This is a genomic window from Cobetia sp. SIMBA_158 (genome assembly GCF_046566945.1).
Lineage (GTDB): Bacteria > Pseudomonadota > Gammaproteobacteria > Pseudomonadales > Halomonadaceae > Cobetia > Cobetia amphilecti.
On the sequence record NZ_JAWJYL010000001.1, the window covers coordinates 1 to 461,373 of the forward strand.

389 protein-coding genes, 3 tRNA genes, 1 other RNA gene, 1 pseudogene and 1 riboswitch (1 of these 395 only partly in view) are annotated in these 461,373 nt (G+C 63.9%); of the genes and pseudogenes, 256 read left to right on the plus strand and 138 right to left on the minus strand.

Going from position 1 to position 461,373, the window contains the following annotated elements; translation table 11 throughout:
* Nucleotides 1-600 precede the first annotated feature (600 nt).
* Entirely contained in the window at nt 601-2,709 is a 2,109-nt protein-coding gene (locus tag R2R70_RS00005) for a carboxy terminal-processing peptidase (RefSeq protein ID WP_216059678.1), read from the minus strand.
* A 293-nt stretch (nt 2,710-3,002) separates the two neighbouring features.
* Between R2R70_RS00005 and R2R70_RS00010 the strand changes: the two genes are divergently transcribed.
* Entirely contained in the window at nt 3,003-4,331 is a 1,329-nt protein-coding gene (locus tag R2R70_RS00010; protein WP_410976913.1) for a M18 family aminopeptidase, read from the plus strand.
* Between the two features lie 193 nt (nt 4,332-4,524).
* Here R2R70_RS00010 and R2R70_RS00015 read toward each other — a convergent pair.
* Together R2R70_RS00015 and R2R70_RS00020 are read right to left on the minus strand one after the other, a co-directional pair.
* Nucleotides 4,525-4,601 (minus strand) — tRNA-Met (locus R2R70_RS00015).
* An 81-nt stretch (nt 4,602-4,682) separates the two neighbouring features.
* Nucleotides 4,683-6,035 carry an FAD-dependent oxidoreductase gene (locus tag R2R70_RS00020; protein ID WP_410976914.1) on the minus strand — a complete coding sequence of 451 codons (1,353 nt, stop codon included), beginning with the start codon at nt 6,033-6,035 and terminating at the stop codon, nt 4,683-4,685.
* Nucleotides 6,036-6,241: 206 nt separating this feature from the next.
* Here R2R70_RS00020 and R2R70_RS00025 point away from each other — a divergent pair, with 206 nt between their 5' ends.
* Complete coding sequence (locus tag R2R70_RS00025; RefSeq protein WP_410976915.1) at nt 6,242-7,192, plus strand: LysR family transcriptional regulator; 951 nt, start codon at nt 6,242-6,244, stop codon at nt 7,190-7,192.
* Nucleotides 7,193-7,392: 200 nt separating this feature from the next.
* On the opposite strand, the gene ychF is transcribed toward R2R70_RS00025, so the two are convergent.
* The 8 genes from ychF to R2R70_RS00065 all read right to left on the minus strand — a co-directional run bounded on the left by ychF (nt 7,393) and on the right by R2R70_RS00065 (nt 14,794).
* Nucleotides 7,393-8,484 carry a redox-regulated ATPase YchF gene (gene ychF, locus R2R70_RS00030; protein ID WP_107335448.1) on the minus strand — a complete coding sequence of 364 codons (1,092 nt, stop codon included), beginning with the start codon at nt 8,482-8,484 and terminating at the stop codon, nt 7,393-7,395.
* A gap of 288 nt (nt 8,485-8,772) precedes the next feature.
* Nucleotides 8,773-9,357, minus strand: a complete 585-nt coding sequence (gene pth / locus R2R70_RS00035; RefSeq protein ID WP_043335900.1) for an aminoacyl-tRNA hydrolase — start codon at nt 9,355-9,357, stop codon at nt 8,773-8,775.
* 29 nt (nt 9,358-9,386) lie between these two features.
* On the minus strand, nt 9,387-10,022 hold the full coding sequence (locus R2R70_RS00040; RefSeq protein ID WP_043335898.1) for a 50S ribosomal protein L25/general stress protein Ctc: 636 nt from the start codon (nt 10,020-10,022) through the stop codon (nt 9,387-9,389).
* A gap of 179 nt (nt 10,023-10,201) precedes the next feature.
* Nucleotides 10,202-11,143: a ribose-phosphate pyrophosphokinase gene (locus R2R70_RS00045; protein WP_172978614.1), complete on the minus strand. Its 942-nt coding sequence runs from the start codon at nt 11,141-11,143 to the stop codon at nt 10,202-10,204.
* A 72-nt stretch (nt 11,144-11,215) separates the two neighbouring features.
* Nucleotides 11,216-11,290: transfer RNA gene (locus tag R2R70_RS00050), tRNA-Gln, on the minus strand.
* A gap of 29 nt (nt 11,291-11,319) precedes the next feature.
* Nucleotides 11,320-12,192: a 4-(cytidine 5'-diphospho)-2-C-methyl-D-erythritol kinase gene (gene ispE, locus R2R70_RS00055; protein ID WP_131431347.1), complete on the minus strand. Its 873-nt coding sequence runs from the start codon at nt 12,190-12,192 to the stop codon at nt 11,320-11,322.
* 68 nt (nt 12,193-12,260) lie between these two features.
* Complete coding sequence (gene lolB / locus R2R70_RS00060) at nt 12,261-12,905, minus strand: lipoprotein insertase outer membrane protein LolB (protein WP_410976916.1); 645 nt, start codon at nt 12,903-12,905, stop codon at nt 12,261-12,263.
* Between the two features lie 122 nt (nt 12,906-13,027).
* On the minus strand, nt 13,028-14,794 hold the full coding sequence (locus R2R70_RS00065; protein ID WP_410976917.1) for a tetratricopeptide repeat protein: 1,767 nt from the start codon (nt 14,792-14,794) through the stop codon (nt 13,028-13,030).
* A 598-nt stretch (nt 14,795-15,392) separates the two neighbouring features.
* Between R2R70_RS00065 and hemA the strand changes: the two genes are divergently transcribed.
* The 13 genes from hemA to R2R70_RS00130 all read left to right on the plus strand — a co-directional run bounded on the left by hemA (nt 15,393) and on the right by R2R70_RS00130 (nt 30,241).
* Nucleotides 15,393-16,664 carry a glutamyl-tRNA reductase gene (gene hemA, locus R2R70_RS00070; protein ID WP_192838326.1) on the plus strand — a complete coding sequence of 424 codons (1,272 nt, stop codon included), beginning with the start codon at nt 15,393-15,395 and terminating at the stop codon, nt 16,662-16,664.
* On the plus strand, nt 16,661-17,746 hold the full coding sequence (prfA, locus tag R2R70_RS00075) for a peptide chain release factor 1 (protein ID WP_043335881.1): 1,086 nt from the start codon (nt 16,661-16,663) through the stop codon (nt 17,744-17,746). Before hemA ends, prfA begins: the two co-directional genes overlap by 4 nt.
* Nucleotide 17,747: 1 nt before the next feature.
* Nucleotides 17,748-18,596: a peptide chain release factor N(5)-glutamine methyltransferase gene (gene prmC / locus R2R70_RS00080; RefSeq protein ID WP_248379545.1), complete on the plus strand. Its 849-nt coding sequence runs from the start codon at nt 17,748-17,750 to the stop codon at nt 18,594-18,596.
* A 287-nt stretch (nt 18,597-18,883) separates the two neighbouring features.
* On the plus strand, nt 18,884-19,384 hold the full coding sequence (locus tag R2R70_RS00085) for an Lrp/AsnC ligand binding domain-containing protein (RefSeq protein WP_043335877.1): 501 nt from the start codon (nt 18,884-18,886) through the stop codon (nt 19,382-19,384).
* A 72-nt stretch (nt 19,385-19,456) separates the two neighbouring features.
* Nucleotides 19,457-20,209, plus strand: coding sequence for a HesA/MoeB/ThiF family protein (locus R2R70_RS00090; protein WP_043335874.1), 753 nt, complete (start codon nt 19,457-19,459; stop codon nt 20,207-20,209).
* A 298-nt stretch (nt 20,210-20,507) separates the two neighbouring features.
* Nucleotides 20,508-21,845: an NAD(P)/FAD-dependent oxidoreductase gene (locus tag R2R70_RS00095; RefSeq protein WP_410976918.1), complete on the plus strand. Its 1,338-nt coding sequence runs from the start codon at nt 20,508-20,510 to the stop codon at nt 21,843-21,845.
* Between the two features lie 75 nt (nt 21,846-21,920).
* Complete coding sequence (locus tag R2R70_RS00100) at nt 21,921-23,249, plus strand: ABC transporter ATP-binding protein (RefSeq protein WP_410976919.1); 1,329 nt, start codon at nt 21,921-21,923, stop codon at nt 23,247-23,249.
* Between the two features lie 2 nt (nt 23,250-23,251).
* Nucleotides 23,252-24,175, plus strand: coding sequence for an ABC transporter permease (locus tag R2R70_RS00105; RefSeq protein WP_107335442.1), 924 nt, complete (start codon nt 23,252-23,254; stop codon nt 24,173-24,175).
* A complete protein-coding gene (locus tag R2R70_RS00110) occupies nt 24,172-24,972 on the plus strand; it encodes an ABC transporter permease (protein WP_410976920.1) in 801 nt (266 codons plus the stop codon). Before R2R70_RS00105 ends, R2R70_RS00110 begins: the two co-directional genes overlap by 4 nt.
* A 112-nt stretch (nt 24,973-25,084) precedes the next feature.
* Nucleotides 25,085-26,149, plus strand: a complete 1,065-nt coding sequence (locus R2R70_RS00115; RefSeq protein WP_410976921.1) for an ABC transporter substrate-binding protein — start codon at nt 25,085-25,087, stop codon at nt 26,147-26,149.
* A gap of 69 nt (nt 26,150-26,218) precedes the next feature.
* A complete protein-coding gene (locus R2R70_RS00120; RefSeq protein ID WP_410976922.1) occupies nt 26,219-27,283 on the plus strand; it encodes an ABC transporter substrate-binding protein in 1,065 nt (354 codons plus the stop codon).
* A 73-nt stretch (nt 27,284-27,356) separates the two neighbouring features.
* Nucleotides 27,357-28,739, plus strand: coding sequence for a glutamine synthetase family protein (locus tag R2R70_RS00125; protein WP_052384404.1), 1,383 nt, complete (start codon nt 27,357-27,359; stop codon nt 28,737-28,739).
* Between the two features lie 209 nt (nt 28,740-28,948).
* The gene (locus R2R70_RS00130; RefSeq protein ID WP_410976923.1) at nt 28,949-30,241 is read left to right on the plus strand and encodes an NAD(P)/FAD-dependent oxidoreductase; all 1,293 of its coding nucleotides are present in this window, start codon (nt 28,949-28,951) and stop codon (nt 30,239-30,241) included.
* Between the two features lie 160 nt (nt 30,242-30,401).
* Here R2R70_RS00130 and R2R70_RS00135 read toward each other — a convergent pair whose 3' ends face one another.
* Together R2R70_RS00135 and R2R70_RS00140 are read right to left on the minus strand one after the other, a co-directional pair.
* Nucleotides 30,402-31,901 (minus strand): Na+/H+ antiporter NhaC family protein, encoded by a 1,500-nt coding sequence (locus R2R70_RS00135; protein WP_410976924.1) that lies wholly within the window; start codon nt 31,899-31,901, stop codon nt 30,402-30,404.
* 229 nt (nt 31,902-32,130) lie between these two features.
* The gene (locus R2R70_RS00140) at nt 32,131-33,507 is read right to left on the minus strand and encodes a glutamine synthetase family protein (RefSeq protein WP_153635161.1); all 1,377 of its coding nucleotides are present in this window, start codon (nt 33,505-33,507) and stop codon (nt 32,131-32,133) included.
* Nucleotides 33,508-33,767: 260 nt separating this feature from the next.
* Between R2R70_RS00140 and R2R70_RS00145 the strand changes: the two genes are divergently transcribed.
* From R2R70_RS00145 to R2R70_RS00155, 3 genes are read left to right on the plus strand one after another with little or no spacing between them, the layout of a single operon-like run.
* A complete protein-coding gene (locus R2R70_RS00145) occupies nt 33,768-34,556 on the plus strand; it encodes a gamma-glutamyl-gamma-aminobutyrate hydrolase family protein (protein WP_410976925.1) in 789 nt (262 codons plus the stop codon).
* A 2-nt stretch (nt 34,557-34,558) separates the two neighbouring features.
* Nucleotides 34,559-36,073 (plus strand): aspartate aminotransferase family protein, encoded by a 1,515-nt coding sequence (locus R2R70_RS00150; protein WP_410976926.1) that lies wholly within the window; start codon nt 34,559-34,561, stop codon nt 36,071-36,073.
* A gap of 2 nt (nt 36,074-36,075) precedes the next feature.
* Nucleotides 36,076-37,572 carry an aldehyde dehydrogenase gene (locus tag R2R70_RS00155; protein WP_410976927.1) on the plus strand — a complete coding sequence of 499 codons (1,497 nt, stop codon included), beginning with the start codon at nt 36,076-36,078 and terminating at the stop codon, nt 37,570-37,572.
* 121 nt (nt 37,573-37,693) lie between these two features.
* Here R2R70_RS00155 and R2R70_RS00160 read toward each other — a convergent pair whose 3' ends face one another.
* From R2R70_RS00160 to gatC, 4 genes are all read right to left on the minus strand, one after another.
* The gene (locus tag R2R70_RS00160) at nt 37,694-38,245 is read right to left on the minus strand and encodes a cupin domain-containing protein (protein WP_043332584.1); all 552 of its coding nucleotides are present in this window, start codon (nt 38,243-38,245) and stop codon (nt 37,694-37,696) included.
* A 165-nt stretch (nt 38,246-38,410) separates the two neighbouring features.
* Nucleotides 38,411-39,865 carry an Asp-tRNA(Asn)/Glu-tRNA(Gln) amidotransferase subunit GatB gene (gene gatB, locus R2R70_RS00165; RefSeq protein WP_043332582.1) on the minus strand — a complete coding sequence of 485 codons (1,455 nt, stop codon included), beginning with the start codon at nt 39,863-39,865 and terminating at the stop codon, nt 38,411-38,413.
* Entirely contained in the window at nt 39,865-41,343 is a 1,479-nt protein-coding gene (gatA, locus tag R2R70_RS00170) for an Asp-tRNA(Asn)/Glu-tRNA(Gln) amidotransferase subunit GatA (RefSeq protein WP_410976928.1), read from the minus strand. Before gatA ends, gatB begins: the two co-directional genes overlap by 1 nt.
* A 130-nt stretch (nt 41,344-41,473) precedes the next feature.
* Complete coding sequence (gatC, locus tag R2R70_RS00175) at nt 41,474-41,761, minus strand: Asp-tRNA(Asn)/Glu-tRNA(Gln) amidotransferase subunit GatC (RefSeq protein WP_054555110.1); 288 nt, start codon at nt 41,759-41,761, stop codon at nt 41,474-41,476.
* 329 nt (nt 41,762-42,090) lie between these two features.
* Between gatC and R2R70_RS00180 the strand changes: the two genes are divergently transcribed.
* From R2R70_RS00180 to tldD, 7 genes are all read left to right on the plus strand, one after another.
* Entirely contained in the window at nt 42,091-43,128 is a 1,038-nt protein-coding gene (locus R2R70_RS00180) for a rod shape-determining protein (protein ID WP_043332576.1), read from the plus strand.
* Between the two features lie 64 nt (nt 43,129-43,192).
* Nucleotides 43,193-44,170 (plus strand): rod shape-determining protein MreC, encoded by a 978-nt coding sequence (gene mreC, locus R2R70_RS00185; RefSeq protein WP_268750727.1) that lies wholly within the window; start codon nt 43,193-43,195, stop codon nt 44,168-44,170.
* Nucleotides 44,170-44,652 (plus strand): rod shape-determining protein MreD, encoded by a 483-nt coding sequence (gene mreD, locus R2R70_RS00190; protein ID WP_043332574.1) that lies wholly within the window; start codon nt 44,170-44,172, stop codon nt 44,650-44,652. The genes mreC and mreD overlap by 1 nt, the downstream gene beginning before the upstream one ends.
* Nucleotides 44,653-44,862: 210 nt before the next feature.
* Entirely contained in the window at nt 44,863-45,528 is a 666-nt protein-coding gene (locus tag R2R70_RS00195; RefSeq protein WP_410976929.1) for a Maf family protein, read from the plus strand.
* 185 nt (nt 45,529-45,713) lie between these two features.
* Nucleotides 45,714-47,177, plus strand: a complete 1,464-nt coding sequence (gene rng / locus R2R70_RS00200) for a ribonuclease G (RefSeq protein WP_043332570.1) — start codon at nt 45,714-45,716, stop codon at nt 47,175-47,177.
* Nucleotides 47,178-47,257: 80 nt separating this feature from the next.
* Complete coding sequence (locus tag R2R70_RS00205; RefSeq protein ID WP_410976930.1) at nt 47,258-51,571, plus strand: YhdP family protein; 4,314 nt, start codon at nt 47,258-47,260, stop codon at nt 51,569-51,571.
* On the plus strand, nt 51,568-53,028 hold the full coding sequence (tldD, locus tag R2R70_RS00210) for a metalloprotease TldD (protein WP_317292706.1): 1,461 nt from the start codon (nt 51,568-51,570) through the stop codon (nt 53,026-53,028). Before R2R70_RS00205 ends, tldD begins: the two co-directional genes overlap by 4 nt.
* Before the next feature lie 137 nt (nt 53,029-53,165).
* Here the strand turns inward: tldD and yjgA are convergent, their stop codons facing one another.
* A complete protein-coding gene (gene yjgA / locus R2R70_RS00215) occupies nt 53,166-53,669 on the minus strand; it encodes a ribosome biogenesis factor YjgA (RefSeq protein WP_043332563.1) in 504 nt (167 codons plus the stop codon).
* A 76-nt stretch (nt 53,670-53,745) separates the two neighbouring features.
* Here yjgA and pmbA point away from each other — a divergent pair, with 76 nt between their 5' ends.
* A complete protein-coding gene (gene pmbA / locus R2R70_RS00220) occupies nt 53,746-55,116 on the plus strand; it encodes a metalloprotease PmbA (protein WP_410976931.1) in 1,371 nt (456 codons plus the stop codon).
* 106 nt (nt 55,117-55,222) lie between these two features.
* On the opposite strand, the gene mgtE is transcribed toward pmbA, so the two are convergent.
* From mgtE to R2R70_RS00280, 12 genes are all read right to left on the minus strand, one after another.
* Nucleotides 55,223-56,578 (minus strand): magnesium transporter, encoded by a 1,356-nt coding sequence (mgtE, locus tag R2R70_RS00225; protein WP_043332561.1) that lies wholly within the window; start codon nt 56,576-56,578, stop codon nt 55,223-55,225.
* A 383-nt stretch (nt 56,579-56,961) separates the two neighbouring features.
* Nucleotides 56,962-57,231, minus strand: coding sequence for an HPr family phosphocarrier protein (locus R2R70_RS00230; protein WP_043332560.1), 270 nt, complete (start codon nt 57,229-57,231; stop codon nt 56,962-56,964).
* On the minus strand, nt 57,218-58,153 hold the full coding sequence (gene rapZ, locus R2R70_RS00235) for an RNase adapter RapZ (RefSeq protein ID WP_107335427.1): 936 nt from the start codon (nt 58,151-58,153) through the stop codon (nt 57,218-57,220). The genes R2R70_RS00230 and rapZ overlap by 14 nt, the downstream gene beginning before the upstream one ends.
* A 137-nt stretch (nt 58,154-58,290) precedes the next feature.
* On the minus strand, nt 58,291-58,761 hold the full coding sequence (locus tag R2R70_RS00240) for a PTS sugar transporter subunit IIA (protein ID WP_043332557.1): 471 nt from the start codon (nt 58,759-58,761) through the stop codon (nt 58,291-58,293).
* Nucleotides 58,762-58,770: 9 nt separating this feature from the next.
* On the minus strand, nt 58,771-59,079 hold the full coding sequence (hpf, locus tag R2R70_RS00245) for a ribosome hibernation-promoting factor, HPF/YfiA family (protein ID WP_043332555.1): 309 nt from the start codon (nt 59,077-59,079) through the stop codon (nt 58,771-58,773).
* Nucleotides 59,080-59,739: 660 nt separating this feature from the next.
* Nucleotides 59,740-61,188: an RNA polymerase factor sigma-54 gene (locus R2R70_RS00250; protein WP_054555105.1), complete on the minus strand. Its 1,449-nt coding sequence runs from the start codon at nt 61,186-61,188 to the stop codon at nt 59,740-59,742.
* Between the two features lie 233 nt (nt 61,189-61,421).
* Entirely contained in the window at nt 61,422-62,162 is a 741-nt protein-coding gene (lptB, locus tag R2R70_RS00255; RefSeq protein WP_107335425.1) for an LPS export ABC transporter ATP-binding protein, read from the minus strand.
* Between the two features lie 3 nt (nt 62,163-62,165).
* Nucleotides 62,166-62,744: a lipopolysaccharide transport periplasmic protein LptA gene (lptA, locus tag R2R70_RS00260; RefSeq protein ID WP_225347607.1), complete on the minus strand. Its 579-nt coding sequence runs from the start codon at nt 62,742-62,744 to the stop codon at nt 62,166-62,168.
* A 108-nt stretch (nt 62,745-62,852) separates the two neighbouring features.
* The gene (lptC, locus tag R2R70_RS00265) at nt 62,853-63,536 is read right to left on the minus strand and encodes an LPS export ABC transporter periplasmic protein LptC (RefSeq protein WP_410976932.1); all 684 of its coding nucleotides are present in this window, start codon (nt 63,534-63,536) and stop codon (nt 62,853-62,855) included.
* The gene (locus tag R2R70_RS00270) at nt 63,536-64,105 is read right to left on the minus strand and encodes a KdsC family phosphatase (protein ID WP_052384400.1); all 570 of its coding nucleotides are present in this window, start codon (nt 64,103-64,105) and stop codon (nt 63,536-63,538) included. Before R2R70_RS00270 ends, lptC begins: the two co-directional genes overlap by 1 nt.
* Before the next feature lie 126 nt (nt 64,106-64,231).
* The gene (locus tag R2R70_RS00275; RefSeq protein WP_107335422.1) at nt 64,232-65,299 is read right to left on the minus strand and encodes a KpsF/GutQ family sugar-phosphate isomerase; all 1,068 of its coding nucleotides are present in this window, start codon (nt 65,297-65,299) and stop codon (nt 64,232-64,234) included.
* A 99-nt stretch (nt 65,300-65,398) separates the two neighbouring features.
* Nucleotides 65,399-66,343: a calcium/sodium antiporter gene (locus R2R70_RS00280; RefSeq protein WP_043332549.1), complete on the minus strand. Its 945-nt coding sequence runs from the start codon at nt 66,341-66,343 to the stop codon at nt 65,399-65,401.
* A gap of 315 nt (nt 66,344-66,658) precedes the next feature.
* Between R2R70_RS00280 and R2R70_RS00285 the strand changes: the two genes are divergently transcribed.
* From R2R70_RS00285 to hisD, 9 genes are all read left to right on the plus strand, one after another.
* On the plus strand, nt 66,659-67,579 hold the full coding sequence (locus tag R2R70_RS00285; RefSeq protein ID WP_082388135.1) for an ABC transporter ATP-binding protein: 921 nt from the start codon (nt 66,659-66,661) through the stop codon (nt 67,577-67,579).
* On the plus strand, nt 67,576-68,376 hold the full coding sequence (gene mlaE / locus R2R70_RS00290) for a lipid asymmetry maintenance ABC transporter permease subunit MlaE (RefSeq protein ID WP_043332547.1): 801 nt from the start codon (nt 67,576-67,578) through the stop codon (nt 68,374-68,376). Before R2R70_RS00285 ends, mlaE begins: the two co-directional genes overlap by 4 nt.
* Nucleotides 68,376-68,840, plus strand: a complete 465-nt coding sequence (gene mlaD, locus R2R70_RS00295) for an outer membrane lipid asymmetry maintenance protein MlaD (protein WP_043332545.1) — start codon at nt 68,376-68,378, stop codon at nt 68,838-68,840. Before mlaE ends, mlaD begins: the two co-directional genes overlap by 1 nt.
* A 154-nt stretch (nt 68,841-68,994) precedes the next feature.
* Nucleotides 68,995-69,657 carry a phospholipid-binding protein MlaC gene (locus tag R2R70_RS00300; protein WP_043332543.1) on the plus strand — a complete coding sequence of 221 codons (663 nt, stop codon included), beginning with the start codon at nt 68,995-68,997 and terminating at the stop codon, nt 69,655-69,657.
* A 14-nt stretch (nt 69,658-69,671) separates the two neighbouring features.
* Complete coding sequence (locus tag R2R70_RS00305; protein WP_054555102.1) at nt 69,672-70,043, plus strand: lipid asymmetry maintenance protein MlaB; 372 nt, start codon at nt 69,672-69,674, stop codon at nt 70,041-70,043.
* Nucleotides 70,044-70,266: 223 nt separating this feature from the next.
* Nucleotides 70,267-70,521 carry a BolA family protein gene (locus tag R2R70_RS00310; protein WP_043332541.1) on the plus strand — a complete coding sequence of 85 codons (255 nt, stop codon included), beginning with the start codon at nt 70,267-70,269 and terminating at the stop codon, nt 70,519-70,521.
* Between the two features lie 12 nt (nt 70,522-70,533).
* Entirely contained in the window at nt 70,534-71,799 is a 1,266-nt protein-coding gene (murA, locus tag R2R70_RS00315) for a UDP-N-acetylglucosamine 1-carboxyvinyltransferase (protein ID WP_043332539.1), read from the plus strand.
* Nucleotides 71,800-71,882: 83 nt separating this feature from the next.
* A complete protein-coding gene (hisG, locus tag R2R70_RS00320; RefSeq protein ID WP_043332537.1) occupies nt 71,883-72,527 on the plus strand; it encodes an ATP phosphoribosyltransferase in 645 nt (214 codons plus the stop codon).
* Nucleotides 72,528-72,718: 191 nt separating this feature from the next.
* A complete protein-coding gene (gene hisD / locus R2R70_RS00325; RefSeq protein WP_107335420.1) occupies nt 72,719-74,023 on the plus strand; it encodes a histidinol dehydrogenase in 1,305 nt (434 codons plus the stop codon).
* Between the two features lie 129 nt (nt 74,024-74,152).
* Here the strand turns inward: hisD and R2R70_RS00330 are convergent, their stop codons facing one another.
* The gene (locus R2R70_RS00330; RefSeq protein WP_213113422.1) at nt 74,153-75,469 is read right to left on the minus strand and encodes a S1C family serine protease; all 1,317 of its coding nucleotides are present in this window, start codon (nt 75,467-75,469) and stop codon (nt 74,153-74,155) included.
* Nucleotides 75,470-75,655: 186 nt separating this feature from the next.
* Between R2R70_RS00330 and R2R70_RS00335 the strand changes: the two genes are divergently transcribed.
* Nucleotides 75,656-76,423, plus strand: a complete 768-nt coding sequence (locus tag R2R70_RS00335; RefSeq protein WP_216059705.1) for a Nif3-like dinuclear metal center hexameric protein — start codon at nt 75,656-75,658, stop codon at nt 76,421-76,423.
* A 100-nt stretch (nt 76,424-76,523) separates the two neighbouring features.
* Here R2R70_RS00335 and R2R70_RS00340 read toward each other — a convergent pair whose 3' ends face one another.
* Nucleotides 76,524-76,976 carry a YhcB family protein gene (locus R2R70_RS00340; RefSeq protein WP_043332529.1) on the minus strand — a complete coding sequence of 151 codons (453 nt, stop codon included), beginning with the start codon at nt 76,974-76,976 and terminating at the stop codon, nt 76,524-76,526.
* Nucleotides 76,977-77,515: 539 nt separating this feature from the next.
* Here R2R70_RS00340 and zapE point away from each other — a divergent pair.
* The 8 genes from zapE (at nt 77,516) to R2R70_RS00380 (ending at nt 84,247) form a co-directional block, all read left to right on the plus strand.
* Nucleotides 77,516-78,673: a cell division protein ZapE gene (gene zapE / locus R2R70_RS00345; RefSeq protein ID WP_410976933.1), complete on the plus strand. Its 1,158-nt coding sequence runs from the start codon at nt 77,516-77,518 to the stop codon at nt 78,671-78,673.
* A 251-nt stretch (nt 78,674-78,924) separates the two neighbouring features.
* The gene (gene rplM, locus R2R70_RS00350; RefSeq protein ID WP_043332524.1) at nt 78,925-79,353 is read left to right on the plus strand and encodes a 50S ribosomal protein L13; all 429 of its coding nucleotides are present in this window, start codon (nt 78,925-78,927) and stop codon (nt 79,351-79,353) included.
* Nucleotides 79,354-79,366: 13 nt separating this feature from the next.
* A complete protein-coding gene (gene rpsI, locus R2R70_RS00355; RefSeq protein WP_043332522.1) occupies nt 79,367-79,756 on the plus strand; it encodes a 30S ribosomal protein S9 in 390 nt (129 codons plus the stop codon).
* Between the two features lie 217 nt (nt 79,757-79,973).
* Nucleotides 79,974-80,570, plus strand: a complete 597-nt coding sequence (gene petA / locus R2R70_RS00360; RefSeq protein WP_216059707.1) for a ubiquinol-cytochrome c reductase iron-sulfur subunit — start codon at nt 79,974-79,976, stop codon at nt 80,568-80,570.
* The gene (locus tag R2R70_RS00365; RefSeq protein WP_107335416.1) at nt 80,570-81,832 is read left to right on the plus strand and encodes a cytochrome b; all 1,263 of its coding nucleotides are present in this window, start codon (nt 80,570-80,572) and stop codon (nt 81,830-81,832) included. Before petA ends, R2R70_RS00365 begins: the two co-directional genes overlap by 1 nt.
* An 8-nt stretch (nt 81,833-81,840) precedes the next feature.
* Nucleotides 81,841-82,641, plus strand: a complete 801-nt coding sequence (locus R2R70_RS00370; RefSeq protein WP_410976934.1) for a cytochrome c1 — start codon at nt 81,841-81,843, stop codon at nt 82,639-82,641.
* 215 nt (nt 82,642-82,856) lie between these two features.
* Nucleotides 82,857-83,483, plus strand: a complete 627-nt coding sequence (gene sspA, locus R2R70_RS00375; RefSeq protein WP_043332516.1) for a stringent starvation protein SspA — start codon at nt 82,857-82,859, stop codon at nt 83,481-83,483.
* Nucleotides 83,484-83,650: 167 nt separating this feature from the next.
* On the plus strand, nt 83,651-84,247 hold the full coding sequence (locus R2R70_RS00380; protein WP_410976935.1) for a ClpXP protease specificity-enhancing factor: 597 nt from the start codon (nt 83,651-83,653) through the stop codon (nt 84,245-84,247).
* A gap of 183 nt (nt 84,248-84,430) precedes the next feature.
* Here the strand turns inward: R2R70_RS00380 and R2R70_RS00385 are convergent, their stop codons facing one another.
* From R2R70_RS00385 to R2R70_RS00400, 4 genes are read right to left on the minus strand one after another with little or no spacing between them, the layout of a single operon-like run.
* Complete coding sequence (locus tag R2R70_RS00385) at nt 84,431-85,009, minus strand: BON domain-containing protein (protein ID WP_054555092.1); 579 nt, start codon at nt 85,007-85,009, stop codon at nt 84,431-84,433.
* A gap of 37 nt (nt 85,010-85,046) precedes the next feature.
* The gene (locus R2R70_RS00390; protein ID WP_043332512.1) at nt 85,047-85,640 is read right to left on the minus strand and encodes a phosphoheptose isomerase; all 594 of its coding nucleotides are present in this window, start codon (nt 85,638-85,640) and stop codon (nt 85,047-85,049) included.
* 21 nt (nt 85,641-85,661) lie between these two features.
* Complete coding sequence (locus tag R2R70_RS00395) at nt 85,662-86,063, minus strand: YraN family protein (RefSeq protein ID WP_052384397.1); 402 nt, start codon at nt 86,061-86,063, stop codon at nt 85,662-85,664.
* A gap of 1 nt (nt 86,064) precedes the next feature.
* A complete protein-coding gene (locus R2R70_RS00400) occupies nt 86,065-87,966 on the minus strand; it encodes a penicillin-binding protein activator (RefSeq protein ID WP_410976936.1) in 1,902 nt (633 codons plus the stop codon).
* A gap of 196 nt (nt 87,967-88,162) precedes the next feature.
* On the opposite strand from R2R70_RS00400, the gene rsmI reads away from it, so the two are divergent.
* The 17 genes from rsmI to lpxC all read left to right on the plus strand — a co-directional run bounded on the left by rsmI (nt 88,163) and on the right by lpxC (nt 108,564).
* Nucleotides 88,163-89,026 (plus strand): 16S rRNA (cytidine(1402)-2'-O)-methyltransferase, encoded by an 864-nt coding sequence (rsmI, locus tag R2R70_RS00405; RefSeq protein WP_043332510.1) that lies wholly within the window; start codon nt 88,163-88,165, stop codon nt 89,024-89,026.
* Nucleotides 89,027-89,128: 102 nt separating this feature from the next.
* Nucleotides 89,129-89,481, plus strand: an RNA gene (rnpB, locus tag R2R70_RS00410) — RNase P RNA component class A.
* A 285-nt stretch (nt 89,482-89,766) separates the two neighbouring features.
* Nucleotides 89,767-90,753 carry a 16S rRNA (cytosine(1402)-N(4))-methyltransferase RsmH gene (rsmH, locus tag R2R70_RS00415; RefSeq protein WP_410976937.1) on the plus strand — a complete coding sequence of 329 codons (987 nt, stop codon included), beginning with the start codon at nt 89,767-89,769 and terminating at the stop codon, nt 90,751-90,753.
* A gap of 250 nt (nt 90,754-91,003) precedes the next feature.
* Nucleotides 91,004-91,324 carry a cell division protein FtsL gene (gene ftsL, locus R2R70_RS00420; protein WP_043332508.1) on the plus strand — a complete coding sequence of 107 codons (321 nt, stop codon included), beginning with the start codon at nt 91,004-91,006 and terminating at the stop codon, nt 91,322-91,324.
* 116 nt (nt 91,325-91,440) lie between these two features.
* Complete coding sequence (locus R2R70_RS00425) at nt 91,441-93,102, plus strand: peptidoglycan D,D-transpeptidase FtsI family protein (RefSeq protein WP_054555193.1); 1,662 nt, start codon at nt 91,441-91,443, stop codon at nt 93,100-93,102.
* 105 nt (nt 93,103-93,207) lie between these two features.
* Nucleotides 93,208-94,806, plus strand: coding sequence for a UDP-N-acetylmuramoyl-L-alanyl-D-glutamate--2,6-diaminopimelate ligase (locus tag R2R70_RS00430; RefSeq protein ID WP_410976938.1), 1,599 nt, complete (start codon nt 93,208-93,210; stop codon nt 94,804-94,806).
* On the plus strand, nt 94,803-96,266 hold the full coding sequence (locus R2R70_RS00435) for a UDP-N-acetylmuramoyl-tripeptide--D-alanyl-D-alanine ligase (RefSeq protein ID WP_410976939.1): 1,464 nt from the start codon (nt 94,803-94,805) through the stop codon (nt 96,264-96,266). Before R2R70_RS00430 ends, R2R70_RS00435 begins: the two co-directional genes overlap by 4 nt.
* 9 nt (nt 96,267-96,275) lie before the next feature.
* Nucleotides 96,276-97,358, plus strand: coding sequence for a phospho-N-acetylmuramoyl-pentapeptide-transferase (gene mraY / locus R2R70_RS00440; protein WP_043332504.1), 1,083 nt, complete (start codon nt 96,276-96,278; stop codon nt 97,356-97,358).
* Nucleotides 97,359-97,371: 13 nt separating this feature from the next.
* The gene (gene murD / locus R2R70_RS00445) at nt 97,372-98,883 is read left to right on the plus strand and encodes a UDP-N-acetylmuramoyl-L-alanine--D-glutamate ligase (protein WP_410976940.1); all 1,512 of its coding nucleotides are present in this window, start codon (nt 97,372-97,374) and stop codon (nt 98,881-98,883) included.
* Entirely contained in the window at nt 98,876-100,105 is a 1,230-nt protein-coding gene (gene ftsW / locus R2R70_RS00450) for a putative lipid II flippase FtsW (RefSeq protein ID WP_054555086.1), read from the plus strand. The genes murD and ftsW overlap by 8 nt, the downstream gene beginning before the upstream one ends.
* A 77-nt stretch (nt 100,106-100,182) precedes the next feature.
* On the plus strand, nt 100,183-101,259 hold the full coding sequence (murG, locus tag R2R70_RS00455; protein ID WP_410977317.1) for an undecaprenyldiphospho-muramoylpentapeptide beta-N-acetylglucosaminyltransferase: 1,077 nt from the start codon (nt 100,183-100,185) through the stop codon (nt 101,257-101,259).
* Between the two features lie 22 nt (nt 101,260-101,281).
* Nucleotides 101,282-102,694, plus strand: a complete 1,413-nt coding sequence (gene murC, locus R2R70_RS00460) for a UDP-N-acetylmuramate--L-alanine ligase (protein ID WP_410977318.1) — start codon at nt 101,282-101,284, stop codon at nt 102,692-102,694.
* A complete protein-coding gene (locus R2R70_RS00465; protein WP_410976941.1) occupies nt 102,691-103,692 on the plus strand; it encodes a D-alanine--D-alanine ligase in 1,002 nt (333 codons plus the stop codon). Before murC ends, R2R70_RS00465 begins: the two co-directional genes overlap by 4 nt.
* Before the next feature lie 3 nt (nt 103,693-103,695).
* Nucleotides 103,696-104,424: a cell division protein FtsQ/DivIB gene (locus R2R70_RS00470; protein ID WP_410976942.1), complete on the plus strand. Its 729-nt coding sequence runs from the start codon at nt 103,696-103,698 to the stop codon at nt 104,422-104,424.
* Nucleotides 104,425-104,713: 289 nt separating this feature from the next.
* A complete protein-coding gene (gene ftsA / locus R2R70_RS00475; protein ID WP_043332496.1) occupies nt 104,714-105,994 on the plus strand; it encodes a cell division protein FtsA in 1,281 nt (426 codons plus the stop codon).
* 40 nt (nt 105,995-106,034) lie between these two features.
* Nucleotides 106,035-107,201 carry a cell division protein FtsZ gene (gene ftsZ, locus R2R70_RS00480; RefSeq protein WP_176676310.1) on the plus strand — a complete coding sequence of 389 codons (1,167 nt, stop codon included), beginning with the start codon at nt 106,035-106,037 and terminating at the stop codon, nt 107,199-107,201.
* Nucleotides 107,202-107,652: 451 nt separating this feature from the next.
* A complete protein-coding gene (lpxC, locus tag R2R70_RS00485) occupies nt 107,653-108,564 on the plus strand; it encodes a UDP-3-O-acyl-N-acetylglucosamine deacetylase (RefSeq protein WP_054555085.1) in 912 nt (303 codons plus the stop codon).
* Nucleotides 108,565-108,780: 216 nt separating this feature from the next.
* On the opposite strand, the gene R2R70_RS00490 is transcribed toward lpxC, so the two are convergent.
* The gene (locus tag R2R70_RS00490; protein WP_054555084.1) at nt 108,781-109,260 is read right to left on the minus strand and encodes a DUF721 domain-containing protein; all 480 of its coding nucleotides are present in this window, start codon (nt 109,258-109,260) and stop codon (nt 108,781-108,783) included.
* Between the two features lie 62 nt (nt 109,261-109,322).
* Between R2R70_RS00490 and R2R70_RS00495 the strand changes: the two genes are divergently transcribed.
* From R2R70_RS00495 to R2R70_RS00510, 4 genes are all read left to right on the plus strand, one after another.
* Nucleotides 109,323-109,703, plus strand: a complete 381-nt coding sequence (locus R2R70_RS00495) for a hypothetical protein (RefSeq protein ID WP_043332488.1) — start codon at nt 109,323-109,325, stop codon at nt 109,701-109,703.
* A gap of 175 nt (nt 109,704-109,878) precedes the next feature.
* Entirely contained in the window at nt 109,879-112,641 is a 2,763-nt protein-coding gene (gene secA / locus R2R70_RS00500) for a preprotein translocase subunit SecA (RefSeq protein WP_410976943.1), read from the plus strand.
* Between the two features lie 89 nt (nt 112,642-112,730).
* The gene (argJ, locus tag R2R70_RS00505; RefSeq protein ID WP_107335408.1) at nt 112,731-113,954 is read left to right on the plus strand and encodes a bifunctional glutamate N-acetyltransferase/amino-acid acetyltransferase ArgJ; all 1,224 of its coding nucleotides are present in this window, start codon (nt 112,731-112,733) and stop codon (nt 113,952-113,954) included.
* Nucleotides 113,955-114,061: 107 nt separating this feature from the next.
* Nucleotides 114,062-115,015, plus strand: a complete 954-nt coding sequence (locus R2R70_RS00510) for a Nudix family hydrolase (RefSeq protein ID WP_043332483.1) — start codon at nt 114,062-114,064, stop codon at nt 115,013-115,015.
* A gap of 132 nt (nt 115,016-115,147) precedes the next feature.
* Here R2R70_RS00510 and yacG read toward each other — a convergent pair whose 3' ends face one another.
* The 5 genes from yacG to pilB all read right to left on the minus strand — a co-directional run bounded on the left by yacG (nt 115,148) and on the right by pilB (nt 120,136).
* Nucleotides 115,148-115,393 carry a DNA gyrase inhibitor YacG gene (yacG, locus tag R2R70_RS00515; RefSeq protein WP_043332481.1) on the minus strand — a complete coding sequence of 82 codons (246 nt, stop codon included), beginning with the start codon at nt 115,391-115,393 and terminating at the stop codon, nt 115,148-115,150.
* On the minus strand, nt 115,386-116,036 hold the full coding sequence (gene coaE, locus R2R70_RS00520) for a dephospho-CoA kinase (protein WP_410976944.1): 651 nt from the start codon (nt 116,034-116,036) through the stop codon (nt 115,386-115,388). Before coaE ends, yacG begins: the two co-directional genes overlap by 8 nt.
* Entirely contained in the window at nt 116,033-116,893 is an 861-nt protein-coding gene (locus R2R70_RS00525; protein WP_286987184.1) for a prepilin peptidase, read from the minus strand. Before R2R70_RS00525 ends, coaE begins: the two co-directional genes overlap by 4 nt.
* A gap of 92 nt (nt 116,894-116,985) precedes the next feature.
* A complete protein-coding gene (locus tag R2R70_RS00530; protein WP_317292725.1) occupies nt 116,986-118,224 on the minus strand; it encodes a type II secretion system F family protein in 1,239 nt (412 codons plus the stop codon).
* Nucleotides 118,225-118,399: 175 nt separating this feature from the next.
* Nucleotides 118,400-120,136 (minus strand): type IV-A pilus assembly ATPase PilB, encoded by a 1,737-nt coding sequence (pilB, locus tag R2R70_RS00535; protein WP_410976945.1) that lies wholly within the window; start codon nt 120,134-120,136, stop codon nt 118,400-118,402.
* A gap of 562 nt (nt 120,137-120,698) precedes the next feature.
* Between pilB and R2R70_RS00540 the strand changes: the two genes are divergently transcribed.
* Nucleotides 120,699-121,184, plus strand: a complete 486-nt coding sequence (locus tag R2R70_RS00540; RefSeq protein ID WP_410976946.1) for a pilin — start codon at nt 120,699-120,701, stop codon at nt 121,182-121,184.
* A 43-nt stretch (nt 121,185-121,227) separates the two neighbouring features.
* On the opposite strand, the gene R2R70_RS00545 is transcribed toward R2R70_RS00540, so the two are convergent.
* From R2R70_RS00545 to R2R70_RS00570, 6 genes are all read right to left on the minus strand, one after another.
* Nucleotides 121,228-121,530, minus strand: a complete 303-nt coding sequence (locus R2R70_RS00545) for a hypothetical protein (protein ID WP_043332474.1) — start codon at nt 121,528-121,530, stop codon at nt 121,228-121,230.
* Between the two features lie 172 nt (nt 121,531-121,702).
* On the minus strand, nt 121,703-122,989 hold the full coding sequence (locus R2R70_RS00550) for a cation diffusion facilitator family transporter (RefSeq protein ID WP_410976947.1): 1,287 nt from the start codon (nt 122,987-122,989) through the stop codon (nt 121,703-121,705).
* Nucleotides 122,990-123,058: 69 nt separating this feature from the next.
* A complete protein-coding gene (locus tag R2R70_RS00555; protein WP_410976948.1) occupies nt 123,059-124,618 on the minus strand; it encodes an ABC transporter permease in 1,560 nt (519 codons plus the stop codon).
* Entirely contained in the window at nt 124,608-125,336 is a 729-nt protein-coding gene (locus R2R70_RS00560; RefSeq protein ID WP_192838361.1) for an ATP-binding cassette domain-containing protein, read from the minus strand. The genes R2R70_RS00555 and R2R70_RS00560 overlap by 11 nt, the downstream gene beginning before the upstream one ends.
* Nucleotides 125,337-125,340: 4 nt before the next feature.
* Nucleotides 125,341-126,222 (minus strand): putative selenate ABC transporter substrate-binding protein, encoded by an 882-nt coding sequence (locus tag R2R70_RS00565; RefSeq protein WP_410976949.1) that lies wholly within the window; start codon nt 126,220-126,222, stop codon nt 125,341-125,343.
* A 218-nt stretch (nt 126,223-126,440) separates the two neighbouring features.
* On the minus strand, nt 126,441-127,298 hold the full coding sequence (locus R2R70_RS00570) for a MurR/RpiR family transcriptional regulator (RefSeq protein ID WP_043332471.1): 858 nt from the start codon (nt 127,296-127,298) through the stop codon (nt 126,441-126,443).
* 390 nt (nt 127,299-127,688) lie between these two features.
* Here R2R70_RS00570 and zwf point away from each other — a divergent pair, with 390 nt between their 5' ends.
* From zwf to R2R70_RS00585, 3 genes are read left to right on the plus strand one after another with little or no spacing between them, the layout of a single operon-like run.
* Nucleotides 127,689-129,179: a glucose-6-phosphate dehydrogenase gene (zwf, locus tag R2R70_RS00575; RefSeq protein WP_284892171.1), complete on the plus strand. Its 1,491-nt coding sequence runs from the start codon at nt 127,689-127,691 to the stop codon at nt 129,177-129,179.
* Nucleotide 129,180: 1 nt separating this feature from the next.
* A complete protein-coding gene (gene pgl / locus R2R70_RS00580; RefSeq protein WP_410976950.1) occupies nt 129,181-129,873 on the plus strand; it encodes a 6-phosphogluconolactonase in 693 nt (230 codons plus the stop codon).
* 56 nt (nt 129,874-129,929) lie between these two features.
* Nucleotides 129,930-130,592: a bifunctional 4-hydroxy-2-oxoglutarate aldolase/2-dehydro-3-deoxy-phosphogluconate aldolase gene (locus R2R70_RS00585; protein ID WP_043332465.1), complete on the plus strand. Its 663-nt coding sequence runs from the start codon at nt 129,930-129,932 to the stop codon at nt 130,590-130,592.
* 243 nt (nt 130,593-130,835) lie between these two features.
* On the opposite strand, the gene R2R70_RS00590 is transcribed toward R2R70_RS00585, so the two are convergent.
* The 3 genes from R2R70_RS00590 to R2R70_RS00600 form a co-directional block, all read right to left on the minus strand.
* Nucleotides 130,836-131,882, minus strand: a complete 1,047-nt coding sequence (locus R2R70_RS00590; RefSeq protein ID WP_410976951.1) for a ketopantoate reductase family protein — start codon at nt 131,880-131,882, stop codon at nt 130,836-130,838.
* Nucleotides 131,883-131,953: 71 nt separating this feature from the next.
* Complete coding sequence (locus R2R70_RS00595) at nt 131,954-134,110, minus strand: DNA topoisomerase III (RefSeq protein ID WP_410976952.1); 2,157 nt, start codon at nt 134,108-134,110, stop codon at nt 131,954-131,956.
* Between the two features lie 69 nt (nt 134,111-134,179).
* Nucleotides 134,180-136,087: a hypothetical protein gene (locus R2R70_RS00600; protein ID WP_043332458.1), complete on the minus strand. Its 1,908-nt coding sequence runs from the start codon at nt 136,085-136,087 to the stop codon at nt 134,180-134,182.
* Between the two features lie 267 nt (nt 136,088-136,354).
* Between R2R70_RS00600 and R2R70_RS00605 the strand changes: the two genes are divergently transcribed.
* Together R2R70_RS00605 and R2R70_RS00610 are read left to right on the plus strand one after the other, a co-directional pair.
* Nucleotides 136,355-137,293, plus strand: coding sequence for a homocysteine S-methyltransferase family protein (locus R2R70_RS00605; RefSeq protein WP_279831637.1), 939 nt, complete (start codon nt 136,355-136,357; stop codon nt 137,291-137,293).
* A 155-nt stretch (nt 137,294-137,448) separates the two neighbouring features.
* Nucleotides 137,449-139,275, plus strand: a complete 1,827-nt coding sequence (locus tag R2R70_RS00610) for an SEC-C metal-binding domain-containing protein (protein WP_410976953.1) — start codon at nt 137,449-137,451, stop codon at nt 139,273-139,275.
* Nucleotides 139,276-139,436: 161 nt separating this feature from the next.
* Here R2R70_RS00610 and R2R70_RS00615 read toward each other — a convergent pair whose 3' ends face one another.
* The 9 genes from R2R70_RS00615 to R2R70_RS00655 form a co-directional block, all read right to left on the minus strand.
* On the minus strand, nt 139,437-140,681 hold the full coding sequence (locus tag R2R70_RS00615; RefSeq protein WP_107335397.1) for a hypothetical protein: 1,245 nt from the start codon (nt 140,679-140,681) through the stop codon (nt 139,437-139,439).
* Nucleotides 140,682-140,751: 70 nt separating this feature from the next.
* On the minus strand, nt 140,752-142,206 hold the full coding sequence (locus R2R70_RS00620; RefSeq protein ID WP_410976954.1) for a WecB/TagA/CpsF family glycosyltransferase: 1,455 nt from the start codon (nt 142,204-142,206) through the stop codon (nt 140,752-140,754).
* Nucleotides 142,206-143,288, minus strand: coding sequence for a glycosyltransferase family 2 protein (locus R2R70_RS00625; protein WP_410976955.1), 1,083 nt, complete (start codon nt 143,286-143,288; stop codon nt 142,206-142,208). Before R2R70_RS00625 ends, R2R70_RS00620 begins: the two co-directional genes overlap by 1 nt.
* On the minus strand, nt 143,285-144,670 hold the full coding sequence (locus R2R70_RS00630; RefSeq protein WP_410976956.1) for an oligosaccharide flippase family protein: 1,386 nt from the start codon (nt 144,668-144,670) through the stop codon (nt 143,285-143,287). The genes R2R70_RS00625 and R2R70_RS00630 overlap by 4 nt, the downstream gene beginning before the upstream one ends.
* 146 nt (nt 144,671-144,816) lie before the next feature.
* Nucleotides 144,817-146,196 carry an O-antigen ligase family protein gene (locus R2R70_RS00635; RefSeq protein ID WP_216059729.1) on the minus strand — a complete coding sequence of 460 codons (1,380 nt, stop codon included), beginning with the start codon at nt 146,194-146,196 and terminating at the stop codon, nt 144,817-144,819.
* Between the two features lie 7 nt (nt 146,197-146,203).
* Nucleotides 146,204-147,658 carry a GumC family protein gene (locus R2R70_RS00640; protein WP_131431398.1) on the minus strand — a complete coding sequence of 485 codons (1,455 nt, stop codon included), beginning with the start codon at nt 147,656-147,658 and terminating at the stop codon, nt 146,204-146,206.
* Nucleotides 147,659-147,716: 58 nt separating this feature from the next.
* Nucleotides 147,717-148,889, minus strand: a complete 1,173-nt coding sequence (locus R2R70_RS00645) for a polysaccharide biosynthesis/export family protein (RefSeq protein WP_052384387.1) — start codon at nt 148,887-148,889, stop codon at nt 147,717-147,719.
* Nucleotides 148,889-149,248 carry an STAS domain-containing protein gene (locus R2R70_RS00650; RefSeq protein ID WP_043332452.1) on the minus strand — a complete coding sequence of 120 codons (360 nt, stop codon included), beginning with the start codon at nt 149,246-149,248 and terminating at the stop codon, nt 148,889-148,891. Before R2R70_RS00650 ends, R2R70_RS00645 begins: the two co-directional genes overlap by 1 nt.
* Before the next feature lie 206 nt (nt 149,249-149,454).
* Nucleotides 149,455-150,660: an AmpG family muropeptide MFS transporter gene (locus tag R2R70_RS00655; protein WP_082388128.1), complete on the minus strand. Its 1,206-nt coding sequence runs from the start codon at nt 150,658-150,660 to the stop codon at nt 149,455-149,457.
* Nucleotides 150,661-150,913: 253 nt separating this feature from the next.
* Here R2R70_RS00655 and rfaH point away from each other — a divergent pair, with 253 nt between their 5' ends.
* Both rfaH and R2R70_RS00665 read left to right on the plus strand, forming a co-directional pair.
* Nucleotides 150,914-151,441: a transcription/translation regulatory transformer protein RfaH gene (gene rfaH / locus R2R70_RS00660; protein ID WP_410976957.1), complete on the plus strand. Its 528-nt coding sequence runs from the start codon at nt 150,914-150,916 to the stop codon at nt 151,439-151,441.
* Nucleotides 151,442-151,509: 68 nt separating this feature from the next.
* Nucleotides 151,510-152,016 (plus strand): FKBP-type peptidyl-prolyl cis-trans isomerase, encoded by a 507-nt coding sequence (locus R2R70_RS00665; protein WP_410976958.1) that lies wholly within the window; start codon nt 151,510-151,512, stop codon nt 152,014-152,016.
* A gap of 646 nt (nt 152,017-152,662) precedes the next feature.
* On the opposite strand, the gene R2R70_RS00670 is transcribed toward R2R70_RS00665, so the two are convergent.
* Nucleotides 152,663-153,118, minus strand: a complete 456-nt coding sequence (locus tag R2R70_RS00670; protein ID WP_410976959.1) for a ComEA family DNA-binding protein — start codon at nt 153,116-153,118, stop codon at nt 152,663-152,665.
* Between the two features lie 294 nt (nt 153,119-153,412).
* Here R2R70_RS00670 and pyrF point away from each other — a divergent pair, with 294 nt between their 5' ends.
* The gene (pyrF, locus tag R2R70_RS00675) at nt 153,413-154,114 is read left to right on the plus strand and encodes an orotidine-5'-phosphate decarboxylase (RefSeq protein WP_107335391.1); all 702 of its coding nucleotides are present in this window, start codon (nt 153,413-153,415) and stop codon (nt 154,112-154,114) included.
* 133 nt (nt 154,115-154,247) lie between these two features.
* Here the strand turns inward: pyrF and R2R70_RS00680 are convergent, their stop codons facing one another.
* Nucleotides 154,248-155,072: an SIMPL domain-containing protein gene (locus R2R70_RS00680; protein ID WP_131431400.1), complete on the minus strand. Its 825-nt coding sequence runs from the start codon at nt 155,070-155,072 to the stop codon at nt 154,248-154,250.
* A 166-nt stretch (nt 155,073-155,238) separates the two neighbouring features.
* Between R2R70_RS00680 and R2R70_RS00685 the strand changes: the two genes are divergently transcribed.
* Entirely contained in the window at nt 155,239-156,087 is an 849-nt protein-coding gene (locus tag R2R70_RS00685; RefSeq protein WP_410976960.1) for a helical backbone metal receptor, read from the plus strand.
* Between the two features lie 35 nt (nt 156,088-156,122).
* Here the strand turns inward: R2R70_RS00685 and cobO are convergent, their stop codons facing one another.
* The 5 genes from cobO to R2R70_RS00710 all read right to left on the minus strand — a co-directional run bounded on the left by cobO (nt 156,123) and on the right by R2R70_RS00710 (nt 166,325).
* Nucleotides 156,123-156,722, minus strand: a complete 600-nt coding sequence (gene cobO, locus R2R70_RS00690) for a cob(I)yrinic acid a,c-diamide adenosyltransferase (RefSeq protein ID WP_284892186.1) — start codon at nt 156,720-156,722, stop codon at nt 156,123-156,125.
* Nucleotides 156,723-156,846: 124 nt separating this feature from the next.
* Complete coding sequence (locus R2R70_RS00695) at nt 156,847-158,733, minus strand: TonB-dependent receptor domain-containing protein (protein WP_410976961.1); 1,887 nt, start codon at nt 158,731-158,733, stop codon at nt 156,847-156,849.
* A 131-nt stretch (nt 158,734-158,864) separates the two neighbouring features.
* Nucleotides 158,865-159,136: riboswitch (cobalamin riboswitch) on the minus strand.
* Nucleotides 159,137-159,369: 233 nt separating this feature from the next.
* Nucleotides 159,370-160,611: a NupC/NupG family nucleoside CNT transporter gene (locus R2R70_RS00700; RefSeq protein ID WP_043332439.1), complete on the minus strand. Its 1,242-nt coding sequence runs from the start codon at nt 160,609-160,611 to the stop codon at nt 159,370-159,372.
* A 250-nt stretch (nt 160,612-160,861) separates the two neighbouring features.
* The gene (locus tag R2R70_RS00705) at nt 160,862-162,799 is read right to left on the minus strand and encodes a cation:proton antiporter (protein ID WP_107335386.1); all 1,938 of its coding nucleotides are present in this window, start codon (nt 162,797-162,799) and stop codon (nt 160,862-160,864) included.
* Between the two features lie 280 nt (nt 162,800-163,079).
* Nucleotides 163,080-166,325 carry an FAD-binding and (Fe-S)-binding domain-containing protein gene (locus R2R70_RS00710; RefSeq protein WP_410976962.1) on the minus strand — a complete coding sequence of 1,082 codons (3,246 nt, stop codon included), beginning with the start codon at nt 166,323-166,325 and terminating at the stop codon, nt 163,080-163,082.
* 427 nt (nt 166,326-166,752) lie between these two features.
* On the opposite strand from R2R70_RS00710, the gene R2R70_RS00715 reads away from it, so the two are divergent.
* The 5 genes from R2R70_RS00715 (at nt 166,753) to R2R70_RS00735 (ending at nt 173,256) form a co-directional block, all read left to right on the plus strand.
* The gene (locus R2R70_RS00715; RefSeq protein ID WP_410976963.1) at nt 166,753-167,637 is read left to right on the plus strand and encodes a hypothetical protein; all 885 of its coding nucleotides are present in this window, start codon (nt 166,753-166,755) and stop codon (nt 167,635-167,637) included.
* 266 nt (nt 167,638-167,903) lie between these two features.
* On the plus strand, nt 167,904-168,269 hold the full coding sequence (gene crcB, locus R2R70_RS00720) for a fluoride efflux transporter CrcB (protein WP_197738705.1): 366 nt from the start codon (nt 167,904-167,906) through the stop codon (nt 168,267-168,269).
* A gap of 131 nt (nt 168,270-168,400) precedes the next feature.
* Entirely contained in the window at nt 168,401-169,678 is a 1,278-nt protein-coding gene (serS, locus tag R2R70_RS00725) for a serine--tRNA ligase (RefSeq protein WP_410976964.1), read from the plus strand.
* Nucleotides 169,679-169,927: 249 nt separating this feature from the next.
* Complete coding sequence (gene cobA / locus R2R70_RS00730; RefSeq protein WP_410976965.1) at nt 169,928-171,133, plus strand: uroporphyrinogen-III C-methyltransferase; 1,206 nt, start codon at nt 169,928-169,930, stop codon at nt 171,131-171,133.
* Between the two features lie 293 nt (nt 171,134-171,426).
* Nucleotides 171,427-173,256: an acyl-CoA dehydrogenase C-terminal domain-containing protein gene (locus tag R2R70_RS00735; RefSeq protein ID WP_410976966.1), complete on the plus strand. Its 1,830-nt coding sequence runs from the start codon at nt 171,427-171,429 to the stop codon at nt 173,254-173,256.
* 131 nt (nt 173,257-173,387) lie between these two features.
* Here R2R70_RS00735 and R2R70_RS00740 read toward each other — a convergent pair whose 3' ends face one another.
* Complete coding sequence (locus R2R70_RS00740) at nt 173,388-173,933, minus strand: DUF962 domain-containing protein (protein WP_410976967.1); 546 nt, start codon at nt 173,931-173,933, stop codon at nt 173,388-173,390.
* Between the two features lie 221 nt (nt 173,934-174,154).
* Nucleotides 174,155-174,607 (minus strand): nucleoside diphosphate kinase regulator, encoded by a 453-nt coding sequence (locus tag R2R70_RS00745; RefSeq protein ID WP_153635215.1) that lies wholly within the window; start codon nt 174,605-174,607, stop codon nt 174,155-174,157.
* Nucleotides 174,608-174,778: 171 nt separating this feature from the next.
* Here R2R70_RS00745 and R2R70_RS00750 point away from each other — a divergent pair, with 171 nt between their 5' ends.
* Nucleotides 174,779-175,165 (plus strand): YnfA family protein, encoded by a 387-nt coding sequence (locus R2R70_RS00750; RefSeq protein WP_410976968.1) that lies wholly within the window; start codon nt 174,779-174,781, stop codon nt 175,163-175,165.
* Nucleotides 175,166-175,299: 134 nt separating this feature from the next.
* Nucleotides 175,300-175,671 carry a hypothetical protein gene (locus tag R2R70_RS00755; protein WP_410976969.1) on the plus strand — a complete coding sequence of 124 codons (372 nt, stop codon included), beginning with the start codon at nt 175,300-175,302 and terminating at the stop codon, nt 175,669-175,671.
* Between the two features lie 271 nt (nt 175,672-175,942).
* On the opposite strand, the gene R2R70_RS00760 is transcribed toward R2R70_RS00755, so the two are convergent.
* The 6 genes from R2R70_RS00760 to bioB all read right to left on the minus strand — a co-directional run bounded on the left by R2R70_RS00760 (nt 175,943) and on the right by bioB (nt 181,203).
* Nucleotides 175,943-176,027, minus strand: a tRNA-Leu gene (locus R2R70_RS00760).
* Between the two features lie 99 nt (nt 176,028-176,126).
* Nucleotides 176,127-176,915 (minus strand): dethiobiotin synthase, encoded by a 789-nt coding sequence (bioD, locus tag R2R70_RS00765; RefSeq protein WP_279831586.1) that lies wholly within the window; start codon nt 176,913-176,915, stop codon nt 176,127-176,129.
* A 58-nt stretch (nt 176,916-176,973) separates the two neighbouring features.
* Complete coding sequence (locus R2R70_RS00770) at nt 176,974-177,828, minus strand: methyltransferase domain-containing protein (RefSeq protein ID WP_410976970.1); 855 nt, start codon at nt 177,826-177,828, stop codon at nt 176,974-176,976.
* A gap of 1 nt (nt 177,829) precedes the next feature.
* Nucleotides 177,830-178,663, minus strand: a complete 834-nt coding sequence (locus R2R70_RS00775) for an alpha/beta fold hydrolase (RefSeq protein ID WP_410976971.1) — start codon at nt 178,661-178,663, stop codon at nt 177,830-177,832.
* The gene (locus R2R70_RS00780) at nt 178,660-180,018 is read right to left on the minus strand and encodes an aminotransferase class I/II-fold pyridoxal phosphate-dependent enzyme (protein WP_410976972.1); all 1,359 of its coding nucleotides are present in this window, start codon (nt 180,016-180,018) and stop codon (nt 178,660-178,662) included. Before R2R70_RS00780 ends, R2R70_RS00775 begins: the two co-directional genes overlap by 4 nt.
* 6 nt (nt 180,019-180,024) lie before the next feature.
* Nucleotides 180,025-181,203 carry a biotin synthase BioB gene (gene bioB, locus R2R70_RS00785; protein ID WP_410976973.1) on the minus strand — a complete coding sequence of 393 codons (1,179 nt, stop codon included), beginning with the start codon at nt 181,201-181,203 and terminating at the stop codon, nt 180,025-180,027.
* Nucleotides 181,204-181,365: 162 nt separating this feature from the next.
* On the opposite strand from bioB, the gene R2R70_RS00790 reads away from it, so the two are divergent.
* The 6 genes from R2R70_RS00790 (at nt 181,366) to R2R70_RS00815 (ending at nt 186,937) form a co-directional block, all read left to right on the plus strand.
* Entirely contained in the window at nt 181,366-182,235 is an 870-nt protein-coding gene (locus R2R70_RS00790; RefSeq protein ID WP_410976974.1) for a ComF family protein, read from the plus strand.
* Between the two features lie 182 nt (nt 182,236-182,417).
* Nucleotides 182,418-183,515, plus strand: a complete 1,098-nt coding sequence (locus tag R2R70_RS00795) for a serine/threonine protein kinase (RefSeq protein ID WP_084589292.1) — start codon at nt 182,418-182,420, stop codon at nt 183,513-183,515.
* A gap of 353 nt (nt 183,516-183,868) precedes the next feature.
* Nucleotides 183,869-184,420: a GTP cyclohydrolase I FolE gene (gene folE / locus R2R70_RS00800; RefSeq protein WP_043332418.1), complete on the plus strand. Its 552-nt coding sequence runs from the start codon at nt 183,869-183,871 to the stop codon at nt 184,418-184,420.
* Nucleotides 184,421-184,506: 86 nt separating this feature from the next.
* Nucleotides 184,507-184,911 (plus strand): dihydroneopterin triphosphate 2'-epimerase, encoded by a 405-nt coding sequence (gene folX / locus R2R70_RS00805; RefSeq protein WP_043332416.1) that lies wholly within the window; start codon nt 184,507-184,509, stop codon nt 184,909-184,911.
* Nucleotides 184,912-185,036: 125 nt separating this feature from the next.
* Nucleotides 185,037-185,381, plus strand: a complete 345-nt coding sequence (locus R2R70_RS00810; protein WP_410976975.1) for a hypothetical protein — start codon at nt 185,037-185,039, stop codon at nt 185,379-185,381.
* 98 nt (nt 185,382-185,479) lie between these two features.
* A complete protein-coding gene (locus R2R70_RS00815) occupies nt 185,480-186,937 on the plus strand; it encodes an NAD-dependent succinate-semialdehyde dehydrogenase (RefSeq protein ID WP_410976976.1) in 1,458 nt (485 codons plus the stop codon).
* A 622-nt stretch (nt 186,938-187,559) separates the two neighbouring features.
* On the opposite strand, the gene glsB is transcribed toward R2R70_RS00815, so the two are convergent.
* On the minus strand, nt 187,560-188,501 hold the full coding sequence (glsB, locus tag R2R70_RS00820; protein ID WP_054555045.1) for a glutaminase B: 942 nt from the start codon (nt 188,499-188,501) through the stop codon (nt 187,560-187,562).
* A 350-nt stretch (nt 188,502-188,851) separates the two neighbouring features.
* On the opposite strand from glsB, the gene R2R70_RS00825 reads away from it, so the two are divergent.
* Complete coding sequence (locus R2R70_RS00825; protein WP_410976977.1) at nt 188,852-189,091, plus strand: DUF2061 domain-containing protein; 240 nt, start codon at nt 188,852-188,854, stop codon at nt 189,089-189,091.
* Between the two features lie 61 nt (nt 189,092-189,152).
* Nucleotides 189,153-190,280 carry an amidohydrolase family protein gene (locus R2R70_RS00830; RefSeq protein ID WP_410976978.1) on the plus strand — a complete coding sequence of 376 codons (1,128 nt, stop codon included), beginning with the start codon at nt 189,153-189,155 and terminating at the stop codon, nt 190,278-190,280.
* A 132-nt stretch (nt 190,281-190,412) separates the two neighbouring features.
* On the opposite strand, the gene purH is transcribed toward R2R70_RS00830, so the two are convergent.
* The 8 genes from purH to dsbD form a co-directional block, all read right to left on the minus strand.
* A complete protein-coding gene (gene purH, locus R2R70_RS00835; protein WP_410976979.1) occupies nt 190,413-191,990 on the minus strand; it encodes a bifunctional phosphoribosylaminoimidazolecarboxamide formyltransferase/IMP cyclohydrolase in 1,578 nt (525 codons plus the stop codon).
* Between the two features lie 62 nt (nt 191,991-192,052).
* Entirely contained in the window at nt 192,053-192,349 is a 297-nt protein-coding gene (fis, locus tag R2R70_RS00840; RefSeq protein ID WP_043331993.1) for a DNA-binding transcriptional regulator Fis, read from the minus strand.
* On the minus strand, nt 192,346-193,380 hold the full coding sequence (dusB, locus tag R2R70_RS00845) for a tRNA dihydrouridine synthase DusB (protein ID WP_410976980.1): 1,035 nt from the start codon (nt 193,378-193,380) through the stop codon (nt 192,346-192,348). The genes fis and dusB overlap by 4 nt, the downstream gene beginning before the upstream one ends.
* Nucleotides 193,381-193,558: 178 nt before the next feature.
* Nucleotides 193,559-194,473 carry a 50S ribosomal protein L11 methyltransferase gene (gene prmA / locus R2R70_RS00850; RefSeq protein ID WP_043331989.1) on the minus strand — a complete coding sequence of 305 codons (915 nt, stop codon included), beginning with the start codon at nt 194,471-194,473 and terminating at the stop codon, nt 193,559-193,561.
* Between the two features lie 123 nt (nt 194,474-194,596).
* Nucleotides 194,597-195,937, minus strand: a complete 1,341-nt coding sequence (gene accC, locus R2R70_RS00855; protein ID WP_043331987.1) for an acetyl-CoA carboxylase biotin carboxylase subunit — start codon at nt 195,935-195,937, stop codon at nt 194,597-194,599.
* A 19-nt stretch (nt 195,938-195,956) separates the two neighbouring features.
* Nucleotides 195,957-196,430 carry an acetyl-CoA carboxylase biotin carboxyl carrier protein gene (gene accB, locus R2R70_RS00860; RefSeq protein WP_043331985.1) on the minus strand — a complete coding sequence of 158 codons (474 nt, stop codon included), beginning with the start codon at nt 196,428-196,430 and terminating at the stop codon, nt 195,957-195,959.
* A 173-nt stretch (nt 196,431-196,603) separates the two neighbouring features.
* Nucleotides 196,604-197,044, minus strand: a complete 441-nt coding sequence (gene aroQ, locus R2R70_RS00865; protein WP_043331983.1) for a type II 3-dehydroquinate dehydratase — start codon at nt 197,042-197,044, stop codon at nt 196,604-196,606.
* Between the two features lie 256 nt (nt 197,045-197,300).
* Nucleotides 197,301-199,349: a protein-disulfide reductase DsbD gene (dsbD, locus tag R2R70_RS00870; RefSeq protein WP_410976981.1), complete on the minus strand. Its 2,049-nt coding sequence runs from the start codon at nt 199,347-199,349 to the stop codon at nt 197,301-197,303.
* Between the two features lie 489 nt (nt 199,350-199,838).
* Between dsbD and R2R70_RS00875 the strand changes: the two genes are divergently transcribed.
* Nucleotides 199,839-200,942, plus strand: a complete 1,104-nt coding sequence (locus R2R70_RS00875) for a DUF2333 family protein (RefSeq protein ID WP_043331981.1) — start codon at nt 199,839-199,841, stop codon at nt 200,940-200,942.
* A 134-nt stretch (nt 200,943-201,076) separates the two neighbouring features.
* Here the strand turns inward: R2R70_RS00875 and ppa are convergent, their stop codons facing one another.
* On the minus strand, nt 201,077-201,607 hold the full coding sequence (gene ppa, locus R2R70_RS00880; RefSeq protein WP_043331979.1) for an inorganic diphosphatase: 531 nt from the start codon (nt 201,605-201,607) through the stop codon (nt 201,077-201,079).
* Between the two features lie 264 nt (nt 201,608-201,871).
* On the opposite strand from ppa, the gene R2R70_RS00885 reads away from it, so the two are divergent.
* Both R2R70_RS00885 and R2R70_RS00890 read left to right on the plus strand, forming a co-directional pair.
* Nucleotides 201,872-203,599, plus strand: a complete 1,728-nt coding sequence (locus tag R2R70_RS00885; protein ID WP_043331977.1) for a bifunctional protein-serine/threonine kinase/phosphatase — start codon at nt 201,872-201,874, stop codon at nt 203,597-203,599.
* Between the two features lie 47 nt (nt 203,600-203,646).
* Nucleotides 203,647-204,303, plus strand: coding sequence for an NAD-dependent epimerase/dehydratase family protein (locus R2R70_RS00890; RefSeq protein WP_107335367.1), 657 nt, complete (start codon nt 203,647-203,649; stop codon nt 204,301-204,303).
* A gap of 121 nt (nt 204,304-204,424) precedes the next feature.
* Here the strand turns inward: R2R70_RS00890 and R2R70_RS00895 are convergent, their stop codons facing one another.
* Nucleotides 204,425-205,687 (minus strand): 6-phosphofructokinase, encoded by a 1,263-nt coding sequence (locus R2R70_RS00895; RefSeq protein ID WP_107335366.1) that lies wholly within the window; start codon nt 205,685-205,687, stop codon nt 204,425-204,427.
* 194 nt (nt 205,688-205,881) lie between these two features.
* On the opposite strand from R2R70_RS00895, the gene mpl reads away from it, so the two are divergent.
* From mpl to R2R70_RS00910, 3 genes are all read left to right on the plus strand, one after another.
* Complete coding sequence (gene mpl / locus R2R70_RS00900) at nt 205,882-207,324, plus strand: UDP-N-acetylmuramate:L-alanyl-gamma-D-glutamyl-meso-diaminopimelate ligase (protein WP_410976982.1); 1,443 nt, start codon at nt 205,882-205,884, stop codon at nt 207,322-207,324.
* The gene (locus R2R70_RS00905; RefSeq protein WP_215823969.1) at nt 207,321-207,974 is read left to right on the plus strand and encodes a flavin prenyltransferase UbiX; all 654 of its coding nucleotides are present in this window, start codon (nt 207,321-207,323) and stop codon (nt 207,972-207,974) included. The genes mpl and R2R70_RS00905 overlap by 4 nt, the downstream gene beginning before the upstream one ends.
* An 85-nt stretch (nt 207,975-208,059) precedes the next feature.
* Nucleotides 208,060-208,689 (plus strand): LysE family translocator, encoded by a 630-nt coding sequence (locus tag R2R70_RS00910; RefSeq protein ID WP_410976983.1) that lies wholly within the window; start codon nt 208,060-208,062, stop codon nt 208,687-208,689.
* A 109-nt stretch (nt 208,690-208,798) separates the two neighbouring features.
* Here R2R70_RS00910 and R2R70_RS00915 read toward each other — a convergent pair whose 3' ends face one another.
* The 4 genes from R2R70_RS00915 to R2R70_RS00930 all read right to left on the minus strand — a co-directional run bounded on the left by R2R70_RS00915 (nt 208,799) and on the right by R2R70_RS00930 (nt 213,289).
* Complete coding sequence (locus R2R70_RS00915) at nt 208,799-209,677, minus strand: DMT family transporter (protein ID WP_159055782.1); 879 nt, start codon at nt 209,675-209,677, stop codon at nt 208,799-208,801.
* A 122-nt stretch (nt 209,678-209,799) separates the two neighbouring features.
* Nucleotides 209,800-211,272: a bifunctional DedA family/phosphatase PAP2 family protein gene (locus R2R70_RS00920; RefSeq protein ID WP_410976984.1), complete on the minus strand. Its 1,473-nt coding sequence runs from the start codon at nt 211,270-211,272 to the stop codon at nt 209,800-209,802.
* Nucleotides 211,269-212,228 carry a diguanylate cyclase domain-containing protein gene (locus R2R70_RS00925; protein ID WP_166019248.1) on the minus strand — a complete coding sequence of 320 codons (960 nt, stop codon included), beginning with the start codon at nt 212,226-212,228 and terminating at the stop codon, nt 211,269-211,271. Before R2R70_RS00925 ends, R2R70_RS00920 begins: the two co-directional genes overlap by 4 nt.
* The gene (locus R2R70_RS00930; protein WP_410976985.1) at nt 212,228-213,289 is read right to left on the minus strand and encodes a hypothetical protein; all 1,062 of its coding nucleotides are present in this window, start codon (nt 213,287-213,289) and stop codon (nt 212,228-212,230) included. The genes R2R70_RS00925 and R2R70_RS00930 overlap by 1 nt, the downstream gene beginning before the upstream one ends.
* Nucleotides 213,290-213,625: 336 nt before the next feature.
* Between R2R70_RS00930 and R2R70_RS00935 the strand changes: the two genes are divergently transcribed.
* From R2R70_RS00935 to lipA, 12 genes are all read left to right on the plus strand, one after another.
* Complete coding sequence (locus R2R70_RS00935) at nt 213,626-214,909, plus strand: glutamate-5-semialdehyde dehydrogenase (protein ID WP_410976986.1); 1,284 nt, start codon at nt 213,626-213,628, stop codon at nt 214,907-214,909.
* A gap of 239 nt (nt 214,910-215,148) precedes the next feature.
* Nucleotides 215,149-215,784 (plus strand): nicotinate-nucleotide adenylyltransferase, encoded by a 636-nt coding sequence (gene nadD / locus R2R70_RS00940; RefSeq protein WP_410977319.1) that lies wholly within the window; start codon nt 215,149-215,151, stop codon nt 215,782-215,784.
* 196 nt (nt 215,785-215,980) lie between these two features.
* Complete coding sequence (gene rsfS / locus R2R70_RS00945) at nt 215,981-216,340, plus strand: ribosome silencing factor (protein ID WP_043331961.1); 360 nt, start codon at nt 215,981-215,983, stop codon at nt 216,338-216,340.
* Nucleotides 216,341-216,485: 145 nt separating this feature from the next.
* Nucleotides 216,486-216,953 (plus strand): 23S rRNA (pseudouridine(1915)-N(3))-methyltransferase RlmH, encoded by a 468-nt coding sequence (gene rlmH, locus R2R70_RS00950; protein ID WP_043331959.1) that lies wholly within the window; start codon nt 216,486-216,488, stop codon nt 216,951-216,953.
* A gap of 42 nt (nt 216,954-216,995) precedes the next feature.
* Complete coding sequence (gene mrdA, locus R2R70_RS00955) at nt 216,996-218,942, plus strand: penicillin-binding protein 2 (RefSeq protein ID WP_082388120.1); 1,947 nt, start codon at nt 216,996-216,998, stop codon at nt 218,940-218,942.
* The gene (rodA, locus tag R2R70_RS00960; protein WP_043331958.1) at nt 218,932-220,080 is read left to right on the plus strand and encodes a rod shape-determining protein RodA; all 1,149 of its coding nucleotides are present in this window, start codon (nt 218,932-218,934) and stop codon (nt 220,078-220,080) included. The genes mrdA and rodA overlap by 11 nt, the downstream gene beginning before the upstream one ends.
* A gap of 71 nt (nt 220,081-220,151) precedes the next feature.
* Nucleotides 220,152-221,195, plus strand: coding sequence for a lytic murein transglycosylase B (mltB, locus tag R2R70_RS00965; RefSeq protein WP_410976987.1), 1,044 nt, complete (start codon nt 220,152-220,154; stop codon nt 221,193-221,195).
* Nucleotides 221,192-222,223, plus strand: a complete 1,032-nt coding sequence (locus R2R70_RS00970; protein ID WP_192838405.1) for a septal ring lytic transglycosylase RlpA family protein — start codon at nt 221,192-221,194, stop codon at nt 222,221-222,223. Before mltB ends, R2R70_RS00970 begins: the two co-directional genes overlap by 4 nt.
* A 102-nt stretch (nt 222,224-222,325) precedes the next feature.
* Nucleotides 222,326-223,528 carry a D-alanyl-D-alanine carboxypeptidase family protein gene (locus R2R70_RS00975; RefSeq protein ID WP_054555032.1) on the plus strand — a complete coding sequence of 401 codons (1,203 nt, stop codon included), beginning with the start codon at nt 222,326-222,328 and terminating at the stop codon, nt 223,526-223,528.
* Between the two features lie 196 nt (nt 223,529-223,724).
* Nucleotides 223,725-224,012 (plus strand): YbeD family protein, encoded by a 288-nt coding sequence (locus tag R2R70_RS00980; protein WP_043331948.1) that lies wholly within the window; start codon nt 223,725-223,727, stop codon nt 224,010-224,012.
* A 57-nt stretch (nt 224,013-224,069) separates the two neighbouring features.
* The gene (gene lipB, locus R2R70_RS00985) at nt 224,070-224,795 is read left to right on the plus strand and encodes a lipoyl(octanoyl) transferase LipB (protein ID WP_082388119.1); all 726 of its coding nucleotides are present in this window, start codon (nt 224,070-224,072) and stop codon (nt 224,793-224,795) included.
* A complete protein-coding gene (gene lipA, locus R2R70_RS00990) occupies nt 224,795-225,787 on the plus strand; it encodes a lipoyl synthase (protein ID WP_410976988.1) in 993 nt (330 codons plus the stop codon). Before lipB ends, lipA begins: the two co-directional genes overlap by 1 nt.
* 105 nt (nt 225,788-225,892) lie before the next feature.
* Here the strand turns inward: lipA and R2R70_RS00995 are convergent, their stop codons facing one another.
* Nucleotides 225,893-226,882, minus strand: coding sequence for a LysR family transcriptional regulator (locus R2R70_RS00995; RefSeq protein WP_043331946.1), 990 nt, complete (start codon nt 226,880-226,882; stop codon nt 225,893-225,895).
* Between the two features lie 193 nt (nt 226,883-227,075).
* Here R2R70_RS00995 and R2R70_RS01000 point away from each other — a divergent pair, with 193 nt between their 5' ends.
* The 6 genes from R2R70_RS01000 (at nt 227,076) to R2R70_RS01025 (ending at nt 233,787) form a co-directional block, all read left to right on the plus strand.
* The gene (locus R2R70_RS01000) at nt 227,076-228,491 is read left to right on the plus strand and encodes an acetyl-CoA carboxylase biotin carboxylase subunit (protein WP_043331944.1); all 1,416 of its coding nucleotides are present in this window, start codon (nt 227,076-227,078) and stop codon (nt 228,489-228,491) included.
* Nucleotides 228,492-228,574: 83 nt separating this feature from the next.
* Nucleotides 228,575-230,407, plus strand: coding sequence for a sodium-extruding oxaloacetate decarboxylase subunit alpha (gene oadA, locus R2R70_RS01005; RefSeq protein WP_410976989.1), 1,833 nt, complete (start codon nt 228,575-228,577; stop codon nt 230,405-230,407).
* Nucleotides 230,408-230,525: 118 nt separating this feature from the next.
* Nucleotides 230,526-231,077, plus strand: a complete 552-nt coding sequence (gloA, locus tag R2R70_RS01010; protein WP_410976990.1) for a lactoylglutathione lyase — start codon at nt 230,526-230,528, stop codon at nt 231,075-231,077.
* Between the two features lie 227 nt (nt 231,078-231,304).
* A complete protein-coding gene (locus R2R70_RS01015) occupies nt 231,305-232,057 on the plus strand; it encodes an SDR family oxidoreductase (protein WP_410976991.1) in 753 nt (250 codons plus the stop codon).
* Between the two features lie 95 nt (nt 232,058-232,152).
* A complete protein-coding gene (locus tag R2R70_RS01020; RefSeq protein ID WP_054555027.1) occupies nt 232,153-232,860 on the plus strand; it encodes a prephenate dehydratase domain-containing protein in 708 nt (235 codons plus the stop codon).
* Nucleotides 232,861-232,923: 63 nt separating this feature from the next.
* Entirely contained in the window at nt 232,924-233,787 is an 864-nt protein-coding gene (locus R2R70_RS01025) for an isochorismatase family protein (RefSeq protein ID WP_107335352.1), read from the plus strand.
* A gap of 305 nt (nt 233,788-234,092) precedes the next feature.
* Here the strand turns inward: R2R70_RS01025 and R2R70_RS01030 are convergent, their stop codons facing one another.
* Together R2R70_RS01030 and pyk are read right to left on the minus strand one after the other, a co-directional pair.
* Nucleotides 234,093-234,566, minus strand: coding sequence for a methylglyoxal synthase (locus R2R70_RS01030; RefSeq protein ID WP_043331935.1), 474 nt, complete (start codon nt 234,564-234,566; stop codon nt 234,093-234,095).
* A 79-nt stretch (nt 234,567-234,645) separates the two neighbouring features.
* Entirely contained in the window at nt 234,646-236,115 is a 1,470-nt protein-coding gene (gene pyk / locus R2R70_RS01035) for a pyruvate kinase (RefSeq protein WP_043331933.1), read from the minus strand.
* A gap of 773 nt (nt 236,116-236,888) precedes the next feature.
* On the opposite strand from pyk, the gene topA reads away from it, so the two are divergent.
* From topA to R2R70_RS01050, 3 genes are all read left to right on the plus strand, one after another.
* Entirely contained in the window at nt 236,889-239,531 is a 2,643-nt protein-coding gene (topA, locus tag R2R70_RS01040; RefSeq protein WP_107335351.1) for a type I DNA topoisomerase, read from the plus strand.
* Nucleotides 239,531-240,010, plus strand: coding sequence for a DUF6586 family protein (locus R2R70_RS01045; RefSeq protein WP_410976992.1), 480 nt, complete (start codon nt 239,531-239,533; stop codon nt 240,008-240,010). The genes topA and R2R70_RS01045 overlap by 1 nt, the downstream gene beginning before the upstream one ends.
* A gap of 252 nt (nt 240,011-240,262) precedes the next feature.
* Nucleotides 240,263-240,502, plus strand: coding sequence for a hypothetical protein (locus tag R2R70_RS01050; protein ID WP_052384340.1), 240 nt, complete (start codon nt 240,263-240,265; stop codon nt 240,500-240,502).
* Nucleotides 240,503-240,648: 146 nt separating this feature from the next.
* Here the strand turns inward: R2R70_RS01050 and lexA are convergent, their stop codons facing one another.
* Nucleotides 240,649-241,278 (minus strand): transcriptional repressor LexA, encoded by a 630-nt coding sequence (lexA, locus tag R2R70_RS01055; RefSeq protein WP_166019261.1) that lies wholly within the window; start codon nt 241,276-241,278, stop codon nt 240,649-240,651.
* 552 nt (nt 241,279-241,830) lie between these two features.
* On the opposite strand from lexA, the gene R2R70_RS01060 reads away from it, so the two are divergent.
* From R2R70_RS01060 to R2R70_RS01085, 6 genes are all read left to right on the plus strand, one after another.
* Nucleotides 241,831-242,508 (plus strand): TetR/AcrR family transcriptional regulator, encoded by a 678-nt coding sequence (locus tag R2R70_RS01060; protein ID WP_043331928.1) that lies wholly within the window; start codon nt 241,831-241,833, stop codon nt 242,506-242,508.
* Nucleotides 242,508-243,050, plus strand: coding sequence for a L,D-transpeptidase (locus R2R70_RS01065; protein ID WP_107335349.1), 543 nt, complete (start codon nt 242,508-242,510; stop codon nt 243,048-243,050). Before R2R70_RS01060 ends, R2R70_RS01065 begins: the two co-directional genes overlap by 1 nt.
* A gap of 259 nt (nt 243,051-243,309) precedes the next feature.
* On the plus strand, nt 243,310-244,455 hold the full coding sequence (nagZ, locus tag R2R70_RS01070) for a beta-N-acetylhexosaminidase (RefSeq protein WP_410976993.1): 1,146 nt from the start codon (nt 243,310-243,312) through the stop codon (nt 244,453-244,455).
* A 48-nt stretch (nt 244,456-244,503) separates the two neighbouring features.
* Entirely contained in the window at nt 244,504-245,850 is a 1,347-nt protein-coding gene (locus R2R70_RS01075; RefSeq protein WP_410976994.1) for a mechanosensitive ion channel family protein, read from the plus strand.
* The gene (locus R2R70_RS01080; RefSeq protein WP_043331927.1) at nt 245,831-246,412 is read left to right on the plus strand and encodes a hypoxanthine-guanine phosphoribosyltransferase; all 582 of its coding nucleotides are present in this window, start codon (nt 245,831-245,833) and stop codon (nt 246,410-246,412) included. Before R2R70_RS01075 ends, R2R70_RS01080 begins: the two co-directional genes overlap by 20 nt.
* Nucleotides 246,413-246,701: 289 nt before the next feature.
* Entirely contained in the window at nt 246,702-247,439 is a 738-nt protein-coding gene (locus R2R70_RS01085) for an S-methyl-5'-thioinosine phosphorylase (RefSeq protein WP_410976995.1), read from the plus strand.
* A 193-nt stretch (nt 247,440-247,632) separates the two neighbouring features.
* On the opposite strand, the gene mfd is transcribed toward R2R70_RS01085, so the two are convergent.
* Nucleotides 247,633-251,160, minus strand: a complete 3,528-nt coding sequence (gene mfd, locus R2R70_RS01090; protein ID WP_410976996.1) for a transcription-repair coupling factor — start codon at nt 251,158-251,160, stop codon at nt 247,633-247,635.
* Nucleotides 251,161-251,737: 577 nt separating this feature from the next.
* On the opposite strand from mfd, the gene R2R70_RS01095 reads away from it, so the two are divergent.
* The 11 genes from R2R70_RS01095 to R2R70_RS01145 all read left to right on the plus strand — a co-directional run bounded on the left by R2R70_RS01095 (nt 251,738) and on the right by R2R70_RS01145 (nt 262,992).
* Entirely contained in the window at nt 251,738-253,186 is a 1,449-nt protein-coding gene (locus tag R2R70_RS01095; RefSeq protein WP_043331922.1) for a glyceraldehyde-3-phosphate dehydrogenase, read from the plus strand.
* 341 nt (nt 253,187-253,527) lie between these two features.
* Complete coding sequence (locus R2R70_RS01100) at nt 253,528-254,877, plus strand: Na(+)-translocating NADH-quinone reductase subunit A (protein ID WP_054555019.1); 1,350 nt, start codon at nt 253,528-253,530, stop codon at nt 254,875-254,877.
* Nucleotides 254,877-256,109: an NADH:ubiquinone reductase (Na(+)-transporting) subunit B gene (locus R2R70_RS01105; RefSeq protein WP_043331920.1), complete on the plus strand. Its 1,233-nt coding sequence runs from the start codon at nt 254,877-254,879 to the stop codon at nt 256,107-256,109. Before R2R70_RS01100 ends, R2R70_RS01105 begins: the two co-directional genes overlap by 1 nt.
* A gap of 1 nt (nt 256,110) precedes the next feature.
* A complete protein-coding gene (locus R2R70_RS01110; protein ID WP_043331918.1) occupies nt 256,111-256,893 on the plus strand; it encodes a Na(+)-translocating NADH-quinone reductase subunit C in 783 nt (260 codons plus the stop codon).
* Nucleotides 256,894-256,895: 2 nt separating this feature from the next.
* On the plus strand, nt 256,896-257,564 hold the full coding sequence (locus tag R2R70_RS01115) for an NADH:ubiquinone reductase (Na(+)-transporting) subunit D (protein WP_043331917.1): 669 nt from the start codon (nt 256,896-256,898) through the stop codon (nt 257,562-257,564).
* A gap of 1 nt (nt 257,565) precedes the next feature.
* A complete protein-coding gene (gene nqrE / locus R2R70_RS01120) occupies nt 257,566-258,186 on the plus strand; it encodes an NADH:ubiquinone reductase (Na(+)-transporting) subunit E (protein ID WP_043331916.1) in 621 nt (206 codons plus the stop codon).
* A gap of 25 nt (nt 258,187-258,211) precedes the next feature.
* Nucleotides 258,212-259,444 (plus strand): NADH:ubiquinone reductase (Na(+)-transporting) subunit F, encoded by a 1,233-nt coding sequence (gene nqrF, locus R2R70_RS01125; RefSeq protein ID WP_043331915.1) that lies wholly within the window; start codon nt 258,212-258,214, stop codon nt 259,442-259,444.
* A gap of 3 nt (nt 259,445-259,447) precedes the next feature.
* Complete coding sequence (locus tag R2R70_RS01130; RefSeq protein ID WP_410976997.1) at nt 259,448-260,521, plus strand: FAD:protein FMN transferase; 1,074 nt, start codon at nt 259,448-259,450, stop codon at nt 260,519-260,521.
* Nucleotides 260,522-260,754: 233 nt separating this feature from the next.
* Nucleotides 260,755-261,006, plus strand: coding sequence for a (Na+)-NQR maturation NqrM (gene nqrM / locus R2R70_RS01135; RefSeq protein ID WP_043331913.1), 252 nt, complete (start codon nt 260,755-260,757; stop codon nt 261,004-261,006).
* Between the two features lie 132 nt (nt 261,007-261,138).
* A complete protein-coding gene (gene sthA / locus R2R70_RS01140; protein WP_043331912.1) occupies nt 261,139-262,530 on the plus strand; it encodes a Si-specific NAD(P)(+) transhydrogenase in 1,392 nt (463 codons plus the stop codon).
* Between the two features lie 129 nt (nt 262,531-262,659).
* Nucleotides 262,660-262,992: a YrhK family protein gene (locus R2R70_RS01145; protein WP_054555017.1), complete on the plus strand. Its 333-nt coding sequence runs from the start codon at nt 262,660-262,662 to the stop codon at nt 262,990-262,992.
* 57 nt (nt 262,993-263,049) lie between these two features.
* Here R2R70_RS01145 and R2R70_RS01150 read toward each other — a convergent pair whose 3' ends face one another.
* The 3 genes from R2R70_RS01150 to R2R70_RS01160 form a co-directional block, all read right to left on the minus strand.
* The gene (locus R2R70_RS01150; protein ID WP_043331911.1) at nt 263,050-263,919 is read right to left on the minus strand and encodes a DNA replication terminus site-binding protein; all 870 of its coding nucleotides are present in this window, start codon (nt 263,917-263,919) and stop codon (nt 263,050-263,052) included.
* A gap of 290 nt (nt 263,920-264,209) precedes the next feature.
* Nucleotides 264,210-265,130 (minus strand): carbon-nitrogen hydrolase, encoded by a 921-nt coding sequence (locus tag R2R70_RS01155; protein WP_410976998.1) that lies wholly within the window; start codon nt 265,128-265,130, stop codon nt 264,210-264,212.
* On the minus strand, nt 265,130-266,191 hold the full coding sequence (locus R2R70_RS01160) for an agmatine/peptidylarginine deiminase (protein WP_410976999.1): 1,062 nt from the start codon (nt 266,189-266,191) through the stop codon (nt 265,130-265,132). Before R2R70_RS01160 ends, R2R70_RS01155 begins: the two co-directional genes overlap by 1 nt.
* A 253-nt stretch (nt 266,192-266,444) precedes the next feature.
* Here R2R70_RS01160 and R2R70_RS01165 point away from each other — a divergent pair, with 253 nt between their 5' ends.
* A complete protein-coding gene (locus R2R70_RS01165) occupies nt 266,445-267,689 on the plus strand; it encodes a lipoprotein-releasing ABC transporter permease subunit (RefSeq protein WP_043332064.1) in 1,245 nt (414 codons plus the stop codon).
* A 52-nt stretch (nt 267,690-267,741) separates the two neighbouring features.
* Nucleotides 267,742-268,464, plus strand: coding sequence for an ABC transporter ATP-binding protein (locus R2R70_RS01170; protein ID WP_054555014.1), 723 nt, complete (start codon nt 267,742-267,744; stop codon nt 268,462-268,464).
* Nucleotides 268,465-268,559: 95 nt separating this feature from the next.
* On the opposite strand, the gene R2R70_RS01175 is transcribed toward R2R70_RS01170, so the two are convergent.
* Nucleotides 268,560-269,141 carry a DUF2062 domain-containing protein gene (locus R2R70_RS01175; RefSeq protein ID WP_043331907.1) on the minus strand — a complete coding sequence of 194 codons (582 nt, stop codon included), beginning with the start codon at nt 269,139-269,141 and terminating at the stop codon, nt 268,560-268,562.
* Between the two features lie 201 nt (nt 269,142-269,342).
* Between R2R70_RS01175 and R2R70_RS01180 the strand changes: the two genes are divergently transcribed.
* The 9 genes from R2R70_RS01180 (at nt 269,343) to murB (ending at nt 279,054) form a co-directional block, all read left to right on the plus strand.
* A complete protein-coding gene (locus tag R2R70_RS01180) occupies nt 269,343-272,261 on the plus strand; it encodes a ComEC/Rec2 family competence protein (protein WP_410977000.1) in 2,919 nt (972 codons plus the stop codon).
* Nucleotides 272,262-272,368: 107 nt separating this feature from the next.
* Nucleotides 272,369-273,148 (plus strand): MotA/TolQ/ExbB proton channel family protein, encoded by a 780-nt coding sequence (locus R2R70_RS01185; RefSeq protein WP_082388116.1) that lies wholly within the window; start codon nt 272,369-272,371, stop codon nt 273,146-273,148.
* Nucleotides 273,145-273,570, plus strand: a complete 426-nt coding sequence (locus R2R70_RS01190; RefSeq protein ID WP_043331906.1) for an ExbD/TolR family protein — start codon at nt 273,145-273,147, stop codon at nt 273,568-273,570. The genes R2R70_RS01185 and R2R70_RS01190 overlap by 4 nt, the downstream gene beginning before the upstream one ends.
* Before the next feature lie 28 nt (nt 273,571-273,598).
* Nucleotides 273,599-275,347, plus strand: coding sequence for a lipid A export permease/ATP-binding protein MsbA (msbA, locus tag R2R70_RS01195; RefSeq protein WP_225347686.1), 1,749 nt, complete (start codon nt 273,599-273,601; stop codon nt 275,345-275,347).
* Nucleotides 275,344-276,333 (plus strand): tetraacyldisaccharide 4'-kinase, encoded by a 990-nt coding sequence (gene lpxK / locus R2R70_RS01200; protein WP_054555010.1) that lies wholly within the window; start codon nt 275,344-275,346, stop codon nt 276,331-276,333. Before msbA ends, lpxK begins: the two co-directional genes overlap by 4 nt.
* A gap of 54 nt (nt 276,334-276,387) precedes the next feature.
* Nucleotides 276,388-276,582, plus strand: coding sequence for a Trm112 family protein (locus R2R70_RS01205; RefSeq protein ID WP_043331901.1), 195 nt, complete (start codon nt 276,388-276,390; stop codon nt 276,580-276,582).
* The gene (gene kdsB, locus R2R70_RS01210) at nt 276,582-277,421 is read left to right on the plus strand and encodes a 3-deoxy-manno-octulosonate cytidylyltransferase (RefSeq protein WP_410977001.1); all 840 of its coding nucleotides are present in this window, start codon (nt 276,582-276,584) and stop codon (nt 277,419-277,421) included. Before R2R70_RS01205 ends, kdsB begins: the two co-directional genes overlap by 1 nt.
* Nucleotides 277,421-277,978 (plus strand): low molecular weight protein-tyrosine-phosphatase, encoded by a 558-nt coding sequence (locus tag R2R70_RS01215; RefSeq protein ID WP_107335338.1) that lies wholly within the window; start codon nt 277,421-277,423, stop codon nt 277,976-277,978. Before kdsB ends, R2R70_RS01215 begins: the two co-directional genes overlap by 1 nt.
* The gene (gene murB, locus R2R70_RS01220) at nt 277,975-279,054 is read left to right on the plus strand and encodes a UDP-N-acetylmuramate dehydrogenase (protein WP_410977002.1); all 1,080 of its coding nucleotides are present in this window, start codon (nt 277,975-277,977) and stop codon (nt 279,052-279,054) included. The genes R2R70_RS01215 and murB overlap by 4 nt, the downstream gene beginning before the upstream one ends.
* A gap of 296 nt (nt 279,055-279,350) precedes the next feature.
* Here murB and rne read toward each other — a convergent pair whose 3' ends face one another.
* A complete protein-coding gene (rne, locus tag R2R70_RS01225) occupies nt 279,351-283,496 on the minus strand; it encodes a ribonuclease E (RefSeq protein ID WP_410977003.1) in 4,146 nt (1,381 codons plus the stop codon).
* 1,036 nt (nt 283,497-284,532) lie between these two features.
* On the opposite strand from rne, the gene R2R70_RS01230 reads away from it, so the two are divergent.
* The 3 genes from R2R70_RS01230 to R2R70_RS01240 are packed head-to-tail and all read left to right on the plus strand — an operon-like array spanning nt 284,533 to nt 287,324.
* Nucleotides 284,533-285,492: an RluA family pseudouridine synthase gene (locus tag R2R70_RS01230; protein ID WP_054555007.1), complete on the plus strand. Its 960-nt coding sequence runs from the start codon at nt 284,533-284,535 to the stop codon at nt 285,490-285,492.
* Entirely contained in the window at nt 285,485-286,171 is a 687-nt protein-coding gene (locus R2R70_RS01235; protein WP_054555006.1) for an HAD-IA family hydrolase, read from the plus strand. Before R2R70_RS01230 ends, R2R70_RS01235 begins: the two co-directional genes overlap by 8 nt.
* A 34-nt stretch (nt 286,172-286,205) precedes the next feature.
* Complete coding sequence (locus R2R70_RS01240) at nt 286,206-287,324, plus strand: S49 family peptidase (protein ID WP_410977004.1); 1,119 nt, start codon at nt 286,206-286,208, stop codon at nt 287,322-287,324.
* Between the two features lie 63 nt (nt 287,325-287,387).
* On the opposite strand, the gene R2R70_RS01245 is transcribed toward R2R70_RS01240, so the two are convergent.
* The gene (locus R2R70_RS01245) at nt 287,388-287,984 is read right to left on the minus strand and encodes a Maf family protein (protein ID WP_410977005.1); all 597 of its coding nucleotides are present in this window, start codon (nt 287,982-287,984) and stop codon (nt 287,388-287,390) included.
* A gap of 258 nt (nt 287,985-288,242) precedes the next feature.
* On the opposite strand from R2R70_RS01245, the gene R2R70_RS01250 reads away from it, so the two are divergent.
* From R2R70_RS01250 to R2R70_RS01325, 16 genes are all read left to right on the plus strand, one after another.
* Nucleotides 288,243-288,773: a YceD family protein gene (locus R2R70_RS01250; protein ID WP_107335333.1), complete on the plus strand. Its 531-nt coding sequence runs from the start codon at nt 288,243-288,245 to the stop codon at nt 288,771-288,773.
* Between the two features lie 33 nt (nt 288,774-288,806).
* Nucleotides 288,807-288,977 carry a 50S ribosomal protein L32 gene (gene rpmF, locus R2R70_RS01255; RefSeq protein WP_065392644.1) on the plus strand — a complete coding sequence of 57 codons (171 nt, stop codon included), beginning with the start codon at nt 288,807-288,809 and terminating at the stop codon, nt 288,975-288,977.
* Nucleotides 288,978-289,006: 29 nt separating this feature from the next.
* The gene (gene plsX / locus R2R70_RS01260) at nt 289,007-290,029 is read left to right on the plus strand and encodes a phosphate acyltransferase PlsX (RefSeq protein WP_410977006.1); all 1,023 of its coding nucleotides are present in this window, start codon (nt 289,007-289,009) and stop codon (nt 290,027-290,029) included.
* Nucleotides 290,030-290,316: 287 nt separating this feature from the next.
* Nucleotides 290,317-291,279 carry an ACP S-malonyltransferase gene (gene fabD, locus R2R70_RS01265; protein WP_043331894.1) on the plus strand — a complete coding sequence of 321 codons (963 nt, stop codon included), beginning with the start codon at nt 290,317-290,319 and terminating at the stop codon, nt 291,277-291,279.
* 60 nt (nt 291,280-291,339) lie between these two features.
* Entirely contained in the window at nt 291,340-292,083 is a 744-nt protein-coding gene (gene fabG, locus R2R70_RS01270) for a 3-oxoacyl-ACP reductase FabG (protein WP_043331893.1), read from the plus strand.
* Between the two features lie 100 nt (nt 292,084-292,183).
* Nucleotides 292,184-292,417 (plus strand): acyl carrier protein, encoded by a 234-nt coding sequence (gene acpP / locus R2R70_RS01275; RefSeq protein WP_024950601.1) that lies wholly within the window; start codon nt 292,184-292,186, stop codon nt 292,415-292,417.
* Nucleotides 292,418-292,756: 339 nt separating this feature from the next.
* On the plus strand, nt 292,757-294,001 hold the full coding sequence (fabF, locus tag R2R70_RS01280) for a beta-ketoacyl-ACP synthase II (RefSeq protein ID WP_043331892.1): 1,245 nt from the start codon (nt 292,757-292,759) through the stop codon (nt 293,999-294,001).
* Between the two features lie 118 nt (nt 294,002-294,119).
* Complete coding sequence (gene pabC / locus R2R70_RS01285) at nt 294,120-294,980, plus strand: aminodeoxychorismate lyase (RefSeq protein ID WP_410977007.1); 861 nt, start codon at nt 294,120-294,122, stop codon at nt 294,978-294,980.
* Nucleotides 294,981-295,052: 72 nt separating this feature from the next.
* Nucleotides 295,053-296,054: an endolytic transglycosylase MltG gene (gene mltG, locus R2R70_RS01290; RefSeq protein WP_410977008.1), complete on the plus strand. Its 1,002-nt coding sequence runs from the start codon at nt 295,053-295,055 to the stop codon at nt 296,052-296,054.
* 99 nt (nt 296,055-296,153) lie between these two features.
* On the plus strand, nt 296,154-296,903 hold the full coding sequence (gene tmk / locus R2R70_RS01295; protein ID WP_410977009.1) for a dTMP kinase: 750 nt from the start codon (nt 296,154-296,156) through the stop codon (nt 296,901-296,903).
* A complete protein-coding gene (locus R2R70_RS01300; RefSeq protein ID WP_410977010.1) occupies nt 296,900-297,925 on the plus strand; it encodes a DNA polymerase III subunit delta' in 1,026 nt (341 codons plus the stop codon). The genes tmk and R2R70_RS01300 overlap by 4 nt, the downstream gene beginning before the upstream one ends.
* 299 nt (nt 297,926-298,224) lie before the next feature.
* On the plus strand, nt 298,225-298,575 hold the full coding sequence (locus R2R70_RS01305) for a PilZ domain-containing protein (protein WP_054555002.1): 351 nt from the start codon (nt 298,225-298,227) through the stop codon (nt 298,573-298,575).
* 110 nt (nt 298,576-298,685) lie between these two features.
* Complete coding sequence (locus R2R70_RS01310) at nt 298,686-299,519, plus strand: TatD family hydrolase (RefSeq protein WP_107335330.1); 834 nt, start codon at nt 298,686-298,688, stop codon at nt 299,517-299,519.
* Between the two features lie 42 nt (nt 299,520-299,561).
* Nucleotides 299,562-300,206 (plus strand): DUF1285 domain-containing protein, encoded by a 645-nt coding sequence (locus R2R70_RS01315; RefSeq protein ID WP_410977011.1) that lies wholly within the window; start codon nt 299,562-299,564, stop codon nt 300,204-300,206.
* Nucleotides 300,207-300,312: 106 nt separating this feature from the next.
* Nucleotides 300,313-302,880, plus strand: a complete 2,568-nt coding sequence (locus tag R2R70_RS01320; RefSeq protein ID WP_410977012.1) for an ATP-dependent helicase — start codon at nt 300,313-300,315, stop codon at nt 302,878-302,880.
* Nucleotides 302,881-303,020: 140 nt separating this feature from the next.
* A complete protein-coding gene (locus R2R70_RS01325) occupies nt 303,021-303,962 on the plus strand; it encodes a sulfurtransferase (RefSeq protein WP_410977013.1) in 942 nt (313 codons plus the stop codon).
* Between the two features lie 112 nt (nt 303,963-304,074).
* Here R2R70_RS01325 and R2R70_RS01330 read toward each other — a convergent pair whose 3' ends face one another.
* Both R2R70_RS01330 and R2R70_RS01335 read right to left on the minus strand, forming a co-directional pair.
* On the minus strand, nt 304,075-305,310 hold the full coding sequence (locus tag R2R70_RS01330; protein WP_192838433.1) for a dicarboxylate/amino acid:cation symporter: 1,236 nt from the start codon (nt 305,308-305,310) through the stop codon (nt 304,075-304,077).
* Nucleotides 305,311-305,537: 227 nt separating this feature from the next.
* Nucleotides 305,538-307,181: an electron transfer flavoprotein-ubiquinone oxidoreductase gene (locus R2R70_RS01335; RefSeq protein ID WP_153635265.1), complete on the minus strand. Its 1,644-nt coding sequence runs from the start codon at nt 307,179-307,181 to the stop codon at nt 305,538-305,540.
* A gap of 593 nt (nt 307,182-307,774) precedes the next feature.
* Between R2R70_RS01335 and R2R70_RS01340 the strand changes: the two genes are divergently transcribed.
* The 8 genes from R2R70_RS01340 (at nt 307,775) to R2R70_RS01375 (ending at nt 315,366) form a co-directional block, all read left to right on the plus strand.
* On the plus strand, nt 307,775-308,527 hold the full coding sequence (locus R2R70_RS01340; RefSeq protein ID WP_043331886.1) for an electron transfer flavoprotein subunit beta/FixA family protein: 753 nt from the start codon (nt 307,775-307,777) through the stop codon (nt 308,525-308,527).
* The gene (locus R2R70_RS01345) at nt 308,524-309,450 is read left to right on the plus strand and encodes an electron transfer flavoprotein subunit alpha/FixB family protein (RefSeq protein WP_410977014.1); all 927 of its coding nucleotides are present in this window, start codon (nt 308,524-308,526) and stop codon (nt 309,448-309,450) included. Before R2R70_RS01340 ends, R2R70_RS01345 begins: the two co-directional genes overlap by 4 nt.
* Nucleotides 309,451-309,771: 321 nt before the next feature.
* Nucleotides 309,772-310,683: a DUF3450 domain-containing protein gene (locus R2R70_RS01350; protein ID WP_410977015.1), complete on the plus strand. Its 912-nt coding sequence runs from the start codon at nt 309,772-309,774 to the stop codon at nt 310,681-310,683.
* A complete protein-coding gene (locus tag R2R70_RS01355; protein WP_284726317.1) occupies nt 310,683-312,134 on the plus strand; it encodes a MotA/TolQ/ExbB proton channel family protein in 1,452 nt (483 codons plus the stop codon). The genes R2R70_RS01350 and R2R70_RS01355 overlap by 1 nt, the downstream gene beginning before the upstream one ends.
* Nucleotides 312,127-312,750: a MotA/TolQ/ExbB proton channel family protein gene (locus R2R70_RS01360; RefSeq protein WP_410977016.1), complete on the plus strand. Its 624-nt coding sequence runs from the start codon at nt 312,127-312,129 to the stop codon at nt 312,748-312,750. The genes R2R70_RS01355 and R2R70_RS01360 overlap by 8 nt, the downstream gene beginning before the upstream one ends.
* Nucleotides 312,743-313,141, plus strand: coding sequence for an ExbD/TolR family protein (locus R2R70_RS01365; protein WP_043331884.1), 399 nt, complete (start codon nt 312,743-312,745; stop codon nt 313,139-313,141). The genes R2R70_RS01360 and R2R70_RS01365 overlap by 8 nt, the downstream gene beginning before the upstream one ends.
* A 1-nt stretch (nt 313,142) precedes the next feature.
* Nucleotides 313,143-313,937 carry an energy transducer TonB gene (locus R2R70_RS01370; RefSeq protein WP_153635269.1) on the plus strand — a complete coding sequence of 265 codons (795 nt, stop codon included), beginning with the start codon at nt 313,143-313,145 and terminating at the stop codon, nt 313,935-313,937.
* Nucleotides 313,938-314,070: 133 nt separating this feature from the next.
* Nucleotides 314,071-315,366, plus strand: coding sequence for a hypothetical protein (locus tag R2R70_RS01375; RefSeq protein WP_131431457.1), 1,296 nt, complete (start codon nt 314,071-314,073; stop codon nt 315,364-315,366).
* A 137-nt stretch (nt 315,367-315,503) separates the two neighbouring features.
* On the opposite strand, the gene xthA is transcribed toward R2R70_RS01375, so the two are convergent.
* Together xthA and R2R70_RS01385 are read right to left on the minus strand one after the other, a co-directional pair.
* A complete protein-coding gene (xthA, locus tag R2R70_RS01380) occupies nt 315,504-316,316 on the minus strand; it encodes an exodeoxyribonuclease III (protein ID WP_410977017.1) in 813 nt (270 codons plus the stop codon).
* Nucleotides 316,316-316,582 carry a hypothetical protein gene (locus tag R2R70_RS01385; RefSeq protein WP_107335320.1) on the minus strand — a complete coding sequence of 89 codons (267 nt, stop codon included), beginning with the start codon at nt 316,580-316,582 and terminating at the stop codon, nt 316,316-316,318. Before R2R70_RS01385 ends, xthA begins: the two co-directional genes overlap by 1 nt.
* Nucleotides 316,583-317,587: 1,005 nt before the next feature.
* On the opposite strand from R2R70_RS01385, the gene R2R70_RS01390 reads away from it, so the two are divergent.
* On the plus strand, nt 317,588-318,892 hold the full coding sequence (locus R2R70_RS01390; RefSeq protein ID WP_131431459.1) for a DEAD/DEAH box helicase: 1,305 nt from the start codon (nt 317,588-317,590) through the stop codon (nt 318,890-318,892).
* A 217-nt stretch (nt 318,893-319,109) separates the two neighbouring features.
* Nucleotides 319,110-321,248, plus strand: a complete 2,139-nt coding sequence (dinG, locus tag R2R70_RS01395) for an ATP-dependent DNA helicase DinG (protein ID WP_410977018.1) — start codon at nt 319,110-319,112, stop codon at nt 321,246-321,248.
* Nucleotides 321,249-321,424: 176 nt separating this feature from the next.
* Here the strand turns inward: dinG and R2R70_RS01400 are convergent, their stop codons facing one another.
* A complete protein-coding gene (locus R2R70_RS01400; RefSeq protein ID WP_043331875.1) occupies nt 321,425-322,513 on the minus strand; it encodes a 3-deoxy-7-phosphoheptulonate synthase in 1,089 nt (362 codons plus the stop codon).
* A 533-nt stretch (nt 322,514-323,046) separates the two neighbouring features.
* Between R2R70_RS01400 and rpoE the strand changes: the two genes are divergently transcribed.
* The gene (gene rpoE, locus R2R70_RS01405; RefSeq protein WP_410977019.1) at nt 323,047-323,649 is read left to right on the plus strand and encodes an RNA polymerase sigma factor RpoE; all 603 of its coding nucleotides are present in this window, start codon (nt 323,047-323,049) and stop codon (nt 323,647-323,649) included.
* A gap of 366 nt (nt 323,650-324,015) precedes the next feature.
* Nucleotides 324,016-324,753: a sigma-E factor negative regulatory protein gene (locus R2R70_RS01410; protein WP_107335316.1), complete on the plus strand. Its 738-nt coding sequence runs from the start codon at nt 324,016-324,018 to the stop codon at nt 324,751-324,753.
* Between the two features lie 186 nt (nt 324,754-324,939).
* Here R2R70_RS01410 and R2R70_RS01415 read toward each other — a convergent pair whose 3' ends face one another.
* Nucleotides 324,940-325,185, minus strand: coding sequence for a VF530 family DNA-binding protein (locus R2R70_RS01415; protein ID WP_153635275.1), 246 nt, complete (start codon nt 325,183-325,185; stop codon nt 324,940-324,942).
* A gap of 127 nt (nt 325,186-325,312) precedes the next feature.
* On the opposite strand from R2R70_RS01415, the gene R2R70_RS01420 reads away from it, so the two are divergent.
* The 9 genes from R2R70_RS01420 (at nt 325,313) to acpS (ending at nt 334,817) form a co-directional block, all read left to right on the plus strand.
* The gene (locus R2R70_RS01420) at nt 325,313-325,783 is read left to right on the plus strand and encodes a SoxR reducing system RseC family protein (protein ID WP_054554989.1); all 471 of its coding nucleotides are present in this window, start codon (nt 325,313-325,315) and stop codon (nt 325,781-325,783) included.
* Between the two features lie 300 nt (nt 325,784-326,083).
* A complete protein-coding gene (locus R2R70_RS01425; protein ID WP_043331870.1) occupies nt 326,084-327,499 on the plus strand; it encodes a DegQ family serine endoprotease in 1,416 nt (471 codons plus the stop codon).
* 322 nt (nt 327,500-327,821) lie between these two features.
* On the plus strand, nt 327,822-329,642 hold the full coding sequence (gene lepA / locus R2R70_RS01430) for a translation elongation factor 4 (protein WP_043331869.1): 1,821 nt from the start codon (nt 327,822-327,824) through the stop codon (nt 329,640-329,642).
* A 55-nt stretch (nt 329,643-329,697) separates the two neighbouring features.
* Nucleotides 329,698-330,501 carry a signal peptidase I gene (gene lepB, locus R2R70_RS01435; protein WP_054554987.1) on the plus strand — a complete coding sequence of 268 codons (804 nt, stop codon included), beginning with the start codon at nt 329,698-329,700 and terminating at the stop codon, nt 330,499-330,501.
* 340 nt (nt 330,502-330,841) lie between these two features.
* Nucleotides 330,842-331,534, plus strand: coding sequence for a ribonuclease III (gene rnc, locus R2R70_RS01440; RefSeq protein WP_043331866.1), 693 nt, complete (start codon nt 330,842-330,844; stop codon nt 331,532-331,534).
* A 92-nt stretch (nt 331,535-331,626) separates the two neighbouring features.
* Nucleotides 331,627-332,571, plus strand: coding sequence for a GTPase Era (gene era / locus R2R70_RS01445; RefSeq protein WP_052384345.1), 945 nt, complete (start codon nt 331,627-331,629; stop codon nt 332,569-332,571).
* A gap of 203 nt (nt 332,572-332,774) precedes the next feature.
* Nucleotides 332,775-333,491 (plus strand): DNA repair protein RecO, encoded by a 717-nt coding sequence (gene recO, locus R2R70_RS01450; protein ID WP_200019205.1) that lies wholly within the window; start codon nt 332,775-332,777, stop codon nt 333,489-333,491.
* 121 nt (nt 333,492-333,612) lie between these two features.
* The gene (gene pdxJ, locus R2R70_RS01455) at nt 333,613-334,443 is read left to right on the plus strand and encodes a pyridoxine 5'-phosphate synthase (RefSeq protein ID WP_054554985.1); all 831 of its coding nucleotides are present in this window, start codon (nt 333,613-333,615) and stop codon (nt 334,441-334,443) included.
* Complete coding sequence (gene acpS, locus R2R70_RS01460) at nt 334,440-334,817, plus strand: holo-ACP synthase (RefSeq protein ID WP_043331863.1); 378 nt, start codon at nt 334,440-334,442, stop codon at nt 334,815-334,817. Before pdxJ ends, acpS begins: the two co-directional genes overlap by 4 nt.
* 125 nt (nt 334,818-334,942) lie before the next feature.
* Here the strand turns inward: acpS and R2R70_RS01465 are convergent, their stop codons facing one another.
* Nucleotides 334,943-338,176 carry a response regulator gene (locus R2R70_RS01465; protein WP_410977020.1) on the minus strand — a complete coding sequence of 1,078 codons (3,234 nt, stop codon included), beginning with the start codon at nt 338,174-338,176 and terminating at the stop codon, nt 334,943-334,945.
* Nucleotides 338,177-338,397: 221 nt separating this feature from the next.
* Here R2R70_RS01465 and cysM point away from each other — a divergent pair, with 221 nt between their 5' ends.
* From cysM to ppc, 5 genes are all read left to right on the plus strand, one after another.
* Nucleotides 338,398-339,384 (plus strand): cysteine synthase CysM, encoded by a 987-nt coding sequence (gene cysM / locus R2R70_RS01470; protein ID WP_410977021.1) that lies wholly within the window; start codon nt 338,398-338,400, stop codon nt 339,382-339,384.
* Nucleotides 339,384-340,787 carry an RsmD family RNA methyltransferase gene (locus tag R2R70_RS01475; RefSeq protein ID WP_410977022.1) on the plus strand — a complete coding sequence of 468 codons (1,404 nt, stop codon included), beginning with the start codon at nt 339,384-339,386 and terminating at the stop codon, nt 340,785-340,787. Before cysM ends, R2R70_RS01475 begins: the two co-directional genes overlap by 1 nt.
* Nucleotides 340,788-340,843: 56 nt before the next feature.
* Nucleotides 340,844-343,108: a GTP diphosphokinase gene (gene relA / locus R2R70_RS01480; RefSeq protein ID WP_043331860.1), complete on the plus strand. Its 2,265-nt coding sequence runs from the start codon at nt 340,844-340,846 to the stop codon at nt 343,106-343,108.
* Nucleotides 343,105-344,079 carry a nucleoside triphosphate pyrophosphohydrolase gene (gene mazG / locus R2R70_RS01485; protein ID WP_410977023.1) on the plus strand — a complete coding sequence of 325 codons (975 nt, stop codon included), beginning with the start codon at nt 343,105-343,107 and terminating at the stop codon, nt 344,077-344,079. The genes relA and mazG overlap by 4 nt, the downstream gene beginning before the upstream one ends.
* 332 nt (nt 344,080-344,411) lie before the next feature.
* Nucleotides 344,412-347,060 (plus strand): phosphoenolpyruvate carboxylase, encoded by a 2,649-nt coding sequence (ppc, locus tag R2R70_RS01490; RefSeq protein ID WP_043331859.1) that lies wholly within the window; start codon nt 344,412-344,414, stop codon nt 347,058-347,060.
* A gap of 204 nt (nt 347,061-347,264) precedes the next feature.
* Here ppc and R2R70_RS01495 read toward each other — a convergent pair whose 3' ends face one another.
* The 8 genes from R2R70_RS01495 to R2R70_RS01530 all read right to left on the minus strand — a co-directional run bounded on the left by R2R70_RS01495 (nt 347,265) and on the right by R2R70_RS01530 (nt 354,907).
* Nucleotides 347,265-348,311, minus strand: coding sequence for an asparaginase (locus R2R70_RS01495; RefSeq protein ID WP_410977024.1), 1,047 nt, complete (start codon nt 348,309-348,311; stop codon nt 347,265-347,267).
* A gap of 102 nt (nt 348,312-348,413) precedes the next feature.
* Nucleotides 348,414-349,073: a pyroglutamyl-peptidase I gene (gene pcp / locus R2R70_RS01500; protein WP_410977025.1), complete on the minus strand. Its 660-nt coding sequence runs from the start codon at nt 349,071-349,073 to the stop codon at nt 348,414-348,416.
* A 76-nt stretch (nt 349,074-349,149) separates the two neighbouring features.
* Complete coding sequence (locus R2R70_RS01505; protein WP_043331855.1) at nt 349,150-350,061, minus strand: DUF979 domain-containing protein; 912 nt, start codon at nt 350,059-350,061, stop codon at nt 349,150-349,152.
* The gene (locus R2R70_RS01510; protein ID WP_279836767.1) at nt 350,058-350,831 is read right to left on the minus strand and encodes a DUF969 domain-containing protein; all 774 of its coding nucleotides are present in this window, start codon (nt 350,829-350,831) and stop codon (nt 350,058-350,060) included. The genes R2R70_RS01505 and R2R70_RS01510 overlap by 4 nt, the downstream gene beginning before the upstream one ends.
* Before the next feature lie 367 nt (nt 350,832-351,198).
* The gene (locus tag R2R70_RS01515; RefSeq protein ID WP_410977026.1) at nt 351,199-352,389 is read right to left on the minus strand and encodes an MFS transporter; all 1,191 of its coding nucleotides are present in this window, start codon (nt 352,387-352,389) and stop codon (nt 351,199-351,201) included.
* 193 nt (nt 352,390-352,582) lie between these two features.
* On the minus strand, nt 352,583-353,197 hold the full coding sequence (locus R2R70_RS01520; RefSeq protein ID WP_410977027.1) for a hypothetical protein: 615 nt from the start codon (nt 353,195-353,197) through the stop codon (nt 352,583-352,585).
* Nucleotides 353,198-353,447: 250 nt separating this feature from the next.
* Nucleotides 353,448-354,062, minus strand: a complete 615-nt coding sequence (locus R2R70_RS01525; RefSeq protein ID WP_043331851.1) for a CBS domain-containing protein — start codon at nt 354,060-354,062, stop codon at nt 353,448-353,450.
* A 344-nt stretch (nt 354,063-354,406) separates the two neighbouring features.
* On the minus strand, nt 354,407-354,907 hold the full coding sequence (locus R2R70_RS01530) for a hypothetical protein (RefSeq protein WP_131431471.1): 501 nt from the start codon (nt 354,905-354,907) through the stop codon (nt 354,407-354,409).
* Between the two features lie 710 nt (nt 354,908-355,617).
* Here R2R70_RS01530 and R2R70_RS01535 point away from each other — a divergent pair.
* The 3 genes from R2R70_RS01535 (at nt 355,618) to R2R70_RS01545 (ending at nt 358,452) form a co-directional block, all read left to right on the plus strand.
* Nucleotides 355,618-356,820 (plus strand): GGDEF domain-containing protein, encoded by a 1,203-nt coding sequence (locus tag R2R70_RS01535; RefSeq protein WP_410977028.1) that lies wholly within the window; start codon nt 355,618-355,620, stop codon nt 356,818-356,820.
* Between the two features lie 87 nt (nt 356,821-356,907).
* Nucleotides 356,908-357,543 carry a hypothetical protein gene (locus tag R2R70_RS01540; protein ID WP_410977029.1) on the plus strand — a complete coding sequence of 212 codons (636 nt, stop codon included), beginning with the start codon at nt 356,908-356,910 and terminating at the stop codon, nt 357,541-357,543.
* 369 nt (nt 357,544-357,912) lie between these two features.
* Nucleotides 357,913-358,452 (plus strand): glycine zipper 2TM domain-containing protein, encoded by a 540-nt coding sequence (locus tag R2R70_RS01545; protein ID WP_043331847.1) that lies wholly within the window; start codon nt 357,913-357,915, stop codon nt 358,450-358,452.
* A gap of 134 nt (nt 358,453-358,586) precedes the next feature.
* Here the strand turns inward: R2R70_RS01545 and R2R70_RS01550 are convergent, their stop codons facing one another.
* The 8 genes from R2R70_RS01550 to R2R70_RS01585 form a co-directional block, all read right to left on the minus strand.
* Nucleotides 358,587-359,285 carry a membrane integrity-associated transporter subunit PqiC gene (locus R2R70_RS01550; protein ID WP_410977030.1) on the minus strand — a complete coding sequence of 233 codons (699 nt, stop codon included), beginning with the start codon at nt 359,283-359,285 and terminating at the stop codon, nt 358,587-358,589.
* A gap of 11 nt (nt 359,286-359,296) precedes the next feature.
* Entirely contained in the window at nt 359,297-360,931 is a 1,635-nt protein-coding gene (pqiB, locus tag R2R70_RS01555; RefSeq protein ID WP_410977031.1) for an intermembrane transport protein PqiB, read from the minus strand.
* A complete protein-coding gene (locus R2R70_RS01560) occupies nt 360,928-362,430 on the minus strand; it encodes a PqiA/YebS family transporter subunit (protein WP_410977032.1) in 1,503 nt (500 codons plus the stop codon). The genes pqiB and R2R70_RS01560 overlap by 4 nt, the downstream gene beginning before the upstream one ends.
* A 375-nt stretch (nt 362,431-362,805) precedes the next feature.
* Nucleotides 362,806-365,937, minus strand: coding sequence for an efflux RND transporter permease subunit (locus R2R70_RS01565; protein WP_054554968.1), 3,132 nt, complete (start codon nt 365,935-365,937; stop codon nt 362,806-362,808).
* A 101-nt stretch (nt 365,938-366,038) separates the two neighbouring features.
* Nucleotides 366,039-367,337 carry an efflux RND transporter periplasmic adaptor subunit gene (locus R2R70_RS01570; protein WP_410977033.1) on the minus strand — a complete coding sequence of 433 codons (1,299 nt, stop codon included), beginning with the start codon at nt 367,335-367,337 and terminating at the stop codon, nt 366,039-366,041.
* 557 nt (nt 367,338-367,894) lie between these two features.
* On the minus strand, nt 367,895-369,127 hold the full coding sequence (locus tag R2R70_RS01575; RefSeq protein WP_410977034.1) for an ArsA family ATPase: 1,233 nt from the start codon (nt 369,125-369,127) through the stop codon (nt 367,895-367,897).
* On the minus strand, nt 369,118-369,438 hold the full coding sequence (locus R2R70_RS01580) for a cory-CC-star protein (RefSeq protein ID WP_410977035.1): 321 nt from the start codon (nt 369,436-369,438) through the stop codon (nt 369,118-369,120). The genes R2R70_RS01575 and R2R70_RS01580 overlap by 10 nt, the downstream gene beginning before the upstream one ends.
* Nucleotides 369,428-371,176 carry a carbon starvation protein A gene (locus R2R70_RS01585; RefSeq protein WP_410977036.1) on the minus strand — a complete coding sequence of 583 codons (1,749 nt, stop codon included), beginning with the start codon at nt 371,174-371,176 and terminating at the stop codon, nt 369,428-369,430. Before R2R70_RS01585 ends, R2R70_RS01580 begins: the two co-directional genes overlap by 11 nt.
* A gap of 490 nt (nt 371,177-371,666) precedes the next feature.
* On the opposite strand from R2R70_RS01585, the gene coxB reads away from it, so the two are divergent.
* From coxB to R2R70_RS01605, 4 genes are read left to right on the plus strand one after another with little or no spacing between them, the layout of a single operon-like run.
* Nucleotides 371,667-372,842, plus strand: a complete 1,176-nt coding sequence (gene coxB / locus R2R70_RS01590) for a cytochrome c oxidase subunit II (RefSeq protein WP_410977037.1) — start codon at nt 371,667-371,669, stop codon at nt 372,840-372,842.
* A gap of 30 nt (nt 372,843-372,872) precedes the next feature.
* Nucleotides 372,873-374,525 (plus strand): cytochrome c oxidase subunit I, encoded by a 1,653-nt coding sequence (ctaD, locus tag R2R70_RS01595; protein ID WP_107335293.1) that lies wholly within the window; start codon nt 372,873-372,875, stop codon nt 374,523-374,525.
* Nucleotides 374,526-374,552: 27 nt separating this feature from the next.
* Nucleotides 374,553-375,146 (plus strand): cytochrome c oxidase assembly protein, encoded by a 594-nt coding sequence (locus R2R70_RS01600; protein ID WP_107335292.1) that lies wholly within the window; start codon nt 374,553-374,555, stop codon nt 375,144-375,146.
* Nucleotides 375,143-376,003 carry a cytochrome c oxidase subunit 3 gene (locus R2R70_RS01605; RefSeq protein ID WP_131431479.1) on the plus strand — a complete coding sequence of 287 codons (861 nt, stop codon included), beginning with the start codon at nt 375,143-375,145 and terminating at the stop codon, nt 376,001-376,003. Before R2R70_RS01600 ends, R2R70_RS01605 begins: the two co-directional genes overlap by 4 nt.
* Nucleotides 376,004-376,020: 17 nt before the next feature.
* On the opposite strand, the gene R2R70_RS01610 is transcribed toward R2R70_RS01605, so the two are convergent.
* On the minus strand, nt 376,021-376,212 hold the full coding sequence (locus tag R2R70_RS01610; protein ID WP_043337068.1) for a DUF2909 domain-containing protein: 192 nt from the start codon (nt 376,210-376,212) through the stop codon (nt 376,021-376,023).
* Between R2R70_RS01610 and R2R70_RS01615 the strand changes: the two genes are divergently transcribed.
* From R2R70_RS01615 to R2R70_RS01625, 3 genes are all read left to right on the plus strand, one after another.
* Entirely contained in the window at nt 376,211-377,056 is an 846-nt protein-coding gene (locus R2R70_RS01615; protein WP_410977038.1) for an SURF1 family protein, read from the plus strand. The two genes, R2R70_RS01610 and R2R70_RS01615, sit on opposite strands and share 2 nt — an antisense overlap.
* 75 nt (nt 377,057-377,131) lie before the next feature.
* Complete coding sequence (locus tag R2R70_RS01620; RefSeq protein ID WP_410977039.1) at nt 377,132-377,773, plus strand: hypothetical protein; 642 nt, start codon at nt 377,132-377,134, stop codon at nt 377,771-377,773.
* A gap of 332 nt (nt 377,774-378,105) precedes the next feature.
* Nucleotides 378,106-379,212: a COX15/CtaA family protein gene (locus tag R2R70_RS01625; RefSeq protein ID WP_410977320.1), complete on the plus strand. Its 1,107-nt coding sequence runs from the start codon at nt 378,106-378,108 to the stop codon at nt 379,210-379,212.
* A 134-nt stretch (nt 379,213-379,346) separates the two neighbouring features.
* On the opposite strand, the gene R2R70_RS01630 is transcribed toward R2R70_RS01625, so the two are convergent.
* The gene (locus R2R70_RS01630; protein ID WP_043337063.1) at nt 379,347-379,742 is read right to left on the minus strand and encodes a glutaredoxin family protein; all 396 of its coding nucleotides are present in this window, start codon (nt 379,740-379,742) and stop codon (nt 379,347-379,349) included.
* A gap of 75 nt (nt 379,743-379,817) precedes the next feature.
* Nucleotides 379,818-380,885 (minus strand): LysR family transcriptional regulator, encoded by a 1,068-nt coding sequence (locus R2R70_RS01635; RefSeq protein WP_410977040.1) that lies wholly within the window; start codon nt 380,883-380,885, stop codon nt 379,818-379,820.
* 131 nt (nt 380,886-381,016) lie between these two features.
* Here R2R70_RS01635 and R2R70_RS01640 point away from each other — a divergent pair, with 131 nt between their 5' ends.
* The 6 genes from R2R70_RS01640 to R2R70_RS01665 all read left to right on the plus strand — a co-directional run bounded on the left by R2R70_RS01640 (nt 381,017) and on the right by R2R70_RS01665 (nt 386,386).
* Nucleotides 381,017-382,222: a multidrug effflux MFS transporter gene (locus R2R70_RS01640; protein WP_410977041.1), complete on the plus strand. Its 1,206-nt coding sequence runs from the start codon at nt 381,017-381,019 to the stop codon at nt 382,220-382,222.
* Between the two features lie 172 nt (nt 382,223-382,394).
* Nucleotides 382,395-383,303, plus strand: coding sequence for a lipid kinase YegS (gene yegS, locus R2R70_RS01645; RefSeq protein WP_410977042.1), 909 nt, complete (start codon nt 382,395-382,397; stop codon nt 383,301-383,303).
* 163 nt (nt 383,304-383,466) lie between these two features.
* Nucleotides 383,467-383,919 (plus strand): NfeD family protein, encoded by a 453-nt coding sequence (locus R2R70_RS01650; protein WP_410977043.1) that lies wholly within the window; start codon nt 383,467-383,469, stop codon nt 383,917-383,919.
* 140 nt (nt 383,920-384,059) lie between these two features.
* Nucleotides 384,060-385,085, plus strand: coding sequence for an SPFH domain-containing protein (locus R2R70_RS01655; RefSeq protein WP_410977044.1), 1,026 nt, complete (start codon nt 384,060-384,062; stop codon nt 385,083-385,085).
* A 73-nt stretch (nt 385,086-385,158) separates the two neighbouring features.
* Complete coding sequence (locus tag R2R70_RS01660; RefSeq protein WP_373456560.1) at nt 385,159-385,617, plus strand: nucleoside deaminase; 459 nt, start codon at nt 385,159-385,161, stop codon at nt 385,615-385,617.
* A 220-nt stretch (nt 385,618-385,837) separates the two neighbouring features.
* Nucleotides 385,838-386,386 (plus strand): hypothetical protein, encoded by a 549-nt coding sequence (locus R2R70_RS01665; protein WP_410977045.1) that lies wholly within the window; start codon nt 385,838-385,840, stop codon nt 386,384-386,386.
* A gap of 259 nt (nt 386,387-386,645) precedes the next feature.
* Here R2R70_RS01665 and R2R70_RS01670 read toward each other — a convergent pair whose 3' ends face one another.
* Nucleotides 386,646-386,849, minus strand: a complete 204-nt coding sequence (locus tag R2R70_RS01670) for a cold-shock protein (protein ID WP_043335501.1) — start codon at nt 386,847-386,849, stop codon at nt 386,646-386,648.
* Between the two features lie 247 nt (nt 386,850-387,096).
* On the opposite strand from R2R70_RS01670, the gene R2R70_RS01675 reads away from it, so the two are divergent.
* The 8 genes from R2R70_RS01675 (at nt 387,097) to R2R70_RS01710 (ending at nt 393,263) form a co-directional block, all read left to right on the plus strand.
* A complete protein-coding gene (locus R2R70_RS01675; protein ID WP_043335503.1) occupies nt 387,097-387,936 on the plus strand; it encodes an isopenicillin N synthase family dioxygenase in 840 nt (279 codons plus the stop codon).
* 218 nt (nt 387,937-388,154) lie between these two features.
* Nucleotides 388,155-388,580 carry an NINE protein gene (locus R2R70_RS01680; protein WP_043335505.1) on the plus strand — a complete coding sequence of 142 codons (426 nt, stop codon included), beginning with the start codon at nt 388,155-388,157 and terminating at the stop codon, nt 388,578-388,580.
* A gap of 127 nt (nt 388,581-388,707) precedes the next feature.
* Nucleotides 388,708-389,133 carry a hypothetical protein gene (locus R2R70_RS01685; RefSeq protein ID WP_043335507.1) on the plus strand — a complete coding sequence of 142 codons (426 nt, stop codon included), beginning with the start codon at nt 388,708-388,710 and terminating at the stop codon, nt 389,131-389,133.
* Nucleotides 389,133-389,846, plus strand: a complete 714-nt coding sequence (locus tag R2R70_RS01690) for a ZIP family metal transporter (protein WP_410977046.1) — start codon at nt 389,133-389,135, stop codon at nt 389,844-389,846. Before R2R70_RS01685 ends, R2R70_RS01690 begins: the two co-directional genes overlap by 1 nt.
* A gap of 87 nt (nt 389,847-389,933) precedes the next feature.
* Entirely contained in the window at nt 389,934-390,518 is a 585-nt protein-coding gene (locus R2R70_RS01695; RefSeq protein ID WP_043335511.1) for an exopolysaccharide biosynthesis protein, read from the plus strand.
* A 300-nt stretch (nt 390,519-390,818) separates the two neighbouring features.
* Nucleotides 390,819-391,463, plus strand: a complete 645-nt coding sequence (locus tag R2R70_RS01700) for a LysE family translocator (protein ID WP_043335514.1) — start codon at nt 390,819-390,821, stop codon at nt 391,461-391,463.
* Between the two features lie 67 nt (nt 391,464-391,530).
* On the plus strand, nt 391,531-392,067 hold the full coding sequence (locus R2R70_RS01705; RefSeq protein WP_410977047.1) for a hypothetical protein: 537 nt from the start codon (nt 391,531-391,533) through the stop codon (nt 392,065-392,067).
* Between the two features lie 113 nt (nt 392,068-392,180).
* On the plus strand, nt 392,181-393,263 hold the full coding sequence (locus R2R70_RS01710) for a hypothetical protein (protein ID WP_410977048.1): 1,083 nt from the start codon (nt 392,181-392,183) through the stop codon (nt 393,261-393,263).
* A 141-nt stretch (nt 393,264-393,404) separates the two neighbouring features.
* On the opposite strand, the gene R2R70_RS01715 is transcribed toward R2R70_RS01710, so the two are convergent.
* Entirely contained in the window at nt 393,405-395,387 is a 1,983-nt protein-coding gene (locus R2R70_RS01715) for a transglycosylase SLT domain-containing protein (protein ID WP_410977049.1), read from the minus strand.
* Nucleotides 395,388-395,661: 274 nt separating this feature from the next.
* On the opposite strand from R2R70_RS01715, the gene R2R70_RS01720 reads away from it, so the two are divergent.
* The 12 genes from R2R70_RS01720 (at nt 395,662) to sixA (ending at nt 410,862) form a co-directional block, all read left to right on the plus strand.
* On the plus strand, nt 395,662-396,000 hold the full coding sequence (locus tag R2R70_RS01720; RefSeq protein ID WP_107335278.1) for a YkvA family protein: 339 nt from the start codon (nt 395,662-395,664) through the stop codon (nt 395,998-396,000).
* A gap of 240 nt (nt 396,001-396,240) precedes the next feature.
* Nucleotides 396,241-396,627: an MAPEG family protein gene (locus R2R70_RS01725; protein ID WP_410977050.1), complete on the plus strand. Its 387-nt coding sequence runs from the start codon at nt 396,241-396,243 to the stop codon at nt 396,625-396,627.
* Nucleotides 396,627-397,802 carry a hotdog domain-containing protein gene (locus tag R2R70_RS01730; protein WP_410977321.1) on the plus strand — a complete coding sequence of 392 codons (1,176 nt, stop codon included), beginning with the start codon at nt 396,627-396,629 and terminating at the stop codon, nt 397,800-397,802. The genes R2R70_RS01725 and R2R70_RS01730 overlap by 1 nt, the downstream gene beginning before the upstream one ends.
* 332 nt (nt 397,803-398,134) lie before the next feature.
* Nucleotides 398,135-400,018, plus strand: coding sequence for a molecular chaperone HtpG (gene htpG, locus R2R70_RS01735; protein WP_107335276.1), 1,884 nt, complete (start codon nt 398,135-398,137; stop codon nt 400,016-400,018).
* 407 nt (nt 400,019-400,425) lie between these two features.
* Nucleotides 400,426-401,319, plus strand: a complete 894-nt coding sequence (locus tag R2R70_RS01740) for a glucosaminidase domain-containing protein (protein WP_410977051.1) — start codon at nt 400,426-400,428, stop codon at nt 401,317-401,319.
* Nucleotides 401,320-401,376: 57 nt separating this feature from the next.
* Nucleotides 401,377-403,446 carry an ATP-dependent helicase gene (locus R2R70_RS01745; RefSeq protein WP_410977052.1) on the plus strand — a complete coding sequence of 690 codons (2,070 nt, stop codon included), beginning with the start codon at nt 401,377-401,379 and terminating at the stop codon, nt 403,444-403,446.
* Entirely contained in the window at nt 403,439-405,196 is a 1,758-nt protein-coding gene (locus tag R2R70_RS01750; RefSeq protein WP_410977053.1) for a protein adenylyltransferase SelO, read from the plus strand. The genes R2R70_RS01745 and R2R70_RS01750 overlap by 8 nt, the downstream gene beginning before the upstream one ends.
* A gap of 622 nt (nt 405,197-405,818) precedes the next feature.
* Nucleotides 405,819-407,036: an NAD(P) transhydrogenase subunit alpha gene (locus R2R70_RS01755; RefSeq protein WP_410977054.1), complete on the plus strand. Its 1,218-nt coding sequence runs from the start codon at nt 405,819-405,821 to the stop codon at nt 407,034-407,036.
* Nucleotides 407,033-407,365 (plus strand): NAD(P) transhydrogenase subunit alpha, encoded by a 333-nt coding sequence (locus R2R70_RS01760; protein WP_043335532.1) that lies wholly within the window; start codon nt 407,033-407,035, stop codon nt 407,363-407,365. Before R2R70_RS01755 ends, R2R70_RS01760 begins: the two co-directional genes overlap by 4 nt.
* Entirely contained in the window at nt 407,365-408,753 is a 1,389-nt protein-coding gene (locus tag R2R70_RS01765) for an NAD(P)(+) transhydrogenase (Re/Si-specific) subunit beta (RefSeq protein WP_043335534.1), read from the plus strand. The genes R2R70_RS01760 and R2R70_RS01765 overlap by 1 nt, the downstream gene beginning before the upstream one ends.
* A 314-nt stretch (nt 408,754-409,067) precedes the next feature.
* Complete coding sequence (locus R2R70_RS01770; RefSeq protein WP_084589572.1) at nt 409,068-410,195, plus strand: NAD(P)H-dependent glycerol-3-phosphate dehydrogenase; 1,128 nt, start codon at nt 409,068-409,070, stop codon at nt 410,193-410,195.
* A 157-nt stretch (nt 410,196-410,352) separates the two neighbouring features.
* Nucleotides 410,353-410,862 carry a phosphohistidine phosphatase SixA gene (gene sixA / locus R2R70_RS01775; protein ID WP_054554945.1) on the plus strand — a complete coding sequence of 170 codons (510 nt, stop codon included), beginning with the start codon at nt 410,353-410,355 and terminating at the stop codon, nt 410,860-410,862.
* A gap of 141 nt (nt 410,863-411,003) precedes the next feature.
* Here sixA and R2R70_RS01780 read toward each other — a convergent pair whose 3' ends face one another.
* Nucleotides 411,004-411,954, minus strand: coding sequence for an AEC family transporter (locus R2R70_RS01780; protein WP_043335541.1), 951 nt, complete (start codon nt 411,952-411,954; stop codon nt 411,004-411,006).
* A 140-nt stretch (nt 411,955-412,094) separates the two neighbouring features.
* The gene (locus tag R2R70_RS01785) at nt 412,095-412,226 is read right to left on the minus strand and encodes a hypothetical protein (protein WP_263643036.1); all 132 of its coding nucleotides are present in this window, start codon (nt 412,224-412,226) and stop codon (nt 412,095-412,097) included.
* A gap of 610 nt (nt 412,227-412,836) precedes the next feature.
* On the opposite strand from R2R70_RS01785, the gene R2R70_RS01790 reads away from it, so the two are divergent.
* The 6 genes from R2R70_RS01790 (at nt 412,837) to R2R70_RS01815 (ending at nt 421,369) form a co-directional block, all read left to right on the plus strand.
* Entirely contained in the window at nt 412,837-414,012 is a 1,176-nt protein-coding gene (locus R2R70_RS01790; protein WP_303569121.1) for an ABC transporter ATP-binding protein, read from the plus strand.
* Entirely contained in the window at nt 414,009-416,762 is a 2,754-nt protein-coding gene (locus tag R2R70_RS01795; protein ID WP_410977055.1) for a Gldg family protein, read from the plus strand. Before R2R70_RS01790 ends, R2R70_RS01795 begins: the two co-directional genes overlap by 4 nt.
* Entirely contained in the window at nt 416,762-418,108 is a 1,347-nt protein-coding gene (locus R2R70_RS01800; protein WP_131431495.1) for a hypothetical protein, read from the plus strand. Before R2R70_RS01795 ends, R2R70_RS01800 begins: the two co-directional genes overlap by 1 nt.
* A 126-nt stretch (nt 418,109-418,234) precedes the next feature.
* Complete coding sequence (locus tag R2R70_RS01805; RefSeq protein WP_131431496.1) at nt 418,235-419,179, plus strand: alpha/beta fold hydrolase; 945 nt, start codon at nt 418,235-418,237, stop codon at nt 419,177-419,179.
* Nucleotides 419,176-420,144, plus strand: coding sequence for an alpha/beta fold hydrolase (locus R2R70_RS01810; RefSeq protein WP_131431497.1), 969 nt, complete (start codon nt 419,176-419,178; stop codon nt 420,142-420,144). Before R2R70_RS01805 ends, R2R70_RS01810 begins: the two co-directional genes overlap by 4 nt.
* A 58-nt stretch (nt 420,145-420,202) precedes the next feature.
* Complete coding sequence (locus R2R70_RS01815) at nt 420,203-421,369, plus strand: patatin-like phospholipase family protein (RefSeq protein ID WP_131431498.1); 1,167 nt, start codon at nt 420,203-420,205, stop codon at nt 421,367-421,369.
* A gap of 141 nt (nt 421,370-421,510) precedes the next feature.
* On the opposite strand, the gene R2R70_RS01820 is transcribed toward R2R70_RS01815, so the two are convergent.
* Together R2R70_RS01820 and R2R70_RS01825 are read right to left on the minus strand one after the other, a co-directional pair.
* Complete coding sequence (locus R2R70_RS01820; protein ID WP_205741690.1) at nt 421,511-422,353, minus strand: transporter substrate-binding domain-containing protein; 843 nt, start codon at nt 422,351-422,353, stop codon at nt 421,511-421,513.
* 171 nt (nt 422,354-422,524) lie between these two features.
* Nucleotides 422,525-423,130, minus strand: coding sequence for a Smr/MutS family protein (locus R2R70_RS01825; protein WP_131431499.1), 606 nt, complete (start codon nt 423,128-423,130; stop codon nt 422,525-422,527).
* A gap of 254 nt (nt 423,131-423,384) precedes the next feature.
* On the opposite strand from R2R70_RS01825, the gene prmB reads away from it, so the two are divergent.
* The 5 genes and pseudogenes from prmB to phaC all read left to right on the plus strand — a co-directional run.
* On the plus strand, nt 423,385-424,347 hold the full coding sequence (gene prmB, locus R2R70_RS01830; RefSeq protein WP_043335549.1) for a 50S ribosomal protein L3 N(5)-glutamine methyltransferase: 963 nt from the start codon (nt 423,385-423,387) through the stop codon (nt 424,345-424,347).
* Nucleotides 424,348-424,513: 166 nt separating this feature from the next.
* Entirely contained in the window at nt 424,514-425,605 is a 1,092-nt protein-coding gene (gene aroC, locus R2R70_RS01835; protein WP_410977056.1) for a chorismate synthase, read from the plus strand.
* 237 nt (nt 425,606-425,842) lie between these two features.
* Entirely contained in the window at nt 425,843-426,385 is a 543-nt protein-coding gene (locus R2R70_RS01840) for a DUF6489 family protein (RefSeq protein WP_410977057.1), read from the plus strand.
* A gap of 220 nt (nt 426,386-426,605) precedes the next feature.
* On the plus strand, nt 426,606-427,058 hold the full coding sequence (locus R2R70_RS01845) for a phasin family protein (protein WP_043335557.1): 453 nt from the start codon (nt 426,606-426,608) through the stop codon (nt 427,056-427,058).
* A 619-nt stretch (nt 427,059-427,677) separates the two neighbouring features.
* Nucleotides 427,678-429,441 (plus strand): annotated as a pseudogene (gene phaC / locus R2R70_RS01850) (class I poly(R)-hydroxyalkanoic acid synthase); the annotation flags it as partial.
* A gap of 1,148 nt (nt 429,442-430,589) precedes the next feature.
* Here phaC and R2R70_RS01855 read toward each other — a convergent pair.
* Nucleotides 430,590-431,480 (minus strand): LysR family transcriptional regulator, encoded by an 891-nt coding sequence (locus R2R70_RS01855; RefSeq protein ID WP_054554935.1) that lies wholly within the window; start codon nt 431,478-431,480, stop codon nt 430,590-430,592.
* A gap of 359 nt (nt 431,481-431,839) precedes the next feature.
* Here R2R70_RS01855 and leuC point away from each other — a divergent pair, with 359 nt between their 5' ends.
* The 15 genes from leuC to R2R70_RS01930 all read left to right on the plus strand — a co-directional run bounded on the left by leuC (nt 431,840) and on the right by R2R70_RS01930 (nt 450,521).
* On the plus strand, nt 431,840-433,291 hold the full coding sequence (leuC, locus tag R2R70_RS01860; RefSeq protein ID WP_043335560.1) for a 3-isopropylmalate dehydratase large subunit: 1,452 nt from the start codon (nt 431,840-431,842) through the stop codon (nt 433,289-433,291).
* Nucleotides 433,292-433,302: 11 nt separating this feature from the next.
* A complete protein-coding gene (gene leuD, locus R2R70_RS01865; protein ID WP_107335256.1) occupies nt 433,303-433,956 on the plus strand; it encodes a 3-isopropylmalate dehydratase small subunit in 654 nt (217 codons plus the stop codon).
* A gap of 145 nt (nt 433,957-434,101) precedes the next feature.
* Nucleotides 434,102-435,184, plus strand: a complete 1,083-nt coding sequence (gene leuB, locus R2R70_RS01870) for a 3-isopropylmalate dehydrogenase (RefSeq protein WP_043335563.1) — start codon at nt 434,102-434,104, stop codon at nt 435,182-435,184.
* A gap of 218 nt (nt 435,185-435,402) precedes the next feature.
* Nucleotides 435,403-436,524, plus strand: coding sequence for an aspartate-semialdehyde dehydrogenase (gene asd / locus R2R70_RS01875; RefSeq protein ID WP_192838485.1), 1,122 nt, complete (start codon nt 435,403-435,405; stop codon nt 436,522-436,524).
* 457 nt (nt 436,525-436,981) lie between these two features.
* Entirely contained in the window at nt 436,982-439,855 is a 2,874-nt protein-coding gene (locus tag R2R70_RS01880) for a FimV/HubP family polar landmark protein (protein ID WP_410977058.1), read from the plus strand.
* The gene (truA, locus tag R2R70_RS01885) at nt 439,855-440,946 is read left to right on the plus strand and encodes a tRNA pseudouridine(38-40) synthase TruA (protein WP_410977059.1); all 1,092 of its coding nucleotides are present in this window, start codon (nt 439,855-439,857) and stop codon (nt 440,944-440,946) included. The genes R2R70_RS01880 and truA overlap by 1 nt, the downstream gene beginning before the upstream one ends.
* A 22-nt stretch (nt 440,947-440,968) precedes the next feature.
* Nucleotides 440,969-441,601 carry a phosphoribosylanthranilate isomerase gene (locus R2R70_RS01890; protein WP_410977322.1) on the plus strand — a complete coding sequence of 211 codons (633 nt, stop codon included), beginning with the start codon at nt 440,969-440,971 and terminating at the stop codon, nt 441,599-441,601.
* A 304-nt stretch (nt 441,602-441,905) separates the two neighbouring features.
* A complete protein-coding gene (gene accD, locus R2R70_RS01895) occupies nt 441,906-442,925 on the plus strand; it encodes an acetyl-CoA carboxylase, carboxyltransferase subunit beta (protein WP_284726259.1) in 1,020 nt (339 codons plus the stop codon).
* Entirely contained in the window at nt 442,918-444,444 is a 1,527-nt protein-coding gene (locus R2R70_RS01900) for a bifunctional folylpolyglutamate synthase/dihydrofolate synthase (RefSeq protein WP_410977060.1), read from the plus strand. Before accD ends, R2R70_RS01900 begins: the two co-directional genes overlap by 8 nt.
* Before the next feature lie 49 nt (nt 444,445-444,493).
* Nucleotides 444,494-445,204, plus strand: coding sequence for an SPOR domain-containing protein (locus R2R70_RS01905; RefSeq protein WP_410977061.1), 711 nt, complete (start codon nt 444,494-444,496; stop codon nt 445,202-445,204).
* On the plus strand, nt 445,201-445,929 hold the full coding sequence (locus tag R2R70_RS01910) for a CvpA family protein (RefSeq protein WP_410977062.1): 729 nt from the start codon (nt 445,201-445,203) through the stop codon (nt 445,927-445,929). Before R2R70_RS01905 ends, R2R70_RS01910 begins: the two co-directional genes overlap by 4 nt.
* A 242-nt stretch (nt 445,930-446,171) precedes the next feature.
* A complete protein-coding gene (purF, locus tag R2R70_RS01915; protein WP_043336916.1) occupies nt 446,172-447,686 on the plus strand; it encodes an amidophosphoribosyltransferase in 1,515 nt (504 codons plus the stop codon).
* Between the two features lie 235 nt (nt 447,687-447,921).
* Complete coding sequence (locus R2R70_RS01920; protein ID WP_410977063.1) at nt 447,922-449,136, plus strand: O-succinylhomoserine sulfhydrylase; 1,215 nt, start codon at nt 447,922-447,924, stop codon at nt 449,134-449,136.
* Between the two features lie 177 nt (nt 449,137-449,313).
* A complete protein-coding gene (locus R2R70_RS01925; RefSeq protein WP_216059821.1) occupies nt 449,314-449,856 on the plus strand; it encodes a cytochrome b in 543 nt (180 codons plus the stop codon).
* 65 nt (nt 449,857-449,921) lie between these two features.
* Nucleotides 449,922-450,521, plus strand: a complete 600-nt coding sequence (locus R2R70_RS01930) for a YceI family protein (RefSeq protein ID WP_043336921.1) — start codon at nt 449,922-449,924, stop codon at nt 450,519-450,521.
* Nucleotides 450,522-450,702: 181 nt separating this feature from the next.
* Here the strand turns inward: R2R70_RS01930 and R2R70_RS01935 are convergent, their stop codons facing one another.
* Complete coding sequence (locus tag R2R70_RS01935) at nt 450,703-451,320, minus strand: LysE family translocator (RefSeq protein ID WP_054554925.1); 618 nt, start codon at nt 451,318-451,320, stop codon at nt 450,703-450,705.
* Nucleotides 451,321-451,955: 635 nt separating this feature from the next.
* Nucleotides 451,956-452,822 carry a 2OG-Fe dioxygenase family protein gene (locus R2R70_RS01940; protein ID WP_084589647.1) on the minus strand — a complete coding sequence of 289 codons (867 nt, stop codon included), beginning with the start codon at nt 452,820-452,822 and terminating at the stop codon, nt 451,956-451,958.
* 695 nt (nt 452,823-453,517) lie between these two features.
* On the opposite strand from R2R70_RS01940, the gene R2R70_RS01945 reads away from it, so the two are divergent.
* Entirely contained in the window at nt 453,518-455,308 is a 1,791-nt protein-coding gene (locus tag R2R70_RS01945; RefSeq protein WP_225347763.1) for a putative bifunctional diguanylate cyclase/phosphodiesterase, read from the plus strand.
* A 398-nt stretch (nt 455,309-455,706) separates the two neighbouring features.
* Here R2R70_RS01945 and R2R70_RS01950 read toward each other — a convergent pair whose 3' ends face one another.
* Complete coding sequence (locus R2R70_RS01950; protein ID WP_054554924.1) at nt 455,707-456,630, minus strand: LysR family transcriptional regulator; 924 nt, start codon at nt 456,628-456,630, stop codon at nt 455,707-455,709.
* Between the two features lie 234 nt (nt 456,631-456,864).
* On the opposite strand from R2R70_RS01950, the gene trpB reads away from it, so the two are divergent.
* Nucleotides 456,865-458,106, plus strand: a complete 1,242-nt coding sequence (trpB, locus tag R2R70_RS01955) for a tryptophan synthase subunit beta (RefSeq protein ID WP_054554923.1) — start codon at nt 456,865-456,867, stop codon at nt 458,104-458,106.
* Between the two features lie 126 nt (nt 458,107-458,232).
* Nucleotides 458,233-459,072, plus strand: a complete 840-nt coding sequence (trpA, locus tag R2R70_RS01960; RefSeq protein ID WP_410977064.1) for a tryptophan synthase subunit alpha — start codon at nt 458,233-458,235, stop codon at nt 459,070-459,072.
* Between the two features lie 163 nt (nt 459,073-459,235).
* Here trpA and R2R70_RS01965 read toward each other — a convergent pair whose 3' ends face one another.
* On the minus strand, nt 459,236-460,189 hold the full coding sequence (locus R2R70_RS01965; protein ID WP_410977065.1) for an alpha/beta fold hydrolase: 954 nt from the start codon (nt 460,187-460,189) through the stop codon (nt 459,236-459,238).
* Nucleotides 460,190-460,581: 392 nt separating this feature from the next.
* Here R2R70_RS01965 and R2R70_RS01970 point away from each other — a divergent pair, with 392 nt between their 5' ends.
* Nucleotides 460,582-461,373, plus strand: the beginning of a protein-coding gene (locus R2R70_RS01970; RefSeq protein ID WP_410977066.1) for an EAL domain-containing protein. It continues 1,560 nt past the right edge of the window; 792 of the gene's 2,352 nt are visible here — the first part of the coding sequence; it begins with the start codon at nt 460,582-460,584; the stop codon falls past the right edge of the window.

Here is a 461,373-nt window from a genome sequence, read left to right on the forward strand (position 1 = left end):
CTCGATAGCTCAGTTGGTAGAGCAAATGACTGTTAATCATTGGGTCACAGGTTCGAGTCCTGTTCGAGGAGCCAATATCACTTCCCTGCTTCCCCTCGTGTTCTCTGCTGATCGCACCATCGCTGCCTGAGCTTTGCTTGTTGGCTCTGCGCCTGAGCCCTATTCGCAAGCCCTGTTCATCAGTTCTGCGCCTGAGCGCTGCTCGCAATCCTTGCTTGTCAGTTTTGCTCGCCAGTCCGCTCCTGTTCCACACCCTGCTTCCTCAGTTCTGCTCGTCAGCTTGTTCCTGCTCCACATCCTGCTTCGGAATTTCGTGCTTTCTGCCTCGAGAGCGTGTTCCCGCGTCGCCAGCATGCTGCTGTCATCCTCAGCGCGGCAGCTGCTTGGCATTGCGATGCATGCCATATCGTTTCTGCTGCTACGTTCTCTGTCTTGTCGTTGCTTCGTATGTGTTGCTGCCTCGCGCGGCCGTGATGCTGCGTGCCACAGTCTTTCTTAGTGGCATGAAAAAAGCCCCTGCGCTCGGTGTTGCATGAGAGCAGGGGCCTTGGCGGTCGACCAGCTTCGTCAGACGCGAGTCATGGTGCGAGTCACGAGAGTCTAGCGATCACCGGTGAGGTGGGCGTAGTCGAGCAGGATCTCGGCACTTTCCTGAAGCTGAGCCTGATCGATCGGGTCCTTGGCTTCCTTGTCGCTGCTGCCTTCTTCGATATCGGCTTCCTGCTGCGGATCACTCTCGGGGGAAGAGATGTGGTCGCTGGCGGCATCGAGTTCGGCAAAGCTTGTCAGTGGCTCGAGGTTGAGGGCACGACGGCGCTTATTTTCCAGTGCCAGCTGCTCGGCTTCCTGGGCATCCATCTCGCGTTTGCGCTGCTCACGATTGAGGCTGATGCTGGTCTGCTGCGCGCGCAATGCCTTTGACAGCGCGACTTCGCTCTTCAGGTAGCTGAAGTTGGGGTCCTGTTCGACGCGGCTCTGGTGGCGGGCGCGCAATGCGGCCAGGTAGCGTGCCGGATCACCGTAGCGGCGATACTTCACCGGGCGTACCTGGTCCCAGGGCAGCGCGTAGTCGAGGCTGGATTCGCCGATCTCCTGCGGGTCGATGACGCTGGGGAAGGCGATGTCCGGCTTCACACCCTTGTTCTGGGTCGAGTCGCCGGAGATGCGATAGAACTTGGCGCGGGTCAGCTTGATCTCGCCTTCGCTCAGCGAGGAGATGGTCTGTACCGTGCCCTTGCCGAAGGTCTGGCTGCCGAGTATCGGGCCGCGGCCGTAGTCCTGGATCGCACCGGCGAAGATTTCGGATGCCGAGGCCGAGAGGCGGTTGACCAGTACGGTCAGCGGGCCGTCATAGTGGGTGCCGGCGTCGGTGTCGCCATAGAGGCTGATGCGGCCGCGTGCGTCACGCACCTGCACGGTGGGGCCGCGATCGATGAACAGGCCGATCATCGAATTGGCTTCCTGCAGGGCACCACCGCCGTTGTTGCGCAGATCGAGAATGATGCCTTCCACCTGCTTGGCCTTCAGTTCATCGATCAGGCGCGCCACGTCGCGGGTGGTGCTGCGATAGTCGTCTTCACCGGCCTGCCAGGCATCGAAATCGACATAGAAGGCGGGCACATGAATGACGCCGATCCTGTGGACGCCGTCATCGCGCTTGACGTCGATGACCTTGGCATTGGCAGCCTGGTCCTCGAGCTTGACGGTGTCGCGGGTGATATCCAGTTCACGCGTCTTGGTGACATCCAGCGACTGGGCCGGAATCACTTCCAGGCGCACGACGGAGCCCTTCGGGCCGCGGATCAGGTCCACGACGTCATCCAGGCGCATGCCGACCACGTTGGTCCACTCGCTGTCGCCCTGACCCTGGCCGACGGCCACGATGCGGTCGGCCGGCTTGAGCTCGCCATCCTTCTCGGCGGGGCCGCCGGGCACGAGGCTCGAGACCTTGACGTATTCGCCTTCGGATTGCAGCAGGGCGCCGATGCCATCCAGCGACAGCTTCATCTGGATATCGAAGGATTCGCCCTGGCGCGGCGAGAAGTATTCACTGTGCGGGTCGATGCTGCCGGTCACGGCATGCATCACCAGCGTCAGGATATCTTCATCGTTGGTCTGCTTGATGCGCTTGAGCTGGTTGGAATAACGCTCGCTGAGCGTCTTGGCGATCTCGTCATCGCTCTTGTCGGACAGCGACATCGATAGCCAGGCATTCTTGAGGCGCTTGCGCCACAGCTCGTCGAGCTCCTGCTCGCTATCGGCCCATGGGCTGTCCTTGCGGTCCAGCGCCAGGCGATCGTCCTTGTCGAAATCGAAGCTCGGCTTGGCGTCCAGCGTCTTCACCAGCCAGGTGAGGCGTGCGGTGAGGCGTTGCTGATAGCGCTCGTAGAGGCCATAGATACGCTCGAGATCACCATCGACCATGGCGTCGTCGAAATCGTGACGCAGGTCGCTGAACTCGCTGATGTCCGCATCCAGCAGATAGGCTTTCTGGGGGTCGAGAGTCTTGAGGTATTGCGTAAAGGCGCGGTTGGCCCAGTGGTCATCCAGGGTCACATCTTCGTAATGCCCATAGCGCAAAGACTCGGCAACTTCGCGAGCAGCCTGTGCATCGGCGTCAGTAGGGGTGACCGCGGCACTGGCAGGGCCGGCCATGGCAAGACACAGGGCAACGAATGCCGTGCGCCGGACGTTTGCGAACAGGCTCATCAATGAAGCACTCCCGATTCATGTACACTCTGCTCCCTGAACGACCTCCCCGCAGGGGGTCGAGCGGGCATTGTAGCAGTCTCACGCACCATACACAGTTGTCTGGCGTTGATGCGTTGGGGTTGTGAAAACTCTGTCAGCGCAGGGCTTTGGCTGGCATGCCGCGCTTCTCGACGCCCCGCTGAATGGTGACTGGATGGCAGTCATGTCATCGAAGGGTCGTCACAGGTTTTCCCCATCATGTTTCTTCTTATACAGTGCCTTGCATATATCTTCGAGGACCAGACGCCATCATGACTCATGCGATTGCGGATTCCCGCGTTCCCGCACTGCTCGACTTCCTGTCTTCTTCTCCCACGCCGTGGCACGCGACGGCTTCCATGGCGCAGCGTCTTGAACGGGCGGGCTATCGTCGCCTCAGCGAGACGTCTTCCTGGCAGCTGGCGCCCGGTGAGCGCGCCTATGTCACGCGCAATGATTCCTCGTTGATCGCCTTTCGGCTCCCGAAGGGTGATACGTCGCTGAGCTCACTTCGGATGATCGGTGCGCACACCGATTCGCCCTGCCTGCGCCTGAAGCCCAATCCGGCACAGGCCAGTCAGGGCTGGTTGACGCTGGGCGTCGAGACCTATGGCGGCGTGTTGCTGAGCACCTGGTTCGATCGCGATCTGGGCCTTGCGGGCCGCGTCCAGGTGCGGCATGCGGACGGTCGTCGCGAGACGCTGCTGCTGACGGTCATGCGTCCGTTTGCCTGCGTGCCGAGCCTGGCGATCCATCTGGATCGTGACGTCAACAGCGGGCGTGCCATCAATGCCCAGACCCAGATGTCAGCCGTGGTCATGCAGCTTGGGGAAGAGGCCGGGACGCCCGCGGAGGCCTTCAATGCGCTGTTGATCGAGCTGATCGAGGAGCAGCACGGCGTGCGGGTCGCGGATGTCGTCGACTTCGAGCTGGGCTTGCATGATCTGCAGCCGGCGGCGCAGTCGGGGCTGAAAGGTGAGTTGATCACCAGTGCGCGCCTCGACAATCTACTGTCCTGTTTCGTCGGTCTCGAGGCACTGCTGGAGGCCGATGGCAGTCAGGGGGCGCTGTTCGTCACTACCGATCATGAAGAAGTCGGCAGTGCCAGCGCCTGTGGTGCCCAGGGGCCCTTCCTGGCCGATGTGCTCAAGCGCATCAATCACTACGTCGGCTTGGACAGCGAAGAAGGCTATCAGTGCCTCGTGCAGCGCTCCTTGATGATTTCTTGCGATAATGCCCACGCCGTGCATCCCAATTTCGCGGACAAGCATGATGCGGGGCATGGGCCGAAGTTGAATGCCGGGCCGGTCATCAAGGTCAATGCCAATCAGCGTTACGCCACCAACAGCACCACGGCCGGGCTGTTCCGTGAGATGTGTCGCGAGCAGGATGTGTCGGTGCAGACCTTCGTCAGTCGTGCCGACATGGGCTGTGGCAGCACCATCGGGCCGATCACCGCCAGTGAGGTGGGGGTGCCGACTCTGGATGTGGGGCTGCCGCAGTGGGGCATGCACTCGATTCGTGAGACAGCCGGCAGTGCCGATGTCGCCATGCTGATCAAGGTGCTGGTAGCCTTCTGCAATCGCGAGCAGCTGGGCTGAGTCGAGCCGGATTGTGCTGAGAGAGCGAGCGCGTATCGTAATATCGTAAAAAGACGAGCCTGGAAAAAGGGCGGCGGAGCGGGTCGCTAGGTGCGCGAGCGAAGCGCGGTCAAGGTCCGATCAAGGTCTCGACGCAGAACGCGCACTACGAAAAAGGCCTGACTGCAAGCAGTCAGGCCTTTCGAATCTTGGTTGGTGGCTACACCCTGATTTGAACAGGGGACCCCATCATTATGAGTGATGTGCTCTAACCAGCTGAGCTATGTAGCCGTCCAACGGAGGCGAATATTACGGATTGTCCGCGATGTTGTCAACGCATCAGCGCGAAAAAGAGGCAGGGAATTCATCAGGCTAGCGTCCCGGCCGCGCAGCGAGGGCATCAGGTAGGGTGTTGGTGAGAGTGCCGGGGCCGGAGAGAGAGCTGGGTATAGCCTCTCGCGAGATGGCGCGTGCGATGAGGTCGCCACTGGCGCAGGCCAGCGTGAAACCCAGGCTGCCATGGCCGACGTTCAGCCACAGATTGTCCGGGCTGTTCGCTTGCCGGGGACGGCCGAGGATCGGCGGCCCCTTGGGCGTGCTGGGGCGCAGTCCGGCCCAGGGAGTGGCCTGCGCGAAATCGCCGGCTGCGGGGAAGGTACCGCTGGCCAGCTTGCGCAGGGCGGCAATGCGCTGCTCATCCAGTTCGGGGTGGAAGCTGTCGCGTTCCCGCTGGCCGATATCCACCATCGCCGCGACGCGCAGCTGGCGTGATGCCGACGACTCCAGGTCGGCATAGACCACCTTGCGTGCCGAGTCGGTAACACTGATGCGCGGCGCGGACGTCTCCGGGGTGTCAGCTGCCAGTGGCAGGGTGAGGCTATAACCCTTGAGCGGCTGCAGGGGCAGGCGGATGCCCAGTGGGCGCACCAGCTCGGAGGCATGATTGCCGGCCGCGATGACGACCTCTTCGACGGCGAGGCATTCTCGGCGGCCATCAAGGTGTCTGAGCTCGAGCTGCGCGATGCGGCCGTTGCGTGCGCTCAGCGGGGCGACGCGCGTGTTGGCGATGCGCGTGTAGCGCCCGGAGGCCTGCAGCTTGCGCTCCAGCGCCTGACAGAAGGCATGGCAATCCGCGGTCTCGTCCGAGGCGCTGAAGATGCCGCCTGACAGATGGGCTTGCTGATGGGCCAGTGAGGGCTCCAGCGCGATGCATTGGCGCGCATCGAGCACCTGTTGGTCCTGCGGGGCGACGCGCGCGGCGGCCGCCTTGTCGAGCGCCGCCGGATCACGATGGATCACCAGCTTGCCGCGCTGCTGCCAGGCGAAGTCGCCGAGCGCGTCTCGAGTGCGCCACTCGCTCATGATAGCCTGGCTGTGCAGCGCCAGCGAGAGCATCTGCGCAGCGCTGGCCTGGTGGGTATGGTGATTGCAGGCGGCCACAAAGCGGGCCATCCAGCGCCATTGTGCGGGGTCCAGATTCGGGTGCAGTTTCAGCGGTGCCTCATTGCCTGCCAGCAACCACTTGATGGCCTGGCGGGGGACGCCGCTATCGGCCAGTGGCGCCACATAGCGATAGCTCAGCTGGCCGCCATTGGCGTGGCTGGTCTCGCTGGCGACCTCGGCATGGGCATCGATCAGGGTCACGCAGTGGCCGGCGCGCACCAGGGCGTGGGCACTGGCGAGGCCGATCACGCCGCCTCCGATGACGGTCACGTGGCGTTGCATGCTGGGCTCCCGGGTCGTGAAGGTCGTGTTTCGTTGTGTTCGAGCTTGCCGGTCGCTTGCGTGAGTGGCGAATGAAAAGGATGTGCCGCCCCATAACCTGAGGTTATGGGGTAACCTGATGCGCAGGCGCTCAAGTGCGCCCTCAAGTACGCCCTCAAGTACGCCCTCAAGTTAGCCCTCTAGACAACCGGACAGGGAGATAGCGCATGCGGCTCAGGGACCTGGAGATCTTTCACGCCGTCCTGCAGGCCGGCAGCGTGACCGGCGCGGCGCGGTTGCTGCATATCTCCCAGCCAGCGGCGAGCAAGGCGCTGCAGCAGGTCGAGCGCCAGTGGGGCATCACGCTGTTCACGCGCAGTGCAGGGCAGCTTCATCCCACCGAGGAGGCGCGCAAGCTGGAAGCGGCCAGTCAGGGAATGCTCGGTCAGCTGGACGATGTGAGACGGCTGGTCGATGGCTTGCGTGAGGGCGAGGCACGCACGCTCAAGGTGGTGGCGACGCCTGCCATCGCCCAGCAATTGCTGCCGCAGGCGCTGGGTCAGTGGCGCAGGCGTCAGCCGCGGGTCAGCTGTGAGCTGGCGACCCAGCATACCCGCGAGATCGTCGATGCCCTGTTGCTGCATGAGGTGGATATCGCCTTCACGCTGAGTGCGCCGACGCATCCTGCACTGATGACGCGTCCGCTGGTGCGCATGCCGCTGCTGGTGCTCGCGCCCGCAGGGTATTGGGCGCAGGACTGTCAGCAGGCACCGATGACGGTGGCGGAGCTTGCCGGTCAGCGCCTGATCGCGCTGGGAGCGCACGACCCGCTGGCGCGGCGACTCGATGGCCTGCTGGCGAGCGTGGCGCAGGAAGCTTCAAGCGCTTTGCCATCCTCACCGCGCATCGTGACGCGAGTGCAGACCTATCCACTGGCGGCGGCGCTGGTTCAGGCGGGGGGGGGGCTGGCGGTGGTCGATGCGCTCACGGCGCATGCCGCCACTACGGAGCGCGGCTTGAGCGCACGTCAGCTGCCCCAGGCGGGTGAGCTGGTGTTGAGCGCCGTGTGGCGACGCGAGGCGGGGCGTTCGAGGCTGGCGCAGTCGCTGGCAGACCAGCTCGCCAGACAGGCTGCGCAGTGGCTGCAGGTGCCGCTGGCAGAGCCCTCAGCGGTCTGAGCCTTCCGCTGTTTAGCCCTCAGCGGTCTGAGTCCTCCACTGATTGAGCCCTCCACGCCTTGATCGGTGTTCCTGCTTGAGCAGTTTTCCGTGCCACAACGTAGAAAGCCCCTGACCTCGTGAGAGATCAGGGGCTTTCTGTCAGGACAGGCTGTCAGGGCGTCAGCTGGGCCCGGGCGTCGCCGGGCACCGGTGAGCCATCAGACATTGAAGCGGTAGTGCACCACGTCGCCATCCTTGAGGATGTAGTCCTTGCCTTCCAGGCGCCATTTGCCGGCATCCTTGGCGCCTTGCTCGCCCTTGTAGGCGATGAAGTCGTCATAGGAGATGACTTCGGCACGGATGAAGCCTTTCTGGAAGTCGGTGTGGATGACACCAGCGCCTTCCGGTGCGGTAGCGCCGATCTTGACGGTCCAGGCACGCACTTCCTTCACGCCAGCGGTGAAGTAGGTCTGCAGGCCCAGCAGCTCGTAACCGGCGCGGATGACGCGGTCCAGGCCCGGCTCTTCCATGCCCAGCTCGTCGAGGAACATCTCGCGCTCTTCCTCGTCCAGCTCAGCGATCTCGGCTTCGATCTTGTTGCACACCGGCACGACGCTGGCGCCTTCGTTGGCGGCAATGCCGCGCACGATATCGAGGTAGGGATTGTTCTCGAAGCCTTCCTCGCTGACGTTGGCGATGTACATGGTCGGCTTGAGGGTCAGGAAGCCGAAGCCGCGCACGATCTTCAGGTCGTCATCGCTGAGGCCGAAGCTGCGCAGCGGCTGGCCTTCGGCCAGGTGCGGCTGGATGCGTTCCAGCACGGCCTTGGTGGCGATGGCTTCCTTGTCGCCGCCCTTGGCGACACGGGCCAGACGCTGGATGCTGCGCTCGACGCTGTCGAGATCGGCCAGGGCCAGCTCGATGTTGATGGTCTCGATGTCGGCGGCCGGGTCGACGTGGTTGGCGACGTGGATGACGTTGTCATCCTCGAAGCAACGCACCACGTGCGCGATGGCGTCGGTCTCACGGATGTTGGCCAGGAACTTGTTGCCCAGACCTTCGCCCTTGGAAGCGCCAGCGACCAGACCCGCGATGTCGACGAATTCCATGGTGGTCGGGATCACCTTCTCCGGCTTGACGATCTCGGCCAGCGCGTTCAGGCGAGGGTCAGGCATCGGCACGATACCGGTGTTCGGCTCGATGGTGCAGAAGGGGAAGTTCTCGGCGTCAATGCCAGACTTGGTCAGTGCATTGAAGAGAGTGGACTTGCCGACGTTCGGCAGGCCGACGATGCCGCAATTGAAACCCATGGCGCTAGATCCTGGTGTGACGTATCGAATGGGGCGTGGCACTGGCAGTCGTCTCGACCAGCAGGCTCTGGGTGCACAGGCACTGGGCATGCGGGGAAACGAGTGGGCAGGCACGGAATGAAGACAGGCGGGAAGTGTAAGGCCTCATGCCGCCGAGGTCATCCATTGGGCGCATGTCGCGCGACAAATGATGCCTTTTGCTGCTGATCGCGTGGCGAGACGCGCGCACGCAAGCGAGGTGATGCGCTGAGCGAATCACCGAAATTCGGAGAGGGGTGATGCAGAGGTTCAGCTCTTGAAGGAATGCAGGCGATTCATGGCCCGTGCCCATTCGCCACTGATGGCGTCGGGGAGGGTCATCACCACTTCGTCGATGGCGTCGTCGATGGCCTGGCGTTCAGCCTTGCCGGGACGTCCGAGCACGAAGTTGGTCACCAGCTTGGCATTGCCGGGGTGGCCGATGCCGATGCGGGCACGATGGAACGACTTGTCGTTGCCCAGTGCACTGATGATGTCGCGCAACCCGTTGTGACCGCCATGGCCGCCACCCTGCTTGTAGCGGGCGGTGCCGGGGTCGATGTCCAGCTCATCGTGGGCGACGAGCAGTTCATCCGGGGCGAGCTTGTAGAAGTTGCACAATGCGGCCACGGCCTGACCGCTGCGATTCATGAACGTCGATGGGAACAGCAAATGCAGATCCTGACCGGCGAAGTGGACCTTCGCGTATTGGCCATGGAACTTGCGTTCCGGACGCAACGTGGTGTGACCGTGGCGCGCAAGAGCGTCAAGGAGCCAGACGCCGGCATTGTGACGGGTGTCTTCGTATTCGTTCCCCGGGTTACCGAGGCCGATGATCGCTTTCACTCGTGACATGCGCTGTCTGGCTCCTTGATCAGGCTGCGTTATTCTGCAGCAGGTGCTTCTTCGCCTTCAGCAGCATCTTCTGCGTCAGCAGAGATGTTCGGACGAGTGACGTTGACCACAGCGGTGTCGTGATCGGCACCGTGGGACAGGGCAACGGACTCGGCGCCTTCCGGCAGAGCGATGTCGGACAGGTGCAGGGTGTGGCCAACTTCCAGCTTGGACACGTCCAGCTCCAGGTATTCCGGCAGGGCTTCCGGCAGGCAGCTGATTTCGACGTCAGTCGCCAGGACATGCAGGACGCCGTCCTGGTCCTTGACACCGACACAGGCTTCCTGACCAGTGATGTGCAGCGGCACGTTCATGGTCAGTTTGTGGGTCGGATCGATGCGCAGGAAGTCGACGTGAGTCAGCAGCGGCTTGAACGGGTGACGCTGCAGGTCACGGATGACGACTTTCTCGGTCTTGCCCGCAACATTCAGGGTGATGATGGAGGAGTAGAACGCCTCATCGTCAACCGCCTTGTACAGGCTCGGCTTGTCGATCATGACCGGAGTCGGAGCCTGGTCGGCACCGTAGATGATGGCCGGCACGAAGTCGTTCGTACGACGCAGGCGGCGGCTCGCACCTTTCCCCAGGTCTTCACGAACTTCAGCATTCAGTTTGAACAGTTTCATTTTGCAGATACCTCAAGGGTCTAATGAGAATCCGGTAGCCCCCGCGACCAGAGCGCTACCGGATCCATGAGGCCGGCCCGGAGATTTCCGGGCCGGCCGCTTGTCGGCAGATGACGGATCATCTGCCGTTGTCAGTGCCTCTTCCTCGAGCAGCGGCGAGCAGGGCCCGCCGACAGGACTCAGTGGAACATGGCGCTGACGGATTCTTCATTGCTGACGCGACGGATCGCCTCGGCGATCAGGCCAGCGACTGTCAGCTGGCGGATCTTGCCGGAACGACGCGCGGCGTCGGACAGCGGGATGGTGTCGGCAACCACCACTTCGTCGAGGACGGAGTTGGTGATGTTGTCGACCGCCGGGCCGGACAGGATCGCGTGGGACGCATAGGCCACGACGCGGTTGGCGCCATGATCCTTGAGTGCCTCGCCCGCCTTGCAGAGGGTGCCGGCGGTATCGATCATGTCATCGACCAGCACGCAGGTGCGGTCCTTGATATCACCGATGATGTTCATCACCTGGGCCTGGTTGGCCTGGGGACGACGCTTGTCGATGATGGCCAGCTCGCAGTTGAGCTGCTTGGCGATGGCACGTGCACGTACCACGCCGCCCACATCCGGGGAGACGACGATCAGGTTGTCATAGTTCTGACGTTCGATGTCGTCGAGCAGGATCGGTGAGCCGTAGACGTTGTCCACCGGCACATCGAAGAAGCCCTGGATCTGATCGGCATGCAGGTCCATGGTCATGACGCGATTGACGCCAGCCTTGACCATCATGTCCGCGACCACCTTCGCCGAGATCGGCACGCGAGCAGAGCGCACGCGGCGGTCCTGACGGGCGTAACCGAAGTAGGGAACGACCGCAGTGATACGCGCCGCAGACGCACGACGCAACGCGTCCACCATCAGGATCAGCTCCATCAGGTTGTCGTTGGTCGGTGCGCAGGTGGACTGCATGATGAAGACGTCCTTGCCGCGAACGTTTTCGTTGATTTCTACCGCAATCTCGCCATCGCTGAACTGACCGACGGTTGCATGGCCCAGGCGGGTATCGAGGGCTTCAGCTACCTTGCGGGCGAGAGCGGGATTGGCATTCCCCGCGAATACCATCAGTTTTGACACGCGCAGCCACCTTTGGAGTCTTGTGGGATCTCGGGAGTGGAGAATTCCGGGTTGACCGGGAACGGCCAGGATTGGCTGGGGTACCAGGATTCGAACCTGGGAATGTCGGTACCAGAAACCGGTGCCTTACCACTTGGCGATACCCCAGCAACGTTCACTTCAACCAGTTGCTGTGCTCAGGCCGAAGCCAGAGCGGCATGTAGAGGGGAGATATTGCAACCGCGTGCCGAGAAGGCGTGCCACATCGGGCGCTCGAGTTCGAGTCGACCCAGCACCTCGCTGGCCTGTCGTGCGTCGTCAAACGCACAGAACACACAGGCGCCGGTGCCCGTCAGTCTGGCGGTGCCGAACTGGTCCAGCCAGTCCAGGGCGTCGGCGACTGCCGGGTACAAAGTGCGCACCACGACTTCACAGTCGTTGCGGCCCCCCTGCAGTGCGCGCGCCATACTAATCGCGAGGCTGGAACGTGTCAATTGCGGGTGGCCGAACACGGCGGGTGTCGCGACCTCGACACCGGGGTGGATCACCACGAACCATGGGGTGTCCAGCGGGGCTGGCACCAGGCGTTCACCGATGCCTTCGGCCCAGGCGGCGAAGCCACGCACGAACACCGGCACATCCGCGCCGAGCGACAGGCCGAGCTCGGCGAGGGCGTCTTCGCCAAGCTCGAGCCCCCAGAGTCTGTCCAGCGCCAGCAGGGTCGTGGCGGCGTCGCTGCTGCCGCCCCCCAGGCCGCCACCCATCGGCAGCACTTTCTCCAGCGTGATATCGACACCGGGCAATGCGGTGGGTGACGCGACCTTGCCCTGCGCGTGTGCGGCTTCTCGCAGCAGGCGCGCGGCGCGCACGATCAGGTTGGCCTCTTCGGGCACACCTTCAATAGGCGGCGAGAGGCGGATGGCCTCATCGTCGCGCAGCGTGAAGCTGAGGCTGTCGCCGTGCTCGAGAAACTGGAACAGCGTCTGCAGCTCGTGATAGCCATCGGCACGCTGGCCCGTGATATGCAGCATGCGGTTGAGCTTGGCCGGTGCCGGCAGCGTAAGAGTCATGGTCGATGCGGATGCGGATGCGGATGCGGCTGTCGGGGTCGTCATGGAAGAAGGAGAAGGTGTCACGATCACAGCGCCTGCCACTGGTTGACGATGAGCGTGGCGGTGAGGTCGCCGTAGTAGAGTTTCATCTTGCGCGGCAGCCACAGGCCTTCGGCGCGAGTCCAATCCTGATAGTCCACTTCCCAGCCATCCTGATAGAGGGTGGTCGGGAAGCCAAGTTGATCTGTCTCGAGGTCATGCTCGCCAGCGGCCGGTACGCCGCGCACCCAGTTGTCGAGGGCGCCCAGCGGCAATGACCAGCCCAGTTGCGCCAGCATCAGGCTCTCGGCATCCGGGGCCTCGAAGTCACCCTCGGAGGAGGAGAGGCGCACACCATCGGCGTCGCGCACCAGGGTCGTGCGCCCCGCGCCCAGCGGCCCGGTGATCAGCATGTGGTAGTCATCGCCGTCCTGCTGCCAGTCGAGGTTGGCGCTGTGGCCTTCCTCGGGAGTGCGAATGCCGACCTTGCCTGCCAGCTGCCAGTGGGTCAGGGCGGCAAGTTGCGCGTCCTGTTGCTGCCAGTCGCCGTCGCTGCGCGTCAGATCACCGGCATTGTCGCTGGCCATCTGGCTGGCGCAGCCGCTGAGTACCAGTGTCATGGCCAGCAGGGCTGGCCCGAGCAGGCGGCGTGCCTGGCCCAGCAGGGGGAGTGACAGGGGAGAAGTGATCATGACGCGAAGGCCTTCCGGATGGCGAGAAGATGAGTGACGGTGAGTGAGGCTCCACTCACTGACGGGTCAGGATAATGGACTCGCCAGTGGGCAGAAAGTGCCGGGTAGCGTGGCAGTGCCCTTCAGGGCGCGTCGACGACCGGGCGCAGCTCGGGGATGTGCTGGAACAGGGCTTCGAGCTCGCTGGCTTCTTCAAAGCGCTCGCTCAGCTCTACCGCCAGACCACGGGCTTCATCCTCGCGGCCCAGCGCCCACAGCACCTCGATGAGATGAGCGCCGATCTCGGCATCCTGCTGCTGGGCCCAGGCGGCTTCCAGCGGTGCCAGCGCATTGTCGAGGTCGTCGGTCAGATAGCGGCCCCAGCCGAGGCTATCCAGAATGGCCGCGTCGTCGGGCGACAGTGCATGGGCGCGCTCGATCAGGGCCAGTGCTTCCTCGAGGCGGTCCGTCTCCACCAGCAGGGTGTAGCCGAGCGCGTTGTAGGCGCTGGCGTTGTCGGGCTCCAGCGCGATGACTTCCCGCAGGTCTTCTTCCATGCCGCCCAGCTGATCATCTTCCAGACGGCGGATGCCACGCAGGAACAACAGGCTGCCCAGCTCGCTTTCCAGCGTGTTGCGCGTGTCGGTCTCCTGGGCGGCGATGGCTTGCGCAAGTGCCTTGCGGCGCGTGGTGATGCTGCTGCTCAGCAGGGCATCGGCCTCGGCATGCGCCTCCTGGGAGTCGAGCAGGTCGATCTCGAAGCTGAGCAGCGTCATGGCATGACGCGGATGACGCAGGCGTTCCACGGCCAGGAACTGACGGGCCTCGTCCGTGCGCTCATGTTCGACCAGCAACTGGGCGGCGCGGGCGCGGCTGGAAATGTAGCGCTCGCCGTCCGGCACCTGACGGTAGTAAAGGATGGCGTTGTCGACGTCGCCGCTGGACTCGGCGGCCAGCCCCAGCAGGGCGTAGGCGGCGTCCGGCACCGGGTCTTCGTCGAGCAGCGGCAGCAGCAGGCGATGGGCGTCCTCGGGGGAATCGGCATCAAGATAGAGGCTGGCCAGCGCCAGGCGCAGACGTGGCGCGTTGGGATGGCGGGTGATGAGGCTGTCGATGCGCTCGCGTGCCGCGTCCAGATCGCCGCTGGCCAGTTCGGTCTGCGCGGCGCTCAGGATCAGGCGACTGTCATCGGGGGCGATCTCAAGGCCTCGGGCCACCGCGCGCCGCGCCGCCTCGAGACGCCCCGCGCTGCGTTCGATCTCGCTGCGCGCCAGCCAGAGCTCCGCCAACGTGGCGTGAGCGCTTTCCAGGCGCACCAGGCGTGCACGCGCCTGTGTCTCATCTCCCAGCGCTGCCTCGAACAGTGCCGCGGCAATCTCGGGCATCGGCTGCTCGGGATGCTGGGCGATATGCGTCTCCAGCATCGCCAGCAGGGGTTCGAGTTCGGCGCCGGCATCGATCGCCTGCTCGGCCAGGGTCGCCAGATTGCCATTGCCGCCACTGGCGGTGAGCATCAGGCGCTGCTCGAGCGCGGCCTGCCAGTCGCCTCGCTCGACCGCCAGGCGGGCGCGGATGATGCCGGGCTCGCTGGCGGATTCATCGAGTTGCTGCCAGCGTTCGGCGGCGCGTTCCAGCAGGGCCGGGTTGTCGGCGAAACGGGCCGCGAGCACGGCGCGGCGCGCCAGTTCCGGGTCATCGAAGTGACGGCTGGCGGCCAGATAGCCATTGGCGGCGCGGGGATAGTCACCGCGCTGTCCGGCGAGTTCGGCGCTCAGCAGCTGATTGAGGCTGTCGGCATCCAGGCCCTGCTGGATGGGCGGCGCCGTGGCCAGCGGGTCGGGCTGCGCCATCAGGGGCGCGGAGTCGCTCATCGACTGACAGCCGGTCATGCCCAGCAGCAATCCGCCCACGACGCAGGACTTCCACCCGCCGCGCGGGCGACGGAGGACATCAAGGCAGGCGTGCGCGTGCGGGGGGCTATGTTCAGCGGCAGTCGAAGCGTGCATGCAACCTCGCGTTTGTCAGTGGGAGCAGGATGAGGGATCGGGGCGGTCGAGCCGCAGGCCGGGTCATGCGCGCAGCTTGGCGCTGACGAAGGCGTCGTGTCTCGCAGCATAACGGCTGGCGGCGAGCGGGGATAGCGTTGCCGACGCGAGGAAGTGGCATGACCCACCGGAGGCCTCGTATGCCGACAGAGACGCCGCGCGGGCTGATAGCGATAGCCTGCCAGCATCATGGAAAATCCTCATCGGCTGCGACGTGCTGCGGGGTCGCGTGGTCCAGACGCTGTGGTAGAATGAGCGCGCTAATATTACGATCTCAGCCGCTTCGGCAGCCCTGTGTGCCTTTATGTCAGCCGCCTTTGTCCCCATTGAGTCGACAGGTGTAAAGGCACCGAGCCTGCGCGGATTACCTGCTGTCCTGGCCTTGGCCTCGCGGCAGGCCAGCACCGAGAGCCGCCTGACATTGACGCCGATTCCTGCCGGCCAGACCCTGACGACTGACTCCATGACCCTTCTTGCCCTTGGCATCAATCACCGCACCGCCGCCGTTGACGTGCGCGAGCGCGTTGCTTTCACGCCCGCGCAGCTCGATGCCGCGCTGGGCGAATTGAAGCGCCTGCCGGCGGTCTCCGAAGCGGCGGTGCTGTCGACCTGCAACCGTACCGAGCTCTACTGCGTGACCAGCGATGGCGCCAAGTCGGTGCTCGAGTGGCTGGGGCGTTTTCATCGCCTGCCGGTGGAGGAGCTGTCGCGTTGCAGCTATCAGCACCTGGGAGAAGAGGCGGTACGCCACCTGATCCGTGTCGCGGTGGGGCTGGACTCGATGGTGCTGGGCGAGCCGCAGATTCTGGGCCAGCTCAAGGACGCCTATCAGTTCGCGCGCAACTCGGTGGGGCTGGGCGGTGAGCTCGAGCAGCTCTTCCAGCATATCTTCCAGGTCGCCAAGCAGGTACGCACCGAGACCGGTATCGGCGAGAACCCCGTCTCGGTGGCCTACGCCGCCGTCAGCATGGCCAGCCACATCTTCGATGACTTCTCGCGGGCCAATGCCCTGTTGATCGGTGCCGGCGAGACCATCGAACTCGTCGCGCGTCATCTCAAGGAAGCGGGCATCGCCAACCTGTGCATCGCCAACCGCACCGTGTCGCGCGCCGAGCGTCTGGCCGATGAGCTGGGCGGGAGCGCCATCGGCCTGGAAGGCATTCCGCATGCCCTCGAGAATGCCGATATCGTGATAGCCTCCACCGCTTCCCAGCTGCCGATTCTCGGCAAGGGCATGGTGGAACGCGCGCTCAAGAAGCGCCGCTACAAGCCGGTGTTCATGGTCGACATCGCCGTGCCGCGCGATATCGAGCCGCAGGTCGGCGACCTCGACGACGTCTTCCTCTATACGGTCGATGACCTGCAGGAAGTGATCGACGAGAATCGGCGTCACCGTGAGCTGGCCGCTGCCCAGGCAGAAGAGCTGATTCGCCAGGGCGTCAACGCCTGGTTGCACCTCAAGCGGGTGCGCAGTGGCGGCGAAGTCATCAAGCGCTACCGCAGCCATGGCGAGCAACTGCGCGCCGAATGCGAGGCGCAGGCGCTGGCGGAGCTCGATCAGGGACGCGACCCCCAGGAAGTGGTCGCGCAGCTGGCACGCCAGCTGGCCAATCGCTTCATGCATCACCCGACGCTGGCACTGCGCCAGGCCTCGGGAGACGATCGCCAGGATATTCTTCAGACGGCCCAGACGCTTCTGCTCGCGCCGGCTGATTCATCACAGGACCCTTCATGAAAGACAGCCTCATCACCAAGCTCGACACCTTCCATGACCGCTTCGAGGAGATCTCCGCACTGTTGTCGGAGCCCGAAGTGATCGGGAACCAGGCCAGGTTCCGCGACCTGTCGCGGGAGTATGCCGAGCTTGAGCCATTGATCGAGGCATGGCGCCGCCATCGCGGCCTGAACGAAGACCGTGACGCCGCGCTGGCGATGGCGGAGGACAGTGATCCCGAGATGCGCGACATGGCGCGTGAGGAAGTCCGCGATACCGATGCGGCGCTCGAGACCCTGGAAGCCGAGATCACCCAGCTGCTGATTCCGCGTGACCCGGATGACGGTGCCAACGTCTTCCTCGAGGTGCGTGCCGGCACGGGCGGTGACGAGGCGGCGCTGTTCGCCGGTGACCTGTTCAAGATGTATTCGCGCTACGCCGAGCTCAAGGGCTGGAAGGTCGAGACCGTCAGCGCCAGCCACGGCGAGCACGGCGGCTTCAAGGAAGTCATCGCCCGCGTGAAGGGCGAGGGCGTCTACTCGCGCCTCAAGTTCGAGTCCGGCGCGCACCGCGTACAGCGCGTGCCCGCCACCGAATCCCAGGGGCGTATCCATACCTCGGCCTGCACCGTGGCGGTGATGCCCGAGGCCGATGAAGTCGGCGACGTCGACATCAATCCGGCCGACCTGCGCGTGGATACCTATCGCAGCTCCGGTGCCGGTGGTCAGCACGTCAACACTACCGATTCCGCGATTCGCATCACCCACCTGCCCACCGGCGTGGTGGTGGAGTGTCAGGATGAGCGCAGCCAGCACAAGAACCGTGCGCGCGCCATGTCACTGCTGGCGGCGCGCCTCAAGCAGGCCGCGGTGGACACCCAGGCACAGGCCACCTCCGATGCCCGTCGCAAGCTGGTCGGCTCCGGGGATCGCTCCGAGCGCATCCGTACCTACAACTTCCCGCAGGGGCGTCTGACCGATCACCGTATCAACCTGACGCTCTACAAGCTCAATGAAGTGATCGCCGGCCAGCTGGACGAAGTGATCGAGCCGCTGGTGGTGGAATACCAGGCCGATCAGCTGACCGCACTGCAGGAGCAATAAGGTGAGAATCGATGTCACCCTGGCAGCCGCGACTGCCCGTCTGAGCGAGGCGGGCAGCGATTCTCCGCGTCTGGATGCCGAGTTGCTGCTGGGCGAGGTAATGGGACGAGAGCGCACCTGGTTCTATACCTGGGGCGATCGTGATCTCGAGAGCGAGGCCGGCGCCGAGGGCGTGGCACGTTTCGAGGCGCTGCTGGCACGTCGGGCCGAGGGCCATCCCGTGGCGCATCTGCTCGGGCGGCGTGAATTCTATGGCCTGACGCTGGCCTGTTCACCGGCCACGCTGATTCCGCGCCCGGACACCGAGGTGATGGTGGAGTGCGCGCTGGAACTGGCCGAGGCCACCAGCGGCAAGCTGCTGGATCTCGGCACCGGCACCGGTGCCATCGCGCTGGCCTTTGCGCGTCATCGCCCGCAGTGGCAGGTGCTGGGGGTCGATCTCATCGAGGAAGCCGTGCAGCTTGCACGCGGCAATGCCGAGCGTCTGGCGATCGCCAATGCCGAATTCCGCCAAAGTGACTGGTTCAGTGCCGTCACCGAGAGCGGCTTTGCGCTGATTACCGCCAACCCCCCTTATCTGGCCGATGATGACCCGCATCTCGCGCTCGGCGATGTGCGCTTCGAGCCGCGCTCGGCGCTGGTCGCGGCCAAGTCAGGGCTGGCGGACTTCCTGCATCTGATCGCCACTGCGCCGCAGCACCTGGCCGCAGGCGGCCACCTGATGCTGGAACATGGCCTTACCCAGGGCAATGAAGTGCGCGAGGCACTGCGTGCCGGCGGCTTCGTCGACGTCGAGACCCTGGAAGACCTGGGCGGGCGCGAACGCATCACGCTGGGCAAGCTGGCCTGATGCTCGCCGGGCGCCGTCTAGCGGTGCCCGTGCGTGGTCCCCGCTGACACCCTCGCGCTTGGCACCCCTGTAGTGCATTCCACCGTTTTCAGTGGAGTCTGCGTGGAATCCTCGTCACAGTACCGCCAGTGAAGGCGTATCCCCTGTTGGCCGGGTATGATAGTAATGAACCTGCATGATTGGCATGGTCATCTGATAACCCCCTTGTTATCCGACGGCCTGACTGCACGGAAGCCAGGAGCACGGATGATCCTGCTGCAAGTCACCCTGCTGGGAAAACTATTACAATGAAAGCAAAATCACGCTCTCTGGACCGCATCGACCTCAAGATTCTGCGTTGCCTGCAAGAGAATGCCCGTATCTCCTATGTCGACCTCGCCTCGGAAGTCGGCCTTTCCACCACGCCGTGCCTGGAGCGCGTCAAGCGCCTCGAGCGTGCCGGCGTCATCCGCGGTTACAAGGCGGTACTCGACCCCAAGGCGCTCAAGGCCAATCTGTTGGTCTTCGTCGAGATCAGTCTCGAGACGCAGTCGCCGTCGGTGTTCGATGAGTTCCGCCGCGCCGTCTCCAAGCTGCCGCAGATCCAGGAGTGTCATCTGGTCTCCGGTCAGTTCGACTACATCCTCAAGTGCCGGATTCCGGAAATGTCCGCCTATCGTCAGCTGCTCGGCGATGTGGTGCTGACGCTGCCCGGCGTCAAGGAATCCAAGAGCTATGTAGTGATGGAAGAGGTCAAGGAGCAGTTCTCGCTGCATGTGCCCGATATCGAGGAGCTGGATGCCAAGTAATGGCAAGCCCTGTGGTTGCCTTGCAGGGCGCGTGGCTCCTCACTTCATTTACCGATAGGCGGCTTTTCTCCCATGCAAGATTCGCAATTGCTGCGCTACTCGCGCCAGATCCTGCTCCCTCAGGTCGACATCGCCGGGCAGCAGCGCCTGTTGGCGGCGCGGGTTCTGGTGATCGGGGCGGGTGGTCTGGGCTGCCCGGCAGCGCTTTATCTGGCAGCCGCGGGCATCGGCACCCTGGTGGTGGCCGATGATGACCACGTCGAGCTGTCCAATCTGCAGCGCCAGATCGCCCATGGTGACGCCGACATCGATCAGCCCAAGGCGCAATCACTCGCCGCCTCGCTGTTGGCGATCAATCCCGATACCGAGGTGATCGCGTTGTCAGAGCGCCTGCAGGGTGAGGCGCTGGCCGAGCAGGTGGCCGCCGCAGACGTGGTGCTCGATTGCACCGATCGCTTCAGCTCGCGCTTCCCGATCAACGCCGCCTGCGTGGCAGCGGGCACCCCGCTGGTGTCCGGCGCCGCGATACGCTTCTCCGGCCAGCTGGCGGTGTTTGATCGCCGTGAGCCACAGGCGCCGTGTTATGGCTGCCTGTATCCTCCGGATGAGCTGGGCGATGAAGAGCTGACCTGTGCCGAGAGCGGGGTCATCGCGCCGCTGGTCGGCATCATCGGCGCCTTCCAGGCATTGGAGGCGCTCAAGCTGATCAGCGGTGCCGGCAGCGTGCATCGCGGCCTTGCCACCTTCGATGGCCTCAGTGGTGAATGGCGGCGCATGGGCCTCAAGCGCGACCCCGGCTGCCAGGTGTGTGGTCAAGCGTCATGATGTAGTCGGTCAAATCGACGGTATATCTCCAAGTCGCATGTCTTCAGGACAGCATATCTCTAAAAAGCCCCGCAGCCTTTCTGGCTGGCGGGGCTTTTTTGTCGCATGTTGTGGTGGAGCGGCCGGCGCTGCGCATGCCGCGTGTGCGCACCACCAGGGTGCGCCAATGCCGTGGGGTGTTGAAGATTTCTCCCATGCAGCGCAATCAACATGCAGCATTACAGTGAAACGTGTGGTAAATATCGAAAATATTCCAGTCGATGGTGAATAAACTCAACAAGAGCGGATGAGGAGGTGCATGGGCGGCTTCAGATCAGGCACGCAGAGCGAGTGTGCTGGCTCGTATTCCTACTACCAGGCCAGCCAGCGTGTGACGCTTGACCCATGCCCGCCTCTTGTCGGTGAGCAGCGTGCCGATGTCTGCGTGATCGGCGGCGGTGTCACGGGCTGCTCCGCTGCGCTGCATCTCGCCGAGCGTGGCTATTCGGTCATTCTGCTGGAAGCGCAGACCATCGGTTTCGGGGCCTCCGGGCGCAGTGGCGGCCAGATCCTGCCGGGGCTCGGCACCGATATCGCGACGGTCGAGAAGGCGCTGGGGCGCGAGCAGGCACGCGCCATCTGGGAGATGAGCCGCGAGTCCGTGCGCCTGACCGCCGAGCTGGTCGCCCGGCATCAGATTCCCTGCGACTTCACCCAGGGCTACCTGCATGCCGCGGTCAAGCCGCGCCATGTGCGCGAGCTGCAGGAGTTCCAGGCGCGCATGGCACGCGATTACGACTATCACGCGCTGCAGTGGCTGCAGGGCGATGCGCTGCGCGAGCGGGTCGTCACCGACGCCTATCCGGGCGCGTTGCATGATGGTGAGGGCGGTCATCTGCATCCGCTCAACTATACCCTCGGACTTGCGCGAGCTGCCCAGCAGGCCGGCGTCACGCTCTGCGAACAGAGCCGGGTGCGTCAGATCGACCACGGCCAGAGCGGCGATACACCCGATGGCACCTCACGGCGTGCTCGTATCCATACCGAGCATGGCTGCGTGAGCGCCGAATTCGTGGTCGTGGCCACCAATGCCTACCTCAATGGCCTCGTCGCCTCGCTGGAAGAGCGCATCATGCGCGTCGCCAATTACATCGTTGCCACCGAACCGCTCAGCGAGGCTCAGGTCGCGCAGGTCCTGCCGCAGGATGACGCGCTTTCCGATGCCAACTTCGTGCTCGACTACTACAGTCTTTCTGCCGACAGGCGCCTGCTGTATGGCGGTGAGGTGAGCTATACCGGTCAGGAGCCGCGTGGCCTCAAGGCGCGCATGGACAGCAAGATTCGCCGCCTGTTTCCGGTGCTCGATGGCGTGGCGATCGATTACCGCTGGGGCGGTGACGTGGCCATCACCATGAACCGCGCGCCGGACTTCGGGCGTCTTGCGCCGAATGTCTATTACGCCCAGGGCTACTCGGGACATGGCATGTCGCTTGCAGGATTGGCGGGCAAGCTGGTCGCCGAGACCATCGCCGGTCAGGCAGAACGTTTCGATATCTTTGCCGCCATGCCGCACCGCCCCTTCGTGGGTGGGCGCTGGCTGCGAACTCCTCTGCTGGTCCTGGCGACCAGCTTCTACACGTTGCGTGATCGGCTCTAGGCCGAGGCCATGATGAAGGTGCTGCACATTTGACACTGTTGAACACCCCGACAGCCCAAGAGCTGGAAACGACTGGTGAGTAATCGCAAGGGAGGCGCGATGAGCGCGGTGGATGGCAAGGACGCTGGTACGCCCGAGCAGCACACGACGAGAAAGCCTGCCGGCGCGCGGGCGCCTGGCGGCACGCACGCCAGCGAGAGCGTCAGTGAGCATGTCGGTGATAGCTTCGACGATAACGCCGGTGAGAACCTTGGCGATACCGTCAATGAGAGCGTCGGCGAGAGCCACGGCACCAATGCGGATCAGCCCGCGCTGCCGCGACGCGCGGCATCCTCCATCCAGCTCAAGGGGCTGCACAAGCGCTTCGGCAATGAGGTGGCGGCGCTGGATGGCGTGGACCTGAGCATCCAGCCCGGCGAGTTCTTCACGCTGCTGGGGCCTTCGGGCTGTGGCAAGACGACACTGTTGCGGATTCTGGCCGGTCTCGAGGCGCTGGATGAAGGTCAGGTGGTGATCGGTGGACGGGATGTCACCGAGGTGCCGCCGCATCAGCGCAGCGTCAACACGGTCTTCCAGTCCTATGCGCTGTTTCCGCATCTGTCGGTGCGCGACAACCTGGCATTCGGCCTGAAGATGCGCGGTGTCGCCTCCCGGGAGTGCGAGGCCAGGGTTGCCGAGATGGCGGAGTTCATCAAGCTGGGCAGCCTGATCGATCGCCGGGTCGACCAGCTCTCCGGTGGTCAGCGTCAGCGCATCGCGCTGGCGCGGGCGCTTGTCTGCGAGCCGGATGTGCTGCTGCTGGATGAGCCCCTGTCGGCGCTGGATGCCGGCCTGCGCAGCCAGATCCAGATCGAGCTGCTGCGCCTGCAGAAGCGCCTGGGCATGACCTTCGTCTTCGTCACCCATGATCAGCAGGAAGCGATGGTGATGTCGGACCGCATTGCGGTGCTCGACAGCGGCAGCCTCCAGCAGGTGGGCTCGCCGCGTGAGATCTACGAGCGTCCGGCCAATGCCTTCGTGGCGCGCTTCATGGGCCATGCCAATCTGTTCGACGTCACGGCTCGCGATGACAGCCGCAGTGACGCCATCCGACTGACCACGCCGCTGGGCGTACTGACCGCACAGGCGCCGGGCACTGGCAGTCTGCTGCTGTTGCGTCCCGAGACGCTGGACCTGCGCCGGCGACCCGCCAGCGAGTTCGAGCGTCACGACGTGCTGGAGAACCACTTGCCGGGCCGAGTGCAGGAGCGACTCTACCGCGGCAGCCACGCCGAATATCGTGTCGAGGTAGCGGGTGTCAGCGTGCAGGTGGTGGTCAACAACCGGGGTGGCCAGTTGCCGGAAGTCGGCGACCAGGTCGATGTGGTGGTCGCCGCGCAAGACCTGATCACGCTGGGGGAATGACGATGGCCTATCACGCAACCCTGGCCACTGCGCGCAGCCGCGCGGTGGTCGCCGAGTCACGCCACCTGTTGCTGACGGTCGCGCCCGGTGCACTGTGGATCATCGTCTTTCTGGTGCTGCCCAGTCTCTATCTGATGAGCGTGGCCTTCATGACCAACGGCCCCTATGGGCTGCCGGAAATGCCGTTGTCATTGACCTCGTTTCAGCAGCTGGCCGGACAGGGCTTTCTCGGCTGGAGCCCGGGCAACCTGATGACGCTGGGGCGCTCGCTGTGGCAGACCGTGCTTTCCACTGTGCTGGTGGTGCTGGTGGCCTATCCGATCGCCTATTACATCTCGCAGTCAGACCAGCGCTGGCGGCCGATCATGCTGCTGGCGGTAGTCGTACCGTCCTGGACCAATCAGGTCATTCGCACCTTCGGCTGGATGAATCTGCTGGCGCCGGGCACGCCGCTGGCGGAGCTGGCGGAAGCCATGGGCATGATCGCGCCCAACATGGGGCTCTATCCGTCCAATTTCGCGGTCACTCTGGGGCTGGTCTACAACTTCCTGCCGTTCATGGTGCTGCCGCTGTACGCCGCCTTCGAGAAGTTGAATCTTTCACTGGTGGAGGCGGCGCAGGACCTCTACGCCTCGCCGCTCAAGGCCTTCTGGCACGCGGTCTTCCCCCAGACGCTGCCGGGGCTGTTGGCGGGTGTCGTGCTGGTGGCGATTCCGGCCTTCGGCATGTACGTGATTCCGGAGCTGCTGGGCGGCGGCAAGGGCATGATGCTGGGCAATCTGGTCGCCAATCAGTTCGCTGGCAGCGCCAACTGGCCGCTGGGTGCGGCGGGCGCGATCCTGATGCTGATCGCCACTTTCATTGGACTGTATGCGATGCGCCGTATCGGCAAGCGGCTGGGCGGCGGTGAAGAGGTGGTGATATGAAGCGCGGGAGCTTTCACAAGGGATTGCGGGGCTTCTGGTGGCTGACGCTCGGTTTTCTGTATCTGCCGCTGATCGTGGTGATGCTGTTTTCCTTCAATGCCTCCAACAGTGCCGCCAGCTTCACTGGCGTGTCGCTGCGCTGGTATCGGCGCCTGCTGGGCAATGACGCGATTCTGTCGGCGCTGGGCAATTCGCTGCTGCTGGCGGTGGTGTCGTCATTGCTGGCGCTGATGATCGGCACGCTGATCGGGTATGGCATGTATCGCCATCGTCACCGCAAGCTGGGCTGGCTGATCGTGCTGATCTATCTGCCCATCGTGCTGCCGGACATCGTGTTCGGGATCTCGGAAATGACCTTCTTCGTCAAGATCAATGAGCTGACCGGTCTGCTGTCGCCGGGACTGGCCACCATGACCATTGCACACGTCACCTTCCAGGTGCCGTTCGTGGCGTTGATCGTCTACTCGCGCTTCGTCGGGCTGGACCCGACGCTGTTCGAGGCGGCCAAGGACCTCTACGCGACACCGCGGCAGCGCGTGCAGTTCTTCATGTTGCCGACACTCAAGCCGGCATTGATCTCGGGCTTCCTGCTTTCCTTCACGCTGTCGCTGGATGATTTCGTGATCAGTTTCTTCACCGCCGGACCGGAGAGCGCCACCTTGCCCATCTACATCTGGAGCGCGATACGCAAGGGCGTGACTCCTGAAATCAATGCCATCGCCACGTTGATGATGGCGGCGGTCGCCCTGGCGGCGCTCATGAGTCTGGTGCTGTCACGACGGCGTACGGCGTCGTGAGCATACGCAATATCCACAGGCGGTCTGACACTGCTGTCCTTGCCGACGTCGGGCCTGATCATTCATCACGCACATCCCATCATTTCTCAAGCACGTTGAGCGGAGCATCACAATGACAAACAACACGCTGCGTTTCGCTGTCGCCATCGGCAGTCTGCTGCTGGCAGGTGCCGTCCAGGCCGAAGACAAGAAGCTGTATCTCTTCAACTGGACCCAGTACATGGATCCGGAAATCATCACCGCCTTCGAGGAGAAGTTCGGCGTCGAGGTAGTCGAGAACTACTACAACTCGCTACCGGAAATGCTGGCCAAGCTCAACGCGGGCGGCGTCTCCCAGTACGACATCATCGTGCCGTCCAACTATTACGTGCCGCGTCTGATCGAAACCGGCCTGGTGCAGAAGATCGACAAGGCCAAGGTCCCGAACCTGGCCAATGTCGCCGAGCAGTTCAGTGACCCGAATTTCGATCCGGGCGCCGAATATACCGCTCCCTATCAGTGGGGCGTGACGGGACTGGTCTACAACGCCAGCACCTTCAAAGAGGCGCCCAAGAGCTGGTCCTTGCTGTTTGATCCCGCCGTCAATGTCGATTACCCCTTCAGCCTGATGGGCGATGGTCAGGTCAGCATGGGGTCTGCCTGTGCCTATCTGGGGCACGGCTACGACTGCACCGACCTGGATGACTGGCGCGAAGCCGCCAGGCTACTGATCGAGACCAAGCACCGCGACAACTTCAGCGGCTTCTCCGATGGCACGCCGGCGCTTCAGCAGCTGGCGCGCAAGGTCACCCATGGCGCGTTGTCCTACAACGGCGACTACCTGTTCTATCTGGAGGAAAACCCGGAGTCCTTCGCTGACATCAAGTTCGTCATTCCTGACGAAGGTGCCGAGAAGTGGGTGGATTCGATGATGATTCCGGCCAAGGCACCGCACCCGGAGCTGGCGAACGCCTTCATCAACTTCATTCTGGATGCCAAGGTCGGCGCGCAGCTCTCCAACTACAACTACTACGCCAGCCCCAACGCCGCCGCGGCACCGTATCTGGATGAGGTACTGACTCAGCCACCGATTCAGCCCTCTGAGGATGACATGGCGCGCCTGCGTTTCTCACCGAGTCTCTCCGGCCAGCAACTGCAGGTATTTCAGCAACTGTGGTCTGAGGTGCAGTCGCGCTGAACCGAGGGAGCTCTGAACCGAAGGAGCTCTGATTGATGTCTGAGTCGAAGCCACGCATGGAGCATCACGATGACAACTGACACGCTGCGTTTCGCTGCGGCCATCGCCAGCCTGTTGCTGGCCGGTGGCGTCCAGGCCGAAGACAGGAAGCTGTATCTCTTCAACTGGACCCAGTACATGGACCCGGAAATCATCACCACCTTCGAGGAGAAGTTCGGCGTCGAGGTGGTCGAGAACTACTACAACTCGCAGCCGGAAATGGTCGCCAAGTTGAATGCCGGGGGTGTCTCCCAGTACGACATCATCGTGCCCTCCAGCTACTACGTACCGCGCCTGATCGAGATGGGCCTGGTGCAGAAGCTCGACAAGGACAAGGTGCCGAATCTGGCCAATCTCGCCGAGCAGTTCCGTGATCCGGTGCTGGGGGAGGGGCTCGACTATGCCGCGCCCTATCAGTGGGGTGTCACCGGGCTTGTCTACAACGCCAGCACTTTCAAGGAAGCGCCCAAGAGCTGGTCGATGGTGTTTGATCCGACCGTCAATGATGCCTGGCCGTTCGGCTTGATGACCGGTGGTCAGGTCAGCATGGGCATCGCCTGCGCCTATCTCGGCCATGGCTATGACTGCACGGATCTCGACGACTGGCGCGAGGCCGCCAGGTTGCTGATCGAGACCAAGCATCGCGGCAATTTCAGTGGCTTCTCCGACGGCACGCCCGCACTTCAGCAGTTGGCGCGCAAGGTCACGCATGCCGGGCTGTCCTTCAATGGCGACTACCTGTTCTATCGTGAGGAAAATCCGGAGTCCTTCGCTGACATCAAGTTCATCATCCCCGATGAGGGCACCGAGAAGTGGGTGGATTCGATGATGATTCCCGCCAGGGCGCCACACCCGGAGCTGGCGAATGCCTTCATCAACTTCATTCTCGATGCCCGGGTCGGCGCGCAGCTCTCCAACTACAACTACTACGCCAGCCCCAATGCCGCGGCAGAGCCGTATCTGGATGAGGTGCTGACTCAGCCACCGATTCAGCCCTCCGAAGAGGACATGGCGCGACTGCGTTTTTCACCGAGTCTCTCCGGCGAGCAGCTGCAGATCTTCCAGCAGCTGTGGTCCGAGGTGAAGGCGCGCTGAGCGCTGGCAATCGGGTCTATCGAAGCAGGCTGCCGAGCGCGTGGCCTGTCCTGTAGCGTTCAAGGAAGGTGTCATGAAGTACGAACCCACTGGTCGCGAAGACGACGAAGCCGTGCTGCAGGAATGGTTCACGGCACATGGCATCACCGAGGTGGAATGTCTGGTCACCGACCTGACCGGCATTCTCAAGGGCAAGATCATGCCGGCACGCAAGTACCTCAATGGTGGGCGACCGCGCCTGCCGGACTCCATCTTCATCCAGACCGTCACCGGCGGGTATCCGGATGATGAAGACAGCCGCTTCTGGAATCCGGCCGAGCAGGACATGCAGCTGATCCCGGATACCAGTGCCGTCTATCTGGTGCCGTGGGCGGAAGACCCCACCGCGCAGATCATCCATGACTGCTATTACCTCAATGGTGATCCGGTGGAGCTGTCGCCGCGCTATGTGCTCAAGCGAGTGCTGGCACTGTATGCCGCACGCGGCTGGAAGCCGGTAGTGGCCCCCGAAGCCGAGTTCTATCTCGTCAAGACCAACAAGGACTCCGACTATCCGCTGGAGCCGCCCATCGGGCGCAGCGGTCGTCAGGAGAGCAGCCGTCAGTCCTATTCCATCGATGCGGTCAATGAGTTCGATCCGCTCTTCGAGGAGATGTATGACTACTGCGAGGCCATGGGGCTGGATCTCGATACCCTGATCCATGAAGAGGGTGCCGGGCAGATGGAAGTCAATTTCGAGCATGGTGACCCGCTGGCGCTGGCCGATCAGGTCGTGATGTTCAAGCGCACGCTACGCGAGACGGCATTGCGCCACGGTATGTACGGTACCTTCATGGCCAAGCCGATGGCCTATCAGCCGGGCAGCTCGATGCATATCCATCAGAGCCTGGTGGATGTCGCGACCGGCAGGAACCTGTTCGCGGATGATGAAGGGCGGGCCAGCACCCTGTTTCGCAACTTCATCGGCGGCTTGCAGACCTACATGCCGTCCGCGATGCCGTTCTTCGCGCCCAACGTCAATTCCTATCGCCGCCTGATGCGCAGCGAGACCAGTGGCTCCGCGCCGATCAACGTCGAATGGGGTTTTGACAACCGCACCGTCGGTTTGCGGGTGCCGGTGTCAGATGCCGAGGGGACGCGGGTCGAGAACCGTCTGGCCGGCGCCGACGCCAATCCCTATCTGGTGATGGCTGCCTCGCTGGCCTGTGGTTATCTGGGCATGATGGCGCAGATCGAGCCGCGTCCGCCGGCCGTGGGCTCTGCCTGGGAGGGCGGTAATTCCTTGCCGGACGATATCGGGCCTGCACTGAATGCGCTGCACTCCTGCAAGCCGTTGGCGGATATTCTCGGCGAGCGCTTCGTGAAGAGCTATCTGGCCGTCAAGCGCGCCGAGCATCGTGAGTACTTCCAGGTCATCAGCTCGTGGGAGCGGGAGCACCTGCTGCTGCGTGTCTAGCACTGTATGTCTCACCCTGCGGGGCAAGCCCATGAGGGAGCCGAGAGGTCGTGACAGTCGTCACGGCCTCTCGGCGTTTCAGGTGGGGCACTCTGTGTTGGCAGGATGCTGCTTGTGGTGATTATTGCATGTCAAAGTCGACGTGATTGGCTCAATGATCCGTGATATCGTACTTTGATGTTGATTAAAATAACCACAAGGAAATTGTCATGAGTGCCTCTCTGCCCCTGGAACATGCTGCCTCCTGGTATGCCGCCTCAGCCAATGCCGCGCCCGAACGGCCCCCGCTAGCGGGAGATGTCAGCTGTGATGTCTGCGTCGTCGGGGCTGGCTTTACCGGCATCTCGGCGGCGCTGCACCTGGCCGAGCAGGGCCTCAAGGTGATGGTGCTGGAGGCCGCCCGCGTGGGTTACGGCGCATCCGGTCGCAATGGCGGGCAGATCGTCAACAGCTACAGCCGCGACATGGATGTGATCGAGGAGCGTTTCGGTGCCCAGACGGCGCGTTCGCTGGGCGACATGGCCTTTGAAGGCAACCGCATCATTCGTGAGCGTATCGCCGGTTATGGCATCGATTGTGACCTGCGCGAAGGCAATCTGTTTGCCGCCTGCAATGCGCGTCAGCTCAAGGGGCTCAAGGAGCACAAGGCGCTGTGGGAGCGCTATGGCAACACCAGCCTCGAATTGCTGGAAGGCGATGCCTACAAGCGTGAAGTGAGTGCCGAAGGCTATACGGGCGCGCTGGTCGATCACTCCGGTGGCCACATCCATCCGCTCAATCTGGTATTGGGCGAAGCCGCAGCCTTCGAGTCGCTGGGCGGCGTGATCTTCGAGCACAGCCCGCTGCTGAGTCTCGAGCATGGCAGCCCCGTCGTGCTCAAGACGGCTGGCGGCACCCTGCGGGCCGACCGCGTCGTGATGGCGGGCAACGCCTACCTCAATGGCGTGCTGCCGGAGCTTGAAGGCAAGTCGATGCCCTGTGGTACCCAGATCATCACCACCGAACCGCTGGCGGAGGATGTGGCGCGTAGTCTGCTGCCCAACAACATGGCGGTGGAAGACTGCAACTACCTGCTGGACTACTACCGCCTGACCCGTGACAACCGGCTCATCTTCGGTGGCGGCGTCAACTATGGCGTCGAAGACTCCAGCAATATCGAAGCCTTGATTCGCCCCAAGATGCTCAAGGCCTTCCCGCAACTGGCCAACGTCAAGATCGACTACGCCTGGAGCGGTACCTTCCTGATGACGCTCAATCGTCTGCCTCAGTTCGGCGTGCTCAATGACAACGTCTACTACGCCCAGGGCTATTCCGGGCATGGCGTGACCTGCAGCCATCTGGCAGGGCGCTTGATCAGTGAGGTGATGACCGGCCGTGATGGCCGCTTCGATGCCTTCGCCGGCCTGCCGCACCTGCCGTTCCCCGGTGGCCGCATGCTGCGGGTGCCGCTGTCTGCCGTGGGCGCCTGGTACTACCAGACCCGCGACAAGCTCGGTATCTGATCAGCCTGTTCTCCAGAATGCCCCAAGCCGCCTTCCTTATCGGGAGGCGGCTTTTTCATGGGCTGGAAAGTACGCCTGACCTGGCCCGAAACGCACTGCGCCCCGCCTGTGAAGGCGGGGCGCAGTGCATGTCTTGCCGATTCATGGCGTGAGCGCTGGGTCAGCCGGCGATCCAGAACCCCATCAGCAGGAAGCCCAGCGTCGTGACCAGCGCGCCGATCAAGGTGTAGGGCAGTTGCGTCAGCGCATGCTGCATCGGCTGGACCCCGCAACCCTGTGAGGACAATACCGAGGAGTCCGAGAAGAAGCAGGCGTGGCTACCGAAGCTGGAGGCTGACAGCAGGGCACCGACGATCAGCGGCAACGAGGCCTCCATGTGCAGCGCGATGGGAATCACGATCGGGATCGAGATCACGAACACGCCCCAGGAGGAGCCGGTCGCGAAGACCACGACGGCCATGCTGACGAACACGATGGCCGGCAGGATCGCCGGAGTCAGGTAGGGTGTCAGGCTCTCGATCATGAAGGTGGTCATGCCGAGCTGGTCATTGACCTCGCGCAGCACGAACCCGACCGCCACGATGGCCAGGGGCAGCATCATGGTGCGAAAGCCGTCCATCACCGCGTCCATCAGCGAGGAAAACGACACCAGACGCTGGGCGAGATACAGCAGGATGGTGAACAGCGTAGCGACGATCACGCCCTTGAGCAGGTCGATCTCGAACCAGGCGCTTGCGCCGATCAGCACGGCCATTGGCAGCACGAAGTTCATCAGACCGATCCAAGGGCTGGACTGCGGCGCTTCTGCTTCCGGCAGGGGCTCCGGGGCGCCGTCAGGAATCGGCTGGCCGGCCTTGGCGCGTCGCTCGGCGGCCTTCATCGGGCCGATGTCCGGCATCAGGCCAATGGCGACCAGCATGGCCAGCGCCATCGCGATCCAGCCATACAGCATGTAGGGAATCGCCTGGATATAGAGCGACATGCCGCTTTCGGTGGCACCGCCTTCCTCGAGCAGTTGGGAGAAGTACACCGCCCAGGTCGAGAGGGGCACCAGAATGCAGATGGGGGCGGCAGTCGAGTCGACGATATAGGCCAGCTTCTCACGCGAGACCCCGAAGCGGTCCGTCAGGCGTTTCATCGCCGCCGGCGTCGCCAGGGCATTCAGATAGTCATCGATGAAGATGAGGATGCCGAGAATCACGGTGCCGATCAGCGACTGACGGCGTGTCTTGAGCAGGCGACCGATCATGTTGCTGAAACTCAGCGTGCAGCCGGACTTCTCCATCATGGCGATGAAGCCGCCCATCAGCCCACAGACCAGAATCAGCCAGGCGATGGTCTCGTTCATCATCACGCCCAGCGAGATATCGGCCAGCTCTCCGATGTAGTCGTCAGGCTGCAGTATCAGCAGACCCGCGAGCGCGCCGATGGCCAGGGCTTCCAGGGTGCGATGGGTCGCGATGGCGACCACCAGCACGATCAGCGATGGCACGAGGCTGATCCAGCCGAACGGCGTGCCGGCCTCATGGGTAAAGGTGATGCCCAGCACCAGTGCCAGGATGACGCCGAACATGGCAATGCTGCGCCCCTTGCCACGGGCGCTGACGGAGGGAGCGAAGGGGTGTGGGGACGCTGGGGGGACGGGAGAGACCTGATTCATGCCCGGGCCTCCCATGCAGCGAGGAAGTGCTCGGTGCTGACTTGCTCGGTACTGACTTGGTCGGTACTGAGTTGGTCGGCACTGAGTTGGTCAGCGCAGCAGCGCTCTGCGGGGAGCCGGTCTGCAAAGCCGTGGCCATGCAGTGAGTGACCAACGAAGTCGCGGGCAGCGACGGTTTTTATGATTGTCATGTCCTGAGCCCTGGAGTTGGTGGAGGGGTCGGTGTGGATCAGATGTTGCGCAGGTACCAGTCGTATTCCAGACGGCTGATGATCTGCATGGCCGCTTCACGCTCCGCGCGACGGCCAGCAATGAAGACGTTCAGGAAGCGCTCGCTGAAGGCGTGGGCCAGTGCTTCACTCTCCTCCAGCAGCGTCAGTGCCTCGGGCCAGCTGTTGGTCAGGCTCGGCTCGAACTGGTCATAGGCATTGCCGGTGACCGGCTCGCCCGGCGAGACCTGATGCGTGATGCCGTGGATCACCGAGGCCAGCAAGGTGGCCAGCAGCAGGTAGGGATTGACGTCGGCCCCGGCGACACGGTGCTCGAGACGACGTGCCTCGTTGGGGCCGGAGGGGATACGGATGGCGACCGAGCGATTGTCGAAGCCCCAGGTCGGTGCCATCGGCACGTACAGGCCCTGCTGGAAGCGGCGATAGGAATTCAGGTTGGGCGCAAACAGCGCCATCGAGGCGGGCATCAGTTCCAACAGGCCGCCGATGGCGTGACGCAGGGTCTCGGTGCCCAGCGGATTCTCGTCCTGCGCGGCGAAGACATTGTTGCCGTGCTGGTCCACCAGGCTCATGTGTGCATGCATGCCGTTGCCGGCCTCGTCGCCATACGGCTTGGCCATGAAGGTGGCATCGAAGCCGTGGCGCAGGGCGACGCCCTTGATCAGACGCTTGAGCAGGACAGCGCTGTCACAGGCCTTCATGACATCGTCGAGATGGATCAGGTTGATCTCGAACTGGCCCGGCGCACATTCCTTGAGCGCGGTATCCAGCGGCAGCTGTTGGATGCGCGCGGCAGTCTGGATCTCGTCAAGGAAGTCGGCGTACTCATCCAGCTCGCCGATGGAATAGAGCTGGCTTTCGCTGGCGCGCTCGCCCGTCAGCGGGGAGCACGGCGGCTGCACCATGCCCAGGTCATCGCGCTCGCGATCGACCAGATAGAACTCCAGTTCCAGCGCGACGACCGCCGTCAGGCCCATGTCGGCAAGAATATCGACCTGTTTCTGCAGCTGATTGCGCGGGTCGGCAAAGAAGGGGCCATCCTTGTCATCACGCATGTTCATCAGCAGCTGCCCCTGCTTGCCGTTGCGCAGCCAGGGGGCTGCCATCAAGGTGCCGGGGATGGGGCGGCAGACCTGATCACTGTCGCCGCTGCTGAGCCCCAGCCCGGTTTCCTCGATGGTGTTGCCGGCGATATCCAGTGCGAAGACGGAGCCTGGCAGGTTGATGCCATTCTCATAGGCCTTTTCCAGATTCTCGCGCGGGATTCGCTTGCCGCGCTGGATGCCGCTGATGTCACTGATCAGCAGATCGATGTTCTCGATTTCCGGATGACGGTCCAGAAATTCTCTGGCCTCATCGACGGGGAGGCTGTACATGGATATCACCTGTGGGCATGGGATGTTGTGGTTTATATATCGCCATCATGGCCATTGTTGTCAAATATTTTACAAAACTTGACGGTTTTCGTGGCTGGATGGCTTTGGTGTTATGGGGATAAATTCTTTTTAAACAGTGTGTTGTATGGATTTTTGTGAAATCGTCGTTTCGTCGGGTTGGCAAGGAAAGGCGTTCAGTCTATGTTGATTAAAACATACCAATCATCCAAGGCTTGCTTGTTCGCCTCAAAGGAGATCCCATGCCACCTCGTCCCCTGGTGGGCGTCATTGCCTGCCGTCGCACCGTAGAAGGTCATCCGGCGCATATGGTGACCGACAAGTACGTCAGCGCCCTGCGTGAATTCGGACTGGATCCGGTGGTCATTCCGGTCTGGGAGGATGTCGAGCCCGACGCCGCCAGCGCCCTGCTGGCACGCCTGGATGGTCTGCTGCTGACTGGCAGCTATTCCAACATGCACCCCTCACGCTACGGCGAGACCAGCGCGCCGGAGAACACCTATGAAGACCCGGCCCGCGACGCTGCGGTGCTCTGCTGGGTGCCGCTGGCGCTTGAGTTGCGACTGCCGCTGCTGGGGATCTGCCGCGGGTTTCAGGAGCTGAACGTTGCCTTCGGCGGCAGCTTGCACCAGGCGGTGCAGAAGGTGGCAGGCCTGATGGATCATCGTGAGCCCAAGGGCGATCTCGAGGCGCAGTTCGCGCCATCGCATGCCATCAGCATCCCGCCCGGCGGAGTGCTGGCAGGGCTTTACGCCGCGCCCGAGGCGCAGGTCAATTCCTTGCATCAGCAGGGGGTCGCCCGTCTTGGTGAGGGCCTGGATATCGAAGCGGTTGCCCCGGATGGGCTAATCGAGGCGGTCTCGGTCAGTGGTGCGGCGTCCTTCACGCTGGCGGTGCAGTGGCACCCGGAATGGAAGCCGCGTGAGCACGCCTTGTATCAGGCGATTCTGGAAGGCTTTGCCGCGGCCTGTCGTGACAAGACCGAGGGTGGCACCTTGCCGACCTGTCACCCGACTCGCGAGGAGGCGTGAAGATGGCAATGAATGACGCTGGCGAACGCCTGAAGGCGCTGGATGCGCGCCACCACCTGCACCCCTTCACCGACTTCAAGCAGCTGGGCGAGCAGGGCAGTCGTATCATCACCGGTGCCAGCGGCGTCTATATCCATGACGCCGATGGCCAGCGGATTCTCGATGGCATGGCGGGGCTGTGGTGCGTGAACCTCGGCTATGACCAGCCGGAACTGGTCGCGGCGGCCAGCCAGCAGATGACGCAGCTGCCGTACTACAACACCTTCTTCAAGACCGCCCACCCGCCGGCGATCGAGCTGGCGGCCGAGCTGTGTCGTCTCGCGCCGGTGCATATCAATCATGTCTTCTTCACCGGCTCCGGCTCTGAAGCCAACGACAGCATGCTGCGCATGGTTCGGCGGTTCTGGGCGCTCAAGGGCAAGCCGGAAAAGCAGTGGATCATCGCGCGCGAGAATGGCTATCACGGCTCGACCGTCGCGGGCATGAGCCTGGGCGGCATGGCACCGATGCATGCCCAGGGCGGCCCCTGTGTGCCCGGCATCACGCATATCCGCCAGCCTTACTGGTTCGCGGAAGGTCGTGGAAAGGGGAGTGAAAGCCCGGAATCTGAAACACATAGCCGAGACGATTTCGGGCGACTGTGTGCCGAGGCGCTGGATGCGCGCATTCAGGAACTGGGCCCGGACAATGTGGCCGCCTTCCTGGCGGAGCCCGTGCAGGGTGCCGGCGGTGCGATCATGCCGCCTGACAGCTACTGGCCTGCCATCAAGGCCGTGCTGGCGAAATATGACATCCTGCTGGTGGTGGATGAGGTCATCTGCGGCTTCGGTCGCCTCGGTGAATGGTTCGGCAGTCAGCATTACGACCTGAAGCCCGATCTGATGCCCATCGCCAAGGGGTTGTCCTCCGGTTACCTGCCGATCGGCGGTGTGCTGGTCGGCGACAGGGTCGCCGATACGCTGATCGAAGAGGGCGGCGAGTTCTTCCATGGCTTCACCTATTCCGGACACCCGGTGTGTGCCGCCGTGGCGCTCAAGACCCTCGAGATCATGCAGCGCGAGGATATCGTCACCCGGGTGCGTGACGACCTGGGGCCGTATCTCGCCAGTCGCTGGGCCACGCTTGCAGACCACCCGCTGGTCGGCGAGGCGCGTTCGCTTGGCCTGATGGGGGCGCTGGAGCTGGTGGCCGACAAGGCCAGTGGCGCGCGTTTCGATTCTTCCCAGGCCGTCGGCAACCTGTGTCGTGATATCTGTTTCGAGACGGGGCTGGTGATGCGCTCGGTGGGTGACACCATGATCATCTCGCCGCCGCTGGTGATCACGCATGAGCAGATCGATGCGCTGGTCAGTCTGGCGCGCGCGGCACTGGATGAAACGGCGCGCCAGCTGGCGAGTCACGCCGCCACTTGCTCTTCCGCAGCGCTGAAGGCCACTTCGCCCTCGTCCTCGCTGTCTTCTTCACTCTCCTCTACTCCATCCTCTGAACCTTCCTCTTCCCTGACCTCGGAATCCTGATCATGAGCCGTCCTCAGACATTGGCCGAATGGCAGGCGCTGGCCGCTCGCCTGACCCCGCAGTTGCAAGGCAATGCCTTCATCAATGACGAATTCGTGCCGGCGGTCAGCGGCGAGACCTTCGAGAGCCTCAACCCGGCCACCGGTGAGCGGCTGGCGATGGTCGCCAGCTGTGACAGCGCCGATGCCGAGATCGCCATTCGTCATGCGCGTGCCGCCTTCAAGAGCGGTGTCTGGTCGCGCATGGCCCCGACCCGGCGCAAACAGGTGTTGCTCAGACTCGCCGAGCTGATGGAAGCCCATCAGGATGAGCTGGCGTTGCTGGATAGCCTCGACATGGGCAAGCCGGTCACCAGCGCGCTGAACGACATGGCCGGGGCGATCGGCTCGATCCGCCACCAGGCCGAGTCCATCGACAAGCTTTACGGTGAGGTCGCCCCGACCGGTCAGCAGGCGCTGGGCATGGTGCTGCGCGAACCGCTGGGCGTGGTGGCCTCCATCGTGCCGTGGAACTTCCCGCTGATGATGACGGCGTGGAAGATCGCCCCGGCGCTGGCGGCGGGCAACAGCGTCATCCTCAAACCGTCGGAGAAGTCACCGCTGTCGGCGCTGCGTCTGGCGCAGCTGGCGCGTGAGGCCGGTATCCCGAGCGGCGTCTTCCAGGTGCTGCCGGGCTTCGGGCATACCGTCGGGCGTGCACTGGCGCTGTCGATGGACGTCGAATGCCTGGCCTTCACCGGCTCCACCGCCGTCGGCAAGCAATTGATGCAGTATGCCGGGCAGTCGAATCTGAAGCGGGTGTTCCTGGAGTGTGGCGGCAAGAGCCCCAACATCGTCTTCGCCGATTGCGCCAATCTGGATCGCGTCGCCGAAAGTGCCGCTGCCGCCATCTTCTACAACCAGGGTGAGGTCTGCATCGCGGGTTCACGTCTGCTGGTGGAGAACTCGATCCGTGATGCCTTCGTCGCCAAGGTGGTCGCGGCTGCCGAGCGCATGCAGCCGGGCGACCCGCTGGACCCGGCAAGCTTCATGGGCGCGATGGTCGACAGTACCCAATATGAGCGCGTGATGGGCTATATCCGCCAGGGTGTCGAGGAGGGCGCGGCACTGCGCGCCGGCGGTGAGGAGGTCGAAGGGCCCGGACTCTTCATTCGTCCGGTGGTCTTCGATGGCGTCACACCAAAGATGGCGATCGGCTGCGAGGAAATCTTCGGCCCGGTGCTGTCCGTGTTCGGCTTCGAGACCGAAGACGAGGCGCTGGCGTTGGCCAATGACAGTGATTTCGGGCTGGCGGCAGGGGTGTGGAGTCAGGACATCGATCGCATCATGCGCGTGACGCATCGTCTCGAATCCGGTCAGGTCTTCGTCAACAACTGGGCGGGGGGCGATCAGACCATGCCCTTCGGTGGGGTGAAGCAGTCCGGCAACGGCCGTGACAAGTCACATCACTCGCTGGCGGAATACACCCAGCTCAAGAGTGTCTGGATCGAGCTGAGCTGAATTGGAATGCGCTGAACTGAAATGAATGAGCTGTGTAGGTCTCCGTGAACTCAGGGGCTTGCGGAGAACGAAGAGGCCACGCGATTGCGTGGCCTCTTCTTGCTTGCCTTCGCCGCAGAGGCTAGAACATCCGCGCCGGCGTGGCGCAGCTGACCAGGCGACACTCGACATCACCGATGTTGCGGAAGCGATGCGGCACGTTGGTATCGAAGTAGTAGGCGTCGCCCGCCTTCAATACCCGCGTGTCGCCACCGATGGTGATCTCTATCTCGCCCTCGATGACCACGCCCGCTTCCTCACCCTGATGGGTGATCATCTCGCGGCCAGTGTCAGTGACGGGCGGGTAGGTCTCGATCATGAACGACAGGGCGCGGTCACGCCGCTTGGCGCCCACCAGCTTGAAGATGACATCGCCGCTGCCGACGTTGATCAGCTCCTCCTCGCTGTAAAACACCTTGGCGGTGTTCTCGAGCTCCATGGTGAAGAAGTCGCCGACACTCATGGGAATGGCGGCGAGAATCTTCGACAGTGAACTCACCGACGGGCTGACCTTGCCCTGTTCGATCAGTGACAGGCTCGAGTGTGTCACACCGCAGCGCTTGGCCAGCTCGCGTTGCGAGATGCCACGCAAGGTACGCAATGCCCGCAGGCGGGCACCGACATCATCTGCCATCAGAACATCCTTCATGTCGCGACGAGTTGAGGAGAGGGGCAAGCCCTTCCAGACCGACGACGGCCAGCCACGGAGCTCCGCGACTGGCAGTCGTTCACGTGCTGGTGGTCAAGATCAGGGGCATCGGCATCAGAGCCGGCGCTGTCCTGATCATCGACCACGCGATCAGCTGAGGCTATCCAGCTTGTCTTTCAGCACCTTGTTGACCTGTTGCGGATTGGCGGTGCCGCGCGAGGCCTTCATCACCTGACCGACGAAGAAGCCGATCATCTTGCCACGCTTGTCCGGTTCGGCTTCCTGATACTGGGTCACCTGGGCCGGGTTGTCGGCGATCACCTGATCGACCACGGCTTCGATGGCACCGGTGTCGGTGACCTGCTTGAGGCCGCGCGACTCGATGATCTCGTCGGCGCTCTTGCCTTCGCCATCCCACAGTGCAGCGAACACCTGCTTGGCGGCCTTGCCGTTGATGGTCTCATCGACGATGCGCTTGATCAGGCCGCCCAACTGCGCCGCGGAGACCGGGCTGACGGTGATGTCGAGGTTTTCCTTGTTGAGACGACCGGCCAGCTCGCCCTGCACCCAGTTGGCGGCCTGCTTGGCGTCGCCGCAGACATCCTTCACTTCCTCGAAGAAGTCGGCCATCTCGCGGCTGGCGGACAGCACGCTGGCGTCATAGGCGGACAGGCCCAGTTCGCTTTCGAAACGGGCGCGTTTCTCGGCCGGCAGTTCCGGCAGGGTCTGGCGCAGGTGTTCGATATAGGCCTCGTCCACTTCCACTGGCAGCAGGTCCGGGCACGGGAAGTAGCGGTAATCGTTGGCTTCTTCCTTGGTGCGCATGCTGCGCGTCTCGTCGGCGTCCGGATCATACAGGCGGGTTTCCTGCACGACCTTGCCACCGTCCTCGATCAGCTCGATCTGACGCTCCACCTCGAAGTGGATGGCACGCTCGATGAAGCGGAAGGAGTTGACGTTCTTGATCTCCGCGCGGGTGCCGAAGGCTTCCTGACCCTTGGGGCGCACCGAGACGTTGACGTCGCAACGCAGGGAGCCTTCGGCCATGTTGCCGTCGGAGATGCCCAGGTAGGTGACGATGGCGTGGATCGCCTTCACGTAGGCCACCGCTTCCTTGGCGGAACGCATGTCCGGCTCGGAGACGATTTCCAGCAGCGGTGTGCCGGCACGGTTGAGGTCGATACCGGTCATGCCCTGGAAGTCTTCATGCAGCGACTTGCCGGCATCTTCCTCGAGGTGGGCGTGGTGGATACGGATCGACTTGCGCGTGCCATCTTCCAGCAGGATCTCGAGCACGCCAGGGCCGACGATGGGCTGATCCATCTGGCTGGTCTGGTAGCCCTTGGGCAGATCCGGGTAGAAGTAGTTCTTGCGCTCGAACACCGAACGGCCGGCAACGGCGGCATCGACGGCGAGGCCGAAGCGCACGGCCATGGCCACGGCCTGCTCGTTGAGCACCGGCAGGGTGCCCGGCAGGCCGAGGTCCACGGCGCTGGCCTGGGTGTTGGGCTCGGCACCGTAGGTGGTGGAAGAGCCGGAGAAGATCTTTGACTGGGTGGCGAGCTGAGCGTGAACCTCAAGCCCGATTACGACTTCCCATTGCATCAGGCTTGCTCCTGTCCGAATTCCGGGCGCTGGCGGTGCCAGTCGGTGATTTGCTGGAACTGGTGCGCGACGCCCAGCAGGGTCTGCTCACCGAAGTGCGGGCCGAGGATCTGCAGACCCACCGGACGCTTGCCTGCCAGGCCGGCCGGCACGCTGATGCCCGGAATGCCCGCCAGGTTGATGGCGATGGTGTAGAGATCCTGCAGGTACATGGACAGCGGGTCCTTGTGCGCGCCGAGATCGAACGCCGGGGTCGGTGCCGCCGGGCCCATCAGTACATCGACCTGGTCGAAGGCATCGAGGAAGTCCTGACGGATCAGGCGACGCACCTTCTGGGCCTTGATGTAGTAGGCATCGAAGAAGCCTTCGGACAGGGTGTGCGTGCCGATGATGATGCGACGCTTCACCTCGTCGCCGAAGCCTTCCTCGCGCGTGCGCTTGTAAAGGTCTTCCAGGTCCTGCGGGTCCTTGCAGCGATGGCCGAAACGCACGCCGTCGTAACGCGACAGGTTGGAGGAGGCCTCGGCCGGCGCGATCACGTAGTAGGTCGGGATGGCGAGGTGGGTATGCGGCAGCGAGATTTCCTGCACGCTGGCACCGGCATCCTCGAAGACCTTGATCGCGGCACGCACGGAGGCTTCGACTTCCTCGGACAGGCCTTCGCCGAAGTATTCCTTCGGCAGGCCGATCTTCAGGCCCTTGAGGTTATAGTCCAGCCCTTCGACGTAATCCGGCACGCCACGCACCACGCTGGTGGAGTCGCGCGGGTCGGCGCCGGCGATCACGTTCATCAGGCGCGCACAGTCTTCGGCGGAGCGGGCCATCGGGCCGCCCTGATCGAGGCTGGAGGCGTAGGCGATCATGCCGTAGCGCGAGACGCGACCGTAGGTCGGCTTGAGGCCGGTGATGCCACAGAAGGCGGCCGGCTGGCGGATGGAACCGCCGGTGTCGGTGCCCAGGGCGGCCGGCGCAAGGCCTGCGGCGACGGCGGCGGCACTGCCGCCGGAGCTGCCACCCGGGACGGCGGACAGATCCCACGGGTTCTTGACGGCGCCGTAGTGGCTGTTCTCGTTCGAGGAGCCCATCGCGAACTCATCGAGGTTGGTCTTGCCGAGAATCACCACGCCTTCGGCCTTGAGCTTCTCGATCACGGTGGCGTCGTAGGGCGCGACGAAGTTGTCGAGCATCTTCGAACCGCAGCTGGTGCGTATACCTTCGGTGCAGAAGATGTCCTTGATGGCCATCGGCACGCCGGTCAGCGCGGCGGCATTGCCAGCGGCACGGCGTGCATCGGCGGCATCCGCATCACGCAGCGCGTCTTCGCGGCACAGGGTGATGTAGCTGTTGAGCTCGCCGTCGAGGCGTTCGATACGGGCCAGGAAGGCTTCCGTCAGCTCGCGGCTGGTGTATTCGCCGGCCTCCAGGCCTTGCGCCAGCTCACTGAGCGTCTTGTCATGTAGTGCAATGGACGATGACATGTTCGATTCCATCAGTGCAGACGATGCGCCGGGCATCGTCCGCAGAAATTCCGGGGCGGACGGGGCGTGCCGCGTGACGTGGTATCCGATGGCAGCCGGTCACGATGCGTGAGCGACCTGCCAGGCGAGATCACTCGACGACGCGCGGAACCAGATACAGACCCTGCTCTGTGGCCGGGGCCACCTGCTGAAAACGCTCGCGCTGATTCGATTCGGTGACTTCGTCCGCGCGCAGGCGTTGCGTGGCTTCAAGCGGGTGTGCCAGCGGTGCGACGCCGTCGGTATCGACCTGTTGCAGCTGGTCGACCATGGCGAGAATCCGGTCGAGATCCTCGACGTAGGCTTCGGCATCCTGCGAGGCAAGACCCAGGCGTGCGAGGTGAGCGGCACGCAGCACATCTGAATGTTCAAGGGCCATTGAAGTTTCCCTGTCTTGGCTTCGAGAGGCTTGAGGTGACGGCAGGAGTCGGAGACGACCACGCGGAATCGGACTGGCGCGACGAGCGCGAAAAGCCGAATTCGAAAATTGTGGTGTCCCGGCAAACCCGATGCCCGTTACCCTGTAAAACAGCGCGCTTTGCAGCGATGGAGCAATCTGTCGCCGAATGCGCCGTTACAGTGTGATTCGGCGTGAAATGTACCACATCTGCGTCGCTCTGGCAGGCGTGTCAGCTTGCCGCCATGGGGTGGCAATGGTACCGTTCGCGTCTGCACAGGGTTCCGGTCTGGACTAGGTGATCAACTTCCATGTTTAAACGTTTACGTGGGCTGTTCTCGAGCGATCTGTCGATCGATCTGGGTACTGCCAACACGCTTATTTATGTGCGCGGTCGCGGTATCGTGCTCGACGAGCCCTCAGTCGTGGCCATTCGCCAGTCCGGGAATGCCCGCAGTGTGGCGGCCGTCGGTGCCGATGCCAAGCGCATGCTGGGGCGTACCCCCGGCAATATCACGGCCATCCGTCCGATGAAGGACGGCGTCATCGCCGACTTCACCGTTACCGAACAGATGCTCCAGCATTTCATCCGCAAGGTGCATCAGAGCACCTTCCTGACACCCAGCCCTCGTGTGCTGGTGTGTGTGCCGTGCATGTCGACCCAGGTCGAGCGTCGCGCCATCAAGGAATCGGCCGAAGGGGCCGGCGCGCGTGAGGTCTACCTGATCGAGGAGCCGATGGCTGCCGCGATCGGTGCGGGCCTGCCGGTGGAAGAGGCGATGGGCTCCATGGTGGTCGATATCGGTGGTGGTACCACTGAAATCGCCATCATCTCGCTCAACGGCGTGGTCTATTCCGAATCCGTGCGTATCGGCGGTGACCGCTTCGACGAAGCCATCACCTCCTATGTGCGTCGCCATTACGGCAGCCTGATCGGTGAGGCGACGGCCGAGCGCATCAAGGAAGAGATCGGTTGTGCCTACCCGGGTGGCGAGCTGCGCGAGATCGACGTGCGCGGCCGCAACCTGGCCGAGGGCATTCCGCGTTCCTTCACGCTCAACTCCCACGAGATTCTCGATGCGCTGCAGGAACCGCTGGCGGCCATCGTCTCGGTGGTCAAGAGCGCGCTCGAGCAGTCTCCGCCGGAGCTGGCCTCCGACATCGCCGAGCGCGGCCTGGTGCTGACCGGTGGTGGTGCGCTGCTGCGTGACATCGACAAGCTGATCGCGGAAGAGACGGGCCTGCCGGTGATCATCGCCGAAGACCCGCTGACCTGCGTGGCGCGTGGCGGTGGCAAGGCGCTGGAAATGATCGATCAGCACACCTTCGAGCTGCTGTCGAGCGATTGACCTCGTTCGGGGCCGGGCATGCTGTGTGCTGTACGGCTGGTCCCGGCCTGTCGGAGGAAGTGCTATCAAACCCCTGTTCACGCGTGGCCCCGTGCCCGGCTACCGCATGCTGTTGTGCGCGGTGCTGTCACTCGCGCTGATGTTTGCCGAAGATCGCTTCAGCTGGATGGTCGATGTGCGCGCCAGCATGGCGACGCTGGTATCGCCCGTGCAGTGGGTCGTCAGCTTGCCGACGGAAGGCATCAGCTGGGGGGCACTGGTGTTTGCCGACCAGCAGGAGCTGGCCGACGAGAATCGCGCGCTGCGCGAACAGCTGCTCAATCTGTCCAGCCGTGTGCAACGCATGGCGAGCCTGACCTCCGAGAATACGCGCCTGCGCGAATTGCTCAATGCCGGGCAGCGTAGCGACATCCCCTATATCACCTCCCAGTTGCTGACCCTCGATGCTGACCCGTTCTCCCACCGCATGGTGGTGGACCGCGGCGAGCAGGATGGCGTGCGCATCGGCTTGCCGGTACTCGATGCCTATGGCCTCGTCGGGCAGGTCATCTCCACCTCGGCCTACAACAGTCGCGTGCTGATGATCAGTGATGCCAGCCACGCCGTGCCGGTGGAGATCAATCGCAATGGCCTGCGCTTCATCGCCCAGGGCAGCGGCAAGATCGACCAGGTCGATGTGCTGCATGTGCCGGATACCGCCGACATTCGTGTCGGTGATCTGCTGGTGACTTCCGGACTGGCGCTGCGCTTTCCGCGCGGCTTGCCGGTGGCACGTGTCACCGAGGTCTACCATGATCCCGGCAAGCCGTTCGCCCGCGTGAGTGCCGAGCCCATCGCGCAGCTGGAGCGTTCGCGCAACTTCCTGATCCAGATGCCGCCGCCGGTGGACACCGACAACCTGTATGTCGATGACAGCCTCGATGAGTTGCCGCGCGACAACCTGGCGGCGCCCAGACCCGAGGGTGACGACGCCGCACAAGGCTCCGCCGAGGATGCGGCAGACGCACAGGCACCCACCGATGCTGCCGGGGAGAACAACTGATGGCCTTTCGTCCCCAGACCACCTTGCTGTGCTGGTTCTCGCTGCTGCTGGCGCTGTGTCTGCAGGTCATGCCATTGCCGGATGTATGGCTGATCTGGCGGCCCCAGTGGCTGGGCCTGATGCTGGTCTACTGGTGCATCGTCTCGCCGCAGAGTGTCGGAGTCTTCCACGGCTTCCTGTTCGGACTGGCGCTGGATGTGCTGCAGGGCGCACCGCTGGGGCACAACGCCCTGGTACTGTCGCTGACGGCCTTCATGGGTGTGCTGCTCTATCAGCGCATTCGCGCCTACTCGCTGTTGCAGCAGGCGTTGCTGGTGATCGTGGTGCTGGGCATCGCGCAGTTGCTGGATCAATGGCTGCGCAGTCTGTTCGGTGCCGGCCCCGTCAGCCTGTCGTTCCTGCTCTCGGCGGTCATCGGCGGTGCATTGTGGCCGTGGCTCTATACCCTGCTGCAGATGCTGCGTCGGCGGGTCGCGGCCTGAGTGCCACTGGCGCATCGATAGCGCTTCTTGTGAGCTTCCAAAAGCCGCCTACGGGCGGCTTTCTGGTACTTGTCAGCCATGTTTCTCTTCACGAGGTCTTCCATGTCATCCAGTTCAAGGTCATGCACTTCCAGGCCATCCACACCTGACACCGCAAGCCCCACTTCCTCACTCTTTGCGAACTCTGACGCCGCGACGCAGCGCAAAGTGATGTCTCAGGGCATTGCTCAACAGGGTGCTGATCAACAGGGCGCTGCTCAAGCGGAATTGATTCTGGCCTCGGGGTCGCCGCGTCGTCGTGACCTGCTGGCCAGTATCGGCATCCAATGTGAGGTGGCGCCGGTGGATATCGATGAGACGCCGCAGGCCAATGAGTCGCCGGAGCATTACGTGCTGCGTCTGGCGCGGGAGAAGGCGCAGGCCGGTTTCGCGGCCCTGGCGCAGCGGACGGCAGGCCAGACGGCGGGGCGGCGAGTGCTCGGCGCGGATACCGCGCTGGCACTGGATGGACGCATTCTCGGCAAGCCGCGCGATGAGGCCGATGCGCGCGAGATGCTGCTCAGCCTGTCGGGGCGCAGCCATCAGGTGCTCAGTGGCGTTGCGCTGTGTCATGGCGACGCCGGGCGCGACATGCGCTGCGCGAGCGAGCTGGTCGAGAGCCGCGTGACTTTCCGCACGATCACTCCAGAGGAGGCCGCGCGCTACTGGGCGACCGGTGAGCCGGCTGACAAGGCGGGGGGGTATGCCATCCAAGGGCTCGGCGCCGTCTTCGTCAGTCATCTCGAGGGCAGTTACAGCGCCGTGGTCGGGCTGCCGCTGCATGAGACCGCTCAGTTGTTGAGCAAGGCGGGCGTTCAGCCGTGGCAACCGCTCTGACGGGGGATGTTCCGCACTGCGTCAGTCGGGTGTCGAGACAGCACTCCAGCGCCATCGTGAAGGACGATGGCTTGCGTGCGTGGCACAAAATACCCGTTGCAGGAAATCCTTAGTCGATAGATCACAGCCGGGGGCTCCCTTGCTATGTCATAATCGCAAGCAACGACTTTACAAGGACTTGCGCTATGAGCGGCGAGGTATTGATCAACCTGACACCGATGGAGACCCGCGTGGCGGTAGTCGAGAACGGTGTCCTGCAGGAAGCCTTCATCGAACGCAGCGGGCGACGCGGCATCGTCGGCAACATCTACCGTGGCAAGGTGGTGAGAGTGTTGCCCGGCATGCAGGCGGCCTTCATCGACATCGGTCTCGAACGGGCCGCCTTCATCCATGCCCAGGAAGTCATGCCGGCGCACACGCCGCATGATGAGCAGCTCTCGATCCGCGAGCTGCTCAGCGAAGGCCAGCCACTGGTGGTGCAGGTCACCAAGGACCCCATCGGCACCAAGGGCGCCCGGCTGACCACGCATCTGTCGGTGCCGTCACGCTATCTGGTCTACATGCCGGACTCGCCGCATACCGGCGTGTCGCAGCGCATCGAGAGCGATGCCGAGCGTGACCGTCTCAAGGAGCTCACCGAGCAGTGCCTGACGGCGCTGGACCCGGAAGCGCCCGGCGGCTTCATTCTGCGCACGGCGGCCGAAGGCATCAGCGAGGCCGAGCTCAAGCAGGACATGCACTTCCTGCTGCGCCTGTGGCGCAAGGTCAGCGAGCGTCGCCTGACCGCCGCCGTGCCCAGCGTGATCTATGATGATCTGCCGCTGTTCATGCGCACGCTGCGCGACGTGATGCGTGACGAGATCGAGCGCGTGCGCATCGACTCGCGCGAGAACTTCATCCGGCTCAAGGAATTCGCCAGCGAGTTCATGCCGGACATGGAAGGGCGCATCGAGTATTACCCCGGCGAGCGGCCGATCTTCGACCTGTTCAGTGTCGAGGATGAACTGCACAAGGCGATGGGCCGCAAGGTGCAGCTCAAGAGTGGCGGCTATCTGGTGATCGACCAGACCGAGGCGATGACCACCATCGACGTCAACACCGGGGGTTTCGTCGGTCATCGCAACCTCGAAGAGACCATCTTCAAGACCAATCTCGAGGCGGCGACCGCCATCGCGCGCCAGCTGCGCCTGCGCAATCTCGGCGGCATCATCATCATCGACTTCATCGACATGGAAGAGACCGAGCACCAGCGCCAGGTGCTGCGCGTGCTCGAGAAGTCGCTGGAGCGTGATCATGCCAAGAACAAGATGACCGGCGTGACCGAGCTGGGCCTGGTGCAGCTGACGCGCAAGCGCACGCGCGAGAGTCTGGAACAGGTGCTGTGCGAGGCCTGCCCGACCTGTCAGGGGCGCGGCACCCTCAAGACACCGGAGACGGTCTGCTACGAGATCTTCCGCGAGATCATGCGCGAAGAGCGCGCCTACAGCCCGGATACCTACATGGTGCTGGCCTCACAGAACGTGGTCGATCGCCTGCTGGACGAGGAATCCGCGGCCGTGGCGGACCTCGAGAGCTTCATCGGCAAGACCATCCGCTTCCAGGTCGAGGCGCATTACACCCAGGAGCAGTACGATATTGTGCTCATGTGATCTGTCAGCCGCCGCGCCTGCGATGATGCCGGGAGTCGCGTTATCCACATCGTGAGTCTGTCCTGTTCGGAGAACCACCAGTGACCCGTTCTACCTCACCAGAGGCGGCACGTTCTACCTCGCAAGAGGCGGCGCAGGAGGGCGTCGAAGACGCCCCGTCTTCGTCAGCTGCGACGCCAGCGCCACCCTCGCGTGGGCGGCGCTGGGCGCGCGGGCTGCTGATGGCGCTCGCGGTGCTGCTGGCGTTGCTGGCCATCCTGATCGGGGGCCTGCGCTGGTGGTTGACCACGCTGGATTCGCGCAGTGAGTCCATCAGTGACTTCATTGCCACCCAGACCCACTCCAATGTGGGGATGTCATCGCTTGAGGGCCGCATGGATCACCTTGATCCGGCCATCAAGCTGTCGGGTCTCAACCTCTTTCGACCCAACGAGATGCAGGCGGCGCCGCTGTTGAGCGTGTCGCATCTGGAAACCCGTCTCGATGTACTTTCCTCCCTGCGCCATCTGGCGCCTGTCTTTGATCGCGCCACCGCCACCGGCGTCATCGTGCACCTGTACCAGCGCGAAGATGGCAGCTGGGGCTGGCCGGGACCGCCGCGTCCTCCCGAAGCGCTCGAACCCGAAGGACAGATGAGCCTTGCGCAGACGGAGCAGGGGCTGGCGCTTTTGGCGCGTCAGCGTGTGCGGCTCGAGGACGTGCGTCTGGTGCTGCATGGTCGCAACGATACCCTCAACCTGAATGCCGCCGAGCTGTTGCTGTCGGGAGAAGGCGATCGCGCGCACCTGGAAGGCCAGTTGCGGGTCGGGGAATCGCCTCAGGCCGGTGTCAGCGCCGTGCTGGAGGTGCTGCCGGGAGATGACGGCCTCGCCGACTACTCGGCCCAGCTGCAGGTGGAGCTGGACGCCGGTGCGCTGGCGAGTGTCGGGCGCCTGATGGGCGAGCGCGACAGCCTGATGCTGCGCGACGCCGATGGCAACGCGACGCTGTGGGCGCGCTGGCGTGACGCGCGACTGGAAGATGCTCGTCTGCGTCTCGATCTCAATCGCCTGACGCTGGATCACCATGGCGCCCAGCTGGCGCTCAAGGACATTCATGCGCGTGGCCAGTGGCTGCGCGACCTGGCGGGCAGTGATCGCTGGCAGGCCTGGCTCAATCAGATCTCGGTCGGCGCCTCGCAACTCGATGACGCCCCGGTGGCCGGCACCCCGGCGGCCGGCGCTCCGGTGGCCGACGCTTCGGCGCCCGGCGATCCGGTGGCAGGCAGTGATGGCCAGACGCCGCAAGCGGCGTCATCGGCAGAAGTCTCCGCGGCGCTTGCCAGTCTGCCTGAGCGTATTTCGCTGTCGGGGGATCTCGCCGAGGGCAGCGTGTCACTGGTCACCAGCAGTTTCGATCTGGAAAAGGTGGCGCGCTGGCGCAATGTGCTGGCGCCCGGCGAGCTGGGCAATGTGCTCGAGTCTCTCGATCCGCGTGGCACGGCCACCGGCCTCTCCCTGTCGCTGGCCGGGATCGGCCTCGATACCCCACTGACCATGAAGCTGGCGCTGGGCCTCACCGGCGCCGAGGTGGAACCCTGGCAGGGCGCTCCGGGACTCGGTCCCCTGGCGGCCTGGGTCACCGCGCAGAGCCTTGATGAAGGCGGCATCGCGAGCCGGATCGCGTTTCGTGGCGACCAGGGCATGCGCTTCCACTTCCCCGAGGTCTTCGGCGACGGCTGGCAGCTCGAGGCTGCCGACGGAGTGGTCGAGGTCAAGGTCGATGACAGTGGCAGCAGCGTCTCGGGGCATGATCTGCATATCCAGCGCGCTGGCGCCGATGTGACGGGTGGCTTCGGCCTGCAGATTCCCGCTCAGGACCATGATCGCTTCCAGCTGGATCTCGAGATGCGTGATGTGGATGCCCGCAGCATTCCGCTGGCCTCCTGGTTGCCGATGAAGGTGCTGGACCCGGCGCTGAGCGAGTGGTTGACGCGCGATGTCGCGGGGCAGGTCCCCGAGGGCAGCCTGCATCTCACCCAGGTGTGGGATGACGACAATGGCGAAAATGGCTATGGCCCCGGCGATTCGATGGACCTTGAGCTGGCCATCGAGGATGGGCGACTCGGTTATGCCGAGGGCTGGCCTGCGCTGGAGGGCGTGAAGGGCAACCTCGCGCTGCATGACAATACGCTGAGTGCCACGGTCGCGGCGGCGCGCTCTCAGCCGGTCACGGCGCTGGGCAGTGCAGCGCCCCTGTCGGTGCGTCAGGCCGACGTCGACATGCAGGACAACACCTTGAAGATTCAGGGTGATGTGACCGGCAGCGTCGAAGCGCTGTTCGATCTGCTCTCGCATGCGCCGCTGGAAGATACCGCTGCGCTGATCGCCGAATGGCAGGGCAAGGGCTCGGTGGATGCGACGATGGACATCCGCGTGCCGCTGGAGGACGCCGAGCAGACGCGCATCACCGCGGCGGGCAAGGTCGGCGAGCGCCAGGCGGCGACGCTGGCCTTCCCGGGGCCGGGCATCGAGGTTGACGGCATTCGCGGGCCGCTCGAGTTCGTGCATGACCCATCGCGCCCCGAGGGGCGCCGTGAACAGTTGACCGGCAATCTCTCCGGCAAGCTGTTCGGCGGTGCGGTCAAGGCGGCGCTCAACATCGGGCAGGCAGATTCAAGCAGCAAGGGCGCGATCATCTTCGACGGCAAGGCACCATTGGCGCCGGTGCTGGGCTGGCTGGGCGCGCCCGAGCACCTGATCGGCGATGCCGCCGAGAACACCCGGGCTGCCTTGCAGGACGGCGAGACCCCGCGCGCGCTGGGCGGCGAGTTCCACTACCAGGCGCGCCTGATGCTGCCGGATGACGGCGCCAGTCTGGCCCTCTCGAGTGACCTCAAGGGAGTCGCCATCGATCTGCCGGCACCCTTTGGCAAGGCGCGAGAGGAGGCGGCACCGCTGGCGGTGGATATCGGGCTCGCGGAGGGTGGCGGCGATGTTCGCCTCGACAATCGCGCCCGAGCACGCTGGAAAGGTGGCAATACGCGTGACGATGGCAGCACGGCGCCGATGACGGGGCAGTTGTGGCTGGAGCGTTGGCCGAGTGACCCGCAGTGGCCCACCCAGACCGGCTGGGACATCGCCTGGCGCACACCGACCCTCGCCCCCGAGCTCTGGAAGCCGTGGGCGGGAGCGCTCTCCGGTGAAGGTGGCGTGAGTGGAGAGGGCAGCGCGAGTGGTGAGGGCAGCGACGCGGGGCAGAGTGACCCCCTGCGTGCCTTGTCACGCCTACGCGTTGCCACCGATTGCCTGATGATCCAGTCCCGGTGTACGGGGCCGATGACGCTCGAGGCCGCGCCGCGCCAGAGCTCGCAGCAGCAAGGGCTGGGGCTGGCCGCGACGCTGGATGGTCAGCTCGCCAGTGGCGAGCTGGTGTGGCAGTCAGGCGCCGCGCGACCGCTGATTCTGGACCTGGATATCCTGAATCTCGATGCCCTGTGGCCCGCGGATGCCGAGCAGGAGACGCAGACCGCCAGTGCGCCCAGCAACTTTACCGAGGCTATCGATGTCGGCATCGAGCCGACGCCGTATCCCGCTGAGCTTGCCGACCTGCCCGCGGGCAGTCTGCGTCTGGCACACCTCATCTGGCGCGATCAGCAGCTGGGGCCGATCAGTGCCGACTGGACCGCCGACAGCCAGCAGCTGGTGGTGTTGCCGCTCTCCATCACGCTGGGCAAGATCACCGCGGTGGGCAACATCACCTGGGAGGATGCCGGCACCAACAGTCTGACGCGCGCTCGCCTGTCCGCCGATGGCAGTGACCTGGGCGGGTTGCTCGAGCGTCTCTCCCAGCCGCGCGGCATCGAGGCGGACCGCGCCCGGGCCGAGGTCAAGCTGGCCTGGCCCGGTGCGCCGCAGGACTTTGCCCTGTCGCGCTCCAATGGGCGTGTCGAGATCAAGCTGGATGACGGACGCTTCCTGAATCTGGGCTCGACCTCTGCCCGCCTGCTGGGGCTGGTCAATGTGGATAACCTGCTGCGCCGGCTGTCGCTGGACTTCTCTGACGTCACCGATAAGGGGACGGCCTTCGACAAGGTGCGCGGCGCAGCGACGCTCTTCGATGGGCGGCTGGAAAGCGATGGCCCCTTGCGTATCGAGGCGCCGTCCACCACCGTGACACTCAACGGGCAGGTCGATCTGCTTCGCGGTACCCTTGATCAACGCATGGCCATCACGGTGCCGGTCAGCCAGAACCTTCCGCTGGCCGCCGTGCTGGCAGGCGCACCCGCCGTGGGCGGGGCGCTGTTCGTGGCCGACAAGATCTTCGGCCGCTTCATCGACAAGGTGACGCAAATTCACTATCGGGTATCAGGCCCCTGGGGCGACCCGAACATTACTCTGGAAAGTGCCGAATGACGCAAAATGCGAGTTCCGGTCGCGTGCTCGACGATGCCGCGGCCCTGTTGCTGACCCCGGGCGGGCTCAGCCTGGATGATCTGGATGCTGGCCTGGCACATGCCATGGGCCCGGGCACCGACTATGCCGACCTCTACTTCCAGCGTATCTGGCAGGAGAGCTGGGTGCTGGAAGACGGCGTCGTCAAGGACGCCAGCTACAACATCGATGGCGGCGTGGGCGTACGCTCACTGGCGGGGGAAAAGACCGGCTTCGCATACTCCAATCAGATCGATGCCGCCGCCCTTGCCGACACTGGCCGTACTGCGGCGGGTATCTCGCGCAGCGGCAGCAGCGGCACGGTCGCAAGCTCGATCATCACCGAGGCGCCGTCCTTCTATGCGGGCATCGACCCGCTGAATGGCCTGAGCGCTGAGGACAAGGTCGCGATGCTCAAGGAAGCGGACCGCATCGCGCGCAGCCTTGACCCGTCCATCAGTCAGGTGTCGGCCTCGCTGTCGGCGCTTTACGAGGTGGTGATGGTGCGTGCCAGCGATGGCACCCTCGCCGCGGACCTGCGTCCGCTGGTGCGTTTCAACATCAGCGTGATCGCGGTGCGCAATGGCCGTCGCGAGCGTGGCAGTGCCGGTGGCGGTGGTCGTTTCCCGCTGACCCGTCTGCGCGATGAGAATGTCGCCGAGCGTTACGCGCGTGAAGCCGTGCGTCAGGCGCTGGTCAATCTCGAGGCCATCGATGCACCGGCCGGCCAGATGCCGGTGGTGCTGGGCAACGGCTGGCCGGGCGTGCTGCTGCACGAGGCGGTCGGTCATGGTCTGGAAGGTGACTTCAACCGCAAGGGCAGCTCTGCCTTCTCGGGCCGCATGGGTGAGCAGGTCGCGGCACGCGGCGTCACCGTGGTCGATGATGCGACCCTGGCCGATCGCCGTGGCTCGCTGTCCGTCGATGACGAAGGCATCCCGGGGCAGTACACGCCGCTGATCGAGGACGGCATCCTCACCGGCTACATGCAGGACAAGCTCAATGCCCGCCTGATGGGCATGGCGCCGACGGGCAATGCGCGGCGTGAGTCCTTCGCGCACCTGCCGATGCCGCGCATGACCAATACCTACATGCTGGGTGGCGATCGCGATCCGCAGGAGATCATCAAGAGCGTCAAGCGTGGCATTTACGCGGTCAGCTTCGGCGGTGGTCAGGTCGACATCACCTCCGGGCGTTTCGTGTTCTCCGCCAGCGAAGCCTATCTGATCGAAGACGGCAAGGTGACCACGCCGGTCAAGGGCGCGACCCTGATCGGCAACGGGCCGGAAGCCATGGGCCGCGTCTCGATGATCGGCAACGACCTGGAGCTGGATACCGGTGTCGGCGTGTGTGGCAAGGACGGCCAGTCCGTGCCCGTCGGTGTCGGTCAGCCGACGCTGAAGCTCGATGAGCTGACGGTCGGCGGCACGCAATCCTGAGCGGGTCGTGTTCACAATGAAGCGATGAATACGACGACACCGCCGTGGCAGGGCCATGGCGGTGTCGAGGAAGCGCTTGAGGATCAGTGCGTGAGGTTCAGCACGAGAGACGCAGCGCGTGAGCGGCAGACCCCGTATCAGAGGTCGAGTTCGGCACGCAGCAGCTTGAAGAGCTTCTTGGCGCTGTTGGGCTGTTTGCCGGCGTCACGTTCGGCACGCGCATTGCGGATCAGCTGACGCAGGGCCTGACGGTCCACGTGAGGATAATCCTCGACGAAGATCACGAAGGCTTCATCGTCGTCCAGCAGTCGATCGCGCCAGCGTTCGAGACGCTGGAAGGAAGCATCGCGACGCACGTTCTGCTGCTCCATGGCTTCGAAGACGGCACGCACGGCGTCCAGGTCTTCCTTGCGCATCAGCTTGCCGACGTACTGCATGTGGCGACGCAGGCCTTCGTGACTACGAATGCGATGGGTCTCCTCGATGGCGGCCAGCATGTCGTCAGAGAGCGGGAACTTGGCGCGCTGGCCTTCCGGCAGATCGATGATCTTCTTGCCCAGCGCCTGCAGCTCGATCATCTCGCGCTTCAACTGGGACTTGCTGGGGCGCTCGACGAGCTCCTCGGGTCTTTCTTTACGCATGCCAATTCCAATGAGTCGGGGAAATTTGCGGCAGTATAGCACTGCCGGGCCCCCGTCTCCTCAGAAGGAGAACAACATGAGCCAGGCCTTTGATGCCGTTGCTCAGCAACAACTGCTCGAGCGTCGCGTCAGCGAAGCTCTCGAGCTTGCCCGCAGCCTGGGTGCCGACGCCTGTGAGGTCGGTGCCAGCGTCGATCAGGGTGTCAGCATCTCGGTGCGTGACGGCGAAGTCGAGACGGTCGAACTGTCACGTGACCAGGGCATCGGCGTGACCGTCTATCTCGGCAATCGCAAGGGCAGCGCAACATCTTCCGATGCTGGCAGCGACTCGATTCGTGCCGCGGTCGAGAAGGCGGTCTCCATCGCGCACTATACCGGCGAAGACAGCTTTGCCGGTCTGGCGCCGGCCGAGCTGATGGCCACCGACTTCCCTGATCTCCAGGCGCATCATCCTTGGGCGATCAGCGTCGATGAAGCGACTGACCTGGCACTGGCCTGTGAGCGTGCCGGGCTGGAAGTGGAGGGCATCGCGCAGTCCGAGGGCGCCAGCTTCTCCAGTGGCGAAGGCGTGCAGGTCTATGGCAACAGCCATGGGTTCCTGGCCAGCCAGTGCGGCAGCCGCCACTCGATGTCATGCATGCTGATCGCCAAGGATGCACAGGGCATGCAGCGTGACTATGACTACACCAGCGTGCGCAATCCGGCAGACCTGCGCTCTCCCGAGTCAGTGGGGCGTGAAGCCGCGCGCCGCACGCTGGCGCGCCTGAATGCGCGCAAGGTGGCGACGGGGCGCATGCCGGTGCTGTTCGACCCGCAGATGTCGGCCGGGCTGGTCGGTCACTACCTGTCTGCCATCGCCGGCGGCTCGCTGTACCGTGAGTCCAGCTTCCTGTGCGATAGCCTGGGTCAGCCGCTGTTCCCCGACTGGTTCACGCTGGGTGAGAAGCCGCGGGAAGTCGGTGGCATGTCCAGCGCCGCCTTCGACAACGATGGCGTCGCGACGCGTGACAATGTCTACTTTGCCGACGGCAAGGTGCAGAGCTACATGCTGAGCGCCTACAGCGCCCGTCGTCTGAACATGCAGACCACCGGCAACGCCGGCGGCGCGCGCAACGTGCGCATCACCGCGCCGTTGACCTCGCTCGATGAGATGCTCAAGCAGATGGGCACCGGCGTGCTGGTGACCGAGCTGATGGGCCAGGGCGTCAATGGCGTCACCGGTGACTACTCACGCGGCGCCTCCGGTTTCTGGGTTGAGAGCGGCGAGATCCAGCATGCGGTCGAGGAGTTCACCATTGCCGGCAACCTGCGCGACATGGCGGCCAATCTGCTGGCGGTCGGCGATGATGTCGATACGCGTGGCAGTATCCACAGCGGTAGCTGGCTGATCGATGGCATGACCGTCGCGGGCATGTCCGAAGGCGAAGACGAAGAGCTGGAAGGCTGATCGCTGAGGCCTCTCTGATCGTATGACAGGCGAGAAACAACACGGCCGCTCCCAAGGGAGCGGCCGTGTTGTTTCTAAAGCAGTCACTGGAACCCGTCGGGGGGGATTACAGGTAGAGCCAGGTTGCCAGCCCCAGGAAGGCCATGAAGCCGATCACGTCGGTCACGGTGGTCAATATCACGCTGCCGGAGAGGGCAGGGTCGATATTGAGCTTCTTGAGCAGCACCGGCAACAGCGTGCCCGTCACGGCGGCGATCAACAGATTGATCATGATCGCGGCGCCGATGATGGCCCCCAGCTGGACATCCCCGAACCACACGATGGCGATGCCGGCTACCACCACGGCCCATAACAGGCCGTTGAGCCCCGCGACGATGACCTCGCGCTTGAGTAGCCAGCGGACATTGCCGCTCTTGACGTGCCCCAGCGCGATACCGCGAATCAGGACGGTGAGTGCCTGAGAGCCCGCGATGCCGCCCATGCTGGCGACGATGGGCATCAGTACGGCCAGCGCGGTGATCTTCTGGATGGTGCCTTCGAACATGCCGATCACGGCGGAGGCCATGAAGGCGGTCAGCAGGTTGATGCCGAGCCAGACGGCGCGGCGCCACGAGGTCCGCATCACGGGAGAGAAGGTGTCTTCGTCCTCATCCATCCCCGCCATCGACATCACCTGGTGCTCGGCGTCGCCACGGATGACGTCGACCACGTCATCGATGGTGATACGGCCCAGCAGGTTGCCATCGCCGCCGACCACGGGCGCCGAGATCAGGTCGTGCTTCTCGAACAGCGAGGCGACTTCGGTTTCCGGCATCAGGGCTGGAATCACCACGCTGTCGGTGTCCATCACTTCGCGCACCGTGACGCCGGGGTCCGAGACCAGCAGGCGATTGATGGGCAGGGCACCGATGAATTCATCGCGACGTGAGACGACCAGCAGGGTATCGGTGGAGTCGGGCAGACGCTCGTGGCGGCGAATGTAGCGCAGCACCACGTCCAGGGTGATGTCCGGACGAATGGTGATGGTGTCCGTGTTCATCAGGCCGCCGGCGGTGTCCTCCGGGAAGGACAGTACCGTTTCGACGCGCAGGCGCTCCTGCGCCTCCATGGAGTCGAGCACTTCGAGAATCACCGCATTCGGCAGGCGCTGCAGAATGTCGGCGACATCATCCGGTTCCAGGTTCTCGGTGGCGGCGAGAACGTCGACGGCGTCCATGTCCTTGAGGAAGTCGGTCTGGATGTCTTCGCCAAGGTACTGAAGGACATCGCCCTGCAGCTCGGCATCGACCAGCTCCCAGAGCAGATTACGCTCCTTGGGGGGCGAGGATTCCAGCAGGTGGGCCACGTCCACCGGCGCGAGGCCGCGATTGAGCATGCGTCTTGCCTGTTCCAGCTCGCCGCTTTCCAGCGCCTGTGACAGGCGATCAAGTCTTGGCTTGAGTTTACGAGACGTCTTGCTCATCTGTCGGCTTCCCCTGTCGACATGAAGGACAGCGCTGATTCTACCATTGGCGTAGGGGGGCGCGTCGACAAAAGAAAACAGTGTTTCTTATCGAAAGGACAATCCGCGTCCCGCCACTGGCGCAAAAGCAGCGTTACATGGCTGCCAAGCGCAAGGATAGGTGCAGAGATAGGTATAAGGGGAGGTGCAAGGACAGGCGCAGGAACCGGTGCAGGAACAGGCGCTAGGCATCCTGCATGAGCAGTTAATGGTGTTGCCAGGGGGCCGCCAGAGGGGGCTGGCCGATAAGCGAGCGGGCCGAAAAGATAGTTGACCAAGAAGCGAGCTGGCTGAGGGAGGAAGGCTGAGCGCACAGCGCAAATCCACAGCGCTGTCAGTGGCGGTTATTCGTCTTCCTCGAAACGCGCCTCGAAGAGCGCCTCGATGGCCAGCATCGCCTCATCGGCCTGTTCGCCCTCGACATCGATCAGCAGCGTGGTGCCGCAGGGCGCGGCCAGCATCAGCAATGCCATCACATTGGCTGCATTGGCGCGTCGCTCGCCATGGCTGACCATCACCGTCGCGCAATAGGGCGCACAGCAATTGACCAGCTTGGTGGCTGCGCGGGCGTGCAGCCCGCGGCGGTTGGTCAACGTCAGCTCACGAGAGGCCATCGCGATGCTCCTGCTGATGCTCTTGCTGATCACTCGCCTCACCCGCGTTGCTCAGCGCGGTATGAATGCCCAGCTCGCGGTGACGCAGGCGCACCTCAGGCAGGCGCTCGGCGAAGTAGCTTGCCAGCTGCTCGCACAGGTAGACGCTGCGATGCTGGCCGCCGGTGCAGCCTACGGACACCGTCAGGTAGCTGCGGTTGCTGTCCTGATAGGCGGGCAGCCAGCGTTCCAACCAGCCGGCGATATCGTCATGCATCGCCTGGACGGTGGGGTAGCGCTGCAGGAATTCGGCCACGCTGTCATCGCGACCGGTATCACCGCGCAGATTGATGTCCCAGTACGGGTTGGGCAGGCAGCGGGCATCGAACACCATGTCGGCGTCGGTCGGCACGCCATGCTTGAAGCCGAAGGATTCAAAGGTCAGCGTCAGGTGGCGGGAGCTGTGCTGGGCGACCTGCTCGGTGATGCGCGAGCGCAGGTCATGCACGCTCAGGTTGGTCGAGTCGATGACCAGATCGGCCTTCTGGCGGATGGGAGCGAGCGTCTTCTGCTCGATCTCGATGGCCTCGGCCAGGGTGTGGTCATTGTCGCGCGTCAGAGGGTGACGACGACGGGTCGCCGAGTAGCGTTCCAGCAGCACTCGCGAATCGGTGGTCAGGTAGACGACCTGCACGTCCATGCCGCTCTGGCGGACGTTGTCGAGCAATTCGGGGAAGCGGGTCAAGGCTTCCGGCAGGTTGCGGGCATCGATGGAGACCGCGATGCGCCGGCGCGCCGGGCTGTCCTTTTCGAGCTGATCGACCAGTGGCGCCAGCAGCATGCCGGGCAGATTGTCGATGGCGTAGTAGCCAATATCTTCCAGCGCCTGGAGAGCGATGGATTTCCCGGAGCCGGAGCGGCCGCTGATGATCACGATCTTCATGAAGTGCTCTCCAAGGGCGAGGTCAACGTCGAAAGAATGCAGGGGTGGGGCAGAAGGCTGCCCGCTATCAGTGCGCTGTACGTCGGCCGATGGAAGGCCAGCAAGACGAAAGCCCGGACGATGTCCGGGCCTGTCATTCAGCGCGCCGGTAATTCGGCGATGGCTTGGGTCAATGCCTCAAAGAGTGCACGCTGGCTGTCTGCCTGGCGCAGGGCCGAGCGATTGGTCGGGGAATTGAGCAATTCCGCGACCTGCCCGAGCAGCGTCAGATGGGTCTCATCCGCTTCCTCAGGCACCAGCAGCACGAACAGCAGATCGATGGGTTCTCCGTCGATGGCATCGAAGTCGATGGGTTCACCGAGCTTCAGAAACGCAGCGATTGGCGTCTTGCAATGCGGGCTGCGTGCATGGGGCACGGCCACACCGTGGCCAATGCCGGTCGACCCCAGTCTCTCGCGCCCGATCAGGCGCGAGAAGACTTCCTGGCTATCCAGGCTGGGAATGTTCTGTGCGATGAAGGTGCTGAAGAATTCAAGCACCCGCTTCTTGCTCCCCCCGGGGACACCGTACAGCGTGCGCTCGGGGGGAAGGATCTGATCAAGTGTCATGGCTGAAGGTCAACGGGTCCCGGTGCCCTGAGAGCGAGCTTGGGACTTTTCCTTGTGTTTGACCAGCTGGCGATCCAGCTTGTCGGCGAGCGCGTCGATGGCAGCGTACATGTTGGGGTCTTCTGCCAGGGCGTGGAGGTCAGCGCCTGCCGCGTGCAAGGTGCAGGCAGCCTGCTGGCGCTCCTTCTCGATCGACAGTGTCACCTGAACATTGGTGATGTTGTCGTAATGCCGTTCGAGGCGAGCGAGCTTCTCGTTGACGTAATCGCGGAGAGGATCGGTAAGTTCCACATGATGCCCGGTGATATTCACTTGCATGGACACGCTCCTTTATCCAGCGGGTTGCCATTCAATTGTAACCCTTTTTGACTACGAGCAAACCCTGATCGGACGCTCTGCAACAGGCTTGACGGCCACCGTCTGGCGATGTTTTCGCACCCTTGCCAGTGGCGTCAGAAGTCGTGAGCGTCTGTACCGACAATGCCCAAGCTTTGCGCAAAGATCAACGCTGCGCTGCATCGTGGCTCAGTGCTTGTCTTCAACTCAGTGAGGGGTGTCGGAGTGGACTTCAAGGGCACGTCTGATGGGTGGTGCGTGAAAGACGCGCAAGAAGGCGGGTTTTCGTCGCCAATCCCTGCATGTACGTCGCCTTTCAGGCGCTTCGATTGCGTGGAGCAAGCGGCGTTCCGGGAGGTTCTCCGGGTGTCATCCAGGTGCAATGCGCGCAAAAGTGACTTTAAAAACATGCGATTGACGGTGAATGACGCTGCCGGAACGGCGGTTTTTTACCGTCATCCTGCGCGCCGTCATGGCCCATGACGGGCAATTGATGAGCGGTTGACGGCATGACAGAGCGTACGACAGGCGTACCGCTACCCGCGAAGTCAGAGGCTGATGAGCGGAAAATCCAGCGCTTGAGGTTGGCGGCGGCTGCCATTGTGGAGGTGAAAGCAGGGCATGGCAGCCGCAGGTGACGCGTCAGGCCAGACGCTTGCGCTCGCTGGAGGAGGGGATGCCCATCGCTTCGCGATACTTGGCCACGGTACGGCGTGCGACCTCGATGCCATCGCTGGCGAGCAGGTCGACCAGCCGCGAGTCGGAGAGAGGCTTGCGGGCCGGCTCTTCCGCGATCAGCTTGCGGATGCGGGCACGAATGGCGGTGCTTGAGTGGGCGTCGCCACTGCCGCTGCCACCGACCTGGCTCGAGAAGAAGAACTTGAGCTCGAAGACGCCGCGTGGGGTGTGGATGTACTTCTGGGTCGTGACCCGCGAGATGGTCGATTCGTGCATCTCGACCACTTCGGCGATGTTGGCCAGAATCAGCGGCTTCATGCCTTCCTCGCCTTGCTCGAGGAAATCGATCTGGCGTGCCATGATCTCGCGGCCGACCTTGAGCAGGGTGTCATTGCGTGATGACAGGCTCTTCATCAGCCAGCGCGCTTCCTGCAGGTTGTCCTTGAGGAAGGTGTTGTCGGCGGACTTGTCGGCACGCTTGATCAGTGCGGCGTATTCCGGCTGGATGCGCAGCTTGGGCAGCGCTTCCGGGTTGAGCTCGACCTGCCAGCCATGGCGGGTATGGCGCACCAGCAGATCTGGGATCACGTAATCGCTGGCGGGCTCGCCCCAAGCGGATGCCGGACGCGGATCGAGCGCACGCACCAGACGAATGACGTGATCCAGCTCGTCATCGTCAAGGCTCAGGCGGCGCTTGAGCAGCTTGCGATCATCGTTGCCCAGTGCCTCGAGGAATTGACGTACCAGGCGGCGCGCCTGCGCCAGCAGCGGCAGGTCATCCGGCAGCAGTGCCAGTTGCAGCAGCAGGCATTCGCGCAGATCACGGGCGAAGACGCCGGTCGGGTCGAACTGCTGCAGACGCAGCAATACCTGCTCGAGTTCGGAGGCCTTGAGGCCGGGCAGGCCCTGGCCGCGCAGGCCATCGACCAGCTCGTCGAGTGACAGGCTCAGATAGCCGGCACCGTCGACGGCATCGATCAGGCTCTCCGCCATCTGGCGTTCACGGCCATCGAGGTCGGTCATCGCCAGCTGCCAGCGCAGGTGGTCCTGCAGGCTCTCGACACTGGTATTGCGATCGAAGTCCGGCCCTTCTTCACTCCCGCTGCCACTGCCGGAGCTGGTCAGGCTACCGGCGTGGTCCTGGTAGAGGTCCGACCAGTCACTGTCGAGGGGGTATTCCTCGGGAATCTCGCTCGAGGAGTCGGCAGTGGAGATCTCGCTTGAATCCTGTGTCTCGACGACATCCAGCGACTCGTAGTCCTCGTCGAGCTCCAACATGGGGTTGGACTCGAGGGCTTGCTGAATCTCCTGACGCAGGTCGAGCGTCGACAGCTGCAGCAGCTGGATCGCTTGCTGGAGCTGCGGCGTCATGGTCAGCGAGGTGCCGAGGCGGAGTTGCAGGGTGGGTTTCATGGAGTCAGTCAATTCACGGCAAAGGAACGTGCTTACTACGCTATACCGTGACTTGGGGCACTGACAAGTGGTTGCCGTGAATATTAAAGCAACTTGCATGCCATGTTTCCACCAAGGTGGTATGGACGTCATGCATGCGTCTGATGTCAGACATGAAAAAGCCGCTACGCGATAAAATCACGCAGCGGCTTTCGAAGCTTTTACCTCGCGAGGACTCAGCGCAGCCGCAGTCCCTAGAGCTTGAACTCGTGGCCCAGGTAGACGTCGCGCACCTGCTGGTTGGCCAGGATGGAGTCTGCATCACCGTGGGCGATGATCTGGCCATCGCCGACGATATAGGCGGTGTCACAGATATCGAGTGTCTCGCGCACGTTGTGGTCGGTGATCAGCACGCCGATGCCACGGTCGCGCAGTTGGCGCACGATGCTCTTGATCTCGCCCACCGAGATGGGGTCGACGCCGGCGAAGGGCTCATCGAGCAGCACGAAGTCCGGCTCGGTGGCCAGTGCACGGGCGATCTCGACCCGACGACGCTCGCCACCGGACAGGCTCATACCGGCACTGGCGCGGATGTGCGTGATGCTGAATTCCTCGAGCAACTCTTCAAGGCGTGCCTTGCGGCCATTGCGATCCAGGTCCTTGCGGGTCTCCAGGATCGCCATGATGTTGTCGGCCACCGACAGCTTGCGGAAGATCGACGCTTCCTGCGGCAGATAGCCGATGCCGGCGCGTGCACGCTGATGCATGGCGGCAGCGGAGAGGTCCTTGTCATCGATGGAGACGTTGCCGGCATCGGCGCGCACCAGTCCGACGATCATGTAGAACGAGGTCGTCTTGCCGGCGCCGTTGGGGCCCAGCAGGCCGACGATGTCGCCCTGGCGGATCTCCAGCGAGATGTCCTTGACCACCTTGCGGCCCTTGTAGGCCTTGGCCAGATGGCGAGCGCTCAGCGTACGCGGAGTAGCAGCAGTCATGACTCAGTTTTCCTTGCTGGCATTGGCGCCGCGTGGCGTCAGAGTCATGTGCACGCGACCGCCTTCGGTCTGCTGTGCCGTCTTGCTGTTGTTGGCGTTCACCTGGCGCTTGTCGAGGAAGTACTCCACGTAGCCGCCTTCGAAGGTGTCATCGCCTTTCTCGAGACGCGCGTTGCCGACCAGCTCCACGCGGCGCTCCAGTGCATGGTAGCGGATGGTGTCGGCCCAGCCCTTGACCAGCTTCTCGTCGGGTGCGGGTTGCTGTTCCAGGTAGGCACGCTTGCCGGTGGCCTTGACCAGCGAGATCTCGCCGCTGCCGGCGCGGCTGATATCGACGCGGCTGGCATCGAGTTTCATGCTGCCCTGGCGCATCTCCACCTGGCCGGTGTAGGTGGCGGTACCGGCCTTGTCATCGAGCGACAGGGCGTCCGCGGCGATGTTGATCGGCTGGCTGGCATCGCTGTCCAGCGCCATGGCGGCCGGGGCGAAGGTGGACATGCCCAGTGCCAGGCAGAGCGCCATGACACCGCTGTTGAGGGTCTGGCGACAGGCCGTCAAGGGCTTGCGAGTCGTGGAAGTCATGGTGGCTCCTTGGCATGACGGGGTCGCCGCCCGAGCAATGATGCCATCGAGCGGCAGAGAAGAAGGTGTTGCGGCGCGGGTCATGGCGTGAAGGCCAGCCCGGCGGATTCATTCACCGCTGGCAGGCGCTGCCTCGAAGGTGCTGTTGACGCGCCCATCATCGGAGGTGGTGCTGTCGGCGCCCGAGTCGATGCGCTCGGCTTCCTTGCTGGCCTCGCTCTGGCCTGTGCCGGGTTGCAGGACGCTGCGAACACGGCCCTGCAGCACGGCGGAATCCTGTGAGAGGTCGGCGCTGAAGCTGTCGCTTTCGACATGCTGGCCATTCTGGGTGATCACGACCGGCACGTCACTCCAGGCGCGATTCTGATCACGGCTGTAGTGCAGGACATCGGTATCGAGGGTCCAGCGGTCATCGGGCTGGCGCAGTCTGGCATCACCCTTGAGGGTGAAGGTGTCGCCGCCGGCGCTCAACACGCCACTGTCACCCGTGGCATACCAGCGGCGGTCTTCACTGTCGTTGGTGCGAATCTTCGGGGTCTGCGCCCGGGTCACGTCATCGCCTGGCGTGTGCTCGATATGCGGCGAGGTCATGGACTGGATCGCCACGCCGCGTGCATCGAAGCGTGTCATGTCTGCCCCGTCGAGATAGTAATCCGGCTCACTGCTGTCGACCTCGACATTGACGGTCGATTCCAGGCTGTTGCGCTGCTCGATCAGCGCCAGCACGCCACCGACGAGCAGCAACAGCAGCATCAGCCAGAGACGCGGAGAAGGGCGGGGCAGACGTAACATCAGGGACGCGACTCCTGCAGGTAGGTATCCAGCACCGAGGCCCAGTGGCCCTGTGCCTTGAGCAGCAGATCACAGAGCTCGCGCACGGCGCCATCGCCGCCCTGGCGTGAGGTGACCCAGTTGGCCTCGCTCATCACGTAGGCCATGGCGTTGGGCACGCTGACGCCGAGACCGACACGACGAATGGCCTCGCGGTCCGGCAGGTCATCGCCACAATAGGCGACTTCTTCCAGCTCGATCCCGTGCTCGCGGCACAGGTCGGTCAGCGCGACCAGCTTGTCTTCACGGCCCTGGATGACATCCTGAATGCCCAGTTCCTTGGCGCGACGCTCGACCATCGGCGAGCTGCGGCCGGTGATCAGCGCGACGCGAACGCCACTGCGCAGCACCAGCTTGAGGCCATGACCGTCCTGGACGTGGAAGGACTTGGTCTCGACGCCATTGGCATCGTAGTGCAGACGGTTGTCGGTGAGCACGCCGTCGACATCCAGCGCCAGCAGACGCACGCGGCGTGCGCGGTCGATGATGTCCTGCGGATATTCTTCGCTCAGGGAATTCGTGTCGCTCATGGTCTTTCTCCTCGCACTCCGTGCATGCTTGACGCTGTCCTGTGAACGGCGCTGATGGGCGTTGAGCGGTGGCGTCTTGCCGGGACGATCTGCCGTCGAACAGAGACAGCGAACGCCCGCGGGAGTTCAGATCACGCCGCTGGCCAGCAGGCCGTGCATATGGATGGCTCCGATGGGGTGCTCATCCTCGTCACAGACTACCAGAACGCTGATGCGGTTTTCTTCCATGATGCGCACCGCTTCGGCGGCCAGCATGCTGGCGCGCACGGTCTTGCCGCCACGGGTCATGACATCATCGACCTTCAGTGCGCGCAGATCGCCGTGCTGGTCGAGGGTGCGGCGCAGGTCACCATCGGTATAGACGCCGACCAGGTGGTCGTCATCATCGATCACGCAGGTGAAGCCCATGCCCTGACGCGTGATCTCGAGCAGCGCATCGCGCAGCGGGCTGCCGAGCGCCACGCGCGGCAGGGCGTCGCCATGATGCATCACGTCCTGGACCCGCAGCAGCAGGCGTCGACCCAGGCTGCCGCCCGGGTGGGAAAGGGCGAATTCCTCGGCAGTGAAGCCGCGGGCCTCCAGCAGTGCCACCGCCAGGGCGTCGCCCATCACCAGCGCAGCGGTGGTCGAGGCGGTCGGTGCCAGATTCAGCGGGCAGGCTTCCTGGGCGACGCTGGTGTCCAGATGCGCCTCGGCGTCACGCGCCAGGGTCGAGCCGGGTTTGCCGGTCATCGAGACCAGCGGGGTGCCCATGCGCTTCAAGAGCGGCAGCAGCGCCGTGACTTCGGCGGTCTCCCCGGAGTTGGACAGCGCCAGCACCACATCGGCCGGCGTGATCATGCCCAGGTCACCATGGCTGGCTTCACCGGGGTGGACGAAGAAGGCCGGCGTGCCGGTGCTGGCCAGGGTGGCGGCGATCTTGCTGGCGACATGGCCGGATTTGCCCATGCCGGTGACGATGACGCGGCCCTTGGTGGCCAGCATCAGCTGACAGGCGCGGTCGAAGTCGTCATCGAGATGGCTTTCGAGCGCGGCGATGGCCGCTTCCTCAATGGCGAAGGTGCGGCGGGCGCTGGCGCGAAAATCCGCCTGGCTGGCCGGAGTCTCATCGGCGACGGACTGGCTGGCGGCGGTCTGACTTGAAGCAGAAGTGCCAGGCGTGGTGGCGTGCGGGGTGCTGGAAGGCTCGGTCATGATCGAATTGTTGCCTGTGGTTGGCCAGGGCTCAAACCGCGCGGAAAGGGCGTGTCATTCCGCGCGGCGGCGTGGCAAACGATGATGAAGACGCTGCCGTCAGCGAGTCAGGCTGATGGCAAGCCAGGCCGTGTAGGCCAGATAGCAGGCGAGCAGGATAACACCTGGGCCGCGACCGATGCGCCCACGGCGCTGCCAGATGAGCAGCGCGGCCAGCAGCAGCGTCAGCCCCAGCATCACCGGATAGTCGCGGCTGATGGCGCTACCATCCACCGGGCCCGGCGCCAGCAGGCCCGGCACGGGCAGCACGGCGAGGATGTTGAACAGGTTGGAACCGATGACGTTGCCGATGGCGATGTCGTGATGGCGCTTGAGGGCGCTGGCCACGCTGGCGGCCAGCTCCGGCAGGCTGGTACCGATGGCGATCACGGTCAGGCCGATGATCAATTCCGGCACGCCGAGTGCCTGGGCGATGTCGGTCGCTCCCCACACCAGCGCACGCGAGCTGGCGATCAGCACCGCCAGCCCGACCAGCAGCCAGAAGATGGCGCGTCCGGTGCTCATCTCGGGCACGTCATCCTGGCTTTCCGCCTCGCTCGGCGAATCGACCTTGAACAGCCACACCAGCGTGAAGACCAGCAGGGCCAGCAGCAGGATGCCATCGAGACGCTCGAGCCCGCTGTTGGACAGCGCATAACCGCCAAGCGCCGTGGCCGCCAGCAGCAGCGGCAACTCGCGGCGCACCAGCCCGAAATGCACCGGAATCGGGGCGATCAACGCCGTGACGCCGAGTACCAGGCCGATATTGGCGATGTTGGAGCCCAGCGCATTGCCGGTCGCGATATCCGGAGTGCCATCAAGAGAGGCCATGATGGAGACGACGATCTCGGGGGCAGAGGTGCCGACGGAGACGATCGTCATCCCGATCAGCAGCTTGCTCATCCCGGCGCGCCACGCAGTGGCCGCGGCTCCTTCGACGAAGCGATCAGCACTCCAGACAAGACCAATCAGGCCGATGACGACTGCAAGGATGGGATATAGCATCAGAACTCTCGGGGCAGGGGGCAGGGCGGTGGCGTATCGCCGGGAACCGCGCCATTAAACGCATCCCCCCAATCCTTTGCAAGACAGCGGCCATGTTCCCATTGTCGAGCCTCTTGCCGAGCGCTTTGTTGAGCGCGTCACCACCCGCGGCACGGCTCTGTTGCCTTGATGAGACTGGCGGCACAGGGGTGGGTTCGGATACGATGTTCGCTAACTAACTTGATCCTTGGATCCCATGACTCGGACATTCGACCTGTTCACGAGCCGACAGCGTGTAGCTCGTCACGGCGAAGGTCCCTCACAGCGGATGCTTCTATGACTGATTTGCCCGGTCAGACCGCAACCCGGACGGGTGCGGACGGCCAGGATGCGCAGGCTTCTTCACGCGGCGCGGCAGGCGAGATCAATCTCGATGACGCCCTGATTCGTGTCGAAGGCCTGCGGTTCACCCGTGGAGAGCGCGAGATATTCTCCGGCATCGACCTCAAGATCCCGCGCGGCAAGATAACCGCCATCATGGGGCCTTCCGGTACCGGCAAGACGACACTGCTCAAGTTGATCGGCGGTCAGTTGACGCCCTCGGCGGGGCGCGTCGAGATCGCCGGCTTGCACGTGCATGGCCTGTCGCGGCGCGAGCTGTTTCGCATGCGCCGTCGCATGGGCATGCTGTTTCAGAGCGGTGCCCTGTTCTCCGATCTGAGCGTGTTCGAGAATGTCGCCTTCCCGCTGCGCGTCCACACCGATCTCCCTGATGCGATGATTCGTGACATCGTGCTGATCAAGCTCGAGTCCGTCGGGCTGCGCGGCGCGCGCGAATTGATGCCGGCCGAACTCTCCGGCGGCATGACGCGGCGTGTGGCACTGGCGCGAGCCATCGCGCTGGACCCGGACCTCATCATGTACGACGAGCCCTTTGCCGGGCAGGACCCCATCTCGATGGGCGTGCTGGTCAACCTGATCCGTCGCCTCAACGATGCGCTGGGCATGACGGCGCTGGTGGTCTCGCACGACATCAAGGAAACGCTGACCATCGCCGATTACGTCTATGTGATCGCCGATGGCAAGGTGATGGCGCAGGGTACCCCCGAGGCGCTGAACGCCGAATCGGACCCGCGTGTGGCCCAGTTCATCCACGGCAAGCCGGATGGCCCGGTGCCCTTCCATTATCCCGCCCCGGACTTCGCCGGCGACATTCTCGATGGTCGCGAATCGGCAACCCGCAGGAGAGAGTCATGAGTGGTCTGAATCGTGGCCCGCTCGGGGCCATCACGTCACTGGGCCGCAGCAGCATCGACGTGATCGCGGCCATCGGGCGTGCCGGCATGCTGCTGGTGCAGGCCGGTATCGGCATTCCGTCCCGTGAGGGCATCGGCCTGTGGGTACGGCAGATGCACTTCGTCGGTGTACTGTCGCTGGCCATCGTGCTGGTCTCGGGGCTGTTCATCGGCATGGTGCTGGCGCTGCAGGGCTACACCATTCTGGTCGGTTTCGGCGCCGAGGAGGCGCTGGGGCAGATGGTGTCGCTGTCACTGCTGCGCGAGCTGGCGCCTGTGGTCGCGGCCTTGCTGTTTGCCGGGCGCGCGGGGTCGGCGCTGACGGCGGAGATCGGCCTGATGAAGGCCACCGAGCAGTTGACCAGCATGGAGATGATCGGCGTCGATCCGCTCAAGCGCATCGTCGCGCCGCGCCTGTGGGCCGGGTTCGTCTCGCTGCCGCTGCTGACCATCGGCTTCAGTGTCGTCGGCATCTGGGGCGGCAAGCTGGTGGGGGTCGACTGGCTGGGCATCTACGAGGGCGCCTACTGGAGCAGCATGCAGTCGAACGTCGATTTCATCGGTGATGTCATGAACGGCGTCATCAAGTCACTGGTCTTCGGGCTGGTGGTCAGCTGGATCGCCGTCTTCCAGGGCTATGACCTGATCCCGACCTCGGAAGGCATTTCGCGCGCCACCACACGTACCGTGGTTTATTCATCTTTGGCGGTGCTGGGACTCGACTTTGTCCTCACGGCCGTCATGTTCGGAGAGATTTGATGAAACGTACCCGCATGCTCGAGTTCGGCGTGGGCCTGTTCATACTCGCTGGTTTCCTGGGAATGGTCTTCCTGGGACTGCGTGTCAGCGGCGTCACGTTCCAGCAGGCCGATGACACCTTCGTGCTCAATGCCAACTTCTCAGGGATCGGAAGCCTCAAGGCGCGGTCAAAGGTCACGATGGCAGGTGTTGCCGTCGGCAGCGTCGAGAAGATCGAGCTGGACCCGAAGTGGTTTGACGCCCGTGTCACGATGAAGCTCGACAGCAGCCTGCGTGGCAAGCTGAGCAAGGACACCACCGCCGCCATCCTGACGTCCGGCCTGCTGGGCGAGCAGTACATCGGCCTGAGCACCGGGGGAGACCCGGACGTGCTGGAGGACGGCGATACCATTCGCGATACCCAGTCTGCACTGGTGCTGGAAGAGTTGATCCAGCAGTTCGTGTCCAATTTTTCGAAGAGCTGATTCTCGAAGCGTTGATATTCGAAGTATTGATATTCGATGCGCTGTTCATCGCAGTGCAGGCACCCGGTGCACGCGTGTGATGCACCGACAGACCTGACTCGGTGCCTGCGGTTTCACGTTCGAGCACGATGCACATTTTCAAGGAGCAACCCTGATGACCTCTAGCCTCAAGAAGCTGATTCGTCCGTTGAGCGTGCTGAGCCTGTCCGCCCTGATGGCGCTGAGCCCGCTGGCCATGGCCGCCCCGCAGGAGCCGGACGTGCTGCTGCGCGACACGGTCGAGGGCCTGACCACCAAGATCGATAGCCGCGAGAGCTACTACAAGGACAACGTCGACGAGCTGGAAACCCTGGTGGATTCCGCGCTGAAGCCGGTGGTGGATTATCGCTACATCGCCGCCAGCGTGATGGGCAAGTACTTCAAGGGCGCCTCTCCTGAGCAGCGCACCGAATTCTCCAAGGTCTTCCATGACACCCTGATCGGCACCTACGCCAAGGGTCTGGTGAGCTTCGATTACGCCAGGCTGGACGTGAAGGACAGCGAAGGAGAGCGTCGCTATGAAGACCAGGACACCGTCTACATGGACGTGGTCGATACCAAGGGCAAGGTCTACCCGGTGGCCTATTCCATGCGTCTGCGCAACGACGAGTGGAAGGTGGTCAACGTGATCGTCAACGGCGTCAACCTGGGCCTGACCTTCCGCAACCAGTTCGATCAGGCCATGCGTGACAACGGCCGCGACATCGACGCCGTCATCAAGGGCTGGCAGCCGGATGTCGACCTCGAGAAGGGTGAGGGGGATCAGGGCAACAGCTGAGCCCTGTCGTCGCCATGACCATGAAAACTCTCTTCGATCGCGAGGGCGTCACGCTGGAAGCCGGTGACGCACGGCTGAGCCTGAGTGGCCAGCCGGATTTCGACAATGCCGCAGAGCTGGCGGATTCCGGCAGGAAATGGCTGGGGCGCCGCGAGGATGGGGTTTCCATCGATCTGTGCGGCGTGGATAGCGCCAGTACCGCCACCCTGAGCGTACTGCTCGAGTGGCAGCGCCATCTGGCGGAGCATGGTGGGCATGTCGCTCACCTCGCGCTGTCTCCTGCATTGAGCCGACTGGCGGCAGTCTCCGGACTGGAAAACCTGCTGCCGGGGCTGAATGTCGCTGAGATCAGCGCCGAGCCCCCGCTGTCACTCGAGACGTCCTGAGTCAGCGGCGGCCTGATCGCCTGTCAGGTCGCACCGCTCTGCTGGTCGCTCGAGGCTTGTCCGAATCGCCATTCATGCGCGCGGCAACGTGGAGGCAGCGATTGACTGCCAATCGCGTTCCCGCGCGCTTTTGATTACCATGTGCGGTCATATCGCATCGATCGTCGCGCAAGGATTCCCTGCCACGATCCCGACATGTACCGCGAAGGAGTCACCGCTCGTCATGCAACCGAATGATGTCAAGGCCCTGCTCGAGGCTCGTATCGAGAACGTCGATTTTCATATCCAGGGTGAGGGCTGCAATTTCCAGGTCGTCGCCGTGGGGGATGTCTTTGCCGAGCTGAGCCGCGTCAAGGCCCAGCAGCTGGTCTACTCCGCGCTCAATGACGAGATCCGCTCTGGCGCGCTGCATGCCATCAGCATTCGTACCTATACCCCGGCGCAGTTCGAAGCTGCCGCCGGCAACGCTCAGGGTTGACCGGAACATTTCATGGATAAGCTGATCATCACTGGCAACGGGCCGGTCAACGGGGAAGTCTGGGCCAGCGGCGCCAAGAATTCGGCACTGCCCATTCTGGCAGCCACGCTGCTGTCGGAAGGTCCCGTGACCATCAGCAACCTGCCGCATCTGCAGGACATCACGACCAGCCTCGAGCTGCTCGGGCGCATGGGCGTCGAGCCGGTGATGGGCGACAACATGACCGTGCAGCTGGATGGCTCCAAGGTCGAGCATTGTCACGCGCCCTATGACCTGGTCAAGAAGATGCGTGCCTCGATTCTGGTGCTGGGCCCGCTGCTGGCGCACTTCGGCAGTGCCGAAGTCTCGCTGCCGGGTGGCTGCGCCATCGGCTCGCGTCCGGTGGATCTGCACATCCGTGGCCTGGAGGCGATGGGTGCCGAGATCACGGTCGAGAATGGCTACATCCGTGCCAAGGCGCCGGGTGGCCGCCTGAAGGGCGCGCGCATCGTCTTTGATGTCGTGACCGTCACCGGCACCGAGAACCTGCTGATGGCCGCGACCCTGGCCGATGGCCGCACCGTGCTGGAAAACGCCGCGCGTGAGCCGGAAGTCGTCGATCTGGCCGAGTGTCTGATCGCCATGGGCGCCAGGATCACGGGCCAGGGCTCCGACACCATCGTCATCGACGGTGTCGAGAAGCTGCACGGCTGTGAATACTCCGTCATGCCGGACCGCATCGAGACCGGTACCTTCCTGGTCGCGGCGGCCGCCTCGCGCGGCAAGGTGCGTGTCACGCGTACGCGTGCCGACACCCTGGACGCCGTACTGGCCAAGCTGGAAGAAGCCGGCGCCACCATCACCACCGGTGATGACTGGATTGAGCTTGACATGCACGGCAAGCGCCCGAAGGCAGTCAATATCCGCACGGCGCCGTACCCGGCATTCCCCACCGACATGCAGGCCCAGTTCGTGGCGATGAATGCGGTCGCGGAAGGCACCAGCACCGTGATCGAGACCATCTTCGAGAACCGCTTCATGCACGTGCAGGAGCTCAACCGCATGGGCGCCCACATCGCGCTCGAGGGCAACACCGCAGTCGTGACCGGCACCGAGCGCCTGTCCGGCGCGCCGGTGATGGCAACCGACCTGCGCGCCTCTGCCTCGCTGGTGATCGCGGCGATCGTCGCCGACGGCGAGACCATGGTCGACCGCATCTATCACATCGACCGCGGTTACGAGTGCATCGAAGAGAAGCTGTCCGGGCTGAACGTGATCATCCGTCGCTCCGCCGGCTGATCAGTGCCCCACCTCGCGCTGTCGGCCTTGGTTGACCGGCAGCGCGTGCCGAATTCCTACGTACAAGCACGGGCGAATACCCCATGAGCAAGCAACTGGTCGTCGCCCTCTCCAAGGGGCGTATCCTCAAGGAAACCCTGCCGCTGCTGGCTGACGCTGGCATCGAGCCGCTGGAAGATCTCGACAAGAGCCGCAAGCTGCTCTTCGATACCAATCTGCCGGACGTCAAGCTGGTCATCATCCGTGCCACCGACGTGCCGACCTACGTGCAGCTGGGTGCCGCCGATCTCGGTATCGCCGGCAAGGACGTGCTGCTCGAGCATGGCGCCGAAGGCCTGTACGAGCCGCTGGACCTGGAAATCGCCAAGTGTCGCCTGATGACCGCCGGTGTCGTCGGTCAGCAGCAGCAGGGCGCTCGCCGCCGTGTCGCGACCAAGTTCGTCGATGTCGCGCGTCGCTATTACGCCGAGCAGGGTATCCAGGCCGAAGTCATCAAGCTCTACGGCGCGATGGAATTGGCCCCGCTGATGAATCTGGCCGACGAGATCGTCGATATCGTCGACACTGGCAACACCCTGCGCGCCAATGGCATGGAGCCGCGTGAGCTGATCACCGACATCAGCACGCGTCTGGTGGTCAACAAGGCCGCCATGACCATGAAGCACGATCGCCTCAAGCCGCTGATCGATCGCCTGCGTCAGGCCGTGGAAGCCCGCCGCGAGGCGTGATGACGGCGTGCTGTTGGCATCGACCCGCTGGATACCCAAGGTCGCATAGATGACCGTGGCAGAAGATGACTCTCGAAACGCCAGCTGCCGCCCCTGCTCGTCACGATGCTTATCAAGATGATGCGGGCAGGCGGTGGACAGAGCCCGTCCGGTTCAGCCTTCTCTGCCAAGCAATGAGAAAAGAGGTTCGCATGGATACCTTGATCAACCGGCTTGATAGCCGTGATACCGATTTTACTGCCCGCCTGGACCGCTTGCTGTCATGGGAGGGCGTGTCCGATGCCGAGGTACAGCATCGTGTCACCGACATCCTCGCGCGCGTCAAGCAGGAAGGCGATGCGGCGCTGGTGGAGTTCTCCAACCGCTTCGACCGCCTGAATGTCTCGAGCATGGCCGAGTTGGTCATCGGTGCCGAGCGTCTGGCCCAGGCCTATGCCGACCTGCCGGCGGATCAGCGCGAGGCGCTGGCCGTGGCTGCCGAGCGTGTGCGTGTCTATCACGAGCATCAGAAGCCGGAAAGCTGGTCCTTCAAGGACGAGCACGGCAGCCTGCTGGGCCAGAAGGTCACGCCGCTGGATCGCGCCGGGATCTACGTGCCGGGCGGCAAGGCGGCCTATCCGTCTTCTGTGCTGATGAACGCGATTCCGGCGCATGTCGCGGGCGTGCGCGAGATCATCATGGTCGTGCCGACGCCGGACGGCGTGGTCAATGAGCTGGTGCTGGCCGCGGCGCACCTGGCGGGTATCGATCGTGTCTTCACCATCGGCGGCGCCCAGGCCGTGGCGGCACTGGCCTATGGCACCGAGACCGTGCCGCGCGTCGACAAGATCGTCGGCCCCGGCAACATCTACGTGGCGACTGCCAAGCGTGCGGTGTTCGGTCAGGTCGGTATCGACATGATCGCCGGGCCGTCCGAGATTCTGGTGGTCAGCGATGGCGTGACCGACCCGGACTGGCTGGCGATGGACCTGTTCTCCCAGGCCGAGCACGACGAAGATGCCCAGGCGATCCTGATCGGGTGGGATGACGAGCACCTGGCCGCCGTCGAGGCCTCCATCGAGCGACTGGCGCCGACCATGGAGCGTGCCGAGATCATCCTGACCTCGCTGCGTGAGCGCGGTGCCCTGATTCGCGTCAGCGGACCGGAGCAGGCACTGGAGCTGACCAACCGCATCGCGCCGGAGCACCTGGAGCTCTCGGTGGCGAATCCGGAGGAGTGGGTCGAGGGCGTGCGTCACGCCGGCGCCATCTTCATGGGTTCGCACACCTCTGAGGCGCTGGGCGATTACTGCGCCGGGCCGAATCACGTGCTGCCGACCTCCGGCACCGCGCGCTTCTCCTCGCCGCTGGGCGTCTATGACTTCCAGAAGCGCTCCTCGCTGATCCAGTGCTCGCCGGAAGGCGCGTCGGTGCTTGGGCGTACTGCCTCGGTGCTGGCACGCGGCGAGTCGCTGACGGCGCATGCGCGCAGTGCCGAGAATCGCATTCTCGACTGAGCCTGAGCATGAGGCTGAGACTGAGCCTTGTCTGGTCAGTCAAAAAAGCCCCGCGACGGTCTCCGTCGCGGGGCTTTTTGTCATCATGAGGCGGGTGGTCTGATCAAGGCATCGCGCCGATGTTCCGGCTCAGCCCTTGTCCTGCAGGGACGGCTCGACGGCTGCCGGCGTGTTGTCGGGAATCGGGCGCTCGCCGACCTTGACGTCGATGTCCAGCGTCTTGCCGTCACGCAGCAGGCGCAACTCCAGCGCATTGCCGGGTTTGACGGCGGCGATGTCGGCCATGGCCAGGCGAGCATCCAGCAGGCGCTTGCCGCCGATGGCAGTCAGGATATCGCCCGGACGCAGGCCGGCACGCGCGGCAGGGCCGTCACGCAGCACGGCGGCCACCACCACGCCTTGTGGGGCGCTCAGGCCGAAGGAGTGCGCCAGCGACGGCGTCAGCTCCTGCACTTCCAGTCCCAGCCAGCCCCGAATCACGCGCCCGTGGTCGACCAGCGATTCGAGGATGTCGCGCGCCAGGTTGGCGGGGATGGCGAAGCCGATGCCCTGCGAGCCGCCGGAGCGCGAATAGATGGCGGTATTGATGCCGACCAGTGAGCCGTCGGTGTTGATCAGGGCGCCGCCGGAGTTGCCGGGGTTGATCGCGGCATCGGTCTGGATGAAGTCTTCATAGGCGTTGAGGCCAAGATGGTTGCGTCCGGTGGCCGAGATGATGCCCATGGTGACCGTCTGGCCGACTCCGAAGGGATTGCCGATCGCCAGCGAGACATCGCCGACGTGGACCTGGGTGGAATCGGCGATCGCCACGGTGGGCAGGTTGTCGAGGTCGATCTTGAGCGCCGCGAGGTCGGATTCCGGGTCCACACCCACGACCTTGGCGAACGTCTCGCGGCCATCGCGCAGGGCGACCTGAATCTGGTCGGCGCCCTGGATGACGTGGTTGTTGGTCAGGATATAGCCGTCACTGGAGAGAATGACGCCAGAGCCCAGGCTCGACAGCATGCGCTGGCTGCGCAGGGCGTCTTCCCCGTAGAACTGGTTGAAGAAGGGATCGGACATCAGCGGATGCTTGCTGTCGTCCTTGATCTCGCGCGAGGAGTAGATATTGACCACCGCCGGTGCGGCGGCGTCCACCGCGGCCTGATAGCTGGCCGGGCCGCTGTTGCGTTGCAGCGGCGGTGCTTCACGCAGTACCGGGTCTGCCGACTCTTCGCGCTGCGCCGCTGACAGCGTCAGGCTCGGAGGCGGCAGCACCTGCTGATTGGCGGCAGAGTTCTGAGATGGGCTCGGGTAGGGGGTGTTGCCGGCCTGCTCGTTCTGCTGCGGGGCGGGCTCGCCCAGACCCAGCGTCGGAAAGCGATCCAGCACGACGACGGCCAGCAGGACGCCGGTGACGACGGGCCACAGTAGCGGGAGCAGTGTGCTGCGAAGAGAACGGGGCATCGGATTACCTGATAAAAAGTCCGCGCACCGACGCGATGCTGCGGACATGAAGATGAAAAGCCTGAAGATCCACGTGCCACGCGAAGGGATGGCCCCGGTCAAAGCGCGACACGCTTACATGGCGCCGATGCGCCGTTACAATGCTCGCCAGTGTAACACTCGATGACTCTGACTGCTGGAGGCCCAATGGCTGATCGTGACACGCTGATGAAGGCGCTGGATGGCTGTCTGGAGGCGCAGGCCTTCAAGGACTATACCGTCAATGGCTTGCAGGTGGAGGGGCGCCGTGAGGTGCGTCGCGTGATGACCGGTGTGACGGCCAGTCAGGCGCTGCTCGATGAGGCGCTCGCCTGGCAGGCCGACCTGGTGCTGGTGCATCACGGCTACTTCTGGAAGAACGAGCCGGCCCAGATCACCGGCATGAAGCGTCGGCGCCTCAAGACCTTGTTGGCCAATGACATCAATCTGGCGGCCTATCACCTGCCGTTGGATGCGCACCCGACACTTGGCAACAATGCTCAGCTGGCCGAGCGTCTGGGGCTGGTCAGTGAAGGCTGTCTGGATGGCGTGCCCGGGCGTGGCCTGGTGCATGTCGGGCGTCTGGCCGCTGAGGTGGAAGGGCTGGACAGCACCGCGCTGGGGGCCGAGTTCAGCCGGCGTCTGGGGCGCGAGGTGCTGGTCGTGGCCGGCCATGATCGTCCCATCAAGCGCATTGCCTGGTGCACCGGCGGCGCTCAGGACTATATCGGTCTGGCCATCGAGGCCGGTGTCGATGCCTTCCTCTCGGGCGAGATCTCCGAGCGCACCACCCATAGCGCCCGCGAAGAGGGAGTGACCTACTTCGCGGCGGGTCATCATGCGACCGAGCGTGACGGTGTGCGGGCCCTCGGCGAGTGGCTGGCGGCCGAGCATGGCGTGGAGCACCGCTTCGTGGATATCGACAACCCGGCGTGACATCTGATGCCGGAAACGACAACGGCCACCTCGAGAGGTGGCCGTTGTCGTTGTCGCTGTCGTTTTTAGATGCCGTGAGAGGTTCACGACAGCAGGGAGATCAGATACGCGGCGGGTTGGTAGCCGGTGTCTCGCCTTCACTCGGTTGCGGCTTGAGGCCGAAGTCCTCTGACAGGGTGCCACGGTTGTCGGCGTAATCACGCGGCAGGTCGACCTTGTCGGTCTCGCTGTCGTCCGGCGTGGTGTCAGTGTCCAGCAGGCGGCGCTTGAGCTGGCTGTCATCGCACAGCGCGGTGGCGCCAGTGGCCAGATGCTGGCGCAGCTCATTGCCGGCGCGCTGGATCTGGTCGGTCAGATCGCTGGCCTTGGAAAAGTGGTCGTTGAGGGCATCGCGGAACTGGGTCAGCTCCAGCTCGCGCTCAGCCAGCTTCTGGCGGGTCTTCTGGTTGCGGGCCACGTTGGCATTCAGCAGGTGGTAGCACAAGGCGCCGATACCGATGCCAGCCAGAAAACAGGCAATGGCCAGGATCCAGTCAATGTTGCTCTCGTTCACGTCGCTCTCCTTGTGTCACGACTGCGGTGATCGTCACCGCTGGGGCATGGTAGCGCTGAGATACGATGCCGGTATTCAATGATGTTCCATCATGCCGATCTCGGGATCGGTCTGGTGTCCAGCAGGTCAGCGCCGCTTGCCGCTGTCCTTCTTGCGTCAGTCTTGCGTGTCTCTTTCTTTGCTCGGTCTTTCGTGACTCGGTCTTTCGTGCCGCTTGCGTCTCAAAAGCGTCCACGCGCCATTATATCGGTGTGGTGCAGCGATGCGTCAATTCACGCGGCGCGCGACCTTGGTCGCCTGTCGGCGCAGCCGGCGGGGTGTGGGCGGATGCCAGCTCACGCCTTGCGAGCAATGCGCGCGGCGAAAGCCACGTCTTGCAGCCGATTGCTGGCCGGTGAGTGGGTAAAGTGGCCATCAAGGCGTATAATGCCGCGCAATTTCGTCCTTGCCTGCCCGCCGTGTCGGGTCAGGCGTGATCTTGTTCCTTTCATGTCAGGCGTGCGCCAGTCCGTAGCGCCTGACCTGCAGCGGGTTTCTCAATGCCAGCACCGACGCCTCTCGAGAAGTACCAGGCAGACCTCAAGCGTGATGACTTTGCCTACGATGCCGCCCAGGAAGAAGCGGTCCGCCATCTGCAGCGTCTCTACGACGACCTCTTGCGCACGCCGCGTCAGACGCCCGGCAAGGTGTCCGACGCGACGGGTGGCGGCGGGCTGGGCTCCAAGGTGCGTCGTCTGTTCGGCAAGCCGTCACGCACGGCGCCTGTCGATGAAGCGCCCGAGATCATGGGCCTCTACTTCTGGGGCGGCGTGGGGCGCGGCAAGACCTATCTCGTCGATACCTTCTACGAGAGCCTGCCGTTTGCCGACAAGATGCGCACGCACTTTCACCGCTTCATGCAGCGTGTCCACAATGAGCTCGGCCACTACAAGGGCGAGAAGAACCCGCTGACTCTGGTGGCGGCCAAGTTCGCCGTCGAGGCGCGCGTGATCTGTTTTGACGAATTCTTCGTCAAGGACATCACCGATGCGATGATTCTCGCCACCCTGTTCGAAGAGCTGTTCAAGCAGGGCGTGGTGCTGGTCGCCACCTCCAATATCGTGCCGGATGACCTCTACAAGGACGGCCTGCAGCGGGCGCGCTTCCTGCCGGCGATCGACCTGGTCAAGCGTCACTGCACGGTGGTCAACGTCGATTCCGGCATCGACTATCGCCTGCGCGCGCTGGAGCACGCCGAGCTCTTCCATAGCCCGCTGGGCGACGACAGTGCCGCGCGGCTGGCGCGGGAATTCCGCTCCATCGCCGGTGCCGAAGGCCATGCCGATGAAGGTCTGAGCATCAATCATCGCGTGCTGCACGCCCTGCGTCGCCATGAAGACGTGGTGTGGTTCCACTTCGATGAGCTGTGTGATGGCCCGCGTAGCCAGAATGACTACATCGAGCTCGCGCGTGAATTCCACACCGTGCTGGTGTCCGAGGTGCCGCAGATGGGGCGCGACAGCGACGACCAGGTGCGTCGTTTCATCAACATGGTCGATGAGTTCTATGACCGTGGCGTCAAGCTGCTGATGAGCGCCGCGACGCCCGTCGAGGACCTCTATACCGGCGGCAACCTGGATTTCGAATTCCAGCGCACGCTGTCACGTCTGCAGGAAATGCAATCGCGTGAGTATCTCGCGCTACCGCACAAGCCGTGAGGCCTGCGGCAAGGGCAAAATAGCCTTTGTGGTAGGCGGGCATGACATGTACAATGCGCGCTCGCTCGAACTGTTGACCGGTTCTCGAGCCATCCTGAGTCATTCACTCCTGATGGGCGAGGGCAGTCTGGAGATGAGGGGACAGTGACTGCGCAAGCAGCACGCCGCTCGTTGCCAGACGTCGGACAACCAAGAAAAATAGGGATTGGTCGCGCACACAAGTGCAAGACCCGACTATAGGTGATTCATCCATGAAGACGTTTACTGCTAAGCCGCAGTCCGTCCAGCGTGACTGGTTCGTCGTCGACGCAGCCGGCAAGACGCTGGGCCGTATGGCTACCGAAATTGCTCGTCGCCTGCGCGGCAAGCATAAAGCCGAGTACACTCCGCACGTTGATACTGGCGATTACATCGTCGTCATCAATGCCGAGAAAGTCGCTGTGACTGGCCGCAAGGCAGAAGCCAAGACCTACTACCGTCACACCGGTTACCCGGGCGGCCTGCGCTCCATGAACTTCAACCAGATGATCGAGCACAAGCCTGAGCGTGTGATCGAACTGGCTGTCAAGGGCATGCTGCCGAAGGGCCCGCTGGGTCGTGCCATGCAGTCCAAGCTGAAAGTCTATGCTGGCTCCGAGCATCCGCACGCTGCGCAGCAGCCGCAAGAACTGAACATCTGAGGGAAGCATCGCCATGACACAGCAGCACTACGGTACCGGGCGCCGCAAGACTTCTACCGCGCGCGTCTTCCTGAAGCCGGGCACCGGCAAAATCACCGTCAACCAGCGTGACCTGAACGACTACTTCGGTCGTGTGACAGGCCGCATGGTTGTCCGTCAGCCGCTCGAGCTGACCGAAACTACCGAACAGTTCGACGTCTACGTCACTGTTGCTGGTGGTGGTGGTTCTGCTCAAGCCGGCGCTATCCGTCACGGCATCACTCGTGCCCTGATGGCTTACAACGAAGACTTCCGTCCGGCCCTTCGCGCCGCCGGTTACGTCACTCGTGACGCCCGTGAAGTCGAGCGTAAGAAAGTCGGTCTGCGCAAGGCCCGTCGTCGTCCGCAGTTCTCCAAGCGTTAAGAGAATTCGCGTCGACCACAAGAACGTCCAGTGCCCGCAAGGGTGCTGGACGTTTTTTTTGCGGTCTCGCTGCACGATTGACGAAAGCGGCTTTGGTCAAGGTGGCTTTCTTGAGTTGTGAGCGCTCTGTTCTTGCCCTTTAATACAAGCAAGCATCAAGTGCTCGGCAAGTGGATGGCCCAGCATCAAGCGGTAGTGTTTGGGAGATAACAATAAAATGTCAGATCAAGGTGTGAACCGAGGGCGACGCCGCTTCCTCGTCAGCGCAACCACCGTGGTCGGGGCGGTAGGGGTGGTCGGTATCGCAACGCCCTTCCTGGCGTCCTGGCAGCCAAGTGCGCGTGCCCGTGCGGCAGGCGCGCCTGTCACGGCGGATATCTCGCGGCTGGCACCCGGCCAGCAGATGACCATCGAATGGCGCGGCAAACCGGTGTGGGTGGTGCGTCGCACCCCCGAGATGATCGCCGATATCCGCGCCATCCCCCCCGCAGAGCTGCAGGATCCCGAGTCACTGCGTCCCCAGCAGCCCCCCTATGTCGATGCCGTGCTGCGTTCCATCAAGCCGGAATATGTGGTGTTGGTGGGTATCTGCACGCACCTGGGCTGCTCGCCTGGCTATCGTCCCGAGATCGGCGCGGCGGATCTCGGTGCGGACTGGCCGGGCGGCTATCTGTGTGCCTGTCATGGGTCCAAGTTCGATCTCGCCGGGCGAGTCTTCACCGGAGTGCCGGCGCCTTCGAATCTGGAGGTGCCGCCGCATCGCTACGAGAGTGAGCAGGTGCTGGTGGTGGGTGTCGACGAGGAGGCTGCCTGATGGGGAATCCAAACCGTGCCAAGGCGCCACGCGGCATCATGCGCTGGATCGATGATCGCCTGCCGGCCACCCAGTTTCTGCAGGACCATCTGACCGGCTACTACGCGCCGAAGAACTTCAACTTCTTCTACTTCTTCGGCTCGCTGGCCTTGCTGGTGCTGGTCAATCAGATATTGACCGGCATCTGGCTGACGATGAGCTATACGCCGAGTGCCGAGGAGGCCTTTGCCTCCATCGAGTACATCATGCGCGATGTGGAGTACGGCTGGCTGATCCGTTACATGCATTCCACCGGCGCCTCGGCCTTCTTCGTGGTCATCTATCTGCACATGTTCCGTGGCCTGCTGTATGGCTCCTACCGTGCGCCTCGCGAGCTGGTCTGGATCTTCGGCATGTGCATCTATCTGGCGCTGATGGCCGAGGCCTTCATGGGCTATCTGCTGCCCTGGGGGCAGATGTCCTACTGGGGGGCGCAGGTGATCATCTCGCTGTTCACGGCGATTCCGGTCATCGGGGCAGACCTGGCGCAGATGATACGTGGCGACTACCTGATCTCGGGGATCACCCTGAACCGCTTCTTTGCGCTGCATGTCATCGCCTTGCCACTAGTGATCGTCGGGCTGGTGGTGCTGCATCTGGTGGCGCTGCACGAGGTGGGCTCGAACAATCCCGATGGCATCGAGATCAAGGACAGGAAGGATGAGGCGGGGCAGCCGCTGGATGGCATTCCCTTCCATCCCTATTACACGGTGAAGGACCTCGTCGGCGTCGGCGTCTTCCTGTTCGTGTTCTGTGCGGTGATCTTCTACTTCCCCGAAGGCGGCGGCTACTTCCTGGAGACGCCGAACTTCGAGCCGGCCAATTCGCTCAAGACGCCCGAGCACATCGCGCCGGTGTGGTACTTCACGCCGTTCTACGCCATGTTGCGCGCGGTCAATTACCCGCTGTTCGGCGTGGATGCCAAGTTCTGGGGTGTGGTGGTCATGGGGCTGGCTATCGCCATCCTGTTCGTGCTGCCGTGGCTGGATCGCTCGGCGGTGCGCTCGATCCGCTACAAGGGCTGGCTGTCGCGTATCGCCATCGTCATCTTCGTGGTGAGTTTCGTGACGCTGGGCGTGCTGGGGGTGATGCCGCCCACGCAGGAGCGCACGATCATCGCGCAGCTGGCGACCGTGGCATATTTCGCCTTCTTCATACTGATGCCGCTGTATACGCGCTTCGAGACGACGCGAGCGGTGCCTGACAGGGTGACGGGCCGATGAGCGCGCTGATGAGTGGGTCAAGGGAGTGGCTCAAACGCGGGCTGGCCGCAGGGTTGCTGGCCGTAGTGAGCCTGATGGGGGCGGGTGTGGTGAGCGCGGCGAGCAGCGCGGTGCCGCTGGAGACGATGCAGCCGGATCTGCACGATCAGCCCTCGCTGCAGCGAGGCATGCAGCTTTACACCAATTACTGCCTCGGCTGTCATAGCCTGCAGTATCAGCGTTACTCGCGTGCCGCAGAGGACCTGGGGATGCCCGAGGACCTGGTCGAGCAATATCTGATTCTCTCGCCAGCGCTCAAGATCAATGACACCATGCGCACGGGCATGCAGAAAGAAGACGCGGCCGGCTGGTTCGGCACGCCGCCACCGGATCTGTCGCTCGAGGCGCGTCTGCGCGGCACGGACTGGATCTACACCTATCTGAAGAGCTTCTATCGCGATGCGTCACGTCCGTGGGGCGTGAACAATGCGGTCTTCCCCCAGGTCGGCATGCCGCATGTGCTGGAGTCGCTGCAGGGCGTGCAGGAAAAGGTCTGTGGGCAGAGTGACCTGGCGGTAGCGGGGGCGGAGATCGATCCCGACACGGGGCGTTATGCGTCCTGTGATATTCTAGAGATCACCCAGCCTGGCAGCATGACGGCAGGGGAGTTTGATCTGGCGATGTGGGATCTGACCAATTTTCTGGCCTATGTCGGCGAGCCTTCGCGACTCAAGGCTGAGAGCATGGCCCCCAAGGTGTTAATATTCATTCTGATCTTTACCTTGCTGGCGTATCTTCTCAAGAAGGAATACTGGCGCGACATTCATTGATGGCCCCCGGGGCGGGGTCTCAGTGATAATGGCGAGCCGGCAGTGACGGGCGCGCGGCTGATCAGTCGCGCGCCCGCTTGCGTCGCCTTGAGGTGGCGCAGGCTGACCCTCTGGCAGGGCCCGTTGTGACAAGGGCAGGCCAGAGGAAACTTATCCCCGTTTGTCAGGCCAAAAGCTGACACGGGCATGTCTCGAACAGATGCGAGGACAGTTTCATGGGTGTTGTGGCCAAGCGTTCATCGATGACCTTCTACTCCGGTGGTGACGACCACTTCAGCCACCGTGTACGGATCGTGCTGGCCGAGAAGGGTGTGGCAGTCGATATCATTGATGTGGATGATGACAGCCGTCCGGCCGAGCTGGCCGACCTGAACCCGTACAACAGTGTGCCGACGCTGCTGGATCGCGACCTGGTGCTCTACGAGTCCAAGGTCATGATGGAATATCTGGACGAGCGTTTCCCGCATCCGCCGCTGTTGCCGGTGTATCCGGTGGCGCGCGCCCAGAGCCGTCTGTGGATGCATCGCATCGAGCGCGAATGGGTGCCGATGATGGAAACCATCCAGACAGGCACCAAGAAGGAAGCCGACAAGGCGCGCAAGGAATTGCGTGAAAGCCTGATCGGCATTTCCCCGATCTTCGACGACATGCCGTTCTTCATGAGCGACGAGTTCTCGCTGGTGGACACCTGCATTGCCCCGATCCTATGGCGCTTGCCGACACTGGGAATCGAGCTGCCGGAGAAGCAGGTCAAGCCGCTGCTGACCTACATGGAGCGGTTGTTCGGGCGTGATGCCTTCAAGGCATCGCTGTCCGAGGCTGAGCGCGAGATGCGCATCTGATCCGTGCGTGATCCTTCGGTCACTGATCGATCGGTCACGCATTCGGGCTTTCGCCCTCGCTCATCAGTCTGTGGATGATGGATGTGAGCGATGTGCGGGGCGTTGGCCCGTTGGCGGAATGGACTTCGGTCGTCGCTGACACTCATTGCAGTTCAAGAGGTTCTCCCATGCTTTCCAGTCGCCCTTATCTGGCACGCGCACTCTACGAGTGGCTGCTGGATAACGACAATACGCCGTACATCGTGGTGGACGCCGAGCAGGAAGGTGTCCAGGTGCCGCGTCAACACGTCCAGAACGGCCAGATCGTGCTCAATATCGCACCCGGTGCGGTGCGTGATCTGTTGATCGCCAATGAAGGGGTCAGCTTCAATGCCCGCTTCGGTGGCCAGCCGATGCACGTCAGCGTGCCGACGGCGGCTTTGGTCGCGCTCTATTCTCGTGAAAACGGTGTCGGTATGGTCTTCGGTCACGAGCCGGTGATGCCGGGTGCCGATGAGATGACATTCGGTGAAGCCGCGCCAGATGCCGAGCCGGCCGCCGCAGCGCGCCCGACGCTGGCCAGTGTCGGCAGTGCGCCCGCCGAGGAAGAGGCGCCTGCCTCGGAATCAGCGGATGCGTCCGTCGAGACAAGTCCAGGTGCTGATGCCGAAGTCGCCGATGATGAGCAGGCGTCGGATTCGGCCAGTGACGAGCAGGGGGCTGATGACAATGATCAGCCCAAGCCGCCGCGCAAGGGGCGTCCTTCGCTGCGCGTGATCAAGTAATCACGTCGGCAGGTGGGGGCGATGGATGAGGGTTGGCCATTGTCCGCCTGATGTCGCTTCTGTCATGAAAAATGCCCCGCAGGCTTCGGCCTGCGGGGCATTTTTCATTCTGGGTACTATTTAATCAGAGCACTTTTCGTTCAGGGCACTTTGCATGTCAGGCATGCAAGCGCGCCACCTCGATCAGTCTAGGTACTCGAAGACCTTGGCGATACGCTGGATGCCGCCGACTTCAGAGACCTTGCTGACGATCTGGTCGGCTTCGGCGCGGGTCACGATACCCATCAGGTAGACGCTGGCATTCTCGGTGAGTACCAGGATGCGACCGGAGTCGATGTTGGCATCCGCCGCCAGCGTGGCCTTGACGCGCGTGGTCAGCCAGGTGTCCTGCACGCGCTGACTGGCCGGGGCATTGGCGCTGATTTCCAGCGCATTGTGCACCTGACGCACGCGACGCACATCCTTGGCGATATCCGTGGCCTTCTGCTTCAGCTCGTCGCTGGCGACCTGGCCGGTCAGCAGCACCATGCCGTTGTAGGAGTTCACGTTGACGTGGGCATCATTGAAGCGGGCATCGGTCTTGCCGAGATTGACCTCGATCTTGGTCTCGATGCTCTCGTCTTCCACCTGGGCGCCCAGGGTGCGATCGCCATAGTCTTCGTCGATCGGGCCGCTGTTGGTCAGGTCGGCGACGGTGGTGCAGCCGGCTAGCGTCAGAAAGCCGGCGGTGGCCATGAGGGAAAGCAGGTTCTTGGGCGTCATGCCGTTTTCTCCTGGTGAATGCCGTGGGGCGCGCGGATTACTCGTTGCTGCCGAACAGCTGATGATCAATCAGGTCGCACAGGCAGTGGATGGCCAGCAGATGGACTTCCTGGATGCGTGCCGTAGAGGTGGCGGGAACACGAATCTCGCAGTCTTCGCTGCCCAGCAGTGACGCCATGTCGCCACCGTCGCGGCCGGTCAAGGCGACGACGCGCATATCACGGTCGTGAGCCGCCTGGATGGCCTGCACCACGTTGGCGGAGTTGCCGCTGGTGGAGATGGCCAGCAGGATGTCGCCGGGCTGCCCCAGGGCGCGGATCTGCTTGGAGAATACCTCGTTGTAGCTGTAGTCGTTGGCGATGGACGTCAGCGTGGAGGTGTCGGTGGTCAGCGCGATGGCCGGCAGGCTCGGGCGCTCACGCTCGAAGCGGTTGAGCAGCTCGGAGGAGAAATGCTGGCTGTCGCCGGCGCTGCCGCCGTTGCCGCAAGCCAGGATCTTGCCGTCATTGACCAGGCTCTGGACCATCATCTGGCTGGCCGCTTCGATGAAGGGCGGCAGCACTTCGCTGGCGTAGGTCTTGGTGTCAATGCTGGCGTTGAAGTGGCCGAGAATACGCGATTGGAAATCCATGATGGCTCTTGGTCGTTGGCTTCAGAACGCTTCGAAGGCGTGGCGAATCCAGTGAATGGAACGAGGGGAGGTCCCCTCCACGCCTACCACGTCGAAGCGGCAGGAACATGATAGCCCGTGCTGGGCCAGATAAAAACGCGCGGCAGTGATCAGCCGGCGTTGCTTGGTATGGGTCACGCTTTCCAGTGCGCTGCCGAAGCGGGAGTTGGCCCGGTAGCGCACCTCGATGAAGACCAGGGTCTCGGCGTCACGCATGATCAGGTCGATCTCGCCGCCCTTGGCATGCTGGTTGCGCGTGACGGGTGTCAGGCCACGCGCTGCCAGCCATTGTTCTACCTCCGCCTCGATGACGGCGCCGCGCGCTCGGGCGCGACGCTGGGGAGGCGGGTGCGCCTTGCCGGAGGGCGAGTCGGCGCGTGTCATGTCAGGGCGTGTAGGCTTCGACGGTGCGGCTGTTGGCGCCTTTCAGTGGCGGACGCGGTACGCCACCTCTGAATTCAGCCCAGGGCAGCGTGCGCTCGATGCGGCCATCGTGGCGCGGGAAGAGGCTTCCGGTGGCGCCGAAGAGTTCGCCGCCCGCACCGGCCAGCATCAGCGGTACACGCTGGGCCAGACGATAGGCATCGACCCCCATGGCGTTGAGCTTGAGCATGCGCGGTGAAGCGTCGGACAGGGCGCGGTAGGTGTCGACTTCCGGCAGGGACGCCTTGCCGCCGGAGGAGGCCTCCGGCACTTCCCAGGGGATGTCCACGAAGTCGACGCCATTGAGGTCGCCATCCTGATCGGGCTGCGGTGCGCCGTCATAGAGATGGGAGGTGCCGTAGATCGGCAGGTCGCCCGCGTAGTAGAAGTCCAGCATCGGCGGCACCTGACGCGCATAGCTCGGCAGCGCCAGCAGGAAGATCATGTCGATGTTGCCGGAGTGCGCGCGGCCGTATTTGCTGCCGGATTTCTTGGCGGATTTCATGCGCGCCTGATCCTGGCTCGAGACCGACAGCAGGTCCTTGACGGCTGAGCTGACGGCGCCCTTGGGGTTGTAGCGCTCGACGGAAACGACGTCGCCACCTTCCTGCTCGAAGCGGTCACGGAAGGCGCTGTAGACGCGCTGGCCCCAGGCATTGTTGGGCACCAGCGCAGCGGCGCCACGATGGCCATCAAGCGCGGCGCGCATGGCGACCTGGCGGGCTTCGTCCTCGGCGGACAGGCCGTACTGGAACAGGTTGTCGGCACGGTTGCTGTCATGGGTGCCGTAGTTGAGGGCCAGTGTCGGCAGCGGCAGGCTGTTCTGGGTCTCGAGCTGACTGACCAGCTTCTTGTCCAGCGGGCCAAGTACAACCTGGGCGCCATCCATGGTGGCACGGGCATACAGGGTCTTGAGGTCCGCGCTCGAGGTGTCATAGAAGCTCAGCTGCGGCGTGGCCTCGGCATTGTCGATGGCGCTGCGATGGCGCGCCTCGATGCCTTCACGGATGGCCTGGGCGATCCGCTTGAGCGAACCGGACTCGGGCAGGAAGACGGCAATCTTGCGCACTTCCTGGCCGGAGAGCTCGCGCAGGTCGAGGATGCCCTGCGGCATCTGGCGCGCGGCGGGATGCTGTGGGTTGGCGTCCGACCAGTCGTTGATGGCGGAGAACATCTGGTCGATGTTGCCACCGAAGCGACGCTGCAGACGCAGCAGGTCCGTCCAGCCACTGGCGGTGGGGCTGGCACTGGCCAGCTCATTGAGCTGACTGGGCGAGAGGCGCGTGAGCTGCTCCCACAGGGTGTCGTTGATGCTCAGGTCATCGCTGTCGGCCTGCAGGGCGATCAGGGTCTGGGCGCTGGCCAGGGGTTCGCCGACCATGCCGAGCGCCAGGCCGCGACGCTTGCGCAGTGTGCGCTGGTCATCGCCGGACATCTGGATGCCGTCCTCGAGCACCGAGGTGGCCAGGATCGTGTTCCAGCCGTCCTGCTGCTCAAGCGCGATGCGCGACAGCAGCAGGGCCCATTGCACGCGTTCCTGCGGCTCGAGGCTTGTCGGATCGATGTCGGATGCGATGGTGATCGCCTGCGCGTTGTCGCCGCTGCGTGCTAGGATGTCCGCAGCTTGCAGGCGCGTACTGGCCGCTTGCTGACCCTGTTGCTGCTCGGCCTGAGCGAGCAGGGCATCGGCCCCGGGGCCGCTGGAGAGCGGTGACTGTCCGGCACACCCTGCCAGCAGCAGGGCGGAGGCGGCGAGGCCCGCCAGCGTGCGCAGGCCGGAACGTGAACGGCGCGCGGCCTCCTGCCGGATGGCTGACGAAGTGCCCAGCGTATTGGCTGATGCACGATTCCATGTCTGGCGCATGTACGACGGTCCCTTGGCTGATGGGCGATGTGGTCAGGACTGCATCGCCGCCTACTGTGATGAAGGGTGAAAGGCATCATGGCACTCGGTCGATCAGGGCCACGCATGCAGCGTCCTTCGGATGAAATGTCCCAAGGCAATCTGCCTGTGTCTGACGACCATTTCTACCATTGAGTTCAACGAGTCGAAGCATTGAATGTCCGAGTCTTCTGAAGGCGTATTGTACGTGGTCGCCACGCCGATTGGTAACCTCGATGATCTCAGTCCCCGCGCCGCGCGGGTGCTGGGAGAAGTGGACCTGATCGCAGCCGAGGATACCCGCCACAGCGCGCGGTTGCTGCGTCACCTGGGCCTGGAAGTGCCCATGATGTCCCTGCACGATCACAACGAACGTGGCCGTGTCGACCAGCTCTGTCAGGCGCTGGAGGCAGGCCGACGCGTCGCACTGGTCTCCGATGCCGGCACGCCGCTGATCTCCGATCCTGGCTTCATCGTCGTGCGCGCCCTGCGCGAGCGTGGCTTCAAGGTAGTGCCGCTGCCGGGGCCGTGCGCGTTGATCACCGCCCTCAGCGCGGCGGGCCTGCCGACGGATCGCTTCACCTTCGAAGGCTTTCTGGCCCACAAGGGCGGCCCGCGTCAGGCACGCCTTGCCGCGCTGCGCGACGATAGCGCCACCCATGTGCTGTACGAGTCTCCGCACCGCATTCAGGCGCTGCTCGGCGATATTCGCGAGGTGCTGGGCGAGCGCCGGGTCGTGCTGGCCCGTGAGCTGACCAAGACCTTCGAGACCTTCCTCGATGGCACGGCGGCCGAGCTGCTGGCGCAGATGGACGCTGACAGTGATCAGACCCGCGGTGAGTTCGTGGTCATGATCGAAGGAGCGCCAGCACGTGACGGCGACGAGGCAGCCAGTGTCGAAGGCGACGCCCTGTTGCAGGTGCTGTTCGAGGAGGGCGTCGGCGTCAAGCAGATGGCCGCCATCGCCACGCGTCTGGTGGGCGGGCGCAAGAAAGCCTGGTATGCCAAGGCGCAAGCCATGAAGGACGCGGCAGAGGAATAAGCAAACCTCTGTCATGCCAGACTTTTTTGCCGCTGCCATTGTTCGGCCTGCGCGGGCTTCGTCTTGTGAAAGGCCCATGACACTGGTAGTCTTGCGCGCTTGGGAGACGGCCAGACAGTCGCCGCCAGCGCAAGCTGGGGGAGGAAAGTCCGGGCTCCATAGGGCAAGGTGCCAGATAACGTCTGGGCGGCGCGAGCCGACGGCAAGTGCAGCAGAGAGAAGACCGCCTACGTCAGCTTCGGCTGACCGGTAAGGGTGAAAGGGTGCGGTAAGAGCGCACCGCGCGGCTGGCAACAGTTCGCGGCGAGGTAAACCCCACCTGGAGCAAGACCAAATAGGCCCCCTATGCTGCTGCCCGCAGTGGGGGCGGGTTGGTTGCTTGAGCCCTGAAGTGATTCAGGGCCTAGATGAATGACTGTCCACGACAAGACCCGGCTTATCGGCCATCTCCCGCCTTATAACGTCAGTGTGCTGCCAGCTTTCGCGATGCGAGCGATGGCAGCACACCTTGAATTCGCATGACCGGCGCCGTCCGCTGCGTGTTTCGTGAATGACCATTGCAGTTGGATGGCAACGAACACGCTGCCGTGACAGGCGCCGGTTGTCGGTTATGGCACTTGAATTCGTGTTTCAGCCGCTTGCCTGCTGCACGCAGGCCCTGTTTCCGCTCTTATGCTGTCGGTGCCCTTTGCCACCGGCTTTCACTGCTCGCATCGCGTGCCAAGGTCCAGAGTTTCGTCATGTCCAAGCCCAGCGCTCCTTCCGTTACCGAGTCTGCCGATACCGAGTCCGTCGAAGTGGCTGATCGCTTCGCGCATGTCAGTGTCATGCTCGATGGCGCGGTCGACGGCCTGATTCAGGACACTGCCGGCGTCTACTTCGACGGCACCTTCGGTCGCGGTGGCCATTCGCGTCTGATCCTGTCGCGTCTGGCGCCCGAGGGGCGTCTGATCGCCTGTGATCGTGACCCCCAGGCGCTGGCGGAAGCCGCGACCATCGAGGACGAGCGCTTCAGTATCCATGCCGGTGAATTCGCGCGTCTTGGCGAATATGCCGAGCGTGAGGGCGTGCATGGCCAGCTGGATGGCATCCTGCTCGACATCGGCGTGTCATCCCCGCAGCTGGATGATGCCGAGCGTGGCTTCAGCTTCATGAATGATGGCCCGCTGGATATGCGCATGGACCCCACCAGTGGCGAGAGCGCCGCCGAGTGGCTGTCGCGCGCCAGCGCCGAGGACATGGCCTGGGTCTTCAAGACCTATGGCGAGGAGCGTTATGCCAAGCGTCTGGCACGCGCCGTGGTGGAGCGTCGTGCCGAGCGACCCATCACGCGCACCGGCGACTTCGCCAGTCTGATCAAGGATGCCCACCCCAACTGGGAGAAGCACAAGCACCCGGCGACGCGTGTCTTCCAGGCGATTCGCATTCACATCAATGGTGAGCTGGATGAGCTGACCCGCGCGCTGGATGCCGGTCTCGAGGCGCTCAAGCCCGGCGGTCGTCTGGTCGTGATCAGCTTCCACTCGCTGGAAGACCGCATCGTCAAGCGCTTCATGCGTGACAAGGCGCGGGGGGATCAGGCGCCGCGTGGCATGCCGATCCGCGAAGACCAGCTCAACAAGCGTCTCAAGCTGGTGGGCAAGGCGCAGAAGGCCTCGCAAAGCGAAGTCGATGCCAATGTCCGTTCGCGCAGTGCCGTGATGCGCATTGCCGAAAAGCTCAAATAGCGTCAGTGCTCCCTCTGGGGAATCGTGCCTCTTTCTGCGCCTGCCTACCGGCAGGCGCGCGCGCAAGTGGGCTGTGGTGAAAGGACGACACAAGTGTTGCCGTGCTGCAACTCTTAGCGGCTAACGCCACTTGCTGACATAATGCGCCGGGCGCTTCAAACAAGTGAGCGAACATCGCGCCTGCACGTTGGCAGTCTGCAAGGATATTCGTGATGCGGGGCATCACGTTCAGAGTGATTAGGGAGTCGGCATGGCGGGACGGAGACAGGATGGCTGGACGGGTAACTGGCCGATCAAGGTGCAGATGCGTTGGCGTCACCTGTGTTTCGCGGTGCTGATGCTCAGTCTGCTCGGCTCTGCCGCTGCTGTCGTGATCAGCTCCCACCTCTCACGCGGCCAATATGCCCAGCTGCAGAAGCTGGAAGCGGCGCGCGATGATGCGCGTGCACGCTGGGGCCGCCTGCTGCTGGAAGAAAGCGCTTGGTCGGCACCGGCGCGTATCGAAAGCATCAGCATCGAGCGACTCGAGATGCGTGTCCCGGATGTCCACGATGTCGAGGTCATTCGCTGATGGCCACGCGTCGCCCGCCTTCGTCTCGCCCGCGCAACCCGCGCAAAGCCGCCGGCGCTGAGACGCCCGCTCGTCCCAAGGCCGCAAGCGGTGCCCGCAAGAGCGCGCGCGCGGCCATGGGGCCTGCCCGCTATCGCATCATGCTCTTCATCGTGCTGGCCGGGCTCGTCGCTCTGGTCGGCCGCATCGGCTATCTCCAGCTCTTCGATCAGCAGTTCCTGCAGGATCAGGGCGACGCACGCACCCTGCGTGTCGACAGCATCAATGCTCACCGCGGCATGATCACCGATCGCACCGGTGAGCCGCTGGCGATCTCCACACCGGTCATCACCCTGTGGGCCGACCCGCGCAAGGTGCCCGACGACCCCGTGCGGCTGTCATTGCTGGCGCGCGCGCTGGGGCAGAAGCCGGATGACCTGATCGCACGCGTCCGCCGCTATCGTGATGCCGGCAAGGGCTTCATGTACATCAAGCGTCAGATGACCCCGCCGCAGGCCCAGCCTGCCATCGACCTCGATATTCCGGGCGTCAGCCACAAGCAGGAATACAAGCGCTATTACCCCTCCGGAGAAGTCTCCGCCCAGTTGATCGGCGTGACCAACGTCGATGACAAGGGCCAGGAGGGGCTCGAGCTTGCCTACAATTCCTACCTTTCCGGTACGCCGGGCAAGCGGCGCGTGCTCAAGGACCGCAAGGGGCGCCTGGTGCGCGACCTGCATCTGATCAGCGAAGCCAAGCCCGGTGGCGACCTGACACTCTCCATCGACCTGCGTCTGCAATACATGGCCTACCGCGAGCTCAAGGCGGCCGTGGCGGAGCACCGCGCCGATGGCGGCACCCTGGTGATGATGGATGCGCGCACCGGCGAAGTGCTGGCGATGGTCAATCAGAAGTCCTATAACCCGAACAACCGTGCCGGGCTTGATCCCGCCGGGCTGCGTAATCGCGCGATCACCGATGCCTTCGAGCCCGGCTCGGTGATGAAGCCGCTGTCGATGAGCGCCGGCCTTGCCTCCAGCAAGTATCAGCCGGACTCGGTGATTGATACCACGCCGGGTTACATGCGGGTCGATCAGTTCACCATTCGTGACTTCCGCAACTACGGCAAGCTCGACATGGCGGGCATTCTCTACCATTCCTCGAATATCGGCATGAGCCGCATGGCGCTGAGTCTCGAGGATGATGCGGTCTGGAATCGCTACTATGAGCTGGGCCTCGGCCAGGCGCCGGGCACCGGCTTCCCGGGCGAGACGACCGGCGTGCTGCCGCCGCCGACCAACTGGTCGCGCAGCAAGCGGGCCTCCATCTCCTACGGTTACGGTATCAGCGTCTCGGCGCTGCAGCTGGCCAGCGCCTACACCGCGCTCGCCAACGATGGCCGTCGTGTGCCGCCGTCGCTGCTCAAGGTCAAGACGCCGCCGGTGGGTGACCAGGTGATCTCATCGGACAACGCGCACGCCTTGCTCGGCATGATGGAGAAGATCGTGCAGCCCAATGGGCCTGCCAAGCGGGCGGTGGTCGAAGGCTATCGCATCGCCGGCAAGACCGGCACCGTGCGCAAGGTGACGGCCGGTGGTTATCAGAAGACCGCGTATCGTTCGTTGTTCGCGGGTGTGGCACCGGTGTCTGATCCGCGTATCGTGACCGTGGTGATGATCGAGAACCCCAAAGGGGAAGAATATTACGGCGGACTGGTGGCGGCGCCCGTGTTCGGGCGCGTGGTGGGCAAGGCATTGCGCCTGCTGGATGTGCCGCCGGACAGCAAGGTCGGTGAGTAACGCTTTTCATGTGGCACGGTCGTCGGCCTCGGGCGGGCGACTGCGTCTTTTTTCTCATGTAGTGAATACGTTCCGGGACATCGGGAACAAGGAAGGTCTTCCGACATGACTTCACCGCACGATTCCAGGCGCCTGGGCGAGTTTCTGGCGCGCCCCTCGGCCACGGCGACAGACATGCTGGCAGCATTGCTGGCGCTGTGGCCAGGCGCCTTTAATGACGATTGCCGTGCACGGCTTGCCGCGCGCGATGACTGGCACCTGACGATCGACAGTCGCAGTGCCGCGCTGGGCTCCCTCTTCATTGCCATCCCCGGCATCGCCAGCGATGGCCGCGACTATATCGCCGCGGCGCTTGAGGGCGGTGCCGAGCTGGTGCTGGCCGAAAGACCCGCAGGCGGGGATGCGCGTCTCGCGCTGCATTCAGACGATGCCAGAGTCGTCTGGCTAGAGAACCTGGGCGAGCAGCTCGGTGAGCTGGGCCGCCAGGCCTTCAGTGTGCCCGAGTCGCTGACGCTGGTCGGGGTCACGGGCACCAATGGCAAGTCTTCCGTCACCCATTACATCGCCGAGCTGGCCGAAGCGATGGGCACGCCCGCCGGCATGATCGGCACGCTCGGCATCGGGCGTCCCGGCGCGCTGGTCGCGGGCGAGCGCACCACGCCCGACGCCCTGGCCGTGCAGGCGGCGCTCAAGGGCCTGAGCCTTGCCGGTGCCGAGCTGATCGCGATGGAAGTCTCTTCGCATGCGCTGGATCAAGGGCGTGTCAATGGTTGCCGCTTCACCGTCGCGGGCTATACCAATCTTTCGCGAGACCACCTCGACTACCACGGCAGCATGGCGGCCTATGCGGCGGCCAAGGCGAAGCTGTTCAAGCGCCCCGAACTCAAGCTTGCGGTGCTCAATGCCGACGATGCGCTGGCGCGTCTGATGCTGGCCGGCATGCAGCGCGGCGTGCGCGTACTGGCGATGGGGCGTGATGATGTCGCGACCCTGCGCGTGCTGGATGTCTTCCCCGAGCCGCTGGGCCAGGTTGCCGTGATCGCGACGCCGGATGGCGAGCGTGAGCTGGGCCTCAATCTGATGGGGCGCTTCAATCTCGACAACGCCTTGCTGGCAATGCTGATCCTGCATGGCCTCGACTATTCGTTCGAGGGGCTGTTTGCCGCCGCGCCGCGTCTGACGCCGGTGCCGGGCCGCATGCAGCGCCTGAGTCGTGATGGCGCGCCGGTGGTGGTGGTCGACTATGCCCACACGCCGGAGGCCGTCGAGACGGCGCTGACCGCGCTGCGTGCCCACCTGCCGGCGCGGGATGATGCGCGCCTGTGGTGTGTACTCGGCTGTGGTGGCGATCGCGACAGCGGCAAGCGCCCGCTGATGGCCACGGCCGCCGAACAGGGCGCCGACCGTGTCGTGATCACCGATGACAATCCGCGTAGCGAGGATGCCGCCGCCATCCGTCAGCAGATGATGACCGGCATCCATGCCCGCGAGCGCGTGCTGGATATCGCCGAGCGTGGCGAGGCCATTGCTCAGGTCATCCGCGATGCCGGTGAGCATGATGTCATCCTGATCGCCGGCAAGGGGCACGAGGACTATCAGGAAATCGAGGGTCAGCGACTGCCGTTTTCGGATGTGGCCCATGCGGTCGCGGCGCTGGAGCGTCGTGAGCTCTCGATGCTGGAAGGTCAGGAGCGTGACGCATGAGTGCGCCTGAACAGTCCGTCGCTCTGAGCACCTTCGAGGAACTGGCTGCGGTGCTCGGGGCGCAGTTGCCACAGGCATTGCGCGATCAAGCGCTGGGCGCCATCGAGACGGATACCCGCAAGCTTGGCGAGCAGGTCGCACCGCTGTTCGTGGCGCTGAAGGGTGAGCGCTTCGATGCCCATGACTTCCTCGCCCAGGCTCGTGCCAATGGCGCCGTCGCGGCGCTGGTCGAGCGGGCAGTGGATGATCCGCTGCCGCAGATCGTCGTCGCGGATACCCGGCTGGCCTTCGGGCTGCTGGCGGCAGCGCGTCGCGGTGCCTGGGGGAAGCCGCTGATCGCGGTGACCGGCAACAGCGGCAAGACCAGCGTCAAGGGCCTGGTGCATGCCATCCTTGTGCGGGATGCCGCGCGTTTCGAGGCCGAAAGCCTCGCCAATCACGGCAACCTCAACAACGATTTCGGCCTGCCGATGACGTTGCTGCGCTTGAGCAACGCCCACCAGCACGGCGTGGTCGAGCTGGGCGCCAATCATCTCGGCGAGATCGCCTGGACGACGGCCCTGGCGCGCCCGCAAGTGGCGGTGATCACCAATGTCACCGGCGCCCATGTCGGCGAATTCGGCGGCATGGGGCAGATCGCCCAGGCCAAGGGCGAGATTCTGGCGGGCTTGAGCCCGTTGGGAGGGCGACGTCCGGTCGCGGTGCTCAACCGTGATGACGCCTACTTCTCGCTATGGCAGGCGCTGGCCGCAACCGGCCAGGCGGTCGATGTCATCGACTTCAGCGTTGCGGATGGCGTTGTGGATGGCAGCGTGGATAGCGGTGATCGCCCGGCACGCCTGCAGGCGCGCGAGCTAGGCGCGGATGAGCTCGGGCGTTATGCTTTCGAACTGACGTTTGATGGCCGTTCGCTCGGTCGTGTCCAGCTGGCGTTGCTGGGGCGTCACAACGTGGCCAATGCGCTGGCGGCTGCCGCGGCGTGCCTGGCACTGGGCATCGACAGTGATCTGGTGATCGCCGGACTCGAGAGCGCCGAGAGCGTACCCGGCAGGCTGGGCGTCGTGGCGGGCATCAATGGCTCGCGTCTGCTGGATGACAGCTACAACGCCAACCCCGGTGCCATGCTGGCGGCGCTGGATCTGCTGGCGACACTGCCTGCGCCGCGCTGGTGCCTGATGGGCGCCATGGGCGAACTCGGAGCCGACGCCGAACGTCTGCATGCCGAGGTGGGCGACCACGCCCGCAAGCTGGGCATAGATTTCATTGCCACCTGCGGCGAGGGCGCTCAGGCGACTGCCGAGGCCTTCGGGGCCGGTGGCAAGCACTTTATCGAGCGGGCAGAGCTGGAAGCTTACGCCCGTAACCATCTACCCACCGGGGCCAGTGTTCTGGTCAAGGGGTCTCGCAGCGCTGGCATGGAGAATGTCGTTGCCGCGCTCAAGGTCGACGCATCAAGGTGAATGTGAGTCATGCTGCTGCTGCTTGCTGAGTTTCTGGCCCAATTCAATGGCGCCTTTACGGTTTTCAATTATCTGACCCTGCGCGTGGTATTGGCCACGTTGACGGCACTGTTGCTGTGTCTGTGGCTGGGTCCCTGGGTCATACGCAAGCTCGTCGATGGCCAGATCGGCCAGGCCGTGCGCGACGATGGCCCCAAGTCTCACCTTTCCAAGGCCGGCACTCCGACCATGGGCGGCGTGATGATCCTGCTGTCGATGGCCGTCTCCACCCTGCTGTGGGGCGACCTGACCAACCTGTATGTCTGGGTGGTGCTGGCCGTCACGCTGGGCTTCGGCGCCGTCGGCTGGGTCGATGACTACCGCAAGGTGGTGGAGAAGAATCCGCGTGGCCTGCCGGCGCGCTGGAAGTACTTCTGGCAGTCGGTGGTGGGCATCGGCGCCGCAGTGGTGCTGTATCTGACGGCGAGCACGCCGGCCGAGACGGGCCTGCTGGTGCCGTTCTTCAAGGACGTCGTCATCCCGCTGGGCGTGTTCTACATGGTGCTGACCTACTTCGTGATCGTCGGCAGCTCCAATGCGGTCAACCTGACCGATGGCCTCGATGGTCTGGCGATCATGCCGACCGTGCTGGTCGCCATGGGCCTGGCCATCTTCGCCTACGCTTCGGGCAACCTGAAGTTCGCCGAGTATCTGCACATTCCGTTCATCGCCGGTTCCGGCGAGCTGGCGGTGTTCTGCGCCACCATCGCGGGTGCCGGCCTCGGTTTCCTGTGGTTCAACACCTATCCCGCCCAGGTCTTCATGGGCGATGTGGGCGCGCTGGCACTCGGCGCGGCACTGGGGGTCGTGGCAGTCATCGTGCGTCAGGAAATCGTGCTGTTCATCATGGGCGGCGTCTTCGTGATGGAAACCGTCTCGGTGATCCTGCAGGTCGGCTCCTACAAGCTGACCGGGCGACGCATCTTCCGCATGGCGCCGCTGCATCACCACTTCGAGCTGAAAGGCTGGCCGGAGCCGCGCGTCATCGTGCGCTTCTGGATCATCACCGTCGTGCTGGTGCTGCTTGGCCTGGCCACACTCAAGGTTCGCTGAGGACGCATTCGCGATGACCCTCTCTGTCACCTCTCAAGCACCGGCCTCGCCGATGCCTGCCAAAGGACCGACCCTGGTGGTCGGTCTTGGTGTCTCCGGACAGGCGATCGCTCGCCATCTGAGTGATCGCGGCATCGACTTTGCCGTCGCCGATACCCGTAGCGCACCGCCGGGCCTCGAGAGCCTGCGCGAGCATGCACCGCAGGCCGAGGTCCATCTCGGCCCGCTGGAATCGCTGGACCTGTCACGCTTCGGCGAGGTGGTGCTCAGTCCGGGCATTGACCCGCGTCAGGCGGTGTTCGATGGGGTTCGCGAGCGACTTGTCGGCGAGATCGCACTCTTCGTGCGTGCGCTGGACGAGCGTCAGGCCCGCGATGCGCAGGGCAAGCGGCCCACGCTGGTCGCGATCACCGGCTCGAACGCCAAGTCCACCGTGACCACGCTGATCGCGCAGATGGCCGCGCGTGCCGGCCGCGATGTGGCGGTCGGCGGCAATCTGGGCACCGCCGCGCTGACATTGTTGCGTGAGCAGCCCGCTGCCGAGCTCTACGTGCTGGAGCTGTCGTCCTTCCAGCTCGAGACCACACCTGAGCTCAAGGCCGATGTCGCCTGCTTCCTGAATCTCTCCGAAGATCACCTGGATCGCCACGATGGCATGCGCGGCTATCAGGCCGCCAAGCGCGGCATCTTCCGCGGCGCAGGCCTTGCGGTCATCAATGCCGATGACGCCTGGAGCTGGCCGGCCGAGAATGATGCGGTGGCGCGAGTCAGCTTCAGCGTGCAGCTCGATGGATCGACCGATAAGTCGACCGATGAGGCTGCCAGGCAGGCGCAATGGTGCCTGGCGGAGCAGGGCGGCACGCTGTCGCTGTGTCACATCGAGTCTGGTCAGCTGCGCGGCGTGATGCTTGCTGCGGACGTGCGACTGGCCGGCCGCCACAACCAGGCCAATGCGCTGGCGGCACTCGCGATGGGCACCGCAATCGGCCTCGACGAGACGGCGATGGTCGCCGAGCTAGCAAGCTTCGCGGGGCTGCCGCATCGCGGCGAGCTGATCGCCGAGGTGGCGGGCGTGCGCTGGATCAATGATTCCAAGGGCACCAATGTCGGGGCGACGCTGGCGGCGATTGCTGGTCTCGGCCCGACGCTCGAGGGCAAGCTGATATTGCTGGCCGGCGGCCAGGGCAAGGGCGCGGACTTCACGCCGCTGGCGGCGCCATTGGCCCGTTACGCCCGTGAGGCGGTGGTGTTCGGACAGGATGCGCCGCTATTGACGCAAGCCCTGGCCGATGACGTATCCGTGACGCCAGTCATGACGCTGTTGGAGGCCATGCGTCATGCTCGACAGATCGCTCAGGCGGGGGACTGCGTACTGCTGTCACCGGCCTGCGCCAGTCTCGATCAGTTTCCCAATTACATGGCGCGCGGCGACGCGTTCCGTGACTGGGTCACGCAGCACATCATGCCCAGTGCTGACTGCAATTCTGGCCCTGGCGGCAGCGACAAGGAAGCCTGCGATGCGTAACAAGGCCCGGCGAGTCCATGACACCTTGACGGCAGAGCGTCAGCCCGTCGACGGCTGGCTGCTGTTCTGCGCGCTGGCGATCCTGTGTATCGGCTGGGTGATGGTGACGTCTGCGTCCAGCGAGATCTCGAGCGAGCGCTTCGATGGCAATGCCTTCTACTACAGCATGCGTCACGGCATCTTCATCGTGATCGGCCTGGTGGCCGCGATCTGTACGCTGCGCGTGCCGATGTCTGCCTGGCAGCAGCGCAGCTTCGCGATGCTGATGCTGGGCTTCGTGCTGCTGGTGGTCGTGTTGGTGGTCGGGCGCGAGATCAACGGCGCCAAGCGCTGGATACCGCTGCCATTGGTCGGCGGGGTGCAGGCCTCCGAGATCGCCAAGCTGTGTCTGATGATCTGGCTGGCCGGCTATCTGGATCGCCGCCTCGACAAGGTGCGCGCCAGCGTCGTCAACGGCCTCATTCTGCCCTGCGTCCCCTTGTTGCTGATGATCGTGCTGCTGGCGCTGGAGCCTGACTTTGGCTCCATCGTGGTCATGGGCGGTGCCGTGATGGGCATGCTGCTGATGGCGGGCGTCGCCTGGTGGGGCTTCATCGTCTTGCTGGGCCTGGCCGGCGGCGGTGGTTGGCTGTTGGCGATCGCCGAACCCTATCGCTGGGAGCGTCTGACCACCTATACCGACCCGTGGGCCAACATGTATGACAGTGGCTACCAGCTGACCCAGGCGCTGATCGCCTTCGGCCGTGGCCACCTGAGCGGCATGGGGCTGGGCAACAGCGTGCAGAAGCTGTTCTATCTGCCGGAAGCGCATACCGATTTCGTGTTTGCCGTGCTGGCCGAGGAGCTTGGCTTGATCGGAGCGACGGCCGTGGTGGCGCTGTTCGGACTGCTGATCTACCGCGCCTTCAAGATCGGTCGCCGCGCTGAACTCGCCGGCTTGCCGTTCAGCGCCTACCTCGGCTACGGTATCGCCCTCGTGCTGGGGGCGCAGGCCTTCATCAACATCGGTGTGGCCAGCGGACTGCTGCCCACCAAGGGGCTGACCCTGCCCCTGATGAGTTATGGCGGTTCCAGCCTGATCGTCAGTTGCGTGCAGATCGCGATACTGCTGCGTATCGATGCCGAGACCCGCAAGCTGACCCGCACACCGACAGGAAATGCCGCCGCGCCCCGGCGCAAGGCCAAGAAGCCGACCGAGACACCGCAAGGAGCACAGGCATGACGTCATCTTCTTCTACCATCGCTCCCGAGGGGGCGGTTGACTCGGTAGACACTGTCTCAAGGGGCGTCGTGCTGATGATGGCCGGCGGGACGGGAGGGCATGTGATCCCGGCGCTGTCGCTGGCGCGTGCCCTCGCGGCGGCCGGTCACGAGATCCATTGGCTGGGCAGCCCGCGTGGCATCGAGAACCGTCTGGTGCCTGACGCCGGCTACCCGCTGCATCGGGTCGAGGTCGCGGGCCTGCGCGGCAAGGGGCTGGCGGGTTATGCGGCGATCCCGTTTCGTCTCGCGCGTGCCGTCCTGCAGGCGCGGCGCGTGATCCGTGAGCTCAAGCCGGTGCTGGTGGTGGGCCTCGGTGGCTTCGCCAGTGGTCCGGGCGGGCTTGCGGCGCGCCTTGAAGGCATTCCGCTGATCATTCATGAGCAGAACGCCATCGCGGGCCTGACCAACAAGGTGCTGGCGCGGATGGCGACGCGTGTCTACGCCGCCTTCCCGGGCGCCTTCCCGCCGGCCCTCGGGGCTCAGGTGGTGGGCAATCCGGTGCGCGATGAGATCGCCGATGTCGGTGCCGCGGAGCGCATGACCGAGTCTGCTGTCGAGACGGCAGGCGAGGCGCGTGCCTTGCATCTGCTGGTGATGGGCGGCTCGCTGGGCGCTCAGGCGCTCAACGAGACGCTCGCGCCGGCGCTGGCCTTGCTGCCGGAAGCCTCGCGCCCCGTGGTGCGCCATCAGGCCGGACGTGACAAGCAGGAGGCGACCCTCGCCGCCTATCAGGCAGCCTGCGTCACGGCTGAGGTCAGCGAGTTCATCGGTGACATGGCCGAGGCCTACGCCTGGGCAGACCTCGTGGTCTGTCGCGCCGGCGCGCTGACCGTGGCCGAGCTGGCTGCGGCAGGTCGCCCTGCGGTACTGGTGCCGTTCCCCCACGCCGTGGATGATCATCAGACCGTCAATGCCGCGGTATTGGTCAAGGCGGATGCCGCGCGCCTGATTCCCCAGAATACGTTGACTGCCGAGCGCCTCGCCGAGACGCTGGCAGAATTGCTCGACCCCAAGATACTCACTGGCATGGCCGCTCGCGCCCGCAATAGTGCGGAACTCGATGCGGTAGCGACCATGCTGGCAGGCTGCATGGAGACTCGCCTTGAACGCTAGCAATTCTGATCGCGGTGCAGGTATGCGCCGCATCCGTCGTATCCACTTCGTCGGCATCGGCGGTGTGGGCATGTGTGGTATCGCCGAAGTACTGGGCAACATGGGCTATGAGGTCAGCGGCAGTGACCTCAAGGAATCCGCCGTCACGGCGCATCTGCGTGAGTGCGGCGTGCGTGTCGCCATCGGTCATGCGGCCATCAATGCCGAAGGCGCGGATGTGGTCGTGGTCTCGACGGCGGTGGACACCACCAATCCGGAAGTGGCCTGGGCGCGGGAGCATCGCATTCCCGTCGTGCGTCGCGCCGAGATGCTCGCCGAGCTGATGCGCTTCCGCCAGGGCATCGCGATTGCCGGCACCCACGGCAAGACCACCACCACCAGCCTGACCGCGACCCTGCTCGCGGAAGGTGGCATGGACCCGACCTTCGTCATCGGCGGCAAGCTGACCAGCGCGGGCACCAATGCCCGACTGGGCGAGGGTGAGTATCTGGTCGCCGAGGCGGACGAGTCCGATGCCTCCTTCCTGCATCTGCAGCCGTTGATCTCGGTGGTGACCAACGTCGATGCCGATCACATGGCCACCTATGAGGGCGACTTCAATCGCCTCAAGGACACCTTCATCGAATTCCTGCACAACCTGCCGTTCTACGGTCTGGCGGTGCTGTGTATCGATGATGCCAACGTGCGTGAGCTGCTGCCGCGTGTTCAGCGTCAGTTCGTGACCTACGGCTTCAGCGACGATGCCGATTACCGCATCAGCGATTTCCGCCAGGGTGGCGGTCAGCTCAGTTTCACGGCGCTGCGTCCGGAAGGCCATGCACCGCTCGAGATCACCCTGGCGATGCCGGGTGAGCACAATGCGCTCAACGCCCTGGCGGCGATCGCCATTGCCACCGATGTCGGTGTCAGCGACGAGGCCATCGCCCGCGCACTGGCAAGCTTTGCCGGTGTCGGTCGCCGCTTCCAGGTGCACGGAGAATTCGCGGCACCCAATGGTGAGCAGAGCGTGATGCTGGTGGACGATTATGGCCACCACCCGCGCGAAGTGGAGATGGTGATTCGCGCCGTGCGCGCCGGCTGGCCGCAGCGCCGTCTGGTGATGGCCTACCAGCCGCACCGTTATTCGCGCACCCATGATCTCTATGAAGACTTCGTGCGTGTGCTGTCCGAAGTCGACACCCTGTTGCTGCTGGATGTCTACAGCGCCGGGGAAGCGATGATTCCGGGCGCCGATGGCCGCTCGCTGGCGGGTTCGATCCGTCAGCGCGGTCAGGTGGACCCGCTGTTCGTCGAGCACAAGCGTGCCTTGCCGGACCTGCTCAAGAACGTGCTGCGTTCGGGCGATATCCTGATTACCCAGGGGGCGGGCGATGTCGGTGGCATTGCGCTGGCACTGGCGGGGGCCGACCTCAAGCTTGACGAGGTGACGCTATGACCATCTCTTCCTCCCCGGCCGGATCGACAGGCGTGAATCCTGAGCTGGCCACGCGCTATGGACGTGTCGTGGTGCTGTTCGGTGGCCTGAGCGCCGAGCGCGAGGTGTCGCTCAAGAGCGGAGCGGCGGTGCTGGCGGCCCTGCAGGGCGCAGGTATCGATGTGCAGGGCTATGACATGGCGCATGGGCTGGCTGGTCTCGAGGCTTTGCGCCCCGACCGTGTCTTCATCGCCATGCACGGTCGCGGCGGCGAAGATGGCACCTTGCAGGGTGCGCTGGAATTGCTGGGCATCCCCTACACCGGTAGCGGCGTGCTGGCCTCTGCACTGGGCATGGACAAGCTGCGTACCAAGAAGCTCTGGGATATCGAAGGCTTGCCGACGCCACGCTCCTGTCGCCTGGCGGCGGATACGGACTGGCAGTCGGTGCTCGAGACGCTCGGGACACCGGTGGTGGTCAAGCCGGTGCATGAGGGGTCGACACTCGGCATCCATATCGTCGAGGACGCCCAGGCGCTCCAGGATGCCTGGACGGATGCCAGCCGCTTCGATGCGGTGGTGATGGCCGAGCGTTTCATCAAGGGGCCGGAATACACGGTGTCGGTATTGGACGGCGAAGTCCTGCCGGCCATTCGCATCGAAGCCGATAGTGGGTTCTATGATTACGATGCCAAATACATCGCCAATACCACGCGCTATCTGCTGCCTTGTGGTCTGAGCGCTGCGCGCGAGGCGGAATTGGCCGAGATCTCGCTCAAGGCATTCAACGTGCTGGGCTGCGAGGGTTGGGGCCGTGTCGATGTGATGGAAGATGCGGACGGCGCCTTCTGGCTGCTGGAAGTCAACACCTCGCCGGGCATGACCGATCACAGCCTGGTGCCGCAGTCCGCGGCGCATGTCGGGCTCGATTTCGCCACCCTGGTGCTGCGCATTCTCGACACGACTCTCGCCGAGCGGGACGCAAACGATGCGTCAGCCGCTCAGCAGAGTGGTCATTGATCGATGGCGGCGCGTAGCACTACCGGCGCAATCTTCGGCCTCGTTCTCGGTCTTGCGCTGCTGGTCGCGGGCGGACAGGCATTGTGGACCTGGCTTGACCGTCCCATTGAGCGAGTCACCATCAAGGGTGACTTCGATCATGTCAGCGCTGCCTACCTTCAGCGCCATATCGCGCCGTTGATTCGTGGCCAGAGCTGGCTCTCCGTCCCATTGGGCGAGGTTCGGCGTCGCGCGTTGGCGATCGATTGGCTGAGTGAGGTCAGCATCTCGCGTCGCTGGCCGGATACACTCGAATTCGAGCTGTTTGAACAGCAGCCGGTGGCCTACTGGAATGATGGCGAATTGCTGAACGTTCGCGGTGATGCCTTCCAGGCGGGCCCGGTCACGCAGCTGGGCAATCTGCCCAATCTGGCGGGGCCCAAGGGTAGTGGATCCGAGGTTCTGGCCGAGCTTGACGCGCTGCAGAGCCAGTTGGGCGGGCTGGGGCTCAATGTCTCCCAGTTGCGATTGGAGCCACGCGGCGCCTGGCGCTTTCAGGTCAATGATTCGGTGTGGGTGATGCTGGGTCGCAATGATCGTGAAGCGCGTCTGGCGCGTTTCATGGCAGCCTGGCAGCGGCGTCTGGGCGATGAGGTGTCGCAGATCCGCTACATTGATCTGCGTTACCCCAACGGAGTGGCAGTGGCGTGGCATGGGGAGACGACGGCACCCGAAGAAGGCAAGGGCAGTTGAGGCAAATGGCGACACTCACTACATGCTTCATTTGCATGTGAGTATTAGCAAAATGGCGATATCGCCAGTTTCATTTGTCGTCAATCCCGCCTATTCTAGCGGGGATTTGCGCCCCTCGGTATTTTAGGCTGGTATGCCCCAAGTGGCTGCTCCTATACTGGGAAGTCAAATCCCTCTGTACGGGTTAAACGGAACGTAAACCCGTTTTGGGTGGTGCGGCAGACATGTTGTCTGTCAAAGCGCGCAATTATTTTCATGATGAACCAGAATCAAGGAGCTGGCCCGACCTATGGCAGGACATTCCAAATCACAGGATATGGTGGTCGGGCTGGACATCGGAACCTCCAAGGTAGTCGCGATCGTGGGTCAGCCGACCGATGATGGCGGTATCGAAATTGCGGGAATTGGCTCCCACCCTTCACGTGGCATGAAGAAGGGTGTGGTGATCAACATCGAATCGACCGTACAGTCGATTCAGCGCGCAGTGGAGGAGGCTGAGTTGATGGCCGGCTGCGATATCCACTCGGTATATGTGGGCATCGCCGGCAGTCATATCAGTTCGATGAATTCCGATGGTGTCGTGGCGATCAAGGATCGCGAAGTGACGCCGTCTGATATCGAACGCGTGATCGACTCGGCGCGCGCTCGAGCGATTTCTGAAGGTCAGCGCATTCTTCACGTGCTGCCGCAGGAATATGCCATTGACCGTCAGGAAGGTATTCGCGAGCCGTTGGGCATGTCCGGGGTGCGTCTTGAGGCGCGCGTTCACCTGGTCACTGCCGCACTGAATGCCGTGCAGAATATCGAGAAGTGCGTGCGTCGCTGCGGGCTCGAAGTCGACGACATCATTCTCGAGCAGCTCGCCTCGAGTCATGCGGTTCTGACCGAGGATGAGCGTGAATTGGGTGTGTGCATGGTGGATATCGGCGGTGGAACCACGGATATCGCCGTCTTCACCGAAGGTGCCATTCGTCATACGGCTGTGATCCCCATCGCGGGTGATCAGGTCACGAATGACATCGCCATGGCGCTGCGCACACCGACGCAATATGCAGAAGAAATCAAGGTCAAGTATGCCTGTGCTCTGACCCAGCTGGCCTCCAGCGACGAGACGATCAAGGTGCCGAGTGTCGGTGACCGACCGGCACGTGATCTGTCCCGTCAAGCGTTGGCCGAAGTGGTCGAGCCCAGGTATGAGGAACTGTTCACCCTGGTCCGCGATGAATTGCGTCGCAGTGGCTATGAAGATCTCGTAGCTGCGGGCGTGGTTCTGACGGGTGGAACGTCACGCATGGAAGGTGTCGTTGAGCTGGCGGAGGAGATCTTCCACATGCCGGTTCGCATCGCTTGCCCGCAAAATGTGCGTGGACTGGCGGATGTGGTCCGCAATCCGATTTATTCCACGGGTGTGGGTTTGCTACATTATGGGATGAAACAGGAGCGGCATACGCCATCGTCGACGACCGTCGCGGTGCGCAGAGAGGAATCTGCCGCGCGACGCGTTCACGGCCAAGAGCACGACACCTCCACGCTGGAGCGGATCAAGGGCTGGTTCAAGGGAAATTTCTGACAGGGATTACAGAAAGACTGTGATCCAGGAGACAGGGCATATGTTCGAACTGGTAGATAACGCACCCTCCAGCAGCGCGGTCATCAAGGTGATCGGTGTTGGCGGCGGCGGTGGTAACGCCGTCAATCACATGGTCGAGAGCAACATCGAAGGCGTCGAGTTCATCTGCGCCAACACCGATGCTCAGGCGCTCAAGCGCGTGGCCGCCAAGACTGTCCTGCAGCTGGGCAGTGAAATCACCAAGGGGCTTGGCGCTGGCGCCAACCCGGAAGTGGGCCGCCAGGCGGCGATGGAAGACCGTGAGCGTATCGTCGAGCTGCTGCAAGGCGCCGACATGGTCTTCATCACGGCTGGCATGGGGGGTGGTACCGGTACCGGCGGTGCTCCTGTCGTGGCGCAGGTCGCCAAGGAACTGGGCATCCTGACCGTGGCCGTCGTCACGCGTCCGTTCCCGTTCGAAGGGCCGCGTCGTCAGAAGGCGGCAGAGCAGGGCATGAAGGAGCTCTCCGAGCACGTCGACTCCCTGATCACCATCCCCAACGAGAAGCTGCTGTCTGTGCTGGGCAAGAGCGCCAGCCTGCTGAGCGCCTTCAGCGCCGCCAACGACGTGTTGCTGGGTGCCGTGCAGGGGATCGCGGAGCTGATCACCAGCCCGGGCATCATCAACGTCGATTTCGCCGACGTGCGCACTGTCATGTCCGAGATGGGCATGGCGATGATGGGGACCGGTGACGCCATCGGCGAGAACCGCGCTCGTGAAGCCGCCGAGAAGGCCATTCGCAGCCCGCTGCTCGAAGACATCGATCTGCACGGCGCGCGCGGTATCCTGGTCAACATCACGGCAGGCCCGGACCTCTCCATCGGTGAATTCAACGATGTGGGTGCCACCGTGCAAGAGTTCGCTTCTCCGGACGCCACCATCGTGGTCGGGACGTCCATCGACATGGACATGACCGACGAGCTGCGTGTCACTGTCGTGGCGGCGGGTCTCGACGGTCGCGTCGAGAAGCCGGCGGCGCGTGAAACGGCACCGGCCAAGCGTACCGTCGAGAAGCCGGCGGACTACCGCAGCCTGCAGACGCCGACGGTCACCCGTCAGGCCAAGGAAGAGCAGGAAGCGGCAGCCAAGAAGCCTGAGCCGCGCAAGTCGCGTGATATGGATGACTATCTCGATATCCCGGCCTTCCTGCGTCGCCAGGCTGACTGATGCGCACTGACTGACACGTCATTGACGCTCATGTGCCAGTCGGCATGAGGCTGAGATGACACGGCTCATCATGAGTCTGACTTCACCCATCCGGGGTTTCCCGGGTGGGTGAAGTCGTTTCCGGGGCAGACAAAAGGGGCTTTCGCCGCTGGCGAGGGGCGCTGCCTGTGCGTTACGGGTGCATCCGCCAGTGCCGTGGGCGCGTAATGAAGGGTGGACTTCAAGCTGTCTTGCACATTGATTATCGTTTTATGGCAGTGCGAGTGAGAACTGTTTTGTGATTGCGTGTTCATACTCAGCACGAGGCCAGCAGGCGCGCGGGTCAGCCTCAATGGTGCTCGAAAGGCAATGTTGAATTTCCCTAACAGCGGCAGGTGACAATTTGTTGAATTCCTGCATTGCTGTTATCATGAACACTGTTTCCAAATTCAGGCTGACTGGCTATCTCCCTATGATTCGACAAAAAACACTCCAGAATACGATCCGCGCCACAGGCGTTGGTCTGCACTCAGGTGACAAGGTTTACCTGACGCTGCGTCCTGCTCCGGTCAACACCGGCATCGTCTTCATCCGTACCGATCTCGAGCCGCAGGCTCATATCCGTGCCGATGCGATGAGCGTCCGTGACACCACCATGTGCACCGCCGTTTCCAACGGTGAAGCCAAGGTGACGACCGTCGAGCACCTGATGTCCGCCTTCGCAGGCCTAGGCATCGACAACTGCTTCGTCGAGCTGTCCGCGCCGGAAGTGCCGATCATGGACGGCAGCGCCGGTCCGTTCGTCTTCCTGATCCAGTCCGCTGGTATCCAGGAGCAGTCGTCGCTCAAGAAGTTCATCCGCATCAAGCGCGAGATCGAAGTGCGTGATGGTGACAAGGTCGCGACCTTCCTGCCGCACAACGGTTTCAAGGTGTCCTTCGCCATCGACTTCGATCACCCGGTGTTCGAGCAGCAGAAGCAGACCACCACGGTCGACTTCTCTACCACCTCCTTCGTCAAGGAAGTGTCTCGCGCGCGTACCTTCGGCTTCATGCGTGATCTCGAATTCCTGCGCTCCCAGAACCTCGCGCTGGGCGGAAGCCTCGACAACGCCATCGTCGTCGATGACTATCGCATCCTCAACGATGAAGGCCTGCGTTACGACGATGAGTTCGTCAAGCACAAGGTGCTGGACGCCATCGGTGACCTCTACCAGCTGGGCCACAGCATCATCGGTGAGTTCCGTGGCTACAAGTCCGGCCATGGCCTCAACAACATGCTGTGCCGCGCGCTGCTGGAAAATGCCGACAGCTACGAGATCGTCACCTTCGAGAACTCCGATGCGATGCCGATTTCCTATGCCTCTCCGGCGCTTGCCGTCTGAGTCGAGGCCAATGACATCTGCGAAAGCTGCAAGACGAGGTATTTCAGAAGAGAAGCACTCAGAGAGACAGTACGAGCAGAACACTGTGACCTAGCCCGTCCAGCCTGACAGCACTGCTCCGGCCTTAGCCAGCCGGAGATGGAAACGACAACAGCCGCGCCGCCCAGAAGGGCGGCGCGGCTGTTTGCATGCAAGACAAGAAATGCTTGAGTTGGCTCAGGGCGTTTCGGTGTCGTCGCTCGAATCCGATGCGTGAGCCGCCAGACGCTCCAGGGCGAGGCGCAGCCGCTCGTCCCGGGTATGGGAGGCGCAATCCAGCAGATGTTCCGCGGCAGCCTCTGGCAGGTGGCGTGGTTGGCGTGCGGGCACGAAGGCCGGGCGGATCGGGCGGACCTTGAAGGCCAGGCGGGCGAGGGTGGCGAGTTCTGGCAGCTCGCGCAGCACACTGATCAGGCGACGCTGCTCATAGCGCAGCCAGGTCAGCCAGGAGGCGCGGCTGGTGATCAACGTCAAGGTGTCATCGTGATAGCCGCCGACGAAGACCTGTTCCTGCATGTCCTTGGGCAGTGCAGCACGCAGGTGTAGCTGGGCCTGCTCGAGCATGCGCGCCTGGCGCATGACGCTGCCAAGTTGCCCCTTGCCGTTCAACAGGCGCGCCGCGGGCTGGGCGCGGAAACGCTTAGCCTTTATACTCATGGGCTTGCATGCCGGTTCAGTGATTTCCGGCAATCTATCATGAGCGGGAGTCCGGCAACAGCATGAGCCCTGTCGATGCCACAGCACGCCCTCGTGCGTTACCGGATTCCGGTAGCGGCGCTTCGCGTCGCTGGTCGGTACGCACGGCGCCGCGCTGGCTGCTGGCAGGCCTGCTGCTCAGCTGTCTGTTCCCCGCTGGACTGAGCGCGGCGCAGGTCGAGCGCGTCAATCTGACGCTGGCCAGCATCCAGTTGCTGGCACCCGCGGTGATTCGTGCCGAGAGTCGCCGTCAGGGGCTACGCTGCCTGCGCAAGCGGGTGCGTCGTGCGCCCCAGGCCAGTCCCAACCTCCCGCGCCAGCGCTCCTTCGTTTCCTGCACCCGCGTCCTGCTGCGTGGCCTCGTCAATGCCATCGCGCCGCGTGCGCCGCCCATTCTGTCCTGACACCCCGTTCATCGTTCGCGCCGTGGATGATGAGGTTTGTTTTCTCTTTCGAGCGTAATGCCTGATGGGCCCCGGGCCACATCGAGCTGCCCTGACACCGCGTTTGGCGGCAGCGCTTGAGTGTCATGATATGTGAAGGCGTGACTCGACCCCGGGTCACGTACAAGGACAGAATATGCTGGGTAAATTCCTGACCAAGGTAGTGGGTTCCAAGAATGATCGCGAAGTGAAGCGCCTGCGCAAGCGGGTCAACGCGATCAATGCGCTCGAGAGCGAGCTTGAGCCGCTCTCCGATGAGGCGCTGACAGCCAAGACCGCGGAATTCCGCGAGCGTCTCGCGCAAGGGGAACACCTCGACAAGCTGCTGCCGGAAGCCTTCGCGACCGTGCGTGAGGCCAGCAAGCGCATCATGGGCATGCGTCACTTCGATACCCAGATGGTCGGCGGCATGGCGCTGCACGAAGGTCGCATCGCCGAGATGAAGACCGGTGAGGGCAAGACGCTGGTGGGGACGCTTGCGGTCTACCTGAACGCACTGACCGGCGAAGGTGTCCACGTGGTGACGGTCAACGACTATCTGGCCACCCGTGATGCCAACTGGATGCGTCCGCTGTATGAATTCCTCGGTCTGAGTGTCGGTGTCATCTACTCCGGCCAGCCCAATGAAGACAAGCGCGCCGCCTATCAGGCCGATATCACCTACGGCACCAACAACGAATACGGTTTCGATTACCTGCGCGACAACATGGCCTTCTCGCTGGAAGACAAGGTCCAGCGCAAGCTGCACTTCGCCATCATCGATGAGGTCGACTCCATCCTGATCGATGAGGCGCGCACGCCGCTGATCATCTCCGGTCCGGTGGAAGAGAATACCGACCTCTACAAGATCATCGATCGCATGGCGCGCGAGCTCGAGCAGTGCAGCGATGAGGAAGATCCGGAAAGCGGCGATTTCACCCTCGATGAGAAGCAGAAGCAGGTCGAACTGACCGAGTTCGGTCACCAGAAGGTTGAGGCGCTGCTGCGTGCCCAGGAGCTGCTCGGGGAGGAGGATTCCCTGTATGCGGCCCAGAACCTGAGCCTGCTGCACCACGTCCACTCTGCGCTGCGTGCCCAGAACCTGTTCGTGCGTGACGTGGATTACATCGTCAACAACGGCGAAGTGGTCATCGTCGATGAGCACACCGGGCGTACCATGGTCGGTCGTCGCTGGTCTGAAGGCCTGCACCAGGCGGTCGAGGCCAAGGAAAGCGTTGCCATCCAGAAGGAAAGCCAGACGCTGGCATCCACGACCTTCCAGAATTACTTCCGTCTCTACGACAAGCTGTCCGGCATGACCGGTACGGCCGATACCGAGGCCTTCGAATTCCGTCAGATCTACAACCTCGACGTGATGGTCATTCCGACCAACAAGCCCATCGCGCGCAAGGACATGAATGATCTGGTCTATCTGACCGCGGAAGAGAAGTTCAACGCCATCATCGAGGATGCCCGCGAGAAGGTCGCGGAAGGTCGTCCGGTGCTGGTGGGTACCGCCTCGGTCGAGACCTCCGAGCTGCTGTCGCAGATGATGCACAAGGCGGGCGTCAAGCATCACGTCCTCAATGCCAAGCAGCACGTCAGTGAGGCTGCCATCATCGCTCAGGCGGGTCGTCCGGGCGCCGTGACCATCGCGACCAACATGGCCGGTCGTGGTACCGACATCATGCTGGGCGGCAACTGGGAAGCCGAGCTTGCCGAGCTGGAAGCGCCGACCGAAGAGCAGATCAACGAGATCAAGCATGGCTGGCAGGAGCGTCACGAAGCCGTGCTGGCCGCGGGCGGTCTGCACGTGATCGGCTCCGAGCGTCACGAATCACGCCGTATCGACAACCAGCTGCGCGGTCGTGCCGGTCGCCAGGGTGACCCGGGCTCCACGCGCTTCTTCCTGTCACTGGAAGATAGCCTGATGCGCCTCTTCGGCTCTGACCGTGTTCAGCGTCTGATGGGCGCGCTGGGGCTCGAGAAGGGCGAAGCCATCGAGCACAAGATGGTCTCCAATGCCGTCGAGCGCGCGCAGAAGAAGGTCGAGGGTCGCAACTTCGACGTGCGCAAGCAGCTGCTCGAGTACGATGATGTCGCCAACGACCAGCGCAGCGTGATCTACGAGCAGCGCAACGACATCCTCGAAGCCGACGAGATCGCCGAGAACATCGCCGGCATCCGTCGCGAGGTGCTCGATGACGCCATCTCCCTGCGTGTGCCGCCGCAGAGCCTGCCGGAGCAGTGGGACTTGCCAAGCCTCGAGAACGACCTCAAGACCGACTTCAACCTCGACCTGCCGCTGGTGCAGTGGGCGGAAGAGGACGAGCACTTCCATGAGGAAACGCTGCGTGAACGTCTGCAGGTCGCCCATGAAGCGCTTTATGCCGACAAGGTCGAGGCCGTTGGCCCTGAGCTGATGCGCCGCTTCGAGAAGCAGGTCATGCTTCAGGTGTTGGACACGCGCTGGAAGGAGCACCTGCAGGCGATGGACAACCTGCGTCGCGGTATCCACCTGCGCGGCTATGCCCAGAAGAACCCGAAGCAGGAATACAAGCGCGAAGCGTTCGAGCAGTTCCAGACGCTGCTGGTCAACATCAAGTCCGACGTGGTGCGCATTCTCAGCCACGTGCAGGTGCGTCGCCAGGAAGAGGTCGACACGCTGGAAGAAGAGCGTCGTGCCAACCTCGAGCGCGAGCAGGCCAGCGCCGAAACGCGCCGTGTCGATGAAGATGCGGTCAGTGAAGACGGCGTTCATGCGGCCGAAGAGGTCGTCGAGGCACAGTACGGTGCGCAGCCTCAGGCTCAGGGTGATGGCGAGCCGATGCGTCGCGATGTGCCCAAGGTCGGTCGCAACGACCCGTGCCCGTGCGGTTCCGGCAAGAAATACAAGCAGTGCCACGGCAAGCTGAGCTGACACTGCGCCAAACAGCCTCCCTGTGAGTCACGTCGATTCGGCTCGCAGGGGGCAGTTGTCACAGAACACCATGATTGGAGACGTGAGCGATGGCGGTAGGGCCTTCCACTTTTCCCGCTGACATGCCGGCGATTGCCGGCTTTCAGATCGGGGTTGCTGAAGCCGGTATCAAGAAGCCGGGTCGTCGTGATCTGGTGATCATGGCCCTCGAGGCAGGGTCGCGTCTTGCAGGCACTTTTACCCGCAATGCCTTCTGCGCGGCACCGGTCCATGTCGCACGTGAGCACCTCACGGCAGGCGTCGACGGGCCGCGTTATCTGGTGATCAACACCGGCAATGCCAATGCGGGGACTGGCGAGCAGGGCATGACCGATGCTCGCGCGACCTGCCAGGCATTGGCGGAGATCGCCGGCTGTGATGCAAAGGCAGTATTGCCGTTCTCGACCGGCGTGATCGGTGAACCGCTGCCGATGGATCGCCTGACGGCGGCGTTGCCGACAGCCTTTGCCAACCTGGGCGAGGGCGACTGGTCTGCCGCGGCGCATGGCATCATGACCACCGATACGCGGCCCAAGGGCAGCTGGCGGACGCTTGCGCTGAGCAATGGCGAGAGCGTGACGCTGGCGGGTGTCTCCAAGGGCTCCGGCATGATCTGCCCGAACATGGCGACCATGCTGGGCTTCGTGGCTACCGATGCTGATCTCGCCATCGATCAGGCGGCGCTCGATGCCATGCTGCGCCGGGTGGTGGTCAAGAGCTTCAACAGCATCACCGTCGATTCCGATACTTCCACCAATGACGCCTGCATGTTGGCTGTCACGGGGCAGGCCGGGCGTGTCGAGGGTGAAGACCTGATCGCGTTCGAGGCCGCCCTGGCGGAGGTCATGCTCGAGCTGGCTCAGGCCATCATTCGTGACGGCGAGGGGGCGACCAAGTTCGTCACCATCGAGGTCAGCGAGGCGCGTTCACAGGAAGAGGCGCGTGCCATCGGCTTTACCGTCGCACACTCGCCGCTGGTCAAGACAGCGCTCTATGCCAGCGACGCCAACTGGGGGCGCATTCTGGCGGCCGTCGGACGTGCGCCGCTGGAAGAGCTGGACGTCACGGGTGTCGCGATCACGCTCAATGGCGTCACCATCGTCGAACAGGGCGGCCGTGCCGACAGCTACACCGAAGCCGCCGGCAGTGCTGCCATGGCCGAGGAGGAGCTGGTGATCGGCATCCGCCTGGGACGTGGACAGCAGGAAGCTCGCATCTGGACATCGGATCTGTCCCACGATTACGTCTCGATCAACGCTGATTATCGTAGCTGACGCCCCAGGGCGGAGGCTTGTGCTGAAACGGTAATGCAATATCTCCCGCAGGCTTCGCCTCTCGAGGCGGAGTCGGATGTACAACGCGAGTCAAAGGTACAGGCATCATGCCGAAGCGAAGGGTTCACGTGGCGGCTGCCGCCATCTTAAACGAACAGGGCCAGGTCCTGATTGCACGTCGTCCCTCGACGGTGGATCAGGGCGGCTTGTGGGAGTTTCCGGGTGGCAAGCTGGCGCCTTACGAAACCGGTCTGGAAGCGCTCAAGCGTGAGCTGTGCGAAGAGCTGGGCATCGAGATCATTCGTGCTCAGCCGCTGATCCGTATTCATCACGAATACCCGGACAAGCACATCCTGCTGGATGTGTGGGAAACGCGTCAGTTCACTGGCGAGCCCTTTGGTCGTGAAGGGCAGGCAGTGCGCTGGGTCGAGATCGAGGATCTTTACAAGTACGCCTTCCCGGCGGCGAATCTGCCGATTCTGCGGGCGGTCTCGCTGCCGCGTGAGTATCTGATCACGCCGGAAGAGGCCGATGAGGACGTCTTCGAGACGCGTCTGACGCGTGCGCTGGATGAGGACGGGGTGCGTCTGGTCCAGCTGCGCGCCAAGGAGCTGGATGAGGCGGCCTATATCGCGCGTGCCGAGAAGGCGCTGGCGATCTGTCATGCGCGTGGCGCCCGTCTGCTGCTCAACGCTGAACCGTCCATGCTCGGCAAGGTCGATGCGGATGGTATCCACCTGACCAGCGTGCGTCTGGCGGAGCTGGCGGAAAAGGGCGAGCGTCCGATTGCCGCCAACAAGTGGCTGTCTGCCTCCACCCACGATCAGCAGCAGCTGGATCAGGCCGGTCGTGTGGCGTGTGACTTCGTGTCACTGTCGCCGCTGCGTGTGACGCCGTCGCATCCGGAGCGTCCGCCGCTGGGCTGGCATGACTTCCAGGGGTTGGTCGAGCAGGCGTGCATGCCGGTCTATGCGCTGGGCGGCATGTCCCGCTATGACAGCGATCACGCACGCGCTGTCGGTGCGCAGGGTATCGCATCGATCCGTGATTTCTGGAAGTGATGATCGCGCGTTGATGGCAGTTGCCTGAACGACAAAAGACCCTCGAGGCTAGCCTCGAGGGTCTTTTTTGTTGCCGAGCGTCTTGAGTGCCGAGCTTTTTATCGGCCTGAACCAGCAGGTCTCTCTCGAGCGCTACTGCTGATGCATGTCGCGCTCCATGCGCGCCACCATCTCGTCGATGCTGGTCTCATCCATGGCGGGCTCACCGGCGATGCTGTGGGATTCGTCAGCCCAGGCGCCGAGGTCCAGCAGTTGGCAGCGCTTGCTGCAGAAGGGGCGAAACTCGCTGGCGGCACTCCATACCACGTCGGTACGGCATTGCGGGCAAGCGACGGTCAATGGTGTCTTGCCATTGTGGGAAGCGGTGGCATCAGACATGAGGGGTGTCCTGAAACGGTGTATGGGGGGCGCTCAGTGATCGATAGTAGGCATCCATGGCCGCTACCTGTTCACGAAGATGCATCTGGCTTCCGTCATTGTCGATGACATCGTCGGCCTTGGCCAGTCGTGTCTCGCGTGGCAGCTGGGCCGCAAGGATGGCGCGTACCTGTGCTTCGCTGACACCATCGCGGCTCAGCGTGCGCGCCAGCTGGATATCCTGGCTGACATCCACCACCAGGGTGCGTGAGACGAGGCTGTCCTGGCCGGACTCGAACAACAGCGGAGAGACCAGCAGGCGATAGGGACTGGTCATGGCCGCCAGATGCTGCACGATCCGCTCCCGGATACGCGGATGGGTGCAGCGCTCCAGCCACTGGCGCTTCTCGGGGGCAGCAAAGATCCGCTCACGTAGCGCGGCGCGGTCAAGCTCGCCCTGCGCCGTGACGATCGACCCGCCGAAGTGGGCGATGATCTCGGCCAGTGCGGTTTCGCCGGGGCGCACGATCTCGCGTGCGACATCATCGGCATCCACCCACTGGATGCCCAGCTCGCCGAACAGCCGCGCGACGCTCGACTTGCCGCTGCCGATGCCGCCGGTGACACCGATGATGGGGCCTTGGGGGAAAGAAGACGTCGTCATGCGCCGATCACGCTCAGGTAGAGGCTCATCAAGGGCGTGCCAAACAGCAGGGCGATCCAGCCGGCAACCGCCAGGTAAGGTCCGAAGGGCATCGGGGCGCCGCGCAGACGCGGTACCAGCAGTTGCAGCAGGATGCCCAGAACGGCCCCGAGACCTGCGGACAGAATCAGCAGCAGCGGCAACCACTGCCAGCCGAGCCAGGCCCCTAGCGCGGCGAGCAGCTTGAAGTCACCGTAACCCATACCTTCCTTGCCGGTGATCAGCTTGAATAGCCAGTAGAAGCTCCACAGCACCAGATAGCCTGCCATCGCACCGATGACAGCACTGGGCAGCATCAGAGGCTGGAACAGCAACTGATAGGCGAGGCCTGCCCACAGTAGGGGCAGGGTGATGGCATCTGGCAGCAGCTGGGTGCGGAAGTCGATGACTGACAGCACCAGCAGGGTCAGGCAGGCACCGAAGATCCACAGGCTCTGTGCCTCCAGGCCGTAGATCAGCGCGATTGACGCGCCGAGCGCGCCTCCGGCCAGTTCCACCAGCGGATATTGCGCGCTGATGCGCGTATTGCAGCTGGCGCAGCGACCACGCCGCTTCAGCCAGCCGAGAATGGGGAGGTTGTCGTGCCACTTGATCGGCGTGTCACAGCCCGGGCAGCGTGATGCGGGCACCAGCAGATTGAAGCGCGGTGTGTCTTCGGCTTCCAGCTCCAATGCCTCGCGGGCCTCGGCGCGCCATTGGCGCATCATCATCACTGGCAGGCGGGTGATGACGACATTCAGAAAGCTGCCGACCAGCAAACCGAATATACCAGCCAGGCAGGCCTGCAGTGTGGGGGAAAGTTGGGCGAGTGATTCCACGAGTCGTCCTTGTCAGTAAATGACACGGCCGCGTCCTTTTGGTGGCGCGGCCGCTTGGCATGAAAGCTTCTTTTCGAGATACAGGCGGCGTTCTAGATCGCGTTGCCCAGCTCGAAGATGGGAAGATACATCGAGACCACAAGCCCGCCCACCAGGGTGCCTAGCACCACGATGATCAAGGGCTCCAGCAATGAGGTCAGCGCATCTACCTTGTTGTCGACGTCTTCTTCATAGAAATCGGCGACCTTGTTGAGCATGGCATCCAGTGAGCCGGATTCCTCGCCAATCGCTACCATCTGTACCGCCAGTGTCGGGAACAATTGGGTATTGCGCATGGCAAAGTTCAGTTGCTGGCCGGTAGAGACATCTTCCTTGATCTGAGCAATGGCGCGCTCGTAGACCTTGTTGCCTGAGGCGCCGGCGGCAGTATCTAGCGATTCCACTAACGGAACCCCTGCTTGGAAGGTCGTAGCCAATGTACGTGAATAGCGAGCGACAGACGATTTATCCAGAATATCGCCGAGCACCGGTACCTTGAGCATGAAGCGGTGACTGGCGTAGGCAAACTTCTCAGAGCGCTTGATTCCCTGTGCAATAAGAACGACGGTCAGGATTATCGCGCCTAATGCCACATACCAATAATTCTGTGCATACTCGGATAAGGTAATCGTCAGCTGGGTGAATGCTGGCAGCTCTGCGCCGAAGCCTTGGAAAAGGCTTTCAAATTGCGGAACTACCTTGATCAACAGGATCGCTGTTACCCCGATCCCGACACCGATCACGGCGATAGGGTAATAAAGGGCTTTCTTGACGCGCGCCTTGAGTGAATCAATCTTTTCTTTATAAGTCGCGACACGGTCGAGCATCTTGTCCAGGGCGCCAGCTTGTTCGCCGGCTTCGACAAGATTGGCAAACAGGTTATCAAAATGCTGGGGGTGTTTGCGCAAGGCTTCCGAAAAGCTGGCGCCTGCTCCCACCTGATTCATCATGTCTTCGACCAGATGGCGCATGCCTGGACTCTTCATGCTTTCAGCCACGATGCCAAATGCCTGGAGTACCGGTACGCCAGCACGGATCATGGTCGCCATCTGACGAGCGAACATGGTGACATCCTTGCCACTGACTCTTTTGCTGCCGCCAAACAGGGAAGACTTCTTGCGCAGGCGCTTGAGCACGATCCCCTGGCTGACCAGCGTGTTCTTGACCTGATCGACGTTGGCCGACATCAGCTCGCCCTTGACGTTTTCACCGCGCGAGTTCTTGCCCGACCATTGCCAAGTTTCAATGCCCGCTTTTTTCTTGTCTTTCTTGGCAGTTCTGGGAGTTGCCATGTCAGTTATCGTTCCCTGATAAATGGGGAGCAGGCATTGAAGGTCGAGCCATGATCAATACCTGGGTCATCTTGTCTTCAATGTGCCTGATGACTGAGCAAAAGTCAGCTATCTGGCGTATTGATCGCTGTCGCCAGCATGGACAACCATTACATGCTCGGTCAGTTGCAGTGGCTCAGTCCTTGGTGATGCGATTGACCTCTTCCAGCGAGGTCATGCCCGACATCACCTTGCGCAAGCCGCTACGCCTCAGGTCTGAAAGCCCTTCCTTGCGCGCCTGGTCTGCCAGCTCGATGGCGGTGCCCTCACGCATGATCAAGCGGCTCATTTCATCCGAAATCGGCATGACTTCATAGATGCCGACGCGCCCCTTGTAACCCAGCGTGCACTGACTGCAACCGACAGGACGGAATATGGTTGCGGCCTCGAGTTCTGCTGCACTGAAGCCATTGTCTTCACTGAAGCCCATCGAAGCCATCGCCTCGGGCGGAATTTCCGCGGGCTGACGGCAGTGGGTACACAGGCGGCGAGCAAGGCGCTGAGCGATGATCAACGAGACGGAACTCGCGATATTGAAGGGGGCAATTCCCATGTTGCTCAGGCGAGTCAGTGTCTCGGGCGCCGAATTGGTGTGCAAGGTAGAAAGCACCAAGTGGCCGGTCTGTGCCGCCTTGACGGCAATCTCGGCGGTTTCCTTGTCACGAATTTCCCCCACCATCACCACATCGGGATCCTGGCGCAGGAAGGCGCGCAAGGCCGAAGCGAAGTCCAGGCCGATCTTGGGCAGCACGTTGACCTGGTTGACGCCTTCTACCTTGAGCTCGACCGGGTCCTCTGCCGTCGAGATATTGCGCTCCGGTGTATTGAGGATATTCAAACCGGTGTAGAGCGTCACGGTCTTGCCGCTACCGGTCGGGCCTGTGACCAGAATCATGCCCTGGGGCTGATCCAGCGTCTTCTCGAACATGGCGCGCTGTTCAGGTTCGAAGCCCAGCGCCTCGATGCCCATCTTGGCAGAGCTCGGATCAAGGATACGCAGCACCAGCTTCTCGCCATACACGGTGGGCAATGTGTTGACGCGGAAATCGATGGAGCGGGACTTGGACAGACGTAGCTTGATCGCGCCATCCTGCGGTAAACGGCGCTCGGAAATATCCATGCGCGACATGACTTTCAGGCGCGCCGAGATACGATTGCGCATATTGAATGGCGGGCGGGTATTCTCGACCAACATGCCATCGATACGAAAACGAATGCGATAGGTGGATTCGTAGGGCTCGAAGTGGATATCCGAGGCGCCACGCTTGATGGCATCCAGCAGTACCTTGTGAACGAAGCGTACTACTGGGGCATCGTCACTACTTGCGGTGATGGCCAGATCGTTGTTGTTATCTTCTTCGCCTTCGAAATCCAGCCCATCGAGCGCTTCGCCACCTTCGCTCAGCATGTCCATGGCGCTTTCTTCGCCAGCTTCCAGGTACTGCTCCAATGCCGGCGTCAGCTGGTCGGCGGCGACCAGGACACTCTCGATCGACAAGCCAGTGGCAAATTGCAGTTCATCAAGATGCGTGAGGGTCGATGGGGAGGGTACGCCGACGGTCAGCCGATGCTCACGGCGATAGAGTGGCAATACCCCCAGCTTACGCAGCACCTTCTCGGGCAGCTCATCAATGGCGGGCAGCGAGTCGATACGAAGGGCATCGAGATCCACATACGGCAGGCCGTATTCCCAGGCGGCCGCCAATGTCGCCTCACGCGCCGGCACCAGACCATGCGCGATAATGTGCAACAACAGGCTTTCCCCTGCCTCATTGGCTTCCTGTTCAGCCAGCTGTGCTGCCTGTGGTTCGAGCAGGCCAGAGTCGACCAGTCGGGCGGCAAATCCTTTTAGCGTGTGTTCTGACTGGGGCATGACACTCTTCCTGTTGCAGTTGCCAATGGGCCTACTTTCGCTGCTTGAAACGTGAAGCACGCTGTGCGCAAAATCTGGTGCGGCAAGCCATCGTATTACAAACATCGTCTTGCAGAAGAGTGTAGCTGGATTGCCCTGCGCTAGGAATGGCGCATTCGTGACATAGGAACAGGGGAGAGTTAGTGAAAGGAGGTAGCCAAACACTGTTGGGTCGGGAGTAACGTTGAAGAGCGCCTGAATCTCGATCACAAAGTTTTTGTGTTCGTTGCTTGCAATGTCACCAAGTGTAATCTATTGTAACAGTCAAGCAGCCGTCAGCGCCGCCAAGCAAGCGTCTTGCGACATGACAATGGCACCTGAACTGTGGCTGTGGTATCACTCGTCCCGTCCGGTCGACACCCCGTGATATCAAGATGTTATGCTGATGAAGATGTTGTAGGGAATATTGGAATCAAACGTCCATACTGACATTCTTCTGTAACATCCTGCTGGTCAGGGAAGGTAACCGGGGTTTCAGGACGTACGACCTGATCTCACTACGCAAATGCAAGGGAGTCACACCATGACACGCAAGCAACAAGCTGGTTTTACATTGATCGAGCTGATGATCGTTGTGGCGATTATCGGTATTCTGGCGGCCATCGCTATCCCTCGCTATCAAGATTACACTATCCGCGCAAAGGTAACTGAGGCTATGGGCATTGCTTCAGCTGCTAAAACCGCAGTTTCTGAGTGCCTGATATCTGCAGGTGTGGAAGATGCAGCATCGAACACAGATTGTAATTCCAACCAAAAAGTTGGTTTGGATACAACTGAAACTAATATCTCTTCAACTTATGTTGAGAGCGTTACGGTAGGGGCCAACTCAATGATTGCTGTAGCTTTGCGAGAGACAGGTGACACAACTCTCGATGGCCTCGCTGTAAACTTCCAGCCTACAATTAACTCTGGCTCAATTGCTTGGGAATGTGGCTTAGCTGCAACTAATACTGCTTCATACAAGTACCTGCCCCAGAACTGTCGTGCTGCGGTGCCAGCTGCTCAATAAAACAATTAATAAAAACCGCCCTTCGGGGCGGTTTTTATTGAACTCAATAAAGCGCTTCTTCTTCCTCGACCACATCCTTCAGCAGCTCCAGGAACAGCTTGTCTGCATCGGAGTGCTCTGCCGGATCTTCCGGGATATGGATGCTGGTGGTATCAGAAATCTCGTTGGCGATGATAGCCAGCACTGCTTGCTCATTCTTTCCTTGTTCTGCCCCTTCCTTGAGGCGCGCTCGCGCCACGACCAGTGACTGCTCGAGAATCTTCGGGTCTTGCAGCAGCTTGCGGATGAAGCCTTTCAGCTCACTGATGATACGTGTCTTGTGCATTTCGCCGGATGCGTTGCTCATGGCGTGCTCCTTGTCTGGTGGTTGTCTGTCTTTGAGTTCGAACGTGAATTCTGGTCTAGATGACGATGCCTGGAACGCCTTTGAGCGCTTTTGAACGATGAGGGATCAACCCAAGCCTGCCTCTGAAGTTCAGGATGCCATGCCTGCCTTTGCCTGCAGTGTAACCCACACGTCAGCGCTGGTGGATATGTGACATCACACCGATCTCCAGCTTGCCAAACCACTCAAGACCCGCTGCGAGGCGTTCCATCTCGGCAATTGATGCGTTGCGTGAGTCGGCGTCGTGGTTACATTGCTGAGCCGTTTCTGAGACGGCTTCCTCAGCACAACCCGGCAACTCCAGCAGGATATCCACATGCGGGGCTGACGCATCGGTATCAGTAGACGCGGTGGCATGGTTGACGTAATGCAGTGTGAGGCCGCTGCGCGCCTGCCAGAGGGGTGACTGCTGCCAGTATTCATCGAGTGTGGCGATGATGTCACTACGCAGGGGTAGGGGCTGCTTCAGCGTGGGCTGCGCCAGGCTGGCCTGGCCGAGATGCGAGTCATCTTCGGGGTCGATGTGATAGAGCACATCACTGAGCTGGGGGAATTCGGCCTTGAGGCGAGCCACTGCGTGGTGGCCGATGGCATGGCCTTCCGAGACGCTGATGCGTGGCGCGACCAGCAGGTGGACTTCCAGCACGATACGGCCGGCCAGAGTACGGCTGCGCAGGTCATGCGTACCACGCACCTCCGGCAGTGACAGCAAGCACTCACGCATGGCGTGTTGCTGTTCGCGTGGCAGGGCGGTGTCGATCAGTTCGCGCGAAGCCTCCCAGGCCAATGAGGCGCCGATCTTGCCCACCATGACGCCAACGACGACCGCCGCGATGCCATCCAGCCAGCTGGCCCCCAGCTGGGTACCGATCAGACCTATCAGCACCGCCACAGTGGAGAGCGCATCACTGCGCGAGTGCCAGGCATTGGCCTCCAGCAGCTTGGATTTCTGCTTGCGCGCGACCTTCAGCGTGGCGCGAAAGATAGCTTCCTTGCCGAGCAGCGATATGATCGCGATGCCGATGCCCAGCGCGCCGGGTAGCGGGATGGTCAGTGAGCCGAACATCAGCTCCCAGCTGCGCAGGATACCTTCCCAGCCAATGGCGCCCGCCACGGCCAGCAGTAGGCTGCCAAGCACCAGGGTGCCGAGCGTCTCGATGCGCTCATGCCCCCACGGATGTGAGCGATCCGGTGCCTGGCGGCCGTAGTGAGTCGCCACCAACACGAAGGCATCCGTCACCAGGTCTGACAGGGAGTGGATGCCATCGGCGATCAGCGCCTGCGAGCCGACCAGCTTGCCGATGACAAGCTTCGCGACACCCAGCACGCCATCCAGCGCCGCGCCGATCAAGGTGATGCGCTGTGCTTCACGCTTGGCGCTTGCCGTGCTGACAGCATCTGCGGGTGACGATTGAGGCATGGGAAGGCTCGCTCAAAGGGGAGTCGGGTGCGTCATGAAGTCAGCGCCTACTCCTGCGCAGGGCAGGAGTCAGCGCACGCAGCTGTCTTCAGAGATCTCGCCGCTGGGGCGCAGGCGCCGCGCGAGGCTGTCAACGCCGATATTGAGTATGGCGGTGAGCACCAGCAAGGCAAATGCCTGATCAAACATCAGGTATTCGAAGCTCGAGTCGATGTGGAAGCCCAGCGTTACCACCCCCAGCATGCCGAGAATGGCCGTCTCGCGAAGGATGGTCTCGGCGCGGTAGAGCAGCAATGCGAACATGCCGGGAGCGACACGCGGGTTGAGCTCATAGAGCCAGCATTCGAACTTGCCCTGCGGGCGACTGGGCGGCAGCTGAATCTGGTTGGCATGGCGAGCACACAGGAAGGCGATGATCGCTCCGTTATGCAGTGCCAGCGCCAGCCAGGCGGGCAGCAGCGAGGGCCCCAACAGCAACAGCAGGATGAAGGCCAGTATCAACTCCGGCGTGGTGCGCAGGAAGATCAGCAGGCCGTTGGTCGAGTGTTGCGAGAGGCGGTTGCCCACATGGCGGCTGGCCAGCGGCCATAGCAGCATGGCGATCAGCAGACTACCGGCGGTGCCCAGCAGGCCGAGCAGCAAGGTATTACCGATGGCGGGCAGCAGATCGGGCAGGTGGCTGGCCCACTGCAGCAGGCCTGTCGCGAGCTTACCCGAGACCAGCGACTCGAATGATGCATTGACCAGCGGCGCCGGCCAGATGTCATGGCTGATGAAGCGCCACAGCAGGGTCGGGCTGACATCGGGCCATGGCCCCAGCCACCAGAGGCTGGCGATGGCCAGTACCGGCAATACCCGACGGTGCCCCCACCATGGGAGCGTGGCGATCAGCAGATAGAAGATCCACAGCAGAGCGCCCGCCTCGGCGTAACGGCCCTCGCGAAAGGCGCTTTCCAGATAGAAGCCCAGCGTGGGCAAGCCGACGAAACCGAGCAGGACACTGGCGCGCAGTCCGCATTCGAAGCGATAGCGGGTATAGCTGGCCATGCGCCGCCACGCCATCGGCAGTTCAGCATACACAAAGCGCATCGCGCGTGAGCTGGCCCAGGGCAGTGCCTTGAGTGGCGCCTGCGGCAGTTGTTCGAGAATCTCGGCATAGACCTTGGCGAAGGTCGCGGCATAGGGAATCGTGATCGCCGCCAATGCCGTGGCGGCCGACAGCCCGAACACCTGCAGCAACAGCAGCGCCCAGAACAGCTCATGTACCGCACGCAGCCCGGCACAGATGCCCCGCAGCAAGCGTGAGCGAGAATAGACCAATGCCAGCGGCAGCCCTATCAGCGCACCTAGCAGGGTGCCCCACAGCGCAAAAGCGATGGTCAGGATCAGAGCGTGCAGCGGGGATTCCAGCGCGCCGGGAGCCGGCGACGCCAGACCCGCCAGCATGTGGCCCAGTTCCTGCCAAGGGTCGCGCGAGGTAACGGAGAGATCGGCGAAGGGCACCAATACCAGCATGGCGATGACCAGACCACCACCGAGGCGCAACAGGCGCGCACCGTCACTGCGTGCCTGCCACCAGCGAGGAGGATGGCGCAGCTCTGCTGTCATGGTGGAGGGGTCAGCTGACATCGGATGACTCGCGGGTCGCCGCAGCGGGGTACAGGAAGTCCAGGTCGCCAGGCGTCAGTCCGTCGGTCGCGACATCCAGCAGCACGTGCCCCTGGCCGTCAGCCTGCTTGCCAAGCCCGATCACGCGCGTGAAGTGAGTAAGCGCCAACTCACGCTGATGAAGCGCTACCACACTGGTCGCGTGACGGGCATGTATCAGCTGGATCAACTGACTGGCCTGATGCGGGTCCACGCTTGCGACGGGCTCGTCACCGAGGAACAGATCATGGCCCTGATAGAGCGCGCGTGCGATGGCGACACGCTGGCGCTGACCGCCGGAAAGCGCCTCGACGGAGCGTTCCATCAGGCCGGCGATACCCAGCGGTTCGCACAGCGTGGCGACCGCCTGCCAATGCGCCGGTTTCGGGCGCAGCAGATTGAGCAGGTTGGTCAGCCGTGAGTGCTGGTCCAACCGGCCCATGAAGATGTTGTGGTAGACCGACAATTGCGGCACCAGCCCCTGGCGTTGAGGGCACCAAGCGGCTGCTACGTCGCGCTGTTGCAGCGCGGCGCGCAGGGCTTCCAGCAGCGTGGACTTGCCTGCGCCACTGGCGCCGAGCAGGGCGATGCGCTCGCCCGGCAGGAGGCGAATATCCAGATCACGCAAGACCACCTCGGCGCCATGGCCGAGGTGGTCCTGCGAAAGGTGCAGCAGTGGAGAGGGTGTTTCCTGGGTCATGAGCTCAGCGCAGCAGACCGAGCTGTTCACCGACGGTCTTGATCGGCGCGTAGTCATCGTTGCTGGCCGGAATGAAGCCGGAGCGCGGGAAGCTCTCGAGCAGGTCCGGGTCCTTCATGTCCAGCAGGGCCGTGGTGACACGGGCAGTGAAGTCCGCGCCGAAGTGGCTGTCGGCATCGCCACGAATGGTCCACTGATAATCCGGGTAGGCCGGCGTCTGCCACAGCACCTGCACCTTGCTCGGGTCGACCTTGCCGTCCTTGACTGCCGCTTCCCACACCGCGAAGTTGACCGCGCCCACGTCATAGGTGCCGGCGGCGACCAGTGCGATGGTGCGTGAGTGGTCGCCGGAGAAACCGACGCGGCTGAACAGGGCGTCCGGCGCCTGCTGGAACTGCTCGCGCAGATAGTATTCCGGCATCAGGCGGCCTGAAGTGGAGGTCTTGGCACCGAAGGTGAAGGAGTGGCCTTCGAGGGAGTCGGGCAGGGCGTCCAGCGGCTCGGCGGCATCGCCGGCCAGCTTGAGGTCGCGACGCGCGATGAAGTAGCTGCGGAAGGCGGCGTCTTCCACGCCCTGGGCGATGGCGACGGAGCCCGGCACCATCTGACGTGCCTGAACACCAGTCAGGCCGCCGAACCAGGCCATCTGGATCTGATCGTTGCGGAAGGCGCTGACGGCGGCGCTGTAGGATTTGACCGGCACATACTCGACATCGACGCCCAGCTTCTCTTCCAGATAGTCGGCGACCTTGTCGAAACGCTCGACCAGGCGTGACTCGTCTTCATCTGGAATTGCCGTGAACTTGAAGGTGTCGGCCTGAGCCAGACTCATGGTCACGGGAAAGGCGGAAATCAGGGTCAGAGCAGCAGTGGCCAGCCAGCGCATGGGAAGCATCCTCAGCATTCACGACATGAGACATCATGCGGCGAACACCGCATGTCAGGGGTATGGCGCGTATTGTTGTGTCTTGATCACGCGGGTGCAAGCCCCGCGCCATGCCTGAAGGATCGCTCAAGTGACGCTGAAGAGTCAGTAGCGCGTTGAATGGCTGCGCAAAAAAGCTCATTTGCTTTGGCTGGGGCTGATTGCTTGATGGCTAGTGCTCAAGACTCCGGTGGGAAACGGGTGTCCTTCAAGCTGTCCTTGATCTTCTTGAGGTGCTGCTGGAAGTCTTCTCCACGGCGCAGCGTCACGCCGGTGGCCAGCACGTCGATCAGGGCCAGGTGGATCATGCGTGAGGTCATCGGCATATAGATATCGGTGTCTTCCGGCGCCATGACTTCCAGCACTTCGGTGCACTCGCGCGCCAGCGGAGAGTCCGGTGCGGTGATGCCCAATACCGCGGCACCATTGCTGCGCGCGAGCTTGGCGATATCGACCAGCTCGCGGGTGCGTCCGGTGTAGGAGATGATCACGATCACGTCGCCGGTATGGCAGGCGGCGGCCACCATGCGCTGCATGAGCACATCTTCATAGGCCATGACCGGCAGGTTGAAGCGGAAGAACTTGTGCTGGGCATCCGCCGCGACCGGGCCTGAGGCGCCAAGGCCGAAGAAGCAGATCTGCTTGGCCTGGCTCAGGTAGTCGACGGCGCGCTCGATGCGTCTGGGGTCCAGTGCGCGACGGGCATCGTCGAGCGCGGCCACGGTGGCACCGAGAATCTTGTCGCCATAGGCGGCGGCATCATCGTTCTGATCGACACTGCGTGACACGTAGGGCGTGCCGCCGGCCAGGCTCTGGGCCAGCTTGATCTTGAAGTCGGGGAAGCCCTTGGCATCGAAGTTGCGACAGAAGCGGTTGACGGTCGGCTCACTGACCAGCGAGGCCTGAGCGAGCGCCGCGATGCTCATGCCGGTGGCCGCAGCCGGGTCCGCCAGAATGACGTCGGCGACCTTGCGCTCGGAGCGATTGAGCTCGTCGAGACGTTCACGGATGCGATTGATGAGGTCGTGTACTGCCATTCGCCTGTTACCCTGCCATTGTGTAGTGAAATAACTACGTAATCTGGGCATCCTAGCCTCACTCGTCTGGTAGGCCAAGCATCTCTTTGGGTCACTTGCTGATCCAGGGGCGCGAAGGACGAGGTGAAAGCGAAAGCGCCGCTGACTACCACTTTTAGGTAAGTTTACCTATTTGTGGGGCGAATTGTCTTGAGTGACAGCGGCGTTATCGCTACATTTGTTGTTAATATAACCAGCCATGTATCGCCAACGCCTTCCCGGTGCCGTGTGTCATTCGAGCCTCTCCTCGCCGCGCCAGCCTGCGCAGCCTTCCAGGAAGCGGGTTCGAAGTCGCCCACCTTGTCGGTCATTTCGGCATACAGGGCAGTTTCGACGGGAGAAATCGGCGGCATGAGTTCCGACATCATTCCGGGCGTGGATATTGCCCTGTTCGGCGCCTTGGGCGACCTCGCCAAGCGCAAGCTATATCCAGCCCTCTATCACCTCGACCGTGACGGTCTGCTCGAGAAGGCAACCCGCCTGATCGGTCTGGCGCGTCAGGATGTCAGCCTCGAATCCTTCAAGGACACCGTGCAGGCGGCGCTCAAGGAGCGCGTCAAGCCGGAACACCTCGAGAAGGAATGCATCGAGCGCTTCCTCTCTCGCATCAGCTATGCGGCGCTGGACTTCAGCACCGTGGAAGGCTATTCCGCGATCGCCGATTGGCGTGTGGATGAAAAGGGCAAGCCGTCGCCGCGCCCGCTGATGATCTATCTGTCCGTACCGTCGCGTATCTACGGCGATATCAGCAGCAATCTGCAGGCGGCGGGCTGCCTCGACGAGCACTCGCGTGTCGTGGTCGAGAAGCCGATCGGCTCTGATCTGGAGAGCTCGCGCGTCGTCAACGACGCGATCGGTGCCGTCTTCCACGAATCCCAGATCTATCGTATCGATCACTATCTGGGCAAGGAAACCGTCCAGAATCTGATCGCGCTGCGCTTCGCCAACCCGATGTTCGGCAACCAGTGGAATCAGAACCAGATTTCCCACGTCGAGATCACCGTGGCGGAGAAGGTCGGCATCGAAGGGCGCTGGGGCTACTTCGATCAGGCCGGTCAGCTGCGTGACATGGTGCAGAACCACCTGCTGCAGCTGCTGTGTCTGATCGCGATGGACCCGCCGTCCAACCTGGACGCGGACGCCATTCGTGACGAGAAGGTCAAGGTGCTCAAGGCGTTGCGCCCGATCACCGGCGAGCGTCTCAACACGGATCTGGTGCGTGGCCAGTACATCGCGGGTGCCGTCGACGGCCAGCACGTGCCGGGCTATCTCGAGGAAGAAGGGGCCAACACCGAATCCCAGACCGAGACCTTCGTGGCCTTCAAGACCGAAGTTTCCAACTGGCGCTGGGCCGGTGTGCCGTTCTACCTGCGTACCGGCAAGCGCATGCCGGAGAAGCTGTCACAGATCGTGATCCACTTCCGTCAGCAGCCGCACTACATCTTCGATCCGGACCAGCGCTCGCTGGCGGCCAACAAGCTGATCATCCGTCTTCAGCCGTCCGAGGGCATCTCCCTGCAGGTGCTGACCAAGGACTCCGGTCTCGACAAGGGCATGCGTCTGCGTCCGGGCCCGCTGGATCTCGACTTCAACAGCGCCTTCCCCAAGCGCCGTATTCCGGAAGCTTACGAACGTCTGCTGCTTGAGGTCATCAAGGGCCAGCAGTATCTGTTCGTGCGTCGTGACGAGATCGAACACGCCTGGCGCTGGGTCGATACTCTCATCGATGGCTGGGAATCCCGCGCCGCCACGCCGCGCCGTTATCCGGCCGGCTCCTGGGGCCCCGTCTCCTCGATCGCGATGATCACGCGCGATGGTCGCAGCTGGTATGAGGAGTATTGAGATGAGCGCCACCGTGACTGAGCAGGACCCGCGCGTACAGACCGCACACTCTCTCGCCGAGTATCTGGCCGCCGCCTTGCGTGCTGATCTCAACGTTGATCCGTCAGCGCGTGCGCTGCTGGTGGTTTCCGGCGGCTCCACGCCCAAGCCGCTGTTTGCCGCGCTACGCGACAAGCCGCTGGATTGGTCGCGGGTCGATATCACCCTCGCCGATGAGCGTTGGGTGAGCGAAGACGCCGATGACAGCAATGCACGCTTCGTGCGTGAGCACCTGCTGAGCGGTGCGGCCAGTGCCGCCACCTTCCATCCGCTGACCAATGCCGAGGCAGAGCCGGAAGATGGTTGCGCAGAAGTGAGTGCTCGCATCGCGGCGCTCCCCTGGCCGGCTTCCGCGCTGATTCTCGGCATGGGTGGCGATGGCCACACGGCCTCGCTGTTCCCGGATGGTGACCGCCTGCAGGAAGCGCTGACCAGTGCGGATTGCTGTGTCCCGATGCGTGCGCCCAGCGTGCCGCAGGCGCGTATCACACTGTCTCTCGAGCGTCTGCGCCAGGCGCGTCGTACCGTGCTTCACCTCACGGGGACCGACAAGCAGGCCGTGCTATCGCGCGCGCTGAGCGATGTCGAGGCGGTCAGTGAACTGCCGATTCGTGCCTTCCTGTCCGCGCCGCTGGCGCTTTACTGGGCCCCCTGATCACATCGGCCGCGGCCAGCCACAAGGGAGGCTGGCCGCGGCACAAGGAGAACGCCATGAGCTTTGAAAAACAGCTTCCGTCGACTCGTACCACCGAGATCGACAGCATCTGCCAGAAAGCCTCCGTGCTGCCGGTGATCGCCGTCGAGCGCATCGAGGACGCCGTGCCGCTGGGCAAGGCCCTTTACGAAGGTGGCCTGACCGTACTGGAAGTCACGCTGCGTACCGACTGCGCGCTGGAAGCCATCCGCCTGATGCGTGAAGCGCTGCCCAACGCCAGTATCGGTGCCGGCACCGTGCTGACGCCGGAACAGTATCGCCAGGTGGAAGAGCTGGGCGTCGACTTCATCGTCACGCCGGGCACCACCGAAGCGCTGTACCAGTACGGCGTGACCAGCAGCGTACCGATGCTGCCGGGTGTCGCGACCGTCTCGGAGCTGATGACGGGCTGGCAGTACGGTTACCGTCGCTTCAAGTTCTTCCCGGCGGAAGCCGCGGGCGGCGTCAATGCGATCAAGTCCTTCGGTGGCCCGATCAGCGAAGCTCGCTTCTGCCCGACCGGCGGCATTTCCCTGAGCAACGCCGCTGACTACCTCGCGCTCAAGAACGTGATGTGTGTCGGTGGTAGCTGGGTCGCGCCGCAGAAACTGATTGATGCGGGTGACTGGGATGGTATCCGCGAGCTGGCGCGTGAAGCCTCAGAGCGTTTCCACCGCTGAAGTCTGATATCTGGATGAGTGTTGGTCACTGATCCAGCGGTTGCCTGCCAACGTCATGCACGTCGTGCTTGAGGCTGACAGGCTGCCAGTACTGCTCTCTCTCGACAGCTTGGCTGTTGCTTGTGACCCGTCTCTCGCGAGGCGGGTCTTTTTTGTGCGCGTTATCTGGCGGGCTGGCGGGTCAGATGGGAAAGTCAGGCTGATTGTCTGATGGAGCCTTTTGAGCTGGGCAGAAGTCTTGTCTCAGCGCTGCGGCGTGCTCAGCTGGCGGTAGAGATCATCCAGCAAGGGCAGGACCAGCCCATGTCGGGAGGCAGTGCGGCGCAATGGGCCAAGGATCGCCTCGACCTCGGTAGGGCGACCGGCGAGCACATCCTGCAGCATCGAGGCGCGATTGTTGGCGGTCGCGCGGATGACCTGTTCGACCAGCGCCTGCCAGCCTTCCCCCGGGGCAGAGATGCCTTCGCTACCCAGTACCGCGCTGATCTCCTCGACCGCCTGGCGCACCATCGGCGCAAATGGTCGGTCGCGCAGCTGGCCATTGCGAATGCGATAGCGTGCCACCAGGGGGTTGATCGCCGCATTGATCGCCAGCTTGTGCCACAGGCGAGTCTGGATGTCCGGCGTCCGTTCGCACGCAAACCCCGCAGCCTTGAGCCAGTCACCTTGCATGAGAGCGGCCTGATTGGACTGGCTGTCGTGATCGCCGTCACCGCCACTCTGCCATGCGCCCAGCCAGGTGTGGCCGCGCCCGGCGTGTTGCACGCCAAGGTGCTGGTGGTCATCCGCGGTTGAGTCAGCGTCAGGCGTCGCGGTTGCGCCAGTCTCGGCTGGCAACCAGGCGCCTTCGGTGGTGCTGGCGCATAGCAGGTTGGCGTGGCGTTCGGCCAGCCACGGCTGAGCACTCAGGCCATTCTGCCAGCAGGTCACGGAAGTCTCGGGCGTGATATGGGGGGCCAGTTGCTGCCAGACGCCGGGTACACCGTGCGCCTTGGTCGTCAGCCAGATGGCGGAAGGCTTTCCAGATGGCGAGTATTGCAGTGTGTCAATTGTTGAATAATTTATCTTTGCGCTAACAATGAGTGATTCCGGCGTGGTCAAGTCGAGCGTGACATCTTGCCCCGCCATTGCCTGACGCCCCAGCAGCAAGACACGCGGTAGCGCGGATGCCCCCTGCTCACGCAGCTCTCGCTGGCGTGCTGCCATCAGCGATGCCGCCAGCAGACGCCCGATGGCGCCCGGACCGATGATCCACAGCCAGTTATCTTCCGGATCAGTCATTGTGTGCATATTCGTCATCTTGTCATGGAGAGCAGTGCGTGAGCGCGGGAAAGGCCGGTTGTATTTCACCTGACCCGCTGTCAGCTATCGGTCTTGCGCCGTGACCCAGTCGCTCGCTTGCGGGGGCTCCTGGTGGAAGCACTTTTACGAGAAGCGCCGTCCTTATTGCTGCCAGCAGTGCTGCCAGAAGAGCTGCCAGAAGCTGCCTTGCCAGAAGAGCTGCCAGAGGCGCGCTTCTTGTAGGACGTTGCCTTGCGACGCGAGCCGCCCTTGCCGCCGCCCTTGCGCGGCGCGGGTGTCGCACCGCCGACGCTGGCCAGTGCCGTGCTCAAGCGGCTGGCGGAGCTATCGGCGAGCAGCGCACGCAGATCCACGATCAGATCGCTCAGGAAGGGCGCCGCCGGGTCGCCTTGTTCGTGGATCATGCTCAGGCGTTGCTCCCACTGCGCGGTGCGCTCCGGGCGCGATACAGCGGGCGGCAGTGCATGAATCAGCGCGCGACCGATACGCGTCGAGCGCATCGCCTGGCCTTCGCGCACCAGATAGCCGCGATTGATCAATGTCTCGAGCATGCCGGCGCGTGTCGCCTCGGTGCCAAGGCCATCCACATCGCGCAGCGTGCGTCGCACCGCTTCATCCTCGACGTAGCGCGCGATGTTCATCATCGCCTGGATCAGGCTGGCGTCATTGAAGGGTTCCGGCGGGCGGGTCTCTTTCTCCTCGATGCCACAGTCGAGCACGCAGGCCGGTTCGCCTTCCGTCAGGGCGGGCAGCGGCGGTGGGGTCTTGTCATCGGCGGCTGCGTTCTTGGCAGAGGCCTTCTTGTCAGTGCCCTCACTGGCCTCCGCAGTGCGCTGGAACAGCACCTTCCAGCCCTCGTCGATGACGCTGCGGCCACTGGCGCGGAAGGGCTCCTTGGCGAAGCGCAGCTCGACCTTGACCTCGCGATAGCGATAGGCCGGATAGAACTGGGCCAGCACGTTGCGCGTGATCATGCGGTAGAGATTGGCTTCATCGCGCGAGAGGCGCGCATAGTCCGGCTCGCGCCCGGTCGGCGCCAAGGCGTGGTGCGCGCTGACCTTGCTGTCATTGAAGGCGCGTGAGCGCAGGCTGAAATCGGCGCCGCCACTGAAGCGTTCAAGCTCACGGTCACCCACGCAGGCGCTGATCATCAGATTGGCCATGCCGGCGTGATGTTCGCGCGGCAGGTAGCGGCAGTCGGAGCGCGGGTAGGTGATCAGCTGATGGCGCTCGTAAAGCGCCTGACAGGTGTCGAGTACCTTCTGGGCGGGCAGGCGAAAACGGCGCGCGGCATCGACCTGCAGCGCCGAGAGCGAATAGGGCAGCGGCGCGGGCTGTGACTTGTCGCTGGCCTCGACACTTTCGACATGGCCATCGCCGAGGGTAGTCAAGGTCGCGAGATGGCGGGCGAGGCGCTCGGCGGGACGGCTATCCAGCAGGCGCCCCTTGTCATCCAGTGGCAGCGGGGTGCCCTTGTCCGCCAGACGTTGCAGCCAGGGCGAGCTGGGCGCATGCCACCAGGCCTTGAAGCTGCCCGCCGCCACGCCAGCCTCTATCCACAGCGGGAAGAAGGCGCGAGGCTCGAAGGCCTCGATTTCCTCATCACGGCGCACGACCAGCCCCAGCAGCGGCGTCTGCACGCGTCCCACTGACAATACGCCATCGTGGCCGGCCTGACGCCCGGTCAATGTCCAGGCGCGAGTCAGATTCATGCCATACAGCCAGTCGGCGCGCTGGCGCGCCAGCGCGGCTTCATAGAGCGGCTGCCAGCGCTGATTGTCGTCCAGCTTGTTGAGGGCACGGCTGACGGCGGGGCGGTTCATGTCACTGATCAGCAGGCGTTTGACCGGCCCGCGCCAGCGCATGTGCTCCAGCACTTCCTGCACCAGCAGCTGGCCTTCACGGTCAGGGTCGCCGGCATGCACGACCTCATCGGCCAGCTTGAGCTGCTCGCGGATGGTCTTGAGCTGACCACGCGCCTGGCTGCGTGGCTTGAGCTTCCATTGCTCGGGGATGATCGGCAGGTGATCCAGCGACCAGCGCTTGAAGCGCTCGTCGTAGTCATCCGGCGGGGCCTGCTCCAGCAGGTGGCCGATGCACCAGGTGACACGGGTGTCACCGGCATCGATATAGCCGTCGCGCTTGCTTGAGCGTCCGGGCAGCGCCTCGGCAATGGCGCGGGCGAGGCTGGGCTTTTCGGCGATGATCAGGCGCATCGGGCATCCTGCGGTCAAAGGCTGTCGATATGATGATCCATACAGTATGCCGTTGGCCCGAGGCGGGGATCAATCGTCGTCGAGCGCGCGACGCGCCTGGACGAGGGCGCGATACCAGTCGCGGTTGGCGGTCTGGATCAGCGGGGGGCGATTGGAGAGATAGCTGACCGGGTGGTGGTCGGCGGGCTGATAGTTGCTGAGCATGTTGAGCGTCGCTTCACGGGCGCCGAAGGTATCGCGCAGGAACTCGATGGCCAGCGGCTCCAGCTCGACGCGGTAGTGGCGCACCAGCGCGATGGCCAGTGATTCGGCGGTGCGAGACAGGTCATCATCGATCTCGCGCACCATGGCGCTGCCCAGGGCCGCCTTGGCCGCCGCGGACTGATTGGGCTCCAGCTGGCCAAAATAGGCGGCGTTGGAGCCATTGATGGCGCGCTGCACGGCCGGGCGTGACAGGTGTATGTGGGGCTCCAGCGCAAGGGCGATCTCGACTGCCATCGCCTTGGCCTTGTCGACACCGACGCGCAGCACCGTCTCGCGCGCCTGGTAGGCGATCTCGCTGTCGACCCGCTTGATGCGGCTCTCGTTCAAGTGATCGGCCAGATGCTTGCAGACCTCCGCCTTGGCTTCATCGTCCAGCGCGATGGTCTTTTCCTGGATACGCAGACCACGACGGCCCGGACCGACCCGCAGGCGGGTGGCGTCATCGGACATCTGCGAGGCGATGTTCTCCCAGCGCTTGGACATCTTGAGGAAGACGGCGTGGCTGCGCCCGACCTGCTCGTAGGCATTGGTCACCGTCTTGTAGAGGCGGATGGCGTTGGTGAGGATGTCGGCCCGCGAGCGCAGCGCGGCGCGGTGTTCACGATCGCCCTCATTGACCGCGATCGCGAGGTGCGTCACCTGCTCGGCAAGGGCGTCCATCGCCTGGGTGGAGCGCTCCAGCAGTACCTCGGCGCGCAGGCCGGAGGCGGCATCCTCCACCAGGGTGCCGGACTGCTCGGCCAGATAGACCGTCAGCGCCTTGAGGCGTGACAGGCCGGTGGCCTGACGTATGCGATAGCGCGAGCGGGCATGCTCGAGGTTGTCCAGTGCGCGCGCCAGCTTCCAGCGGCCACGGTATTCGAAGGTCAGCAGCGGAATCTTGCGCCCGCTGATCAGCTCGAAGGCCAGAATCAGCATCTCCTCCACGTCCTGCAGGGTCATCAGCAGGTCGTTGTCCTGCTCGATGGCGGCCAGCACACGCTCGATGAAGTTCTCGTCACGTGGCACACCGCTGTGCAGGTCGGGCGCGCGGCCTTCGAAGCGCTCACGCAGCAGGCCGATGGCCTCTGGGGCCAGCTCGGCCAGCTCATTGAACTGGGGCTCGAGCCATTCGCGGTTGAGGCTGTTCATGTCGCGGATACGCGCATGCAGGCCCACGCGACGGTAGACATCGATCTGACTGATGATGCGCGCGGCATCACGGTCATCGAGCAGCTCCAGCGCCGCCAGCTCGACCCCCTCCGGCGCGAGATCCTGCTTGCGCAGCAGCATGGCCGCCGCTTCACGCCGGCGGGCATCGCCTTCGAGGCTCTCGACGATCAGGTTGCGCGTGGCGAGGATCAGCTCCGGCACGGTGTCGATGACGCGCTCGATCTTGGCTTCGGTGCGGTCATAGCGCCGTGAGCTGGTCAGGTTGTGGGCGATATTGGCCACGATGCCCGCGACACCGGTGATGACGGTGTAGGAGATGAAGAAGATGTAGTTCTCGAAGGTCGGTTCCTTGCCGTAACCGAGCAGATAGCCGCCCCAGGCGCCGATCAGCGTCACCGGGCCTGCGGTCCACAGGATCTGCATCAGGCTCACCGACCAGGGCACACGCTCCACGGCCTGGGTAATGCGGCGAATCTCGTCTCGGCCCTCACGCTCCAGACGCACCTGGGGCGCGTCATTGGCAGTGTTGGCTCGGGGACGAAAGGGGCTCGGCAACAGCAAGGCAGGCTTCCTTGATTGAACGGGGTGGGGCTTCTGGCACGACATGGGCTGCCGAGAGGTTCGTGAGCACGAGCCTCGAGCGCAGCGCGGGGCAAAGGGTGTCGTCAACAGTAGCATTGGGCAGCCTTTTGGCTCCAGTGAGCAAGGGCCGCAAGCGGGTCGAGCGTGGTAGAATTTCGCCCGCCATTGACTGGCCAGCGGGTCTCGCCAGGTCGTCAGGCTCACGCTAGGACATCAAAAAGCTCTGGAGGTTGTGTGGAACGAGACTTGGAAGCAGGAAAGGGTGCAGGTGACGGGGCTGAAGTCGTGTTGCTGGACGGCGGCATGGGCCAGGAACTGGTGCGTCGTAGCGGTCGTGAGCCGACGCCGCTGTGGTCGTCTCAGGTGATGCTGGACCAGCCTGAGCTGGTGCGTGACCTGCACCTCGATTTCATTCGTGCCGGCGCGCGCGTCATCACGCTCAATACCTACACGGCCACGCCGCAGCGTCTGGGCCTGGCGGGTGTCGGCGAGTCGATCGCGGCCATTCATGCCGCCGCCGGCAAGGCCGCGCGGGATGCCATCGCCCTGAGTGGCGAGGCGGATGTGCGCGTGGCAGGCTGCCTGCCGCCGCTGGTCGCCACCTATCGCCCCGATGTCGCGCCGAGTGCTGACGAATCCCTGGCCAGCTATCGCCGGCTGGTGGAATTGCAGGCACCGCTGGTCGATGTCCTGCTGTGTGAGGCGCTGTCTTCCTGCGTCGAGGCTCGCGCCGCTGCCACCGCCGCACTCGAGAGCGGCTTGCCGGTGTGGGTCTCGCTGACGGTGAAGGATGACCTGACCGCGACCCTGCGCAGTGGTGAGCCGCTGGCCGACGCGATCAGCATGCTGCAAGCGATGGGCGTGGACGCGATCCTGATCAATTGCAGCGCGCCGGAAGCCATTCAGGGTAGTCTGGAAAATCTGCTGGCCAGCCCGCTGCCGACCGGTGCCTATGCCAATGGCTTCACCTCCATCGCGGAGCTCAATCCCGGCGGCACCGTCAAGGACCTCAAGGCACGTGAAGACCTGGGGCCGGAGCAGTACGCGGCGCATGCGCTGGGGTGGGTCAATGCCGGCATTCGTATCGTCGGCGGTTGCTGCGAGGTGGGCCCGGCGCATATCGCCTGCCTGGCCGAACAGCTCAGGTCAGCAGGTTATCGCTGCGTCAGCCGCTTGAGTGAGTGAACGATGAGGGGCGAGGCTTCCTCGTGATAGACTTCGCCCCTTGATTCGCAGGTTCTGACGGGCATCGCGCCTGAGGAAACGCCAAGGTGAACGCCAAGGCGAAGACCGGGGCGCGGTGCCTGCAGGGCTGTGAAACGCTTTTTTAGGGAGATGCCATGCTTGCCGAGTGGGTCGAACGGCTCTTGAGTTACGCCAGTGGGGCACTTGATGCCATCCGCGCCGATGAATCCTTTCCTGCCTTCATGCAGTGGGCGCATTCGGAGGGCGTGAACTACAGCGGTGGTGACGAAGCGCTGGCGGTAGCGCTGGCGCCGGTGCTGTGGAGCCAGACTCCGCTGGTGCGACTCGATTTCGCGCGCGAGTCGTTGGCATCGCCCGGACGCAACGAGCCTTGCTGGTGTGACTCGGGTCGCAAGTACAAGCAGTGCTGCGACAAGGTGCAGCTGCCGGCGATTCCGGATCATCTGATGTGGATGCTGTCGCTGCGCGAGTTCAAGGGTGAACAGCTCAAGGCGGCGCTGGCCTCTGGTCTGGCGCCGGCGCAGGCGCTGCTCGAGGCGGGGCTGATCAGCGCCGAGAGCGGCAATCGTGGTCGGGCTCAGCAGATCATGGAGGCGCTGTTCGATACCAGCGACTGGTCGCGTCTGCCCGAGCAGGCCGAGCCTGGCTTCGAGCTGCTGCTGGATCTCTATCAGGAGCGCGGCTTCACCCGCAAGAAGGCGCTGCTGCTCGATGAGGTGCTGGAGCGTGGCCCTGCCTTCCTGCGCGGCGTCGCCCTGGAGCACCAATGTCTGCTGCATCTGGACAGCGATGACCTGGGCTCGGCGCGCGCCGCCTTCATTCGTGCCCAGCAGACGCTGCCCGATTCGCCGACGCTGGCGTATATCGAAGCCATGCTGCTGCTGCACGAGGGCCAGCCGGAAGAGGCGCAGGATCGTGCGCGCTTCTGGTGGCGTCGCCTGTCCAAGCAGAAGGACATCGAGCCCGGTCAGCTGGAATTCCTGGCGGATCTGGCCGAAAACCCGCGTGCCACGCTCGCCGAGCAGATGGTCAATTCCGATGAGTCGCTGTCGGATTCACTGGCCGCCCTGCAGGCGCTGTTCGAGGTGATCGAGCATCCGCCGCGTCTGGCGCTGGAAACGCAGGAAGATGGCAGTCTGCTGTTCCGTCAGAATGCGGAGCAGGCCGTGACACTCGGGCTATGGGAGGCGGTCTTCCCGGCGCGCATCGAGGAAGAGGCGGCACTGGCGCTGGATATCGATCCCTGGGATGTCCAGGACCCCAACGAGTGGCTGCAGCAGCTGTGCGCCAGCCCCGAATGGCTGGACGTTCCGGCGGTGTGTCAGGGGCTGATCCTGGCGCTGGCCAGTCGCTTCGGTAGCCTGCCGTGGATGTCGGACACCTTCTTCGTGCCGCTGGCACAGCGCTTCGATCGCTGGCTCGATCAGATCGAACAGGCTGGCGGCCTGTTGCGCTGGGAAGATGGCGACAACGCCCAGTTGCTGCGCTGTGGGCTGGGGCTGGTGATCGGCATGGAGCGCGGTGAGCGCGAGCGTTCGCGCCAGCTGGCGGAGCGCCTGCTCAAGCTCGACGAGGAAGACAGCCTCGGCCTGCGTGAGCTGGTGCTGGATCAGCTGCTGCGCGAAGGCCGCAACGACGAGGCCGTGACCCTCGCCGAGCATGATATCGAGCGACGTGCCGTCGATGAGGAAATGCCGCTGTTGGGCATCCTGATGGGCCAGGTGCTGGCGCTCTATCGACTGGGTCGCGACAAGGACGCCGAGCAGGCACTCGAGATCGTGCGGGAAGCCAATTCGCATCTGATCAGCCTGCTGCTGGCGGAGCATCCGCGGCCGGTGAGTCTGGCGGTGGAAGCGCCGGAACCCGGCACGCGTGGTGAGGCCTGGCAGTACCGCACCCTGATGCGCGACCAGTGGAAGCGCAGCGAAGGCGCGCTTGCCTGGCTGGCCAAGCATCGCTGAGCCGGTGTCAAAGGCCGCTCATGCTGCCTGACGAGTGATCGCAAGCGCTCGTATGACGAGGCCCGTATGAAAAAACCCCGCAGTGCCACGGCACTGCGGGGTTTTTTGTGTCTTGCCTTGCATCGGGAGGCGGACTCAGGGGGAAGCGTGAACGGGGGCGATCACTGCTGCTTGCCTTGCTGACGCAGACGCCAGGCTTCTCGAATGGCGCCGCGTAGCCCCGGCGTCTGGCCGACCTGGATGGCCTCCAGCGTTGCGGCGAAGGCATCCGGCGTGGCGCGCCAATCCGGGGGCTGGATGGCGCCTGCACTGCTGATGCCGACCCTGTCCAATGGCGGTGGCGAGCGCTCGGGCAGAGCCCCTAAAAGCCGCATGCGGCTGTACTGCACCTGGCGCAGGCGATGGCGAAGCTCCTTGTAGCGCGAGCCGAAGGGGCGTGTGGCCAGGGTGATCAGGGCCGCCAGAATCCGTTCTTGCCACTCGGGGCGTGCCGGGTTGCGGTAGGCGACGCCGCGTTGCGAGGCGGCGCCTGCCTGACGGCGGTCCTTGAGCCAGTGCGGGGCCGTCCTGTCGAGCGCCTCGCCTTCGAACAGGATGCCGGCGTTGACCTGCTGGCCACCGTGTACGCGGGTGAAGGGCAGGATGACGCAGTCCTCGAGCATGGCGCCTTCTTCCACGTAGCTGCCCTGTTCGAGGCAGCAGCGTCCCTTGAGCAGCACGCCGGGCTCCACATGGGTGGTGATGCCGGCGAAGCCACCAGTGAGGCGCGATTCATCCAGGCGGGTCGCGCCGGCGGCGTAGTAGACGTGGTGCAGGTCCTGCTCGCCGGGCAATACTCCGCGCTCGCCATGTGGTGTCAGGCCTGAGTCATCGGCATCCAGTGCCTGCATCACCAAAGCGTGATAGTGCGACAGTGAGGCCAGCAGGGCCGGCCCCAGCTGGGAATTGTCGCGCAGCTCCGGCCAGTGAAGACGAGCGAGCGACGGGTCTGTCACGCTGGTTGGATGGCAGACCGGCGCGCCCGACGCCATGGCCTGCTCGCTGATTGCGAGGCTGTCATCCTTGAGCCACTCCGGCATCAGCAGCACATCGGCGCGCAGCACCGGGGCGGGCAGGGCAGCCATGGCGCCGAGGCGCTTGATCTGCTCGCGCGGGTCTCGCTCGCCGGGCATCGGAAGAATGTCGAGATCGATGCCCCAGCGTGAGCCATCGGCGATACGCGCCCGGAACCACTCGGGGTCACGGGCGATGATCAGGCTGATGTGCGTCACGCCTCGCCCGACCAGCAGGTCGAGATTGCGCTCCAGCACGCTGCGTCCGGCAATCGGCAGCAGGGCCGGCGAGTAACGGCGGTCAATCGGCGCGACTTCCTGGCCGAGGCGGTCCGCCAACAGGATCACATGCATTGCACACCTCCTTGGCATGAGTCGTGACACTGGGGCAGCGCAGCACGAATGAGAGAGGGAGTCTCACGCATCAGTAGGCTCCACGGCTGGTCAGAACGGCAGGAATCGTACGCAGCAGCAGCTTGATGTCTTCCTTGATGCCCTGACGATGCAGGTAGAAGAGATCCAGATGGATCTGTTGCTCGAAGGAGAGGTCCGAGCGGCCCGACACCTGCCACAGCCCGGTCAACCCCGGCGTGGCATCCAGACGCATGCGCGCACGCGCTTCGTAGAGCGCCACCTCACGGGCGAGGGCGGGGCGCGGCCCGACCAGCGCCATCTCGCCGCGCAGCACGTTCCACAGCTGCGGCAATTCATCGATGGACAGCTTGCGGATGATACGACCCACCCGCGTGATCCGCGGGTCCTGCTTCATCTTGAACAGCACGCCACCCTCGCTCTCGTTGGCGGCCTGCAGTTCGCGCAGACGCTCTTCGGCGTCGATGTACATGGAGCGGAACTTCCACAGCTTGAACGGCTTGCCGTGACGCCCGATACGCTCCTGGCCGAACAGCACCGGGCCTGGCGATTCCAGGCGGATGGCCAGCACGGTGCCCAGCAGCAGCGGTGACAGCACCAGCAGCACGCCGCTGGCACCGACGATATCCATGGCGCGGCGCGCGCGCGGGGTCAGCCAGTTGCTCACTCGCCATCGAAAGTGGCGCCAGTTGGAGCGTGACTTCATCCACAGGCCGCGGCCGGGAATCGCCTCTTCCCCGTACTTGCGCACGCTCATCAGAAAGCTCGGGTTGCCAAGCACGTAGCGCTTGAACATGCGGCGTGGCTCCATCAGCAGCCGCCAGGCCCATTCCATGCCTAGTCTGCGCACGACGCCCGGCGCACGCGGGATGCGCTGGGAATAGAAGTCGAACAGACCGCCGACGCCCATGACCACCGGCACCTCGAGTCGCTCACGGTAGGTCGAGATCCACTTCTCCTGGGCCGGCACGCCCATCGCCACCAGCAACAGGTCAGTGCCCTGATTGATCTGCGCCAGCACGTCGTCGATGATTTCCGGGCCGATGAAGCCGTGATGCACGCCACTGATCTCGAGTGTCGGCCATTGCTCGCGGAGCTTGTCAGCCATCCTGTCGGCCACGCCCGGCGCGGCGCCGAGCAGGAACAGGTGCTTGTTCTCCGCCACCAGCATGTTGCACAGGTGGGGCAGCAGGTCGGTGCCATTGAGGTTGGCTTCGAGCTCCTGGCCGAGCATGCGGCAGGCCATCTTCACGCCGCTGCCATCAGGCAGCAGCAGGTCGCTGTCATGCAGCACCTGCATGTAATAGCGATCGACCTGGGCCACGTTCAGGCAGTGCGCATTGACGAAATTGACGGTGCGCGGCTGCGGGTCGCTGATCCAGCTCTTGAGCAGGCTCAGGCAGGTGTCGAGGCTGGTGTTGACGAAGGGCACCCCCAGTACCTTGACGTGAGGCAGCGTCTTGACGCGCTCAGTGGTGAAGAGGGCTTGATCCAATGGCTGGCTCATCATGGCGACTCCACTTCATGAGCGTCCTGCTGTCGATTCGGTCTGGCCGGCTGCGGGCGCGGCGCATTGTCGATCTTCTTCTTCTGCGCCTTGCCGATGACTCCCTGGGCGAGCCCTTCACAGCGCAGATAGAGACTCTTGGGCATCACGCGCAACATCAGGGCGGCCCCTGCCGTGGCAGCGGTGCGCCCGAATTCCGCCTTCCAGATGCCCGGCCATGCCTTGACGGCGCGGCGGCAATACTCCCAGGCAGCATCCCCGTCACGCAGGCGAATCGCCTGACGAGACAGGTAGCGCAGTTGGTAGGCCTGGGCGCGGGGATACCATTGTTCGATGAAGTCAGGCGCGTAGGCGCGCGTCAGCTCGACGATCGCAAGCCAGCTCTGGTATTGGCGCTCCAGCTGTGCCGAAAGCCCGCCTTCATTGAGCCGGTAGCGGGTCAGCGGCTCGGGAATGCCTTCCACCGTGGTGCCGGTCTTGAGGGCGATGCGGGTCCAGCACTCGATGTCTTCGCTCTGGCGCAGACTCTCATCGAAATAACAGGGCAGCACGCCGCCCCCCTTGACCTCACAGTCGAAGGCGATGGCCTCGAGAATCTCGCGGCGGATGACCAGTGCCGAGCCATTGCCCACCGGGTTGCGACAGAACAGCAGCCCCGGCGTGATGTCGGTCAGGCTCGGCATCTGGTAGTAGTCCAGCGGTTCGCCGTCGGCATCGATGAAGGCCGAGCGCGAGAAGGACAGGCCTACCTCGGGGCGTGCCTCGAGGTGCTCGCGGTGACGCGCCAGCTTGGCGGGCTCCCAGATGTCATCGGAGTCGAGAAAGGCCAGATAGCGGCCCTGAGCGGCACGCACGCCCGTGTTGCGAGCCCCGGCCAGGCCGCGATTGACCGGATGCGTGATCAGCGTGACACGCGGGTCGTCGTAGGCCTCGCAGATCGCCCGGCTGCCATCGGGGGAGCAGTCATCGATGATGAGCAGTTCGAAGTCGCCATCCTCCTGCGCCAGCACGCTGTCGATGGCGGCCGCGACGAAACGTTCGACGTTGTAGATCGGCATGATGACCGAAAAGGTCGGGGTCATGGTCTGGCCTCCTGGACGTCCCTGTCTGGGGAAAGCGATGCGGTGGATGCTGCGTGAGGTGTCTCTGGTGTGTCTGGTGTGTCTGGTGGCGGCGCATCTGTCACCCGGCCGTCCTGAGCGAGGATCAGTCGGCGTGTCCACAGGTAGCCGGGCAGGGCGGCCAGGCTGATGCCGACCAGAATGCCGGCCGCGACGCCGTTGATGCCGAAGGGCACGCCGGCGAACATGCCAGCGCCGAGCATCAGCGTCATGAAGATCTGCAGCTTGAGGTCTGCCCCGGGCATGCCCTGGGCGCGCAGCAACTGGCCGCAACTGTCGAGCAGGATGCGCGGCAGGGCGGAGAGGCAGATCAGGATCAGGATCGGCAGGGCGCCACGCTCGACCCAGGCCTCTCCGAACAGGATCGGCACATACCAGGGCGCCAGCAGGCTCTGGGCGATGATGGCGGGCACGGCGACCAGCGCGAACAGACGCATGCCGTGGTGCATGCGTGCCAGTCGTTCGCGAGACGTCATGTCGCCGCACAGCTGCGGGAAGATGGCGGTGGAGTAGGCGCGCAAGAGGCCCAGGCTGATGCCGAGTCCGGCATTGAAGGCAAAGAAGTAGACGCCGAGCACGTCCATGGCGAACAGGGCGCCGACCAGCAGGTAATCCATCTGCTGGCGCAGCACCGAGACCACCTCGACGCCCATCATCGGGCGCGCGAAGCTCATCAGCGGACGCGACCACAGCGTGGAGGGGCGCTCATCGATGCGCCATGATTCGCACCAGCGGTAGGTCATGGTCCAGATGGGTGTCACGACCAGCTTGGGCAGGATCAAGGCCCAGAACCCGGCACCCATGGCGGCCAGCAGCATCACGCCGACGGCCTCGCCGATGCTCTGGCCCATCTCGATGCGCGCCGTGATGTGCAGGCGGTTGCTGCGCAGAATTCGCGCCGCGTTGATGGCGGCGGGGGGCAACATCGGGAAGATCAGTGCCAGCGCCATCAGCGGCAGGGTCAGATCGGGAGCGTCATAGAGATAGGCCAGCAGCGGGGCCAGTGCCATCTGCAGCACCATCAGGCCAAGACACACCACCCAATTGAACCAGTAGGCATCGCGGCACAGGCGTTCATATCCCTCGCGACCGGCCTGCACCAGAGCGGGTACCACGGCGGCATTGGAGATGGCGTGCATGATCTCGTGCGCGGTAAGCACGATGGCGGCGATACCGAAGGACTCCGGCGCGATCATGCGCGCCGCCACCAGGGTCGCGCCCAATCGTGCGATGCGGTGCACCCCTTGCGACATGCCCATCCAGGCCAGATTGCGGATCAGACGGCCATTGCCACCGTCTCCGCCACCTGTCAGACGTGTCTTGAGTCGCGTGATCACACCCATCGCCTGGCTCCCTGGCTTGTCGTGCCTTTCCAGGCATCTGGTCTTGTCGGTCATGCTTTTGAACGGCTGGTGTAGCCACTCTAGCGCAATGTACTGATGAATTGGCGTGATCTGGCGCAGCCTTGTTCCACTATCCCGTGATCGGGCTAGGTTGCTGTGTCGCTGCTGCCGGTATCGGCGGAGGCGGGCGCCGCCGCTGTCCTTGAGGACGGCTTCTCCACATCCACCGGCCCCATGTTGTGGATATGCCCTTCGCTGGCGGGCAGGCCTGCCAGCTGGTGCGCCTTGCCGATCAGGATCAGTCCCGGCCAGATCAGGTAGGCCAGAATCTCCAGATTCTCACCGAAGGAGTAGACGAACAGCAGGCCGACCATGATCAAGCCCAGCTGCACGACAGGGCGGCCGACCACGAAGCGCAGCAGATGCAGCAGGCTGACCAGCATCGGCACCAACAGCGCGAACAGGCCGAAGATGCCCTTGACGAACAGCAGCCCATACCAGCTGTGATGCGAGCCGATCGGCATGTACTCCACCAGGTGCGGGCCGCGTTCGACGATGCCGTGGCCGAACCACGGTGCCTCGTTGCGCCAGCGATCCACCGCGATGCGCCCCAGCGCGGCGCGCACGCGGGTCGAGTCCGCCCGCGAGCCCTTGAAGGCGGCGATGAAGTTGTCGATGGCCTCCAGAATCGGCGCGCCGAGAAAGCCACCGATCAGGCTGACGCCGGAAAAGCTGAACCACAGCCACGGCTTGTGCAGACGCTTGAGCAGGAACATCCCAGCGCTGATCAACACCAGCGATACCAGCGCCATGCGCGAGCCGGACATCAGGATCATCAGCACGCTGCCGCCGATGCCGATCGCCTTCCACAAGGGATGTTTCTCGAGCAGGGCGCAGGCGAAATAGATGCTGGCGACAAAGCCCACCGCCGGCGCCCAGGGCGTGAACAGGCGCCAGCGCGGCATGCCGCTGCCGGGGTCGATCTCATAGAGCGAGACCGCGAAGAATTCCGGCCCCGGCCCACCGATGGCCTGCAGTGGCGAGACGAAGGGCACCTGGGGCAGTCCCGCCAGCCAGGCGCCGACGAACACCGGCAGCAACAGCATGGTATGCAGGCACACATGCATGGCCGCGCGGATGATCACCGCCGGGCGGATCGCCAGACAGCCGATGATGGGGAAGACCGCCAGCAGCGCCCAGCCCTTGGCCCAGCCGATGGAGGACTTGATCAGTTTGCCGGTGCCGAGGTTCTCGATCAGGTGGCCGGCCAGCAGCGAGAACTCCATCACGATCATGCCGATGATCCACACCCACAGTGGCCAGGGCAGGCGCGGAAAACGCTGGCGGCCCTTGAGGTGCAGCCAGGCGGCACGCATCACCAATGACCATGCCAGCACCGGTGCCAGCACATAGAGGCCGCCGACCAGATAGAACAGGTAGGTCGCGGTGATCGAGAACCAGATGATGCGTTCTTCCGGGGTCTCGGGGCGGACATCCGCCTCTGGCCCCGCCTTCAGGGAAAACATCGGCGGCTCACACGCTTTGCTGCAGACGCAGCAGGTAGGGTTTTCTGATCCACAGGAGAATCAGGCCGATGATGCTGAAGACGCTCGCCGCGAGCGCGCCGACGATGGCCAGCTTGATGCCCAGCGAATCCGCCTTCTCGGGCAGTGGCGGCGGATCGAGGATCTGCAGCATCGGGTAGCTGGCGAAGGGGTCGATCTGACCGATGTCGATCTTGGCCAGCGCCGTGGTGTAGACCGCCGTGGCGACCTGTTGCTCGCGCAGCAGGTCCTGCAGCTGGGCGGCCTTGGCGACGCTGTTGTCCAGCCGCTGCTGGCGGGCCGCCAGATTGGCCCGCCCAGTGGCAAGCTCGCTGATCACGCCACGCCGCTGGGTATCCAGGGTGATCAGCTCGCCGACCAGGGTGTCCTGATTGGCATGGCCGGACGCGGCACGCAGGGCATTCTGGTTGCGCGAGGACTGACGGGGCAGCAACTGGCGCATGCGTGAGGCCAGCGAGCGCTCGAGGGAATCAAGCCCCGCGGCCAGATTGATGACCTCCGGATTGCGCTCACCCCATTTGCCGCGCGCTTCATCGAGACTGGCCGCCTGCTCCGCGGCTTGAGTCAGCAGCGCCTGATAGCGGGCGTCGCGCTGCAGGGCGATCACGCCACCGGCCTGGCCGGCGTCCAGTCCCAGGCGACTGGACAGGGTGGCGAGCCGGGCGTTGAGGGCCGACAGCTCGCCATCCCGCGTCTCGAGTGTGTCCTTGAGCGCCTCGACACTCAGCGTCAGTTCCTTGAATTGCTCCATGGAAACCAGCCCTGAGGTGGACTGGAACTCGAGCAGCTTGCGCTGGGTTTCCTTGAGCGTGCGATCGTAGGTCTCGAGCGAGCGGCGGATGACGGCTTCGCGGCGCGCCTGCTCATCATTGCGCAGCTGTTCGATCACCTCATTGAAGGCATCGATGTGCGCATTGGCGCGTGCAAGCGCGGCCTTGGCGCTCGGCGCGCTGGTCTGGAAGGCGATCAGGGCGGTCTGGTCGGTCAGCTTGATCTTGGGCTTGCCGTAATCGTCGGGATGCATGTCGACCGTGCTGGCGGCACGCTCGAGCACGGCAGGGCTCTCGGCGATGGCGCGGTAGTTGACCTTGGGGTCCAGCGAGGAGCTTGAGTAGGAAGAGTTGGCGCTGGTGCTGGCCTGGCCGATGCTCTCGAAGTTCACCGACAGACCGGAGCCGGTGCCCGGCAGGATCATCGTCCAGCTGGTGGTGTAGGTGACAGGTGCCACGGCGATGAAGGCGATGGTCAACCCCCAGATGACACTCAGGATGGCGGTCGCCAGCAACAGGTAGGCCGCGCGGCGGGTGCGCGGGCGCATGCTGGAGCCACGCGCCGCCCAGCCCAGCAGGACGCCCAGGAGTCGGCGCCCCAGTGAGGGCTTGGCTGCGTCTTGTGGTGTGTCGGGTGAGCGGGACTCTGTCATGCACATCCTTGTCGCGTGGTAGTGATCAGTCGCATTCCATCAACGGACAGGCGATGGGTTACAGCAGAGTGGCCGGCGTCAGCAGGTCAGTCAGCGTGCGGGCGATATCACGGATGTTGGTGACACCGGAGTCATAGCAGCCGACCACATCTTCGGGCATCAGATAGGGATTGACGCCCACATCCGCCGGATTGGCCAGCAGGGCATCGATACCGCGATCGACCACGACCGGCTGATGCGTCATCGGGTTGGTACTGATCAGCACTGCGCGGCGCGAGCCGGAGGTCGCCTGGATGCCGCCGACGCAGTTGGCATTGATCACGCCCTGCAACATGCGCACACCGTAGGGCACCTGCGAGCGCAACACCGTGTAATTGCTGACGTTGTTGTTGTTGGCAGGGGTGGTCAGGTTGGAGGCATAGATGACGATGCCCGGCGCGGTGAGCGGCGAGGGGCGCATCAGTGCGGCCTGGAAGGCGCCGCTGGAGGGCACGTGGATGCGGTCACCCACACGCAGCCAGGGATTGGCGGCATATTCGCCGTCGATCAGGCCGCGCATGTCGAGAATCTGTGTCTGGCCGTCGCGAATCAGCTCGATATGGCTCAGGTCCGCGTCGGGGCGGATGCCGCCGGCCGTGGTCAAGGCGGCCGACAGACGACGCTGTTGACTGGCATCGCCGCCGGCGAAATCGCGGCGCACCATGCGCTCTTCGGGCAGGCGGGTATTGATGACCGCCTCGCCCGGGAAGAACACCGCGCCGGACACCGCAACGGCCAGCGGCGCCCATTCCTCGAGCCGGATGCTGACATGCGCCAGTCCCGGGCGAATCAGCTCTTCCTGCACCAGGCGCCGGGTGATCTCATCCGCCAGGGCGTCGATGGTCTTGTTGGAAGCCTCGACCGGCGAGAGCCACGGCAGGCGCAGGCGTCCATCATGATCCACCTCGTAGCTGCCATCGAAGAGCTCGCTGCCGGCGACCCTGACACTCAGACGATCGCCCGCCGCCAACCGCTGGTCATCGCCCGCGGGCAGTTGCATGAAGCGATCATCGGCATGAGGGGCAGGCAGCTCCAGCGGCCAGTGGGTCGCCTGTTGCCAGTGATCTTCGGCGGGGGTGTCGTCCAGCATGATCGGCGTACAGCCGCCCATCAGCCCGGCCGTGATCGCGACGCCCAGCAGGCGTCGAAGAGAGCGGAAAAGGGAGCTGGGCCGAGTCAGGTCGCGTTTCATCAGGCTACCTCACGAGAAGGCCCTGTCCGCGTGTCACCGCTCGACTCCAGCAGCGGGTCGCGCTGATAGTAGATATCGAAGAGCTCGAACAGGCGCACGCGCTCCAGCTCTGTCTGCATGACCGGAGAGGGTTCGACCACCACCAGCGCCGCCGGGGACAGCGCATCATGCAGACTGACCAGCACCGAGAGCCCATCGGCATCGATGGCCTCGACATGGCTGAGGTCCACCGCCAGCGTGCCGGTGTGCTCAGGAATCATCGCCAGCATCTCCTGACGGAAATAGCGCGCGAGCTCGCCTGTCAGCTGGGCAGGCGGCGTGATCATGATGCCTTCGTGAATCCGGGTGGTGATGGGCATGACGGGCTCCCTGTGCTTGATGTCACCGTCTGGCGCCAGCTGGGCCTGCGGTGCAGCTTGTTATCTTTATGCACTATGCCGCATAAGCATCGTTTACCTGCTGTTACAGTGTCAACGACGCCGACTGACTTGCCTCATTCTTTCTTGCTGGGTTTCGTGGTGCTGCCTGCTGTTTTCGGGCTCTCCAGGTTGCCTGCGCGGCGTTGTCACTCGCCCGACATGGCGGGTGACTTGTGCGGCGTGGCCAGCATCGCGCCCCAGTGGCGGAAGCGCAGCAACAGCAACAGGCCCGGTATGGCGGCCAGCGTGCAGATCCAGAAGAAGCTGTCCCAGCCGGCCGCATCGGCCAGATAGCCGGAGGGCGCGGCAATCACCACGCGTGGCAGGCCCATGATCGAAGAGAGCATCGCGTATTGGCCGGCGGTGAAGCGCTTGTCGGTCAGCGCGCCCATGAAGGCGATGAAGGCGGCGCTGCCCATGCCGGCCGCCAGGTTCTCGAAGGCGACCACCGCCGCGAGCCACGCCAGCGAATCACCGACGTGATGCAGCCAGACGAAGCCGGCAGTCGACACCATCTGCAGGATGCCGAACCACCAGAGCGCCCGATAGATGCCGATGCGCATGATCATCAGGCCGCCGAAGAAGGTGCCGGCCAGCAACGGCCACAGGCCGAACAGCTTCACGGTCGCGCCGATCTGGGAGTTGCTGAAGCCGATGTCCTTGTAGAAGGGCGTGGTCAGGTTGCCTGCCACGGAATCGCCCAGCTTGTAGAGCAGGATGAACAGCAGCAGCCAGATGGCACCATCGCGCTTCATGAAGTGGCGGATGGGGTCCCACAGGATCTCATGCAGATGATGGGCGCGCGGTGCGGCCTGTGCCTCGGGCTCCGGTGCCAGCAGTGTCACCAGCATGCAGGCGCCCAGGGTCGCGGCCATGATCAGGTAGGTCACGCGGAAGCCGATCATGTCGGCCAGCACCAGGCCGCCGGCCGAGGCCATCAGCATGCCGATGCGGTAGCCGTAGACATAGAAGCTGGAGCCCAGCCCCAGCTCGTTGTCCGGGAGATGCTCGCGCCGATAGGCGTCGATCACGATGTCCTGGGTGGCGCTGAAGAAGCTGACCGCCAGCGCGATGGCGCCCATGGTCAGCGGCGACATGTGCGGGTCCTGCAAGGCAAGCAGCGCGATCAGTGCGGTCAGGGCCAGCTGGGCGATCATCAGCCAGCCACGGCGCCGACCGAGCACCGGCGGCATGATGCGGTCCAGCAATGGCGCCCACAGAAACTTGAGTGTGTAGGGCAGGCCGACCAGCGCGAGCAGGCCCACGGCGTCCAGTGATACACCGGCATCCGTCATCCAGGCCTGCAGCACGCTACCGGTCAGCAGCAGTGGCAGCCCGGAGGCGAAGCCCATCAGGAACGTGATACCATGACGGCCAACGAGTAAGCGTAAATCCTTTGAAGTCAAAGCCTTGCCTGTCCATGCAGAGGGTGTGGCCGCGCGTGTCACACGCACGGTGAGCGGTTATCTGCCGCTTGCGTCATTCATGGCCGGATTGTCGCACTGCCTGAGGGCAAGAGCCATGCATTGTCCTGCCGGTCAGCCGACAGGCATGATGCAGGTCGAGACACGCATGAGTGGGGCAGGCAGGCAATGAGAGGTCATCATGAGTGAAGCCCGAGAAGCTGCCAAGGCGCATTGGTATCTGATCCAGTGCAAGGGCGGGGAATCCTTCCGTGCGGCGGAGAACCTCACCAATCAGGGATTTCACGTCTTCCACCCCCTGTTGGAGGTGGAAAAGAAGCGCGGCGGCAAGCTGCGTTGGGTCGAAGAGCCGCTCTTCCCCTATTACCTGTTCATACGCCTTGATCAGATGGATGACAACTGGCGTCCGATTCGCTCGACCCGTGGCGTGCTCAAGCTGGTCAGCTTCGGCAACACGCCGACGGCGGTGCCGACGCCTCTGGTGGAAGCCCTGATCGCCAGCGGCGAGCAACGCCAGGAGCAACCGTCGGAGAATGTCTATTTCCGGGCCGGCGAGCAGGTCGAGATCATCGATGGCCCCTTGAGTTCGCTCAGTGGCGTCTTCGAGAGCGCGAAGGGCGATGAGCGCGTCATCGTGCTGCTCAATCTGATCAATCAGCAACAGCGTGTCGAGCTGTCCAGTCGTCAGCTGCGGTGCAGCGAAAGCTGAGCTGCCGACCTGTCTCATCCGACTTGATCCGCGAGACCGCATTGCACCTTTCTTCTGGAGTGGTTCCCATGGCGATTACTTCCCAGCAGGTCGTCAGCCTGCATTACACCCTGCGCACCGCTGATGGCACTGTGCTGGATAGCTCCCGTGAGCGTGAGCCGATGGACTACCTGCATGGCCACGACAATATTCTGGCAGCGCTCGAGAGCGCGCTTGAGGGCTGCGGTGTCGGCGACCGCAAGGTCGTCAATCTGACGCCAGCCGAAGGCTTCGGTGAGCGGGATGAAGGCCTGGTGCAGTACTTCGGGCGTGATGCCTTCGGCCCGGGCGAGATCAACGCCGGCATGCGCTTTCAGGCCCGCACCCCGGAAGGCCAGCGGTCGGTCACGGTGCTGGAAGTCGGTGAACAGCAGGTCAAGGTCGACGCCAATCATCCGCTGGCAGGCCAGGCGCTGAGCTGGGAAGTCGAAGTGCTGGAAGTGCGCGATGCCACGCGTGCCGAACTCTCGGCCGGTCATCCGCTCGGTCTCGATGTCAGCCATACCGAGATCGAAGACAAGAAGGTACGTCGCTGACGTAGGCATTGTGGGTGGGTGTGACGCTCAAGCTCATCGTTGCAGCCCCTCTTCAACAACAGACAGCCCCGCTGCCGAGGATTCCGGCAGCGGGGCTGTCTGTTGTTGGGGCTTGTAGCGATGGAGAAAATTGATATGGATCAGTCGTCTGCGCGCCAGCCGCACGGATCGAGCCGTGAAGCCTTCAGGACTTGATGCAGATCAGATTCGCGCGGGGCATGGCGGGGTAGAGTGTCTCTGTCGAGGCCGCAGCAGGCCGACACAGGCGGAAGAGCTATTGATGTCGGAGCTATTGATATCAGAGCTATCGATGTCAGAAGCAGAGGTGTCAGCTGCCGACAGAGGCTGGCATTCAGGGAGCCCCTTGGGGAAGGGGCAGGCCAGGATGGCCGCTGTCAGAATCGGGCTTTTTTGCAGGTGCCGATTCGCCGTCAGGGGAGGGGGAAACCCCGCTAGCCGACCTTCGGGTCGGCTTTTTTGGTTGTGGGGGCCAGAGAGAATGGCTAGCACCGCGTTTCATGTTGATGGCTTGCCTGCGGGCTGCTTGAAAGCTTTTGCCAGTTCTTGCCAGTTCTCTGGGAGGAAGAGAGTCGCTGGACAGGCAGCCCCGCAACCGACACGAGGTTTGCCTGCCCAGCGAGACGGCTCAACTATTGTTGCTGGCAGTCTTGCGGCTCTCGACTTCCTTGTGGGAATCGACGGCCTTCCCGGTGGTGGTCTTGTCGATGCTCTGGCTTTTCTTGACAGCCTGACTTTTCTTGACAGCCTGGCTCTTCTGGATAGCCCCGTCTTGCTTGACCGAGGGGCTCTTCGTGTTGATGGCCGAGGTCGTCTTGCCCGGCTCGCCCAGCGTCAATGTCGTGTTCATGCGCTTGAGCGTATTGGGGCCGATTCCCTTGATCTCGGTCAACTGTGCCACGTCGGTGAAGGGCCCGTTCGCCTTGCGCCATTCGATGATGGCCTGGGCCTTCTTGCCACCGATGCCCTTGAGCTCGGTCAGTTGTGCGGCAGTGGCGGTATTGATGTTCATGTCTGCGGCCTGGCTGGTCGGTGACAGTACCAGCAGGCTGGTCACGAGAAGTGTTCCTAGCAGGGTTTTCATGGTCGCTTCCTATGCTCACATCAGGGCGGTCGATGGGGAGTGCGCGGGGCGACCACCCGAGGCCCTGCGCGAGAAATACTCTGGCTCAGGTATTATGTTTGTAGTTATTTAGGTTTAAACGATTTCTCATCCTTGCGCGGCTTTCTGCGCTCAACGCAAGAAAGCACTACGAGCGTTAGCCCGCTGATTCGATTCGTCTTTCCCTGGGCATACAACGACAGAGCCGAGCGCTATAATGTTGCCCCGAGCCCATGACCTCCTGTCATTGCGCCTGCCACATCGCCTGGAGCCCGGATGCCTGCCACGACTTCCCCCCTGATCATCGCCCTCGACTACCCGGACATGAGTGCTGCGCTTGCCATGGCAGACCAGCTGGATCCTGCGCGCTGTCGCGTCAAGGTAGGCAAGGAGCTGTTCACGCGTGTGGGTCCCGAGATTCTCAAGGCATTGCATCAACGCGGCTTCGAGGTCTTTCTCGATCTCAAATTCCATGACATCCCCAACACCACCGCCCAGGCCGTGCTGGCGGCTGCGGAGCACGGCGTGTGGATGACCAATGTCCACGCCTCTGGTGGTGCGCGCATGATGCAGGCCGCCGCAGAAGCCCTTTCGACTCGCGGCCTCGATACCCAGCTGATCGCCGTCACGGTGCTGACCAGCATGGAACAGACCGATCTGGCCGGTATCGGGCTGGATGTCACGCCGCTTGCGCAGGTCGAGCGGCTGGCGGCCCTCGCCCAGCAGAGCGGCATGAACGGTGTAGTGTGCTCCGCACGTGAGACCCCGAGCCTCAAGGCGCTGTGTGGTCCTGAGTTCCTGAAGGTGACGCCGGGTATTCGCCCGAGCTTCGCGCAGGCCGGTGATCAGCGGCGCACCATGACGCCCGGTGAAGCCATGGCGGCCGGTAGCACCCATCTGGTGATCGGGCGCCCTGTCACCCAGGCGGATGATCCGCTGGCGGCGCTGGCGCTGATCGAGCAGGAGCTGGGCGCCTGATCGGCTGATTGTCTGCCTCATGGGCAAAAAAAGACGCCAGTCGCAGACTCTGCGGCTGGCGTCTTTTTCATGGCAGTGATCAGCAGCAGTGATCACTGCTGCTGATCACTCGCTCACGTTTTGCGCGACTGCCTCAATCGGCAGACTTGATATGCCAGCTGACCTGAACGCTGCTCTCGAGGCTCAGCTCGCCGGGGCGGTATTCGCTGCCGCTGCTCTTGGCCTCTGCCATGTCGGCACGCATTGCCATCATCTGCGGGCGTGGGCTGTGTGAGGACTCATTGATCGACTGCACGCTGCCCAGAGTCGCGCCGAGAGTCTCGGCCATCAGTTGTGCCTTGTGGCGTGCCTTGGTCAAGGCTTCCTTCAATACCTTGTCTTCCAGGGCGTCCCGTTCACTGATCTGATACTGCACACCGGCCAGTTGATTGACGCCAGCGCCCAGCAGCAGGTCGATGACTTCCGGTACCTTGTCCAGGTCATCGAGAGCGAGGCTGATCGGGCGTTCGAGGTGTGTACGGCGCCATTGCTGGGGCTGCTGCTGACCATTGTTGCGCTCGTAGTACTGCTCAGGACGCAGGTTGAGGCTGCCGGCGCTGATCTGACGGCTGTCGATACCCGCTTTCTCCAGTGCCTGAATCAGTGTCGTCATGCGTGATTCCAGTGACTCGCGTGCCTTGCGGGCCGCCTGGCCCTCGGCCTTGCTGTCCGGAGCCTTGTCATCCACCTTGCGCGCGGGCGTCTTCTCCCACATGCGTGCCTGGATGGTTGCCTTGTCGGGCGCCGCCTCCAGGCTGGCACTGGCGCTGACATGCACCAGTGCCGGTGCGGGCGTCTGGTCGGCGCGGGCCATGTGCGTGGCGCCGGCGGTGCAGAGCGCCAGGCCGCATAGCATGGCGGTACGACGCAGGCGCTGGGCGAGGGGGGCGGGGCCTCTGGTGGCGTGGTTCATCAGCATGGGATTTCCCTTGTATAAAGTGGCAACATTGTTGCCTGGCGCTTGGTGAGGGGCATGAATGCGGGCGCGATAGGCTTGAAAGTATCAGCAATGGGGGCGATGCGTGAAGGTACACGAGAGACTGCGCTCTATACGTGGCGCTGCACAGGCTGTATTGGCGCTCGTCATGTCATTACTGATGGCGTCGCCTGCCCTGGCCGCAGGGCGTGAGGTGATCGACGATGCAGGCGACGTCGTGGCACTGTCACAGCCGGCGCAGCGGGTGGTCACGCTGGCCCCGCACGCGGCCGAGCTGGTGGCGGCGGCGGGAGGCTTGCCGGCCTTGATCGGCGTGAGTCAGGGCAGTGATTTCCCCCCTGCGGTCAGCGAGCTGCCGCGCCTGGCCAGCTATCACGGGCCCAACCTGGAGGCACTACTCAGTGCGCGGCCTGACCTGATCGTGGCATGGGGCAGTGGGCTTTCCGATGAGATGCATGAGCGTCTGACAACGTTGGGGATGCCCGTCTTCGTCAGCGAGCCCGCGACACTCGACGACGTGCTGTCCAATATCGCTCGGCTTGGCGCCTTGCTGGGCACCCGCGATATCGCGGATACGCGTGTGGCGGCGCTCGCAGCGCGAATCGAGCAGTTGGAGCGCTCCCGCGACAGCGCCCCCTTGCCGGTCTTCTTCCAGCTGGGGGAGAGCCCGATGACGACATTGGGTGGCAATCACCTGGTCAATGAGCTGATTCGGCGCTGCGGCGGTGAGCCGCTGCTGACGGACTCGCCCGCCGTGGTGCCGCAGATCAACCGGGAAGCCTTGTGGCTGGCCAGACCGCACCTGATTCTGCATCCGGTCGCGAAGGGGCCGGCGCGCGAGGAGTGGATTGCCGCCTGGCGCGCGGATGAAGGGCCACTTTCCGAGGTGGCACTGGCGGGTCTGACTCCTGACCTGATCAGCCGTCCCGGCCCGCGCAGTGTCGAGGCGATGGCAGAGGTCTGCGCTGCCATCGCGACGGTGCAGGCGTCGGACTGAGGGCGGCGGAGTCAGGGCGGCTTCGTGCAGCACGCTCAGAAATCGATGCCGCGCCGCGCCTTGAGACCATGATTGAAGCCGTGGCGAATCTCGGTCATCTCGGTGACGGTATCGGCACAGGCGACGATTTCACGATTGGCATTGCGCCCGGTGATGATGACGGTCTGCTCCGCAGGACGATTCTCGAGTGCCGTCATCACCTCCTCCAGCGGCAGATAGCCGAACTTGACCATGTAGGTCAGCTCGTCGAGCACCACCAGATAGACGCTGTCATCGCGCATCAGGCGCTGTGCTTGCTGCCAAACGGCCTGACAGGCGGCGGTATCGGCGTCACGATTCTGGGTGTCCCAGGTGAAGCCTGTAGTCATGGCGTGCACTTCGAGATTGGCATCCTCGGCGAGCCGTTCGCGCTCGCCGCATTCCCAAAGCCCCTTGATGAACTGGATGACACCGACCTTGTAGCCATAGCCCAGCGCGCGGGTGATGGTGCCCCAGGCGGCGGTCGTCTTGCCCTTGCCATTGCCGGTGAACACCAGCAGCTGGCCGCGCTCCTCAGTGGCCTGTGCCACCTTGTCATCGACATGCGACTTGAGCTTTTCCATCGCGGCCTTGTGGCGGGTATTGCGGTCCGTCATGCGTCTGCTCCGTGAGTCAAAGGCACAGCACCGACCCGGGGGACGGTGCTGTGATCGGTGCTGTGGTATGTGTGGCTGGTTGTCGCCCGAGGCACTTCAAACGAGGTGCCCTCGGGAAAGCCGATCAGAAGAAGAAGGTGACGCCGCCTTCCACATAACGGCCCTGGGTGTTGTAGCCATTGACCAGCTGATATTCGCGATCGAAGACGTTATCCAGCTTGGCGCTCAGCTTGACGTTCGGCATCACCTGCCAGCTGGTGCGCAGATCGACCACGCCATAGCCGGCAGTGCGCGTGTCGATGTAGGTATCTGCGTCAGTATCGCTGCGGCTGGCGCTGCCACGCAGCGTGGCACCGAAGCTCCAGTCGTCGAGTGCATAATCGGCGTCCAGACGCGCAAAGCGCTGGGCGCGGCGCTTCAATTGCTCACCGGTATCACGGTCCTCCGGGTCCTGCCAGGTCATGGCAAGGTTCACGCTCAGGGCCTCGCCTTGCCAGCCACTGCTCAGCTCGACGCCACGGATACGCGAGCGATCGATATTGATCGGTGAGAAGTCGACTCCTTCGTAGCTGATCAGATTGTCGATATCGGTCTGGAAGGCATTCAGGCCCAGATGCCAGTGATGTTGCTGCAGGCGCCAGAATAGCTCGGCCGTGGTGGAGGTCTCGGCATCGAGGTCCGGATTGCCGGAGCCGTAGGGGCTGTAGAGGTCGATCAGATTCGGTGCCTTAAATGCGCTGGAATAGCTGGCACCGAGCTGTTGCGCGGCCGTCAGATCATAGGCGTAGCTGGAGCCGCCCGTCATCTGATGGCCATAACGATTGTCGTCGTCATAACGCAGGCTGGTCGTGACGTGGTGACGCTGTTGCTGAAGGTGCCAGCTGCCGTAGACGCCGGTGGCATAGCGGCTATCGACGCTGTAGCCCTCGGCGGTGAAGTAGGGGCCATCGGCATCCAGGCTTTCCTCGCGATGGTCCACCCCCAGGCTGAGCGTGCCGAGGTCGGTGTAGAAGTCGTGGCGCAGGCCGACCTCGTTGCGGGTGCTGGTGACACGCCCGGCATCGCTGCCGGCTTCGGTGTTCTCGTACTCATCCCGCGTGCGCGCCACGCTGACCGTCATGTCCCAGTTCGGGTTCAGGTGCGTCAGCAGGCTGGCATCCAATACCATCTGGCTGCCTTCGCCGTGGCAGTCTTCCGAGGCACTGAAGCTGCTGTCGTAGCAGTCGTCATAGTCGTAATCGGTCTCGGTGTTGGCGACGCCGAGGCTGAGCGTGGCCTGCTGACCGAAGTCGTGGCCAAGGCGTAGTTCGGCGCCCGTGGCCTCGTAGCCATCATCTTCACTGCCGGTATCGCGGGCCGAGAAGCCATCGCTCTCATCATGATGGAGATTGGCCGAGAGGCGCGTGTCGTCTTCCACCGAGCTGAACTGGGCGTTCTGGCGGAAGGTACCATCGCTGCCGGCACGCAGGGTGACTTCTGCATGCTGACCGACTTCGCTGCCGCCACGTGTGATCAGGTTGATCACGCCGCCGATGGCATCGGCGCCGTAGACGCTGGCACGCGGACCACGCACGATCTCGACACGCTCGACGGCGGCGAGTGGCAGGAATTCGAAATGCGCCAGGCCATCGGCACTGTTGGCGACACGCTGGCCATTGACCAGAATCAAGGTGTGGTCGGACTCGGTACCGCGCATGAAGAGGCTGGTCTGGCTGCCCATCGGGCCGCTGCGGGCGACCTCGATACCATTGCGTGATTGCAGCAGATCGACCAGCGAATTGGCCTGCAGGCGATCGATCTCGTCACGCGTGATGACGTCGGTGCTGGCCAGCACATCATTCTGCAGCTGCGGAATGCGATTGGCGGTGACCTGGACGGTGTCCAGATCCTCGGATGAATCGGTGGTCAGCGCATCAGCAGCGACGGCGGGCGGGGTCAGCAGCAGCAGGCTACCGACGAGGGTGAAGCTGGCCTGCGCGGATGCGCGACCACGAGTGTTGTTGTGTTTCATGAATGATCCTCAAGCGTCAGACGCAATGAGGAGGACAGCGTGACAGGGTGCGCGAGCACACGTCCCCCGCACGCGCCCTGATCAAGCAGGCCCGTCGCGGGAGACTTGCCACTGGTGAGGCCCTCCGCATCAACCAGTGTGGAAGCGAGGGCCGGTCTCCGGACTGACGCCTGGTGGACTCCAATGGCAGGAGTTTCACCCCCTCATGCGCCTTCCCACCTCCTTCCCTTGGGGGAGGCCTGAATGACAGGACCTCCCGGAGGCAGTGGCTGGCCGTGTCGATCTTGTCGATCGTGGTCGACCTGCATGAGCGTTGCGATCACCGTTGCGGGGGCAGTACGGGGTTTTCACCCGTTTCCCGAACACCCTGGCTTCAACGCGAACCATTGTCTGGGGCGGGGGTGAGGGAGTCAATCGGCAAACCGGCGTTGCGCTGGCTGCCACCCAGGGCCGCTCAGGCGCGGTCATTCAGGGGGAGAAGTCAGAGGGCAAGTCTCAGGTTGTGCCAGATACGACAACGCCCGCACAGGGCGGGCGTTGTCGAGATGACGGTCTGGCCAGATGGCGGTGTCTGCTCCATGGAAGCTCGTGCTACAGAAGCCAGCTCTCTGGAGACTGGCTCACAAGTGAGCGTCTCTAGAGAGACAGGAATAGACCGGCGAGACTCGCTGACATCAGGTTGGAGAGTGTGCCGGCGAGAATCGCCTTCATGCCCATCTGCGCGATATCACCGCGACGGTTCGGAGCCATCAGCCCCAGGCCGCCCATCAGGATGGCGACGGAGGACAGGTTGGCGAAGCCGCACAGTGCGAAGATGATGATGGCTTCAGAGTGCTCGGACAGCTTGATCTGGTGGCTGGCGAGATCGGCGAAGGCGACGAACTCGTTGAGCACCAGCTTCTGACCGATGAAGCTACCCGCCTGGATGGCTTCGTGCCACGGCACGCCGATGACCCAGGCCACCGGGGCGAAGGCATAGCCCAGCAGCAGCTGCAGCGTGATGTCTTCATAGCCGAACAGGCCGCTGACCCAGCCGACGATGATGTTGCCCAGCGCGATCAACGCGATGAAGGCCAGCAGCATGCCGCCGACATTGATCGCCAGCTGCACGCCAGAGGCCGCGCCGGAGGCGGCAGCGTCGATGACGTTGGTCGGACGATCGATGTCCTTGCCCAGCGCTTCTTCGACGCTCTGGGTCTTGGTCTCGGTCTCCGGGATCAGCATCTTGGCCATCAGCAGGCCACCCGGCGCCGCCATGAAGGAGGCTGCCAGCAGGTACTTGAGGTCGATGCCCAGCGAGGCATAGCCCACCAGCACGGAACCGGCCACCGAGGCCAGGCCACCGGTCATCACGGCGAACAGCTCCGAGCGGGTCATGCCGGCGATGAACGGGCGCACGACCAGCGGGGCTTCGGTCTGGCCGACGAAGATGTTGGCGGCCGCGGACAGGGACTCCGGACGGCTGGTGCCGAGCACCTTCGACAGGCCGCCGCCGAGCACGCTGATCACGACGTTCATCACGCGCAGGTGATAGAGCACCGCGATCAGTGAGGAGAAGAACACGATGATCGGCAGTACGCGCAGCGCGAACACGAAGCCGCCGCCGCCGAAGACTTCGAACATCTTGTCGCTGACCAGGCCGCCGAACAGGAAGTCCATGCCGACGTTGGCACTGGACATTACGGCCTGTACACCTTCGCTGAGCCCAAGCAGCATGCTCTTGCCGGCAGGCACGTAGAGCACGAAGATCCCCAGCATCGCCTGGATGGCAAAGGCACCCAGTACGGTGCGCAGGCTGATGGCGCGTCGGTTTTCAGAGAGAAGGAAGGCAATCCCCAGCAGGGCGAAGACGCCCACCAGGCCCATGACGATCTGCATCAAGCAGCTCCTGAATGCGTAGGTGTTACGTTGAGGACAAGGCAATAGCGCTGGCCACAGGACGGTATGGCCAAAACTGGCGCGTACTCTACCAGTATTTTTGCCCTCTGTCGGAGTCTGCCACTAACGTTTGACGGATTTTTTGTGAATCGCACGAGGCGTGTCTGCGTCAACACGCACGAGGCCCGCCATAGGCGAGCCTCGTGCCTTCCGTCGTGATATTCCGACGTGATGCTGACTATGCCTGCTGTCAGGTGCCGGCGCCCGGCAGACGACTGGCCGGCAGGGGGCCTGACCCCGAGCCCGGCGGCGTCTGTGAGGACTTGCTGCCCGCGCCCTTGTCGGCCTGGGGAGCTTCGGCCTTGTCGGTCCTGGGCTGGGAAGACTTGTTCAGCTCCGGCGAGTCGGCATGGATCAGGCTGATCAGCGTCTCGCCGGCCTTGGGCTCCAGCGCCACGGCCGTGTTGGCGATCCGGATGCGACCCTGACTGCTGATGCAGAACAGCGGCAGCAGACGCTCTTCATGAATCCTGCGGTAATCCTCGAGGCTGAAGCTCTCGGTGATACGGGCACGCCGGAACTGTGCGCCCTGAGAGAGCAGGCTCGCCAGCTTGGCATAGGTGATCTTGCCATCGAACAGCAGCGGCAGATGCCCCAGCGCCTGGTCCTGCTGGCGCTTGGCATTCTTGCCGTTGTCCTCGGCGAGCCGGAAGACACGCCCGTGGCCCAGGATGTGCTCGAAGTGCAGCGCAGCCAGGCTATTGAGTTCGCGATAGGGTGACAGCGGCATCAGGTGGCCGATGCCGGTCAGCTCGAGATGCTGGGCGGCATGTTCGGAGAGCGGATTGCCGTAGTAGACCGGCAGGCCCGCCATGCGCGCTTCCTGAACGGCATCCCAGTTGGTATCGGTCAGGCGCACCGAGAAGCCGGCATCGACCAGTTCACGGGCGACCTGGCGCGACACCGAGTTGGCGCCCAGGATCAGGAACCCCGAGGGCGGCGGCTCGCCGACGCCCAGCACCTTGACGATGGGGCGCGACAGCAGGCTCTGGACTACCACGGTGCCGATGATGACCAGGAAGGTCATCGGCACCAGCATCTCGGCGCCCTCGATGCCCTGGGATTCGAGCTTGAGGGCGAACAGCGAGGCGACCGCTGCCGCGACGATGCCGCGCGGTGAAAGCCAGGCCAGCAGGGCCTTCTCGCGCAGCGTCAGCCCGCTGCCCAGGGTGCACAGCCAGACCGTCAGGGGGCGTGCGACCCACATCAATACCGCCAGGAAGATCCACGCCGGCCACGACAGCAGGGACAGCTGCTCGACGGTCAGGCGTCCCGCCAGCAGCAGGAACAGTCCCGAGATCAGCAGAACCGTCAGGGTCTCCTTGAACTCGATGATCTGCTGGGTCGGCACGCCGCGCATGTTGGCCAGCCACACGCCCATCACGGTGACGGTCAGCAGGCCGGATTCATGGAACAGGGTGTTGGAGATGGCGAACAGCCCCAGCATCACCATCAGGGTGCCGAAGTTGTGCAGCTTCTGCGGCAGCCAGAAATGACGCAGCACCAGCCCCCAGCACCAGCCACCCAGTGCCCCCATGCCGAGCCCGAGGCCCACCGTCTGGGCGAACAGCAACAGGGTATGCGAGGCCGCATTGCCGGTCATGCCGAGCGCGACGTACTCATAGACCAGCACCGCCAGCAGCGCGCCGACCGGGTCGATCATGATGCCTTCCCAGCGCAGGATCTGGGTCAGGTTGCCGCGCGCGCGCAGCGTCTGCAGCAATGGCATCACCACCGTCGGACCTGTCACCACCAGCAGGGCGCCGAGCACGGCGGCCATCTCCCAGCGCATGTCGAGCAGATAGTGGGCGGCCACGGTGCCGATCACGCCGGTGATCACCACGCCGGTGGTGACCAGCCGCCTGACGATATGGCCATGGCCGCGCAGGTCCTTGAAGTCCAGCGTCAGGCTGCCCTCGAACAGGATGACCGCCACCGCCAGCGAGACCAGCGGGAACAAGAGATCGCCGAGCAGCTCATCCGGCTTCAGCCAGCCCGTGACGGGGCCGGCAAGGATGCCGACGATCAACAGCGGCAGGATGGCGGGCAGACGCATGCGCCAGGCCAGCCACTGGCAGCCGAGGGCCATCAGACCGATCAGGGTCAGGGCCAGAGCAGGTTCGGTCATCGGGTGTCTTCCTTGGAGTCAGCGAAAATGAGCGGTGCCACTGTTGCGGTCACCGCTCATCGTTTCGTTGTGTCTCAGCCGTCTGTCAGTGGCCCTTGCCCCTGCTGGTCTGCAAAGGCTTGAAGCAGGGGCAAGGGCCACTCAGCTGCCGCGCGGCAGGCCGAAAGGGCGCAGCCTAGCGATTGATTCCGTGGTATGCAACGTCGCGTTGCCTTATCGCGCTCTCCTCATTTCCTTTCTCTGTCGTGACCACGTGATGGCGTCGAGCAGACGCGATCACTCATTGGGCGCGACGCAGCAGCGGCAGCAATGCCTGCAGCGGATGCGGCAACTGGCTGCCCGAGAAACGCTTGCTCTGACTGCGGCACGAGTAGCCACTGGCGACCAGCTTGCCCTGATTGGCGTCGTCTTCGACCACGGACTTCCACGACAGGTCATAGATGGCACGCGAGGTCTCGAGACTGCGCGCTTCGTGGCCGTAGGTACCGGACATGCCGCAGCAGCCGGTGGCGATGGTCTCGAGCTTGAGGCCGAAGGCGGAGTAGACCTGCTGCCAGGCCTTGGCCGAGCCCGGGGCATTGGTGCTCTCGGTACAGTGGCTCAGAAGCTTCATGCCCGGGTCCATCTTGCCCAGCACCGTCTTGGTGACGCCGACCGGCAGCAGCTTGCGCAGGCTGATCAGCCATTCCTGCAGCAGCAGGACATCGGGCACCGCGTCCGGGCCGAGGGTCTTCACGTACTCCTGACGATAGGTCAGGGTCATCGCCGGGTCGATGCCGACCAGCGGCACGCCGAAGTCGGCGATCGCCTTGAGACGCTCGGCCTGGGCACGCGCGGTACGCTGGAAGGCGCCGGTGAAGCCCTGCACCTGCAGCGGCTTGCCGTTGGGGGCAAAGGGCGCGACGAAGACATGGATGTCGAGTCGCGACAGCAGTTCGATGATGTCGATCACCAGCTGGGCCTCGAAATGGCTGGTGAAGGCGTCCTGCACCAGGATCACGCTTCTGGCCTTCTGGGATTCGGTCAGACGGCCCAGCTGGGTCGGCGTCGCCTCGGACACGCCCCAGCTCTTGAGCTGTCTGCGCAGGCTGGCGCGTGACAGGCGCGGCGCATCGACCATGCCGATAGGGCCTTCCAGCAGACGACTGACCAGCTTGTTGGTCAGCAGGCCGTTATAGAGCGGCGTGACGCGCTCGGCCCACGGCAGCACGAATTCGAGGCTGCCGATCAGGTAATCGCGCAGCGGACGCTGATAACGATGGTGATAGACCTCAAGGAAGCGGCTGCGGAAATCGGGCACGTTGACCTTGATCGGGCACTGGCCCGCGCAGGACTTGCACGCCAGGCAGCCGGACATGGCGTCGTAGACTTGCTGGTCGAAGTTGGCGTCAGACTGACCCTCAGTCTGTGCGGTGCCGGCACGGCGCGCCTTGAGCGAGGCGCTGATGCGCGCCGGCAGACGCGCCAGCCACATGCCGGTGCCCTTGAGGCCCGGCGTACGCGCAGCCTGGGCCTCGGCGATCACGTCCCGACCGGCGTTGCCTTCCAGGCGAAGCCACTCACGCATCAGGCTGGCACGTCCCTTGGGCGAGTGGATGCGCTGGCGGGTCGCCTTCCACGACGGGCACATGGCGTCGTTGGGGTCGTAGTTGTAGCAGGCGCCATTGCCATTGCAGTAGACGGCACTGGCGTATTCCTGCCACACGCGCTCATCGATCTGACGGTCGAGATGGCCGCGCATGGTCACGTCATCGATGCGCATCAAGCGGGGATCGAAGGCTTCGACGGCGCTGTCAGCGTGATCACGCTTGTCGCTTTCGCTGCTCCCTTCGCTGCCCCCTTCGCTGGCGCCAGCGTCACGCGTGCCAGCGTCGTCGACCAGCGCCACTGACAGGCGCGGGGAGGCGATCTTGCCCGGATTGAGCTGGTTGTGCGGGTCAAAGGCTGCCTTCACGTCCTGCAGCGCGCCGTAGAGACTGCCGAAGAAGCGAGGCGAGTACTCGGAGCGCACGCCCTTGCCGTGCTCGCCCCACAGCAGGCCACCGTACTTGTGGGTGAGGGCGGCGACCTCATCGGAGATCTCGCGGATCATCGCCTGCTGGGCGGGGTCCTTCATGTCCAACGCCGGGCGCACGTGCAGCACGCCGGCATCGACATGACCGAACATGCCATAGCGCAGGCCACGGGCATCCAGCGCGGCGCGGAATTCGGCGATGTAATCGGCCAGATGCTCCGGAGGGACGGCGGTGTCCTCGACGAAGGGCAGCGGGCGGGCTTCGCCGTCGACATTGCCCAGCAGGCCCACCGAGCGCTTGCGCATGCCATAGACACGACCGATCTGCGCGCGACCGCGGGCTTCGGTGAAGCCGAGACGCTCGACGCTGGTATCGCTGGCCAGGTGCTCGCTGAAGGCGCGGACCTTGGCATCCAGCACCTCTTCGCTGTCGGCATTGAATTCGATCAGGTTGATGCCGCCGATGGCCGGGGTGCCTTCGGCGCTGGCCGGGAAGAATTCCTCGACGCTGTCCCACACGAAGTCCTGCATGGCGAGGTTGAGCACGGTGTCATCCACCGTCTCGATGGAGGTCGGGCGATTGCCCTCGACCGCCATCAGTGCCTTGGCGTCGCGCAGTGCGTCCATGAAGCTTGCGTAGCGCAGGTTGATCAGCGTCGAGCAGGGCGCGATGGGCAGCGCATTCAGCTCGGCCTCGACCACGAAGCCCAGCGTGCCCTCGGCGCCGCACAGCAGGCTGTTGAGGTTGAAACTCCCATCGGCCTCGCGCAGGTGGGCGAGGTCGTAGCCGGTCAGGCAGCGGTTGAGCGGCGGGAAGATGTCGGCGATTTCCTCGGCGCGCTCATCGGCGATCGCGCGTGCGGTGCGGTAGATCTCACCGACGCGATCCTCACGTGCACACAGTGTCTCGAGCTCGGTGTCGTCGATGGCATGGCTCGACAGCCGTGTCCCGTCGAGCAGGACGCTGTCGAGCGCCAGCACGTGGTCACGCGTCTTGCCGTATTCGCAGCTGCCCTGACCGGAGGCATCGGTATTGATCATGCCGCCAATGGTGGCGCGGTTGGAGGTCGAGAGCTCCGGGGCGAAGAACAGGCCATGCGGCTTGAGCGCGGCATTCAGCTGGTCCTTCACCACGCCGGCCTCGACGCGCACGCGGCGGTTCTCGACATCGATCTCGAGAATGCGGTTCATGTGCCGCGAGACATCCACCAGCACGCCGTCATTGAGTGACTGGCCATTGGTGCCGGTACCGCCGCCGCGTGGCGCCAGGGTGACGCCCGAAAAGCGTGGCTCGTGGGAGAGGCGCGCGATGCGCTGGACATCCTCGGCATGGCGCGGGTAGACCACGGCCTGAGGCAGCACCTGATAGAGCGAGTTGTCGGTCGACAACACGGTGCGGTTGGCATAGTCCGGACTGATGTCACCGGCAAAGCCTGCATCTCGCAGGGCGGCCAGGAAGTCCAGATAGAGGGAATCGACGGGGGCGGGCATATCCAGCAGGCGTTCGGTCATGATCTCGCTCGGGCAGTGAGTCGCGTCAGGCAGGCATCCAGGGCCAATGGGCCTAAGCTTACCTGAGCTGGGCGTGTGGCCCCAGCCCAGCGCGGCATTGCGTCACTCGCAAGACGGGAATTCGGGTGAAAGGAGTGAGGAATGACTACGCTGTGAGGAGTCATCAAAGCAAGGCGTGTGCGCCTGAATGCAAGCAACAAGGGGGATGATGCGCGCTCGCCGAGAGCGATTGTCAGGCGTCAGTCGCCGCTTCAGTGGTACCGTCAGCCATCGCAAGGCAGGAGGTCAGCCGATGTCCTGCGGGGCTGCCAATGCACAAGCAATGCACCAATCTTGCGCCTCTCAGGCAGGCCGTCATGGCGTATCCCCTCCGTTTCTTCCTCTGAAGCTGTCTTCCCTCTTCCGCTGAGTCATCAGGAGTTAGCTCATGGCATCGTCCACCTATTCCTCGACCTCCACCTGTCATCGCGAGTCTCGCCAGCCGCCCACGCGATTGGGAGTGCTGGGGGTGGGGGAGTTGGCGGAGTCATTGCTGGTCGCGTTGGCGCGCGGTTGTCAGCGCGAAGGCCGCTCGCGGCATGATCTGGAATTCCACCTCTCGCCGCGCAACGACGTGCGCAGTCACCGTCTGGGCTGGCGTTTCGGTGCCATCCGACACGTAAGCAACGTCGCGGTGTGTGAATCGAGCCTGTGCTTGCTGGTCGGAGTGCGGCCACAGCAGCTCGAGGCACTGGCAAGTGAACTGCGTGAAAGCCACGCACTGAGCAAGGACCATCACCTGATGGTGCTGGCGGCCGGTGTGCCACTGCAGCAGCTGCAGCGCTGGTTCGCGCCGGCGCGAGTGGTGCGGGTGATGACGGGGCTGGCAGTCTGTGAAGGGCAGAGCGCCCTCACGCTCTATCCGGAAGACCCGCTGACGCGCGACCTGCTCGGGCCGGCGGTCCGGCAGATCATCGCCTTCGATGATGAAGCGGCCTTCGAGGCCAGCATGCTGGCGGTCTGCGTGAATGCCTGGCAGATGGCGCAACAGCAGGCGTTGCTCGACTGGTTCCAGACGGTGCCCGGCATGAGCGGCCCCCAGGCGCGCCTGTTGCTGATGGCGCAGTTGCGTGATGCGCTGGCCTTGATGGAAGCCCACCCCGATACCCCGCCCGGCGAGCTTGCCTCGCGTATCGGCACCCCCGGCACCTGGACGGCACGTGGCCTGGAGCAGTTGGGGGGCAAGGAAGGCGCGCATCGCCAATGGCAGCATGTGCTGGAGCAACTGCGCGCGGAGATCGAGCAGGGCAGTGCGTCCCCCGGCAGTGAATGAGGCGCTCTGCCGCCTGATGTCTTCCGCTCTCAGCCACCCTCAGCCACCCGCGATGCCCATTGGTCAGGAGGCGCATCGCGGGTGTCGTGCTTTGTTCAACCTGCCTTTCGTGAGTCGTGGATTCCCCGTGGCTGGCGATTTTCCTACAATGGAGCACTAGGCGGCACCCTCGGGTGCCAGAGTGGCTGGCGGCCGATCCATGGCGTTGCCCAGCGCTCACTCGCATTGAATCGAGCACGGGGCATACAAGGCACATGGGAACCTGGTTGGCAGTAGCAGCGGGCGGCGCCATCGGGGCGCTGGGACGGTATCTTGTCAGTGGCTGGATCGTCGGCGCCGCCGGGCGTGGTTTCCCGTGGGGGACCCTCGGCGTCAATCTGATCGGCAGCTGCCTGATGGGGTTCCTGTTCATCTGGGTGACCCAGGAGCTCAAGCTGGCTCCCGTCTGGCAGGCGATCATGGTGGCCGGCTTCACCGGCGCCTTCACCACCTTCTCTACCTTTGCCCTCGAGGCGCTCAACCTGATGATGAGCGGACGCATGCTCGCGGGGCTGGTCTATGTCGCCGTCAGTGTGGTGGCGTGTCTGGGCATGGTCGCGCTGGGCATGAAGATCGCACGCGTCCTGTTGTGATTCCCGTGCCCGGGCGCGTCCTCCTGTCGCCTGGGCGGCTGCGAAGCAGGGCATGGCTGAGGTAGACTAGTGCGCATAACCTTTCCGCGCCGCGATGCGGCCTGAGTGATCCGACGAGAGAGCCTTCCCACATGCTGGACCCGAAACTTCTGCGCGCTGATCTTGAAGCGACTGCCGAGCGCCTCGCACGTCGTGGCTATCAGCTGGATACCGAAGCCTTTGCCGCGCTGGAAGCGCGCCGCCGTGACCTGCAGGTCGAGACGGAATCCCTGCAGAACGAGCGCAACACCCGCTCCAAGTCCATCGGTAATGCCAAGGCACGCGGCGAAGACATCGCGCCGCTGCTGGCAGAAGTCAGTGATCTGGGCGAGCGTCTCGACGCCGCCAAGTCCGAGCTCAATGAGCTGCAGGCCAAGGCCGACGCCATGGCGGCCAGCCTGCCGAACCTGCCGGACGCCGAAGTGCCGGAAGGCGCTGACGAAAGCGACAACGTCGAGCTGCACCGCTGGGGCACGCCCCGTGAATTCGATTTCGACGTGCGCGACCACGTCGACCTCGGTGAGCTCAAGGGCCAGCTGGACTTCGAGCTGGCGGTCAAGATCACCGGTTCACGCTTCGCCGTGATGCATGGCTCCATCGCGCGCCTGCACCGTGCACTGGTGCAGTTCATGCTCGACAAGCAGACGCTGGAGCATGGCTACGAAGAATATTACGTACCCTATATCGTCAACCGCGACTCCCTGATGGGCACCAGCCAGCTGCCCAAGTTCGAGGAAGACCTGTTCAAGCTCAACGACGATCGTGATTTCTTCCTGATCCCGACCGCCGAAGTACCGCTGACCAACATGGTGCGCGACGAGATCATCGACGCCGGCAGTCTGCCGCTCAAGTTCACCGCCCATACCCCGTGCTTCCGCAGTGAAGCCGGTGCCTATGGCCGTGATACCCGCGGCATGATTCGCCAGCACCAGTTCGACAAGGTCGAGATGGTACAGGTCGTCGCGGCGGAGAAGAGCGACGAAGCCCTCGAAGAGATGCGCGGCCACGCCGAAGCCATCCTGCAGGCGCTGGAACTGCCGTACCGTGCCGTGACCCTGTGCACTGGCGACATGGGCTTTGCCGCCGCCAAGACCTATGACCTGGAAGTCTGGCTGCCGAGCCAGGCGACCTACCGCGAGATCTCCTCCATCTCCAACTGCCGTGACTTCCAGGCGCGCCGCATGCAGGCGCGTGTGCGTGTCGAAGGTCAGAAGAAGCCGCAGCTGGTGCATACCCTGAATGGGTCCGGTCTGGCCGTGGGCCGCTGCCTGGTCGCCGTGCTGGAAAACCATCAGAACGCCGATGGCTCCATCACTGTGCCGCAGGCACTGCGTGGCTACATGGGCGGGGTGGAAACCATCAACTTCTGAGGTGCGTGAATCGCCGTAGTGGATTCTCGTAGAACAAGGCCCTCGCTTTCCCATGGAAGCGGGGGCCTTCGTTTATCGCGGAGACAGAGGCCTCGCCCGATCGCACCACTCGTTATTCCCTCTGCGCGACTACAACGTAGCATCAGGGTTGTTATTCTTATTGGTTATTTTAGAGAGTGGTTCTTATGCTCTAAAATGCGACCCATCGAAGGCTGCTCCCCAGCCTCGCCGCGTTTGTGGATGTGCCCCATGGAATTTCTCAATCTCTCCTGTGACCCCTCACGTCTCCAGCTGTGCCTGATCGGTGGCGGCCAGGAGGCTGTCGCGCTGGCCGAGCGTTTCGCCGGCCTCGGTGCAGACCTGTGTGTCTACGGCGATGCCCGCATGCCGATGCTGGAGGCCCTGTGTGGTCGTGAAGGTTGGGAGGTTGCCGATACCCTGTTGCCCGTGCCGGCCCCCGGCCAGCTATGGCTGGTCGCCACCGGCAGCGAAGGGCGCGATCGCGGTATCCTGCGTCATGCGCGCGAGCAGCACGTGATGGTGTTCGCGCCGAGCCACCCCCGGGACTCCAGCGTTCGCCTGCCGCCGCGCCTGGTGGCCGGCGAGGCGGTGTTGCCCGTGAAGGAGGAGGACCGCTTCACGGGCACGCATGGCCAGGTGGCGTTGGTCAGCGCGGGGCCGGGCGATCCGGAGCTGCTGACGCTCAAGGCGCTGCGCCATCTGCAGCAGGCCGATGTCATCATTCATGATCGCCTGGTCAGTCACGAGATTCTGGCGCTGGCCAATCCGGAGGCGCGTCGCCTGTATGTCGGCAAGGCGCGCAGCGATCACAGCGTGCCCCAGGAAGGCATCAATCAGGCGCTGGTGGATTACGCCCGCGCCGGGCATCGCGTGGTGCGCTTGAAGGGCGGTGACGCTTTCATCTTCGGGCGCGGCGGGGAAGAGCTCGAGACCCTGGCCGGTGCCGGCATCAGCTTCGAGGTCGTGCCGGGCATCACGGCGGCTTCCGGTTGCGCGGCTTACGCGGGTATCCCGTTGACTCATCGCGACCACGCCCAGTCGGTGCGCTTCGTCACCGGCCACTTGAAGGATGGCAGCTGTGACCTGGATTGGGAGGCGCTGGCGCGTCCGGCCCAGACGCTGGTCTTCTACATGGGGCTCGGCAGCCTGGGGCTGATCTGCGGGCAGTTGATCGCCAATGGTCTGGCGGCGTCCACGCCGATCGCGCTGGTCGAGCAGGGCACCACCGCGCGTCAGCGTGTGCATGTGGCAACGCTGGCCGACATGCCGGCGCAGATCGCCGGTCAGGGCCTCAAGCCGCCGACGCTGATCATCGTCGGGGATGTGGTCAAGCTGCACGATTCGCTCAAGTGGTTCTCACCGAATGCCAACAGCAGCCTGGGGTGGGAAGATGGCAAGCATCCGACGCCGCTGGCCAATGTGGTATCGGTCTAGAGCGACCGTAGCGAAAGCGCTAAAAGCAGCGCCATGAGCAGTGACAAGACGCCGCCTCGGTAACCCCGGGGCGGCGTCTTGCGTTGTTGGACTGGTTGTCGCGGGCCTGATCATCGTGCTGGCGCATGGCCGGGCGGCTCTTGGGCCAAGGTCGAGATGACGTGGCATCTGATTGCGCCTATTGTTTCAAGCAATCGTTTGAATTCTGCTGAGCGAAGCCCGTCGTTCATCACGGGGTGAGAGGCAAGTCTTTCGCGAAAGCCCTAAGCACATGAGTCAGTGAGGACAGTGATATGGCCAAGTATCAGGCGCCACTCAAGGATGCACGCTTCATTCTCGATGAGGTGTTCGCCGCCGAGCAGGAATGGGCGGGCATGGCAGCCACCGAAGAGGTGAATGTCGAGCTGGCCGAGGCGATTCTCGAGGAAGGTGCGCGCGTGACCCAGGCCGAGCTGCTGCCGCTCAACCTGAGCGGTGACGCCGAGGGCGCGCGTTTCGAGAATGGCCACGTCACGACGCCCAAGGGCTTCAAGGAGGCCTATCGGGTGCTCGCCGAAGGCGGCTGGATGGGACTGGGCGGCAATCCTGAATACGGTGGTCAGGGCATGCCCAAGATGCTCACCGTGGCGTTTGAAGAGATGCTCTACGCCACCAATACCAGCTTCGCGCTCTATCCGGCACTGAATGCCGGTGCCTGTCTGGCGGTGGACAGCCACGCGCCGGAGTCCGTCAAGCAGGTGTTTCTGCCGCGCATGTATGCCGGCGACTGGCTGGGCACCATGTGTCTGACCGAGCCGCATTGCGGCACGGACCTCGGCCTGATTCGCACCCGTGCCGAACCCCTCGAGGGCGATGACCCGCTGCTGGGGCTGCCGCGCTATCGCCTCACCGGCACCAAGATCTGGATCACCGGCGGCGAGCACGACATGGTCGACAACATCGTGCATCTGGTGCTCGCCAAGCTGCCGGATGCGCCGCCGGGCACGCGTGGCATCTCGCTGTTTCTGGTCTCCAAGCACCTGCTTGATGCCGACGGCCAGCCGACGACGCCGAATGCGGTCAGCTGTGGCTCCATCGAACACAAGATGGGCATCAAGGGCAGCGCGACCTGCGTGATGAACTTCGACGGTGCCGAAGGCGTGCTGATCGGCGAGCCGCATCAGGGGCTGGCGGCGATGTTCACCATGATGAACTACGAGCGTCTCTCCATCGGCCTGCAGGGGCTGGGGCTGGGCGAGGTGGCCTATCAGAGCGCGATGGACTTCGCCGCCGAGCGCCTGCAGAGCCGGGCACCGACAGGCGCCAAGGCGCCTGGCAAGCCGGCCGACCCGATTCTGGTGCATCCTGACGTGCGCCGCATGGCGCTTGAGGTGCGCGTCTGGAACGAGACCGGGCGCGCCTTTGCCGTCTTCGTGGGCCAGCAGCTGGACCGCGTCAAATATCATGCCGATGACGCGGTGAAGGCCGACGCGGATGCGCTGGTGCAATTCATGACGCCGATCGCCAAGGCGCTGCTGACCGACCGTGGCTTCGATGCCACCGTCATGGCGCAGCAGCTCTATGGTGGCAATGGTTACTGCGTGGAGTGGGGCGCCGAGCAGTACGTGCGCGATGCACGCATCGCGATGATCTACGAAGGCACCAACGGCATTCAGGCGATGGATCTGGTCGGGCGCAAGCTCTACCGCAACCGTGGCGGCCATGTGGCGAGCTTTGCCGCCCTGGTGCGAGCCGAGCTTGAGCGTCAGGCCGACGACGCCCAGACCCGCCCGTTCGCCGAGGCCTGCAAGACGGAGCTTGAGCGCCTGGAGCGAGTGTCCGAGCAGTTGCTGGCCCGCGCCGATGACAACCCGGAAGAGCTGGGCGCAGCGGCCTGTGACTACCTCAACCTGGCAGGGCTGTGTGTCTACAGCTATCTGTGGCTGCGCATGGCGCGTGCTGCGGCGCGTGGACTGGCGCAAGCGGGTAACAGCGGTGAGGCCTTCTATCGCCGCAAGCTGGCGCTCGGGGAGTACTTCGTGGCACGCGTGCTGCCGCGCGCCGTCGCTCTGGAAGCTCAGATCAGTGCTGGCGCAGCGCCATTGATGGCCTTCAGTCTCGAGGATTTCGCGCCGGAGCAATGACGCAAGACACCGTGACCGTCAGTAGCGTCATAGGAAAAGCCCAGCGACCGTGTCAGGTCGCTGGGCTTTTTGTGTTGTCGGAATCCCTGTCCATCGGGCCGTGTCGGCAAGCTTGCATGCCCACTGGCCGCTCATGACCGCTCGGTCGGCTCATCCTGCTTCAGCAGCCAGTCACGCATGGCGGGGAACAGCTCGACCAGCACGAACAGCGGGCCGATCAGCAGCTGACGCAGATCATCGAGGAAGGCCGGCTTGCGGCCCTCGATCCGATGGCCGACGACCTGACCGATCCAGGCGACCACGAAGGCTGCCAGCATCATCGGTGTCACCGGCCAGTTGAGCCCGAGCATCACGAACATCAGCGCCAGGCTTGCCAGGGCCCAGACGGCCATCACGCCAAGTACCCTGAGGGAGAAGCGCGCATAGACGGCCAGGACCGCCAGGGTGACCACGCCACCGGGCAGCATCCACACACCCAGCCCCGGTTCACTCGATAGCCCCTGCCCCCCGAGCAATCTCCACAGCAGGATCAAGCTGGCAGTGAAGATGACCGGCACGCAGACAAGATGCATGCGGATGTTCTCACGATGCTGATGACTGGCCGCGTAGTGCTCGAGTGCTTCATGTAGACGCCGGTGGGCGGATGTCTTGATATGAGGGTGCGATAATATACCCATGAGGCATTCTCCAGACAGACATTGAAAATGCCCGCATGCGCAGGTGCGCAGCGGGATCGATGGCGTGTTATGTCAAGGAGCAATGGCGTGAGCCAGCAGGGTCCGGCAACCCTGCTGGCTCCTGTCAGCGTAGCGTATTGCCACGCTGCCAGCCTGTGTCAGCACAGGGCTGACTGTCGAACCCGGCGCTTTTCAGGCGTGAATCAAGTGGCCCTGGCCCTTCAGAGATGGAACTGACCGCAGGCTTCCGGCTGATGCAGGATGGCTTCCAGGCGGATGACGTCACTCTGGCCATCTTCCCGGGGCAGCGTGATCTGCTCGCCAACCGCCATTCCCAGCAGCGCGATGCCCAGTGGTGACATGATGCACAGCGCCAGTGAGGTCTCTTGCTCTTCGGGTTGCGGCAGGTGGCTGCGCAGCGACATGCACTCACCATCCTCCGGGGTAGGGTAATGCAGTGTCAGTTCGCTATCGCCGGAGCGCGACCCCTTGAGGCGCAGGCGGCTACGCATGCTGACGCGGTCTTCGGGGAAGTCATCGGGGGGCACGATCTCTGCCTGGATCAGGCGGCTTTCGAGGCGAAGCGACAGCTCATCATCGTGTTGCTGAGCGTCGATCAGGCGCTGGAGGCGGTCAGCATCCAGGCGGTTGATGATCAGTCGTTGCCGAGTCATCGTGGGGTTCCTTGTTATCGAGTCACTGCGCGATATCATGCGCAGCAAGACGGCGCCAATCCTGGCTTGGTCAATACGGAGAGACGGACAGGGAATCCATCGGCCGTGATTGTCCATGGATTGTCCGCTAATTAATCCTAGCGGCTTTTGACGGGGTGCGGGAGTCGTCTGATGCCGACAACTTTCATGGCGCTGTCACCCAGGGCTGCCAACCTCACGCGAGACTCATCGATGTCGATTCTCTGGATATATCCGCTGGCGGCGCTCGCCGAGATCGCCGGCTGCTTCAGTTTCTGGGCCTGGTGGAAACTGGAGCGCAGCCCCGGCTGGCTGATCCCCGGCATGCTCAGCCTGGCGCTGTTCGCCTGGCTGCTTTCACTGGTCGACGTCAGTCACGCCGGGCGCGCCTTTGCCGTCTATGGCGGTGTCTATATCGCCGCGTCAGTGGCCTGGCTGTGGCTGGTCGAGCAGCAGTTGCCCAGTCGCTGGGACCTGCTGGGGACACTGGCCTGCCTGGCGGGCAGCGCCATCATCGTGCTGGGCGCCCGTGCGCAATGAGCGCAAATCGCTTGTTTATTAGTATTTCATTAAATATGTCGGGCGTTGAGCATGAGAGCGCTCATTGTTGGGTATACTGCGCCAGGATGAGGCAATGACCCTCGGGATTCGATCTGACGCAATGAGGCACCAGCATGCAGTGGGAATGGTTATGGGGGCTGGGCGGCCTTGGCATCGGCGGTTTCATCGGCTTCTGGCTCGGTCGCTGGCGGCCGCGCAGAGAGGAATGGAATCAGGCCGTGCAACCACTGCGATCGGCATTGGTGGAGGCGGAGCCAGACGTTGCGCGTGGTGAGCGGCTGGCGCTTGATCCCTCGCTGCTCGACGCCTTTCGCCAGGTGGCCTCGCGTCGCGAGTTCTATCGCTTTAACAGCGGGATCGAATACGTGAACCTGCAGCTCGCCGCGGCGCATGCCGCGCATCATGACCGTGAAGAGCGCCAGCTGTTGTTGGATCAGGCGCGTGTCAGCCTGGCCAATCTGCAGGACAGCCTAAGACGACGCTGAGGTTCGTCTAGACGCGCGAATGCCGCACCGCAGATCGCCCGAGGGCGCAAGGCAGAGGAACGCAGAGCAGGAGAGCGTCGAGCAGGTTGTTTGCAAAGCAGAGTAACGCAGAGAGCGGGCGTGAAACGGGTATAGCAACCGACGGGAAGGCACTGACGATGATGATGGGTGCAGAAGGCATCAGATGACACGACGCATGCACGACAGACAGAAGCGGGAGGACTTGCTGACTGCGCGAGGCAGCTGGGGAGCATCAGCAAAGGCTTGCTGATGGTGCGGAAGGGGGGACTCGAACCCCCACACCTTGCGGCACCAGAACCTAAATCTGGCGTGTCTACCAATTCCACCACTTCCGCGAGAAGCAGGGCTGCATTTTACCTGTGATGCCTTTCAAGTCAATCGCTTGTGTCGATTATCCCCTGAATTTTCCCGCCTTGCGCTGCGCCTTCAGCGCCTCACTCCTGTACGACATGCACGCTACGTGATTCCAGTCCGCAGGGCAGTTGTAGATAGCTGGCGGCGCGCTCGGCGGCGTGGCGTGTATTGGAGAGATCTTCATCGCACATCCACGGAACGACGCCCAGACAGGGGGCCCGCAGCGTGCGTGACAACGTCGCCATGTTGTCTTCGCTCACCTCGATATCCGCTTCCAGATGGTTGATGACGTAGCCGGCGATCTCCAGCCCATCGCGCTCGATGGCCTCAAGCGTCAGGCGCGCATGATTGATGCACCCCAGGCGCAGCCCGACGACCAGAATCACCGGCAAGCCCAGCTCGATGGCCAGGTCCGAGAAATCCTCATCGTCATTCAGCGGTACCCGCCAGCCGCCAGCGCCTTCCACCAGCAGCAGGTCGCGCGGTGCGCTTGTCTGCTGGCCCCGCACATGCGCCGCGATTTTCGCCACCTCGAGACTGACACCCACCTGACGCGCGGCAATGTGCGGCGCGATGGCCGGCGCGAAGCGCCAGGGATTGATGCTTTCATAATCCGCTTCCGGTTCGCACTGCGCCTGCAATGACAGGGCGTCGGCGTTGACCAGACCATCGTGATTCTCGAAGCAGTCAGAGGCCACGGGCTTGAGGCCCAGCGTGGTCAGGCCGCGCAGGCGAGCACGTGCCAGCAGGGCGCTGGCGATGAAGGTCTTGCCGATTTCGGTATCGGTACCGGTCACGAAGGCGGCGATGCCATGTTCGGCTCGCGCAGGCAAAGCAGTGTCCCGTGACGAGCTGTCCGCGGTTTTCATATCAGTTTTCATTGTATCCGAGCGAGGCAGGTAATTGCCTTCAAGCAAAGTATCAGTGTTATCCGTACGCAATTCTGAACGGTTTTTCGAGCACAAGTTCAATGACTTGATAGCTTACAGGCAATCCCTTCGCGGTACGCAACGTTTCATGCCGCGCCTTGGCCTGCTGCACCTCGGCGCGTGTCAGGCGCCGGCCACTGGCGGTCTGTGCCCCGATGCCCTTGATCGAGGCCATGACCGCGGCGACATCGGGATAGTGAAATATCCGCGGGCGTAACTGCCAGTGGCAGCGCAACCCGGCGGCTTCTGCATGGCGTGCAAGATGGGCGGCGCTGGGGAAGTGGCGCACGGAATCATCCGCACGCTGCCAGGCATGGCGTACTTCCTTGAGGGTGCCGGGCCCCAAGGTGTTGATGTGCGCTCGAGCGCCGGGTTTCAAGGTGCGTGACAGTTCGGCGAGCCATTGCCGAGGGCTATCGCACCATTGCACGGCCAGGCTCGAGAAGACCAGGTCCAGACTCGCATCGGCCAGTGGCAGGCGCTCGGCATCGGCGCGTAGCCAGTGCAGGCGTTCAGGGCTGCCACTCGCAAGCTCGCTTGTCTGGCGTGCGGCTTCACGCAGCATCTCAAGCGAGAGATCCAGCCCCATGCAGCAAGCCCCAGAGTAGCGCTGCGCCAGTTCGAGGGTCCAATGTCCGGGCCCACAACCGAGATCGAGCACGCGGGCATCGGCCGGCAGCCGCTCAGGGAGCGAGGCGAACAGGGTGGCCGCCATGGCGTGCTGTGCCTGCGCCAGCGTGAGGTAGTCGGCAGCGCCGCGATCAAAGGCGCGGGCAACCTGCTGACGGCTCGCGGCAGGCGTGAGCGGGGGTGTTGCGAGCTCTGCAGGCGGCACGCTGACGGCAATCGACATCTCAGGCCTCCTCGCTGATGCGCGTGACGTGGGTGGCGAGGCCCATGCGTGTAAGCAGGGCATCGGCAAGCGCCTCGGGCGCGCTCAATGGCAGGCAGTGGCCGCCCTCGAATTCCGCGACCACCTGGCCCTGCGCGCGCAGCGCCGCACTCAGGCCCGATGCCAGCAGCGGGTCCTGCTTGCCGAGCCAGAACTCGAGCGGTAACTCTGATTGAGGTGCCAGCGACATCTGGCGGCTGGCCAGTTCCGCCAGTCCTGTCGCCAGCACCGCTTCGCGACTGACGGGGTGACGACCGATCAGTTCGCGCAAGTGTCTGAGGCAGTCACGCGCAGAGGCCTCACCACTGGCTTGCCAGCGCAGAAAATGTTGCCAGCTGGCGGCAGGGTTGCGCGCGAAGGCTGTGCGGAAGGTGTCCAACACCTCTGGTGCCAAGGCGGGAATCATCTGTTCAGATGGGGCCTGGTCGATGAAGCTTGGCCCCATGGCCAGCGAGACAAGGGCGGCCGGCGCCTGCTTCTTCGCCAGCGCCTCGGCCCGCAGGGCTCCCAGCGACCAGCCCAGCCACAGGGTATCGGCGCCGCCCAGTGAAGAAGCTTGCGAGGCGGACGGCTCTTGTGAGCCTGTCCGTGACTCGGCCTGCGGGCCTTCTTCTGACCAATCCGGCGCGATGATCTCCAGCGGGCGACTCCTTGCCTCGTCAGCTGCCTGCTTATCTGCCTGCTCATCTGTCTCAGTGACGTGAGCGAGGCGTGCGTGCAGGCAGGCGATCAAGGGCTGCCAGATGCGCGCATCGATGCCCCAGCCACTGAACAGCACCAGACGAGACAGCGTCATGGAGTGACTCCTTCTGGGCTGATGGTTGGGGAAACCGAGCGGGGCTGGGCCTTTTCCGCTGCCAGTACCGCTTCGAGAGCGTCGAGCAGTGCCGCGATATCCTCGGCCGTGTGCTCGGCGGAGAAGGTGAAGCGCAGGCGCGAGCTGCCGGCGGGCACCGTGGGCGGGCGGATGGCCGAGACCAGCACGCCACGCTCGCGCAGTGCCGCGCTCCAGGCCAATGCCCGCGCTTCGCTGCCCAGAATCAGCGGCTGAATCGGGGTCAGCGCGGCAGAGAATGCCTCCCTGTCGGCTGACGGCAGCCCGAGCGCGAGCCCACTGCCCGCCAGCAGATGGGCACAGCCATCAAGGAACTGCTGCACGCGCGCCTGCAACTGCTCACGACGCTGCGGCTCGCGCGCGACGATTTCCAGCGCCGCCAGGGTAGCGGCGGCGACATGCGGCGGTTGCGCGGTGGTGTAGATGTAGGGGCGCGCCAGCTGGATCAGGCTCTCGATCAGCGCATCGCTGCCGGCGACGAAGGCGCCGCTGCTGCCGAGCGCCTTGCCCAGGGTGCCGACCAATACCGGCACGTCAGCCAGCGGGGTGTCGCGCCCGACCAGTCCTTCGCCATGCTCGCCCAGCACGCCCAGTCCGTGGGCATCGTCGATCATCAGCCAGGCGCCGTGCCGGGCGCAGGCCTGGCTCAGGCCCGCGATATCGGCGCAGTCGCCATCCATGCTGAACACGCCATCGCTGATCACCAGCTTGTCATCGGCCCGGGAGCGCGCCAGCTGGCGCTCGAGGTCCTCGATATCGCGATGGTGGAAGCGACGCGAGCGCACGGCAGTGGTGCCGGAGGACGCCAGGCGCGCGCCATCGAGAAGGCTGGCGTGATTGAGGCGATCATGGAAGATCTCGAGGCTGCGACCGGCCTCGCGCGAGGCACTCGCCAGCGCATCGATCACGCCCAGATTGGCCATGAACCCGGTGGAGAACAGCAGCGCGCGTGGCCGCCCGGTCAGCTCGGCCAGACGAGCCTCCAGCTGGTGGTGAGCGTGCTGGTGGCCATTGACCAGATGAGCGCTGCCGCTGCCGACACCGAATTCACGCGCCGCGCGACAGCCGGCCTCGACCAGCGCCGGGTGGTTGGCCAGCCCCAGATAGTCGTTGGCGGTGAAGTTGAGCAGCGGGCGCGCCTCTGCATCGGCTGCCTGCCCGGCGAGGCTGACGTGGGGCCCCTGGGGGGAATCCAGTGTCAGGCGCCGGCGATAGCGGCCAATCCGCTCACGCTGCGTGAGCAGGTCCTCCAGATGCGTGAAGCTGGCGCTGGACTGAGGGCTTAAGCGCGCGCTGGCGGGCGTATCGGTGGCCACGCGCGATCAGACCACCAGGCCGCAGGGCTTGCGTTCGCGAACATGGCCTTCGCTGCTGGCGGGCGTCGCCTCGCGCGTGGCGTCATAGAACAGGCTGCCCTCGACATTGGCACGTGCCTGTTCTTCCATGGCAGCCTTCAGGGCGGCCTCGCGCACTTCGTCACTGGCGACTTCCTGGCGGGTCTCCGGGTGCAGGCCGAGGCGCTCGAACAGCTCGCGGTCACGGTTGGCCTGCGGGTTGCCGGTGGTCAGCAGGCGCTCGCCATAGAAGATGGAGTTGGCGCCGGCGAGGAAGGCCAGTGCCTGGGTGGAATCGTCCATCTGCTCGCGGCCGGCGGACAGGCGCACGTGGCTCTTCGGCATCATGATGCGTGCTACGGCGATGGCGCGGATGAACTCGATGGGATCGAGGTCATCGACATTCTCCAGCGGCGTGCCCGCCACCTTGACCAGCATGTTGATCGGCACCGATTCCGGCTGCGGCTCCAGATTGGCCAGCTGACGCAGCAGGCCGGCGCGGTCGGTGGTGGTCTCGCCCATGCCGAGGATGCCGCCGGAGCACACCTTCATGCCGGCTTCGCGCACGCTGGCCAGAGTGTCCAGGCGCTCGCTGTAGCTGCGAGTGGTGATGATCTCGCCGTAGTACTCCGGTGAGGTGTCAAGATTGTGGTTGTAGTAGTCGAGGCCGGCATCCGCGAGCTTTCTGGCCTGATCGGTATCGACCATGCCTAGCGTCATGCAGGTCTCGAGTCCCAGCGACTTCACCTGACGCACCATCTCGGTGACCACTTCGAGGTCGCGCTCACGCGGGCTCTTCCAGGCCGCGCCCATGCAGAAGCGGCTGGCGCCGGCGTCCTTGGCGGCACGTGCCTGCTCGACCACCTTCTCGATCTCCATCAGCTTTTCCTTGCCAAGGCCGGTGTTGTAGTGGCCGGACTGCGGGCAGTACTTGCAGTCTTCCGGGCAGGCGCCGGTCTTGATCGACAGCAGGGTGGAGACCTGTACCGCATTCGGATCGAAGTGCTGGCGGTGCACCTGCTGGGCACGAAACAGCAGGTCATTGAAGGGCAGGGCGAACAGCGCCTCGATTTCCGCGACGCTCCAGTCATGGCGTACCACGCTGTCATCGGCAGGCGCAGGGATATTCGTGGCTTGTGTGGTCACGCGGGAGGCTTCTACGGTCATGAGCTTGAGGTCCTTCATCAGGCGGGCAGAGCGAGAGCGCGCTGAGCCGGTCATCCGTGGGTGAGTCCGGGAGTCGGCAGCCGAGCTGGCAAGTGGCCAGTCAACGCATCGAATAAGGTCAGGTTAACTAAGATGATAGAGTTTCCGCGGGCGCTGTCAACGATGAGAGCTCTGCTGGTTGACCACTGGCAGCTGTCGCGACCCTGCGCCTTCTGTCAGCGTCAGCTGACGACAGCCATGCCCGGCGCGACCGAACGGCAGAGCGCTTCAGTTTCACCTCCCCATTCATTTTCCTCTCTAGCGACTCGCTCGCGTCATGAGCGAGAGCTGTCATCGCGCCGCGAGTGGTGCGACGCCTGCGAGGCGAGAATCGCGCGCAATCAGCATGCCTGTCCGCGTTGTGCTGAGCCTGTCGCCTCATTGGCCTTGAGTCAGCAGGCCTGTGCGCGGTGCCTGTCGTCACCGCCCGCCTTTGCGCGCTGCTTTGCGCCGCTGCGGTATGAAGGGCTGCTGGCGGGGCTGTTCCAGCGCTACAAGGACCAGCATCAGCGCCGCGCCGGGCGACTGCTGCGCCAACTCATGCAGCGGGAGCTTGCGCACTTCTGCCGCGAGTGGCGCCAGGCGCATCCTCACGGCGCAGTGCTGCTGGTACCGGCAGATGCCTATCGTCGTCGCCAGCGCGGCCATGATGCGCTGGCAGAGCTGTGTCGCGGGCTGACACCGGTCATCGCCGGCCATCAGCGGGATATGGCGCGGGTGCGCGGCAGGCGCATGCCGCACGAGGCGTCAGTCGCGGTGGTCAGGGCAGCGCCGGATCAGCGCCTGCGGGATAGGCGCGGGCGTCTGAAAGCGCAGCGTGGGCGTTATGACATTGACGGCCTCTTGCCCGAGCACGTGCTGCTGATCGATGACGTCATGACCAGTGGTGCGACGCTCGACAGTCTTGCTCAGGCCTGCCTGCGAGCCGGTGCCCGTGAGGTCGATGCCTGCGTGCTGGCGCGGACTCCCCTGGCCTTGCGCGGGGCGCTGTGACCCGCAAATGCGACACGAAGTAGAGCTGCCCGACACATGCCGCCAGGGCTGAGCCTTGAAACGGGCGTTGAACTCAGCGGGCAGGCGGGGTCAATCAGGGAGAAGACTGGCGTGCAGAGGGTCTAATCTCATAGCATGCAAGGTCCGGCAGCCGTTTGCTGGTCCATGCCCGAGGAATTGCCATGCCTATTGATCCTGTTTCCCCCGATGACTCGCAATCTTCCGGCACCTCGCGCGAGTTGGATGCGCGCTCCAATGGCAACACCTGGTCGACGACATCCGCGCCAGAGGGCCATGGAGACACGCGTTTTCATCCCTTCGATGCTCTCGCGCCGGACCGTGTCGTGGCCGCTGTCGAATCGCTGGGCTTCTGGTTGCCCGGCGAGCCGTTCGCGCTGAACAGTTACGAGAATCGTGTCTACCATCTCGCCGATGATGACCGACGCCGCTGGGTGGCCAAGTTCTATCGCCCCGAGCGCTGGAGCCGTGCCCAGATTCTCGAGGAGCACGCCTTCCTGGCCGAGCTGGATGAGGCCGGTGTCCCCGGTGCCCCCGCATGGGCGAACGAGGCCGGCGAGACGCTGCATCGATTCGAAGGCTTCGACTTCGCTCTCTTCCCGCATGTGGTGGGGCGTGCCCCGGAGCTTGAATCTGCCGAGCACCTCTATCAGTTGGGTGAACTGATCGGCCGCGTGCACGCGGTGGGGCGCAAGAGCGCGTTTCGCGAGCGGGAGACGCTCTCGCCGCTGCGGATTCTCGAAGAGAGCTGCGCCAGCGTACTGGCCTCCGACTGGCTGAGTGAGCGCCAGCGCGACAGCTACCAGCGTGTCATCGAGGCGCTGCGCCCGTTGGTCGCGGAGCAGAGCTGGCCGGAAAGCGCCTTGATCCGTACCCACGGCGACTGCCACATCGGCAACATGCTGGGGCGCGATGACAGCTTCGCGCTGGTCGACTTCGATGACTGCCTGAGCGCCCCGGCGGTGCAGGATCTGTGGATGCTGTTGACCGGTCAGAGCGACCCGGAGCTGCACATGCAGCTGTCCGAGGTGCTGGAGGGCTACGAGCAGCATTGTGAGTTCAATCGCAGCGAGCTCAAGTGGATCGAGACCCTGCGCACACTGCGCATGGTGCGTCACAGCGCCTGGGTGGTGCGGCGCTGGTCGGACCCCGCCTTCCCGCAGGCCTTCTCGCACGTGGCAAGCCTGGGCTACTGGGATGACCACATTCGCAGCCTGGAACAGCAGCGCGTCGCGCTATCTGCGCCGCGTTGGCTGGCCTAGCGATCGCGACATGGCCTGGCAGTCGTGACGTGAGCTGGTAGTCGCGACATGAGCTGGCAGTCGTGACATGACCTGAAGGTCGTCGCGAGGCCTGAGCCCCTTTGGTGAAGTGAGTGACATCGCCCCTTCATGCGCCCCCATCGGTTACCGATGGGGGCGCATGTGTTGCATGGATACGACAATCGCGTGAACAGACCTGCGTTGACGGCATGCCTGAGGTAGAATCTGGCCCTGACATTGAACACGAAGTTATACGATTTCTTGCCATCTGATCGCTTGTGTATGACTTTTGTGCTTTACCCCTGCTATGCGTGCGCTAGTGCGCGCCCCTGACCGATACCATAGGCAGACGGATGACCGAAGAGATTGCCAACCACTACCGCCAGATCATCACCGCGTTGGGTGAGGATCCAGAGCGTGAGGGCCTGCTGGATACGCCCAAGCGCGCGGCCAAGGCCATGCAGTACCTGACTCATGGCTATCAACAGTCGTTGGAGGAGATCGTCAACGGCGCTGTCTTCACCTCCGATACGGACGAGATGGTACTGGTCAAGGACATCGAGCTTTACTCGATGTGCGAGCATCACCTGCTGCCGTTCATCGGCAAGTGCCACATCGCCTATCTGCCGTCTGGCAAGGTGCTCGGTCTGTCCAAGTTCGCGCGTATCGTCGACATGTATTCGCGGCGCATGCAGATTCAGGAAAACCTCACCAAACAGATCGCCGAGGCCGTCCAGCAGGTCACCGGTGCACGTGGCGTGGCCGTCGTGGTCGAAGCGCGTCACATGTGCATGATGATGCGTGGGGTGGAAAAGCAGAATTCCAGCATGAAGACGTCCGTGATGCTGGGCGCCTTCCGCGACAATCAGCCGACCCGTCAGGAATTCCTGACGTTGATCAGCTGACAGCAGAGTGAAGACGCCGCCTTTCGAGGCGGCGTTCTTGTCTGGGAGTCATCTCGCGCGTTTCCCTTGATCAGGAGTCCCTGCCGATGCCGATGCATGCCTTGCACGATGAACATCTCGATCACGATCTCGCCACCATTCGCATCAAGAATCTGCGCCTGAGAACCTATATCGGGATCAATGAAGACGAGATCCAGAACCGCCAGGATGTCGTGATCAACGTGGTGATCCGCTATCGCGCGGCACGCGCCGTGCAATTCAATCACATCAGTGAAGCGCTCAATTACCGCACCATCACCAAGCAGTTGATCCGTCATGTCGAGGAAGGGCGCTTCGCGCTGCTCGAACGCATGACCCGTGAGGTGCTGGATATCGTGATGGCGCACGAACAGGTGCTGACGGCGCAGGTCGAGATCGACAAGCCGCATGCCTTGCGCTTCTCTGACTCGGTGTCTATCACCCTGTCGGACAGTCGCGAAGCGCATGACTAGTCGGCCGGGGCAGGCGTAGAGAAGCTCAGGCGTAGAGAAGCTCAGGCGTAGAGAAGCTCAGGTGTCGAGAAGCTCAGATATCGAGAAAGTCAGGCGCAGAAGCCTGAAGAGTCGGGAGACATGATGTGATCGGGGAAATCATCCATTTCGATGATGCAGAACAGCAGGGCACCATTCGGGACGAGAAGGGCGGCGAGCACGCCTTCGATCTGGTCGGCTGGCGCGGGCGTGGCTTGCCGGGGCCGGGACTGGCGGTGGACTTCGAGCTTCGCGATGGCCGTGCAGTGCAGGTCTTCAATGCACGGATCAAGCAGCAGAAGGCGCGGCGAGTCGTCTCGATGCCGCCCGAGAGCGAGGCCGGCGAGGCGCCCGGGCCTACGGATGACGCCGCCAGGCCGCCAACGCGCAAGCGCTGGTGGCTCGCCGGGCTGGCCATCGTGGTACTAGTACTGGCAGGGTTGTGGATCTAGCGCCACGCCCGCATCTAGGCTATATCAGGTTAGTCTTGAGTAGTCTCGGTTAGCCGGGAATCACTGCCTTGACCCACAAGCACGCCTCGGGAGTCTTCATGGAACATCTCAACGATACCAGTCTGTTTCGTCCATTTGCCTATATCGACGGTGGCTGGGTAGCCGCGGATTCCGGCGAGCAGATCGAGGTCGACAATCCTGCCACCGGCGAGATCATCGGCCGCGTGCCTCGGCTGGGTTACGCCGAGACCGAACGCGCCATCGAGGCGGCGCATCACTCCTTCGCGGACTGGAAGGAGACGCCGGCGCTGGAGCGCGCTGACATCCTGATGAAGTGGTACGCCTTGATGCTGGAGCACAAGGATGATCTGGCGCAGATCATGACGCTGGAGCAGGGCAAGCCCCTCGCCGAAGCCGCCGGTGAAATCCAGTACGCGGCCAGCTTCCTGCGCTGGTTCGCGGAAGAAGGTCAGCGCGTGTATGGCGATACCATTCCGGCCGCCAAGCGTGACCAGCGCATCCTGGTGCTCAAGCAGCCGGTCGGGGTGGTGGGGGCGATCACGCCGTGGAACTTCCCGGCCTCGATGATTACCCGCAAGGCGGGCGCCGCGCTGGCCGCGGGCTGTCCGATCGTGGTCAAGCCGGCCAGCCAGACGCCGTTCTCGGCGCTGGCGCTGGCGGTGCTGGCGGAGCGCGCTGGCGTGCCGCGCGGCGTCTTCAATGTCGTGCCGGGCTCGGCCAAGGACATCGCCAAGGCGATGACCGATTCCAGCATCGTGCGCAAGGTGACTTTCACCGGCTCCACGGAAGTCGGGCGTGGCCTGATGGCAAATGCCGCGCAGCACATCCAGAAGATCTCGCTGGAGCTTGGCGGCAACGCGCCCTTCCTGGTGTTCGAAGACGCCGATCTCGATGCGGCGGTGGAAGGCGCGATGGCGGCCAAGTTCCGCAATGCGGGTCAGACCTGCGTCTGCACCAATCGCTTCCTGGTGCAGTCCAGCGTGGTCAATGCCTTCAGCGAGAAGCTGGCCGCCGCCATGAACGCCGAGCTGACCGTGGGCAATGGCCTGGAAGAGGGCGTCAAGGTTGGCCCGTTGATCGATGGCGACGCCGTCGAGAAGGTCACCGAGCACGTGCAGGATGCCCTCGACAAGGGTGCCGAACTGCTGTTGGGCGGCCATCCGCATCCGCTGGGGGGCAGCTTCTTCACGCCGACCCTGATCTCGCAGGTGACGCCGGAGATGAAGGTCGCCCGTGAGGAAACCTTCGGTCCGCTGGCGGCGATCTTCCCCTTCGAGAGCGAGGAAGAGGCGATCGAGATGGCCAACGACACCGAGTTCGGCCTGGCCAGTTACTTCTACAGCAGCGACCTCAAGCGTGTCTGGCGCGTCTCGGAAGGCCTGGACTACGGCATGGTCGGTATCAATACCGGGCTGATCTCCAACGCCGCGGCGCCCTTCGGCGGCACCAAGGCATCGGGGCTGGGCCGTGAAGGCTCCAAGTATGGCCTCGAGGAATACATGGAAACCAAGTATCTGTGTCTCTCACTTGGTTGATCCATCGTCAGTGGGTCTGCGCTGTCGATCTTTGCTTGGGCCTTGCATCCTTGAGCCTTGTCTCCTGGAGCATTGTATCTTTGAGCTTTGCATCGCTGATTGATGGCCAGCGCTCAAGGCAGTGATTGGACACGCCATCAGCTGGCAAAAAGCCCGCCCGGGGAACCGGGCGGGCTTTTTCATGCCATGCATTATCCCACCTGTCTGCGCCGAGTGTGCCTGCAACTTGGCCATGGAATTTTCGCTGCTGATGAGAGCGATCTTTCACTGTTGATGGGAGAACGGCATGCGCGAGAGGCGGGCAAGCTCGCGACAAGAGGCGCATGAATCATTGGTCGTAGAGATGGAGTGGCTCGCGCTGCGCGTGTCAGACCAAAGCGGTATATCGCGGTCTTTTGGCGCAGATCAGGGCCAAAGACAGGTGTGCTTTGTCGGCATTCTCTTACTTGTGCATATGCTTATTTACGCTACAGTCAAAGAGCGGGACCTGTGGTGATAGTCTTCAAGGATTGAAGACAGGGTGAGTGGCGTGGCGGACGCGACTCGCCCTTTTTTATTGCCGGAACTCGGCTCTCATGCCGCAACGCCCACTTCTCAACCCTCACTTCTCGGCTCGCAGGTCTCACCCCAGTGGCGAAAGCCCCATGCCCGCCACCAGGCCTTCCAGTGCATGCCGCCCGGCAATCGAGTTGCCGTAGCCGTCCAGGCGTGGTGACCAGACGCAGATGCTCATCTGTCCCGGCAGGATGGCGATGATGCCACCGCCGACGCCACTCTTGCCCGGCAGCCCCACTCGCCAGGCGAAGTCGCCTGCCGCATCGTAAAGTCCGCAGGTCAGCAACAAGGCATTGAGCTGGCGTGTCTCCAGCGGCGAGACCACTTCCTTGCCATCCAGCGGATTGACGCCGCGATTGGCCAGGAAGGCGAAGCTGCGCGCCAGTTCCACGCAGTTCATCGACACCGAACAGCTGTGGAAGTAGGTATCCAGCAGGTCATCCACATCGGAATGCACATTGCCGTAGGCCTGCATCAGGTAGGCGAGCGAGGCATTGCGTGCCTTGTGGTCCATTTCCGAGCGCGCGACCTTTTCATCGAAGCCGATATCGTCGCTGCCGGACAGACGCCTGAGCTGCTCACGCAGGGTGTTCTGGATCGAGACGATGCGCGATACCAGCAGGTCGGTGATCAGCAGGGCTCCGGCATTGATGAAGGGATTGCGCGGGATGCCGTTCTCGACCTCCAGCTGCATGATCGAGTTGAAGGCCTGGCCGGAAGGCTCACGGCCGACGCGCGACCAGATCTCGTCGCTCTCCAGGCGCTGCATCGCCAGTACCAGCGCATGCACCTTGGAGATCGACTGGATCGAGAAGCGGGTATGCGCGCTGCCGGCGTACTGGACACGGCCATCCACATGGCAGACGGCGATGCCGAACTGGTCAGGGTCGACCTGCGCCAGGGCCGGGATATAGTCCGCGACCTTGCCCTCGTTGAAGCAGCGGCTGGCATCATCGGACAGGCGTTCGAGCAGTGTCTGGAGAGCATCGGGGTCGAGTGGCGGCGTCATGGCAACCTTGAAGCAGCGGTAGAGGGAAAAGGGCGCGAAGCTGGCCGGGCCATCGTGACAACGGCGCCATCGGGCATCAGGCCGAGAGTGGCGCGAGAGGCCGGCAGGGCATTCTAGCGGATATGACCGCAGCTGGCGCGCTCGATGCCGCTGGCAGGGCGTGCCACCAGGTCGGCTCAATCGCGTGATAGTTGACGCTTATCAGCCAGGTAGTGCAAAGTGATTTCTACATGCAGTTGAGAATCGTTATTATTAGTCCATCAAGGCAGCACGCAGTTGCCTGACCCCATGACATGCGACGCGCTGAGGCTCAGCGTCTCGCTGAGTAGACCGCCCGGAGGGCAGCCAACATGATCAAGACATTGACCTTTGCCAGCATGCACTTCTCAATCGCCTTCGGTGTCACCTACCTGCTGACTGGCGATATCGTGGTCGGCGGCCTGGTCGCCATCGTCGAGCCGGCGGTCAACACCGTCGCCTTCTTCTTCCACGAGAAAATCTGGAACCGTGTCACCGCGCGCCGCCAGCAGGCTGCTGAGAGCGAGGCAAACTCGCGAAACGCCATGAGCGGGGCGGCGCTGGCGGGCTGAGGCTGCTTGCGCGTGGCAGGGATGCGCCGCAGAATCGAGCGACCTTTTCCCGGAGCTCCCCATGCTGAAGCTTGCCCCTCGCATCATCCGTGCCTCTCTTCCTGCCAGGGCCTCTTGTCCTGCCCAGCCCTCTCATCCTGCCCGCGCCCGCCAACGTCCTCTCGTCCAGGGGGCGTTGGCGTTGCTGCTGGGGCTTGCCGGCAGTCTGGCTGGCCTCGAGGCCGTGGCCGCAGACGAGACACGCGATTATCACTACAGCGACGCCCATCTGCACTTCGTGGACTTCTTCCAGCAGGGGGATGGGCTGGGGGCCTTGCTGGATGCCATGGACGAGGCACAGGTCGATCACGCCCTGGTCACGGGCATCGGCGTTGCCAAGAAATGGCAGCAGGACGCACCCAAGAAGCCACGTTACTACATGGGCGATGATGCGCCGGTCTACTGGTATTCCGGTACCGACTACATCCTGGCCGAGGCGCTGACTCGCGCGCCCGAGCCGGTACAGGCGCGTTTCTCGCCGTTCATCACCGGCTTCAACCCCACCGATCTGAACGCTGCCGACGAGATTCACCAGCTGATGGCGATCTATCCCGGCTTCTGGAAGGGCATCGGGGAGGTCTTCACGCGTCATGATGACCTGACGCGCCTGACCGAAGGCGAGACGCCGCGCGCCAATCACCCGGCCTTGATGAAGGTCTATGCGCTGGCGGCGGAGAAAGGGCTGCCGGTGATGGTGCATTCCAACATCACCAGCAAGCGGGAAGGGCATGAAGGCCTGTATCTCGAGGAATTCGAGAGTGCGGTGCGCGACAATCCGGACACGACCTTCATCTGGGCACACGCCGGGACCAGTGCCGAGCTCAATCGCCGTCTGGGGCGCATGACCTGGCTGCACGGCGAGATCGAGCGCATGCTGGAAACCTATCCCAACCTGAATATCGACCTGTCCTGGTCGGTGCTGGAACCCTACCTGCTGGATGATGAAGGGCAGCCGCGCTCGCGTTGGGTGTCGCTGGTCGAGCGCTTCCCACAGCGCTTCGTGCTCGGCAGTGACGTGGTCGGGCGCTTCGGCTCGGTGGGCGATATCCTCGCCAGCTATACGCCCTTCCTCGATGCGCTGTCGCCACCGGCAGCGCGCAATGTCGCGCGCGACAACTTTCTGCGCTGGGTCGACCTGCCGGTCGAATGACCGCGTTTCTTGTCAGATGCGCATGAAAAAGCCCCCGTCAGCGAGTCGCTGGCGGGGGCTTTTGCGTGAGCGCTAGCTTAGGTACCAGTACAGGCACCTGTGCAGGCGCTCGTGCAGGCTAGCGTTATCTGATCAGTGACGGAAGTGACGCATGCCGGTGAAGACCATGGCGATGCCGGCTTCGTTGGCCGCATCGATGACTTCCTGATCGCGCATGGAGCCACCCGGCTGGATGACGGCAGTGATGCCGGCCGCCGCAGCAGCATCGATGCCGTCGCGGAACGGGAAGAAGGCATCGGAGGCCATCACGGAGCCCGGCACTTCCAGACCTTCATCGGCGGCCTTGATGCCGGCGATCTTGGCGGAATAGACGCGGCTCATCTGGCCGGCGCCCACACCGATGGTCTGGCCATCCTTGATGTAGACGATGGCGTTGGACTTGACGAACTTGGCCACTTTCCAGGCGAAGGTCAGGTCGTTGAGTTCCTGCTCACTCGGCGCACGCTCGGTGACGACCTTGAGCTCATCACGGCCGACCATGCCCTGGTCGCGGTCCTGGACCAGCAGACCGCCGGTGACACGCTTGAAGTCGTGACCGCCGGTACGTTCGGCCGCCCAGGCATCCGCGACGTCGAGCAGGCGCACATTGGCCTTGGTGGCGATGATGGCAGCCGCCTCTTCGCTGATGCCCGGGGCGATGATCACCTCGACGAACTGACGCGAGACGATCGCCTGCGCGGTCTCGGCGTCCAGCGGCACGTTGAAGGCGATGATGCCGCCGAAGGCGCTGGTCGGGTCGGTCTGGAAGGCACGTTCGTAGGCGGCCAGGGCAGACTCGCCGATGGCGACGCCACACGGGTTGGCGTGCTTGACGATGACACAGGCGGTCTCGTCGAAGGCCTTGACGCACTCGAAGGCGGCATCGGTGTCGGCGACGTTGTTGTAGGACAACGCCTTGCCCTGCACCTGCACCGCCGTGGCGACGCTGGCCTCGGTGGCACCGTCCTCGACGTAGAAGGCCGCCTTCTGGTGCGGGTTCTCGCCGTAACGCATGTCCTGCTTCTTGCTCAGGCTGACGTTGTACTGACGCGGCAGGCCTTCGCTGCCGCCTTCGACACGCTGGCCCAGCCAGTTGGCGATGGCGCCATCGTAGGCGGCGGTGTGCTCGAAGGCGGCCACGGCCAGATCGAAGCGCGCGCCATCGCTGACGGCGTTGTCGTTGGCATCCATCTCGGCGATCACGCGGTCATAGTCCGAGGCGTTGACGACGATGGTGGTGTGGGCGTGGTTCTTGGCGCAGGAACGCACCATGGTCGGGCCGCCGATATCGATGTTCTCGATGGCGTCTTCCAGCGAGCAATCCGGGTTGGCCACGGTAGCGGCGAACGGGTACAGATTGACGATGACCATGTCGATGGGGTCGATGCCGTGCTCGGCCATCACCGCATCATCCTGGCCGCGACGGCCGAGAATGCCACCGTGGATCTTCGGGTGCAGGGTCTTGACCCGGCCATCCATCATTTCCGGGAAACCGGTGTGCTCGGACACTTCCGTGACGGCAAGGCCGTTGTCCTTGAGCAGGCGGAAGGTACCGCCAGTGGACAGCAGGGCGACGCCGCGGGCGTCCAGGGCACGAGCGAATTCGACGATTCCGGTCTTGTCGGAAACACTCAGGAGGGCGCGACGGATGGCTTGGGGCTTGGCTTGCATGATGCTCCACTCGTGGATCAACAAAAAGACGCCGGGGCACCTGTAAAGGTGCCCCGGCGGGGTCAGATCAGATCAAACTGCTTGAGCTTCTTGCGCAGTGTGCCTCGGTTGAGGCCCAGCATGTCGGCGGCGCGGGTCTGGTTGCCCTGCGCGTGGGCCATCACCGCCTCCAGCAGCGGCGCCTCGACCTCGGCCATCACCATGGCATGCAGGTCGGTGACCTGCTCGCCATCCAGGTGGGCGAAGTAGCGCGCCATGGAGTGCTCGACGGCCTCGCGCAGGGTCTGATGGTGCCGCACGGGCGTCATCAGGGTGGCCTGGCTTGCGTCGTCGGGTGAAAGAGGGTGCCTGCTGGTCATGCTGCGTGACTTCCTTGCGTCTCGGTGCGGGCGATGCCTTCCGGCTCGCCGAACAGGCGGGTCAGGAACTGGCGCTGTTGTTCCGGCTCCTCGAGGGGATTGAAGTGGCGCTTGAGCTCACTGCCATCCTCCCGCGTCGCCAGATACCAGCCCACATGCTTGCGCGCGATGCGCGTTCCCATGTAGTCACCGTAGAATTCGTACAGGGCCTCGAGGTGGGTGCGCATCACGAGGGCGCGCTCCGCATCGCTCGGGCCACAGGCTACCTGGCCGGTGGCCAGGTAGTGATTGATCTCGCGGAAGATCCAGGGATTGCCCTGGGCCGCACGGCCGATCATCACGGCGTCGGCGCCCGTATAGTCAAGCACATGTCGCGCCTTCTCGCCGCTGTCGATATCGCCATTGGCGAAGACCGGAATCGACACCGCGGCCTTCACGGCGGCGATGGTGTCGTATTCGGCCTCACCGGTATATTTCTGCTGGCGAGTGCGACCATGCACGGACAGCGCCTGGATGCCGGCGTTTTCGGCCATGCGCGCGATGGCGATGGCGTTGCGCGTTTCTTCGCACCAGCCGGTGCGCATCTTGAGCGTGACCGGCACGTCCACGGCGCTCACCACGGCATCGAGAATCTCGCCGACGAGCTTCTCGTCGCGCATCAGGGCAGAACCGGCGGCCTTGTTGCAGACCTTCTTGGCCGGGCAGCCCATGTTGATGTCGATGATCTCGGCACCCATCTCGGCGTTGAGCGCCGCGGCCTCGGCCAGCATGGCGGCATCACCGCCGGCGATCTGCACGGCACGCGGGCCGGGTTCGCCGGCATGGTTCATGCGCGTGCGGGATTTGACGGTATTCCACAGCCGCTTGTCACTGGTCACCATCTCCGATACCACCAGCCCGGCGCCCAGCTCACGACATTGCTGTCGGAACGGGCGATCGGTGACACCGGCCATCGGGGCCAGAATCACGCGATTGGGAAGCTGATGTACGCCGATGTGGGGCAGGTCGGCGGGAAGCGGGGTATCGGTCATGGGTCTCGTGTCATGCGAGTGGTGTCAGGCGCGCGAGCCGCTGTCGTGTCAGGGGTTCGCGGGGGCGTCATAATACCTAGAGCGCCGCAGGGTTTGAAGGGCTATTTCATCCACAATGCGTCGCGGATGCGTTCTCCCTGCGCGGCTGCGGCGCTCATGGCATGGCTCATGGCGTGGCTCAGCCCATCAGTGGACGCTGACCATTGAGGCGTACCCAGCCATCGCGCTCGGTGGGCTCTTCCATGATCAGGCCGGCCTCACGATAGGCGTCGAGCACCTCTCCCGCCTGGGGCGCGAGAATGCCGGAGAGCGCCAACAGGCCACCCGGGGCGACGCTGCCCGCGATCTGCGGGGCCAGTTCGACCAGCGGGCCGGCCAGGATGTTGGCGACCACGATCTGATAGCCCGCGTCCGGCAGGCGGTCCGGGTAGCACAGGGTCAGCTGATCGCTGACGTCATTGCGCTGGGCGTTCTCGCGCGAGGCCTGCAGCGCCTGCGGGTCGATATCGGTCCCCAGCGCATCCACCGCGCCGAGCTTGAGCGCGGCGATGGCGAGAATGCCGGAGCCGCAACCGAAGTCGAGCACGCTGTGCTGGGCGAGCTTGCCATCGACGGCCAGCCCATCGAGCCATTCCAGGCACAGGGCGGTGGTCGGGTGGGTGCCGGTGCCGAAGGCCAGGCCGGGGTCGAGCATCAGGTTGACGGCGTCCTGCTCCGGCGCATCGTGCCAGCTGGGCACGATCCACAGGCGCTGGCCCATCTTGAGCGGCTCGAAACCGTCCATCCATTCACGGGCCCAGTCACGGTCCTCGAGGATCTCGACCTCGATCTCCGGGCAGGGCTCATCGGGAATCAGCGCCGCCCAGCCGGCCTTGACCCGCTCGCGCATGGCCTCGATGCCTTCGGTACCATCCCACAGGCCAGTGAGGACAGTCTCGCTCCACAGCGGCGTGCTGCCGAGGTCCGGTTCGAACAGCGGTTGGTCTTCAGCATCCTGCAGCGTGATGGCGCAGGCGCCTTCTTCCATCAGCAGATGCTCGAGAATCTCGGCGTGGTCGGGGGCGATACGCGCCTTGAGTTGCAGCCAGGACATGGTGACTCCTGTCGATGGGCGATAAGAAAGGGGAGGAGGGCACAGACGACAGAAGGGCAGCCGAGGCCACCCTTCTGTCGTGCGTCTATCGGCAACCAGGTCACCGATCTCAAGCGGGGCGTCTTACAGGCCCAGCTTCTTCTCCAGATAATGGATGTTGACGCCACCTTCCTGGAAGCCGGCATCACGCACCAGATCCTTCTGCAGGTCAGTGTTGGTCTTGATACCTTCCACCAGCAGCTCGTCGAGGGCATTGCGCATGCGCGTCAGTGCGATCTCGCGGCTCTCGCCCCAGGTGATCAGCTTGCCGATCAGGGAGTCGTAGTGCGGCGGAACGGTGTAGCCGGAGTACAGGTGCGAGTCCATGCGCACGCCCAGACCGCCCGGCGCGTGATAGAGCTCGACCTTGCCCGGAGACGGCATGAAGGTGCGCGAATCCTCGGCATTGATGCGGCACTCGAAGGCGTGACCGCGCAGCTCGATATCTTCCTGCTTCACGGACAGCGGCAGGCCGGAGGCGATGCGCAGCTGTTCCTTGACGATATCGATGCCAGTGACCATTTCAGTCACCGGGTGCTCGACCTGAACACGAGTGTTCATCTCGATGAAGTAGAAGCCGCCGTTCTCGTACAGGAACTCGAAGGTGCCGGCGCCACGGTAGCCGATCTCGATGCAGGCATCGGTGCACGACTTGAGTACCTTGGCACGCGCTTCTTCGTCCAGCTGCGGCGCCGGTGCTTCTTCCAGCACCTTCTGGTGACGACGCTGCAGGGAGCAGTCGCGGTCATACAGATGGATGGCGTTGCCCTGGCCATCGGCCAGTACCTGGACTTCGACGTGACGCGGGTTCTGGAGGAATTTCTCCATGTACACCGTGCCGTCGCCGAAGGCCGCTGCCGCTTCACCCTGGGTGATGCTCACCGAGGACAGCAGGCTGGCCTTGGAGTGCACCACGCGCATGCCGCGACCACCACCGCCAGCGGCGGCCTTGATGATCACCGGATAGCCGATGCGCTCGGCGATGGCGTACATCTCGTCTTCGTCTTCCGGCACCGGGCCATCAGAACCCGGCACGGTCGGAACGCCGGCCAGCTTCATCGCCTCGATGGCCGCGACCTTGTCACCCATCATGCGGATGGTGTCAGCGCGCGGGCCGATGAAGGCGAAGCCGGAACGTTCGACCTGTTCGGCGAAGTTGGCATTTTCCGACAGGAAGCCGTAGCCCGGGTGGATGGCGTCGGCGTCCGTCACCTCGGCGGCTGCGATCAGCGCCGGGATGTGGAGATAGGATTTGGCAGAGGAGGCCGGGCCGATGCACACAGCTTCATCCGCCAAGCGGACGTGCATCAGGTCGCGGTCGGCCTTGGAGTGCACCGCTACCGTCTTGATGCCCAGTTCCTTGCAGGCGCGAAGGATGCGAAGGGCGATCTCGCCGCGGTTGGCAATCAGTACCTTGTCGAGCATGGTGACGTGTCCGTTGGGATCAGGAAATGACGATCATGGGCTGGTCGAATTCAACCGGCTCGCCGTCTTCGATCAGAATGGCTTCGACGACGCCATCCTTGTCGGCTTCGATCTGGTTCATCATCTTCATGGCTTCGACGATGCAGACGGTATCACCTTTCTTGACGCTCTGGCCGACTTCGATGAAGGCCTTGGAGCCCGGCGCCGGAGAACGGTAGAAGGAGCCGACCATCGGGGAATTGATGGTGTGACCCTGCGGCGCAGCCGGTGCTGCCGGAGCGGCCGGTGCTTCAGCGGCGCCAGCGGCTGCCGGAGCGGCCTGCTGCATCGGCTGCTGCTGCATCATCATCGGGGCCTGCATCATCGGCTGCTGGGCGAAGCCCTGCGGATGGCGGCTGATGCGAACGGACTCTTCGCCTTCCTGGATCTCGATTTCGCTGATGTTGGACTCTTCGAGCAGCTCGATCAGCTTCTTGACCTTGCGGATATCCATGAAATTAATCCCGATGTAAATGTGGCTGGAAATGGGGGTGTGCAGCCGTGATAGCGGCGGCTGCGGGCGACAGCCCCGACGGCTGTCCCGACCATGGCGATGGCCGGTGAATCCTGGTATCAGGCAGTGATGAGGCCTGATGGCGGTGCGTGAATACCGCTCTGGACGTGCCCTTACTGCGCGAGATCGTCCAGGGCGGCGTCAAGCGCCATGTCATAGCTTCGAGCGCCAAAGCCCATGATCACGCCGCGTGCCACATCGGAAAGATACGAATGGTGGCGGAACGGCTCGCGGGCATGGGTGTTGGAAAGGTGCAGCTCGATGAACGGGAGTGCGACGCCGAGTAGCGCATCGCGCAGCGCAACGCTGGTATGGGTAAAGGCCGCCGGATTGATCAGGATGATGGCGGTGCCATCTTCACGGGCAAGGTGGATACGCTCGATCAGCACATGCTCGGCGTTGGACTGCAGCCAGTCCAGCTGATGGCCGGCCGCGCTGGCGCGCTGGACCAGACGCTGGTGGATATCCTCCAGCGTGGTGGTGCCATACACCTCGGGTTCACGGGTCCCCAGCAGATTGAGATTGGGGCCGTTGAGTACCAGGATGCGCGCCATGAAAGTCCCTTGTGTCAGCCGTGCTCGAGCACCAGGCTCATTGAGCTGTTAACCCATGAAGAAAATGCAAAGATACCGTCACTATCCACGACGTTTACCTATTGAGCGCAGGCTGTTGCCGTAGTGACGCGGATTCTGCCGAAATTCTCGAACGCTGTCCAGTTTGGCACTGAACCGAAGATTTTGCCGCATTCTTCGTCCTCGCGTGCGTCTCGGCAGCAACTGCCCCGCGCCGGGCCTGTGGCAGACACGCCGCTCAGTTCGCGCGCTGTGACGTGCCGCGCAGCTGATCCAGCACCGCTGTCAGGTGTTGGCCGAGCTGGCTGGCGTTGACCTCCCCCTGGATGCGCGCCGCCGTGAGCTCGCGTTCATCGGCGAAGAACAGCAGGCTAGGAGGGCCGAACAGGCCGAATTGCTTGAGCAGTGCCTGGGTCGCGGCCCCGGTACTGGTGACGTCGGCGCGAATCAGGTGGAACTGGCGCAACTGGCTGGCGACTTTGGGGAAGACCTCGCGCTCCATCACCTTGCACGAGATGCACCAGTCGGCGTAGTAGTCGACGAAGACCGGCTGGCCGCGGCTGGCGGCCAGTGCCAGCTCATGTTCTAGCTCGCTCATGTCGCTGACGGTGGTGAAGTCCAGTGACGTCTCGGCGGCCTGCCCGGATGATGTGCCGCCAGTGAAGGGGGCCAGCGGGCGCAGCGGGTCGCTTGCGCCGCCTGCCACGCCCAGCAGGCTGATCATGCCCCAGCCCAGCGCGACCAGTCCCAGTGCCTGACGGGCACGCCCCCAGCCTCGGGTCTGTGCGCTGAGCGCCCCCAGAGCCACGCCGGTGCCGATGGCCAGAATGGCCCAGCCCAGCACTGCCAGAGAGGCCGGCAGCAAGCGCTCCACCAGCCACAGCGCCACCCCCAGCAGCAGGATGCCAAAGGCCTGCTTGATGCCCTCCATCCAGCCGCCGGCCCTGGGCAGCAGGCTGGCGCCGAAGGTGCCGACCAGAATCAACGGCACGCCCATGCCCAGCCCCAGCGCGAAGAGTGCCAGTCCGCCGGTCATGGCATCGCCACTGGCGGAGAGATAGACCAGCGCACCGGCCAGAGGTGCCGAGACGCAGGGCGATACCACGAGTACCGATAACGCGCCTGCCAGCGCCAGGCCGCCGGGGCCGGCATTCATCAGCCGTCCTTGCAGTGTGTCGAGACGCGAATGCATGCCGCTGGGCAGGCGTAGATTGAAGGCGCCGAACATGGCCAGCGCGAACAGCACGAACAAGGCAGCAAAGGGAATCAGGACGGCCGGCGCCTGCAGATGCGCCTGCAGGTTGAGCCCCGCGCCGAACAGTCCCATCAAGGTGCCGGCCGCGGCGTAGGTCAGGGCCATGCCCAGGGCGTAGCTCGTGGACAGCAGCAAGGCGCGCGGGCGGCTGGGGCGCTGGCCGACGATGATTGAACTCAGGATCGGAATCATCGGCAGCACGCAGGGCGTGAAGGTCAGGCCGAGTCCGGCGAGGAAGAACAGCCCCAGAGCCGTCAGCAGGCTGGCGTCCGCGAACAGTGCGCTGAAGCCGGCATCGGTGCCGCTGATCGGGGCTGTTGTGGTGCGACTGTCCGTCGACGCCGTGGTATCGCTCGACTGGCTGGCGGTCGGCATCAGCTGCGCGAAGGGGGCAGGGGCACTCTGCTCACCGGCCTGTAGCGTGACGGTCTCCGGCGGATAGCAGAGCCCGGCATCGGCGCAGCCCTGGAAGGTGATGGAGAGCGGGATCGGGCCGCTGGCCGGTGTGTCGTCACGCACTGCCTTGCCAGAGGAGGCGCTGGTCAGCGGGATGCGAATGACCAGCGCATCATGGAAGACATGCACCTCGCCCATGTAGGGGTCGTTCTTCAGCTCTCCCGGCGGCAGGTCGGCGTCGCCCAGCACGACCTGGTCGCTGGTGGTCGAGAAGCTGAACTGATGCCGATAGAGGTAATAGCCTTCGGCACTGGTGAAGCCGACATACAGGGTGTCGCCCTCGCGCCAGCTGCGCGGCTTGAAGGCTTCACTGACCGGCAGGAAATCGCCCTGATTGCCGCCGCCGAACAGGCTGGACGCTGCACCGTTGGAGCCGCTGCCGGCGTTTGAACTTGAGCCTGAGCCTGAGCCGAACAGACCGGCATTGGCGGGCAGCGCCGTCATCGCCTGTGCGACCACCAGCGCGATTGCCAGCAGGGTTGCCAGCAACTCAGGGCCCAGCAGGCGTGAGAACGCGGAGGGGCGTGCGCGGCCCGTTGGCAGCGCCATGCTGACTTTCAAGAACGAACGAAGCACGAAAGCATCCTTATACAGTGCCGAAAGAACATCCTGCAGGCCTCGAGGCACCGCAGTCTCGCGCCGCCATCATCCTGCTCGGGGGCGAGCGCTGGATCGAGAGCAGGCCCATCATCGCCGCGCACGACTTGCACGCGGATGAATGTGCCACCATGTAGCAGACATCCGCTCGTGTGAGGGCGTGTGAGGACATATCGGGCTCGAGTGGTGAAGCCGCCTGCGTGGGTGGCAGTCTGGTACTCGGCTCGTACCGCGGTTCGGTCCACGGCCGGGCCCGTGACCCGGCCCGCAATCCGGAGCGCATCGCACCTTGTCACAGAACCGGCACTTCACCGAGTGCGACTGGCACGTGCAGGGGCGCATGATAGGATAGGACGTACGTCATGAGTACCTGCGCTGGATGCATCGGCGCGGCTCACATCCGTTCAGGCAGGTCTGACTCGTCTCTCACACGGCTTTTTCTACAAGGCTTCATACAAGGAAGAACGCATGGCCCTATTCGGTAAAGGCAGCAAGCGCGGCGCCAATCGCGATGTGCTGGAAACGCCTCAGTATGGCTGGATCTGGAAACCACTGATCGGGCTGTTCGTCATTTACCTGCTGGTCTGCGTTGGCCTTGGTATCTACTGGAGCAGTGAACCGGACGAGTTCAACATCGATCAGGCCACGCGCACCGAACTGGCTCGCGTGCATGGTCTGGCCGCTCCGGTGGCCAAGGTCGAGGGTGAAGAGCCGGCACCGGCTTTCGAGACCCTGCCGACAGGCACCGCGACCGTCGCCACCCTGATGAAACTCAACGATACCCTGCTGCACAAGCCGGGCGGTTATCTCAAGAATGATGTGGCGCCGCCGGGGCTGATGCTCGACAACATGCCCAACTGGGAATATGGCGTACTGGTACAGGTGCGTGACATGACGCGTGAGCTGCGCAAGGAATTCAGCCGCTCGCAGTCCCAGTCCAGCGATGACAAGGCGCTGGGCAAGGCCGAATCCCTGCTGTTCATCGATGCCAATGCCTGGATGCTGCCGGAAGCCGAGCACGAATATGCCGACGCCAACCGTGAGCTGGGCGACTACCTCAAGCGTCTGAGCGATGACACCCAGAACAACGGCCAGTTCTACGCGCGTGCCGACAACCTGGTGGCGTGGCTGTCCGATGTCGAGAATCGCCTCGGCTCCCTGTCCCAGCGTCTGTCGGCGAGTGTCGGCAAGTCGCAGCTCAACCTGAGCCTGGCCGGCGACAAGAGCGCCACCTCGGCCAAGAGCACCCAGACGGAAGAAGAGATCAAGACGCCGTGGCTCGAGATCGACGATGTCTTCTATCAGGCACGCGGCACCTCCTGGGCGCTGATCCATCTGCTCAAGGCAGTGCGTCATGACTTCCAGGGCGTGCTGGAAGACAAGAACGCGCTGACCTCCATCGACCAGATCATCCGTGAGCTGGAAGCGACCCAGACCGATATCGGCAGCCCGATCATCCTCAATGGCTCCGGCTTCGGCTTCTTCGCCAACCATTCGCTGGTGATGGCCAACTACGTCGCGCGTGCCAACTCCGCGATCAGTGACCTGCGCAGCCTGCTCGAGAAGGGCTGATCCCGTGACGCCCGCTGCCGCCTGAGGGTTCTCCTCACCGGTGTCGGGCGTGAGCCGGAAACGAAAAAGCCCCCGTCATTGACGGGGGCTTTTTTGCATCGTGATGCCTGAATCGCGCATCACTTCAGAAGGACTCAGTCCTTCTGGTAGGCAGCGGCTGCCTTCTCGATCGCGGCACGGGCGGCATCAGCACCGTCCCAGGAATCGATCTTGACCCACTTGCCTTTCTCGAGATCCTTGTAGTTCTCGAAGAAGTGCGCGATCTGCTGACGCAGCAGTTCCGGCAGATCAGTGACTTCCTGGACGTCGTCGTACAGGGAGGTCAGCTTCTGGTGCGGGACGCAGACCAGCTTGGCGTCTTCACCGGCTTCGTCGCTCATGTTGAGCACGCCGACCGGACGCGCACGGATGACGCTGCCCGGAGCGACCGGATACGGGGTCACGACCAGTGCGTCGAGGGCATCGCCATCGTCGGCCAGGGTGTTCGGGATGTAGCCGTAGTTGGCCGGGTAGAACATCGGGGTGGCCATGAAACGATCCACCATGAGCGCATCGATGTCCTTGTCGATCTCGTACTTGATCGGCGCGTGATTGGCCGGAATCTCGATCGCTACGTAGACGTCGTTCGGCAATTCCTTGCCAGCGGGGATCTTGTCGAAACTCATTGTCGAGTCCTTGGGTTTGCGGGTTGAAGGCCTGCGGGTCAAAATTCCGCTGAATTATACGAACTGGCAGACCGTTTTGCCATTATGCCACGCTCGATCGCCTTGCGTTGCACCAACGAGTGGTGGCACTGCAGGCTGACTCGGGTAACACTTGGGGCCGTCCAGCGCGGCGCAACGGCGATTGTGCGTTCAGCATCGGCTGGCGCTGCGTCACCACCGCATGCATGAAACGTAACGGCAGGATCGAGACGCAAGGAGACCGCCTTGGCGGATGCAGAGCTTTCACTCAGTTACGGTCAGGCCTTCGTGGCTCCCGACCGCAAGCGTCATCGCAGCTCGATGTCGCTGGAGATACCGCTGGAGCGCGGCCCGCTGGCGGCCAAGGGCGGCTGTGCGCTGATCGCCGACACCACCAGCAAGAACGCGATTGCCAAGCAGGCCGGCGACCTTGCCGTGCGTGGCTTTCTGGCCGATTACTTCGCCACGCCCGACAACTGGAGCGTCAAGTATTCCGCGACCCGCGTGCTGCGGGCGCTGAACAGCTGGTGCTACAGCCAGAGCCGCTTCGTGCGGGGCGGCAGTTACGTGACCTCTATTTCCGCCGTCGTCTTCCGGGGCCAGTCGGCGCATCTGTTCCATGCCGGCGACACGGTGGTCTTCCGGCTGCGTGGCGGCGAGTTCGAGCAGATCTCGCGCGACCATGTCACCGATCTCGGTGGCTATCGTTATCCGTCGCGGGCACTGGGCATGGATGTCAGCCTCGACATCGACTACATCGAGCTGCCGCTCAAGCAGGGCGATATCTTCCTGTTCACCACCCAGGCGGTGCGCGGCACCCTGCTGCCTTCCGATTTCGTGTCACTGATTCGCGATGACGTCTCGGATCTCGATGCTGCCAGTGAGCGCCTGGCCCATGCCGCGGCGGACCGCGCCGATGAGCGCGGCTACACGGCCGACCAGTTCTGCTTCCAGCTGGTGCGCATCGATCGCCTGGCGACTGCCTCTGACGATACGCCGGGGCGCGTCTATGGCGACCTGCCGGTGCCGCGTGAGCTGGAGCCGGGCGACCGCATCGATGGCCTAGAAGTGATGGAAGTCATGTCGCGCAGCGCGCGGGTGCGCGTCTACAAAGTGCGTGACCTCAAGAGCCGGCGCGTGATGGTGATGAAGGCGCCCAGCCCGGAGCTGTCGCTCAAGAATGCCTATCTCGAGCACTTCCTGCTCCAGCAGTGGGTGGTGGACCGCGTCAGCTCGCCCTTCGTGGTCAAGGTGGTGGAGCCGTCACGTCCGCGTGATCATCTCTACTATCTGCTCGAGCATCTGGAGGCGCAGACACTGACCGAATGGGCGCGCATGCACCCGCAGGCCAATCTCGAGCAGCGTCTCGATATCGCGCGCCAGCTTGGCAAGGCCGTGCACGCCCTCAATCGTCGTGAGGTGCTGCACCAGCTGATTCACCCCGACAACGTGATGATCGATCGTCATGGCAAGGTGGTACTGGTCGATTTCGGCGCCTGCCATCTGCGTGAAGGGGATGGCCATGAGAGCGCCGGTCCGCTGGCGCGTCAGGTCGGCCTGACCGAACACAGCGCGCCGGAATATGCCCTTGGCGCCGATGTCAGTCGTCGCAGCGATCAGTATGGCCTGGCCTCGGTGATCTACTGGCTGCTGACCGGCATGCAGCCCTACGCCCAGTCGATGGAGCAGCTGCGCACCCATACCGACCTCGAGTTGCTGGAATATCAGCCAGCCCGCATGCGCAATCCTCAGGTGCCACAGATCCTGGACGACGCCCTCAGGCGCGCCCTGGACCCGCAACGCACCCTGCGCTATCGCCGCCTGTCTGAGCTGCTTTACGCGCTGCGCCTGCCGCAGCAGGACCCCGGCAAGGCGCTGACGCCCTCGGAGGCGATACGTGAACCGGCCAATTTCTGGCAGGGCGTCGCCGGCATTTTGCTGTTGCTGCTGGTGCTGTCCTGGCTGCTGAAGTGAGCGCAGAGCCTGATGGCGCTCAAGGCCATGGTGGGAAGAAGAGGTGTATGGGACAGACCGCGATCGTGATCGGGGCGACCGGCGTGGTCGGGCGCGAGGTGGTGGCTGAGCTTATCACCTGCGAGGCCATCGCCCGAGTCATCACGCTGACTCGCCGGCCGGTGCCTGGCGACTCTGACAAGGTCGAGAACCATGTGGTCGACTTCGCGCGACTGGAAGACTGGGCCGATTGCTTCCAGGCAGACCTGCTGTTCTCGTGCCTGGGCACCACGCTCAAGCAGGCGGGATCGCTCGAGGCCCAGCGGCGTGTCGATATCGATCATCAACTGAGTGCCGCTCGGCTGGCGGCTGCCCAGGGAGTGACGCACTACCTGCTGGTCTCCTCCAGCGGCGCCAATCACGCGAGCCGCAATGGCTATCTCAGGATGAAGGGCGAGCTGGAAGTGGCCATCAAGGCGCTGCCTTTTGCGCGTATCAGTGTCTTCCAGCCGTCATTGCTGGTGGGGAAGCGCAGCGAGTTCCGCCTGGGCGAGACGCTGGGTCGCTATCTGTTGCCGTTGCTCACCCGCTTGCCGGGCCTGCAGCGCTATCGCCCGATCCGTGGCACTCAGGTGGCGGCGCGTATGGTCGAGGTCAGCCAGCGTCAGCAGCAGGCGCATGCGGTGTACCGGCTGGAGGAGGTGTTTCCCCGTACCGCCGCATGACAACTGACCGCCATCAAAAAGCCCCGCACAGTTGCCTGTGCGGGGCTTTTTTACACTCGCTTCACTGTCAGCAACTGGCCGTATCAGCGCCGGACCAGTCAGGCGCATCAAAGTCAGGCGATCAGATCGTGAACGGTGTCAGCTTCTTCTCGACCTTGGCCAGCGTGAGCCTGGCGACCGCCGGCAGACCATTGACGAACGGCGGGAAGTCCTCACCCTGGATCAGCGGCGACAGATATTCGCGGCAGGCGTCGGTGATGTAGAAGCCATCTTCGGTGATGAACTCGAGCGGCATGAACTTCTCGTGGTTGGCGATCTGCTCCAGCGGCGCCTCGATGATGTCCCAGGCGTAGTCAGCGCCATCGCCGAGGCGACGGATCGCCGGCATCACGGCATTCTTGCCGGCCAGCGCCATCTCGACGGCGGCACGGCCAGTGGCGTAGGCCTGCTCGACGTCGGTCCTGGAGGCGATGTGACGCGCTGCGCGCTGCAGGTAGTCGGCCACCGCCCAGTGGTACTTGTAGCCCAGGTCCTGCTTGACCATGCCGGCCAGTGTCGGCGCGACGCCGCCCAGCTGACGGTGGCCGAAGGCATCGGTGTTGCCGGCATCGGCCAGGAAGGTGCCATCTTCGTAACGCGCACCTTCGGAGACCACCACCACGCAATAGCCGTGTTCCTTGACGCAGGTATCGACGCGCGCCATGAATTCCTTGCGGTGGAAGGCGACTTCCGGGAAGACGACGATGTGCGGCGGCTGGGTGGCATCCTCACCGGCCAGGGCGCCGGCAGCGGCGATCCAGCCCGCGTGACGGCCCATGACTTCCAGGATGAATACCTTGGTGGAGGTGGCGCACATGGAGGCGATGTCGAGACCGGCTTCACGGGTGGAGGTGGCGATGTACTTGGCCACGCTGCCGAAGCCCGGCGAGTTGTCGGTGATCGGCAGGTCGTTGTCCACGGTCTTCGGCACGTGGATGGCCTGGATCGGGTAGCCCATGGTCTCGGCCAGCTGGGAGACCTTCAGGCAGGTATCGGCGCTGTCGCCGCCACCGTTGTAGAAGAAGTAACGGATGTCGTGGGCCTTGAACACCTCGATCAGACGCTCGTACTGGGTACGGTGGTCCTCGATGCTCTTGAGCTTGTAGCGGCAGGAGCCGAAGGCACCGCCCGGCGTGTGGCGCAGGGCGGCGATGTTCTCGTCGCTTTCCTGGCTGACGTCGATCAGGTCTTCGGTCAGGGCACCGATGATGCCGTTGTGACCGGCATACAGCTTGCCGATCTGGTCGCCGTTTTCACGAGCGGCTTCGATGACGCCACAGGCACTGGCGTTGATGACGGCGGTAACGCCACCGGACTGGGCGTAGAAGGCATTGTGCTGGGGCATGGGCTTCTCGTCTCTGCTTCCTTGTCATGGTCTTGAACGGGCTGGCGCTTACCCGCCGCATCATATCCGAAAGACATGACCCCTGCACGACGCCCGAATGCCACTGGGGGTGTCGTCCATCCCTGACAGGCCGCGCGCTACTCGCCGCCTGGCGGGCATGCTAGGCTGCTCGGGCTTCCGGATTGGAGAAACAGATGCACCTTCACGTCATCGGTATTTGCGGTACCTTCATGGGCTCTCTGGCGCTTCTGGCGCGCGCGCGTGGTCATCGCGTCACGGGGAGCGATGCCAACGTCTATCCGCCCATGAGCACACAGCTGGCCGAGGCCGGTATCACCCTGATGGAAGGCTATGCGGCCGACAATCTCGTCCCCGCGCCTGACCTTACGGTGGTCGGCAATGCCGTCTCGCGCGGCAACCCCGAAGTCGAGGCGCTGCTCGAGCGTGGTCTGGCCTATACCTCCGGCCCGCAATGGCTGTGTGACGAGGTGCTGACCGGCCGTCCGGTGATCGCCATCGCCGGCACCCACGGCAAGACCACCACCGCGACCATGACCGCCTGGATTCTCGAATGTGCGGGTCTCGCGCCGGGCTATCTGATCGGTGGCGTGCCGCCGCAGCTGGGCGATTCCGCGCGTATCGGCGATCCCCGGGCGCCCTTCGTGGTCGAGGCCGATGAATACGACACGGCCTTCTTCGACAAGCGCTCCAAGTTCGTGCATTACCGGCCGCGCATCGCCGTGCTCAACAATCTCGAGTTCGATCACGCCGACATCTTCCCGGATCTCGCCGCCATCGAGCGTCAGTTCCACCACCTGGTGCGCACCGTGCCGGCAGGCGGCAAGCTGGTGGTCGCGGCGGACGCCGTCGCCGGTGCCGAGGCGCTGGAGCGCGTGCTGGATCAAGGCTGCTGGACGCCGGTGACGCGCTTCGGCGATGAGAGCGGCATCGAGAATGCCGGTGGCGACTGGCGCTATCGCCTGATCAGTGCCGACGGCAGCCACTTCGCACTGGCACCGCCGTTTGATGACTCAGGCGAGACGGATCGCTTCGTCGAGTGCCGGTGGGCGATGCGTGGGCGCCACAACGTGGCCAATGCCTGCGCCGCCGTGGCCGCGGCCGTCGAATGCGGCGTGAGTCTTGCGGTGGCACTGGAGGCGCTCGCACGCTTCGCGCCGCCCAGGCGTCGCCAGGAGCTGCGTGGTGAGGTGGCAGGCGTCAAGGTCATCGATGACTTCGCGCACCACCCGACCGCCATCGCCACTACGCTCGAGGGCCTGGCGCCGGGCGTGGCGGCCGAAGGGCAGGGCGGTCGCCTGTGGGCGGTGATCGAACCGCGCTCCAACACCATGAAGCTCGGCACCATGAAGGCGCGTCTGCCGGCTTCAGTGACCGCGGCCGACCGCGTCAGCTGGTTCGCGGGCCCCAGCCTTGGCTGGTCATTGGAGGAGACGGTCAGCGAGTGCCGCGCGCTCGGCGTGGAGGCGGAGGTCGAGCAGGACCTCGATGCCCTGATCGCGAAGATCGCCAATCAATCCCGCGCCGGCGACTGGGTGGTCGTGATGTCCAATGGCGGCTTCGGCGGTATCCACGAGCGCCTTCTTGCGGCGCTGGCAGCACGTGAAGGTGAAGCATGAAGACGCAAGCGACAGCCCCAGAGGGCGAGTTCAAGTCGGCGGTCACCGTCGCGCTGACCGGGGCCTCCGGTGCCCAGTACGGCCTGCGCCTGATCGAGTGTCTGGTCGCGGCCGGTCATGAAGTGATGGTGATGGTCTCCAAGGCGGCGCACATGGTGATCGCTACCGAGACCGACGAGGAGCTGCCGGCGCGCCCGGCGCGTCTCACCGAGGTGCTCACGCAGCGCTACGCCGCCAGGCCCGGCCAGATTCGCTGCTTCGGGCGCGAGGACTGGATGGCCCCGGTGGCCTCCGGCTCCGGCGCGCCGAGCGCCATGGTGGTGTGCCCGTGTTCCACCGGCTCACTGTCCGCGATCGCGACCGGGGCCAGCAACAACCTGATCGAGCGCGCCGCCGACGTGGCCCTCAAGGAGCGCCGCACGCTGATTCTGGTGCCGCGCGAGACGCCGTTCTCGGCCATCCATCTCGAACACATGCTGAGTCTGACGCGCATGGGTGCCGTCATCCTGCCCGCCGCGCCCGGCTTCTATCATCGTCCGCAGACCCTCGATGACATGATCGATTTCATCGTCGCGCGCATTCTCAACCAGCTGGGAATCTCGCATACGCTGATGCCGCGCTGGGGCGAGGGGCATGTCAGCGGCGATTGAGGGGCGGTCAGTCGATCCGCTCGGGTGAGAGCTTGTCAGAGGCATCCCTCTGGCACTGCATCAGACTGTGCAAGGAGAGCAGGGAATGCTGAATTGGTCATTGTTGTCGGTGTTCGTGCCGACATTCTTTCTGGTCTCGCTGACGCCGGGCATGTGCATGACGCTGGCGATGACCCTGGGCATGACCCAGGGCGTCAAGCGCACTTTGTGGATGATGGTGGGCGAACTGCTGGGCGTCGGGCTGGTGGCGGTGTCGGCGGTGATCGGCGTCGCGACCATCATGCTGCGCTATCCGATGGTGTTCTCGGCCTTCAAGCTGGCGGGGGGCGCCTACCTGGCCTGGCTGGGGATCCAGATGTGGCGCTCACGTGGCCGCCTGGCCCTGGGGGTAGCAGGGGAGGATGCGGCGGCACCGCGCGCCGCGCGGCGTGCTCTGGCGGCACAGGGCTTCGTCACCGCAATCGCCAATCCCAAGGGCTGGGCGTTCTTCATCGCGCTGTTGCCGCCATTTCTGGATGCCAGCCTGCCGCTGGCGCCGCAGCTGATCGCGCTGGTCGGCATCATCCTGACGCTGGAATTTACCTGCCTGCTGCTCTACGCCGGCGGTGGCAGCAGCCTGGCGCGCTGGCTGGGGCGTGGCTCGCGTGTGCGCCTGATGAACCGCGTGGCCGGCACGCTGATGATCGGCGTGGGAATCTGGCTCGCGACCGGTTGAAGTCGGCATGAATAAGCCAGGCATTGCAGCTTGTGAACACATCAAGGCCCGCCATTGGCGGGTCTTGATGTGTTCAGGGGCGCGGCTTTGGTTTAGCTGCGGCGCTGATTCAGCTGCGACGCAGGGTCTCAAGTGCTGCCGCCGCCACGATGAAGCTGCCGCCGACCAGCGTCAGCCAGGTGGGCACCTCGCCGAGAATCAACCACGCCAGCAGCACGCCGTAGACGGGTTGCAGGCAGCCGATCATGCCGACGGTCTTGGCCTTGAGGCCGCCGAGGGCGAAGGTCATCAGTGCATGCGGCGCAGCCGTGAAGACGATGGCCAGCACCAGCATGGCGATCCCCGTCGAGGGGCTGGCATCCATGATCTCGCCGGAGACGAACGGCAGCGTCAGCACCACGACACCCAGCGCCTGCAGGCTCATCGACAGCACGGGATTGAGGTGGCTGAGACGGTAGCGCACCAGCAGATTGCGCGCCGCGAACAACAGGCCCGAGAACACGCCCCATAACACTCCCGCCAGGCTGTCGCCCTGCGCGCTGCTGTCGCCGCCGGGGACGAGCAGCCAGACACCGATGCAGACCAGCCCAGCTGCCGCCAGGTCCTTCGCTTTCAGGCGCGTGCCTTCCACCCAGGGCTCCAGCAGCACGATGAAGATGGGATAGGTGAACAGCGCCAGCATGCCGGTGGCCACGGAAGACACCTGCATCGAGTGAAAGTAGCTCACCCAGTGCGCGGCCATCAGCGCGGCGGCGATGCCCAGCAAGGCCCAGTCGCGCCCGCTCAGACGCAGCGAGACATGCCACTTCAGGCGTGCCAGCCACAGCAGGAACAGCCCCGCCAGCAGGCTGCGCCAGGTGGTGATATCGAGCGCCGAGAGGGGCACGCCTTTCGAGAACAACGCCGTACCGCCGAGCAGCGCGATGCCGAGATGAATCGACATCAGTGCCTGGGGCTGGTTGGAGGGAGGGGCAGCAGGGCCGGGCATGAGGTTCCTCGTCATCAGGGGATAGTGATAAAGCCGCCATCTCAGGCGGCTCATCGGTTTACAGCGTTATCGCGGCAACGTTATCGCGACGGCCTGAGAGGCAGCAGTCTGATCGCGACAGACTAGAGCGGCAGCCAGACGAAGCGTGCCGCCAACAGCAGCAGGCTCGCCATGCTCAACCACAGCAGCGGGGCTGGCGATTCCAGGGGGGCAGAGGGCTGGCGCACGAAGGCGGGATAGCTGATGCGCACCAGCGCACAGACCAGCAGACCCACGCAGGCACCGCCCAGCACATCACTGAGGTAATGGACGCCAAGCGTGATGCGTGACAGGCCGACGAGCGTACAGGCGGCGATGGCTGCCCAGTAGATCCAGCGACGTCGCGAGGAGGGCTGGCGCTCGGCGATGAAGGCGGCGGCCAGCCCGAACACTGCCACGCTGCCGGCGGCATGGGCGCTGGGAAACGACATCGATCCTTCCAGGAAGGCGGGGGTATCCGGACGCGGGCGCTGGATCAGGTGCTTGAGCACGGTATTGGCGCTGGCGATGCCCAGCCAGGCGGCCGTCAGATGCAACCACACCGCATGGCGGCCCTTGAGCAGCAGCCATACCAGCCACGGAGCCACGAGCGCCGCCAGGCCGGTACCATCGGCGAGGCGAGACAGCACGAGGCTTGCCTCGCGCAGCCAGTCCGCGGGCATCAGTGAGGTGAGGCTTGCGGCCAGTGAGGCGGCCACGCGGTCGATCCACCACGGCTCGGGATGGGCCAGCACCGCCAGGCTCATGGCGGGCACGCTGATCACCGCGAAGATCAGCAGCGCCATCGAGGCGAGCGGAAACTCGCCCTCGGGGTCGGGATGACGCAGCTGCCACCACAGACGCCGCCCGGAAGGGCTGCGACGCATGCGACGAGCCAGCCAATGATAGAGGCGGCCCTCGCGGCCTAGCTGACGACGCAGGAAGGAGAAGGCGAAGGCACAGGCGATCAGGCCGCTGGCCAGGCCGACCAGCAGGCCGTCGGCCCCTTCCGGCAGGGTGAACAGTGACTGCCAGGTCTGGCCCAGCAGATAGCCCGGCAGCAGGTAGGCCGGTGCCCAGGCCAGTGCCGAGAGGCCATTGACCAGGAAGAAGCGCGCCGGCGGCATGTCGAGCATGCCGGCGACCAGCGGGATGATCGGGCGTACCGGGCCGACGAAGCGTCCGAAGGCGATCGACCAGCTGCCGTGGCGATGAAAGAACTGCTGGCCGTGCTCGATCCACTCGGGATGGCGCGAGAAGGGCCAGCGGCCGGGCAGTTGATCGCGATAGCGGATGCCCAGCCAGAAGCTCACGCCATCGCCGATGATGGCGCCCAGCGCCCCGGCGGCCAGCAGTATCGGCAGCGAGAGTTCGAGGTGGCCGGCCAGTGAGGCGCCGGCGGTGAGAATGACCACGCCCGGCACCAGCAGGCCGATGATGGCGAGAGATTCAAGCAGTGAGACCAGGCCGATGACGGCGACAAGGGCTGCCGGGTGATCGCTCAGCGTGGTCATCAGGGTGTCGATCATCACACTGGGGTTCAGCCAATGCAGCAGTGACGCAAGGGTGTCGCTCATTCATTGAGATCCATCAGGGCAAGCTGGCTGGCCAGCAGGCGTTGCTCGAGTTTCTGGGTGGTGTCATCGGCCTTGTACGTCACCAGGCGCGCGCGGGCAATGATGGAGCCGGTTTCCGGCTGTGTAGCCGCTGCCAGCGCCGCGGTCAGGCGCTCGCGCATGATCAGCGCTCCCGCCTCGCCGGTATTGGGCAGCATCAGCCAGAAGGACGACTTGTCGCTGCGACACAGCAGGTCGCCCTGGCGCGAGACCTCCTGCATCACGTCGCAGGCCATTGCCAGGCATTCGACGCGCCTGTCCTCGCCGAACTGCTCGCCGAGCATGTCCAGTTGCGGCAGATAGACGACCAGAATGCTGAACGGTTGGTCCAGTGCCCGCGCACGCGCCGCCTCACTGATCAGCCGTTGCTGGCCGGTGCGGGCGTTGAAGGCATTGCACTCGGTTTCCTCGCTGGCGGTCAGGCTCATGACACCCGCCTGCAGGCTGTTGATGACGAACGGCTGGCTGGCCACCAGCAGCAGACACAGGTAGCGCAGTACCTCGCCGAAGTTGTCTTCCTGCTGGCCCAATAGCCATAGCCACAGCGGTGCCAGCACCAGATTGAGCAACATTGCCGGCGCCAGGGGCAACAGCAGCAATGTCAGCACGCTGGGCAGCCCCAACCACAGCGACATGCCCGGGTAGGTGCCCGGCGCCTCGAGTGCCAGCATCAGATAGCTGGCGATCAGCGTCAGATAGGAAGGCAGCGGCTGCTCATCATCGAGGTGATTGAGGCCGGCGGCAATCGCCATCAGCAAGGTGGCCAGCACCGGCGTCAGGATATGCTCGAAATCGCCCACCAGGTAGCGCCACAGGGCGTAGGTGGCGATCACCGCGGCGGCCAGCAGCATGATCAGTGTCTTGCGATTGGCGAGTTCGCGACGCTCGCGATGGGCCAGGCTGTGCAGAGGAGACATCAGTGATCATTTCCCCGCGACGGTGCCACGGCGACCTTGTCTGCCGCGCTGGCCGGTTTGAGGGTGTCTCGCCCATGGTCTGACGGGGCATCGTCTGTCGAGGCGTAGTCTGACGGGGCGTTGTCTGTCGAGGTTTCATCTGACGAGGCATCAGCATCGGCAGGCTTGCGAGGCAGTGGCGGCAGCAGGGTGATCGGCTGCGGTTCATCGCTCAGGTGGGCGCTGAGGCGCTTGAGGTCCAGCGCATTGGGGTCGCTGTCGTTGAGAGGCTGCACGCGGGCGCGGATCGGCATCGCGAGATGCTCGATCAACTGGCGACGGCGCAGACTGGCCATGCGCTCGCCGCGGGTGACCAGCAGGACGGCCAGTGCCCCGTCATCGAGCTGGTAGCGGGTCTCATGCGGCAGCGCGGCACTGTCGAGGGTGTTCATCAGGCGACGATTGGCCAGACGACCGGTATTGACCGGTGCGAGCAGGATCAATTCGATATGGATGTCCTCGCGATCGGCACGGGCAATTTCCCGCGGCAGGTCGCGCATCAGCTGGTATTGTGACCAGATCGCGCGGTTGGAATCACGCCGACCACGCCGCTCCAGCTGCATCCAGACCTGCTGCTGGCGTCGCCCACCGATGGCACCGAGCGCCATCAGGGTCGCGGTGATGCCGATGCCCAGACTCAGCCAGTCGCTGCCCAGCTGAGCTAGCGCCAGCCAGGTGGTGACCAGCCCGATCAGTGCGCAGGCCGGTGCCAGCCAGCGCGGGCGCGGATAGAGCAGCAGGACGGCAAAGCCCCACAGCCACATCAGGTGCTGTTGCGGGGCCAGCAGTACCAGCGCACTCATGATCAGCGCGACGCTGAGCATCACCAGCGTGCGGAACCAGCGCAGGGTGAACAGCTCGTGGGCGAGAGAGACCACCAGCAACATCGTGCCGCCCACCGCCAGCAACAGGGCAGTGAGCGTCAGGCCGATACTGATCTGTCGTGCCGCTTCCAGCAGCAGCAATACAGAGCCGAGCAGACAGACGAACTGACTGATACGGACTTTGAACTTGATCTCCATGGTGACTTATATTGGCACCTTTGCCGTGGATGGCGCGAAATCGGCCGAATTCCCTGGCCGAACGGTCTGTGACGTGGGCATTGCCTGCACGTTTGCAAGATGCGACGGTGCTCCGATCATGCAACGTCGTCTGCAATAATGGCAGCATACCCCAAACGGCGAGTGACAAAAGTGTCTACGCCTCTGAGGCTTTCACATACGACCACCACATCAGGCCTTCACGTCAGGGCTGTACGTCAGGGCTTCATGGCGAGGCTTCTCTGGGGAATGCCCTCGCGGGGCCCGGCCGATGATGAAATGAGCACGTGGACACTGACAACCAGCGAGATTAGGCACATGAGTGAGCAGGGCAAGCACGACACCACGGACGTCGTGGCGTACATGAATCGTCTGGGGCACGCAGCGCGCGCGGCAAGCGTCGTGATGCGTCGCGTCGACAGCGGCATCAAGAATCGTGCTCTGCAGACCATGGCACGTCTGATCGATGAGCGTCGCGAGACACTGGAAGAGGCCAATGCCGAGGACCTGGCGCGTGCACGCGCCAATGGGCTCTCGGAGGCGATGGTCGATCGTCTCGCGCTGACGCCGGCGCGTATCGACGGCATGATCGAAGGGCTCGAGCAGGTCGCGGCGCTGCCGGACCCGGTCGGCGAGGTCGATGGTCTGCGCTCGCGTCCGAGCGGCATTCAGGTCGGCCACATGCGCGTGCCGCTGGGCGTGATCGGCATCATCTTCGAGTCACGCCCCAACGTGACCATCGAGGCGGCCAGCCTGTGCCTGAAGTCCGGCAATGCCTGCATCCTGCGCGGTGGCTCCGAGGCCGCGTCCAGCAACCGTGCGCTGAGCGAGATCATCAGCGAGGCGTTGGTGCTCTCCGAACTGCCGGCCACGGCAGTGCAGGTCGTCGCCACCACGGACCGCGCCGCGGTCGGTGAGCTGATCGCGATGCCCGAGTTCGTCGATGTCATCATTCCGCGCGGTGGCAAGAGCCTCATCTCGCGTATCTCGCGTGATGCGCGCGTGCCGGTCATCAAGCACCTCGATGGCATCTGCCACGTCTATATCGATGCCACGGCTGACCTGGCGATGGCGGTCCGGATCGCCGAGAACGCCAAGACCCACCGCTACGGCACCTGCAACACCATGGAGACCCTGCTGGTCGATGCGCCGGTTGCCGCCGAGGTCCTGCCGCGTATCGCCGAGCGTCTGGCGGCACATGAAGTCGAAATTCGCGGTTGCGAGCGCACCTGCGAAGTGCTGCCGCAGGCCGTGGCCGCCAGTGCGGAAGACTGGGACACCGAATACCTGGCGCCGATTCTGGCGATTCGCGTCGTGGATGGCGTCGATGAGGCGATGGCGCATATCGAGCGTCACAGCTCCGGGCACACCGAGGCCATCATCACCGAGAACTATGCGCTGGCGCGCCGCTTCATGGCGGAAGTCGATTCCAGCTCGGTGATGGTCAACGCCTCCACCCGCTTCGCCGATGGCTTCGAATATGGCCTGGGCGCCGAGATCGGCATCTCCACCGACAAGCTGCATGCGCGTGGCCCGGTCGGGCTTGAGGGCCTGACGACCCGCAAGTACATCGTGTTCGGTGATGGGCAGATTCGCCAGTGAAGGACCAGGTCTCACCCGCCGAGGATCAGGTCGCGCCCGAGCAGACCTTGACGAACGAGCAGGCCCTGTCGCCCGAGGCGCTGGAGGATACCCAGCGTCCCTTGAATGCCGATGGTCTCGCGCAGGAGCGTGAGGCCGTGCATCACGGCACCGAGTCGGCACATGACTCGCGCTCAAGGACTGACACGGCAGCGGAGCCGGGCTTCGAGGGCTGCCTCGGCCCGGTACCGCGTGTCGCCATGCTCGGCGGTACCTTCGACCCCATCCATCACGGCCATCTGCGCAGTGCCATCGAGCTGCGCGAAGCGCTGGGGCTGGACCATGTGCTGCTGGTGCCTTCGCATCAGCCGCCGCATCGCGCCGCGCCCGGCGTCAGCAGTGACCAGCGGCTGGCGATGCTGGAAGCCGCGATAGAGGCAGAGCCGGGCCTCAAGGCCGATGGGCGTGAGCTGCTGCGCGATGGGCCTTCCTACAGTGCCGACACCCTGGCCAGTCTGCGTGCCGAATATGGCCCGCAGGCGCGGCTGGTGATGGCCATCGGCCATGACGCCTTCCTCAAGCTCGGGGAGTGGCATGCCGCCGATCGTCTGTTTGATGATGCCCATGTGGTGGTGATCGAGCGGCCGGACCATGATGCACCGCTGCCCCGGGCGCTCGAAGCGTTGATCCAGGGGCGCGAGGTCGACTCGGTGGCGGCCTTGATGGCGCGCCCGGGTGGCCATCTGTTGCGCCTGTCGCTGCCGACACGCATGGCCATCAGTGCCACCTTCGTGCGCGAGCGCCTCGCGCTGGGTGACAGCGTGCGCTACCTGCTGCCGGAAGCGGTGATCCGTCATATCGAGGCGCATGGCCTCTATTGTCCGTCATCAGCCTGAGCCCATCATCGAGCTGAGCGTTGTGGCTCTGAACGTCTTGTCGCGTGCGAGCGTGGCATCATGAGAGGGGCGCCACTGCCGCGATCCCGCATCGCCGTGCGTGGCGCCCCTTTGGCGAGTAAATGACGATGCCCATAGGCGCGCGCATCGCCAACGGGTAGAATGCGCCCCCTGCCGAACAAACTCCCGAGGAATCATGCAGACCGAAGCTCTTAAAAACCTGGTTGTCGACGCCCTTGAAGAACTCAAGGCCCAGGAAATCAGCGAGATCAATGTCTCCAAGCTGACCAGCGTCACCGATGTGATGGTGATCGCGACCGGTACGTCCAGCCGCCATATCTCCGCGCTGGCCAACAACGTGCAGGTCACCGTGAAAGAAGCCGGCGTCAAGCCGCTGGGCTGTGAAGGCGACAACGGCTCCGACTGGGTGCTGCTGGATCTGGGCGATGTCGTCGTCCACGTCATGCTGGCCGAAACCCGTGCCCTGTACGACCTCGAGCGCCTGTGGAGCGATCTGCCCCGCGAAACGCGTGAAGAGTACGAGCAGAGCCACTGATCCTGCCAGCCTGACCCGACGGGTTGCTCGTCGGGGCATGCCAACCGCGCGTTACGTCCTTGCCGGTCGCGATGTCGCGGGCAGGGAGTATCCGATGGAAGGACTGCGGGCTCGCCCGTCGTTCTGACACAGCACGGGACAGGACATGAAGATCCGAGTTTTGGCGGTCGGGCAGAAGATGCCGGACTGGGTGGAGAAGGGTAGCCGGGAATATCTCAAGCGCATGCCGCGGGATTTTTCGCTTGAGTTCATCGAGCTGGCGCCCGGCAATCGCGGCAAGAATGCGGACATCGCCCGTGCCATGGCCAGTGAAGGCGACCGGATGCTTGAAAAACTCAAGGGAAATGAACATGTTGTCGCCCTTGATGTCCTAGGTAAGGCCTGGAGTACCGAGCAGCTTGCCCAGCATGCCGATGATTGGCGGCTGGGAGGGCGAGACGTGGCCATCCTCATCGGTGGTCCGGATGGGCTCGACCCACGCCTGCTGGCACGTGCCGATCAGCGCTGGTCGCTCTCGGCACTGACGCTGCCGCACCCCCTGGTGCGCATCGTGCTGGCGGAACAGCTTTACCGCGCCTGGACATTGCTGGTCGGGCACCCCTATCACCGGTAAGCGCCTGCCGCTTGCGACACGACACTGGTTGCGAGACCCGCCATGCGCCAACGCCGGGCGACGATAAAGAATCCTCAACAGGAAGTGCGGATCTTTCGCCTTCGCAGCATCGTGGCTGCCGGCCTTGTGCTGGTGCTGGCCGGGTGTCTGCTGGCGCGGCTGCTCTTCCTGCAGGTCGTGGAACACGACATCTATACGACGCGCTCGGACAAGAACCGTGTGCGTGTCGAGCCCTTGCCGCCTACGCGCGGTTTGATCTATGACCGCAATGGTCAGCTGCTCGCCGAAAACCGCCCCAACTACAATCTCACCATCGTGCGCGAACGCGCCGGTGATCTCGAGACGACGCTTGAGCGCCTGGTCGAGATTCTCGATCTGCCGCCCGATGAAGTCGAAGACTTCAAGGAACGCTCGCGTCAGCGTCAACGCCCCTACCAGCCCGCCCTGTTGATGAGTGAATTGAGTCAGGAGCAGATCGCGCGCCTGGCCGTCAATCGCTATCGTCTGCCCGGCGTCGAGGTCGAGGCGCAGCTGCTGCGCTACTACCCGGACGCCAAGCCGCTGTCGCATACCCTGGGGTATGTGGGGCGCATCAATCAGGCCGAGCTCAAGACCCTCGACAAGGGCAACTATTCGGGCACCCACTTCATCGGCAAGACCGGTATCGAGCGCTTCTATGAAGAGGAGCTGCACGGTCAGGCGGGCCTGCGCAAGGTGGAAACCAATGCGCGGGGCCGCGTGCTGCGTGAGCTGTCGCGGATCGATCCGGTGCCGGGCAAGGACCTGACGCTGACCATCGACCGCGGCCTGCAGGATCTCGCCTATCGGCTGCTCAAGGGGCGACGTGGTGCCATCGTGGCCATCGAGCCCGAGACGGGCGACATCCTGGCGATGGCCTCCGTGCCGGGCTTCAACTCCAATGAGTTCGTCACCGGCATCAGCGTCAAGAGCTATCGCGCGCTGCAGAATGATATCGACCTGCCGCTGTTCAATCGTGCCATTCGCGGCCAGTACCCGCCGGCCTCGACCGTGAAGCCCTTCATGTCGCTGGCGGGGCTGGAGAACGGTGCCATCACCACCAGCACCACCTTCTACGACCCCGGCTATTTCCAGCTGCCCAATGACAGCCACAAGTATCGCAACTGGCTGCGCTGGGGGCATGGGCGCGTCAACATGCGGCGTGGCATTGCGGTGTCCAATGACACCTTCTTCTACAACGTCGCCTACCGCCTGGGGATCGACCGCATCAGCGAGTACATGCACAAGTTCGGCTTCGGTGAGCAGACGGCGCTGGACGTGCAGGGCGCGCTGCCCGGCCTGATGCCGTCCAAGGAATGGAAGCGCAATCGCTACGACAAGCCCTGGTACCCCGGCGAGACCATCTCCATCGGTATCGGTCAGGGCTACTGGCTTGCCACGCCGTTGCAGCTCGCCTCGGCGGAGGCCGTGCTGGCCAATCGCGGCAGACACGTGACGCCTCACCTGGCCAAGCGCATCGGTGACGAGACGGTGTTGCTGCCCCGTAGCGAGGAAAAGCCGGATGTGGTGCTGGACAATCCGGCGTGGTGGGACGATGTCATCGCCGCCCTCGAGGACGTGGTCAGCGGGCGAGAAGGCACGGCGCGCAAGTATGTTGGGCCCGGCCTCAAGTACCGCATGGCCGGCAAGTCCGGTACCGCCCAGGTCTTCACCCTCGGACAGGACCAGAAATACAACGGCAAGGAGCTCGCGGAGCGTCTGCGTGACCACGCCCTGTTCGCCGCCTTTGCGCCGGTCGAGCACCCGGAGATAGCCGTCTCCGTGGTGATCGAGAATGGCCAGGGCGGCAGCTCCGTGGCGGGCCCGATGGCGCGCGCCGTCACTGATTACTGGCTGTTGCCGCGCATTGACCCCGAGGCGCGGGAGGCGGCGCTCACGCTGGCTGCCGCTCTGGCACCCCCGGAGGCACCGGCGGGCGAGGGTGAGCAAGGAGAGAACGATGCCGACTGATTATCAGCGCTCGATGCGTGGTGTAGGCGGGGACCTCAGTCATCGCCGCCGCACCAGCCTGTGGGAGCGTATCCACCTCGACCCCTGGCTGTTGCTGTTGCTGCTGGCCGTGCTCGGCTGCGGGCTGATCGTGCTCTACAGCGCCAGCGGCCAGGATATCGACTTCACGCTGCGCCAGGCCTCACGCCAGGCGCTGGCACTGGTGATCATGATCGGACTCGCCCAGCTGTCACCCGCGACCCTTTACCGCTGGGCGCCGGTCGCCTATGGCGCCGGCTTCCTGATGCTAGTGGCGGTGGAGGTGCTCGGGGATGTCGGCATGGGCGCCCAGCGCTGGCTGGTCATCCCCGGGGTGGTGCGCTTCCAGCCCTCGGAGCTGATGAAGCTGGCGATGCCGATGATGGTCGCCTGCTGGCTCGGGCAGCGCCCGCTGCCCCCTCGCTGGCGAGACTTGGCCATCTGCGCCGTGATCATCGTCGCGCCGGTGCTGCTGATCGCGCGCCAGCCAGACCTCGGCACCTCGTTGCTGGTCGCCGCGGCGGGCGTGTTCGTGATCCTGCTGGCGGGGCTTTCCTGGAAGCTGATCGCCTTCTTCGGCGCCTTGATCGCCTCGGCATTGCCGCTTCTGTGGATGGTGATGCACGACTATCAACGCCGCCGTGTGCTGACATTCCTCAATCCGGAGTCTGACCCGCTCGGCGCGGGCTGGAACATCATCCAGTCCAAGACGGCCATCGGCTCGGGCGGCATCTTCGGCAAGGGCTATACCCTGGGGACCCAGTCCCAGCTCGAGTTTCTGCCGGAGCGCCATACCGACTTCATCGTCGCGGTCATCGGGGAGGAATTCGGCCTGATCGGCATGAGCTTCTTCCTGGGGCTCTACGTGCTGATCGTGCTGCGCGGGCTGGTGATGTCCAACAATGGCCAGGACAGTTTTGCACGGCTGACGGGGGGCGCGATCATCCTGACGTTCTTCGTCTACGTCTTCGTCAACATCGGCATGGTATCGGGTATCTTGCCGGTCGTTGGCGTCCCGTTGCCGCTGGTCAGTTATGGTGGGACCTCCAGCGTGACCTTGCTGGCAGGCTTCGGTATTCTCATGAGCATTCATACCCACCGGCGCCTATTGTCGCGATGACGTGGCGGCCAGTTGCCGAGTGGCAAGGACATTCGCGAGCCCAAGCTCGCAGACAGGCAAGGAGAGAGTCGATGACGGTGATCAATGCGCGTGGGCGACGTCTGAAGCACTGGGGCGCAGCCCTGGTGATGGTGGCACCGCTGCTGGGAATGTCAGGCGTGGCCAAGGCGGCGCCTGATGGCTTCGCCCCGGCGACTCACCCGGAAACGGCCAAGCTGGTCGACGAGCTGGTGGCCAAGGGGCTGGATCGCGATCGCGTGACCGAGCTGATGAATCAGGCCGATTACAGCCAGAAGGTGCTGGATGCCATGTCGCGTCCGGCGGAAGGTCATCTGCGCTGGGACCAGTACCGCGCCATCTTCATGAAGCAATCACGCATCGAAGCTGGTGTGAAGTTCATCGCCGAGCATCGTGAGACCTTCGATCGCGCCCAGGCCGAGTATGGCGTGCCGCCGGAAGTCATCGCCGCCATCATCGGTGTCGAGACCTTCTTCGGCAAGCACACCGGCACTCACCGCGTGATCGATTCACTGTCCACGCTGGCCTTCGATCACCCGCGTCGCGGCAAGTTCTTCCGTGGCGAGCTGTCAGCCTTCCTGCAGCTGACGATTGAGCAGGGCATCGACCCGCTCTCCATCAAGGGCTCCTACGCCGGCGCGATGGGCTATCCGCAGTTCATCCCGACCAGCTATCAGGCCTATGCGGTCGATTTCGATGGCGATGGCGTGCGTGATCTGTGGCACAACCCGGTCGATGCCATCGGCAGCGTCGGCAACTACTTCGCGCGTCATGGCTGGAAGGCCGGTGCGCCGGTGGTCAGCGCCGCGGATGGTCCCGGGACGCCGCCGTCCTCCGTCACCTTCAACAAGACGAAAAAGCCGTACATGAGCGTTTCCGCGCTCAAGGCGGCCGGTGTCCAGGTGGCAGACGACGTGGCCGGCAATACCCAGGTGATTCCGTTGGCGCTGGACCTGAAGCAGGGCTATCGCTACGCCGTCGGCTTCGACAACTTCTACGTCATCACGCGCTATAACCACAGCCACATGTATGCGATGGCCGTGGATGAGCTCTCCCGGGCGATCAAGCGTCGTCTCGAGGACGGAGGTGCGGGATGAGCTGGTCACGCGCGCTACCGCTGACCCTCGCGCTTGCCCTGCTGGCCGGCTGTGCCAGCAGTGGGGGTGGCACCCAGGTCAGTGATGGTGCCTCGGCGAGCACCGGCAAGAAGGCCGGCAAGAATGGCCGCTACGAGATGGACAGTGATGCCTATCCCGATGATGCGCCGGATGTCTCGGCGGTGCCCGATGAGGTGCCACGTGTCGAACCCTATACCCGCAGCGGCAATCGCAGCGAGTACGAGGTATGGGGCAAGACCTATCGCGTGATGGATGATCCGCGCGGTTACGTGGCCGAGGGCACTGCTTCCTGGTACGGCAAGAAGTTTCATGGCTACGCCACCGCCAGTGGCGAGATCTATGACATGTACACCATGACGGCGGCCCACAAGTCGCTGCCATTGCCGACCTATGCGCGTGTCACCAATCTGGACAACGGCAAGCAGGTCATCGTCAAGGTCAACGACCGCGGCCCCTTCCATGAGGATCGCCTGATCGACCTGTCCTACAGCGCGGCGTGGCGCCTGGATATGCTGGGCCATGGCACCGGGCATGTGCGTGTCGAGACCCTCGACGCCACGACCTGGAAGCCGGGCCCGAGCCCGACCCAGGGCACGGCAGAGTCCGAGCGTCTGCTGGCGCGCAGCCAGGCGGTACGCCGCGAGCAGGGCATTGCCGGCCTTGACGCGATGCAGGCAACCGGTGGTTCCGTGGCCTCGAGCGCTTCCGGCGCGAGCGTTGCCGCCAAGCCCGTGGTAGCCTCTGCTGCGCCGAGCAGCACGTCCTCCGTGGCGAACGGGGAAGCCACCTTCCTGCAGGTCGCGGCGGTCAGTGATCTGAGCAAGGCCGACAGCATTCGTGCCAGTGTCAGCTCCCGTCTGGGACGACCGACTCGTGTGCTGGGCAGCGGCGACCTCTACAAGGTTCAGGTCGGCCCGCTGGAAGACAATGTCCGTATTGAATCGCTCAAGTCGGCGCTGGCCGATGCTGGCTATGCCGGGGCCTTCAGCGTCACGGCAGAGCGATAAGGGCCGCAGGCCCGTTTTCATCCATCATGCGCTTCGTGAAGAGGCGCAACCTGGCCGAGGCGCAAGCCTCGGCTTATGCATGAGTGTCAAAGAGATTCCAACATGTCCCTGAAAGCCCGACTTCTTCCTCTTCGGCGTCGATTCTCCGCGCTGATGGCGGCCAGCGGCATTGCGCTGTTCGCAGGCGTTGCCGCCACCCCGGCCCATGCCATCGAGACGGATACCCTGATTCCGGCGGCGCCGCAGCTGGCGGCTTCTTCCTGGATCCTGATGGACGCCAATTCCGGGCGCATCCTGGTCGAGCACAATGCCGACAAGCGCCTGCCGCCGGCCAGTCTGACCAAGATGATGACGGCCTACCTGGTCGAGAGCGAGATGGACGACGGCAAGCTGAGCCCGGACGAGAAGGTCCGCATCAGCGTCAATGCCTGGAAGACGGGTGGCTCGCGCATGTTCATCCGCGAAGGCACCAGCGTCACCGTCGATGACCTGCTGCACGGTGTCATCATCCAGTCCGGCAACGACGCCAGCGTCGCGCTGGCCGAGCGCATCGGCGGCAGCGAAGGTTCCTTCGCCGACCTGATGAACCAGCACGCCAAGCGTCTGGGCATGAAGAACACCCACTACATGAACGCCACCGGCCTGCCGCACGCGGAGCATTACTCCACGGCCCACGACCTGGCGATTCTGGCGCGTCGCATCATCAAGGACTACCCGGATCACTACGAGATCTACTCCCAGAAGTATTTCACCTGGAATGGCATCAAGCAGCCGAACCGCAACAAGCTGCTGTGGCGTGACAAGGATGTCGATGGCCTCAAGACCGGCCACACCGAAGAAGCCGGCTACTGCCTGGTGGCATCCGCCAAGAAGGAAGATACCCGCCTGATCAGTGTCGTGATGGGTACCAAGTCCGAAGAGGCGCGTGCGCAGGAATCCCAGAAGCTGTTGACCTACGGCTTCCGCTACTTCGAGAGCAAGAAGCTCTATGACAAGGGCGCGGTGCTCAACCAGGCGCGTGTCTGGGGTGGCGAGAAGGACCAGGTGCGTCTGGGCATGGCTCAGGATGTCTTCCTGACCGTGCCGAGTGGTCAGGCAGACAAGCTGACCGCGCGTCTTGATCTCAAGGACACCATCAAGGCCCCGGTTCAGGCCGGCGAGCAGTACGGTACCCTGCAGATCAAGCTGGACGACAAGGTGCTGGCCGAAGAGCCGCTGGTGGCACTGGAGCCGGTGGAGCAGGGCGGCCTGTTCAAGCGTCTGTGGGATGCCCTGATGCTGTTCTTCCACGGCCTGTTCAACTGAGTCAGTCGTCTGGCTGTGCGAAGTGACGCGGCCGATGACGTGATTCAGTGATGGCAGTGGGGCGCGCGTGCTGGCGGTGCCAGGCGCGCGCTCCTGAATATCGCGGTCGTGTACTCAACAAAGGGCGATCCGGCTGACGGATCGCCCTTTGTTGAGTAGAATGGTCGGAAATAGAGTTACCTGAAGGGCTATCCCCATGGCCAAGACGCCAGCAGCTGGTGGGCAGACGCCCCCGAAGATTGAATTCCCGTGTGATTTCTCCCTCAAGATCGTCGGCACCGCCGCAGAAGATCTCGTCGAAGTGGTCTGCAATATCCTGGAAGTGCATGCGCCGGGCTTCGATGCGACGGCCATCACCTGGCAGGACAGCAAGAACGGCAACTACCGCAGCATCCGTGTGGTGATCCGTGCCACCGGTACCGATCAGCTGGATGCGCTGCACCGTGACCTCAAGGCCACCGGTCGCATCCACATGGTGCTGTGATCCAGGCATGAAACGCTGGATTTCCTTGTCTTGCGCCTTGATGACAGGAGCGCATGCATGAACACGATTCACGTCTACCACCTCGGCCTCAAGGCCTATGATGAGGTGTGGTCGGCCATGCGCCACTTCACCGATACGCGTGCGGCCGATGCGCCGGACGAGCTGTGGGTGGTGGAGCACCCGCCGGTCTTTACCCAGGGCCAGGCGGGCAAGCCGGAGCATCTGTTGATGCCGGGCGACATTCCGGTGGTGCAGACCGACCGTGGCGGCCAGGTGACCTATCATGGGCCCGGCCAGCTGGTGCTCTACCCGCTGCTCAACGTCAAGCGGGGCGGCATCGGCGTTCGCCAGCTGGTGACGGCGCTGGAAGAGACGGTGGTGGCGGCGATGGCCGAGCATGGCATCGAGGCCTATCCGCGTCCGGACGCGCCTGGCGTCTATGTGAAGAAGTCGGCGCAGCGTGGCGATGACCCGCGTCGTTCGATGGAAGAGGCCAAGATCGCCTCGCTGGGACTGCGCATCCGGCGTGGTTGCAGTTTCCATGGCGTGGCGATCAATCTGGACATGGACCTCGCGCCCTTCGGGCGCATCAATCCCTGCGGCTATGCCGGCATGGCGATGACCCAGCTGCGCGATCTCGTTCGCGCACCGGTGGATCTTGCCAGCGAGCGTGACCGCCTGGTGCGTTGTCTGGGCGCAAGCCTGGGCGATGTGACCCTGACTCCGGTGAGCGGCCTGCCCGCGGCACTGGCTGACATTTCTCGAACAGCAGGACAGAACTGATGACCGAGACCATCGCTACCACGAAGCCCGCTCCCTCCGATGCTCCTGCCCGCAAGGAGCGTGGCGTGAAGCTGCGCGGCGCCGAGAAGGTTGCCCGCATTCCGGTCAAGGTGATTCCCACCGAGACCTTGCCCAAGAAGCCGGACTGGCTGCGTGTGCGCATGCCGGCCTCGCCGGAAGTCACGCGCATCAAGCAGACGCTGCGCAAGCACGGCCTGCACACGGTCTGTGAAGAAGCCTCCTGCCCGAACCTGGGCGAGTGCTTCAGCGGCGGCACCGCGACCTTCATGATCATGGGTGACATCTGCACCCGTCGTTGCCCGTTCTGCGACGTGGCGCACGGTCGCCCCAACGCACTGAACGCCGATGAGCCGCGCGAGCTGGCCGAGGCCATCGCCGAGATGCGCCTGAATTACGTCGTCGTGACCTCCGTCGATCGTGATGACCTGCGCGACGGTGGCTCCAACCACATCGCCGAGTGCATCCGCGAGATTCGCGAGAAGTGCGACGGCACCGAGATCGAAGTGCTGGTGCCGGACTTCCGTGGCCGCATGCAGGTCGCGCTGGACGTGCTCGAGCAGACGCCGCCGGACGTCTTCAACCACAACCTGGAAACCGTGCCGAGCCTTTACCGTCGCGTGCGTCCGGGTGCCGACTACCAGTGGTCACTTGATCTGCTCAAGGGCTACAAGGAGCGTCGTCCGGAAGTGAAGACCAAGTCCGGTCTGATGCTGGGTGTCGGCGAGACTGACGAGCAGGTGCTCGAAGTCATGCAGGACCTGCGCAACCACGGTGTCGACATGCTGACCCTGGGTCAGTACATGCAGCCGTCGCGCAACCACCTGCCCATCGACCGCTGGGTGCACCCGGACACCTTCGATTGGCTCGGCCAGAAGGCGCGCGAGATGGGCTTCTCGCATGTCGCCTCCGGCCCGCTGGTGCGCTCTTCCTACCACGCCGACAAGCAGGCGCACGGTGTGGAAGTGAAGTAAGCCGCACTGCTGACATGCCGTCAGTTGTCTGAACGAAAAAAACCGCCATGGAGCTCGTCTCCATGGCGGTTTTTTCATGTAGCTTGCGCCATCAGGACGCTATGTTCATTGCTCGGTCGCCAGCGGCAGGCAGGCCACGCTGTGCCCGGGGATGGGCTCCATCGGCGCGCTGAAGTGAGCATTGAGCTCCGGCAGCAACTCGCGCACGAAGCGCAGGAACAGCTCGGTGACCGGCGTGGGGTAGCGGTCCTTGGGGTAGACGGTGCACCAGCTGCGTCTGAGCGGGAAGCCCGGCAGCGAGGGCGAGGCCAGCAGGCCTGAGGCTAGCTCGAGCTGAACCGACAGTCGCGGCAGGATCGCCACGCCCAGGTGTGCCATCACGCCTTGCTTGATGGCCTCATTGGAGCCCAACTCCAGCGTATGGCGCAGCGAGACGCGCTCGCGTGCGGCGAACTCCTCGAAGGCGGTACGCGTGCCGGAACCGGGTTCACGCATCAGCATGTAGTACTGCGCGAGGTCTTCCAGGGTGATGCCCTTGACCTCCAGCAGCGGATGACCGGGCCAGACGACGGGGATCAGCTCGTTGTCGAGAATCGGCATGAAGGCCAGATTGGCATCATCCGGCACCATGCCCATGATCACCAGGTCATCGCGCCGCTCGGCGAGACGCTCGAGCGCCTGACCGCGATTGCAGACGCGCAGGCGTACCGATACTTCCGGATACCGCGCTCGAAAGCGCGCCAGAATATGCGGCACCACGTACTGTGCGGTGGACACGGCGGCCAGATTGAGCTCACCGCGGATGGTGCCGGCGATCTCCGACAGCTCCATCTGCAGGCTCGAGACCTCGCCGAAGATCGACTGCACCGAGTTCGCCAGGGCGTCAGCCGCCGGCAGGATATGCAGCGTCTTGCCGGCATATTTGAACAGCGATTGCTCGAGTGCCTGCTCCAATTGACGAATCTGGGCACTGACGGCGGGTTGCGTCAGGCCAAGTTGCTCGGCCGCACGGGAGTAGGACTGTTGGCGATGAACCGCTTGGAACACCTGTAACTGTCTGAAAGTTAAGCGATTCAACAAGTTTGGACGCGACATGACACACCCAGTCATAAGGTTTTACTTATAGATTGGCAAAAAAATATCAACTTTTCTATTGGTCTCTCGCTGGGTAGCGTGGAACGCATGCTACCTCGTGTCTGTCAGCGCCGTTGTCGCGTCTGGCGGTCAATGACAAGCGCACGACCAGAGCACCACAACAAGATCACGCGTCACGTCCGGGAGAGTCACCATGTTTCGCAAGTTGCTGATTGCCAACCGAGGGGAAATCGCAGTGCGCATTGTACGCGCCTGTGCCGAGATGGACATCCGCTCAGTCGCTGTCTACACCGAACCTGATCGTTTCTCCTTGCACGTCAAACGCGCCGATGAAGCGCATTTCATCGGCGAAGACCCGCTGGCCGGCTATCTGGATGCCCGCCGCCTGGTCGATCTCGCGCGCGAGACCGGCTGTGACGCCATCCATCCGGGCTACGGATTCCTGTCGGAGAACGCCGAATTCGCGGCCATCTGTGAAGCGGCGGGTATCGCCTTCGTGGGGCCGGCCAGCAGTGTCATCGCCCGCATGGGTGACAAGACCCAGGCCCGTGATGCCATGAAGGCGGCCGGCGTGCCGGTGACGCCTGGCTCGGCCGGCAATCTGGCCGATGTCGAGGAGGCGCTGAGTGTCGCCGAGCAGGTCGGCTACCCCGTCATGCTCAAGGCTACCTCAGGCGGTGGGGGGCGCGGTATCCGGCGTTGTGATGATGCTCATCAGCTCGAGCAGGCCTGGGGGCGCGTGATCTCGGAAGCCACCAAGGCCTTCGGCAGCGCCGATGTGTTCCTCGAGCGTTGCGTGGTCGACCCGCTGCATATCGAGGTGCAGATCCTCGCTGACAATCACGACAACGTGATTCATCTGTTCGAGCGTGACTGCTCCATCCAGCGTCGCAACCAGAAGCTGATCGAGATCGCCCCCAGTCCGCAACTGACACCGGAGCAGCGCTCCTACGTCGGTGAGATGGCGGTACGTGCCGCCCGCGCCGTCGGTTATCGCAACGCCGGTACCGTGGAGTTTCTGGTCAAGGGCAACGAGATCTACTTCATGGAGATGAACACTCGCGTGCAGGTGGAACACACCATCAGCGAGGCCATCACCGGCGTGGACATCGTGCGCGAGCAGATCCGCATCGCCTGGGGCCACAAGCTGGCCTTCCGTCAGGAAGACATTCGCCATCACGGCTATGCGATCCAGTTCCGCATCAACGCCGAGGACCCCAAGAACGACTTCCTGCCAAGCTTCGGGCGCATCACGCGCTACTACGCGCCGGGCGGGCCTGGCGTGCGTACCGATACCGCGATCTATACCGGCTACACCATCCCACCGTATTTCGATTCCATGTGTCTGAAGCTCATCGTGTGGGGGCTGACCTGGGAAGAGGTCATCAATCGTGGTTCACGTGCCCTCAATGACATGCGTCTGCAGGGCGTCAAGACCACGGCGCCTTACTATCAGGAAATCCTCAAGCACCCTGATTTCCGCAACGCACACTTCGATACCGGCTTCGTGGCCGCCCACCCGGAATTGACCCAGTACTCGGTCAAGCGCCTGCCGGAACAGACGGCGCTGGCGATCGCGGCGGCCATCGCGGCCCACGCCGGTCTCTGATGCGCACCTGATGCCCCTGATGTCGTGAATCTTCCCTGAGCTTCCCCCGGTTCACGTAGCCAACAATTAGAAGGACCCCAGACATGACAGCTGCAACTCCCAACACCCCCGCCGTCGATCACGCCGAGCGCGTCAAGGTCACCGAAGTCGTGCTGCGCGATGGCCACCAGTCATTGATCGCGACCCGCATGCGCACCGAGGACATGCTGCCGATTGCCGCGCGCCTCGATCAGGCCGGTTTCTACAGTCTCGAAGTGTGGGGCGGCGCGACCTTCGATGCCTGCGTGCGTTTTTTGAAGGAAGACCCCTGGGCGCGTCTGAAGGCGCTCAAGGAAGCCATGCCCAATACCCCGCTGCAGATGCTGCTGCGCGGCCAGAACCTGCTCGGCTATCGTCACTACGCCGATGATGTGGTGGAGGCCTTCGTCGAGCGCGCCGCGGCAGGTGGCATCGATATCTTCCGTGTCTTCGATGCCTTGAATGACCTGCGCAACATGGAAACCGCCATGCGTGCGGTCAAGAAGGCCGGCAAGCACGCCCAGGGCTCCATCTGCTACACCGTAAGCCCGGTGCATACGCTGGAGATGTATGTCGAGCAGGCGCGCAAGCTGGTCGAGATGGGGGCCGATTCCATCGCCATCAAGGACATGGCCGGCCTGCTGACGCCATATGCCACCTACGACCTGGTCAGCGCGCTGGTCGAGGCGGTCGAGGTGCCGGTCCACCTGCACAGCCACGCCACGGCGGGCCTGGCGCCGCAATGCCAGATCAAGGCCGTCGAGGCGGGCTGTCGCCACATCGACACCTGCATCTCGGCCTTCGCCGGCGGCACCAGCCATCCGGCCACCGAATCCTTCGTGGCCTCGCTACGCGGCACTCAGTGGGATACCGGCCTTGAGCTGGAGTCGCTGCGCGAGATCGGCGATTACTTCCACGAGGTGCGCAGCAAGTATTCGGCCTTCGAGAGCGAATTCACCCGCGAGGATGTCTCGGTCCAGATCAGCCAGATTCCCGGCGGCATGATGTCCAACCTGGCCAGCCAGCTGAAGGAGCAGAATGCCCTGGAGCGCATCCGCGAGGTGTTCGATGAGATTCCGCGTGTGCGTGCCGATCTCGGCTACCCGCCGCTGGTCACCCCGACCTCGCAGATCGTCGGCACCCAGGCGGTTCTCAACGTGCTGACCGGCGAGCGCTACAAGAGCATCACCAACGAGGTGAAGCGCTACCTGCAGGGCGGCTATGGTCAGGCGCCGGCACAGGTCAATGAAGAGGTGCGCTCGCGTGCCATCGGCAACGCGCCGGTGGAAGTCGGGCGCCCGGCCGACCTGCTCGCGCCGGAGATGACGCGCCTCACCGAGGAGCTGGGCGAGCTGGCCGAGTCCCCCGAGGACGTGCTGACCTTCGCCATGTTCCCGGAGCTGGGACGTGACTTCCTCAATGAGCGCCGTGCCGGCACGCTCACACCGGAAATCATCCCCCAGGGCGAGGCGGAGCGTCCGGTGACCTCTGGCGTGCCGACCGAGTTCGTCATCGACGTGCACGGCGAGTCCTACGCGGTGCAGATCACCGGTGTCGGCGGCGCCAAGGGCAGCAAGCGTCACGTCTACCTGACCCTGGACGGCATGCCGGAAGAGGTGGTGTTCGAGGCCAAGGACGATTACGTGGGGGGCGGCCAGAGCGGCGGACGTGCCAGTGCCTCGGCGCCGGGCCATGTCACCACCGCGATGCCGGGCAACATCGTCGAGGTGCTGGTCGCGGTCGGTGACAGCGTCACCGCGGGCCAGTCGGTGCTGATCAGTGAGGCGATGAAGATGGAGACCGAGATCGCCGCGCGTGTCGACGGTACCGTCAAGGCCATTCATGTCGCGCGTGGCGATCGTGTCACGCCGGGGGAAGTGCTGATCGAGATCGCGTGATGCCAGCGGCGGCGAGGTTGCAAAATCTGGCCGCCGTCACCATCTGACAGCTATACGATCACCAGGGGCGGCCGGGCATCTTCGAGGCTCTGCCGTCCTTTCCTGTGGAAGGACCAACATGGCAACACATTTCGAGCAGGTTCCCGGCCTGAGTGAGCAGATTGACCCGGCCACCCGTGGTTACGTCTTCAACCAGACCATGCTGCGCATCAAGGACCCCGAGCGCAGCCTGGATTTCTACACCCGCGTGCTGGGCATGCGTCTGGTGCGCAAGCTCGACTTCCCGGAAATGCAGTTCAGCCTCTATTTCCTCGCCTATCTGGATGACGACCAGGCCAGTGAAGTGCCCGGCGATGACCTGAAGCGCACCACCTACACCTTCGGGCGTGAGGCGATGCTGGAGCTGACCCATAACTGGGGCACCGAGAATGACCCGGACTTCGCCTACCATGACGGCAACGCCCAGCCGCAGGGCTTCGGCCATATCGGGGTCAGCGTGCCGGATGTCTACGCGGCTGCCGAGCGTTTCGAGTCGCTGGGCGTCGAGTTCGTCAAGCGCCCCGACGATGGCAAGATGAAGGGTCTGGCCTTCGTGAAGGACCCCGATGGCTACTGGATCGAGATCCTGCGCGCCGATACCTTCGAGCGTCAGGCCAGCGGCGAAGCCTGAGGCAGGCCGCCGCTGTAGACAACCGCCACCACCGGCATGCCCGGGGTGGCGGTTTTTCGTTTATGCGAAACTCCGCGTTGCAGGGGTGTCAGCGGCATTCGCTTGCTGCAATGATGATGTCTGACTGACACTCGCAAGGCGCTCATTATAGATGGCCCTTGAGATCGATCGCCCTCGAGAGGGACGGCCCTTGAGATCGATCGCCCATGACGAAAGAGGAGACAGCTATGTCGGAGAATGCACAGCGGTTGAGCGGCAAGGTGGCGGTAGTCAGTGGGGCTTCACGCGGGATCGGCGCCGGGATCGCGCAGCGCCTGGCGGCGGACGGCGCTCACGTCGTCGTCAACTATCGCAGCGACAGTGATGGTGCCTTGCAGGTCGTGACGGATATCGAGTCGCGGGGCGGCAAGGCGATCGCCGTACAGGCCGATGTCGGTATCAGCAGCGACGCGGCACAATTGTTCACCGAAGCCCAGCGCGTTTACGGCGGCGTGGATATCCTGGTCAACAATGCCGGCATGAGCATCTACAAGCCCATCGCCGATTTCACGGATGACGACTTCGCCAAGCTGATGCAGGCCAATCTAACCGGCTCCTTCAATCTGATGCGTGAGGCGGCGCGGCATCTGCGTGATGGCGGACGCGTGATCAACATGTCCACCTCAGTGACGCGGCAGATGTTCGCGACCTATGGGCCCTATGCGGCTTCCAAGGCCGCAGTGGACCAGCTGACGCGGGTGCTGGCCAAGGAAGTCGGCGAGCGAGGCATCACGGTCAACGCCGTGGCGCCGGGCCCGACGGACACCGGGCTGTTTCGTCATGGCAAGAGTGAAGAGACCATCGAGCGCCTCAAGGGCATGGCGGCGCTGGGGCGCATTGCGGACCCGCAGGATGTCGCAGCCGTCGTGGCCTGGCTTGCCAGCGAAGATGCCGGCTGGGTGAGTGGCCAGGTCATCGGTGCCAATGGCGGCTTTGCCTGAGGTCGCCGAGGTGGGTTTTGCCTAACACCGCCCATGTTTGCGGCTATGCTGTTGTCAGGATGAGGTTTGTTCAGACATTGGCATGAGGGGCTGGTATGAAGGTGACAGCTAGCGAAGTCCATGGCGATATCTCGCCGCAGGGCGTGATCCCGGCTCCCGATGGTTTGCGCGTGGGCTATCCCGGGCACCTTGGGGGTTACTCGCGCGAGTGCGCGCTCAAGCTCTATGCCAACGACGCCCAGCTCAAGGCTTACGCAGGCATCGATGAGGTCATCAGGGCGCTGGCGGAAGGCGAGATCGATACCGCCGTGGTGCCCTGGTCGCGTGGGCATCAGCGTCCGGTGCGCACCACGCATCAGGCGCTGGCCTTCTGGACGGGCATCTGCGTCGAGCGGCGCGTCTTCCGTGCCATCAGTCTCAGTCTGCTGGGGCCGCCCGGGGCTTCGCCGTCGGCGGTGAGGCGTATCGTGGCACGCGAGGCCCTGTTCGAAGAGTGCGATGCCTGGCTGCAGCAGAACCTGCCGGAGGTCGAGCGGGTGGAGTGTCTGCACATGGCGGATGCGCTGGACATGGCAGAAAGTCGCAGCGATACGCTGGCCATCGCGCCGCCATCACTGGCGCGTCGCCCGGGGCTTGTGTGCCTCGCGCAGCGCATCGAGGATGACCCTGGCCGTGTGGCGCAATTCGCGGTACTGAGGCGTGATCACGCGCGGGTGCGCGGCCAGTGCTTTTCCTGTGATGCCACGGTGGATGAAGGGCAGGGTAACGCCGTGCTGTCCGGTGCCAGCGAGCCCACCGGGTGAGGGTCGCCGCTCGGCCCTGAGTTCCGTTATGCTGAAGGCCATTCGTCATCAGAGGCCTTTTGCATGGTGTCTTCCGACCAGCGCTCATCCGCACCCTCCGTATCCTCCGCATCCTCTACACCAGAGACGCAGGACGCCGCGACTTCATCCGATGTCGCGGCGTCCTGCGTGGTGCAACGCATTCCTGCCACTCCCGCCGAGTGGAAGACCCCCGGCGAGCTTGATGCCCGCCTGCCGGTGCGGCCGGCCGTGGTGCCGGTTTCGCTGCCGACGGCCGGGCTGATCATCGTCGATGAGATCAACGGCTTCTGTCAGGTCGCAGGCGGTGCGCTGGCGCCTCAGGCGCCCAGCGCCCAGGTCAGCAGGATGATTGCCCTCAGTGATGCTCTGGCGCGGACCTTCAGTGAGCGCAATCGCCCCTTGCTGGCCTTCATTGATTCTCATGCGCCGGGCAAGCCGGAGCCGCCTTATCCCGCCCATTGTGAGCAGGGCAGCGGCGAGGATGAGCTGGTGGCGGAACTTGCCTGGCTGGAAGAGGAGCCGCAGGCCACGCTGGTGCGCAAGGACTGCATCAATGGCTATGTCGGCGCGATTGATCCCCATACCCAGGTCAATGCGCTGCAGGAGTGGGTGAGCGACGAAGGGCTGGAAACCCTGGTCGTGGTAGGCATCTGTACCGATATCTGCGTGATGGACCTGGTATTGACGTTGCTGTCGGCGCGCAATCACGGCCTGCTGGGCAAGGTGCGTGACATCGTGGTGCTGGAGCCCGCCTGTGCCACCTACGATCTGCCGGCCGAAGTGGTCGCGCAGCTGGGGCTCCCCGATACGGCGACGCATCCCCAGGCAGACAGTCATCACATCGGACTTTACTGCATGGCGGCGCGTGGTGCGGTGATCGCCAGTCAGCTTGAGCTGACTTCTTGAGCAGATGTCGTGAGCTGCTGTCATGGATTGAGCTGCGTCTCTCGCATACCGTCGCCGTATAGCGGGATAGCGGGATAGCGGGATAGCGGGATAGCGGGATAGCGGGATAGCGGGATAGCGGGATAGCGGGAAAGTGGAGAGAGGAAGAGCTGGGAAGGAGGCAGGAAGGCAGAAATTTCGTCAGATGCCGCGCAGGCAATACTGCCCGTCTGCGCAAAAGGTAGTTTGATTACAACATCTGGCCATGAAAACGCCGCCTCTCTTGCGAGCAGGCGGCGTTTTCATGGAGCGACAGCCAGCGTCATTCAGGCGCGGGTGCTGACCCAGTCGTTGGCGTCCGGCACGGCCACTTCGACTTCCTCGGAGATCAACTTCGAGTGGAAGAGGAAGTCCGCGCTGGCCGCATTGCTGGCGACCGGCACGTTCCACAATGCCGCCAGGCGCAGCAGCGCCTTGACGTCAGGATCATGCGGCATCGGCGCGAACGGGTCCCACAGGAAGACCAGCAGGTCCAGATTGCCTTCGGCGATGCGCGCGCCGATCTGCTGATCACCGCCCAGCGGGCCGCTCAGCAGGCTCTCGACCTCGAGGCCCAGCTCCTTGCTGATGCGGCGGGCTGTGGTGCCCGTGCCCAGCAGCTGGTGGCGGGACAGCTCATCGCGCCAGCGATTGGCCCACGCCAGCATTTCATCCTTCTTGCCATCGTGCGCCACCAGCGCAATGCGCTTGCGTGCTGGCAGGGTGCGCCGTGCCTGGCGCTTGGGTCGTTGTTCGCTCATTCCCTGACCTCCTGAGGATGGGGCAATGTCGCTGGCCTCCCGCCTCGAAAGGCCCGGGGCGGGAGGCCAGCGAGGCCGATCAGTCGATGGTGCTGCCGACAGTGACGATCTTCATGGTGTTGGTGCCGCCATGTGCGTTCATCTGGTCGCCACGGGTCAGGATCACCAGGTCACCGCGAGTCGCGATGCCACGGGCTTCCAGCTCCGCGATGGCGCGACGATTGATTTCCGCCGCCGGCAATTCGCTGGAATCGAAGGGCAGTGACACCACGCCACGATAGAGGGCCATGCGACGCTGGGTCTTCTGGTCCTGCGCCAGGCCGACGATGGGCAGACCGGAGCGGATGCGCGAGGCGATCAGCGGGGTATAGCCGGATTCCGTCATGCACACGATGGCCACGACACCGGTCAGGTGGTTGGCGGCATACATCGCGGACAGCGCGATGGTCTCGTCGGTCTTGCTGAAGCCTTCGTGGATGCGGTGCTGGGATTCCTGCGCGGCACGCTCACGTTCGGCGCCCAGGCAGACGCGATCCATGGTCTCGATGGTCTCGACCGGGAAGTCGCCGGCGGCGGTCTCGGCCGACAGCATCACGGCGTCGGTGCCGTCGAGCACGGCATTGGCGACGTCGAAGACTTCGGCGCGGGTCGGCAGCGGCGCGCTGATCATGGATTCCATCATCTGGGTGGCCGTGATGACCACACGGTTGAGGCTGCGTGCGCGGCGGATCATGCGCTTCTGCACGCCGATCAGCTGAGCATCGCCAATCTCGACGCCCAGATCGCCACGCGCCACCATCACGCCTTCACTGGCGAGGATGATGCCATCCAGCACGGCGTCGTCGGCCACGGCTTCGGCGCGCTCGACCTTGGCGATCAGGCCGATGTCACGACCTTCCTCGCCCAGCAGTTCACGTGCCAGCTGCATGTCGGCGCCGCTGCGCGGGAAGGACACGGCCAGATAGTCGACGCCGATATCGATGGCGGTCTTCAGGTCAGCCTTGTCCTTGTCGGTCAGGGCTTCGGCAGACAGGCCGCCGCCTTGCTTGTTGATGCCCTTGTTGTTGGACAGCTTGCCGCCGACCTTGACGGTGGTGTGGATTTCGTTGCCCTTGAGTTCATTGACCTCAAGCACTACACGGCCATCGTCGAGCAGCAGCACGTCGCCCGCGACCACGTCATCGGCCAGTTCCTGGTAGTCGCAGCCGACACGCTCGACGGTACCTTCATCACGGCCCAGGCCGATATCGAGGATGAACGGCTGGCCTTCGCTCAGCTTGACGGCGGTATCCTTGAAGCGCGCGATGCGGATCTTCGGACCCTGCAGGTCGCCCAGTACGGCGACGCTGCGGCCCTGGGCGGCGGCGGCCTGACGTACGGCCTCGGCGCGCATGCGGTGATCTTCGGGGCTACCGTGGGAGAAGTTGAGGCGTACCACATCGACTCCGGCACGAATCATCGCGTCGAGCACACCCGGCTTGTCACTGGCAGGGCCGAGAGTGGCGACAATCTTGGTGCGGCGGATCGGGCCGTTGAACGCGTGCGGCATGAAAGCATACTCCTTGAACACTGGCGTGATGGACTGGCTGAAAACGCAAACCAGGTTGTTGTCATTTTACTACATTGAAGGCTGAAAGGGAGCCTGTCGAGTATCGTCGGCTGTCGTTGTCCATTCTCGTGATCACGATCGGGACTGCAAGGGGTGACGTGAAGTATGCCGAGCGATTGTTGCGAATACGTTGTCGCGGGTACGCGGACATGGGCTGGGGCGTCAGGGTATGCCGCGCTGCGCCATGCGGGCGCGGCCCGTCATTTCGAGGCCTGACGGCCAGGCGTCGCATGTTCTCTGCGGCAGTGTCGTGGTGACCGCCCCGTCACGCCAATGTCCGCTGGCTGGCTTTCACTGACAGCCATTCCAGTGCTACCTATATAGTGGCAATACCCTGCTGAGCGAAATTTCCGCGCATCGGCCCAGCGCAGACCCTGTACCGGCCCCGTGTATCGGGCCCGTTGACCGCTGCCATGCGCTGATGACCTATGCTCAAACTCGGCTCGAATGCCGGATTGCCCACGACCACATGCCTGACGGCTGTCGATGTCATTCGGCGCAAGCCGCACGCTGACATGGCGGGTGGCATGGCATGTCTCGAGGCTGTCGCAGAGGCGCCCTGTCGAGCCACCCTGACGAGGCGTCAGTCTCAACATTGCTGGTCAGCGCTGAAATGCTGGGGTAGGGTAGGCGCATTTTTCGGCTGGGACAAAACCCAGCGCGACGAGTCATTCGCCGGCGCAATCAGCGCCGGCCAGGAGATGCGAGCAACCATGGGCAAGTCACTGGTGATCGTCGAGTCGCCCGCCAAGGCCAAGACCATCAACAAGTATCTCGGCAACGACTTCGTGGTGAAGTCGAGTGTCGGGCACATCCGCGACCTGCCGACCAGCGGTAGCGGCAAGCAGGCCACCGACCCCAAGGAACGTGCCCGTCAGGCGGCGGAGACTCGCAAGATGTCGCCCGAGGTCAAGGCGGCTCACAAGGCGCAGAAAGCCAAGACCCAGTTGATCCGCCGCATGGGGGTCGACCCGGAGAATGGCTGGGAGGCGCATTACGAGATCCTGCCCGGCAAGGAAAAGGTCGTTTCCGAGCTGACGCGCCTGGCCGAGAAAGCCGATACCATCTATCTCGCGACGGATCTGGACCGCGAAGGTGAGGCGATTGCCTGGCACCTGCGCGAGACCATCGGTGGCGACGATTCGCGTTACAAGCGCGTGGTGTTCAACGAGATCACCAAGAAGGCGATCACGGCGGCCTTCGATGAGCCGGGCGAACTGAAGATGGACCGCGTGCATGCCCAGCAGGCACGCCGCTATCTGGATCGCGTCGTCGGCTTCATGGTCTCGCCGCTGCTGTGGGCCAAGGTCGCTCGTGGCCTGTCCGCCGGTCGTGTGCAGTCGGTTGCCGTGCGTCTGATCGTCGAGCGCGAGCGCGAGATCCGCGCCTTCATCCCCGAAGAGTTCTGGGATGTCCACGCTGAGCTGGCCGCCGCCAGTGGTGAAGCGATCCGTTTCGAGCTGGCGCGTCAGGATGGCAAGGCCTTCCGTCCGACCAGCGAGAAGGAGACGATGGACCGCATCGCGGCGCTGCGCACGGCCAAGCTCGCGATCACCAATCGTGAAGACAAGCCGACGCGCTCCAAGCCGAACGCACCGTTCATCACCTCGACCCTGCAGCAGGCGGCCAGTGGTCGTCTCGGCTTCTCGGTCAAGAAGACCATGATGATGGCCCAGCGTCTCTACGAGGCGGGTTACATCACCTACATGCGTACCGACTCGACCAATCTGTCGGCGGACGCGGTGGCCACGGCGCGCGACTTCATCAGTGAAGAATACGGCAGCAACTACCTGCCGGAAGCGGCCAACGTCTACTCCAGCAAGGAAGGCGCCCAGGAAGCGCACGAAGCGATTCGTCCTTCCGAAGTGTCGCGCCGCGCCACCGATCTCGCCGGCATGGAGCGTGACGCCGAGCGCCTGTATGAGCTGATCTGGCGTCAGTTCGTGGCCTGTCAGATGCTGCCGGCCGAATACCTGTCCTCCACGCTGACCATTGAAGTGGATGGCTACGAGCTGCGTGCCAAGGGCCGTGTGCTCAAGTTCGACGGTTACACGCGTGTCATGAAGCCGATGGGCAAGAAGGAAGAGGACCAGTCGCTGCCGGACCTCGCCATCGGCGAGAAGCTGGACCTGGTCGAGCTGCAGCCGCTGCAGCACTTCACCAAGCCCACGGCGCGTTACACCGAGGCCAGCCTGGTCAAGGAGCTGGAAAAGCGCGGTATCGGTCGTCCGTCCACCTATGCCGCCATCATCTCCACCATCCAGGACCGTGGCTACGTGGCGCTGGAAAACCGTCGCTTCTATGCCGAGAAACTGGGCGATATCGTCACCGATCGCCTCAGCGAGTCCTTCAAGGACCTGATGGATTTCGGCTTCACGGCGCGCATGGAAGACTATCTCGATGAGGTGGCCAACGGCGGGCGCAACTGGCGCGAGCTGCTGGACACCTTCTACGCCGAGTTCAAGGCCGAGCTGGACCACGCCCAGTCCGAAGAGGGCATGCGTCCCAACCAGCCGGTGCCGACGGACATCGCCTGCCCGACCTGTGGGCGTGAGATGCAGATTCGTACCGCCTCGACCGGAGTCTTCCTGGGCTGTTCCGGCTACAACCTGCCGCCCAAGGAGCGCTGCAAGACCACCATCGATCTGCTGCCGGGCGATGAAGCCGTGGCGGCCGATGCCGGTGAAGATGCCGAGACGGATGCGCTGCGCGCCAAGCGTCGCTGCCCGATCTGCGCCACCGCGATGGACAGCTACCTGATCGACGAGCAGCGCAAGCTGCACGTCTGCGGCAATAGCCCGGACTGTGTCGGTCACGAGGTCGAGGAAGGTCAGTTCCGCATCAAGGGCTACGATGGCCCGGTGATCGAGTGCGACAAGTGCGGCTCCGACATGCAGCTCAAGACCGGGCGTTTCGGCAAGTACTTCGGCTGCACCAACGAGAATTGCAAGAACACCCGCAAGCTGCTCAAGTCCGGTGAAGTGGCGCCGCCGAAGATGGACCCGATTCCGATGCCGGAGCTTGCCTGCGTCAAGGTCGAGGACCACTACGTGCTGCGCGATGGCGCCAGTGGCCTGTTCCTGGCGGCCAGTCAGTTCCCCAAGAATCGCGAGACGCGTCCGCCGCTGGTCAAGGAGCTCAAGGCGCATGCCGACGAGCTGCCGGAGAAGTATCACTTCATTCTCGAAGCCCCGGATCAGGATCCGGACGGACGTCCGGCGCAGATTCGCTTCTCGCGCAAGGTCAAGGCTCAATACGTCATGACCGATGAGGAAGGCAAGGCGACCGGTTGGAAGGCGACCTACGACAACGGCCGCTGGGTCGTCGAGGACAAGCGCAAGGGAGCCAAGAGCTGATGAGCCAGCGTGCCCGTACCAATCAGCTGCTGTATCAGTCCGAGTTGCTGCTGGCCCAGTCAGCAGCCTCTGGCGACGATGAGCATGCCGTGGCGCGTCGCATGGCCGGTGAAGAGGGCGCGCTCGCCCTGCTGGAGTTGGCGCTGGCGTCATTGTTGGAAGAGTGTGCCGTGACGGCGCGCTGGCCAGAGGGTAGCTGGCGCGAGCGCCTGGCGTCGCCGCCGACGCCCATCGCCGAGGTCGAGCAGCTGCGCAGCCTGCTGGAGCGCCCCGACAGCTGGTTGTCTGAGCTGGTCGCGGATGTGACCCGCCTGCATGAAGAGGGCGGCGTCGCGCGCCGCGAGGAATCGCGTTCGCGTGGTGATGGTCTGATCATCGCGGCAGCCTCGAGCGCCTCGCTGGCCGAGCGTCTCAGCGCCGCCATCACGGCATTCAAGGCGCTGCTGCCGCAGCTGCGTGAGTCGAGTGTCGAGTGGTAGGTCAAGGCGTTGATCTGGTGCTGCACGCTGGTGATGACTGGCGCATGGCAATCGGGTGACGTTTCGCCTTCACGGGTGCTAGACTGATCGCATTGTGGCAAGCCCTGCATTCTCCGGTACGACCATGGCTCTGGCTGTGGTCGTACTTTTTTCTGCGTCGCTGATGGCAACGCGGTGCCGGGCTTGCCAGCCGTCGCGCTGACGATTACAACGACGCCGGTATCTCGCGAGATGCCGTGCAGGAGGAATGACGTGTCCGATCCCGCCGTACTTGAAATTGTGCAAATGGAAGATGGTGAAGTGATTCTGCGCGCCGCGGAAAGCGAAGGTGAGCCGCTGCTCAGCATTCGCATTTCGGACGAGGCCGCTGATCTGCTGCGTGACAATCGTTTCGAGGTCGCGCGTGAGATGATCGACCACGCCATCACCCGGACTCGCCTTTGGGATGGCGAAGAAGACGAGGACGAGCAGTCAGAAGGCATCGTGCACTGATCCATCGCTCGCGCTTCGCGCACAAAAAAACCCGCCTCGAGGCGGGTTTTTTTGTGCAATGCGTGCGGCTTTTCTGTTGCTCAGAGCTCTGCGAGAAAGGTACTGCTGGGCAAAGCTCGTTGCTCAAAGCGCTGCTGGTCAAGGCCTCAGTGCAGGCCACCATCGCGGATGACGCCCACCCCGAGACCCTCGATCTCCAGGCTGTCCGTGCGCAGGTCGACCTTGATCGGCGAGAAGTCCTCGTTCTCGGCTTCCAGCCACACGTAATGCCCGTCACGGCGGAAGCGCTTGACGGTGACCTCATCCCCCAGACGTGCCACCACGATCTGGCCGTCACGCACGCTGGTGGTGCGGTGCACGGCCAGCAGGTCACCTTCCAGAATCCCCACGTCCTTCATCGACACGCCGCGCACACGCAGCAGGTAGTCGGCAGCCGGCGAGAAGTAGTCGCTCGGTAGCGGGCAGTGACGGTCGATATGCTCGCTGGCAAGAATCGGACTGCCGGCGGCCACTTCCCCGATCACCGGCAGACCATCGTTGGCGCTGTCGTCGACGTCAGCCAGCGACGGCACGCGAATGCCACGTGAGGTGCCCGGCACCATCTCGATGGCGCCCTTGCGCTTGAGGGCACGCAGATGCTCCTCGGCGGCATTCGGCGAGCGGAAGCCCAGCGCCTGGGCGATTTCGGCCCGCGTCGGCGGGTAGCCAGAGGACTTGATGGTCTTGATGATGAAGTCGAAGACATCCTGCTGGCGCGGAGTAAGCGGCTGGGTCATGGCATTGCCTTTGGCCTGGGCGGCATCTTGAGCTGACGGCACGGGGTGTGCATCCATACAACTGTCATTGTATCCAGTCATGGCGGTCATGCAAGGCATTGTGGCTTGCGTGGTGGCCTCAAAGGGCAGGTAGTCGCCGGGATATCGCTGTCTGGCGACTTTTCCTGTCGATATCCGAGACATTCTTTCTTTAAGGGAATGTCTGGAGGTGAATGTCTGGAGGTGAATGTCTGGAGATGAACCCGGCCTGGCTCTGGCGGGGTGGTCAGTTTCCGAGCATGACGAGTCCTTGAATCGGGATGGTCAGCGCTGAGGGAATATCAGGCTTGGCTAAACCTCTGGCGTTTGAAACGCGAGAGAATTGTCAGTCATGGCATGGCGCGCTAGAATCAAAGTGTTTCAAACGAATGTTCGCCGATGGTAGTGCTCACGGGTACCATGATCGAACGCGCCTTGCGGTGAACCTGCACCACCTCATGAGAGAGTCGCCGCGCGGGGCTTGCGCCGTGACCTACGACTCCAGTCCTTTTCTACCTGACAAGGGTTCCGCCCATGGCCCAGACCGATACCGTTACCCGCATCCTCGATACTGCCGAGGTGCTGTTCGCCGAGCGCGGCTTCGCCGAGACCTCACTGCGCAACATCACCAGCAAGGCCAAGGTCAATCTGGCGGCGGTGAACTACCACTTCGGCTCCAAGAAATCGCTGATCCAGGCGGTCTTTGCGCGCTATCTCGATCCGTTCAGTGAGCGTTTCCACGCGGCACTCGACAGCGTCGAGCAGCAATACGCCGGGCGCCAGGTGCCGCTGGAGGTCCTGCTGGAGGTGATGGCGCGTACCGTGCTGGAGGTGCCGGCCGAGCGCAACAGCCTGCGTACCTTCATGCGCCTGCTCGGGCTTGCCTATACCCAGGGTCAGGGCCACATGCGGCGCTATATTCGCGAGCATTACGGCACGGTCTTCAGCCGCTTCGCCGAGCTTCTGAAGCTGGCGACGCCTGATCTGCCGGACAACGAGCGCTTCTGGCGCCTGCACTTCATGCTCGGCAGCGTGATCTTCACCTTCTCGGGCCTGGATGCGCTGCGTGATATCGAGGAGGCCGAGTACGGCCATCACACCACGGTGCGCGAGCTGATCCAGCACATGCGGCCGGTGGTGGTCGCGGCGATGGCAGCGCCGCTGCCGGCCTCGCTCGGAGATGGTGAGGCGGTCACCCAGGCGGCCAGCTGATGGCCTGCTGGGTAGCGGTGGATCTCTCGCGGCAGAGCCTTGAGATACGTAGTGATGCGCCGAGTGGCAGTCGTGATGCGCCGCCCCCCGCGGCCAGCCCTGATGCGCTGGTGCATGCCTGCGCGATCTCCAGCGGCCTCAACGGTATCGGCGAGCTCGACGGCAGCGGTTGCACGCCAACCGGCTGGCATGTGATTCGTGCCGCCATCGGGGCGGGCAATCCGCGTGGCGCCGTCTATCGCGGACGGCGCTTCACGGGCGAGGTGTTCACGCCCGAGCTTGCCGCGGAGCATCCTGAGCGTGATTGGATCCTGACGCGCATTCTGTGGCTCAGCGGCCGCGAGCCCGGCGTCAATCGTGGTCGCAATGCCCGCGGCGAGCGGGTCGATAGCCTGCGCCGCTACATCTATTTTCATGGCACGCCCAGCACGGAGCCCATGGGGGTAGCGGCGTCCCACGGCTGCATTCGCTTGCGTGATGACGACCTGCTGCGACTCTTTGCCGAGGCTGTGTCCGGCACTCCGGTGCTGCTGCATGCCTGAAGGCGCTGGTGTCCGAGTCTGATACCCTCCATGAGCTGTCACCGGAATCTGCGTGACAGCCCCTTGCCAGGGCGCAGCTGGCCGCGACTGTTCGATAGGGGTTCAGTCGGCTAGAATTGCGCCTTTCCTCGCGCTGGCAGCCTGATTCATCACGTTTCTTCCAGGCTGCCGAGCCCCGTAAAAGACATGAAGTCCTGGCGGTCGTGATTCCTCTCTTCACGGGACATCACTGCCGCAGGCCATGGACAGGAAGGATGACATGACACAGCCACTGGGCTCCGTAATGGTCGATGTTGCGGGGCTGACCCTCGCCCGCGACGAACGTGAACTGCTGGCACGCCCTGCCGTCGGGGGCGTCATCCTGTTTGCGCGCAACTGCGCTTCTCCCGAGCAGGTGCTGGAGCTGAGCCGCGAGATTCGCAGCGTCAATCCCCACCTGCTGATCGCCATCGATCAGGAAGGCGGGCGCGTCCAGCGTCTGCGCGAGGGTGTGACACGCCTGCCATCGATGCGCAGCCTGGCGCAGTGCTGTCTCGGGCGTGACTGTGATGGCTGCGGCGAAGACGCCCAGGCCGCAGGCCTGGGTCTGGCACGCGATGCCGGCTGGCTGCTGGGCATGGAAATGGCAGCCATCGGCTGTGATATCACCTTTGCGCCGGTACTGGATATCGATGTGGCGGGCTCGACCATCATTGGCGATCGCAGCTTCGGCGCCACGCCGGAAGACGTCATCGCGGTGGGCGGCGCCTTCATCGACGGGCTGCAGGAGGCGGGCATGTCCGCCGTCGGCAAGCACTACCCGGGGCATGGTGGCATCTCGGCAGATACCCATCTGGAGCGCGTGGTCGATCCGCGGCCGTTCCGTGAGCTGCGCGAGCATGACCTCAAGCCCTTCGCGGCCCTCGCCGAGCGCCTGGGCGGCGTGATGCCGGCGCATGTGATCTATCCGGATTTCGATGCACGTCCCGCGGGCTTCTCGCCCAGCTGGTTGGGTCTGCTGCGCGAAGAGTTCGGCTTCAAGGGCGCCATCTTCTCCGATGATCTCGGCATGGCGGCGGCCGTCGCGGAAGGTGGCCCGGCAGAGCGTGCGCGCCTGGCGCTGGACGCCGGCTGTGACATGGCGTTGGTCTGCAATGACCCGGCTGCCGCGCGCGAAGTGCTCGACAGCCTCGATGACGATGAGCAGCGCCACCGTGGCAAGCGCCAGGCGCGGCTACGCTATGCGCGAGCTCGCCCGACGCTTGATGGCCTGGTGGGGCTGGCACGCTGGCGGCGCACCCACGCGCGGCTCGAATCGATGGCGGCCAGTCAGGCATCACAGCAGGCTGCCATGCCCTCGGGCACGCTAGGCGCTGCCGAGGCGTCTGACGCACGGTCGGCCTCTGAGTCCGGTAGCGCGCAATAATCAGGCACGCGGTGCCTTTTTCGAGTCGAAGACTGGCAAGGAATTTCCATGGCTGAGCAATCCGCCACCGAGGCTGCTGCCGACAAACTGGCAGCGCCTGCCGAAGAGATGATCAATCAATGGGTCGAGCCGCTGCGCCAATGGGTCGAGCAGACCTTTGGTCTGCCGCTGTGGGGCATCAATCTCGCTCTGCTGCTGCTGGCGGTGCTGTTGCTGCACCTCATCGAGCGAGTGGTGCTCACCCGCCTGGCGGCGCATGCCGAGAAGAGCCGCAACCTGTGGGATGACGCCCTGGTGCATGGCCTGCGTCATCCCTTGTCATTCTGGCTCTACAGCATGGGGATGTTGCTGGCGCTCGGCATCATCGCCGGCCAGTTCAGCCTTGGCGGGGCCGAGAAGTACCTGGGCACGGCGCGCCAGATCGTGACCTTGCTGGCGCTGGCCTGGGCGTTGATTCGCATGGTCAAGCGCTTCGAGGCGCTGCGCACCATGCCGCCGCCCGGTACCAACGTCAACGCGATGGATGCCACCACGGCCTCGGCGATCAGCAAGCTGCTGCGGGCGGTCGTGGTCGTGCTGGTGGGGCTGGCCATCCTGCAGAATCTCGGCGTCTCGCTGTCCGGGGTGCTGGCTTTCGGGGGTGTCGGCGGTATCGCGGTCGGCTTTGCGGCGCGGGATCTGCTGGCCAACTTCTTCGGCGCCCTGATGATCCATCTCGACCGGCCCTTCAAGGTCGGCGACTGGATCCGCTCACCGGACCGCGAGATCGAGGGCACCGTCGAGGATATCGGTTGGCGCCTGACGCGCATCCGCACCTTCGACATGCGGCCCCTCTACGTGCCGAACGCCATCTTCACCAGCATTTCGGTGGAGAATCCGTCGCGCATGTACAATCGCCGCATCTTCGAGACCGTGGGGCTGCGCTATGAGGATGCCGCCCAGGTCGGCCCCATCGTTGCCGCGGTACGCGAGATGCTGGAAGGCCATGACGAGATCGACCAGACGCGCACCCAGATCGTCAACTTCACCACCTACGGTGAGCATTCGCTGAACTTCTTCGTCTATGTCTTCACGCGCACCACCGACTGGGTGAAGTACCACGCGATCAAGCAGGATGTCCTGCTCAAGGTGCACGACATCATCCGTGAGCATGATGCCCAGGTGGCGCTGCCGGGGCAGCGTCTGCACTTTGCCGATGTACTGTCCTTCGAAGGACGCCACCATGAACACGATGCCGAGGCTGAGAATGCCGCGGCGTCATCAGACACGCAGACGCGCGGGTCCCGCCGCCGTTCTGATTCAACCGCCGCTGCTACATCCTCCTCTGCGCCCGTCCGGCGTGGAGATGAGGCCAGTGACACCCAGGAAACTCCCGATGCTGACTCCGACGCCTGAGACCCTCACCGCCCTGCATGACGAAATGCGTGAGGTGATGGACAACGCCGATTGCCTGATCCCGCAAGCTGACCTTGAAGTGGCACTCGACCGCATGGCCGTTGAGCTGACGGAACGCCTCGGCGATCGCATGCCGATCTTCTATTGCGTGATGAACGGCGGCCTGATCACCGCCGGCCAGCTGTTGACCCGCCTCGACTTCCCGCTGGAAGTCGATTATCTGCACGCCACTCGCTACCGTGGCGCGATGCGCGGCGGCGAGCTGTTCTGGCGCGTCAACCCGGAGCTGCCGATGGCTGGGCGCGACGTGGTGATCGTCGATGACATCCTCGATGAAGGTGGCACCCTGGCTGCGATCCTCGAGTACTGCCGTGAAGCCGGCGCGCGCAGCGTGTCCAGCTGTGTACTGGTCGACAAGAAGCATGACCGCAAGGCCTACCCGGGCTTCAAGGCCGATTTCTGTGGTCTCGACGTCGAAGACCGCTTCCTGTTCGGCTTCGGCATGGACTACAAGGGCTACTGGCGTAACGCGCCGGGCATCTACGCGCCCAAGGGTCTGTAACCCAAGGGCTTTAACCCAAGTGTCTGTGACATGAGCTGCCGGATGGCAGTCGCCATCGCCTGCTGTCATCGCCATCGCTTGCGATAGCCATCGTCAACGCTGGCATTCGTTCACCACCCGCCCGGGCAACCGCGGCGGGTGGTGTCGTTTTCGGAGCCTTTTCTGTTCTCCTGGCGCAGAGCGTGACGATTGTGCTTGTCGTGGTCGGTTGGCTCGGAGTAGCGTTCGCTGAGGATCGGAGTGTCCGGTCCCGAGAGATTCCTGCACATGGGTAGCAAGGAGGCGGGCGATGCTGGCGGTGATCGGTGGGACGGGGTTCGGCAGTTGGTCAGGCATGGAAGTGCTCAAGCGCGGCGGGCAGGAAACGCCCCTGGGGGCGGCCTCCTGTGGCGTCGTGGAAGGGCGACTGAATGGGCAGTCGCTGCTGTTTCTGGCCCGTCATGGTCAACCGCACAAGGTGCCGCCGCATCGCATCAACTACCGCGCCAATCTGTGGGCGCTCAAGCAGGCGGGCGCGACCCATGTGGTGGGGGTCAACTGCGTGTCCGGCATCGACCCGACGCTGGCCCCGGGCACGCTGGTGGTGCCGGACCAGCTGATCGATTACACCACCGGCCGCGAGGGTTCGTTCTTCGATGGGCGTTTCAAGCCATTCCAGCATGTGTCGTTCGCCTGGCCATATCATCGGGTCTGGCGTGAGGAGCTGCATGCGGCGGCCGCCGAGGCGGGGTTGCCCCTCTCGGCCGGCGGGGTGCTGGGCGTAGTGCAGGGGCCGCGGCTGGAGACGGCCGCCGAGATCCGCCTGATGGCGCGTGATGGCAATACACTGGTCGGCATGACGGGCATGCCCGAGGCCGTGCTGGCGCGCGAGCTCGAGATGGAATACGCCAGCCTGTGTCTGGTGATCGGCCATGCCGCAGGCGTCGGTGAAGAGGAGCCGACCCGCGCAGGCACGGAATCCGTGATCGAGGCCGGCATGCCCAGAGTGCAGCGCTTGCTGGCGACGCTGTTGGCGCGCCATGTCTGACCTCAGGAGGAGGGTGGGGGAGGCGGTGGTGTAGGTAGGGTAGGGCGTGTAGAGGGTGTAGAGCGTGTAGAGGGTATGCCCGCACGAAAAAACGGCCTGCATCCGCGATGCAGGCCGTTTTCATGTTCCGCTCACGCTCACGCTCACGCTCACGCTCAAGTTCATGCCCAGGCGCCTGGCAGCGCAGGGCGCGTCAGGCCGCCTTGGTCTTGGCGTTGAGCAGATCCAGCAAGGTCTCGCAGAAGCTGAAGCGCGCCTCGGCGTCATTCATGTCGGTGGCGAAACGCAGCGTGTCGGCGCCTTCCAGCTTGTAGACATCCGACTGGCGCTGGATCAGGTTGACCAGCGTCAGCGGATCGACCGGCGTCTGGGCGCCGAAGATGATGCGACCGCGCCCGGCGCCGGCCTCCAGCTTGATGATGCCCAGCGCCTGGGCGCGCTGGCGCAGCTGGGTCTGGCGGAACAGCGTCTTGACCGGCTCCGGCAGCAGGCCGAAGCGGTCGATCATCTCGACCTGCAGTTCGCGCAGGTCGCTTGCGTTCTCGGCGTTGCTGATGCGCTTGTACATCATCAGGCGCTGCTGGACGTCATGCAGATAATCGGCCGGAATCAGTGCCGGCAGATTGAGGCTGACCTCGACGCCTTCATCCAGCGGTGACTCGATATTGGGCGTCTTGCCCGCCTTGATGGCCTTCACGGCGCGATCCAGCATCTCCATGTACAGCGAGTAGCCGATGGTTTCCATCTGGCCGGACTGCTCGTCACCCAACAGCTCACCCGCGCCGCGGATCTCCATGTCATGGGAGGCCAGCGTGAAGCCGGCGCCGAGGTCCTGGGATTCGCTGATCGCCTCCAGGCGCTTGACCGCATCGCGGGTCATCGCCTTGGGGTGAGGGGTCAGCAGGTAGGCGTAGGCCTGGTGATGCGAGCGCCCGACGCGCCCACGCAGCTGGTGCAGCTGGGCCAGGCCGAACTTGTCGGCGCGCTCGATGATGATGGTGTTGGCGCTCGGGATGTCGATGCCGGTCTCGATGATGGTCGAGCACACCAGCACGTTGAAGCGCTTGTGATAGAAGTCCGACATGCGCCGCTCCAGGCTGCGCTCCGGCAGCTGGCCGTGGGCGACGCCGACATTGGCCTCCGGCACCAGCTCCGCGATGCGCGCGGCGCTCTCCTCGATGGTCTTGACCTCATTGTGCAGCACGTAGACCTGCCCGCCGCGCAGCAGCTCGCGCAGGATGGCTTCCTTGACCACGCCGTCGTTGCGCTGCTGGACGAAGGTCTTCACCGACAGGCGGCGCGCCGGTGGCGTGGCGATGATGGACAGGTCGCGGATGCCGCTCATCGCCATGTTCAGCGTGCGCGGAATCGGCGTGGCGGTCAGGGTCAGGATGTCGACCTCGGCGCGCAGGCTCTTGAGGCGCTCCTTCTGGGAGACGCCGAAGCGGTGCTCCTCATCGATGATCAGCAGCCCCATGTTGGGCAGCTCCAGCGACTTGGAAAGCAGCTTGTGGGTGCCGATCACGATATCGGCCTGGCCGTTCCTGATGCGCTCGAGCGAGGCTTCCTGGCCCTTGCCGCTGGTGAAACGCGACAGCAGGGCGATCTCCACCGCGGTGTCGGCGAAGCGATCGCGGAAGTTGTCGTAGTGCTGCTGGGCGAGCAGGGTGGTGGGCACCAGCACCACTACCTGACGGCCGGAGTTGACGGCGAGGAAGGCGGCGCGCATCGCGACTTCCGTCTTGCCGAAGCCGACATCGCCACATACCACGCGGTCCATCGGCTGGGGCGCGCACATGTCCTGGATCACCGCGCCGATGGTCTGCGCCTGGTCCGGGGTTTCCTCGAAGGGGAAGCTGGCCGCGAAGCGTGCGTAGTCCTCGGCGGGGAAGTCGCAGGCATGGCCGACACGCGCCTCGCGGCGTGCATAGACATCCAGCAGCTCGGCGGCGGTATCGCGGATCTTCTCGGCGGCCTTGCGCTTGGCCTTCTCCCATTGCTCGGAGCCCAGCTTGTGCAGCGGCGCCAGCTCGTCACTGGCCCCGGAATAGCGCGAGATCAGGTGCAGGCTGTCCACCGGCACGTAGAGCTTGGCGCCATCGGCGTATTCGAGCGCGAGGAACTCGGCCTCCTGACCCCCGGCGTTGATGGTCTCCAGCCCCAGATAGCGGCCGACGCCGTGGGTGTGGTGCACCACCGGCGCGCCTTCACGCAGCTCCGAGAGGTGGCGCACGGCCAGCTCGTTGTCATCGGTGGCGCGCGCCTGGCGGCGGCTCTGACGTACCACTTCGCCGTAGAGCTCGGTCTCGGTGATGACCACCAGCCCCTTGTGGCTGTCGATGTCATCGCTGGACAGGGCATCTTTTGCCTGTGCGCTGGCCACCCAGGTGCCATGCGTCAGGCCACCGACGGTCAGGCCGACGGCGGCTGGGCTGTCCACGAAGTGCTCGAAGCTTGCGAAGTCATCCAGGCTGCGCAGCCCGAAACCGCGCAGCAGCGGGGTGAGCTGCTCCTCGACGACTTCGCGGCGGCCCTGGGTCTCGGCGACGAACAGCACGCGCTGGGCATGCTCGCCGTTCAGGCGCTGCTTGAGGAAGCTGGCCAGGGCCTGGGTCGGGTCGGCGCTGCGCGCATCGATGGCAAGGCTCGGCAGTGTCTGGTGGCCGAATTCGATGGCGTGGGCATTGGGCTCGCGTACCAGCTCGATTCGCTCGTGCTGCTTGATCAGGCCCAGCAGCTCATTGACCGGCACGAAGGCGCGGTGCGGTGGCAGCAGCGGGCGTGTCGGGTCGACGCCCAGATTGGCGTAGCGGGTGGTGATGGCGTCCCAGTGGCTCTCGGCCGCTTCGCGCACGCCGGGCAGCATGGCGATGCGCAGCTCGTCGCCCATGTGATCAAAGAGCGTCGCGGTCTCGTCGAAGAACAGCGGCAGGTACTGCTCGAGCCCCGGCGAGGGGATGCCCTTGATGGCGTCGTTGTAGAGAATGCACTGGCGCGGGTCGACATCGAACAGCGTCTCGAAGCCCTCGCGGAAGCAGGCGATGGCGCCACGCGTCAGCGGGTATTCATGTGCGGGCAGAATCTCGATCGCCTCGACCTTGTCGCCACTGCGCTGGGTGTCAGGGTCGAAGGCACGCAGGGTGTCGATCTCGTCATCGAACAGGTCGATGCGCAGCGGTTGTTCGCTGCCCATGGGGAACAGGTCGATCAATGCGCCGCGCAGGGCGTATTCGCCCGGCTCGTAGACCGTCTCCACCGCGCGGTAACCGGCCCGCGACAGGCGTGAGCGGAAGTCCTCACGATTGAGGATGTCACCCTTGGCGAGACTGAAGACCTGGCCTGCGATGTAATCCACCGGCGCGAGGCGCTGCATCAGGGTGTTGACTGGCACCGGCACGATGGCGCGGCGGCTGGTCTGCAGGGTGCGCAGGGTGCGCAGACGCTCCGAGACGATGTCTTGGTGCGGCGAGAAGCTGTCGTAGGGCAGCGTTTCCCAATCGGGGAAGGGCAGCAGGCGCTCGGGATGGCGCGTATAGAAGCGCAGGTCGGCTTCCAGGCGCTGGGCGCTGGCGGTGTCCGGCGTGATGACCATCAGCGGCGCTTCATCAGCATCGGCCAGGCGCGCCAGCCCCAGCGCCGCGGCGCTGGGGTCATTGAGCATCCAGAAGGTGGTTTCGCGGCGCGAGCGCGGCAACGGGGGCGTCAGCGGAGTCTCGAACATGGGCTCTGGTGTCTTGTGTCCTGGGCTTGGGCGCAACGCCTTGCGGCGTTCACGGCACGGGATGACGTCACGGGCAGGGCCCGAGTGAATAAGGTGCTGGGTCAGTCGCTCACGGTGAACGGCCCACGCATGCAGATGACGCTGAGCGACTCATGGGCGCAAGGCAGTCTCTCGGGTGCACGGCACGCTCAAAAGCGCGCGGCATACTCCGGAGAGCGACAAGGCAGGCGCGATGCCTCGGCTTGCCAGGCGCGCTTCAACGCAAGCTGTCGCAGCGCAAGGGGCCGCAACGTCAGTCGCCGCCATGAAAGGAGTCGCGCTTGATCATAGCAAGTCAGTCGCTATATGGGGGCAAGTGATGCGCTTTTCAGCACCGTGGACACAGATGGCCGAGCGCGGGATGGGGGAAACGCTTTTGTAGTCAAATCGTTGATTCTGTAGCACTACTACCCTGCGTGCGACCATCCTTTCATTGTGGTGCATAGCCGCGTTACGCATACTCAGCTGGCCTTGTCCGGCGTCGCCAAGCGCTCGGTGACGACCATCATTATTTGCCCGCACGTGAGAGGATGCACCCGTGAGCCAAGAGAATCTCGAAGCCTGTTTCAAGCAGTGGCAGGACAATGAAGCCCTCGCGGAGCAGATGATCCCGCTGTTGGGAGATCTCTACCGCCGCTTCAACGTCGTGCCCTCCATCTACGGGCGTTCGCTGATCAATCGCTCGATGGTGCGCATCCTCAAGAACCACCGTTGGGTGCGCAAGGCCGAAGGCGTCGAGCTGTCAGTGGAAGACACCTTCCCGCTGGTGCGCGCGATGATCGAGCTCAACCTGGGTCCGGCCCACGTCGACATCGGCAAGCTGGCGGTCGCCTTCAAGCGTTCTGACGAGACGGACATCACCGCCTTCCTCAAGCGTGAGCTGGCCGACATCGTCGGTGGCTACGTCGAAGGCGGCATGGGCGGCGACCCGAAGGATGTCGTCCTGTATGGCTTCGGGCGTATCGGTCGCCTGTTGGCGCGCATCATGATCGAGAAGGCCGGCGGCGGTAACCTGCTGCGTCTGCGCGCCATCGTGGTGCGTGGCAGCAAGGATGATCTTGAGAAGCGGGCCAGCCTGCTGCGTCGCGACTCGGTGCACGGTCCCTTCGAGGGTAGCATCACCGTCGATGAAGAAAACTCGGCGCTGATCGTCAACGGCAACTACATCAAGATCATCTACGCCAATTCGCCCACCGAGATCGATTACACCGCGCACGGCATCGACAACGCCATCGTGGTCGACAACACCGGCAAGTGGCGTGACGAAGCGGGCCTGGGTCAGCACCTGGAGTGCAAGGGCGTGGCCAAGGTGCTGCTGACGGCACCGGGCAAGGGCGATCTCAAGAACATCGTCTACGGCGTCAACCACACCGACATCAGCGATGATGACCGCATCATCTCCGCGGCTTCCTGTACCACCAACGCCATCGTGCCGGTGCTGAAGGTGCTGCACGACGAGTACGGTGTCAGCCAGGGTCACGTCGAGACGGTGCACTCCTACACCAACGACCAGAACCTGATCGACAACTTCCACAGTGGTGACCGTCGTGGCCGTGCCGCGGCCCTCAACATGGTGTTGACCGAGACCGGCGCCGCCAAGGCCGTCGCCAAGGCACTGCCGGAGCTTTCCGGCAAGCTGACCGGCAACGCGATCCGCGTGCCGACGCCCAATGTCTCGATGGCGATCCTCAACCTGACGCTGAACACCGCAAGCGACGCCGAGCGCATGAACGACTTCCTGCGCACCGCCTCGCTGCATTCCTCGCTGCAGAAGCAGATCGACTACGTCGATTCCTGTGAAGTGGTGTCCTCGGACTTCGTCGGCAACCGCCATTCCGGCATCGTCGATGGCCAGGCGACCATCGTCACCGACAAGCAGGCCGTCGTGTACGTATGGTACGACAACGAGTTCGGTTACAGCTGTCAGGTGGTGCGTATTCTGCAGCACATGTCCAACGTGCGTTTCAGCTACTTCCCGACGCGCTGAGTCAATGCGCCGCGTCTGTGGCGTGACTTGCGAAAAATTGAAATAAATACCTGCTGTTACAACGCCCCCGCCCTCAATGATGGCGGGGGCGTTGGCGTTTTCGGCGTGTGCACCACTTTAGTGTCGTATGGTCTTTCCGGCCTCGCATCTTTATAATGAGCCGGATTTTTTTGGGCCGGTCCAATCTCTGGGCTACACCTCCAACCGTCTGATAAGAAAAGCATTCACATTGCCTGATACGCGAAAATCGCGAGGTTGCCTGGTCAATTATCGGCCTCGAGGCGTATCTACGATGGGTGATCTTTCCTGAACAACATCAGATCCGACAATTGGGCGAGTCTATGATCGAAGTCAAACGTGGCCTGGATCTCCCCATCGCCGGGGCGCCGGAGCAGCGTATCGAGGATGCGCAGCCCGTTCGTCGCGTAGCGATCCTGGGTGTTGACTACGTCGGCATGAAGCCGACGATGGAAGTCCGTGAAGGGGACAAGGTGAAGCAGGGGCAACTCCTGTTCACTGACAAGAAGACCCCGGGCGTCCGTTACACCGCGCCTGCTGCCGGTACTGTGGTCGAGATCAATCGTGGCGAGAAGCGCAAGCTTCTGTCCGTGGTCATCGAGATCGACGCGCAGGGCGAAGCTGTGGAATTCACTGCACATGGCGACGCCGCCATTGCAGGTCTCGAACGTCAGGTCGTGGTCGACCAGCTGGTCGAGTCCGGCCTGTGGACGGCGCTGCGTACCCGCCCGTTCTCGCGCGTGCCGGCGCTGGATGCCAAGCCGGCAGCCATCTTCGTCACCGCCATCGATACCCATCCGCTGTCCGCGGATCCGGCCGTGGTGCTCAAGGGCCAGGAAGCCGCTTTCCGTCAGGGTCTTGTCGCACTGACGCGTCTGACCGAAGGCAAGGTGTTCCTGTGCCAGGCACCGGGTGCTGATATCCCGGGTGGCGACGTCTCCGGTGTGGTCAGCGAGTCCTTCAAGGGCCCGCACCCGGCGGGTCTGCCGGGCACGCACATCCATCACCTCGCACCGGTCAGCCTGCAGCGTCAGGTCTGGCATGTCGGTTATCAGGATGTGGTCGCCATCGGTACGCTGCTGGCGGAAGGTCGCCTGGACACCACGCGCGTCATCGCCGTCGGTGGCCCGCGTGCCACCAAGCCGCGTCTGCTGCGCACCCGTCTGGGCGCCAGCACCGAAGAGCTGCTCAAGGGCGAAGTCGAGCAGCCGGAAGACACGCGTGTCATCTCCGGTTCGGTGTTCTCCGGCCTGACCTGTGAAGGGGCGCTGCGTTTCGTCAGCCGCTACCACAATCAGGTGAGCCTGCTCGAGGAAGGCAACAAGCGTGCCTTCATGGGCTGGCTGTCGATGGGCGCCAAGCGTCACTCGGTGCTGGGTATCTACCTGTCGAAGCTGACTGGTCTGACCGACTACCGCCCGAACACCTCCACCAACGGCTCCGAGCGTGCCATGGTGCCGGTGGGCGCGTACGAGGCGGTCATGCCGCTGGACATTCTGCCGACGCAGCTGCTGCGTTCGCTGATCGTGGGTGATATCGAGACCGGCATGCAGCTTGGCTGCCTGGAGCTTGATGAAGAGGACCTCGCGCTGTGCACCTACGTGTGCCCGGGCAAGTACGAGTACGGTCCCATCCTGCGTGACAACCTCACCACGATCGAGAAAGAGGTCTGATGATGGGCATTCGACAGACTCTGGATAACCTGGAGCCGCACTTCCACAAAGGTGGCAAGTACGAGAAGTTCTACGCGCTCTACGAAGCCGTGGACACCATTTTCTATGCGCCGGCGAGCGTCACGCGCAGCACCACTCACGTGCGTGATGGCATCGACCTGAAGCGCATCATGATCACGGTCTGGATGTGCACCTTCCCGGCCATGTTCTTCGGCATGTACAACGCCGGTCTGCAGGCCAACGAGGCCATCGCTGGCGGTTACAGCGCACTGGGCGGCTGGCGTGAAGCCATCGTCATGCTGCTGGCGGGTAGCCACGATGCCGGCAGCGTGTGGGCCAACTTCATTCTGGGGGCCACCTACTTCCTGCCCATCTATCTGGTGACCTTCGCGGTCGGCGGGTTCTGGGAAGTGCTGTTCGCGATGCGTCGCGGCCACGAGGTCAACGAAGGCTTCTTCGTCACCTCGGTACTGTTCGCCCTGACACTGCCGGCGACCATTCCGCTGTGGCAGGTCGCGCTCGGTATCACCTTCGGTGTGGTGATCGGCAAGGAAGTCTTCGGCGGTACCGGCAAGAACTTCCTCAACCCGGCACTGTCCGGCCGTGCCTTCCTGTACTTCGCCTACCCGGCCAGCATTTCCGGCGACGCGGTATGGGTGCCGGCAGACGGCTTCACCGGTGCGACCGCGCTCTCCACTGCCGCGCAGGATGGCATGGGTGCCCTGATGCAGCAGATGAGCTGGACCGACGCCTTCCTCGGCTTCATTCCGGGCTCGGTGGGTGAGGTCTCCACACTGGCGATCTTCCTCGGTGCCGCAGTGCTGCTGTGGACGCGTATCGCCTCGTGGCGAATCATGCTGGGCGTCCTGCTGGGCATGATCGCGACCTCGGCGCTGTTCAATGCCATCGGCAGCGACACCAATGCCATGTTCGAGATGCCGTGGTACTGGCACATGGTCATCGGCGGCTTCGCCTTCGGTATGGTCTTCATGGCCACCGATCCGGTCTCCGCGTCCATGACCAACAAGGGCAAGCTGGTATTCGGTGCACTGATCGGCGTGATGACCGTGCTGATCCGTGTCGCCAACCCGGCCTTCCCGGAGGGCATCATGCTGGCGATCCTGTTCGCCAACCTGTTCGCTCCGCTGATCGACCACTTCGTCGTGCAGGCCAACATCAAGCGCCGCGTCAAGCGCGAGACTGCCGGCATCGCGAACGAGGAGACCGTCTGACATGGCCAGCAACAACTCCATCAAGAAAACCCTCGGCGTCGCGCTCGGGCTGTGTATCGTCTGCTCGGTGGTGGTTTCCACCGCAGCGGTCGTGCTGCGTCCGATGCAGATGACCAATGCCGAGCTGGACCGCAAGAGCAACATTCTCGCGGTCGCCGAGCTGCTGCAGCCGGGCGAAGACATCGGTCAGCAGTTCCGTGACAAGGTCACCGCCAAGGTGGTGGACCTGGATTCCGGTGAATACGTCGACGACATCGACCCGGAGAAGTACGACCAGGCCAAGATGTCCAAGGACCCGGCCACCTCACGCACCCTGTCTGGCGATGAAGACCTGCCGGGCATCAAGCGTCGTGAGCAGTACTCCGTGGTCTACCTGGTCGGCGATGTCGAGCAGCCGGACGAGATCATCGTCCCGGTGCGCGGCAACGGCCTGTGGTCAATGATGTACGGCTATCTGGCACTGAAGGGTGACGGCAACACCGTGGTCGGTCTCTCCTTCTACCAGCAGGGCGAAACTCCGGGGCTTGGCGGCGAAGTCGACAACCCGAAGTGGAAGGCCCAGTGGGATGGCAAGAAGATCTATCCCGAAGGCAGCATGGACCCGGAAGTGCACCTGAAGAAGGGCGGCGTGAATCCGTCTTCTCCGGATGCCAAGTACCAGGTCGATGCGCTGTCAGGGGCTACCCTGACCAGCAACGGCGTGACCAACCTGTTGCAGTTCTGGATGGGTGAGAATGGCTTCGCCAAGTACCTGACCCAGTTCCGTGACGTCAAAGGAGCGTAATGATGGCAGCCGAAACTCCTAAAGGTGTCCTGACGACGCCGATCTTCAAGAACAACCCCATCGCGCTGCAGATCCTCGGTATCTGCTCCGCGCTGGCGGTGACCAACTCGATGAACACCGCCCTGATCATGGGTATCGCGGTGTGCCTGGTGACAGCGTTCTCCAGCATGTTCATCTCGTTGATCCGCAATCACATCCCGTCGTCCATCCGCATCATCGTGCAGATGACGATCATTGCCTCGCTGGTCATCGTGGTCGACCAGTCGCTGAAGGCCTTCGCCTTCGAGACGTCCAAGCAGCTGTCGGTCTTCGTCGGTCTGATCATCACCAACTGCATCGTGATGGGTCGCGCTGAAGCCTACGCCATGCAGAATGGCCCGACGATGAGCTTCATCGACGGTATCGGCAACGGTCTCGGTTACACCGTGATCCTGCTGGTGGTCGGCTTCGTGCGTGAGCTGTTCGGTTCCGGCTCCCTGTTCGGCGTGACCATCCTGCAGACCGTCAACGACGGTGGCTGGTACATCCCGAACGGCCTGATGCTGCTGCCGCCGTCCGCGTTCTTCGTCATCGGTCTGTTCATCTGGGTGCTGCGCAGCATCTACCCGGAGCAGGTCGAGAAGGCGGAGTACAAGATTACCGCCAACACCAAGATCAAGGAGGCTGTGTAACATGTTCGAACACTATCTGAGCCTGTTCATCAAGGCCGTGTTCGTCGAGAACATGGCACTGGCCTTCTTCCTGGGCATGTGTACCTTCCTGGCGGTGTCCAAGAAGATCCAGTCCGCGATCGGTCTGGGCGTGGCCGTCATCGTCGTGCTGGCGGTGACCGTTCCGGTCAACAACCTGATCCTGAACTACCTGCTGCGTGAAGGCGCGCTGACCTGGACGGGTCTGGAAGGGGCGGAGAGCATCGACCTGTCCTTCCTGGGCTACCTGTCCTACATCGGCGTCATCGCGGCGATCGTCCAGATCCTCGAGATGTTCCTCGACAAGTTCGTGCCGGCGCTCTACAACGCGCTGGGCGTGTTCCTGCCGCTGATCACGGTCAACTGCGCCATCCTCGGTGCGGCCCTGTTCATGGTGCAGCGTGACTACACCTTCGGTGAGTCCGTCATCTATGGCGTGGGTGCCGGCTTCGGTTGGGCGCTGGCCATCGCTGCACTGGCCGGTATCCGCGAGAAGCTCAAGTACTCTGACGTGCCGGCTGGCCTGCAGGGTCTGGGCATCACCTTCATCACCGTTGGCCTGATGTCGCTGGGCTTCATGTCCTTCTCCGGCGTCCAGCTGTAACGCAACCGAGCATAAGGAAATCGAAATGGTAGATACCTCCATCATCGTGCTCGGCGTCGTCATGTTCACCGTGGTCGTTATCGGCCTGGTGCTCGTGATTCTCGCGGCACGCAGCAAGCTGGTCTCGAGTGGTGACGTCCAGATCGAGATCAACAACGACCCCGCCAACACCCTGACGACCCAGGCTGGCGGCAAGCTGCTGCAGACCCTGGCCGCCAATGGCATCTTCCTGTCCTCCGCCTGTGGTGGCGGTGGCTCCTGTGCCCAGTGCAAGTGCCGGATCTCGGAAGGCGGCGGTTCCATCCTGCCGACCGAAGAATCCCACTTCACCATGGGTGAGAAGAAGGAAGGCTGGCGCCTGTCGTGCCAGGTCCCGGTCAAGCAGGACATGAAGATCGAAGTGCCGGAAGAGATCTTCGGCGTGAAGAAGTGGGAAACCACCGTCACCGCCAACCCGAACGTCGCGACCTTCATCAAGGAGCTGAACCTGCAGCTGCCGGAAGGCGAGGAAGTCAACTTCCGCGCCGGTGGTTACGTGCAGCTGGAAGCGCCGGCCTACGACATCAAGTTCTCCGACTTCGACATCGAAGAGGAGTATCGTGGTGACTGGGAGAAGTTCGGCCTGTTCAACGTTCAGCACAAGAACGAAGAGCCGGTCATCCGCGCTTATTCCATGGCGAACTATCCGGAAGAGTACGGCATTCTGAAGTTCAACATCCGTATCGCCACTCCGCCGCCGAATTCCCAGCATCCGCCGGGTCTGATGTCCACCTACGTCTTCTCGCTGAAGCCGGGTGACAAGGTGACCGTGATGGGGCCGTTCGGTGAGTTCTTCGCCAAGGACACCGACGCCGAGATGGTCTTCATCGGTGGTGGTGCCGGCATGGCGCCGATGCGCAGCCATATCTTCGATCAGCTCAAGCGTCTGAATTCCAAGCGCAAGATGTCGTTCTGGTACGGTGCGCGCTCCATGCGCGAGTCGTTCTACAACGAGGAATACGACAAGCTGGCCGAAGAGAACGAGAACTTCGAATGGCACCTGGCGCTGTCCGATCCGCAGCCTGAGGACAACTGGGAAGGCCCGACGGGCTTCATCCACAACGTCCTGTACGAAAACTACCTCAAGGACCACCCGGCACCTGAGGATTGCGAGTACTACATGTGCGGGCCGCCCATGATGAATGCCGCCGTCGTCAAGATGCTCACCGACATGGGTGTAGAGCCGGAGAACATCCTGCTCGATGACTTCGGTGGTTGATCGATGATGTCACGCGTCGCAAGACGACTGGCAGGGCCGGCCCTCATGGGGCTGGCCCTGCTGGTTGCAGGCTGTGAAAATTCCAGCAACCCTGAGTTGCATCGCTTCGCCGGCCCCATCTTCGGCACCGGGTTCCATGTCACGGTGGCTGCGGACCTGGACGCCGATGAGGTGGCGTCGCTCAAGCAGGCGAGCCTCGAGGCGCTCGACAAGGTCGACTGGCAGATGTCGACCTACAAGGACGCCTCGGAGCTCTCGAAGCTGAATCAAGCGCCGCTGGATACGCCGATCACGCTGTCGGATGGCCTGGCGCAGGTGCTGGCCGAGTCGCAGGACATCGGCAAGCGCTCCGACGGGGCCTTCGATATCACCGTCGGCCCGGCCGTCAATCTGTGGGGCTTCGGCCCGGATGAGCGTCTCGACAAGGCGCCGAGCGATGAACAGATCGCGCAGGCGCTCGAGAAGGTCGATCATCTGGCGCTGGAGCTCGATGGCAATACGGTGATCAAGCGCAAGCCGGTGTATGCCGACCTGTCGGGGATCGCCAAGGGCTATGGAGTGGACAGAGTCGCCGATGTGCTCGAGGCCAATGGCATCGAGAACTATCTGGTCGAAGTCGGTGGCGAGATTCGCGTCAAGGGTGAGAAGCCCGGCCACAAGCCGTGGCGTATCGCCATCGAAGCGCCGAAGTCTTTCGAGCGCTCGGTGCAGCGGATCATCGATCCCGGCAATGCCGCGGTTGCCACCTCCGGTGATTACCGCAACTATTTCGAGCAGGACGGCGTACGTTACTCGCACACGATCGATCCGCGTACCGGTCGACCGATCCAGCACAGTCTGGCCTCGGTCACCGTGATCACGCCGGATTGCGCGAGTGCGGACGCCTGGGCCACGGCACTCAACGTGCTGGGCGCCGAGAAGGCAATGACGATCGCAGATCGCGAGAACATTGCCGCCTATTTCATTGTCAAAACGGATGATGGCTTCAAACAGTCCTGGAGTCCGGCATTCGCGCCCTACCTGAAGGACGCGCCGGCGACAGGCGACACGAAGCCCGCAGATGAAGCCGGCGCCTGAGCCCGGTCTATCGAGAGCCGGTCTGCCAAGAGCCGGTCTGCCGAGAGGCAGCCGGCCGGGTTTTCTCATCTGCCATCTGTCGAGACACGCCTCCGACAGGGTCGGGTGCTCAGATTGCATGGCATCTTCTGGATGCTGTCCTGAAGGATCCACAGGATCGACAGGGAGCAAGCTGCGCTGGAGCCGACCCGCGCGAGAGGTTCACAATGGGGCCATGCCCCGGGAGGAATGACATGACGATCTGGTTACTGGTGTTCGCCGCGATGTTGCTGCTGATTGGCGTGATGGCCGTCGGTGTCCTGATGGGCCGCAAGCCGATCGCCGGCTCCTGCGGTGGTCTCAACAACCTCGGGCTCAAGGATGGCTGTGACATCTGTGGCGGCAAGGACGAGGAGTGCGAGAAGGAGCAGGATCGCCAGCGTCTGATGGCAGAGAGTGGCGGCAAGCCGGCCAGCGATCTGGCCTACGACGCCGCACGTCGCTGATTTCTGCTCTGATGGCTCAGAGCCCGCCGGCCGCAAGGCCTGCTACCGGCCCTGACATGGCAGTGTCACCGCGAGGTGAGACCGTACGTGTCAGGGCCGGTCTACGAACAATCAAGGAGCAAAGCGAGTCTCATGGCAGTCTATAACTACGATGTCGTCGTGATCGGTACCGGTCCGGCAGGGGAAAGCGCGGCAGTCAACGCGGCCAAGCATGGCAAGCGTGTCGCCGTGATCGAGGCTCAGTCTTCCGTGGGCGGCAACTGCACCCACAAGGGCACCATCCCTTCCAAGGCGCTGCGCCACGCGGTCAAGCAGATCATCGAGTTCAACACCAATCGCATGTTCCGCGATATCGGCGAGCCGCGCTGGTTCTCCTTCCCCAAGGTGCTGGAGCGTTCACGCCGCACCATCGAGCAGCAGGTCGAGATGCGCACGCGCTTCTACGCCCGCAATCGCATCGATGTGTTCTTCGGTACCGCGCGCTTCAAGGACGAGCACACCGTCGTGGTGCGCGATGCCCATGAAGGGGTCGAGGAGCTGCACGCGGAGAAGGTCGTGATCGCCACCGGCTCGCGTCCCTACCGCCCGGCGGACGTCAACTTCCGCCACCCGCGCATCTACTGCTCCGACACCATCCTGGGCCTGTCGCACACGCCGCGCACGTTGATCATCTACGGCGCCGGTGTCATCGGCTCCGAGTACGCCTCGATCTTCTCCGGCCTTGGCGTCAAGGTCGACCTGATCGATACGCGTGATCGTCTGCTGTCGTTTTTGGATAACGAGATTTCCGACGCACTGTCCTATCACCTGCGCAACAACGGCGTGCTGGTGCGTCACAACGAGGAATACGATCGCATCGAGGGCGATGAGTCCGGCGTGGTCGTGCACCTCAAGTCCGGCAAGAAGCTGCGTGCTGACGCCTTCCTGTGGGCCAACGGTCGTACCGGCAACACCGACAGCCTTGGTCTCGAGAATGTCGGCCTGCAGGCCAACGGCCGCGGTCAGCTGACCGTCGATGATCAATACCGCACCGAGCTGGACCACGTCTATGCGGTGGGCGATGTGATCGGCTGGCCGAGCCTGGCATCCGCCGCCTACGATCAGGGCCGCTTCGCCTCGGCCAACCTGCTGGGGGAAGAGTTCAAGTTCGTCAATGAGGTGCCGACCGGCATCTACACCATCCCCGAGATCAGCTCGGTGGGGCGTGGCGAGTCCGAACTGACCGAGGCGCGCATCCCCTACGAAGTGGGGCAGGCGTTCTTCAAGGACACCGCCCGCGCCCAGATCACCGGCGATACCGTCGGCATGCTCAAGATCCTGTTCCATCGCGATACGCTGGAAATTCTCGGCATCCACTGCTTCGGTGACCAGGCGTCCGAGATCGTCCACATCGGTCAGGCCATCATGCAGCAGAAGGGTGAGGCGAATACCCTCAAGTACTTCGTCAACACCACCTTCAACTACCCGACCATGGCGGAAGCCTACCGGGTCGCGGCCATGAATGGACTCAACCGTCTGTTCTGAGCGGCGCGAGCCTCGCGCCCGCTGACTTGAAGGCACACCACAAGGCCCCGACATCATTGATGTCGGGGCCTTGTGGTTGTCGGGCTCCCAACTGGGAAACCTTGTTGATGAGCCTTGAGGAAATCACGCATGCAGGATGATTCGCAGCAACACGACACTCGCCAGTCGGGCACGCAGTCACGCGAGACACTGCAGGATGATCCGACCTCGGACCTCACGCTGCGCCTCGGCCATGAGGAGCTGATCATTCACCGCCGTTATGAGCTGGCCAGCATCATCAATGAGCTGGTGCTGGGCCTGCTGTTCACGATCGGCAGCGTGTGCTTCTTCTGGGAAGAGTGGATGACGCTGGGAATCTGGCTGTTCGTGATCGGCTCGCTGCAGCTGACGCTCAAGCCGGTGATTCGCCTGGCGCGCCGCATGCACCTCAAGCGGATGCCCGAATCGGCGCTGGACCTCTAGCAGGCGTCTTCACGGCCTGACTGTCTCTCTGGCTCTCTGGCTCTCTTGCTCTGGAGGTCAGCGATAGCGATGCACGCGCAGACTCTTGAGGAAGGGCGTGTCCTCGATGCGCACGTCGCCGCGGCGGGCGCGGGTGCGCTCGGTGGGCGGCGTCGGGCTTGGCTGGTTGAGAGCGGGCAGGCGCAGGTCATCATGCGGCAGGAACAGCGGCAGAGAGACATTCAGCGCGCGGCGCGTACGTAGCTCGCCGTCTTCGCGCATCACCGGCTCACGGTAGAACAGGTTGGCGCGCATCAGCGGCGCCTGGGGCTGAATGCGGGCCAGAATCTCATCCGATGGCAAGCCAGCGAGTAGCTTGAGCTGCAGGCGTACGTGCTCGGCCTCGGTATCCAGCTTCATCAGCAAGGCTTCACACTCCGCCACGCTGACGCGCTGGATCGAACGCCCGGAGCTGTACCAGGCGAAGCGCACCCGCGCCACCGGCGCCTCTGCCACCGGCACTCGTCGCCAGCACTGCTTGAGATGCAGCCGCGCCAGTCCATCGCCCCTCAGGTGCTGATTCAGTCCCGGATGGCGGAAGGGCAGAATCGCCTTCAGCTCGGCCAGCTGGTCGGGATACTTCTCGCGCAGCTCGGCGAAGAGTTCCGCCAGCTGCTCCTTGGCGGCGTTGAGCGCCGCGACGCGCTCGATCACCGTCGGGCCTGCGGCGACCACGCCCAGATAGGGGCGGGTGACTCGGCCGTCCTGGCCATCCTGATACCACACGTCCTGCAACGCCTGGCTGAGCCATTCGCTATCGGCACTGACGCCATCCAGCCGCCAGAGTGGCGAATTCTCTTCTCTGACCGCGGTGATGACCTGATCGGCGGCACTGATCTGCGTATCGAAGGCCGCTTCTATTCTGGCCATCAACTGGTATTCGGGCATGCTCTGCGTCCTGATTGCAGCAAGGGAGACGTGATTTTTTATCGCGTTATCTTGTTTAGCCTAGCGTGACCGGGATGGCAAGTCAGACCATGGCGGCATGCGCGGACAGAAGAGGGGCTCCGAGAGACTGAATCACCCGGATGGAGTGACGGGAGAGGCCGGCTGCGCCGGCGCCGACAGACCGAAACAGAAGAGGGCGCCACGCTGGGCGCCCTCCTGTCTCTGCGGGGGTCTGTGTGATCTCGACAGGGCGCTGTTGTCAGGCCGGCACCTGCAAAAGCCCGATGGGCTCAGCGGTCGCGATAGCGCTCGGTGAGATCACCATAGGCATCGATGCGACGATCGCGCAGGTAAGGCCAGATGCGGCGCACATCTTCGCCGCGCGCCAGGTCCACATCGACCAGCAGTTCCTCGGGCTCGGTGCCGCCATGCGCCAGCAGCTCGCCCTGGGGGCCGCAGATGAAGCTGCCGCCCCAGAACTGGATGCCTTCGCTGGCAGGCGTCGGGTCCGCTTCGTGACCGACCCGGTTGGCGACGATCACCGGCACGCCATTGGCGACGCCGTGGCTGCGCTGGATCAGGGTCCAGGCATCCTTCTGGCGCGTCTGCTCGGCTTCATCGTCACGCGGGTCCCAGCCGATGGCGGTGGGGTAGAGCAGCATCTCGGCACCGGCCAGCGCCATCAGGCGTGCGCCTTCGGGATACCACTGGTCCCAGCAGACCTGCACGCCCAGACGGCCGACCGAGGTGTCGATGGGCTCGAAGCCGCGGCGCGGGGACTGTGCGCTGGGTGCATCGCCCGGCGTGAAGTAGAACTTCTCGTAGAAGCCGGGATCATCCGGAATGTGCATCTTGCGGAAGGTGCCGACCAGGCCAGCGGCCTTGTCGAGTACCACGGCGGTATTGTGATACACCCCAGCCGCGCGGCGCTCGAAGATGGAGCCGACGATCACCAGGCCGAGTTCGGCGGCCAGGCTGGCCAGACGCTGGGTGGTCGGGCCTTCGAGGGGTTCGGCGAGATCGAATATCTCGGTGTCTTCGGTCTGGCAGAAGTAGTGGCTGGCATGCAGCTCCTGCAGCATCACCAGCTCAGCGCCATCGGCGGCAAGGCGACGAATGGCGGCTTCGCTGGCCGCCAGGCTTGTGTCCTTGTCGGGCCAGCCCTGTTGCTGGACGACACCGACCTTGAGTGTACGGCGGGAAGCAGTCATCACAGTGCTCCTTGAGAGGTGTTCGAGGTGGCCAGCGTGCCCTTGGGCAGTTGCATGGTCATGCAGTGCAGGCTGCCATGCTGGCGAATCACGGCGCGGCAATCGACCGGAATGATGTCACGCTTGGGGAAGGCGCTGGCGAGGGCCTTGAGGGCGATCATGTCGTGACGATCGGCGTAGGTCGGCACCAGCACGGCCCCGTTGATGATCAGGAAGTTGGCGTAGGTCGCCGGCAGGCGATGGCTGTCGTCCGGGTCGAAGCAGGCATCCGGCCACGGCAGCGGCACCAGGAAGTACGGGTCGCCATTGGCGTCGCGCAGTGCTTCAAGCTCGGCTTCCATCGCCTTGAGCGCCGGGTAATGCGGGTCGTCGCGATCATCGCAGCGGACATAGGCGATGGTGCGCGGGTCGCAGAAGCGCGCCAGGGTGTCGACATGGCTGTCGGTGTCATCGCCTTCCAGATGACCATTGGCGAGCCACAGCACGCGTTTGACCCCGAAATCGGCCTTGAGTTGCGCCTCGACCTGGGCGCGGCTCAGGCCGGCATTGCGGTTGTCGTTGAGCAGGCAGGCCTCGGTGGTCAGCAGGGTGCCCTGGCCGTCGCTCTCGATGCCGCCGCCTTCCAGAATGAAGTCGCGGCTTTCCACCGGGCTTGCGTAAGCCCCCTGCGCGGCGAGGGCGCGGGTCAGGGCGTTGTCGCGGGCGGCCTCGAACTTGCCGCCCCAGCCGGTGAAGGTGTAGTCGAGCAGCACCGGCTGGCCATCACGTTCGACGGTGATGGGGCCATGGTCGCGCGTCCAGGTGTCATTCAGTGGCGCCACGAAAAGATGCAGGCGCTCGGCGGGCACGCCGAAACCGGCGAAGCGTGCGGCAAGGCGTTCGCGGGTGGCGTCATCGCTGACGCTGATCAGTACGTGCTGATAGCGGCTGATGGCGATCACCATGGCCTCGCAGGTGGCTTCGATGCTCTCGAGCATCTCGCTCCAGTCACTGTGCGGGCTGGGCCAGCTGAGCTGGATGGCGTCCTGCGGGTGCCATTCGGCGAGCAGACGGGTGGCCATGGGCATCTCCCTGATGAAGAGGTAACGATAAAGGCGCAAGCCGCAATGCCGCGGACTCGGCGCGCGATGATAGCAGAGCCATGCGCCGACGCTAGCCCTGTGGTGTCTGACGTGCACATGTCTTGCCATGCTGGCGGTTCATGTTGGCCACAGACGAAGGCTGGCAAACTGCGTTCGAATATGGCTCCATGCGCCGAGCCTGCGGAATGCGTATCATGGCCCGCGACCCTGACCCAAGGAATCGACTTCGATGCTGCTGGATCGCCTACCCTTTCTGATCGGCCTGCGCTATACCCGCGCCAAGCGCCGTAACCATTTCATTTCCTTCATTTCCTTGACCTCGATGCTGGGGCTGTCGCTGGGCGTCGCCGTGCTGATTCTGGTGCTGTCGGTGATGAACGGCTTCGACCACGAGCTGCGCACCCGCGTGCTGGGCATGGTGCCGCATGTGCGCGTCGAGGCGCGTGACAGCGTCACCGACTGGGAGACGCTGGCCGGCAAGCTGCGCGAGAAGCCGCATGTCGTCGGCGCGGCGCCCTATATCGAGCAACAGGGCATGTTCACCACCAACGGCCGCAACAAGGGCGCGTTGGTCACCGGCATCGATCCGTCCGCGGAGGACCAGGTCTCGATCATCAGCGAGCACATGGTGCAGGGCAGCCTGGCGGATCTCACGCCCGGCAGCTGGGGCATCGTGATGGGCGAGCTGCTGGCACGCAACCTGGGCGTCGGCGTGGGAGATCGAGTCACGCTATTGGTGCCCGAGGCCTCCATCACGCCCGGGGGCATCTTCCCGCGCCTCAAGCGCTTCACGGTAACCGGTATCTTCAAGGTCGGCGCGGACGTCGATGCCAGCCTTGCCTACACCGATATCTCGGACATGGCCAAGCTGGCGCGCTTCAAGGAAGGCGACGTCCAGGGGGTGCGCCTGAAGCTCGATGACCTGTTCAGCGCCGATCAGGTCACCCGCGACATCGTCAGCCAGCTGGGGCCGCAGTATCGCGGCATGGACTGGAAGCGCACCCACGGCAACCTGTTCGCCGCCATCCAGATGGAGAAGAACATGATCGGCCTGCTACTGATGGTGATCGTCGCCGTCGCGGCCTTCAACATCGTCTCGACGCTGGTGATGATGGTGACGGACAAGCACGCTGACATCGCCATCCTGCGTACCCTCGGGGCCAGGCCCGGTTCCATCATGGGCATCTTCATCGTGCAGGGGCTGACCATCGGCGTGATGGGCATCATCATCGGCGCCATCGCCGGTGTGGCGCTGGCGCTGAGCGTCTCCGACATCATCGCCTGGGTGCAGTCGACCTTCGGTATCCAGTTCCTGGACCCCAACGTCTACTTCATCAGCTATCTGCCATCGCGCCTCGAGATGAGCGACATGGGCATCATCATCGGCTCCGCGCTGGTGCTGAGCTTCCTGTCGACGCTGTATCCGGCCTGGCGCGCCTCGCGCATCCAGCCGGCGGAGGTGCTGCGCTATGAGTAATCCGTCGACACCGTCTGATGCATCCATCCGTTCTGCTGCTGGAGACACCGCCATGCCGACGCCGGCTTCTGACACTCACGCGCCGGGTCAGGCCCACGGCAAGCCGATGCTGATCTGTGAGCGCCTGAGTCGCAGTTACGATGAGGGCCCGCAAGAGGTGCAGGTGCTCGACGAGCTGGAGCTGCGCGTGCATGCCGGCGAGCGAGTCGCCGTCGTCGGCAGCTCCGGCTCCGGCAAGACCACGCTGCTCAATCTGCTCGGCGGGCTGGACCATCCCAGTCAGGGCATCGTGAAGGTGGCCGGCCAGCGCCTGTCCGAACTCAGCGAGTCGGCGCTGGGCAGCTTCCGCAATCAGCACATCGGTTTCGTGTATCAGTTCCACCACCTGCTGGCGGAATTCAGTGCCGAAGAGAACGTGGCGATGCCGTTGATCATCCGTGGTCACAAGCGCGCCGAGGCTGCCGTCAAGGCGCGCAAGCTGCTGGAGCGGGTCGGCATGGCGCCGCGCGCCGACCACAAGCCGGGCGAGCTGTCCGGGGGCGAGCGTCAGCGCGTCGCCATCGCGCGTGCGCTGGTGACCGACCCGAGCCTGGTGCTGATGGACGAGCCGACCGGCAACCTGGATCAGACCACGGCGGCGCGCATTCTCGAGCTGATGGATGACATCGCACGTGAAGCGCAGGCAGCCTTCATCATCGTGACCCACGACAACGGTCTGGCCGCGCACCAGCACCGTGTGCTGCGCCTGGACGGCGGCAAGCTGCACGAGGACTGAGTCGAACCGCTGACTGATTCACGCTAGCCAGAAAGCCAAACGCCCCGCCATCGAGAGATGGCGGGGCGTTTTTCATGCGTGTCTGTCGGCAGCGTTCAGAGCTTGTCCGTGTCCTGCTCAGCATTCTGGCGTGACGACTGCTCCTTGCTGCAACGCCTGGCGGCCAGGCGCGCCTTGCGGCGGCTGCGCCAGTTGCGCACCACCTGATAGCGCCACAAGAGGCGGACCAGCATGTTGGCCAGCAGCGCGAGGACGACGGCGCTGACCAGCGAGCCCAGCGCCAGGGCGGGCAGGATGTCTTCCAGCTGGTTGGCGAACCAGGCCGCGGAGACCTGGTCCGGCATCACGCGTGCGGGCGTGTCCAGCATCCAGGCACCTACGCGGTAAGTGGCGTAGTAGACCACCGGCATGGTCAGCGGGTTGGTCACCCACACCAGGCCCACCGACAGCGCGAGGTTGCAGCGCAGTGCCCAGGCACCGAAGGCGGCCACCACCATCTGGAAGGGAATCGGCAGCAGCGCACAGAACAGCCCCACCATGCAGGCATTGGCCACAGTGCGTCGCGACAACGCCCACAGTGCGGGATCGGCGATCAGGTGATGCATGAAGCGCAGCGACTTCTTGCGCTTGAGGGCATCCGGTTCCGGCATGAGCCGCTTGAGTAGACGACGAGGCATGACTTGGCCATTTGGCATTCAACGCCGGCCATTATCCATACATGGCTACAGGACTGCCATGCTGACTGCGCAGTTAACCGATTCGTGATCTGCAACCCGCGTGTCTCGATTCGGCACTGAGTACAGCAAAGCCCGCGCCATGCCTGACGGGCTGCGCCATGGGCGACCTTGCAAGAGGCCAGCAACATGTCAGGCGCCACCGTGAATAAATCGTCCCATTCCACTCGATTCTGGCTGTCACCGGCCTCGCTGGCCCAGCTGCTGGCGGGGCTGGTGGCGGGAATCTGGCTGTCACGCCAGGGCGAGTGGGGCGCGGATTGGCAGTCACGCTCATCGGCAGGGCTCGGCGCGCAAGAGGGTGGGGCGCATGGCTGGGCCACCTTCATGACGCTGAGCGACAACCTGCTGTTGGCCGCCTTGCTGCTCTGCTGGCTGATAGTGGCGGGGGCCTTGGCCGCCATTCCCACCCGTGCTTTCGCGCACCCTGCTCCCGAGGCTGAGTCACGCCGCTCTCGGCTTGGGGCCTTGAGTCTGCGGCTCTCGGCAGCGCTGGGGGTCGGGCTGGTGATCGGCCTTCATCAGCAGCCGCTCGTGATGGCGGAGGCGTTGACGCGCCAGGAGTTGTGGCTGGAAGGCCGGGTCGAGCAGGTCAACCGCGCACTGCCGACGCCTGATGACTCGGTGCGCCTGGTGCTGCGTGTCTCACGCTGTGATCTCTTCCAGACGACGGAGGTCCCCGGCGCGGATGCCGGGCGTCAGGCCGCCTGTCAGCGACTGCTGGATCAGCGGGTCCAGCTTCGGCGCTACTGGCCACGCAAGCTGCCCCGCGATGTAGCGACACGCCAGGCGCTGGCGACTCCCTGGCAGGCCGGTGAGCGTTGGCGCATGGTCGTGCGTCTGGTGCCGCCTCATGGCGCCAGCAACCCGGCCTTCGGGCGCTCAGCGAGCCCAGCGGAGTTTGATCGTGTCGCCTGGCTATGGCGCGAAGGCATCGTTGCCACGGGTTACGTGCGCCAATTGTCCCTTGCGCAGCGCTTGGCGCCACCAGGCGGGCTGGCAGCACTGCGCCTTCATGCCGAGCAGGCTCTGTGGCAGCGCTGTGGCGAAGGCGAGGGCGAGGGCGAGGATAAAGGTGGAGGCGAGGCGCTGGTCGACTGGCCGGGTTCGCCCTGTCGCTGGCTGGCAGCATTGACGCTGGGCAAGGTCTCGGCACTGACCCATGACGACTGGGACACGCTGAACGCCACGGGACTGACGCATCTGGCGGTGGTGTCGGGGCTGCATGTCGGATTGATGGCAAGCCTGGTGCTGGGGCTGAGTTTCGGCGTGCTGCGTCTCTGGCGACCGGGCGGATGGCGATTCAGCGTCGCGCCCTGGTGGCTTGCCTGTCTGGCGGCCTGGAGTTTCGCCTTGCTGGCAGGCCTGGCGCCTCCGGCCCTGCGCGCCGCCTTGATGGTGACGGTCGGGCTTTGGATGGCGAGTGGCCGCAGCGGCCTGGGTGTCTGGCAGGTCTGGATGCTGGCGCTGATTCTGGTGCTGGGGCTAGACCCGCTGGCGCTGTGGCGCCCGGGCACCTGGTTGTCATTCATCGCCGTGGCGGTGTTGCTGTTGGCCTGGCAGGGCCGCTCGCGACCGCGGGGAATGCGCGGCTGGTGTCTGGCCACGTTGCGCAGCCAGTGGTTGCTGACGCTGGTCATGGGTGCGGCCCTGCTGCTTTCGCGCGGCCAGCTGTCCTGGTTGTCGCTGCCGATGAATCTGCTGATGGCGCCCTTGGTGACGCTATTGATCGTGCCGCTTGGCATGCTGGGCTGGGGGCTGGCGGGGCTCGAGCAGCTGTTGCTTACCACGGGACTCGTCCCGTCACGGCCCGCGGCGATGCTCGCCGACGGTGTGTTCAGCGGCGGTCTATGGCAGCTGCTGGCACAGTGCATGGCGCAGACGATGGATGCCTTGTCTTCGCTTGCGTCGACGCAGGGGCGCTGGCCGCAGGCGCCAATGGCGGCGGGCCTGTCGGACGCCACTCCCTCGGCCCTGATCCTGACGCTCGCAGTCATGGCCCTGCTGGGTGCCTGGCTGGCGGAGGGAGTGCCGGGCCTCGATGGCCGTCTGAAGCGCCTGTGTGGCAGCGTGGCACTCTGCTGGGGGCTGTCACTGGCGGTGTTGGCCTTGCCGTGGTCACCGGCGGCGCTGGCCACCGTCGGGCGGGACGCCGGCACGCGCGCGACAGAAGACGCCTCGTTCTCGCCCCGGGCGCCCGCGCTCAGTCTGACGGTGCACGATGTCGGGCAGGGGCTGGCGCTGTCGCTGCACAGTCATCTGGCGTCGAGCGCGAGTGACTCGACAGGCGCGTCACGGCAGGTGCCGAGGCACTGGCGTTACGACCTGGGGGCGGCATCGCGCAATGCCAGCGCCCGTTTGCCGGGGGTAATGCCCGTGGCGGGAGAGCCTATCGGCGTGATCATGAGTCACGGGGATGGCGATCACGCCGGTGGACTGCAGGCCCTGTCTGCCCAGGAGATCGCCGCCTTGTGGGTGCCGGCCGGGCAGCGGGCGCGACTGGAGCGTCAGGTAAACTGGCTCGATGAGGTGGCGATGCGGGAGTGTGTCGCCGGACGCAGCATCACCCTCGGTGAGCTGCAGGGCCAGCCCGTGCGTCTTGAGATGCTGTGGCCGCCAGCAGGGTTGAAGGTCCGACGTGACAACGCGCACTCCTGTGTGGTCTTGATAGCACATGGCGCGCGCCCGCTGGCGTTGCTGACCGGCGATATCGGCCAGCAGCAGGAGCGTGAGTTGCAGGCGACGCTGCGCCAGCGCCTGGCCGGGCGCGACTTGCCGTTGCTGGTGGTCGCACATCACGGCAGCCGCTCCAGCAGCGGTGATGTCTGGCTTGAGAGCCTGGCGGCGCGTCACGCGATTGTCAGCGCCGGTCGCTACAATCCGCATGGTCATCCGCATCCGGACGTGGTGGAGCGTCTGGCGCGTCATGTCGAGTGTCTCTGGCATGTCGGGCTGGATGGTGCCTTGCACTGGGAGTGGTCGCCGCAGGGGGAGCGGCTGCAACCAGCGCGCAGGGCTGGCGGTATCGGAGTGAGGTGCCTTGGGGTAAAATCCGCTGAATGATCAGATGCATGGCGGATTCATACGGCCTGCGCGACAGGGATGGCGCGTGACATCTGACACGACAACAATGGTGCCCGCAGAGGCATCGAGACCAAGGGAGAGGTCACATGCTGGAAGCCTTGTACGCAGGGGGAGTCTTGATGCTCCCCATCCTCGGATGTTCCGTCGTGGCACTGGCCATCATCCTAGAGCGCCTGTGGACGCTGCGTCGTCGACGCATCGCGCCGAAGGGCCTGGGACAGCAGGTGTGTGAACTGATCAGCCAGGGACAGGTCAATGTCTACTGGCTGGAGAGTCATTCGCCGCTGGGCAACGTGCTGGCGGCAGGGCTGCGCAATGCGCGCCTGGGCAATGAGCAGGTACGCGCGCGCATGCAGGAGTCGGCCGTGGCCGTCATCCATGACATGGAACGCTTCCTGAGTCCGCTGGGCACCATCGCCGCCATCACGCCGCTTTTGGGGCTGCTGGGCACGGTGGTCGGCATGATCGACGTCTTCGCCGTGATCGTCGATGCGGGCAGCGCCGAGCGCGCCCAGGAGCTGGCCGGCGGGATTTCCCAGGCGCTGGTGACGACGGCGTCCGGTTTGACGGTGGCGATTCCGGCACTGATGTTCCATCGCTATTTCCAGCGCTGTGTCGAGGACATCACCGTCAACATGGAGGAGCAGGCAGGGCAGGTGGTGGAGTATATCTCGCACCACCAGGGCGAGCTCGGGCTGGCCGAGAGCCATGACGGCATCGACCGTCGCCCGGGCCAGCGCCCCGGTCAGGTGCCGGAGCCCCATGAGCGCCTGCCGGAAGACTTGCCGGCCTACATGCGTCGTGACGCCGATGACCCCTATGGTGGCGATGATGGCAAGGGGGCAGGTGCCGGGAGGCCGTCATGAGGTTTCCGCGTCGCCAGCGTGAGTCGGTGGAGGTCAATCTCACCCCGCTGATCGACGTGGTGTTTCTGCTGCTGATCTTCTTCATGGTCTCGACCACCTTCGATAGCCGTCGAGCGCTGGACCTGATCCTGCCGCAGTCCAGTCAGGCCAGCGCGGTAGAGCAGGCGCCCTTGATCCTGAGCATCGGGGCGTCAGGTGATTTTACGCTCGGCGAGGCAAGCCTCGGCGAGGATGAACTGGGAGCGCAACTTGCGCAGTACAAGGACCAGGCAGATCGCTTCGGGTTGATCCTCGAAGCCGATGGCCGCACGCCCCACGCCAAGGTGGTCACGGCGCTGGACGCCGCCGCTGAAGTGGGTATCACCCGTGTGCGCATCAGTACGCGTATCGGGACGGAATCATCATCACCGGATGCCCCATGAGGGCGCCGCCCAAGTCTATGGAGACCCCGTGAGTCGCGACTCCACCTGGATTCATTACCGCCGCTTGCTCGGCTATGTTCGCCCGTACTGGAAGATGTTTCTGGCCGCCGTCGTCGGCTACATCATCTACGGTGCCTCGAGTACGGCGCTGGCCGAGATGATGAAGCGCCTGATCGACGGCATTCAGAATCCTGACGCCCAGTTCAGACTGTTCCTGCCGCTGTTCGTGATCGGCATGTTCGCCGTGCGCGGCGTCGGCACCTTCCTGGGCACCTACTGCATGAGTGATGTGGCGCGCAACGTGGTCCACACCCTGCGCACCACGGTGTTCAACCACATGCTGCACTTGCCGGGGCGCTATTTCGACGAGAACTCCACCGGCCATCTCATCACGCGCGTCACCTACCATGTCGAGCAGATCACCGGCGCGGCCACCAAGGCGCTGACCATCATCCTGCGCGAAGGCTTCTTCGTGCTCGGCCTGCTGGGCTATCTGTTCTGGACCAACTGGAAGCTGACACTGGTATTCATCGCGGTCACGCCGCTGATCGGCTGGGTGGTCAGCTATGCCAGCAAGCGCTTCCGCAAGCTCTCCAAGCGTATCCAGGGCTCGATGGGCGAGGTGACCCACGTGGCCTCCGAGGCGCTGTCCGGCCATCGTGTCGTGCGTACCCACGGTGCCGAGGATTACGAGAAGGCACGCTTCGCGGCGGTCAGTGAGTACAACCGCGAGCAGAAGATGAAGGAAGCGCTGACCAAGGCCACCGCCACGCCGGTCATCCAGCTGTTGATCGCCGTGGCGCTGGCCACGCTGGTATGGCTGGCGATGGCGCCGGAACTGATGGCCGGCATGAGCGCCGGTGAGTTCGTCGGCTTCATCACCGCCGCCTCGATGATGGCCAAGCCGGTGCGCCAGTTGACCGAAGTCAACGGCGAGATCCAGAAGGGCATGGCGGCCTCGGAAGAACTGTTCGGTCTGCTGGATACGCCGGCAGAGCCGGACAACGGCACTTTGGTACCCGAGGGTCGCCTCGAGGGCCGTGTGCGCTTCGACAATGTCCACTTCCGCTATGCAGACCATCAGCCGGAGGTGCTCAAGGGCATCGATCTGGAGGTGAAGCCGGGGCAGATGGTCGCCATCGTCGGGCGTTCGGGGTCGGGCAAGTCGACATTGATGAGCCTGTTGCCGCGCTTCTACGCACCGACCACCGGCCGCATCCTGATCGATGATGTCGCCATCGAGGACTACAAGCTGCGCCCGATGCGTCAGCAGATCGCGCTGGTCTCGCAGAATGTCACCCTGTTCAATGCCGACCTGACCGCCAACATCGCCTACGGCACCGGCGAGGTCGACAAGGCGCGGGTGGAAGAGGCGGCGCGTGCGGCCTATGCCCACGAATTCATCGAGCGCATGAGCGAAGGCTACGACACCATCGTCGGCGACAATGGCGTGATGCTCTCCGGTGGTCAGCGCCAGCGTATCGCCATCGCGCGTGCCATCTACAAGGACTCGCCGATTCTGGTGCTGGATGAGGCCACCTCGGCGCTGGATACCGAATCCGAACGCTATATCCAGCGCGCGCTGGAAGAGGTGTGTCAGGGCCGGACAACCTTCGTGATCGCCCACCGTCTGTCCACCATCGAGAAGGCGGACCGCATCCTGGTGATGGATGATGGCGAGATCATCGAAGACGGCACCCACGAATCATTGATTGCTCAGGAAGGTGCTTATGCCGCGCTGCATCGCATCCAGTTTCGGGAGACGGCAGACGCATGAGTGAACGACTGGTAGACGCCTGGTATCGCGGCGCCGGCTGGCTTCATCTGCTGCGCCCGCTGGAACATGTCTACAAGAATGTGGTGGCGCGCAAGCGCAACGCCTATCTCACCGGCAAGCGTGAGGTCTGGAAGGCGCCGGTGCCGGTGATCGTGATCGGCAACATCACCGTCGGTGGTACCGGCAAGTCGCCGCTGGTCGCCTGGCTGGGGCGCTGGTTGAGCGAGCAGGGCTGGCGCCCGGGCATCATCTCGCGCGGCTACGGCGGGCATTCGCCGCGCTATCCCCTCTACGTGCAGGCCGATACCGATCCTCAGCATGCCGGCGATGAGCCGGTGATGCTTGCCCAGCAGACGGGCCTGCCGGTGGCGGTCGACCCGGATCGCCCGAGCGCGGCGCGGCGCCTGATTGCCGCAGGCTGCGACATTCTGCTCTCCGATGATGGCCTGCAACATCATGCGCTGGGGCGCGATATCGAGCTGGTGGTCGTGGACGGTGAGCGTGCCTTCGGCAATCAGCGTTGCCTGCCCGCCGGGCCGCTGCGCGAGCCGTTGTCGCGCCTCGCCAGTGTCGATGCGGTGATCTCCAACGGTGTCATCGACTGCTCGCGCCTGCCGGTGGAATCGCATTGCATGAAGCTGACGCCGGTCCACTGGCGCCACCTGATCGACGACGTGCGCTATCCTGCCCACCAGTTGCCGTTCAGTGGTCAGGTGCATGCGTTGGCCGGTATCGGCAATCCGCAGCGCTTCTTCCGTACCCTGACCAACCTCGGGGTCGAGCATCTGCCGCGTCCGCTGGCGGACCACCATCGTTTCACGCCGACGGATCTGCGCTTTTCCGACAATCTGCCCGTGGTGATGACCGCCAAGGACGCCGTCAAGTGTCGCAGCTTCGCCAATGAGCGCTGCTGGGCGCTGGATGTCGAGGCGCGTCCGGACCAGGCGCTGGTGGACTGGCTCGCCAAACGCCTTGAGGCGCTCTGAGTGCTTGATCGCTGAATTTTCTTTCTTTTCTGCTGTTATTCCGGAGATGTCTCGATGGACAAGGAACTGCTCGCGCTACTGGTTTGCCCGCTGTGTCAGGCCAAGCTGACCTATGATGCGGCGAACGCCGAGCTCAAGTGCTTCTACGATGGCCTCGCCTATCCGGTACGCGACGGCATTCCCGTCATGCTGGAAGAAGAAGCGCGCCAGATGGATGCCGACGAGAAGCTCAAGGGGAGCCGCGGCTGATGAGTGACCTTCTGCAGCAGGGGCAGGCAGACGACAGCCGTTCAGAGGGCGAGTCCGGCTTCGTGGTCGTGATTCCGGCGCGCTTCAACTCCTCACGCCTGCCGGGCAAGCCCCTGGCGGACATTCATGGCCAGCCGATGATCGAGCACGTCTGGCGCAATGCCTGCGCCAGTCAGGCCAGCCGGGTCGTGATCGCCACCGATGACGAGCGCATCCGTGAGGCCTGTGAAGGCTTCGGGGCCGAGGTGGTGATGACGCGTGCCGATCACCCCAGCGGGACGGACCGTCTTGCCGAGGTGGTCATGCTGCTGGCGCTGGCCCCCGATACCCTGGTGGTCAACGTCCAGGGCGATGAGCCGTTGCTGCCGGCGGCGCTGATCGATCAGGTGGCGGTGCGTCTCGAGGAAGACGAGGGCGCCTCGATCGCCACGCTGGCGGAGTCGATCGCCAGCGTCGACAGCCTGTTCAATCCCAATGTGGTCAAGGTGGTGCGTGACCTGCGTGGGCGTGCCCTGTACTTCTCGCGTGCGCCTATCCCGTGGGACCGCGAGCACTTCACCACGCCACCGGACATGCTGGCCACCGATTCCTGGCTGCGCCATATCGGCCTCTACGCCTATCGTGCCAGCTTCCTGACCGATTACGTCGACTGGCTGCCGGCCCCGCTGGAGCAGCTCGAACAGCTCGAGCAGCTGCGCGCGCTGCATCATGGTCATGCCATCCAGGTGGCCATTGCCTGCACGGCGCATCCGGCCGGTGTCGATACGCCTGAAGATCTCGAGCGCGTGCGCGCCTGGCTGGCGCAAGCAGCGGCAGGCAGCGAGAGCGGAGAGGCCTGATGAGCGAGCTTCTTGAGCAACTGGCCCAGCGTCAGGCGCCATTGGAGCGCATCCTGATGGTGTGCCTGGGCAATATCTGCCGCTCGCCGAGTGCCGAAGGCGTGTTGCGTGCGGCGCTGACGCGCCATGGCCTGGATCAGGTCGTCACGGTGGACAGTTGCGGCACCAGTGACTGGCATGTCGGCGGTCAGCCTGATTCGCGTGCCATCGCGCATGCGGCCAAGCGCGGACATGACATCAGCACGCTGCGTGCCCGTCAGTTGTGCGAGCAGGACTTTCACGACTTCGATCTGATCCTGGTGATGGACGACGCCAATCTTGCCGATACCCGTGCCTTGGCTGCGCGCAGCAACAGTGGTGATCAGACGCTGATCGGTCGCCTGCTGGACCTGCTGCCGACCCCGCTGCCCGCGCTGGCAGCGGGTAGTCGTGAGGTGCCGGACCCCTACACCGGGGGCCCCGATGCCTTCGAGCGTGTGCTGGACCTGATCGATGTGGCCTGCGAGGCGCTCATTGCGGCACTGCCTGCGGCGACCACGGCGCGGGCGCGCTCATGACTCAGGTATCCACTGATCAGAACGCTGGCGACACCTCGCAACGTGAGGGGGTGGCGCTGGATGGCTGCAATACGCTGGGCTTCTCGGCGCGTGCCCGCGCCCTGAGTGAGCCACACACCATCGAGGCGGCCAGGGCGCAGGTGCTGGCCTCCCGGCAGGCTGGTGAGCGTCTGGTGGTGATCGGCGGCGGCAGCAATCTGGTATTGCTGCCGTGGCTGGATGCCCATGTCATGCGCCCGGCCTTTGACGAGGTCGCCATCACGCCGGCAGAAGACGGCCTGACGGCCACGGTCTGCGTCGAGGCCGGCAAGTGCTGGCATGCCCTGGTGATGGAGCTGGCCGCCGCCGGCTGGTGGGGCTACGAGAACCTGGCCTTGATTCCCGGATGCTGCGGTGCGGCGCCTATCCAGAATATCGGCGCCTATGGCGTCGAGCTGGCAGACCATCTGCTGCGCCTGGAAGTCATGTCGCTGGAAGATGGCAGCTGCCGGTGGATGAATCGCGAGGAATGCGGTTTCGGCTATCGCGACAGCATCTTCAAGGGCGTGCTTGAGCATCGCGTGCTGATCACGCGCCTGGAGTTGCAGGTATCGCGCCAGGCGTCGCCTCGGCTCGGTTATGGTGATCTCGCCCAGCGTGTCAGTGCGGCGCTGCCGCAAGGGGAGGAGGCGACGCCGTTGCAGGTCGCCCAAGCGGTGATTGCCACGCGCAGTGAAAAGTTGCCCGACCCCGCGCAACTGGGCAATGCCGGCAGTTTCTTCAAGAATCCGCAGCTTCCCGGGGCCGAGGCCCAGGCGCTGCTGACCCGCTTCCCGAGCTTGCCGCATTACCCGCAGGCCGATGGCAGCATCAAGCTGGCAGCAGGCTGGCTGATCGATCAATGTGGTCTCAAGGGCGCGCGCAGAGGCCATGTCGGCGTGCATGCTCAGCAGGCGCTGGTGCTGGTGCACTTCGGCGAGGGTGCCGTCACGGAGCTGCTGGCACTGGCGCAGGAGGTGCGTGAGGCCGTCCACACCCGCTTCGGTGTCTGGCTCGAGCAGGAGCCGCGGGAGCTTGGGATGATGCCTGAAGGGTGATGCCCGAGGGCTGAGGCCCAGAGTTGTGCACACGAGACCTGCGCTGAAGTGAAGGCGCGCACTCCAAGCGCTGAAAATGGCAAGCACTGAAAACAAGAACGCCCCGCAGGCAAGCCTGCGGGGCGTTCTTGTTTTCAGTGCTTGGTTCTGACTTGCTGCTCAACGGGAGCGGCTGGCAGACCTTGGCATAGACCCTGGCTAGGCCCTGTCTTGCTGCCTTTCTGTCGCCCCCTTCAGCGCTGGTGGCTGAAAGGGGCGGCAGAGCGACGGCAGGGGCAGGGCGCCAGCCTCAGGACTCAGTGAGACGTGTTGCTGTCATCCTGAGCGGTCGTGTCCTGAGTCTCTGCGCTGGCCTGTTGTGCGGCAGCACGTTCGGCAGCTTCACGCTCACGACGACGCACTTCACGCGGATCGTTGTAGGCGCGTTCGCCACGGCGACGGCGGGTCTCGGTGGCTGGCTGCGTGCTGTCCTGCTGCACGCCTTCTGCCGCTGTCATCTCGCCTTGCTCGCTCGGTGCCTGATTCTGCTCGCTGTCAGCGACTTCCCCTGTGTGGGAGTCGTCGCTCACGGCTTGCGCCACGGCGACATTGTCGTGACGCTCGGCAGTCGCGAACGCTGTCTCGGCCGGCGCATTCTCGACGCTGGCGCTGACGTTGACGGCGCTTTCGGCACCTTCAGCAGTAGCATCAGAGCCTTCAGCTGATTGAGCGCCTTCCGCAGCTTCAGCGACAGTATCTGCGGTGCGCTCAGTGCTGACAGCAGGCTCAATCTCAGTGCTGGCCACTTCAGTAGCGCTAGCGCTTTGCGTCACCTTCGCCTCGCTGGTCTCAGTCTGCTGAGGAGCCTCTTCGTGCGCGGTCTCCTGTACAGGCTGTTCAGCGGCAGCGTCTTCCACGGCAGCGTCTTCCACGGCAGGTTCTTCCGCCACAGGCTGCGCAGGCTGGCTGGCAGTGTCGGCTTCAGCGGCGATCGCTTCCTCTGCTTCAGCGACAGGTGCCTGAGCTTCGGTCTGCTCGGCAGCTTGCGCTTCGGCGGCCGGTGCTTGGACGCTTTGCTCGGCGACGGCTGGTGCTTCAGGCACAGCGGCTTCGCTGGTCACGCTTTCCTTCAGCGACTGCTCATCGGCCGCGGCTTCCGGCGCGACTTCTGCCGCGGTGACGGCCGGCGTGTCGACGGCGTCGTCAGCTTCGCTGGCCTGCGGCTGGTGCACGCTTGGCTGCTGGACGGCGTGCTGCTCAGTGCGCTGGGCGGCGTGTTGCTCAGTCTTCTGCGCCTGGTGAGCGCCAGTGACAGGCGCTTCGGACGCCTCTTCGACAGGTGCTTCGACGACCGGCTCGGGCACTTCCGCTGTCGCTGGTTCAGACTCAGACGCTTGCGCATCGGATGCCGCTGACTCAGGGGCTACCGTCTCTTTCAGCGCCTCGTTGCTCGGCTCGCTGACTTCCGGTGCAACGGCAGCCGTGAGGTCTGCGCTGGCAGACTGCTCGGCGCTGGCCGGCGCGTCCTGTGCAGCGGTGCTGTTTTCACCCTGCGGAGCACTGGTTTCAGCCTGCGGGGCAGCGGTGGTGGCGCTGACGGCTTCGGCACCTTCCTCGGCAATGGCCGGCACCGCAGCGGCTGCCGAAGTAGCGGCTGCCGGAGCAGCGGTGGCCTGCGGGCCTGCCAGCGTCATGGCCTTGAGCGACTTCTGCTCTTCGACCGCCTGCGGGTTCAGAGCATGCTGACGGCTGCGAACACGCGGGTTGTTGCGGGTCTGCTGGTCTTCGCTGCTGACCTGCTGTTCCACCTGCTCGGCCTGTTCGGCTGCCTTGATGGACTCGCGTGCCTGTTTGCTGTCGACCTGCTCGGCCTTGTCAGTCTTGGCCGGCTTTTCACCACGTGCCGGCTTGTCGCCGCGCTTGCCGGAATCGCGCTTGCTGGCGTTGTCGGCCTTGGCGTTCTGGCTGTCGCTGCTCCTGGCTTCGGCTTTCGGGCTGTTGTCAGCCTGCGGCGTCTGCTCCGGTTCGGCCTGTGGCTTGCTGTCGTTGGTGACGATTTCCTGCTGGCTGTCCTGACGCGACTCGTTGGACTTGCGACGGTTGCCACGGTCGTTGCGCTGACGACGCTTGTTGTTGCTGCGGCCATCGTTCTGGCTGTTGCTGTCAGCGTCGTTGCCGCGGGAATCGTTGCCGCTGTTGCGTGACTCGCCGTCGTTGTTGCGTGACGCGTTGTCATTGCGACGACGGGAATCCTTGCGGTTGTCATCACGCTCGTTGCCACGGCCGTCGTTGCTGCGGTCGTTGCTGCGTTCAGCGTTGCGGCCATTGCGGGAGTCGTTGCGAGCCGCTGCCGGAGCGCTGGCTTCACTGACGGTCTCGCGACGCTCGCGGGCCTTTTCCAGTGCCTTGCGGGCTTCGCTGGACTTGGCCGGCACGGCGGTGTCGCTGTCATTGCCGAGCAGGCGGCTGAAGCCTCGGGCCAGGCGCGACAGCAGGCCGCCACCGGCGGCCGGAGCGGCAGTCCTGGCGGGAGTCTGAGCTGAAGGCTGTGTCACGACTTCCTGCTTGCTGGCCTGAGCGCGGGTGTCATTGCCCTGGCTCGAGCGGTTGCCCTGACGGTTGTCATTGCGCGAGCTCTGACGGCTGTCGTTGCGGCCTTCGCTGCGAGTGTCATTACGAGACTCGTTGCGCGACTCCTGGCGGTTGCGACCGTTGCTGCTGCCGTTGCCGTTGCGACGGCGATTGCCGTTGTTCTTGCCGTTGCCGTTGCGGCTATCGCTGTCATTGCTGCTGTCAGCGGTCTCGGCTACTGCGGCGGGCGCTGCGGCAGGGGCTTCCGGTGCGGCAACCGGGGCAGGCGTGGTGTGGGACACGCTCTTGACGGCTGCTTCAGTGCGCGCCGGCGGCTTGTCGAAGTTCGGATCCGGTTCCTTGCCGACTTCGGTCTCGACGGACAGCTCGAAGCTGGACTTGTCGGCACCGTCTTCATCGACGTGGTCATCACGCAGACGCACGACTTCGTAGTGCGGCGTGTCGAGCTCCGGGTTCGGCAGTAGCACGACATTCACGCCCTGACGACGTTCGATGTCGAACAGCGTGGCGCGTTTCTCGTTGAGCAGGTAGGTCGCGACCGGCACCGGCAGGATGGCGCGGATCTGCGAGCTGCGCTCCTTCATGGCCTCTTCTTCGATCAGACGCATGATGGAGAGCGCCATGGAGCGCACGTCACGGATGGTGCCCTGGCCGTCACAGCGCGGGCAGACCACGCCGCTGGTCTCGCCCAGTGACGGGCGCAGACGCTGACGCGACATTTCCATCAGGCCGAAGCGTGAGATGCGACCGATCTGGACACGAGCGCGGTCGATCTTGAGCGCGTCGCGCACACGGTTCTCGACTTCACGCTGGTTGCGTGCCGGCGTCATGTCGATGAAATCGATCACCACCAGGCCGCCAATGTCGCGCAGACGCAGCTGGCGGGCGATCTCGTCGGAGGCCTCCAGGTTGGTCTGCAGCGCGGTTTCCTCGATATCACTGCCGCGGGTGGCGCGAGCGGAGTTGATATCGATGGAGACGAGGGCTTCGGTGTGGTCGATGACGATGGCGCCACCGGAGGGCAGCTTCACTTCACGCTGGTAGGCGGTCTCGATCTGGGATTCGATCTGGAAGCGCGAGAACAGCGGCACGTCGTCTTCGTAGAGCTTGATCTTCTGCTGGTAGCTCGGCATCACCTGACGCACGAAGGACAGTGCTTCTTCCTGGACTTCCGGAGAGTCGATCAGCACCTCACCGATGTCATTGCGCAGGTAGTCGCGCATGGCACGGATGATGACGTTGGATTCACGGTAGATCAGGAAGGGGGCAGGGCGGCTGGAGGCGGCCTTGGTCACCGCGTCCCACACCTGGGCCAGGTAGTCGAGGTCCCACTGCAGCTCTTCGGCGCTCTTGCCGATGCCGGCGGTGCGCACGATGACGCCCATCTTGTCCGGCAGGGTCAGGCTGTTCATCGCTTCTTTCAGCTGAGCGCGCTCTTCACCCTCGATGCGGCGGGAGATACCACCGGCACGCGGGTTGTTGGGCATCAGCACGAGGAAGCGGCCGGCCAGACTGATGAAGGTGGTCAGGGCTGCGCCCTTGTTGCCACGCTCTTCCTTGTCGACCTGGACGATGACTTCCTGGCCTTCCTTGAGCACTTCACGAATGTTGGGACGGCCCTGGCCGGGGTCCTTGGAGAAGTACTCGCGGGAGATTTCCTTGAGCGGCAGGAAGCCGTGGCGCTCGGCGCCGAAGTCGACGAAGCAGGCTTCGAGGCTGGGCTCGATGCGGGTGATCTTGCCGCGGTAGATATTGGCTTTCTTCTGTTCGCGGGCGCCGGACTCGATGTCGAGATCGTAAAGGCGTTGTCCGTCGACCAGTGCGACGCGCAGCTCTTCCGGCTGGGTCGCGTTGATGAGCATCCGTTTCATGTCGTCTCGCTAGACTGGGCGTGCCGAAGGGCAGCCGCATTGTGCGTCGGCGACGAGGAACCGTTTTCCGCTTCGTGTTGTGCTCAGCGCATGTCGTGGAATGCGTTTTTCGCATGCAGGCAAGTCCGTGGACGGGCCACATGCGGCATGATCATGTTGAGTACTTGGAAGAGGCAGGACGTGTTGCGGGGATTTGTACTCCTCCGGCCCTGCGGTCTCTTCCCTAACACCTGGCATTTGCCGATTCATCGACGCCGGCCTTCGGCACGGATATCGAATGATTACCCGGGCTTCATGCCCGAGCGGTCTTGTGTCGTTGGCCCATGAATGACTGGGCGTCTTGCTGTCTTGCCTGCGCAGGCGGCTTTCGGGCTCCCGCGACATCATCTCGTGGAGTCTGCAACGAAGGCTCGAAGGGCGATTGCGCTGCGGCGCGCGGCGTCATGCGTTCCGCGCCCGCTGATATCGTCATCAGGTCCTGTGAGACCTGAGCGACATCGATGTTTTGCGTCAGCTGTTGGTCTGGCCACTGGCCGCGAATGACTGTCCTTGGGGCGGCCTTCGCTGCCTGTGATTGACAGGTGCGATGCGCGGGACAGCACGCTACCGACAGGGTAGATGACAACAGGGTGCTTGCGTGACCTGCACGGTGCTGATGTCGGTGCGCGTTGCTTCATTGCGGGCCATCTGACCCTCTCCGCCGGCGTGAAGCACCTTGTTGAAGTGCCGGGTGCGCCGTTTTTCCGGCCGCTGTGACAGGGCTGCGGAGACGATGATCGGGCATATAGAGAAGGCCCATCTCACTGCGCTCGAATATACCAGTAAAGGTATGTACCAGCAATTCAGCTGCCAGATCAAACGCTTCGCTACATCGCCCGAGATACGAGGCCCGGCGAGCCGCGGATGAGAGCGGCATATGGCACGATGATTCCCCATTGGTCGTATGACACCGTAGAATGACCGGTCTGAGTGCGCCCAGGCGCACGGCAACAAGATGAGCAGGCCGCGCGAAGGCGGGGCCGGAAAGGAGTGCGACATGGCCGAAGGCCAATCAGTCCAGTGGATCGAGGTTGCCCCGGAATTGGCCGGGCAGCGCATCGACAACTTTCTGCGTACCCGCCTCAAGGGTGCACCCAAGGCGTTGATCTATCGCATCGTGCGCAAGGGTGAAGTGCGCGTGAACAAGAAGCGCATCAAGGTCGATTACCGCCTGCAGGCGGGTGATCTGGTACGGGTGCCGCCACTGCGCCTCTCGCCGGAAGCCGCCGTGCAGGAAGTCAGTGACAACCTGCGCGAGGTGCTGGCGGGCTGCATCGTGCGCGAGACGGATGACTTCATGGTCATCAACAAGCCCTCGGGGCTTGCCGTGCACGGCGGCAGCGGCGTCAAGATCGGCCTGATCGAGGCCATGCGCCAGATTCGCGCCGACCTGCCGTTCCTGGAGCTGGTGCATCGCCTGGACCGTGATACCTCCGGCTGCATTCTGCTGGCCAAGTCGCGGGCTGCGCTGTTGCAGCTCAATGCCGACCTCAAGGCCCACAAGATGACCAAGCTGTATCTGGCGCTGGTCGAGGGGCGCTGGGATTCACGCCGCGATTACGTCAACGCACCGCTGGAGCGCTACGACGGTGGCAATGGTGAGCGGCGGGTGCGCGTCGATGAGGCCGGCAAGACGGCCAGCACCCGCTACGCGGTGCGTGAGGCCTATCCGAGCATGACGCTGGTCGAGGCCGAGCCGATTACCGGCCGTACCCACCAGATCCGCGTGCACTCGGTGCATGCCGGGCACCCGCTGCTCGGCGATACCAAGTACGGCACCGAGCGCGGCAATGCCCTGGCGAAGAAGGTCGGGCTGGAACGCCTGTTCCTGCATGCCGCCCAGCTCAGCTTTCCTGATCCGATCGACGGGCGAACCGTCACCGTGCGCGCGCCGCTGGACAAGCGGATGAAGCGCGTTCTCGCCACTGCCAGAGAGCTGGGAGCTCGTCATGACTGATCTCACCGCAGGACTGCCGCAACCGCGCTATCGCCTGGTCATCTTCGACTGGGATGGCACCTTGATGGATTCCGAGGCGCGTATCGTCGACTGCCTGCAGGCGGCCTCACTGGCGACGGGTATGGGCGAGCTGCCTGCCCATGCGGCGCGCGACATCATCGGACTCGGGCTGCCCGAAGCCATGGAGCGCCTGTTCCCGGGGGCGACGGCCGAGCAGTGCGAGGCGCTGGTCGCGGCCTACAAGGCGCATTTCGTGGCGGTCGATACCACGCCGCTGGACTTCTTCCCCGGTGTCGAGGCCGGCATCCAGCGTCTGCGTCGCCATCCCGAGCAGCTGCTGGCCGTCGCGACGGGCAAGAGCCGCCGCGGGTTGGACCGCATGTTCACGGCCCATGATTGCGGTGACTGGTTCCATGCCTCGCGCACCGCGGACCTGACGCTGTCCAAGCCGCACCCTCGCATGCTCGAGGAGTTGCTGGCCGAGCTGAACGTTGAGGCGCATGAGGCGCTGATGGTCGGCGATACCGAATATGATCTGGAAATGGCGCGTGCCCTGGGCATGCACAGTGTCGGTGTCGACTACGGCGTACACAGTGTGCCGCGTCTTGAGGCCTGTGCGCCGCAGCGCATCGTCTCGCATTTCGATGAATTGATGGATTGGCTGTACGTGGCCAGGTAACGGCCGCGATCGCCCAGCACAGGAGCAGCAATCGATGAGTGACAGGCCGCAGGATCCCTGGCGTGAAGGCGCGGGTGGCAAGGATGATAGCGAAGCGGGCTTGAGCGGGCCGGGCATGAGTGGACAGGGCATGAGTGGACAGGGCATGAGTGGACAGGGCGCGGCTGCCGCCTCCGAGCGAGAGGTGGACTGGCAGGCGCGCGAGCGCACCGCGCAGCTCGAGATGATGGACCGCTGGGTGCAGGGCGTGGTTACCGAGCAGCGTCGTTCGCGGCGCTGGAAGCTGTTCTTCCGCTTCCTGTTCGCGTTGCTGTTCATCGCCTCGATCGCGACCTCGGTGACCCTGTTCACGCTCGGCAGCCAGCCAGCGGCGCTGCCCGGCGAGCAGCATCTGGGCGTGGTGCGAGTGAAGGGCGTGATCGAAGCGGACGGTGAAGCCAATGCCGAACGCATCATCAAGGGGCTGCGTGCGGCCTGGGAGTCACCGGCCTCCGTGGCGGTGGTGCTCGACATCAACTCGCCCGGTGGCAGCCCGGTGCAGTCCCAGCGCGTCTATGACGAGCTGATGCGGTTGCGTGAGCGGGGCGACAAGCCGGTGATCGCGGTGATTGAAGACCTGGGCGCCAGTGGTGCCTATTACATGGCGGCCGGCGCCGGCGAGATCATCGCGGCACCCTCGAGCCTGGTGGGCTCCATCGGCGTGATTTCCTCAAGCTTCGGGCTCAAGGGGCCGATGGAAAAGCTGGATATCGAGCGTCGCGTGTTCACGGCGGGAGACAACAAGGCGTTTCTTGATCCGTTCTCGGAAATCTCGCCGGACCAGCGTGCCTTCTGGCAGAGCGTGCTGGCCACGACGCACCAGCAGTTCATCGCGGCGGTCAAGGCTGGGCGCGGTGAGCGCCTCAAGGACGATCCCGAGCTGTTCTCGGGGTTGATCTGGACTGGTGAGCAGGCGCGGGGGCTGGGGCTGGTCGATCGTACCGGCACGCTGGAAGAGCTGGCGGCGGAGCTGACGCCAGAGGCGGAGCTGCACGATTACACGCCGCGTCAGGACCCCTTCGAGCGCTTCACGCGGCGCTTCGCCGGTGTGATGGCCAGTGCGATGGGGCTCGAGACGACGGTGTCGCCGGTCAGCTACCGTCTGCCCTGGTAGACGAGCCAGGGCCGCAGCCCTCGTCGCTCAGGGCTGCGGTGTCTCTCAGGGGCCCGGTGCCACTCAGGAGCGCGGCGCATCCAGCAGAGGGTCGACGCCTGCCTCGCGCAGCAGTTCGCACAGGCGAATCAGCGGCAGGCCGATCAGACTGTTGGGATCACGCCCCTCGAGACGCTCGAAGAGCGTGATGCCGAGTCCTTCCATGCGAAAGCTGCCGGCGCTGTCGAGGGGGCGTTCGCGCTCGACGTAGCGTTCGATCTCGGCGCTGGTCAGGGAGCGGAAGACGACCTCGTGGTCTTCATGGCAGACCCAGTGACGCGCGGATTGGGTGTCGATCAGCGCCAGGCCGGTCACGAAGCGCACGCGGCGTCCGGAGAAGCGCGCCAGCTGGGCGCGTGCGGCTGACAGATCCGCTGGCTTGCCCAGTATCTCGCCCTCGAAGACGGCGACCTGATCGCTGCCGATGATCAGGTGGTGGGAGTAGGCGTCCGCCACGGCGTTGGCCTTGCCGAGTGCCAGACGATGGACCAGTGTCTCGGCACTTTCTTCGCGTCGCGGCGTCTCATCGATACTGGGGGCTGTCCAGGTGAAGGGCAGCCCGAGGCGTTCAAGCAGTTCACGACGCCAGCGTGAGCTGGACGCCAGGACCAGTGGAGTCATCATGGCTCTCCCGTCGGGGCGCGTTGCGGGCATTGGCTGGGCGGCGCGCGGCAAGTATTTGAAAAACAAGGGCTGCAGGATGCCGTAAATCCTCTCGGCATTGAAGCGTCAGGCGCGTACAATCGCGCGCTGGACGTGTAGCCCAGTGTCAGTTGTCGCATATCGACGTGAAAGCGTGATGGTGAGGGGGCTGGCAAAAGCAACAAGTTGCTCATGCATTTTGACACCGGGAGGGGGAATCCCTATTATGGCGCGCCTATGTTGACCACAAGACTGCCGACCAAGGTCGAGCCCTACCGGCTGGCGTCAGCGGGTAAACGCCTTGAAGGCGTGATTCCACTGGCGAACATGCCCCGTGTTGTTGAGGCCATCGGTGCTCAGGAAGGGGACGTCAGCGTCTCCATGACCTTTGACATCGACACTCAACGTCGCAGCTTCATCGAAGGCTCCATCGCCTTCGAGGCAAGTCTGCTATGTCAGCGTTGTCTGGGACCCACCGAGCCGGAGCCGCTTTCCAGCGAGTTCCTGTTGGGTCTGGTGACCAGCGATGCGCTGGCGGCGCAGCTGCCCGGTGAGTACGAGCCGGTAGTGGTGGAAAACGAACAGCTGGATCTCCTGACAGTGATCGAGGATGAAGTGCTCCTGGTCCTGCCGCAGGTGGTCTACCACGAGGAGGCCGATTGTGCCGTCTCTCGCGACCAGCTGGCCAGCGGTGTGGAACCCGAGGCCTCGGACGCACCCGCTGTGAATCCATTCAGTGTGCTTCGCACCCTGAAGGACAAGCACTGAACTCAATTTGTCGACAAGATTGGAGTAATCCCCATGGCAGTTCAGCAGAACCGCAAAACTCGTTCCAAGCGTGGCATGCGTCGTAGCCACGATGCCCTGACTGCACCGACCCTGTCCCAGGACAAGGAAACCGGTACAGTTCACCTGCGTCACCACGTCTCTGCCGACGGTTTTTACCGTGGCCGCAAAGTCGTTGATGCATAAGGCATTGATGCAGCGCGCGGCGTAACGCCGTGCGTATCGCCATCGATACGATGGGCGGGGACTTCGGTCCCCGCGCTACGTTACGGGGCACGGCCAGTGCGCTGTTGCGAGACTCGCAACTCAGCGCCATCCTGGTCGGCCCGCAGCATCTACTGGATGCCGAGTTAGACTCCCTCCCTGCTTCACTCTCCCGTGTTCGTGATCGCCTTCAGACACTCGCTGTCGACGGCATTGTCGCGTCTGATGCTCGCCCGTCCCGCGTTGTGCGCAGCCGCGAGCCCAGCAGCATGTCTCAGGCCCTGGGCCTGGTGGCGAAGGGCCAGGCGGATGCCTGTGTCAGTGCCGGCAATACCGGCGCCTTGATGGCGCTGGGCATGCGCGAAGTGGGAAGAGTGAAAGGGGTGGAGCGACCTGCCATCTGTGCCGCGGTGCCCACGCGCGGCGCGCGCGCCTGCAGCCTGCTGGATCTCGGCGCCAACGTCGATGTCGCGCCGCACCATCTGCTGGCGTTCGCCCGCATGGGCGCGATGCGCAGCCGCCTCATCGACGCGGTCGAGCGTCCACGAGTGGGGCTGCTCAACGTGGGGGTCGAGTCGGTCAAGGGGACTGCGCAGGTGCAGGAAGCGCACGCCCTGCTGGCTGGCAGCGAGTCGGATTTCGACTACCTTGGCTTTGTCGAGGGCGGCGACCTCTTCTCCGGCAAGGTAGATGTGGTGGTCTGTGATGGCTTCGTCGGCAATGTCGTGCTCAAGAGCAGTGAAGGGCTTGCGCAGATGCTGTCGGCGCAGCTGGGGGCGACCCTGGCGGCCAGCTGGCGCACGCGCCTGATGGCCTGGCTGGCGCGCCCGGCGCTGACACGACTCTCGCGTGAGCTGGACCCGGTGCGCTACAACGGCGCCAGCCTGCTGGGCCTGGCGAGCGTGGTGGTGAAGAGCCACGGCGGCGCGGCGGCGGAAGGCTTTGCCTTTGCCGTCACGCGGGCGGCCAGCGAGGCTCGCGAGCAGTTGCCCTCGCGCCTGGCGCAGGCCCTGGAAGGCACATACTCACGCTGAATGAGTAAATTGGTCTGATTTGTTCCTGTTGGGGTCGAGCTTCGGCGCACACGGTGCGACAATGCCAGCGCTTCGCGGCCGGGCGGTGAAGGCGGACGGGAATCAGGGGCAGGCAGCTCCCACAGGAAGCCCCCGCAGGACAGCAGCATGACGTAAATGACAGGAAGCAGGCTTTCCCCTGGCAGAAGCGTGAGACACGACAGTGGTCGTCTCGCTTGCGAGCCAGTGGAAATCGGGTTTCTTGACCCGTGTCAGTCCCACCTGAACAGATGGAAATGGTGACAGCAATGACAGATTCCCTGGCCCTCATCTTCCCGGGACAGGGCTCCCAGCAGGTCGGCATGCTGCGGGAGCTGGCGGAGCGCTATAGCGTGGTCCGCACTACCTTCGAGGAAGCCTCTGACGCGCTGGGGCGCGATCTCTGGCACCTGACACAGGAAGGCCCGGCGGAGGAGCTCAATCGTACCGAGCTGACCCAGCCGGCGCTTCTGACCGCCAGTGTCGCCATCTGGCGCGTCTGGCAGGAGCTGGAAGGCCCGCGCCCGGCGCGCATGGCCGGTCACTCCCTGGGTGAATACAGCGCCATGGTCTGCGCTGGCGTGATCGGTTTCGCCGAGGGCGTCAAGCTGGTCAATCTGCGCGGCGAAGCCATGCAGACTGCCGTGCCGCAGGGCCAGGGCGCGATGGCGGCCATTCTCGGTCTCGAGAATGCCCAGGTCGAAGCCGCCTGTGCCAGTGCGGCACAGGGTGAAGTGGTCGCGGCAGTCAACTACAATGCGCCGGGACAGGTCGTCATCGCCGGTGGCACCGCTGCCGTCGAGCGTGCCATCGCGGCATGTCAGGAAGCGGGTGCCAAGCGCGCCATGCCGCTGCCGGTGTCGGTGCCGTCGCATTGTGATCTGATGCGTCCGGCGGCCGACAAGCTGGCCGAGGCGATGAATGCCATCGATTTCCGTGCGCCGCGCTATACCGTCATCCAGAATGTCGATGCCAAGGCGCATGACGACGTCGAGACACTGCGTCAGCGTCTGATCGAGCAGCTCTATCAGCCGGTGCGCTGGACCGATTGCGTCAATGCCATGTTCGACAGTGGCGCGCGCAGCTTCATCGAATGCGGTCCGGGCAAGGTGTTGACCGGCCTTGGCAAGCGCATTCAGCGTCAGGCGCGTGGCCTGGCCGTGAATGATCCGGATAGCCTGGAAGCGGCGCTGGAACTTGCCCGCGAGACCGCTGCCGAACAGAATCAGTAAGCTCGTGGCTGGCCCATCTGGCCGGTCATGTGACTTGGATCAGCCAACTCAGGACTCAAGATGACGAGCGAACGCAGAATCGCACTGGTGACCGGTGCCAGTCGTGGCATCGGCCAAGCCATCTCCCGTGAACTCGGCCGTCAGGGCCGTATAGTGATCGGTACTGCCACCAGCGAGAAAGGGGCAGCGGCCATCGGCGCTGACCTCGAGGCGCACGGTATCGAAGGCGCGGGCATGCTGCTCAACGTCACCGATCAGGCCAGCGTCGACGCCGTGCTCAAGGAAATCGGCGAGCGCTTCGGCGCCCCGACCATCCTGGTCAACAATGCCGGCATCACGCGTGACAACCTGTTGATGCGCTTGAAGGAAGACGATTGGGACGCGGTGCTCGACACCAATCTCAAGTCGGTCTTCCGTGTCAGCAAGAGCTGCCTGCGCGGCATGACCAAGGCGCGCTTCGGCCGCATCGTCAACATCTCGTCCGTGGTCGCGACCATGGGCAACCTCGGTCAGGTCAACTATGCTGCCGCCAAGGCAGGCATGGAAGGCTTTGCCCGCTCGCTGGCGCGCGAAGTCGCGTCACGCAATATTACCGTCAACTCAGTGGCGCCGGGCTTCATTGCCACTGACATGACTGAAGCATTGCCGGAAGCGCAGCACGAAGCGTTGCTCGGCAACATCCCGCTGGCGCGCCTTGGCCAGCCGGAAGAGATTGCTGCGGCAGTCGGCTTCCTGACCAGTGATGCAGCAGGCTACATTACCGGTGAGACGTTGCAGGTGAACGGTGGCATGAACATGCGCTGAACCCCACGCAGGGACGTGGTTGCGTCCTTTTGGGGTGGCCTATAAACTACGCCCAGCTTTTTCGAGCTGCGGATTCCGTACCACTAGGAGTGATTGTTAAATGAGCACCATTGAAGAACGCGTCAAGAAGGTTGTGGCTGAGCGCCTGAACGCCAAAGAAGAAGAAATCCAGAACTCTTCCTCTTTCACTGAAGACCTGGGCGCCGATTCCCTGGACACCGTCGAGCTGGTGATGGCTCTTGAAGAGGAATTCGATACTGAAATTCCTGACGAAGAAGCAGAGAAGATCACCACCGTGCAGGAAGCTATCGATTACATCGTCAACCACCAGTAAGGTGTGTTGAAGCGATCACGGAGCAACCTGTTGCTCATGGTCGTGATGCAATTGTCTGTACGTTCAAGAGCCGCACTGTTCCTCAGTGCGGCTCTTGTCGTTCAGGGATGTGCTGCGCAATGCCGCGCCGACAGGGCGCGCATTGCCTGGTGGTAGGCGGTGGGCTTCGTGACAAATGTCCCCTTGTGGCAAGTGTCGGAATTCCTTCGTGAAAGTGGCCAGAAAAGCGCTTGAAAACCGACTGCCCACGCATGGCCAGGTTTCTGTATAATGCGCTCAATTACCGTCCGGGCGTCCATGGCCCTGGCGTGCCAATTCGATAGTTTTGGAGGAGACACGATGCCTCGCAGAAGGGTAGTGGTAACAGGTCTTGGCCTGGTAACCCCGGTCGGGAATACCGTCGAGGAAAGCTGGAGCAACATCAAGGCGGGCAAGAGTGGCATCGCGGCCATCGAGCATTTCGATGTCAGTGGTTTCAATACCCGTTTCGGTGGCTCCATCAAGGACTTCGATGTGGGTCAGTACCTGAACCCGAAAGAGGCCCGCAAGATGGACCTCTTCATCCAATACGGTATCGCGGCGGCCCACCAGGCCATCACCGACTCCGGCATTGAATGCACCGAAGACAACGCCGAGCGCATTGGTGTCGCCATCGGTTCCGGTATCGGCGGCCTGCCGATGATCGAGCACAACCACAAGGCGCTGGAGAAGGGCGGTGCACGTCGCATCTCGCCGTTCTTCGTGCCGGGCTCCATCATCAATATGATCTCCGGCAATCTGGCGATCCAGTTCGGTTATCGTGGTCCGAACATCGCGATCACCACCGCCTGTACCACCGGGACGCACAACATCGGTTACAGCGCGCGTACCATCGCCTATGGCGATGCCGACGTGATGGTGGCCGGTGGCGCCGAGATGGCGACCACGCCACTGGGTCTGGGTGGCTTCTCCGCAGCGCGTGCGCTGTCGACCCGCAACGATGATCCGCAGGCGGCCAGCCGTCCGTGGGACCGCGACCGCGATGGCTTCGTGCTGTCCGACGGCGCCGGTGTCGTCGTGCTGGAAGAGTACGAGCACGCCAAGGCGCGTGGCGCGACCATCTACGCCGAGGTGCTCGGGTTTGGCATGTCCGACGACGCTCACCACATGACGGCGCCGCCCGAAGACGGCCGTGGTGCGGCCGCCGCGATGCGCAACGCCATCCGTGATGCCAAGCTCGAGCCGAGCCAGATCGACTACATCAATGCCCACGGCACCTCCACCAATGCCGGCGACAAGGCCGAAAGCCTCGCCGTCGAGTCGGTGCTGGGTGATGCGGCACGTGATGTGGCGGTCAGCTCCACCAAGTCGATGATCGGTCACCTGCTGGGCGCTGCCGGTGCGGTCGAGGCCGTGTTCTGCGTGCTGGCGATGCGTGACCAGATCGCGCCGCCGACCATCAACCTGGACAACCCGGCCGAGGGCTGCAATCTCGATTACGTGCCCAACGTCGCACGTGACATGAAGATCGAGTACACCCTGTCCAACTCGTTCGGCTTCGGTGGCACCAACGGCTCGCTGGTGTTCGGCAAGCTCAAGGACTGATCACACGCTTTCGTGTTCTCTCTCCTCAGACGCGCTCCCATCCGGGGGCGCGTTTGTCTGTGGGGCGTCACCTGCTTTGCGTGTCGTGTCCGCAACCGTTCTCTGGAGGGCTGTATCGATGACGACTGATGTCTCTGGCAACAAGAGCTCTGAAGACAAGCGTGCTCTTGCGGCGCTCGCCGCCGATCTGCCCAGTGATGACCGTGGCCTCGCCTATGGCGAGGGCGTGTTCGAGACGATTCTGGTGCGTGAGGGCCAGCCGCAGCTGTGGTCCTGGCACGAGGCGCGCTTGACGCGCGGTTGTCAGCGGCTGGGGATTGCAGCGCCTTCGTCAGCTGAGCTGGCGGGCTGTCTGGCGGTCTGTCAGGGCGAGGGGCTTGAAGTGCTCAAGCTGATCGTCACCGGCGGCTCCGGCGGGCGGGGCTACAGGGCACCTGAGTCACCGGAGACGCGCTTGCGGGCACGCGCGACGCCTTTTGCGGTCAATCAGCAGGCGCGGCGTGGCATCACGGCGCGGGTCTGCGAGCTGCGTGTGGCCGAGCAACCGGCACTGGCGGGGCTCAAGCATCTCAATCGGCTCGAGAACGTGCTGGCGCGCCGCGAGTGGAGCGACACGGCCATCAGCGAGGGCCTGTTGCTCAATGCGCAGGGCGAGCTGATCGAGGCCACCAGCATGAATCTGGCCTGGTATCGTGACGGGCGCTGGTTCACGCCGTGTCTTGATCGTGCCGGGGTCGAGGGCACGCTGCTGGCGGCGCTTGAGGCCGAGATGGCGTTCGAGCGAGTGCGTGAGGGACTTGAGTCACTCGTGTGGGCCGAGCAGGTCGTCGTCATGAATTCCGTGCAGGGCGTCTGGCCGCTGCGCACCCTGCTCAAGCCCGATGGCGCGATTCTGGCTGAGTGGAAGGATGAGGCGCATCCGGCGCTGGACGAGTTGAATCACACTGTCGCGCGCTTGCTGGGCGAGCCCGCGAACTGACGGAAGACGACGAGCGTCAGCAAGTATGCCTGTGCGGTCGTCGCCTTCGCCATGAAGACTGGAAACCTGATTATGCGAGTGTTCAAGATCCTCCTGATGCTGGTAGTGCTGGCCGTGGCTGCGGGTGTGGTGGGCTTTCGTTATTGGCAGGCGCAGTTGCTGTCACCGTTGGCGATCGAGAAGGAACAGCTGTTCGAGGTGCCCAAGGGCGCCAGCCTGACCAGGGTGGTGAGCGAGCTCGAGTCACAGGGCATCATCGAGGCGAGCTGGCCGTACAAGGTGTGGTCGCGCCTCGAGCCTGAGGCCGTCAATGGCCTGCGCGCCGGTGAATTCCGTCTCACGCCGGGCTTGAACGGCCGTGAGCTGGTGGCGCTGCTGTCCAGTGACGATGTGGTCAGCTATACCTTGACCGTGCCGGAGGGCTGGACCTTCGCCCAGATGCGCACTGCCATGGATGCCTCGCCCAAGCTTGAGCACACGACTCGCGACATGAGCGACGAGGAGCTGATGGCGGCTGTCGGTGTAGAGGGCGAGAAGCCGGAAGGGCGCTTCTTCCCAGACACCTACCGCTATCACAAGGGCGTCAGCGACCTCTCGCTCTACAAGCAGGCCTATAGCCGCATGAGCAAGACGCTGGAGGAAGTCTGGGCCGGGCGTGACGACGACCTGCCGATCACCAGCGCCTACGAAGCGCTGATCATGGCGTCACTGATCGAGCGCGAGACCGGCGCGCCGGAAGAGCGTGACGAGATCGCCGGCGTCTTCAAGCGTCGCATGGAGCGTGGCATGCGCCTGCAGACCGACCCGACCGTCATCTATGGCCTGGGCAAGGACTATGATGGCTCGCTGTCGCGCGCCGACCTGCGCAAGCCGACGCCCTGGAATACCTACGTGATCACCGGCCTGCCGCCGACGCCGATCGCGATGCCCGGGCGCGCCGCGCTGGAAGCGGCGGTGCATCCCAAGGAAGGCGATACCTACTACTTCGTCGCCAAGGGTGAGGGCAAGCATCACTTCTCGCGCACGCTGCGCGAGCACAACAATGCCGTGCGCCGTTATATTCTCAATCGGTAATGCGTGGCGAATGAGCTGAAACCCGTGTGGCGAACAGGGTCTGCCATGCTGCACGGGGCTTTCGTCGCGAGTCATCTGCTGTCTGAATCAGGAAACATCATGTCTTCACGTCCGAGCGCATCAAGCACGACGTCTTCTCGCCACGCCGCCAGCGCGGCGGCCACCCAGGCTTCGCGCGGTGGTCGCTTCATCACGCTGGAAGGCGGTGAAGGCGTCGGCAAGAGCACCAATGTCGCCTTCGTGGTCTCCGAGCTCGAGGCGCATGGCCTCGAGGTCGTGCGCACGCGTGAGCCGGGTGGCAGCGAGCGAGCGGAAGCCATTCGCCAGTTGCTGCTAGACCCGGCGCCGACCGAGTCGCTGAGTGATGATGCCGAACTGCTGTTGATGTTCGCCGCGCGTGCCCAGCATCTGGCCGCGACCATTCGTCCGGCGTTGGCGCGCGGTGCCTGGGTGGTGTGCGATCGATTCACCGACGCGACCTTTGCCTACCAGGGTGGTGGCCGCAACCTGCCGCTGGCCGATATCTCGGCGCTGGAATCCCTGGTGCAGAAAGGCTTGCAGCCGGACCTGACCCTGCTGCTGGACATGCCGGTCGCGGCGGCACGTGGCCGTCTGGCCGCTCGCCGCGCCGAGACCGGTGAAGGCGCCGATCGCATCGAGCAGGAAGCCGAGCAGTTCTTCGAGGCGGTGCGTGTCGGCTATCACATGCGTCGTGACGCCGACCCCGAGCGCTTTGCCACCATCGATGCCGGTCAGTCGCTCGAAGCCGTGCAGGCCGATATCGCGGCGGTGCTGGCGGCTCGCGTGGCGGCCTGGCAGGCGAACACTGCCACGGATGAGCAGCCATGAGTGCTTCAGACGTCAGCAGTGGTGTCACGCTTTCGAGCTTCTCGCCGCTGCCGTGGCAGCATTCGCTGTGGCAACACTTCACCGCGGTGCACGACAACGGTCGCCTGCCGCATGCGGTGATGCTCAGCGGACCGTCGGGGCTTGGCAAGCATGAGCTGGCCGATGCCATGATCGCCCGCGTGCTGTGTCGCACCGCCCAGGGCAAGCCCGGCGCGGCGGCCTGTGGTGAATGTCATGGCTGTCATATGCTGGCGGCCGGACATCACCCTGATCTGATGGCGGTCGCGCCGCAGGATGTCGGCAAGATGATCCGCATCGACCCGATCCGTGAGGTTAATCGCTTCGTCTCCCAGACGGCCCAGCAGGGCGGCTACCGCGTCATCCGGCTGCAACCGGCGGAGTTGATGAACATCGCCTCGGCCAACGCCTTGCTCAAGAGCCTCGAGGAGCCCGGTGCCAATACGCTGTTCATTCTGCTCAGCGACATGCCGTCACGGGTACTCCCGACCATCCGCTCGCGCTGTCAGCAATGGCCGCTGGTGATTCCGCCGGCCGAAGAGAGCCTGCCGTGGCTCACGCAGCAGCTGGGCGAGGATGCTCAGGCCCTGCTGCGCATGGCGGGCGGTCTGCCGCAGCTGGCGGTGCGTCTTGGCGAGGCGGAGCAGCGCCAGCTGCGTCAGGCCTTGCGCGAGCTGTTCGATGCGCTGGTGCGCGGTGGCGAGCCGGTGGCCGAGGCGTGGCGACTGGAGCGCCAACCGCTGGCGCAGGTGCTGTGGTACGGTATTGCCTGGCTGGAAGACCTGATTCGCATGGGCCTGTCCGGCAACGCCAGCGACCTGCGTGACCCCAGTCTTGAGCCGCTGCTGAGACAGGCGGTCAAGAACGGTCGCACCCAGGACTGGTTCAAGCTGCTGGACTTCGCCCGCGAGCAGCGTCGTCTGCTGGCCGCGGGCGGCAACCCCAACCCTCAGCTGGTGCTGGAAGCCTGGCTGGTGCGTTGGGCCGCCTTGCTGCGCTCCTGAATGCGCAGCTGGCTTTTTTCTGGCGTGATGGCCCGAGTGAAGGTCTGAGCTTCTGGCGTGAAGGTCTGAGCGAAGAGCTGAGGAAATGGCTGAGCGATGCCCGCGTGGAAAGCCACGAGGCTGCGCGAGGCAAGGCGGGCAGGCTAGACTGAAGCCAGCCAGGCCGCTTGCTCGCCTTGCGTCAGATGACAGCAGGCAATGGCCGAAGAATACGCATTGATACGCAGCGTGAGCCCTCATGTGAGCGCTGACGCTCGTCACGGGACTGCATGTGCCGGGAGACCGGCCGGAGGTGAAGGATGGATACCGCTCCACAGCAAGGCCAGAAGGCGCTCTCGCTGACCATTCGTGATCAGAAGACCCTGTTGGCCGCCTACATGTCGACCCTCGTGCGCGGCGGCATCTTCGTGCCGACTACCGAGCGCTACACCATGGGCCAGGAAGTCTATCTGCTGCTGACCCTGCCTGAGGAATCCGAGCGCATTCCGGTCACCGGGCGCGTGGTATGGATTTCCCCGCAGGGCGTCAGTGGCCGACGCATTGCCGGGATCGGCATCCACTTCAGTGAAGAGGACCGCCAGGTGCGCGATCATATCGAGAACCACCTGGCCGGCATGCTTGGCAAGGGTCACGCGACCTATACGCTGTAGCGCGAGCGCAGCGTCGCTTCATCATCTCGACCGGCAGTGCCATGAGCGCCCGCCGGTCGAGCACGTTTTTCGCCGCGCAGCGCGTGGCCATCAGTAGTGAGAGTTTCCGGATGTTTGTCGATTCGCATTGCCACCTTGATCGTCTGAAACTGGAAGAGCATGGCGGCAGCCTCGAGGCCGTGCTGGACGCCGCGCGCGCCCGTCACGTGCACCAGTTTCTCGCCATTGCCGTCACGCTCGACGATGTGCCCGAGATCTCGGCCATCGCCCAGCAGCATGAGGATGTGGTGATTTCCGCCGGTGTGCATCCGCTGCATCAGGTCGACCCGGAACCCACGGTCGAGGACATCAAGAAGTGCGCCGAGCGCTTCGGCGCGGTGGCCATCGGCGAGACCGGCCTCGACTATCACTACGAGAGCGTCAGCCGCGAGCTGCAGTACGAGCGCTTCACGCGCCATCTGATCGCCGCGCGTGAGCTCGAGCTGCCGGTGATCATCCACACCCGTGAGGCGCGGGAAGACACTCTGGCGCTGATCAAGCAGCACACGGACCCCGCTGTCGGTGGCGTGCTGCACTGCTTCACTGAAGATCTGGACATGGCGCGCGTCGCGGTGGGCCACGGCTTCATGGTCTCCATCTCCGGTATCGTCACTTTCCGCAACGCCGGACACGTCCGCGAGCTGGCACGCGCCATCCCGCTGGACCGCTTGCTGATCGAGACCGACAGCCCCTATCTGGCGCCGGTGCCGTACCGTGGCACCTCCAATGTGCCGGGCAATGTGGTCGAGGTCGCCGAATGCATCGCCGCCGAGCGCGGCATCACCGTCGATGAGCTGGCGATGCAGACTACCGCCAACTTCTATCGCCTGTTCCGCGCCGCCGCGCCGGAAGCGCCGGACAACGTTCGCGAAGCGCTGGCCAGCAGCGGTATGCTCATCGATTGAGCGTGGTACCCCGCATGATCTGATGACCAGGGAGGGAACGTCATGAATCCAGCCGCCATCCTCACCCAGCTGGGCGACAAGGCCACCAGCGGCAAGGCATTGCCGCCGGTGGATCAATGGCACCCGGCGCATTGTGGCGAGATGGACCTCGTCATCTGCGCCGACGGGCGCTGGATACACGAGGGCACGCCCATCGGCCGTGCGCGACTGGTGCACATGCTGTCGCGTGTCCTGCGCCGCGAGCCCGATGGCAGCTACTGCCTGGTCACGCCAGCGGAGAAGGTCACCATCCAGGTCGAGGATCGCCCCTTCCTGGCGGTGGACTGCTCCCGCATCGAGAGCGATTCTGCGCCGACTGAGCTTGGAGAGACAGAGCCCGGACAGACAGAGTCAGGGCAATCCGAGCCTCAGCCGGACGTCTGGCAGCTGGTCACCGATCAGGGCGATGTCGTGCGACTGGAAGGGGAGACCTGCCTGACGCTGAGCGAGACGCCGGACGGCCTGTGGCTACCGGAAGTGCCGGTGCGCTTCGGCCTTGCCGCGCGCCTGCACCGCAATCTCTACTATCGGCTGCTCGAGAGCGCCGAGACGCAAGAGCAGGACGACGGCAGCCTGACACTCGGCTTCATGAGCGGCGGGCGCTTCCAGATTCTGGGACAGCTGGCGGCCGATGAGGTCGACGTCTGAACCTGTCTGAACTTATTTGAACTTGCCGCCTTCTGCTCTCTCTTTCGTATGCCCCTCGCGTTCTGCTTCGCTCCTTTTCTCTCGCCGCCAGCCATTGCAGGTCTTCATGTCGTCACCACTTCCTCCCATCGAACCCGACAGCACCGCAACCTCCGGGCCAGATGTTGCAGCATCGCCACTGGCGCTGGCCGTCGATCAGCTGACGCAACGGCTGACGGATCAGCAGCGCGCCGTGGTGGCGCATCGCGGGAGGCATGCGCGGGTAGCGGCGGTGGCGGGCTCCGGCAAGACCACCACGCTGGTGGCGCGGGTGCTGAGCCTGCTGGCGGAAGGCATTGCGGCGCAGCGGATTCTGGTGCTGATGTTCAACCGCTCGGCGCGTGAGGACTTCGTCGCCAAGCTGGCGCAGTCGGCCCCGCCGGGCACACGGCTGCCCGACATTCGCACCTTCCACTCCATCGGCCATCGCCTGACCACCACCCTGGTGCGCTGGGGCAGCCTCGAGCCGCGCGAACTCATCCAGCAGGACTGGGCGCTGGAGCGTCTGCTCAAGCAGGCCGCCCAGCGTGCGCTGGGCGATGCCGATCGCGCCGATCGTGAGGCAGCGCTCGAGGGCGAGCGCCTCGAAGCGCTCGCCCAGTTCTGTGATCTGGTCAAGGCCGAGATGTGCGAGCCGACGCTGCTGTATGAGCGCATGAACCTCGGCGAGCACACCGGCCACTTCGTCGAGTCCTTCGCTCAGCTTGAGCAGCTGCTCGAGCAGTACGGCCAGATGACCTATGCCGATCTGCTCTACCGGCCACTGCGTCAGCTGGAGAAGGAGCCCGAGACCCGCGCGCGCATCCAGGGGCATCTGCAGCACGTCATCATCGATGAGTATCAGGACATCAATGAGGCGCAGCAGCGCATGCTGGCGCTGCTGGCGGGTGCACCGTCCGGCGGCGAGGCGTCGGTCGGCGAAGCGTCGCTCGGCCAAGCTTCCTCGCCCGGCGAAGCGTCGCCCGCAGCCTCCGGCGCCTTGGCAGAAGTCATGGCCGTGGGGGATGCCAACCAGTGCATCTACGAGTGGCGTGGCGCGCGGCCTGACTACATGCTGACGCGCTTTGCCGAGAGCTTTGCCGCGCCGCTGGATTTCCCGCTCAGCTACACCTTCCGCCACGGTCATCGTCTGGCGCTGGCGGCCAATCACGCCATCGCCGCCAATGCGCGCCGTCCGGACCAGCTGTGTCTGGCTGCGCCCGGCACGCCGGCGACTCGCTTGTTCGAAGGCCAGGGCGCCGCCAGTCTGGTCGCGGCGCTCACGGCCTGGCGAGAGTCGGGTCGCAGTGGCGCCGAGGCCGCCGTGCTGGTGCGCAGCTGGGCGCTGTCGGTACCGGTGCAGTTGCAGCTGCTCAAGGCCGGCATTCCCTTCCGGCTGGGGCAGGGGGATCGCTTCGTGTTCCGCCTGCCGCTGGTGCAGGCGCTGGCGGGCTATCTGGAGCTGGCGCGTGATGCCACGCGTCTGCGCGACCCGGCGCACCTGCTGCTGCTGTTCACTCAGCCCACCGCCTTCGTCGCGCGCGAACGCCTCGAGCGCCTGTGTCAGCAGCTGGCCGACAGCCAGCGCTGGCCACGCAAGGAAGATCCTATCCTCGAGGGGCTCAAGCCGCTGCAACGCCGCAACCTGCACAAGCGCTGGAAGCTGTTGTGTGATCTGCCCTCGCTGGGCGATTGGGCGCCCGCGCGACTTCTGCGCCATGTGGTCGATGAGCTGGAAGCCGACAAGGTGCTGCGCCGCGCCGCGGCCCGGCGTGACAAGGGCGAGGAGGATGTGCGCCTGCTGGATGTGCTGATCGAGCAGGCAGGGGAGCTGGCCAATGACCCCGACGCCTTCATCAATCTGCTGCGCAACCCGGTCGAGGACGCCGCCGACGGCGTGCTGATCACCACGGTGCACGGAGCCAAGGGGCTGGAGTGGCCGCTGGTGGGGCTGTGGGGCATGAACGAGGAAGACTTCCCGGCCTACTCACGTGACAACCCGCTGTCGCCGGAGCGTCTCGAGGAGGAGCGTCGGCTGTGCTACGTCGGCGTGACGCGTGCCCGCGAGCAGCTGCACCTGTGGCGTGACGGCGGCACGCATACGCCAAGCCGCTTCCTGGCCGAGCTGTGCGTGGAGGACTGCACTCGCCTCGGTGACTGGATTCACGGTGCCGGCAAGCGCGCCAAGCTCGCCCGTCTGCAGGCCGAGGACGGCGATGAGGCCGCCCGTGAGTCAGCGGACGGAAGCGACGAGCGGCTGCGTGTGGCGGCGCCGGCGCTTGGTGAGGCCTATCTGGCGCGGCTGCCACTGGCGCGTCACGGCATCACGCCGCCGACGCTGGAAGCGCTGCCGAAGAAGGTCGCCAAGTCCTCGGGCAGGCCGGCCAGCAAGTCGGCTGCGCAAGGCCAGTCCAGCTCGGGCGGCACCTATGCTCGCGGCGCTCGACAGGGCAATCGCTCTCCACGCGGCGAGCCGGCGGTGCTGCGACGCGTCGGTGATTGGGAGGTCGGTCAGCGCTTGCGTCACGAGAGCTTCGGTGAGGGGGTGATCGAAGAGGTCTCTGGCAATGAGGCCAATCCGCTGATCGAGGTGCGCTTCGCCGATGGCAACAAGCGCCGCCTGATCGCCACGCGTGCCCCGCTGACAGCCTTGTGACCCTTGTGACCCTTGTGACCCTTGTGACCCTTGTGACAATGGACTTGAGACTCGGGCGACAAGGCAGCGCGATTGCCAAGCCTTGCGCCGAGCACCATCATGCCTCCAATGCATCTTCGTCTGCCCGAAAAGGAGTTCCCATGGCTCAGTATCCCGATCCTGCCGCATTGGCGGCAGCCTCCGTCTCCGCCTCATCGCTGCTGGTGCCGGACCAGCGCCAGGCGCCCCTGATCGATGCCAGCCAGCTGGTGACCCAGCTGGCGATGGCGGGTCTCAAGTCGCCCGTGGTGCTGGATTGCCGTGCGCGTCTCGACGATGGGGAAGCCGGCGAGCGTCTGTGGCGGGAAGGCCATCTGCCGGGTGCCATCCATGTCGATATGGACCGCGATCTGTCGGCCGCCGTGCGCGAGGACGGCGTGGGCGGGCGGCATCCGCTGCCGTCACATCAGGCGACGGCCGAGCTGTTCCGCCGCCTCGGCATCATGCCCGAGCAGCAGGTGGTGGTCTATGACGACATGGGCGGGCAGATGGCGGCGGCGCGGCTGTGGTGGATGCTGACCTGGGCCGGGCACCCGGATGTGCGGATGCTGGATGGCGGCATCCAGGCCTGGAATCAGGCCATGGGCGAGCTCAAGCGTGCGCCTGCCCAACCGATTAGCCCCACACCCAGCGACTGGCAGCCGAGCTTTGATGACAGCCTGCTGGTCAGCGCCCAAGAGGTGGCCGCCACGGATGACAGCTTGCTGGATGCCCGGGCCGAGGCGCGTTTTCGCGGTGAACAGGAGCCAGTCGATCCGGTGGCAGGCCATATTCCCGGCGCATTCTGCCGACCGACCCCCAGCAATCTGGAAGCCAATGGACGCTTCAAGGACCGCATGAGCCTGATGCGTGAGCTGCGCAGCCTGCTGCCGGCGCAGGGCGAGGTGATCGCCTATTGCGGTTCCGGCATCAGCGCCTGCCAGAACATCCTGGCCTTCGCGATCGCGGGGCTGCCGCTGCCGCGCCTGTATGCCGGCTCCTGGAGCGACTGGATCAGTGATCCCGCGCGTCCGGTCGCCACCGGAGAGGCCAGCGAGAAGTAGCCGCACGCGCCAGCGCGATGACGGCCTTTCAGACATGACAACGCCCGCCAGAGGTTTCTCTGGCGGGCGTTGTCGTCTGTGGGGGGCTTTGTCTGACTCTTTGCGTGCGTGCTTACGCTTGTGTCTCGTGGTCAGCGGCGGGCTTGCGGGAATCGAAGCGTTCCAGCAGGGCGGCGTTGGCGCAGTTGCCCATCACGTTGAGGGCGGTGCGCAGGCCATCGGTGAAGCGGTCCACCCCGGCGACCACGGCCACGCCTTCCAGCGGCAGCCCTGCCGCGCCCAGCACGGTGGTCATGGCGACCAGCCCCGCACCCGGTACGCCAGCCGTCGAGAAGCTGACCAGCAGGCCGGTGGTGAACACGGTGATCACCAGCGAGGTGGTGACATCGATGCCGAACAGCTGCGCCACGAACAGCGCATTGAAGCCCTGCAGCACAGCGGCGCCGTCACGCTTGAGCGCCGTGCCGAAGGGCAGCGCGAAGCTGGCCAGGGATTCATTCATGCCGTAGTCGCGGGCATTGCCCAGCGCCAGCGGCAGGGTCGCGCCGGAACTTGCGGTACCGAAGGCGAAGCCCAGGCTCTGGCCGAAGTGGCGCACGAAGGCCAGCGGGCGGGCACCGGTGACGGCCAGCAGTACCAGATAGAGCAGTGCCATCAGCGCCAGCGCGATGATCAGGCCGATTACGTACATGCCCAGGCGCATCAGCAGGTCCAGTCCCTGGGTGGCGATCACCGAGGTGATCAGCGCGAAGACCCCCACCGGCGCCAGCTTGAGCACGAAGGACAGCACCTTGAGGCTGACGGTGTAACCGCTCTCGATCACGCGATGCAGCGGCGCGCTTTCCTCCGGCAGGGCGCGCATCGCCAGCCCGATCAGGGCGGCCGCGAAGATGACCTGCAGCAGGCCGCCGCCGCCCAGTGCGGTGAAGGGGTTGTTGGGCACCAGGCCCACCAGCCACTGGGCGATGCTGTCGGCGTTGCGACCTTCAGGTGCTGAATCCACCAGGCTCTCGGCGCCGCTGCCCGGCGTCAGCCAATGCGCGACCAGCATGCCCAGCGTCAGCGCCACGGCGCTGGTGACCACATAGCTGCCCAGCAGGCGCCCGGCATGGCGACCGACGTCGGCGCCGCCTTCGCGGTTGGTCAGGCTCATGATCAGGGCGCCGAACACCATCGGCACCACCACGAATTGCAGCAGGCGCAGGAAGATCTGGCCCACCGGTGTCAGCAGGTGGCTGTCGAGCCAGGCGACGCTGCCCTCGGGTAGAGCGCCTGCCCCGGCGTTCAGGGCAAGGCCGCTGAGAATGCCCAGCCCCAGGGCGAGCAGTATCTGGCGTGTGACGGACATGGTGGCTCCGAAGCGATGGCGTGAGTCTGAATTCGAGGGAGGCTAATGTGCTACCGGGAAGCTGTTATATCAACAATCGCTTTGAGATTGTTTTGGAATAAAACAAGAAGCACTTACGGGGCGCAAGGCTTCCGCGCCTGCGGCGCTGAGGAATGAGGAGGGCCAGACACGACAACGCCGCCACGGCAGGGCAGTGGCGGCGTTGTCAGATGGCGGGCAGCAGGGGCTTACATGTTGGGGTAGTTGGGGCCACCGCCGCCTTCCGGCGCGACCCAGGTGATGTTCTGCGCCGGGTCCTTGATGTCACAGGTCTTGCAGTGCACGCAGTTCTGGAAGTTGATCTGGAACTGCGGCTCACCGGCCTCCTCGACGATCTCGTAGACACCGGCCGGGCAGTAGCGCTGGGCGGGCTCGGCGTAGCGCGGCAGGTTGTCACGCACCGGCAGCTCCGGGTCGGACAGGCGCAGGTGGCACGGCTGGTCTTCCTCGTGATTGGTGTTGGAGAGGAACACCGAGGACAGCTTGTCGAAGGACAGCTTGCCGTCCGGCTTGGGGTACTCGATCTTCGTGCACTCAGCCGCCGGGCGCATGCGCGCGTAATCCGGCGTGGTGTCATGCAGGGTCGGCAGGCGGCCGCCCGTCAGCTGGTCGAGGAAGTTGTAGGCGCCGCCGAGGAAGGTGCCGTACTTGTGCATGGCCGGGCCGAAGCTGCGCGAGGCGTCCAGCTCTTCATAGGCCCAGCTGTCCTTGAAGCGCTTGCCGAAGTCGACCAGGTCTTCACCGCCTTCGTCACCGCCCTTGATGGCGTCGAACACGCTTTCCGCCGCCAGCATGCCGGACTTCATCGCGGTATGCAGACCCTTGATCTTGGCGAAGTTGAGGGTGCCGGCGTCACAGCCGATCAGCAGACCGCCCGGGAAGCTCATCTTGGGCAGGCAGTTGAGGCCGCCCTTGGCGATGGCGCGCGCCCCGTAGGAGACCCGCTTGCCGCCCTCGAGATGGCGGGCCAGGGTCGGGTGCTGCTTCATGCGCTGGAATTCATCGAAGGGCGACAGGTACGGATTGTCGTAGGCGAGATCGACGATCAGGCCCACCACCACCTGCTGGTCATCGGTGTGATAGAGGAAGAAGCCGCCTTCGGCGTTGCCCTTGAGCGGCCAGCCGCTGCCGTGCACTACCAGTCCCGGCTGGTGCTGTTCGGCGGGCACATCCCACAGCTCCTTCAAGCCGATGCCGTAGTGCTGGGCGTCCGCTTCGCTGTCGAGCGAGAAGCGCGAGATCAGCTGCTTGCCCAGGTGGCCACGGCAGCCCTCGGCGAACAGGGTGTACTTGCCGCGCAGTTCCATGCCCGGCATGTGGCCGTCCTTCTCGCTGCCATCGGCAGCCACGCCCATGTCACCGACCACGATGCCGCGCACCGTGCCATCCTCGCCATGCAGCACTTCCTGGGCGGCGAAGCCCGGGAAGATCTCGACGCCCAGCTCCTCGGCCTGCTCGCCCAGCCAGCGTGTCAGGTTGCCGGCGCTGATGATGTAGTTGCCGTCGTTGTGCATGGTCCTGGGGACCAGTGCATTGGGGATGACCTGCGCTTTCTGGTCATCCTTGAGCAGCACGACCTCGTCACGGGTGACGGCCGTCTTGAGCGGTGCGCCGCGCTCGGCCCAGTCGGGGAACAGCTCGGTCAGTGCACGCGGTTCGAGCACGGCGCCGGACAGGATGTGCGCGCCGACTTCAGAACCTTTCTCGACCACGCAGACCGTCAGCTCCTTCTCGGCCGCGTTGGCCTGCTGCATCAGTCGGCAGGCCGCCGCCAGGCCGGAAGGGCCGGCACCGACGATGACCACGTCGAAATCCATGAATTCGCGTTCCATGACCCGTCTCCTCAATCTTTGCGCCGTCAGGGCCCCGCGGATCCGGCGGGGCGGGCGTGTCACGAACGACCATGGCCGTTCGCTGGGCAGTGGACCTCCGGCGTGGCGTGCGTCAGGGCACGACTCGTCGGAGTGAAAATAGGGGTGCGACTCACGCTGGTACGCCATGTCCTGCACGGACGATCGGCCGCTCGACACAAGGCGCTGGCGCGAAGCAGCCGCATAGCATGCCGCAACAGTAGCATTTAAAACGACCGTTTGTTTATTATGCTTGGGTCTGACGTAATAGCCACCGGGGGCGTTGCAGGAAATCGCCCGATGGGTTTCACGCTCGGGCGTGTTGAGAGTGATTGTCAGGTTTGACCCCGGCAACCAATTCTGCGCAAGATGCCCGCATGAGAATGGCGGCGCCCGGACAGTGAAAACCACGCCGGTCTGGCTGACTTCATCCGTCGGGTGCCAGCGGATATCGTGGCGAGACACTTGTCATCACGGTCATCTGTGGAAGATATTCACCTATCAAACGCTTGCATGAATCGAGCGCTGGCGGCCTCACGGTCACTGGTACTCCATGAGAAATCAGCGAGGACACCATGAAAGTACTCGTCGCGGTGAAACGCGTCATCGATTACAACGTCAAGATTCGCGTCAAGGCTGACCAGTCTGACGTCGATCTGACCAACGTCAAGATGGCCATGAACCCCTTCTGCGAGATCGCCGTGGAAGAAGCGGTGCGCCTGAAGGAAAAAGGTGTGGCGACCGAAGTCGTGGCCGTCACCATCGGCCCGAAGGCCGCCCAGGAACAGCTGCGTACCGCGCTGGCGCTGGGGGCCGATCGCGCCGTGCAGGTGATGACCGATGACGCCGTCGACTCGCTGGCCGTGGCCAAGCTGCTGGCCAAGGTGGTCGAGGAAGAACAGCCCGGCCTGGTGATTCTCGGCAAGCAGTCCATCGATGCCGACAACAACCAGACCGGTCAGATGCTGGCGGCACTTACCGGCATGGGGCAGGGCACCTTCGCTTCCGAAGTGGCGGTCGATGGCGAGAGTGTCAATGTCACCCGCGAGATCGATGGCGGCCTGCAGACCGTCAAGCTGAACCTGCCGGCGGTGGTCACCACTGACCTGCGCCTCAACGAGCCGCGCTACGCCAAGCTGCCGGACATCATGAAGGCCAAGAAGAAGCCGCTGGACGTCAAGACGCCGGAAGAGCTGGGTGTCTCCACGGCCTCCAAGGTGTCGCTGGTCAAGGTCACGCCGCCGGCCGAGCGTCAGGGCGGCATCAAGGTCGGCTCCGTCGATGAGCTGGTGGACAAACTCAAGAACGAAGCAAAGGTGATCTCATGAGCATTCTCGTCATTGCCGATCATCATGATGGCCAGCTGACCAGCAGCACCGCGAGTGTCGTGGCAGCCGCAACCGCCATCGGTGGCGATATCGACGTGCTGGTCGCCGGTGAGGGCGTAGGCGCCGTCGCCGAGCAGGCCGCCAGGCTTGCCGGTATCGCGCGTGTGCGTGTCGCCGACAATGCCGTCTACGCCCATCAGCTGGCCGAGAACCTGTCGGCACTGGTCGTGGCGTTGGCCGATGACTATAGCCACGTGCTGTCCAGTGCCTCCACCACCGCCAAGAACTTCATGCCGCGTGTCGCGGCGCTGAAGGACGTGGCGCAGATCTCCGAGATCATCGCCGTCGAGAGCGCCGATACCTTCCAGCGCCCGATCTACGCCGGCAACGCCATCGCCACCGTCAAGAGCGACGATGTGCTCAAGGTCATCACCGTGCGTGCCACCGGCTTCGATCCGGTCGCGCTCGACGGACAGGCGGCCATCGAGGCCGTGGATGTGGTCGAGGATGCAGGCGTCTCGAGCTTCGTCGAGGAAACCTTGGCCGAAAGCGAGCGCCCTGAGCTGGGCTCCGCCAAGGTGGTGATCTCCGGTGGCCGCGGCATGGGCAACGGTGAGAACTTCGCGCTGCTCAACGGCATCGCCGACAAGCTGGGCGCCGCCATCGGTGCCTCACGCGCTGCCGTCGACGCCGGCTTCGTGCCCAACGACATGCAGGTCGGCCAGACCGGCAAGATCGTCGCGCCGGGCCTCTACATCGCCGTCGGCATCTCCGGGGCGATCCAGCACCTGGCGGGCATGAAGGACTCCAAGGTCATCGTCGCGATCAACAAGGACGACGAAGCGCCGATCTTCCAGGTCGCGGATTACGGCCTGGTCGGGGATCTGTTCGAGGTACTGCCGGAGCTGGAAGGCAAGCTCTGAGCAACGCCCCGCAAGGCTGAGGCCGAGACACCGCAAGGTGGCCTGGCCAAGCAACGCGACCCGCTTCGGCGGGTCGCGTTTTTTTGTGTCTGCGGGCAAGGGTTGGGGCGAGGGCAGGGGAGAGAGCGTCAGGAGAAAAGTGCAACGCTGCATTGCAGGTTTCAGGGCCTGCTGATGGGGCAGAGCGAGGCAAGATCAATTGATAATTGTTCTTGTTTGTAATACCGTCCATGCCAGTGATTTGCATTTCCACTCGGAAGCCACTAGCGGCTTGGCAGGCGACCGAGGATGCAACCAAGCCTAGTTCTTCAGGAGATGTCCGTGCGGCGTTCGACTTCTTTCCCCTTCCCGTGCGTGCGAGCCCTTGGCGGCCTGCTCCCGGCGCTGGTGCTGCTTGCACCGCTGACAGCCACCGCATTGCCGGCGCATGCCGAGACACTGCGTGACAGTGCCGCCACTCATCAGGAAACCCAGCGGGAGCTGCAGGTGCGCATCGACGCTGCCGATGACGAGACGCGTGCGCTGCTGGTGCGTCTGCGCGAAGCGCGTCAGGAAGCCGCGCGTCTGGAAAGCTATACCGCGGAGCTGACGCCGCTGAATGCTGATCGCGCGGCGCGTATCGAGCGCCAGCGCACGGCGCTGGAGAATCTCGAGGCCACGCGCGAGTCGCTGCCGGGCCTGCTGCGTCAGCAGGTCGAGGAGCTGGCGGACTTCATCGAGCAGGATCTGCCGTTTCTCAAGGACGAGCGTCTCGCGCGCGTCCAGCGTCTGCGTGACAACCTCTCCAATGCCAGCCTGAGCAATGACGAGCGCCTCGATCAGCTACTCAACGCCTGGCAGCAGGAGCTGAGCTACGGTCAGGGCTTCGATACCTGGCGCGCTGGGCTGGTCGGTGGCGAAGACACCGAGGTGCAGTATCTGCGTGTCGGCCGCGTGGGCCTCTATTACCTGACGCTGGATGGTCAGCATGGTGGCGCCTGGCAGGCCAGAAATGGCAGCTGGCAGGTACTGGATGACAGCGGCCTGGAGGCGCTGCGCAAGGGCATCAGCATGGCGCGTGACCAGCAGGCACCGTCACTGGTGACCCTGCCGCTGTCGGTGCCGGTCGAGGACGTCGAGCTGGCTCCGAAGGGGCGCCTGTCGCAGTCCGCGCTCGAGAGCGCCGATCAGGCTGCCGCGGCAGTCACCAGCACACGTACCACCACTACCCGTACCGCGCAGGAGTCCAGCTGATGGCGACGAATTCACAAGCGCCACGTGCGTCTCTGTCACGCCTGTTGCTGACGGCCGGCACCCTGGGGCTGCTGACGTTGTCGTCTCCCGCCGTGCTGGCGGCGACCGGCAGTGCCGAGCAGTCATTGAGCGTCGAGCAGTTCGAACAGGCCGCCAGTCAGGCCGAAGGCCGCGACCAGGCGCGTCTCGACACCCTGTTGTCGGATCGCGAGGCACTGCAAGCGGCGGTCAGCGAGGCCGAGGCGCGGCGTGACAGTCTGCGCGAGACGCGCGCGACCCTCGAGGCCGAAGCGCAGGAACAACAGGCGACCCTCAGCGGTCTGGACGAAGAGCGTCAGGCCCAGCAGGGCGATCTCGGTCAGGTCTTCGAGGTGGCGCGCAAGCATGCACGCGAGACGCGTGAAGCCCTGGCGGGCAACTGGCTGCTGGTCGGCGGCCAGGCGCGTCTGCCGGACCTGGGGCCGCGTGATGAGGTGCCGGGCCGCGAGCGTCTCGCCGCCCTGACCGCGGACATCCGCAGCATCGCCACCGAAAGCGGTCGCGCGCTGCGCTTCCAGGCACCGCTGGCCGGGCCGGATGGCAGTATCAAGCCGCGTGAGATCGTGCGGGTCGGCGAACAGATGGCCTTCAGTGGTCGCCACCTGCTGGCGCCGCTGTCGGAAGACAAGGCCGTGGATGGCCCCTCGGCGCTGGACACCCTCGGCCTTGCGGGTACCACGCCGCTGCGCATTCGCAAGCAGCTGGCGGCCTTCGATGCCGGCGACAGTGATCGCCTGAGCTTCGATCCCACCGGTGGCGATGTCACCCAGGCGCTGGCGCGGGCGCCGCGTCTCGGTGAGCGCCTCAAGCAGGGCGGTGCCGTCGGTTACGTCATCGTCGGCCTGGGCGTGCTGGGCCTGATCATCGCGCTGATCCAGCTGGTGCGCCTGTCGCTGACCCGTCGTGCGGTCAAGCGTCAGGAAGCCGACCTGAGCCAGCTCAGTGATGACAACCCGCTGGGCCGTGTGCTGCATCGCTTTGAAGGCATGCGCCACGATCACGAGCCGGAAGCGCTCGAAGCCCGTCTCGACGAGGCGTTGCTGGCCGAGCAGCCCAGGCTCGAGCGTGGCCAGGCGCTGGTCAAGCTGCTGGCTGCCATCGCGCCGCTGCTGGGTCTGCTGGGTACCGTGACCGGCATGATCGGCACCTTCCAGTCGATCACCGTCTTCGGGACCGGCGACCCCAAATTGATGGCCGGCGGTATCTCCCAGGCGCTGGTGACCACAGTGCTGGGTCTGGTGACCGCCGTGCCGCTGCTGTTCGCCCAGACCGGGCTTTCCAGCCTGTCCAAGGGCTTGATGGGCCGCCTCGAGGGCCGCGCCAGTGCACGTCTGGCCGACCACCTCGAGAAGCGCGCCCCGAGCAAGGCTGCCAGCGCGTCAGCGCGTCAGCGGGATACCGAGCATGCCTGATTCGTTGGCCGCCTCTTCCTTGCTGAGCGGTGGCTTCGCGCCAGTGATGCGGCTGGTGGAAAGCGGTGGCCCGCTGATCGTGGTGATCTGCCTGATCGCCATGGTGCTGTTCGGGCTGGCGCTGGAACGCGGCCTCTACTGGCGGCTCGTGCATCGTCCGGCGCGTCAGCAGTTGATCCACGACTGGGTGGCGCGCAGCGAACACCACAGCTGGTCGGCGCTCACCCATCGCGAAGTGCTGACCCGTGAGCTGCTGTCACGCCTGCGCGCGCCGCTGCCGTGGCTCAAGCTGCTGGTGCTGATCTGTCCGCTGGCAGGCCTGTTGGGCACCGTGACCGGCATGATCCATGTCTTCGATTCGCTGGCGATCGCCGGCACCGGCCAGGCGCGTGCCATGGCCGACGGTGTGGCACGTGCCACGCTGCCGACGCTGGCCGGCATGGCGGTCGCGGTGGTGGGCCTGATGTTCGTCACGCGCTTCGAGCGTGTGGTGCGTCGTGAAGACCAGCGCCTGCACGACCGTCTGGCGCGCGCCGTCGACGATGCACGTTCCGGCATGTCCGCTGTGAACGGCTTTGATTCCTCCTCTGATACAAGCGAGACACCACATGCGTAGACGTCGCATGGAGGCCGCGGAAGACAGCGGCGAGATCAATCTGACGCCGATGCTGGATGTCGTCTTCATCATGCTGATCTTCTTCATCGTCACCACCAGCTTCGTCAAGGAGTCCGGGGTCGAGATCCAGCGTCCGGAAGCCTCCAACGCCACGGCGCGCCCTGACGCGGCGGTCATGGTCGCCATCACCGCCGAGGGCGCGGTGTGGGTCGACGGCAAGCCGGTGGATGCCCATCGCGTCGGCGACGCCGTGGCCGATCTTGCCGATGGTCAGCCGGTGGTGATCCAGGCCGACAGCCGCTCACAGACCGGTCTGCTGGTCGAGACGATGGATGCACTGCGCAACGCGGGTGTGCAGGACATCGCGGTCGCCGCCTCGAAGGGCGAATGACATGACGCGACGCCTGTATGCCAATCGACTCGTCGGGCTTGTCGGTGGTGCCTTGCTGGCGCTGGTGCTGTTCTATGCGCTGGCCTTGCTGGTCGCGCCGCCGGTGAACGACACGCCGCCACCGGAGCCGCTGTCGGTCTCCACCGTTCAGGCGCCTGAAGAGGCACCGGAGCCCGCGCCGGCGGCGAGTGAAAGTCTGCCCACGCCGCCGGCCGAGCCACCGCCGCCACCCAAGGCAGCGCCGATGCCGGCACCCAAGGCGACAAGCCCGGTGGCGATTCCCGAGGTCAAGACGCCATTGCCGCCGACGCCAGAGCTGACCATGGATGACAGCCTGCCGCCGCTGGAAGTCGAGCGTCCGCCCAAGCCGACCCCCAAGCCGAAACCGACGCCCAAGCCTGCACCCAAGGCCAAGCCGGAACCCAAGGCGGTCGCCAGGCAGGCCGAGGCCGCTTCATCGGCGCAGTCGGCGTCTGATGCGTCATCACAGGCCGCGGCGAAGCCGTCAAAGCCCAAGGCAGCCCCGGCGGCGCAGGGTGGTTCACCGCGGCCCACCGTGCGCACCGCTCCCGAATATCCGAGTCGTGCGCGTCGCCGCGGCATCGAGGGCTTCGTCGAGGTGGCCTTCGTGATTCGTCCGGACGGCAATGTCGATGGCGGCTCGCTGCGGGTGGTGCGTGCCGAGCCGTCGGGCGTGTTTGACCGGGCGGCGATGAAGGCGATCGCGCGCTGGGAATTCCCGGCCGCGGGCAATGCGCGCCAGGCGCGCCAGCGGCTCGAGTTCCAGTTGCGTTGAGGCAACCCATGACCCCATGGCGCGGGCTTTCATCGGGTGTCTGATGTGTGTCATATGTCGTCATCTCTGATGCCGTGGACTTGTCGGCAATGCGCCGGGTCATGGCAGCGGATGAACGCAAGAGGAAAGACTCATGGTAGCGAAATCCACACCGCCGCAGGACGCCGACAGCGCTGAGCGATCGCGAGGCCTGATGGCGCGGGCGCGCCAGCTGCTGACACGCGGCGGGCGCCGACTCACCCGCGTGACGCTGGTCTCGACCTGTCTGATGCTGATGATGGAAGTCGGTGGCATCAGTGCGGCCCATGCGGCGACCCGCGTCTCCGCCGAAGTGGCGGGGCAGTTGCGTACGCTGCAGTCACGGCTGGATGAAGGCGATTATGACGCGGTCGGTGAGCGCGCCGAGCGTGAGGCCAAGCGCCAGCGTGGTGAAGTGCGTGCGCTGTATCTGTCATTGGCGGCCAGTGCGCGAGCGCGCCAGGGCGATCAGGCCCAGGCGGCACGTCTGTATGCCGAGGCGCGTCGCCTGCCGGGCGTCAATGCCTCCCAGGCTCGCGAGTGGCTGCGTCGTGAAGCGATGCTGCGCCTGCGCGCCGGGGAGCGCGACAGCGGTATCGCTCGTCTGGCGGAATATCTGCACGGCGGCTCGGCGAGTGCCGATGACCTGTGGCTGGCGGTCAGTCTGGAAGCCAATCGAGGTGACTGGGCGCGCGCCGAGGACTGGTTGGAGCGTGCCAGCAAGGCGAGTGCGCCGAGCGGCGATCGCCTGAAGCTGGCCGTCAGCGTCTATCAGCAGACCGGCCGCCATGGCGCGGCGGTGGCGCTGGTCGAGCAGGGGCTGGGCGAGTCACGCGACCCGCAGGACTGGCAGCGTGCCGTGGCGCTCTATCAGCGCCTCAACCAGAACACCCGCGCCGCCAGCACCTGGGAAGCGGCGTGGGCGGCGGGGATCGTCAGTGGCAGTGACGCCTATCAGCAGCGAGTCGACTTGCAGCTGGCGGCCGGTGCGCCGGCGCGGGCGGCGGAGCTGATCGAGGCGGGGCTCTCGAAATCCGCGACACCCGAGGGGCAGCCGCTGCTTGACGATACCCCGGCGCTGCGTCGCCAGCTGGCACAGGCCTGGACGGCGGCGCGCGATGTCGAGCATGCGCTCAAGGCGTGGGCAGCCGTCTCGCAGCAGAGCCAGGCACTCGAGGATGCTCGGCAGTATGCCGAGCTTGCCTATGATTGGGGCCGCTGGGAAACGGCGCAGCAGGCGCTGGCCGCGGCCGGTGAGCGTGGCGATGACTCGGCGCGTCATTGGCTGCTCTCCGGCGTGGTCGCCAGTCAGCTGGAGCAGTTCGACCCTGCGCGTGAAGCCTTCAAGAAGGCGCAGGCGCGGGGCGCCGAAGGGGCCGATGCCTGGTTGAAATCCGTCGCGCAGCGCTGATGACGTGAGACGCTTACGATCCAGCGCTGTCTGAGCGCCACTGCAACGAAAACGCCGCCTTTCCTGATCGTCCTGAGACGGGGAAGGCGGCGTTTGCGTGTCTGGCGATCGTGTTCGCGCTGGCGTTGCTCAGCGTATCAGCCGATATCGGTCCACACCGGGGCGTGATCCGACGGCTTTTCCATGCCGCGCAGTGCGTAGTCGACACCGGAATCCTTGATCAGCGGAGTCAGGCCGGGGCTGGTCATGATCAGGTCGATGCGCAGGCCGCGCCTGGGCTCACGCTCGAAGCCGCGCGAGCGGTAGTCGAACCAGCTGAACTGGTCATCGACTTCCGGGTGCACGTGGCGGAAGCTGTCGGTCAGGCCCCAGGCGTAGAGGCGCTCCATCCACTCGCGCTCGATGGGCTGGAAGCTGGTCTTGCCTTCGCGTAGCCAGCGCTTGCGGTTGGGTTCGCCGATGCCGATGTCGCGGTCAGTGGCCGAGATGTTGTAGTCGCCCATCACCACCACGTGCTGCTCGGGCTGGTGGTCTTCTTCCAGCAGGCGGAACAGCTGCTGATAGAAGCGCGTCTTGTAGGGGAACTTCACCGGGTGCTCGATATTCTCGCCCTGGGGGAAGTAGCCGTTGTAGACGATCAGCGGCTCGCCGTTCGGGCCGTCGATCTCGACGCCGATCATGCGCTTCTGGGCATCCTCGTCGTCATCCGGCATGCCGTAGTGCACCTTCTTCGGCACCTGACGGGTCAGCATCGCGACGCCGTAGTGGCCCTTCTGGCCGTGCCACACCACGTGATAGCCCAGCGCCTCGATGTGCGCGTGGGGGAATTCACTGTCCTGCACCTTGGTTTCCTGCAGGCCAATGACTTCCGGCTGATGCGTATCGATCAGCGCTTCCAGCTGATGCGGACGCGCACGGATGCCGTTGATGTTGAAGGAAATCAGGCGCATCACGCTTCGCCTCCACCATCATCCTTGGAGGGGCTGTCTTCCTTTGCCGGCGCGTCAGGGTGCAGCGGCAACAGCGGCGCGGCGTTCATGCGCTCCAGCTTGGCGGCAGCCTGGGACTTGCGCTGGTCCTTCTTCTTGGCCACGTAACGCGGCCCGGAATGCACCTGGTCCGGGTTCTCGGCGCGCCACTTCTTGAAGTCCTTGCGGCGGCCGGTACGAATCTGCACCTTGTCGGCGATGGAGCGGCTCTTCTTTCTACGTGTCATCTTCGGGCTTTCCTGTTCGGTGTCGGCAGTCGCCAGCCTTGAGTCGCACGGCAAGGCCGCGGCACGCGGGCAACCGCATCAGTTGTCGGGCATTCTACCAGCCTGCATGGGGCGGGTGCCATGAGGGGCGTCGTGGTGAGAGGCATCGCGTGTCGTGCACGCGAGGATGTCGCGCGCCGAGTGCGTCATGATGCAGGGGCGCGAAGACGCCGGCGGGCTGGTACAATATCTCGGCGTTATCGTCGCTGCCCGCAGGTGAGGTGCGTGACTGGCCGCTTGAACCGATGCCTTGTGTCTCATGCACGATGGCGGGTCGCCTGCCCCTCGGGGCGCGCTTCCCCTCACGCATGTCAGAGACAACGGCTTGGCGGACGCGCCAGTCTTGCTGCCATTGCCATTGCCCGTGCCAGCGACATGCAATATGCAATATGTGAGTGTTACCTGAATGACCCTGGCAGGTACGCCGCCCCGGCCCACACAGACTGACGGGCGGCGGCGAACTGTCCCGTGGCGTGGCCAAGGTTGCCCGGCAGCCTGATGCCCGCCCGATGAAGAAGCCCTTTCGACCGACACGCAGTATCGGCCGTCCTTGTGGCGACCCATGAGCCTGTCCGTTGCGTGAGTCCGGCGATGACATGACCGGTGCCACGTGAGCAGACCCTCATGGCAGACGTCCGCTCCAGTCCCTTGCCGAACATTCGGGCAGGGGAGCGCTGGATGCGTGAATCCGTCAAGAACAGGTGAGAGCATTCGTGTCCTTCTGCACCCGAGGCCTGCGTGGCCTCGGAGACGCACACCCAGGGGGTGTTGCCGCAGAAGGGCAGGGGATGGCTCCCAATCCGGTAAAGGCGCATGCAGCCCGAGACTACCGCGCATCAGGCGCGAGTCAGGCGAACCAGGTGAGACGACTGGGCATGACGAACCAACCGGGTGTGGCCTGTCACGGCGAGATTCCGAGAACGACCCGCGCCTGTCGCATATGAACCCTTGAAAAGAACGGATTACATGAGCGAGACGGATCAGACCCAGCCAGCCGCTGAGCAGACTCAGCAAGAGCCGCAGGACCCGAACCAGAAGCCGAGAAAGCCCAAGCGTCGTCGTCGCAAGCCGCGTCGCTCCCAGTCCAAGTGGAACCTCGATCAGTTCCCGGTCGCGCCGGTCGCCGGTCAGTGGCGCTTCCATGATTTCGATCTGCCGCTGCCGCTGATGCGTGCCATCCAGAAGGCCGGCTTTGAATACTGCACCCCGATCCAGGCCCAGACCTTCGAGAAGGCACTGCTGGGTGGTGACGTGGTCGGTCGTGCCCAGACCGGCAGCGGCAAGACCGCCGCCTTCCTGATCGCCACCCTGGCCTACTTCCTGGAAGAGAAGGCGCCGGAAGGCCAGAAGCCGGGCGCGCCGCGTGCCGTCATCATCGCGCCGACCCGTGAGCTTGCGCTGCAGATCGAGAAGGACGCCAAGGCGTTCTCCGAATTCGCGCGCATCTCGGTGGCCTGCGTGGTGGGTGGCATGGACTACCAGAAGCAGCGTGAACGCCTCGAGCGCAAGGTCGACCTGCTGGTCGCCACGCCAGGCCGTCTGCTCGATTTCCACACCAAGCGCGATGTCGATCTCTCCGAGACCGAGGTGCTGGTGGTCGACGAAGCGGACCGCATGCTGTCGATGGGCTTCATTCCCGACGTCAAGCGCATCATCCGCGCCACGCCGCGTCCCGAAGAGCGCCAGACGCTGCTGTTCTCCGCCGAGCTGTCTTCCGACGTGCTGGGGCTGGCCGAGCAGTGGACGCATGAGGCGACTCAGGTCGCGGTCGAGCACGAAGCGACGGCTGCCATCGCGGCGGACAACGACGCCGTGCAGACCTACACCGTGAGTGATGATGACAAGCTGCGTCTGTTGATCAATCTGGTGAAGCAGGGCGAGATGGAGCGCTCCGTGGTCTTCGGCAACAGCCGTGGGCTGGTGCGCAAGATCAACGCCGCGCTCAAGGAAGCCGGTATCGAGTCGGCGGTGATGTCCGGCGCCGAGACCCAGACCGAGCGCCTGGAAGCCCATGAGGCCTTCCGCAACGGCAAGCTCAAGGTGCTGGTGGTCAGCGATGTCGCCGGGCGTGGTTTCGCACTCGAGGACGCGACCCATGCGATCAACTTCACGCTGCCGGAAGTGCCGGAAGACTACGTTCACCGTGCAAGCTTCAGCGATGTGACCTTGATCAGCTTCGTCGGTGAGGAAGATGTCTTCTCACTGCCGGAAATCGAAGACTACCTGCAGGAAACGTTGCCGCGTCAGCAGCCGCCCCAGGGCCTGCTGTAACGTCTGCTTGCATCCGGCCGGACGCGATAGAGTGTCCGGCCGAGCAGGGCAGTCGAGGTAGATGGCAGTAGCATGCAAAGACGGCGGACAGCTCAGGCTGTTCGCCGTCTTGCGCTCCATGACCCGCTGGTTTGACGACAAGCAGCCAGTCGCCAGTTGTTGTCGACCGGATGTCGTGGGTCAGGGGTGGATGGCCAGTTGAGGAGAGAGAGACGCAATGCTGGAAGATAGCCTCAAGGGCGAGATTCAGAGCGCCTATCGCAAGTTGCTCGAGGGTCTTGAGCTGACGCCGCGCTACGGGCAGCGGCTGATGATCGCCGAGATCGCGCGCACCCTGGGCAACATCGAGCAGAATCCGGAAGGCTATCGCCTCGGCAACGAGCATGTCTGCGTGCTGGAGGCCGGTACCGGCACCGGCAAGACGCTGGCCTATCTGCTCTCCGCGCTGCCGGTGGCCAAGGCGCGCGGCAAGCGGCTGGTGGTCTCGACCGCGACCATCGCGCTGCAGGAGCAGGTCATGTATCAGGACCTGCCGGCGCTCAAGAAGCATTCGGGGCTGAGCTTCGACTACGCCCTGGCCAAGGGGCGTCGCCGTTACCTGTGCGTGCAGAAGCTGGATCAGGCGCTGGAAGGTGTCGAGGACAACCCGACCATGGCGCTGTTCGAGCGCGACATGATCGCCAGCGACGGCGGCAGCTTCGTGGAGCTGGCCGGCAAGATGGCCGAGGACTATGCCAGCGGCGAATGGGCAGGGGACCGCGACAGCTGGCCGCTGCAGGTCGAGGACCGTGACTGGGCGCGGCTGACCACGGATCACCGTCAGTGCACCAATCGCCGTTGCAGTCACTTCTCGGCGTGTGCCTTCTTCCGTGCCCGTCGTCAGCTGGAGCAGGCCGACATCATCGTCGCCAACCATGACCTGGTGCTCGCGGATCTCTCGCTGGGCGGCGGGTTGGTGCTGCCATCGCCCAGTGACTGCATCTACGTCTTCGACGAGGCGCACCATCTGCCTGACAAGGCGCTGGATCACTTCCATCACCGCACGCCGATCAATCAGACGCTGCGCTGGCTGGGCAATCTCAAGAAGTCGCTCACCGAGCTGAATGCGGCGTTGGGCAGCCAGCCGACCATCGGCCGCCTGCTGGCGCGCATGCCCGAGTTGCTGGCGGATATCGAGCCGCGTCTGGGCGAGGTGTTCGGGCTGGGGCATCAGCTGGCGGATCTGCCCAATGGGGCCGGCGAGGACGTCACCAATCATCGCTTCGAGCGCGGACAGGCACCGGAGGCGCTCAAGGATCTGGGCCACAACCTGCTCAAGGGCTTCGCGGAGCTGTCGCGGGCGCTGGAGCAGATCGCCGACATCCTGCGTGAGAGCCTGGACCCGGAGAAGGCAACCGGCCTGCCCAAGGAGAATGCCGAGGACTGGCTGCCGCTGGTGGCCCTGCTGCACGGGCGTGCGTTGGAAGCCCATGCGCTGTGGGAGGCCATCGGCCTGAGCGACCCTGCCGATGGGCCGCCGCATGCGCGCTGGCTGACCTTCGAGCGCTTCAATGGCGAGCCGGAGATGACCGTCTCGGCAAGTCCGGTGTCGGCCGCGGAAACGCTGGCGCGCCATCTGTGGGGCGCCTGTTTCGGCGCGGTGCTGACGTCGGCGACCCTGACGGCGCTCAATCGCTTCGAGCGCCTGCAGGAGCGCGCAGGCCTGGCCAATCGCTATCGCTATCAGCGTCTGCCCAGCCCGTTCGATTATGGCAAGGCGGTGCTGGCCATCCCGCGCGAGGCGGTGGAGCCGTCGCCGCCCGGCCCGCATGAGCAGGCGATCGTCGACTTCGTCAATGCGCTGGATGTGCGCGAGGCGGTGCTGGTGCTGTTCAGTTCGCGCAAGCAGCTGGCGGCGGTCAACAAGGCGCTGGACAGCGAGACCCGCAAGCGGGTGCTGGCGCAGAGTCGTCTGCCCAAGCATGAGCTGCTCAGTCAGCATCGCAAGGCGGTGGATGGCGGGCGCGGCAGCATCATCTTCGGGCTGGCGAGCTTCGCCGAGGGCATCGACTTGCCCGGCAAGTATCTGACCCACGTGGTGATCACGCGGCTGCCGTTCGCGGTGCCGGATGACCCGGTCGGTGCGACGCTGGCGGAGTGGATCGAGTCGCGGGGCGGCAACCCGTTCATGCGTATCGCGGTGCCGGATGTCTCGATCAAGCTGGTGCAGGCCTGTGGGCGCCTGATCCGCAAGGAAGCCGATGAAGGGCGTATCACGATTCTGGATCGACGCATCCTGACCAAGCGTTACGGCCAGCAGTTGATCGAGGCATTGCCGCCCTTCGTGCGCGAGATCGATGGCGTGCGCCATAACTGATGGGTCAGAAGTGATGGGTCAGAACTGATAGGGCAGGGCTGAACGGTCAGAGCTGGCCCGTCAGCTGCCGACCCAGCAGCCACAAAAAAGCCCCGCCAATCGGCGGGGCTTTTTCATTCATCCAATGCGGCCGGTCTGAAGCCAGTGGTCTCAGGCTTCTGGCTCAGGCTTCTGGCTCAGGCTTCGGCAGGCTGCTCGAGGCGGGCGCGCAGCGCGTCCTTGAGCTTGGCGTCCATGGTCTTGAAGGTGTCTTCGGTGGTGGCCCAGTCGATGCAGGCATCGGTGATGGAGACGCCGTATTCCATCTTGCTGCGGTCGGCATTGATCTTCTGCGCGCCCCAGTTGATGTGCGATTCGACCATCAGACCCATGATGGAGCGATTGCCCTCGAGGATCTGCTGGGTGACGTTCTCCAGCACCAGCGGCTGCAGGCCCGGGTCCTTGTTGGAGTTGGCGTGGGAGCAGTCGACCATCAAATTGGCGGTGACGCCGGCCTTGGCCAGTTCCTGCTCGGCCAGCGCGACGCTGACGCTGTCGTAATTCGGCTTGCCGTTGCCGCCACGCAGCACGACATGGCCGTAGGCGTTGCCACGCGTGCGGATGATCGCGACCTGACCGGCCTGGTTGATGCCCAGGAAGTTGTGGCCGTGGGACACGGATTGCAGAGCGTTGACGGCGACATCCAGCGAGCCGTCGGTGCCGTTCTTGAAGCCGACCGGGCACGACAGGCCAGAGGCCATCTCGCGGTGGGTCTGGGATTCGGTGGTACGGGCGCCGATGGCGGACCAGCTGATGCAGTCCTGCAGGTACTGCGGGGAGATCGGGTCGAGGGCTTCGGTGGCCAGCGGCAGGCCCATCTCGGCCAGTTCGACCAGCAGGCCACGCGCGATGTGCAGGCCTTCCTCGATCTCGAAGGTGTCATTGAGGTGCGGGTCGTTGATCAGGCCTTTCCAGCCGACGGTGGTGCGCGGCTTCTCGAAGTAGACGCGCATCACGATGTAGAGGCTGTCCTTCACTTCCTCGGCCAGCACCTTCAGGCGGCGCGCGTAGTCACGGGCGGCGTCCAGGTCATGGATGGAGCAGGGGCCGACCACGACCAGCAGGCGCGGGTCTTCACCGTCCAGAATGCGCTGGATGGTGCGACGGCCTTCGATGACGGTCTCTTCGGCCTTGGCGGTCAGCGGGATGTCCTGCTTGAGTGCTTCGGGGGTGATCAGCACGTCCTGTGACAGGACGTTGAGGTTGTTGACGTGTTGTTCTGACATGACAGTGTCCTGAGCGGTGTGCGGTCTGCATGGCTGCTAGCAGAGTCAGACGGACGTCTTCGCGCCCGCCATCCGTGTTGTGCGTACTGAATGATGTCCATGGTATCTGCTGCATGCCGGCTTGTCAGCGTCCTTGGGTCAAATTTAATCAACTGTCAAGCTGGCTGGCGCTGACTTGAGGCTCGTGCGACTCAAGATAAGCGTAAATCGTAAAGAAAACGTTACGCTTTGACGTGTCAGCGTCGCCAAACGCTGTCATGACGGGAGTGAACACGCAAAACCTGAGGCTTTGACGGCATGGCGTCTTGCCGTACAAATGATAAACAGGAACACTGTGCGTTGATTTTGGTCGCGTCAGCGGGCCGTCGGGCGCTTTTTCGCCCCGCGCCAGGCATCGCATCCATCACAACGAATATCAAAGGGGCCGGATAACGCATGCGCGAGTCGCAATTCCTGTCAGGTGCTGATGCCCCGGGGATTCCTGATGTGGAGTCCGCAAGCGGTGCCTCCACTCCCGCGGAGGGAGCGAGTGAATGAGTGTCAATGAAACGGACCAGCAGTTGGTCGAGCGCGCCCAGAGAGGGGATAACCGCGCCTTCGATCTGCTGGTCAGGAAATATCAGCACAAGATTCTCGGCCTGATCAGCCGTTACGTACACGATCATTCAGAAGTGCAGGATGTCGCCCAGGAAGCCTTCATCAAGGCCTATCGTGCGTTGCCCAACTTCCGGGCCGAGAGCGCCTTCTATACCTGGATGTACCGGATCGCCATCAATACGGCCAAGAATCATCTGGTCTCGCGGGGCCGTCGTCCGCCGGGCACCGACATGGATATCGGCGATGCCGAGGTGGTCGATCAGTCCGGTCGCCTGTCGGACATCGAGACGCCGGAAGCTGCCATGGCGCGCGATGAGCTGGAGAAGGTCGTCTTCGAGGCCATCGAGAAGCTGCCTGAAGATCTGCGCACCGCCATCACGCTGCGCGAGTTCGATGGCCTGTCCTATGAGGATATCGCCGAGGTGATGCAGTGCCCGGTGGGCACGGTGCGTTCGCGTATCTTCCGCGCACGTGAAGCGGTCGACAAGGCCATCCAGGGGTTGGTCAGTCCCGCCGCGGCGGTGTCTGCCGTCGAGTGACGTCGCTTTTCTGCGTCGCCCCTGTGAGAGAAGAGCCACAAAAATTTTGTTGGTTAAATTCAATCAACTCAGTGGCTTGGCGAAATCTTGCAGCTAAAGTGAATGTTTTCTGAACGAATGGCGGAACAATCCGTGCGGCGCGTGTTCTTACTGTTCAGTAGTCATGTAGCTCAGCGACTGCGTGCATGAGCGCTGGAAAGTGAGTGGTGAGGGGCAGGGCACGAAAGCCCCTCTTCCACGGCGCAGTAACGCTGTTTGCCGTTGGCCCGCTCGGGCCATCAGCCGCCATGGTGAATGACGCCATTTGTTGCCAGGAGTGCAGATTGAAGTCGTCGTTCAATCTGACGAGTGTGAGGGTATTTACGCATGAATCTGAAGACCACCGAATCCGTGAAGGAGTCGCTGTCCGCGCTGATGGATGCGGAGGGTGACGAGCTGGATCTGCGTCGTGTCCTCAAGGGGCTCGATGAGTCTCCTGAGGCTGCAGACACCTGGCGCCGCTATCACCTGGCGCGCAGTGCCATGCATCGTGAGCGTGAAAGCACCTTCACTCTGGATATCGCGTCGGCGGTCAGCGCCGAGGTCGAGCTGATCTCCCGCGAGGCTCCCGCGAGCGCGCCGCCCGTGGCCGAGCGTCGCAGCCTGTTCTCCTTTGCCGGCTCCGCGGCCATCGCGGCAGGCGTCGCGGTGATGGTGATCACCGGCGTGCAGGTCTTCAATGGCGGTGACAATGGGGTGCCCGGCGGCGTGAACAGCGGTGCAGAGCTTGCCAGCGGCTCTTCCGTCAACCAGGGCGGTTCAGCCATCCAGGGCGGCACCGTGCGTCAGGTCAGCCAGCCGTCAGTGAATGCCGAGGCGTCTCAGTGGGTACAGCCCGGCGCCAATAGCGGCTTGATGCAGGTCGGCGTGACGCCCTCCAGCTCGCGCCCGATGTTCATGGCGCCGCAAAGTGGCAGCTACGATTCCGGCATGTCGTCCAGCAATGTCGCCGCGGCGGATCTCGCGCAGCGTCGTCTGCTCGAGGCCTACCTGAGCCAGCATTCCTCGCGTGGCCCGGTGCCGGAGCGCAGTGAGTGGATCAGCCTGCAGGATGTTGCCCAGTGACATTCGCTGGATGACTGGCTTGCGCTGGCGTCATTGGCAAGGCAGATGAAAGCAGCATGGATGGACAAGAAAAGAGGGGCAGCCAATGGCTGCCCCTCTTTTCTTGTCTGTATATCCTGGTTGCGCCCACATGACCTGGTCGCGCCCGGCCAGCGCCGTCACTTGCCGGTGTGGCCACGCTCGGCCTCAGTCATGCAGATAGCGATCTGCCGTCTGGATGTAGAGTGTCTCGACCTTGGCGCGCGCCCAGGGCGTGCGGCGCAGAAACTTGAGGCTCGAGTTGATGCTCGGGTCGCTGAGGAAGCAGTTGATGGGAATCAGCTCGCCCAGGGTCTCGAAGCCGTAGTGGTCCACCAGCCAGGTCAGCAGTGCCTTGAGGGTGACGCCGTGCAACGGGTCCAGGCGGGAAGTGGATGGGGGTGCGTCGCTCATGCGGGCTCCTGTTGATGGTATCGTGGGCGCTTGTCGGGCCTGAGGCGCGTGAAGTGCCGCCGTGAATGACGCTATTCTACGCGTATGTGTCGCCAGTGCGCGGCGAGTTTTTGCAGGAGTCAGCAAGATGATGCAGGAAGAGGGGCAGGTCACGGGGCATGGCAAGGAAGGCGTCTGGGTCGAGACCCAGCGTCGCTCCACCTGTGGTGCCTGCAATGCGCGCAGTAGCTGTGGCAGCGGCCTGTTGAGCCAGTTTTCGCGTCGCAAGCCGCATCGCGTGTTGATCCATGTGCCGGCAGGCGAAGACTTGCCGATGGTGGGCGAGCGGGTGGTGATCGGCATCGATGAGTCGGCGTTTCTGCGCAGTGCGGGTCTGCTGTATGGCCTGCCGTTGGTCAGCGGCATGCTGGGTGGCATCGTGGCCGAGCAGCTGGCGGGCGCTGGCACCCTGGCGGTGCCGTTGGGCTTCGCACTCTCGTTGGCGGCGGGCCTGATGGTCGTGCGCTGGCATGCCGCGCGCCCTGAGCGGCAGGCACTCTATCGGCCGCGCTTGATGCGTCGTCTCGGCATGGACGCGATGGCGATCAAGGCGTTGTAGTCGTCGTGCTCAAGTGATGACGTGCTCAAGTGATAGCGGTAGTCGACTCTCTCGGCAGATCGGGGGGTGACTTGCGTAGTCGGCAGGTGGCGTCGTCAGTCTGCATCGGGCTGGCATCGGCACCTGTCGGATGTTGGCGACGCATGGTTGCGTCCAGCGCGGCACCAATCGCTGAACTTCAACGACGCTTCGACGTCAATGAGAAGGACGCCGCCAGCGATGTGACGCTGCCATCGTCAGTAGTTGCGTGATTGCACGCCTGATAACAAGTGATGACAGGACGTACCAGGAGCCGCACTGATGAAATCCCTTTCCCGCCTGATGGTACCTGCCTTGGCCATGGCTGCCCTGATGGGCTCCCAGCTGGTTCAGGCTCGTGAATTGCCCGACTTCACCCAGCTGGTCAAGGACTCGGCGCCCGCGGTGGTCAATATCGCGACCACCACCGAGATCCAGCGCAGCTCGGGGCCGGTGTTCCGAGGGCCCAATGGCGAAGAGATGCCCGAATTCTTCAAGCGCTTCTTCGGTGATCAGCTGCCTGGTCCGGGCCGCGGGGGCGTCGAGAAGCGCTCCAGTCTCGGGTCTGGCTTCATCATCTCCGATGATGGCTACATCATGACCAATGCCCACGTCATCGACGGTGCCGATGAGGTGATGGTGCGCCTCAACGACCGTCGCGAACTCAAGGCGCAGGTGGTCGGTGAGGACAAGAAGACCGATATCGCGCTGCTCAAGGTCAAGGCGGAAGACCTGCCGACCTTGCCGATGGGCGACAGTGATGCGCTGGAAGTGGGCGAATGGGTGGCCGCGATCGGCTCACCGTTCGGCTTCGATCATTCCGTCACCGCCGGTATCGTCAGCGCCATCGATCGCACCCTGCCGTCGGACGCCTATGTGCCGTTCATCCAGACGGATGTGGCGATCAATCCGGGCAACTCCGGTGGGCCGCTGTTCGATCTCGATGGCGATGTGGTGGGCATCAACTCCCAGATCTATACCCGCTCCGGCGGCTTCATGGGCGTGAGCTTCGCGATCCCGATCAATGTGGCGATGGATGTCGCCGACAAGCTCAAGACCGATGGGCGCGTGGATCGCGGCTGGCTGGGCGTCGTCATTCAACCGGTGTCCAAGGACCTGGCCGAATCCTTCGGGCTGGACCGTGCGCGCGGTGCGCTGATCGCCGATCTTGATCCGGACGGCCCTGCCGCCGCCGCTGGCCTCAAGAGCGGTGACATCATCACCGCCGTCGATGGCAAGGCGGTCGAGAGCTCGGCTTACCTGCCGCGCATGGTCGGCGCCAGCTCGCCGGGGGATTCGCTCAAGCTCTCCATCCTGCGCGATGGCAAGAGCCAGACGTTGACCGCCAAGGTCGGCCATTGGCCGGGCAGTGAGCAGGCGCATGCCGCCAAGGCCAGTGACGACAAGCAGGGGCTGGGCGTTGCGGTGGCAGAGCTCGACAAGGCCAGCTTGAACGAGCTCAACCTCGATCACGGGGTGCGCGTGATGGAAGTCGACCCGCAGGGCGTGGCTGCCGAGGCAGGCATCAGCGCTGGCGATGTGCTGGTCGAACTCAATCAGCAGCCGTTGACCAGCGTGCAGGCGCTGCGCGATGTGGTCGCCAAGCTGCCGACCAACCGTCCGGTCTCGCTGCGCCTGGTGCGCAATGGTCGCCCGCTGTACATCGCACTGCGCATGCGTGCCGACAGCGACAAGTGATCCCGCCAGCGCCTGACGCAAGCGTCAAGAACTTGGGCGACGAGCGCGCCGGCAACAGAAGGTGACCGCCACCGGCACGAAGGCGGTCACTCCGGCAGCAGACGGGGCGCACGGGCGACTGTGCGCCCCGTCTGCTGCCGGGCGGCCCCGCGGCTCACCCGAGATCAGGCGGGTTGTGACAGGGCCCGGAGGGGCGCAAAAGGCAACGCCTTCTATCATCGCTTGTGGTCGGGCTGTACAATGCGTGCAATTCGATTTCCGTCGTCTCCCGTGTTGGCCGTGTGATTTCACGGAGACGGGCACAAATACAGAGCAGTGATCCATGACCGAACGCGTAACGCCGCCGTCCTTGAAGCATATCCGCAACTTCTCAATCATCGCCCACATTGACCACGGCAAGTCCACGCTGGCTGACCGCATCATCCAGCTGTGCGAAGGCTTGAGCGACCGTGAGCTCAAGGAGCAGGTGCTTGACTCGATGGACATCGAGCGTGAGCGCGGCATCACCATCAAGGCGCAGTCGGTGACCCTCGACTACCACGCTGACGATGGCAATACCTATCAGCTGAACTTCATCGATACGCCGGGCCACGTCGACTTCTCGTATGAAGTCTCGCGCTCGCTGTATGCCTGTGAAGGGGCGCTGCTGGTGGTCGATGCCGGCCAGGGTGTCGAAGCCCAGTCGGTGGCCAACTGCTACACCGCCATCGAGCAGGGCCTCGAGGTGCTGCCGGTCCTCAACAAGATGGATCTGCCGCAGGCGGACCCGGAAAAGGTCTCCCAGGAGATCGAGGAGATCATCGGTCTGGACGCGACGGATGCCTGTCAGGTGTCGGCCAAGTCCGGCATGGGCATGGAAGCGCTGCTCGAGCGTCTGGTGCGTGACATTCCGCCGCCCAAGGGCGATCCGGAGGCACCGCTGCAGGCGCTGATCATCGATTCCTGGTTCGACAACTACCTCGGCGTCGTCTCGCTGGTGCGTATCTTCGACGGTACCCTGAAGAAGGGCGAGAAGATCCGCCTGAAGTCCACCGGCCGTGACTGGGAAACCGGCGCGATCGGTATCTTCACGCCCAAGCGCAAGGAAACCGGCGTGCTGCGCGCCGGTGAGGTCGGCTTCATCGTCGCCGGGATCAAGGACATCATGGGCGCGCCGGTGGGTGACACCATCGTGCACACCAAGACCGCCGACAAGGTCGAGCGTCTGCCGGGCTTCCAGAAGGTCAAGCCGCAGGTCTATGCCGGCATGTTCCCGATCAGCTCCGATGACTACGAGGACTTCCGTGACGCGCTGCAGAAGCTGGCGCTCAACGATGCCTCACTGGACTACGAGCCGGAGAACTCCGACGCGCTGGGCTTCGGTTTCCGTGTCGGCTTCCTCGGCACCTTGCACATGGAGATCATCCAGGAGCGTCTGGAGCGCGAGTACAATCTCGATCTGCTGACCACCGCGCCGACGGTGATCTATGAGGTGCTGATGGACAACGGCGATGTGCTGCCGGTGTCCAACCCGTCCAAGCTTCCGGACATGGCCAACGTCGATGAGCTGCGCGAGCCGATCTGCCGCGCTACCATCCTCGTGCCGCAGGAATATGTCGGCAACGTCATCACCGAGTGCGTCAATCGTCGTGGCGTTCAGCTCGACATGCAGTTCCTGGGTAGCCAGATCCAGTTGATCTATGAACTGCCGATGGCGGAAGTGGTGATGGACTTCTTCGATCGCCTCAAATCCATCTCCAAGGGCTATGCGTCACTGGATTACAGCTTCGAGCGCTTCGAGGCGGCCAAGCTGGTGCGTCTGGATGTGCTGATCAACGGCGACCGCGTCGATGCACTGGCGGCGATCATCCACCGTGATCACGCACATGGCCGCGGCCGTCTGCTGGTCGAGAAGATGAAAGAGCTGATTCCGCGTCAGATGTTCGATGTGGCGATCCAGGCTGCCGTCGGTGGCCAGGTCGTGGCACGCTCCACCGTCAAGGCGCTGCGCAAGAACGTGACCGCCAAATGTTACGGCGGCGACGTCAGCCGCAAGAAGAAGCTGCTCGAGAAGCAGAAAGCGGGCAAGAAGCGCATGAAGCAGGTCGGCCGGGTGGAAATTCCCCAGGACGCCTTCCTTGCCGTGCTCAAGATGAACGACTGAGGCAGGCCGCCGTCTGGCGGCTTGCCACCAAGACCCAGGGCAGACAGGGACAACGATGGATTTCTCGCTAGTATTGGTGATTGCCGTAGCGGTAGCCGGCGTGGTGTGGTTGATAGACCTGGTTGCCCTGCGCAGTGCGCGCAAGGCGCGTGTGGCCAAGGCCGAGGCCTCCGTCGAAGGAGAACTGGACGCTGGCACGCGTGAGAAGCTGGCGCGCGACCCGTGGCCGGTGGACTATGCCAAGTCCTTCTTCCCGGTACTGCTGCTGGTACTGGTGGTGCGCTCCTTCGCGTTCGAGCCGTTCCAGATTCCGTCCGGCTCGATGTTGCCGACGCTCAAGATCGGCGACTTCATCCTGGTCAACAAGTATGACTATGGCCTGCGCCTGCCGGTGGTCGACACCAAGGTGCTGGAAGTCGGCGAGCCGGAGCGTGGCGATGTGATGGTGTTCCGTTTCCCGGAAGATCCGTCCACCAACTTCATCAAGCGCGTCGTCGGCCTGCCGGGCGATACCATTCGCTACGAAGGCAAGCAGCTCTACGTGAATGGTGAGGCCATCGACAAGACATTGAATGCGCGCAACTCCAGTGAACAGTCCGGTGAAGACCTGCTGGATGAGACACTGGGGAAACACGCCCATCAAATCTACAATAACCCTCAGGACCCCGGCCCGCAGATGCGCGAGATCCGGGTGCCGGAAGGCATGTACTTCGTGATGGGTGACAACCGTGATCACTCCAACGACAGCCGCTACTGGGGCTTCGTGCCGGAAGAGAACATCGTCGGCAAGGCGGTGGCGGTTTGGATGCACTGGAAAGAAGGGTTCCCGGACTTTTCCTCGGTACGCCTGATTCATTGATCAGTGCATTGACCGGGCCGCCGAGAGGCGGCCCGGTCGTGTCTGGCAGGGCCACATTGGCCCGCCGGCCTTATCAGTGCGGATTTTCGACATGGGACGATGCGTCGTGCCTGCCATGTCAACCTGCTGTTCATCATGTCGGACCCGTGGCCACAAGCTTGCGGGCAGCGCGGCTGACGAATATCGGATTGGGATGGTGGCAATCGGCAACTCCTCAAGCCGCGTAGGCTTCGGGCATCGCGAGACATGTCGAAGACGACAGGCATCAGCCAGCATGACTGATGCACCATTCGACAGGACGCCCGCGGGCGTCAGCGACAAAAAGAGAGTAGGGAGACCTGTGAGTAGCCCGCTGAATGCCTTTGTAAAGCGTATCGGCCACACCTTCGAGGATGCGAGCCTGCTGGAACTGGCTCTGACCCATCGAAGCTATGGTGGCCAGAACAATGAGCGTCTCGAATTCCTTGGCGATTCCATCGTCAACTTCGTGATCGCCGAAGCGCTGTTCCTGCGCTTCCCCCAGGCCCGTGAAGGCCAGCTGTCACGCCTGCGTGCGCGCCTGGTCAAGGGTCAGACCCTCGCGGAGCTGGCACGTGAATTCAATCTCGGCGAGAACCTGCGTCTGGGCTCCGGCGAGATGAAAAGCGGCGGTCACCGTCGCGAGTCCATTCTGGCCGATGCCGTGGAAGCCGTGATCGGCGCCATCTATCTGGACGCCGGCATGCAGGTGGCACGTGAACACGTGCTGCGCTGGTACGCCACCCGTCTTGAAGCGCTGAATCTTCAGGACACCCAGAAAGACCCCAAGACGCGTCTGCAGGAATTCCTGCAATCGCGTCAGGCGGCACTGCCGCGTTATGAGGTGACCAGCGTCGAAGGCGAAGCGCATTCGCAGACCTTCAGCGTCGATTGCCACGTCGAGATGATCGACACCAAGACCACAGGCGTCGGCTCCAGCCGTCGTCATGCTGAACAGCAGGCGGCCGAGTTCGCGCTGCAACTGCTCGAACCTGCCCGCGGAGGCCGCTCATGAGCCATACCCCAGAAGACAACGTCACCCCGAGCGGCGACGCCCCTGATCACTCCACTGATAACGGCGCCGGCACCCCGGATGCCCTCGAGGGCATGCTGGCCGCCGCCGGTGTCAGCGATCAGCCGCTGCCGGATACCCGCTGTGGCTTCGTCGCCATCGTCGGTCGCCCGAATGTCGGCAAGTCGACGCTGATGAACCACATCCTGGGCCAGAAGGTCTCGATCACCTCGCGTCGTCCGCAGACCACGCGTCACCAGGTGATGGGTATCCACACCGAAGAGGGCACCCAGTGCGTCTTCGTCGATACCCCGGGGATCCACATCATGCAGCGCGATCGCAACAAGGCGATCAACCGCTTCATGAACCAGGCCGCCACCCAGGCGCTGCGTGACGTCGATGCCGTCGTCTTCATCGTCGACCGCACCCGCTGGATGGAAGAAGACCAGATCGTGCTCGAGAAGCTGGCCCACGTGAAGGCGCCGGTGATTCTGGTGGTCAACAAGATCGATTGGCTCAAGGACAAGACCACCCTCGCGCCCTGGCTGCAGAGCCTGCAGGAACGTCGTGACTTCGCGGCCATCATTCCGATGTCGGCCAAGAACGGCACCAACATCGATCTGCTGCTCGAGAACGTGATGAAGCGTCTGCCGCAGGGCGAGCACATGTTCGCGGACGACCAGATCACCAACAAGAGTTCTCGCTTCCTGGCCTCCGAGCTGGTGCGCGAGAAGGTGATGCGTCAGCTGGGTGACGAACTGCCCTACCAGATGACCGTCGAGATCGAGGAATTCAAGACCGATCAGCGCGGCACCCTGCACATCAGCGCGCTGATGATGGTCGAGCGTCAGGGTCAGAAGAAGATCCTGATCGGCGAGAACGGTGAGCGCATCAAGAACATCGGCCGTGAAGCGCGTCTCGAGATGGAGCGCGCCTTCGACGCCAAGGTCATGCTGAACCTGTGGGTCAAGGTCAAGCGTGGCTGGTCGGATGACGAGCGTGCCCTGAAGAGTCTGGGTTACACCCACGACAAGGACTGACGACGTCGCGCGAGCGGTGCAGGGCGGTGGCGATCCGAGAGGGTCGCGCCTGCCGTGTGCCGCCCGTCGCCGATCCGATGTTCTCGCGGCCTCTGCCGCGCACCGCCTGGCCCTGTCCAGGCGGTCTCGTTTCTTGCCAGCCCCTCTGCCAGTCCTTCTGCCAGCTTTTTTTGCCAAGCCACCGTCTGACGTGAGCCTGCCTGATGACGCCGCAACCGGCCTTCCTGCTGCATCGCAAGCCCTACCGTGAAACCAGTGCCATCATCGAATTGCTGACCCTCGAACACGGACGGGTGCGCGCGGTGGCGCGTGGCGTTCAGCGCCCGGGCAGCAAGGCGCGTGCACGACTGCAGCCGTTCACACCCCTGCATGTCACCTGGCGTGGCGAGAGCGATCTCAAGACTCTCAACCTGATGGAGACCGGCGGCAGCGCCAGTCTGCTGGCGGGCGAGGGGCTGCTGTGCGGGTTCTACGCCAATGAGCTTTTGACCCGCACGCTGCCGGTGGAAATGCCGGTGCCGGAGCTGTTCGCGCTCTACTCGCTGACATTGGATGAGGTGGCACTGCCTGCCAGACGCGCGCCCGCGCTCAGGCGACTCGAATACAGCCTGCTGGAAGCGCTGGAACAACTGCCGCAGTTTCGCGCTCTGGATGACAGCCCGCTGATGCCGGATGTGCGCTATGACTATGTGGTCAGTGAGCGACGCTTTCAGGCGCAGCCGCCAGGCGCGGCAGGCATCGAAGGGCGCGCCCTGAAGTTGCTGGCCAGTGAAGACTGGGGCCATGCAGGGCTTGCCCGCGAGAGTCTGTGGCTGGCGCGGCGTGCGCTGGCGCCGCTGCTGGGGGACCGTCCGCTGCGTTCGCGCGAGTTGATGATGCAGCTGACGGCCAGGCGGCGTCAGAGTCGCCAGTCCGACTGACGCCGTCAGGCGTGGCGACACTGTCCGGCTGCGGCGTGACGCATGATAGTATTGCGCGACCTGTCTTCGGCATGGCCCTCGTCGCCATGCCTGTTCTCTTGTTCATCGTTAGGAGCTGATCATGCATCCGCTGCGCATCCTGCTCGGGGTCAACATCGACCACATCGCCACACTGCGTCAGGCGCGTGGTACCCGCTATCCGGACCCGGTCCAGGCCGCGCTGGTCGCGGAAGAGGCGGGTGCCGACGGTATCACCGTGCACCTGCGTGAAGACCGTCGCCACATTCAGGAGCGCGACGTGCGCATTCTGGCCGAGGTGCTCAACACGCGCATGAACCTCGAGATGGCCGTCAGCGAAGAGATGCTGGCGCTGGCCGAGGAAGTCCAGCCGGCCAACGTGTGTCTGGTGCCGGAAAAGCGCGAAGAGCTGACCACCGAAGGCGGACTGGATGTCGCCGGTGATCTGGCGCGCATCACTGCCGCCTGCGAGCGTCTGGCGGCGGCGGGCTGTGAAGTCTCGCTGTTCATCGACCCGGAGCCGGAGCAGATTCGTGCCGCCTTCGAGGCCGGTGCGCCGGTCATCGAGCTGCATACCGGTGCCTATGCCGATGCCACGGGCGAGACGGCGCGTGTCGAGTTCGAGCGCATCGCGGCCGCCGCGGAGCTGGCCAACGAGCTGGGGCTGGTGGTCAATGCCGGTCACGGCCTCAACTATCACAACGTCGAGGCGATCGCGGGTATCTCCGGGCTCAACGAGCTGAACATCGGTCACGCGATCATCGCGCGCGCCATGTTCGTCGGCCTGAAGGAGGCCGTCATCGAGATGAAGCGTCTGTGTATCGCAGGCCAGGAAGCGGGCCTGATGGCCGCGCTGGATGCGCACGATCATGACCATGACCACGAACACGGTGATGACCATGAGCATGTGCAGGGCTCAGGCTGCTGCGGATGATCGTCGGCATAGGCACGGACATCGCGCGTATCGAGCGCTTCGAGGCAGGCATGGCGCGCCACGGCGAGCGCTTTGCGCGCCGACTGCTGGGGGAAGAGGAGCTGGCGCGCTTTGCCGATCATCCTCAGCCGGCGGCCTTTCTGGCCAAGCGTTTCGCGGCCAAGGAAGCCTTCGTCAAGGCGCTGGGCACCGGCCTGCGTCAGGGCATGCGCTTCACCCAGATTCAGGTGGTCAACGATGCCCTGGGCAAGCCCTCGCTCAAGCTGTCTGACGAGGCGGAAGCCCTGACCGCGCGGGCGGGTATCCGCCATCTGCACCTGTCGATCAGTGATGAGCGTGATCAGGCCATCGCCTTCGTGGTGCTGGAGCGTTAGCCCTATTCGGTCTGGCGCTGAATCGCGTCTCTGAACACGGCGCTCGAAACGACAACGCCACCCCTGCCTAGCGGCAGCGGGTGGCGTTGTCGTTTGTGCGGGGCTGGTCTTTCAGGACTGGTTTTTCAGGGCTGGTCTTTGGACTGGGGCTCGCTTGTCTGTGGATTGCTTACCGATGATGAGTCTGTGTCGGACGGCCCAGCGGGTGCGTCCGAGGGCGCGGAGGAGGACGAGGGGGAGGTCTCGACAGGGGGCGCTGTCGGCGTCTCAGCCGTCTCACCCGCGGGCCTGGCCGGTTCAAGCGGCGCGGCGAGCAAGGCCTTGGCCTCGTCGCTGTGCGACCACTGGATCAGGCTGTCGATGGCCGCGAACAGGGCATCGACATCCTCTTCCAGCTGCGACAGGCCGCTGACGCGGATGCGGGTTTCCAGTGCCTCCACCAGCAGCGCCAGACGTGGCACGCCACAGTAGCGGCAGGCGCCGTTGAGATAATGCACGCCATCGAGCATCGCCTCGTTGTCACGCGCCTGCCAGGCGCGACGGATCCTGGCCTCGCTCTCCGGCAGACTCTCGATCAACAGCCCCAGCATCTCCAGAGCCAGCGCCTCGCGGCCACCGGCCATCTCCACGCCCAGCGCCATGTCGACCACCGGCAGGTCGGCGTCCTGCTCCAGGCTGAGCTGACTCTTCGCGGCAGAGCGGGGCAGTGGCGTTGCCGGCGACGAGGACTCGGCCTGGCTGGCAGCGTCTTTCACTCCCGGTGGCAAGGCAGACGTCGCCTGACTGCGAGCAGGGCTACGCGCTTGGTTGCGTTCTGGACTGCGCGATTGGCTGCGAGCAGGGCTGCGCGTTTGGCTAGATGACCGCGCGGCCTGCGGTGGCGGGTTCAGCGAAATGCCTAGATGACGGCTGAGCAGGTTGGCCAGCAGGCCCTCGTCGATGGGCTTGATCAGGTAATCATCCATGCCTTCCGCCAACAGCTCTCGCCGTTCATGCGCCAGTGCATGGGCGGTGAGGGCGATCACCGGCAGGTGGCGGTTGCCCTCGCGATGCTGATGACGCAGCGCCTTGGTAGCTTCCAGCCCGTTCATGCCCGGCATCTGGATATCCATCAGGACGGCATCCACGACCTGCTCCTGAGCCAAGGCCAGCGCCTCTTCGCCACTCTGGGCGGCCAGGGTGTCCAGCCCCATGTCGGTCAACAGCTCCTCGGCCAACAGGCGGTTGGAGGGGTTGTCGTCGACCACCATCACGCACTTGCGAGGCTGCGCAGGCGTTTCCTGACTCGCAGGCTGGGCGGTGAGCTCAGGCCGCGGGCCGGCCGGTGGCGTTTTGGCAGGCGTGGTGCTCGCGGCAGGGGTGCTGGCTGGCTTGGCGCTCGCATCAGGCGTGGCGGTCGGCTTGGCGGCTGGCGCCGTGCTTGCGTCCTGCTCGCGTGTGGCCGGCTCGAACGAGGTGAAGGAGGCGCTGCGCGGTGCCTGAGTCGGGTCGCGGTGAGGTGAATGCAGCAGATTGGCCAGCTTGTGACGCATCTGCAGGCGTGTGACCGGCTTGCTGACCACTTCGTCGATGCCGTACTGCTGCAGGTTCTCGGCATCAGCGGGCAGGGGCGCGTTCAGCAGGCCCAGCACGCGACACGGCAGATGCTTGAGGCGCGCGCCCCATTCATCCAGCCGCTTGAGGTCGCGGCTCTCCAGCGCGACCACCACCAGGTCCGGCTGCTCTTCGATACCGACCAGCGTCAGTGACCAGCGGGTCAGCAGGTAACTCAGGGCGCGACGGGTGGCCGAGTGCGGCTCGATCAGGCAGATGCGTTGATGATCGAACACGACTTCGCGCGGGCGCTCCTCGATGCTGCTTACCGCCACCGGCACGCTGAACAGGAAGGTGGAGCCGTGGCCGGGCAGGCTGTCGACCTGGATCTCGCCGCCCATCTGCTCGACCAGTCGCTTGGAGATCATCAGCCCCAGGCCGGTGCCGCCGAACTGGCGTGCCCGTGACGGGTCTCCCTGCGAGAAGGCCTGGAACAGGCGATTGCGCTGGGCGCTGTCCATGCCGATGCCGGTGTCTGCCACCGCGATCTTGAGGCGGGTGTTGCTGCCGGAGAGGTCATCCACCATCACGCGCACGATGACTTCACCGCGCTCGGTGAACTTGACGGCATTGGCGACCAGATTCGTCACCACCTGCTTGATGCGCAGCGGGTCGCCCTCGAAGCGCTGCGGCACGTCGTCATAGACAAGCCCGAGCAGATGCAGATGCTTGCGATGGGCCTCCGGGGCATGCATGGCGAGCACTTCCTCGATCAGCGGCTCGATGTCCATCTGCACCTTCTCGAGCTCGAGCTTGCCGGCTTCGATCTTGGAGAAGTCGAGAATGTCATTGATCAATGACATCAGGCTCGAGGAGGCATTCTGCATGTGGCCCAGCCAGTCGCGCTGGCGGTTGTCCAGATCGCTGCGCCCCAGCAGGTTGCTGAAGCCGATGATGCCGTTGAGCGGCGTGCGGATCTCATGGCTCATGTTGGCCAGGAATTCCGACTTGATGCGGTTGGCTTCCAGCGCCTTGCGGCGCGCCATGTCGAGCTCGATGTTCTTGATCTCGACGGTTTCCATCGATTCGTGCAGGTCCTGGGTGGTCTGTTCGATCTGGTCCTGCATGTCCTCGCGGGCGCGCTTGAGCTGCTCGACGCTGCGGTTGTAGTTATCGGCCAGCTCGCTGAGGTCGTCATTGCCTGCCACCGGCAGCTGGCGGTGTGTCTCGCCGCGCGCCAGACAAGTGAGGGCCTCGCCCAGCTCATGCAGCGGCTGCAGCATGCGGCGCGAGCCATGGAAGGCCAGCAGCAGCAGCGCCAGCCCGAAGACCAGATTGGCCAGCCCGTAGCCGACCAGCAGCTGGTAGCGATGCAGCACCAGGCGGGTGTCGGAGGCTTCCAGTACCAGCCACGACATCTGCTCGCCGCGCTGCGTCTCGCGCCACGGGTCGATGACCGGCATCACCATCACCAGCGAGTCCGGGTCCGAGGGGTAGGCCTGACTCTCGACCAGCGTGCTGGTTTCCGGGCGCTGGCTGGGGCCGAGATGCAACAGGGCGCCGCCGTTGGCGGTGCGCAGCGTCAGGGCGCGCACGTCGCGCTGGTCGATCAGCATCTGGGCCTGCTCGTGCAGGCGCTGGTCGTCAGCGGCGAGGGCGGCGTTGGCCATGCCCGGCATGATGGCCTGCATGCTGGCCTGCAGGCGCTCCATCATGGCCAGGCGCTCACCGCTGATCTCGCGGTCCACCGCATACAGGCTGAACATCAGGCTGGTGGCGAGGGGCAGCAGCAAGAGGGCAAGCTGGAATCGGGTACGAAGCAGCATGGCAATCCATCGTCAAAGGGCGAACGAGCATCAGCGGCAAGCATACCTCGCGCTCTTGAGCGAAGCGATGGCGAGCGCCCTGACAGGGCTGGGCGGGAGCGATATACTGCGCGCATCATCTACACCCCGACGCGGCCCCCCGTTCGTCCTTGGTCCCGATGCCAGCGCCTGACCGCTGTCATTCGGCTGTCCGGGCGCGGCGTCTCTGGAGTCTGCCTCTCATGTCTCATCTCAGCGAAACCCCCGGTGACGCCACCCCTGGCGCGTCCGATTATCCCAGTCTTGCAGATGTCGTCGGCAACACGCCGCTGGTGCGCCTGACGCGCATCACCGCGGGCCGCAACAATGTGCTGCTGGCCAAGCTGGAGGGTCACAACCCCGCCGGTTCGGTCAAGGATCGTCCGGCGCTTTCCATGTTCCAGGAGGCGGAAGCGCGCGGCGAGATCTCTCCCGGCGACACCCTGATCGAAGCGACTTCCGGCAATACCGGCATCGCGTTGGCCATGACGGCGGCCATCAAGGGCTACCGCATGGTGCTGGTGATGCCGGCCAGTGCCTCCAGCGAGCGCAAGCAGGCGATGGGCGCCTACGGGGCCACGCTGATCGAAGCCGATGGCATGGAGCACGCGCGGGACCTGGCCGAGGGGATGATCGCGCGTGGCGAGGGCAAGGCGCTGGATCAGTTCGCCAATCAGGACAATCCGCTGTCGCATTACCGCACCACCGGGCCGGAACTCTGGCAGCAGACCCACGGACGCATCACGCACTTCGTGTCCTCGATGGGCACCACCGGCACCATCATGGGCACCTCGCGCTATCTGAAGGAGCAGAATCCGGCCATCGAGATCGTCGGCCTGCAACCTGCCGAAGGCGCCAGCATCGCGGGTATCCGCCGCTGGCCTGCCGAGTATCTGCCGCGGATCTTCGATGCCTCACGCATCGACCGCACGCTGGATATCGGTCAGCACGAAGCCGAAGTCTGCATGCGCCGTCTGGCGCGCGAAGAAGGCATTCTGGCCGGTGTCTCCTCCGGCGGTGCGCTGGCGGGCGCGCTCAAGCTCGCCGAGCAGGTCGAGAATGCGGTCATCGTGTTCATCGTCTGTGACCGGGGAGACCGCTATCTCTCGACAGGCCTCTATACCCAGGACGACGACATGACTCAGCAGGACACGCCCCACAATGAAGCCGTCGCAGGGGAGTGTTCCTGATGGCGCTGCTCGGACAGAAGCGACCGGCACGCAAGCCGACCCGTCGCGAGAAGGAAGTGGCCAGTCGTGGCACCCGCAATGCCAGCGACGCCGACAGCCAGTGGCTGACGGTCGACCGCCTGGCCCATGATGGGCGCGGCATCGCCCATGACGAGAGCGGCAAGACCCAGTTCATCGATCAGGCCCTGCCCGGCGAGCGCGTGACGCTGGCCATCCACCGTACCCACAAGCGCTTCAATGAGGCGCATGTGCGTGCACGTGACAATGCGGCTGACAGTCGCGTGACGCCGCCCTGTGCCTATTTCGGCAGCTGTGGCGGCTGTGACCTGCAGCATATGGCGCTGGATGCCCAACGCACCCATAAGGTGCAGGTGCTGGGCGAACATGCGACACGCAATGGCGTGACGCTGCCCGAGATTCAGCCGCTGGGCGATGATGAAAGCCGTTATCGCCGCCGCGCACGCATCGGCGTACGCGTGACCGATGCCGGTGAATTGCAGTTCGGCTACCGGGGACGCGGCAGCAACCAGCTGGTCGATATCACCACCTGCAGCGTGCTGGTACCGGAGCTGGACCGCCTGCTCGCGCCGCTGCGTGAGCTGATCGAAAGCCTCGAGGCGCCCAAGCGTCTGGGCCATCTGGAGCTGACCGCTGCCGAAGGGCAGGTCATCGTGGTGGTACGCCAGCTCAAGGCGGTGCCGCGTGATGCGCAGCGCTGGCAGGCCTTCGCCGAGCAGCACGGCCTGGTGGTCGGCTGGCGGGTCGGACGTGATCCGGTGGAGCTGGAGTGGCTGTCGGGTACGCCGAACGCCGCGTATTCGCTGAATATCGGCGCAACGACGTTGCGTCTTGCCTTCTCGCCGGGCGACTTCGTGCAGGTCAATGCGGCACTCAATCAGCGTCTGATCGACACCGCCTTCGAATGGCTGGGCGACGTCAGTGGCCTCAAGGTGATGGACCTCTACGCCGGTGTCGGCAACCTGACCCTGGCGGCTGCCGCGGCCGGCGCCAGTGAGGTGACGGGCATCGAGGGCAGTCAGGGCATGGTCGATCAGCTGATGGTCAATGCCGAAGCCAACGGACTGGCGCAGGTGAGTGCACGTCGAGCGGACCTGAGCAAGGCCCTGCCGTCACTTGAGGGTATCGACCTTCTGGTACTAGACCCACCGCGTGATGGCGCTCAGCCTCTCTGCGAGGAGCTGGCACGTGATCTGCATGCTGGGAGGGTCAGCCGAGTGCCGCAGCGTGTGCTGTACATCGCCTGTGACCCGACCACGTTGATGCGTGATGCACGGCTGTTGCAGAACGCCGGTTATCGCGTCACGCGTGCCCTGATGGCGGACATGTTCGTTCACACGGCACATCTGGAATCGATGTTGCTGCTGGAGCGGGCGGAAGACTGAGGCGGTGCCCTCGGGCACTGTCATCAAGATGGCAAGATATTCAAGGACATAGGGTCATGGTCAAGGTGCGCGAAGATCAGCCGCTGACCGATAGCGGTGGTGTGGACATCCCGGTGTGGGTCGCGCGACTGCGCGAGGAAGTCCCGTCGGTGAATGCCGAGGTCATGGTGCAGGCCTGTGAAGTGGCGCTCAAGGTGGCGCGCGAGGCGGACGCCCGCGGTGACAAGCCGTGGCGCGAGCCGCTGCGCAGTTTCCGTTTCAGTCTCGAGATGGCCGACATCCTGTCGGAACTCAAGCTCGACCAACCGGCGCTGGTCGCGGCCGTGCTCTATCGCGCGGTACGTGAAGGGCATCTGGGGCTTGAGGCCATCGAGAAGCATTTCGGCAAGGAAGTGGCCCGCCTGATCGATGGCGTGCTCAACATGGCCGCCATCAGTCAGCTGCAGGCGCCGAGTCATGGCATGGCGCAGCATGACCAGCAGGACAACCTGCGCAAGATGCTGGTGTCGATGATCGATGACGTGCGCATCGCGCTGATCAAGATCGCCGAACGTACCGTCGCCCTGCGTCACGTCAAGGATGCCCCGCGCGAGAAGCGCATGCGCGTGGCCAGCGAAGTCTTCGATATCTACGGGCCGCTGGCGCACCGCCTGGGCATCGGTCAGCTCAAGTGGGAGCTGGAGGACCTGTCCTTCCGCTACCGCGAGGAGGATGAATACAAGACCATCGCCAAGCAGCTGTCCGAGAAGCGTCTGGAGCGTGAGCACTATATCGCCGACCTGCTGGTCGAGATGCGCACTCTGATGAGCGAGCAGGGCATCAAGCACTTCGATGTCGCGGGCCGCGCCAAGCACATCTACTCCATCTGGCGGAAGATGAAGATCAAGCGCATCGCCTTCTCCCAGGTGTATGACGTACGCGCGGTACGGATTCTGGTCGGCACCGTCAGCGATTGCTACACGGCGCTGGGGATCGTCCACTCGCGCTGGCACCACGTGCCGCATGAGTTTGACGACTACATCGCCAACCCCAAGAAGAATGGCTACCAGTCACTGCACACTGCGGTGGTGGGGCCGAGCAACAAGGTCATCGAGATCCAGATCCGTACCTTCGACATGCACGAGGAGGCGGAGCTGGGCGTGTGTGCCCACTGGCGTTACAAGGGCCACGATGTCGGTCACAAGAGTCGCAGCTACGAGGACAAGATCGCCTGGTTGCGTCAGGTGCTCGAATGGCAGGACGAAGTCGGCGAGAACGGCGGCCAGGAGGCGATCCGTCAGGGGCTGAGCTCCGATGTCGCGCCGGACCGCATCTACGTCTTCACGCCGGAGGGGCATGTCATCGACCTGCCCAAGATCGCCACGCCGATCGACTTCGCCTACCGCGTGCACACCGAGGTCGGCCATCGCTGCCGGGGTGCCAAGGTCGACGGGCGTATCGTGCCGCTGACTTACAAGCTCAAGACCGGCCAGCAGGTCGAGATCCTGACCGCCACCAAGGGTGGCCCGAGCCGCGACTGGCTCAACCCGAATCTGGGCTATGTACGCACCTCGCGGGCCCGCGCCAAGATCCAGACCTGGTTCAAGCTGCAGGCACGCGACCAGAACGTCGATGAGGGCAAGGCGCTGCTCGAGAAGGAATTCTCGCGGCTGGCGCTGGAGAATCTCGACCGCGACAAGCTGGCCAACGCCGTCAATTACCCGACGCGTGATGACATGTACGCCGCTATCGGTGCGGGCGATCTGCGCGTCGGCCAGGTACTGCATCAGGCCCAGCAGCTGTTCGGCGACACCGATGATCAGGAGCAGCTCGAGCGTCTGCTGCGCCAGCGCAAGCCGCAGGGCAAGGAAAAGCCTGACGCCGTCATGGTGCTGGGGGTCGGCAATCTGAAGACCACCATGGCCAACTGCTGTCACCCGGTGCCGGGCGATCAGATCGCCGGTTTCATCACCCAGGGGCGCGGCGTGACCGTGCACCGTCAGGACTGCCCGAACCTGATCCAGCTGCGCTCGGACGAGCCGCGTCGCATCGTCGATGTCGACTGGGGTCAGCGTTCGCGCAATCAGTATCCGGTCGATATCGAGATCCAGGCCTGGGACCGCTCCGGTCTGCTGCGTGATGTCACCAACGTGCTGAGCGGCGACAAGGTCAATGTGCTGTCGGTGAATACGCGCACCGATCAGCTCGACAACATCGCCACGCTCAAGATCACGCTGGAAGTCGAGAATCTCGACGTGCTGGGGCGCGTGTTCGCCCGCATCCAGCAGCTGCCCAACATCATCGACGTCAAGCGCCTGCGGGTCGGGGGCGACAAGGCATGAGGCTGGAGTCTGGTGAAAGTCGGGAACCTGGCGAAGAGACGGCCACGCCAGTCGATACGCGCTACACCCTCGATGACCTGCTGACCCTGATGGCCGTGCTGCGTGACCCGCAGTACGGCTGCCCCTGGGACAGCCGCCAGGATTACGCGAGCCTGGTGCCGCACACCCTGGAGGAGGCCTATGAGGTCGCCGATGTCATCGAGCGCGCCGCGGCCGATGCCAGTGTGCTCGAGGAGCTGCCGGCGGAGCTGGGTGACTTGCTGTTTCAGGGTGTCTTCTACGCCCAGATCGCCAGTGAGCAGCAACGCTTCGATTTCCACGACGTGATCCATGTGCTGACCGAGAAGATGCTGCACCGCCATCCGCATGTCTTCCCGGATGGCACCCTCGCGTCGCGCCGTGAGGGCATCGCCACTCATGAGGTCGACGAAGGCTCGCTCAACGCCCAGTGGGAGTCGCTCAAGCAGCAGGAGTCCGCTGACGCGCCATCCAGCCCGACTGCCGGCGACAGCGTGCTGGATGGCGTGCCACTTGGCCTGCCGGCGCTGACGCGGGCGGCCAAGCTCTCGAAGAAGGCCGCGCGTTCGGGCTTTGACTGGACGGACACGAGTGGCGTGCTGGCCAAGATTCGTGAGGAGCTCGGCGAAGTCGAGGAAGCTCTGGCCGAGGGTGATACGGCCCATGCGCGCGAGGAGGTCGGTGACCTGCTGTTCGCGGTGGTCAATCTCGCGCGTACCCTCAAGGCGGACCCGGAGCAGATGCTGCGCGCCACCAATGCGCGCTTCGAATCACGCTTCCGCCATGTGGAAGCCGCGATCGCAGGGCAAGGGCGCACGCTGGATGAGGCCTCGCTTGCCGAGATGGATGCGCACTGGGACGAGGCCAATCGCCGGGAGCGTGCGGCTGAGCAGGCGCGACAGGGCGAGGGTGCGACGTCAGCAGCACGTCCGGTGACGCCGCTGGTTCGGTGAGGGAGCGTCGTCGCAGCGTATCTGGAAAAGGGCATTTGGAAAAATGTAGTAAGTTTACGCGATAGTCGGATTGTGGAGCCGAGGCCCGCGGTCGTATGCTGAGGGGAAGCGATCAGGACGCGAGTCTTGTCCTGCTTTCCGGTCTGCTGCGCCGCGGGTCTTTCCGTTTCGCGCCAGTGTCTTCACCAGCGCCAGACCGGTGTCTTCCCTCAGTCGGTTGTCATCAGGTGTCTTTGCGCAATGAGGGAATCTGTTGTCAGCTATCTGACTGTGTGCCCCTGGTGACAGGGGAAGATGACCGCGGCAGCACCGTCACTCCCAAGGAGGGTTTCATGAGTCACGACTTGCATGAATCGTTGCGCGATAACGTGCGTATTCTCGGTGACAACCTCGGCCAGACCATCGCGGCCGACCTCGGCGATGACTTCGTCGCACGCATCGAGCGCATCCGCGCCCTGGCCAAACAGGGCCAGCAGGGCGATCAGGCCGCCCGTCATGAGCTGATCGACTATCTTCGTGATCTGCCGGATGGTGATCTGCTGCCGGTCACCCGGGCGTTCAACCAGTTTCTGAATCTTTCCAACATCGCCGAGCAGCACTACCGTGGCCGCTTCAAGCGCGTCGAGGACTATCGTCCCGGCAGCCAGCCGGACCTCGGCGAGCTGATCACGCGCATTCGCGAGCGTGGCTTCAGTGCGCAGAAGATCGTCGAGGAGCTCTCGGCGATGCGTGTCGAGCTGGTGCTGACGGCGCACCCGACGGAAGTCATCCGCCGCACCCTGATCCAGAAATACGATGCCATCGAGGGCTGTCTGACCCAGATGGAAGGCGCCTGTGATCGCCCGGAACAGGCGACCCTCGCGCGTGCACGTCTGACCGAGCTGATAAGCCAGGCCTGGCACACCGACGAGATCCGCCACGAGCGTCCGACGCCGGTGGATGAGGCCAAGTGGGGCTTTGCCACCATCGAGAACTCGCTGTGGCAAGCGGTACCGGACTTCCACCGTCAGCTTGACGAGATGACGCTGGACGCCGCCGGCGAGCGTCTGCCGCTGGACGCCGCGCCGATCTGCTTCGCTTCCTGGATGGGCGGTGACCGCGACGGCAACCCCAATGTAACCGCCAGCGTGACGCGGACCGTGCTGCTGCTGGGACGTTGGATGGCAGCGGACCTTTACCTTCGCGACCTCGAACAGCTCAAGTCGGAGCTGTCGATGTGGAAGTGCACGGCCGCCCTGCGTGCCGAGGCCGGCGATGTGGCTGAACCCTATCGCGAGATCTTGCGCCGCCTGATCCTGCGCATGGAAAGCACGCGTGACTGGGCCAAGGCGGGTCTGGACGGCAAGCGCCATGAAGGTGTCGATATCATCGAGACCCGTGAGCAGCTGTATACGCCGCTGCTGGCCTGCTACCGCTCGCTGTGCGATGTGGGGCTGGACACCATCGCCAACGGCGCACTGCTCGACACCCTGCGCCGCGTGGCCTGTTTCGGTGTCACCCTGACCAAGCTCGATATCCGCCAGGAAAGTACGCGTCACGCGCAGGTCTTCGACGAACTGAGTCAGACGCTGGGACTGGGCAGTTATTTCGAGTGGGACGAGCAGCAGCGCTGTGACTTCCTCACCAAGGAGTTGGCTGGCCGTCGCCCGCTGATCCCGCGCCATTGGGAATGCTCCACCGACACGCGCGAGGTGCTGGATACCTTCAAGGTCATCGCGCGCGAGCATCGCGAGGCACTGGGCACCTACATCATCTCGATGGCCGGTCAGGCCTCCGATGTGCTGGCGGTGGCACTGTTGATGAAGGAGATCGGCGGTGATGTGCGCCTGCCGATCGCGCCGCTGTTCGAGACGCTGGATGATCTGGACCGCTCAGGCCCCGTCATCGACACGCTGCTGGGCATGCCGATCTATCGCGAGCAGGCCGGCGACCGTCAGGAAGTGATGATCGGTTACTCCGACTCCGCCAAGGACGCCGGCCAGCTGGCGGCTGCCTGGGCACAGTACCGTGCTCAGGAAACGCTGGTGGAAGTCACCAAGCGTCACGGTGTCGAACTGACCCTGTTCCACGGCCGTGGTGGTACGGTCGGTCGTGGCGGCGGCCCGGCGCATGCGGCGATCCTGTCCCAGCCGCCGGGCTCGGTGACCGGCTCGCTGCGTGTCACCGAGCAGGGCGAGATGATTCGCTTCAAGTTCGGTCTGCCGGACATCGCCAGCCGCTCGATGGAGATCTATGTCTGCGCGGTGCTGGAAGCCAGCATGCTGCCGCCGCCGGCGCCCAAGCAGCAATGGCGTGACGAGATGGATCGCCTGGCCGGTATCGCGCACAAGGCCTATGTGGGCGTGGTGCGTGAAGACCCGAACTTCGTGCCGTACTTCCGCTCGGTAACACCGGAAACCGCACTGGCACGCCTGCCGCTGGGCTCACGCCCCGCCAAGCGTCGTCAGGATGGTGGCGTCGAGACGCTGCGCGCGATCCCGTGGATCTTCGCCTGGACCCAGATTCGTCTGATGCTGCCCGCCTGGCTCGGCAGTGGCGAGGCCTTCGCCACGCGCATGCAGGAAGAGGGCGGCCTGGAAGTGCTGCGCGAGATGATGAACGACTGGCCGTTCTTCTCCACCTACGTCGACATGCTCGAAATGCTGCTCTCCAAGGCCGACCTCTCGACGGCGGCCTACTACGAGCAGCGCCTGGTCGATGAGCCGGCCCTGAAGGCGCTGGGGCAATCGCTGCGTGATCGTCTCGAGCGCCTGGAGAAGGTGGTGCTGGAGATCCGCGATCAACAGGCACTGCTTGAGCATATGCCGCTGATCCGTCAGGCCATCGATGTGCGCAACCCTTACATCGACCCGCTGCATGGTCTGCAGGCCGAGCTGCTGCAGCGTAACCGCGACGCCGATGGTGCCATCTCCGCCGAGCTGTCACGCGCGCTGATGGTGACCATGGCCGGTATCTCCGCCGGTCTGCGCAACACCGGTTGATCCGACTGGCTCTGCCGATTAGCGCCTTGGCATGAAGGATTAGCCAAGGCCTATCAGCGCAAACAGAAAGCCCCCGTCAGGTACGCCTGACGGGGGCTTTCTGTTATCTATCAGTCAACGCTGAAGGCTGGTTTGCGCCCTGATCAGTGACAAGAGTTCAGCGCTCAGCGACAAGAGTTCAGCGACGCGCGGGGTCGCCAGGACTCACAGCAGGCCGCTGGCGCGCTCGCCTACCAAGGGCATCAGGAAGCGTTCCCGCTGCCAGTCCTCATCCTGATCGAGCGCCACCAGATGCAGCAGTTTGGTGAAGGCCGCTTCCAGCGTCATGTCGTCGCCTGACAGCACGCCGACAGTGGCCAGGCCTGCGCCGGCCGCATAGTGGCCGATAGTGACCGGCCCGTGCGGACATTGGCTGATACCGGCCAGCAGCTTGCCTTCGCCACGCACATCGGCCAATACCCCCAGAAGCTCGCCGTCTTCCGGCAGATTGCCGCTGCCCCACAGCTCCAGCACGGCGCCCTTGACCTCGGGGCGCATCAACTGCACACGCACGCTCTCGGCGCTGATGCCGGGGTAGAGCGGCAGGCGAATGATGCTGTCCTTGCCGAGGCGAGCATAGTCGGGCAGCTCGAAAGCGGGGCCTTGGTCATCCATCAGGCGGCCGGGGTAGAGCACGACGCGGTCATCGACCCATTCACCCAGCAGCGGCGCATTGGGCGTGGTGAAGCCGCGGTGGTCCTGGGTGTACCACTTGCGGGTGCACACGCCACGCAGCAACTGTCCGCCGAAGGCGACCACGACTTCATTGAGGGTCGGCTGGGCGGCGGCGGTGAGTGCCAGCTCGACATTGCCCAGCGCGTCACTGTGCTCGGCCTCCAGCGGCAACTGTGCGCCACTGACGATCACCGGGCGTGCGGTGCCCTTGAGCTGGAAGGCGAGGCTGGAGGCCGTCCAGGCCAGGGTGTCGGTGCCCTGCAGGACGACGAAGCCATCGAAGCTGTCGTAGGCGTCCGCGATCTGGCTGGCGATGGTGTGCCAGTCCGCCGGTGTCGCGGAGGAGGAGTCGATCAGCTGCGGAAACTCGCGCAGGGTGAAGGCGGGCAGACGGCCACGACGGCTGGGGGGCAGTTGTTCCAGTGCTGCGCGCAGACGTGAATCGAAGTCACCGGCAGGTACCAGTCCTTGTTCACTTTCCACCATGCCCAGCGTGCCGCCGGTATACAGCACCAGGATGTGCGTCTCGGGAGTCATCGTGTCCACCTGCCAGAAATGGGAAAGCCGGCATTGTAACGCATGCCGGCTTGCAGGGGAGCTGTCGGAGTCGGGCGTTCAGCCGCGACGCGATGGGGGCGCTCAGCTGATATTGCCACCGCCGATACGCGCATCCTTGTGATGGGACATGGCGCTGATGCACATCACCCGTACGCCTTCGAGCATGCTTTCAAGACTCATGGTCGGCAGGCGGCCATCGACACTCTGCTCGGGCAGCGCCGGGATATGCACGAAGCCGGAGCGGATGGGGCTATCCGCCAGATGACGCTGCACCCCATAGAACAGGTGGTTGCAGACGAAGGTGCCTGCCGTGTAGGAGACGCTGGCGGGAAGGCCTGCCGCCTGGAGGTCGTTGACCATCGCCTTGATCGGCAGGGTGGTGAAACAGCCATCCGGACCGTCGGCCTCGATGGGCTCATCCACCGGCTGGTGGCCGCCGTTGTCCTTGATGCGATAGTCATCCAGGTTGATGGCGACCCGCTCCGGCGTGATGGCGCTGCGACCGCTGGCCTGACCGAGCATGATCACGGTGTCAGGGGCGTGCTGGCCGATGGCCTCGATGACGCTGTCAATCGCGGCGTAGCGTGTCACCGGCACCCGGCAGGTGATGATCTCGAAGCGCTCATCGGGCTGGTCGTGCATGGCCAGTGTCTGGCCGTCCAGTTGTTCGATGATCTTGAGGGCGGGATTGACGCTATCCGTGCCGAAGGGCTCGAAGCCGCAGAGTAGCAGACGACGCATGATGAAATTCCTTGGCTGGCATCGATCACCGCGGGTCACTGCTGGCGGTGATCGATGCGCGGGTAAGAGTGGGAGATCAGAAGGCCAGCAGCAGCATCAGGCTGATGTTGGCGGCCAGCATGACCAGCGCAGGCAGTATCTGTGCGCGAATGATGTGGTAGCGGTCATCCAGTTCCAGCAGGGCCGCCGGTACGATGTTGAAGTTGGCGGCCATCGGCGTCATCAGCGTGCCGCAGTAGCCGGACAGCATGCCCAGCACGCCGACGATGGCCGGGTTGCCGCCATGCAGCGCGATGACCAGCGGATAGCCGATGCCGGAGGTGATGACCGCAAAGGCCGCGAAGCCGTTGCCCATCAGCATGGTGAACACGGCCATGCCGACGCAGTAGGCAATCACGCAGGCGATCAGGCTGGTATCCGGCACCACGCTCGAGACCAGCCCGGCGATGGTCTGGCCGACGCCGGCCTGATCGAACAGCAAGCCAAGGGCGGCCAGGAATTGCGGCAGGATGGCGGCCCAGCCGATGGCATCGGCCAGACGGCGACCTTCCTGCATGCCGGTCGCCGGGCTCTCGCGCAGCAGCAGCAGCGCCACGGCAAAGGCCAGTACCGTCGCGACGCCCAGGCCGACCAGCGCACTCTGACCTGTCGTGAGGGTGTAAAGGAAGGTGCCGACCGGAATCACCAGTGCGGGGATGAACAGGCGCGACCCCAGACGCTTGCGGCGCGCCTGACGCGCCTCATCGCTCAACTGGCCGTAGTTGCCGAAGCCGAGCTGGCCGGTGGCGGCCAGCAGCGCCAGCGCCAGCATGGCAAGACCGACCACGACATCGGGCAGCCACTGACCAAATGCCAGGCTGATGCCGAAGATCATCCAGAAGGCGCTGGTGCCGAGTCTGCGCGGGTGATCACGATCGGTGAGCGTCAGGACGGCAAAGGCCATGATGGCGAAGCCGGTAATCAGGTAGAGAGCGTCGATACCGTTCATGAGTGGCTCTCCGTCGCAGAAGTGGTGAAGGTGTCCTTGCCCGGTGTCGCGTTGGCCTGGCCGGAGGGCTGGGGGTATTCCTCGCGCAACAGCTGTTGTTCACGGCGAATGCGCGCGTCCAGCCGGCGGCAGAGCACGAATACCACCACCAGTGACACCAGCGCGGTGGGAATGGCATACAGCGCCATGTCGGCCAGGCTGACGCTGGCGCCACTCTTGTCGAGCACGCTCTTGATCAGCAACAACCCGCCGGAAGCCACGAAGATCAGCTGGCTGAAGAAGTTGCCGAAGTTCTCGCTGACGGCATTCAGAACGCGGATGCGTTGGCTCAGGGCCTTGAAGCGTGGCGAGCTCAGCGCCTCTTCGGGGAGATCACGTTCGGCGGCGCCGACTGACATCGGGGCGACCAGCGGCCGGATCATCGCCGGGTGGCCACCGAGCTGCAGGCCGAAGGCATTGGTCGCCTTGCGCAGCACCAGGTAGCTGAAGGAGATGCGCCCGGCGCTGGCGGCCCGCAGTTTCTGGACCAGATGTTCGGCCTGATCGCGCAGTCCATTGCGTTCGAGCAGCCCGATCACCGGCAGGGTGATGATGAACAGCGAGACGGCGCGGTTGTCGGTAAAGGCCTGACCGAGCGCGGCGAGAATTTCAGTGGGTGACATGCCGGCCACCAGGCCGGAGGAGAAACCTGCCACCAGCACCACCAGCAGCGCATTGAGGCGCAGTGCCAGGCCGATGACGATGATGGCTACGCCGATCAATGACAGCATGAGGTGTCTCCCGAGCAGGGGGAGGACAATCGAATCCTTTCGAAGGACATGAGCATGTGCCTCTGGGTGTGAGATTGTTGTTATGAGGGTCTCGTTGCGAATCAGGTCGAACATTGTCTGGCTGGTTGACCATGGTCGAGCAGTTCGAACATGGCAGTGCCGTTCGAACATGGCAGGGCGCAATGTTCGTTGCTTTACAACGAGAACTCAGAGGGTAGAGCGACACCAGAGGAATCCAAATGAGACATTCGGAATATATAAATTTCAACGACAAGTAGCATCGATAAAATCTATCATCCAGGCATGGCTGACAGATAATATTGATGCCTTGGTGGGGCCTTGCCTCACCCCTTGAGGGGAGAAGATGTCAGCCATCGACCACTTCGGTGCTGCCATCCTCGCGCAGGCAGATACGGCGACGCCTGCCGACCTGGAAGCCAAGCATGGCGGCGCTCAGCAGGATCAGCGCGAACAGCGACGCGATCACGTGCAGGTCGGCCGTGATTTCCAGCAGAATGCCGACGGCGAGTGGCCCGAGGGCGGCCAGCATGTAGCCGGTGCCTTGTGCCATGCCGGAGAGGGCGCCCGCCAGACGTGCATCGGAGGTGCGCAGCACCAGCAGCGTCAATGCCATCGAGAAGCTGCCCCCCTGGCCGAAACCGAGCAGCACGGCGAACAGCCAGCGCAGGGACAGCGGCCCGATCATCAGTCCCAGCAGGCCTATGGCGGTACAGGACAGCAGCAGCAGGATGGCGGGGCGCTGGTCGCGCCCCATGCGGCCGATCACGGGGGCCAACAGGGCGGTGAGCACCTGTGCCATTACCGAGGCGGCCATCAGCCAGCCGGATTCGATATCGCTCAGGCCGCGCTGCTGGAGCAGGAAAGGCAGCCAGCCAAAGACGATATAGGCCAGGGAAGACTGGCAGCCCATGAAGAAGGTGACCTGGCGGGCCAGCGGCAGGTGCCACAGGCGGGGGGTGGCCTGCTGATGGCTGGTCATCTTCTCTGGCCACGGGTGGGGCATGCTCAGGCGCCAGGCGGGAAGCGCGATCACCACAAGCAGCGCCCAGCAGGCCAATGAGGCTTGCCAGTTGTCGAGAAGATTGGCCAGTGGCACGCTGAGTCCCGCGGCCAGCGCCGCACCAAGACATAGCGCCATGGTGTACACGCCAGTGAACAGGTCGGCTCGCTCAGGATGCTCACGCTTGACGATGGCGGGCAGCAGGGTGCCGGCGACACCGATGCTGCCACCACATAACAGGGTGCCGAGATAGAGCAGCAGCGCCATGTCACTGGCCCGCAACCACAGGGCGATGCCGAGAGTGACCAGGGCAAGGCTGAGGGTGCGCTCTACCCCCAGGCGGCGGGCCAGGCGCGGCGCCAGTGGGGCGAATAGTCCCAGGCAGACGACGGGCAGTGTGGTGAGAAGGCCCGCTGCCAGCGTGCTCAGGCCCAGGTCTTGGGTGATGCGATCCAGCAGGGGTGCCAGAGATGACAGCGCCGGACGCAGGTTCAGGGCGACCAGAATCAGGATGAGCAGGAATAGGGATGCTGGCATTCGGCGCATGAGGAAACCTGAACGAGAGGACAGGTCTGTGAGAATACCGGCATATGCTCAAGCTGTCTTGCCGCGAGCCGTTCTTCCTCGAACCGGGCCCTGGACAGCAGAACGCTCGGCAATTGCCGAGCGTTCTGTCTCAATACATCTGTCTTGGCTCAATGTCCCCGTCGCGATGCGCCGCTCCTGTGCCTCAGTACTTGGGCTCAAGCTCCAGCTCGCGTGTCGGGCTGTCGATCCTGCGTGCTGCCGCGCGTTGACGCGTCGTGGCGCCGTCGGCATGCACGTCATGACCGCGTGGAGCGACATTGCGCCATGCGGGCGTCTTCTGCAGGCGCTCGGCATTGGCGCGTGCCGTATTGGAGACTGGTTGGCGACTCGCCTTGGCGCGAATCAGGGTCATGTCCTCGGTGCTCAGCAGCATGCCCCGGGGCGTGCGCTCCAGCACGAGGTGGCCGCGGAAGTGCCAGCAGCGCATGGGGGTATGCGCGACACGATAGCGATGGCCAGCCACCTCCAGCGAGATGGCTTCCTTCGGCTGGCAGCCAAGGGGGTGCAGAGTCACTTCCTCCAGCAGCACCAGACGATTGAAGTCATCCGGCTGAAGTACCTGATTGCCATCATGCATGCGCACCGGGAAGGCATGGTTGTCACGCTGCAGCTCACGCCGCTTGTGACTGACGCTGCCGTTGCCTTCCACGATGCCGGCACCACACACATGCACGAGCTCGCCATCAATCTGTTTGATGACGAGCACCTCGACGTGGCGCTGCTTGAAAAGATGATCACGCAGTGAGCGTAATGGCATGGCTGAAGTCCTCATCTACACCATCCGTTGGCTGAGTATATCCGTCAGAGCCCGAGTCATCTCTCTGACCGACAGGCGCTTCCATGCTGCCTGTCATGTGATATCTCGCGCTGATAGCCACATCATACGCCGTTTGTGAGCATTTTTCCCGAATCAAGCACCAGTCTGGGGATAAACCATCTTGTCAGGACGCGGCTCCATGACGCCTCTGTCAGCCAGATGACTGAGGACACTGCCTACCCTTGTCGGGTCACTCGTACTTGCCCAGCACGGCCCGGCAGATATCAGCGAAATTGCGTGCTTCCGGCGGGTGCTCCAGATCGAGCCCCAAGGCCTTGCCGACACGGGAGGCGGCGACCAGACCGCGCACGCTGGGTTTGCCATCGTCGCCCTGCTCGGTCACCAGCAGGTGGGATTCGCCGCTCTGACGCAGTGTCTCGACCAGGTCCCCGACGCGGGCGCGCTTGAGCACGGCGAGAGGAATGCCCTGCAGCTCCGCGCGGGGTATCTGCACCATGTCGGTAGTGACTTCGTCGCGCTGAACATTGAAGCGGGTCATGGCGCGCATCACGACTCGGCCACCCTGCAGCTCACGCGAGGTCACCACACCGGTGAAGGTGCCATCATGATCGTGGACCAGCAGCAGGCGCACCCCTGCCTGTTTCATGGTCGCCAGTGCCTGACCGATGGAGGCGCTGCCCTGAATGCTGCGACCGGCGGTGACGGCAAAGTCCGTCACCAGTTCACTGGCCGGGCTATCCATGGTGATATCGCCGATCGGCTGCAAAGGCAGACGAGCGGAGGTGACATGAGAGAGTGTTTCGACGTCGAGGGTATGGTAAGCCGACGGTGCAATGGCATTCATGGACTGACTCCTGTAATCAGATGACGAGCATGTTCTGCGTACTATGAGTCAGGCGAGGGCCAGGAGTTTCCTGCACGATGGGTAACCCCAGGTTGCTACTGTCGCAACAGTGACAGGATTTTCGGTCCATGAGGTCAATATTTGCTGCAATCTGTGCGAGATGGGAAATGGATAGATTCCATTTAGGAAACAAAGGCTGCGCTCGGCAGGCCGACACTGGCATGAGTCAGCAGCCTCCTTGCCCCTGACAGCAATGATGCCCACTGCACGAGGCGAGTGGGCATCATTGAGCCGATTCAGGGAGTTATCCCTTCATCAGGGGCTGGCGTACACGCCCGGGCGCATCACACCCACTGCTTGAGGTCGCCGCGTACGGCATCCAGGAAGGTGATGAAGTCCGTCTGGTCATCGGCGTCGCAACGGTCCACCTTGCAGGCCAGCTTCATCTTGGTGCCGGCGACGATTTCGTCATACACCTCGAGCGTGAGTTTCTCGACGCTGGCATCGGCGGGTTCCTGCTCGCCATCCAGCAGGCTGAACGTCGTCATCAGCGTGCCGCGAAGACGCGTGGTGCCGCCTTCCGCGACCACACGACGCACTTTGAGCCAGCCTTCGCGCACCATGATCTCACCCTGCGCATCGCGTTGCTTGTAGATGGTGCGATAGCATGCATTCTCGGAGACGCCCTTGGCGGCCATGCTTTCATAGGCCTTGATCATGCGCGTCGCCATGGTGCCAGCTTCTGCGATCTTGCGGCGGGCAGCACGATGTTCACGTTCCAGGCGGTCTTGCTTGGAGAAACGCTGCCACAGGTGGAAGTCGCGTGTCAGAGTGGTCGCGTCCATTACAGTCTCTCTTCTCTAAAAGCGGCGGGGAAAAGTGGGTGACGGCTACTGCCATGTCCAGGCGCTGATGGTGTCACGAAGGCGGGCGATTGTCTGCCCGGTTCTTGTCTCTGACGTCGAGGAGGGCCCGAGTGTCAGGTGGTCCGGGTCATGCAGGCTGGTGGCGAGATGTCAGCATTGCCATGCTCAAGAGTACCATTGACTGGTCACGGACTTTTTCCAGCCCGGTCATCATCACGACTGAATCTAGGGCTTAAATCTTCTCTGAACTACTCTGCAAGTCACCCACAAGGCCCACTTTGTGAGAATCTTCGACTGCTGATCCTCGAGATTGCTGATGCTTCACGCTCACGACCTTACTACGTGAGTCACGCCGTTCAGGCGGAATTGCTAGTGTCGAAGAGTACAGCTTGCGGTGCATCGCGGGCCATGTGCCTGGCTGCGCTGCATGCCTTGTAGGGTGCGCAATGAAAGTGGCTGTCACGTTTGGTACAGCAGCGTGAGATAGAATTGAGCAGGTCAAATCATCAGGTAGCGTGCAGCGGGGGCACAAGGGAAGTGCCATAAATGAGGAAGGAATCATGGCGAAAGCAGATCGCCGTCGCAAAGCGGGAAGTCGGCAGGGTGTCTTGCGCACGGTAAACATGAAGTGGCGGTGGCCAGCTCCGGCGGGGCTGGCTGAGCGGCACCTCGTGCTTTATCAGTTGTTCATGTGGATCTATATCAGTGCGCTCGGCTGTCAGCTGGGCTACTTCGCTCTGCTGGGCCTGCAGCCTTATCCGCAGCCGGTGGTGATCAATGTCATCGGCGTCCTGCTCAACGTCTTGGCCATCATGTTCCACCGCAAGGGGTACATGAATACCGCGTTGCTGTTGCTGGTAGTGCCGATGTCAGCCAAGGCGGCATGGTGGGAATACCAGTTCGGCGCCGAGGGTGGCTTCGAGTATTTCCATATCGTCGCCATCTTCTTCATCTGTATCGCGTCCTTGTCACGCATTCAACGGCTATTGTTCAGTGGTGTCCTGCTGCTGTTCTATATCGGCGCCCAATATCTCACCAGCCCGGTCTATATCGTCTCCTACGAGTTCATGTCGCTGGCCAGTGTCGTCAACCTGGTGATTTCCGTCACCTTCATCGCGGTGGTGGCCGTGCAGATCGGGTGGGAGGCTGAGCAGCGCGAGAAGCGTTACCGTCGTGACTTGCGTCATGACCAGTTGACGGGGGCGCTGTCTCGTTTTGCCTTGCTGGAAGAGGGGCCGCGTCTGCTGAGTCGTGGTGGCCTGGGAGTGCTGATGATCGATGTCGATCACTTCAAGGCCATCAACGATACGCAAGGGCATGCGATTGGCGATGAGGTGCTGATAGAGCTGACGCAACGGCTGCGTCACCACCTGCGCGGCAGTGACCAGTTGTGTCGCCAGGGGGGAGAAGAGTTCGTGGCCCTGTGCCCGACGGAGGACAGAGAAGGCCTCCAGCACGCAGCCGAACGCTTGCTGCTCTCGATCAACAGTCGTGCCTTCACACTGAGCAACGGCCAGCTGCTGCGGGTCACCATCAGTATCGGGGTGGCCCAGGGCGGACCGGCCGCTTGCGCGGAATCACTGCTGCCGGACCTTCTGCAGCGTGCCGATCAGGCCATGTACCGTGCCAAGCGCGAAGGGCGCAATCGGGTGGTCACCGTCTGGGATACGCCCGATCACGGCGCAGCCAGTCTCGATCAGATCGAGCCGCCTGATCACGACCACCGCCCCGATCACGGCCACAGCCACGACAGGCTGGCCATGCCAGGCATGCCGCCATTGGACACTCCGGGCGATGGATCAGGCGAAGCGGCCTCGACCCCCAGCCGCTCTGATGTCAGTCACCATGACGATGTGCAGACCGCCGATGAGGTCTATCAGTGGAAGCGCTGACGCAAGGATGATGGCTTTGCCATTTCATTTCATTGGGCGTGATATCCGTGCGTGATCCACGCTCTCACCAAGCGGAGAGACAAGTTGATGATGGATTCCTGTGGCAGCGTTTCACGCCAGATGTCGCGCCGGCTCTTGCGGGGACTGCTGGTGGCGACGCTGGTCAGTGGTATGCCGCTTGCGGCGGTTCAGGCGGAGGAGTCGCCGAATGCTGCAGCGTCTTCGAGTGACGGGCAGGCGTCTCGGGCGCAAGTGATTGCCGACCCTGCGACACCTTCTCTGCCGCCTGCCGCCAAGGCCAACAACAGCATCTTTCGCTGTGTGCAGTCGGGGGTGCCCACCTGGCAGCAGCAGCCTTGCCAGCAGGGCGATACCCCCGTCACGCTGGATGATTCGCTGACGGTGGTGCCCGCCGCTGACGTGATAGAAGAGACTTCAGGCGAAGACCCGACCGCACAGCGCCTGGCGCGTGAGAAGGAGCGTGCCCTGGCTGCACGTGAGGAGAGTCAGCGCCAGTACCGCATTCGTTCAGCGCTGGATGATGGCTATCTGGTGCAGGGCATGAGCGAGGCTCAGGCCATCTCTTTGCTGGGCAAGCCCAGTGATATCAGCGAGACGATTGCCGATGACACGTCCTGCCGTCTGCTGAACTGGTGGGAAGATGTCCGCGTGCAGTTCTGCAACGATGAAGCCGTGTCCATCACGGCCAATCAGCTGGACTGAGTGACTTGCGGTCAGGGCCATCAAGGCAAGGGCCGGTGCGTGCTGAGGCGCTCGCACCGGCCCTGTTCGTCCTGTCCGACTCGTACAGCCCGCGTCAGCGCCATGACGATGAGCGGGGTTTTCTGGCCGGAAGTCTGCTTGCCAAGAAATTGCTAATATAAGGCATGATCTAGCGTAGAACCCGTCTTTTCCATGTCCGATGTTGCGAAATGGCGACGACCGGGTGGTGAAGTTGCCACATTACCGAGTTTATCGAACAGTGTTAGATTACTCTCCGAACGCAGCGGCCAGCCCCTAAAGTGTCATCCAGGGGCGTGGCTGACTGGCCGACGAGCCAGGCTGCAACACTATTCGGTGAGGAGAACACGCATGAACAAGTCCATCCTGATTGGCGCGATCGTGGCTGCACTGGGCATTGGCGGTGGAGTGGCGATCGGCAGCTATACGGCCAGCAACTCAGGCCCTGAATATGCCGATATCGTGGCGGTGGATGCCGTGACGGAAACCGTGACCACTCCGCGCGAGGTCTGTCACAACGAGACCGTGACGCATCAGGCGCCCAGCAAGGACACCCACAATGTCGTCGGCACGGCCGTCGGCGCGATCGTCGGCGGTGTGGTGGGCAATCAGTTTGGCGGTGGCAATGGCAAGAAGGTGCTGACAGCCGCGGGTGCCGTGGGTGGCGGTTATGCCGGCAACCAGATCCAGGGCCAGATGAAGAAGGGCGACACCTACACCACGACCGAACAGCGCTGCGAAACGGTGCAGGACGCGTCAGACAAGGTGGTCGGCTACGACGTCAAGGTCGACATGGGTGACGAGACCCGCACCGTGCGTCTCGAGGACAAGCCGGACGTGAAGCGCTTCGAGATCCGTGACGGTGAGCTGGTACTGCCCCAGCAAGGCTGAGGCCAGCTAACCGCCAGACAAGAAGACCCCCGACAGAATCCGTCGGGGGTCTTCTTTTTTTGGACATCCAGCTTTCTGGGTATCCAGCTTTTTGGGCATCCAGTCGCGCCCTGTTCTGTCAGACCGTCAGGTCGTCAGCTGGCATCCGCCGTGGCCGGCAGTGCCTTGGCGATCTCGCGTGCCAACTGCTCGCCGGTCACACGCCAGCCTTCGCCCAGGCTATTGACCAGCGCCGGATAGCCGTCATCCGTCAGGGGAGTCAGTGTCTGGATGTCGCCTTCCTCCAGCACGCTGCCATCCACGCCGCGCAGGCGCCAGCGACCGGTGATGACGGACTGGCCATCGTGGCGGCCGATGAAGCGATCCAGGCTTACGCTCAGGCGTGCGCCCTTGAGGCCGCTCAGGCTGGTGTCCGCGATACGGTACTGGCTCAGCGGTTGGGCGGGGCTGGCCTTGAGCTGCGTCAGCAGCTGGCGGGTCAGCATGTCCTGCAGGTCATCGGCCCACAGGTTCTGGCTGGCCTGTACCAGCGTGATGTCATCCGTCTGATAGACCAGACTGCCGCCTTCCAGGTAGCTGGCCAGTTGCACCGGCATCACTTCCAGCAGAGGGGCATCGGCGGCAACGCTGCGCTGGGCGGCATCAGCCTGTGTCGTTTGCGGCAGCAGGTAGGCGCCACCGGTGGCGGCAGTCGTGCAGCCCGCCAGTGTGCCGAGCATCAGCAAGCCTGCCATCAGGCCGCCGAAGCGGCCCTTGTGCGACGTTGAAGTGCGCGGTGAGGCAGACGCGCTGCACGCTTGCGGCATGGCGGCTGTGCGGGTCGAGAGACTCATGGCTGTCGTCATCATTGGGCCCTTGGAATCGGATCGCGAGTGGTCGGCTTGTCGAAGATCAGGCTGGAGGGATTCTTCTCCAGCGTGTCGAGCAGCGGTTCCGCCTTCTTGAGCACACGGTCCAGTCGTTCGAGATCGCCTTCCAGCTTGCGGTAGGCGGAAGAATCCGGTGTCAGACCATCCAGGGTGCGATTGAGGTTGTCGATGCTGGTGCTGATATCGCCCGGCAGTTTCTGTACCGCCTCGGAACCCAGCAGGCTGTCGACATGACCAGCCGTCTTGTCGAGGCGCTTGACCAGACTCTCGGAGGCCGACAGCGTCTTGTTCAGGTTGCTCAGTACCGGCTCGACATCGAGTGCATTGAGCTTGTCGAGCAGGGCATTGAGCTTGGCTTCCATCTGCGCCAGGCCTCCCGAGACGCTCGGCATGACCTCGATATCATCGAAGGTATCGGCCTTGTAGGGCGGCGGGTTGTCATAGAAGTCGAGATCGACGAACAGGGCGCCGGTTAGCAGGTTGCCGGATTTCAGCGTCGCGCGCATGCCACGCTTGAAGAGGCGCTCGAGGCGCTTCTTCCACTGCGCCACGCCTTCATCATCCACTTGCCCCTCGAGGCGTTCGGGCTCGATGCGAATCAGCACCGGAATCTCGAAGCTCGACAGCGTCCGCACGCGCTGGTGGGTCAGGCGATAGGGCACGCTGACCACGGTGCCAAGGCGCACGCCGCGGAATTCCACCGGCGCGCCGCGCGACAGGCCACGCACGGTATCGTCGACCATGATCACGTAGTCGATGGCCTGGTGGAAGCTGCCTTCACGGGCCTCTTCCTGGTCGGAGTACAGCGTGAAGGAGGTGTTCTCGACCACCGGACGACCACGCGGCAGGTCTTCGGGAATGCCGAAGGCCACCCCGCCGCTCAGTACGCTTTCCAGTGACCCGACATCGACCTGCAGGCCCTGGGAATCCAGGCGCAGGCTGACCCCGCTGGTGGACCAGAAGCGCGTGGTGGAGGTCACCAGCTCATGGTAGGGCGAGTCGATATACAGGGTGTAGTGCATTTCCTTCTCGCTGGGGCGGAACTCGCTGGATTCCACGCGCCCGACCACGAAGCCTTCGTAGGTGACGGGGTCGCCGTCGGAGAGCACGCTGCCATCGTTGCTGGTGAGGTCAATACGCAGTCCCTTGGCGTCCTGCGTCGTCACCGGCGGTTGCTCCAGCGCCACGAAGTGATCCTCCTCATCGCGACTGTCGCCGGGCTGAAGCTGGATATAGGCCCCCGACAGCACGGTGTTGAGGCCACTGATGCCCTCACGACCGATGCGCGGCTTCACGACCCAGAGCCGCGAGTCGGCATTGAGCATGCGCTCGCTGTCCTTGGACATGCGCGCGGTGACGATGGTCTTGTCGAGGTTGTCCGACAGACGCACGGATTCGACCTTGCCGACCTCGACATTCCGGGTCTTGATCAGGGTCTTGCCCGCCTCGATACCTTCCGCCGTCTCCATTTCGATCGTGATCAGCGGGCCACGGCTGGAGTAGTTGTGCCACACCATCCAGGCGCCGATCAGCAGGGCCACGATCGGGACTATCCAGATCGGCGAAAGGCGGCGTCGACTTTCACGACGTGCGCGAGAATCATCACTCATAAGTCATCCTGTGAGGCGGCAGCGGAAGGGGGATTGCGGGAGGCATTCGGGGTCGTGAATGGCGTCGTGAACGGAGGCGTGGTCTGCGAGGACGAAGCAAGAGACGCGGAGCCCGTCAGCGGCGTCAGCGGCAGATCACCGAACAGCGTGTTCGCCATCATCGCCTTCTCCGTCTCGGTGTCCCAGACAAGGCGTGGGTCGAAGCTCAACGCCGACAGCATCGTCAGCACCACCACGCAGGCAAAGGACAGCGCCGCGGGCCCCGGGTGGACCGACATCAGCGCGCCCAGCTGGATCAGCGCGGCCAGCAGCGCCACCACGAAGACATCGACCATTGACCAGCGCCCGACATATTCGGTGATGCGGTACAGGGTCACCCGTGCTCGCGCATGTTGCACCTCGGGGCGCTGGGCACTGATGCATAGCCAGGCGATGGCGATCATCTTCGAGGCCGGCACCAGGATGCTGGCGATGAAGATGACCATCGCGATGGGCCAGTCACCATGTGACCAGAGCACCACGATGCCACCGGCAATCGTCTGCGGGTCATTCTCCCCGAGACTGACCGTGGTCATGATCGGGAAGAGGTTGGCGGGGATGTACAAAATCGCCGCCGCGATCAGCCACGCCCAGGTGCGCTGCAGGCTCTGCGTCTTGCGCTGATGGACAGGGTCGCCACAGCGGCGGCAGTGGGTGTGCGCTTCCCGTTCACCGCAGGCGTTGATCAGGCCGCAGCTATGGCAACTGGCCAGTCCCTGCAAGGCGGCGCCGATGCCCGGCAACGTCCCGCTGGGGGCAGCTGGCTCGCCCGCCAGCGCGAACCACATGCGATCCCCATCGATGCTGGCCAGCGTCTTGGTCATCAGCAGGGCGAAGGCGCAGAACGCCCAGAAGGAAGGGCCGAAACTGATATCGGCCATGCCGGCGATCTTGACCAGGCTCACCATCACGCCGACCAGAAACACATCCGCCATCATCCACGGGCGCAGGTGGCTCAGGGTGCGCGCAATGCCGCGAATGCCCGGCAAGGGCAGTTTCAACCCGATGGCCGCATGGGTGTAGATGACGCCCAGCAGGTAGAGCGCCGGCAGCATCACGATGGTCAGGATCAGCAGCACGGCCAGGGAAGGATAGGACTCGGCCGTCAGGGCGGCGGGCGTATCGATCAGGCTGAGGCTTGCCGAGATGCCACTGGTGGCAAAGGCGATGAACTCGAAGGGCAGCGTCAGCACCAGCATCACCAGGCACGCCATCGCCAGTGCCAGGGTGCGTTGCACGGCATGGGCGTGGCGCTGGGCGAACAGATGATCGCAGCGCGGGCAGCGGGCGCGCTCGCCGGCCTTGAGCGCCGGCAGTGCCACGACGAGGTCGCAGCACTCGCAGGCACGCATCCGCCGCCGTGACACGCCTGACGTGACAGGCGCGAACACCTGCGGCGGATCACGGGTTTCAAAGGTACGCCGGGTGTAGCGGCGCAGGGCAGCAAGGGGACGAGGCATGTCGCTCCAGCGGGATCGGGTGGTGTATCGCCGTGCCACGCGTGTTCGGGGCATGCGCAGAGGCGTTGTCAGTCGCGGCTTGACCACGCCTGCGGCTGCGCTTTTAGGGAAGCGCTCTCGAGGATGCGCCGTCAGCGGTCTGGCCCCATGCACACGCGGCCCTGCGAAGGTATGGGAGCTGTGGAAGCACCAGGCCTGCGCAGGCAAACAGTGTTCGATAGTAGCATGATGCCGCAAAAGGCTGATGGCACTCAATGCTTGCCGCGTGAGCACGGCTTTTTTGCCAGCCTGCAAACAGGCACGCCGCCCGGAGAGGGCGGCGTGCAGGGCCGTCACGCAATGTGACAGCAATGAGGCTTCTGTCGTGATCAGAGATCAGACAAGGTCATCCTCCTGGCGGGCCGCTTCGTGGGCTCGCTTGAGGTCTTTCGGCTCACCGAAGAGGCGGCGCACGACCACATAGCAGACCGGCACCAGGAAGATCGCCAGCACCGTGGCCGAGATCATCCCGCCGATCACGCCGTTGCCGATGGCGTGACGGCTGGCGGCACCCGCACCCGTCGAGATGGCCAGTGGCACGGCACCCAGGGTGAAGGCCAGCGAGGTCATCAGGATCGGGCGCAGGCGCATGCGCACGGCTTCCATGGTGGCATCGATCAGCGAACGACCTTGCACTTCAAGGTCCTTGGCGAACTCGACGATCAGGATCGCGTTCTTGGCCGAGAGCCCGATGGTCGTCACCAGGCCGACCTGGAAGTAGACGTCATTGTCGAGTCCGCGCATCCAGGTGGCAAGCAGGGCACCCAGCACCCCCAGCGGTACCACCAGCATGACGGAGAACGGAATGCTCCAGCTCTCATACAGCGCGGCCAGACACAGGAAGACGAAGACCAGCGAGATGGCATACAGATACGGTGCCATGCCACCACTCTGCGATTCCTGCAGCGAGATGCCGGTCCATTCCAGCGCGACGCCATTGTTGAGCTGGCTGACCATTTCTTCCATGGCCTGCATGGCCTCACCGGTGGAGTAACCCGGTGCCGCCTGTCCCAGCAGTTCCATCGAGGAGACGCCGTTGTAGCGTTCCAGCTGCGGCGACCCGTAGGTCCACTCGCCGTTGATGAAGGCGCTCAGCGGCACCATCTCGCCGGAGGTGTTGCGTACGTACCACTTCTTGAGGTCTTCCGGTTGCATGCGGGCACTGGCTTCCGCCTGCACATAGACCTTCTTGGTACGACCCTCGTCGAGGAAGTCATTGACGTAGGTCGAGCCCCACGCCGTGGAAAGCGTCGAGTAGACCTCTGACAGCGAGACACCCATCGCCGTCGCCTTGAGTTCATCGATGTTGAGCGTGAACTGCGGGCTGTCTTCCAGACCATTGGGGCGCAGGCCGGTCACGGCCGGATTCTGGCCCGCCATGCCCAGCAGCTGGTTGCGCGCATCGGTCAGTGCCTTGTGGCCGATGCCGCCACGGTCGACCAGCATCATGTCGAAGCCGCTGGCGTTGCCCAGCTCCATGATCGGCGGCGGGTTGATGGCGAAGACCAGGGCTTCCTTCAAGGTGCCGAAGTAGCTCTGTGCTTCACTGACCACGCTGAAGGAATCGCGCTCGCGCTCATCCCACGGCTTCAGGTTGATGAAGGCCAGGCCCATGTTCTGACCGCGACCGGCGAAGCTGAAGCCGGCGACGTCGAACATTTCCTGAACCGCATCTTCCTGATCGACCAGGAAGTGATGCTCGACCTTTTCCAGCGTCTCGAGGGTCTGCTCCTGAGTGGAGCCCACCGGCAGGATGACCTGGTTGAACAGATAGCCCTGATCCTCATCCGGCAGGAAGCCGGTCGAGATGCGCGTGAATACCACGCCACAGCCGACGACGATCAATGCATAGACCAGCATCGAGCGACCGGTGCGCTTGAGCATGCCGCCAACGCCTTTCTGGTAGCGCGCGTTGGAGCGATCGAAGACCCGGTTGAAGAGGCCGAAGAAGCCGGTGGTCTTCTCCTTGGTCGGCTTGAGCAGGGTGGCGCACAGGGCCGGCGTCAGGATCAATGCCACCAGTACGGACAGCGTCATCGCTGAGACGATGGTCACCGAGAACTGACGGAAGATCGCACCGGTGGTGCCGGGGAAGAAGGCCATCGGAATGAACACGGATGACAGCACCAGGCCGATACCCACCAGTGCGCCGGTGATCTGGCCCATCGACTTGCGGGTCGCTTCCAGTGGCGAGAGCTTCTCTTCGTGCATGACGCGTTCGACGTTTTCCACCACCACGATCGCATCGTCGACCAATAGCCCGATGGCGAGCACCATGGCGAACATCGTCAGGGTATTGATGGAGAAGCCCAGCACTTCCAGCACCCCGAAGGTGCCCAGCAGCACGACCGGTACCGCGATGGTCGGAATCAGGGTGGCGCGGAAGTTCTGCAGGAACAGCAGCATCACCAGGAAGACCAGTGCCACGGCTTCCAGCAGTGTCATCACCACTTCTTCGATGGAGATCTTGACGAAGGGCGAGGTGTCGTACGGGACCTTGAAGCTCATGCCCGGCGGGAAGTAGGCGGACAGTTCATCGAGGCGGTCCTTGACGGCCTGGACGGTGTCCAGCGCGTTGGCGCCCGAGGCCAGCTTGATCCCCAGGCCTGCAGCAGGCTTGCCGTTGTAGCGGCTGACGGTGCTGTAGGTCTCGGCGCCTTTCTCGGCGCGGCCGACGTCACGCAGATAGACCTGAGAGCCATCTTCCTGGGTCTTGAGCAGGATGTTGCCGAACTGCTCCGGCGTTTCAAACAGGGTCTGCGCCACGATGGTGGCGTTGAGCTGCTGGCCTTCTTCCGCCGGCAGATTGCCCAGCTGGCCCGAGGCGATCTGGTTGTTCTGCGTGCTGATGGCCGTGGTGACGTCGCTGGTGGTCAGCTTGAAGTTGTTGAGCTTCTGCGGGTCGAGCCAGACACGCATGGCCCCCGGCGCGCCGAACAGCTGGGTCTCGCCGACGCCCTGGACACGCGCGACCTCATCCTGGATGTCGGAGGCGACATAGTCGGTCAATTGCTGCTTGGTCATGCTGCCATCGTCAGAGACGAAGGCCGCGACCATCAGGAAGCTGCCGGAGGACTTGGTGACCGAGACACCCTGGTTCTGTACGGATTGCGGCAGGCGCGGAGTGGCCAGCTGCAGCTTGTTCTGTACCTGAACCTGGGCGATGTCGGGGTCGGTGCCGGTGTCAAAGCTCAGCTCGATGCTGGCGTTGCCCTGGGAGTCCGAGGTCGAGCTCATGTACAGCAGATTGTCGATGCCGTTCATCTGCTGCTCGATGACCTGGGTCACCGTGTCTTCCACCGTCTGGGCGGAGGCACCGGAGTAGGTGGCCTGAATGGTGATGCTGGTAGGGGCCAGCGAGGGATACTGCTCGATCGGTAGCTTGAGGATACTGAAGATACCCCCCAGCATCACGATGATGGCGAGCACCCAGGCAAAGATAGGGCGATCGATGAAGAATCTGGCCATGACGTTTGAGGCTCCTGGAACGTCGTTCGGGACGGTCGCCAGTCACACGAGAAGCGTCTCTCGTCTGACTGGCGACAGTGGCGCGAAAAGCGGGGGCAGGCTTACTGGCTATCGCCGGCCTTGGCCTGTTCACTTTCCGAGGAGTCGCTGCTGGCAGCAGTCCGCGACTGAGGTGCGGCGTTCTGGTCAGTGCCTGTCTCGTCCGAGGCGATCTCGACCGTGGCACCCGGCTTGATCTTCTGCAGACCGCTGACGATGACCTTGTCATTGCTGTCGAGGCCGCTGGTCACCAGCCACTGATTGTCGATGGCCTGACCGATCACGACCTGCTTGGCCTCGACCTTGTTCTCGGCATTGACCGTCATCACGCTGGCCTGGCCCGTGCTGTCACGGCTCGCGGCCTTCTGCGGAATCAGGATGGCATCTTTGGCAACGGCTTCGGTCAGACGGGCACGCACGAACATGCCCGGCAGCAGCAGCTCATCTTCGTTGGGGAACAGTGCGCGCAGCGTGACCATGCCGGTCCCCTGGTCGACAGTGACATCCGCGAACTGCAGCTTGCCCTTGGCGCCATAGACGCTGCCGTCTTCCATCACCAGCTCGACTTCCGTCTGGACCGGTGCGGTGGCGGCATCGCGATTCTCGCCCAGCTCACGCTTGAGACGCAGCACTTCGGTGGCGGACTGGGTCAGGTCGACATAGATGGGGTCCAGCTGCTGGACGGTGGCCAGGCTGGTTTCCTGACTGGCCGTGACCAGTGCGCCCTTGGTGACGCTGGACTTGCCGATACGACCACTGATCGGTGAGGTGACCTTGGTGTAATCCAGGTTGATCTGCGCGCTGGATACCGCGGCCTTGGCCGAGGCGACATCGGCACGGTCTTCGCCGACGGTGGCCACGGCATCGTCATAATCCTGCTGGCTGACCATCTTGCGTGCGACGAGATTCTTGTAGCGCTTGGCCTTGAGGCTTGAGGTGTTGAGGCTCGCCTCGGCACGCGCCAGGCTCGCCTTGGCGCTCTCGACATCGGCGCGATAGGTGCGCGAATCGATGTGATAGAGCACCTGACCTTCCTCGACGTCACTGCCTTCGGTGAAGTCGCGCGATTCGATGATGCCACCGACCTGCGGACGCACTTCCGCGATCTGATAGGCACGCGTGCGGCCCGGAAGTTCGCTGGTGAGCGGCACATCCTGGGCAGTGACGGTGACGACATCGACCTGAGCGGCCTGGCTGGCGCCTGCGGCGGAGCCTTGGCCAGCCTCCTCCTTGTCGCCGCTACAGCCGGCCAGCAGGGCACCGACCAGCAGCAGGCTTGCCGGAAGCAGGCCGAGGCGGCGGGCATTGAAAGCCAATGGGTGTCTCTGCAAGCGGGATTGACTGGGGGAAGTCGGGGCCATGGAGCGTCCTTTACGAAATTCAGGGGCTGAAGTGCGTCACTATCGCCACATTGTGACTCACCGCAGGCGCGGCAGGTCAAAGCAACGATGTCATGATGAGGAAGATATTTAGCCCGCTATTCTATCGGAATGGCGAGGCGACTGTATGGTTGTTTTGTGCAGTTATTGCGCACCCTGTTGCAACAGATTGTTGCCATGTGAGCAGCATTCTGAACGCCTTGGAGGGGGATGCAAGACAATGCAATTCGCTTGCCATGCCCGCAGGCGTGCACATGCCTCGCCTCACGCAAGGTGCGTGCACAAGTCAGGTGAGGCCAGGGCAGTGATGGTGCATCAATATGCGCAAATTCTGAATAAGTTATCAGATCGAAGTGTCTGAATGATGAACTCCCCCGCCCTGTACGCGAATGCATGTCGTCAGCACATGACGGATCAGCGTGAGGTCGGGAGAGCGGGAGAGCGGGAGAGCGGGGAAGCGGGAGGGCGAAAGAGCGGAAGAGCTCGAGCGCTGAAGTGCTGAGGAACTTAAGAGCTTAAGAGCAGGGCGACCTCTCGAGTCATCTGGCGGGAGCAGCGCAACCGCAAGAGGACGCGGCAGGGGCGGGTGACCAGGGGCGGAACGCCGTAAATTGCGCCACCAGCGGGGCAAGGCTTGCGCGGTCCTCCGGCAGCTCTGGTTGGCGCAGCAGACGCAGGCGCGGGCGATCAGCGAAGGCCTCCTCCAGTCTGGCGGCCCAGTGTCGTTGCTGTTCTCGCCAGGTCGCGACCCAGTCAGCCTGCGGCTCGTGGGTCGCTGAGAGGGACTTGCCAGCCCCTTGCGAGGCGGGCTCCGGCAGGCACTGATTGATGATCAAGCCGCCGACGGCCAAACCATGAGCTTCCAGCGCCTCTCGTGTTCGGGTCGTCTCCAGACACGGCAGCTTCTCCGGCGTGCTGACCAGAATCACGCGCGCCCGGCGGGTATCGCTCAAGCGCTGACGCAATGCTGCGTAGCGCGTACGGCGTTGCTCCAGCGCCTCGCTGATCGGGTCTTCCGGCGCTTCTTCGCCTGGCGTCTCTGATGCCTGCTGACTGTCCAGCCACAGGCTGCGTTCGGCGATGGCGCGCCTTCGTTGGCCCAGCATGCCCTCCAGCCAGCCGCCCAGCACTTCAGGCAGACTCAGCAGGCGAATGGTGTGCCCGCTGGGGGCCGTATCGAACAGGATATGGCGATAGTGTGGGGCTTCATCTTCCAGCGGGGCTGGCGGAGTCAGGATGATCTCCACCAGCGCATCGAAGAGTGCCGCTTCACTGGTGCCGGGGGCGTGGCGTGACAGCTCGAGCTGGCGCATCACGGTGGCACTGCGCTCGCCACTTACCAGGGGGGCGATCCGCTGGCGGACCGCCTCCAGGTAGCGGTCGCATTCCCGTTCGGGGTCCAGTTCCATCACGTCGAGGCGCGGCGCGATGTTGTAGGGCTTGCCACCGACCGTACCGAACAGATCGCCGAGATTGTGCGCTGGGTCCGTCGACACCAGCAGGGTCGCTTCGCCTTTCTCCGCCAGTGCCAGCGCCTGGGCCGCCGCGCAGCTGGTCTTGCCGACACCGCCCTTGCCACCGAAGAACCAGATCTCGGGGTGCTTGGATATCTCGGCTTGCCCCGGCGCTAGGCCAGACTGGTGAGTGTGAGCCTCGTGAGCCTCGTGAGTCTCGTGAGTCTCGTGAGCCGCTGACGGCTGAGTGCCTGCCCAGACAGCCGTATCTTTCGCCGTGCGGGATGACGCGCGTTTCCACAGCCTGCTCAACAGCACTTGATGCCCTCCAGCGGTGAATGCTCAAGCCCCTGACGCAGGTGCCAGTCATGCATGCGTTCCAGCATCAGCGGCAGCATCTCCACCGAGACGGCAGGCGCCGGATTGGGGATGCCCATCAGCTCCGCGAAGCTCATCATCATGAAGATGTCCTCCTCCTCACGGGCAAGCTGCGCCAGATCGCGCTGCTGGTTGACGCGCAGCATGGCCTCCCAGCCATCCCGCAGCTGAATGGCGCCTGTCAGCAGGCGCCGTGTCAGACCCGGCTGGCGGGGTGATGACGCCAACCGGGTATCGTCATCAGCTCTCATGAGCGCTCACCCGGGCGGGAGACTTCAGGCTGCGGCTGGCTTCGAGCAGGATCCACAGCGCGAACACCATGATCAGGCTGCCGAAGGTGAACAGCAGCCATTGCGGGTCGTTGCTGCCCATGCCCGACCAATCCAGCACCACCTGCTGCACCATCGCCCACAGCGTCATGATCATCAAAAAGACCATCGGGGCCAGGGTATAGATGACAGGGCGGCCCTGACGCTTGAGCCACACCGACACCAGCATCAGCGAGATACCCGCCAGCAGCTGATTGCTGGTGCCGAACAACGGCCACAGCAGGTAGCCGCCGGAACCGAAACCCTTGGGCCCCTGCGGCAGGATGACCAGCGCGGCACTGGCGATGACGGCGATGCTGGTGGCGACATGCTTGTGGCTGAGCGCTGGCATGCCGTATTCGCTGCCCAGTTCCGCGATGATGTAGCGCATCAGGCGCACGGCGGAGTCCAGCGTGGTCGCCGCAAAGCTGACTACGATGACCGCGACCAGCGTACTGCCGACGTTGGCGGGCAGGCCGAGGTGCGAGATCAGCTGACCGGACCCCTGAACGAAGCTCGAGAGGCCATTGGCACCCGCCGCGGCGAAGCTTGAATAGGTTGCGGTGAAGTCGGCCTGGGTTGCGAACAGGGTCGCCACCGCGATGATGGAAATCAGCGCCAGCATGCCTTCGCCCAGCGCACCGGAGTAACCGATCAGGCGCGCATCCGGTTCATGGGACAGCTGCTTGGAGGTGGTGCCGGAGGCAACCAGACCGTGGAAGCCCGAGATGGCGCCGCAGGCGATGGTGATGAACAGCAGCGGGTAGAAGGACATCTCGGCATCGGCGTTGAAGGCCGGCGCCGTCAGCTGCGGGCCACCTACGGCCAGTCCCAGATACAGCAGTACCAGCCCGACCACCAGCTGGTGAGAGTTGATGGTGTCGCGTGGCTGCAGCAGCTTCCAGACCGGCAGTACCGACGCGATGTAGACATAGCTCATCAGCGCGATGATCCACACCAGGAAGGCGCTGGAGATGGGCGAAAGGCCGAACAACAAGCTGCCATCCTCGCCACCGGCCATGGCGGTGAAGGCACCGGCCAGATCGATCTGCAGGAACTCGAACTGACCCGCCAGCAGGGCGGCGGCATACATCACCATCAGCGCGAGCAGCGAGGGAATCAACATCTTGCCGCCACGACGATAGACGCGATGGCCGATCCATACCGCCAGCGGAATCTGGATCAACACCGACAGCACGCTGGCCGGGAAGTTGATGAACAGATTGGCGATCACCCAGGCGAATACCGCGTTCAGCATCAGGACCAGAATCAGGATGATGAACAGAAACAGCAGCTTGGCACGCTTGCCGATCAGCTTGTCCGCCAGGGTGCCCACCGACTGGCCGCGATGACGTGCCGACAGCGTCAAGGTGCCGAAATCATGCACGCCTGCCGCGAACAGACTGCCCAGCACGACCCACAGCACGGCCGGCAGCCAGCCCCAGTAGACGGCGATCGCCGGACCGACGATGGGGGCTGCTCCCGCCACCGAAGTGAAATGGTGACCCCACAGCACCCAACGATTGGTGGGCAGGTAGTCGGTGTCATCGCGCAGCGCATGGGCTGGCGTCACGAAATTCGGGTCGAGGCGGAAGATGCGTTCGGCCAGAAAGCGGGAATAGAAGCGATAGCCGATGGCGAAGGCAACGCAGCCGAACAGGGCAAGCCAGATGGCGTTCATGGCAGATTCCGAGGGGCGTGGTGATGGATTGAGTAGGACGTGCTGGCGTGTGCTGGTTGTCAGGTCGATATGCCGCTGTCGAGCGTCCGCCGAGCAAGACCTTCCGTCAGGGCTTTCAAGCAAGACTTTCAACACACTGGTGCAGATCGGCGTGACGCTAACATCGATAAATGCGCATATAACTTCGCCATTGGTCGCCCCGCCGCGCGCCGGCATGTCGCCAGCCGACTTCTTGGCAATGACTCAATCGCCGCCTTCATGCGTGGACTGAACGCAGAAGCGCGCCACCGCCTTGTGCTCAGGCGGCATCACGCGCGGGGTAGCCGTTTTTGCCTCGCTCTGCCTTGCGACCAAGGAGTATCAGTGGGTTGATCCACGCGACCTTGTGTTCCGCCAAGCTCTTCTATACTCGAAGCAAGTCGGAGCACGGGGAGCCGCTCAGCGCCGTCATCTGGGTGAGGCTCTCGATAACAATGACAAGGAGGCGCCGATGTCATGGATCGCGGAATGCCTTTCCCGTGTCACCAGGCCAATGCGTCTGCGCTTGCGACGCACAGTGACGACCCTGTCACTGACGACCTTGTCACTGACAGCCCTTTCCCCTTCGGTGCTGGCAGTCGAATACAACATGCCGGTGGGGGTCACCGCGGTCAGCCGCGAGATCCACTCGCTGCACATGATCATCTTCTGGATCTGTGTGGTCATCGGCATCGTGGTATTCGGTGTGATGGGCTACGCGATGATCAAGCACCGCAAGTCACGCGGTGCGGTATCGGCAAGCTTCCATGAAAATACCCGTATCGAGATTCTGTGGACCGCCATCCCGTTGCTGATCCTGGTGGTGATGGCGGTGCCTGCCACCGCCACGCTCAAGGACATGTACGACGCTTCCGAGTCGGCGCTGGACGTGAAGATCACCGGCCATCAATGGCGCTGGCAGTACGAGTATCTGGGCGAGGATGTCGCCTTCACCTCAAGCCTCGCGACCCCGCGCGAGCAGATCAACAACACCGCCACCAAGGGCGAGCATTACCTGCTGGAAGTCGACAACCCGCTGGTGTTGCCCATCAATCGCAAGGTGCGCTTCCTGACCACCTCCGCCGACGTCATCCACTCCTGGTGGGTGCCGGACTTCGGCGTCAAGAAGGACGCCATTCCCGGCTTCATCAATGAGGCCTGGACGCGTATCGAGACCCCCGGCACCTATCGTGGCCAGTGCACCGAGCTGTGCGGCAAGGACCACGGCTTCATGCCGGTGGTGGTCGAGGCGTTGCCGGGGGCCGAGTTCGATGAATGGCTGATCGCGCGCAAGGCCGAAGCCGAGGCCGCGCTCAACGATGCCGGTCGTGACTGGAGCCTCGAGGAGCTGATGGAGAAGGGCGAGAAGACCTACGCCACCATCTGCGCCTCCTGCCACCAGCCGGATGGCCAGGGCATGCCGCCGGCGTTCCCCTCGCTGGTGGGCAGTGCCATCGTCACCCAGGACATGCAGGCGCACATCGATATCGTGGTCAACGGCAAGGCGGGCACGCCCATGGCGGCCTTCGCCGATGTGCTGAGCCCGGTCGAGCTGGCGGCTGTCATCACCTATGAGCGCAACGCCTGGGGCAACGATACCGGCGAGCTGGTGCAGCCAGCCGTCATCAAGGAACAGCTGTCTCAATAGCGTGCAAGCGACGCATTCAGGAGGCGTGTCATGGCCAGTGAACAGCCACGCAAGGCGGTACTTCAGGCCAGCGAGAGCGAGGGGGCCACCGCAGGCGGCGCTCATGTGGGCGAGGGCCACGGCAGCGCGCCGCGCGGCATGCTGCGCTGGCTGCTGACCACCAATCACAAGGATATCGGCACCCTCTATCTGATCTTCTCGCTGAGCATGCTGTTCATCGGCGGCATCATGGCGCTGGTGATCCGCACCGAGCTGTTCCAGCCCGGCCTGCAGATGGTGCAGCCGGAGTTCTTCAACCAGATGACCACCATGCACGGGCTGATCATGGTGTTCGGCGCCATCATGCCGGCCTTCACCGGGCTGGCCAACTGGATGATTCCGCTGCAGATCGGCGCGCCCGACATGGCGCTGCCGCGCCTCAACAACTTCAGCTTCTGGCTGTTGCCGGTCGCCTTCCTGTTGCTGCTTTCCACCCTGCTGATGGAGGGCGGTGGCCCCAACTTCGGCTGGACCTTCTACGCGCCGCTGTCCACCACCTATGCGCCGCCCTCGACCAGCTTCTTCATCTTCTCGCTGCACATCGCCGGCATCAGCTCGATTCTCGGCGCCATCAACATCATCGCCACCATCCTCAATCTGCGTGCCCCGGGCATGCGCCTGATGGACATGCCGCTGTTCGTCTGGACCTGGCTGATTACCGCCTTCCTGCTGATCGCGGTGATGCCGGTGCTGGCGGGTGCCATCACCATGATGCTGTTCGACATCAACTTCGGCACCAGCTACTTCAATGCCGCCGGTGGCGGCGACCCGGTGCTGTTCCAGCATCTGTTCTGGTTCTTCGGGCATCCCGAGGTCTATATCATGATCCTGCCGGCCTTCGGCATCGTGTCCGCCATCGTGCCGACCTTCTCGCGCAAGCGGCTGTTCGGTTACGCCTCGATGGTCTACGCCACCGGCTCCATCGCGATCATGTCCTTCCTGGTCTGGGCGCATCACATGTTCGCCGTCGGCCTGCCATTGGTGGCGGAGCTGTTCTTCATGTACACGACGATGCTGATCGCGGTGCCGACCGGCGTGAAGGTCTTCAACTGGATCGCCACCATGTTCCGCGGCTCCATCAGCTTCGAGCCCCCGATGCTGTTTGCGATCGCCTTCATCGTCCAGTTCACCATCGGCGGCTTCTCGGGGCTGATGCTGGCCATCGCCCCGGCGGATTTCCAGTACCACGACACCTACTTCGTGGTGGCGCATTTCCACTATGTGCTGGTGCCCGGCGCGCTGTTCGCGATTCTCGCCGGAGCCTACTACTGGCTGCCCAAGTGGACCGGCTTCTATCCCCACGAGGGGCTCTCGAAGTGGCATTTCTGGCTGTCGGTCATCGGCGTCAACCTGACCTTCTTCCCGATGCACTTCTCGGGGCTGGCCGGCATGCCGCGCCGCATCCCGGATTACGCGCTGCAATTCGCCGACTTCAACATGCTGTCCAGCATCGGCGCCTTCCTGTTCGGTATCTCGCAGCTGCTGTTCCTGGTCGTGATCGTCAAGTGCGCGCGCGGCGGTGTCAGGGCGCCGGCGTGTGCCTGGGAGGGCGCGGTGGACCTGGAGTGGAGCGTGCCGAGCCCGGCGCCGCTGCATACCTTCGAGATTCCTCCGCAGACCCGCGATGGCCAGATCATCCGCTGAGCGATGGACAGCGGCCAGGAGAGTGACATGCCCTCACGCGATCACGCAGCACAGCAACAGGCAGTGGCACGTACCGTGCGGCGCACGCTGCTGGCGCTGGTCGCGATGCTGGGCTTCGCCTTCGCGCTGGTGCCGCTCTATGACGTCTTCTGCAATCTCACCGGGCTGAATGGCAAGGCCGCCAGTCAGGCCAGGGCCGCGGTGGCCATGGAGATCGACGAGAGCCGCTGGGTCTCGGTGCGCTTCATCACCCAGCAGGGGCAGGGCCTGCCGTGGACACTCGAGGCGCTGGATGAGCAGTTCCGCATCCACCCCGGTGGCCAGTACAGCGCGCGCTTCGTGTTCACCAATCACGCCGATTACCCGGTGCGTGGCCGCGCGGTCCCCAGTGTCAGTCCTGCCGAGGGCTCACTGCATCTGCGCAAGATCATGTGCTTCTGCTTCCAGGAGCAGACGCTGGCAGCAGGCGAGCGGCGCGAGCTGCCGCTGGTCTTTCAAGTCGACCCTGACCTTCCGGAGGGCATTCGTGATCTGACCCTGGCGTACACGCTCTATCCGGTCACGACGCCGTCATCCGCGGGGGACGATGGTGCAGAGCATTCTGCAGGAGGTGAAACATGAGCAGTGGCAGCTATTACGTCCCGGCCCACAGTGCCTGGCCCATCTTCGGCGTGCTGGCGGTGGGCGGCATGATGATCGGGACCGGAATCTGGATGGTGCATGGCAGCGCCGCCTGGTTGTCAGGCATCGGCCTGCTGGCCGTGGTGCTGGTGATGGCGGGCTGGTTTCGGGATGTGGTGCGCGAGTCGATGGGCGGCCTCTACGATGACCAGATGGACCGCTCGTTCCGCTGGGGCATGGCCTGGTTCATCTTCTCGGAATTGATGTTCTTCGCGGCCTTCTTCGGGGCGCTGTTCTATCTGCGAACCTTCGCGCTGCCCTGGCTCGATGGCGAGGGCGCCAAGGGAGTGACGGCGTTGCTGTGGCCGGACTTCACCGCCAGCTGGCCCCTGATGACGCCGCCGGATGCCAGCATCGCCGGACCCAGAGAGCTGCTGTCGCCCTGGCAGCTGCCGCTGGCCAATACGCTGTTGCTGGTCAGTTCCAGCGTCACCCTGACGGTGGCGCATGAAGCGCTGAAGATGGAGTTTCGGCGCACGGCGCGCAACTGGCTGGCGGGCACCGTGGTACTGGGGCTGTGCTTTCTGACCCTGCAGGGCATCGAATACTACGAGGCCTGGCATCACCTGGGGCTGACGCTGCAGGCGGGGGTCTATGGCGGCACCTTCTTCCTGCTGACCGGTTTTCATGGTCTGCACGTCACCATCGGCACCCTGATTCTGATCGTGATGCTGGTGCGCGTGATACGCGGCCACTTCTCGAGTGAACGTCACTTCGCCTTCGAAGCGGCTGCCTGGTACTGGCACTTCGTCGATGCGGTGTGGATCGGTCTGTTCCTGTTCGTCTATGTGTTCTGACAGCACGCGGCGTGATGTCAGTCCAGCATTCCGGTGGAGAAGCCAATGACCAGCAGAATCACCAGACACACTGCCAGGCCAACCCGCCATTTGAGAGAGGTCAGCAGGCGTCGACTGCGGCTGCCATCGCGCAGCAGAAAACCGGCGCCGGCGACCAGGCTTGCCAGCATGCCGATAAAGACCAGTGCGATCAGCGATTTGAGCAGCATGTCACCTCCCGGGGCGCAGACAGTGGCGGGTGAGCACAGCACGGCACTCGCTTGTGACAGTCGAGCTCATCCGGCAGACAAGCGCAAGTCAGCGCCAGCGGCGCAGGTGTCATCCACAGCGGCGCAGGCGTCTTCAACGGCGGCGACGCAGGAGCGCCAGGTCGGACGCGGCTGGTGGCTGTTCTGGGGATGCCTGATCGTGCTCGGTCTGTGTCTGTGCAGCTGGCAGGTGATGCGTGGCCAGGCGCGTGCCCAGCATCTGGAGGATACCGCCAGCGCGCCGGAGCTGGTGATGCCGACGGCACCGCCCGCCAGTGCCAGCCTGATCGAGCTGCGCGGCGAGTGGCTCGCGGAGCACAGCCTGCTGCTGGACAACCGCACGCTGGACAAGCGCCATGGCGTGGCGGTGCTCACGCCCTTCCGAACGCTGGATGGCCGCTGGTGGCTGGTGGAGCGTGGCTTCGTGGCATCGCCGGCCCCGCGCAGCGACCCGGACTTCACGACCCCGGCAGGCTCCGGGGTGATCAGTGGTCGCTGGCAGTGGCTGAACGGTCAAGGCAACAGTGGTGGCCCACTGTTCGGCCCCAACCGCGAGGGGCAGCGTCTGCAGCAGGTCGATCTGAGCGCCTGGCAGGCGCTGGGCACGCCGGCCTTTGCGGGTGTTCTGCACCAGACGAGCGGGGAGGGGCGATTCCTGCCCTGGTGGCAGCCGAGCAACATGACGCCGGAGCGTCATTACGCCTATGCGTTGCAGTGGCTGGGACTCAGCCTGGGGGCGACGGTGGTGATGGTTCTGGGCGCGCGCCGTCAACGCCAGTCCGCGCTACGTCAGCGCCAGGCCTAGCGCCTGGTGCTTGTGTCTTGAGTCTGTTGTCCGCACACCCGGACATGCAGGGAAGTCGTCGTCAGGAGGAGAGCGATGACACACGTGATGCGACAGCGTCTGAAACTCGTGGCCTTGCTGGGGCTGTTGTCCGCCCCGCTGCCCTTGGCGTGGGCCATGCTGAGCGCACAGGTCGGGATTCCCGAGGGGCGGGTGGCAAATGGTGCCCTGTTGCCAAAGGTCAAGCCGCTCACGGACTGGTCGCTCGACTACCTCGTTACAGAGAACGCCACTGACAACGTCACCGAAAACGCCACAGGAAACGCGACTGGCGGCGCTGTTAGCGCGAAGGAGGCCCCCGGCATGCCGCCGCTGGCCGCGCGAGGCGCGGATGAGCAGCGTTTCTGGCTCAGCTGGCCGGAGCCGAACCAGCCGCAGCTGGCCGCGGCGCAGGCCGAGCGCTGGTGGCGCCTGCATCGCGCGCTTGGCAAGGAGGCGCCACGCCTGGGCCGGCTGGTGGTGGCTGAAAAGGCCTTTGTGCACCCCTGGGTGCCGGGCGAACAACGGGCGCTCGGGCGCTGGCCAGCGCCCAACGACACCACTTCCGCGCCGCACCAGTTACGCCTGATCGACCCTCACGGACAGGTCGTGGTCGCCTACGGGCCCGATATCACGCCGCAGGCCGTGATGAAGGATGTGCGCCGGCTGCTCAAGCGTAATCCGGTCGGACCTCGATAGGCCGGACCTCGCCAGGTCGGGCCTCGCCAGGCCGGGAGTGATCTTCTTTCGCTTCACCAGGGAGATATGCCATGTCTCGCCTCGCCATACAGAAGCGCTATCCACCGCGGGCCTGCGCCGTCTCGCGGGCTCGCCAACGAGGGGCGGCGTTGTTGCCTCGCCCGCCATTTCTGCGCCACGCCACCACGGATGAAGCCTCAGCTGCGCAGGCCTTCTCGATGGCGACGCCTGAGCTGACGTCTGATCTGGTGCATGGCCCTGTCTCACGGCAGGCGGCGAGCCGACGGGTGACGGCACGCCTGTGGCACAGCAGTCAGCGACTGGTCGCCAGCATGCTGGGACTGGTCATTCTGGTGATCGGGCTGGGAGCTTGGACGCGGCTGGTGGACGCCGGTCTGGGGTGCCCCGACTGGCCGGGCTGTTATGGCGCCCTAGTCGTGCCGGATGCCCAGACTGCGAGCCTGCATAGCCCGCACCATCCGCTTGAAGGCTACAAGGCGTGGGCGGAGATGATCCATCGCTATGCGGCGAGTCTGCTCGGGCTTGCGGCCATCGCATTGCTCGCCCTGGGCTGGTGGATTCGCCGTCGGGAGGCTCATCAGTCGCAGGCCTTCGAGGGTGGCAGCGGCGAGGCAAAGGTGACTGATCACTGGGGCGAGGAGGCGCGCACTCGTTTTCCCTTGGCCGGCTGCTGGCTGTTGTTGGGCATGCTGTTGGTCCAGGGCGCGTTCGGGGCCTTTACCGTGACGCTGAAGCTGTGGCCGCAGGTGGTGACGCTGCATCTGCTGGGCGGTCTGAGCGTACTGAGCTTGCTGCTGTTGCTGTGGCTATCACTCAGACGGCGGGCGGCGCACCTCAAGGTGAGGGCTGAGCAACACAAGGTGGTGGCTGATGCACTTAACATCCGGCGTCAGCCCTGGCTGGCCACTCTGGCTGCGGCTCTGCTGCTGGGGCAGCTGGCCCTGGGGGGCTGGACCTCGAGCAATTATGCCGGGCTTGCCTGTGAAGGTTTCCCGTCCTGCAATGGTGCCGCATGGCCGGCGATGGACTGGGGAGAGGGCTTCCACCTGAGCCAGGATGTCGGCCCCAGCTATCTGCATGGGCAGCTGCATGGTGAGGCGCGCACGGCCATCCACATGGCGCACCGTGGCGGGGCCGTGCTGCTGGGGGCGGTGCTGTTGGCGCTGTATTGGCGCCAGCGCCGCCACTTGCCGGCGCGGACGGCGGCGCCTGACAACCCCTGGCGCTGGGTGCTGGGGTGTTGGCTGGTGCAGGCAGGCCTGGGGATCGCCAATGTGCTGTGGTGGTTGCCGCTGAATCTGGCGCTGGCGCATACCCTGGGGGCTGTCGCGCTGACGCTGGCGATGGTGTGGGCGATGGATCAGATGCGCCAGGCGGCTCGCCTCAAGCGGGCATCCGTCTCGCAGGCGCTGGCCTGATGAGAGGCAGAAGGTGGGCAAGACGGTAAGCAGAAGAGAGACACCCAAGCGCGCGTGATCGCGCTCACCAGACCGCAAGAGGCCGCTCATGAGAGCGGCCTCTTGCGGTCTGCGTCGTATCAGCCGGTATCTTGTCAGGCCGCGCTGCCGAAGCGCTCCTGCAGGTAGGCATTGATGGTGTCGGATTCGTACATCCACTCTTCGCGACCATCGTCATGGGTGATCAGCAGGCACGGCACCTTGACGCGGCCGCCACCCTGTTCGAGGGCCTGGCGGTGAGTGGCGTTGTGCTGGGTGTCGCGCTGCTCGACGTTCAGATTCAGCTGATGCATGCGCTTGCGCACCTTGATGCAGAACGGGCAGGTCGAGAACTGATACAGCGCCAGCTTGGCCGTCTCGGCGTCCACCTCGGCCTGCTGGGCGGGGCTGCGCTCGAGCGCGCTGCCGCGGGTCAGCTTCTCGCTGAGCAGCATGAAGGGAGCCAGCACCAGACGCAGGGTGCGGAAGAACAGGCGGATGATGGAGCGCATGGCAGAACCTCATGGGACGTGCGGGTATCGGCGCCAGTGCCGCAGGGCGGGTGGCGAATTCACAATGGGGCCATTCTAGAGCTCAGCGGCCTCGGCGTCTTCCCCATGCGCGTTGCGGATATGCGTCAGCAGGGACTGTCGCAACCAGCGGTGCCCGGGGTCCTGCTCGTGGCTGGCATGCCAAATCAAGCGGTAGCTGAGCGCGGGCAGGCGCATCGGTAGCTCAAGGATCGCCAGCCCGTGCAGCTCGCTGCTGGCCTGGGCAAAGCTTCTGGGCGCGCAGAACACCAGCTCGCTGTGCGCGACGATGCTCAGGGCATCGCGGAAATCCGGCACCAGCACGCTGATGCGGCGTGGTGCGCCGTGCTGCTCCAGCCGCTCATCCAGCGACCAGCGTGAGCGCCCCTCGCAGGTGGCCTGGACATGACTCAAGGCCGCGAATTCACTCAGCGTCATCGGTGTCTGGCGCCGCGTGAGCGGATGATCACGCCGCACTAGAATCACATGGTCGTCGCGCCACAGCAGGCGCGATTGGAAGCCAGCGGGAAGGGCAGGCGGCTCGCCCGGGGTCTCGGCGCTGTGATCGTGTCCGGCAAGCCCGATATCCAGCTGGCCCTTTTCCATCAGGCTCAGGCAATCGGCCTGCCAGCGGCTGATCTCGAGGCTGCCATGCGGCAGCGCATCGGTCAGTGCCCGCGTGCAGGACGGCATCAGGGTCGCCCAGGCGCTTTCCAGCACCGCCAGCTGAAAGCGCCGCTGGCTGGTAGCGGGAGTGAAGGTGGCAGGGGCGCTCAGATTCTCGAGACGCGAGAGCAGCTCGGCCAGCTCGCCACGCAATGACAGGGCCCGCGCCGTGGGGCGCAGACCATGGCGTTCGCGAATGAAAAGGGCGTCATCAAACATCACGCGCAGGCGTGCCAGACTCTTGCTGACGGCAGACTGCGAGAGATGCAGACGGCCCGCCGCGCGCGTCACGCTGCACTCTTCCAGCAGTACCTGCAGCACCTGCAGCAGATTGAGGTCGATGCGCGTGTTGAAGGGCGTGGCCGCTGGCGCTGAGCCCGAAGACGCAGGCAGTAACGACGCGGCTGGATACTGGGCGCCAACCGGCCTTGCGGGTGCCTGCGGGGCTGTCGCGCTCATGAATTTCTCCAGTGGAATATCAGGCCTGAAATAATATCATTTTGCTTCATAAGTCGCAGGCGCTAGGCTCTGCGGATTCTTGATGGCCCCTCTGTCGGGCCGCCCTTGGCTTCTGACTCTCGAGATTATCCATGTCCGTGTCTTCCTCTGCTGCCGCAAGGCCCATGCCCAACGCACGACTATTGCTGTTGCTGCTGGTCGGCTGCGTGATGTTTTCGCCGCTGGCGATCGATATCTATCTGCCCTCACTGCCGGCGATGGCGCGTGAATTCGCCCAGCCCACCGATGTGATGCAGATGACGGTGACGCTGTTTCTGGGCGCTGTGGGTGTCGGGCAGATTCTGGTCGGCCCGTTGACGGACCTCTACGGACGACGTCCGGCGCTGTTGGGCGGCGCGACGGTCTACCTCGTCGGCGCGATGGTCGCCGTGCTGGCACAGGACATCAGCATGCTGTATCTCGGGCGTATCCTGCAGGGGCTGGGAGCATGTGCCACGGTGACGGTGGCCTTCGCGGCCGTGCGTGACTGCTACACGCCGGAGCAGGGCGCCAGGATGTACAGCTATCTGAATGGTGCGCTGTGCATCATTCCGGCGCTGGCGCCGGTGCTGGGCGGCCTGCTGGCGGTGCAGTTCGGCTGGCGCTCCAACTTCCTGTTCATGGTCGCCTTCGCGCTGTGCGTCGGCCTGATGGCGTGGAAGAGCTTTGGCGAGACGCGTCCGGCCACGACGGTCGTGGAGCGTCCGCTGTACAACTGGGCGCGCTACCGCCCCGTGTTGACCAGCTGGCGCTTCCTGTATCAGGCGCTGGTCGCGATGGCCGCGATGAGCGCCATCCTGCTGTATGTCTCGTCGTCCTCCGAGCTGCTGGTCGAGCGCCTCGGTCACTCCGAGCTGGTTTTCAGTGCCCTGTTCGGCGGCAATGCCGTGATCAATATCATCACCTTCTTCTTCGCACCGCGCGTGATCACGCGCCTCGGCCGTCAGCCCACCGTGCGTCTGGGGCTGGCGATCATCCTGCTCTCCGGCCTGATGCAGGGCGCGGCCTTCGCTTGGCTGCCACTGTCGGCCGCTGCCTTCATGGTGCCGGTGGCAGTGCTGTCAGTCGGCTTCTCGTTGGCGCTCGGGGCGGCATCAAGCCTGGCGCTGGAGGCCTTCGCTGAGCGTGCCGGCACCGCGGCGGCGCTGCTCGGCAGCATCCAGCTCGGCGGTTCGGCAGTGGTGGCGACGGCGCTGCTCAATACGCCGCTCGCCCCTCAGCAGGGCCTGCTGCTGATCAGCGTGGTGATGGTGCTGCCCTTGCTGCTGTTGGGCGCGCGACGTCAGCCGGGCGTCTAGTCGGTATGACTGGCCGGTGAGACTGCGCGGTGCGACTGCCCAGGGCGACTGGCCGGGCATGAGGGATTCGCTGGCTGACAACCGCGGCGGGCCGCAGGGCAGAGATGGTTCATTGAAGGCACCTGACCAGAGTATGCTTGTCGCTCGATCCGCATGTCGCCAAGGAGGCACCATGGAATCAGCGGCGCGTGTGCGCGTGATACTCAACGGGGACAAGGCTCAGCAGCCGGAGCTGCGTGAGGCCATCTTCGCTCAGCGTGAGCGTATGGCAGGGCTTGAAGTGCGGTTGACCTTCGAGGGTGATGATGTCGCGAGACTTGTGCGCGAGGCGGTCGATGAAGGCGTCACGCGGCTGGTCGTTGGCGGCGGTGACGGCACCCTCAATCTGATCGCCAATGCATTGATGCAGCATCCACTCGCGAAGCGTCCGGAAGTCGCGATCCTGCCGTTGGGCACCGCCAATGACCTGGCGACCTCGCTCGGCATCCCCGAGCCGGTGACGGAATCGCTGGCGCTGGCCTGTGAAGGCGCGGCGCGGGCCGTCGATGTGGTGCGGCTGGATGAGGCCTACTTCCTCAACATGGCCTCAGCAGGTTTCGGCGCCGAGGTGACGCGCTCGACGCCCGGTGGCCTCAAGAAGCTGTTCGGTGGCGGGGCCTATTCGCTGATGGGTGTGCTCAAGGCGTGGGACTTCCGTCCCTATCGTGGCAGCGTGACCCTCAACGGGGTGGAGGAGGAGCTGGCGTTGTTCGTGCTGGCGATCGGCAATGGTCGTCAGGCGGGCGGCGGTCAGGAGCTGGCGCCTCGGGCGCTGCTCGATGATGGTTGCTTCGATGTGCTGGTGATCCGCGACTTCCCCATCGCGCGGGTGGGTGAGGTGATCGAGGAGCTGGAGTCGCTCCCCGACAACGGCCATTTCGTGCGTTATGTGCGCACTGACTCGCTGCACTATCGGGGTGAGGCGCTGCCGGTGAATCTCGATGGCGAGAGCTACCTGATCGAGAACAGCGAATTCCAGCTGATTCCCGGCGCTCTGCGTCTGGTCGCCCCGCAGGGCGCCGCCCTGCTGACACACTCATGAGCCCGCAGATGGGCCATTGAGCGCTGGCTGAGCCATGTGGGCTGGCTGGTACACGAGCGCAGTCTGAGGTTTACTCAGGCTGCGCTCGTTGCGTTGGTGGCAGCGTATTCTTCCAATCTCTCGGCCGCGCAGGGCGGGAGTCAGGACCTCAGGGAGTGATTGCATGGTCGGTTTGGCGGCGTGGCATATCTGGGTCATCCTCGCGTTGATTCTGGCGGGGCTTGAGCTGCTGGGCGCGCAGTTCGTGCTGCTGGCACTGGGTGTCAGTGCCCTAGGGGGCGCTCTGGCGGCGGGGCTGGGGGCGGGGCTAAACATCCAGTTGATCAGCGTCGCGATCACGGCCCTGGTGCTGGTGCCGCTGTTCGTGCGCAAGATCCATCCCTATCTGTTGCCCAGGACGCCCTACGGTACCCTGGGCAGCGGCGCGGAAACCGGGCAGCTGGCCAAGGTGATCATCGGCAACGGCGGCAAACCTGCCGTGCGCGTGTCAGGCAATGAGTATCCGCTACGCTGGGAGGGGGAGACGCCGCCGGCAGCGGGGGACACGGTCAGGATCGTCAGCGTCGAAGGCATCACCGTCTGTGTCGAGCCTGTCTCGAAGGAGTCTGTGGAGTAGCGACTGTCTCGAAAGGAGGTGACACAAAGACGCCATGAGGTCGCGGCTCGACGGCGCGGTCGTGGTGGCAGCGGGTCAGGCGTGATCGGATATCTCACAAGGGCTTGCGGATACGGCCCAGTTCAAGGGAGTTGAGCAATATGATTATCAGTCCGGGACTCATCATCATTCTTTTCATACTGGCGCTGGTGGTAATCCTGCTGGCCAAGGGATTGATGATCGTCCAGCAGTCAGAAGCCGTCGTCATCGAACGCCTCGGCAGCTATAGCCGCACACTGGAATCCGGCGTGAATCTGGTGATTCCGTTCATCGACAAGCCGCGCTCCATCACCATTCGCCGTTATCGTGAGGTCAAGGGCGACAACCTGCCGCTGGTGGTGGAGGAGACGCGCATCGATCGCCGCGAGACGGTGATGGACTTCCCCGGCCAGAGCGTGGTGACGACGGACAATGTCACCGTGACCGTCAACGGGGCGCTCTACTTCCAGATCGTCGATCCCAAGCGCGCCGTCTATGAAGTCGAGAACTTCACCCAGGCCGTCGAGGTCCTGGCCAAGACCAGCTTGCGCTCCGAGATCGGTCGCATGGAGCTCGACAAGCTCTTCGAGAGCCGCAAGGAGGTCAACGACGCCTTGCAGATCACCATGGATGAAGTCGGTGACAAGTGGGGTGTCAAGGTGACGCGTGTCGAGATCCAGGACATCAGCATGCCCGAGGAAGTCGAGGACGCCATGCGACTGCAGATGGCGGCCGAGCGCAAGCGTCGCGCCACGGTGACCGAGGCCAATGGCCAGCGCGAAGCTGCCATCGCGACCGCCGAGGGCGAGAAGCAGTCTTCGGTGCTGCGCGCCGAGGGTGACAAGCAGGCCGCGATTCTGCGCGCCGAAGGTGAGCGTCAGGCCATCTATCAGCTGCGCGATGCCATCGGAGCGGAAGACCCGCAGCTGGTGGTCGGCTACATGCTGGGCCAGAAATATCTGCAGGTGCTACCGGACATGGCGCGCGAAGGTGATCGCGTCTTCATTCCCTACGAGGCCTCTGCCTTGCTCGGTGCCATGGGCAGTTTCCGCGAGCTTGCCACTGAAGTCGGCGAGCCCACCAATGCCAGCAATGAAGGGCTGAGACGCGCCCGTCAGATGATGACCGGCGAAGCGGGCCTGAGCTGAGTGTATTGTGCCGAGCAGTGAGTGGCAGTAGGCTGCCGCTCCACTGAATATTCACCGCATCTGGAGCAAGACGATGACAGCAATGACTACCGATCATGAGCGCTTCCTGCAGGCCGCCATTGAAGAGGCGGAAAAGGGCTATGCGGCTGGCGGCGTGCCGATCGGCTCGGTACTCGTCCATGATGGCAAGATCATCGGTCGTGGCCACAATCAGCGCCAGCAGAAGGGCAGCACGGTGTTGCATGGTGAAATGGATGCACTGGAAAACGCCGGTCGCCTGCCGGCCAGCGTCTATCGTGAATCCGTGCTCTACACCACGCTGTCACCGTGCCCGATGTGCAGCGGTGCCATCCAGCTCTACGGTATCCCGCATGTCGTGGTCGGTGAGAACCACACCTTCATGGGCGCGGAAGACCACCTGCGTGGCCTGGGCGTCAAGGTCGATGTGGTCGACAACGCGCGCTGCCGCGAGCTGATGGCGACCTTCATTCGCGAGCAGCCGGACGTCTGGAACGAAGATATCGGTGAGTGATCGCGGCGCGGTTGTTGGTGGTAGCTGATGGAAAATGGTGTTCGTTAACACTATTCTGCTGTGAAAAGGGCGGAATGCTTGAAAAGCTGTCGGTCTGGCACCATGTCTTGGGTATCAGGCGCCAAGCCACGCTTTCGCTTGCATGACTACACGACCTTTGTTGCAATGCCACTTGCAGGAAACAGGGGCTGGCAACTCCCCACCTATCATGGAGAAGACGATGAAACTCAAGCAATGGATGATTCCCGCACTGGCCGCTGGCCTGTCTCTGGCCATCGCTGGTTGCGATAACGGCGATACTGACAAAGCTGCCCAGAACGCCGAGACCTCTGCCGAGCAGAGCGCCGAGCAGGCTGAACAGAGCGCCGATCAAGCGACTGACGCCGCTGCCGAGAAGATGGACGAGGCAGCTGACGAAGCGGCCGTAGAGATGGATGACGCTGCTGACAAGGCCGATAACATGGCTGACGACGCTGCCGAATCTGCCGATGCCATGGGCGATGAAGCTGCCGCCGAGAGCGAAAGTGCCCTCGACGCGACCAAGAACGCTGCTTCCGAGACCTATGAGTCCGCCAAGGAAGGTGTCAACGACGCTGCTGACGCCACTGCCGATGCTGCCAAGAACGCCTATGACTCCACCAAGGAGCAGGCTGCCGAGCTGACCGACTCCGCTGAGCAGTCTGGCGACAACGCTGCTGCCGAAGCGAACGAGAAGATCAACGCTGCGCAGCAGGATGCCAACGAGTCCATCGACGAAGCGCAGCAGTAATCATTGGCCAGCGAATGCTGGCGTGATGCCTGTCGCAAGCCGTGTCACTGGCTGAGTGTGAGTGACATGGCCGCCGATACAAGAACGCCGCGCCCCTTTGGGTCGCGGCGTTCTTGTTGCTGGCGACTCTTCGATAAGCGTGAGTCAGGCCAAGGCCTGGCCACAAAAAAGCCCGCCGGAAGGCGGGCTTTTCCATGACTGTCTTGCTGCCATCATCAGAGCGCCGGTGAGGGCGGCCTGACCAGGCTGATCGAGAAGATCAGACCGGCTTGATGTTTGCGGCCTGAAGGCCTTTCTTGCCCTGGGTGACGTCGAAGGAAACCTTCTGACCGTCTTGCAGGGACTTGAAGCCTTCTGCCTGAATTTCAGAGAAGTGCGCGAACAGGTCGTCGCCGCCGTCGTCCGGAGAAATGAAGCCGAAACCTTTGGTGTCGTTAAACCACTTGACTGTGCCAGTTGCCATGATTCTTTCCTTGCTTACGAGATGATGTTGGTGGTCTGCCCATCAGACCAGAGTGCGTTGGTGCGGCTAGGGGGAATTCCACCAGAGAGACGCGTTGCGTCCAGCGACGACATCCTTTCCTGCTTGACCTACGCATGCAGCCTGGGCTGCACGTGCTCGCTTCCATTCGAACAGAAAGTTGTCGTATTGGCGACTCCTTCCGGCTCAAGTAGGATGCTCACACAGAGCCAACATAGATGGAAATGCCATGAAGGTCCAGAACGTAGATTACCGCTCGGCCGATGCAGCCGAAAAATTTGTCGAATCCCTGCGCACGACGGGCTTCGGTGTCATCCGCAATCACCCGATCTCTCATGAATTGGTCGAGAAGATCTACGCCGAATGGGCCGAATTCTTCTCCAGCGCCGACAAGCTTGACTGGCGTTTCGACCCCAAGACCCAGGATGGACTCTTCCCGGCAGATGTCTCCGAGACCGCCAAGGGCCATACGGCGCGTGATCTCAAGGAGTATTACCACATCTACCCGTGGGGCAAGATTCCGGACAGCCTGCGCGAGAATGCCATGGAGTATTACCGCCAGGCCGAAGCCTTCGCGGCAGAGCTTCTGAGCTGGGTCGAGGCCCATTCACCTGCCGAAGTGGCCGAGCTCTACCGTGAGCCGCTCTCCAACATGATCAAGGACAGCGGTCAGACGCTGCTGCGCGTGCTTCACTACCCGCCGATGACCGGCAGTGAAGAGCCGGGCGCCGTCCGTGCCGCGGCGCATGAAGACATCAATCTGCTGACCGTGCTGCCGGCAGCCAACGAGCCGGGCCTGCAGGTGATGGACGTCAATGGCGAATGGATGGACGTGCCCTGTGATCCGGGTCAGCTGGTCATCAATGTCGGCGACATGCTCCAGGAGACCAGCGGCGGCTACTTCCCGTCGACCACGCACCGCGTGATCAACCCGACCGGCGAGGGCTCCAGCCAGTCACGCCTGTCGCTGCCGCTGTTCCTGCATCCGCGTCCCGAAGTGGTACTGTCTGACAAGCACACGGCGGACTCCTACCTCAAGGAACGTCTGCGCGAGCTGGGCGTCATCTAGCGTCGGCTGCGGCCTGGCTTTCGTTCCCGGCCTGGCTTTCGCTCCCGGGGCCGATGAAGAGACACCTGCTGATCCGACGCCATCCGCGCCAGTGCGCGGGTGGCGTCGTCGTTTCCGGGCGTGGCCTCTGGCGGCAGAAGGCTTGATTCATCGGCGCCAAGACCGCATTGACTGTATTCGCAATCATGATCTGCCGCATCGCGGCTAAGGCTTCACTGATGACCACATCGCCTGTTGTACAGGACACGCATTCCAAGACCATGGGCTATCTGCTGTGGATCTTCGGTTTCCTCGGCGCGCACCGTTTCTACTATGGCAAGCCGGTCACCGGCACCATCTGGCTGTTCACCTTCGGGTTGCTGGGCATCGGCTGGTTGATCGACCTGTTCCTGATTCCGGCGATGGACCGCGAGGCGGACTTCCGTTTTCGCGAAGGCCCGATCAATTACTCGCTGAGCTGGATTCTGCTCACCTTCCTGGGCGTGTTCGGCATCCATCGCATGTACATGGGCAAGTGGCTGACCGGCTTGCTCTACCTGTGCACCGGCGGGCTGTTCTTCATCGGCGTGCTGTATGACTTCTGGACACTCAATGACCAGATATCGCTGCGCCATGCCGAACAGGCGCCGGCCACCCAGCGCTAGAGATCATGTCTGCGTTGCATCCAGCGGGACGGAAGTGACGTAGCAGGAAAGGCAGTGCCGAGTTTTCGCATGTTCTAATGTGCTGGGGCTCGGATGTTTTCATCAACATGATGACAAGGAAGTGAACATGATCTGGTTGAAAGCCTTCATCGCCGCCTTTCTGGCGACTCTGATCTTCCATCAGGGCCTCTTCGGGCTCTTCTATCTGGCCGATATCCTGCCCAAGGCGCCCTACAACATGACGCCTACCGGGCCGCTGGGCGTCCCGTCAGTGCTCTCGCTGGCCTTCTGGGGCGGGTTGTGGGGCCTGCCGCTGTGGGCATTGGTGCGCCGCAGAACGGGCGTCAGCCATTGGCTGATCAGCCTCGTCTTCGGTGCAGTCGGCCCGACGGCCGTGGCCATGCTGGTCGTCTTCCCGCTCAAGGGAATCGAGGTTGCGCCACTGATGGTGGTCGGTGGCCTGATCCTGAATGGCGCCTGGGGCGTCGGTACCAGTCTGTTGATGCGTGTGCTGGGTGCGCGACCGAGTCCTGCAACCCCGACGACAGCATGATGGCATCGATTCCGTGGACCATGGTGGCGCTCGCCTGGGCTGCCGGTTTGTGCATGCCGCTGGGTGGCGTGATCGCCCAGCTGGAGCGCAGCCACGAGAGTCACGTCAAGCGCAGCTGGCTGGCGGGGATCACCGCGCTCGGCGGCGGCATTCTGTTGGCCGCCGTGTCGCTGGTGCTGGTACCGCATGCCATGCAGGCGCTGTCCATCGCGGCGCTGTTGGGGCTGTTTCTGATGGGTGCGCTGATCTTCATGCAACTGGACCGCTGGCTGGCGCGCGGTGGCGGCGCCAAGGGCCAGTTGCTGGCGATGCTGATGGACTTCATCCCCGAGGCGATCGCACTGGGCGCACTGGCCTCTGCCTCTCCCGCCGCGGCGATGCTGATGGCACTGTTCATCGCGGTGCAGAACCTGCCGGAAGGCTTCAATGCCTACCGTGAGCTGGAAGGGGCCGGGCTGACGGCGCGTCAGGGGCTCGGGGCCTTCGTGCTGCTGTCTCTGCTGGGCCCGCTGGCGGCATTGGCCGGCCATCTGTGGCTTGCGGATGCGCCGGGCGTGCTGGGCGGACTGATGGCCTTCGCCGCCGGCGGCATTCTCTACCTCGTCTTCCAGGACATTGCGCCCCAGTCGCGGGTGGCGCATCACTGGTCACCGCCGTTGGGCGCCTCGCTGGGGTTCATGATCGGCATGCTGGGCGATCGCCTGGTCGGCTGACGATTCACCGTGGCGGGGCGGCACCAGCTGCCTCGCCACGGCTCGAGACCTTCACACCCTCCGTCATCTTCCCGATAGGGAGCTCGCATGAGCAAGCACGCCAATGAAGGCAACCTCACGGGGTTGCTGGAAGAGCTGGACCGCGAGATCGAAGGGGATATCTCGCTGGGCGACATTCTGGAGCACTTCAACTCCCGGGGCTTCGGTCCCTTGCTGGTATTGCCTGCCTTGCTGGTACTGCTGCCGACTGGGGCGATCCCCGGCGTACCGACGACCTGCGCGCTGTTCATCGTGCTGATCGCGGGTCAACTGTTGCTGGGGCGCAAGATGCCGTGGTTGCCACGCCGACTGGCGCGCTTCAGTTTCGAGCATCAACGCCTGACCCATGGCGTCGAGCGGGCAAGGCCCTGGACGCGACGCCTCGATCGTCTGCTCAAGCCACGCTTGAGCTTCATGACGCGAGGCATTGCCTATCGCGGTATCGCGGCGCTGACCATCCTGCTGGCCACGGCCATGGTGCCGCTGGAGCTGGTGCCCTTCGCCGCGGCCTTGCCGGCAGCGACCTTGCTGCTGCTGGGACTGGGGCTGATCGGGGAGGATGGCCTGGTCATCCTGCTGGCCTTGTTGGTGCTGCTGCTGGATATCGCCACGGGGTTCTGGTTGGTAGGTTGAAGGCTGCGTTGGTCGCTCAACAGCGACGCAGCGTATTTTAGGAGTCGAGGCTCGTATCCTTGATGACGCGAGATGGCTTCTGCATGCCATCAGCTGCGGGCTCATGAGAGCGCTTGCGCCGTTGTGTAGCAACGCAGTAAGACAAAAGACTGAAGTGCACCATTCAGAGGCAAACCAGGCTGTCATCTTGGTGTGGATGGCTTTGCAGGCTGGCCGTGCTCGCCTAGACTGGTCGCCTGTTCAGTGCCATGGGGGCACGAATTCGGCTACTGAAGCGGGTCTGTCGCAAGGACGTTCGTCATGTTTGATTTCATCCAGTTCGATGCTGCCTTCTGGTCCTTCGTGGTGGCCATCACCTTGCTGACGGTCACGCCCGGGGTCGACACCCTGCTGGTGATTCGCAATACCTCGCGCGGCGGTCTGCGTGACGGCGTGCTGACCAGTCTCGCGATCTGTGCCGGTCTCTTCGTGCACGCGCTGGTGTCGTCGGCGGGCATCTCGCTGATCCTGTTGCAGTCGGCATGGGCGTTCTCGGCCCTCAAGCTGGTCGGGGCGGGCTATCTGATCTGGTTGGGCATCAAGAGTCTCAAGAGTGCGCGGCGCGCACGCGGGCTGAATGTCGACGTCAGCGTGACACGGCAGCAGGTATCGTGCTGGCTGCCGCTGCGTGAGGGCTTCCTGTCCAATGTGCTCAATCCCAAGACGGTGGTGTTCTACATGGCCTTTCTGCCGCAGTTCATCGCGCCGACCGACCCGGCCGTGCTCAAGTCATTGTGGCTGGCGGGTGTCCACTTCGTGATCGCCAATCTCTGGCAGATCAGCGTGGCGCTGATGGTCGGTGGTGCAGGGCGTTGGCTGGCAAGGCCGCGGGTCGCCTGCTGGATGGAAGGCATCACCGGGTCCGTCATGGTGCTGCTGGGGGCACGGCTGGCGCTAGGCCGCTAGGGATGAGCGGCCACTGCCAACATCGCAACGGAGCGCATGGGATGACGGTTCGTATCCTTGATGACACATGGATCCTGTGACATTGACACTGGCGGCCTTTCTCAAGGTCGTCACGCACCTGGAGGCTCGGGATATCAGTGATGTCTACGATTCCCGCGTACAGCAGGTACGGGTGCTTTACTACGGTTACACCATCGACTTCCGCCACCAGCTGTGGCGCATCGATGATGAATCGGTCTGTGCACATCTGGAAAAGACCGGTACCGCCGTCGAGCAGCGCGAGTGCTCGCGCATGGCCAGCCGACTGTTCGTCGAGACCTGCCATGCCTTGCAGCGCCGGGGGCGGGCGGCGCATATCGACACCCGCACCATGTATTGCAAGGCCGCAGCGACCTTCAAGCCCCGGCGCGACCCCTATGCGGGCATGACGCCGGCAGAGCGCAAGGCGCGCAAGGCGCTGGAAGCGGCGCATCGAGAAGCCGAGCAGGCCTGCAACCGCTACGTGCTGGATGCCCTGTCCTCGAACTCTCTGAAGATCCTGCGTCTGCGGCAACGCTACTGCGACAAGAGCAATCGATTGGCAGCACGGCTCGAACAACAATGATGCCCGGGCCGGTGCTCATGCCTGCCCGAGCCAACGACAGCAGCGGCACAGTGCTGCATTCATGACATGAAGACCGGCCCATCAAGGCTGGCATTGGCAGGGAACGCAATCGGATGAGTCTTTCACATACCCTTCGTCGCCGTCTGGGTGGGTTGAGTGCCGTGGTGCTGGTGGTCGCCGGGATAGCGGCCTGGCTGTACGCCGTCGATGAGGGGCGCTGGGTCGGTCGCGTGACCACGCGCCCCGAAACGCTGAATCTCGAGTCGGTGGAGCAGGGCAATCTGCCGGTCAATCAGTTCGTCTCGCTGCGCAATCACTGGGCGGTCTATCGCGAGCACACCGAGACCTTCCGCCTCGATGCCAGTGCAGACGGGGGGCGCCGCATCGAGACGCTCTATTATCCAGTCATCTCTGACATGAACCCCTATCTACTGGAGCTGGCCGGGCTGTCACGCGCCTTCGGCGGCATTGATGGCATCCCCTCGGAAGAATGGCCGCGCATCGAGCGCATGGGCGTGCTGGTGCGAACCGACTCCGTGCAGAGCCTGGAAAACGTGCCGCCGCTGATCGAGTTCCCCGATGGCCTGTTCGGCACCGTGTTGCACGCCGAGACGGACCTGCCGGGCGATGAGCGCTCCCTGCTGGCCGAGCGCTGGCCCGACATCGATCTGTCGCGTGTGATCATCATCAATGCCGGCCACCGCCCCGGCAATGTCTGGGCGATGATCGTCTATGGCGTGCTGGGAACGCTCTGCTGGACACTGGCGGTCTGGCTGATGGTGCGAATGATGCGTACACCGCGCGTCATGCGCTCCCAGCCTCTGGCCTATTCCGGCCGAGCGGCATCGGAGCCGATGGTGTCGCAGGCATACCCGGGCAGCGAGGCTGAGGGCGAGGGGGCGTCTCAGCCCTATGCGGCTCGCTCCCATGCGGCATCCCAGCCCTATGCGGAATCTCAGTCCCATGACGACGCACCACAGCCCCAGGGCGCTCCCGGCAAGCGCCAGGGCTGGCGTGGCAAGGGCAAGGGGAGCGATGAAGGGCGGCCCCTGAGCTATGCCGAGGCGCTGGGACGGTATACCCCTCAGCAGAAGCCGCCGTTCGGCAATGGCGTGGCTGCCTCGCGACCGGGAGAAGCCAAGGGCGAGAGCCAGTCCGGGTCCTCGCCCGCCATTCGTCCACGTCGCGATGACTGACTGAACGAATGGCTGAAAGAATGGCTGGAAGAATGGCTGAAGGGCGCAATGAGCTCTGATGCCATGGGCCCTGATGCCATGAAAACGAAAACGCCAGCCCCAAGGGGCTGGCGTTTTCGTTGCTGGATGCTGCTGCTCGGCTCAGCGGCGATCCACCAGCGCGGTGGTGTAGCGCTGGCTGACTTCGCGGTCGCTGACCACCTTGACACCTTCGCTGGTGCCCTTGGCCAGGCTTTCGAAGATCACGCGGTAGGCCAGTACGGCCTTGACGTATTCGCGGGTCTCCTTGAAGGGGATGCGCTCGACGAAGCGGTCGTATTCGCCCGGGGTGTCGGCGAGCCAACGATCGACGCGTCCCGGCCCGGCATTGTAGGCCGCGGCGGCGGCCAGGCGGTTGCCTGAGTAGCGGTCCAGCATCTCGCGGATATAGGTGCTGCCAAGACGGATATTGGTGACCGGATCACCCAGCGCCGCGTTGCTGGGCGTGGGCAGGCCCAGGCCGCGACTGACCTGAGCGGCGGTGCCCGGCATCAGCTGCATCAGACCGCGTGCGCCCACCGGCGAGGTAGCGGTGGGGTTGAAGGCGCTCTCGCGACGCGCGAGTGCCATCAGCATCCACGGGTCGACGCCAGCATCGGCACCGAAGCGCTGGAAGTCCTGCTGCCAGGCCGGCGGGAAGCGCCATGAAAGGCCATCCCACAGCTGGCCGCGGATGGTGGCGAAGACGGTCAGGTCATACCATTTCTGCTGCAGTGCATAGGCTGCGAGACGGCGAGCATCGGCGTCATCCGCCTGGGTGACGGCGTTGAACCATTCGGAGCGTGCCAGACCGATCTCATCGATGTTCATCAGCGCTCTGACACGCTTGACGGCCGGCGTCTCGGCGACCTCGGCCAGTTCCGCGTCGGAGAAGTCCTGGTCATCGCGATTGAGCGAGTAGGCCTGGCCGATACGGTCGGCGGCCAGGAAGCCGTAGAAGTTGCGCTCGGTCGCGGCGCGCGTCCAGGCGGCGCGTGCTTCCTGCGGGCGGCCCAGGCTGTCATCGGCACGCCCCAGCCAATACTGGTAGCGGGCTTCGTTGCGGAAGCGGTCCGGCATCTTCAACACCCATTCACGCACCTGCGGCCAGTCGCCATCGCGCACCGCGTTGCGCATGCGCAGATCGAACAGCTCCTCGTCATCGAGGATGGTCAGGCGCTGATCGACCCAGCCGCGGTTGTTGGGGATGTCGCGCACCAGTGAATACCAGGCCAGGTCGCGCTCGACGGTGTGGCGCTGTTCATCACTCATCGGCATGTGCGGATTCACCTTGCGCCAGGCTTCCAGCGCGGCCTCGGTGTCGGCACGCACGAAGCCATGCATGGCGGCGACGCTCAAGGCGGCGAAGGCATGGCCGCCGTGACCGAGGTTGGTCGGCAGGCGCGTGATGGCGGCAAAGTTGCCCTCCAGCTGTTCGCGTGCCGCGATGGCCCGCTGCCAGCTGCTGGGCAATTGGCGCTCGAGATAGCTGACCATGCCACCCTGGCCGGCAGCCCAGGCGAGCATGGCGCGCTCCCAGATGGCTTGATCATCGATCACGCCACGCTCGCGCAACGCCGAGAACAGCGGATCACAGGCCGAGTCCTGCGAGCCGGACACATGCCAGAGCTTCAGGCCGCCTTGCGATGCGCTCGCGACATCATTGCTCAGCTGGGCCGTGTAGTAATAGCACTGGCGCTGCGCACCCGCCGGCACGCCATCGCTGACTTCCAGCAGGGCATCATGACGGCCGGTACGCCCGTAGGCGGAGATCGCCTGGCCTCGCATCCACTCGGCCAACGGCGAGTCTGCATGACGCTCGATGAAGGACAGCACTTCCGCGGCGGTGGCGTACGGCAGGCGGGCCTTGAGCTGGTGATACTCGATGTAGCCCTCCAGCACGTGGCCATTGACGGCGACCTGCTGAATCTCGTCAAAACGCTTGGCGCGCGCATCATCGAAGGCGGCGCGGAAGCTCTGGTCACTGGGAGTGGCGGCCTGCAGGGGCAGGCTCAGTCCCAACAGCAGGCCTAGGCCGGTGAGTTGCCGCAGCGCCGCGAAGCGACGGCTGCCACGGGATCGGAGTGTTTGCTTGCCTGGTGTCACCTGGGACTCCTGCGACTGTCGGTAAAGGGGGCGTGGACTGGCTGCGACCTTGTGGTGGCGGTTCAGTGCCCCGATGTTGAACAAGTGCCCCGATATTGGCTATCAGGGGTTGCCGATTCAGTAACGATAGTGGCTATCGTGGCAGTGGTCGGCGCTGAATAACAGCACCATCTGATACTGATAGTGAATTATCCGAGAGTGATATCGCGGCTGTGCTGCCGCGATGATGGCAAGCTCAGTGAATGAAATTTGTGCTACCCGTGAGGAGTCCACTATGGGCAAGGCATTATGGTTGACGCGATTGTTTGGCCGCCGACATGTGCTGGGCAAGGCAGGCGCCGCCTTGCGCACCATGGGGCCCTTGCTGCGCGACGTGGTGAGCGGACGTTATCGCCCGGTGCCGTGGAAGGCGCTGGGGTTGGCGGCCGGTGCCTTCATCTATCTGGTCTCGCCGCTGGATCTGATCCCGGATCTGCTGGTGGGGCTGGGGATTCTCGATGATCTGGTGATCGTGACCTGGTTGCTCGGCAAGCTCGATGATGCGCTGGCCGACTATCGCCTGTGGCGTGGCGAGATTCCCGAACCTGATCCCTCCGAGCCGCCGACTCCCTGAAGGCGTGCAGCGTGGAAACCCCATTCCTCTACCAGCCCTGATGCTGGCACTGGCCATTGGCCGCATGGCAGGGACGCCGCGACCCTGCCATGCTCGTGACACGCTATCAAACACCAGTTTGAATTGGCGTGCCGTCAGTGTCTGATCTGCCGTTCATCACAGGGCGGCGCACCGTTTGTTCACAAACGAGACGCGCCGCTGTGGCAACGCCCTGAACAACGCCTTTCAAGGAAATTCTGCATGCTGATCTATGCCTGCCTGCTGTTTGCGGCACTGATGCTGGTGCTGACCAAGGTACCGGTCGCCTGGGCTCAAAAGCGAACCGGACGCTACGACAACCATGATCCGCGCGCGCAGCAGCGTGAGCTGACGGGCTTCGGGGCCCGCGCGCTCGCCGCGCACCAGAACACCATCGAAGCCTTTCCGCTGTTTGCCGCCGGGGTGCTGGTCAGCGTGATCACCGCGCCGGGCGCGCCCATCGCGACCACGCTGGCGGTGATCTTCGTGCTGGTACGACTGGGCTATTGGGGCTGCTATCTGGCCAACATCGCCACGTTGCGCTCCCTGCTGTGGGGCGCCGGCTATCTGGTCTCCCTCACGTTGATGGCGATGCCGCTGTGGATGTGATGCATGCAGTGCCGCAGAGCCTGCTGGGGCTGGCCGTCAATCCTGCTGACGTGCCGGCTGCGGGTGGCGTATTGGATGACGCCAGCTGGGCGCGGGCGCTGACCGGATTCCTGAGCTTCATTCCGCACACGGCGCGCTTGAACGTCAGGGTCGAGGAGGTCGCCGCGCCGGCCATTCGCATGCAGCTGCCGTGGCAGCCGGCCTTGATCGGCGATCCGCACCGTAGGCTGGTGCATGGCGGTGTGCTGACCATGTTCGCCGATACGCTGTGCGGCAGTGCCGTGCTCACAGGGCTGTCGGCACCGGAAGTCTGCCCGACGCTGGATCTGCGCCTCGATCACTACCGACCCGGCGTCGAGGGCCTGGCGTTGGTGGGCGAGGCGCGCGTGCTGCGGGTCACGGAATCGATGGTGTTTACCGAGGCGCAGATCTGGCAGCAGCCGGGCAAGATCCTGTGTCGCGCGATCGGCAATTTCGTCAGGCTCGGCGAGCGCAATACGCCCAGCGGCTTTGCCGAGGCGCTGCTGGCGGCGGCCAATGCTCAAGCCCCCGCGAACCCTTCCATACACGAGTCGGAACCGCTGGGGCAGTCAGTACAGGCTGCACAGCCAGCAGACGAGAAAACCGAGCCGCAGGCGCCGCGCGATGCCCAGGACCCGTGCGGCCTGCTCAGTGCGCGACGTTTCGTCGAAGGGCAGCGCACTCACGCCGACCTGGCGGCGCTGCTGGCGAGTCTGCCCTACGCGCAGGCGATCGGGCTTGGGCTGTGTGCCATTGACGGGCAGCAGGCGGGCGCGGCCAGCGATGTCGAGCTGCATCCTGAGCAGGCGCTGAGCTATTCCATGGCGGCGATGCCTGACAATGTCGGCAACCCGATGCTGCCGGCGGTGCATGGCGGCGTGCTGGCCGCGGCAATGGAAACCGCTGCGATGCTTGAGGTGCTCAGGCGGCATGGGCGCGGCGGTCGCGAAGCGCGCCTGCCCAAGCTGATCGATTTCTCCATCGACTATCTGGCCACGGCGCGCGGCGATCAGGTGACGCGCATCGACTGTGAAGTGATGCGTGAAGGTCGGCGCATGACCAATGTGCGCGTCAGCGCCTGGCAGAAATCCCGCGAGCAACCAGTTGCCAGCGCGCGCATGCACTTCGTGCTGGAATCACTCGCCTCCCCGTGATGGGCAGGCGATGCCTGCTCCGCAAGCGTCATACCTCAAAGCGCCTCCCTGATGGCTTCCTCTCCGTTGGCTTCCTTCGTTGGCTCCTTTCGTTGCTACCCCTAAGAGCCGCTTGGGTGTTTCCGTGCCATGCGCTAGGTGGGCCGGGCGCAATCATCTGTCGCTAGTGCCTTGAAATCCCTCACCCTTGCCCCATATCTGATCCACGAGTGCTTCCTTCGATCTGCCGCCCAAGAAAGGCAGGCGTCGGCGAGCCGGTTCCATTGTTGCGGGGGCGCTCTGGCCACCGCGAATCTTCTTTTCAGGCATCCACGACATAGAGGTCCTTTTCGATGACGACCGCCACTCACACCGAAACGCATGGCTTCCAGACAGAAGTGAAACAGTTGCTTCACCTCATGATCCACTCGCTGTATTCCAACCGCGAGATCTTCCTGCGCGAGCTGGTCTCCAACGCGGCGGATGCCTGCGACAAGCTGCGCTACCAGGCGCTGGACAACGATGCCCTCTACGGCAACGACAGCGAGCTGCGCATCGAGATCGAGCACGACGCCGAGGCGAAGACCATCACCCTGCGTGACAACGGCATCGGCATGAGCCGTGACGACGTGGTCGCCAATCTGGGCACCATCGCACGCTCCGGTACCGCCGAGTTCATGAAGAACCTGTCGGGTGACCAGCAGAAGGATTCGCGTCTGATCGGTCAGTTCGGGGTCGGCTTCTATTCCGGCTTCATCGTCGCCGACGAGATCACCGTGCGTACTCGTCGCGCCGACCTGGGCGCTGACCAGGGCGTCGAGTGGACCTCACGTGGCGAAGGTGAGTTCAGCGTCGCCGACATCGAGCGCGCCGAGCGCGGTACCGAGATCGTGCTGCACCTCAAGGACGATGCCATCGAGTTCGCTGACGATCATCGTCTGCGCAACCTGGTCACCAAGTACTCCGACCATATCGAACTGCCGGTGCGCATGAAGCGCGTCGAGAAGGACGAGGAAGGCAACGAGCAGGTCCACTGGGAAACCGCCAACTCCGCCACCGCGCTGTGGGTGCGCTCCAAGTCCGAGGTCAGCGACGAGGAGTACAAGAACTTCTACAAGCACGTCTCGCATGACTTCTCCGACCCGCTCAGCTGGAGCCACAACAAGGTCGAGGGTAAGCTCGAGTACACCAGCCTGCTGTTCGTGCCGGGCCGTGCGCCGTTCGACCTCTACCAGCGTGATGCCGCGCGTGGCCTGAAGCTCTACGTGCAGCGCGTCTTCATCATGGACGACGCCGAGCAGTTCCTGCCGCTGTACCTGCGCTTCATCAAGGGCGTGCTGGACACCAACGACCTGTCGCTGAACGTCTCGCGTGAACTGCTGCAGCAGGACCCGCAGGTCGACAAGCTCAAGTCCGCGCTGACTAAGCGTGGCCTGGACATGCTCAAGAAGCTGGCCAAGGACCCCGAGCAGTACCAGACCTTCTGGAACCAGTTCGGCTCCGTGCTCAAGGAAGGCCCGGCGGAAGACTTCGCCAACCGTGAGAAGATCGCCGAGCTGCTGCGCTTCTCCACCACCGAGACCGACAGCGCGACCCAGGACCAGTCACTGGCCCAGTACGTCGAGCGCATGAAGGAAGGCCAGAGCAAGATCTACTACCTGGTCGCCGACAGCTTCAATGCCGCCAAGTCCAGCCCGCACCTCGAGATCTTCCGCAAGAAGGGTATCGAAGTCCTGCTGCTGACCGACCGCATCGACGAGTGGCTGATGAGCCACCTCACCGAGTTCGACGGCAAGTCCTTCGCGGATGTCGCCAAGGGCGATCTCGATCTCGGCGATGTCGAGAACGAAGAAGAGAAGAAGGCCCAGGAAGAGACCGCCAAGGCCAAGGAAGATCTGGTCAAGCGCGTCAAGGAAGCGCTGGCCGAGAACGTTCAGGAAGTGCGCATCACGCACCGCCTGACCGATTCCCCGGCCTGCGTGGTGCTGCCGGAGCACGAGATGGGCTACCAGATGCGCAAGATGATGGAAGCCGCTGGCCAGCCGCTGCCGGAAGTGAAGCCGATTCTCGAGCTGAACCCGGAGCACGCTCTGGTCACGCGTCTGGAAGGCGGTGAAGGCGATTACTTCACCGATCTGGCACACGTGCTGCTCGATCAGGCCATCATCGCCGAAGGCGGTGCGCTGGAAGATCCGGCCGCTTACGTGCGCCGCCTGAACAGCATGCTCAGCGCCTGAGACGGCGGAACGATCGAGCCACTGGCTTGATCAAGCATGTCCGCAATGACGCCCTCGCAGCCTGTGCTGCGGGGGCGTTTTGCGTTGGGTGTGTCGTCAGCGATAGCGTCCAGTGCGAGGTGCAAGGTGTGCAGGGCAGCAAGGCAGGAAGGGGAAAGGGAAAGGGAAAAAGAAAAAGGGGAAGAAGCGCAGGGAGCGCAGAGCGCGCGCCGCGTCAGTGGCGCGAAAAGGCGGGCATCATCTGGCGATCTGTCGGTGATAGACGACAGGGCTTGCCGTGTCTTTCCTCGCTTGGCCGGCCGCGCCATCTTCTCGCCCACGCGTTTTTAGGGTTTCATGCAGCCTCATGAGATACGCTGATGATATCTCGCGTCTTGCTACTGCATCCCTCTCGATGAGCGCAGCACATGACTTACCTACCTTTCTCTGCGGATTGGCTGACTGGCGGAGTGCGTGGCCTGCCACGCCTGTCTTCGAGGGCCTGGTCGCGGCGCTCGTGGCGTCTGGGCTCTGTTCGTCTGGTCAGCGCCGCCTTGCTGCTGGTGATGGGGCTGGGCTCCATGGCGCAGGCGGCGCGGCTGGATGATGAGCTGCTGGCCCGTGACAAGACCCATCAGATGCCGGACCTGCGGCCCTATCCCGCGGGCAACCAGCGCAAGGTCGCATTCTTCGAACTGATGATTCCGCTGGTGGTGGCCGAGAATCAGCGCATCGCCGAGCAGCGCGACTGGTTGCTGGCGATGCGCAAGCGCGCCGGTGACGGAGGGCGTGACTACAGCGAGCGCGAGCAGGAGCGTCTCAACGGCCTGTGTGATCAGGCCAATCTGCCCTGTGACGTCACGCGCGAGGACATCGGCGTCAGCTGGACGCGTCTGCTGCTGCGCATCGATACCCTGCCGCTGGACATGGTGCTGGTGCAGGCCATCGAGGAGTCGGGCTGGGGGACGTCGGGCCATGCCCGTGAGGGCAACAATCTGTTCGGCATGCGCTGCTTCTCGCGCGGCTGCGGTATCGGGCCGCCGGGGCGTGAATATCGGCGTTTCGAGAGCCTGGAGGCGGGTATCGCCGCCTATTTCGACAATCTCAACTCCCAGCGCAGCTATGCCGAGCTACGTGAGCTGCGCGGGCGTCTGCGCAACGCGGGCCAGCCGGTGCGCGCCGAAGACCTCATCCCGACGTTGAGTGCCTACTCGACGCGGGGAAACGCCTACTTCACCACGCTCTATGATCTGTTGCGCTGGAATCGTGGCCTGATGCGTACCGTGCGTGAGCGCCTCGCGGCCAATGGCGCGCTGTCCTAGTCATGATCGCGCAGCGAAGGTCTTGCCCCCCGCGCTGACAGGGGGGATCATGCCGCCATGCATCTGAGCAATGATCAACGGCGAATTCTCGCCCATCCCTTTCCCTCGCGCCTGCGCGATCGCACGCCGGCCAACAGCGCCGAGCACAGCGATTGCGTGGTGGTGCGTGCCTGTGCCGGCAGCGGCAAGACCGTGCTGATGGTCGAGCTGGCGCGTACCTATGCCGACGAGACCCTCATCTACACCTCGCTCAACCCGGCGGTGGCCGGGCGGACCGCCAGTCAGCTGCCCGCCAATGTCCAGTCGCTGTCGCTGCATCAGTTGGCGCGTCAGGCCTTGATGGAGGAGTACGGCGACAAGCTCAAGCGGCAACCCGACATCACGCGCCGTCTGGCGCCGCAGAGCCTCAGCTGGCTGGGCAGTCTTTCCAGCCAGTCGCGCAGCCTGATCGCCCAGGGCCTGAACACCTTCTTCGCCGAGAGCGACGCGGTGCCGATGCCGGAGCATCTTCCCGAAGGCGTGGCACAACGGCTGAGTGCCAATGAGCTGCGCCAGCTGGTCGAGAGCATGCGACTGGTGTGGGAGTGCCTGCTGGACCCCGCCGATCATCAGCAGAGCCTGTCGTTCAACGCCTTGCTCAAGCTGTGGTCGCAGCATGGCCAGTCGCTGGAGGCCGACCTGGTGATGCTGGATGAGGCGCAGGACGCCACGCCAGCGCTGCTGGCCATGTTGCGTCGCCAGCGCTGTGACCTGCTGCTGATCGGCGACCCGCATCAGAGCCTGTCGCGTCAGGTGGAAGGCATGAGCTCGCTGGATTCGCCGCTGCTGGCCGATGCCACCGTCTACTCGCTGCCCGGCGCCTGGCGCTTCGGGCCGGCATTGGCGGCGCTGGGCACGCGGCTGGCGGCCTGTTCGCCCACCGCCCGCGAGCAGGCCATGAGCGGCCTCGGCCCGGCGACCCGTCTGGCGCTGCCCGCGGTACGTGAGGCATTGCTGCACTCCGGCAAGCGCCATGCGGTGATCAGTGCCGGCCCGGTGGCGGCGCTGGGGGAGGCGCTGGCACTGCATCAGCGCGGCATCGCGGTGGCCTGGCTGGATGGCATCGAAGGCTATCCGCTGGCGGGGCTGCTGGACCACTGGCGACTCTGGCGCGCGCATCAGATGGCCGAGCAGGGCGACAGCGCGAGTCAGCATGAGTGGTGGCGACTGCTGCCTCCCTCCCTGACACGGCTCGGCCAGACCCCGGCGCAGGTGCTGGGAGCTCTGACGCGTCTCGATGATCATCAGGCGCGCAGTCTGCATGAGCTGGCCTCCTGGTATGCCCAGGCGCCGCTGGATCAATGGATCGGTGAGCTGCGCAAGCACGATGGCGACCTGCAGGCCGCCATCGTCAGTGCTCACTCGCGGGGACAGTCGGTCGAGCTGCCCACTGTCATGCTGGGGACGGTCTTCCGCGCCAAGGGTCTCGAGTTTGATTGCGTGGTGCTGGCCGATGATCTGGCACTGCCAAGCGCGCGCCAGCAATTGCCCAATCAGGTGCTGGTCACCAATCTCAGCTACACCGCCGCCACGCGGGCACGCCAGCTGCTGGTGCTCAATGAGCGCCTGAGCCACTGGTGGCAGGCGCAGGGCGAGAGTGAGCGCTTCCCTCTGCTCGAGGCACTGCCGCAGGCCTGGCTGAGCGAGTCCACGCATGGCGTGCAGGCGCCACACCCGTGGTGGGGCAAGGCACGCCTGTTGGAGTTGGCGCTGACACCGCGCAAGCGCCTGCTGCTGCGCCGTCATGAGACCTCGCTTGAGGGCACCTCTGCCGCGGTGTCGCCCGCGGCTGGCACGCGCGATCAGGCGCCAGCCTCGAGCGACCCTGCCAGTCATGCTCAGCACCTGGGCCATGATCAGCACATGGGCCATGCCCGGGGCTCCGACGATGCCCTGCAGGCGCTCAAGCGTCAGGCACGCACCGACACGACGGCGCGCAAGCTGTATGAAATGGCCAGCAAGCTGCCGCCCGGGCGACCCTCCGGCGGCCTGCGCAGTCTGCTGACCCCGAGCGACGCCGCCGCGTCCACTTCTTCCCCCAGCGAGTCGCCGACCCCCGGCGGCCCGACGGAGCCTCTTGATGAGTGAGTTTGCCCCTACGCCCGCCGCGCACGTGCACGACCTGGCGGCGCTGCGCTTCAACAATCGCTATGCCCGCCTGCCGGAGCACTTCTTCACGCGTGTCGCCCCGCAGCCGCGACAAGGCACACGCCTTGCCGATGTGAGTCCTGACTGCGCCCGTCTGCTGGGGCTGGAGGCGCCCTTGACCTCTGACGCCTCCAGCGAGGAGGCGCTCGAGCAGCTGCGCCTCTTGATGGCCGGTGAGCAGTTGCTGCCGGGCATGGACGCATTGGCCCAGAAATACACTGGCCATCAGTTCGGTCACTACAACCCGCAGCTCGGCGACGGGCGAGGCATTCTGCTCGGCGAGCTTGAGACCGAACACGGCAAGACCTTCGATCTGCATCTCAAGGGCGCTGGGCGTACGCCTTACTCGCGCTTCGGCGATGGTCAGGCGGTGGTGCGCTCCAGCGTGCGCGAGTATCTGGCCAGCGAGTACATGGCCGCGCTGGGCATTCCCACCAGCCGCGCGCTGGCACTGGCGGTGAATGCCGAGCGGGTCCAGCGCGAGACCGTCGAGCCCGGCGCTACCGTGTTGCGTGTCTGTGAGAGCCACCTGCGCTTCGGGCACTTCGAGTGGCTGGCCCACTCCGGCCGGCATGAAGACCTCAAGATGCTGATCGATCACGCCCTGCGGGAGCACTTTTCAGAATGTCTGTCTGAGCGTCTGTCTGAGTGCCTGCCCGAGGAGCTGACGGAACCTCTGCCGGAAGGCGGCGTGCAGGCAGCGGCGGACCAGCCGCTTGCAGACCAGCCGCTTGCAGACCAGCCGCTTGCAGACCAGCCCCTCACAGACCAGGTGCGCGTGACCAGCGCGCTGGCCATGTTCGAGACAGTGATCACTCGCACCGCAAAGCTGATCGCGGCCTGGCAGGCCTACGGCTTCGTGCATGCGGTGATGAACACCGACAACATGTCGCTGCTGGGGCTGACCTTCGATTACGGGCCCTACGCCTTCCTCGATGGTTATGAAGAGAATCTGGTGCCGAATCATACCGATCAGGCCGGGCGCTATGGTTTCGCCCAGCAGCCGGGTATCGGGCTATGGAACCTGGAGCGACTGGGGATCGCGCTGTCGCCGCTGATCGATGTCGACGCGCTCTCCGCTGCGCTGGGCGCCTACGAGGGCGAGTTGCAGCGTGAATATGCCCGTCTGATGCGTGCGCGTCTCGGGTTGCCGGATGCGCGCGATGAGGACATGACGCTGGTGCAGCAGTGGCGCGAGCTGCTGGCGGCCGGCAAGGTCGACCACACCCATGCCTACCGTCTGCTCAGTCATTGGGATGTCGCGCAGCCCGCGCCGGAAACACTGGGCGTGCGCCTGGCGGGTGAGCGTGGGCCGCATGGCGACTCGGCCCAGGCGCGCGATGAAGCTTCGGCGTGGCTTGAGCGCTATCAGGCGCGCGTCATGGCCATCGGGCTCTCCGCCGAGGATGAGCGCCAGCGTCGTCTGGCCATGCTCGGCTGCAATCCACTCTATGTGCCGCGCACGCATCTGCTGCTGGAGGTGATCGCACGGGTCGAGCAGGGCGATGACACTTCGCTCAAGGCCTTGCGTCAGCGTCTGACGGCACCTTTCTTCCGCCCCGAGGAGGGCAGCCTTGAGGCGGCGCTGGAGCTGGGGCAGGCGCAGGGCGTCGCTGCCGAACTCGTCGATGACTGGACACGGCCACCGGCGGCGAATGCAGCGCCGATCTGCATGAGTTGCTCGTCCTGAACGGTTCTGCCAGAGCGACTCTCATTGAAGGGGCCTGAACTGCTTCGCTAACAGCGCAAGCCATGGCAGAGCATCCGCTTGGCGCAATGCAGGAAACACGCGCTGATACTCAAGTCATCGTCATGAAAATGGGATACTGCTGCGGCAGTGTCCCATTTTTCATGGCAGGCGCTGTGGCAGCCATAAGCTCGAGATTATGCGATGCATAACACAAAGCTGAGCTATTCTTGGTGGGGTGCCTTTTGTAAACTCATTGCAAATCAGTCACTTGGTAGTGTCGCAAGACGCCTGTCAGCATAAGGCGGCTGTTATGGCTGCCATAACGATAGCTTTATGCTTGATTTTATTGCTTTTTTTGCAATGCAGCGCTTGACCCTGATGCACCGACAAGAAAAGACTGATGCTGGACACTCATCGTGTCGCGGGTGATGTCAGGCCTTCTGGCCATGCGTGAGTCACGGCTTGCGATTCAGGCAAGTCTCACCTGTGACAGGCAATAACGTCGCTGAAAGCGCCTCCGGCAGGCAGGATGGCGCGAATCAGCGCTCAACAGGAACGACGCCATGAACCTTTCAAGGCTGGCAGCCTCAGGCATGAACACGGACGTGAAACGAGGTGCGCGATGCTGAATATTCTAGTCGTGCGCGAGATGCGTGCACCGGACCTGGTGACACCCGACGAGGGCGTGAGCAGCACACTGGCGCGCGGGGAATGCCGCGTCGCGCTGGACCCGGTGACGGCCGGCAAGCTCGCGCGTCACCTGGACAGCAGCGTCAGTGACACCAGCGATGCCATCGTGCACGTGGAGAGCGGTGCCGGACGTCATGCACACTTCGACGATGCGGCCTACGCCGCCCAGGCCGGGGTGGCGGTCGTCGCCGAGGCCGATATCGCGGCGGCGCGTGCCGCGGCGGATCTCGTGCTGTGCGTGCGCACGCCCAGCGAGTCACAGATCAGCGAGTTGCGTGAAGGCGCGGTGGTGGTGGCATTGATGACGCCGTACCAGAGCCCGCAGCTGATCAGCAAGCTTGCCAGCCAGGGGCTGACCAGCCTGTGCATGGAATTCGTGCCGCGTATCTCGCGCGCCCAGAGCATGGATGCCCTGTCCTCGCAGGCGGGTGTCGCGGGCTATCACGCCGCGTTGCTGGCGGCCAATGAGTCCTCGGTATTCTTCCCGATGCTGACGACTGCCGCCGGGACCGTGCGTCCGGCGCGTGTCGTGGTGGTCGGTGCTGGCGTTGCGGGCCTGCAGGCCATCGCGACCGCCAAGCGTCTCGGCGCCCAGGTGTGGGCCTATGACATCCGCGCTGCCGCGCGTGAGCAGGTCGAATCGCTGGGCGCCAAGATGATCGATACCGGCGTCGATGCCTCCGGCGAGGGCGGCTACGCCCGCGAGCTGACCGATGACGAACGCGCCCAGCAGGCCGATGCGCTGGCACGTCACATGGGTGATGCGCATGTGGTGATCTCCACCGCCGCGATTCCGGGGCGTCCGTCGCCGCGCATCATCAGTCGCGAGATGGTCGAGGGCATGAAGCCCGGCGCCGTGCTGGTCGATCTCGCCGCCGAAGGCGGTGGCAACTGTGAACTGACCGAGCCCGGCAAGCGTGTCGAGCACGCCGGCGTCACGGTACTCGGCCCGCTGGACATGGCCTCGAGCCTGGCGGTCAATGCCAGCGAGATGTACGCCAAGAACCTCTTCAACCTGCTGACCCCCTTCATGAAGGACGGCGAACTGACGCTGGACTTCGAAGATGCGGTGCTCGGCCCGATGCGTCTGACCGAAGGCGGCCGCATCACCCACGATGACGTACGCGCTCGCGCGGAGGACGCCGCATGATCGAAGGACTTTCTGCCGTATACATCCTGATGCTGGCGGCCTTCGTCGGCTACGAGGTCATCTCGCGCGTGCCGGTGATTCTGCACACGCCCCTGATGTCCGGTTCCAACTTCATCCACGGCATCGTGCTGGTCGGGGCGATGATCGCCCTCGGTCAGGCCGAGACCGGCATGCAGCAGTTCATCGGCTTCATCGCCGTGCTGCTGGGCGCCGGCAACGCGGTCGGCGGTTATGTGGTCACCGAGCGCATGCTGGAAATGTTCAAGACCAGTGATCGCAGCAAGGGCACAGACGCTGCCAATGGCATCAACGACAAGGAGGCTCGCTGATGAACTGGCTGGTCGAAACAGGGTATTTCGCGGCGGCGGTGGTCTTCATCCTCGGCCTCAAGCGCATGTCACATCCTTCCACGGCACGCAGCGGCATCCATTGGGCCGGTATCGCGATGGTCGTGGCCACGTTGCTCACCTTCCTGCATCCGCAGATTGATGGTCGTTATGGCCTGATGCTGCTGGCCATCGTCATCGGTGGCGGTATCGCCTGGTACTCCGGCAACAAGGTCGAAATGACCGACATGCCGCAGATGATCGCCATCTACAACGGCATGGGCGGCGGTGCGGCAGCGGCGATCGCCGCGGTCGAGCTGATGCGCATGAGTGACAACCCGGCACTGATCGAGCAGCACGGCTCGCTGGCGCTGTGGCTGGGCGTGCTCGGGGCGATGATCGGTGCGGTGGCCTTCTCCGGTTCCATCGTGGCCTGGGCCAAACTGGATGGGCGCCTCAAGAAGGCGTTCAACTTCCCGAGTCAGCAGCTGATCAACATGATCGTGCTGGGCCTGACGGTCTATCTGGGCGTCGTGATCGCGGCGGTGGAGCCATCAAGCTCGCTGGTGCTGGTGTTCTTCGCGCTCGCGTTGCTGTTCGGTGCGATGCTGGCACTGCCCATCGGTGGCGCCGACATGCCGGTGATCATTTCGCTGTTCAATGCGCTGACCGGCCTTGCGGTGGCGATGGAAGGCTTCGTGCTCGGCAATGCCGCGATGATCATCGCCGGTACTGTCGTCGGGGCGGCCGGTACGCTGCTGACCCAGCTGATGGCCAAGGCCATGAATCGCCCGATCCGCAACGTGCTGTTCAAGCAGTTCGGGGGCGCATCAGGTGTCGAGCAGGGCGAGATCGAGGGCAGCATGAAGGCTTCCGATCCGATGGACGCCGCCGTGCAGCTGGCCTTCGCCGAGCGCGTCATCATCGTGCCGGGCTACGGCATGGCGGTGGCACAGGCGCAGCACAAGGTCTGGGAAATGGTCGAGCTGCTGGGTGAGCGTGGCGTCGAAGTGCGCTTCGCGATCCACCCGGTCGCCGGTCGCATGCCGGGGCACATGAACGTGCTGCTGGCGGAAGCCGGCGTGCCCTACGACATGATCGCGGACCTGGACGAGATCAACAACGACTTCGAGACCACCGACGTCACGCTGGTCATCGGCGCCAATGACGTGGTCAATCCGGTCGCCAAGAACGACGCCTCAAGCCCGCTGTACGGCATGCCGATCCTCAACGCCGACCAGTCACGCAACGTGCTGGTGATCAAGCGCGGTCAGGGCTCCGGCTTCTCCGGGGTCGAGAACCACCTGTTCTATCTTGACCACACGCGCATGGTGTATGGCGATGGTCAGAAGGTGGTCGGCGACATGATCACGGCCCTCAAGACGCTGTGATCTGACGCCTCGGCGTGATGGGGCAAGTCTGTCGCCATCACGCCAGCGCCGAACAGACCGGCAATTTCTGCGCCTCAGGGGCAGGGATTGCCGGTTTTTTTATGCATATCGATTGTTCATGCGTATCGATGGTGCATGCCAGTCGATTGCTTGCGAGGCGCGCCTGGCAGGTAGGTCACTCAGGCGCGTCACCCAGGCGCAGCCCCTGCGTTGGCCACGAGGTCTGCGTAGACATCTCTTGTTCAGCATTCTCTGACAAACTATGAGTACAATGCCTGCCATTCACTGAGCACATCGTCATCCAAGGAGTCAGCATGTCTGCCACTACCCCTTCACCTCGTCGGGCCATTCGTGATCGCGAGGTAAGCGAAACGACCCCTCAGGCGGTGGGACTCAATGTCTGCGTGCTGGGTGGCGGCAGCTTCGGGACCGCGATCGCCTCGATTGCCGCCGACAACGGTGCCAGCGTCACCCAGTGGATGCGTGATGCCAGCCAGGCCGAGGAGGTCAACACCCGGCACCGCAACTCGGGCTATCTGCCGGGCTTCGAGATCAATGCCTCGGTGCGTGCCACCACCGACATGGCCGATGCTCTGGCCGAGGCCGAGCTGGTCTGCGTGGCGATTCCTTCCAAGGCCTTCCGTACGGTGGTCCGTCAGGCGCGCGCTCACCTGCGTGAAGGGCAGATTCTGGTGGCCACCACCAAGGGCATCGAGAGCGAAGGCTTCACCCTGATGAGCGAGGTGCTGGAGCAGGAAACCGGCTTCACGCACATCGGCGTACTGTCTGGCCCCAATCTGGCGGCCGAGATCGCCCAGCGGCAGCTGACGGCCACGGTGATCGCCTCCGACGACGCCTACACCCGCGCTCGCGTGCAGACGGCCTTCGGCTGCGACTATTTCCGTGTCTACGCCAGCAATGACCGCTACGGCGTCGAGCTGGGCGGGGCGCTGAAGAACATCTACGCCATCGCGGCCGGCATGGCCGCGGCTCTGGGCATGGGCGAGAACACCCGCGCCATGCTGATGACCCGCGCGCTGGCCGAGATGAGCCGCTTCGCCGTGGCCAAGGGCGCCAATCCGATGACCTTCCTCGGCCTTGCCGGCGTTGGCGATCTGATCGTGACCTGCTCCTCGCCGTTGTCGCGCAACTATCGGGTCGGCTACGCACTGGGAGAAGGGCGCACCCTCGACCAGGCGGTCGAGGTACTGGGGCAGGTCGCTGAGGGTGTCAACACCGTGCGATTGGTGCAGGATGAATCCGAGCGGCTGGGCATCTACATGCCGCTGGTCAGTGGCATGGCCAAGGTGCTGTTCGAGAATGTCGACCCGCATCACATGGCCCGCGCGCTGATGGGCGGTGAGCAATCCAGCGATGTGGAATTCGTGCTGTCGCGTGAGTCGGTGCAGCAGGCGCGGCAGTTGGAACCCGACGGCTCCTGAGGACTCATAGCAGGTAGCGGGTGATGGAGCGTGTTTCGCCATCCCCTTGTCTGACTCGTGCAACGCTCCGGTTGGCGAGTCCCTGGTCATCGGCCGCAGCGACAGAGCGAGTGATGTAGCGCTTGCGCTGCGGCAGTCATCTTTTCAGGAGAATGTCATGAGTGTACTGATCATGCGTCACGGTGAGGCCCAGGCCGGCACGCCGGACCCCAGCCGCGAATTGAGCGAATATGGCCGCGAAGAGGCGCGCCGCATCGGGCGCTGGTTGGCCCATCAGCTGCCCGCCGAGCGTCGTGCGCGCCTGACGCTGGTCGTCAGCCCGTTTACCCGCGCCCAGCAGACCGCCCAGGAGATCTCCTCGGCGCTGGAGTTGAGTGGTGAGCAGCAGACAACGCTCGAGATCATCACCCCGGACGACCCGCTGACGCCGGTACTCGACTGGCTGCAGACCCATGTGCCGCCCACCTCTGAAGGGCGCGAGCCGCGTGACTGGCTGATCATCAGCCATAATCCGTTGGTCTCGAATCTGGCCAGCGCCCTGGTCGATGGCCCCGGCAGCACCCAGTTGGCCTTTGCCACCGCAAGTCTCGCCTGGCTGGACGCCGATGTCTGGGCCGCTGGCCTGGCGGATCTGCACCAGTTCGTGAGCCCGGCGGAACTGGCGTAAGTCACGCGCGGTGGTCATGAACCACAACCATTGAGCCGCAACCATTGAGCCACAACGAAACGCCCCCGCCAGTCTGCACTGGCGGGGGCGTTTCGTTTTGACATGCAGCCAGACCGCTGCTGCTTGATCAGACCGCTGCTGCTAGACCAGACCGCTCAGCTTGAGCACGAAGATGCCTGCCGTGATGGTGATGCCCGCCATCAGAGTGCTGATGGCGATGATGTTGGCGGCCAGGCGGTCATTGCCGCCCATCGCCCGCACCATCACGAAGCTTGCCGCCGCCGTCGGCGAGGCGAAGAACAGGAACAGCACTCCGAGTTCGGTGCCGCGGAAGCCCAGCAGCACGGCGACGGTGGTCGCCAGCAGCGGCACGCTGATCATCTTCATCAGGCTGGCACTGAGGGCCAGCTTGCGGCCTTCACGCAGCGAGCGCATCGACAGGGTTCCGCCGATGCAGATCAATGCCAGCGGCAGCGTCATGCGCGCGAAGTAGTCGCCGGAGGTCTCCAGCCACTCTGGCAGCTGCCAGCTGAAGGCCGCGAAGGGCAGGGCGGCCAGCACGCCGAGAATCAGCGGGTTGGTGATGATGCCGCGCGCGATGCCACTCCAGCTGGTGCGGCCATCGCCGAGATAGCTCGACAGCACCACTACCGACAGCATGTTGTAGGACAGGATGACGACCCCCATCAGGATGCCGCCCATCGAGAGGCCGAGATCGCCATAGAGATTGGCGGCCAGTGCCAGCCCGACGATGGCGCAGTTGCCGCGAAACGAGCCCTGGACCACCTCGCCGCGCTCCTTTCTCGGCACGCGCAGGATCGCCCAGCCCCACAGCAGCAGGAAGGTGCCCAGTGTCGCCAGCGCGAAATAGGTCAGCATGCCCGGGCGCAGGGCGTGATCCAGGTCCGCGCGCACGATGGAGAGGAAGACCAGCGCCGGCATGGTGCCCTTGAACACCAGCGATGAGGCGGTGCCGATGAAGGTGTCATCGATCCAGCCGAGGCGTTTGAGGCCCAGGCCCAGAAATACCATCGCGAAGACCGGAACGGTGACGTTCAGGGTCGCGACGAACAGCGCCAGCATGTCGTTCATGAAGTAGTCTCGCTCATTTCCGCCCTTGTCCTGTGAGTGTTGCGGTCTGTCTGGTGAGGCTTTTGGTCAGCGTCTGACGAGCGTTGCGCGCCCGCGGCGGCCCGTTGCAGCCCCGTCGTGAACTGCCGCGGCGGCCTGGCTCAGGCCAGCCAGAAGCCCGTGATCAAGGCCGCTGCCAGCAAGGCCCAGAACAGGCCGTTGCGCAGGCGGGTATCGCGACGCGGCCTGGAAGACGGCGAGGAAGTAGCGGATTGCTTGTCATGCTTGGGCATCGAGGGGTCCTGTCCAGCAAGGTGAAATATTGGCTCAGCGAATGAAGGCTCAGCGGGAGAAGGCTCAACGTGTGAAGGCTCTGGCGGGCAGACGGCCAGCCAGCAAGGCGCTCTGACAACAGCGCGTGCCTGTCATCCGCCCAGCATAATATCAGGCTTTCCTTAGACTTAGGGATAGTCGTTCTGCTCGGGCATCAGCCCCGGTGCTAGTTCCGCTATCAGGTCGCGTTGACCGCATGCCGCCAACCAGGGGCGCGGGGGGGGGGTGGTGGTAGAGAAGACCGCCGCCGAGACCTGCCTTGAGGGCCGGCAAAGGGCGGAATAGACGCCATAACCGCGCGAGTGCCGACTGTGCGCGCACTCCTGCTTGGCGAGCGCAGGCTGTCCGCTTACCCTGTGCGCTGCATTGTCATCTGTCACGGTTAACTGCCGGGGCCACGGTTATCTTCCGGCCTCATGATCACCTGCCGGAACCATCAGCCCCGGCAGCGCATTGCCCCTATCAAGAAAAGTACAAGGAGCGGGTATCTTGCAGGACCCATACACGACCCCTGCGTCATCTTCTGCCGCGACGCCCTCTGACGCGACGCCCTCTGCTGCGACTCGTTCTGTGGCAACTCGTTCTGCGGCAGCTCCCGCGCGCGCGTCTGACGATCCGTCCGCCTCTCCGGCGCTGTTGGTCAGTCGTGGGCTCGGGCGTCAATTCGGTCAGCAACAGGCCGTCACCGGGCTGACCTTTACGGCCTCGCGTGGTGAAGTCATCGGTCTGCTGGGGCCCAATGGTGCCGGCAAGACCACCAGTCTGCGCATGCTGGCGGGCACGCTCGCCGCCACCCAGGGCCAGCTGGAGCTGGAAGGCGAAGCCTTCGATGGTCGCGCCAGTCAGCGCCAGCTCAATCGCCTCAAGCGTCGTATCGGCTATCTGCCGGAGGGCGCGCCCCTGTGGCCGCAGCTGACGGTGCGCGAGAGCCTCGAGTGTGTGGCAGGTCTGCATGGGTTGTCGCGCAAGGTGCGCAATGATCGTCTTGCGGCATTGATGGATCGCCTGGATATCACGCCTTTCGCCAATCAATTGTGCGCAGTGTTATCCAAAGGCTATCGGAGGCGTGTGGCACTTGCGATGGCGTTGACCCATGACCCGGACATCCTGCTGCTCGATGAGCCCACCGATGGGCTGGACCCGCTGCAGAAGGACAGCGTGCGCGCCTTCATTCGTGAGCTGGGTCGCGAGCGACTGATCATCGTCTCCACCCATCTGCTGGAGGAAGTGCCTCGCATCTGTGATCGCGTGCTGGTCATGGCCAATGGCCAGCTGGGCTTCGATGACACGCCGGAGGCGCTGGCCGCGACCTCCGTCAGCGAAGGCATCCTGGGCGGCAGCCGTTCGCGCTACGGCGCGGGGTATGGGGCGAGTTCCAGCCTGCCGGTATGGCGAGTGACGCTGAGTCGGGCCCTGAGCGAGCGCGAGCTGGCCAGTGTCTCGCGTCTGCCGGGCGTGGCGGCCATCACGCCCGTCAAGCCCGGCGATGCCATGGCGCGTGACAAGTCGCCGCTGGTGGTATCGACCGGCGCCGTGCTGCGCCTGGCCGGGCGTCTCCACCAGGACCCGCGCCCGGCGCTGGCACGCTGGTGCAGCTACATGGAAATCCGCCTCGATGAATGCGTCCACGAACGGGGTGATATCGAGGTCGCGTTCCGCCAGCTGGTGACGCGCATGGCGGAGCAGCCCTCGCCGCTGCCGATGCGCAAGCAGACACCGCGCGCAGATCAGGAGGTGTCGTCATGAGGGCCGTTCTCGCGCTGGTCCGCCGTGACCTGCATCAGGCACTGACACAGGGCGCCAGCTGGTCGCTGCTGGTGGTGATGGCGGTGCTGGCCCCACTGGGGGCCTTCGAGGTGGGTGATCTGCTGGCACGTGATCGCGCCGACTTGGGCTCGCTGTGGCAGGTGTTGCCCTGGCTGCTGGTGCTGTGGACACCGCTGCTGGCCCTGCGCGGCTGGCCGGAAGAGCGCGCCAACGGCCTACTCGAATGGCTGTCCGGCCTCGGGCTGGGGTCATGGCGGCTGGCCAGCGCACGCCTGATCAGTGCCAGCGTGCTGGGCTGGCTGGGGCTTGCGATGACGGCGCCGCTGGTGGTGCTGATCCATTGGCTGGGCACGCCGGATCTCGGCCTGATGCTCAGCGGCTATCTGGGCATGGCGCTGCTGGTGATGGCGCTGGCCAGTCTCGGCCAGGCGCTGGCGGTGCGCGCGCCTTCTGCGCTGTCGGCGTGGCTCGGGGCGCTGGTGCTGGGCCTGGCGCTGATGCTGCCGGGCACACCTGCGGTGACGAGCCAGCTGGCTCAGCATCTGGCGCCGCACTGGGTGCAGCTGCTCGATCTGATCAGCTTGCCGGCGCATCTGACGCCTTTCAGTGAAGGCCGGCCGACCTGGCTCGATGCCAGCTACTTCCTGCTGCTGACTCTGGCCGGGTTGGTGCTGCAGGCGCGTGGCCTCAGTCAGGAGCGCCATGCACGCAAGCAGGCGCCACAGTGGCTGGTCACGGCGGCGCTGGCGGCTGCGGTCACCGCGCTATTGCTGGCCGGCGTGCGCCTGCCGCCGCTGCTGACGGCCGACGGCCACAATCCGCTCACCCGCGCGCATGATCTGACCGCCACGCGTCAGCACAGCCTGAGCCCCGCCAGCCGTGCGGTGCTCGATGATCTCGAGGCGCCGGTCACGCTGACCTTCGCCTACAGCGAACGCTTCGCCGCCGATCTGCCGCAGCTGCGTGAACTGGCGACACGGATCGAGACGCGTCTGGCCGCCTTCGCGCGTGAACCGCAGATACGTCTCAAGCGTGTCGACCCTGCGCCGGGCAGTGCCGACTTCGCGGATCTCGAAGCGCAGGGCCTGACCGCGCTGTCATTGCCGGGCGGCGAAGAGATGCTGTTCGGGTTGGTGGTGGATGGCTCCTACGCCGAACGCCGCGCCATTCCGCTGCTCAAGGCGGCGGATATCGGCGGGCTGGAAGCGCAGGTGACACGCCAGATTCAGGAAGTCTCGCGCACCGAGCCGCCGCGTCTGGGTGTCGTCTCGCGTTTGCCGGTGATGGGCCAGCCCAGTCTGGAGCAGGGCAGAGCGCTAGGCAGCTGGGGCCTGATGGAGCATCTCAATGCACGCCTGCGCATCGACTGGCTGTCGGCCGGTGATGATGCCGCGCGTCCGATCGCCGATCAGGATGCGTTGCTGGTGATCGCGCCGCGGCTGTTGCCGGTCAAGACGCTGGAGGCCATCACGGCCTATCTCGAGCGTGGCGGCCGGGTGTTGATGCTGGTGGACCCGCTGCCCGAAATGCTCGATCAGCCGGCGCCGGCTTCCGAGGCGCTGACGACATTGCTGGCGCGCGCCGGGCTTGAATCGCGCGCGGGTGAGGTGGTGGCGGATGCGCAGCTGGCCTTGCCGATTGGCTTGCTGGACGGCACGCGTGCGCTGAGTCCAACGTTGCTCGGGCTAAGTGCTGCACAGCTGTCGGACGCCGCGCTCAACCTCAATGTCGAGCAACTGGTGATGTCCAGCGCGGGCTGGTTGGCGCCGCTGCCTGATGCAGCAAACGCATCATCGAAAGGCCCAGGGGCGCAAGGCGCGCCGTTGCAGTGGCTGATTCGTGCCAGCGATGAGGCGCGCCTGATTCCGGCGGCGCGTGTCCACGAAAGCCGCATGGACCCGCGTCCGCTGTCGGGACTGGCAGGGGAAACACCGCCGGCTGGCGGGCTGGCCGTGCTGGCGCAATGGCCGACAGCGGGCGCCAAGGGTGGCCAGTTGCTGGTGGTCAGCGATGTCGACATGGCCAGTGACCGTCTGTGGCGGCGCACGGCAGCGGATGGCAGCGAGCAGGCCCTCAATGCCAATGCGCGCTGGCTGGAAAATGCCGTGGACCTGCTGGCGGGCAGCCCAGAGCTGGTCGCCCTGCGCGCGCGTGCCCATCAGGTGCGCGAGCTGACGCGTCTGCATCAACTGGCCGATCGTCAGGCCGCCGAGGAGACCCGGCTGCGCAATGACTGGCAGACGCGTCTGAGTGCGCTCGGCGCGACGCCGGTGTCTGGCAAGGCCGAAGCCGCGCAGCAAAGCGACGCCCTGGCGGCGATGCAGCATGACTTCGAGGACGCGTTGTCACATCAGCAGCGTGAGGCGAATGCCGAGCGTGATGCCCTGCGTCGCGAGCTGCGCCTGTGGACGCTGCTGGCCTTGCCGGTAGCGTTGAGCCTGCTCGGCGAGCTGATCTGCTGGCGCCGCTATCGCGCCAGCCGTCGCGCGGGCTATCAGTCGACAGGGCGTCTGTCGGGGCACGGTCAGCCCAGCGGGAAGCGCAGCGCAGAACGAGATGAACAGCGCAATGAGCAGCGCAATGGACAGCACAGCGCCCGCTCCGCGAGCGACGCCGCCACAAGCGTTTCGACAGGCTCGGGCATGTCAGCCGCAGACAAGGCCGCTTCAGGCAAGGCAGCTTCAGGCAAGACGGCGCCGAGCGATACTACCCAGTCGGGAGGTGATTGATGGGGCGCTTCAATCGGACGGGATGGGCACTGACGGCGCTGGTCTCCGTGGCTGCGGTGACGGCGCTCACCGCAGGGCCGTCACTGCTGGAATCGCTGCGCTCAGGCGCCGCCACGGACGGGACAGACCCTGCGCAGTGGCAAAGTGATTCGTTGATGAGCGAGGCGCTGACGACAGTGGCCGCGGGTCAGTCAGGCATCTTGCAGCCCTTGCCGCTGCTCTCGCAGGTGGCCGCCTCGGCGCAGCGCATCGGTATTCGACGTGGCACAGAGGCCAGCCAGGACTGGTTGAGCCTGGCGCGTGGGCCCGCAGGCGACTGGCAGATCACCTCATTGGCCGGCTGGCCTGCCCGCCAGGGCAAGGTGGAGGCGCTGGTGAGTCAGCTGGGCGAGGCACAACTGCGCACGCGCAAGCCGGCCACGGACAAGGCACTTGAAGCGCTGGGCTTCAGCGCGCAGTCACCGCTGCTGAGCGTAAAGGGCAATGGCGCTCAGGTGAGTCTGCAACTGGGCGCCAGGCCCGCGGCGGCAACGCAGCTGAGCGGTGCGGGCAGTGCTGAATTGGCGGGTCGCTACGTGCGGTGGGTGCCGTCACCCTCGGATGCGAACGTGAAAGGCTCCCCCGCCATGGCTGGTGCGAATGGCGCACCGATCTGGGAGCTGACGCGCGATATCGGGTTGCCGGATTGGCGCGGCGGCATGGCGCCCAGCGAGGTGCTGGATGTCACCGAGCTACGCAGTGACGCCGCGGTGTACAAGCCGCTGAGTCGCATGGACATCTCGCTGGCGGCGTCTGCTCAAGACGCGTCAGCACGGCAAGGGCCGCTGGTGCGAGGCCTGGCACCTGACAGCGACGCTGCCCATCAGATTCTCGCTGCGCTGTCGCCGCTGACGCAGAATGATCTGCGCCCTCGCGCCTCCACGCCTGAAAGCGGCGCAGCCCAGCCAGACGCCTGGCAGCCTGCCGTGACGCTGACCCTCAACTGGTCGCGCCCCTCGCTCTATTACCGTCAGCATGAGCAGCTCAATGATCGCACCCAGCTGGTGCTGGCCATCGCGGCGGGCAGCAAGCCCTGGGCACGGCTGACGCTCTCCGGCAAGGGGTGGCCCCCTGAACTGGTCGCGCGCTTGAATGCCGTCGAGATACAGGTCAATGGCGCGCTGCGCGATCATCTGCTGGCACTGGGCGCGAGGGTGCCCCAAGACGAGCAGGTTGAGCTCACGGCTATCGCGGTTCAGGCGGCGCTGGCGGTCAGTCGTGCCTTGGCGTTGCCTGAGGCGGAAGCAGCTGAGACGGGAGCGGAAACAGCCGCTGCGCTGGTGCCGGCGGGCCTGGAAGGGGAGTGAGGTGCTCCATGGGCCAAAGGGAGGAGTAGCGCCCATGGGGCGGGGCTGGCATGCTGTTGACTATATTTAAACAACCGTTTGTCTGGGCGCGTCAGGGACGGCGGCCCGTGGTAAGGAGACCTTGCGATGAATGCCACCTCACGGCAACCCCGGCCCGAACAGGCCTTGTCCAAGCAGGGCGACGCTAACCCGGCCAGCCTGAATGCCGACACCGAGCGTCCGGTGCTGGCCTTCGCGCATGCCAATGGCTTCACCGGTGCCTGCTACAAGAGCCTGCTGGCGCCGCTGGCCGAGCACTTCAATCTGTTGCCGGTGGACCGACTGGCGCACGACCCTGCCTATCCGGTCGGCAACAATCTGATCTCGCTGCGTGATGAGTGGCTGGCATGTCTGGACGCCGCACTGGGGCCGTTGCCCGCGGCGGGCGGCACCGGGCGCAAGGTGATCGGGGTCGGCCATTCGCTGGGTGGCATCGTCAATTACATGGCGGCGCTCAAGCAGCCGGAACGCTTTCACTGCCTCGTGCTGCTCGACCCGCCGTTGATGCTGGGCCGTGATGCGCTGGGCATGAAGGTCGCCAAGCGCTTCGGTTTCATTGATCGTGTCACGCCGGCAGGCCGCACCCGCGGGCGTCGCGCGCGCTGGGACTCCCGTCAGGCCATGCAGGATTACCTGCGCCGTCGCTCGCTGTTCGCCAATTTCACGCCAGAGGCGCTGGACGACTACGTCGACAACGCCACCCATCGTCACGCGGACGGCAGCCTGTCATTGAGCTTCGATACCCGTCATGAGGTCGAGATCTTTCGCCACCTCAGCGATCACCTGTCAGGCTCGCCGGCGAAGCTGGCGGTGCCGGTCAGGATTCTGGCCGGCGCTCAGTCTGATCTGCTCACGCCGGCGCGTCAGGCACGCCTGCGCCGCGCCGGGCTGACGGTGGAGCATGTCCGGGGAGGACATATGTACCCCTTTGAATACCCGCAAGAGACGCGCGCCGCGCTGCTGGCGGCCATCGCCGCCCTCGCGCCGGCGGATGTGCTGCCGCCAAGCCTGCTGGCCGGGAGGCAATCATGAGCACTGATCAATCCATTCAGGACATCGCAGAGGCTCCCCTGAGCGCCAACGTCTCGCTGCGTGAGCGTCGCTTCCCACGGCGCACGGGCGGAGAGCTGGCGGCCCTGGAGTGGGCGCCTGCCGAGCACGCCGAGCAGGCACCGACGTGGCTGGCGCTGCATGGCTGGCTCGACAATGCCGCCAGCTTCAGCCGCCTGGCGCCGCTGTTGTGTGAACGGCTCGGCATTCGTCTCATCGCCATCGACATGGTCGGTCACGGACTCTCGAGCCCGCTGGGTGAGCACGGTGATTATGCGGTGTGGGATTACTGTCACGATGTGATCGAGGCGCTGGAAGGCCTGTATGACGAGGGGCTGCCGCGAGCGCCGGTCACGGTGATGGCGCACTCGCTGGGGGCGGCGGTGTCGGGGCAGGTGGCTGCGGCGCTGCCGGAATATATCGCGCGACTGGTGCTGATCGATGGCATAGGCGCACTTGCCACGCCAGCCTCGGAGGTGGTCGATCAGCTGCGCCGCGGATTGCTGGCACGCCACGCGCAGCCGGTCAGACGCGCTGCCACGCGACGTGCCCATTATCGCCATGTCGAGGACGCCGTGGCGGCGCGGGTCGCGGGAGGTGTCACGCCGATCGATGCCGACACGGCGCGGCCGATCGTCGAGCGCAACCTCGAGGTGCTGGAAGACGGTGGTCTGCGGCTGAGAAGTGACCGTCGCCTGCTGCGGCCTTCACTGATGCGCTACACCCCGGAGCAGGTGCTGGCGTTATTGGCGGCGTTGACCCAACCGGTACTGCTGATCGAGGGCGAGCAGGGTATCCTGACCATAAGGCACGAGGCACAGCAGGCGCGTGATGCCGTGAAGAGGCTCGAGCGTCGCGTCTTGCCGGGTGGCCACCATCTGCATCTGGAGCCGCCCCATGTGGCGGCGGTCGCCGATGCCATCGTCGAGTGGATCAGCTCGCACTGAGCGATGCACCGCGTGCCGCGTCCGTTCATCTTTCATCATCTGCAGCGGGAGACATGCCATGGCCAAGCGCAAGACCATCGCCCTGGCACTGGGGAGTGGCGGGGCCCGAGGCTATGCCCATATCGGCGTCATCGAGGAAGTGCTGGCGCGCGGTTACGACATTCGCGCCATTTCGGGCTGCTCGATGGGCGCACTGGTCGGGGGCATCCATGCCGCCGGCAAGCTGGATGCCTATCGCGACTGGGTCTGTGAGCTGGATTATTTTGACGTGCTGCGGCTGGTGGATGTCACCTGGAGCCCGATGGGCGCCATCCGCGCGCGTCGCATCATGGATGAGCTGGAAGCCCTGATCGGTGATACGCGCATCGAGGATCTGCCGATTGCGGTCACCACCGTCGCCACCGACCTGATTGCCCAGAAGGAGGTCTGGTTCCAGAGCGGCAACCTGCTCGAGGCGATTCGGGCCTCCATCGCGGTGCCCGGGGTGATCACGCCGGTGCAACGCGACCGCAAGGTGTTGGTAGATGGCGGCCTGATGAATCCCTTGCCGATCACGCCGCTGGTCGCCGCCCACGTTGACCTGGTGCTGGCGGTCAATGCCACGGCGCATTCGCCGCGCAACCAGACACTGGAGCAGATGCTGCCGCCGGCCGATGCCGCCGAGGAAGAGGCGCGCGAAGCCGCCCTGGAAGCGCGCGGCGGTGGTTTCAGTGACTGGCTGCGGGGAGTGCGTCGCGGGGCCGAGCGCATCTTCTCTGCCGAGAAGGAACAGGCGCTGGAGGACCAGCAGGGCATGGCATTTGCCAGTCCGGTCGGCGGTGTCCCGCTGCCGCCGGGCGACGCCTCGCGCCTGAAGTTCGAGGCACTGAAAAGCAGCGATGCCGAGCCAGCGCCGGGGACAGAAGCGTTGGCAGAGCCGCAGGCAGAGACTGGCGCTGTCACCCAGGGCAAGCAGCCGCCATCCGCAGCCGAGCCTGAGCGGGTCGATGAGAACGCGCCGGAGCTTGCCTGGGGCAAGCTGGACATGATGATGCGCTCCTTCGATATCACCCAGGCAACGCTGGCCAAGTACAAGATCGCCGGCTATCCGCCGGATATCCTGGTCGAGATTCCCAAGACGGTGTGTGGCGCCTATGAATTCCACCGCGCCGCGGGCCTGATCAAGCTGGGGCGTCATCTGGCCGCCGAAGCGCTGGATCGCTACGAGAAGGGCAGCGACGGCTAGCCTGTCGTGAGTTGCCCTTTAATGAAAAAGCCCCCGCCAATCGGCGGGGGCTTTTCGTTGCAGTGCTCTTCAATACAGTGCTCTTCAATACAGAGCTCTTCATTGCAGAGCGTGTGACCGGAGCCTGAGCGAAGCGTCGTCTCAGCCGTTGATCCACTTGTCGAAGATGGCAGCCTGCTCGCCGGTGCCCTGCATCTGGGTCAGCCACTGATCGACGTAGGCCTTCCAGATATTGTCACCCAGCGGCAGCAGATAGCCTTTCTGGGAGAAGGTGAACGGCGAGTCCGGGTGCACGCTGCACAGCTCCGGGTGACGGCTGGCCTGCAGCTGGGTCTCGATGGCGTCGGTGACCATCACATCGGCACGGTCTTCGATGATGTTGTTGAAGATGGTGCGGTTGTCGTTGTGCGCGACGCGCGTGGCATCGCTCAGGAATTCGTTGGCGAAGCGCTCGTTGGTGCCGCCCGGGTTGACGGTGATGCGCACGCTGGGCTGATTGATCTGCGCGACGGTCTGGTACTTGTCGACGTCCTCGCAGCGCACGATGGGCGTCTTGCCGCCGGTCTGGTACGGCTGGCTGAAGTAGGCCTGAGCCTGGCGGTCCAGCTTGACCGAGATACCGGACATGGCGATATCGCACTTGCCGGAAGTGAAGTCTTCCATCAGCGTCGGCCAGCTGGTCGGCACGGTCTGTACCGTGGCGCCCAGGCTCTTGGCCAGTGAGGCGGCCATGTCGATGTCGATGCCTTCGAAGTCGCCATTGTCTTCACGGTGGCTGAAGGGCGCATAGTCACCGGTGGTGCAGACCTTCAGCACCTGGCCTTGTTGCACGCGCGAAAGGGTGCTGTCGGACAGTGCATCGCTGGCGGCGGCCGGCATGGCAAAGGCCAGCGACAGGCCAGCGGCGGTCGCGCCGCCGAGAATGGCAGCGGAAAGGGCGCGGCGTGAAGCGGTGCGCATGGGCTGTTCAGCGTTGGGTGTCATCAGGGTGTTCCCTTGTCGTTATGGCGGCAGGCTCGGCGTGAGGCTTGCCTCTGCTACTCGAGTGCTCGGCTATTCAAGCACTCGGTTATTCAAGTACAGGCTATTCAGATGCTCGCTATTCAAGTGCTCGGATCGTCAATGTCTCGGCGGTGTGGCGAGCGCAGGATTCGCTCAGTCGAGCAGCGGGTCACGGCCCTTGCTGCGCAGCAGGACATAGACCGCGCCGCTGCCGCCATCCAGCTCCAGTGACGAGGTGAAGGCCAGCACGTCAGGCCATTGGCGCAGCCAGGCATTGACGTGGCTCTTGATGATGGGGTGATCGGCCATGCCGGTCCATGCCTTGCCATGCACCACCAGCACGCAGCGTGAGCGACGGGCGATGGCATCGTCGATGAAGGACTCGAGCTCGATGCGGGCCTGCTCCAGCGTATAGCCGTGCAGGTCGAGACCCGCCTCCCAGGCGATCTCGCCGCGCTTGAGGCGCTGACGCTGGCGGTAGGGGAGATCGGGTACCGCGAAGTCGAGCAGCTGACTGGGCGTGACCGGCTCGACCTGTCCATCGGTGGTACGTGATGGCGTGCCGAGCGTGTCGGTCGAGGCTTCGCTGGCGGCAGCGCGCCGCGCCGCCAGACGCGCCTGCTCTTCCTTGTCGACGGGCTTGCGGCCGGGGTCGGCGCGGTTGGTGGTGATCTTGCGAACGCCGGCCTGCTTGAGGGCGGCACGGAAGGCGTTGAAGTCGTCGCCGGTATCCGAGCTGTCGTCGTGGTTGGGTGGCATGGCCGGGCTCCGCGGGCAATAAAATGGCAAGTCGCGCAGTATAGCGCGGCTGTTGTCGCTGTCGAAGACAGGCGGTTGTCACTGTCGAAGACAAACGGTTGTCGCTTGCGAAGACAAAAGCGGCAGGCGCGCCATCAAGGCATGCCAAGGGTCGCCGCCACGCCTCGTGAACGCTACAATGCCTGCGCGAGACGCCACCGGCCCCTCACGACTGGCGGCGCTCGTTGTCCATCTGTCCGCTTACAGGAATCACCGTGTCCACATCTTCCGCGTCCGACCTGCGCCATCCTTCCAGTCTCAGTGAGCCGGACTCCCGTCTCGTCGAGGAGCTGGTGACCCTGCGCGACCTGATCCGCTGGGCGACCAGTGAGTTCCACGCGCATCGCCTGCACTTCGCCCATGGCACCGATTCTGCCTGGGACGAAGCGGTGGCGCTGGTGCTGGGTGCGCTGCATCTGCCGTGGGACACGGACCCCGCCGTGATCGACGCGCGCCTTCTGACCATGGAGCGTGCGCGCATCGTGGCGCTGGTGCGTGAGCGCATCACCACCCGCAAGCCGCTGCCGTACCTGCTCGGCGAGGCCTTCTTCACCGGCGTGCCCTTCGATGTCGATGAGCGTGTGCTGATTCCGCGCTCGCCGATCGCCGAGCTGATCGAGAGCGGCTTCTCGGCCTGGTTCCCGGAACTGCCGCCGACTCGCGTGCTCGACATGTGCACCGGTTCCGGCTGCATCGGTATCGCCACCGCGCTGGTGATGCCGACCGCCGAGGTCGACCTGGTCGATATCAGCAGCGAGGCGCTGGAAGTCGCGCGTCGCAACATCGAACGCCACGACGTGGCAGGGCGTGTCATCGCCGTGCAGTCGGACCTGTTCGCGGGTGTGGCGGGCAAGCGCTATGACCTGATCGTCTCCAATCCGCCCTATGTGGATACCTTTGATCTCTCCAACATGCCGCAGGAATTCGGCCATGAGCCGGCACTGGCGCTGGGCGCCGGTGACGACGGCCTGGATATCGTGCGCCGTATCCTGCGCGAGGCGCGTGACTACCTTACCGACGACGGCGTCTTGATCGTCGAGGTCGGCAATTCCGAGCGCCACCTGATGGAAGCCTTCCCGGAAGTGCCCTTCATGTGGCTGGAGTTCGAGCGCGGCGGCAACGGCGTCTTCGCCATCGATGCCCAGACGCTGGAAGTCTGCGCGCCCGAATTCGCTTGAGCTGGCGGGCGCCTGGCCCGGCGGATTTCGCTTGAGCTGGCGGGTGCCTGAGCTGGCGGGATTCGACAGAAGCACGGGCGCAAGCCGCCAGGCTCTGCAACGCTTACGACAACTATTATCAGAACGCCGTCGGCCATGACGGCGGCATCGCCTGAGGACCCCCTGAATGTCCGGAAATACCTTCGGCAAGCTGTTCACCGTCACCACCTTCGGCGAAAGCCATGGCCCGGCACTGGGCGCCATCATCGATGGTTGCCCGCCGGGCATCGAGATCAGCGAAGCGGATCTGCAGATCGATCTGGACCGCCGCCGTCCCGGCACCTCGCGCCACACCACCCAGCGTCGCGAGCCGGACCAGGTACGCATTCTCTCGGGCGTGTTCGAGGGCCGCACCACCGGCACGGCCATCGGCCTGATGATCGAGAACACCGATCAGCGCTCCAAGGACTACGGCAAGATCAAGGACCAGTTCCGTCCGGCCCACGCCGACTACACCTATCACCACAAGTACGGTGAGCGTGACTACCGTGGCGGCGGCCGCAGCTCCGCCCGCGAGACCGCGATGCGCGTCGCCGCCGGTGCCATCGCCAAGAAGTATCTGGCGGGCCTGGGCGTGCAGGTGCGTGGCTATCTGTCCCAGCTCGGCCCCATCGAGCTTGAGGTCAAGGACTGGTCGCTGGTCGACACCAATCCGTTCTTCTGTGGCGATGCCGATCGACTCGAGGAGCTGGAGCAGTACATGGACGCCCTGCGCAAGGAAGGCGATTCCGTGGGCGCCAAGGTTACCGTCGAGGCGACTGGCGTGCCGGTCGGCCTGGGTGAGCCGATCTTCGATCGCATCGATGCCGAACTCGCGCATGGCCTGATGAGCATCAATGCCGTCAAGGGCGTCGAGATCGGTGACGGTTTCGCCGTGGTCAGCCAGAAGGGCACCGAGCACCGTGACGAGATGACGCCGGAAGGCTTCCTCTCCAACCATGCCGGCGGCATTCTGGGCGGTATCACCAGCGGCCAGACCATCCGTGCCAGCATCGCGCTCAAGCCGACCTCCAGCCTGCGACTGCCGGGTCGCAGCATCGACGTCAACGGCAAGGTGGTCGAGGTGATCACCACCGGCCGTCATGATCCGTGTGTCGGCATCCGCGCCACGCCGATCGCCGAGGCAATGGTCGCGCTGACGCTGATGGACCACCTGCTGCGCCATCGTGGTCAGAATGCCGACGTCAAGGTCGACACGCCGGTACTGCGCGAGGTGTAAGCCGCTTGCGGCGTTGCTGAATTTGTAAAAAAGACACGCCCCAGCCGTGGAGTGATGCCCAGCATCCTTCGTGGCTGGGGCGTCTTGCGTTGTGGGCTGGCTTGCGGAAAGTAAATAAGAAAAGACGTAAGTATCAGGCTGCCCCCGTGTCATTCTCGCTGCTAGACTCGAATGGCATGCATGCCAGCGGACTCGCGCACCACGCCGTGCGCGGGCAGACAACACAAGGAATCTGCCATGAAGATCAATGTCGAATTCGACCTCACGCCGCAGGAATTTCGCCAGGCGATGGGCCTGCCGGACGTGGAAGCCTTCCAGCAGGAATTGATGGAGCGCTTTCGTCGCCAGATGGAGGCGGGTGTTGAAGGCTACGACCCCATGAGTCTGCTCAAGCCATTGATGGCACCGGGCGCGGGCACGCCGTTTGCCAAGTTCATGCCGCCGGGCATGGCCGAGGGGATGATGGGTGGCGCGTCTGGCGCTGGCAATGCCGGGCAGGGCGCAGCGGGCGGCATGCCGGGCGACATGGGCGAGAGCATGGCCCAAGGCATGGCCGCCTTCAATCAGTATCAGAAGATGATGCTGGATACCCTGCAGCAGTTCGGTCAGGGCGGCGCGGAGGGCAAGGAGGCTGACAAGCCGGAGCCTGCCGCACGCAGGAGTTCGGGGCGTTCTAGTGATCAAGGCGCGGATCAGAAGGCAGAGCAAAGCGCCAGCCGGGCGGATGATGCGAAACCGGCCTCCGCGGCCAGTGCGCGCTCACGCGCCAAGCGCAGTTGATGACCGGCAGGCGCGAAGAACGCTCTTGGCTGACAGCGGTGTGAGGCATGCCCGGCCAATCCCATGATAGAAAATGTCCTTTGACAGTTTTCTGTCATGGGATTGCAACCACCTGAGGAGCAGACTAGTCTTTGTGCAGTGCAGCATATTGCTGTGCTCCACAGGTGGCGCAGAGACTTCTGCGCGCTGTCCCGGTACGGAATCCATGGGAGGAACCGTCATGCAGCAGGATCAGATGTTCAACGCCTTTGCCGAGCAAGCCCGCAGCTTCTACCAGCCGATGCGCAAGCTCAACACTCTGATGCTCGACCATATGGGCAAGATTGCCGATTATCAGATGGACGCTGCCAAGCGCTATACCGAGACTGGTCTCGAGCGTGCGCGTGCTGCCACTGAAATCAAGGGTATGGAAGAGTTCAGCGAGTTCAGCAACCGCCAGCTGGAAGTGGCGACCGAGCTGTCTCAGCAGATGATGGATGATTCCCTGAAGCTGGCCGAGATGGGCAACGAAATGCGCGCCCAGCTCGAACAGGCCTACTCTGACGCTGGCAAGGAAGCCACCGACAAGGCGTCCGCTGCCACAGAGAAAGCCGCTTCAGCAGCAGAGGACAAGGCATCCTCCGCTGCCAGCAACAAGCCGGCTGCCGCGACAAGCCGCGCCAAGCAGAACTAAGGTATACCCCGAAAAGGCTGGCGCTTGCGCCAGCCTTTTTTTTGCCGTTTTCAGGCATTGCCCCTGCCGTGCTGGAAGGCGCATGCTGGAGATGAGCACGCTGGCGCACAGGCTGTTTTGCTCTCGTATTTGCCGCGCGCGAATCCGACGGAAAGCAGACCTGCAGGTGGCAGGGTGTTGCAGCTGACAGGGCATTACCGCTGACAGCGTTCTGCGCTTGCCTTGGCATGCTCGCCTGCAGCGCCCTGAAATCAGTCATGAACCGGCCTGAAATCAGCCGTGAACGGGCTTGAATGCAGCCATGAAACGGGCTTCAACCCGTCTTGTGAAACGGTCTTCAAAACAGTCTGAAAAGCAGTGTCCGTCGCCAGTGAAGGCGCCCGTCTCACGAGAGACGGCATGGCACTGCTCAGTGGTCAGGAAGGATTCGATTCGATGAAATCGTGCCGCCGGCAGACGTTCGGCAGCCAAGCTTCGATAGCCAATGACGTGATGGTCAATGACAAGGAGGAAGGGCGATATGGACTCAGCCCAGCAGCAGGCGTTCTCGCAGACATTCTCTCAGGCCTTTACCAGTCTGTTCCCCGATGGTGCTGAAGGCACGGAGTGGGCCAGCGTGATGCAGCAGGCCAGTGCCCAGTATCAAGCCTTGATGAGTGACATGCTGGAGCGCCTATGGCCCAGCGCTGCCGCTTCCACCATCTATGACGAGATGGGTCGTTGCTTCCAGGCGGGGGCCGAGGCCCTGGCACGTGACCCGCAACTGTTGATGTCGACCCAGACGCGCCTCTTCCAGGACCAGATGGCACTGTTGCAGGGCACATTGCGCGAGCTGAATGGCGAGAGCGTCGAGCCGGTGATCACGCCCGCGCGCTCTGACCGTCGCTTCCGCGATGAGGCCTGGCAGAGCGAGCCCTATTACCACTTCCTCGTGCAGCAATACCTGCTGTTCTCGCGCGCCGTGGACGACATGCTGGCCGGCATTCAAGGCCTGCCGGAGAGCCAGAAGCGCAATCTCGAGTTCTACGCGCGCCAGTACGTCAGCGCCTTCTCGCCCTCCAACTTCGCCTCCACCAACCCGGAAGTGCAGCGCGTGACCCGCGAGACCGGCGGCCAGAACCTGCTCGACGGCCTGAAGCGACTGCGCGATGACCTGGCCAACTCCGCCGAAGGCATCAATGTCGCGATGACCGACACCGAAGCCTTCCGTCTCGGCGACAACATCGCCGTCACGCCGGGTGACGTGGTCTTCGAGAACGAGCTGATCCAGCTGATCCAGTATCGTCCGGCCACTGAGAAGGCTTTCAGCACGCCGTTGCTGGTCGTGCCGCCGTGGATCAACAAGTACTACATTCTCGATCTGCGTCAGGACAATTCGATGATGCGCTGGCTGGTGGAGCAGGGGCACACCGTGTTCCTGATCTCCTGGCGCAATCCGGGGCCCGAGCAGAGTGACCTCACCTGGGCCGATTACATGCAGATGGGCCCGCTGGCCGCGATGGATGCCATCGAGCAGGCCACCGGCGAGAAGCAGGTCAACATCCTGTCCTACTGCATCGGTGGCACGCTGACGGCCAGCACCATGGCCTATCTGGCGGCCGAGAAGCAGTCCGACCGCGTGCGCTCGGTCAGCTACATGGCAACGCTGCAGGATTTCTCCGATCCCGGTGAGATCGGTGTCTTCCTCAACGAGCCGGTTCTGCAGGGGCTCGAGAAGCAGATGGCGCAGGACGGCTATCTGGATGGCCGCGTGATGGCGTTCTCCTTCAACCTGCTGCGCGAGAATGACCTGTTCTGGTCGTTCTACGTCTCAAACTATCTCAAGGGCGAAGCGCCGACCGCGTTCGACCTGCTGTACTGGAACACCGACGGCACCAACCTGCCGGCCGGTACCCATGCCTGGTACTTGCGTCACATGTATCTGGAGAACCGCCTGGTGCAGCCCGGCGGCATCGAGCTGGATGGCGTGCCGATCGATCTCTCCCAGATCGAAACGCCGAGCTACTGGGTCTCCGCGCGCGAGGACCACATCGCCAAGTGGCAGACCACCTACAACGGCACCCAGCTGCCCAAGGCCTCAATCAAGCGCTTCGTGCTCGGTGGCTCTGGTCATATCGCGGGTATCGTCAATCCGCCGTACAAGAACAAGTACGGCTACGCCACCAATGACAGCCTGCCGGCAACGCCGGATGAATGGCTCGAAGGCACCGAGCAGCACGAAGGCTCCTGGTGGAATGACTGGCAGGCGTGGATGACCGGCAATGGCTTCGTGGAGCCGGAGCCGGAGGTCTCTGCGCGCACGCCGGGTGAGGGCAAGCTCGACGTGATCGAGGCGGCGCCGGGGCGTTATGCGCGCCAGACCATTCCCGAAGTGCTGGGGCAGAGCGTGCCGGAAGAGATCACCAGCGTGGCGGACGCGCAGCTCAAGGCCGTGCGTGATGTGCAGCAGACGGTCGAGAAGAGCGTGAATGAAGCGCTCAAGCAGGTGACGCTGCCGCTGGAAGAGGCCATGACCGCGATGACCGAAGCCGTCACCGGCAAGGCCGCCAATGATGCCGGCGACACGGCAGGCAATAGCTCATCCAGTGCCTCCAAGGCGCAAGGTGCGAGCACCAGACCTGCCGCTTCCAAGGCCGCTTCAGCTGCTGAGTCGGCTACGCCGGCAAGCAAGCCCGCCGCGCGCAAGCGTGCTGCACCCAAGAGCACAGCCTCCAGGAGCACTGCTGCCAAGAGCGCAACGACCACCAGCAGCACGGCCAGCGACAGCACAGCAAAACAGAGCACTGCGAGCACGGCTGCCAGCAGCACCGGTAGCTCAGCGACCAAGACCACCACGGCGAGAAAGACCTCCACGCCACGCAAGACGGCTGCCAGCAAGACGACCACCGCCAACAAGACAACGGCGGCCAAGACGACTGCAAGCAAGACGACTGCAAGCAAGACGACTGCGAGCACGTCAGCCTCTGACAGCAAGCCGTCTGCATCCGGCACCTCGAGCAGCAGCACTTCTTCCACGGCTTCGGGTTCCAGCGCGGCAGGCTCCAGCGCTACGAAGCCCGCGACGACGCGCAAGAGCACTGCCAGCAAGAGCACTGCCAGCAAGAGCACTGCCAGCAAGACTACGGCGAGCAAGAGCACTGCCAGCTCGACGGGAAGCGCGAGCACTGCCAAGACGGCTAGCAGCACCGGGGCTTCCAGTCAGGGGGCTACCCGCTCGAACACTTCAAGCTCTGGTGCTTCCACTACCACCGCCAAGAGTGACACCGGCAGCGATGCGCCCAAGCCGCGCCGTGGCCGTCCCTCCAATGCCAGCAAGGCCGCCGCCGCCAAGGCAGCGGAAGAGGCGAAGAAGGACGATGCCAAGCCTGCGGCCAGCAAGACGGATGGCTCGGCTGGCAATGCCAAGGATAGCGACAAGAGTTGATCTGCGGCGCCACAAGCTGTAAGTCAGAACCGCAACGCCAGCCCTTCGGGGCTGGCGTTGCGCGTTCAGGCTGTGCTTTCAGGTCAGGCTTTCAAGCTCAAGCTGTGCTAGAGGTTTCTCGACGCCGCGTCCCTTGCGCCTTCCAGCAGTTCGATCATGGCGCTGGCGGCGTTCGAGAGGGTGCGGTTGTTGTGATAGAGGTAGCCGAGTTGGCGTTCGATGGGGCGGTGGTCGATGGGCAGGATCTCGATCTCATCGTCGATCATGCTTTCCGGCAGTACGCTCCAGCCCAGGCCGATGGCGACCATCATCTTGAGGGTCTCGAGGTAGTTGGTGGACATCGAGACTTCCACCGAGAGGCCGTCACGCGCGAAGGTGTCGATGACGATGCCACGCGTGAAGGTCAGGTGGCCCGGCAGCACGGCGTCGTGCTGTGAGAGGGCGGCCAGCGGCAACGCTTTATGGCCTGCCAGCGGGTGATCACGTCCGCACACGAAGCGCATCTCATCCAGCCACACCGGCACTACCGTCAGATTGGGATCGCGATGCGGTGCCAGGGTGACGACGGCCAGTTCCAGCTCCCCATCCAGTACGCCCTGATAGGCCTGTTCCGAATCCAGAAAGCGCATGTCCATGCGCACCTCGGGGTGGGCCATGGTGAAGGCCTTGAGCAGCGGTGGTAGCCGGTGCAGGCCCACATGGTGGCTGGTGGCCATCGTCAGGCTGCCTTTTACCTCACCGGACAGGTTGCGCAGCGCACGCCGGGTGTCATCGTGCATCACCAGGATGGCGCGGGCGCGGGGCAGCAGGATATTGCCGGCCTCCGTCAGCGAGACACGCCGTCCGATGCGATCGAACAGCCGTGCGCCATGCAGTTGCTCCAGCTGGGCAATGCGCTTGGAAACGGCCGGCTGGGTGAGGTGTAGCTGCTCGGCGGCAAGCGAGAAGGAGGCGGTTTCGGCGACGGCGACGAAGGCCTGCAGAGAGGGTGTGTCCATGTGGGGCAGCTATCCTGTCATGAGGGCATTCATAGGGGCGTTCAGTGGAGCGTCAAGCGGGGCGATCGAGACCGCCGCAGGCGGATGCACTCCTGATCACGACCTGATGAGCAATGGTATTCCTTTTGGGAATCCAAAGCATGAAAAACATGAATTGCTTTTATTCATTGTCGCCGAGTACTCTTGATGGCACAGGACGCGGCGGCGATGCTGGAGCCAGCAAGCAAGTGGTCACTATCCACGGGCTCGCACGACCGCCCCGCCATCAACACTGGACGACACACCCTCATCAAGGGGCCGTTACGAGCCCCGAGGCAGCAAGCGCGCTCTTACCGTAAGGCGCCACGAGGAGACACGACATGGCTAGCCAGACCCTTTATGACAAGTTGTGGGATCAGCACCTGGTCAAGCAACGCGAAGACGGTACTGCACTCATCTACATCGACCGTCACCTGCTGCACGAAGTCACGTCGCCGCAGGCATTCGAAGGGCTGCGTCTGGCCGGTCGCAAGCCGTGGCGTCTGGATGCCAACCTGGCAACGCCGGACCACAACGTGCCGACGTCTCTCAAGGAGCGTGCTGCCGGTATCGCGGGCATCGAGGACGAGACCTCACGCATTCAGGTGCAGACCCTCGACGACAACTGCAACAGCTTCAACATCGAGCAGTTCACCATCAATGATGCGCGTCAGGGCATCGTGCACGTGGTCGGGCCGGAGCAGGGCGCGACTCTGCCGGGCATGACCGTGGTGTGTGGCGATTCCCACACCGCGACCCACGGTGCCTTCGCGGCACTGGCCCACGGGATCGGCACCTCCGAGGTCGAGCACGTGCTCGCCACCCAGTGCCTGATCCAGCGCAAGATGAAGAACATGCTGGTGCGCGTCGATGGTCGTCTCGGCACTGGCGTCACCGCCAAGGATGTCGTGCTCGCCATCATCGGCGAGATCGGCACCGCCGGCGGTACTGGCTACGCCATCGAATTCGGCGGCTCTGCCATCCAGGACATCTCCATGGAAGGCCGCATGACCATCTGCAACATGGCGATCGAAGCCGGTGCGCGGGTCGGTCTGGTCGGTGTCGATGACATCACCATCGACTATCTCTACGAGCGCCCCTATGCGCCGAACGCCCAGCAGTGGGAAGCGGCCGTCGCCGACTGGCGCAATCTGGTCTCCGATGCGGACGCCGAATTCGACAAGGTCGTGGTGCTCAAGGCCGAGGATATCGCGCCGCAGGTCACCTGGGGCACCAGCCCGGAGCAGGTCACCAGCGTCAATGGCGTGGTGCCGGACCCGGCAGCAGCCAGCGATGATACCGAAGCGCGTGGCATCACCCGTGCGCTCGAGTACATGGGCCTCAGCGCTCAGCAGAAGATCACCGACATCAAGCTGGACCGCGTGTTCATCGGTTCCTGCACCAACTCGCGTATCGAGGATTTGCGTGAAGCGGCGCGCGTGGCCGAAGGCCGCACGGTCGCCAAGAGCCTCAAGCAGGCGATGGTGGTGCCGGGCTCTGGCCTGGTGAAGGCGCAGGCGGAAGCGGAAGGGCTGCACGAGATCTTCCTCGCGGCGGGCTTTGAATGGCGTGAGCCGGGTTGCTCCATGTGTCTGGCGATGAACGCCGACAAGCTGGGCGCCGGTGAGCACTGTGCTTCCACCTCCAACCGCAACTTCGAAGGCCGTCAGGGCTTCGGTGGGCGTACGCACCTCGTCAGCCCGGCCATGGCCGCCGCTGCCGCGATTGCGGGTCACTTCGTTGATGTTCGTGACTTTGCCCCCATCCCTACCAACAACACTCAAGTCGCCTGAGGAGGCCCGACATGGAAAAGTTCATTCGCCAGCAGGGCCTCGTGGCACCGCTTGATCGCGCCAACGTCGATACTGACCTGATCATCCCGAAGCAGTTTCTGAAGTCGATCAAGCGCACCGGATTCGGGCCGAACCTCTTCGATGAGCTGCGTTATCTCGACGAGGGCTATATCGGTCAGGACATCAGCAAGCGTCCGCTGAATCCGGACTTCGTGCTCAACCAGCCGCGTTACGCGGGTGCCAGCGTATTGCTGGCGCGTCGCAACTTCGGTTGCGGTTCCTCGCGGGAACACGCGCCCTGGGCACTGACCGACTTCGGCTTCCGCGTGGTCATCGCGCCGAGCTTCGCCGATATCTTCTACAACAACTCGTTCAAGAACGGTCTGTTGTTGATTACCCTTGACGAGGACACGGTGGACCGTCTGTTCAAGGAAGCCGAGGCGGTGGAAGGGTATCGTCTGGATATCGACCTCGAGGCACAGGCGGTCATCACGCCGTCCGGTGAGTCGATTCCCTTCGAGGTCGACAGCTTCCGCAAGCATTGCCTGATGGAAGGCCTGGACGATATCGGTCTGACCCTCAAGGACCAGGACGCCATCGACAGCTTCGAGAAGCGTCATCGCACCGAGCGTCCGTGGCTGTTCCGCGACGGCAAGACGGCCTGATCTGGCCAGCGTCGCGTCAGTCAGCGCCTGACATCGCAACATATTCGTCATGGCTCGCCGTCCAGAATGGCGGCGAGCCCAGTCTCAGCACCGACGGTGAACCGTCGGTCTCGCCGGAAGACTTCCGGCCCAAGGAGAGTTCCAGATGAGCCGCAATATCCTGATTCTGCCCGGTGATGGCATTGGCCCGGAAATCACTGCCGAAGCCGTGAAGATCCTTGAAGCCGCCCGCAGCGAAGGTCTGGACATCACGCTGAGCGAAGGCAAGGTCGGTGGTGCAGGGTATGACGCGGCCGGTCACCCGCTGCCGGCGGAAACGCTGGAGGCGGCCAAGGCGGCGGACGCCATCCTGCTCGGCGCAGTCGGCGGCCCGCAGTGGGACAAGCTAGAGGACATCTCGCTGCGCCCGGAACGCGGCCTGCTGGGGCTGCGCAAGGAACTCGAGCTGTTCGCCAATCTGCGTCCGGCGATTCTCTACCCGCAGCTGGCCGAGGCCTCCAGCCTCAAGCCGGAAGTGGTGTCCGGTCTGGACATCATGATCGTGCGTGAGCTGACCGGCGGCATCTACTTCGGTCAGCCGCGTGGCATCGAGACGCGTGATGGTCAGCAGGTCGGTTACAACACCTACGTCTACTCCGAGTCCGAGATCGAGCGCATCGGTCGCACCGCCTTCGAGATGGCGCAGAAGCGCAACAAGAAGCTGTGCAGCGTCGACAAGGCCAACGTGCTGGAAGTCACCATGCTGTGGCGTGACGTGATGGAGCGCATCTCCGCCGACTACCCGGATGTCGAGCTGTCGCACATGTACGTCGACAACGCCGCCATGCAGCTGGTGCGTGCTCCGAAGCAGTTCGACGTGGTGGTCACCGGCAACATGTTCGGTGACATCCTGTCGGATGAGGCCGCCATGTTGACCGGCTCCATCGGCATGCTGCCGTCCGCCTCGCTGAATGCGGGTGGTCAGGGCATGTACGAGCCGTGCCACGGCAGCGCGCCGGACATCGCGGGCCAGGGCATCGCCAACCCGCTGGCGACCATCCTGTCGGTGGCCATGATGCTGCGCTACTCGCTCAACGAAGCCGCCTGGGCCGAGCGCATCGAGAAGGCGGTCGGTGTGGTGCTGGATGAAGGGCTGCGCACTGCCGACATCGCCTACGCCGGGACGCGCAAGGTCTCCACCTCCGAGATGGGCGATGCCGTGCTGGCCGCCTTCAAGGCCCAGGCGTAAGGCAAGACCCGCGTGAACGCTGCAAGCCAGCGGCGTTCACGCGATGATCATGGGGGAGCTCGGCGTGCGTCGCCGGGTTCTCATGTCAGGACCTGCGGCTGGAGCGTTGGGCAAGGCTCGCCTCGTGTGAGTTGCCTGTGCTCGCTGCGGGTCATTCCTGTGTCGGGAGCGGTGGTGTCTTCCATGCTCTCGGCCGTGCATGAACAAGGAGAACAAGCATGTTGAAAGTCGGATTTGTCGGTTGGCGTGGCATGGTCGGTTCCGTGCTGATGCAGCGAATGCGTGATGACAACGATTTCGCCGGTATCGAGCCGGTGTTCTTCTCCACCTCCCAGGTCGGTCAGGCCGGTCCTGACGTGGGCACGCCGGTGCCGGCGCTCAAGGATGCCAATGACATCAATGAGCTGAAGGCGCTGGATGTCATCGTCACCTGTCAGGGCGGCGACTACACCAAGCAGGTGTTCGGCCCGCTGCGCGAAGCCGGCTGGAAGGGCGACTGGATCGATGCGGCCTCCACCTTGCGCATGGATAAGGACGCCGTGCTGGTGCTGGACCCGGTCAACCGTCACGTGATCGACCAGAAGATCGGCGCCGGTGCCAACACCTTCGTCGGCGGCAACTGCACCGTCAGCCTGATGCTGATGGGCCTGGGTGGCCTGTTCGAGGCCGGCATGGTCGAGTGGATGACCTCCATGAGCTACCAGGCGGCGTCCGGCAGCGGTGCGCGCCACATGCGTGAGCTGCTGACCCAGATGGGCCAGCTCAATGGCAGCGTGGCCTCCGAGCTTGCGGACCCGGCCAGCGCCATCCTCGACATCGACCGCAAGGTGACCGCCACCATGCGCGGCGATGACTTCGCGACCCAGCAGTTCGGTGCGCCGCTGGCCGGCTCACTGCTGCCGTGGATCGATTCCGCGATGGAATCCGGTCAGACCCGCGAGGAGTGGAAGGCCGGTGTCGAGGCCAACAAGATTCTCGACAGCCAGGGCAACCCGATCATGATCGACGGGCTGTGCGTGCGTATCGGTGCGATGCGTTCCCACTCCCAGGCCTTCACCGTCAAGCTCAAGCAGGACGTGCCGCTGGACGAGATCGAAGACCGCCTGGCCAAGCACAATGACTGGGTCAAGGTCGTCGCCAACACCAAGGAAGACAGCCTCAAGCACCTGACGCCGGCCGCCGCTACCGGCACCCTGACCGTGCCGGTCGGCCGTCTGCGCAAGCTGGCGATGGGTGGCGAATACCTGTCCGCCTTCAGTGTCGGTGACCAGCTGCTGTGGGGGGCCGCGGAGCCGCTCAAGCGCATGCTGACCATCCTGCGTGAACATCGCGCGGCCTGATCGCGCTGTGTAGCTGCATGTCGTCGGGTTCGTTGCGAGCCTGGCCTGAAAGCGCCCTCGGCTCTCTGGAGTCGAGGGCGTTTCTCTTTTGCACGTTACGTCTTGGAAGGTCGGTGATTTCAGGTAAGAGATAGGTCACTGATGTCACGGTGAGTACCAGATATCTCAGTCTTTCCTGCGCATTTTTTGCGATTTTGACTGGCGCTTTTGATGCATGATGGCGGGGAGGTGTTTTTTTACGGGTATCGTAAAGGGGATATCGTCGAGCTGGTCACTCGCGATATGACGCCTCTGCGGCCTTTATTGATCGTGGGCCGTCACTCTATCGTTGAAATTTTTTCCACTTTGCCAATGGCTTCCCGCACTCTTGGGACGGACTCTCTGGTATCTTGTGTAAGTATACGTAACATAATGCGCAGGCCGGGCAATGATTCGGCCGCATACGAAGGGACACTCAATGGGACGCAAGCTTCCTCTCGCACTGGCGGTGTCGTTCGCCGTCTACAGTGCTCAGGCCTTGGCAGTCGGCATGGAATCGCCGCGGTTGCGCTCGAATCTGAATCAGCCACTGGACGCGCGCATCGGCCTCACGGATACCTCGGGCCTCGATGCCAGCCTCATCAAGGCCGGCGTTGCCGATTCTGCCGCCTTTACGCGAGCGGGCGTCGATCGCAGCTATGTCAGCGATGACATCAAGGTTGCCGTCAAGCAGCAGGGAGGGCGCTACTACCTCCAGCTGTCCACCAATGGCGCGGTACGTGAGCCCTATGTGGACCTGCTGCTGGATGTCGAATGGCCCAATGGCAAGCTGCAGCGTCAGGTGACCCTGTTGTTCGATCCGGCGGGCTATTCGAGTCAGCCGTCATTGGTGACACCTGCCGGAGCGCGCTCGCGCCCGCTGGCCACCAACGATTCCTCGCCGACGCGTTCCGTGGTGTTCCGCGACAATGCCCAGCCCAGCCAGGCTGCCTCGCGCAGTGTGTCATCCAGCACGCCGCCGTCCAGCATCAAGGTGCGCAACGGTGATTCGCTGTGGACGATCGCGCGTCGCGTGCGTCCGGATGCCAGTGTCAGCATCCGGCAGGCCATGCTGGCGATCCAGGAAGCCAACCCCAGGGCCTTCCCGGGCGGCAACATCAACAAGCTGCGTGCGGGAGTGGTGCTGAGCGTGCCGGACCGCAGCACCATGTTGGGACGTTCGCGTACCGAGGCTGACAAGGAAGTGCGTCAGCAGTATCAGCAGTGGGTCGCGGGCGCGCAGGGCAAGACCGTGCCGGCTCCGGCCAGCAAGAAAGCCGCTGCGGCCAGCACATCGAACGAGCCCTCCGCCAGTGCTGCGCCTGCAGCCACGGCCGCACCGAGCGGGCCCGCCAGCGCGGGTGCCGATGGCAAGCCGCGTCTGACGCTGCTGGATGAAGACGGCAGCAAGCCCAAGGCGGCAGCAGCCAGTGGTCAGATCTCCGCGGGTAGTCAGCAGGCGATCGATGAACTGTCCGATCGCCTCGAGTCGCTGGAAGATCAGCTGCTGACCAATCAGCAGCGCCTCGATCAGCTGGAGCAGGAGCGTGATGACCTGCGCAGCGAAGTGGCCTCCCTGCGCAACGAAGTCGGAGAGCTGCGAGCGTCGCTGGCAGAGCGTACCGAGCAGCTCGAGACGGCCAAGGTGCTGCTCGCCAAACAGAATCGTCTGCTCGTCAACAGTGGCATCTCGCCGTTGGCGTTGCCGGAAAGCCTGATCGCCGCTGGGGTGGACCTCGGTCAGCCGCGCGACGGCGAGGGCAACCTGGTGTTGCCCAAGCAGCCGTGGCCTCAGGCGACCTGGCAGTGGGTGCAGGACAACCTGGCCATCGTCGGCGGGGCGGCCGGGGCATTGCTGCTTCTGTTGCTGCTGTTGTTGCGTCGCCGCTCCGGTTCCGGGGGCGATGAGAACATGAGCTTTGCCGATGCGGTCCGCGGCAATGAAGAGCCCGACCAGGACAAGCCACGCGTCTTCCCGGATACCTTTGCGGCCTCGACTGCCGCTGCTGCCGCGGGTCACAAGTCATCCGCGTCTGAAGATGCCAGCGTGGCGGCGCGCCGGGGGTCCGGTAGCCTCGAGCCGCTCTCCCAGCCGGAAGCGGCTGCGATCAGCGAGGCGGACATCTTCATCGCCTACGGCCGCTTCGATCAGGCCCAGGCCCTGCTGGAAGCCGGTCTGGTCGAAGATCCCGCACGCCAGGACCTGCGCCTCAAGCTGATGGGAGTCCATGGCGAGCTTGGCAATGCTGAAGCCCTGCATCATGAAGGTGAGCAGGTGCTGGCGGCCGGCAATGAGGAAGAGCGTTTCGAGGCTCAGGCGCTGCTGGATCGCTACAGTGTCTCAAGCAGTGCGCTGCGTGCTGTCGCAGGCGGCGGCGCGAGTCAGGTGGGGCGCAAGGTCTCCTATCTGTCGGGGGTGGCAAGCCAGCAGGCGGCAGTGCCTCGCGCGCCGCTTGAAGGTCGCGACAAGACCGATGATGCGGCTCACGGCCCGGCTGATGCATCCGTCACGGGTTCTGGCGCCTCCCTTGATGACCAGGACGATGCTAGCGCGCTGTCTGACAGCGAACCGCATGCCAGTGACAGCGTGAGCGAACCGCTGGTCGAGCATGCTCCCGATCAAGGCGTCGCGTTCGAACCGGGCCTCAAGGGCGAGGACCTCGAGAAGGCGCCCGTGCGTGAGAGCCACTTCAACAGCGACAACGTGATCGATTACCAGGCGCCGGAATTGACGCTGGGAGATGCTGGTCACGCTGATGGCGAGAAGGGCACTGATACCGCGGCATCCAAGGCGGCGGATAGCGCGCTCAAGGGCGAGTCCGTCGAGTTTACCTCGCTGCGTGAAGAGCTGGATGACCACTCCGCGCTTGAGAGTGGTGCCGCGAGCGAGAAGAACGGTGCTGCAAGTGAGAGCAGTGGCGCAAGTGAAGGCAGCGCTGCGAGCCAGAAGCCGTATGAGGTGTCCAGCAAGCCGTCAGCCGCAGTCGATGGCATGGACGAGTTGCCGTCACTGGATAGCATGACGCTGGAAGAGGTGGACGTGCCGCGACGTGATATCTCGGAATTCGAGGTCGAGGAAGTGGCGTTCGAGTCTGGGGATCAGGATAATGCCTATCCCTCTGTCGAGTCGGCAGGGTTTGGGGCTGGCGCCCAGGATACCGTGGCATTCCAACAGCTCGAGGAAGCCCGTCAGTTGTTGGTGGATGGCGATGATGATCAGGCGGCTGCGCTGCTTGAGCCACTCGCTACCGCCAGTGATGACATGGTCCGTGAAGAGGCGCTGGCGTTGATGGAGCGCTTTGGTCTGACCTGATGCCCTTTTTTACACCGCTGGATGATAACGAGAAACGCCCGGGGCGCATTGCTCTGGGCGTTGAATATGATGGCACCCGCTATTGTGGCTGGCAGCGTCTGAGCCACGCCCCCTCCGTGCAGGAAGCGCTCGAGAAGGCCTTGTCCAAGGTCGCCTCCACGCCGATTACCGTGCATTGCAGTGGCCGCACCGATTCCGGTGTGCATGCCGTGCGTCAGGTCGTGCATTTCGATACCCCCGTGGGCCGCAGTCGCAAGGCCTGGCGCATGGGCGGTAACGTCAACCTTCCCCCCGATATCGGGATTCATTGGGCCGTGCCGGTGCCCGATGATTTCCACGCGCGTTTCAGCGCCATCGCCCGTCGCTATCGCTACATGATCATCAACCAGCCGTTTCGGCCGGTGATGGAGCGCAACAATGTCACCTGGTGTCGCGAGCCGCTCAATGTCGCCGACATGCAGGCCGCGGCGGCGCATCTGGTGGGCGAGCTGGATTTCTCGGCGTTCCGCGCCGCAGGCTGTCAGTCGCGCTCGCCGCGCCGCCACGTGCACTTCATTGAAGTCAGTCGCCATGGCCATATCGTCATGATCGATATCCAGGCCAATGCCTTCCTGCATCACATGGTGCGCAATATCGCGGGCACCTTGATGGCCATCGGGCGTGGCGAGAAGCCTGTCGAGTGGGTCGTCGAGCTGATGCGCGGAGGAGATCGCACGCGCTCGAGCGCGACGGCAGCGGCGACAGGGCTTCACTTCGTCGATGTCATCTATCCGCCGCGCTATGCGCTGCCCAAGGAACCCTTGGGCCCTGGTCTGGTCGCACATCTTGGCGAGTGGACGGGCGAGCGCCCGTTGCCGGACTGCCCGATGGTGCGCTCACGCATGGCGCGTGCCGAGGCCGAGGGTGCCGAAGAGGCGCGCGCGGCAGGCAAGCTCAGTGAGCAGGAGGCCATCCGGCTGGCCAACGTGGCCCGTGAAGCCGAGCGCCTCAGTCGCGAGCATGAACAAGCGATTCCTGCGGCAGGCGTTCCTGCGGCAGGCGCCGAGGATGACACGCTGACGGCTGCCACCCAGAATGAATCCTCACGTTGAACGGAGTGATCCCATGACCGAGATGAGCGCTCGAGCGAGCCAGCGTACCCGGATCAAGATCTGTGGTTTGACGCGTGAGCAGGATATCTGCGACGCCGTGGCAGCAGGTGCCGATGCGCTGGGCTTCGTGCTGTGGCCGGGCAGCAAGCGTGCGGTGGATGTGGCGCGGCTGGCCGAGCTTGCCGCGTGCGTGCCGGCCTTCGTGACGCGGGTCGGCCTGTTCGTGGATGCCAGCGCCGAAGAGATTGCCGCTGCGGCGCCACATCTCGATCTGCTCCAGTTGCATGGCAATGAGACGCCAGAGCAGTGTCGGGCGGCTGGGCGGCCCTATATCAAGGCGTTGCGCATGCGTGACGGGATCGATCTCGCCGCGCAGGCGGCGCGCTACCATGACGCGCGTGGCTTGCTGCTGGATGCCTATCGCCCCGGCGTGCCCGGTGGCACCGGCGAGACCTTCGACTGGTCGCGCATCCCGGCCGATCTGCCGCTGCCGGTCATCCTGGCCGGTGGTCTCGAGTCAGGCAATGTCGCCTCGGCGGTGGCGCAGGTCGCCCCTTACGCGGTCGATGTCTCCGGCGGTGTGGAAGCCGCGCCCGGCGAGAAGAGTGCCGAGCGCATGCAGGCATTCTGTCAGGCAGTCCGCCATCAGCGCTGATTTGCCGTCAAGCGTTGTGGCCCTTGCGTTGCTTTCGTCCCAAGCGGCGAGGGCCGCAACGCTCAATTGGCATCTCGCACTACCCGCAAGGGGGGCGAAGCCGCTACAATGACCCCCAGAATTCGGAAAAGTGGCCGTACGACCAATGGGTTGCACGGTCTTTTCCATTGGCACTGCCCTGTGATGGTAGCTGCCCGCCATATTGCCGGGGGCGTGAACGCCCTGGAATATGTGCCAACTCGCATGGCCGCCGACAGTCGTCGAGCGGTGCCCAGAACAGCAGCAAAACGGAAGCCTCCCCACCATGAGCTGGCTTGACAAGATTGTGCCGTCAATGAGCCGTATCCAACGCAAGGATCGGCGTACCTCCATTCCTGACGGCCTGTGGCGTAAATGCCCCAAGTGCGAAGCAGTCCTGTACCTTCCGGAGCTGACCAAGCACGACAACGTCTGCCCGAAGTGTGACCACCACCTGCGTCTCACTGCGCGTGCGCGTCTGTCCTGGTTCCTCGACAGCGAAGGCCGCGAGGAAATCGCGGCGGATCTCGAGCCGGTCGATCGCCTCAAGTTCCGCGACTCCAAGAAGTACAAGGATCGCCTGAGCGCTGCCCAGAAGCAGACCTCCGAGAAGGATGCGCTGGTCGCCATGCGCGGTGCGCTCTCCGGTCAGCCGGTCGTGGCCGTGGCCTTCGAGTTCAGCTTCATGGGCGGCTCCATGGGTGCCATCGTCGGCGAGAAGTTCGTGCGTGCAGCAGAGCTTGCGCTGGCCGAGAACATCCCGCTGGTCTGCTTCGCCGCCTCCGGTGGTGCTCGTATGCAGGAAGCCTTGTTCTCCCTGATGCAGATGGCCAAGACCTCCGCGGCGCTTGAAAAGCTCAAGCAGGCTGGCGTGCCGTACATCAGCGTGCTGACCGATCCGGTCTTCGGTGGCGTCTCTGCGTCGCTGGCGATGCTGGGCGACCTGAATGTCGCCGAGCCGAACGCCCTGATCGGCTTTGCCGGTCCGCGTGTCATCGAGCAGACCGTGCGTGAGAAGCTGCCCGAAGGCTTCCAGCGCTCCGAGTTCCTGCTCGAGCATGGCGCCGTCGACATGATCATCCACCGCCGCGAGATGCGTGAGCGCCTGTCCAGCATCCTGCTCAAGCTGCAGGGCATGCCGGTCAACGCCGCCAACCTGCCGGTCGCGGATGCGGTCGTCGAAGAAGCGCCCGTCGAGGCGGATGCGACTGTCGAAGCACCGGCCGAGCCGCGCTCCGCCGTGGACAGCGTGCTCGACGAGACCTTCACCAGCGAGAAGCCGCAAGGCGAACGTCGCGATGGCTGAGCAGGGCTCCGCCCCGGCAAGCTGCAGCACCGATGAGGTGCTGCAGTCTTCCTCACTCCCTCCGCTGGATGCCGCTTCGTGGCAGCTTTCCCCCCTGCATGATGCCGTGCCGCGTGGCCTCTCGCTGGATGAGTGGCTGACGCGTCTGGAGCATCAGCACCCCGTCAGTATCGATATGGGCCTTGCCCGAGTGCTGTGTGTGGCCAGGCGTCTCGGTCTGGTCGGGGCGGGTGCGCGTCGGCTCGGTGGCCGCATCATTACCGTGGCGGGCACCAACGGCAAGGGCTCGACGGTTGCCATGCTCGAGGCGCTGGGGCGTGCCCACGGGCTGAGCACCGCCACCTATACCTCTCCGCACCTGCTGCATTACAACGAGCGTCTGAGCTTCAATGGCCACGACGTCAGTGATGCGGCATTGGTCACGGCCTTCGAGCAGGTCGATTCCGCGCGCCACTCCGGGCTGTCGGCCAGTGGTGAGCCGGTGGATGACGAGGGCGTGATCAGCCTGACCTACTTCGAGGCCGGCACGCTGGCCGGGCTATGGCTGATCGCTCAGCAGCAGCCGCAGCTCGCGATTCTGGAAGTCGGCCTGGGCGGGCGTCTGGACGCCGTCAATATCATCGACTGTGATGTCGCGATGATCATCACGGTCGCGCAGGATCATGCCGCGTTTCTTGGCACCGACCTCGAGAACATCGGCTTCGAGAAGGCCGGGATTCTGCGCGCCGGCAAGCCGGCCGTGTTCGGCTCGGATGTGCTGCCGTCCAGTTGTGCGGCGCATGCTCGCACGCTGGGTGTCACGCCGCAGGTGCTGTGGCAGGACTTTCGCTGGCAGGCCACGGCTGAATTTGTAAATGGCAATGTGAATAGCAGTGTGAAGGGCGGTGTGGATGGCAGCACGGACCATTCGGCTACCTCGCAATGGCAATGGCAGCGCCTGTCAGCGCCGGCGCTGACGTTCGATGCGCTGCCAGACCCGGGCTTGCCGCGTGACAATGCGGCCAGTGCGCTGAATGCGCTGGTCGAGGCCGGTATCGAGCTCAACGCCGAATGTGTGCAGCAGGCCATGGCGAGCGTCAAGCTCAAGGGGCGCATGCAGTGGCTGACTCGTCACGGGCGTGACTGGTGTCTGGATGTCGGCCATAACCCGCATGCCGCGAGTTATCTGGCCAGTCGTCTTGCCGCTCATGACCTGCGTTGCGCGCGGGATCCTGCTACCCGGCCGCGGCGAGCGTTGCTCGCCATGCTGGGCGACAAGGATGCCGCTGGCGTGATTCAGGCGCTGGCCCCGGTGGTGGACGGCTTCGTCGTCGCCACCCTGGATGGCGAGCGTAGCCGCCAGGCCAGTGAGCTTGCCGCCGTGGTCCGCCACTGTGGTGGTGAGGTGCTGGCGGAGTGCGAGACGGTCACCGCTGCAGCCGAATGGTTGGCACGCGAGACGAGCGCTGGAGAAGTATTGGTCTGTGGTTCCTTCTTCACGGTCGGTGAAGCATTGATGTGGCTCGACGCCCAGGCCTGATGCAGGCCGGCGGCGGGTCCGGGATTTCGGGTGCAAGGGAGATGTCACAATGAAATATGGCAAACGCGAGCGAATCAGCGGTGCGGTCATCCTGCTGGCGTTGGGGGTGATCTTCATCCCGATGCTCTTCGATGAGCCGCCGGCCCGTGATGAGCGCCCGAGTCCGGTGATGACGCTTGGCAAGCCGGTGGATATCGATCGCTCCAACGTCGATGAGCCGCAGCCGCCCAGCGAGCTGAAGATCGGCACGGATGTGCCGATCACCTTCGTCGACAGCAATGGCAAGGTGCGTGACAGTGACCCCAGTGCCGGCAGCGACAGCGGTTCCGAGTCCCAAGGCCGTGTCGCCGAGGCCGAGCAGTTGTCGCCGGCCCGCTCTGTGGCCAGCAGCGAGCCGCAGTCAAAGCCGGAACCGGAACCCGCTGCCAAGCCGGAGCCCAAGCCTGCTCCCAAGGCTGAACCCAAGCCCGCGCCCAAGCCTGAACCGAAGCCTGCGGTAGCCTCGAATGCGCCGTCGTCTTCCGCCGGTGGCTGGGCCGTGCAGGTCGGCAGCTTCGGTGACCCGGCCAATGCCGAGCGTCTCCAGAAGGAGCTGCAGGGCAAGGGTTTCGCGGCATACCGTATCCCGCGTGGCAGCAAGTTGACCGTTGTCTTCGTCGGCCCGTACAAGTCCTCCGAGATCGGTGAGTCCGCACGCTCGCGCCTGCAGCAGCAGGTCAATATCAAGGGCCTGCTGGTACGACGCAAGGAGGGTGAGTGAACGAGCTGGTCTGGATCGATTGGCTATGTCTGGGCCTGATCGGGATCTCGGTACTGCTTGGGCTGATGCGGGGCCTGCTCAGCGAGGCCCTGGGCCTGGCGGGCTGGCTGGTGGCACTGGTCGCGGCACGCCAGTTCGGCGCCGAGGTGGGTGGCCTGCTCGAAGAGATGATCGTCTCGCCGGGCATTCGCACCGCGGTCGGCTTCGTGCTGGTGGTGATCGCGAGCGTGCTGCTCTGGGGGCTGATGTTGCGCCTGCTGGAACGCTTGATTCATGCAGTCGGCATGGGCGGCTTCAATCGTCTGCTCGGCGGTGTGTTCGGCGCCTTGCGCGCGGCAGTCATACTGGTGCTGATCACCGCCGTGGTGGGTCTGACTCCCCTGCGTGACAGCGCCGACTGGCAGGCCGCCCAGTTGCGGCCGACGCTTGAGCAGCTGCGCGACTGGTCGTTGGCTCGCTATCGTGAGTGGGATACGGGCGGTGACTGGGGCCAGAGCGTGTCGCTACCGGATTCCACCAGCGGCACCCGGCTCAAGCAGCAGGCCAGTGGTCTGATCGACAGCGCCCAGCGAGAAGGGCGTGCGTTGAGCGACAGCCTCAGCCAGCAGGCGCTGCAGTCGTTCACGCGCCAGGATTCCACGCAGGACCAGCCCTCGCTGGAGGCGTTGCTCAGAGGTAGCACCGCTGGCGAGGCTGCAAGCCGCAATGCGGGTGGTGAGCAGTGACAGGCAGGATCTTCAGCGCCGGGCATCGTGGCCCGGCGTTGTCGTTTTCGGCATTCGGCACACGTTGCTGAAGCCTCATGCGGGGCAGTCGAAGGGTTGACCCATCGGTCAGGTGTTGCCTGCATGGGGGGCAGGCCTGACAATTGCGCCGTGTGAGCACTCATATTGCCATATGGACGGGCGCCGGCAGTCGCCAGCGTGCGCTTCCCTATCCAAGTGTGTATTAGTGAGGTAATGACGGGATGTGCGGGATTGTAGGTTTGATGGCCAACGCCTCGGTCAACCAGGCGCTGTATGACGCGCTGACCGTATTGCAGCACCGCGGGCAGGACGCCGCGGGCATGATGACCTGGCACGAAGGTCGTTTCCTGCTGCGCAAGAGCAATGGTCTGGTGCGTGATGTCTTCCGCACTCGTCACATGCAGCGGCTCAAGGGCAACATGGGGATCGGCCATGTTCGCTACCCGACCGCCGGTTCCTCCAGCGAGGCGGAATCACAGCCGTTCTATGTCAACTCGCCTTACGGCATCACGCTGGCGCACAACGGCAACCTGACCAACTCCGACCAGCTCAAGCAGGAGTTGTTCTCCTCTGATCTGCGTCACATCAACACCAGCTCCGATTCGGAAGTGCTGCTCAACGTCTTCGCTCACGAGCTGGGCAAGCAGGGCATGCGTCTGGGCGCCGGTGATGTGTTCGATGCTGTGCGTCGTGTGCATCGTCGCTGCAAGGGCGGCTACGCGGCCGTCTCGATCATCAACGGCACTGGCCTGGTCGCTTTCCGTGATCCCCACGGCATCCGTCCGGCGTGTTTCGGCAAGCGTGACTCCGCCGAAGGCGTCGAGTACATGATCGCCTCCGAGTCCGTGGCGCTCGACGTAGCCGGCTTCGAGCTGATCCGTGACCTGGCCCCGGGTGAAGCGGTATTCATCGACATGGAGCGTGAGCTGCACACCCTGCAGTGCGCGGATGATCCGGTCCTCAAGCCGTGCATCTTCGAACACGTCTACCTGGCGCGTCCGGATTCCCTGCTCGACGGTGCCTACGTCTATGGCACCCGCATGCGCATGGGTGAGAAGCTGGCCGACAAGATCGTGCGGGAATGGCCGGAGCAGGACATCGATGTCGTGATTCCGATCCCCGATACCTCGCGTACCTCCGCCCTCGAGCTGGCCCAGCATCTGGGAGTGACTTACCGCGAAGGCTTCATGAAGAACCGCTATATCGGCCGTACCTTCATCATGCCGGGTCAGACACTGCGCAAGAAGTCCGTGCGTCAGAAGCTCAACGCCATCGATATCGAGTTTGCCGGCAAGAACGTGCTGCTGGTGGATGATTCCATCGTGCGCGGCACCACCTGCAACGAGATCATCCAGATGGCGCGCGAAGCGGGCGCCAAGAACGTCTACTTCGCCTCGGCAGCACCGGCGGTTCGCTATCCCAACGTCTACGGCATCGACATGCCGGCGGCGGAAGAGCTGATCGCCCATGACCGGACCGAGAAGGAAATCGCGGACCTGATCGGCGCTGACCGTCTGTTCTATCAGGACCTCGACGACCTGAAGGACGCCTGTCGTGAAGTCAATCCGGCGCTGGATGAGTTCGATTGCTCCGTGTTCGACGGCGTCTACGTGACCGGCGATATCGACGAAGCCTATCTGAACGACCTGCGTGCCTCGCGCAACGATGGCGCCAAGAGCGCTGGCGAGACCCACGCGGTGGTGGATCTGCACAACGATTCGGAAGATCTCGACTGATCCGGCTGTCTGTCATCCTCGGCAGGCAATCACGCGATGAGCGAACCGCAACGGGCTCCGGAGAAATCCGGAGCCCGTTGCGCGTTCAAAACCGGTAACATTGGCGCATCGCTTTTCCTTCTTCTTGCTGTCGACGCGACCCGAAATGCTGAAGACGCGACATGTCACAGCGGCGCGTGACGCTGGATCGTGATTCACAGGGCAGTAGATTCCATCAGTAGAGGTACTGGACACCATGCACGACGACAATCTTTCCCGCGCCGGTCTTTCCCGCGATGAGCTGGGCCTCGAGACGCTCGCCATCCGTGCCGGTCACCTGCGCGGTGCCGAGCAGGAACACGGCGAGCCCATCTACACCACCTCAAGCTTCGTCTATGGCAGCGCCGCTGAGGCCGCAGCCAAGTTCGGGGGCGATGAAGCCGGCAACATCTACTCGCGCTTCACCAATCCGACGGTGCGCTTCTTCGAGGAGCGCCTGGCGGCGATGGAAGGCGGTGAGCGTTGCGTGGCGACCAGTTCCGGCATGGCCGCGATCATGTCCACCGTGCTGGCGTTGCTGGAATCCGGCGATGAAATCGTCGCGTCGCGTTCCATCTTCGGCTCGAGTGTCAGCCTGTTCACCAAGTACTTCGGTAAGCTGGGCATCACCACGCGCTTCGTCGAACTGAAGGACCTGGATGCCTGGCGCGAGGCGATCACGCCGGCCACCAAGCTGTTGTTCGCCGAGACGCCGTCCAATCCGCTGTCCGAGCTTGGCGATATCAAGGCATTGGCGGCGCTGGCCCATGAGAACGACGCCTGGCTCGCCATCGACAACTGCTTCTGTACGCCGGCTCTGCAGCGCCCGCTGACGCTGGGCGCCGATATCGTCATCCACTCCGCCACCAAGTATCTCGATGGCCAGGGCCGGACGCTGGGTGGCGCCGTGGTCGGAAGCTCCTCGTTGATGGAGGAGGTCTATGGCGTGGTGCGTACCTGCGGGCCGTGCCTGAGCCCCTTCAACGCCTGGGTCTTCCTCAAGGGCCTGGAGACGCTGAACATTCGCATGGAAGCCCACTGTGCACGCGCGCTGACGCTGGCACATTGGCTGGAGGCGCATCCGGCCATCGAGCGGGTGCATTACTCCGGACTTGAGAGCCATCCGCAGCATGAACTGGCCAAGGCCCAGCAGAAGGCCTTCGGTGCGGTGCTGGGGGTGGTGGTCAAGGGCGGCCGCGAGGCGGCCTGGTCGGTGGTCGATGCGACGCGCATCCTGTCGATCACCGGCAACCTGGGCGACGTGAAGACCACCATCACGCACCCGGCCACCACGACTCACGGTCGCCTCAGCGATGACCAGAAAGCGGCCGCCGGCATCGAAGAGGGCCTGCTGCGTATTGCCGTCGGCCTGGAAGACCTCGACGACATCAAGCGTGATCTGGCGCGCGGACTTGATCGCCTCGCGAGCTGAGTCCCGTAACGCCTGCCTTTGCACACCAACGCCCGGTTCTGCCGGGCGTTGGTGTCTCTGGACAATTTCGCTGGTGTTGCCCGCAAGGGTTGGCGTCCGTTCGGGCACTGGTTAAGCTCTTGCTCAAAGAACCTGCCAGCTCGATGGTCAGGTGGAGACTGTCATCAGGAGCACTTCATGTGGCGTAATTCTCGACGGGGCTGGGGCTGGCCTGTCATCGTGATGCATTGGCTGTCGGCGCTGGCCATCGTCGGGCTCTTCGCGCTGGGCTGGTGGATGACGTCGCTTGGCTATTACGATGCCTGGTACCAGCTCGGTCCGTGGTGGCATCGCTCGGTCGGGGTGATATTGCTGGTGCTGACGCTGGTGCGGCTCGCCTGGCGCTGGAGCCAGACGAGCCCGCAGGCGCACGGCACGCGCAATGAGCAGCGCGCGGCGCTTATCGGCCATGTGCTGCTCTACGTGCTGATGCTGGTGGTGATGATCTCGGGTTACCTCATTTCCACCGCTGACGGGCGTAGCATCAAGGTATTCGATCTCTTCGAGGTGCCGGCAGTGATCTCGGGGCTGAAGGATCAGGCATCGCTGGCAGGTGAGGTGCATTGGTATGCTGCCTGTGCGCTGATCATCCTGTCGCTGGGGCATGCGGCGGCGGCATTCAAGCATCACCTGCTGGATGGGCAGGACACGTTGCGGCGCATGATCCGGCCGCTGCGCTGACGAAAAGGAAGGCGTTGGGTACGCTCGAACGCCAGATGTGACGAAACCTCTCAAGGAGCACCAACATGAACAAGACATCCTTCCTCGGCAAGTCACTGGTGGCAGGTCTCATGGCGGCGTCGCTGCCGCTGATGGCGGGTCAGGCACAGGCCTCCGATTACACGATCGATACCGATGGCCAGCACGCCTTCATCCAGTTCAAGATCAGCCATCTGGGCTATTCCTACGTGCTGGGGCAGTTCAAGGAGTTCAGTGGTGATTTCTCCTATGACCAGGGCAAGCCGGAAGATGCAAAGGTGTCGGTAGAAGTCGATGTCGATAGCCTGGACAGCGCCCACGCCGAACGCGACAAGCACATCAAATCGGCCGACTTCCTGGATGTCTCCCAATATCCGACAGCGACCTTCACCTCGACCGGCTTCGAGTCCACTGGCGATGGTTCCGGCAAGCTGAAGGGCGATCTGACGCTGCACGGCCAGACGCAGCCCGTGACCCTGGATGTGGATCATATCGGCGGTGGTGAAGACCCGTGGGGCGGCTACCGTCAGGGCTTTGAAGGCACCACCACGCTGAAGCTCGCCGACTACGGCATCGATACATCCAAGCTTGGCCCGAATGCGGCCACCGTCGATCTGTATCTGGTCATCGAAGGTATCCGCCAGTAAGGACGGCAAGTGCAGGACACTGGTGCTGACGTCAGCGCCGATAGTGTGCACTGACGCCGTGGGCTGAGCGCAAGCGCTCTGCAATCCCACCCCTGCCTCTCGACACAAACGCCCCTGCCAATCGGCAGGGGCGTTTGTGTTTGTGCAAGGCGCTCGCGTCACATGGAGCGTCGTTCAGGCGTCAGCCGCGCAATGCCAGATAGCCGCCCGCCCCGATCATCAGGCCGCCGGCGCTGCGATTGAGGCGTTTGACTGCCTTCGCCGAGCGTAGATAGCGGCGGACACGGCCCGCGAGATAGCCCACCGGCACCACGCCCAGCAGCAATGCGCTCAGGTTGAGTCCGGCGGCGATCACGATATCGCTGCCGGACAGCCGGGTGATATCCATGAAGGTGGGCAGGAAGGCGATATAGAACAGGATGACCTTGGGGTTGGAGGCCGAGATGAGAAAGCCCTGCAGAAACCCTTTCCACCAGTTGCCGCGTAACCTGGGAACATCAGTCTCATCCAGCGTCGGTGAGCTCGTCCATAACTTGTAGCCGAGATAGAGCAGGTAGGCGGCACCCAGGATACGGATGACCACGAAGACCTCGCCCCAATGCGTGGCCAGTGCCGACAGGCCGAACACCGCCGCCAGCATGTAGCAGACATCACTGAGACTCATGCCCACGGCCATCGGCACGCAGGCATTGCCACCCTGGCTCATGCCGCGCGCCAACAGCGCCAGGATGCCAGGCCCGGGGGTGATGCCAAACAGGAAGATGGCAATGAAGAAGGTCAGCCCGCTTTCAAAGGTCATGAGAGGTCCCTGATGCATAGAGGGGAGGGCAGCGCCGCCACAGCGACGATGCAATCAAGCACGTCTCGACAGGCGAGAGTGCCAAGCGCAAGACACCAGAGTAATGCAAAGCGCGGCGGTGCGGGAGAGCGGAACAAGAGGAGGGGATGAAGGAGGAGAAAGCGAGAACAAGGAAAGAGTGAAGAGAGCAGAATGAAGAGGAGATAAGAAGAGAGAGAAGAGAGAGAAGAAGGAAGAATCGTGTAACAGGGCAGATGCATGACTCAAGACAAGCGCGAAGCGGGCGCTCTGTGGCATATAAAAGCGCCAGCCGGTGGCCCGGCTGGCGCTGGGTGCTGCACATGCACGTTTTCGTCGGCGCGCATCTTGTGACAGTGCGTCACCTGATGGCAGGTTCTCCTTCTTCTTTCCTGTGGCTGACGCCATGAGGCTCGGGCGCTCAGGTACTCAGGCACTTGGGTACTTAGATACTCAGGTGCTCTGGCGCTTGGGCGCTCAGGGATTCAGGCGCTCAGAACAGGGTTTCACGTATCGGGGGCATCGGCATCGTGGCTTCTGCGCGGCGGGGCTTCAGATGAGACGACGCCGCAAGTTGCGATGCGTCTCGCTGCGATGGCTCGCGAGCAATCCGTTGCTCACTCGCAGTCGTTGAGGACGGCGTCCGGGAAATGACGACGCAGCATGCGGTTCTGGAACTCGTCGATGAACGAGCAGTTGATGATGATGATGAAGCGCTCGAAGTGCTCGCCGGCGTTCTCCTGGGTGATGGAGCTGACACTGTGGAACAGCTGGTCATCGTGGATGTGCAGGACCTCGCCCGGTGCCAGCTCCGTGGTGGTCAGCAGCTCTTTGCCTGCCTTGTCCTGATAGAGGGTGTTGATGGCACCGCTGACATTCTCGCGGTTGAGCACCAGGATGCTCAGGTACTTGCAGCCATCGGCGTGGATGCCCTGACCCTGGAGAGGATCGATGGTGCCATCACCGCGCACGCCGGTGATCTGCATCAGGATAGGCTCACGCGGGCCGATACCCCACATGTCGGCCCAGGCCTTCACGAAGGCGCGCACATCCTCGCGCTCGGTGAAGCTCTCTTCCAGCGGTGCGTAATAGCGCAGACGGTCAGCCATGCTGGCGGCGTCATTGAACTTGCCGCCCTGGGCCATCGGACATTCGCCTAGCGTCTCGACTTCATGCTGGTCGTTCAGGTGCAGCCAGGACATGCGCTTCCAGCGGGTGTTGACGTAGGGGTCACGCGGCAGGTCCTTCAGGAAGCCCTGCCAGGCCTCGAGGTCGATCTGGGAGGTGATGGATGCCTTGCTCCAATGCTGGCGTGCCAGCTCCTCGTGGACTGCCTCCGGCCAGTACTGCGAGGCAAGCGGCAGGCGCAAGGGGGTGGTGTCCGTCTTGGGGGTCGGGTAGTGCTCCACCAGGCCGCCCTGTTCCAGGGTGATCTTGCGGGAAGAGTCGGCCAGTTGACGTACGCCACGATTTGCGATGTTCATATGAAATTCCTCGACGTTTTGTGCGCTTGGGCGCAAATGGAAGGTGTTGCGTTGGCAACGTCGAGGAGAATGGGAAGGTGCGCACGAGATAGTCAAACCCGTACCATGGCGGTAACACGCTAATCTCGCGCAAGTATCATCAATATGGGTACATGGCCAATATCGGGGTATGAGTAATCTAATCGACTGGTATTATGTAAGTCATTGGCGCTATTCTTCGCCCTTTGCAGACGAGCAGCGCAACGCAGGTTCAGGCCGTCTGGCACTGCATGAAGCGTTGAGGATAGTTATCGAGAGGCGCTGCAAGACGCTGGGTTTACGCGCAGCAGACCCTTAGACTTTTCTCATGACGACAAGAACTCGTTCTGCGTGTGAGAGAACTCGTTCGAAGTGACATTCCGTCACGAGTTGATCTGCCCCGCCGAAGTCCGGCGAACAGGCGAAGGACGGCAGCGGAGGTATCCTTCAACATGGCTAAAGGGTTCCGCCAGGCCAGCAGGGCCGCCGGAATATTGTGCTCTCGTCCCGTCATCATTGCCGTGGTACTGACGTTGATGGTGGTGGTGATGTGGGGCCAGAGCATGCTGGGTCGATGGCCAACCGCGTTACTGATGGTGATTCTTGGCGCAACTGCGGGCATCATGCTATTTCGCAAGCGTCAGGTGTCACATCATCAGCATACGCAGGAGGCGGTCATGCAGACGAGTATGGTTGGCCTCTCGACCAGCAAGGGACTTCCCGTCAGTGATCAGCGCTTTCGAGAGCTGTTGGAAAGTCTGCCGCGCGTCGCCGTTCAGGGCTATGACAGCCAGCGCCGCGTCATCTACTGGAACGAGGCCAGCGAGCGGCTATACGGCTATAGCGAGCAGGAAGCTCGTGGACGTTGCCTGGAAACTCTGGTGATCCCGGAGACGATGGCAGATGTCGTGGTGGACGCACACCATGCCTGGGTCTCTCAGGGTATCGAGATTCCCTCCAGTGAACTTGAGCTCAAGCACAAGTCAGGCGCCCCCGTGCCTGTCTTTTCCCACCATGTGATGTTGGGAGAGCGCACTGACAACCCGCTGATGTTCTGTATCGACATCGATCTGGCGGGTGAGCGCAAGGTCCAGCGTGATCTGGATTACATGACGCGTTTCGACCCCCTGACGGAGCTGCCCAATCGCCAGACCTTCGAGAGCGAACTCGGCGAGGCGCTTAGTGAATGTCAGCGTCATGACGACACCCTGATGGTGCTGTTTCTCGATATCGATCATTTCACCGAGATCAATGACACCCTCGGTTACGAGATGGGTGACCGCGTTATCCGCAGCGTGGCCAAGCGTCTGCAGGGCTTCCAGCGCAATCAGGACCTGCTCTCGCGCTTTGGCGGCGATGAATTCGTGCTGGCGATGCCACGTCTGGATTACGAGAGTGATGCCCTGTCGGTGGTCGAGCGCATTCGTCAGGACTTCCAGCGACCCTTCGAGATCGAAGGGCGTCAGTTGCTGCTGCGCCTGAGCATCGGCATCAGCCTGTATCCCGAGAATGGGAGTGAGGCGGCCGAGCTGGTGCGCAATGCCGATGTCGCCAAGCATCGTGCCAAGCTGGCCGGGCGCGATGGCTATCAGTTCTTCAATCAGGAAGTCCGCAACGAGATGCTGCATCAGCACCATCTGGCCGGACGCCTGCAGGCGCTGTTGAATCAGGATGGCGGTGGGGAATTGTCGCTGCATTATCAGCCGCAGGTGGCGGCGCGCAGTGAGCGCATCGAATCCTTCGAGGCGCTGCTGCGCTGGCATTCTCCCGAGGGCTATATTCCGCCCTCCGATTTCGTGAAGGTCGCCGAGCGCACCAACCTGATCGAGCGTCTGGGAGACTGGGTCATCCGCCAGGCGTGTCGTCAGCAGGCCGAATGGCGCGCCATGGGGCTGAAGGGCTACCGGATCGACATCAACATCTCCGGGCGCCAGGCCATCAGTTCGGACGTCTTTACCCGCCTTGAGGCCTATGTCGAGGAATACGGGCTGACACCGCGGGACATCGGTATCGAGCTGACCGAGAACGTGTTGATCGATGCCGATATCAAGGTGCGCGACAGCCTGCGGGCGCTCTACGACCGTGGCTACAAGATCGCCATCGATGACTTCGGCACCGGCTATTCCTCAATGAGCTATCTCAAGTTGTTGCCGGTGACGGCGCTCAAGATAGATCGCTCCTTCGTGATCGAGTGCGCCCAGGAGCCCAAGGACCGCGCCATCATGGAGGCTACGGTCTTCCTTGGTCATCGCCTCGGGCTGGAGGTGGTCGCGGAAGGGGTCGAGAACGAACAGCAGCTGGAGTTGTTACGCGAGATGCGTTGTGATCTGATCCAGGGCTATTACTTCTACAAGCCGATGGCGGCCACGGATATTCAGCGACTGTTACTCGGCGGCAACAATCCGCCGAATCGTGCCTCGGGGGCTCTCGCCTCGGACAAAGGCGCTGCAGCCCCTGGCTGTCACTGATACCGGTCTGCCATGCGAGCGATTGATGGTGCTTCTCCAGCAAAGGTCTGTTGCTGTTTGGGCCCTTTTTTGTTCGCGGACTAAAAGATATGATGCTGACAGTTGAAACGCGTCAGGCCGTCACCCTTCATCTCGAGTCCTCCATCTCGGATAAGGATTGGCTACCTGACGTGAAGTCTTCGAGTCGAGCCAGCCATGGCTCCTCGATCATTTCTGCCGAGGGTGGCTGCGTCGTTCAATGCGCAGGGTTGTTCGCCCATCCTCGCTTCCAGCCTGCGTTGCAGGTTGCGATGGTTCCTTGAGCGGATTCACGATCTTTCCGGCGCTATCCTCTGGATACATGTCCGGGCAAGCCAGTCCTTGTGACTGGCTTTTTTTATGCCCGTCACAAAGTGTGGTTAGTGAGGCGGTGCCGTCGCCAGTTCCCGGGCGAGCCATTCGCCCAGCGCCTCGGCATGCGGGTGGCGAGCGCGAGCGCGGCCGACCTGCGGCAATGTCAGCGTCAGGCATGCCTCGGTCTCGACGAACCCCCAGGGGGCCACGAGGCGCTTGCTGCGCAGGTCTTCCTCCACCAGATAGTCCGGCGCGATGCCGACGCCCAGCCCGACCAGTGTCGCCTCGAGCAGGTAGTTGAGGTGTTCGAAGCCTTGCGCGTAATCAAGCCCCTCACTGGATAGCCCCTGGCGTGAGCACCAATCCGGCCAGGCTTGCGGGCGTGATCGGGTATGCAGCAGGGGCAGGCCCAGCAGAACCTCGGGGGAAGGGGGGCTGGATGCCTCGCTCAGCCACTCGCTGTCGGGCCGCAGTACGGGCCCGATGCGCTCGGTGCCCAGCACGCGCGTCTCCTGATGCTCGGCGTCATCAAAGGGCGGCGTCTGGAAGCGCAGGACACCGTCCACTCCATTGCGCAGCCCTTCGTTGTCATCACTGGCGGTCAGGTGCAGCTCGAGTTCCGGCAGGGCGTCCTTGAGTGCCCCCAGTCGCGGAATGAACCAGCGTGCCAGAAACGACCCCGGGCAGCTCAGCACGAAGGGCGCCCGCGCATCACTGCGTGCCAGTGCTCCGCACACGCGTGCCAGGCCGCCAAGGTGATGACGGGTCGCGGTCGCCAGCTCACGGCCGGCCTGTGTCAGCGTCAGGCCACGCCCGGCGCGATCGAACAGGCGTGTGCCGAGTGCGTCTTCCAGCTGGCGGATCTGACGGCTGACGGCGCCGTGAGTCACATGCAGCTCCTCTGCGGCGCGCGAGGCGCTCTCATGGCGAGCTGCCACATCGAAGGTGCGCAGGGCATTGAGGGGAGGCAGTAGCTCGGTGCGCTCCATGGTGTGTCTCCTGAGCAAGTGCTGGGCGAGTGCTGGACGTGTCATTGGCATGGAAAGGGTGGCTGCGCGGCAGTGACCGTCTCGACCATATGTGAGATTTTCTCACATATCTTGGCGAATTTATCGTTTTTCTTCCAGTGCCTGCAGCGCTAGGATGAACACCATATCGCTGGCCCCGCAGATGCCTTGCGCAGTATGTGAGACCAGCCACTGACACGATTCGAGGAGTTCAGCATGAGCCAGACGACTGCTACCCCCAGCCTGCGCCAAGGGCCTGATGCCAAGGGTTTCTTCGGTGATTTCGGCGGCCGCTTCGTTGCCGAGACGCTGATGCCGTTGATCCTGCACCTGCAGCGCGAGTATGAAGCCGCCAAGCAGGACCCGGCATTCGCCGAGGAGCTGGCTGGTCTGTCCGCGGACTATGTCGGCCGCCAGAGCCCGCTGTATTTCGCCGAGCGCCTGACCGAGCAGCTGGGCGGCGCCAAGATCTATCTCAAGCGTGAAGACCTGATGCATACCGGGGCTCACAAGATCAACAACGCGCTGGGCCAGGTATTGCTCGCTCGCCGCATGGGCAAGCAGCGCATCATCGCCGAGACCGGTGCCGGCATGCACGGTGTGGCGACTGCCACCGTGGCGGCGCGTTTCGGGCTGGACTGCGTGATCTACATGGGCTCCACCGATATCCATCGTCAGCAGCCCAATGTGCAGCGCATGCAGCTGCTGGGCGCCAAGGTCGTGCCTGTCACCGCCGGTGATGGCACGCTGAAGGACGCCATGAACGAGGCGCTGCGTGACTGGGTCACCAATGTCGATGACACCTTCTACATCATCGGTACCGTGGCCGGGCCGCACCCGTACCCGCAGCTGGTGCGTGACTTCCAGTCCATCATCGGTCAGGAAACCCGCGTACAGCTGCAGGAGAAGGAAGGGCGTCTGCCGGATTCGCTGGTCGCCTGCATCGGCGGCGGTTCCAACGCCATGGGCCTGTTCCATCCGTTCCTCGATGAGGAGAGCGTCGAGATCATCGGTGTCGAAGCCGCTGGTGAGGGCCTTGAGACTCCGCGTCATGCCGCCAGCCTCAAGGGCGGCCTGCCGGGCGTTCTGCATGGCAACCGCACCTTCCTGCTGCAGGATGAAGAAGGACAGATCGGCGATGCGCACTCCATCTCCGCCGGTCTCGACTATCCGGGTATCGGTCCGGAACACGCATGGTTGCATGACATCAAGCGTGCCGAATATGTCGCCGCGACCGACCAGGAAGCGCTGGACGCCTTCAAGATGCTGTGCCGTCTGGAAGGCATCATTCCGGCGCTGGAGTCCTCCCACGCGCTGGCGGAAGTCATCAAGCGTGCGCCGGGCCTGCCGAAGGACCACCTGATGGTGGTCAACCTCAGCGGCCGTGGTGACAAGGACATGGCCACCGTGACTCATCACCTGGCCGACGAGCTGGGCCTGAACCCTGACGGCGAGTAAGCCCGGGTCTGTCACGTGTTGCCCGGCGTCAGAGTCGTCAGTCGCTGATCGAATCTGAGCGCCCCATGCCTTCTTCGCCTGCAGGTGTCATCGATGTCTGCAGGCCAGCAAATTCGGAGTCTATTGATGAGCACTTCCGCTATCGACACTACTGCCTGCAGCCGTCTTGACCGTCGCTTCGCTGCCGTGCGCGCCGAGAATCGTGCCGCGCTGGTGACCTACATCACTGCGGGCGACCCCGGCTACGATGCCAGCCTCGCGACCTTCCTCGGCATGGCGGACGCCGGCGCCGATGTCATCGAGCTGGGCATGCCGTTCACGGATCCGATGGCCGATGGTCTGGCCATTCAGCATGCTACCCAGCGTGCCCTGAAGGCCGGCCAGACCATGGACCGCACCCTGGCGATGGTCAGCGAGTTCCGCAAGCGCGATCAGGACACCCCCATCGTGCTGATGGGCTACTACAACCCGATCTATCGTCGTGGCGTGAGCCGTTTTCTCGAGCAGGCGAGCGAGGCCGGCGTCGACGGCCTGATCGTCGTCGATCTGCCGCCGGAGCACGATGACGAGCTGTGCGTCCCGGCCAGCGAAGCGGGCATCAGCTTCATTCGCCTCGCTACGCCGACCACTGACAGCGAGCGCCTGCCGGGTGTGCTGGCCAACACCTCGGGCTTCCTCTACTACGTCTCCAGCAATGGCGTGACCGGCGGCGCGGCTCCGACTGCCGAGAAGGTCGAGGCCGAGGTCGGTCGCATTCGTGAGCATACCGATATTCCGGTCGCGGTCGGCTTCGGTATCCGTACCGCTGAACAGGCGGCACGGATCGGGCGTTTCTCCGACGGTGTGGTGGTCGGTTCTGCCTTGATCGACCTGCAGGCCAATGCCGAGACGCCGGAGCAGGGTACTCAAGCCGTGCACGCCCTGACCCGTGAACTGGCTGATGCCCTGAAGACCGCGCGTCAGTGATCATTGGCTAGCGGCCAGCATGCCCCTCGCAGGGGCGATAGTTAGATAGATAGACAGCAACGCCTCGAACCCTGTTCGGGGCGTTGCTGTTTGTAGGGCACGCGCTATCGGCACGACGCGGCGTGTCACGTCCATCGCCTCGTTCTTGCTCCCACTCTTGCTTTCATTCTTGTGAAGCGCGCGCTGGCAGGATCTCGGCCAACCAGTGTGCTATCCGCCCACGTATCTGGTCACTGTCGTGCCATTGCAGCAGCAGGTGGGGTGCCTCGGGCAGGTAATGAATCTCGAGCGTATCGCGTGAGGCGCTCGGCCAGTCGCTGACCAGCCGCTCGATGGCCACCCGGGGCACGGTCTTGTCGCGATCACCGTGCAACAGCAGGGTGGGCGGCAGTCGTGTGTCAGCAGAAAGTGCTGCGATGTCATCGCTGGCGTGATCCGTGAAGCGAATCAGGCCGTAATAGGCATCAAGGCGCACGGAATGCACGACGCGTGAATCCTCGGCCAACCGCCCGGCGGCTGCGGGCTGAAGTTCTCCTTCGGGGTACCTGCGTGGCACCTCCACGCTGGTTGCAGGGATCAGGTGCGCCGCCGTCCAGAGCCCTGCGTTGTACAGATAGCGCCAGCGGATGCCGCCGCGGACGCCCGGGGCGGCGAGCAGGCTGCCATCGATCGACAGCGCCGGGTGGCGGGCGAGGGCATTGAGTATCACCGAGCCGCCCATGCTTTCGCCCGCCACGATCAAGGGGAGGTTCGGGTGGCGCTGGCGCAGTACCGTGATGGCGTCCACCAGGTCCTCGACCAGCAACGGGGACTCCGGCCATCGCCCTTGCTGGCTGGACTCCCCGAAACCGCGTTGGTCATAGGCGTAGGTCACGATGCCTTGTCCGGCCAGCCACGGGCCCAGATCGGCATATGCCAGCCGGAAGTCGCCGTAGCTGTGCAGGCCAAGCAGTATGGCGCGCTGAGGGGTTGCCTGCGCAGGTTGCCATGACTCCCATGCCAGCGACGTGGCGTCGCGGGTCACGAGATGGGATGAGGCGGAGGATTCATCAAGGTAAGGGGCCTGGTGGATGTCATTGGCCGCAAGGTAGTGCGGCCCGCATCCCGATAGCAACATGCAGAGTGTGACTGACACAAGGGGCAGCAGAGCGTTCAAGGAGTGGCTCTCCGTGGCGAATGGCGTGATGTGTGTACTACGCCCGACGCTGCCGTGTGGATCATGCAGTCAGGGCATCTGCAATGTGAGCGCTGTCAGTGTTGTGGGAGTGAACGCGCTCGATTCAAAGGCCTGAGCGGCGCTCGAGAGTCGAATGATGATCGACGCCAGTGCCGATCGAATGACGCTGGACTCATATTCAACGCATCGCAGTGGGTTAATATCACTGTTACATAGGCCGCATACTGGTGCCGAGGATCCGGCACGCTGGTGCTGGTAATTCGCCGAGTCCTGCACAAGGCTCGGCATGTCATCCAGCCAGGATCGCAGAGGAGTCTGCTGAGGATACGCCAGTGAGTGACACCACATCGTTTGGCACCATGCCGAGCACTTCCCGGCCCGCCAATGGCCAGGAAGCCGAAGGCTTGCTCAATCAGCTGCTGGATCACACCAGCAACGGCGTCTGTTGCTACGACCTCGAAGGGCGCATTCGCTGGGTCAACCCCGCCTTTGAGCAGCTTCTCGGCTATCGAGAGCAGCAGGTGGTCGGCAAGGTGCCCAGTGAATTTTTGATGGGGCCGGCATCCGATCTGCTGGTCATCACCCGATTGCGTGAACAGCGCCGCCGCGGCGAACCCAGCGATGAGGAGCTGGTGCATTACGACAGCAATGGCCAACCACTGCGATTGCGGCTGCGCTGCATTCCGCTCAAGGATTCCAGGGGGCGGGTGGAAGGGTATCTGGGGTTGCAGACGGACATTACCCAGATGCACCGGGCCTTGATGTTGAGCCACTCCCAGCTTGAGCTGCTGGAAGCCGTGGCGGCAGGCCAGTCTCTGGACAAGACGCTGCGAGACCTGTGCCTGACCATCGAAGGCGCCGCGGTTCAGGTGCGCTCCTCGTTGCTGCTGCTGGATGATGTGGGCCGCACCATCGTGGCAGGTCAGGGGCCCAGCCTGCCGGCAAGCTTCATGCTGTTCACCCGTGGCTTGAAGATAGGGGAAGGCGTGGGCACCTGTGGGACGGCGATGTGGCGGCGCAAGCCGGTCATGACGCCTTCCATCGCGCAGGAACCTGCCTGGGAGGGCTTCCGTGAGCATCCGCATGCGTTGGGGCTGGATGCCTGCCTGTCGATGCCGATTCTC

Excerpts from the sequence above, each read along its gene's own strand:
- sixA (WP_054554945.1), top strand. The coding sequence starts at position 410,353 with ATGAGTGTACTGATCATGCGTCACGGTGAGGCCCAGGCCGGCACGCCG.
- mfd (WP_410976996.1), bottom strand. The coding sequence starts at position 251,160 with ATGTTCGAGACTCCGCTGACGCCCCCGTTGCCGCGCTCGCGCCGCGAA.
- R2R70_RS01065 (WP_107335349.1), top strand. The coding sequence starts at position 242,508 with ATGGCCTGCTGGGTAGCGGTGGATCTCTCGCGGCAGAGCCTTGAGATA.
- R2R70_RS01525 (WP_043331851.1), bottom strand. The coding sequence starts at position 354,062 with ATGAATGCCATTGCACCGTCGGCTTACCATACCCTCGACGTCGAAACA.
- R2R70_RS01060 (WP_043331928.1), top strand. The coding sequence starts at position 241,831 with ATGGCCCAGACCGATACCGTTACCCGCATCCTCGATACTGCCGAGGTG.
- tldD (WP_317292706.1), top strand. The coding sequence starts at position 51,568 with ATGACGCAAAATGCGAGTTCCGGTCGCGTGCTCGACGATGCCGCGGCC.
- R2R70_RS00645 (WP_052384387.1), bottom strand. The coding sequence starts at position 148,889 with ATGAAACGCGACCTGACTCGGCCCAGCTCCCTTTTCCGCTCTCTTCGA.
- R2R70_RS00980 (WP_043331948.1), top strand. The coding sequence starts at position 223,725 with ATGGCCAAGACGCCAGCAGCTGGTGGGCAGACGCCCCCGAAGATTGAA.
- hemA (WP_192838326.1), top strand. The coding sequence starts at position 15,393 with ATGACCCTTCTTGCCCTTGGCATCAATCACCGCACCGCCGCCGTTGAC.
- mgtE (WP_043332561.1), bottom strand. The coding sequence starts at position 56,578 with ATGAGCAAGACGTCTCGTAAACTCAAGCCAAGACTTGATCGCCTGTCA.
- R2R70_RS01665 (WP_410977045.1), top strand. The coding sequence starts at position 385,838 with ATGAAACTCAAGCAATGGATGATTCCCGCACTGGCCGCTGGCCTGTCT.
- R2R70_RS01825 (WP_131431499.1), bottom strand. The coding sequence starts at position 423,130 with ATGCCACCCAACCACGACGACAGCTCGGATACCGGCGACGACTTCAAC.
- hpf (WP_043332555.1), bottom strand. The coding sequence starts at position 59,079 with ATGCAAGTGAATATCACCGGGCATCATGTGGAACTTACCGATCCTCTC.
- R2R70_RS00010 (WP_410976913.1), top strand. The coding sequence starts at position 3,003 with ATGACTCATGCGATTGCGGATTCCCGCGTTCCCGCACTGCTCGACTTC.
- dusB (WP_410976980.1), bottom strand. The coding sequence starts at position 193,380 with ATGACCGATACCCCGCTTCCCGCCGACCTGCCCCACATCGGCGTACAT.
- R2R70_RS01105 (WP_043331920.1), top strand. The coding sequence starts at position 254,877 with ATGATGGGCATTCGACAGACTCTGGATAACCTGGAGCCGCACTTCCAC.
- trpB (WP_054554923.1), top strand. The coding sequence starts at position 456,865 with ATGAGCCAGACGACTGCTACCCCCAGCCTGCGCCAAGGGCCTGATGCC.
- R2R70_RS00935 (WP_410976986.1), top strand. The coding sequence starts at position 213,626 with ATGAGTGAGCAGGGCAAGCACGACACCACGGACGTCGTGGCGTACATG.
- R2R70_RS01550 (WP_410977030.1), bottom strand. The coding sequence starts at position 359,285 with ATGAGTCTCTCGACCCGCACAGCCGCCATGCCGCAAGCGTGCAGCGCG.
- R2R70_RS01510 (WP_279836767.1), bottom strand. The coding sequence starts at position 350,831 with ATGCTGTCATTGATCGGCGTAGCCATCATCGTCATCGGCCTGGCACTG.
- R2R70_RS01495 (WP_410977024.1), bottom strand. The coding sequence starts at position 348,311 with ATGACTCCCGAGACGCACATCCTGGTGCTGTATACCGGCGGCACGCTG.
- nagZ (WP_410976993.1), top strand. The coding sequence starts at position 243,310 with ATGACACAGCCACTGGGCTCCGTAATGGTCGATGTTGCGGGGCTGACC.
- R2R70_RS00545 (WP_043332474.1), bottom strand. The coding sequence starts at position 121,530 with ATGAGCAACGCATCCGGCGAAATGCACAAGACACGTATCATCAGTGAG.
- rpsI (WP_043332522.1), top strand. The coding sequence starts at position 79,367 with ATGACACAGCAGCACTACGGTACCGGGCGCCGCAAGACTTCTACCGCG.
- lipA (WP_410976988.1), top strand. The coding sequence starts at position 224,795 with ATGACCGAGACCATCGCTACCACGAAGCCCGCTCCCTCCGATGCTCCT.
- mpl (WP_410976982.1), top strand. The coding sequence starts at position 205,882 with ATGCACCTTCACGTCATCGGTATTTGCGGTACCTTCATGGGCTCTCTG.
- R2R70_RS01045 (WP_410976992.1), top strand. The coding sequence starts at position 239,531 with ATGAGCCAGCGTGCCCGTACCAATCAGCTGCTGTATCAGTCCGAGTTG.
- R2R70_RS00995 (WP_043331946.1), bottom strand. The coding sequence starts at position 226,882 with ATGTCGCGTCCAAACTTGTTGAATCGCTTAACTTTCAGACAGTTACAG.
- R2R70_RS01310 (WP_107335330.1), top strand. The coding sequence starts at position 298,686 with ATGTTTGTCGATTCGCATTGCCACCTTGATCGTCTGAAACTGGAAGAG.
- R2R70_RS01900 (WP_410977060.1), top strand. The coding sequence starts at position 442,918 with ATGGCTGAGCAGGGCTCCGCCCCGGCAAGCTGCAGCACCGATGAGGTG.
- rfaH (WP_410976957.1), top strand. The coding sequence starts at position 150,914 with ATGAGTGAAGCCCGAGAAGCTGCCAAGGCGCATTGGTATCTGATCCAG.
- rlmH (WP_043331959.1), top strand. The coding sequence starts at position 216,486 with ATGAAGATCCGAGTTTTGGCGGTCGGGCAGAAGATGCCGGACTGGGTG.
- R2R70_RS00640 (WP_131431398.1), bottom strand. The coding sequence starts at position 147,658 with ATGACAGAGTCCCGCTCACCCGACACACCACAAGACGCAGCCAAGCCC.
- R2R70_RS01020 (WP_054555027.1), top strand. The coding sequence starts at position 232,153 with ATGAAGGTGACAGCTAGCGAAGTCCATGGCGATATCTCGCCGCAGGGC.
- R2R70_RS01940 (WP_084589647.1), bottom strand. The coding sequence starts at position 452,822 with ATGAACATCGCAAATCGTGGCGTACGTCAACTGGCCGACTCTTCCCGC.
- R2R70_RS01685 (WP_043335507.1), top strand. The coding sequence starts at position 388,708 with ATGATCTGGTTGAAAGCCTTCATCGCCGCCTTTCTGGCGACTCTGATC.
- rne (WP_410977003.1), bottom strand. The coding sequence starts at position 283,496 with ATGAAACGGATGCTCATCAACGCGACCCAGCCGGAAGAGCTGCGCGTC.
- cobA (WP_410976965.1), top strand. The coding sequence starts at position 169,928 with ATGGAATTTCTCAATCTCTCCTGTGACCCCTCACGTCTCCAGCTGTGC.
- lpxK (WP_054555010.1), top strand. The coding sequence starts at position 275,344 with ATGAGTGAACGACTGGTAGACGCCTGGTATCGCGGCGCCGGCTGGCTT.
- R2R70_RS01025 (WP_107335352.1), top strand. The coding sequence starts at position 232,924 with ATGGTGTCTTCCGACCAGCGCTCATCCGCACCCTCCGTATCCTCCGCA.
- R2R70_RS00680 (WP_131431400.1), bottom strand. The coding sequence starts at position 155,072 with ATGCTGATGAACCACGCCACCAGAGGCCCCGCCCCCCTCGCCCAGCGC.
- sspA (WP_043332516.1), top strand. The coding sequence starts at position 82,857 with ATGGGTGTTGTGGCCAAGCGTTCATCGATGACCTTCTACTCCGGTGGT.
- R2R70_RS00370 (WP_410976934.1), top strand. The coding sequence starts at position 81,841 with ATGAGTGGGTCAAGGGAGTGGCTCAAACGCGGGCTGGCCGCAGGGTTG.
- R2R70_RS01610 (WP_043337068.1), bottom strand. The coding sequence starts at position 376,212 with ATGCTGCTCAAATCGCTGATCGCACTGGTCTTTATCGGCATGCTGGCA.
- R2R70_RS01385 (WP_107335320.1), bottom strand. The coding sequence starts at position 316,582 with ATGACACGTAGAAAGAAGAGCCGCTCCATCGCCGACAAGGTGCAGATT.
- R2R70_RS00550 (WP_410976947.1), bottom strand. The coding sequence starts at position 122,989 with ATGCCTCAATCGTCACCCGCAGATGCTGTCAGCACGGCAAGCGCCAAG.
- R2R70_RS01505 (WP_043331855.1), bottom strand. The coding sequence starts at position 350,061 with ATGAACGGTATCGACGCTCTCTACCTGATTACCGGCTTCGCCATCATG.
- leuC (WP_043335560.1), top strand. The coding sequence starts at position 431,840 with ATGGCTAGCCAGACCCTTTATGACAAGTTGTGGGATCAGCACCTGGTC.
- R2R70_RS00280 (WP_043332549.1), bottom strand. The coding sequence starts at position 66,343 with ATGCTATATCCCATCCTTGCAGTCGTCATCGGCCTGATTGGTCTTGTC.
- R2R70_RS00825 (WP_410976977.1), top strand. The coding sequence starts at position 188,852 with ATGATCAAGACATTGACCTTTGCCAGCATGCACTTCTCAATCGCCTTC.
- pqiB (WP_410977031.1), bottom strand. The coding sequence starts at position 360,931 with ATGAGTGATGATTCTCGCGCACGTCGTGAAAGTCGACGCCGCCTTTCG.
- R2R70_RS01845 (WP_043335557.1), top strand. The coding sequence starts at position 426,606 with ATGCAGCAGGATCAGATGTTCAACGCCTTTGCCGAGCAAGCCCGCAGC.
- htpG (WP_107335276.1), top strand. The coding sequence starts at position 398,135 with ATGACGACCGCCACTCACACCGAAACGCATGGCTTCCAGACAGAAGTG.
- gatB (WP_043332582.1), bottom strand. The coding sequence starts at position 39,865 with ATGCAATGGGAAGTCGTAATCGGGCTTGAGGTTCACGCTCAGCTCGCC.
- R2R70_RS01335 (WP_153635265.1), bottom strand. The coding sequence starts at position 307,181 with ATGGAACGCGAATTCATGGATTTCGACGTGGTCATCGTCGGTGCCGGC.
- ppa (WP_043331979.1), bottom strand. The coding sequence starts at position 201,607 with ATGAGTTTCGACAAGATCCCCGCTGGCAAGGAATTGCCGAACGACGTC.
- oadA (WP_410976989.1), top strand. The coding sequence starts at position 228,575 with ATGACAGCTGCAACTCCCAACACCCCCGCCGTCGATCACGCCGAGCGC.
- R2R70_RS00495 (WP_043332488.1), top strand. The coding sequence starts at position 109,323 with ATGAGCCCTGTCGATGCCACAGCACGCCCTCGTGCGTTACCGGATTCC.
- R2R70_RS01075 (WP_410976994.1), top strand. The coding sequence starts at position 244,504 with ATGGCTGAGCAATCCGCCACCGAGGCTGCTGCCGACAAACTGGCAGCG.
- pyrF (WP_107335391.1), top strand. The coding sequence starts at position 153,413 with ATGCCTGCCACGACTTCCCCCCTGATCATCGCCCTCGACTACCCGGAC.
- R2R70_RS00595 (WP_410976952.1), bottom strand. The coding sequence starts at position 134,110 with ATGCGCCTGATCATCGCCGAAAAGCCCAGCCTCGCCCGCGCCATTGCC.
- nadD (WP_410977319.1), top strand. The coding sequence starts at position 215,149 with ATGCTCGGCGGTACCTTCGACCCCATCCATCACGGCCATCTGCGCAGT.
- mlaE (WP_043332547.1), top strand. The coding sequence starts at position 67,576 with ATGAGTGGTCTGAATCGTGGCCCGCTCGGGGCCATCACGTCACTGGGC.
- R2R70_RS01670 (WP_043335501.1), bottom strand. The coding sequence starts at position 386,849 with ATGGCAACTGGCACAGTCAAGTGGTTTAACGACACCAAAGGTTTCGGC.
- R2R70_RS00740 (WP_410976967.1), bottom strand. The coding sequence starts at position 173,933 with ATGGGTATATTATCGCACCCTCATATCAAGACATCCGCCCACCGGCGT.
- R2R70_RS01840 (WP_410977057.1), top strand. The coding sequence starts at position 425,843 with ATGAAGATCAATGTCGAATTCGACCTCACGCCGCAGGAATTTCGCCAG.
- R2R70_RS00135 (WP_410976924.1), bottom strand. The coding sequence starts at position 31,901 with ATGAATCAGGTCTCTCCCGTCCCCCCAGCGTCCCCACACCCCTTCGCT.
- R2R70_RS01000 (WP_043331944.1), top strand. The coding sequence starts at position 227,076 with ATGTTTCGCAAGTTGCTGATTGCCAACCGAGGGGAAATCGCAGTGCGC.
- R2R70_RS01235 (WP_054555006.1), top strand. The coding sequence starts at position 285,485 with ATGACTGATCTCACCGCAGGACTGCCGCAACCGCGCTATCGCCTGGTC.
- R2R70_RS01345 (WP_410977014.1), top strand. The coding sequence starts at position 308,524 with ATGAGCATTCTCGTCATTGCCGATCATCATGATGGCCAGCTGACCAGC.
- R2R70_RS00770 (WP_410976970.1), bottom strand. The coding sequence starts at position 177,828 with ATGTCGATTGCCGTCAGCGTGCCGCCTGCAGAGCTCGCAACACCCCCG.
- R2R70_RS01710 (WP_410977048.1), top strand. The coding sequence starts at position 392,181 with ATGAGTCTTTCACATACCCTTCGTCGCCGTCTGGGTGGGTTGAGTGCC.
- R2R70_RS00590 (WP_410976951.1), bottom strand. The coding sequence starts at position 131,882 with ATGCACACAATGACTGATCCGGAAGATAACTGGCTGTGGATCATCGGT.
- R2R70_RS00425 (WP_054555193.1), top strand. The coding sequence starts at position 91,441 with ATGGGGCCTGCCCGCTATCGCATCATGCTCTTCATCGTGCTGGCCGGG.
- purF (WP_043336916.1), top strand. The coding sequence starts at position 446,172 with ATGTGCGGGATTGTAGGTTTGATGGCCAACGCCTCGGTCAACCAGGCG.
- trpA (WP_410977064.1), top strand. The coding sequence starts at position 458,233 with ATGAGCACTTCCGCTATCGACACTACTGCCTGCAGCCGTCTTGACCGT.
- R2R70_RS00275 (WP_107335422.1), bottom strand. The coding sequence starts at position 65,299 with ATGACCGAGCCTTCCAGCACCCCGCACGCCACCACGCCTGGCACTTCT.
- zapE (WP_410976933.1), top strand. The coding sequence starts at position 77,516 with ATGCCAGCACCGACGCCTCTCGAGAAGTACCAGGCAGACCTCAAGCGT.
- R2R70_RS00110 (WP_410976920.1), top strand. The coding sequence starts at position 24,172 with ATGAAGCGCGGGAGCTTTCACAAGGGATTGCGGGGCTTCTGGTGGCTG.
- R2R70_RS00335 (WP_216059705.1), top strand. The coding sequence starts at position 75,656 with ATGGCTGATCGTGACACGCTGATGAAGGCGCTGGATGGCTGTCTGGAG.
- R2R70_RS01545 (WP_043331847.1), top strand. The coding sequence starts at position 357,913 with ATGAACAAGTCCATCCTGATTGGCGCGATCGTGGCTGCACTGGGCATT.
- R2R70_RS01375 (WP_131431457.1), top strand. The coding sequence starts at position 314,071 with ATGGTAGCGAAATCCACACCGCCGCAGGACGCCGACAGCGCTGAGCGA.
- R2R70_RS00330 (WP_213113422.1), bottom strand. The coding sequence starts at position 75,469 with ATGCCCCGTTCTCTTCGCAGCACACTGCTCCCGCTACTGTGGCCCGTC.
- R2R70_RS01245 (WP_410977005.1), bottom strand. The coding sequence starts at position 287,984 with ATGACTCCACTGGTCCTGGCGTCCAGCTCACGCTGGCGTCGTGAACTG.
- R2R70_RS00490 (WP_054555084.1), bottom strand. The coding sequence starts at position 109,260 with ATGAGTATAAAGGCTAAGCGTTTCCGCGCCCAGCCCGCGGCGCGCCTG.
- R2R70_RS00240 (WP_043332557.1), bottom strand. The coding sequence starts at position 58,761 with ATGACACTTGATCAGATCCTTCCCCCCGAGCGCACGCTGTACGGTGTC.
- R2R70_RS01585 (WP_410977036.1), bottom strand. The coding sequence starts at position 371,176 with ATGAACGCCATCTGGCTTGCCCTGTTCGGCTGCGTTGCCTTCGCCATC.
- R2R70_RS01560 (WP_410977032.1), bottom strand. The coding sequence starts at position 362,430 with ATGCCTCGTCCCCTTGCTGCCCTGCGCCGCTACACCCGGCGTACCTTT.
- R2R70_RS01930 (WP_043336921.1), top strand. The coding sequence starts at position 449,922 with ATGAACAAGACATCCTTCCTCGGCAAGTCACTGGTGGCAGGTCTCATG.
- R2R70_RS01415 (WP_153635275.1), bottom strand. The coding sequence starts at position 325,185 with ATGAGCGACGCACCCCCATCCACTTCCCGCCTGGACCCGTTGCACGGC.
- R2R70_RS01705 (WP_410977047.1), top strand. The coding sequence starts at position 391,531 with ATGGATCCTGTGACATTGACACTGGCGGCCTTTCTCAAGGTCGTCACG.
- R2R70_RS01760 (WP_043335532.1), top strand. The coding sequence starts at position 407,033 with ATGATCGAAGGACTTTCTGCCGTATACATCCTGATGCTGGCGGCCTTC.
- R2R70_RS01565 (WP_054554968.1), bottom strand. The coding sequence starts at position 365,937 with ATGGCCAGATTCTTCATCGATCGCCCTATCTTTGCCTGGGTGCTCGCC.
- R2R70_RS00715 (WP_410976963.1), top strand. The coding sequence starts at position 166,753 with ATGGCATCGTCCACCTATTCCTCGACCTCCACCTGTCATCGCGAGTCT.
- R2R70_RS00040 (WP_043335898.1), bottom strand. The coding sequence starts at position 10,022 with ATGAAACTGTTCAAACTGAATGCTGAAGTTCGTGAAGACCTGGGGAAA.
- R2R70_RS00155 (WP_410976927.1), top strand. The coding sequence starts at position 36,076 with ATGAGCCGTCCTCAGACATTGGCCGAATGGCAGGCGCTGGCCGCTCGC.
- R2R70_RS01190 (WP_043331906.1), top strand. The coding sequence starts at position 273,145 with ATGAGGTTTCCGCGTCGCCAGCGTGAGTCGGTGGAGGTCAATCTCACC.
- recO (WP_200019205.1), top strand. The coding sequence starts at position 332,775 with ATGACGCCGCAACCGGCCTTCCTGCTGCATCGCAAGCCCTACCGTGAA.
- nqrF (WP_043331915.1), top strand. The coding sequence starts at position 258,212 with ATGGTAGATACCTCCATCATCGTGCTCGGCGTCGTCATGTTCACCGTG.
- R2R70_RS00920 (WP_410976984.1), bottom strand. The coding sequence starts at position 211,272 with ATGAGCGACACCCTTGCGTCACTGCTGCATTGGCTGAACCCCAGTGTG.
- rpoE (WP_410977019.1), top strand. The coding sequence starts at position 323,047 with ATGAGTGTCAATGAAACGGACCAGCAGTTGGTCGAGCGCGCCCAGAGA.
- ctaD (WP_107335293.1), top strand. The coding sequence starts at position 372,873 with ATGGCCAGTGAACAGCCACGCAAGGCGGTACTTCAGGCCAGCGAGAGC.
- R2R70_RS01785 (WP_263643036.1), bottom strand. The coding sequence starts at position 412,226 with ATGCCCAAGCATGACAAGCAATCCGCTACTTCCTCGCCGTCTTCCAGG.
- R2R70_RS01675 (WP_043335503.1), top strand. The coding sequence starts at position 387,097 with ATGAAGGTCCAGAACGTAGATTACCGCTCGGCCGATGCAGCCGAAAAA.
- R2R70_RS01965 (WP_410977065.1), bottom strand. The coding sequence starts at position 460,189 with ATGTTGCTATCGGGATGCGGGCCGCACTACCTTGCGGCCAATGACATC.
- murA (WP_043332539.1), top strand. The coding sequence starts at position 70,534 with ATGGATAAGCTGATCATCACTGGCAACGGGCCGGTCAACGGGGAAGTC.
- prmA (WP_043331989.1), bottom strand. The coding sequence starts at position 194,473 with ATGTCCTGGCTGCAACTCAAGGCGCGTATCGCCCCCGACCACGCCGAG.
- R2R70_RS00305 (WP_054555102.1), top strand. The coding sequence starts at position 69,672 with ATGACCATGAAAACTCTCTTCGATCGCGAGGGCGTCACGCTGGAAGCC.
- R2R70_RS00270 (WP_052384400.1), bottom strand. The coding sequence starts at position 64,105 with ATGAGCGACACGAATTCCCTGAGCGAAGAATATCCGCAGGACATCATC.
- R2R70_RS01765 (WP_043335534.1), top strand. The coding sequence starts at position 407,365 with ATGAACTGGCTGGTCGAAACAGGGTATTTCGCGGCGGCGGTGGTCTTC.
- R2R70_RS00020 (WP_410976914.1), bottom strand. The coding sequence starts at position 6,035 with ATGCAACGCCACGTGACCGTCATCGGAGGCGGCGTGATCGGCCTCGCC.
- hisD (WP_107335420.1), top strand. The coding sequence starts at position 72,719 with ATGGATACCTTGATCAACCGGCTTGATAGCCGTGATACCGATTTTACT.
- fis (WP_043331993.1), bottom strand. The coding sequence starts at position 192,349 with ATGACCAGCAGGCACCCTCTTTCACCCGACGACGCAAGCCAGGCCACC.
- R2R70_RS00685 (WP_410976960.1), top strand. The coding sequence starts at position 155,239 with ATGTCATTACTGATGGCGTCGCCTGCCCTGGCCGCAGGGCGTGAGGTG.
- R2R70_RS01085 (WP_410976995.1), top strand. The coding sequence starts at position 246,702 with ATGCTGGCGGTGATCGGTGGGACGGGGTTCGGCAGTTGGTCAGGCATG.
- R2R70_RS01330 (WP_192838433.1), bottom strand. The coding sequence starts at position 305,310 with ATGTCCGTCACACGCCAGATACTGCTCGCCCTGGGGCTGGGCATTCTC.
- ftsA (WP_043332496.1), top strand. The coding sequence starts at position 104,714 with ATGGCAGGACATTCCAAATCACAGGATATGGTGGTCGGGCTGGACATC.
- R2R70_RS00195 (WP_410976929.1), top strand. The coding sequence starts at position 44,863 with ATGTCTCAGGGCATTGCTCAACAGGGTGCTGATCAACAGGGCGCTGCT.
- R2R70_RS00395 (WP_052384397.1), bottom strand. The coding sequence starts at position 86,063 with ATGACACGCGCCGACTCGCCCTCCGGCAAGGCGCACCCGCCTCCCCAG.
- sthA (WP_043331912.1), top strand. The coding sequence starts at position 261,139 with ATGGCAGTCTATAACTACGATGTCGTCGTGATCGGTACCGGTCCGGCA.
- R2R70_RS00470 (WP_410976942.1), top strand. The coding sequence starts at position 103,696 with ATGGCGGCGCGTAGCACTACCGGCGCAATCTTCGGCCTCGTTCTCGGT.
- R2R70_RS01660 (WP_373456560.1), top strand. The coding sequence starts at position 385,159 with ATGACAGCAATGACTACCGATCATGAGCGCTTCCTGCAGGCCGCCATT.
- R2R70_RS01755 (WP_410977054.1), top strand. The coding sequence starts at position 405,819 with ATGCTGAATATTCTAGTCGTGCGCGAGATGCGTGCACCGGACCTGGTG.
- asd (WP_192838485.1), top strand. The coding sequence starts at position 435,403 with ATGTTGAAAGTCGGATTTGTCGGTTGGCGTGGCATGGTCGGTTCCGTG.
- mreD (WP_043332574.1), top strand. The coding sequence starts at position 44,170 with ATGGCCTTTCGTCCCCAGACCACCTTGCTGTGCTGGTTCTCGCTGCTG.
- hisG (WP_043332537.1), top strand. The coding sequence starts at position 71,883 with ATGAGCAAGCAACTGGTCGTCGCCCTCTCCAAGGGGCGTATCCTCAAG.
- R2R70_RS00670 (WP_410976959.1), bottom strand. The coding sequence starts at position 153,118 with ATGAAAACCCTGCTAGGAACACTTCTCGTGACCAGCCTGCTGGTACTG.
- R2R70_RS00625 (WP_410976955.1), bottom strand. The coding sequence starts at position 143,288 with ATGACCCCGACCTTTTCGGTCATCATGCCGATCTACAACGTCGAACGT.
- R2R70_RS00710 (WP_410976962.1), bottom strand. The coding sequence starts at position 166,325 with ATGACCGAACGCCTGCTGGATATGCCCGCCCCCGTCGATTCCCTCTAT.
- R2R70_RS00650 (WP_043332452.1), bottom strand. The coding sequence starts at position 149,248 with ATGCCCATCACCACCCGGATTCACGAAGGCATCATGATCACGCCGCCT.
- R2R70_RS00705 (WP_107335386.1), bottom strand. The coding sequence starts at position 162,799 with ATGACCGAACCTGCTCTGGCCCTGACCCTGATCGGTCTGATGGCCCTC.
- R2R70_RS00750 (WP_410976968.1), top strand. The coding sequence starts at position 174,779 with ATGCCGACAACTTTCATGGCGCTGTCACCCAGGGCTGCCAACCTCACG.
- R2R70_RS01015 (WP_410976991.1), top strand. The coding sequence starts at position 231,305 with ATGTCGGAGAATGCACAGCGGTTGAGCGGCAAGGTGGCGGTAGTCAGT.
- coaE (WP_410976944.1), bottom strand. The coding sequence starts at position 116,036 with ATGACGACGTCTTCTTTCCCCCAAGGCCCCATCATCGGTGTCACCGGC.
- murG (WP_410977317.1), top strand. The coding sequence starts at position 100,183 with ATGGCCGGCGGGACGGGAGGGCATGTGATCCCGGCGCTGTCGCTGGCG.
- folE (WP_043332418.1), top strand. The coding sequence starts at position 183,869 with ATGACCGAAGAGATTGCCAACCACTACCGCCAGATCATCACCGCGTTG.
- R2R70_RS01880 (WP_410977058.1), top strand. The coding sequence starts at position 436,982 with ATGGGACGCAAGCTTCCTCTCGCACTGGCGGTGTCGTTCGCCGTCTAC.
- R2R70_RS00895 (WP_107335366.1), bottom strand. The coding sequence starts at position 205,687 with ATGCCCCAGCACAATGCCTTCTACGCCCAGTCCGGTGGCGTTACCGCC.
- ftsL (WP_043332508.1), top strand. The coding sequence starts at position 91,004 with ATGGCGGGACGGAGACAGGATGGCTGGACGGGTAACTGGCCGATCAAG.
- R2R70_RS00905 (WP_215823969.1), top strand. The coding sequence starts at position 207,321 with ATGAAGACGCAAGCGACAGCCCCAGAGGGCGAGTTCAAGTCGGCGGTC.
- pabC (WP_410977007.1), top strand. The coding sequence starts at position 294,120 with ATGACGACTGATGTCTCTGGCAACAAGAGCTCTGAAGACAAGCGTGCT.
- pmbA (WP_410976931.1), top strand. The coding sequence starts at position 53,746 with ATGAGCCAGGCCTTTGATGCCGTTGCTCAGCAACAACTGCTCGAGCGT.
- lepB (WP_054554987.1), top strand. The coding sequence starts at position 329,698 with ATGGATTTCTCGCTAGTATTGGTGATTGCCGTAGCGGTAGCCGGCGTG.
- R2R70_RS00565 (WP_410976949.1), bottom strand. The coding sequence starts at position 126,222 with ATGCGCTGGCTGGCCACTGCTGCTCTGACCCTGATTTCCGCCTTTCCC.
- R2R70_RS01410 (WP_107335316.1), top strand. The coding sequence starts at position 324,016 with ATGAATCTGAAGACCACCGAATCCGTGAAGGAGTCGCTGTCCGCGCTG.
- R2R70_RS01620 (WP_410977039.1), top strand. The coding sequence starts at position 377,132 with ATGACACACGTGATGCGACAGCGTCTGAAACTCGTGGCCTTGCTGGGG.
- R2R70_RS01770 (WP_084589572.1), top strand. The coding sequence starts at position 409,068 with ATGTCTGCCACTACCCCTTCACCTCGTCGGGCCATTCGTGATCGCGAG.
- R2R70_RS01315 (WP_410977011.1), top strand. The coding sequence starts at position 299,562 with ATGAATCCAGCCGCCATCCTCACCCAGCTGGGCGACAAGGCCACCAGC.
- R2R70_RS01750 (WP_410977053.1), top strand. The coding sequence starts at position 403,439 with ATGAGTGAGTTTGCCCCTACGCCCGCCGCGCACGTGCACGACCTGGCG.
- pcp (WP_410977025.1), bottom strand. The coding sequence starts at position 349,073 with ATGCGTCGTCTGCTACTCTGCGGCTTCGAGCCCTTCGGCACGGATAGC.
- R2R70_RS01240 (WP_410977004.1), top strand. The coding sequence starts at position 286,206 with ATGAGTGACAGGCCGCAGGATCCCTGGCGTGAAGGCGCGGGTGGCAAG.
- R2R70_RS01690 (WP_410977046.1), top strand. The coding sequence starts at position 389,133 with ATGGCATCGATTCCGTGGACCATGGTGGCGCTCGCCTGGGCTGCCGGT.
- R2R70_RS01080 (WP_043331927.1), top strand. The coding sequence starts at position 245,831 with ATGCTGACTCCGACGCCTGAGACCCTCACCGCCCTGCATGACGAAATG.
- R2R70_RS00910 (WP_410976983.1), top strand. The coding sequence starts at position 208,060 with ATGCTGAATTGGTCATTGTTGTCGGTGTTCGTGCCGACATTCTTTCTG.
- R2R70_RS00390 (WP_043332512.1), bottom strand. The coding sequence starts at position 85,640 with ATGGATTTCCAATCGCGTATTCTCGGCCACTTCAACGCCAGCATTGAC.
- R2R70_RS00775 (WP_410976971.1), bottom strand. The coding sequence starts at position 178,663 with ATGACGCTGTCTCGTCTGGTGCTGTTCAGTGGCTGGGGCATCGATGCG.
- R2R70_RS01855 (WP_054554935.1), bottom strand. The coding sequence starts at position 431,480 with ATGGACACACCCTCTCTGCAGGCCTTCGTCGCCGTCGCCGAAACCGCC.
- lpxC (WP_054555085.1), top strand. The coding sequence starts at position 107,653 with ATGATTCGACAAAAAACACTCCAGAATACGATCCGCGCCACAGGCGTT.
- pth (WP_043335900.1), bottom strand. The coding sequence starts at position 9,357 with ATGTCACGAGTGAAAGCGATCATCGGCCTCGGTAACCCGGGGAACGAA.
- R2R70_RS00465 (WP_410976941.1), top strand. The coding sequence starts at position 102,691 with ATGACCATCTCTTCCTCCCCGGCCGGATCGACAGGCGTGAATCCTGAG.
- R2R70_RS00695 (WP_410976961.1), bottom strand. The coding sequence starts at position 158,733 with ATGAAACACAACAACACTCGTGGTCGCGCATCCGCGCAGGCCAGCTTC.
- R2R70_RS01325 (WP_410977013.1), top strand. The coding sequence starts at position 303,021 with ATGGCTCAGTATCCCGATCCTGCCGCATTGGCGGCAGCCTCCGTCTCC.
- R2R70_RS01175 (WP_043331907.1), bottom strand. The coding sequence starts at position 269,141 with ATGCCTCGTCGTCTACTCAAGCGGCTCATGCCGGAACCGGATGCCCTC.
- rodA (WP_043331958.1), top strand. The coding sequence starts at position 218,932 with ATGCCGACTGATTATCAGCGCTCGATGCGTGGTGTAGGCGGGGACCTC.
- R2R70_RS01340 (WP_043331886.1), top strand. The coding sequence starts at position 307,775 with ATGAAAGTACTCGTCGCGGTGAAACGCGTCATCGATTACAACGTCAAG.
- ftsZ (WP_176676310.1), top strand. The coding sequence starts at position 106,035 with ATGTTCGAACTGGTAGATAACGCACCCTCCAGCAGCGCGGTCATCAAG.
- R2R70_RS00745 (WP_153635215.1), bottom strand. The coding sequence starts at position 174,607 with ATGACTCGGCAACGACTGATCATCAACCGCCTGGATGCTGACCGCCTC.
- relA (WP_043331860.1), top strand. The coding sequence starts at position 340,844 with ATGGTCAAGGTGCGCGAAGATCAGCCGCTGACCGATAGCGGTGGTGTG.
- serS (WP_410976964.1), top strand. The coding sequence starts at position 168,401 with ATGCTGGACCCGAAACTTCTGCGCGCTGATCTTGAAGCGACTGCCGAG.
- R2R70_RS01810 (WP_131431497.1), top strand. The coding sequence starts at position 419,176 with ATGAGCACTGATCAATCCATTCAGGACATCGCAGAGGCTCCCCTGAGC.
- lolB (WP_410976916.1), bottom strand. The coding sequence starts at position 12,905 with ATGATCACTTCTCCCCTGTCACTCCCCCTGCTGGGCCAGGCACGCCGC.
- fabD (WP_043331894.1), top strand. The coding sequence starts at position 290,317 with ATGACAGATTCCCTGGCCCTCATCTTCCCGGGACAGGGCTCCCAGCAG.
- R2R70_RS01100 (WP_054555019.1), top strand. The coding sequence starts at position 253,528 with ATGATCGAAGTCAAACGTGGCCTGGATCTCCCCATCGCCGGGGCGCCG.
- rsmH (WP_410976937.1), top strand. The coding sequence starts at position 89,767 with ATGTCCAAGCCCAGCGCTCCTTCCGTTACCGAGTCTGCCGATACCGAG.
- R2R70_RS01945 (WP_225347763.1), top strand. The coding sequence starts at position 453,518 with ATGCAGACGAGTATGGTTGGCCTCTCGACCAGCAAGGGACTTCCCGTC.
- accB (WP_043331985.1), bottom strand. The coding sequence starts at position 196,430 with ATGGATATCCGCAAGGTCAAGAAGCTGATCGAGCTGCTCGAAGAGTCC.
- R2R70_RS01145 (WP_054555017.1), top strand. The coding sequence starts at position 262,660 with ATGCAGGATGATTCGCAGCAACACGACACTCGCCAGTCGGGCACGCAG.
- R2R70_RS00435 (WP_410976939.1), top strand. The coding sequence starts at position 94,803 with ATGAGTGCGCCTGAACAGTCCGTCGCTCTGAGCACCTTCGAGGAACTG.
- murC (WP_410977318.1), top strand. The coding sequence starts at position 101,282 with ATGCGCCGCATCCGTCGTATCCACTTCGTCGGCATCGGCGGTGTGGGC.
- ppc (WP_043331859.1), top strand. The coding sequence starts at position 344,412 with ATGAGTCACGACTTGCATGAATCGTTGCGCGATAACGTGCGTATTCTC.
- R2R70_RS00555 (WP_410976948.1), bottom strand. The coding sequence starts at position 124,618 with ATGTCAGCTGACCCCTCCACCATGACAGCAGAGCTGCGCCATCCTCCT.
- R2R70_RS00815 (WP_410976976.1), top strand. The coding sequence starts at position 185,480 with ATGGAACATCTCAACGATACCAGTCTGTTTCGTCCATTTGCCTATATC.
- R2R70_RS01110 (WP_043331918.1), top strand. The coding sequence starts at position 256,111 with ATGGCCAGCAACAACTCCATCAAGAAAACCCTCGGCGTCGCGCTCGGG.
- R2R70_RS00915 (WP_159055782.1), bottom strand. The coding sequence starts at position 209,677 with ATGCCCGGCCCTGCTGCCCCTCCCTCCAACCAGCCCCAGGCACTGATG.
- R2R70_RS01600 (WP_107335292.1), top strand. The coding sequence starts at position 374,553 with ATGCCCTCACGCGATCACGCAGCACAGCAACAGGCAGTGGCACGTACC.
- R2R70_RS01540 (WP_410977029.1), top strand. The coding sequence starts at position 356,908 with ATGATGGATTCCTGTGGCAGCGTTTCACGCCAGATGTCGCGCCGGCTC.
- ftsW (WP_054555086.1), top strand. The coding sequence starts at position 98,876 with ATGCGTAACAAGGCCCGGCGAGTCCATGACACCTTGACGGCAGAGCGT.
- R2R70_RS00530 (WP_317292725.1), bottom strand. The coding sequence starts at position 118,224 with ATGGCAACTCCCAGAACTGCCAAGAAAGACAAGAAAAAAGCGGGCATT.
- R2R70_RS01655 (WP_410977044.1), top strand. The coding sequence starts at position 384,060 with ATGATTATCAGTCCGGGACTCATCATCATTCTTTTCATACTGGCGCTG.
- R2R70_RS01640 (WP_410977041.1), top strand. The coding sequence starts at position 381,017 with ATGTCCGTGTCTTCCTCTGCTGCCGCAAGGCCCATGCCCAACGCACGA.
- R2R70_RS00090 (WP_043335874.1), top strand. The coding sequence starts at position 19,457 with ATGCAAGATTCGCAATTGCTGCGCTACTCGCGCCAGATCCTGCTCCCT.
- fabF (WP_043331892.1), top strand. The coding sequence starts at position 292,757 with ATGCCTCGCAGAAGGGTAGTGGTAACAGGTCTTGGCCTGGTAACCCCG.
- mlaD (WP_043332545.1), top strand. The coding sequence starts at position 68,376 with ATGAAACGTACCCGCATGCTCGAGTTCGGCGTGGGCCTGTTCATACTC.
- R2R70_RS00635 (WP_216059729.1), bottom strand. The coding sequence starts at position 146,196 with ATGTTTTCCCTGAAGGCGGGGCCAGAGGCGGATGTCCGCCCCGAGACC.
- leuB (WP_043335563.1), top strand. The coding sequence starts at position 434,102 with ATGAGCCGCAATATCCTGATTCTGCCCGGTGATGGCATTGGCCCGGAA.
- R2R70_RS01115 (WP_043331917.1), top strand. The coding sequence starts at position 256,896 with ATGGCAGCCGAAACTCCTAAAGGTGTCCTGACGACGCCGATCTTCAAG.
- R2R70_RS00875 (WP_043331981.1), top strand. The coding sequence starts at position 199,839 with ATGGCCCTATTCGGTAAAGGCAGCAAGCGCGGCGCCAATCGCGATGTG.
- R2R70_RS01800 (WP_131431495.1), top strand. The coding sequence starts at position 416,762 with ATGGGGCGCTTCAATCGGACGGGATGGGCACTGACGGCGCTGGTCTCC.
- R2R70_RS01420 (WP_054554989.1), top strand. The coding sequence starts at position 325,313 with ATGATGCAGGAAGAGGGGCAGGTCACGGGGCATGGCAAGGAAGGCGTC.
- secA (WP_410976943.1), top strand. The coding sequence starts at position 109,879 with ATGCTGGGTAAATTCCTGACCAAGGTAGTGGGTTCCAAGAATGATCGC.
- R2R70_RS01745 (WP_410977052.1), top strand. The coding sequence starts at position 401,377 with ATGCATCTGAGCAATGATCAACGGCGAATTCTCGCCCATCCCTTTCCC.
- dinG (WP_410977018.1), top strand. The coding sequence starts at position 319,110 with ATGCTGGAAGATAGCCTCAAGGGCGAGATTCAGAGCGCCTATCGCAAG.
- R2R70_RS01795 (WP_410977055.1), top strand. The coding sequence starts at position 414,009 with ATGAGGGCCGTTCTCGCGCTGGTCCGCCGTGACCTGCATCAGGCACTG.
- murD (WP_410976940.1), top strand. The coding sequence starts at position 97,372 with ATGACCCTCTCTGTCACCTCTCAAGCACCGGCCTCGCCGATGCCTGCC.
- xthA (WP_410977017.1), bottom strand. The coding sequence starts at position 316,316 with ATGCGCCTGATTTCCTTCAACATCAACGGCATCCGTGCGCGTCCGCAT.
- era (WP_052384345.1), top strand. The coding sequence starts at position 331,627 with ATGCTGGCCGCCGCCGGTGTCAGCGATCAGCCGCTGCCGGATACCCGC.
- R2R70_RS01300 (WP_410977010.1), top strand. The coding sequence starts at position 296,900 with ATGAGTGCTTCAGACGTCAGCAGTGGTGTCACGCTTTCGAGCTTCTCG.
- R2R70_RS00140 (WP_153635161.1), bottom strand. The coding sequence starts at position 33,507 with ATGTACAGCCTCCCCGTCGATGAGGCCAGAGAATTTCTGGACCGTCAT.
- murB (WP_410977002.1), top strand. The coding sequence starts at position 277,975 with ATGACTCAGGTATCCACTGATCAGAACGCTGGCGACACCTCGCAACGT.
- mazG (WP_410977023.1), top strand. The coding sequence starts at position 343,105 with ATGAGGCTGGAGTCTGGTGAAAGTCGGGAACCTGGCGAAGAGACGGCC.
- glsB (WP_054555045.1), bottom strand. The coding sequence starts at position 188,501 with ATGACGCCGCCACTCGACCCCGATGCTCTCCAGACACTGCTCGAACGC.
- R2R70_RS00085 (WP_043335877.1), top strand. The coding sequence starts at position 18,884 with ATGAAAGCAAAATCACGCTCTCTGGACCGCATCGACCTCAAGATTCTG.
- R2R70_RS01780 (WP_043335541.1), bottom strand. The coding sequence starts at position 411,954 with ATGAACGACATGCTGGCGCTGTTCGTCGCGACCCTGAACGTCACCGTT.
- yegS (WP_410977042.1), top strand. The coding sequence starts at position 382,395 with ATGGAATCAGCGGCGCGTGTGCGCGTGATACTCAACGGGGACAAGGCT.
- topA (WP_107335351.1), top strand. The coding sequence starts at position 236,889 with ATGGGCAAGTCACTGGTGATCGTCGAGTCGCCCGCCAAGGCCAAGACC.
- R2R70_RS01360 (WP_410977016.1), top strand. The coding sequence starts at position 312,127 with ATGCCTGATTCGTTGGCCGCCTCTTCCTTGCTGAGCGGTGGCTTCGCG.
- R2R70_RS00250 (WP_054555105.1), bottom strand. The coding sequence starts at position 61,188 with ATGAAACCCACCCTGCAACTCCGCCTCGGCACCTCGCTGACCATGACG.
- R2R70_RS00630 (WP_410976956.1), bottom strand. The coding sequence starts at position 144,670 with ATGGGTGTGATCACGCGACTCAAGACACGTCTGACAGGTGGCGGAGAC.
- gatA (WP_410976928.1), bottom strand. The coding sequence starts at position 41,343 with ATGTCATCGTCCATTGCACTACATGACAAGACGCTCAGTGAGCTGGCG.
- mraY (WP_043332504.1), top strand. The coding sequence starts at position 96,276 with ATGCTGCTGCTGCTTGCTGAGTTTCTGGCCCAATTCAATGGCGCCTTT.
- R2R70_RS01160 (WP_410976999.1), bottom strand. The coding sequence starts at position 266,191 with ATGGCCACCCGTCTGCTCGCCGAATGGCACCCGCAGGACGCCATCCAG.
- rng (WP_043332570.1), top strand. The coding sequence starts at position 45,714 with ATGAGCGGCGAGGTATTGATCAACCTGACACCGATGGAGACCCGCGTG.
- R2R70_RS00120 (WP_410976922.1), top strand. The coding sequence starts at position 26,219 with ATGACAACTGACACGCTGCGTTTCGCTGCGGCCATCGCCAGCCTGTTG.
- R2R70_RS00180 (WP_043332576.1), top strand. The coding sequence starts at position 42,091 with ATGTTTAAACGTTTACGTGGGCTGTTCTCGAGCGATCTGTCGATCGAT.
- R2R70_RS01905 (WP_410977061.1), top strand. The coding sequence starts at position 444,494 with ATGAAATATGGCAAACGCGAGCGAATCAGCGGTGCGGTCATCCTGCTG.
- R2R70_RS00700 (WP_043332439.1), bottom strand. The coding sequence starts at position 160,611 with ATGCAGATCGTCATGGGCCTGGTGGGCGTCTTCGCCCTGCTGGGGATT.
- rsfS (WP_043331961.1), top strand. The coding sequence starts at position 215,981 with ATGCAGACCGAAGCTCTTAAAAACCTGGTTGTCGACGCCCTTGAAGAA.
- R2R70_RS00095 (WP_410976918.1), top strand. The coding sequence starts at position 20,508 with ATGGGCGGCTTCAGATCAGGCACGCAGAGCGAGTGTGCTGGCTCGTAT.
- rplM (WP_043332524.1), top strand. The coding sequence starts at position 78,925 with ATGAAGACGTTTACTGCTAAGCCGCAGTCCGTCCAGCGTGACTGGTTC.
- R2R70_RS01530 (WP_131431471.1), bottom strand. The coding sequence starts at position 354,907 with ATGGACGCGACCACTCTGACACGCGACTTCCACCTGTGGCAGCGTTTC.
- lptC (WP_410976932.1), bottom strand. The coding sequence starts at position 63,536 with ATGTTACGTCTGCCCCGCCCTTCTCCGCGTCTCTGGCTGATGCTGCTG.
- R2R70_RS01815 (WP_131431498.1), top strand. The coding sequence starts at position 420,203 with ATGGCCAAGCGCAAGACCATCGCCCTGGCACTGGGGAGTGGCGGGGCC.
- R2R70_RS00150 (WP_410976926.1), top strand. The coding sequence starts at position 34,559 with ATGGCAATGAATGACGCTGGCGAACGCCTGAAGGCGCTGGATGCGCGC.
- rpmF (WP_065392644.1), top strand. The coding sequence starts at position 288,807 with ATGGCAGTTCAGCAGAACCGCAAAACTCGTTCCAAGCGTGGCATGCGT.
- R2R70_RS00930 (WP_410976985.1), bottom strand. The coding sequence starts at position 213,289 with ATGGAGATCAAGTTCAAAGTCCGTATCAGTCAGTTCGTCTGTCTGCTC.
- lepA (WP_043331869.1), top strand. The coding sequence starts at position 327,822 with ATGACCGAACGCGTAACGCCGCCGTCCTTGAAGCATATCCGCAACTTC.
- bioB (WP_410976973.1), bottom strand. The coding sequence starts at position 181,203 with ATGACCGTAGAAGCCTCCCGCGTGACCACACAAGCCACGAATATCCCT.
- R2R70_RS00665 (WP_410976958.1), top strand. The coding sequence starts at position 151,510 with ATGGCGATTACTTCCCAGCAGGTCGTCAGCCTGCATTACACCCTGCGC.
- fabG (WP_043331893.1), top strand. The coding sequence starts at position 291,340 with ATGACGAGCGAACGCAGAATCGCACTGGTGACCGGTGCCAGTCGTGGC.
- R2R70_RS01465 (WP_410977020.1), bottom strand. The coding sequence starts at position 338,176 with ATGCTGCTTCGTACCCGATTCCAGCTTGCCCTCTTGCTGCTGCCCCTC.
- R2R70_RS01030 (WP_043331935.1), bottom strand. The coding sequence starts at position 234,566 with ATGAGCGAACAACGACCCAAGCGCCAGGCACGGCGCACCCTGCCAGCA.
- R2R70_RS00365 (WP_107335416.1), top strand. The coding sequence starts at position 80,570 with ATGGGGAATCCAAACCGTGCCAAGGCGCCACGCGGCATCATGCGCTGG.
- R2R70_RS00160 (WP_043332584.1), bottom strand. The coding sequence starts at position 38,245 with ATGGCAGATGATGTCGGTGCCCGCCTGCGGGCATTGCGTACCTTGCGT.
- R2R70_RS00755 (WP_410976969.1), top strand. The coding sequence starts at position 175,300 with ATGCAGTGGGAATGGTTATGGGGGCTGGGCGGCCTTGGCATCGGCGGT.
- R2R70_RS01805 (WP_131431496.1), top strand. The coding sequence starts at position 418,235 with ATGAATGCCACCTCACGGCAACCCCGGCCCGAACAGGCCTTGTCCAAG.
- R2R70_RS01630 (WP_043337063.1), bottom strand. The coding sequence starts at position 379,742 with ATGCGCTCCATCATCCGCCTGTTCTTCCGCACCCTGCGTCTGGTGCTG.
- R2R70_RS00130 (WP_410976923.1), top strand. The coding sequence starts at position 28,949 with ATGAGTGCCTCTCTGCCCCTGGAACATGCTGCCTCCTGGTATGCCGCC.
- R2R70_RS01365 (WP_043331884.1), top strand. The coding sequence starts at position 312,743 with ATGCGTAGACGTCGCATGGAGGCCGCGGAAGACAGCGGCGAGATCAAT.
- R2R70_RS01605 (WP_131431479.1), top strand. The coding sequence starts at position 375,143 with ATGAGCAGTGGCAGCTATTACGTCCCGGCCCACAGTGCCTGGCCCATC.
- R2R70_RS00890 (WP_107335367.1), top strand. The coding sequence starts at position 203,647 with ATGGGACAGACCGCGATCGTGATCGGGGCGACCGGCGTGGTCGGGCGC.
- R2R70_RS00620 (WP_410976954.1), bottom strand. The coding sequence starts at position 142,206 with ATGAGCCAGCCATTGGATCAAGCCCTCTTCACCACTGAGCGCGTCAAG.
- R2R70_RS00005 (WP_216059678.1), bottom strand. The coding sequence starts at position 2,709 with ATGAGCCTGTTCGCAAACGTCCGGCGCACGGCATTCGTTGCCCTGTGT.
- R2R70_RS00735 (WP_410976966.1), top strand. The coding sequence starts at position 171,427 with ATGGCCAAGTATCAGGCGCCACTCAAGGATGCACGCTTCATTCTCGAT.
- pdxJ (WP_054554985.1), top strand. The coding sequence starts at position 333,613 with ATGCATCCGCTGCGCATCCTGCTCGGGGTCAACATCGACCACATCGCC.
- prfA (WP_043335881.1), top strand. The coding sequence starts at position 16,661 with ATGAAAGACAGCCTCATCACCAAGCTCGACACCTTCCATGACCGCTTC.
- rsmI (WP_043332510.1), top strand. The coding sequence starts at position 88,163 with ATGTCCGAGTCTTCTGAAGGCGTATTGTACGTGGTCGCCACGCCGATT.
- R2R70_RS01130 (WP_410976997.1), top strand. The coding sequence starts at position 259,448 with ATGATGTCACGCGTCGCAAGACGACTGGCAGGGCCGGCCCTCATGGGG.
- mltG (WP_410977008.1), top strand. The coding sequence starts at position 295,053 with ATGCGAGTGTTCAAGATCCTCCTGATGCTGGTAGTGCTGGCCGTGGCT.
- R2R70_RS00510 (WP_043332483.1), top strand. The coding sequence starts at position 114,062 with ATGCCGAAGCGAAGGGTTCACGTGGCGGCTGCCGCCATCTTAAACGAA.
- R2R70_RS00310 (WP_043332541.1), top strand. The coding sequence starts at position 70,267 with ATGCAACCGAATGATGTCAAGGCCCTGCTCGAGGCTCGTATCGAGAAC.
- cobO (WP_284892186.1), bottom strand. The coding sequence starts at position 156,722 with ATGACGGACCGCAATACCCGCCACAAGGCCGCGATGGAAAAGCTCAAG.
- yacG (WP_043332481.1), bottom strand. The coding sequence starts at position 115,393 with ATGTCTGATGCCACCGCTTCCCACAATGGCAAGACACCATTGACCGTC.
- aroQ (WP_043331983.1), bottom strand. The coding sequence starts at position 197,044 with ATGGCGCGCATCCTGGTACTCAACGGCCCCAATCTCAATCTGCTGGGG.
- R2R70_RS01650 (WP_410977043.1), top strand. The coding sequence starts at position 383,467 with ATGGTCGGTTTGGCGGCGTGGCATATCTGGGTCATCCTCGCGTTGATT.
- gatC (WP_054555110.1), bottom strand. The coding sequence starts at position 41,761 with ATGGCCCTTGAACATTCAGATGTGCTGCGTGCCGCTCACCTCGCACGC.
- R2R70_RS01700 (WP_043335514.1), top strand. The coding sequence starts at position 390,819 with ATGTTTGATTTCATCCAGTTCGATGCTGCCTTCTGGTCCTTCGTGGTG.
- acpS (WP_043331863.1), top strand. The coding sequence starts at position 334,440 with ATGATCGTCGGCATAGGCACGGACATCGCGCGTATCGAGCGCTTCGAG.
- R2R70_RS00655 (WP_082388128.1), bottom strand. The coding sequence starts at position 150,660 with ATGGGCTTCGCCTCCGGGCTGCCACTGCTGCTGACCGGTAGCGTGCTG.
- R2R70_RS00025 (WP_410976915.1), top strand. The coding sequence starts at position 6,242 with ATGCGGCTCAGGGACCTGGAGATCTTTCACGCCGTCCTGCAGGCCGGC.
- R2R70_RS00610 (WP_410976953.1), top strand. The coding sequence starts at position 137,449 with ATGCTTGCCGAGTGGGTCGAACGGCTCTTGAGTTACGCCAGTGGGGCA.
- R2R70_RS01425 (WP_043331870.1), top strand. The coding sequence starts at position 326,084 with ATGAAATCCCTTTCCCGCCTGATGGTACCTGCCTTGGCCATGGCTGCC.
- R2R70_RS01730 (WP_410977321.1), top strand. The coding sequence starts at position 396,627 with ATGCATGCAGTGCCGCAGAGCCTGCTGGGGCTGGCCGTCAATCCTGCT.
- pyk (WP_043331933.1), bottom strand. The coding sequence starts at position 236,115 with ATGCCGCACGCGTTCAACGGCCCGATCCGCCGCACCAAGATTGTCGCC.
- R2R70_RS00830 (WP_410976978.1), top strand. The coding sequence starts at position 189,153 with ATGCTGAAGCTTGCCCCTCGCATCATCCGTGCCTCTCTTCCTGCCAGG.
- zwf (WP_284892171.1), top strand. The coding sequence starts at position 127,689 with ATGAGTTCCGACATCATTCCGGGCGTGGATATTGCCCTGTTCGGCGCC.
- R2R70_RS00615 (WP_107335397.1), bottom strand. The coding sequence starts at position 140,681 with ATGCATGTGATCCTGTTGGCGGACCGCCTCGGCCAGGAAGTCGCGCCG.
- R2R70_RS00970 (WP_192838405.1), top strand. The coding sequence starts at position 221,192 with ATGAGCTGGTCACGCGCGCTACCGCTGACCCTCGCGCTTGCCCTGCTG.
- yjgA (WP_043332563.1), bottom strand. The coding sequence starts at position 53,669 with ATGCGTAAAGAAAGACCCGAGGAGCTCGTCGAGCGCCCCAGCAAGTCC.
- R2R70_RS01695 (WP_043335511.1), top strand. The coding sequence starts at position 389,934 with ATGAGCAAGCACGCCAATGAAGGCAACCTCACGGGGTTGCTGGAAGAG.
- R2R70_RS01680 (WP_043335505.1), top strand. The coding sequence starts at position 388,155 with ATGACCACATCGCCTGTTGTACAGGACACGCATTCCAAGACCATGGGC.
- R2R70_RS00975 (WP_054555032.1), top strand. The coding sequence starts at position 222,326 with ATGTCCCTGAAAGCCCGACTTCTTCCTCTTCGGCGTCGATTCTCCGCG.
- folX (WP_043332416.1), top strand. The coding sequence starts at position 184,507 with ATGCCGATGCATGCCTTGCACGATGAACATCTCGATCACGATCTCGCC.
- R2R70_RS01390 (WP_131431459.1), top strand. The coding sequence starts at position 317,588 with ATGAGCGAGACGGATCAGACCCAGCCAGCCGCTGAGCAGACTCAGCAA.
- R2R70_RS01615 (WP_410977038.1), top strand. The coding sequence starts at position 376,211 with ATGTCACCTCCCGGGGCGCAGACAGTGGCGGGTGAGCACAGCACGGCA.
- R2R70_RS01305 (WP_054555002.1), top strand. The coding sequence starts at position 298,225 with ATGGATACCGCTCCACAGCAAGGCCAGAAGGCGCTCTCGCTGACCATT.
- argJ (WP_107335408.1), top strand. The coding sequence starts at position 112,731 with ATGGCGGTAGGGCCTTCCACTTTTCCCGCTGACATGCCGGCGATTGCC.
- R2R70_RS00285 (WP_082388135.1), top strand. The coding sequence starts at position 66,659 with ATGACTGATTTGCCCGGTCAGACCGCAACCCGGACGGGTGCGGACGGC.
- R2R70_RS00300 (WP_043332543.1), top strand. The coding sequence starts at position 68,995 with ATGACCTCTAGCCTCAAGAAGCTGATTCGTCCGTTGAGCGTGCTGAGC.
- aroC (WP_410977056.1), top strand. The coding sequence starts at position 424,514 with ATGTCCGGAAATACCTTCGGCAAGCTGTTCACCGTCACCACCTTCGGC.
- leuD (WP_107335256.1), top strand. The coding sequence starts at position 433,303 with ATGGAAAAGTTCATTCGCCAGCAGGGCCTCGTGGCACCGCTTGATCGC.
- R2R70_RS00230 (WP_043332560.1), bottom strand. The coding sequence starts at position 57,231 with ATGGCCTCTCGTGAGCTGACGTTGACCAACCGCCGCGGGCTGCACGCC.
- R2R70_RS01520 (WP_410977027.1), bottom strand. The coding sequence starts at position 353,197 with ATGCCATTACGCTCACTGCGTGATCATCTTTTCAAGCAGCGCCACGTC.
- gloA (WP_410976990.1), top strand. The coding sequence starts at position 230,526 with ATGGCAACACATTTCGAGCAGGTTCCCGGCCTGAGTGAGCAGATTGAC.
- R2R70_RS01935 (WP_054554925.1), bottom strand. The coding sequence starts at position 451,320 with ATGACCTTTGAAAGCGGGCTGACCTTCTTCATTGCCATCTTCCTGTTT.
- R2R70_RS00430 (WP_410976938.1), top strand. The coding sequence starts at position 93,208 with ATGACTTCACCGCACGATTCCAGGCGCCTGGGCGAGTTTCTGGCGCGC.
- R2R70_RS00380 (WP_410976935.1), top strand. The coding sequence starts at position 83,651 with ATGCTTTCCAGTCGCCCTTATCTGGCACGCGCACTCTACGAGTGGCTG.
- R2R70_RS00115 (WP_410976921.1), top strand. The coding sequence starts at position 25,085 with ATGACAAACAACACGCTGCGTTTCGCTGTCGCCATCGGCAGTCTGCTG.
- R2R70_RS01400 (WP_043331875.1), bottom strand. The coding sequence starts at position 322,513 with ATGTCAGAACAACACGTCAACAACCTCAACGTCCTGTCACAGGACGTG.
- R2R70_RS01150 (WP_043331911.1), bottom strand. The coding sequence starts at position 263,919 with ATGCCCGAATACCAGTTGATGGCCAGAATAGAAGCGGCCTTCGATACG.
- R2R70_RS00585 (WP_043332465.1), top strand. The coding sequence starts at position 129,930 with ATGAGCTTTGAAAAACAGCTTCCGTCGACTCGTACCACCGAGATCGAC.
- accD (WP_284726259.1), top strand. The coding sequence starts at position 441,906 with ATGAGCTGGCTTGACAAGATTGTGCCGTCAATGAGCCGTATCCAACGC.
- R2R70_RS01515 (WP_410977026.1), bottom strand. The coding sequence starts at position 352,389 with ATGCCAGCATCCCTATTCCTGCTCATCCTGATTCTGGTCGCCCTGAAC.
- petA (WP_216059707.1), top strand. The coding sequence starts at position 79,974 with ATGTCAGATCAAGGTGTGAACCGAGGGCGACGCCGCTTCCTCGTCAGC.
- kdsB (WP_410977001.1), top strand. The coding sequence starts at position 276,582 with ATGAGTGACCTTCTGCAGCAGGGGCAGGCAGACGACAGCCGTTCAGAG.
- cysM (WP_410977021.1), top strand. The coding sequence starts at position 338,398 with ATGTCTCATCTCAGCGAAACCCCCGGTGACGCCACCCCTGGCGCGTCC.
- lptA (WP_225347607.1), bottom strand. The coding sequence starts at position 62,744 with ATGACTTCCACGACTCGCAAGCCCTTGACGGCCTGTCGCCAGACCCTC.
- R2R70_RS01215 (WP_107335338.1), top strand. The coding sequence starts at position 277,421 with ATGAGCGAGCTTCTTGAGCAACTGGCCCAGCGTCAGGCGCCATTGGAG.
- coxB (WP_410977037.1), top strand. The coding sequence starts at position 371,667 with ATGTCATGGATCGCGGAATGCCTTTCCCGTGTCACCAGGCCAATGCGT.
- R2R70_RS01250 (WP_107335333.1), top strand. The coding sequence starts at position 288,243 with ATGTTGACCACAAGACTGCCGACCAAGGTCGAGCCCTACCGGCTGGCG.
- R2R70_RS01185 (WP_082388116.1), top strand. The coding sequence starts at position 272,369 with ATGCTGGAAGCCTTGTACGCAGGGGGAGTCTTGATGCTCCCCATCCTC.
- R2R70_RS00400 (WP_410976936.1), bottom strand. The coding sequence starts at position 87,966 with ATGCGCCAGACATGGAATCGTGCATCAGCCAATACGCTGGGCACTTCG.
- bioD (WP_279831586.1), bottom strand. The coding sequence starts at position 176,915 with ATGAAAACCGCGGACAGCTCGTCACGGGACACTGCTTTGCCTGCGCGA.
- R2R70_RS00570 (WP_043332471.1), bottom strand. The coding sequence starts at position 127,298 with ATGGCAGTACACGACCTCATCAATCGCATCCGTGAACGTCTCGACGAG.
- R2R70_RS01355 (WP_284726317.1), top strand. The coding sequence starts at position 310,683 with ATGGCGACGAATTCACAAGCGCCACGTGCGTCTCTGTCACGCCTGTTG.
- accC (WP_043331987.1), bottom strand. The coding sequence starts at position 195,937 with ATGCTCGACAAGGTACTGATTGCCAACCGCGGCGAGATCGCCCTTCGC.
- R2R70_RS00790 (WP_410976974.1), top strand. The coding sequence starts at position 181,366 with ATGAGAGCTCTGCTGGTTGACCACTGGCAGCTGTCGCGACCCTGCGCC.
- R2R70_RS00540 (WP_410976946.1), top strand. The coding sequence starts at position 120,699 with ATGACACGCAAGCAACAAGCTGGTTTTACATTGATCGAGCTGATGATC.
- R2R70_RS01475 (WP_410977022.1), top strand. The coding sequence starts at position 339,384 with ATGGCGCTGCTCGGACAGAAGCGACCGGCACGCAAGCCGACCCGTCGC.
- nqrM (WP_043331913.1), top strand. The coding sequence starts at position 260,755 with ATGACGATCTGGTTACTGGTGTTCGCCGCGATGTTGCTGCTGATTGGC.
- R2R70_RS01625 (WP_410977320.1), top strand. The coding sequence starts at position 378,106 with ATGCTGGGACTGGTCATTCTGGTGATCGGGCTGGGAGCTTGGACGCGG.
- R2R70_RS00125 (WP_052384404.1), top strand. The coding sequence starts at position 27,357 with ATGAAGTACGAACCCACTGGTCGCGAAGACGACGAAGCCGTGCTGCAG.
- R2R70_RS01740 (WP_410977051.1), top strand. The coding sequence starts at position 400,426 with ATGACTTACCTACCTTTCTCTGCGGATTGGCTGACTGGCGGAGTGCGT.
- lipB (WP_082388119.1), top strand. The coding sequence starts at position 224,070 with ATGAACACGATTCACGTCTACCACCTCGGCCTCAAGGCCTATGATGAG.
- R2R70_RS00925 (WP_166019248.1), bottom strand. The coding sequence starts at position 212,228 with ATGTCTCCTCTGCACAGCCTGGCCCATCGCGAGCGTCGCGAACTCGCC.
- R2R70_RS01205 (WP_043331901.1), top strand. The coding sequence starts at position 276,388 with ATGGACAAGGAACTGCTCGCGCTACTGGTTTGCCCGCTGTGTCAGGCC.
- ychF (WP_107335448.1), bottom strand. The coding sequence starts at position 8,484 with ATGGGTTTCAATTGCGGCATCGTCGGCCTGCCGAACGTCGGCAAGTCC.
- R2R70_RS01720 (WP_107335278.1), top strand. The coding sequence starts at position 395,662 with ATGGGCAAGGCATTATGGTTGACGCGATTGTTTGGCCGCCGACATGTG.
- tmk (WP_410977009.1), top strand. The coding sequence starts at position 296,154 with ATGTCTTCACGTCCGAGCGCATCAAGCACGACGTCTTCTCGCCACGCC.
- R2R70_RS01570 (WP_410977033.1), bottom strand. The coding sequence starts at position 367,337 with ATGGCCCCGACTTCCCCCAGTCAATCCCGCTTGCAGAGACACCCATTG.
- R2R70_RS01320 (WP_410977012.1), top strand. The coding sequence starts at position 300,313 with ATGTCGTCACCACTTCCTCCCATCGAACCCGACAGCACCGCAACCTCC.
- R2R70_RS01155 (WP_410976998.1), bottom strand. The coding sequence starts at position 265,130 with ATGACTGCTTCCCGCCGTACACTCAAGGTCGGTGTCGTCCAGCAACAG.
- R2R70_RS01725 (WP_410977050.1), top strand. The coding sequence starts at position 396,241 with ATGCTGATCTATGCCTGCCTGCTGTTTGCGGCACTGATGCTGGTGCTG.
- R2R70_RS00795 (WP_084589292.1), top strand. The coding sequence starts at position 182,418 with ATGCCTATTGATCCTGTTTCCCCCGATGACTCGCAATCTTCCGGCACC.
- R2R70_RS00385 (WP_054555092.1), bottom strand. The coding sequence starts at position 85,009 with ATGACGCCCAAGAACCTGCTTTCCCTCATGGCCACCGCCGGCTTTCTG.
- pgl (WP_410976950.1), top strand. The coding sequence starts at position 129,181 with ATGAGCGCCACCGTGACTGAGCAGGACCCGCGCGTACAGACCGCACAC.
- ispE (WP_131431347.1), bottom strand. The coding sequence starts at position 12,192 with ATGACTCTTACGCTGCCGGCACCGGCCAAGCTCAACCGCATGCTGCAT.
- pilB (WP_410976945.1), bottom strand. The coding sequence starts at position 120,136 with ATGCCCCAGTCAGAACACACGCTAAAAGGATTTGCCGCCCGACTGGTC.
- mltB (WP_410976987.1), top strand. The coding sequence starts at position 220,152 with ATGACGGTGATCAATGCGCGTGGGCGACGTCTGAAGCACTGGGGCGCA.
- lptB (WP_107335425.1), bottom strand. The coding sequence starts at position 62,162 with ATGACTGCTGCTACTCCGCGTACGCTGAGCGCTCGCCATCTGGCCAAG.
- R2R70_RS00560 (WP_192838361.1), bottom strand. The coding sequence starts at position 125,336 with ATGACCCAGGAAACACCCTCTCCACTGCTGCACCTTTCGCAGGACCAC.
- rapZ (WP_107335427.1), bottom strand. The coding sequence starts at position 58,153 with ATGAAGATCGTGATCATCAGCGGCCGCTCCGGCTCCGGGAAATCCATC.
- purH (WP_410976979.1), bottom strand. The coding sequence starts at position 191,990 with ATGCAAGCCAAGCCCCAAGCCATCCGTCGCGCCCTCCTGAGTGTTTCC.
- R2R70_RS01820 (WP_205741690.1), bottom strand. The coding sequence starts at position 422,353 with ATGACACCCAACGCTGAACAGCCCATGCGCACCGCTTCACGCCGCGCC.
- R2R70_RS01230 (WP_054555007.1), top strand. The coding sequence starts at position 284,533 with ATGGCCGAAGGCCAATCAGTCCAGTGGATCGAGGTTGCCCCGGAATTG.
- R2R70_RS01950 (WP_054554924.1), bottom strand. The coding sequence starts at position 456,630 with ATGGAGCGCACCGAGCTACTGCCTCCCCTCAATGCCCTGCGCACCTTC.
- R2R70_RS01920 (WP_410977063.1), top strand. The coding sequence starts at position 447,922 with ATGCACGACGACAATCTTTCCCGCGCCGGTCTTTCCCGCGATGAGCTG.
- R2R70_RS00105 (WP_107335442.1), top strand. The coding sequence starts at position 23,252 with ATGGCCTATCACGCAACCCTGGCCACTGCGCGCAGCCGCGCGGTGGTC.
- R2R70_RS01890 (WP_410977322.1), top strand. The coding sequence starts at position 440,969 with ATGAGCGCTCGAGCGAGCCAGCGTACCCGGATCAAGATCTGTGGTTTG.
- nqrE (WP_043331916.1), top strand. The coding sequence starts at position 257,566 with ATGTTCGAACACTATCTGAGCCTGTTCATCAAGGCCGTGTTCGTCGAG.
- R2R70_RS01535 (WP_410977028.1), top strand. The coding sequence starts at position 355,618 with ATGTGGATCTATATCAGTGCGCTCGGCTGTCAGCTGGGCTACTTCGCT.
- truA (WP_410977059.1), top strand. The coding sequence starts at position 439,855 with ATGCCCTTTTTTACACCGCTGGATGATAACGAGAAACGCCCGGGGCGC.
- R2R70_RS01370 (WP_153635269.1), top strand. The coding sequence starts at position 313,143 with ATGACGCGACGCCTGTATGCCAATCGACTCGTCGGGCTTGTCGGTGGT.
- lexA (WP_166019261.1), bottom strand. The coding sequence starts at position 241,278 with ATGACCCAGCCGCTTACTCCGCGCCAGCAGGATGTCTTCGACTTCATC.
- R2R70_RS01635 (WP_410977040.1), bottom strand. The coding sequence starts at position 380,885 with ATGAGCGCGACAGCCCCGCAGGCACCCGCAAGGCCGGTTGGCGCCCAG.
- R2R70_RS01580 (WP_410977035.1), bottom strand. The coding sequence starts at position 369,438 with ATGAGAGCTGATGACGATACCCGGTTGGCGTCATCACCCCGCCAGCCG.
- R2R70_RS00145 (WP_410976925.1), top strand. The coding sequence starts at position 33,768 with ATGCCACCTCGTCCCCTGGTGGGCGTCATTGCCTGCCGTCGCACCGTA.
- mrdA (WP_082388120.1), top strand. The coding sequence starts at position 216,996 with ATGCGCCAACGCCGGGCGACGATAAAGAATCCTCAACAGGAAGTGCGG.
- acpP (WP_024950601.1), top strand. The coding sequence starts at position 292,184 with ATGAGCACCATTGAAGAACGCGTCAAGAAGGTTGTGGCTGAGCGCCTG.
- R2R70_RS01170 (WP_054555014.1), top strand. The coding sequence starts at position 267,742 with ATGCCGACGCCGGCTTCTGACACTCACGCGCCGGGTCAGGCCCACGGC.
- R2R70_RS01925 (WP_216059821.1), top strand. The coding sequence starts at position 449,314 with ATGTGGCGTAATTCTCGACGGGGCTGGGGCTGGCCTGTCATCGTGATG.